Annotated in this window: 364 protein-coding genes, 2 tRNA genes, 1 other RNA gene and 1 pseudogene; 290 read left to right on the top strand and 78 right to left on the bottom strand. The window is 56.2% G+C overall.

The genetic code is table 11. The features are described 5' to 3' along the window. Positions 1-277 precede the first annotated feature (277 nt). Positions 278-781 (bottom strand): hypothetical protein, encoded by a 504-nt coding sequence (locus DFP98_RS04075; protein ID WP_220377049.1) that lies wholly within the window; start codon positions 779-781, stop codon positions 278-280. Positions 782-912: 131 nt separating this feature from the next. Next, positions 913-1,629, bottom strand: a complete 717-nt coding sequence (locus DFP98_RS04070; RefSeq protein ID WP_116059270.1) for a FadR/GntR family transcriptional regulator — start codon at positions 1,627-1,629, stop codon at positions 913-915. 182 nt (positions 1,630-1,811) lie between these two features. Between DFP98_RS04070 and DFP98_RS04065 the strand changes: the two genes are divergently transcribed. Then, the gene (locus DFP98_RS04065) at positions 1,812-3,227 is read left to right on the top strand and encodes an FAD-linked oxidase C-terminal domain-containing protein (protein WP_116059269.1); all 1,416 of its coding nucleotides are present in this window, start codon (positions 1,812-1,814) and stop codon (positions 3,225-3,227) included. After that, on the top strand, positions 3,220-4,605 hold the full coding sequence (locus DFP98_RS04060; RefSeq protein WP_116059268.1) for a (Fe-S)-binding protein: 1,386 nt from the start codon (positions 3,220-3,222) through the stop codon (positions 4,603-4,605). Before DFP98_RS04065 ends, DFP98_RS04060 begins: the two co-directional genes overlap by 8 nt. 45 nt (positions 4,606-4,650) lie before the next feature. On the opposite strand, the gene DFP98_RS04055 is transcribed toward DFP98_RS04060, so the two are convergent. Continuing rightward, positions 4,651-5,478 (bottom strand): helix-turn-helix transcriptional regulator, encoded by an 828-nt coding sequence (locus tag DFP98_RS04055; RefSeq protein ID WP_220377048.1) that lies wholly within the window; start codon positions 5,476-5,478, stop codon positions 4,651-4,653. A gap of 134 nt (positions 5,479-5,612) precedes the next feature. On the opposite strand from DFP98_RS04055, the gene DFP98_RS04050 reads away from it, so the two are divergent. The 11 genes from DFP98_RS04050 to DFP98_RS04000 all read left to right on the top strand — a co-directional run bounded on the left by DFP98_RS04050 (position 5,613) and on the right by DFP98_RS04000 (position 23,079). Then, entirely contained in the window at positions 5,613-7,865 is a 2,253-nt protein-coding gene (locus DFP98_RS04050) for a glycoside hydrolase family 127 protein (protein WP_116059266.1), read from the top strand. A 156-nt stretch (positions 7,866-8,021) separates the two neighbouring features. Beyond that, positions 8,022-10,196, top strand: coding sequence for a glycoside hydrolase family protein (locus tag DFP98_RS04045; protein WP_116059265.1), 2,175 nt, complete (start codon positions 8,022-8,024; stop codon positions 10,194-10,196). Positions 10,197-10,533: 337 nt separating this feature from the next. Further along, entirely contained in the window at positions 10,534-12,303 is a 1,770-nt protein-coding gene (locus DFP98_RS04040; protein WP_116059264.1) for a glycoside hydrolase family 2 protein, read from the top strand. A gap of 36 nt (positions 12,304-12,339) precedes the next feature. Then, positions 12,340-13,302, top strand: coding sequence for an ABC transporter permease (locus DFP98_RS04035; RefSeq protein ID WP_116059263.1), 963 nt, complete (start codon positions 12,340-12,342; stop codon positions 13,300-13,302). A gap of 21 nt (positions 13,303-13,323) precedes the next feature. Next, a complete protein-coding gene (locus tag DFP98_RS04030) occupies positions 13,324-14,205 on the top strand; it encodes a carbohydrate ABC transporter permease (protein ID WP_116059262.1) in 882 nt (293 codons plus the stop codon). Positions 14,206-14,280: 75 nt separating this feature from the next. Further along, entirely contained in the window at positions 14,281-16,008 is a 1,728-nt protein-coding gene (locus DFP98_RS04025) for an extracellular solute-binding protein (protein WP_181917475.1), read from the top strand. Positions 16,009-16,218: 210 nt separating this feature from the next. Further along, entirely contained in the window at positions 16,219-17,208 is a 990-nt protein-coding gene (locus DFP98_RS04020) for a glycoside hydrolase family protein (protein ID WP_246016405.1), read from the top strand. A gap of 52 nt (positions 17,209-17,260) precedes the next feature. Then, on the top strand, positions 17,261-19,072 hold the full coding sequence (locus tag DFP98_RS04015) for a cache domain-containing sensor histidine kinase (RefSeq protein WP_116059260.1): 1,812 nt from the start codon (positions 17,261-17,263) through the stop codon (positions 19,070-19,072). Continuing rightward, positions 19,065-20,675 (top strand): response regulator transcription factor, encoded by a 1,611-nt coding sequence (locus tag DFP98_RS04010; protein ID WP_181917474.1) that lies wholly within the window; start codon positions 19,065-19,067, stop codon positions 20,673-20,675. The genes DFP98_RS04015 and DFP98_RS04010 overlap by 8 nt, the downstream gene beginning before the upstream one ends. Further along, on the top strand, positions 20,656-22,170 hold the full coding sequence (gene arfA, locus DFP98_RS04005; protein WP_116059258.1) for an arabinosylfuranosidase ArfA: 1,515 nt from the start codon (positions 20,656-20,658) through the stop codon (positions 22,168-22,170). Before DFP98_RS04010 ends, arfA begins: the two co-directional genes overlap by 20 nt. A 33-nt stretch (positions 22,171-22,203) precedes the next feature. Further along, positions 22,204-23,079: an MBL fold metallo-hydrolase gene (locus DFP98_RS04000; protein WP_116059257.1), complete on the top strand. Its 876-nt coding sequence runs from the start codon at positions 22,204-22,206 to the stop codon at positions 23,077-23,079. A 105-nt stretch (positions 23,080-23,184) separates the two neighbouring features. Here the strand turns inward: DFP98_RS04000 and DFP98_RS03995 are convergent, their stop codons facing one another. Continuing rightward, entirely contained in the window at positions 23,185-24,081 is an 897-nt protein-coding gene (locus DFP98_RS03995) for a helix-turn-helix transcriptional regulator (RefSeq protein WP_116059256.1), read from the bottom strand. 199 nt (positions 24,082-24,280) lie between these two features. Here DFP98_RS03995 and DFP98_RS03990 point away from each other — a divergent pair, with 199 nt between their 5' ends. The 8 genes from DFP98_RS03990 to DFP98_RS03955 all read left to right on the top strand — a co-directional run bounded on the left by DFP98_RS03990 (position 24,281) and on the right by DFP98_RS03955 (position 32,626). After that, complete coding sequence (locus DFP98_RS03990; RefSeq protein ID WP_116059255.1) at positions 24,281-25,105, top strand: fumarylacetoacetate hydrolase family protein; 825 nt, start codon at positions 24,281-24,283, stop codon at positions 25,103-25,105. Between the two features lie 2 nt (positions 25,106-25,107). Beyond that, on the top strand, positions 25,108-26,169 hold the full coding sequence (locus tag DFP98_RS03985) for a zinc-dependent alcohol dehydrogenase (protein ID WP_116059254.1): 1,062 nt from the start codon (positions 25,108-25,110) through the stop codon (positions 26,167-26,169). Beyond that, positions 26,153-27,157 carry a phosphotransferase family protein gene (locus DFP98_RS03980; RefSeq protein WP_116059253.1) on the top strand — a complete coding sequence of 335 codons (1,005 nt, stop codon included), beginning with the start codon at positions 26,153-26,155 and terminating at the stop codon, positions 27,155-27,157. Before DFP98_RS03985 ends, DFP98_RS03980 begins: the two co-directional genes overlap by 17 nt. Then, on the top strand, positions 27,154-28,461 hold the full coding sequence (eno, locus tag DFP98_RS03975) for a phosphopyruvate hydratase (RefSeq protein ID WP_116059252.1): 1,308 nt from the start codon (positions 27,154-27,156) through the stop codon (positions 28,459-28,461). The genes DFP98_RS03980 and eno overlap by 4 nt, the downstream gene beginning before the upstream one ends. Then, positions 28,458-29,609, top strand: a complete 1,152-nt coding sequence (dgoD, locus tag DFP98_RS03970) for a galactonate dehydratase (RefSeq protein ID WP_116059251.1) — start codon at positions 28,458-28,460, stop codon at positions 29,607-29,609. Before eno ends, dgoD begins: the two co-directional genes overlap by 4 nt. A gap of 110 nt (positions 29,610-29,719) precedes the next feature. After that, positions 29,720-30,733, top strand: a complete 1,014-nt coding sequence (locus tag DFP98_RS03965) for a zinc-dependent alcohol dehydrogenase (protein WP_246016404.1) — start codon at positions 29,720-29,722, stop codon at positions 30,731-30,733. 154 nt (positions 30,734-30,887) lie between these two features. Further along, on the top strand, positions 30,888-31,580 hold the full coding sequence (locus DFP98_RS03960; RefSeq protein ID WP_116059250.1) for a copper homeostasis protein CutC: 693 nt from the start codon (positions 30,888-30,890) through the stop codon (positions 31,578-31,580). Between the two features lie 38 nt (positions 31,581-31,618). Continuing rightward, complete coding sequence (locus tag DFP98_RS03955; RefSeq protein ID WP_116059249.1) at positions 31,619-32,626, top strand: asparaginase; 1,008 nt, start codon at positions 31,619-31,621, stop codon at positions 32,624-32,626. A gap of 181 nt (positions 32,627-32,807) precedes the next feature. On the opposite strand, the gene DFP98_RS03950 is transcribed toward DFP98_RS03955, so the two are convergent. Both DFP98_RS03950 and DFP98_RS03945 read right to left on the bottom strand, forming a co-directional pair. Beyond that, a complete protein-coding gene (locus tag DFP98_RS03950) occupies positions 32,808-34,595 on the bottom strand; it encodes a sensor histidine kinase (RefSeq protein ID WP_116059248.1) in 1,788 nt (595 codons plus the stop codon). After that, positions 34,588-36,120: a helix-turn-helix domain-containing protein gene (locus DFP98_RS03945; RefSeq protein ID WP_181917473.1), complete on the bottom strand. Its 1,533-nt coding sequence runs from the start codon at positions 36,118-36,120 to the stop codon at positions 34,588-34,590. The genes DFP98_RS03950 and DFP98_RS03945 overlap by 8 nt, the downstream gene beginning before the upstream one ends. 189 nt (positions 36,121-36,309) lie before the next feature. On the opposite strand from DFP98_RS03945, the gene DFP98_RS03940 reads away from it, so the two are divergent. The 24 genes and pseudogenes from DFP98_RS03940 (at position 36,310) to DFP98_RS03825 (ending at position 76,339) form a co-directional block, all read left to right on the top strand. Continuing rightward, positions 36,310-37,206, top strand: coding sequence for a carbohydrate ABC transporter permease (locus tag DFP98_RS03940; RefSeq protein ID WP_116059246.1), 897 nt, complete (start codon positions 36,310-36,312; stop codon positions 37,204-37,206). 15 nt (positions 37,207-37,221) lie between these two features. Beyond that, a complete protein-coding gene (locus tag DFP98_RS03935; RefSeq protein ID WP_116059245.1) occupies positions 37,222-38,040 on the top strand; it encodes a carbohydrate ABC transporter permease in 819 nt (272 codons plus the stop codon). Positions 38,041-38,072: 32 nt separating this feature from the next. Next, positions 38,073-39,536 carry an ABC transporter substrate-binding protein gene (locus DFP98_RS03930; RefSeq protein WP_116059244.1) on the top strand — a complete coding sequence of 488 codons (1,464 nt, stop codon included), beginning with the start codon at positions 38,073-38,075 and terminating at the stop codon, positions 39,534-39,536. Positions 39,537-39,647: 111 nt separating this feature from the next. Beyond that, positions 39,648-41,684, top strand: a complete 2,037-nt coding sequence (locus DFP98_RS03925; RefSeq protein WP_181917472.1) for an alpha-L-fucosidase — start codon at positions 39,648-39,650, stop codon at positions 41,682-41,684. A gap of 23 nt (positions 41,685-41,707) precedes the next feature. Then, entirely contained in the window at positions 41,708-43,207 is a 1,500-nt protein-coding gene (locus DFP98_RS03920) for a sulfatase family protein (RefSeq protein WP_116059242.1), read from the top strand. 681 nt (positions 43,208-43,888) lie between these two features. Beyond that, positions 43,889-45,307, top strand: coding sequence for an ABC transporter substrate-binding protein (locus DFP98_RS03915; RefSeq protein WP_116059241.1), 1,419 nt, complete (start codon positions 43,889-43,891; stop codon positions 45,305-45,307). A 105-nt stretch (positions 45,308-45,412) separates the two neighbouring features. Further along, a complete protein-coding gene (locus DFP98_RS03910; protein WP_116059240.1) occupies positions 45,413-48,352 on the top strand; it encodes an extracellular solute-binding protein in 2,940 nt (979 codons plus the stop codon). Positions 48,353-48,383: 31 nt separating this feature from the next. Next, positions 48,384-49,289 (top strand): carbohydrate ABC transporter permease, encoded by a 906-nt coding sequence (locus tag DFP98_RS03905; protein WP_371822889.1) that lies wholly within the window; start codon positions 48,384-48,386, stop codon positions 49,287-49,289. A 7-nt stretch (positions 49,290-49,296) separates the two neighbouring features. Further along, positions 49,297-50,169: a carbohydrate ABC transporter permease gene (locus DFP98_RS03900; RefSeq protein WP_116059299.1), complete on the top strand. Its 873-nt coding sequence runs from the start codon at positions 49,297-49,299 to the stop codon at positions 50,167-50,169. A gap of 13 nt (positions 50,170-50,182) precedes the next feature. Beyond that, complete coding sequence (locus tag DFP98_RS03895; protein ID WP_116059239.1) at positions 50,183-52,240, top strand: YIP1 family protein; 2,058 nt, start codon at positions 50,183-50,185, stop codon at positions 52,238-52,240. 16 nt (positions 52,241-52,256) lie between these two features. Then, positions 52,257-54,902 carry a DUF5696 domain-containing protein gene (locus DFP98_RS03890; RefSeq protein ID WP_116059238.1) on the top strand — a complete coding sequence of 882 codons (2,646 nt, stop codon included), beginning with the start codon at positions 52,257-52,259 and terminating at the stop codon, positions 54,900-54,902. Next, the gene (locus DFP98_RS03885) at positions 54,899-55,810 is read left to right on the top strand and encodes a carbohydrate ABC transporter permease (protein ID WP_116059237.1); all 912 of its coding nucleotides are present in this window, start codon (positions 54,899-54,901) and stop codon (positions 55,808-55,810) included. Before DFP98_RS03890 ends, DFP98_RS03885 begins: the two co-directional genes overlap by 4 nt. A 16-nt stretch (positions 55,811-55,826) precedes the next feature. Next, a complete protein-coding gene (locus tag DFP98_RS03880) occupies positions 55,827-56,777 on the top strand; it encodes a carbohydrate ABC transporter permease (protein WP_116059236.1) in 951 nt (316 codons plus the stop codon). Positions 56,778-56,863: 86 nt separating this feature from the next. Then, the gene (locus DFP98_RS03875) at positions 56,864-58,039 is read left to right on the top strand and encodes a GntR family transcriptional regulator (RefSeq protein WP_116059235.1); all 1,176 of its coding nucleotides are present in this window, start codon (positions 56,864-56,866) and stop codon (positions 58,037-58,039) included. Between the two features lie 179 nt (positions 58,040-58,218). Next, positions 58,219-60,990 (top strand): alpha-mannosidase, encoded by a 2,772-nt coding sequence (locus DFP98_RS03870; protein WP_116059234.1) that lies wholly within the window; start codon positions 58,219-58,221, stop codon positions 60,988-60,990. 19 nt (positions 60,991-61,009) lie between these two features. Then, complete coding sequence (locus tag DFP98_RS03865) at positions 61,010-62,041, top strand: glycoside hydrolase family 18 protein (RefSeq protein ID WP_116059233.1); 1,032 nt, start codon at positions 61,010-61,012, stop codon at positions 62,039-62,041. A gap of 301 nt (positions 62,042-62,342) precedes the next feature. Beyond that, on the top strand, positions 62,343-64,193 hold the full coding sequence (locus tag DFP98_RS03860) for a cache domain-containing sensor histidine kinase (RefSeq protein ID WP_246016403.1): 1,851 nt from the start codon (positions 62,343-62,345) through the stop codon (positions 64,191-64,193). Further along, the gene (locus DFP98_RS03855; protein ID WP_116059232.1) at positions 64,172-64,963 is read left to right on the top strand and encodes a response regulator transcription factor; all 792 of its coding nucleotides are present in this window, start codon (positions 64,172-64,174) and stop codon (positions 64,961-64,963) included. Before DFP98_RS03860 ends, DFP98_RS03855 begins: the two co-directional genes overlap by 22 nt. Before the next feature lie 105 nt (positions 64,964-65,068). Continuing rightward, positions 65,069-66,376 (top strand): ABC transporter substrate-binding protein, encoded by a 1,308-nt coding sequence (locus DFP98_RS03850; protein WP_116059231.1) that lies wholly within the window; start codon positions 65,069-65,071, stop codon positions 66,374-66,376. Between the two features lie 2 nt (positions 66,377-66,378). Further along, positions 66,379-67,071 carry a hypothetical protein gene (locus DFP98_RS03845; protein WP_116059230.1) on the top strand — a complete coding sequence of 231 codons (693 nt, stop codon included), beginning with the start codon at positions 66,379-66,381 and terminating at the stop codon, positions 67,069-67,071. Between the two features lie 14 nt (positions 67,072-67,085). Then, positions 67,086-68,000 (top strand): carbohydrate ABC transporter permease, encoded by a 915-nt coding sequence (locus DFP98_RS03840; RefSeq protein WP_116059229.1) that lies wholly within the window; start codon positions 67,086-67,088, stop codon positions 67,998-68,000. After that, positions 67,984-68,847, top strand: a complete 864-nt coding sequence (locus DFP98_RS03835; RefSeq protein WP_116059228.1) for a carbohydrate ABC transporter permease — start codon at positions 67,984-67,986, stop codon at positions 68,845-68,847. Before DFP98_RS03840 ends, DFP98_RS03835 begins: the two co-directional genes overlap by 17 nt. Positions 68,848-68,865: 18 nt before the next feature. Continuing rightward, positions 68,866-70,209: pseudogene (locus tag DFP98_RS03830) on the top strand (FAD-dependent oxidoreductase); the annotation flags it as partial. Positions 70,210-70,420: 211 nt separating this feature from the next. Next, on the top strand, positions 70,421-76,339 hold the full coding sequence (locus DFP98_RS03825; RefSeq protein WP_181917471.1) for a discoidin domain-containing protein: 5,919 nt from the start codon (positions 70,421-70,423) through the stop codon (positions 76,337-76,339). Between the two features lie 109 nt (positions 76,340-76,448). Here DFP98_RS03825 and DFP98_RS38885 read toward each other — a convergent pair whose 3' ends face one another. Together DFP98_RS38885 and yhbH are read right to left on the bottom strand one after the other, a co-directional pair. Continuing rightward, positions 76,449-76,625, bottom strand: coding sequence for a hypothetical protein (locus DFP98_RS38885; protein WP_181917470.1), 177 nt, complete (start codon positions 76,623-76,625; stop codon positions 76,449-76,451). Between the two features lie 64 nt (positions 76,626-76,689). Continuing rightward, positions 76,690-77,835, bottom strand: coding sequence for a sporulation protein YhbH (yhbH, locus tag DFP98_RS03820; protein WP_116059225.1), 1,146 nt, complete (start codon positions 77,833-77,835; stop codon positions 76,690-76,692). A gap of 208 nt (positions 77,836-78,043) precedes the next feature. On the opposite strand from yhbH, the gene DFP98_RS03815 reads away from it, so the two are divergent. Further along, a complete protein-coding gene (locus tag DFP98_RS03815) occupies positions 78,044-79,210 on the top strand; it encodes an exonuclease SbcCD subunit D (RefSeq protein ID WP_116059224.1) in 1,167 nt (388 codons plus the stop codon). After that, a complete protein-coding gene (locus tag DFP98_RS03810; RefSeq protein ID WP_116059223.1) occupies positions 79,207-82,299 on the top strand; it encodes an AAA family ATPase in 3,093 nt (1,030 codons plus the stop codon). The genes DFP98_RS03815 and DFP98_RS03810 overlap by 4 nt, the downstream gene beginning before the upstream one ends. 100 nt (positions 82,300-82,399) lie before the next feature. Here DFP98_RS03810 and DFP98_RS40180 read toward each other — a convergent pair whose 3' ends face one another. Both DFP98_RS40180 and DFP98_RS03795 read right to left on the bottom strand, forming a co-directional pair. Continuing rightward, a complete protein-coding gene (locus DFP98_RS40180) occupies positions 82,400-83,068 on the bottom strand; it encodes a transposase (protein ID WP_181917469.1) in 669 nt (222 codons plus the stop codon). A 742-nt stretch (positions 83,069-83,810) separates the two neighbouring features. Continuing rightward, positions 83,811-84,263, bottom strand: coding sequence for a hypothetical protein (locus DFP98_RS03795; protein WP_116059220.1), 453 nt, complete (start codon positions 84,261-84,263; stop codon positions 83,811-83,813). Positions 84,264-84,333: 70 nt separating this feature from the next. On the opposite strand from DFP98_RS03795, the gene DFP98_RS03790 reads away from it, so the two are divergent. From DFP98_RS03790 to nrdF, 5 genes are all read left to right on the top strand, one after another. Further along, entirely contained in the window at positions 84,334-84,708 is a 375-nt protein-coding gene (locus DFP98_RS03790) for a DUF423 domain-containing protein (protein WP_116059219.1), read from the top strand. Positions 84,709-84,799: 91 nt separating this feature from the next. Further along, positions 84,800-86,617, top strand: a complete 1,818-nt coding sequence (locus DFP98_RS03785) for a putative bifunctional diguanylate cyclase/phosphodiesterase (RefSeq protein ID WP_246016402.1) — start codon at positions 84,800-84,802, stop codon at positions 86,615-86,617. A gap of 192 nt (positions 86,618-86,809) precedes the next feature. Then, complete coding sequence (gene nrdI / locus DFP98_RS03780) at positions 86,810-87,169, top strand: class Ib ribonucleoside-diphosphate reductase assembly flavoprotein NrdI (protein WP_116059217.1); 360 nt, start codon at positions 86,810-86,812, stop codon at positions 87,167-87,169. Next, on the top strand, positions 87,156-89,240 hold the full coding sequence (gene nrdE, locus DFP98_RS03775) for a class 1b ribonucleoside-diphosphate reductase subunit alpha (RefSeq protein WP_116059216.1): 2,085 nt from the start codon (positions 87,156-87,158) through the stop codon (positions 89,238-89,240). The genes nrdI and nrdE overlap by 14 nt, the downstream gene beginning before the upstream one ends. 47 nt (positions 89,241-89,287) lie before the next feature. Then, positions 89,288-90,259 carry a class 1b ribonucleoside-diphosphate reductase subunit beta gene (gene nrdF, locus DFP98_RS03770; protein WP_116059215.1) on the top strand — a complete coding sequence of 324 codons (972 nt, stop codon included), beginning with the start codon at positions 89,288-89,290 and terminating at the stop codon, positions 90,257-90,259. Positions 90,260-90,325: 66 nt separating this feature from the next. On the opposite strand, the gene DFP98_RS03765 is transcribed toward nrdF, so the two are convergent. Further along, complete coding sequence (locus DFP98_RS03765; RefSeq protein ID WP_116059214.1) at positions 90,326-90,763, bottom strand: hypothetical protein; 438 nt, start codon at positions 90,761-90,763, stop codon at positions 90,326-90,328. A gap of 183 nt (positions 90,764-90,946) precedes the next feature. Here DFP98_RS03765 and DFP98_RS03760 point away from each other — a divergent pair, with 183 nt between their 5' ends. After that, the gene (locus tag DFP98_RS03760) at positions 90,947-91,261 is read left to right on the top strand and encodes a YunC family protein (protein WP_116059213.1); all 315 of its coding nucleotides are present in this window, start codon (positions 90,947-90,949) and stop codon (positions 91,259-91,261) included. A gap of 16 nt (positions 91,262-91,277) precedes the next feature. Here the strand turns inward: DFP98_RS03760 and mtnA are convergent, their stop codons facing one another. From mtnA to DFP98_RS03745, 3 genes are all read right to left on the bottom strand, one after another. Next, positions 91,278-92,348: an S-methyl-5-thioribose-1-phosphate isomerase gene (gene mtnA / locus DFP98_RS03755; protein ID WP_116059212.1), complete on the bottom strand. Its 1,071-nt coding sequence runs from the start codon at positions 92,346-92,348 to the stop codon at positions 91,278-91,280. A gap of 49 nt (positions 92,349-92,397) precedes the next feature. After that, positions 92,398-93,606 carry an S-methyl-5-thioribose kinase gene (gene mtnK, locus DFP98_RS03750; protein WP_116059211.1) on the bottom strand — a complete coding sequence of 403 codons (1,209 nt, stop codon included), beginning with the start codon at positions 93,604-93,606 and terminating at the stop codon, positions 92,398-92,400. A gap of 64 nt (positions 93,607-93,670) precedes the next feature. Next, positions 93,671-95,074, bottom strand: coding sequence for a LacI family DNA-binding transcriptional regulator (locus DFP98_RS03745; protein ID WP_281275123.1), 1,404 nt, complete (start codon positions 95,072-95,074; stop codon positions 93,671-93,673). Positions 95,075-95,200: 126 nt separating this feature from the next. Here DFP98_RS03745 and DFP98_RS03740 point away from each other — a divergent pair, with 126 nt between their 5' ends. From DFP98_RS03740 to DFP98_RS03670, 15 genes are all read left to right on the top strand, one after another. Next, positions 95,201-96,538 (top strand): sugar ABC transporter substrate-binding protein, encoded by a 1,338-nt coding sequence (locus tag DFP98_RS03740; RefSeq protein WP_116059209.1) that lies wholly within the window; start codon positions 95,201-95,203, stop codon positions 96,536-96,538. Positions 96,539-96,621: 83 nt separating this feature from the next. Beyond that, the gene (locus DFP98_RS03735) at positions 96,622-97,914 is read left to right on the top strand and encodes a sugar ABC transporter permease (protein ID WP_116059208.1); all 1,293 of its coding nucleotides are present in this window, start codon (positions 96,622-96,624) and stop codon (positions 97,912-97,914) included. Then, on the top strand, positions 97,911-98,741 hold the full coding sequence (locus DFP98_RS03730; RefSeq protein WP_116059207.1) for a sugar ABC transporter permease: 831 nt from the start codon (positions 97,911-97,913) through the stop codon (positions 98,739-98,741). The genes DFP98_RS03735 and DFP98_RS03730 overlap by 4 nt, the downstream gene beginning before the upstream one ends. Beyond that, positions 98,738-100,369, top strand: a complete 1,632-nt coding sequence (locus DFP98_RS03725; RefSeq protein ID WP_116059206.1) for an alpha-amylase family glycosyl hydrolase — start codon at positions 98,738-98,740, stop codon at positions 100,367-100,369. The genes DFP98_RS03730 and DFP98_RS03725 overlap by 4 nt, the downstream gene beginning before the upstream one ends. A gap of 315 nt (positions 100,370-100,684) precedes the next feature. After that, the gene (locus DFP98_RS03720) at positions 100,685-102,079 is read left to right on the top strand and encodes a hypothetical protein (RefSeq protein WP_116059205.1); all 1,395 of its coding nucleotides are present in this window, start codon (positions 100,685-100,687) and stop codon (positions 102,077-102,079) included. Positions 102,080-102,236: 157 nt separating this feature from the next. Continuing rightward, positions 102,237-102,773 carry a sigma-70 family RNA polymerase sigma factor gene (locus tag DFP98_RS03715; protein WP_246016401.1) on the top strand — a complete coding sequence of 179 codons (537 nt, stop codon included), beginning with the start codon at positions 102,237-102,239 and terminating at the stop codon, positions 102,771-102,773. Next, positions 102,763-104,148 carry a DUF5643 domain-containing protein gene (locus DFP98_RS03710; protein ID WP_116059204.1) on the top strand — a complete coding sequence of 462 codons (1,386 nt, stop codon included), beginning with the start codon at positions 102,763-102,765 and terminating at the stop codon, positions 104,146-104,148. The genes DFP98_RS03715 and DFP98_RS03710 overlap by 11 nt, the downstream gene beginning before the upstream one ends. A gap of 54 nt (positions 104,149-104,202) precedes the next feature. Further along, positions 104,203-104,769, top strand: a complete 567-nt coding sequence (locus DFP98_RS03705; protein ID WP_116059203.1) for a DUF1802 family protein — start codon at positions 104,203-104,205, stop codon at positions 104,767-104,769. A gap of 172 nt (positions 104,770-104,941) precedes the next feature. After that, on the top strand, positions 104,942-105,724 hold the full coding sequence (sufC, locus tag DFP98_RS03700) for a Fe-S cluster assembly ATPase SufC (protein ID WP_116059202.1): 783 nt from the start codon (positions 104,942-104,944) through the stop codon (positions 105,722-105,724). A 14-nt stretch (positions 105,725-105,738) separates the two neighbouring features. Then, complete coding sequence (sufD, locus tag DFP98_RS03695) at positions 105,739-107,043, top strand: Fe-S cluster assembly protein SufD (RefSeq protein ID WP_116059201.1); 1,305 nt, start codon at positions 105,739-105,741, stop codon at positions 107,041-107,043. Positions 107,044-107,045: 2 nt separating this feature from the next. Beyond that, positions 107,046-108,278 carry a cysteine desulfurase gene (locus DFP98_RS03690; RefSeq protein WP_116059200.1) on the top strand — a complete coding sequence of 411 codons (1,233 nt, stop codon included), beginning with the start codon at positions 107,046-107,048 and terminating at the stop codon, positions 108,276-108,278. Beyond that, positions 108,262-108,711, top strand: a complete 450-nt coding sequence (gene sufU / locus DFP98_RS03685; protein WP_116059199.1) for a Fe-S cluster assembly sulfur transfer protein SufU — start codon at positions 108,262-108,264, stop codon at positions 108,709-108,711. The genes DFP98_RS03690 and sufU overlap by 17 nt, the downstream gene beginning before the upstream one ends. A 22-nt stretch (positions 108,712-108,733) precedes the next feature. Next, a complete protein-coding gene (gene sufB / locus DFP98_RS03680) occupies positions 108,734-110,131 on the top strand; it encodes a Fe-S cluster assembly protein SufB (protein ID WP_116059198.1) in 1,398 nt (465 codons plus the stop codon). Between the two features lie 467 nt (positions 110,132-110,598). After that, positions 110,599-111,141, top strand: coding sequence for a sigma-70 family RNA polymerase sigma factor (locus DFP98_RS03675; protein WP_116059197.1), 543 nt, complete (start codon positions 110,599-110,601; stop codon positions 111,139-111,141). After that, on the top strand, positions 111,128-112,237 hold the full coding sequence (locus DFP98_RS03670) for a DUF4179 domain-containing protein (protein WP_116059196.1): 1,110 nt from the start codon (positions 111,128-111,130) through the stop codon (positions 112,235-112,237). Before DFP98_RS03675 ends, DFP98_RS03670 begins: the two co-directional genes overlap by 14 nt. A gap of 92 nt (positions 112,238-112,329) precedes the next feature. Here the strand turns inward: DFP98_RS03670 and DFP98_RS03665 are convergent, their stop codons facing one another. Further along, a complete protein-coding gene (locus DFP98_RS03665) occupies positions 112,330-113,451 on the bottom strand; it encodes an FtsW/RodA/SpoVE family cell cycle protein (protein ID WP_116059195.1) in 1,122 nt (373 codons plus the stop codon). A 255-nt stretch (positions 113,452-113,706) separates the two neighbouring features. On the opposite strand from DFP98_RS03665, the gene DFP98_RS03660 reads away from it, so the two are divergent. After that, a complete protein-coding gene (locus DFP98_RS03660) occupies positions 113,707-113,940 on the top strand; it encodes an alpha/beta-type small acid-soluble spore protein (protein ID WP_116059194.1) in 234 nt (77 codons plus the stop codon). A gap of 123 nt (positions 113,941-114,063) precedes the next feature. After that, complete coding sequence (locus DFP98_RS38880; RefSeq protein ID WP_246016399.1) at positions 114,064-115,005, top strand: C40 family peptidase; 942 nt, start codon at positions 114,064-114,066, stop codon at positions 115,003-115,005. A 110-nt stretch (positions 115,006-115,115) separates the two neighbouring features. On the opposite strand, the gene DFP98_RS03650 is transcribed toward DFP98_RS38880, so the two are convergent. Beyond that, on the bottom strand, positions 115,116-116,195 hold the full coding sequence (locus DFP98_RS03650; RefSeq protein WP_116059192.1) for an HD-GYP domain-containing protein: 1,080 nt from the start codon (positions 116,193-116,195) through the stop codon (positions 115,116-115,118). Between the two features lie 209 nt (positions 116,196-116,404). Here DFP98_RS03650 and DFP98_RS03645 point away from each other — a divergent pair, with 209 nt between their 5' ends. Genes DFP98_RS03645 through DFP98_RS03625 form a run of 5 tightly spaced genes read left to right on the top strand, consistent with a single transcriptional unit; the run spans position 116,405 to position 121,106 of the window. Further along, on the top strand, positions 116,405-117,454 hold the full coding sequence (locus tag DFP98_RS03645; protein WP_116059191.1) for an SIS domain-containing protein: 1,050 nt from the start codon (positions 116,405-116,407) through the stop codon (positions 117,452-117,454). A 20-nt stretch (positions 117,455-117,474) separates the two neighbouring features. After that, positions 117,475-118,275: a DeoR/GlpR family DNA-binding transcription regulator gene (locus DFP98_RS03640; RefSeq protein ID WP_116059190.1), complete on the top strand. Its 801-nt coding sequence runs from the start codon at positions 117,475-117,477 to the stop codon at positions 118,273-118,275. Positions 118,276-118,281: 6 nt separating this feature from the next. Continuing rightward, positions 118,282-119,247 (top strand): ROK family protein, encoded by a 966-nt coding sequence (locus tag DFP98_RS03635; protein ID WP_116059189.1) that lies wholly within the window; start codon positions 118,282-118,284, stop codon positions 119,245-119,247. Between the two features lie 31 nt (positions 119,248-119,278). Beyond that, the gene (fba, locus tag DFP98_RS03630; RefSeq protein WP_181917468.1) at positions 119,279-120,133 is read left to right on the top strand and encodes a class II fructose-1,6-bisphosphate aldolase; all 855 of its coding nucleotides are present in this window, start codon (positions 119,279-119,281) and stop codon (positions 120,131-120,133) included. Between the two features lie 19 nt (positions 120,134-120,152). Beyond that, positions 120,153-121,106, top strand: a complete 954-nt coding sequence (locus DFP98_RS03625) for a 1-phosphofructokinase family hexose kinase (protein ID WP_246016398.1) — start codon at positions 120,153-120,155, stop codon at positions 121,104-121,106. Positions 121,107-121,208: 102 nt separating this feature from the next. Here the strand turns inward: DFP98_RS03625 and DFP98_RS03620 are convergent, their stop codons facing one another. Both DFP98_RS03620 and DFP98_RS03615 read right to left on the bottom strand, forming a co-directional pair. Then, positions 121,209-122,258, bottom strand: a complete 1,050-nt coding sequence (locus tag DFP98_RS03620) for a ThiF family adenylyltransferase (RefSeq protein WP_116059187.1) — start codon at positions 122,256-122,258, stop codon at positions 121,209-121,211. Next, complete coding sequence (locus DFP98_RS03615; protein WP_116059186.1) at positions 122,255-123,028, bottom strand: molybdenum cofactor biosynthesis protein; 774 nt, start codon at positions 123,026-123,028, stop codon at positions 122,255-122,257. Before DFP98_RS03615 ends, DFP98_RS03620 begins: the two co-directional genes overlap by 4 nt. Positions 123,029-123,138: 110 nt before the next feature. Here DFP98_RS03615 and moaA point away from each other — a divergent pair, with 110 nt between their 5' ends. The 15 genes from moaA to DFP98_RS03540 all read left to right on the top strand — a co-directional run bounded on the left by moaA (position 123,139) and on the right by DFP98_RS03540 (position 139,455). Next, entirely contained in the window at positions 123,139-124,140 is a 1,002-nt protein-coding gene (gene moaA / locus DFP98_RS03610) for a GTP 3',8-cyclase MoaA (RefSeq protein WP_116059185.1), read from the top strand. A gap of 11 nt (positions 124,141-124,151) precedes the next feature. Next, a complete protein-coding gene (locus DFP98_RS03605; protein WP_246016397.1) occupies positions 124,152-125,588 on the top strand; it encodes a bifunctional metallophosphatase/5'-nucleotidase in 1,437 nt (478 codons plus the stop codon). Between the two features lie 66 nt (positions 125,589-125,654). Beyond that, positions 125,655-126,503, top strand: coding sequence for an undecaprenyl-diphosphate phosphatase (locus tag DFP98_RS03600; RefSeq protein WP_116059294.1), 849 nt, complete (start codon positions 125,655-125,657; stop codon positions 126,501-126,503). Positions 126,504-126,655: 152 nt separating this feature from the next. After that, entirely contained in the window at positions 126,656-127,774 is a 1,119-nt protein-coding gene (locus DFP98_RS03595; RefSeq protein ID WP_116059184.1) for an HD-GYP domain-containing protein, read from the top strand. A gap of 139 nt (positions 127,775-127,913) precedes the next feature. Next, positions 127,914-129,071: a radical SAM/CxCxxxxC motif protein YfkAB gene (gene yfkAB, locus DFP98_RS03590; RefSeq protein ID WP_116059183.1), complete on the top strand. Its 1,158-nt coding sequence runs from the start codon at positions 127,914-127,916 to the stop codon at positions 129,069-129,071. Between the two features lie 47 nt (positions 129,072-129,118). After that, complete coding sequence (locus DFP98_RS03585) at positions 129,119-130,477, top strand: hemolysin family protein (RefSeq protein ID WP_116059182.1); 1,359 nt, start codon at positions 129,119-129,121, stop codon at positions 130,475-130,477. A 31-nt stretch (positions 130,478-130,508) separates the two neighbouring features. Beyond that, positions 130,509-131,543: a sporulation integral membrane protein YtvI gene (gene ytvI / locus DFP98_RS03580; RefSeq protein WP_116059181.1), complete on the top strand. Its 1,035-nt coding sequence runs from the start codon at positions 130,509-130,511 to the stop codon at positions 131,541-131,543. A gap of 195 nt (positions 131,544-131,738) precedes the next feature. Next, positions 131,739-131,972, top strand: coding sequence for a spore coat associated protein CotJA (locus DFP98_RS03575; RefSeq protein WP_116059180.1), 234 nt, complete (start codon positions 131,739-131,741; stop codon positions 131,970-131,972). A gap of 226 nt (positions 131,973-132,198) precedes the next feature. Then, on the top strand, positions 132,199-132,426 hold the full coding sequence (locus DFP98_RS39665; RefSeq protein ID WP_246016408.1) for a spore coat protein CotJB: 228 nt from the start codon (positions 132,199-132,201) through the stop codon (positions 132,424-132,426). Positions 132,427-132,441: 15 nt separating this feature from the next. After that, positions 132,442-133,011, top strand: coding sequence for a manganese catalase family protein (locus DFP98_RS03565; RefSeq protein WP_116059178.1), 570 nt, complete (start codon positions 132,442-132,444; stop codon positions 133,009-133,011). A 156-nt stretch (positions 133,012-133,167) separates the two neighbouring features. Beyond that, positions 133,168-133,668 carry an NfeD family membrane protein gene (locus tag DFP98_RS03560; protein WP_116059177.1) on the top strand — a complete coding sequence of 167 codons (501 nt, stop codon included), beginning with the start codon at positions 133,168-133,170 and terminating at the stop codon, positions 133,666-133,668. Positions 133,669-133,709: 41 nt separating this feature from the next. Further along, complete coding sequence (locus DFP98_RS03555; RefSeq protein WP_246016396.1) at positions 133,710-135,149, top strand: flotillin family protein; 1,440 nt, start codon at positions 133,710-133,712, stop codon at positions 135,147-135,149. A 229-nt stretch (positions 135,150-135,378) separates the two neighbouring features. After that, on the top strand, positions 135,379-136,977 hold the full coding sequence (locus DFP98_RS03550; RefSeq protein WP_181917467.1) for a sensor domain-containing diguanylate cyclase: 1,599 nt from the start codon (positions 135,379-135,381) through the stop codon (positions 136,975-136,977). A gap of 40 nt (positions 136,978-137,017) precedes the next feature. Then, positions 137,018-138,607 carry a sensor domain-containing diguanylate cyclase gene (locus DFP98_RS03545; RefSeq protein ID WP_116059175.1) on the top strand — a complete coding sequence of 530 codons (1,590 nt, stop codon included), beginning with the start codon at positions 137,018-137,020 and terminating at the stop codon, positions 138,605-138,607. Positions 138,608-138,711: 104 nt separating this feature from the next. Further along, positions 138,712-139,455 (top strand): YheC/YheD family protein, encoded by a 744-nt coding sequence (locus DFP98_RS03540; protein ID WP_246016395.1) that lies wholly within the window; start codon positions 138,712-138,714, stop codon positions 139,453-139,455. A gap of 77 nt (positions 139,456-139,532) precedes the next feature. On the opposite strand, the gene DFP98_RS03535 is transcribed toward DFP98_RS03540, so the two are convergent. The 6 genes from DFP98_RS03535 to DFP98_RS03505 all read right to left on the bottom strand — a co-directional run bounded on the left by DFP98_RS03535 (position 139,533) and on the right by DFP98_RS03505 (position 148,334). Further along, a complete protein-coding gene (locus DFP98_RS03535) occupies positions 139,533-140,627 on the bottom strand; it encodes a glycosyltransferase family 4 protein (protein ID WP_116059291.1) in 1,095 nt (364 codons plus the stop codon). A gap of 1,352 nt (positions 140,628-141,979) precedes the next feature. Beyond that, positions 141,980-143,164: a YheC/YheD family endospore coat-associated protein gene (locus tag DFP98_RS03525; RefSeq protein WP_116059173.1), complete on the bottom strand. Its 1,185-nt coding sequence runs from the start codon at positions 143,162-143,164 to the stop codon at positions 141,980-141,982. A gap of 81 nt (positions 143,165-143,245) precedes the next feature. Then, on the bottom strand, positions 143,246-144,418 hold the full coding sequence (locus DFP98_RS03520; protein ID WP_342772456.1) for a YheC/YheD family endospore coat-associated protein: 1,173 nt from the start codon (positions 144,416-144,418) through the stop codon (positions 143,246-143,248). Continuing rightward, complete coding sequence (locus DFP98_RS03515) at positions 144,415-145,791, bottom strand: YheC/YheD family protein (protein ID WP_116059172.1); 1,377 nt, start codon at positions 145,789-145,791, stop codon at positions 144,415-144,417. The genes DFP98_RS03520 and DFP98_RS03515 overlap by 4 nt, the downstream gene beginning before the upstream one ends. Continuing rightward, positions 145,772-146,992 carry a YheC/YheD family endospore coat-associated protein gene (locus DFP98_RS03510; protein WP_116059171.1) on the bottom strand — a complete coding sequence of 407 codons (1,221 nt, stop codon included), beginning with the start codon at positions 146,990-146,992 and terminating at the stop codon, positions 145,772-145,774. The genes DFP98_RS03515 and DFP98_RS03510 overlap by 20 nt, the downstream gene beginning before the upstream one ends. After that, entirely contained in the window at positions 146,967-148,334 is a 1,368-nt protein-coding gene (locus tag DFP98_RS03505) for a YheC/YheD family endospore coat-associated protein (RefSeq protein ID WP_116059170.1), read from the bottom strand. Before DFP98_RS03505 ends, DFP98_RS03510 begins: the two co-directional genes overlap by 26 nt. 247 nt (positions 148,335-148,581) lie before the next feature. Between DFP98_RS03505 and DFP98_RS03500 the strand changes: the two genes are divergently transcribed. Beyond that, positions 148,582-149,586, top strand: coding sequence for an MBL fold metallo-hydrolase (locus DFP98_RS03500; protein WP_246016394.1), 1,005 nt, complete (start codon positions 148,582-148,584; stop codon positions 149,584-149,586). Positions 149,587-149,706: 120 nt separating this feature from the next. Here DFP98_RS03500 and DFP98_RS03495 read toward each other — a convergent pair whose 3' ends face one another. After that, entirely contained in the window at positions 149,707-150,246 is a 540-nt protein-coding gene (locus DFP98_RS03495; RefSeq protein ID WP_116059168.1) for a phosphatidylglycerophosphatase A family protein, read from the bottom strand. Between the two features lie 157 nt (positions 150,247-150,403). Between DFP98_RS03495 and DFP98_RS03490 the strand changes: the two genes are divergently transcribed. The 3 genes from DFP98_RS03490 (at position 150,404) to DFP98_RS03480 (ending at position 153,013) form a co-directional block, all read left to right on the top strand. Beyond that, entirely contained in the window at positions 150,404-151,480 is a 1,077-nt protein-coding gene (locus tag DFP98_RS03490) for a GerMN domain-containing protein (protein WP_116059167.1), read from the top strand. A gap of 142 nt (positions 151,481-151,622) precedes the next feature. Beyond that, positions 151,623-152,369, top strand: a complete 747-nt coding sequence (gene rph / locus DFP98_RS03485) for a ribonuclease PH (RefSeq protein ID WP_116059166.1) — start codon at positions 151,623-151,625, stop codon at positions 152,367-152,369. Next, positions 152,366-153,013, top strand: coding sequence for an XTP/dITP diphosphatase (locus DFP98_RS03480; protein ID WP_116059165.1), 648 nt, complete (start codon positions 152,366-152,368; stop codon positions 153,011-153,013). The genes rph and DFP98_RS03480 overlap by 4 nt, the downstream gene beginning before the upstream one ends. A 269-nt stretch (positions 153,014-153,282) precedes the next feature. On the opposite strand, the gene asnB is transcribed toward DFP98_RS03480, so the two are convergent. Further along, entirely contained in the window at positions 153,283-155,139 is a 1,857-nt protein-coding gene (gene asnB, locus DFP98_RS03475; protein WP_116059164.1) for an asparagine synthase (glutamine-hydrolyzing), read from the bottom strand. A gap of 465 nt (positions 155,140-155,604) precedes the next feature. Here asnB and DFP98_RS03470 point away from each other — a divergent pair, with 465 nt between their 5' ends. The 3 genes from DFP98_RS03470 (at position 155,605) to DFP98_RS03465 (ending at position 157,002) form a co-directional block, all read left to right on the top strand. Next, positions 155,605-155,934 (top strand): hypothetical protein, encoded by a 330-nt coding sequence (locus DFP98_RS03470; RefSeq protein WP_116059163.1) that lies wholly within the window; start codon positions 155,605-155,607, stop codon positions 155,932-155,934. Positions 155,935-155,953: 19 nt separating this feature from the next. Further along, positions 155,954-156,094, top strand: a complete 141-nt coding sequence (locus DFP98_RS38875; protein WP_181917466.1) for a hypothetical protein — start codon at positions 155,954-155,956, stop codon at positions 156,092-156,094. Between the two features lie 122 nt (positions 156,095-156,216). After that, the gene (locus DFP98_RS03465) at positions 156,217-157,002 is read left to right on the top strand and encodes a DeoR/GlpR family DNA-binding transcription regulator (RefSeq protein WP_116059162.1); all 786 of its coding nucleotides are present in this window, start codon (positions 156,217-156,219) and stop codon (positions 157,000-157,002) included. 3 nt (positions 157,003-157,005) lie between these two features. Here the strand turns inward: DFP98_RS03465 and DFP98_RS03460 are convergent, their stop codons facing one another. Then, positions 157,006-157,434 (bottom strand): EamA family transporter, encoded by a 429-nt coding sequence (locus tag DFP98_RS03460; RefSeq protein ID WP_116059289.1) that lies wholly within the window; start codon positions 157,432-157,434, stop codon positions 157,006-157,008. A gap of 13 nt (positions 157,435-157,447) precedes the next feature. Next, positions 157,448-158,014: a GNAT family N-acetyltransferase gene (locus tag DFP98_RS03455; protein ID WP_220377047.1), complete on the bottom strand. Its 567-nt coding sequence runs from the start codon at positions 158,012-158,014 to the stop codon at positions 157,448-157,450. Positions 158,015-158,180: 166 nt separating this feature from the next. On the opposite strand from DFP98_RS03455, the gene DFP98_RS03450 reads away from it, so the two are divergent. Next, positions 158,181-158,257, top strand: a tRNA-Arg gene (locus DFP98_RS03450). Positions 158,258-158,378: 121 nt separating this feature from the next. On the opposite strand, the gene DFP98_RS03445 is transcribed toward DFP98_RS03450, so the two are convergent. Both DFP98_RS03445 and DFP98_RS03440 read right to left on the bottom strand, forming a co-directional pair. Next, positions 158,379-158,582 carry a hypothetical protein gene (locus tag DFP98_RS03445; protein WP_116059160.1) on the bottom strand — a complete coding sequence of 68 codons (204 nt, stop codon included), beginning with the start codon at positions 158,580-158,582 and terminating at the stop codon, positions 158,379-158,381. Positions 158,583-158,766: 184 nt separating this feature from the next. Then, positions 158,767-158,901, bottom strand: a complete 135-nt coding sequence (locus DFP98_RS03440; protein ID WP_116059159.1) for a sporulation protein YjcZ — start codon at positions 158,899-158,901, stop codon at positions 158,767-158,769. A gap of 343 nt (positions 158,902-159,244) precedes the next feature. On the opposite strand from DFP98_RS03440, the gene DFP98_RS03435 reads away from it, so the two are divergent. The 18 genes from DFP98_RS03435 (at position 159,245) to hemB (ending at position 182,245) form a co-directional block, all read left to right on the top strand. Continuing rightward, positions 159,245-160,168, top strand: coding sequence for a hypothetical protein (locus DFP98_RS03435; protein WP_116059158.1), 924 nt, complete (start codon positions 159,245-159,247; stop codon positions 160,166-160,168). Positions 160,169-160,294: 126 nt separating this feature from the next. Beyond that, a complete protein-coding gene (gene tig / locus DFP98_RS03430) occupies positions 160,295-161,584 on the top strand; it encodes a trigger factor (RefSeq protein WP_116059157.1) in 1,290 nt (429 codons plus the stop codon). Between the two features lie 183 nt (positions 161,585-161,767). Further along, a complete protein-coding gene (gene clpP, locus DFP98_RS03425) occupies positions 161,768-162,370 on the top strand; it encodes an ATP-dependent Clp endopeptidase proteolytic subunit ClpP (protein WP_116059156.1) in 603 nt (200 codons plus the stop codon). A gap of 105 nt (positions 162,371-162,475) precedes the next feature. Next, positions 162,476-163,732, top strand: a complete 1,257-nt coding sequence (clpX, locus tag DFP98_RS03420) for an ATP-dependent protease ATP-binding subunit ClpX (RefSeq protein WP_116059155.1) — start codon at positions 162,476-162,478, stop codon at positions 163,730-163,732. Between the two features lie 113 nt (positions 163,733-163,845). Beyond that, positions 163,846-164,946 carry a flavodoxin-dependent (E)-4-hydroxy-3-methylbut-2-enyl-diphosphate synthase gene (ispG, locus tag DFP98_RS03415; protein WP_116059154.1) on the top strand — a complete coding sequence of 367 codons (1,101 nt, stop codon included), beginning with the start codon at positions 163,846-163,848 and terminating at the stop codon, positions 164,944-164,946. Continuing rightward, a complete protein-coding gene (locus tag DFP98_RS03410) occupies positions 164,939-165,430 on the top strand; it encodes a PCYCGC motif-containing (lipo)protein (RefSeq protein WP_116059153.1) in 492 nt (163 codons plus the stop codon). The genes ispG and DFP98_RS03410 overlap by 8 nt, the downstream gene beginning before the upstream one ends. Before the next feature lie 5 nt (positions 165,431-165,435). Continuing rightward, positions 165,436-168,729, top strand: a complete 3,294-nt coding sequence (locus tag DFP98_RS03405) for a DEAD/DEAH box helicase (RefSeq protein WP_246016393.1) — start codon at positions 165,436-165,438, stop codon at positions 168,727-168,729. Between the two features lie 117 nt (positions 168,730-168,846). Continuing rightward, a complete protein-coding gene (gene lonB / locus DFP98_RS03400; RefSeq protein ID WP_116059152.1) occupies positions 168,847-170,616 on the top strand; it encodes an ATP-dependent protease LonB in 1,770 nt (589 codons plus the stop codon). A gap of 379 nt (positions 170,617-170,995) precedes the next feature. Then, entirely contained in the window at positions 170,996-173,413 is a 2,418-nt protein-coding gene (lon, locus tag DFP98_RS03395; RefSeq protein WP_116059151.1) for an endopeptidase La, read from the top strand. Between the two features lie 32 nt (positions 173,414-173,445). Then, positions 173,446-174,099, top strand: a complete 654-nt coding sequence (gene yihA / locus DFP98_RS03390) for a ribosome biogenesis GTP-binding protein YihA/YsxC (RefSeq protein ID WP_116059150.1) — start codon at positions 173,446-173,448, stop codon at positions 174,097-174,099. A 154-nt stretch (positions 174,100-174,253) separates the two neighbouring features. Beyond that, positions 174,254-174,844, top strand: a complete 591-nt coding sequence (locus tag DFP98_RS03385; protein WP_116059149.1) for a non-ribosomal peptide synthetase module — start codon at positions 174,254-174,256, stop codon at positions 174,842-174,844. A 312-nt stretch (positions 174,845-175,156) separates the two neighbouring features. Continuing rightward, a complete protein-coding gene (gene speD / locus DFP98_RS03380; protein ID WP_116059148.1) occupies positions 175,157-175,558 on the top strand; it encodes an adenosylmethionine decarboxylase in 402 nt (133 codons plus the stop codon). Positions 175,559-175,796: 238 nt separating this feature from the next. Continuing rightward, complete coding sequence (gene hemA, locus DFP98_RS03375) at positions 175,797-177,176, top strand: glutamyl-tRNA reductase (RefSeq protein WP_116059147.1); 1,380 nt, start codon at positions 175,797-175,799, stop codon at positions 177,174-177,176. Positions 177,177-177,205: 29 nt separating this feature from the next. Continuing rightward, a complete protein-coding gene (ccsA, locus tag DFP98_RS03370) occupies positions 177,206-178,027 on the top strand; it encodes a cytochrome c biogenesis protein CcsA (RefSeq protein ID WP_116059146.1) in 822 nt (273 codons plus the stop codon). Positions 178,028-178,065: 38 nt separating this feature from the next. Continuing rightward, positions 178,066-178,728, top strand: a complete 663-nt coding sequence (locus tag DFP98_RS03365; RefSeq protein ID WP_181917465.1) for a precorrin-2 dehydrogenase/sirohydrochlorin ferrochelatase family protein — start codon at positions 178,066-178,068, stop codon at positions 178,726-178,728. Next, complete coding sequence (gene hemC, locus DFP98_RS03360) at positions 178,729-179,670, top strand: hydroxymethylbilane synthase (RefSeq protein WP_116059144.1); 942 nt, start codon at positions 178,729-178,731, stop codon at positions 179,668-179,670. A gap of 5 nt (positions 179,671-179,675) precedes the next feature. After that, positions 179,676-181,211, top strand: coding sequence for a uroporphyrinogen-III C-methyltransferase (gene cobA, locus DFP98_RS03355; RefSeq protein WP_116059143.1), 1,536 nt, complete (start codon positions 179,676-179,678; stop codon positions 181,209-181,211). 44 nt (positions 181,212-181,255) lie between these two features. Beyond that, a complete protein-coding gene (hemB, locus tag DFP98_RS03350) occupies positions 181,256-182,245 on the top strand; it encodes a porphobilinogen synthase (protein ID WP_116059142.1) in 990 nt (329 codons plus the stop codon). 15 nt (positions 182,246-182,260) lie between these two features. On the opposite strand, the gene DFP98_RS03345 is transcribed toward hemB, so the two are convergent. After that, positions 182,261-182,923: a Crp/Fnr family transcriptional regulator gene (locus DFP98_RS03345; protein ID WP_181917464.1), complete on the bottom strand. Its 663-nt coding sequence runs from the start codon at positions 182,921-182,923 to the stop codon at positions 182,261-182,263. A 107-nt stretch (positions 182,924-183,030) separates the two neighbouring features. Between DFP98_RS03345 and hemL the strand changes: the two genes are divergently transcribed. From hemL to DFP98_RS03255, 18 genes are all read left to right on the top strand, one after another. Then, positions 183,031-184,332 carry a glutamate-1-semialdehyde 2,1-aminomutase gene (hemL, locus tag DFP98_RS03340; RefSeq protein ID WP_116059140.1) on the top strand — a complete coding sequence of 434 codons (1,302 nt, stop codon included), beginning with the start codon at positions 183,031-183,033 and terminating at the stop codon, positions 184,330-184,332. Between the two features lie 159 nt (positions 184,333-184,491). Continuing rightward, positions 184,492-185,790 (top strand): LysM peptidoglycan-binding domain-containing protein, encoded by a 1,299-nt coding sequence (locus tag DFP98_RS03335; protein WP_116059139.1) that lies wholly within the window; start codon positions 184,492-184,494, stop codon positions 185,788-185,790. A gap of 657 nt (positions 185,791-186,447) precedes the next feature. After that, positions 186,448-189,114, top strand: coding sequence for a valine--tRNA ligase (locus tag DFP98_RS03330; RefSeq protein WP_116059138.1), 2,667 nt, complete (start codon positions 186,448-186,450; stop codon positions 189,112-189,114). A gap of 18 nt (positions 189,115-189,132) precedes the next feature. Further along, positions 189,133-190,518, top strand: a complete 1,386-nt coding sequence (locus DFP98_RS03325) for a bifunctional folylpolyglutamate synthase/dihydrofolate synthase (protein WP_116059137.1) — start codon at positions 189,133-189,135, stop codon at positions 190,516-190,518. 7 nt (positions 190,519-190,525) lie between these two features. Next, positions 190,526-191,914, top strand: a complete 1,389-nt coding sequence (murC, locus tag DFP98_RS03320) for a UDP-N-acetylmuramate--L-alanine ligase (protein WP_116059136.1) — start codon at positions 190,526-190,528, stop codon at positions 191,912-191,914. 104 nt (positions 191,915-192,018) lie between these two features. Next, the gene (locus tag DFP98_RS03315; RefSeq protein WP_116059135.1) at positions 192,019-193,350 is read left to right on the top strand and encodes an SPOR domain-containing protein; all 1,332 of its coding nucleotides are present in this window, start codon (positions 192,019-192,021) and stop codon (positions 193,348-193,350) included. A gap of 154 nt (positions 193,351-193,504) precedes the next feature. Then, positions 193,505-193,747: a DUF4321 domain-containing protein gene (locus tag DFP98_RS03310; RefSeq protein ID WP_116059134.1), complete on the top strand. Its 243-nt coding sequence runs from the start codon at positions 193,505-193,507 to the stop codon at positions 193,745-193,747. 193 nt (positions 193,748-193,940) lie between these two features. Then, positions 193,941-194,747: a Maf family protein gene (locus DFP98_RS03305; protein WP_116059287.1), complete on the top strand. Its 807-nt coding sequence runs from the start codon at positions 193,941-193,943 to the stop codon at positions 194,745-194,747. 372 nt (positions 194,748-195,119) lie between these two features. Continuing rightward, positions 195,120-195,809: a RadC family protein gene (radC, locus tag DFP98_RS03300; RefSeq protein WP_281275121.1), complete on the top strand. Its 690-nt coding sequence runs from the start codon at positions 195,120-195,122 to the stop codon at positions 195,807-195,809. Between the two features lie 84 nt (positions 195,810-195,893). Then, positions 195,894-196,925, top strand: a complete 1,032-nt coding sequence (locus DFP98_RS03295) for a rod shape-determining protein (RefSeq protein ID WP_116059133.1) — start codon at positions 195,894-195,896, stop codon at positions 196,923-196,925. A gap of 21 nt (positions 196,926-196,946) precedes the next feature. Beyond that, positions 196,947-197,843, top strand: coding sequence for a rod shape-determining protein MreC (gene mreC, locus DFP98_RS03290; protein ID WP_246016392.1), 897 nt, complete (start codon positions 196,947-196,949; stop codon positions 197,841-197,843). 2 nt (positions 197,844-197,845) lie between these two features. Further along, positions 197,846-198,370, top strand: coding sequence for a rod shape-determining protein MreD (gene mreD / locus DFP98_RS03285; protein WP_116059131.1), 525 nt, complete (start codon positions 197,846-197,848; stop codon positions 198,368-198,370). A 72-nt stretch (positions 198,371-198,442) separates the two neighbouring features. Beyond that, positions 198,443-199,108 (top strand): septum site-determining protein MinC, encoded by a 666-nt coding sequence (minC, locus tag DFP98_RS03280; RefSeq protein WP_425455509.1) that lies wholly within the window; start codon positions 198,443-198,445, stop codon positions 199,106-199,108. Between the two features lie 3 nt (positions 199,109-199,111). Next, positions 199,112-199,906: a septum site-determining protein MinD gene (gene minD / locus DFP98_RS03275; protein ID WP_116059129.1), complete on the top strand. Its 795-nt coding sequence runs from the start codon at positions 199,112-199,114 to the stop codon at positions 199,904-199,906. Positions 199,907-199,912: 6 nt separating this feature from the next. Further along, complete coding sequence (locus DFP98_RS03270) at positions 199,913-201,058, top strand: FtsW/RodA/SpoVE family cell cycle protein (protein WP_116059128.1); 1,146 nt, start codon at positions 199,913-199,915, stop codon at positions 201,056-201,058. A gap of 152 nt (positions 201,059-201,210) precedes the next feature. Further along, a complete protein-coding gene (locus tag DFP98_RS03265) occupies positions 201,211-202,182 on the top strand; it encodes a M23 family metallopeptidase (RefSeq protein WP_116059127.1) in 972 nt (323 codons plus the stop codon). Then, positions 202,175-203,050 (top strand): M50 family metallopeptidase, encoded by an 876-nt coding sequence (locus DFP98_RS03260; RefSeq protein WP_116059126.1) that lies wholly within the window; start codon positions 202,175-202,177, stop codon positions 203,048-203,050. The genes DFP98_RS03265 and DFP98_RS03260 overlap by 8 nt, the downstream gene beginning before the upstream one ends. Positions 203,051-203,108: 58 nt before the next feature. Then, positions 203,109-204,344 carry an Rne/Rng family ribonuclease gene (locus DFP98_RS03255; protein WP_116059125.1) on the top strand — a complete coding sequence of 412 codons (1,236 nt, stop codon included), beginning with the start codon at positions 203,109-203,111 and terminating at the stop codon, positions 204,342-204,344. Between the two features lie 63 nt (positions 204,345-204,407). On the opposite strand, the gene DFP98_RS03250 is transcribed toward DFP98_RS03255, so the two are convergent. Next, positions 204,408-205,511: a Gfo/Idh/MocA family protein gene (locus DFP98_RS03250; protein WP_116059124.1), complete on the bottom strand. Its 1,104-nt coding sequence runs from the start codon at positions 205,509-205,511 to the stop codon at positions 204,408-204,410. 38 nt (positions 205,512-205,549) lie between these two features. Then, a complete protein-coding gene (locus DFP98_RS03245; protein WP_116059123.1) occupies positions 205,550-206,311 on the bottom strand; it encodes a sugar phosphate isomerase/epimerase family protein in 762 nt (253 codons plus the stop codon). Between the two features lie 150 nt (positions 206,312-206,461). Here DFP98_RS03245 and DFP98_RS03240 point away from each other — a divergent pair, with 150 nt between their 5' ends. The 19 genes from DFP98_RS03240 to yajC all read left to right on the top strand — a co-directional run bounded on the left by DFP98_RS03240 (position 206,462) and on the right by yajC (position 225,447). Then, on the top strand, positions 206,462-207,292 hold the full coding sequence (locus DFP98_RS03240; RefSeq protein WP_116059122.1) for a helix-turn-helix transcriptional regulator: 831 nt from the start codon (positions 206,462-206,464) through the stop codon (positions 207,290-207,292). Between the two features lie 217 nt (positions 207,293-207,509). Further along, positions 207,510-207,821: a 50S ribosomal protein L21 gene (gene rplU / locus DFP98_RS03235; protein ID WP_116059121.1), complete on the top strand. Its 312-nt coding sequence runs from the start codon at positions 207,510-207,512 to the stop codon at positions 207,819-207,821. Positions 207,822-207,834: 13 nt separating this feature from the next. Next, positions 207,835-208,179 carry a ribosomal-processing cysteine protease Prp gene (locus DFP98_RS03230; protein ID WP_116059120.1) on the top strand — a complete coding sequence of 115 codons (345 nt, stop codon included), beginning with the start codon at positions 207,835-207,837 and terminating at the stop codon, positions 208,177-208,179. A 4-nt stretch (positions 208,180-208,183) separates the two neighbouring features. Beyond that, positions 208,184-208,495, top strand: coding sequence for a 50S ribosomal protein L27 (rpmA, locus tag DFP98_RS03225; protein ID WP_116059119.1), 312 nt, complete (start codon positions 208,184-208,186; stop codon positions 208,493-208,495). 168 nt (positions 208,496-208,663) lie between these two features. After that, positions 208,664-209,422 carry a Spo0B domain-containing protein gene (locus DFP98_RS03220; RefSeq protein ID WP_209074624.1) on the top strand — a complete coding sequence of 253 codons (759 nt, stop codon included), beginning with the start codon at positions 208,664-208,666 and terminating at the stop codon, positions 209,420-209,422. A 15-nt stretch (positions 209,423-209,437) separates the two neighbouring features. Further along, positions 209,438-210,775, top strand: a complete 1,338-nt coding sequence (obgE, locus tag DFP98_RS03215; protein ID WP_116059117.1) for a GTPase ObgE — start codon at positions 209,438-209,440, stop codon at positions 210,773-210,775. A 492-nt stretch (positions 210,776-211,267) separates the two neighbouring features. Further along, positions 211,268-211,705 carry an ACT domain-containing protein gene (locus DFP98_RS03210; protein ID WP_181917481.1) on the top strand — a complete coding sequence of 146 codons (438 nt, stop codon included), beginning with the start codon at positions 211,268-211,270 and terminating at the stop codon, positions 211,703-211,705. 42 nt (positions 211,706-211,747) lie between these two features. Next, the gene (locus tag DFP98_RS03205) at positions 211,748-213,034 is read left to right on the top strand and encodes a homoserine dehydrogenase (protein ID WP_116059115.1); all 1,287 of its coding nucleotides are present in this window, start codon (positions 211,748-211,750) and stop codon (positions 213,032-213,034) included. Between the two features lie 455 nt (positions 213,035-213,489). Then, on the top strand, positions 213,490-214,497 hold the full coding sequence (thrB, locus tag DFP98_RS03200; RefSeq protein WP_116059114.1) for a homoserine kinase: 1,008 nt from the start codon (positions 213,490-213,492) through the stop codon (positions 214,495-214,497). Further along, positions 214,494-215,396, top strand: coding sequence for a prephenate dehydratase (gene pheA, locus DFP98_RS03195; RefSeq protein WP_116059113.1), 903 nt, complete (start codon positions 214,494-214,496; stop codon positions 215,394-215,396). Before thrB ends, pheA begins: the two co-directional genes overlap by 4 nt. Positions 215,397-215,538: 142 nt before the next feature. Then, positions 215,539-217,425: a LysM peptidoglycan-binding domain-containing protein gene (locus DFP98_RS39975; protein ID WP_281275120.1), complete on the top strand. Its 1,887-nt coding sequence runs from the start codon at positions 215,539-215,541 to the stop codon at positions 217,423-217,425. A 68-nt stretch (positions 217,426-217,493) separates the two neighbouring features. Then, positions 217,494-218,207 carry a BofC C-terminal domain-containing protein gene (locus tag DFP98_RS03185; RefSeq protein ID WP_116059112.1) on the top strand — a complete coding sequence of 238 codons (714 nt, stop codon included), beginning with the start codon at positions 217,494-217,496 and terminating at the stop codon, positions 218,205-218,207. A 268-nt stretch (positions 218,208-218,475) separates the two neighbouring features. Continuing rightward, positions 218,476-218,979 (top strand): crossover junction endodeoxyribonuclease RuvC, encoded by a 504-nt coding sequence (ruvC, locus tag DFP98_RS03180; protein ID WP_116059111.1) that lies wholly within the window; start codon positions 218,476-218,478, stop codon positions 218,977-218,979. After that, on the top strand, positions 218,976-219,599 hold the full coding sequence (gene ruvA / locus DFP98_RS03175; RefSeq protein WP_116059110.1) for a Holliday junction branch migration protein RuvA: 624 nt from the start codon (positions 218,976-218,978) through the stop codon (positions 219,597-219,599). Before ruvC ends, ruvA begins: the two co-directional genes overlap by 4 nt. A 28-nt stretch (positions 219,600-219,627) precedes the next feature. Next, positions 219,628-220,641, top strand: a complete 1,014-nt coding sequence (ruvB, locus tag DFP98_RS03170) for a Holliday junction branch migration DNA helicase RuvB (RefSeq protein ID WP_116059109.1) — start codon at positions 219,628-219,630, stop codon at positions 220,639-220,641. A gap of 41 nt (positions 220,642-220,682) precedes the next feature. After that, positions 220,683-222,809, top strand: coding sequence for a SpoIID/LytB domain-containing protein (locus DFP98_RS03165; protein WP_116059108.1), 2,127 nt, complete (start codon positions 220,683-220,685; stop codon positions 222,807-222,809). Next, positions 222,806-223,849, top strand: coding sequence for a tRNA preQ1(34) S-adenosylmethionine ribosyltransferase-isomerase QueA (gene queA / locus DFP98_RS03160; RefSeq protein ID WP_116059107.1), 1,044 nt, complete (start codon positions 222,806-222,808; stop codon positions 223,847-223,849). Before DFP98_RS03165 ends, queA begins: the two co-directional genes overlap by 4 nt. Before the next feature lie 128 nt (positions 223,850-223,977). After that, a complete protein-coding gene (tgt, locus tag DFP98_RS03155; RefSeq protein WP_116059106.1) occupies positions 223,978-225,111 on the top strand; it encodes a tRNA guanosine(34) transglycosylase Tgt in 1,134 nt (377 codons plus the stop codon). A gap of 18 nt (positions 225,112-225,129) precedes the next feature. Further along, complete coding sequence (gene yajC / locus DFP98_RS03150; protein WP_116059105.1) at positions 225,130-225,447, top strand: preprotein translocase subunit YajC; 318 nt, start codon at positions 225,130-225,132, stop codon at positions 225,445-225,447. Between the two features lie 79 nt (positions 225,448-225,526). Here yajC and DFP98_RS03145 read toward each other — a convergent pair whose 3' ends face one another. Both DFP98_RS03145 and DFP98_RS03140 read right to left on the bottom strand, forming a co-directional pair. After that, entirely contained in the window at positions 225,527-226,384 is an 858-nt protein-coding gene (locus DFP98_RS03145; protein WP_116059104.1) for a phosphatase PAP2 family protein, read from the bottom strand. 68 nt (positions 226,385-226,452) lie between these two features. Beyond that, complete coding sequence (locus tag DFP98_RS03140; RefSeq protein WP_116059103.1) at positions 226,453-226,857, bottom strand: TIGR04086 family membrane protein; 405 nt, start codon at positions 226,855-226,857, stop codon at positions 226,453-226,455. Positions 226,858-227,088: 231 nt separating this feature from the next. Between DFP98_RS03140 and DFP98_RS03135 the strand changes: the two genes are divergently transcribed. Continuing rightward, the gene (locus DFP98_RS03135; RefSeq protein WP_116059102.1) at positions 227,089-227,814 is read left to right on the top strand and encodes a DUF421 domain-containing protein; all 726 of its coding nucleotides are present in this window, start codon (positions 227,089-227,091) and stop codon (positions 227,812-227,814) included. A gap of 47 nt (positions 227,815-227,861) precedes the next feature. Here DFP98_RS03135 and spoVB read toward each other — a convergent pair whose 3' ends face one another. Next, entirely contained in the window at positions 227,862-229,430 is a 1,569-nt protein-coding gene (spoVB, locus tag DFP98_RS03130; protein WP_181917480.1) for a stage V sporulation protein B, read from the bottom strand. Between the two features lie 153 nt (positions 229,431-229,583). On the opposite strand from spoVB, the gene DFP98_RS40095 reads away from it, so the two are divergent. From DFP98_RS40095 to DFP98_RS03085, 9 genes are all read left to right on the top strand, one after another. Then, positions 229,584-230,213: a post-transcriptional regulator gene (locus tag DFP98_RS40095; RefSeq protein ID WP_342772453.1), complete on the top strand. Its 630-nt coding sequence runs from the start codon at positions 229,584-229,586 to the stop codon at positions 230,211-230,213. A gap of 128 nt (positions 230,214-230,341) precedes the next feature. Then, on the top strand, positions 230,342-231,616 hold the full coding sequence (secD, locus tag DFP98_RS39650; RefSeq protein WP_116059101.1) for a protein translocase subunit SecD: 1,275 nt from the start codon (positions 230,342-230,344) through the stop codon (positions 231,614-231,616). After that, positions 231,606-232,514 (top strand): protein translocase subunit SecF, encoded by a 909-nt coding sequence (gene secF / locus DFP98_RS39645; protein WP_116059100.1) that lies wholly within the window; start codon positions 231,606-231,608, stop codon positions 232,512-232,514. Before secD ends, secF begins: the two co-directional genes overlap by 11 nt. A 23-nt stretch (positions 232,515-232,537) precedes the next feature. After that, entirely contained in the window at positions 232,538-233,476 is a 939-nt protein-coding gene (locus DFP98_RS03110; RefSeq protein ID WP_181917461.1) for a cation diffusion facilitator family transporter, read from the top strand. Positions 233,477-233,671: 195 nt separating this feature from the next. Beyond that, positions 233,672-236,113 (top strand): single-stranded-DNA-specific exonuclease RecJ, encoded by a 2,442-nt coding sequence (recJ, locus tag DFP98_RS03105; protein ID WP_116059098.1) that lies wholly within the window; start codon positions 233,672-233,674, stop codon positions 236,111-236,113. Between the two features lie 117 nt (positions 236,114-236,230). Then, positions 236,231-236,743 (top strand): adenine phosphoribosyltransferase, encoded by a 513-nt coding sequence (locus tag DFP98_RS03100; RefSeq protein WP_116059097.1) that lies wholly within the window; start codon positions 236,231-236,233, stop codon positions 236,741-236,743. Positions 236,744-236,934: 191 nt separating this feature from the next. After that, entirely contained in the window at positions 236,935-239,130 is a 2,196-nt protein-coding gene (locus DFP98_RS03095) for a RelA/SpoT family protein (RefSeq protein ID WP_116059096.1), read from the top strand. Positions 239,131-239,157: 27 nt separating this feature from the next. Further along, positions 239,158-239,598 carry a D-aminoacyl-tRNA deacylase gene (gene dtd / locus DFP98_RS03090; protein WP_116059095.1) on the top strand — a complete coding sequence of 147 codons (441 nt, stop codon included), beginning with the start codon at positions 239,158-239,160 and terminating at the stop codon, positions 239,596-239,598. A gap of 66 nt (positions 239,599-239,664) precedes the next feature. Beyond that, complete coding sequence (locus DFP98_RS03085; protein WP_116059094.1) at positions 239,665-239,844, top strand: hypothetical protein; 180 nt, start codon at positions 239,665-239,667, stop codon at positions 239,842-239,844. Positions 239,845-240,449: 605 nt separating this feature from the next. Here DFP98_RS03085 and DFP98_RS03080 read toward each other — a convergent pair. The 5 genes from DFP98_RS03080 to DFP98_RS03060 all read right to left on the bottom strand — a co-directional run bounded on the left by DFP98_RS03080 (position 240,450) and on the right by DFP98_RS03060 (position 247,571). Next, positions 240,450-241,331 carry a carbohydrate ABC transporter permease gene (locus DFP98_RS03080; RefSeq protein ID WP_116059093.1) on the bottom strand — a complete coding sequence of 294 codons (882 nt, stop codon included), beginning with the start codon at positions 241,329-241,331 and terminating at the stop codon, positions 240,450-240,452. A 12-nt stretch (positions 241,332-241,343) separates the two neighbouring features. After that, complete coding sequence (locus DFP98_RS03075; protein ID WP_116059092.1) at positions 241,344-242,246, bottom strand: ABC transporter permease; 903 nt, start codon at positions 242,244-242,246, stop codon at positions 241,344-241,346. 79 nt (positions 242,247-242,325) lie between these two features. Further along, positions 242,326-244,035, bottom strand: a complete 1,710-nt coding sequence (locus DFP98_RS03070; protein ID WP_116059091.1) for an extracellular solute-binding protein — start codon at positions 244,033-244,035, stop codon at positions 242,326-242,328. A 112-nt stretch (positions 244,036-244,147) separates the two neighbouring features. Next, the gene (locus tag DFP98_RS03065) at positions 244,148-245,824 is read right to left on the bottom strand and encodes a response regulator transcription factor (protein WP_116059090.1); all 1,677 of its coding nucleotides are present in this window, start codon (positions 245,822-245,824) and stop codon (positions 244,148-244,150) included. A gap of 1 nt (position 245,825) precedes the next feature. Next, a complete protein-coding gene (locus DFP98_RS03060; RefSeq protein WP_116059089.1) occupies positions 245,826-247,571 on the bottom strand; it encodes a sensor histidine kinase in 1,746 nt (581 codons plus the stop codon). A gap of 569 nt (positions 247,572-248,140) precedes the next feature. Here DFP98_RS03060 and hisS point away from each other — a divergent pair. Genes hisS through DFP98_RS03045 form a run of 3 tightly spaced genes read left to right on the top strand, consistent with a single transcriptional unit; the run spans position 248,141 to position 252,035 of the window. Further along, positions 248,141-249,400 carry a histidine--tRNA ligase gene (gene hisS, locus DFP98_RS03055; protein WP_116059088.1) on the top strand — a complete coding sequence of 420 codons (1,260 nt, stop codon included), beginning with the start codon at positions 248,141-248,143 and terminating at the stop codon, positions 249,398-249,400. Positions 249,401-249,417: 17 nt separating this feature from the next. Next, entirely contained in the window at positions 249,418-251,250 is a 1,833-nt protein-coding gene (gene aspS, locus DFP98_RS03050) for an aspartate--tRNA ligase (RefSeq protein ID WP_116059087.1), read from the top strand. A 20-nt stretch (positions 251,251-251,270) separates the two neighbouring features. Continuing rightward, positions 251,271-252,035 carry a tRNA threonylcarbamoyladenosine dehydratase gene (locus DFP98_RS03045; protein WP_116059086.1) on the top strand — a complete coding sequence of 255 codons (765 nt, stop codon included), beginning with the start codon at positions 251,271-251,273 and terminating at the stop codon, positions 252,033-252,035. A 201-nt stretch (positions 252,036-252,236) separates the two neighbouring features. Here DFP98_RS03045 and DFP98_RS03040 read toward each other — a convergent pair whose 3' ends face one another. Beyond that, the gene (locus DFP98_RS03040; RefSeq protein ID WP_116059085.1) at positions 252,237-252,893 is read right to left on the bottom strand and encodes a DUF2642 domain-containing protein; all 657 of its coding nucleotides are present in this window, start codon (positions 252,891-252,893) and stop codon (positions 252,237-252,239) included. A gap of 254 nt (positions 252,894-253,147) precedes the next feature. Between DFP98_RS03040 and DFP98_RS38860 the strand changes: the two genes are divergently transcribed. The 4 genes from DFP98_RS38860 to DFP98_RS03020 all read left to right on the top strand — a co-directional run bounded on the left by DFP98_RS38860 (position 253,148) and on the right by DFP98_RS03020 (position 258,010). Beyond that, a complete protein-coding gene (locus DFP98_RS38860; RefSeq protein WP_181917460.1) occupies positions 253,148-253,756 on the top strand; it encodes a hypothetical protein in 609 nt (202 codons plus the stop codon). Between the two features lie 175 nt (positions 253,757-253,931). Next, entirely contained in the window at positions 253,932-254,999 is a 1,068-nt protein-coding gene (locus DFP98_RS03030) for a CotH kinase family protein (protein ID WP_116059084.1), read from the top strand. A gap of 64 nt (positions 255,000-255,063) precedes the next feature. Next, positions 255,064-256,377 (top strand): replication-associated recombination protein A, encoded by a 1,314-nt coding sequence (locus DFP98_RS03025; protein WP_116059083.1) that lies wholly within the window; start codon positions 255,064-255,066, stop codon positions 256,375-256,377. Positions 256,378-256,711: 334 nt separating this feature from the next. Further along, positions 256,712-258,010, top strand: a complete 1,299-nt coding sequence (locus DFP98_RS03020; protein WP_425455506.1) for a hemolysin family protein — start codon at positions 256,712-256,714, stop codon at positions 258,008-258,010. Positions 258,011-258,080: 70 nt separating this feature from the next. On the opposite strand, the gene DFP98_RS03015 is transcribed toward DFP98_RS03020, so the two are convergent. Both DFP98_RS03015 and DFP98_RS03010 read right to left on the bottom strand, forming a co-directional pair. Beyond that, entirely contained in the window at positions 258,081-259,235 is a 1,155-nt protein-coding gene (locus tag DFP98_RS03015; RefSeq protein ID WP_116059081.1) for an MFS transporter, read from the bottom strand. Positions 259,236-259,247: 12 nt separating this feature from the next. Further along, a complete protein-coding gene (locus DFP98_RS03010; protein ID WP_116059080.1) occupies positions 259,248-260,567 on the bottom strand; it encodes a multi antimicrobial extrusion protein MatE in 1,320 nt (439 codons plus the stop codon). Between the two features lie 190 nt (positions 260,568-260,757). On the opposite strand from DFP98_RS03010, the gene DFP98_RS03005 reads away from it, so the two are divergent. The 12 genes from DFP98_RS03005 (at position 260,758) to DFP98_RS02950 (ending at position 273,881) form a co-directional block, all read left to right on the top strand. Then, on the top strand, positions 260,758-261,102 hold the full coding sequence (locus DFP98_RS03005; protein WP_116059079.1) for a hypothetical protein: 345 nt from the start codon (positions 260,758-260,760) through the stop codon (positions 261,100-261,102). A 22-nt stretch (positions 261,103-261,124) separates the two neighbouring features. Further along, positions 261,125-262,204 carry a tetraprenyl-beta-curcumene synthase family protein gene (locus DFP98_RS03000; protein WP_116059078.1) on the top strand — a complete coding sequence of 360 codons (1,080 nt, stop codon included), beginning with the start codon at positions 261,125-261,127 and terminating at the stop codon, positions 262,202-262,204. A gap of 30 nt (positions 262,205-262,234) precedes the next feature. Then, positions 262,235-263,203, top strand: a complete 969-nt coding sequence (gene pfkA, locus DFP98_RS02995; RefSeq protein ID WP_116059077.1) for a 6-phosphofructokinase — start codon at positions 262,235-262,237, stop codon at positions 263,201-263,203. A gap of 180 nt (positions 263,204-263,383) precedes the next feature. Continuing rightward, positions 263,384-264,331, top strand: coding sequence for a DNA-binding transcriptional repressor DeoR (locus DFP98_RS02990; protein WP_116059076.1), 948 nt, complete (start codon positions 263,384-263,386; stop codon positions 264,329-264,331). Between the two features lie 11 nt (positions 264,332-264,342). Next, positions 264,343-265,014, top strand: a complete 672-nt coding sequence (gene deoC, locus DFP98_RS02985; RefSeq protein WP_116059075.1) for a deoxyribose-phosphate aldolase — start codon at positions 264,343-264,345, stop codon at positions 265,012-265,014. 18 nt (positions 265,015-265,032) lie between these two features. Continuing rightward, a complete protein-coding gene (locus DFP98_RS02980; RefSeq protein WP_116059074.1) occupies positions 265,033-266,343 on the top strand; it encodes a pyrimidine-nucleoside phosphorylase in 1,311 nt (436 codons plus the stop codon). A gap of 57 nt (positions 266,344-266,400) precedes the next feature. Further along, positions 266,401-267,222, top strand: coding sequence for a purine-nucleoside phosphorylase (locus DFP98_RS02975; RefSeq protein ID WP_116059073.1), 822 nt, complete (start codon positions 266,401-266,403; stop codon positions 267,220-267,222). Between the two features lie 39 nt (positions 267,223-267,261). Next, positions 267,262-268,368 carry a BMP family lipoprotein gene (locus tag DFP98_RS02970; protein ID WP_116059072.1) on the top strand — a complete coding sequence of 369 codons (1,107 nt, stop codon included), beginning with the start codon at positions 267,262-267,264 and terminating at the stop codon, positions 268,366-268,368. Positions 268,369-268,393: 25 nt separating this feature from the next. After that, the gene (locus tag DFP98_RS02965; RefSeq protein WP_116059071.1) at positions 268,394-269,950 is read left to right on the top strand and encodes an ABC transporter ATP-binding protein; all 1,557 of its coding nucleotides are present in this window, start codon (positions 268,394-268,396) and stop codon (positions 269,948-269,950) included. After that, complete coding sequence (locus DFP98_RS02960) at positions 269,934-271,010, top strand: ABC transporter permease (RefSeq protein ID WP_116059070.1); 1,077 nt, start codon at positions 269,934-269,936, stop codon at positions 271,008-271,010. The genes DFP98_RS02965 and DFP98_RS02960 overlap by 17 nt, the downstream gene beginning before the upstream one ends. Continuing rightward, entirely contained in the window at positions 271,011-271,970 is a 960-nt protein-coding gene (locus tag DFP98_RS02955; RefSeq protein WP_116059069.1) for an ABC transporter permease, read from the top strand. It abuts the gene before it with no gap. A 249-nt stretch (positions 271,971-272,219) separates the two neighbouring features. Beyond that, on the top strand, positions 272,220-273,881 hold the full coding sequence (locus DFP98_RS02950) for a DUF6138 family protein (protein ID WP_116059068.1): 1,662 nt from the start codon (positions 272,220-272,222) through the stop codon (positions 273,879-273,881). An 8-nt stretch (positions 273,882-273,889) separates the two neighbouring features. Here the strand turns inward: DFP98_RS02950 and DFP98_RS02945 are convergent, their stop codons facing one another. Beyond that, positions 273,890-275,056 carry a putative glycoside hydrolase gene (locus DFP98_RS02945; RefSeq protein WP_116059067.1) on the bottom strand — a complete coding sequence of 389 codons (1,167 nt, stop codon included), beginning with the start codon at positions 275,054-275,056 and terminating at the stop codon, positions 273,890-273,892. Between the two features lie 112 nt (positions 275,057-275,168). After that, a complete protein-coding gene (locus DFP98_RS02940) occupies positions 275,169-275,996 on the bottom strand; it encodes a YitT family protein (RefSeq protein ID WP_116059066.1) in 828 nt (275 codons plus the stop codon). A gap of 205 nt (positions 275,997-276,201) precedes the next feature. Here DFP98_RS02940 and cshA point away from each other — a divergent pair, with 205 nt between their 5' ends. The 4 genes from cshA (at position 276,202) to DFP98_RS02920 (ending at position 279,369) form a co-directional block, all read left to right on the top strand. Beyond that, a complete protein-coding gene (cshA, locus tag DFP98_RS02935; RefSeq protein ID WP_116059065.1) occupies positions 276,202-277,848 on the top strand; it encodes a degradosome RNA helicase CshA in 1,647 nt (548 codons plus the stop codon). Positions 277,849-277,891: 43 nt separating this feature from the next. Continuing rightward, a complete protein-coding gene (locus tag DFP98_RS02930) occupies positions 277,892-278,686 on the top strand; it encodes a YesL family protein (protein WP_116059064.1) in 795 nt (264 codons plus the stop codon). Positions 278,687-278,723: 37 nt separating this feature from the next. Next, a non-coding RNA gene (ssrS, locus tag DFP98_RS02925) (6S RNA) lies at positions 278,724-278,906 on the top strand. Positions 278,907-278,943: 37 nt separating this feature from the next. Further along, positions 278,944-279,369, top strand: coding sequence for a DUF1499 domain-containing protein (locus tag DFP98_RS02920; RefSeq protein WP_116059063.1), 426 nt, complete (start codon positions 278,944-278,946; stop codon positions 279,367-279,369). A gap of 86 nt (positions 279,370-279,455) precedes the next feature. On the opposite strand, the gene tpx is transcribed toward DFP98_RS02920, so the two are convergent. Next, a complete protein-coding gene (gene tpx, locus DFP98_RS02915; RefSeq protein ID WP_116059062.1) occupies positions 279,456-279,968 on the bottom strand; it encodes a thiol peroxidase in 513 nt (170 codons plus the stop codon). A gap of 108 nt (positions 279,969-280,076) precedes the next feature. Here tpx and gltC point away from each other — a divergent pair, with 108 nt between their 5' ends. Beyond that, entirely contained in the window at positions 280,077-280,979 is a 903-nt protein-coding gene (gltC, locus tag DFP98_RS02910) for a glutamate biosynthesis transcriptional regulator GltC (protein ID WP_116059061.1), read from the top strand. A gap of 70 nt (positions 280,980-281,049) precedes the next feature. Here the strand turns inward: gltC and DFP98_RS02905 are convergent, their stop codons facing one another. Both DFP98_RS02905 and DFP98_RS02900 read right to left on the bottom strand, forming a co-directional pair. Continuing rightward, positions 281,050-281,733, bottom strand: a complete 684-nt coding sequence (locus DFP98_RS02905) for a zinc metallopeptidase (RefSeq protein ID WP_116059060.1) — start codon at positions 281,731-281,733, stop codon at positions 281,050-281,052. A gap of 30 nt (positions 281,734-281,763) precedes the next feature. Continuing rightward, entirely contained in the window at positions 281,764-282,219 is a 456-nt protein-coding gene (locus tag DFP98_RS02900; RefSeq protein ID WP_116059059.1) for a MerR family transcriptional regulator, read from the bottom strand. 287 nt (positions 282,220-282,506) lie between these two features. On the opposite strand from DFP98_RS02900, the gene DFP98_RS02895 reads away from it, so the two are divergent. Genes DFP98_RS02895 through DFP98_RS02885 form a run of 3 tightly spaced genes read left to right on the top strand, consistent with a single transcriptional unit; the run spans position 282,507 to position 285,727 of the window. Continuing rightward, positions 282,507-283,868: an ammonium transporter gene (locus tag DFP98_RS02895; protein WP_116059058.1), complete on the top strand. Its 1,362-nt coding sequence runs from the start codon at positions 282,507-282,509 to the stop codon at positions 283,866-283,868. Positions 283,869-283,898: 30 nt separating this feature from the next. Further along, entirely contained in the window at positions 283,899-284,987 is a 1,089-nt protein-coding gene (locus DFP98_RS02890; RefSeq protein WP_116059057.1) for a DUF294 nucleotidyltransferase-like domain-containing protein, read from the top strand. Continuing rightward, positions 284,984-285,727 carry an exonuclease domain-containing protein gene (locus DFP98_RS02885; protein WP_371822825.1) on the top strand — a complete coding sequence of 248 codons (744 nt, stop codon included), beginning with the start codon at positions 284,984-284,986 and terminating at the stop codon, positions 285,725-285,727. Before DFP98_RS02890 ends, DFP98_RS02885 begins: the two co-directional genes overlap by 4 nt. On the opposite strand, the gene DFP98_RS02880 is transcribed toward DFP98_RS02885, so the two are convergent. Both DFP98_RS02880 and DFP98_RS02875 read right to left on the bottom strand, forming a co-directional pair. Further along, positions 285,666-286,136, bottom strand: coding sequence for a M67 family metallopeptidase (locus DFP98_RS02880; RefSeq protein WP_181917459.1), 471 nt, complete (start codon positions 286,134-286,136; stop codon positions 285,666-285,668). The two genes, DFP98_RS02885 and DFP98_RS02880, sit on opposite strands and share 62 nt — an antisense overlap. A 62-nt stretch (positions 286,137-286,198) precedes the next feature. Continuing rightward, positions 286,199-287,503 carry an MFS transporter gene (locus DFP98_RS02875; protein ID WP_116059055.1) on the bottom strand — a complete coding sequence of 435 codons (1,305 nt, stop codon included), beginning with the start codon at positions 287,501-287,503 and terminating at the stop codon, positions 286,199-286,201. Positions 287,504-287,707: 204 nt separating this feature from the next. Here DFP98_RS02875 and DFP98_RS02870 point away from each other — a divergent pair, with 204 nt between their 5' ends. Together DFP98_RS02870 and DFP98_RS02865 are read left to right on the top strand one after the other, a co-directional pair. Continuing rightward, on the top strand, positions 287,708-288,277 hold the full coding sequence (locus tag DFP98_RS02870) for a TlpA family protein disulfide reductase (protein WP_116059054.1): 570 nt from the start codon (positions 287,708-287,710) through the stop codon (positions 288,275-288,277). A 97-nt stretch (positions 288,278-288,374) separates the two neighbouring features. Further along, positions 288,375-289,931 carry a glycosyltransferase family 2 protein gene (locus DFP98_RS02865; RefSeq protein WP_246016391.1) on the top strand — a complete coding sequence of 519 codons (1,557 nt, stop codon included), beginning with the start codon at positions 288,375-288,377 and terminating at the stop codon, positions 289,929-289,931. A gap of 3 nt (positions 289,932-289,934) precedes the next feature. Here the strand turns inward: DFP98_RS02865 and DFP98_RS02860 are convergent, their stop codons facing one another. The 5 genes from DFP98_RS02860 to DFP98_RS02840 all read right to left on the bottom strand — a co-directional run bounded on the left by DFP98_RS02860 (position 289,935) and on the right by DFP98_RS02840 (position 297,787). Continuing rightward, positions 289,935-291,041 (bottom strand): glycosyltransferase, encoded by a 1,107-nt coding sequence (locus DFP98_RS02860; RefSeq protein ID WP_116059052.1) that lies wholly within the window; start codon positions 291,039-291,041, stop codon positions 289,935-289,937. A gap of 65 nt (positions 291,042-291,106) precedes the next feature. Next, positions 291,107-293,344: an exosporium glycoprotein BclB-related protein gene (locus DFP98_RS39640; protein ID WP_425455508.1), complete on the bottom strand. Its 2,238-nt coding sequence runs from the start codon at positions 293,342-293,344 to the stop codon at positions 291,107-291,109. A 759-nt stretch (positions 293,345-294,103) separates the two neighbouring features. Further along, a complete protein-coding gene (locus tag DFP98_RS38855; RefSeq protein WP_181917457.1) occupies positions 294,104-294,265 on the bottom strand; it encodes a hypothetical protein in 162 nt (53 codons plus the stop codon). Between the two features lie 166 nt (positions 294,266-294,431). Further along, complete coding sequence (locus tag DFP98_RS02845) at positions 294,432-296,060, bottom strand: response regulator (protein WP_116059051.1); 1,629 nt, start codon at positions 296,058-296,060, stop codon at positions 294,432-294,434. After that, entirely contained in the window at positions 296,057-297,787 is a 1,731-nt protein-coding gene (locus DFP98_RS02840) for a sensor histidine kinase (protein ID WP_116059050.1), read from the bottom strand. Before DFP98_RS02840 ends, DFP98_RS02845 begins: the two co-directional genes overlap by 4 nt. A 230-nt stretch (positions 297,788-298,017) precedes the next feature. Between DFP98_RS02840 and DFP98_RS02835 the strand changes: the two genes are divergently transcribed. From DFP98_RS02835 to DFP98_RS02765, 15 genes are all read left to right on the top strand, one after another. Beyond that, on the top strand, positions 298,018-299,526 hold the full coding sequence (locus DFP98_RS02835) for an extracellular solute-binding protein (protein WP_181917456.1): 1,509 nt from the start codon (positions 298,018-298,020) through the stop codon (positions 299,524-299,526). Between the two features lie 131 nt (positions 299,527-299,657). Then, on the top strand, positions 299,658-300,773 hold the full coding sequence (locus tag DFP98_RS02830; protein WP_116059048.1) for an ABC transporter ATP-binding protein: 1,116 nt from the start codon (positions 299,658-299,660) through the stop codon (positions 300,771-300,773). Between the two features lie 23 nt (positions 300,774-300,796). Beyond that, the gene (locus DFP98_RS02825) at positions 300,797-303,790 is read left to right on the top strand and encodes an extracellular solute-binding protein (RefSeq protein ID WP_181917455.1); all 2,994 of its coding nucleotides are present in this window, start codon (positions 300,797-300,799) and stop codon (positions 303,788-303,790) included. Further along, positions 303,787-304,698: a carbohydrate ABC transporter permease gene (locus DFP98_RS02820; RefSeq protein WP_116059046.1), complete on the top strand. Its 912-nt coding sequence runs from the start codon at positions 303,787-303,789 to the stop codon at positions 304,696-304,698. The genes DFP98_RS02825 and DFP98_RS02820 overlap by 4 nt, the downstream gene beginning before the upstream one ends. A 3-nt stretch (positions 304,699-304,701) precedes the next feature. Beyond that, positions 304,702-305,568 carry a carbohydrate ABC transporter permease gene (locus tag DFP98_RS02815; RefSeq protein ID WP_116059045.1) on the top strand — a complete coding sequence of 289 codons (867 nt, stop codon included), beginning with the start codon at positions 304,702-304,704 and terminating at the stop codon, positions 305,566-305,568. A 34-nt stretch (positions 305,569-305,602) separates the two neighbouring features. Further along, positions 305,603-307,651, top strand: coding sequence for a YIP1 family protein (locus DFP98_RS02810; protein WP_181917454.1), 2,049 nt, complete (start codon positions 305,603-305,605; stop codon positions 307,649-307,651). Then, positions 307,644-309,827: a DUF5696 domain-containing protein gene (locus DFP98_RS02805; RefSeq protein WP_116059043.1), complete on the top strand. Its 2,184-nt coding sequence runs from the start codon at positions 307,644-307,646 to the stop codon at positions 309,825-309,827. The genes DFP98_RS02810 and DFP98_RS02805 overlap by 8 nt, the downstream gene beginning before the upstream one ends. Beyond that, positions 309,824-310,723: a carbohydrate ABC transporter permease gene (locus tag DFP98_RS02800; protein WP_116059042.1), complete on the top strand. Its 900-nt coding sequence runs from the start codon at positions 309,824-309,826 to the stop codon at positions 310,721-310,723. Before DFP98_RS02805 ends, DFP98_RS02800 begins: the two co-directional genes overlap by 4 nt. Beyond that, entirely contained in the window at positions 310,720-311,697 is a 978-nt protein-coding gene (locus tag DFP98_RS02795; protein ID WP_181917453.1) for a carbohydrate ABC transporter permease, read from the top strand. Before DFP98_RS02800 ends, DFP98_RS02795 begins: the two co-directional genes overlap by 4 nt. Positions 311,698-311,828: 131 nt before the next feature. Beyond that, complete coding sequence (locus DFP98_RS02790) at positions 311,829-313,208, top strand: ABC transporter substrate-binding protein (protein WP_116059040.1); 1,380 nt, start codon at positions 311,829-311,831, stop codon at positions 313,206-313,208. Between the two features lie 107 nt (positions 313,209-313,315). Beyond that, positions 313,316-314,560, top strand: a complete 1,245-nt coding sequence (locus tag DFP98_RS02785) for an alpha-L-fucosidase (protein ID WP_116059282.1) — start codon at positions 313,316-313,318, stop codon at positions 314,558-314,560. A 66-nt stretch (positions 314,561-314,626) separates the two neighbouring features. Further along, positions 314,627-320,869 carry a LamG-like jellyroll fold domain-containing protein gene (locus DFP98_RS02780; protein ID WP_181917452.1) on the top strand — a complete coding sequence of 2,081 codons (6,243 nt, stop codon included), beginning with the start codon at positions 314,627-314,629 and terminating at the stop codon, positions 320,867-320,869. 102 nt (positions 320,870-320,971) lie between these two features. Then, positions 320,972-324,862 carry a LamG-like jellyroll fold domain-containing protein gene (locus DFP98_RS02775; RefSeq protein ID WP_116059038.1) on the top strand — a complete coding sequence of 1,297 codons (3,891 nt, stop codon included), beginning with the start codon at positions 320,972-320,974 and terminating at the stop codon, positions 324,860-324,862. Continuing rightward, positions 324,859-326,229: an alpha-L-fucosidase gene (locus tag DFP98_RS02770; protein WP_116059037.1), complete on the top strand. Its 1,371-nt coding sequence runs from the start codon at positions 324,859-324,861 to the stop codon at positions 326,227-326,229. The genes DFP98_RS02775 and DFP98_RS02770 overlap by 4 nt, the downstream gene beginning before the upstream one ends. Before the next feature lie 243 nt (positions 326,230-326,472). Next, positions 326,473-326,787 carry a metal-sulfur cluster assembly factor gene (locus DFP98_RS02765; protein ID WP_181917478.1) on the top strand — a complete coding sequence of 105 codons (315 nt, stop codon included), beginning with the start codon at positions 326,473-326,475 and terminating at the stop codon, positions 326,785-326,787. Here DFP98_RS02765 and DFP98_RS02760 read toward each other — a convergent pair. Together DFP98_RS02760 and DFP98_RS02755 are read right to left on the bottom strand one after the other, a co-directional pair. Further along, on the bottom strand, positions 326,780-328,108 hold the full coding sequence (locus DFP98_RS02760) for a sensor histidine kinase (RefSeq protein ID WP_116059036.1): 1,329 nt from the start codon (positions 328,106-328,108) through the stop codon (positions 326,780-326,782). The two genes, DFP98_RS02765 and DFP98_RS02760, sit on opposite strands and share 8 nt — an antisense overlap. Next, entirely contained in the window at positions 328,105-328,797 is a 693-nt protein-coding gene (locus DFP98_RS02755) for a response regulator transcription factor (protein ID WP_116059035.1), read from the bottom strand. The genes DFP98_RS02760 and DFP98_RS02755 overlap by 4 nt, the downstream gene beginning before the upstream one ends. Positions 328,798-328,971: 174 nt before the next feature. On the opposite strand from DFP98_RS02755, the gene DFP98_RS02750 reads away from it, so the two are divergent. The 4 genes from DFP98_RS02750 (at position 328,972) to DFP98_RS02735 (ending at position 331,192) form a co-directional block, all read left to right on the top strand. Next, the gene (locus DFP98_RS02750; RefSeq protein WP_116059034.1) at positions 328,972-329,343 is read left to right on the top strand and encodes a DUF6220 domain-containing protein; all 372 of its coding nucleotides are present in this window, start codon (positions 328,972-328,974) and stop codon (positions 329,341-329,343) included. Between the two features lie 40 nt (positions 329,344-329,383). Further along, the gene (locus tag DFP98_RS02745) at positions 329,384-330,232 is read left to right on the top strand and encodes an SGNH/GDSL hydrolase family protein (protein ID WP_116059033.1); all 849 of its coding nucleotides are present in this window, start codon (positions 329,384-329,386) and stop codon (positions 330,230-330,232) included. A gap of 126 nt (positions 330,233-330,358) precedes the next feature. Continuing rightward, the gene (locus DFP98_RS02740) at positions 330,359-330,925 is read left to right on the top strand and encodes a DUF2306 domain-containing protein (protein WP_220377046.1); all 567 of its coding nucleotides are present in this window, start codon (positions 330,359-330,361) and stop codon (positions 330,923-330,925) included. A 72-nt stretch (positions 330,926-330,997) separates the two neighbouring features. Further along, positions 330,998-331,192, top strand: a complete 195-nt coding sequence (locus DFP98_RS02735) for a DUF2188 domain-containing protein (protein WP_116059031.1) — start codon at positions 330,998-331,000, stop codon at positions 331,190-331,192. Between the two features lie 236 nt (positions 331,193-331,428). On the opposite strand, the gene cimA is transcribed toward DFP98_RS02735, so the two are convergent. Continuing rightward, entirely contained in the window at positions 331,429-333,042 is a 1,614-nt protein-coding gene (cimA, locus tag DFP98_RS02730) for a citramalate synthase (RefSeq protein ID WP_116059030.1), read from the bottom strand. Between the two features lie 133 nt (positions 333,043-333,175). Between cimA and DFP98_RS02725 the strand changes: the two genes are divergently transcribed. The 8 genes from DFP98_RS02725 (at position 333,176) to DFP98_RS02690 (ending at position 347,314) form a co-directional block, all read left to right on the top strand. After that, positions 333,176-334,456, top strand: a complete 1,281-nt coding sequence (locus DFP98_RS02725; protein ID WP_116059029.1) for a DNA polymerase IV — start codon at positions 333,176-333,178, stop codon at positions 334,454-334,456. Between the two features lie 135 nt (positions 334,457-334,591). Then, positions 334,592-334,828, top strand: a complete 237-nt coding sequence (locus DFP98_RS02720; protein WP_116059028.1) for a ferredoxin — start codon at positions 334,592-334,594, stop codon at positions 334,826-334,828. Positions 334,829-335,011: 183 nt separating this feature from the next. Then, positions 335,012-336,844: a CHASE2 domain-containing protein gene (locus tag DFP98_RS02715; protein ID WP_181917450.1), complete on the top strand. Its 1,833-nt coding sequence runs from the start codon at positions 335,012-335,014 to the stop codon at positions 336,842-336,844. A gap of 653 nt (positions 336,845-337,497) precedes the next feature. Beyond that, positions 337,498-340,209, top strand: coding sequence for a FecR domain-containing protein (locus tag DFP98_RS02710; RefSeq protein ID WP_116059026.1), 2,712 nt, complete (start codon positions 337,498-337,500; stop codon positions 340,207-340,209). A 30-nt stretch (positions 340,210-340,239) separates the two neighbouring features. Further along, positions 340,240-341,817: a stalk domain-containing protein gene (locus tag DFP98_RS02705; RefSeq protein WP_116059025.1), complete on the top strand. Its 1,578-nt coding sequence runs from the start codon at positions 340,240-340,242 to the stop codon at positions 341,815-341,817. A 223-nt stretch (positions 341,818-342,040) separates the two neighbouring features. Next, positions 342,041-343,876 carry an assimilatory sulfite reductase (NADPH) flavoprotein subunit gene (locus DFP98_RS02700; RefSeq protein WP_116059024.1) on the top strand — a complete coding sequence of 612 codons (1,836 nt, stop codon included), beginning with the start codon at positions 342,041-342,043 and terminating at the stop codon, positions 343,874-343,876. Positions 343,877-343,910: 34 nt separating this feature from the next. Beyond that, entirely contained in the window at positions 343,911-345,626 is a 1,716-nt protein-coding gene (cysI, locus tag DFP98_RS02695) for an assimilatory sulfite reductase (NADPH) hemoprotein subunit (protein WP_116059023.1), read from the top strand. A gap of 215 nt (positions 345,627-345,841) precedes the next feature. After that, entirely contained in the window at positions 345,842-347,314 is a 1,473-nt protein-coding gene (locus DFP98_RS02690) for a L,D-transpeptidase (protein ID WP_116059022.1), read from the top strand. 19 nt (positions 347,315-347,333) lie between these two features. Here the strand turns inward: DFP98_RS02690 and DFP98_RS38850 are convergent, their stop codons facing one another. Further along, on the bottom strand, positions 347,334-347,477 hold the full coding sequence (locus tag DFP98_RS38850) for a hypothetical protein (protein ID WP_181917449.1): 144 nt from the start codon (positions 347,475-347,477) through the stop codon (positions 347,334-347,336). Between the two features lie 296 nt (positions 347,478-347,773). On the opposite strand from DFP98_RS38850, the gene DFP98_RS02685 reads away from it, so the two are divergent. Both DFP98_RS02685 and yjbM read left to right on the top strand, forming a co-directional pair. Next, the gene (locus DFP98_RS02685; RefSeq protein WP_116059021.1) at positions 347,774-348,868 is read left to right on the top strand and encodes a quinone-dependent dihydroorotate dehydrogenase; all 1,095 of its coding nucleotides are present in this window, start codon (positions 347,774-347,776) and stop codon (positions 348,866-348,868) included. 11 nt (positions 348,869-348,879) lie between these two features. After that, a complete protein-coding gene (gene yjbM, locus DFP98_RS02680) occupies positions 348,880-349,680 on the top strand; it encodes a GTP diphosphokinase (RefSeq protein ID WP_116059020.1) in 801 nt (266 codons plus the stop codon). Between the two features lie 128 nt (positions 349,681-349,808). On the opposite strand, the gene DFP98_RS02675 is transcribed toward yjbM, so the two are convergent. Then, a complete protein-coding gene (locus DFP98_RS02675; RefSeq protein WP_116059019.1) occupies positions 349,809-350,261 on the bottom strand; it encodes a PCYCGC motif-containing (lipo)protein in 453 nt (150 codons plus the stop codon). Then, on the bottom strand, positions 350,261-350,764 hold the full coding sequence (locus tag DFP98_RS02670) for a thioredoxin family protein (protein WP_116059018.1): 504 nt from the start codon (positions 350,762-350,764) through the stop codon (positions 350,261-350,263). The genes DFP98_RS02675 and DFP98_RS02670 overlap by 1 nt, the downstream gene beginning before the upstream one ends. A gap of 148 nt (positions 350,765-350,912) precedes the next feature. On the opposite strand from DFP98_RS02670, the gene DFP98_RS02665 reads away from it, so the two are divergent. Continuing rightward, the gene (locus DFP98_RS02665; protein ID WP_116059017.1) at positions 350,913-351,755 is read left to right on the top strand and encodes a pseudouridine synthase; all 843 of its coding nucleotides are present in this window, start codon (positions 350,913-350,915) and stop codon (positions 351,753-351,755) included. A 2-nt stretch (positions 351,756-351,757) separates the two neighbouring features. Next, positions 351,758-352,555 (top strand): Cof-type HAD-IIB family hydrolase, encoded by a 798-nt coding sequence (locus tag DFP98_RS02660; protein WP_116059016.1) that lies wholly within the window; start codon positions 351,758-351,760, stop codon positions 352,553-352,555. Between the two features lie 88 nt (positions 352,556-352,643). Here the strand turns inward: DFP98_RS02660 and DFP98_RS02655 are convergent, their stop codons facing one another. The 3 genes from DFP98_RS02655 to DFP98_RS02645 form a co-directional block, all read right to left on the bottom strand. Next, a complete protein-coding gene (locus DFP98_RS02655) occupies positions 352,644-352,736 on the bottom strand; it encodes a sporulation protein YjcZ (RefSeq protein ID WP_116059015.1) in 93 nt (30 codons plus the stop codon). 174 nt (positions 352,737-352,910) lie between these two features. Continuing rightward, the gene (locus DFP98_RS02650) at positions 352,911-353,861 is read right to left on the bottom strand and encodes a D-2-hydroxyacid dehydrogenase (RefSeq protein WP_116059014.1); all 951 of its coding nucleotides are present in this window, start codon (positions 353,859-353,861) and stop codon (positions 352,911-352,913) included. A 51-nt stretch (positions 353,862-353,912) separates the two neighbouring features. Further along, positions 353,913-355,100: a GGDEF domain-containing protein gene (locus tag DFP98_RS02645; protein ID WP_246016390.1), complete on the bottom strand. Its 1,188-nt coding sequence runs from the start codon at positions 355,098-355,100 to the stop codon at positions 353,913-353,915. Positions 355,101-355,264: 164 nt separating this feature from the next. Here DFP98_RS02645 and DFP98_RS02640 point away from each other — a divergent pair, with 164 nt between their 5' ends. From DFP98_RS02640 to DFP98_RS02630, 3 genes are read left to right on the top strand one after another with little or no spacing between them, the layout of a single operon-like run. Continuing rightward, positions 355,265-356,458, top strand: coding sequence for a glycosyltransferase family 4 protein (locus DFP98_RS02640; RefSeq protein ID WP_116059013.1), 1,194 nt, complete (start codon positions 355,265-355,267; stop codon positions 356,456-356,458). A gap of 5 nt (positions 356,459-356,463) precedes the next feature. After that, on the top strand, positions 356,464-357,747 hold the full coding sequence (locus DFP98_RS02635; protein ID WP_116059012.1) for a metallophosphoesterase family protein: 1,284 nt from the start codon (positions 356,464-356,466) through the stop codon (positions 357,745-357,747). 18 nt (positions 357,748-357,765) lie between these two features. Beyond that, the gene (locus DFP98_RS02630; protein WP_116059011.1) at positions 357,766-361,005 is read left to right on the top strand and encodes an AAA family ATPase; all 3,240 of its coding nucleotides are present in this window, start codon (positions 357,766-357,768) and stop codon (positions 361,003-361,005) included. Here the strand turns inward: DFP98_RS02630 and DFP98_RS02625 are convergent. After that, the gene (locus DFP98_RS02625; protein WP_116059010.1) at positions 360,989-362,059 is read right to left on the bottom strand and encodes a YkvI family membrane protein; all 1,071 of its coding nucleotides are present in this window, start codon (positions 362,057-362,059) and stop codon (positions 360,989-360,991) included. The genes DFP98_RS02630 and DFP98_RS02625 overlap by 17 nt on opposite strands. Before the next feature lie 380 nt (positions 362,060-362,439). Here DFP98_RS02625 and DFP98_RS02620 point away from each other — a divergent pair, with 380 nt between their 5' ends. From DFP98_RS02620 to DFP98_RS02595, 6 genes are all read left to right on the top strand, one after another. Further along, positions 362,440-363,753 (top strand): glycoside hydrolase family 30 protein, encoded by a 1,314-nt coding sequence (locus tag DFP98_RS02620; protein ID WP_116059009.1) that lies wholly within the window; start codon positions 362,440-362,442, stop codon positions 363,751-363,753. Positions 363,754-363,776: 23 nt separating this feature from the next. After that, positions 363,777-365,165: an ABC transporter substrate-binding protein gene (locus DFP98_RS02615; RefSeq protein WP_181917447.1), complete on the top strand. Its 1,389-nt coding sequence runs from the start codon at positions 363,777-363,779 to the stop codon at positions 365,163-365,165. Positions 365,166-365,245: 80 nt separating this feature from the next. Beyond that, positions 365,246-366,118 carry a carbohydrate ABC transporter permease gene (locus DFP98_RS02610; protein ID WP_116059007.1) on the top strand — a complete coding sequence of 291 codons (873 nt, stop codon included), beginning with the start codon at positions 365,246-365,248 and terminating at the stop codon, positions 366,116-366,118. 14 nt (positions 366,119-366,132) lie between these two features. Beyond that, the gene (locus DFP98_RS02605) at positions 366,133-366,960 is read left to right on the top strand and encodes a carbohydrate ABC transporter permease (RefSeq protein WP_220377045.1); all 828 of its coding nucleotides are present in this window, start codon (positions 366,133-366,135) and stop codon (positions 366,958-366,960) included. Between the two features lie 29 nt (positions 366,961-366,989). Next, positions 366,990-368,759, top strand: a complete 1,770-nt coding sequence (locus tag DFP98_RS02600) for a cache domain-containing sensor histidine kinase (RefSeq protein WP_181917446.1) — start codon at positions 366,990-366,992, stop codon at positions 368,757-368,759. Beyond that, the gene (locus DFP98_RS02595) at positions 368,760-370,337 is read left to right on the top strand and encodes a response regulator (RefSeq protein ID WP_116059005.1); all 1,578 of its coding nucleotides are present in this window, start codon (positions 368,760-368,762) and stop codon (positions 370,335-370,337) included. Between the two features lie 29 nt (positions 370,338-370,366). On the opposite strand, the gene DFP98_RS02590 is transcribed toward DFP98_RS02595, so the two are convergent. Then, positions 370,367-371,107, bottom strand: a complete 741-nt coding sequence (locus tag DFP98_RS02590; protein ID WP_116059004.1) for a hypothetical protein — start codon at positions 371,105-371,107, stop codon at positions 370,367-370,369. 254 nt (positions 371,108-371,361) lie between these two features. Between DFP98_RS02590 and DFP98_RS02585 the strand changes: the two genes are divergently transcribed. From DFP98_RS02585 to DFP98_RS02555, 7 genes are all read left to right on the top strand, one after another. Continuing rightward, positions 371,362-371,934 (top strand): xanthine phosphoribosyltransferase, encoded by a 573-nt coding sequence (locus DFP98_RS02585; RefSeq protein ID WP_116059003.1) that lies wholly within the window; start codon positions 371,362-371,364, stop codon positions 371,932-371,934. A gap of 83 nt (positions 371,935-372,017) precedes the next feature. Then, a complete protein-coding gene (locus DFP98_RS02580; protein WP_116059002.1) occupies positions 372,018-372,353 on the top strand; it encodes a hypothetical protein in 336 nt (111 codons plus the stop codon). 87 nt (positions 372,354-372,440) lie between these two features. Beyond that, a complete protein-coding gene (locus tag DFP98_RS02575) occupies positions 372,441-372,656 on the top strand; it encodes a hypothetical protein (RefSeq protein ID WP_116059001.1) in 216 nt (71 codons plus the stop codon). Positions 372,657-372,816: 160 nt separating this feature from the next. Then, positions 372,817-372,903, top strand: a tRNA-Leu gene (locus DFP98_RS02570). A gap of 495 nt (positions 372,904-373,398) precedes the next feature. Then, positions 373,399-374,514 (top strand): NADH-dependent flavin oxidoreductase, encoded by a 1,116-nt coding sequence (locus DFP98_RS02565; RefSeq protein ID WP_116059000.1) that lies wholly within the window; start codon positions 373,399-373,401, stop codon positions 374,512-374,514. Between the two features lie 40 nt (positions 374,515-374,554). Then, the gene (locus tag DFP98_RS02560) at positions 374,555-375,574 is read left to right on the top strand and encodes a glycoside hydrolase family 113 protein (RefSeq protein ID WP_116058999.1); all 1,020 of its coding nucleotides are present in this window, start codon (positions 374,555-374,557) and stop codon (positions 375,572-375,574) included. 84 nt (positions 375,575-375,658) lie between these two features. After that, positions 375,659-376,327 (top strand): TetR/AcrR family transcriptional regulator, encoded by a 669-nt coding sequence (locus DFP98_RS02555; protein ID WP_181917445.1) that lies wholly within the window; start codon positions 375,659-375,661, stop codon positions 376,325-376,327. A 149-nt stretch (positions 376,328-376,476) separates the two neighbouring features. Here the strand turns inward: DFP98_RS02555 and DFP98_RS02550 are convergent, their stop codons facing one another. Both DFP98_RS02550 and DFP98_RS02545 read right to left on the bottom strand, forming a co-directional pair. Further along, on the bottom strand, positions 376,477-378,078 hold the full coding sequence (locus DFP98_RS02550; RefSeq protein WP_181917444.1) for a response regulator: 1,602 nt from the start codon (positions 378,076-378,078) through the stop codon (positions 376,477-376,479). Next, a complete protein-coding gene (locus DFP98_RS02545) occupies positions 378,053-379,792 on the bottom strand; it encodes a sensor histidine kinase (protein ID WP_116058996.1) in 1,740 nt (579 codons plus the stop codon). Before DFP98_RS02545 ends, DFP98_RS02550 begins: the two co-directional genes overlap by 26 nt. 221 nt (positions 379,793-380,013) lie before the next feature. On the opposite strand from DFP98_RS02545, the gene DFP98_RS02540 reads away from it, so the two are divergent. The 8 genes from DFP98_RS02540 (at position 380,014) to tatC (ending at position 390,574) form a co-directional block, all read left to right on the top strand. Continuing rightward, positions 380,014-381,168, top strand: coding sequence for an extracellular solute-binding protein (locus DFP98_RS02540; protein ID WP_181917443.1), 1,155 nt, complete (start codon positions 380,014-380,016; stop codon positions 381,166-381,168). Beyond that, positions 381,062-381,709, top strand: coding sequence for a type 2 periplasmic-binding domain-containing protein (locus tag DFP98_RS38840; protein ID WP_181917442.1), 648 nt, complete (start codon positions 381,062-381,064; stop codon positions 381,707-381,709). Before DFP98_RS02540 ends, DFP98_RS38840 begins: the two co-directional genes overlap by 107 nt. Before the next feature lie 10 nt (positions 381,710-381,719). Beyond that, on the top strand, positions 381,720-382,640 hold the full coding sequence (locus DFP98_RS02530) for an ABC transporter permease (protein ID WP_116058993.1): 921 nt from the start codon (positions 381,720-381,722) through the stop codon (positions 382,638-382,640). A 17-nt stretch (positions 382,641-382,657) separates the two neighbouring features. Then, a complete protein-coding gene (locus tag DFP98_RS02525) occupies positions 382,658-383,536 on the top strand; it encodes a carbohydrate ABC transporter permease (RefSeq protein ID WP_116058992.1) in 879 nt (292 codons plus the stop codon). A 67-nt stretch (positions 383,537-383,603) separates the two neighbouring features. Beyond that, positions 383,604-385,871 (top strand): right-handed parallel beta-helix repeat-containing protein, encoded by a 2,268-nt coding sequence (locus DFP98_RS02520; protein WP_116058991.1) that lies wholly within the window; start codon positions 383,604-383,606, stop codon positions 385,869-385,871. Between the two features lie 42 nt (positions 385,872-385,913). Then, positions 385,914-388,967, top strand: coding sequence for an S-layer homology domain-containing protein (locus tag DFP98_RS02515; RefSeq protein WP_116058990.1), 3,054 nt, complete (start codon positions 385,914-385,916; stop codon positions 388,965-388,967). A 16-nt stretch (positions 388,968-388,983) separates the two neighbouring features. Continuing rightward, positions 388,984-389,187, top strand: a complete 204-nt coding sequence (locus DFP98_RS02510; RefSeq protein WP_116058989.1) for a twin-arginine translocase TatA/TatE family subunit — start codon at positions 388,984-388,986, stop codon at positions 389,185-389,187. Positions 389,188-389,839: 652 nt separating this feature from the next. Beyond that, positions 389,840-390,574: a twin-arginine translocase subunit TatC gene (tatC, locus tag DFP98_RS02500; RefSeq protein WP_116059278.1), complete on the top strand. Its 735-nt coding sequence runs from the start codon at positions 389,840-389,842 to the stop codon at positions 390,572-390,574. Positions 390,575-390,638: 64 nt separating this feature from the next. Here the strand turns inward: tatC and DFP98_RS02495 are convergent, their stop codons facing one another. After that, on the bottom strand, positions 390,639-392,534 hold the full coding sequence (locus tag DFP98_RS02495; protein ID WP_116058987.1) for a terpene cyclase/mutase family protein: 1,896 nt from the start codon (positions 392,532-392,534) through the stop codon (positions 390,639-390,641). Positions 392,535-392,707: 173 nt separating this feature from the next. Between DFP98_RS02495 and DFP98_RS02490 the strand changes: the two genes are divergently transcribed. Then, a complete protein-coding gene (locus DFP98_RS02490; protein WP_181917441.1) occupies positions 392,708-393,325 on the top strand; it encodes a uridine kinase family protein in 618 nt (205 codons plus the stop codon). 102 nt (positions 393,326-393,427) lie between these two features. On the opposite strand, the gene DFP98_RS02485 is transcribed toward DFP98_RS02490, so the two are convergent. Continuing rightward, positions 393,428-394,354, bottom strand: a complete 927-nt coding sequence (locus DFP98_RS02485) for an ABC transporter substrate-binding protein (RefSeq protein WP_116058985.1) — start codon at positions 394,352-394,354, stop codon at positions 393,428-393,430. A 134-nt stretch (positions 394,355-394,488) separates the two neighbouring features. Beyond that, positions 394,489-396,105, bottom strand: coding sequence for a helix-turn-helix domain-containing protein (locus DFP98_RS02480; protein ID WP_116058984.1), 1,617 nt, complete (start codon positions 396,103-396,105; stop codon positions 394,489-394,491). A gap of 68 nt (positions 396,106-396,173) precedes the next feature. Between DFP98_RS02480 and DFP98_RS02475 the strand changes: the two genes are divergently transcribed. The 3 genes from DFP98_RS02475 (at position 396,174) to DFP98_RS39415 (ending at position 398,135) form a co-directional block, all read left to right on the top strand. Further along, complete coding sequence (locus tag DFP98_RS02475; RefSeq protein ID WP_116058983.1) at positions 396,174-396,659, top strand: MarR family winged helix-turn-helix transcriptional regulator; 486 nt, start codon at positions 396,174-396,176, stop codon at positions 396,657-396,659. A 180-nt stretch (positions 396,660-396,839) separates the two neighbouring features. Beyond that, positions 396,840-397,184, top strand: coding sequence for a DoxX family protein (locus tag DFP98_RS02470; RefSeq protein WP_246016389.1), 345 nt, complete (start codon positions 396,840-396,842; stop codon positions 397,182-397,184). Positions 397,185-397,754: 570 nt separating this feature from the next. Then, positions 397,755-398,135, top strand: coding sequence for a hypothetical protein (locus tag DFP98_RS39415; RefSeq protein WP_220377044.1), 381 nt, complete (start codon positions 397,755-397,757; stop codon positions 398,133-398,135). A 112-nt stretch (positions 398,136-398,247) separates the two neighbouring features. On the opposite strand, the gene DFP98_RS02455 is transcribed toward DFP98_RS39415, so the two are convergent. Then, positions 398,248-401,286 (bottom strand): ATP-binding response regulator, encoded by a 3,039-nt coding sequence (locus tag DFP98_RS02455; protein WP_246016388.1) that lies wholly within the window; start codon positions 401,284-401,286, stop codon positions 398,248-398,250. A 265-nt stretch (positions 401,287-401,551) separates the two neighbouring features. Between DFP98_RS02455 and DFP98_RS02450 the strand changes: the two genes are divergently transcribed. From DFP98_RS02450 to DFP98_RS02335, 25 genes are all read left to right on the top strand, one after another. Continuing rightward, entirely contained in the window at positions 401,552-402,037 is a 486-nt protein-coding gene (locus DFP98_RS02450) for an RrF2 family transcriptional regulator (RefSeq protein WP_116058980.1), read from the top strand. A gap of 57 nt (positions 402,038-402,094) precedes the next feature. Further along, the gene (locus tag DFP98_RS02445; RefSeq protein ID WP_116058979.1) at positions 402,095-403,027 is read left to right on the top strand and encodes an NAD(P)/FAD-dependent oxidoreductase; all 933 of its coding nucleotides are present in this window, start codon (positions 402,095-402,097) and stop codon (positions 403,025-403,027) included. Positions 403,028-403,278: 251 nt separating this feature from the next. Beyond that, positions 403,279-403,560, top strand: a complete 282-nt coding sequence (locus DFP98_RS02440; protein ID WP_246016387.1) for a glycoside hydrolase family protein — start codon at positions 403,279-403,281, stop codon at positions 403,558-403,560. Between the two features lie 112 nt (positions 403,561-403,672). Continuing rightward, positions 403,673-405,097, top strand: a complete 1,425-nt coding sequence (locus DFP98_RS02435; protein ID WP_116058978.1) for an ABC transporter substrate-binding protein — start codon at positions 403,673-403,675, stop codon at positions 405,095-405,097. Further along, a complete protein-coding gene (locus DFP98_RS02430; protein WP_116058977.1) occupies positions 405,094-405,990 on the top strand; it encodes a carbohydrate ABC transporter permease in 897 nt (298 codons plus the stop codon). The genes DFP98_RS02435 and DFP98_RS02430 overlap by 4 nt, the downstream gene beginning before the upstream one ends. Before the next feature lie 26 nt (positions 405,991-406,016). Continuing rightward, positions 406,017-406,910: a carbohydrate ABC transporter permease gene (locus DFP98_RS02425; RefSeq protein WP_116058976.1), complete on the top strand. Its 894-nt coding sequence runs from the start codon at positions 406,017-406,019 to the stop codon at positions 406,908-406,910. Between the two features lie 51 nt (positions 406,911-406,961). Continuing rightward, positions 406,962-408,719 carry a cache domain-containing sensor histidine kinase gene (locus DFP98_RS02420; RefSeq protein ID WP_116058975.1) on the top strand — a complete coding sequence of 586 codons (1,758 nt, stop codon included), beginning with the start codon at positions 406,962-406,964 and terminating at the stop codon, positions 408,717-408,719. Next, positions 408,703-410,337 (top strand): response regulator, encoded by a 1,635-nt coding sequence (locus DFP98_RS02415; RefSeq protein ID WP_116058974.1) that lies wholly within the window; start codon positions 408,703-408,705, stop codon positions 410,335-410,337. The genes DFP98_RS02420 and DFP98_RS02415 overlap by 17 nt, the downstream gene beginning before the upstream one ends. Next, positions 410,334-412,676, top strand: a complete 2,343-nt coding sequence (locus tag DFP98_RS02410) for a glycosyl hydrolase family 95 catalytic domain-containing protein (protein WP_116058973.1) — start codon at positions 410,334-410,336, stop codon at positions 412,674-412,676. Before DFP98_RS02415 ends, DFP98_RS02410 begins: the two co-directional genes overlap by 4 nt. A gap of 32 nt (positions 412,677-412,708) precedes the next feature. Further along, positions 412,709-413,347: an SGNH/GDSL hydrolase family protein gene (locus DFP98_RS02405; RefSeq protein WP_116058972.1), complete on the top strand. Its 639-nt coding sequence runs from the start codon at positions 412,709-412,711 to the stop codon at positions 413,345-413,347. A gap of 46 nt (positions 413,348-413,393) precedes the next feature. Further along, complete coding sequence (locus DFP98_RS02400) at positions 413,394-414,524, top strand: glycoside hydrolase family 88 protein (protein ID WP_116058971.1); 1,131 nt, start codon at positions 413,394-413,396, stop codon at positions 414,522-414,524. A gap of 138 nt (positions 414,525-414,662) precedes the next feature. Next, the gene (locus DFP98_RS02395; protein WP_116058970.1) at positions 414,663-415,478 is read left to right on the top strand and encodes an AraC family transcriptional regulator; all 816 of its coding nucleotides are present in this window, start codon (positions 414,663-414,665) and stop codon (positions 415,476-415,478) included. Positions 415,479-415,622: 144 nt separating this feature from the next. Continuing rightward, on the top strand, positions 415,623-416,609 hold the full coding sequence (locus DFP98_RS02390) for an ABC transporter substrate-binding protein (RefSeq protein ID WP_116058969.1): 987 nt from the start codon (positions 415,623-415,625) through the stop codon (positions 416,607-416,609). Between the two features lie 311 nt (positions 416,610-416,920). After that, positions 416,921-417,937, top strand: a complete 1,017-nt coding sequence (locus DFP98_RS02385; protein WP_116058968.1) for an ABC transporter substrate-binding protein — start codon at positions 416,921-416,923, stop codon at positions 417,935-417,937. A gap of 52 nt (positions 417,938-417,989) precedes the next feature. Then, positions 417,990-418,979: a FecCD family ABC transporter permease gene (locus tag DFP98_RS02380; protein WP_391574460.1), complete on the top strand. Its 990-nt coding sequence runs from the start codon at positions 417,990-417,992 to the stop codon at positions 418,977-418,979. Beyond that, positions 418,976-419,995, top strand: coding sequence for a FecCD family ABC transporter permease (locus DFP98_RS02375; protein ID WP_246016386.1), 1,020 nt, complete (start codon positions 418,976-418,978; stop codon positions 419,993-419,995). Before DFP98_RS02380 ends, DFP98_RS02375 begins: the two co-directional genes overlap by 4 nt. Before the next feature lie 108 nt (positions 419,996-420,103). Next, entirely contained in the window at positions 420,104-422,635 is a 2,532-nt protein-coding gene (locus DFP98_RS02370) for a winged helix-turn-helix domain-containing protein (RefSeq protein ID WP_342772447.1), read from the top strand. A 97-nt stretch (positions 422,636-422,732) separates the two neighbouring features. After that, the gene (locus DFP98_RS02365; protein WP_116058966.1) at positions 422,733-423,695 is read left to right on the top strand and encodes an NAD(P)-dependent alcohol dehydrogenase; all 963 of its coding nucleotides are present in this window, start codon (positions 422,733-422,735) and stop codon (positions 423,693-423,695) included. A 272-nt stretch (positions 423,696-423,967) separates the two neighbouring features. Then, positions 423,968-424,129: a hypothetical protein gene (locus DFP98_RS38835; protein WP_181917439.1), complete on the top strand. Its 162-nt coding sequence runs from the start codon at positions 423,968-423,970 to the stop codon at positions 424,127-424,129. Positions 424,130-424,352: 223 nt separating this feature from the next. Further along, positions 424,353-425,456: a hypothetical protein gene (locus DFP98_RS02360; RefSeq protein ID WP_246016385.1), complete on the top strand. Its 1,104-nt coding sequence runs from the start codon at positions 424,353-424,355 to the stop codon at positions 425,454-425,456. A gap of 21 nt (positions 425,457-425,477) precedes the next feature. Next, positions 425,478-427,718 carry a hypothetical protein gene (locus tag DFP98_RS02355; protein WP_116058965.1) on the top strand — a complete coding sequence of 747 codons (2,241 nt, stop codon included), beginning with the start codon at positions 425,478-425,480 and terminating at the stop codon, positions 427,716-427,718. A 15-nt stretch (positions 427,719-427,733) separates the two neighbouring features. Then, the gene (locus tag DFP98_RS02350) at positions 427,734-430,079 is read left to right on the top strand and encodes an FAD-dependent oxidoreductase (RefSeq protein WP_116058964.1); all 2,346 of its coding nucleotides are present in this window, start codon (positions 427,734-427,736) and stop codon (positions 430,077-430,079) included. Beyond that, positions 430,051-430,809: an SDR family NAD(P)-dependent oxidoreductase gene (locus DFP98_RS02345; RefSeq protein WP_181917438.1), complete on the top strand. Its 759-nt coding sequence runs from the start codon at positions 430,051-430,053 to the stop codon at positions 430,807-430,809. The genes DFP98_RS02350 and DFP98_RS02345 overlap by 29 nt, the downstream gene beginning before the upstream one ends. 16 nt (positions 430,810-430,825) lie before the next feature. Further along, on the top strand, positions 430,826-431,620 hold the full coding sequence (locus tag DFP98_RS02340; RefSeq protein WP_116058962.1) for a creatininase family protein: 795 nt from the start codon (positions 430,826-430,828) through the stop codon (positions 431,618-431,620). A 45-nt stretch (positions 431,621-431,665) separates the two neighbouring features. Next, positions 431,666-431,851 carry a LamG domain-containing protein gene (locus DFP98_RS02335; protein ID WP_220377043.1) on the top strand — a complete coding sequence of 62 codons (186 nt, stop codon included), beginning with the start codon at positions 431,666-431,668 and terminating at the stop codon, positions 431,849-431,851. 189 nt (positions 431,852-432,040) lie between these two features. On the opposite strand, the gene DFP98_RS02330 is transcribed toward DFP98_RS02335, so the two are convergent. Together DFP98_RS02330 and DFP98_RS02325 are read right to left on the bottom strand one after the other, a co-directional pair. Next, a complete protein-coding gene (locus tag DFP98_RS02330; protein WP_246016406.1) occupies positions 432,041-432,415 on the bottom strand; it encodes a RidA family protein in 375 nt (124 codons plus the stop codon). Positions 432,416-432,445: 30 nt separating this feature from the next. Next, entirely contained in the window at positions 432,446-433,819 is a 1,374-nt protein-coding gene (locus DFP98_RS02325; RefSeq protein WP_116058960.1) for an ABC transporter substrate-binding protein, read from the bottom strand. Positions 433,820-434,067: 248 nt separating this feature from the next. Between DFP98_RS02325 and DFP98_RS02315 the strand changes: the two genes are divergently transcribed. The 9 genes from DFP98_RS02315 to DFP98_RS38830 all read left to right on the top strand — a co-directional run bounded on the left by DFP98_RS02315 (position 434,068) and on the right by DFP98_RS38830 (position 446,477). After that, on the top strand, positions 434,068-435,201 hold the full coding sequence (locus tag DFP98_RS02315) for an ABC transporter ATP-binding protein (protein ID WP_116058959.1): 1,134 nt from the start codon (positions 434,068-434,070) through the stop codon (positions 435,199-435,201). Beyond that, positions 435,198-438,191, top strand: a complete 2,994-nt coding sequence (locus tag DFP98_RS02310) for an extracellular solute-binding protein (RefSeq protein WP_116058958.1) — start codon at positions 435,198-435,200, stop codon at positions 438,189-438,191. The genes DFP98_RS02315 and DFP98_RS02310 overlap by 4 nt, the downstream gene beginning before the upstream one ends. Before the next feature lie 5 nt (positions 438,192-438,196). After that, a complete protein-coding gene (locus DFP98_RS02305; protein WP_391572377.1) occupies positions 438,197-439,168 on the top strand; it encodes a carbohydrate ABC transporter permease in 972 nt (323 codons plus the stop codon). Further along, positions 439,169-440,026 (top strand): carbohydrate ABC transporter permease, encoded by an 858-nt coding sequence (locus DFP98_RS02300; RefSeq protein ID WP_116058957.1) that lies wholly within the window; start codon positions 439,169-439,171, stop codon positions 440,024-440,026. 27 nt (positions 440,027-440,053) lie between these two features. Beyond that, positions 440,054-442,111: a tetratricopeptide repeat protein gene (locus tag DFP98_RS02295; protein WP_116058956.1), complete on the top strand. Its 2,058-nt coding sequence runs from the start codon at positions 440,054-440,056 to the stop codon at positions 442,109-442,111. Next, positions 442,104-444,341, top strand: a complete 2,238-nt coding sequence (locus DFP98_RS02290) for a DUF5696 domain-containing protein (protein ID WP_116058955.1) — start codon at positions 442,104-442,106, stop codon at positions 444,339-444,341. The genes DFP98_RS02295 and DFP98_RS02290 overlap by 8 nt, the downstream gene beginning before the upstream one ends. After that, on the top strand, positions 444,338-445,234 hold the full coding sequence (locus DFP98_RS02285; RefSeq protein ID WP_116058954.1) for a carbohydrate ABC transporter permease: 897 nt from the start codon (positions 444,338-444,340) through the stop codon (positions 445,232-445,234). Before DFP98_RS02290 ends, DFP98_RS02285 begins: the two co-directional genes overlap by 4 nt. Beyond that, on the top strand, positions 445,231-446,214 hold the full coding sequence (locus tag DFP98_RS02280) for a carbohydrate ABC transporter permease (protein ID WP_116058953.1): 984 nt from the start codon (positions 445,231-445,233) through the stop codon (positions 446,212-446,214). Before DFP98_RS02285 ends, DFP98_RS02280 begins: the two co-directional genes overlap by 4 nt. Positions 446,215-446,339: 125 nt before the next feature. After that, positions 446,340-446,477, top strand: a complete 138-nt coding sequence (locus tag DFP98_RS38830) for a hypothetical protein (RefSeq protein WP_181917437.1) — start codon at positions 446,340-446,342, stop codon at positions 446,475-446,477. A gap of 1,016 nt (positions 446,478-447,493) precedes the next feature. Here the strand turns inward: DFP98_RS38830 and DFP98_RS02275 are convergent. Beyond that, positions 447,494-448,867, bottom strand: a complete 1,374-nt coding sequence (locus tag DFP98_RS02275; RefSeq protein WP_116058952.1) for an ABC transporter substrate-binding protein — start codon at positions 448,865-448,867, stop codon at positions 447,494-447,496. Between the two features lie 162 nt (positions 448,868-449,029). On the opposite strand from DFP98_RS02275, the gene DFP98_RS02270 reads away from it, so the two are divergent. Continuing rightward, positions 449,030-449,857: a helix-turn-helix transcriptional regulator gene (locus DFP98_RS02270; protein ID WP_147310117.1), complete on the top strand. Its 828-nt coding sequence runs from the start codon at positions 449,030-449,032 to the stop codon at positions 449,855-449,857. A 64-nt stretch (positions 449,858-449,921) separates the two neighbouring features. Here DFP98_RS02270 and DFP98_RS02265 read toward each other — a convergent pair whose 3' ends face one another. Then, complete coding sequence (locus DFP98_RS02265) at positions 449,922-450,695, bottom strand: IclR family transcriptional regulator (RefSeq protein WP_246016383.1); 774 nt, start codon at positions 450,693-450,695, stop codon at positions 449,922-449,924. A gap of 373 nt (positions 450,696-451,068) precedes the next feature. On the opposite strand from DFP98_RS02265, the gene DFP98_RS02260 reads away from it, so the two are divergent. Both DFP98_RS02260 and DFP98_RS02255 read left to right on the top strand, forming a co-directional pair. Continuing rightward, a complete protein-coding gene (locus DFP98_RS02260) occupies positions 451,069-453,180 on the top strand; it encodes a hypothetical protein (protein ID WP_147310116.1) in 2,112 nt (703 codons plus the stop codon). 12 nt (positions 453,181-453,192) lie between these two features. Continuing rightward, positions 453,193-455,259 carry an OmpL47-type beta-barrel domain-containing protein gene (locus DFP98_RS02255; protein ID WP_116058948.1) on the top strand — a complete coding sequence of 689 codons (2,067 nt, stop codon included), beginning with the start codon at positions 453,193-453,195 and terminating at the stop codon, positions 455,257-455,259. Positions 455,260-455,388: 129 nt separating this feature from the next. Here the strand turns inward: DFP98_RS02255 and DFP98_RS02250 are convergent, their stop codons facing one another. Beyond that, positions 455,389-456,039: a GntR family transcriptional regulator gene (locus DFP98_RS02250; protein ID WP_181917436.1), complete on the bottom strand. Its 651-nt coding sequence runs from the start codon at positions 456,037-456,039 to the stop codon at positions 455,389-455,391. 181 nt (positions 456,040-456,220) lie between these two features. Between DFP98_RS02250 and ilvD the strand changes: the two genes are divergently transcribed. Both ilvD and DFP98_RS02240 read left to right on the top strand, forming a co-directional pair. Further along, positions 456,221-457,945 (top strand): dihydroxy-acid dehydratase, encoded by a 1,725-nt coding sequence (ilvD, locus tag DFP98_RS02245; RefSeq protein ID WP_220377042.1) that lies wholly within the window; start codon positions 456,221-456,223, stop codon positions 457,943-457,945. After that, positions 457,942-459,432 carry a M81 family metallopeptidase gene (locus tag DFP98_RS02240; RefSeq protein ID WP_116058946.1) on the top strand — a complete coding sequence of 497 codons (1,491 nt, stop codon included), beginning with the start codon at positions 457,942-457,944 and terminating at the stop codon, positions 459,430-459,432. The genes ilvD and DFP98_RS02240 overlap by 4 nt, the downstream gene beginning before the upstream one ends. The last annotated feature ends 274 nt before the right edge of the window (positions 459,433-459,706 follow it).

Below are 459,706 nucleotides of genomic sequence, written 5' to 3'. Positions count from 1 at the left end.
GTATAAGCGGCTTTCAAAAGCTACGATTGGATGCATACGGAAAATTTTCATTCCAGGGGGTGGCAACGCTCTTTGTTGTCATGGATGTTTTTCGACTAACTTTCCTCGCGGAGGTCTCTTCGTAGGGCATAAACTCAAATGGGCAATAGGGCGGCAGTAACTAGTTCGATCATTCAAAAACTAAAAACGGCGGAGCAGGGAGAATCTCCTTGTTCCGCCATTCTTTTGTATGATCATAGCAAACTATTCTGTTTGTCGTTCTTCAAAGCCTCGCTCTTCAAACGGCGCTTGTCAGGGAAAAGGTGCTGCAAGGCAGACGCCGCTCCAGCGATTGGCCGAGCACGTGCGCGAATGCCGGCTCTCCGACGGTCGGGATAACCCATACCGGCATATCCGACAGCTTCGAGCCGGGAAGGCGATATTCGCTGGACGGCGGAAGCGGCAGTGGGATTGCGGCGCTCCGCTCAGGAACGATTGCGAGCCGGATTTGGCCGTGTACCTGGAACTGGTGGCTGAAGCCGGTCGAGACGACGGCCGTCCAACGGATCGCTTCGATTCTTTCCACCGCGAACCAGATATTTTTGCCTTGCTCGTCGGTTAACCGGATGCGGTCCAGGCTCAGATTTCTTTCGCTCAATTGGCACATGGCAGACTCGAAAGCTTTTGCTTTACTGGCGGCTTTGATCCGCAGCGCGAACACGACATTCAAAACGGCAGGCTCCAAATACGTGTGTCTCATCATTTTTACGGCTTCTTGCTCCTTCTGCAAATGAATTTTCATAACGATTTTCATCATACAGAGTTATCGAAGAAAAGGATGTTGGATCGTCGGGGGAAAAGAGTACTATTTTGCTCGAATGAAGACGGAAAGGATCGATTGGAGGAAAAAGCGGCTCGATCCTTAGCTTTCGCCTACTTCGATAAAGCTTCTCTAAGCACATGCTCGACTTTGCTCAGATGCGCGGAGACAAGCTCGGTCGCCCGCTGCTTGTCGCCTTTTTCGATCGCTTCGAAGATGGAGCGATGCTCGTCCAGCAGGCGCGAGGCGGTCGCCTTCTCCCGATAAAACCACAGCTCGCGCGTCTGACGGATCGATCCGGCGAAGCGGTCGGACAGCGATTCCATCAGTTGTACGAACAAGGAGTTGCCGGATGCAGCCGCGATCGCCATATGGAATTCCGCGTCGGCGCGCTCGCCTTCGGCCGTGTCGTTGCGCTCGAGGCACGATTCCATCGTCTCGATCAGCTTGCGCAGCTTGGCCACGTCTGCGGACGTCCGTCTTTCCGCGGCCAGCGAAGCCGCTCCGATCTCCAGCGTGCGGCGAACCTCAAGCAGCTCGATCAGCGAATCGGCTCCTTGAAACAGCCGTTCCGCTCCGCTTTTCGTTTCGTTCGGAAGCTCCTCCTTAACGAATGTGCCGCCCCCGTGTCTTACGTCCAGCCAGCCCATCGCCTTAAGCGCGCTGGCCGCCTCCCTTATCGTGGATCGGCCGACGCCGTAAGCCTCCGCCAGCTCGACCACCGAAGGAAGGCGCAGCCCCGGCTGCCACTCTCCTTCTCGAATGCGGCGCAAAATATCCTCTGCAACCAGTTCATGCCCCTTGGGCGTTTCTATTTTCATCTGCCGCATGCTCAAGTCTCCTCTATCGCCGCAAATTGATCTCTCTTGGATATGGGATGATCGGGCCACGGTCTCGCCCAACGAAACTTCAATGCTCTACAGTCTATACAATACTACAAAATTGAAATATAATGAACACAAAGTCATCAGATGACCTGACTAATTTTCGATCATTTAAGGAGGATTCCCGCATGCTGGATGCTGCCGTTACCCGACGTTTGAGGCAGATCGTAGGGGACCAACATTTCAAAGACGACCGGCAATCGCTCGTAGCCCACTCCTACGACGGAACGCCGATGCTGCAAAGCTTGCCCGACGGCGTCATTTATCCCGAAAGCACGAAGCAAGTGTCCGAAATTATGAAGGTGCTGGCCGAATATCGCATTCCCATCGTCTCTCGGGGATCCGGCTCCAATTTGTGCGGAGGCACAGTGCCCGTTGAAGGCGGAATCGTCATGGTTATGCACCGGATGAACCGCATTCTGGAAGTCGACATGGAAAATTTGACGGCGACTGCGCAGACGGGCATCATTACGGCGGAATTTACCGCGCATATCGAATCGCTCGGACTGTTCTACCCGCCCGATCCGAGCAGCATGAAAATTTCGACGCTCGGCGGCAATATCGCCGAATGCTCGGGAGGGCTGCGCGGACTAAAATACGGGACGACCAAGGATTACGTCATCGGACTGGAAGCGGTGCTCGCTAACGGCGAGATCATCCGCACCGGAGGCAAGTTGATGAAGGACGTCGCCGGCTACGATCTGACCAAGCTGCTCGTCGGCTCGGAAGGCACGCTGGCGATCATTACCGAAGCGACGCTGAAGCTTGTCCCGCCGCCGAAAAGCAAAAAAACGATGCTGGCGATGTACAAGGACCTGTACGGAGCGGCAAGAACGGTGTCCCGAATCATCGAGGCGAAGATCATCCCCGCGACGCTGGAGTTTATGGACAATCCGACGATTCGCGTCGTCGACGATTTCGCCAAGCTGGGACTGCCGAGAGATATGGAAGCGATATTGCTGATCGAACAGGACGGAGATCCGGAGGCAGTGGAACGCGACATCGATCTGATCAGGGAAATTTGCGTATCGGAGCAGGCGGACCGGCTTGAAGTGGCGGAGACGAGGGAGCAGGCGGAGAAGCTGCTGACGGCGCGCCGCAGCGCCTTCACCGCGCTCGCGCGACTTCGGCCAACGACGATATTGGAGGACGCGACCGTACCGCGCTCGCGCATCGCCGACATGGTGCTGCGAATCAACGATATCGCCCGCAAATACAATGTTTCGATCGCCACGTTCGGCCATGCCGGAGACGGCAATCTGCACCCTACGGCGACGACGGACGCCAGGGATCAGGAAGAGGTTCATCGCGTGGAGCAGGCGTTCGAGGAAATTTTCGAGGCGGCGATCGATCTGGGCGGCACGATTACCGGCGAGCACGGCGTCGGGCTGGTCAAGGCGCCGTTCCTGGAATGGAAGATCGGCAGTGCGGGCATCGAGGTTATGAAAGGCATCAAGCGGGCGTTCGATCCGGACAATCTGCTCAATCCGGGCAAAATTTTCGCCAAGGAAACGAGAAAAAGGGTGGTCATTCAGCATGGCTAATCCAGGCGCATCTACGACAATTAAGCGGAAGCCGGACATTCAGCATGCCAACCCGATGGCGCAGACGCTGCTCGCCAAGCTGGATTACGACCAACTGACGAACTGCATGCGCTGCGGGTTCTGTCTGCCCGCCTGTCCGACGTTCCGGGAGACCGGACTGGAGCCGGAATCGCCGCGCGGCCGCATCGCGCTCATGAAAGCGGTGGCCGACGGACTGATGGACCCCGATCAGGCGTTCCAGGACCAGATGAACCACTGCCTCGGCTGCCGGGCCTGCGAGCCGGCGTGTCCGGCGGACGTGAAATACGGCCAACTGATCGAACAGGCCCGCGACGCGATCGAGGACCATGCCGAACACAGCGCGCCGATCAAAGGCATTCGCAAGCTGATGTTCAAAGGCGTGTTCCCTCATCAGAACAGGCTCAAGTGGTTGGGGCGATCGCTTGCACTCTATCAGAAGTCCGGCCTGCGCAAGATCGCCCGGGGAACCGGCATCATGAAGCTGTTTCCGAAGCATCTGCGCGAGATGGAGCAAATTTTGCCCGACGCCACCGGCAAAGGCGTCGTCGAGCGGCTCGGCACAGTCTATCCGGCGAAGGGGGAGAAGGTCGCTCGCGTTGCGCTGTTCCGCGGCTGCATTATGGACGTCATGTTCGCGGACACGAACGTCAATACGGTTAAGCTGCTGTCCGAGGCCGGCTTCGAGGTCGTGATCCCCGAGACTCAGGTGTGCTGCGGCGCTCTTCATGCCCATAGCGGCGAGATGGATCAAGCGAGAGATTTGGCCCGCGTCAACGTCAAGGCGTTTCGCGAGGCGGGCGTCGAGTACATCGTCTCCAATGCCGGCGGGTGCGGAGCTCTGCTCGTCGAATACGATCATCTGCTAAGCGGAGACCCGGAATATCGCGAGCTTGGCGAATGGTTCGCTCCGCGCGTCGTCGACGTCAGCAAGCTGCTTGTGGAGAAAGGCCGCATTCCCGAGTTTGCCGAAGCGGATGCCGCCGCGGCCGCGGCTCCGGTGACGATCACCTACCAGGACTCTTGTCATCTGCGCAACGTCATGAAGAGCTCGACTGCGCCGAGAGAACTGATGAACCAAGTGACGGGCGCCCATTTCTGCGAGATGAAGGATTCGGACCGCTGCTGCGGCTCGGCGGGCATCTACAACGTTACCCAGCCGGAGATGGCGGGGCAAATTCTCGAGCATAAAATGGAGCACGCCAATGCGACGAACGCCCGTTACCTGTTGACGAGCAATCCGGGCTGCCTGCTGCAGATGAAACACGGAATCGAGAAGCACGGCGCGAAAGACCGGATGGAAGCGATGCATATCGTAGACTATCTGTATGAAAGGATCGGGGAAAAGGACGGCCGTTAACGGGGTGTTCCGAGGAATTTCCCGTCGTGATCGCCGTTCCCTCGTTTAACGATAGGACCGCCTGAATTCGGAAGGCGTCATTCCGTACTGGCGGACGAATAGCCGCGCGAAATACGTATTGCTCCCGTATCCGACCCGTTCGGAGATGCCGTCGATCGATTCGTCCGTCGCCATCAATAGCCTTTGGGCATTGCGAAGCCTGACCTGCTTGACATAGTCGAGAGGGGTCAGGCCGTATGTCGTTTTCATGCATCTGGCAACGTATGCAGGGTGAAAATTAAGCGCCTTGCCGATTGCGGCGGCCGTCAGCGGCAGCGAATAATGCTCCTCGATCCAATTCGCGGCGTTGGCGGCTACTCGCTGCGCTTGCAATGGCGATTGATCCTCAAGGCCGGCCGGCTCGAAAAGCATCAGCATCTCTTGAAACGCGTGCTGTCGGCGCAGCGTTCTGCGCAGTTTTTCCCCCCGATGCTGCAGCTCGTCGATTTCCGTTAAGGTCTCGATCGTATGCTGCAGGGTGCGAACCGTTCCTTTCTGCGGGAGGGCGAGCAGCGCGCGTTCTTCCGCCGGCAGGCGCTTCGGCATCTCGTCGTGCCATTCCCCCGCCGCGCGAAAATGCACCCAGCCGAACTCGGTTCGCTCCTCGCAGACATCGGCTCCGTAATGGTACAGATCGGGCCGCAAAATCAAATATTCGCCTGCCTCCACGGTCCAGACGGACGATTCCTCTCCCATATATAGACGCCCCCGAAATACGACGATCAGATCGAAGCAATCGAGATTTCTTCTGGACAGATGACGTTCTCCGACTTCGAGCGCGGCAAATCCCGAATGCAGAACATAGGGGAAAGGCGGCGCGGGGAAAATCAGCATGGCCATGCCTCCTTGCGGCAATTGGTTCAAATCGTACGAATGAACGTCCGTTCTCGATCTTACTTCACGATTATATATGCTGTAGCGTTAAGAGTGAAGAAGCGCATGCGCAACCCGCCGAGGAGGACGAGAGGATGAGCTTAACCGCAGTTACAATGAAACACGTCAAATTGACCGGAGGCCCGCTGAAAGAAGCAATGGATTTGAATGCGGAGGTATTGCTGCTGCTGGAGCCCGACAAGCTGCTGTCCCGCTTTCGCGAATACGCGGGCTTGACTCCGAAAGCGCCGATCTACGAGAAGGGCTGGGAGAACGCAGGCGTTGCCGGTCACTCGTTAGGTCATTATCTGTCCGCTTGTTCGATGATGGCGGCGTCGGGAGACGAGAGATTTAAGCCAATCGTCGACTACATCGTGGAAGAACTGGCGGAATGTCAGAACGCGCACGGGGACGGATTCCTATCGGCAATCCCTCGCGGTAAAAAGATTTTCCAGGAAGTGAAGTCCGGCGACATCCGCACGCTGGGCTTCGATTTGAACGGCGGTTGGGCGCCGCTCTATACGATGCACAAGCTGTATGCAGGCTTGCGCGACGCCTATCGGCTAACAGGCAACGGGCAAGCGCTGGTTGTCGAGGAGAAGCTGGGAAGGTGGCTGGTCGACGTCTTCGCGGCTTTGAACGACGAACAGATGCAGCTTGTGCTGCGATGCGAATACGGCGGCATTAACGAGGTGCTGGCGGATTTGGCCGCGGACACGGGAGACGCCGTCTTCGGCGAGCTTGCCGACAGGATGTATCACAGGCTGCTGCTCGATCCGCTCACGGAAGGACGCGACGAGCTGAGCGGCTTTCACGCCAATACGCAAATTCCGAAAATTATCGGCGCCGCGCGGCAGTTCGAGATCGCCGGAGAACCGAAATACAAACGGATAGCCGAGCATTTCTGGGATTTTGTCGTACACGATCATTCTTATGTCATCGGCGGCAACAGCCTGAACGAGCACTTCGGCGACCCGGGGCAGCTTAATCTGTGCTTGTCCGAAGGCACCTGCGAAACGTGCAACACCTACAACATGCTAAAGCTGACCAAGCATTTGTTCGGCTGGCACGCATTGGCGGAACAGGCCGATTACTATGAGAAAGCGATGTACAACCATATTCTTGCTTCCCAGCATAAGCAGGACGGCCGCGTCGTGTACTGTCTCTCTCTGGAAATGGGCGGGCATAAGCGGTTCCAGACGCTGCTTGAGGATTTTACCTGCTGCTACGGCACGGGAATGGAGAACCACGCCTCTTACGGCGGAGGCATATATTACGAAGGAGAAAATGATCTGTTCGTTGCGCAATATGCGCCTTCCGAGCTGCATTGGGAGCGTCATGGAGCTACAATCGTTCAGGAAACGGCGTATCCGCTGGACGGCCGCATCCGTCTTACCGTACGCGCAGCTGCCGATGCGGAGTTTACGCTGCACGTCCGCTACCCGTATTGGGCGTCGCAAGGCATCTCCATTCGCATAAACGGAAATGAGGAAGCGGTGTCGGGGCGCCAACCTTCAAGCTTTGTGCCGCTGCGCAGAAAATGGAAGGACGGCGACTGCGTGGAAATCGAGCTGCCGATGTCTATCCGTACGGAAGCGATGCCCGATAATGCGAGCAGAATCGCTCTATTGCGCGGACCGCTCGTATTAGCGGGAGATTTGGGCGAGCTTGCGGCGGATGCGGGCGCGCCGACGACCGTTCTCATCAAGCAAGGGGAGAACGAGCTGCTGCAAAGCTTTCAAGAGCTGGCGGACGAACCGGGAGTTTATCGGCTGACGGGCGCGAATGAGGAGGGGGATGTCCGGCTCGTTCCGTTCTATCGGCTGTACGATCGGCGTTATACGGTTTATTGGGACCTGTTCACTCCCGAACAGTGGGATCAGGAGAAGCGGCGGTACATCGAAGCGCTTGCCACGAATCGGAAATGGGATCATCGTACGGTCGTATTCATTCAACCGGGAGAAATGCAGCCGGAGCGCGATTACGAATTCCAGGGCGAAAATAGCCATGTTGGAGAAATGTTCGGACGAAAGTTCAGGGAAGCGTGGCTGAACGGCTGGTTTTCGTGCCGAATTGACGTTCTGCCCGACGAGCCGGCCGAGCTGGTTCTCACCTTGGCGACGATCGTCGAGCCTGTCAACCGCTACGATGTGCTGCTGGACGGTCGCGCGCTCGGAGAGCCGATCGAGACGCTTGAGGACGAGGTCAACCGCTTCGTACAGGTGCGTTATCCGATTCCTGCGGAATGGACGGCAGGCAAGAGCCGCATGACTTTACGCTTCCAATCCAGGACGGACCGCAAAATCGCCAGAGTGTTCGGCATTCGCGTACTGCGCCCGGAAAACTAAATATTGCTGTTATCGCCGGCCGATTGCTCATCGCCGGCGATTTTTGCGTGCGATTCGGCTTATCCTTAATTTTTGACCGGAATCTCATCAGTTTTTGAATAGCTGCCGCGAACTCCTCCGACTATGATTCGAATAACAGCGAAAGGAGGAGTACAAATGAATCAGCTTCATACGAAAGCGGCAATTCAAGCGCGGCAAACGATCTGGCGAGTCGAGGAGGGATCGCGCGGCCTTCTATTGGCGTGTTATAGAGCGCTTGACGACGAGGCGGAGGAACGGCTCGGATTTCAGCCTGAGCCGCTGAGCTTATGGATCAAACGGCAGGACGGCACGGCTGCGGAATTGACGGGAGGCTACGACAGAGCCGAAGCGGCGGACGGCTGTTTGCGGCTGAGCGGCACGCTGTGTTCGGATTCAGGTGCAACGTTCCGCATCGAGGATACGATCTTGCCTTTCTCCCGCGACCCGGACGGGTTGTCCTTTGAATGGAGCCGGGAGGTGCATGTGGAAACGGCGGGAGAGGATGCGGAAGGCTTTACGTCCCGGCTTTCTTTCTATCCTCAATCGGAGCAGTCGCTGCACGAATACGACGCGTTCGCGCCGGGCGTATGGTACGGGGGCGGAGGCAACGTCGTGGGCGGCGCCATTGCGAGCAATTACGGACATTGCGACATTCATATCCGCGAAATGCGGCTGCCGCTGCCGCTCCTGATGCTCAGGGATAAGCATACCGGGGCTACGGTCTCCATCAGTCGCGCCGGTGGCCAACCGTCTTCGGGAGCCGACGAGACCGACCCGGAGTGGCTCGTGGACGAATCGGTCCGCTTCGGCAGCTTTGGCGTGCATAGACCGACCCCCGAGGGACGGGTGAGGCTCGACTACTTGTACCCCGGGTGGGAGGGGGAGATCAATTACGTCTCCCGCAGCGTGCCGTGGGTACGGAGAAGCCATCCGGTTCGCGCCGGTTTCTCCCACCGTTTTTCCATCGTCATTCGCTTCGACGACGGAGCGTCCACATTCTCCGAAGCGATCACGCGGGAATGGCGATCCGTATTCGCCCGATTCCGCCCGCAGGTCGAACGGCTCGACGTTCAAGCCCTATACGACAACGGACTCAAGCTGCTCGGCGATTATTGCCAAGATTATAATGGAGTCGTCGGCCTGCCGTTCAAAACCTCGCTGCCGGACGGAGAAATTACCGGCAACGCGATGGTAATGGGCTTCGTCGGCCAGCAGTTGCCGGCGGCTTACCAGATGATCCGCCATGGGCTCCGTTCAAGCGATCAAACCTTGGTCGATCAAGGAAGCGCAATCGTCGATTTCTGGGTTAACCGGTCAATGACGGATTGCGGCCTGCCGAAAACTTGGTATGAGCCGTATTGGGAAGAAACCGGCATTTTCACGAACCGCGACGTCGATCTCAGGACGATGTCGGACGGCATGGAAGGCGCGCTCGATGCCTACAACGTCCTGGCGGACGCGGGCGAGCGGCGCGACGCTTGGCTAGGCTTCGCCGTTCGCTTTGGCGACTTCTTGGCGGACAACCAGAACGAGGACGGCAGCTACTTCCGGTTGTACGATCTGGAAGGCAAGCCGGCGCACGAAGGAAAGTTCAATACGTCCAACCCGATCCGCTTCCTGCTTCGTCTGCATCGCGTAACGGGAGACGAGCGTTATTTGGCGGCGGCGGTCGCTGCTGGAGAGTTTTGCTACGAGCATGTTTACGCCAAGTTCCAGTACGTGGGCGGGACGTCGGATAACGACAACACGGTGGATAAGGAAGCGGGCACGATGGCGATGAACGCGTTCCTCGCCTTATACGAGGCGACCGGGGAATCGAGATGGCTGGAAGCGTTCCGAGCCGCGGCGGACTACACGGAGACATGGGTATTCGCCTGGTCGTATCCGGTCGCCGCCGACCGCCAATCCGGAACGCCGCTGACCGACGGCCTGATCGGCAGAAGTCTGGTCGCGACCGGCCATTCCTACGTCGATATGTACATGGCGTACAAGCCGGCGCAGTATTATCGGCTGTACCTGTTCACGGGAGACGAGCATTATTTGCAGGTGGCGCTGCTGCTGCAGCATAACGCCAACCGGCCTGCGGACTGGGACGGCGGCAAGGGCTACTCGCATCGGGGCTTTATCGAAGAAGGGGCCGGCGTCGCCGAAATGGTCTACCGTCCGATCGGCGTCTGGCTGACCTGGTGCACGATAGCGCAGCTTGAGCCGCTGTCCGAGCTGGAGGAGCGCTTCGGCCGGCTTGCGATCGACGAGATCGAGCGATTGCCGCTCGCGGAGCGAATTCGCTTAAATTCTATAAATTTTTGACTAAGTGACCATGAATTTATGAAATGTCCGTTCTTGGCCGCTCCGTTATGATGAATTCAAGCGAAAGTTCAAAAAGTCCGATTTTCAGCACCGAGGCTGGTCGTTCGCCTTCGGCGAACTGCTCGCCCATGCATCCTGGAAGGTTGGATGAAGACAGGGAATGAGGAGCGGAGCGTAGTAGAAGCTACGTGAGCACCGGAAGGACCGGCTGAATTCAAGATTCGATGTCGAGTATGCTTCAAGGGATACTTCGTGATCAAAATTGGACTTTTGAACAACCTCTGTAAGCGATCGGCCGACACGGCCGGAAGACAACAAGAAGCAAGGAGCAATCGGCATGGAGCGACAGCATTATCCAAGGCCCCAATTCGTGCGGGCGGACTGGATGAATTTGAACGGGAAGTGGGATTTCGAATTCGACGACGCCCGCATAGGCTTGCGGGAGCGCTGGCAGGAAGGGGAGCGGCCGTTCGCCTTAGAGATCAACGTTCCTTTCTGTTATGAGAGCAAGCTTAGCGGCATCGCGTCTCAGGAGCGTCACGACGTTGTCTGGTATCGAAGGACATTTCGGCTGGCCGACGCTTTTGCCGGACGCCATACGCTGCTGCATTTCGGAGCTGTCGATTATCGCGCGACGGTATGGGTGAACGGACGCAAAGTCGCCGAGCACGAAGGCGGGCATACCCCGTTCAGCGCGGACATCACGAACGAACTGATCGACGGGGATAACCTGCTTGTCGTGCGGGCCGAGGACGATTCACGCGACATCTCGCTGCCGCGAGGCAAGCAGTATTGGAAGTACAAATCGGAATCGATTTTCTATACGCGGACGACGGGCATCTGGCAGACCGTCTGGTTGGAGCCGGTATCCGGCACGAGGCTGGACCGTGTGCTGCTTACGCCCGACATTGTGACGAACACGGTCGAGCTGAGAGCGTTCGCGAGCGGCTTGGAGACGGCAGAGGGACAAGTCGAGCTGAAGGCGACGGCCCGGTTCGACGGACAGACGGTGGCGGAACAAACGTTTCGTATCGGCAAGTCGATCGAAACGTACACGCTCAGCCTGAACGACTTCAATTACCACGACAGCCCTTGGCGACGCTGGTGGACGCCGGAGCATCCGAACTTGTACGATCTGACGCTGTCGCTAACGGTGGACGGCGTAGAGACGGATCGCGCGGAAAGCTACTTCGGCATGCGCAAGATTTCCGTCGACAATGGCAAGCTCTGCCTCAACCACCGGCCTTATTTTATGAAGCTCGTGTTGGACCAGGGTTATTTTCCGGACGGACTGCTCACCGCCCCAACGGACGAAGCGCTTAAGCGGGACGTGGAATATACGAAGGCGATGGGCTTTAACGGAGCGCGCAAGCACCAGAAGCTGGAGGACCCGCTGTATCTCTACTGGTGCGATAAGCTCGGCTTGCTCGTCTGGGGAGAAGCGGCGAACGCCTACGAGATGAACGAAACTTACATCCGCAGGTTTACCGCCGAATGGCAGGAGTCGATCGCGCGGGATTACAACCATCCTTGTATCGTCGCCTGGGTGCCGCTGAACGAGAGCTGGGGCGTGCCAAACATTTTGGACGATGCGAAGGAGCGGCATCACGCGCTTGCCATGTATCATTTGGTCAAATCGCTGGATCGCACGCGGCTGGTCGTGTCGAACGACGGCTGGGAGCAGATGCGCACCGACCTGCTGACGATTCACGACTACGAATGGCAGGAAAGCGTGCTGGAGCAGCGGTACTCCGACACTGCCACAGCCGTCGCCTCCCGTCCTGCGGGGCGCTGTCTGCTCGTCGGGGATACCGTATACGAAGATCAGCCGATTCTCGTCTCCGAGTTCGGAGGCATCGCGTTCAAGATGAGCGACTGGGAAGGCTGGGGATATTCGGGCGCGGAAAACGCGGACGATTTCCTCGCGAAGCTTGAAGCCGTCGTCAGACCGCTGCTGCACTCTCCGGTCGTTCAGGGCTTCTGCTACACGCAATTGACGGACGTCGAGCAGGAGATCAACGGCTTGCTCACCTACGATCGCCGTCCTAAAGCGGATTTGGATAAGATCAAGGCCGTGATGTCCGGTCAATTCGGGAAAGGCTCGTAAGCTCGCTTGGAGCCTGCCAAGGAGGGATACACCGCTATGAATCAACCAGCAGCTCAAGCGGGCGACAAGCGTCAAGTCCGAAGCCGACCCGCCGACTGGAGCCGTTTCAGAAGCGTGAAGCTGCCGCTGATGCTGATGACCGTTCCATTTTTCCTGCTCGTATTAGTATTTGCTTATGTTCCGATATTTGGATGGGTTATGGCCTTTCAGGACTACTTTCCCGGCAAAGGCATGCTATCGCAGTCGTTCGTCGGCTTTAAGCACTTCGAGAGAATGTTCGCGGACGACGAGTTTTATCGCGCGCTGCGCAATACGCTCGTACTTAGTTTCCTCGGTCTGCTCGTTTCACCCGCGCCTATGGCGCTGGCGCTGTTGCTGAACGAGGTTCGCAGAAAGTGGTTCCGCAAGACGATTCAGATTATAACGTCGTTCCCGAACTTCATTTCGTGGATTATCGTTTTCTCCGTTTTCTTCGCATTCTTCTCCGTGGAAGATGGCGTCATCAACAAGCTGTTTCTGGAGCTGGGCATTTGGAAAACGCCGAGCAACATTCTCGCCGATCCGAGCGCGGCCTGGGTTTTCCAGACGCTGGTCGGCATGTGGAAGGGGCTCGGCTGGGGAGCGATCATCTATTTGGCTGCATTGGCCGGCATCGACCAGGAGCTGTACGAGGCCGCCCGCGTCGACGGAGCGAACCGCTTCCGGGAAGCTTGGCACATCTCGCTTCCGGGCATGCTTCCGACGTTTGTCGTACTGTTCATATTGGGAATCGGCGGCATGCTAAGCGGCGGCGGATTCGAACAGATGTTTACGTTCAGCAACCCGATGGTCGTCGAGAAGCTGGACAACCTGGACACCTACGTCTATCGGACGGGATTGCAAGGCATCGCCTTCTCGTACGCAACGGCGGTCGGGCTGGCCAAATCGCTCGTCAGCATTTTGCTGCTGCTGGGCGCGAACGCGATCAGCAAACGTATCAACGGCAGCTCGGTGCTGTAGGCGCGGAAAGGATGGGATGACATGAGCTCGCTCTCGGAAAAAACATTTTCGGTACTCAATTACGTTTTTCTAGCGATACTAGGGATATTATGCTTTTACCCGTTCTACTTTATCATCGTATATTCGTTCTCCGATCCGAAGGCAGTGCTGAGCAGTCCCGGCTATTTGTTTCCGAAAGGATTCACGCTGGTCAATTACGAGACGATTTTTACTCAGAACGACGTGCTTCGTCCCTTCTTCGTCTCGGTAGCCCGAACGGTGTCGGGAACGGCGCTGACGCTGATCGGCTGCGCAATGTTCGCTTACGGCTTGACCAAGAAGGATACGCCGATGCGCAAGTTCATGTACGTCGTGCTTGTGTTCACGATGTACATCAGCGCGGGACTGATCCCCGGCTACTTGCTCATTAAAGAGCTGCACATGCTCAATACGTTCTGGGTGTACATCATTCCGGGCATGATCAACGCGTTTTTTCTGATTTTGATCAAAACGTTTTTCGAGCAGCTTCCCGCCGAACTGGAAGAAGCGGCATTGATAGAAGGGGCCGGATACTTCCGCATTTTCTGGAGTCTGGTCGTGCCGCTGTCCAAACCGATTTTGGCTACGATCGCCATATTCGCCGCGGTCGGGCAATGGAACAACTGGATGGATAATTTGCTGTACAACAGCAGCCAGTCTCTGCTCACGCTGCAATTTATGCTGCTGAAGTTTCTGCAGACCCAGTCCTACAGCATGAAGGACGCTGCAATGATGGCTGCGCTGGGCAACGAGGCGTTCAACATTACGCCGCAGTCGATTCGGATGGCCATTACCGTCATCGTCATTTTCCCTGTGCTGGCCGTGTATCCGTTCCTGCAGCGGTATTTTGTAAAAGGCATTATGATCGGCGCGGTCAAAGGCTAAGCCATTTCGGGCTATTCCGGTCCTTGAGGCCGAATAGATAGAAGCACATCATTATTCATCATGGGAGGGTTCAGATTGAAGAAGAAACTTAGAAAATCGGTTACCGTGCTGGCGGCTTCCGCTCTCGTCTTTACCGCGGCTTGCTCGTCCGACAATTCGTCGAACGGGGGCCAAGCCTCCGCTCCGGCTTCGGGCGCAGCTTCCGGAAGCGGCGAATCGCAGGAAGTCGTCACGCTTAAAGTGTTCATCAGCACGGCCAACGTGCCGACGAACATTATCGACAATCCGCAGATGAAAGAAATCGAGAAGCGGATCGGCGTAAAGCTGGATTTCTCTCCTTATACGGGGGGCGGCGACGCCAAGCAAAAGCTCGGAACGCTGATCGCGGCCAACGAGCTTCCGGATTTGATCTACAACGACGATGCGGAGACGAACAATCTGCTGCTTAAGAACGACTTGATCCTGCCGCTTGACGAGCTGATCAAGACGCGCGGCCAGGAGCTGGATAAGAACATCAAGCAAGGCTTGGACTACAGTCGCGCCATGTTCTCCAACGACACGAAGCAAATTTATTTTGTCCCGAATATCGTCGGAGACGAGAACGTGTATCCTTCCGGCTACGATCTTGTGTTCCAGCTCCGGGGGGACCTGCTTAAGAAATCGGGACTGAGCGATCCGAAGAGCTTTGACGAGCTGCTGCAATACGGCATCGAAGCGAACAAACTGGAGCCTCAGACCGAAGACGGCCAGAAGACGTATTTGACGGGCATTCCGTTCGCCGATCTGAACGGATTCGACTATGTCGATTGGAACCAGGCGCATTATCAGGGCAAAGCGCTTGTCAAAGGCTTCAGCTATTTCGATATGGAGACGAATACGCTCAAGCCGCGGTTTTCCGATCCGGACAACGAGTTCTGGCAGTCGATGGCGTTCTACAATAAAGTGTTCCAAGCCGGCTTGCTCGATCCGGAATCCGCTACGATGAAAGGCCAGCAGGTTCAGGATAAAGGCAAAGCGCTCCGCTACCATCTCGGAATCGCCAACTGGCAGATCGGCTGGCCGAACAACGAGATCGTCGACAAGAAGGACATGGTCAGAGGCTTCATTCCGGCGATGCTGAACGTGCGCAAAGATTACGCGCAGCTGCGCTTCTCCCAGCCGGTAGGCGGCTCGATGAAAATTTCGATTCCGAAAACGTCCAAGCATGCCGACAAGGCGATGGACTTCCTGAATATGGCCGCTTCGTTCGAAGGCGCAGAGCTGATGTGGAACGGGCCGGAAGGCTACACCTGGAATATGGTCGACGGCAAGCCGGTTGTGAAGGCCGAGGAGCTGACCGAGGAAGAGAAGAAAATCATCGGCAAAAACTACCTGGCGCCGCTTATGATCGTTAACGGACATCGGAAAAATCCGAACGGCTGGTTTACCCGTTACGGAGACAATTCTCCTGAACTGTGGACTAAGGGCTACAGCGAGCCGGAGAAAGAGTATATCAAAGAGAACAATCTGGAATACCCGACGCAAATCTTCGATCAAACCGAAGTCGTGATCGCCGATACGTCGCTGATCGATCCGGTCGTCATGGATTCGAGCAACAGCTTGGCAACGAACGAAACGAAAATTTCCAACTACTTGAATACGAATGTCGCCAAGGTGATTTACTCCAAGAACGACGCCGACTTCGCGGCGGCGAAGGAGAAGTTCATCGACGATCTGAAGAAGCTGGGCATCGATGAAGTCATGGAGTTCTACAAGGCGGGCATGGAAGCCAATAAAGCGAAGCTTGCCGAATTGCAGCAATAACGAAAACCGGCGCTTGCAGCCTAAGACAGGTACTGTCTCATAAGTAGAGTCATGGAAGATGATCGATGAAAAAAAGTGCGTGTATCTCCTTAAAATGCGGGATACATGCACGACAATTCTCTATCGATCATCTTTCATACGACTCTTTTTATTTATGAGACCCCCTGTTCCATTATTGGTGCGACGGGCGTCGTGAAGGAGACGGACAGAATGACAACGACGAAGACGATGAGGCCGCCCAAAGCGCCGATGTTCCGCGATCCGATACATGACGGAGCGGCGGACCCGACGGTGATCTGGAACCGTCAGGAGCAATGCTGGTGGCTGATCTACACGAACAGGCGCGCCAATGTGGACGCGCAAGCCGTATCCTGGTGCCACGGCCTCGATATCGGGCTCGCTTCGACGCCGGACGAAGGCCGGACCTGGATCTATCGGGGAATTATGCAAGGAGTGGAGTTCGAAAAAGGAAGAAATACGTTCTGGGCGCCGGAGGTCATCTGGCACGAGGGCAAATACCATATGTATTTGACGTATATTCGCGGCGTTCCCAGCGCGTTCATCGGACCCAGCTATATCGCTCACTATACGAGCGACAATCTGTTCGATTGGACGTATCAGTCGATTCTCGATCTGGGCGTCAATTCCATCGATGCCTGCGTTCATCGGTTGCCCGGCGGAAAATGGAGAATGTGGTACAGATTCGATTCCGGAGGCGCGCACACGTATGCGGCGGACAGCGACGATCTGTACAGCTGGACGCGCGTCGGTCCCGTCATTACCGATTGCCACCATGAAGGACCGAACGTGTTTCATTTTCAAGGCTCCTACTGGATGGTCACCGATCCGTGGGACGGTCTCGCCGTCTATCGCTCCGACGATCTGGAGACGTGGACGAGACAGGCGAACAACATTTTGCGCGATCGCGGCACACGCAACGAAGACGGAGCGAAGGGCGGGCATCCGAAGGTGCTCGTGCAAGGCGACGAGGCGTTTATTTTCTACTTTACGCATCCGGAGCGGGACGAGGAATATGCCGGAATCGGCTATACGTTGGAGGATATGGAGCCGTACAAATATCGAAGGACGTCGATTCAAGTGGCCAAGCTGACGGTCGAGAACGGCGAATTGGTTTGCCGGCGCAACGAACCGTTTGACTTCCGTCTGCTCCCGCCGGAGGAAGCGTCTGGGGCGAGCTAGGACGATATGTTAACATAGGAGGCATCATAGCTTGCGATGGGGGAAGGTCCGGATGAATCTGCGATCGCTGTTTCATTTCAAATCTTACAACTTGAGGGCGAAGCTCATCCTCTTATACCTGTTCGCCATTATGCTGCCTCTGCTGCTGATCGCCCAAGTGCTGCTCAAAGTATCCGAGAATCAGATTATCCGGCAAACGACGGAGCTGACGAAGGAATCGTCGCGGCAGAGCGCCAACAACGTGCAGGACTTATTGAAGCAGTACGCCGACCTGGCCACGCATTACAGCTTCGATCGGCAGCTGCAGGAATATTTGAACCCGGCGATGGACTACAGCGATTATATCGACAGTATTGAAGCTTACCAATATTATTTGAAGCCGATTACGTACAATTTTACGCTGGATGCGGCTACGGCCAAGCTGTCGATTTATTTCCTCAACGACACGCTGCTTCCCGGCTTGGGCATTTACCGCAAGGTGGACGACGTTGTCGAATTGTTTCACCCGTATCGCCGCGCCGTAGAAGCCGGCAGGGAGGTCGTGTGGGGCAAGGAAGCGGACGAGATTTACGTCAGCCGCACGATTCGCAACGCAAGCGGAGACCTCTACGGCGTCATCGAGCTGAAGTTTCCCGAGGATAGGCTGTACGCGCTCATTCGCGAGAGCGATCCGAAGGAGAAGACGATCGCTCTGGCGGACGTTAACGGAAGCATTATTTCCTCGAACGACCGCCAACTGATCGGCAAGAAAGTGCCGGATGAGTTCGCAAGCGCCGGCGGCGCTTCGGGCAAGCCGATCGTCGGCGAATCTCCCGGACAATTCAAGACGATCGCCGTTCCGATCGACGGCAAGAATATGCCTGCATGGACGCTAATTACGCAAGTGCCGATCGACAGCTTGCTGACGGAGGCGCGATATGTCCGCAATGTCGGACTGATCGTGCTCGGATCGACGCTGCTCGTCTCGTTCCTGCTGTTTACTCTGCTGCTCGGAAGGATCACGAGCCGGGTTCGCCAACTCGTCAGCACGATGGGCAAAGTGAAACAGGGCTTGTTCATCCGGGCGCCCGAACGCGATTCCGGCGACGAGATCAGTCAATTGACGCGCAGCTTTAACCTGATGGTCGCCGGCCTTGAGCGTTCTATCGAAGACAATTACGTAACCGGGCTCTCCTTGAAGGACGCGGAATTGAAAAAACGGGAGGCCGAGCTGTACGCGCTGCAGAGCCAGATCAACCCGCATTTTCTGTTCAACACCCTGGAGTCGATTCGCATGAAGCTGATCGCTTCGGACGATCCGCGCGAAGCGTCCGATATGGTGCTGAATTTGTCCAAAATTTTGCGGAAGTCGCTCAATTGGCACGGCAACATCGTGTCGGTTCGAGAAGAGATCGAACTCGTACGCTGTTATCTGGATATTCAAAAATACCGCTTCCGCAACAAAATATCCGACGAGCTGGACATTCCCGAGGAGCTGGCGGAGATGAGCATCCCGAAGCTGATCATTCAACCGATCGTGGAGAACGCGATCAAGCACGGGATCGAGAACAAGAAAGGCTCCGGCAGCATCGCGCTGCGAATTCGCAGGCAAGGAGACAGGGTGCGGATCGCAGTTGAAGACGACGGCGTCGGAATCGACGAACAGCGGCTATCGTCCATCCGGGCGTCCTTGACGATGAAAGACGCCATCCGCGTCGAAGGCCGCTCGATCGGGCTTCGCAACGTTCACGAGCGCATCGTTCTGCAGTACGGCAAAGATTACGGACTGAGCATCGAGAGCGCGGTCAACCTGGGGACGACCGTCGTTCTGGAAATTCCGGCGGATGCGGAACGGGCGTCCGGAAAGGAGGAGCCGCATGTTTAGAGTGATCATCGCCGACGACGAATACGACATTCGCGCCGGATTGAAGCGGATTATCGATTGGAAGGAGCACGGCTTCGTGATCGTCGGGGAAGCCGGCGACGGGGAGGAAGCGCTGGAGCTGTATTTGGCCGAGAAGCCGAATCTGCTCATTACCGACATCAAGATGCCGGCCATGAACGGACTGGAGCTGACGCGAAAAGTCAAGGAGCGCAATCCGGACGCGAAAATCATTATTTTAAGCGGGTACGACGATTTCGGATATGCGCGAGACGCGATTCGTTACGGCGTGAACAGCTATTTGCTTAAGCCGATCGATCCGGCCGAGTTGATCGCGGAGCTGGCCGACGTCAAAACGGATCTGCAAGAGGAGCTGAACGCCAGCTACGAAGAGCGCAAGAAGTCGGAATGGATTCACGACTATTTCTTTCGCAAGCTCGTGAAGGGCGAGTCCGTGCAGGAGGATATGTCCAAGTCGACGAGGTGGCACACGTTGCTCCAGCGCCATTATTTCGCCGTGCTGCTAGTAGAGCTGAGCGAATACGGAGAACAGCTGCTTGAGCTGCCCGAAAGCGAAATTCGGCTGAAGAAGTTTGCGGTGCGCAATATTTTGGAGGAAATGCTGCGCGATTCCGGGGTCGGGGCATTGTTCGAGGTGAGCGACGACCAGTTCGGCGTGCTGCTTGCCGGGGACGATATTCAGCTGTCGGAAAAATCGGTGGAGGCGCTCTGCCGCCGTATGGTGGAATGTACGGAGCTGTACACGAAGGAATCGATCCATATCGGCATCGGCCGGACGGTCGGACAGATTGAGCGTATTCCGCAGTCTTACGACAATGCGCGCGAAGCGCTGGGGCTGCGCTTTTTCGGCGGCGCCGAGCGCATCTACTCCGGCTACGAGGTGAACGGCTCCTTGGACGCCTGGTCGCTCGAATGGAATCCGGACCGGCTGTGCGCGGCCGTCAAGGAGCTCGATAAAGCGCAGGCCGCCGCCGAGCTTGAACGCTTGCTGGCAGAACTGAGCCGTCGTTCCGCAACGCCTGCGACAGTGCGCTTGGCACTGCTTCAGGCCACGATCCGGCTGTCGGACGTCGTGGTTGAAGCGGGCGGGGATTGGAAAGGGCTGTACGGCAATCTGTTTCCCGATGCCGACTGGATCGCGCAGACTCGCAGCGAGGCCGAGCTTAGACGGAGACTGGGCGAGCTGGTCGACACGATTGCGCTGTTTCTGGAGCGAACGAGGAACGAGCCGCCCGAATCGGGCATCGAGCGCATCGTCGCTTATATTCGCGACCATTATTGGGAGGAAATCAATCTCAAGAAGCTGGCGAATTTGTTCTATATCAACTCGGGGTATTTGGGCCAACTGTTCAAGAAAGAGACCGGCCAATATTTTAACGATTATATGAACCGGATTCGCGTGGACGAAGCGACCAGGCTGCTGAAGGACCCGCGGCTGTCGATCGCCGAAATTTCCGAGAAGGTCGGCTATAAAAATACGAACCATCTGTACTTGAATTTCAAAAACTTGACCGGGATGAATCCGGGCGACTATCGCAAAATCATGCAGGAAAAGAGGAATTCCAATGACGAATCAAGCAAATAAAGCAACGATGGCGATCGATCGCCGTTATGTGGCAGGAGAGATAGACAACAGGCTGTACGGCTCCTTCGTGGAGCATCTGGGACGCGCGGTGTACGAGGGCATCTATGAGCCGGGGCATCCGCTGGCGGACGAGCGCGGCTTCCGCAAGGATGTCATGGAGATGGTGCGGGAGCTGCAGGTGCCGCTCATCCGTTATCCGGGCGGCAACTTCGTATCCGGCTACAATTGGGAGGACGGCGTCGGCCCCGTGTCGGAGCGTCCGCGCAAGCTGGATTTGGCCTGGTTGTCGACGGAGACGAACGAGATCGGCACGAACGAATTTATGGAATGGTGCAAAGCGGTCGGCGCGGAAGTGAACATGGCCGTTAATCTGGGCACGAGAGGCGTGGACGCGGCGCGCAATCTGGTGGAATACTGCAATCATCCCGGCGGCTCCTATTATAGCGACATGCGGATCGCCCACGGATGGAAGGACCCGCATAATATCAAAACGTGGTGTCTGGGCAACGAAATGGACGGGCCGTGGCAGATCGGCAGGAAGACGGCGACCGAGTACGGACGCCTTGCGGCGGAAGCGGCGAAGGCGATGCGATGGGTCGATCCGTCGATCGAGCTGGTCGCTTGCGGCAGCTCCAGCCAGACCATGGACACATTCGCCGATTGGGAAGCGACCGTGCTCGACCATACGTACGATTACGTGGATTACTTGTCGCTGCACAGCTATTACGGCAACCGCTCCGGGGATTCGGCGAACTTCCTGGCCAAGTCGCTCGATATGGATTCCTTCATCTCTTCCGTTATCTCGATCTGCGATTATATGAAAGCGAAGAAGAGAAGCAAGAAGAAGATTATGCTCAGCTTCGACGAGTGGAACGTCTGGTACCATACCGGCGCGGACAACCCGAACCGCTGGGCCGTCGCTCCGCATATTCTTGAGGATGTGTACAATCTCGAAGATGCGCTTGTCGTCGGCACGCTGCTCATTACGCTGCTTAAGCATGCCGACCGCGTGAAGATCGCCTGCCAGGCGCAGCTTGTTAACGTCATCGCTCCGATTATGACGGAGAAGGGCGGAGCGGCTTGGAAACAAACGATTTTCTATCCTTACATGCACGTTTCCGTCTTCGGACGCGGTACGGTGCTGCAATCGCAGGTGACGTCCGCCAAGTACGATAGCAAGGATTTTACCGACGTGCCTTACTTGGAATCGGTTGCCGTGCTGAACGAGGAAGCGGGAGAAGTGATCGTCTTTGCCGTGAACCGTCACCTGGAGGAAGCGCTTGAGCTCGATTGCGATCTGCGAAGCTTCGAAGGCATTGCGCTGCTGGAATATATCGTTATGGATCACGACAATTCCAAGGCGGGCAATTCGGCCGGCAGCCCGAACGAGGTCGCGCCGCGCCAAGGCAGCGGAGCCGCGCTGTCGGACGGCAAGCTGACGGTGCGTCTGCCGAAACATTCCTGGAACGTGCTGCGCTTCAAGCTTCCATCGTAAGCGGCTGCGGCCAAACGACGAGGTGATTTAGCGATGAGCAACGCGAATTTGAACGGCCGTCCCGATGCGGATCGGCAGTTGATTCGGGAGATTGCGGACACGAAGGTTCCGTACGGCATGCTGGCGATGTGGAGTCTCGGACAGGCAAGCTTTATCGTCAAGGGAGGCGATACGGTCGTCTACGTCGATCCGTTCGCGCTGTCCGACGAGGAGGTGGAGAGGCGGTACGGCTTAAAGCGTCTGTTCCCGTCGCCTGCGGGGCCGGAGCAGATGACGAATGCGGATTGCTGTCTGATTACGCATGAGCATGCCGACCATCTCGACCCGGATACGATTACGGCGATGGCCGCCGCCAATGCGCGGACGCTGTTCGTCGCCCCCAACTGCTGCCTGGACGCGATGAGGGAGTGCGGCGTATCCGAAGCGCGGCTGTACCGCGCAGAGACGGAAGAGGCCGTCATCGAAGGGGAGCGGCTGTCCGTCAAGCCGATTCCAGCGGCGCATGAGCAGTTGGAACGGGACGAGGAAGGCTTCTGCAAATATGTGGGCTACGTTGTCAGGCTCAACGGAGTGACCTGGTATCATGCGGGAGATACGATCGTTTACGACGGATTGGTCGAAAGGCTGGCCGCAGAGCGCATCGATCTGGCGTTGCTGCCCATTAACGGGCGCGACGCTTTCCGCACCGGGAGAGGCATCATCGGCAATATGGATTACCGCGAAGCGGCGGAGCTGGCCCATCTGGCGGGCTTCGGGCTGACCGTGCCGATGCATTACGATCTGTTCGCGGGCAACACTGAACGGCCCGGTTATTTCGTGGATTATGTGTATGAGCGCTTTCCGCGGCTGCGCACGCATGTGATGGCCCGGGGAGAACGGTACGTATTCGTGTCCGACGCCGCGCTGTGAGCGGCGTCGAGTCCGATTATGCGGCGGGTTGCGCTGTGAACGGCTTGAGAACGGTCCGGTCTTAACGAGACGCGTCGGGGATCGCTTCGGGAAGGGGCGGGCCCGCTATACGAGCCGGGCGAATCTGCGGTATTGCTGCGCGGACATGCCTTCCCATTTCTTGAATTGCCGGCTGAAATAGTGGATGTCCTCGTAGCCGACCTGCAGCGCGACCGCTTCGATTTTGTCCTCCGTCTCCCGCAGCAGACGTTTCGCGTGATGGTGGCGGATCGATTGAAGATAGCTGCCCGGACTTCGCCCGAGCAAGTCCTTGAACAGTCGGCTCATATAATCTTCGTGAACGTTCAGGTAAGCGGCCATCTCCGCGTTGGTCCATCTGCGCGCATATTGTTCCTCCAGCTGTTGGACAAGCGTCCTGAGCCGGGCTTCGTATTTCGGATGCGGAGCCCGGCTTTCCGCGTCTTTATGGCGCATCAGCAGGCCGATGGCCTGCAGCAGCAGCGATTTGCAGAGCAGCTCGTAGCCGGGCAGGCGGCCGTTCCATTCCTGAATGATGAATTCCATCAGAGACGCGACGTGTCCGGGAGCGGCGATCGCGCGATCCGACGGAAGCGCAGGGGCGCCGTCGATCAGCGGAAGGGCGCAGAATGAAGCCGATCTGACGTCCTGCTCGTCGACGATAATGTCTCTGTCCTGCCGAACCTCCAACTCGTCGAAGAAATCGAAGTGAATGCCGAGCAGCTCCGCATCGGGCTCCGAGCGCACCTGGATTTCATGATGAGAGCCGGCTTGAAGAAACAGGAAGGCGTTGGCCTGAACCGGAAACGAAATCCCTTCATCGCGCAGCGTCACGAGCAGCTCTCCCCTCACGACGAAGAGCAGCTCATAATCGTAGATGCGTCTGCGCCATTGAAACGAAGGGGAACGATAATGCCGCTGAGCCCAATGCACGCTTGGCGACAGCTCCAAAGCGGAAGCGGGCTTGCCCAGAGCAAGCGTCATATCGGATCACCGCCAATCGGAATTGTGCAAAATAAACTTATAGATATCGTATCATTCGGAGAACGCCTTATCAAATAAACTGGATAAGGCGTTTTGATTTATTTCGGAATCGTGCAACAAGTTTCTGCTTCAGGCTAAATCAATCCGCTGCGGGCGGTGCTAGAATAAGCGCATCAAACGATGGTAGGAGGCTGTACACATGAAATTCGTTCGTTACTTACATGAAGGACAAACGTTAACCGGCTTGGCGATCGATGGCAGCATTTACCCGGTCCAGGCCGACCTGGCCGAGATCATTCGCGGAGACAAGCGGATCGAGCCCGCTCAAGCTTCCGCAGAAGGCGTCAAGGAGACGGAAGTCCGCTGGCTGCCTTGCATTCCCGGGGGCGGAAAAATCATTTGCGTCGGGCTGAACTATAAAAAGCATGCGGAGGAGGCAGGGCTGCCGGTGCCGGCGACGCCGATCCTGTTCAATAAGTTCGAGAACGCGCTGGCGGCTCACGGCGAGGAAGTGACCCTTGGCACTGCGGCAGCGGAATACGATTATGAAGCGGAATTGGGCGTCGTAATCGGCAAGCGGGCGAAAAACGTGTCCAAAGACGAGGCGCTTGGGTACGTCTTCGGCTACTGCAGCATTAACGATCTGTCGGCGAGAGACTTGCAGAATCGCACATCGCAGTGGATGCTCGGCAAAATCATGGACGGCTTCTGTCCCGCGGGGCCGTACCTCGTCACAGCGGACGAGGTGGGTGATCCGAACGAGCTGCAAATCAGTCTGACGCGCAACGGCGAGTTAAAGCAAAACTCCAATACGAGAGACATGATTTTTCGCGTGGACGAGATTATCGCTTATGTGTCCCGGTATATGACGCTTGAGCCGGGAGACCTTTTGCTGACGGGTACGCCCGAAGGCGTTGTTGCCGGATACCCGCCGGAAGAGAGAGACTGGCTTAAGCCGGGCGACCGGACGGCGGTGACGATTGAGAAGCTGGGCACTCTGGAGACTGTGTTCAAGGGGGAATAAGCATGAGGGGATTGGTCATCAGAGGGCCGGGAGAGCTTGGCATCGAGGAGCTTGAGCCGCTGGAGCCGGGCGCCGACGAGGTGAGGGTGCGGTCGATGGCCGTAGGCATCTGCGGCACGGATCTGGAAATTCTGAACGGGCAAGTATCCGAGCAATATGTCACCTATCCGGTCGTTCCGGGCCACGAATGGAGCGGCGTGGTGGAAGCGGTCGGCTCGGCGGTCGCCCATGTCAAGCCGGGCGACCGGGTTATCTCCGAAGGCATTGTCGCCTGCGGCCGCTGCGAATCGTGCCGGAGCGGCTTAACGAATCTATGTCTGAATTACGATCAGCTCGGCTTTACTCGCCGCGGAGGGGCGGCAGAGCAGGTCGTCGCTCCCGCGTCGGGGATTCACCGGATTCCGGACTCGCTGTCCTTCGAGGCGGCGGTGCTGGTCGAGCCGGCCGCGACCGTGCTGCGCGGCGTGATGCGGACGCCGTTTAAGCCGGGTATGACGGCGGCGGTGATCGGTCCGGGCACGCTGGGCCTGCTGACCGTTCAAGTGCTCCAAGCGTTCGGAGCGGCGGAGATTATCCTGATCGGGACACGCGACAACCAGCTGGAATTCGGCCGGACGCTCGGAGCGACCCGCTGGATCAACAACAGGACGGACGATCCGCAGGAGCGGATCAAAGCCTGGACGAACGGCCAGGGGGTAGACTTGGTCGTCGAAACGTCGGGAAGCGTCGAGGCGGTGGCAAGCTGCTTTGGGCTATGCAAGCCGGGCGGCCACGTCGTCCTGGAAGGGGTGGCCGGCTCCGACAAGCAGTTGACGCTGCCGAGCGATCTGATCATGCTGCAGGATTTGACGGTGCATGGCATTTTCTCGTACACGACGCAAAGCTGGAGCAAGGTATTGCAGCTGCTGGCGGCCGGGCTGCTCGATTTTGAATCGCTCGTTACGCACCGGTTCAAGCTGGAGGAATACGAGCAAGCCTTCGAATCGATCCGCCGCAAGAGCGGCGTTACGGCCAAAGTCGTCATGGTCCACGGGGAGGGAAAGCCCGATGAACGATTGGCATAGCGCGGAGGAGGTGCTGGAATACGCCGTTTCCCGCGGCCTTGTTCCCGGTGACGCCCCATTGGAAGCGGAAGCGCTGAGCGGAGGCGTGTCCGGCGAAGTGTGGAAGGTGAGCGGACCGCAAGGCGCCTGTGTCTTGAAGCGCGCGCTAGCCAAGCTGAAGGTGGAGGCGGATTGGTTTTCGGACGTGCGGCGCGTGGAGCGCGAGCAGGAGGCGATGGCGCTGCTGTCGCCGCTGCTGCCGGTAGGCCGGATCCCGCGTGTGCTGGATTACGATGCCGACGGCTATGCGTTCGCGATGAGCTGTGCGCCGGAAGGCAGCGAGTCTTGGAAGGATCGGCTTATGCAGGGGCAATTCGACGCGGACATCGCCGGACGGGTAGGCTTGCTGCTGCGGACGATGCATGAGGCGAGCCGAGGGATCGGCGAAGCGGAAAAGGCGCGGATGGCGGATTTGACTTTTTTCCGCGAGCTGCGCATTGAACCGTTTTATGCCGCCGTTGCCATCCGTTATCCGAAGCTGTCCGGACGTATTTGCGCCTTGGCGGACGAGTTGACCGAAGAAACGCCGGACGTGCGGAAATGTGTTGTGCATGGGGACTTTTCCCCGAAAAACATTTTGATCGATCCGGACGGCGCGCCCGTTCTGCTGGATTTCGAGGTGTGCCACTGGGGCAATCCGGTTTACGACTTGGCGTTCTGCATCGGCCATCTCGTTCTGAAGGGGCTGCAACTGGGCCGCGAGGCGGACGCTTATGCACTTGTCGAAGCCTTCTGCGCCGCTTACGGGGAAGCGCCTGCGCGCCTGCTCCCGCATCTTGGATTAATGCTGCTGGCCAGAGTGGACGGCAAGTCGCCGGTATCCTATATCCGCAACGAACAAACGAAAGAACGCATTCGCTCGCTGGCGTATCCGCTGATCCGGGAGGAGCTTTCCGGGGAGCCGCTGGCGGCGATCGCGACGATGCTACAAGGAGGCCATAAGAAATGAACAAAATCGCTAAAGTCGTCGGACGGGAAATTCTCGATTCGCGAGGGTATCCGACCGTCGAGGTCGACGTCCATTTGGAATCCGGTCATATGGGCCGAATGATGGCGCCGTCGGGCGCGTCTACGGGCAAATTCGAAGCGTGGGAGCTGCGTGACGGCGATCCAGCTCGGTTCCAGGGGAAAGGTGTCAGCCGCGCGGCAGCCCATGTCGGCGGGGAAATCGCTGCGGCGGTTACCGGGCTCGACCCGTTCGATCAGGAGAAGCTGGACGCGACGCTGCGGGAGCTGGACGGCACGGAGAACAAGTCGCGGCTCGGAGCCAACGCCATTCTCGGCGTTTCCTTCGCCGCTGCGCATGCGGCCGCGGCCGCGGCGGGCAAGCCGCTGTTCCGCTACCTTGCGGAGCGGTATGCGGGTGGAGACGCCGATCTGGAAATTCCGCTGCCGATGGTGAACATCATCAGCGGCGGGCTGCACGCAGGGCGCAATCTCGATTTGCAGGATTTCCTCATCCAGCCCGTCGGAGCGAAGTCGTATCCGCAGGCGCTGGAGATGATCTCCTCCGTCTACTTCCGCACGCAGAAGGAGCTGGCCGCAAGAGGCTATCAATCGAGGCTGCTGGCCGACGAAGGCGGCTTCGGGCCGGCTCTCGGCTCCAACGAAGAGGCGTTGGACATTCTGTGCGAGGCGATCGCCGGAGCCGGCTGGCGTCCGGGGGAAGAGGTCACGATTGCGCTGGACGTCGCTTCCTCGCACTTCTACGACGAAGCGAGCGGACTTTATCGGCTTGGAGCGGACGAGCGGGAACTCAGCTCGGGCGATATGATCGACTTGCTCGAGAAGTGGGTAAGCAAATATCCGATTCTATCGATCGAAGACGGTCTGGCGGAGGAAGATTGGGCCGGCTGGGCCGAACTGACCCGCCGTCTCGGCAGCAAAGTACAGTTGGTCGGAGACGACCTGTTCACGACGAACGAAGGAAGAATTCGGCGCGGTATCCGGGACGGGGCGGCCAACGCCGTGCTCGTGAAGATGAATCAGATCGGCACGCTGACCGAAACCGCCGATGCGGTTAAGCTGTCCAAAGAGGCCGACCTGTTGACCGTTATCTCGGCGCGCTCCGGCGAGACCGAAGATACGACGCTGGCCGATCTTGCCGTCGGGCTGCGCGGCGGACAGATCAAGATCGGCTCGGTGGCGGGCTCGTCCCGCAACGCGAAGTACAATCAGCTATGGCGGATTCACGAAGCGCTTGAAGGCGCGTTCGGCGGCGACCGGGCGTTCGCGGGGAGGTTCGGACGATGAAGATTACCGATTTGGAGCTATTTCAGGTTGCGCCGAGATGGCTGTTTCTGAAAGTGAGCACGGACGCCGGAATCGCCGGCTGGGGCGAGCCGATTCTCGAAGGCCGGGCGTCGACCGTGCGCGCGGCGGTGAACGAGCTGAAGGATTATTTGATCGGCAAGGACCCTCTGCGCATCGAGGATCATTTTCAAGTGCTGTACCGGGGCGGGTTTTACCGAGGCGGGCCGATCTTGATGAGCGCGATTTCCGGAATCGAGCAGGCGCTGTGGGACATCAAGGGCAAATATTACAATGCCCCCGTTCATGAGCTATTGGGCGGCGCGGTGCGCGACAAGCTGCGGGTGTACGTCTGGATCGGCGGCGACCGGCCGGACGACGTCGGCGAGCAGGCGAAGAAGCAGGTCGAAGCCGGCTTCACCGCCCTCAAAATGAACGGAACGGGCGAAATGAACTATATCGACTCGTATTCCAAGATCGACGAAGCGGTCGCCCGGATGGCGGCTGCTCGCGAGGCGGTCGGCCCGGACGTTGGCATCGCCGTCGATTTCCACGGGCGCGTGCACAAGGCGATGGCGAAAATACTCGTTAAGGAGTTGGAGCCGTTCCGGCCGATGTTTATCGAGGAGCCGGTGCTGGCCGAGCATAACGACGCGCTTCGCGAGGTCGCCAGACATACGACGGTGCCGATCGCGACGGGCGAGCGGATGTATACGCGGTGGGGCTTTAAGGAGCTGCTGCAGCAGGGATACGCGGACATTATCCAGCCGGACCTGTCCCATGCGGGCGGCATCTACGAATGTTTGAAGATCGCGGCGATGGCGGAAGCCTACGACGTCAGCATCGCGCCGCACTGTCCGCTCGGTCCGATCGCGCTCGCCTCCTGCTTCCAGCTAGACAGCTGCACGCCAAACTTCATCATTCAGGAGCAGAGCCTGGGCATTCATTACAATCAGGGCAGCGATCTGCTCGACTACTTGGCCGATCCGGGCGTGTTCGGCTATGACGGCAACGGCTATGTGGCCATTCCCAAGGGACCCGGTCTCGGCATCGAGATCAACGAGGATAAAGTCAGGGAAGCGGCGGCGATCGGACACGAATGGCACGCGCCGGTCTGGCGCAATGAGGACGGTTCGTACGCGGAATGGTAGAAGGAGGAAGTGAGGGAATGGGTCTGCGATCGGCGAAAAAAACGGAGTGGTAAAGTGCGGGGATGAAGGGGAGGAACGCGATGGTCGGTGGAAAAGGAGGAAATGAGAGCATGATCGAAGGAAAAATGAAAGCCCTGGTGTACGAGGGACCGAAGACGATGAAGATGAGGGAAGTGGACGTTCCGCGGCCGGCGGAGGACGAAGTGCTTATACGCGTGGCCGCGGCGGGCATTTGCGGGTCCGAGCTGAGCGGGTACCTCGGCCACAATTCGCTGCGCAAGCCGCCTCTTGTGATGGGACACGAGTTTGCGGGAACGATTGCGGCGGTCGGCGCGCGGGTTAGCAAGTTCGCGGTCGGGGATCGCGTTACCGCCAACCCGCTCGTCTCGTGCGGAAGCTGTTCCGACTGCAGGGCGGGGCACGCGAACCTGTGCGCGGCGCGGTCGCTGATCGGCGCCGGCCGCCCCGGAGCGTTCGCGGAATACGTCGCCGTGCCGGAAGGGAATTTGTACGCGCTGCCCGACAGCCTGTCGTTCGAGGAGGGAGCGTTGGCCGAGCCGCTCGCTTGCGCCGTACGAATCGCCCGCCTGGCCCGGGTTTCGCCGGAGGATTCGCTGCTCGTCGTCGGGGCGGGACCGATCGGCCTGCTGACGCTGATCGCGGCTCGCATTCACGGCGTTCGCAGCGTCGCGGTCATGGATCTTAACGCGGACAGATTGTCTATCGTCGAGCAGTTGGGCGGCATCGCGCTCCCCGACGCTCAGACGCTGGAGCGGTTGAAGCCTCCGCGCGGCTTCGACAAGGCGGTCGACGCCGTCGGCTTGGACGCGACGCGGCAGACCTGCATGCTGTCGACTCGCCCGGGCGGCAGAGTCGTCCTCTCCGGTCTTCATTCGGCGGACAGCTCGCTGCCCGTCAACGCGGCGATCCGCAACGAGCTTACGCTGCTTGGGTCGTTCGGCTACAACCCGATCGACTTCGACGCAGCTCTGCAATGGCTGTCCGACGGCCTGGTCGACTTGGCTCCCTGGACGGAAATCCGTCCGCTCGATCAAGGCGGAGAATGCTTCGAGCAACTGCTCGGCAATCCCGGCGCAATTGCGAAAATGATGCTGCAAATCTAGCGAACGAACAATCGTCTCTTGGATGGTCTTTTTGGACCTGACGGGGGGCGATTTTTTTACATTGTTTTTTCATGATGGCGGACATGGACGGGGCGGACGATCTCTGATATGGTAATTTCATTGTTTGAATTGTAATGACGGGGAGGGGCACGCCGTGATATTGGAAGTAATTGCAACAAGCGTATTGGACGCCAAGCTGGCTCAGGAACACGGCGCGGACCGAATCGAGCTGATCTCGGGCATCGTCGAAGGCGGGGTTACGCCCAGTATCGGCTTGATCGAGCAAGTCGTGAAGGCGGTCGACATTCCCGTGAACGTCATGCTGCGGCCGCATGCGAACGGCTTCCGCTACGACGGGGACGATTTGGGGGTTATGGCGCGGGACGCCGGGATCATTCGCGAGAGCGGAGCGGCGGGCATCGTCATGGGCATGCTGGACGAGCGGGGCGAGATCGATACGTCCGCATTGGAAATGCTGTTAAACGAAACGGGGAAGCTGGCCGTCACCTTTCATCGCGCTTTCGACGAGTTGCAAGATCGTCGCTCCGCGTTGGAACTGTTAAGCCGTTATCCGGCAATCCGCAAAATCTTGACCTCCGGCGGCAAGCCCAGCGTGCTGGACGCCAAGGAGGAAATCGCGGAGCTGGCGAAGCTCAGCGAGGGCAGATCCTTGGCTATTCTCGCCGGCAGCGGGCTCGGGGTCGAGACGCTGGACGAGTTTATTCGGAAGACGCAAGTCAGAGAAGTGCATATGGGCACCGGCGTAAGAAGGAACGGCCGGGCGCTTGAGCCGATCGATCCCGACAAACTGAGGACGGCGGCGGACATCGTAGCCCGATATAAATAACGACAGCATAGAATGACATACGGCGGAGGGATTGCGCAATGGACAAATTGCTCGTGCAGGAGCTTAGAGGCGAACTGGTGGAATGCGAATACGAGGGACATATTTGCGGAGTTTCTTATTCGGGAGAGATCAAATACAGGTTCGGCGATCCGCGGCACGTGACATACATGCGCTCGGCCGCCAAGCCGATTCAGGCGATACCGGCGTTCCGCCACGGGATCGAGGAACGGTATCCGTTTAACGATAAAGAGCTGACGATCATGACCGCTTCGCACCGCGCCGAGCCGTTCCACGTACAAGCGCTGGAAGCGATGCTGGACAAAGTCGGCATCGGCGAGGACGAGCTCGTCTGCGGTTCGACGTACCCGCTTAACGCCGCCGCCAGACACGGGCTGGTCGCGCAGGGCAAGCCGGAGCGCCGTCTCTATCACAATTGCTCCGGCAAGCATCTGGGTTTGCTGTCCTACTGCCGGAGCAAAGGCTACCCTACGGAAGGCTACGCCGATCCGGGCCATCCCGCGCAGCGGGAAGTGCTGGAGACGCTTGCCCTGCTGGCGGAGTACCCGGCCGATCGGATCGAGATCGGCATCGACGGCTGCGGCTTCCCCGTGTTCGGGCTGCCGCTGCTGCATATGGCGAAAGCTTATTTGAAATTCGCCTGTCCGGAGCTCATCGAAGACGAGCCGACGCGTCGGGCCGTCGAGCGGATCGGCAATCTGATGAACGCCAACGCCGAGATGGTGTCGGGCACGGGACTGATCTGCTCCACGCTGCTCAAGGACGACAATATCGTCGCCAAGGGCGGGGCCAAGGGCATCTACTGCTTCGGCCTGCGCAAGGAGAGACTCGCTTTCGCGCTTAAGGTAATGGACGGCTCGGAGGACAAATGGCCGATTATCGTCGCGTCCATTCTGGAGCAGATCGGCTACGACAACCAGCGGACGATCGACAGTCTATACGAGCTGTGCCCCCGCCAATTCGCTAACGGCAGCGGCACAATTGTTGGCACGAACAAGGCGGTTTTCCGGCTGGAGACGGTCGGGTAATGGTAGGAATAACCGCAGCAAAGCTCGATGTAAAAAGAGGGGATGTATCTCCTGGAGGAGCGGAGCGTTTGCCTTTGGAATCGTGAAATCTCCTTGTTACGAGTTTACCTATTCAGATTTCACGAGTCCAACAGCAACCGGAAGGAGATACATCCCCGCTAAAAACCTAATCGAGCAAATATTATGGGACAGCAACGGAAGAGGCTCCGGCCCTGGGAAGCCGATAGGCGACCGTAGTGCCTTGGCCCGGCTCGCTGACGACGGAGATGCCGCAATCGGCTCCGTAGTGGAGCTCCAGCCTCTCCTGAACGTTGGCCAGACCGATATGCTCGACGGACGAAGGAGCGCCGCGCTGCCGCAATCGGCCCTGGATGTCCGCCAGCTCCTCCGGAGGAATGCCTTTGCCGTTGTCGGACACCTCCAAGATCGTACAGTCGTCCGTCTCGCGTCCGACGATCGAGATGCGCCCTTCTCCGGGAATCATCTCCAAGCCGTGATAGATGGCGTTCTCGACGATCGGCTGCAGCGTCAGCTTCGGAATCCGGTAATCGAGCAGCCCCTCGGGAATGTTCACGACGAGACTGAATTTATCGTCGTAGCGGATCTGCTGGATTTCCACGTAACGCACGACCTGCTTTAATTCCTCGCGCAGAGGCACGATCTGTTCTCCCGACGAGATGCTGTAGCGGAACATTTCCGAGAGCATCTTCGCCATTCGGGAGAGTAAGGGAACTTCTTCGATGACGGCAATCGCGTTCATCGAATCGAGCGTGTTGTACAGAAAATGCGGATTGATCTGCGAGTGCAGCGCTTTAAGCTGCGCCTCCTTGCGGGCGAGCTCCGATTTGTACACATGGTGGACAAGCGTATGGATTTCCTCGGTCATCCGGTTAAAGCTGCGCGTCAATTGCCCGACCTCGTCCGAGCTGGCCACGTCGAGCTGGATGTTGAAGTCGCCGGCTTGCACCTTTTTCATTTTCTGCTGCAGGCTTCGCAGCGGTCTCGTAATTCTCCGGGAGACGAAGGTCGAAATGACGAGCGCGACGACAAGCGCGAATGCGCCGATGCCGAACGTAATGTCCCGGTACCGAATGGAGTTGCTCTGAATGCTGCTGAGCGGATCCAGCGTCACGAAGCGCCAGCCTGTGACGTCCGAGTAGGCGGAGCCGACGAACATCCGCTCGCCCCCGATGTCCATCCACCCGGAGAAGTTAGCGCCGATCTTGCTGCCATCCTCCCAGCGCTGTCCGATCTGCTCCACGGCGCTGCTGTAGACGATCTCGTTGTCCGCGTTCAGGATGAGCACATCCTTCAGCTCCAAGCCCCCCAGCATTCTATAAATATCCATCACGCTCACGTCGACGACAAGGCCGCCGAGAGCGGCGCTTCCCGTCGTATTGTTGATTTTTCGGACCAGCGAGAACGTATAGGGAGAGGCAGCAGAAGGCGGAAGGTAATAGGACCGCTTGAACGGTCCGGCTACGCGCACTTCCCCCTGAAGGGCGAGCGTCTGCGTATACCAGGACTGGTCCGCGAAAGATTCGTCGATGTACAGCGGGTCGCGCTGAATCATCGTGCCGTCGGGCATCACGATCGTCACGTTGTGGATTTCTCCCTTGACGCCCATGTATCCGTACCATTCCGCGAACTGCTGGAACAGGCTTGTTTTCCAGCGGGTTTGCTCGATCATGTCCTCGGGCAATCCCCGGTTCAGCAATTGCTGAATTTCCCCCGTGTAGATGGCTCTGCTGTACAGTTCCAGCGAATTGAAGTACTCCTGCAAATTTTGCGACAGAACCTTCATCTCCAGCAGCCGGTTCTCCTGAGTTTGCCGCTGCGTCAGGCCGATTGTCGTCATATACAGTATGCCGCCCAGAATGAGCAGGGGAATGACGATGACGACCGCGTACGAGAAAAACAGCTTGTTGTGCAAGCTGTTGTTGAACGCCGACAGCCTCGCTCTAATCAACGCCGGTTCCCTCCTTGTACTGAAGCGGAGTTACTCCGGTATAGCGTTTGAACAGCTTGCGGAAATGCTTGAGATCCTGATAGCCGCATTGAACGGCGACATCGCCGATCTTAGCGTCCGGATCGTCCGCGATCAGCTTCTTCGCATGCTCGATCCGTAGCTGAGTCACATATTCAAGAAAGTTTCGCCCGGTATGCTGTCGGAACAGCGTGCTGAAATAGCCCGGGCTCATATAGGAGGTCAGCGCCAAATCCGTCAAGTTGATCGGCAGACGGTAATTGGCGTCGATGAACGCTTTGGCGTTCTCCACCGCTTCCTTCAGCTGCTTGGTCTGCAGCCGGTTTTCCGAATCCAGGCAGCGGGAGAAATAGTCCGCCACAACGTCGCGCTTGCGCTCCAGGCCGGCGATATACGGCAGCTTTCTGGCGATGACGAAAGCCTCCTCGTAGGTTTGCTCGTCAATGAGCCCGGCCTCGTACATTTCCCGTGCGCCGCGCAGCTGGAGGTAAGGATACACGCCCTCCAGCCAGTCTTGTCCGCCGGCGGACGGTTCGCCCGCGCCGCTCAGTTCGTCCAGCTTGCCGACGATTGCCTTCGCGTTGCCCTTCTTCAGCAGCAGCAGCCAATCCCGCTCCCAAGAGGAGTTAAGGGGGAATGCTCCCATCTCGGAGGACGCTCCTTCGGAAGCAGGAGACGTCAGCCGCTCTTGTCCGCCGTCCGGCAGGCTGGCCTGAAGCAGATAGGCGTCGCTGGCTTCTTTCGCCGTCCCGGCTAACGCTTCGATGCCGCGAACCGCGGCCCCGATGCCCGCGAAGCGATAGCTCCCTCTATCTTCCAGCTCGGCGCGGAGAACGGGGAGGAGCGCTTCGATCGCTTCGGCTCGCCCCATCGCGACGAGCGTATAGCAATCGCCCCTCATTCGGATAAGGAACGTCTCGCAGCCGTCCGCCAGCGTTCGGAATCTCGCTTCCAGCAACGCCTTATCCTCCGAGCAGTCGAACATGGCTGCAGCGAAAGCGTCCTCGCCCTCTTCCGGACGAATGTCCGTCCAATCCTCCAGCAGCAGCTCGTTTCGATCGTAAGCGCCTTCAAGCAGCAGATGAATAAACTGCTCCCGCGTCTTGCGCAGCTGCGTCTCCGCCTTTTCCCGAGCGCTCCGCGTTTTTCCGATTAGCAGCCCCAACTGGGCGTTCAGCTCGTCCGCGTCCGCCGGCTTCAACAAATAGTCGGCCACGGCAAGCTGAATCGATTTGCGCACATAGGCGTAATCGTCGTAGCCGCTGATGACGAGAAAGGCAATATTCGGATACAGCTCCTTTGCCTGTTCGATCAGGCCGAGCCCGTCCAGAAGCGGCATCCGAACGTCGGTAATGACCAGATCGATCTCAAGCTCGTCCAGCATCCTCAGAGCCTCGTATCCGTTCGCGCATTCTCCCGCAAGGCGCAGGCCCAGCGCCTCCCACGCGATCATTTTCACAATACCCGCACGCGACAGTCTTTGATCGTCCACGATCAGCACGTTCATGTTGTCCCCACCTTTTGACCGATATTCCCCGGCGCTATTAAAGATACGGAATAGTATAGCATACATTTTCGCGGGAAAAAGCGGAGACGAAACACATCGAAAAATGACCCCCCTCATGAAAAAAGAAAGCGTCCTATACGGGTAAAGCGGTTTCAATTACAGTTTAGATTATCGATTGGAGGTCACGTTATGACAAATACGGCTAGATTTTTCCGCAGGCAGTGGAAGGGCTACATCTTTCTTATCCCGATCTTCCTCGTGCTCGGAACGTTCAAGTACATCCCGTTCTTCAATGCCGTGAAGATGTCGTTCTACAATTGGAACGGCGCGAACGTGAAAGAGTTTGTCGGCTTCGACAACTTTGTGCGCCTGTTTCAGGACGATACGTTCTATACTTCGCTGAAGAACATCGGAATTTTCACGGCGAGCGGAGTGCTGATTCAGCTTACGGTTCCGCTGCTTGCGGCCGTGCTCGTTTTTCACGTCAAGCAGCTGAAATTGCAGAACTTATTAAAAGTATGGTTCGTCGTCCCGCTCGTCATTCCAAGCATCGTCATCTACTTGACCTGGCAATGGATTTTCGCAGGGGAGTACGGAGTGCTGAACCAACTGCTTGAGCAGCTCGGACTGGAATCTTGGACTCACGCTTGGCTCGGGGAGAGCAAGACGGCGATCTGGTCGATCGTGTTCGTCAACTTTCCGTGGATCGGCGGCATTACGTTCCTGCTCTATCTGGCGGGGCTCATGTCGATCCCGAGCGAATTGTTCGAGGTGGCCAAGCTGGACGGCATGAACGCCTGGCAGCGGTTTATTCAGCTGGAGCTGCCGCTCGTGAGAAGTCAGGTTAAGCTCGTCATGGTGCTGACAATTATCAACCAGATTCAAAGCTTCGAGAACGTGCTCGTGCTGACGAACGGAGGACCGGGAGACAAGACGATTACGCCGGCGCTGTATCTGTACACCAAAGGCTTCTCTTACAGCGAGATGGGCTATGCCTCCGCCATCGGCCTTGTGCTGTTCGTCATCCTGCTGCTGCTCACTCTCATCAACAATAAGTTCGTCAAGAATACAGATAAAATCGACTAAGAAGGTGAAAATGAGATGAACAAGAAGCTGATAGCCGTTCCGCATTTCGGAACTTTGGCCCTTCTGCTTGCGCTGACGCTGTTCCCGTTCTACATGCTGCTCGTCAGCTCGTTGAAATATACGGAGCAGGCGATCCACAACTTCTGGGGGCTGGCGTTCCCGCTGCACCTGGACAATTACTCGGTCGCCTTTAAGCAGATCGCGCCATTTATCGGCAATACGGTGCTGATCTCCTCGGCCATCGTCGTCGGAGTCGTTATCATCTCCTCGCTGGCCGCCTATTCGTTCGTCCGGTTCGACTATCCGGGGAAGCAGCTCTTTTTTGTGCTGATCCTGTCGCTTATGATGATTCCCGGTTACTTGATTCTTATCCCTCAGTTTCTGCTCGTTCAGAAACTGGACATGTTAAATACGTATCAGGGGCAGATTTTCCCTCCGATGGCTTTCGGCGCGGCGATGGCGACGTTTCTGATGAAAACCTTTTTCGAGGGGCTGCCCAAAAGTCTGCTCGAAGCGGCAGACATGGAGGGCGCCGGAGAACGGCAAATTTTTCTCCGGATCGTTATTCCGCTGTCGCTGCCGATTATCGCCACCGTCGCGATCATCAACTTTCTCGCCGGCTGGAACAACTACATCTGGCCGCTCGTCGCTACCAACGGCGACGCCGTCAAGCCGGTCATCCTTGCGCTCAGCACGATTACGGGGAACATGGACCAGGGCGTCGGCGTCAAGCTCGCGGGCTACATCATTTCCTCGATCCCGCTGCTGCTGCTGTTCATCGTCGCTACCAAACCTTTCATCTCCGGAGTGACCTCCGGGGCCGTAAAGGGTTAGGATAGAAAAACAAAGACAAAGAGGTGGTTCGCGTGTTGAAGAACAAAAAGGCTTTATTATCCGCAGGTCTTATTTTAAGCATGGGGGTTGCGCTGCTTAGCGGCTGCACGTCGGGAAATTCGAATTCCAAGGAAAGCCAGGGCGCGTCCGGCGAGCCGGGGGCCAAATCCGTTAGCCTGACGTTTGCGGTAGAGACGCCGAAGGACGAAGAGACAAAGCAGGTGTGGCAGGAAATCGTCGACGGCTATACGAGCAAGCACGACAACGTCAGCATCAAGCTCGATTATGCGCCTAACGACGGAGACGCGTTCCGGACCTGGCTGACGACGGGACTGATCGGCGGCACGTCGCCCGACATCATTCCCAGCCGTTATACATGGACGCACGAGGACTTGAACAAGGATCTGCTCGTCGATCTGACGGCAGAGTATGACAAGCCGAACCCGTACGCGGGCAACAAGGTGTGGAAGGATACGTTTAATCCTTCGATTCTGAACGAAATGAAAAACCCGACCTCCGGCAGCCTCGCCGGCATTACGCTGCAAACGCTGTCCATTCGGGTGTTCTACAATCAGGACCTGTTCAAGCAGCACAATCTGTCGATTCCGAAGACGTGGACGGAATTCCTCGACGTGCAGGCGAAGCTCAAGGAAGCCGGCGTAACGCCGTTCGCTTTCGCGAACTCCAAGCCGGGCGACAACCATTACCTGTGGGCCGTCAATATGATGACCAACCAGCTTGCGGCCGAGAAGGTCAGAAGCTTCGACTTCAACGGCAACCGTCAGCTTGAGCTCAACGAGATCGCCGCTTCCGTCGACGAAGGCGCGGTCGATCTGGAGTCGCCGGATTGGACGGGCTATATGCCGATCATCAAGGATTGGTCGCAATATTGGGCGAAGGGCTACAACGCGATGAACGGCGACGCGGCCAAGGAAATGTTCCTGCGCGGCGACGCGGCGATGGTCATGGCCGGCAACTTCGAACTGAAGACGATCCAGGATTCCAAGGCTCGCAAATTCGAATACGGAACTTTTGCACTGCCTTACCTGACCAAGGAGCAAAACCCGAACGCGGCTGAGAAAAACTACGAGCTCGGCGGCTACCCTGATCTGGTCTTCGCAATTCCGAAGAAGGTGACGGGGGACAAGCTGGCGGCGGCAGTAGACTTCTTCATGTACCTGTCTTCGCCGGAGGTCGCCACGATTATGGGCAACAAGATGTACGTCGCGACAACGCTGGCCGGAGTCGACTTGCCGTCCAACCTGAGCGGCTTCCAGTTTGTCGGCGAACGGATTCTCGTCAATTTCTACGCTGCGCATATCGACAAGAAGTTGAACGAGGATCTGGTGAAGATCGGCCAGCTGTATTTGGAAGGCACGATAACGGAAGAGAAGTACAGAACCGAGCTGCAGAAAACGTTGAAAGCGGATATGGGCCTGGTGCTGAAAACGAACGACTGGACCAAGGAAAACGGCTACGGAACGAAGCAGCAATAGGCTTCGCGCCGAGGGAAGGCCGGGTGATCGACAGGAGGAGCGCCCGCAAGGGCGGTTCCTCCTTCCCATATGCGGGGATTTTTCCATACGGCAACAGGAGGAGCGCAATTCATGAAAAAGAACGATCAATGGTTTCGCGAAAATATCAGACAGGTTCATATCGATTTTCACATGCCGGAATTTCCGCGCGACGCGATCCATAATTTCAACGCGCAAGAGTTTGTCTCCGAGTTTGTCCGGGCCAAGGCAAACGTCATCGGCGTATTTACGAAATGCCATTTCGGCAACGCGTTTTATGACAATGCGGTCGGACACAGACACAGCGGGCTGAAGGAGGATTTCTTCGGCGAGGTGCTCGCGGAGGCGAAGAAGCACGATATCAAAGTAATCGCCTACTATTCGCTCGGGACCGACGCGCATGCGGTGCTGAACAACCCCGACTGGTATCAAGTCGACGAATTCGGCAAGGTCCGGGGCAGCGAAGGCACCGTATGGGAGCTGCCGTGCCTCAACAGCCCCTACCGGGAAGAGCTTGTCATTCCCCAGGTGAAGGAAATTACCGAGAAATACGAGATGGACGGCTATCTGTTCGATATCCCTTATCTTCATAACCACTATTGCTTCTGCAATTATTGCAAAAAGAAATTTTACGAGGAACACGGGCAGGAGCTGACGCCGGAGCTGCTGAAGACGAACCGCGAGCTGGTCGTCGGCTTCGGCATCGATACCGCCGCCCGCTGCATGAAGGAAATTTACGACGTGATTCGGAAAATTCGTCCGGAGGTACTCGTCAATTGCAACGGAGCTTGGCGAATGGGCGAGCCTGCATCGGTTAACGCGACGAGCGACTACGGCTTGTGGGAGTCGCAGCCATCCGCGACCGGCTCGTTCCTCGGCCACTCGATCCGCGCCCGCCACATTCGCACGCTGGACGTACCGGTTCAGATCATGACGGTCCGCTTCACGGAAGGCTGGGGGCTTATGTCCTGCAAGACGGCCGAGCAGCTCAAGTTCGAGTTCGCCTGCATTATGGCCAACGGCGGCATCATCAACATCGGCGACCAGGTGCTGCCCAACGGCACGCTGCAGAGCGGCGTGTACGACATCATCGGCGAAGCGTTCTCCTTCGTGGAGGAGCGGGAGGCGTTCTGCATCGGCGCGAAGAGCGTTCGCGGCATCGCCGTAATCGCCGACAACACGAACAACTGGTATCACGACAAGGACGATGCGGCGACGTTCGGCTCGGCGAAAATGCTGATCGAGGGCCATCATCAATTCGATCTCTACTATAATAACGATTTTCCGGATTTGACGGGCTATCGAGCGGTCGTGCTGCCGGAGAACGTCAAGCTGTCGCCGGAGTCGGCCGAACGGCTGAGAGCATTCGTGCAAGGCGGCGGCTTGCTGCTGGCCGAAGGATCGGCGACATACTCCAGGGAAGCGAAAAACTTCGCGCTGGCCGACGTACTCGGCCTGGATTATTTGGAGCGCACGCCTTATTCGTTCGCTTATTTGACGGAACGCGAGGAGCTATGGAAGGGCGTTGCTCGCATTCCTCAATTGGTAGAAGGAGAATTTATCAAAACCGTCCCGACGACGGCCGAGACGCTCAGCCTGATCCAATGGCCGCTCACGGTGCCGGCGGTCAATCGCGCCTTCCGCCATCCGATGCCGCCGGCCGGGCTGGTCAGCGATTTTCCCGCGATCAGCGCTAACCGGTACGGCCAAGGCACGGCGCTCTATATCGCGGCCCCGGTGTTCCGCACGTACTGGAACAGCAATCACTTCTGGGTAAGGCGGATCGTGACGAATTTGCTGGACCAGTACGATACGGGCAAAACGTTCGAAACCGACGCCCCGGTGCACGTCGAAGCAAACCTGATGGAGAAGGACGGCAAGAAGTTTTTGCACCTGATCAATTTCCAGAACATCCATGCGGGCGAGAAGAGCAGCTCGTTCTACGACCCGATCGAGAGCATTACGCCGGTGCATGACATTGAAGTGCGCATCAACGATCCGCTCATCCGTTCGGCAACGACGCGTCCGGACGGACTAAAGCTGGAGACAGTGGCGACGGAGCGAGGCATCCGGTTTACCGTTCCTAAGGTTCATATCCACACGATCGTCGAACTGAGCGACAACGAATGATTGCAAATCCGAGGTGAACGTTCATGAACAGCATTGTTATCGTATGCGATACGTTAAGACGGGATCATTGCGGTCCTTATCATCACGGGCGTCCGCTTGACCGGGTTACGGGAGACGCGCAGCAGCCGTGGGTCGTCCCGACGCCGAATATGGACCGCCTTGCCGAGAAGGGAATCGTGTTCGACCACGCTTACTGCGGTTCGACGCCATGCATGCCGGCGCGCCGGGATATCTATACGGGAAGGTACGAATTTCTGGAGCGCGGCTGGGGCCCGCTAGAGGAGGACGACCTCGACCTGCCCCGGCAAATCTCCGGTCCGCCGAACCGTTCGTTGACCGAACAGCTGAGAGAGGGCAATCCCGTCAGCTACTTTATTACCGATCATTTTCATATGTGGGAGCAGGGAGCCGGCAACTATCATATGGGCTATACAGGCTTCGAATTCGTGCGCGGGCACGAGGCGGACGCCTGGAGAACGGACCCGGTGGAGTTTCCTTGTCCGGACTCGGAACGGGGCACGAAGCTGGAGCGGCATTTCCGCAACGTTCATCTGACGCGCAAATCGGAGGCCGATTATTTCGCCGCCCAAATTTTCACCAAGGCGGCGGAGTGGCTGGAAGCGAACCATACGCACGACAATTTCTACCTGCATCTGGACTGCTTCGATCCGCACGAGCCTTGGGATCCTCCGGAGGAATACGTCAAAATGTTCGATCCGCGGGGCTACGACGTCGAACGCTTTATCCCGCAGGCGCCTTACGACGAGTGGCGCAAGCATATGACCGAGGACCAGCTCAAGCATGTGCAGGCTTGCTACGCGGCCAACGTCGTACTCGTCGACAAATGGCTAGGCAAGCTGCTCGACAAAATGGACGAGCTCGATCTGTGGCGCAACACGATGCTCATTTTTACGACAGACCACGGTACGTACAACGGCGACCTTGGCCGTACGGGCAAGCTGCAGACGCATCAATACGACGCCGTCTCGCATATCCCGTTTATCGTCGCCTATCCGCATGGCGGACAGGGGACCCGAAGACAGCAGTTGGCCCAGCTCGTCGACATTTATCCGACCGTTCTGCGCGCAGCGGGCAAACGCTGTCCGGACGACCGTCACGGGCTCGATCTCACACCGGTGCTGGAGAACGAGCATGCCCGATTCCGCGAATACGCGATCAGCGGGATGTTCGGCAAGAGCGTCACGATTACCGACGGCCGCTGGGCGTTGCATCAATCTCCGGTCGCGGACAATCAGCCGCTGAATTGGTACGGAACCTGCTTGGCCAAGTTCATTCCCTACGACCTCGGTCCTTATCGGGACGGACGGAGAGAGGTGTTCGACTGCGCTTCTTGGCCGACGCCTACCTGGCTGAGCGACAAGGCCGACGACCCTGGCGAGCTCGTCAACCTGGCCGATCGTGAACGGGGGCAGCTCGCGAAAATACGGCAGGCTCTCAAAGAGACATTAACCCGGCTCCATGCGCCGTCCGAACAGCTTGAACGCTTAGGGCTGGCAGATTAGCATAACCTCTATTTTTAATGGGCCGTTTCCCGAGTAGTGATCGGGAGACGGCTTTTTTTGCAATGATCAGAACTTGAGTCAAACTCTGCGGTTTTGTTGGTTGATGCGTTCTTTTTCCATTTTATCAGATTTATCGTACAAAATTGGACGTTAGAAAGGCTGGTTGGTAGATTTTGTACGATAAGTAGTACAATCTGATCTCAATTAGAGGTAGAGGGTGAAGTTTTGTACGAAATTCCATCTAAAGCTGGCATGTGGCAAATGCTCCTATCGCAGGAACGATCAGATCGCCTTTCGAATGCAATCCTCTGTCCTGGGGACGCCAAGGGCGTATTTACTTACATATAAAAAAGGTATAGTCATGCGAGAAAAATGGCCATTTCCCTGCAAATAAGATATACCATATTGATGAATTGTAGATAAAATACATGTAAATTGGCGGTTTTGGCGGTTTTTAAATAAAAAGATATAATCACTATTTACAAAAACTTCTTCAGAATATAAAATGAAAACGTAATCATCTAGGTGTGGGCATGAAAGTGAAGAATTTGGGTATACCAAATCGTTTTGAGGGTGTAATCGGACGAGGGGAGGTTGCGCGAAGCAATCGGCAGTTAAGCCAGAAGCAGTTGCGAATTTGCTGTTCATTAACTTTGAGATTCAAGGGGAGGACTCATCTACATGCAGTTCTACAATCCACGCAAATTTATGGTCGCCGCGGTGGCGGCGCTGCTAGCCGTTTCGTTGGCCGGATGCGGAGGCTCCAAATCCAATTCGGAATCGTCGCCAAGCGCATCGCCGTCTCCATCCGCAAGCCCGAGCCCGTCGGCATCGGAAACGCCGTCCGCGTCTCCGTCCGAATCCGCCGAGCCGGCTCTGGACCTGCAAGGCGCAACCGTCAAAATCGGACTATGGTGGGACGGCGCCGATCCGCGGAGCATCGCGGAAGCCGATCGCACGCCCGCGGACGACGAGGTGATCGCGTTAATCGAAGCGGCCGAGAAGAAATACAACGGCAAGATCGAATACGTCAAGTTCGGCGACTACGGCAAATACGTAGAGAACTTCACGACAACGTCGCTCGCCGGAGAGCCGTTCGCCGACATCGTCGTGCTGGAGCTGTTCTGGTCGTTCCCGCAGCTGGTGAACAAAGGGTTTATCGCTCCGTTGGACGATTATCTCGATTTGAGCGATACGAAATATATTTCCTGGATGACCAACGGAGGCAAGTTCGACGGCAAGCAGTACGGCTTTATCGATTCCCCGCCGTCTCCTTACGGCATTTTCTACAATAAGAAGCTCGTTCAGGAGATGGGGCTGGAGGATCCGTTCCAACTGCAGCAAAGCGGCTCTTGGACATGGGACAAATTCCGCGAGCTGGCGAAGAAGTCGACGCAGGATACGAGCGGCGACGGCAAAACCGACGTGTTCGGTTTCATCGGCGACATGAAAACGAGCCTTGAGCAGTTCGTGTACGGCAATAAGGGCGCGTTTGACAAAGATGAAAGCGGAAACATGAAGTTCTCGATGGACAGCGCCAACTCCATTCAAGGCTTGCAGCTCATGTACGACATGTACAACGTCGACAAGTCGATCGTGCAGCCGGCGCCGGAGGAAGGCAACGACAAAGCGTTTATCGCCGGCAGAAGCGTCATGTACGGCGGCTTTAACTGGGAGTATTCCGGGCTGAAGGACAATATGCCGGGCGTCGAGCTCGGGTACGTCTTCTTCCCGAAAGCGCCGAACGCGACCGACTACACCGCCTTTACGCCGTACGGCAACATGTATATGCTGTCGAAGTATTCCAAGCATCCGGAGATCGCGGTCAAGATCATGGACGAAATCAGCCTGCACGGCAAAAACAAAGAGCTGGCGATGGAGAGCTGGAAAAACTCCTGGCCGCCGGAAGCGTACGAGACGCGCGTGCAGATGTACGACAAAATCGATTACAGCGGCAGCTTTATCGCCGTTCCGGAAGGCGACCAACTGGTCGACCAGGTTGTTAAGGACATTACCGAGGGTAAGGTAGCTCCGGCTACAGCCGCGGAAAAAGTGAAAAATCAATTCGACGCCAACATTCAGAAGATGCTGGGCGAGTAACCAGTAAAATCGGCAATTCCGGCTTTTATTCTGAACGGGTACCCCTATTTCGGGATTGGTGATTACCGGCCATGACGAGTAGGGGTACGTCTTGTGAGGGGAACTATGCGGAGAGCACAACGAAAATGGATAACGTATTCGGCCCTTGCCGCGGCTGCGGCCGTCTTGCTCGTCGTTCTAATCTCGGACGGATCCCGCGGCCGTGCGGCCGCGGAGGATCGCCCGTTCGACGTCTCGGGCCTCGGAAGCTACGTCTCCTTTAAGCAAGGCGGATATGACGAGTATTTGACCAAGCACGCCGACGCCGACCGACCGAGCGCGGACATCCGTATCTCCGGAGGCAGCTTCAGCCGGACGGAAGGAATGACCGCCAAAGTGTTGGACGAGTTCGAGGGCGTGAGCGGCCAATTGGCGCAAACCGGAGACGAGGGCTCGATGACGTGGGAGGTCGACGTCGGGCAGCCCGGCTTATATCAGATCGGTCTCAAGTATTACACGGTTAAAGGCAAAGATTCCGATATCGAGCGGGAGCTGACGATCGACGGGGAAGCTCCGTTCAGAGAAGCGAAAAGCCTCATTTTCAACCGCGTATGGAAGGATGAGAGCAGCAAGCTCGAACGCGACGGCAGGGGCAACGACCTGACGCCGAAGCAGGCGGAAGCGCCGATGTGGCGCGAAGCTTGGTTAAAGGATGCGACGGGCTATTACGAGGAGCCTTACTTATTTTATTTTTCCGCAGGCAAGCACGAGCTAACGCTCTCTTCCATTAAAGAGCCGCTTGTCATCGCCGAGCTGAAGCTGACGAATCCGGATATTGCGCCGTCTTACGATGAGCTGGCGAATCGATATAAGGAACAGGGCTACCGCAACGCCGAAGGGGTGCTGATCACCGTGCAGGGCGAAGCGGCGGTCTATAAATCGGACTCGATGCTGGCGCCGTACAACGACCGCTCCAGTCCGGCCGTCGAGCCGTACCATGCGTCCAAGCTGCGTATCAACGCGGCCGGCGGCTGGGCATGGCGCATGCCCGGACAGTGGATCGAATGGGAATTCGAGACGCCAGAGGACGGGCTCTATCAGATCGCGTTCAAAAACCGGCAAAACTATTTGACCGGCATGTCGTCGCTGCGGACGCTGTACATCGACGACGAAATCCCGTTCCGCGAGGCGAAACGAATCGGTTTCGCCTTCGACAGCGCTTGGCAGACGAAAGTGCTGGGACGCGGCGAAGACGACCCTTATCTGTTCTACCTGAAGAAAGGCCGTCATTCGGTGCGCCTTGAAGTGACGCTTGGCGAGATCGCGCCCGTCGTGCGCACGGCGGAAAACAGCATTCTGGAGCTAAACTCGATTTATCGCAAAATCATTAGCTACACCGGCGTCGTGCCGGATGCATTCCGCGATTACGCGCTGGAGAAGCGCATTCCCGAGATGGCGGGCGTATTTCGCGAGCACAGCGATCGCCTGCAGACGATCGCGGCGATTATCGAAGGTCCGGACGGCGGCAGCAACGACCGCTCGGCCTTGCTAAATACGCTGGCCTACCAACTGAAGGACATGGCGGAACGGCCCGACACCGTTCCGAGCCGGCTCGATTCGTTCAAAAACAACGTAGGCGCGCTCGGCGCATGGCTGTTAATGATGACCGAGCAGCCGCTGGCGGTCGACTATTTGCTCGTCTCGACGCCCGGCGCGAAGCTGCCGGACCCGGACGCGACGAGATGGGAGAAGGTGCGCGCGGAGACCGCTTCGTTCGCGGCGTCGTTCTACGAAAACTATGACGATTTCGGAGGCGAGGAAGGAACCGGGCGTTCAGTGTCGGTATGGATCACGTCGGCGCGAGACCAGGCGCAGATCGTGAAGCGGCTGATCGACGACTCGTTCACGAGACAGACGGGCATTTCGGTCAATTTGAAGCTCGTATCGGCGGACATTTTGCTGCCGTCGACCGTATCCGGGGAAGGGCCCGACGTTGCGCTGCAGGTCGGCAACGAGGTGCCGGTCAACTTCGCGACGCGCAACGCGTTGCAGGATTTGTCCGTATTCCCCGATTTCGACGAGGTGCGGACGCGGTTCGAGGATAGCGCGATGGTGCCGTTCGCTTATACTGACGGCTACTACGGGCTGCCGGAGCAGCTCAACTTTCCGGTCATGTTCTATCGCAAAGATATTATCGAAGACGAACTGAAGCTGAAGGTGCCGCAGACGTGGGAGGACGTGTACGCCCTCGTGCCGGAGCTGCAGAAGCGCAACCTGCAATTCGGACTGCCGCAGAAAGGGCTGAACGCGCAGGGCAACGACCTGGTGACGACGGACATCATTACGCTGCCTCCGAGCCCGACGTTCGCGATGCTGTTGTACCAGCACGACGGGCAGTTTTATAAGAACGGCGACACGGCCAGCGGCCTGGATGAGGAGGTCGCCATCGGGCAGTTCAAGAAGTGGACCGATCTGTACGTCAACTACAAGCTGCCGATCCAGGTCGACTTCGCGAACCGCTTCCGCACCGGGGAGATGCCGATCGGGATTATCGATTACACGATGTACAACAAGCTGGTCGTATTCGCGCCGGAGATCAAAGGGCTGTGGGATTTCGTTCCCGTGCCCGGCACGGCGACGGCGGACGGCACGATTCGCCGGGATGTCGGAGGGGGCGGCTCCGCGGCCGTCATGTTCCAGCACACCGACGACAAGGACGCGGCGTGGCAGTTTCTGAAGTGGTGGACAAGCGAAGAAACCCAGCTCGCCTTCGGGCGCGAGATGGAAGTGCGTCTCGGAGCTTCGGCCCGCTACCCGACGGCGAACGTCGCGGCGTTGACGAAGCTGCCGTGGCCAACCGCCGATCTGGCGAAGCTGATGGAGCAGATGCGCTGGGTGCGCGGCGTTCCCGAGGTTCCGGGCGGTTACTTGACCGGCAGGCACATTGACAACGCTTTCCGCCGAGTTGTCGTCCAAGGCGAAGACCCGCGCGAGACGATGGCCTATTACGTCCGTTATATGAATGAAGAAATTGCCGCCAGGCGGAAAGAATTTAATCTTCCCTAGGAGAAATGAGGGTTGACCCATCTATCCGATCATTCGCAAAAAGCTAATCAATACGGCGGCGGAAGTTCGCAAGAATCGGCAGGCCTTTGTCCTGATGGCGCCCTATTTCCTGATTTTCTTTACGTTCACCGTCGTTCCCGTCCTGATGTCGCTGGCGCTTAGCTTCACCTATTTCAACATGCTGGAGCCGCCGCGCTGGGTCGGCTGGGACAATTACGCCAGACTGTTCGTTCAGGACGACGTCTTTCTGATCGCGCTCAAAAACACTTTTCTGTTCGCCTTTATCACCGGGCCGATCAGCTACGTCGCCTGCTTCCTGTTCGCCTGGCTGATCAACGAGCTGCCGCCCAAATTACGCGCGCTGCTCACGCTGATTCTGTATGCGCCGTCGATAGCCGGCAACACGTATCTGATCTGGCAGACGCTGTTCTCCAGCGATTCGTACGGCTATATGAACTCTTTTTTGATGCGCTGGGGCCTCATTATGGAGCCGATCCAATGGCTGCAGGACCCGCGCTATATGCTCGGCATTTTAATTCTGGTGCAGCTGTGGCTTAGTCTCGGCACGTCGTTCCTGGCGTTTATCGCCGGGCTGCAGAACGTCGACCGCACGCTGTACGAAGCCGGCGCGCTCGACGGCGTCCGCAACCGCTGGCAGGAGCTGTGGTTTATTACGCTGCCGACGATGCGGCCGCAGCTGATGTTCGGAGCCGTCATTCAGATTACGACCGCGTTCTCGGTCGCGGAGATTTCCATCTATATGATCGGGTTCCCGAGCGTCGATTACGCGGCGCATACGATCGTCACGCATCTGGTCGACTATGGCACGATCCGTTTTCAGATGGGCTACGCCTCGGCGATTGCGACCATTCTGTTCGCGATTATGCTGGGCACGAATTTGCTGACGCAGAAATTGCTCAAAAAAGTGGGTGAGTAGAACGGTGATCAGAGTGAAGCAGCTTTTGCGCAGACGCCTTAACCGTTCCTGGTCCGTCGATATTTTGCTGTTCCTGCTGCTGGCGGGAGTGGCCGTCTTCATGTCGGCCCCGCTCGTCTACACGGTGAACAGGGCGTTCATGCCGCTGGACGAAATATTCGCGTTCCCGCCCCGGTTTATCGTTCGGAATCCGACAGTGCAGAACTTCAAGGATTTGCTCGGCATTTTCTCGGATTCATGGGTGCCGTTCTCCCGATATGTGTTCAACACGTTTTTTATCGCAATCGTCGGAACGGTCGGACATGTTATCATCGCCTCGGCGGCGGCTTATCCGCTGGCCAAGGTCAAGTTCCCGCTGCGCGGTCTGCTGTTCAATATCGTCGTGCTGTCGCTTATGTTCACCCCGTACATTACGCAGGTGCCGAACTATATGACAATTTCGTGGCTCGGCATGATCAACTCGTATTGGGCGATTCTGATTCCCGTCTTCGGCATGACGCTCGGACTGTATTTAATGAAGCAATTTATGGAGCAGATTCCGGACGCGCTGATCGAGGCGGCGAAAATAGACGGAGCGAGCGAATACCGGATTTTCTGGACCATCGTCATGCCCATCGTTAAACCCGCATGGCTGACGCTCATTATTTTCTCGCTCCAGAACCTGTGGACGAACGGCTCGGTCACGAGCCACAAATACATTTACAGCGAGCAGCTTCGTACGGTCGACGCGGTATTCGGACAGATCGCGAGCGGCGGCATCGCCAGGACGGGGCCGGTCGCGGCCGTCACGCTGCTGATGATGCTTGTGCCGATCACCGTATTTATCGTAACGCAAAGCAACATCATTCAGACGATGTCCTCGTCGGGGCTGAAGGATTAAGGGGGGCAGGACGGTGAACGTCATACGTATCGCAGTTCAACTTCTCGTTCTCGGTCTGCTCGCGCTGGCGGCTCCCGCCGCCGCTTCGGCCGACGGGTACAGCTACTCTTATTGGGGAGACGCCGTGCCTGCGCCGGACGCTTACGCTCCGGAGCGAATTGTGTATGGGAACGACCTGGGGATCAGTCCTCTGTCATCGCCTCAGGATCTATTCGTAGGTCCGGAAAATAAAGTGTACATCGCCGATACGGGCAACAACCGGATCGTCGTTCTAAGCGGCGAGCTAAAGGTGGAAAAGGTGATTACGGAGTTCGAGCGCGGCGGCGAGAAGGACGCGTTCAACCAGCCGGAAGGCGTGTTCGCCACCGCCGAGGGCGGCATTTACGTCGCCGATACGCGCAATCGCAGATTGGTCGAGCTCACCGCGGAAGGCGCGTTCGTGCGCGAGGTCGGCGAGCCGAAGTCGTCGCTGATTCGCGAAGGCTTCCAATACGCGCCGAGCAAGGTTGTCGTCGACCGGACGCAGCGAATTTACGTTGTCGGGCGCGGCTCGTACGAAGGCATTATGGAGTTCTCGGCCGACGGCGAGTTCACCGGGTTTCTGGGGACGAACCGGGTCAAGTTCAAGCCGATCGATCTGCTCTGGAAGCAGATTTCCACGAAAAAGCAGCGCGATCAGATGCAGCAGTTCATACCGCTGGAATTCAACAATATCGATCTGAACGAGGACGGCTTCCTGTTCACGACGACGTCCGAGGAAGGCTCGGACAGCCCGATCAAGAAGCTGAACCCGTCGGGCACGGACATTTTGCGCAGCAAGGGCTATTTCCCGCCCAAGGGAGATATCGGCACGGCGGAGACGGGCAGCGTGCGCGGGAGCTCGATCTTCGTCGACATTGCCTCCGACCGCGGGGGCATGTACAGCGCGCTCGATTCCAAGCGCGGCCGCGTCTTCTCCTACGACAAGGACGGCAACCTGCTGTATGTCTTCGGCGGGCTCGGCAGCCGGCAGGATCGGTTCCGCAACCCGTCGGCGATCGCCCTGCTTGGCGAGCGGACGCTGGTGCTCGATCAGGACTACAATCGGCTGACCGTATTCGCGCCGACGCGGTACGGGAGCCTGATCCGCGAAGCGGTAAACGCGCTGTACGACGGCCGGATGGAGGAATCGACCGCCGCCTGGCGCCAGGTGCTGCAGCTGAACGGCAACTTCGACGTCGCGTATATCGGCATCGGCAAGTCGCTGCTGCAGCAGGGAGACCACCGTGAGGCGATGAGCTACTTCAAGCTCGGCAGCAGCCGGGAGTATTATTCCGAGGCGTTTAAGCTGTACCGCAAAGACATTGTAATGGAGCATTTCGGCAAAATCGTGCTTGTGATCGCGCTGGCTCTCGGCATCGTCGTGTTTGCGGCGAAGCGGGCCGGCCGCCGCAACGCCGGCGTCCGCTACAAGGACACCGGAGCGCTGAAGCATCCGCTGCACACGATGCTCCATCCGTTCGCCGGGTTTTGGGAGATGAAGTTCGAGGGCAAGGGCAGAGTATCGATTGCCGCCGCGATCGCGCTATTGTTCGTGTTGCTAACCATTGTGAAGCGACAGTTCAGCGGCTTCGTCGTCAACTACAACAACCCGACTGAGCTGAACAGCCTCGACGAGCTGAAGTTCATCGTGCTGCCGCTGCTGCTGTGGTGCGTGGCCAACTGGTCGCTGACGACGTTGATGGACGGCATCGGCAAGTTCAAGGACATCATGATGGCTGCCGGCTATTCGCTAATGCCGTTCGTCATTTTGTACGTGCCGCAAATTTTGTACAGCAACGTCATTACGGCGGACGAAAGTTCTTTTTATTATTTGATCGACACGGTGGCGTATCTCTGGTTCGTCTGGCTGCTGTTTGTCGGGACGATGACGATTCACCAATACACGGCCGGCAAAACGATCGCGACGATGCTGCTGACGCTTGTCGTCATCGGAATCATTTTGTTCATCGGAGTGCTGCTGTTCAGCATGGTTCAACAGATGGTCAGCTTCGCCGAGTCGCTGATCCGGGAAATGTCTTTCAGATGGTAGGGAAGGAGGGGCGGCCATGAACGGAAAAAATAAAGCGCTGGCGATCGCGGTTTGCGCCGCCTTGGCGGTCGGAGGCATCATCGTCGGCTGGGGAGGCGAACGCAGCGGCGAGCAGGCGCAGGCAGGCGCCCCGGCAAGGGCCGCGGCGGCAAGCGGCGGACCTGCTGCGGCTCAAGGCGGGTCTGCGGTGCAGGCGGCTGCCGGAGGTCGGAGCGCGCTTCCGGCGGTGCTGGCGATGGGAGCGGCTCTGACGCCGAGCGCGGCCAACACGGCGGCGGAGCGTTCCGCTCTGGCCGGGACGGAGCGGGTCGCGGAGAACGAAAAGCTCATTCTGTACGTGCAGCGGGCCGGCGCGGGCATCGCCGTTCAGCAGAAACAGGGCGGCTACGTCTGGTTCTCCAATCCTGTCGAAGCCGCGAGCGATCCGATCGCCTCGCCGTTGTACAAGGCCGAGCTGCAATCGCAGCTGATTTTGTCTTATTACAATGCCAAAGGCCAGCTATCGCGGTACAACAGCTTTACCGATAGCGTACAAAAGGGGCAGTTCGACATTGCCGCAATCGATAACGGCGTTCGCATCGTCTATCGCTTCGGGAACCAGCCGGACGTCGCCTGGGCCAACATTCCGTCGGTGATCGGCAAGGAGCGCTTCGAGCAGGCGATTCTGAGCAAGCTGGCCGACGACGAGGCGCGCAAGCAGGTCACCTACAAGTACCGGCTCAATAATGAGAAGCAAATCTACGAGGTGCGCAAGCTGCAGGACAACGTCGCCGCCGAGCTGTCGGCGCTGCTCGATTCCGCAGGCTACACGGCGGAGGATGCGGAGCGGGACAACAGCGAAAACGGGGCTGGACGGCAAGAGTCGGAGGATCAGGCGCAATTCGCGGTCCCCGTCGAATATACGCTCGATGGCCAGTATTTGTCCGTCGCCGTCAAGGGCGGCGAGGTAGAGAGCCGTCCGACGTTTCCGATGGCCAGCTTGCAGGTGCTGCCGTATTTCGGCGCGGCGGGCGACGACCGGGAAGGCTACATGCTCGTTCCCGACGGCTCGGGAGCGCTGATCCGGCTGAACAACGGCAAGCTGAGCGCCGAGCCGTATCAGATGCCGATTTACGGGGAGGACGGCACGTTCGACGTACAGGAACGGTTTCTGTCGAATGAGAAAGCGCGTCTGCCCGTATTCGGACTGAAGAAGAACGATCATGCGTTTATCGGCATGATGGAGGACGGAGCGGCGATGGGGAGCGTCCTGGCCGATATCGGCGGACGCTTTACGTCCTACAACAGCGTGAACGGCAGCTTCCGCTTTACGGCGATGGACTTGTATACGTTAAGCTCGGGAAGCAAGAGCAGCTCCGTGCCGATGTTCCAGACGCCGTCGTATCAAGGCGACATTCGGCTGCGATACGCTTTCCTCTCCGACGAAGCGGCCGATTACGCCGGCATGGCGGCGGCCTATCGCGATTACTTCGTCGCTAAGCACAATATGCAACGGCTGACGCCAAGAGAGAACGCGCCGTTCGTGCTTGAGGTGGAAGGCGCGTTCCAGCGCCGCAGCTCCTTCCTCGGCATTCCGTACGACTCGACGGAGGCGCTGACGACGTACGAGCAGGCGGCCGAGCTGCTTGCGCTGCTCAAGGAACGCGGCGTCGACGACATCGCGCTGCGGTATGTCGGCTGGTTTAACGGAGGCATTCGCCATAGCTCTCCGGACGACATCGGGTTCGTCAGTGCGCTCGGCGGGAAGAAGGGCTTCCGCAAGCTGGCCGAATTCGCGGCGGCTGAAGGAATCCGGCTGTATCCCGACGTCGCCTTCCTGCGGAAGTTCAAGGGCTCGAGCGGCAGCGCCGACTTCCTCGACCGCCGCAATGCGGCGATCTACGAGTACGATCCGGTCACGTACCACAAGCTCGGCTCGCGCTTCTCGCATTACGTGCTGTCCGCCTCCAAGCTGCCGGACGTCGTTCGCGGCTTTCTGTCCGATTACGCCAAGCTGGGCGTGTCCGGCGTGTCGCTGCGGGATATGGGCGAGGAGGTCAACTCCGATTTCGCTCCGTCCGCTCCGCTGACCCGCGAGCAGGCGCGGGAGATGATCGCGGCGGAGATGGGCAGGCTCAAAGACGAGCTTGGCTCCGTTATGGTCAGCGGCGGCAACGCTTATACGCTGCCATACGCTGATATTGTCGTCAACGCGCCGACATCCGCCAGCGGGATGAGCTTAACCGACGAGGACGTTCCGTTCTTCCAAATCGCCCTGCACGGCTATGTGGAATTGGCAGGCGCGCCGTTTAACGCGGATCGCGGCCAGAACCCGCGCAGGTCGATGCTCAAGGCGCTGGAAACCGGCTCCAACGTGTTCTATCAATGGTTTTACAGTCCGTCGTCGGCGGTGAAGGATACGCGGTACAACGGTCTGTACGCGCTCCATTATCAAGATTGGCTGGACGAGGCGATCGCGCTGTACAAGGAAGCGGACGAGGTGCTGAAGCAGGTTCGCGACCAGCCGATTACCGGACATCGCAAGTTGTCCGCGAACGTGACGGAAACGACGTTCGGCAACGGAACGACGGTTATCGTCAACTACGGCGACGCCGACGAGCGGGTCGACGGGCTGACGATCCCGGCAGAAAGCTACCGGATAGGCGGTGAAGCCACCAGATGAAACTTACGCTCAAACGCAAAAAGAAGCTGACCCTGAAGCAAAAAAACGCCTGGTTCGGCGTCCTGTTCGCTTCGCCGCTTATTTTCGGCATGATTATGCTGTTTATTTTGCCCTTGATCCAATCGCTGCGCTACAGTCTAAGCTCGATTCAACTCGTCGAAGGCGGGTTCTCCGTCGAATACGAAGGAATTTCCAACTTTACGAGCCTGTTTACGTCGAATCCGGATTACCCGCGAAGTCTGGCCGAGTCTATCGCGGGCATGGCCGTCAACGTGCCGCTCATTCTCGTCTTCGGTCTGTTCGCGGCGGTGCTGCTCAACCAGAGGTTCAAAGGGCGGCCGTTCGCCAGGGCGGTATTTTTTCTCCCGGTCATTCTCGCCTCCAGCGTGATCGCCAATCTCGATATTGGCAGCTTCGTCGGAAGCGGATCGCTCTCGGCCGGCGGAGGGGATGCGGAATCGAACCTGCTGCAAAGCTTCGAGCTGAAGAAAATGATGCTCGAATCCGGCATCTCGCCGATATTCGTCGACTATCTGACCGGGGCGGTAGACCGGATTTACGAGATTATCAGCTCGTCGGGCGTGCAGATTTTGATTTTCCTGGCCGGACTGCAGTCGATTCCGCCTTCGCTCTACGAAGCGGCGAAAATCGAAGGGGCGACCGGGTACGAGAGCTTCTGGAAGGTGACGTTCCCAATGATGTCGCCGCTGATTCTAACGAATACGGTATATTCGATCATCGATTCGTTCAGCGACAGCCCGATCAACAAGCTCGTATCGGAGACGGCGTTTAAGGTGTTCGACTTCGGTCTCAGCGCCGCGATGTCCTGGGTATACTTCCTGTCCGTCGCGCTTATTCTCGCCATATCCGTCGGCCTGATCTCGCGCAAGGTGTTTTACTACGATTAATGGGGGTGGCGGAGCGATGAGCTCGAAGACCGCATATACGGAATTGTTCGTCAGCCGGTACCAGCCCGTGGAGAAGGGCAAGCGCTGGGCATGGGTGCTAATTCGCACTGTGCTTGTCGTCGGCTTCTGCTTCATTATTTTGTTCCCGCTGTTCCAGCGACTGTCGATCGCCTTCCGGAGCAAGGCCGACATCTACGATCCGACGGTGCTCTGGATTCCGCGCAATTTTACGTTCGACAATCTGCGAATCGCCATCGAGACGACGAACTACTTCGAGGCGCTCGGCAATACGGCGCTTATCTCGGCCAGCACAACGCTGATTCAGCTCGTCTCGTGCGCGCTGGCGGCCTACGCCTTCGCCAGACTGCAATTCAGAGGCAGCGGGCTGCTGTTCGGCCTCGTCATTTTTACGATTATCGTGCCGCCGCAGACGATTATGATTCCGCTGTACTTGACGTACCGCTACTTCGACTTGTTCGGTCTCGTCGGCTTGTTCTCAAGTAAGGACAGTCTGAACCTGATCGATACGTTCTGGCCGTTTATTCTATCGTCGAGCACGGCGATGGGACTGAAGAACGGGCTGTACATTTATATTTTCCGGCAGTTTTTCCGCGGCATTCCAAAGGAGATCGGAGAAGCCGCCCTCGTGGACGGGGCCGGCGTATTCCGAACGTTCCTGCGCATTATGGTGCCGAATGCGGTGCCCGCGATCGTCACCGTGCTGCTGTTCTCGTTCGTCTGGCAATGGAACGACAGCTACTATGTCAGCCTGTTCCTGAAGCAGGTCAAGGTGCTGTCCACCAGTCTGATGGATATGGGAGTAGGGCTGCGAGAGCCCGATCCGGTCTATACGTCGATGCTGCTCAATACCGGCGTGCTGCTGGCGATTGCGCCTCTTATTCTGATGTATCTGTTTGTTCAGCGGTATTTTGTCGAAAGCGTGGAGCGTACGGGGATCGTCGGGTAAAGACGCGGTGCGGAACAAACTATTGGATATACCAATAAACAAGGCTATAATTGTAACAGATTCGAGAATCTGGGGTGTGAGTCCATTTGTTAAGCGGAGATAAGCCGTTATATAGTCAAATCATTGAAATTTTGCGAGGTCGCATCGAACGCGGCGAATACGTGCCCGACCAGCAGCTTCCGACCGAGGTGGAGCTGGCCGAGCAATTCGGCGTCAGCCGGATTACGTCCAAGCGCGCCTTGATCGAACTGGAGCGGGAGGGCCTGATCTACCGCAGGCGCGGCAGCGGCAGCTTCGTGAAGAAGAAGGAAGGCGTCCGCAGACCGCAGGAGGAGCAGGGCGGAGCCGCTGCGAATCGCATCGTGTCGATGATTATTCCCTATGTCGCTTCCAACAACATGTTTGGCTACATTCCCGGTATCTCCGCTTATTTGGAGTCGCGCGGCTATTATTTGAGCATTCATAACAGCGACTGGAGCAGCGCGCAGGAACGGGAGCTGCTGCGCTCCCTGCCGAAGCGGGGGACGTCCGGCATTATTCTGTATCCGGTCAGCACCCAGCGCAATTTGGACATCGTTCATGCGCTGCACGCTACCGGTTATCCGATCGTAACCATTGACCAGTATTACAGCCTGCTGTCGATGGGCAGCGTCGTCTCCGACAACTTCGGCGGCGGCTATACGAGCGCGGCGCAGCTGATCGAGCTTGGACACACGCGCATCGCCTTCCTGTCGACGATCGACATTCAGTACCGCAGCACGGTTCGCGACCGCTTCTTCGGCTACTGCAAGGCGCTCAGCGACAATGGGCTTCCCGTCGATATCGATCTCGTGTACAGCGGGATGACCGACCAGGCCGAGAGCGATCCGCCGAGCCGCAGGCAATTTTACAAGTCGCTGCTTGCGCAAATGCTGGAGCAGCAGGTCACCGCCATTCAGGCGGAGCACGATCTGGTCGCCTTCGAGATCGTCAAGGCGGCGGCGGACATGGGCGTGCGCGTGCCCGAGGAACTGTCGGTCGTCGGCTTCGACAACAATCTCGACTTCGCGCTGCATTCCGATGTGCCGCCAATCACGACGGTGGAGCAGGAGTACCGGGAAATCGGCAGGAGGGCGGCGGAGATGATTGTCGATCAGCTTGAGAGCGGCGAACGGCAGACGAACCGCGTCGAGGTGCCGATTGTTTGGATCGCGCGGCAATCGACAGGCCCGGGGCCGGAGGCCGACGCCGACTCCGACGAAGAGGAGCAGGAGGCGCGTTGAGCGGGGAGCCGGGGCATGCTGTTGAAAACCATTTTACGATTGCGCATATCGTAGAATGGTTTTCTTTCTTTTGGTATACCAAATATTTTGATTATCCCCCTGAAAAGATATAACTAATATTTACCGAACTTCGATTAAGGTATATAATAGTAGAGAGAAAATAGTGGGGAGGACACGAGATGACCGGAACGAGAGGCGGCAAAACGGCCCATGTCATATCCCACTCGCATTGGGATCGGGAATGGTACTTGCCGTTCGAGAAGCATCGCTACCATCTGATCAAGCTGATGGATCGCTTGGTGGAGACGATGGAACGCGACCCTGCATACAGAAGCTTTCATCTGGACGGACAGACGATTCTTCTTGAAGATTATTTGACCGTAAGACCGGAACGGAGAGAGAGTCTGCAGCGGCTGATTAGGGAAGGCCGTCTTCATATCGGACCCTGGTATGTGCTGCAGGACGAATTTCTGACGAGCGGCGAAGCCAACATCCGCAATTTGCTGGCCGGTTTGCGCGACGCCAGAGAGTTCGGGGCCGTCTCCAAGCTCGGCTACTTTCCCGATTCGTTCGGCCATATCGGCCAAGCTCCGCAAATCTTGCAGCAGGCGGATATCGATGTCGCGGCGTTCGGACGCGGCGTCAAGCCAACCGGATTCAACAACGAGGTCACGGAACAGGCCGCCTACGAATCCCCTTACTCCGAACTGCTCTGGGAAGCGCCGGACGGCTCGCAGGTGCTCGGCATTCTGTTTGCGAACTGGTACAGCAACGGCAACGAGGTTCCGACGGATTCGGAGCAGGCCCTGAGCTTCTGGGACGAGCGACTGGCCGCCGCGGAGAAGTACGCTTCGACGCCGCACCTGCTGTTTATGAACGGCTGCGACCATCAGCCGGTTCAGACCGATTTGCCGCAGGCTTTGCGGACAGCCGCCGAGCTATATCCGGACATTGAGTTCATCCATTCCGATTTTAACGCTTATGTGAAAGCGCTTAAGCAATCGATGCCGGACGACCTCAGCGTTATTCGCGGCGAGCTGCGCAGCCAGCGCACGGACGGCTGGGGAACGCTCGTCAATACGGCTTCCGCCCGCATCTACTTAAAGCAGAGGAATGAGAGAGGGCAGACGATGCTGGAGAAGGGCGCTGAACCGTTAGCCGCTTACGCGCACCTGCTTGGCCTGGACTATCCGCATCATCAGTTGCTGCATGCTTGGAAAACGCTGATGCAGAACCATCCGCACGACAGCATCTGCGGCTGCAGCGTCGACGAGGTACACCGCGAGATGGTTACTCGCTTCGAGAAGAGCAGCCAAACTGCCGAGTGCATTATCGCCGACAGCGTTGCGCACATCGTCAAGCGCGTGGATACGTCCGCATTCGGAGGTTATGGCGAGCAGGCGTTGCCTTTTATCGTATTCAATACGACAGGCTGGAAGCGCGGCGGCATCGTGTCAACGGAGTTGGACGTCAGCCGCATCTATTTCCGCGAGGGTGTGGAGTTCGGCGAAATGAAGGCACGATTGAAAACGCTGCCAGTGAACGGGGGGACGATCGTGGACGCGGAAGGCCGTCAGTTGGCGTGCATTGTGACCGACTTGGGCCTGCGCTTCGGTTACGATCTTCCGGACGACCGCTTCCGCCAACCGTACTTCGCCCGTACGCTGCGCGTCGAGTTCGAAGCGGACGACGTTCCGACTTGCGGTCATCGGGCTTTTGCCTATATCCCTTTCGGTCAGGAGTTGGGGGAACTGCCAGAGCCACGGTTTGCAAGCGAAGGCTCCTTGCTCGCGGACGATGGACGAACGCTGGAGAACGACCGGATCAAAGCTACCGTCGAAGACAACGGGTCGGTGACGCTGACCGACAAAGCCGGCGGTCGAACGTTCCGGGGATTGTGCATCTACGAGAATGCCGGGGATGTCGGCAACGAATACATGTACCGACAGCCGAACGGCGAGACGGCGCAGACGACTGAGCTTTTGCAGGCCCAGGTGAAGGTGCTGACCGATACGCCTTATGAGGCGGCGCTGGAAATCGTGCAGGAGTGGCAGATCCCGGAGGAGGCAGAGGCTTCGCTTGCGCGGGAACGCGATGAGTTGATCTGGTTCACCGGTCGCCGCTCTGTGCGCACAGAGCAAACTGTCGCGCTGCGCATCCGCACCGTCGTTCGCTTGCAGCGCGGCGGCCGCGGACTTCAAGTAAACGTCGAACTTAACAATACGGCGAGGGACCATCGCATCCGCATGCTGTTCCCGACCGATCTGCGCACTGACGTTCATTACGCCGATTCGATTTTCGAGGCGGCGCGGCGGGACAACGAGCCGGCTGCGGAATGGCGCAATCCGAGCTATTGTCATCATCAACAGGCTTTTGTCAGCCTGCACGACGAGACGGCCGGTCTGACGATCGCCAACAAAGGGTTGAACGAATACGAGGTGCTGCGCGACGGCCGCAACACGATTGCCGTTACGCTGCTGCGATCGGTCGGCGAGCTGGGCGACTGGGGCTTGTTCCCGACGCCAGAAGCCCAGTGTCCCGGTATGCATGGCGCAGAGCTGATGATTATTCCGCATGGAGGCGGAGGTCAGCGAACGGACGCTTACGCCGAAGCCTATCAGTTTCAGACACCGCTATATGTCGGCACAACGGGCGTCCATGGCGGAGAGGTTCCGCCGTGCCATAGCTGGCTGAATTGGAGCGGCCGCGATCTGGCTCTGTCGGCGTTTAAGGTCGCCGAGGATACCGGGGACGTGATCGTCAGATGGTTTAATTGGAGCGGCGAAGCCACCGAGCTTGCCGCGATCCCGGCCTTCGCGCATGAGCGAATGGCGATGAGCGACGTGCTGGAGCGGTGCGGAGAGAAGCTGGAATCGGATTCGGGCGGCGGTATTCCCGTTGGTCCGCACCGGATCGTGACGCTGGCGATTACGCCGCAACTACCCGATTAAGGAAAGGAACGTGAACGCGATGAAGCGACAGTGGATTTTGGCCGGTTATGCCGGAGACGAGGCGCTGCCGACGATCACCGACGAAGACGCGAGAAAGCTAACCCACCTGAATATTGCGTTCGGTCATGTGCGAGGCGATGAAATTCGCGTCGATCATCTGCGGCATTTAGATAGGCTGCCGGAGCTGAAGGCAATGAATCCCGAGCTACTGATTCTGCTGTCCGTCGGCGGCTGGGGCGCGGGCGGGTTCTCCGAAGCGGCCGCCACGGCAGAAGGACGTGCCAGCATGGCGCAATCGGCCGTGCGCATGCTGCGCAACTTGCCGCTGGACGGCATCGACCTCGATTGGGAGTACCCGTGCTACGCCGAAGCGGATATTGCCGCATCTCCTGCGGACAAGACGAACTTTACGCTGCTGCTGCGCGAAATGAGAGAGGCGCTTGACCTTGAGGGGGCCGAGCAAGGACGGCATTATTTATTGACGATCGCAGCGGGCGCGGATCGATATTATATCGACGGAACCGAGATGGACCGGGTACATCCGTATTTGGATTTCGTACAGTTGATGACGTACGACATGCGCGGAGGTTTTCAGACGTTGACCGGCCACCATACGAACCTGTATACGCCGACTGGCGATTTGTTCCGAATCAGTGTGGACGCCTCCGTTCGGATGTTCCGCGATGCCGGCGTGCCGCCGGAAAAAATCGTCATCGGAGCGGCCTTCTATTCCCGCATGTGGCGGAACGTACCCAATCGCCATGCAGGGCTGCATCAGATGACCGCCTCATCGGGAGGCTACGGCCCGGATTATACCCGGCTGCATGCCGACTACATCGGTCGAAACGGTTTTGTCCGCTATTGGGACGAAGAAGCGAAGGCTCCGTACCTGTTCGACGGGGATAGCTTCATCACCTACGACGACGAGCAATCGCTCCGTCATAAGTGTGAATATATCCGCAGCGAAGGGCTGGCCGGCGTCATGTTCTGGGAATACAGCTGCGACAAGACGCACCGGCTTCTGGATGCGCTGCACGACGGTCTGGAATGAGTTTCCCTAAATTATAAAACTGCAGACAAGATTATCACTGGTTAGTAAGATAATCTCGAACAGGAAGGCGTGAAGCCGACGATAAGCCGTCGGTCCTTCACGTTTTCTTTTTTTCGTGCTTTTCCCAATATTACGTACCTTTTCCTGCGCGCAAGGGATAGCTTTTCTACCGTACCTCGTTATAATAAAGTTCTCTGGCGAAACCTTAATGAAAGCGCATACAAAAAGATGGAGAAGTCATCCCTTTCGCAATGCAATGACTTCTCGTTGGTTCAACCTATATAGAAAAAGGAGAGAGAATATGGTTCGGCGGCTATTGGGATTGTCTAAAGATTTGAACTTGCGCACGAAGCTGTTGCTCCTGTTCACGCTGCTTATTTTGTTTCCGCTCAGTTTGCAGGGAATTGTCACCTACAGGCACTTCTCGGCGACCGTCGACGAGAAGACGGAGCAGTTCACCGTCGACATCGTGCGGCAGATCAACGCCAATCTCGATCGGCTATTGAAGGATTTCGAGAGGTTGTCGATGATGCCGCTGTACGATCAGGTGGTGCTGACGATATTGAGCAAGTATGACGGAGAAATGGGCACAGGCGCGTGGGCTTCGTCGGACGACTATATGAAAATGAAGCTGTACACCTCGGCCAACGCCTATGATAGAGCGGAAATACGCGGCATTCATCTGATCAGCAACAGCGGCATTTTTTTCTCCAACGTCGATTCGATGGCAGTCGATTCGGTATGGGACAGCCGGCAGGACGAATGGTTCGCGGAGGTTGAACAGTCCGGCGGAGCTTGGGTGCTGATTCCGCCGCATTCGCCTTCCTATTATACCGTCAACACGGGCGACGCCTACATTTCGGTGGGCAGAACGATTCGCGACCCCGACACGCTGCGTACGCTTGGCTATATTTTGATCGATATTAAGCTGGATGCTTTTCGCAACATTTTGTCCAATTTGAATTTCGAACAGGACGCTAACGTTATCGTGACGGACAGCAGGCGCAGATTGCTCTTCGAACGCAATTCCGCCGGCGAGCAGTCGGTATACGGCGATCTGCTGCAGCATGCCGAACCGCAGCCATACGGAAGCAATCAGAAAATCGTTCTGGGAGGCCAGTCCTATTTGTACGTTCAGCACCACTCCAATTATTCGGGGCTGTCCGTCATTAGCCTGACGCCGATCAAAGTCATTCGGAAAGAATCGCGGGAGCTAGGCACGTTTACGTTGTGGTTCGCCGCGCTCTGCGTCGCCGTCGTTACGCTGCTTGCGGTTATCGTGTCCTATCGGCTTACCCGTCCATTGATTGAGCTGAAGAAAAGCATGATCCGCGTCGAGCAAGGAAATTTCGACAGGAGAATCGCGGTCTACGGCCGTGACGAGTTCGGTCAACTGGGACGGGGCTTCAACAAAATGACGGAGGAAATCGACCGGCTGTTTAATGAGGTGTTTATTCTCGGCATCCGCGAGAAGGAAGCGGAGCTGTCCGCGCTGCAGAGCCAGATCAATCCGCACTTTATCTACAATACGCTGGAATCGATCAGCATGATGGCGATTCGCGGCAACAACGCCGAGGTGTCCGACATGGTATCCGCGCTCGGCAAGCTGCTTCGATATACGATCGACAAGGTCGACCGTCTTGTGCCGCTATTTGAAGAAATTCGCTTTGTCCAATCCTACGTCCGGATTCAGCAGCTTCGTTACGGAGAACGGCTAAGGGTGGAGTATGACATTGCCGAGGAGGCCAACCTGATCGTGATTCCGAAGCTGATTCTTCAGCCGCTTGTGGAAAACGCCGTGTACCACGGCATCGACGAGGCCGAGCAGGGAGGAACGATCTGGATCTCGGCGCTGCGGTTCGAAGACGAGCTGCTGATTACGGTACGGGACGACGGCAAAGGGCTGGCGGAGCCGGAGATCGAGGCGCTGAACGAGCGGCTGCGCGCGACGCCGTCCTATCAAGGGCTGCAGAGCGGGGGCGAGCGGGGCGGATTGGGGCTGTCCAACATCGCTCAGAGGATTATGCTGATCTACGGGGATAGAGGCGAAGTGACGGTGGACGGCAGCCTCGGCCAAGGATTGGCCGTCACGATTGCGATCAAGCTTGAAGGGACAGGGGGGGGACAAGCATGTATAAAGTGCTGCTCGTAGAGGATGAAACGGTCATCCGTCAAGGGCTGAGGGAACTGATCGGCAAGTCGACCGGACATTTCGAGGTGACGGGAGAAGCGGCGAACGGCGTAGAAGCGCTGGAGTATTTGAAGTGCGAGCTGCCGGATCTGCTCATTACCGACATTCGTATGAGGGAGATGGACGGGCTGACGATGGTGGCCCGGGTTCGGGAGATTTATCCGAGCCTGCCCGTCGTCATCATTAGCGGCTACGGCGAATTCGAATATGCGAAAAAGGCGATCGCTTACGGCGTGTGCAACTATATGCTGAAGCCGATCGAGCGGCTGGAGCTGGTCGCGACGCTGGACAAAATCAAGCTGGCGCTAGACCGCGAGCGCGGTATATCCTCCGCACCAGCTGCGGGAGGCGCAGCCGAGGAGGCCCATACCGGCGGCGATGCCCGAAAGCTCATCCGCGACGTCAAGGAATTCGTCAAGCTGCACATCGACGGCGATCTCCGGCTGCAAACCGTGGCCGGCAAAGTTCATCTTAACGCGACCTACTTAAGCCAGCTGTTCAAAGCGGAAACCGGAATGAACTATTCGGAGTACGTGTCGGACGCCCGTATGGAGCGCGCCAAATGGCTGCTGGCTCATACGCGTCTGAAAATATACGATGTAGCGCGTCTGTCCGGCCATCAAAGTCCGAAGCATTTTATGCTCGTGTTTAAACAGCAGACCGGATGGACGGCGGGGGAGTACCGGGACCGGTACGGTCAGCGGAGTTCGGACGAGAACGACAATGTATAAAGAAAACGTACTTTTTCTTAAACGGGCGTGATTTTTGCCGAGGGGGGTCCCCCGTTATACTCATGGTGAACGATCGGTTCATTACTCATTCCAAGGGGGATTTATATGAAAAGAGCAAAGCTGCCGATTTCGTTGGCACTATTGGCTGCGTTTGCAGTCGGCTGCAGCAATTCGGGTTCGGGCACCGTCTCGGAGGGCGGAGCAAGCGGCAGTCCGGAGCAAAAAGGAGAAGTCGAGCTGAAGTTCATGATGTGGGGCAACCAGGCCCATATGGACGTATATAACAAGCTGATCGACGGCTTTCAGAAGGACAATCCGGGTATCCGCGTCACGATGGAATCGGTTCCTTTTGCCGACTATCAACAGAAAATATCGGTGCTTGCCGCAGGGAAATCGCTGCCGGACGTCGCTTGGGTGTCCGAGCGGATGGTTCCGCAATTCAAGGAAAACGGCATTCTCGGCGACGTATCGGAATTCAAGGACGACGCGGAGTTTAAGCTGGACGACTACATTCCGAGCACGCTCGATTTGTTCCGCGAAGGCGACAAGCTGCTAGGGCTGCCGTTCTCCACGCCGCCGGTCGTTATGTTCTACAACAAGACGCTGTTCGACAAGGCCGGGCTGACCGATCCGAACACGCTGGCCAAGGAAGGGAAATGGACATGGGCGGAGTTCGAGAAATCCGCGCAGGCTGTCGCCAGCAAGGATGCGCAAAACCGCGTATACGGCGCGAACTTCTTCCGCGATTGGAAAACGTGGGTGACGCTGTCCTCCTACTCCTGGTCCAACGGCAGCGGTCCGTTTAACAAAGAGATTACGGAATTCACGTGGAACGACCAATATGGGGTGGAGACGTTCCAGATGCTGGAGCGGATGATGTTTACGGACGAATCGCATCCGAAGGCGGGCGAGCAGGTCAGCTTCGACGCCGGCAACGTAGCCATGTTCTTCGACGTGTATAGCTACGTGTCCAAGGCGAGAGAGATCAAAGATTTCGAATGGAGCATCGCGCCGACGCCGTCCGGTTCGCAGGGAAGTGTGCCGATGCTGGGCCAGGCCGGCTACGCGATGTTCACGGACAGCAAGCATCCGGAGGAAGCGAAGAAGCTGCTGAAATATTTCGCCAGCCAGGAAGGCATCCAGGCGACCTCGACTTATTTCGTGCCTCCGCGCACAACGGTGCTGAACTCCGACGAGTTCATCAACCAGCCGAACAACCCGAGCAAGGAGCACATTCTTCAAGCCGTTATCGACGAGATGCCGAAGGCGCGCATTCTTCCGGGACACGTCCGCTGGACGAACATCGACAACGCGATTCTGCAGGGCTTCGATCGTCTGTTCGGCAAAGTGATGCCGGCGGAGGAGAATTTGAAGAAAATCGCCGAAGAAGTCAATGCGCTGATGGTGAATTAAAGATGGCAGGACTGCAGAACAGTTTGCAGGCGCGGAAGCTTACGCTCGTCGTAAGCCTCCCCGCCAATGACGCTAAGTTGGCCCGCGCGGCGCTGGAGGAAGGCGCCGACGGCTTGAAGGTGCATATGAACGTCGGACATCGGGCCAGCGGCAACCGCTTCGGCTCGCTGGACGAATACGAGAATACGTTTCGCGAAATTCGGTCGCTGTTCGAAGGGCCGCTCGGCATCGTCCCGGCCGGAGGCGCTGAAGAGGCGAAGCCGGAGGAGATTGGGCGACTGTCTCCGCTAGGCTTCGACTTCTATTCGATCTATGCGCACCATCTTCCGTCCTTCATGCTGCACGAAACCGGATTGGATCGGACGTTTGCGGTGAACGAGTTTTCCGATCTCGCCCTGTTGTCTTCGGCAAGCCGTTACGGCTTTACTGCGGTCGAAGCTTCGATTGTTCCGGGCGACGAGTACGGGACTCCGCTAACCTTCGCGGACGTGCTGAAATATCGGAGCGTCGTTGAGCGGGCGGGAATTCCGGTGTTGCTGCCCTCGCAGCGCAAGCTTGTTCCGGACGACGTTCGCGTGCTGGGAGACACAGGTATCAAGGCGATTATGCTCGGGGCGATCGTTGTCGGCAAGACGGAGGAAACGATGCGCAGAGCGGTGGCGGATTTCCGCGCCGCGATCGACAGATGGAACTGACAGGCGGTGAACCGATGAGCGGGAAAAAAACAAAGAAAATAAAAGGGCCGTTGGCCCGCGAAGCGCAAATTACCGGATGGCTGTTTATTTCTCCGATGGTAATCGGTTTTACGCTTCTGCTGCTGTTCCCGATGGGGCTGGCGCTGTATATGAGCTTTACGGATTGGCCGCTGCTAGGCAGCCATAACTACATCGGTATCGACAACTACCGGCACATTATGAACGACGCCCTGTTCTGGCAGGTGCTCGGCAATACCGTCTATTTTACGGTCGGACTTGTGCCGCTGAATATTGTGCTCGCGCTATTGCTCGCGCTGCTGCTGGCCAGAAGCATGCGGGGCATCGGGCTGTTTCGCACCGCGATTTTCGTTCCGGTCATGACCTCGCTGATCGTCTGGTCGATTGTGTGGAAATACATGTTCGCGACCGACTCGGGCTTGATCAACCAGCTTCTGACCGCGCTGCACATTCAAGGCCCCGCCTGGCTGTACGACACGAAGCTGGCGATGCCGGCCGTGATCGTGACAAGCGTGCTGAAAAACGTCGGCCTGAACATGGTGCTCTTCATCGCGGCGCTTCAGCAGGTGCCCGCATCGCTCTACGAAGCAGCCAAGCTGGACGGCGCAAGCCGGACGCGGTCCTTTTTCAACGTAACGCTGCCGATGATTACGCCTACGATTTTTCTTACGGTCGTGATGACCGTCATCGGCTCGCTGAAGGTGTTCGGGCAAATTTTCGTCATGACACAGGGCGGACCGAGCAATAGCACGAAGGTGCTTGTCTACTACATTTGGGAGAAGGCGTTTAAGCTGTTCCAGCTCGGCTACGCGTCGGCGCTTGCCTTCGTCCTGTTCTTCGTCGTGCTCGTGCTGACGTTGGTGCAGTGGCAGCTTAGAAAGAGGTGGGTATTTAATGAAAGCGACGCATAACGGTTCCGCGGGGATTTGGCGCAAATCGCTTGGCACGGCGGGCATCTATGCGGCTCTCGGCGCAATCTCACTCGTGATGATGGTTCCGTTCATATGGATGATCTCGACCTCCTTCAAGGAGCCGAATGAGGTGTTCAAATACCCGCCGCAGCTGATCCCTTCGACGTTCCGATTCGAGAACTACGCGGATGTGTTCAAGCTGATCCCGTTCGAATGGTTTTACTTCAACAGCGTCTATATCGCCGCGCTTGTCGTGGGCGGCACGGTGCTGTTTGCGTCCTTGGCAGGCTACGCTTTCGCAAGAATCCCGTTTACGGGCAGGAACGCCGTATTCCTCGTGCTGCTCAGCGCGATGATGATTCCGCACGAGGTAACGGCGATTCCGATGTTCCTGTTTATGCGCGAGATCGGATGGATCGATACGCATTTGCCGTTGATCCTGCTGCCGATCTTCGGGGCGGGCGGAGTGTTCGGCATCTTCGTGATGCGGCAGTTTTTCATCACGGTTCCGAAGGAGCTGGAGGAAGCCGCGATGATCGACGGCTGCAGCCGGCTGCGCATTTACGCGCGGATTATGCTGCCAATCGCCAAGCCGGGACTGGCGACGCTGACGATTTTTACGTTCGTGACCAACTGGAACGAATTTTTCGATCCGCTTATCTTCATTAATACGCGCAGCCTGATGACGCTTCCGCTTGGCTTGTCGCTGTTCACGGACGAGGTCGGGACGGCGTGGCATCATCTGATGAGCGCGACGGTGATGGCGACGGTGCCGCTGCTGATTATTTTCTTCCTGGCGCAGCGTCAATTCATCGAAGGCGTAGCCATGACAGGATTAAAAGAATAGAAGGAACGGAGTTGGCATCAGGTGATGAAGAAGATTGAGGCGGACGTGATCGTCGTCGGCGGAGGACCTGCGGGAATCGTCGCGGCGATCGCCGCCGGGCGGCAAGGCATAAAGACGGTGCTCGTGGAGAGGTACGGCTTTGTCGGCGGCATGTCCACGGCGGCGATGGTATATCCGTGGATGACGTTCCACGCGGACAGCGGGGAGCAGGTCATTCGCGGCATCGCGCAGGAGATCGTCGATCGGCTGATCGAGCGCGGCGGTTCGCCCGGCCACCTTCGGGATACGGTCGGCTTCGTGCATACGGTCACGCCGTATCATCCCGAAATCTATCAGGTCGTGGCGGTAGAGATGCTGCGGGAAGCCGGCGTCGAGCTGTATCTGCACAGCTTCGTGGACGAGGTGGAGGCAGCGGACGGCACGATCCGCTCGGTGCGGATTACGACGAAGTCGGGGAAAATAGAGCTGGCGGGACGGATATTCGTGGATGCGAGCGGAGACGCGGACGTCGCGTATTTGTCCGGCGCCGAGACGTTGAAGGGGCGCGACGGCGACTCCCAAGCGCAGCCGATGACGATGAAATTCCGCATGCGGGGCGTCGATCTGGAGCAGATCAAGGCGTATATGCTGGCGAATCCCGATAACTTCTATAAGAAGACGCCGATCGACGAGCTGCCCGGCTTGCCCTTGACGGGCATCAGCGGTTTTTACTCCGAGTGGCAGGCGTCGGGCGTCCCGATCAACCGCGATCAGGTGCTGCTGTTTACCGGTCCGGCGGACGACGAGGTGCTTGTCAACTGCACGAGAGTGCAGGGACTCGACGGCACGCAGGTGGAAGATTTGACCCGCGCGGAGGAGGAAGGGCGCAAGCAGGTGCTGCTGATGGCCGAGTTTCTGAAGCGGGACGTGCCGGGCTTCGCTCGCGCGTCCGTATCGGCCGTCGGCACGCAGATCGGCATCCGCGAGACGCGGCGCATCGTCGGTCTGTACGCGCTAACGAAGGAGGACGTCGTCGCCGGCAGGAAATTCGAGGATGCGATCGCTCGCAGCGGCTATCCGATCGACATCCACGATCCATCCGGGAAAGGCGTGACCGCCTCCTGGATCGCGGGCGACGGTACCTACGACATTCCGTATCGCTGTCTAGTGTCGCGGAACGCCAGCAATTTGCTGGCGGCGGGCAGATGCATTTCCACGACGCACGAAGCGCTTGCCACAACGCGGCTTACGCCGAGCTGCATGGCGACCGGTCAGGCTGCCGGTACGGCCGCCGCTCTGGCCGTTCTCGACGGCGTAACGCCGGCCGAAGTGAACGTCGCGCGTCTGCGAGAGGCATTGATTCAGGAGAAGGCGTATCTTTAATAGGTGAAAAATCCCCCCGAAACGCAGCGCTGCGCTTCGCGGGGATTTTTGTATGCGCGGGGACGTTTGTTGGGCGGAGCAGCTCCGGCGCTTTTCTATTTGATGAATTTTTAGACGGGATTTTCGTAGATTTTGAATGGTTCCGAGAGCCGATTCGGCCTATATTCGGATACGTAAGCGAAAAATATTCCAATCGGAGGTGGCATTTACGTTGAGGAAAGGTCGTTACGTATTCAAGTCGTTAGCTTATCTGTTGATTTTCGCGCTGCTGCTAAGCCCGGTTTCTCTCTATGAAAATCGTGCCGCAGCCGCCGATCCCGAGTCTGTGGAATACGATCTGCAGTCGGGCAAGCAGGCGACCGCATCGTCGAGTCAGGCAGAGGGAGACAGCTACGCGCCGGGCAAGGCGATCGACGGAGACGCCGCGACGAGATGGGCTGCGGGCGGTCCGGACAAGCCGCAATGGCTCAAGGTCGATCTGGGGGCGCAATATGAGATTCGTTCCGTGCTGACCGCCTTCGAGTTCAACAACTCGTATTATCAATACGTTATCGAGGTGTCGGATAATGACGAGGACTGGACGAAGATCGCAGACCGTTCGGCCAGCACGGAGCAGCCCGGAACGCAGGGCTACGTGGACGAAGCGGAGACGAATGCGCGATATGTGCGAATTACTGTAACCGACACGCAGTATCCGGTGTGGGTAAGCATTCGCGAGTTTAGGATCAATCCGCAGATGAACGATGTTGTAAGCGCTTCATCGGAATTCGGCCCGGCTTATGCCGCTTCCATGGCTTTCGATGGGGACCCGGCGACCCGCTGGGCGGCGGACGGAAACGAAAAACCGCAGTGGCTGATGGTGCGACTGGCCGATGCGCAGCAAATACGGACCATTGCCACGGCTTTCGAAGCGAATACGGCAGCGATGCAGTACTTGCTCGAAACGTCGTGGGATGGCAGCGATTGGCAGACGTTCGCGGATCGGACGGCCAATGCCGCGCCGCCAGACAGAAACGGCGCTTACTGGGATGAGGGCAACGTTATGGCGAAATATGTGCGGATTACGGTTACGGGAGCGGAAAGCCCGGAGCTGTGGGCGTCGATCTGGGAGCTGACGATTAATCCGGCCGACGGTCCGACCGCAACGGCATCTTCGGAGATGGACGCGACCCATAGCGCGGCCAAGGCGATCGACGGCAGCTCGTCGACAAGATGGTCGCCCGCGGACAGCTCCAAGCCCCAGTGGCTGCTGGTCGATCTGGGCAGCGTACAGCCGATCCGGGCGATAAATACGGAATTCGAATTCAACGACTCCTATTATCAATACCGGATAGAAGGGTCCGACGACCAAGTCGCTTGGACGACTTTTACCGATCGTTCGACTCAGACGCAAGCGCCCGGCGTGTACGGTTATACGGATCGGGGATTCATGGACGCCAGGTATGTCAGAATTACCGTAACCGGCGTGCAGCATGAAGGAATGTGGGTGAGCATCCGGGAATTCAAGATCAATCCGGCATCGGCCGCCAAGGCGGAAAATGACGATCTTTATAACGTGGCTCTCGGTAAAACAGCCACCGCTTCGTCGACGATGAGCGAGGAGTTTGCGCCGGCTTACGCCATGGACGGGAATACGGGCACGACCAGATGGTCTCCCGCCGACCGTGAAGGGCAGCACTGGCTGCAAGTGGATCTCGGTCGCGAATATTATATTCAGCGAACGCTTGCGATCTTCGAATGGCCGGACGTCGTCTATCAATATCGCATAGAAACGTCTCTGGACGGGGAGCAATGGTCGACGTTTGCGGACAAAACGGCGAACGCTTTATCCGGGCCGGCCGGATACATCGACGAGGGCGGAGTTTGGGCGCGGCATGTTCGCATTACCGGAACGGACGACAATTGGAAGAGCTTGTTCGAATTCCAGGTGTTCGGAACGGACAATCTGGCGGCGGGCCGACCGGCGACCGCGTCTTCGGAACAAGACGGGGGTCATGCAGCAGCGCTTGCGTTCGACGGCAGCCGGGAAACGGGATGGAGCGCCGCGGAAGGGGAAGCCGGGCCGCAATGGCTGCAGGTCGATCTGGGCGAGAGCGCGGAGATCGGACGGATCGAAACCTATTTGGACAGCAAGGAAGAGCCTTATCGTTACCGGCTGGACATATCCGACGACGAGACGAATTGGAGCGCATACGCCGATCGCAGCGGCAATACGGTTGCAGGCAATCCCGGATATACCGATAAAGGCATCGCAACCGCTCGCTATGTTCGACTTACGTTCGAGGAATCGGGGCAGCCTCTTGACCAGATTGGCGTGAGAGAGCTTCGCGTCTATGCGCCAGCTGCGGATTCGTATGAGGCAGCGCTGGTTTCAGGCGCTTATGAGTTAAAGGCCGAAGCTCTCCCTGGCGGAAAATTCGGAATCGGCGTTTACAAGGGCGGAGAGCGTATGTACGGGCAACGCCATCCCCAACAGCTGCTCGTTAAAGAAGAGCAGGAGCAGCCGGTTCGCTACGAGGCCGCTTATGACAGCGTCGAAGCGGTCGGAGGGGCGCTGATTCTGCGCGGCATCGTCGGCACGAACTATCGAAGCCTCGTTGCGTTCGAGGATACTTACCGACCCGGAGCTGAACCGGGGGCGTTCGACGTATTGCGCAGCGTGACCGTCGTTAAGGGCGAAGAAGGAGATCAAGGCTATAACACGGTATTCGGCTTGATGCCGGACGCCGAGCAAAACATGGAACAATTCGATATGCTGGCTCCGGGCAACTGGTACGGCAAAAACGATAACGTCGTAAACTCCGCGATCGCTTCCGACTACAGCCACGACTACTTCTACATTCGCGAAATGCGGCTGGCGCTGCCGTTTTTTACGATGCGCAACGATCTGACCGGCGAGACGCTGTCGATTGGGCGTCCGGAAGCAAGCCCAACTTCCGGCGTGGACGAGACGGTCGGGAGCTGGCTGGTGGACGACAGCTTGAATTACGGAAGCTTGGGCATTCATAAGCAAGCTCAACCATCGCTAGATTTTGTTTTCCCTGGGCTGGAAGGAGAAATTAACTACGTCAACCACGGCAAGCCATGGGTATATCGCAGCCATCCCGTGACGACGGGAGCGGAGCAGCAGTATGAGCTGACGCTGAGATTCAGTCAGACCGACAGCTATCCGGAAGCGTTGAACAAGGAATGGCATGCTTTTCTCGAGCTTTTGAATCCGCAGCTTCAGCAGGTGAACGTGCAGGCCGTGTACGACAACGCGATCGATCTGCTTGACGAGTACGCCAGAGAGTATAACGGCATTATGGGGCTGCCGTTTAAAGCAGACGTCCCGGACGGAGAGATCGGTGGCTATGCGATGGTGATGGGTTTCGTCGGACAGCAGCTCCCGGCGGCCTACCAGATGATTCGCTATGCATTAAACGCCGACGATGACAATCTGCTGGACAAAGGCGTTCGGATGGTCGATTTCTGGGCATCGCGCTCAATGACTCCGTCTGGATTGCCGAAAACATGGTTCGAGCCGTTCTGGGGAAGCGAAGGGACGTTTACGAGCGGCGACGCGGATATGAGAACGATGTCGGACGGCATGGAAGGCGCCGTCGACGCTTACCGGGTCATGCAGGAGCATGGGGTAACCAAGTCGGAGTGGCTCGATTTTGCAGCGAGTTTCGGGGACTGGCTCGTCGCCAATCAGAATGACGACGGTTCGTATTACCGAATCTACGGCTTTGACAGCAAGCCGGTGCACACGGGCAAATTTAATACGACGAATCCGATTCGCTTTCTGATCAAGCTATACGGAGCAACCGGGGAGCGGAAGTACCTCGATGCCGCCGAGAAGGCCGGAGACTATGCTTACGCCAACATCTACGAGCCGTCGCTATACGTCGGGGGCACGTCGGACAACAACAATACCATCGACAAGGAAGCCGGCGTCATGGCGATGAACGCTTTTCTGTCCCTATACGATGCGACGAAAGATGCCAAATGGGTGGAAGCTCTGCGAGGGGCGGCCGATTATACCGCGACCTGGACGTTCGCTTGGACGTACGAGACGCCGGCGGGCGGTACGAGATGGGCGGCCAACGGCGATTCCAAGCCGCAGTGGCTGCAGGTCGACCTGGGCGAAGTCAAGGCGATTAGCAGCGTCGAAACTTACATGGAGTACCGGGCGATGGGCTACCAGTATACGATCGATATTTCGGAGGACGGCCATACGTGGACTCGCTATGCGGATCGGTCCAACAATGTGAGCTACGGCAATCCGAGCTACGTCGATTCCGGCAACGCGGACGCTCGTTATGTGCGGCTTAACGTAACGGGAACCGAAGCCGCCGGCGCCTGGGTCAGCGTATGGGAGTTCGTAGTCAAAGACGCGGACGGCAATAATTTGGCGCTCCATAAGCCGACGACGGCATCCTCGAGCGCCAAATCGCCGAAATTCGCCACCGACGGCAATATCGACAGCTCGCCGCTATCGCCGTTCCCGGAGGCCGGCTTGATCGGCCAGAGCTTCGTGGCGACGGGCCATTCTTATGTCGATCAATTTATGGCGTATATGGGCTCCGCCTATTACAGGCTGTATTTGCTTACGAACGACGAAGCCTACTTGCGTTTCGCCAAGCTGCTGCAGAATAACGCGAACTATACGACGGACTGGAAAGGATCGTGGGGCTACGCCTATCCGGGACTCGTCGAAGAAGGGGGCAACGTCACCGAGCTGGTCTACTCCGGTATCGGCGCATGGCTCGTATGGAACTCCGTCGCGCAGTTGGAGCCGTTGTCGCTGCTCGAGGATCGGTTCGGCTCCATGTCGATCGAAGAGATCGAACAGCTCCCGCTTGCGGAACGGCAATTGCGCAACGGGCAATCCCCGACATGCACCGCCGATTGCGGCGGCAATGGCAGCGAAAATGGGGGTAACAACGGCAACAACGGAAACACTGGCAGCAACAGCGGAAATAACCAGGGAAATTCGGCCGGCGAGGCCGGTTCCGGAGGCGACGATTTACTTGCGGCCGAACAACTACTGGACAATCTGCTTGCTTCGCCGGACGCGACAGTCTCGACGCCGATCGGTACCGATGGCGTCTTGAAGCTCCCGGTAAATGCGGGAGGTCAGTTGCAAAAAGCGAGGAAAGCGCTGCAGGTAACATCGGAAGAGGGGGGATCAGTCGTAATTCCCGCATCCGTACTGGCTCAGCTTCATGCAAGCTTGAGCGCGGAGGAGCGGGAAGGAGCGGCAATCGAAATCGTCCTGCGAGCTGCCGGAACGAAGGAGACGGGCGAAAGCAGACGTATTGCCGATGAAGCGGAAGGCTCGGTACTGCAGGGAGACGGCGCGTTGTTCGTTTTGGAATTGCGGGCCATTACCGGAGCGGGACGAATATTCAAGCTGGATCGCTTCGGCGAACCCGTCGTTTTATCGCTGCCTCTGCCGAAAGGGATCGATGCGCGAATCGCCGGCGTATATCGCTTAAACGAAGAGTTGAAAAAATGGGAGTACTCGGGCGGAGACGTCCAAAACGGGCAAATTGCAGCTCAGTTGCTACGCGGCTCTGCCTATGCGGCGCTTGGATGGAACAAAAAATATTCCGATGTGCCCGCAAGTTTCTGGGGAAATGAAGCGATTCGAATTTTGGGAGCCAAGCACATTGCGGAAGGAACGGGCGACAGCTTCGATCCGCAGCGGCCTGTCACGCGAGCAGAGTTCGCGGCGTTACTCGGCAGAGCGCTGCGTTTGCCGGAGCCTCTCGATTCCGGCAAAGTTTTCGACGATGTAGACGGAGGCGTCTGGTACGACAAAGCCGTCGCTACGGCTATTCAAGCCGGTCTTATCCAAGGCGTTGACGATAGTCGCTTCGCGCCGGACAGGGCGATTACACGGGAAGAAATGGCCGTTATCCTCGTCCGCGCCTATGAAAGAAACGGGGGCATTGAACAGCCAGCCTCCGGCACGACAATCCCGGTTGATGCGGCATTCGTCTCCGGGTGGGCCAAGAGCGCGGTGAACAAAGCGATCGCCTCCGGACTGATGGCCGGACGCGGCAGCGGGATATTCGCACCCGCAAAGCCAGGCACGAGAGCGGAAGCCGCCCAAGCGATCTTCAATTTGCTTGGAAAATGACGAAAGCTCGAAGCAAGCTGATTTCCCAACATAAGAAGTGAAATCTCGAAAGAACCTCAATCTCCATTATGCAGTGGAAATTGAGGTTCTTTCGTTTTGGCATGCATTCCTACTTCGACCCTCCGATAAACTTGTTTACGAGCGTGTAGATCGGAGTCGGGTCCAAATCGCTTAAGCCGCTCACGTCAGTCAGGAAGAAGACGAGCAGAAACGGCAGCAAGCCGATCGCGAACACCGCCAAGAATAGGCCGGCCGTCACGCAGCGCATGATTTTCGCCAAAGTCATCCTTACCGCCCCTTTCAGTTGGAAAGCGACCGTCCCTCCGGGAGACGATCGCTTTTTGTTGCAATTAACCCACAGTTTCCCGTTTCCGAAAAAACGTCTTGAGCGCGTTGTAAATCTCGCCCTTCTCTTTAATGATGTAATAGAAAAATTGCTGGTGCTCCAAATGCTTGTAAGCCGACATAAGCGTGCTGCTTCGATTGTACTGATTGACTTCTCCGTAGCCGAACATGTTAGACCGCTCCAGCAGCTCCTTGATCAGCCGCACGCACCGCTCATTGTCGCTCGTCAGGTTATCCCCGTCCGAGAAGTGGAACGGATAAATGTTGTACAACGACGGAGGATAACGGCTGTCGATAATTTCCAGCGCCTTGACGTAAGCGGAAGAGCAGATCGTGCCGCCGCTTTCGCCACGGGTGAAAAACTCCTCCTCCGTTACCTCTTTCGCCTCCGTATGGTGCGCGATAAACACGATATCCACCTTCTCGTACTGGCGGCGCAGAAAGCGGGACATCCAGAAGAAGAACGACCTCGCGCAATATTTTTCGAACGAGCCCATTGAACCGGAAGTGTCCATCATCGCCAGAATGACCGCGTTGTTTTGCGGCTTAACGATTTCCTCCCATGTCTTGAACCGCAGATCGTCTGGGGAGATGCCTCCGATTTCGGCACGGCCGTCCCGCGAGTTGCGGCGCAGATTTTCGAGAATCGTCCGCTTCTTGTCGATGTTGGACATGATGCCTTTACGCCTGACGTCTGTAAACCGCACATCTTTGACTTCGATCTGCTGTTTGTCTTTTTTCTTCAGATAAGGCAGCTCCAGCTCTTCGAACAGCATCGACTCCAGCTCGGCGATGGAAATCTCCGCTTCGACGACGTCGTCTCCCGGATCGGAACCTGCGCCTTCTCCCTTGCCGCCGGCCGGCGTCGGATCGACGCCGAGCACGTCGCCGACCTGGCTGTCCCCGTCTCCCTGTCCGACATGCTTCTTCTTGTTCGTGTTGAAGACGAAGCGGTATTCGTCCAGACTGCGAATCGGAATTTTAATAATTTGGCGCCCATCGGACATGACGATATTCTCTTCGGAGACGAGATCCGGCAAATTCTGCTTGATCGCGTCCCGAACCTTCTGCTGATGACGTGCCTGATCCTGATAACCTTTGCGATGCAGCGACCAGTCTTCCCGGGATAAAATAAACGAGGGATGATTCATGGGCAACCCCCTATCGCTTCGTTGTTTAAGGATGTATTACTCAATATATTCAAGTTCGGCTAAACGATGTGTATGCATATCTCGGACAAGCCGATTTTGGGGCAGAAAGCTCATTTTACCAACTGCAATTGGGTCGGCGATAGATTACAATAATAGTAGCTGGCGCGACTTGTCGCGACAAAGAGGGAAATGGGAGGGATTGTGCCCCATGAAGTTCATACATACTGCCGACTGGCATTTGGGCAAGCTGGTTCAGGGCGTCTATATGACGGACGATCAACGTTACGTGCTGGAGCAATTAGTAGAAACGATAGAAAAGGAGCGCCCGGATGCGGTCGTCGTTGCCGGAGATTTGTACGATCGGGCCATTCCGCCGACCGAAGCCGTCGAACTGCTGGACGAGTTGTTCGAACGCATTGTCATCGGACTTAACATGCCGTTGCTGGCCATCGCGGGCAACCATGACAGTCCGGACAGGTTGTCGTTCGGGACGGCCATTATGGAGGCGAGAGGGCTGCATCTGATCGGCCAACTCAAAGCCGAGCATAAGCCGGTCTTGCTGAGAGACGGCGACGGAGAGGTTTATTTTCACCTTGTACCCTACGCCGATCCCGCTCAAGTTCGTTACATACTCGAAGATGAAAATATTCGCACTCACGACGACGCGATGAAAGCGATCGTCGACCGAATTGAAGCGGGAATGGACCGCCAAGCTCGCCACGTGTTTGTCGGACATGCGTTCGTGACGCCGGGGGCTAGGCCGGAGGAAAATACGAGCCAGTCCGAGCGCCCGCTGGCGATCGGGGGGGCAGAGCATGTGCACGCCGAATATTTTGGAGGCTTCCACTACACGGCGCTCGGCCATCTGCACCAGGCGCATCATGTGGCGGACGAACGGATTCGCTACGCCGGCTCTCCTTTGAAATATTCAATCTCCGAGGAGAATCATCGCAAAGGCTTCTTCATCGTTGAACTGGACGGAGCAGGGAACGTATCGGTGGAGAAAAGGGAGCTGAAGCCCCGCCGCGACATGCGTCGTATCGCCGCGCCGATCGAGGAGCTGGAGCGGCATCCGGTATGCGACGATTATGTGTTCGTGACGCTACTGAACGACAATCCGGTGCTATTCCCGATGGAGAAGGTTCGCGCCGTATATCCGAATGCGCTGCACGTGGAACGCAAGGTGACGGTTTCTCCGCTTGCGGAGGGCGCGGATGCGGCGGCTGGCAGATCGGCAAGACGCGAGGCCGATCCGGTGGCGCTGTTCGCGGCGTTTTATCAGGAGGTGAAAGGCGTGCCGCTGTCGCCCGACAAGCAGGAATTGTTCGCGGACACGTACGCGGCCGTCTTGCGCGAGGAAGGAGGAGCGGGATGAAGCCGATTCGAATCAGCATGACCGCTTTCGGCCCTTATCGGGATATAGAGACGATCGATTTCGAGGCGCTTGAGGACCGGCGGTTGTTCGTCATCTCCGGCAATACCGGCGCGGGTAAGACAACCATCTTCGATGCGATCTGTTTTGCGCTGTACGGCAGCGCCAGCGGCGAGGATCGCGCGGAGCCGAGGATGCTGCGAAGCCATTTCGCAGATGACGATATACATACGTCGGTGGATTATCATTTTGCGGTCGGTGCGCGAACCTATCGCGTATTCCGGCAAATGCCTCATCGTCGAGGCGCAAACAAGAGCGAGACGGGCGGCAAAGCGGAGCTATACGAGACGACCGGCGGCGAGGAGGTTCCATGCATCGATCGCTTCACCGTCTCGGATGTGAACGTTAAACTCGAATCGCTGCTCGGATTAACCCGGGAGCAATTTGGACAGATCGTGATGCTGCCGCAAGGGGAATTTCGTAAGCTGCTCACCTCCGATACGGAAAATAAGGAGGAAATTTTGCGGCGCATTTTCCGGACTGGGCTGTATCATAAGGTCGAAGATCGTTTTCAGCGGCAAAATCGCGAGCTCCAGGAGGCGCTTAAGCAGGCCAAGACGCAGCAGGACGTGTACGCCAAGCAGGCGCAGCAGTCGCTTCCGCAAAGGGAAGGGAGCGCGCTTGCGGCAACGCTTCTGCAGGAGTATAGCAGCATGGCGCAAGTGTCGGACGGATTAACACAGGAAATCGCCTATTACGGAGCGCTTGCCAAGGAGATCGGCCGCGGCAAGGCCGATCTGGAAGGGCAGCTTCAGCAGAGCGAGCAGATTTTGCGAGAGGCGCTTACGCTGGAGGCGAGGTTTGCTCAGTTAGCGGAGAAACGCCAACAGCTTCAGCATTTGGAGGCTCGCAAAGCCGAAGCGGACGAAAGCGAGCGACGGCTGACGCTGGCCGAGAAGGCCGCGCGCCTGCTGCCTTACGAGGAGCAGTCGCTCGCAGCAGCTCGGCAGGCCGAGCAGAAGCGCGAGACGCTCGAGCGCAAGCAGCGCGATCTGGCGGAAGTAGAGCGGGCGCATGCCGATGCCGAGCTGAGCTACCGGCGGGAGGAAGCCCGGAGCGAGGAACGCAAAGAGGCTGAGCGAGAGCTGACGCGTTTGGTGGAACTGAAGCCTCTCGTACAGACGCTCGACGAGCGTCGGCTTGAGGTCGAGCGTCTGACGGCGCAGGAGAAGGCAGTAAACGAGCGGCGAACGACGGCTGAGCGACAGCTTGAATCGCAGCGCGAAGAGCGCCGAGTTTCCGCCGACCACTTAAAGCTTGCGGAGACGGAAGCGGCCCAGCTGCCGGAAATGGCGGAACGTTACGAGCGGTTAAGAAGCAAGTACAAGCTGCTTAAAGAGCTGGACGAGTTGGATAGGCGATTGGAGAGTTGGACCAAGCACGAGGGGGAATTGCAGAGCGCGGCGGCAGAGCTTAAAAAGGAGCATGATCGGGCCGAGACGCTGTGGCTAGAGGGACAGGCGGGTCTGTTGGCCGAGCATTTGCACGACGGCAAGCCTTGTCCCGTCTGTGGAAGCGAGTCGCACCCGGCCAAAGCCGTTCCTGCTTCCAGCATCCCCACGCGCGAGCAGTTGCAGCAAGTGAAGGAGAAGCTTCGCGCTGTTGAACGAGAGCTTGGCGATGCTCAAGCACAGGCGGCGGCTGCGAGCGCAGGCCGATCCGGCCGAGCGGAGCTGATTGCCGAATACGAAATTACCGACGAGCCGCTGAGCGAGCAGTTGATCCGTGCCGAAGCCGAAGGCAAGAAGGTGCGTCAGGAGACCGATCGCCTCAAGCAGCAGGCTGAAGCGGTTCGTAGCCGTCGGCTTGAAGTTGAGAAGTTGGATGTACAGCTTGAGCGGCTGCAAACCGAGCGCGAGCAATTGCTGACCGAACAGCACCGCCTGTCGATGGAGCGGAGCGCCAAGCAGTCTGTACTGGAGAATGAGTTGGGACGAGTGCCGGAGTCATTGCGTTCGCCGGACAAGCTCGAGATTCGTAATCGAGAACAATCCGCTCTTGTCGAGCGGCTAAATGCTTTATGGGCGGAAGCGCAGCGCAGGCTGCAGAGCACTCAAAACCAACTGGTGGAAGAGAAAGCAAACTTCGTTCAGCTGTCCAATCAGCGACAGGAGTCAGAGCTTCATCGGAAACAGGCTGAGGAGCGCTTGGCCGAAGAGCTGGAGAAAGCGGGCTTCGGAACGGTTGAAAGCTACCGCGCGGCCAAGATGGCCGAAGCGGACCGCGAGCGTCTCTCTGCTCTGATCGAGCAATTCAAGCTGCAAATGACGACCGTAACGCGGCATATTGCCGAACTGGAACATGAGTTAAGCGATAAGATTCGTCCGGACACGGCGGCTCTGCAAGCGGCGATGGAAGAATTAAAGGCGCGATTGGAGCAGATCGTAGCCGAATTGCACGCCGTTGGCGGACATGAACGAGAAGCCCGACGGCTGCTCGCCGCGATTGCCGAAGCTGAGGCGCAATTCCGCGACCTCGAACAGCGGCAGCAGCAGGTGGCGGATATCTATCAGATGCTCAAAGGCGACAACTCGCAGAAAATTTCATTCGAGCGCTACATATTGATTGAGTTCCTTGAACAAATTTTGCACGCGGCCAACGTTAGATTAACCGACTTGTCCAACGGCCAATTCAGATTGGAACGAAGTGATCGGCTAGAATCGCGCGGCAAACAAAGCGGACTCGGACTCGATGTTTTCGACGCCTATACCGGGCAGAACCGCGACGTCAAATCGCTGTCAGGAGGCGAAAAGTTCAACGCCTCGCTCTGTCTCGCCCTCGGAATGACCGACGTCATCCAAGCTTATCAAGGCGGAGTCTCGATTGAGATGATGTTCATTGACGAAGGCTTCGGTTCGCTGGACGAGGACTCTCTAAACAAGGCCATTGCCGCGCTTGTCGATCTTCAGCGAGCTGGACGCATGATCGGCGTCATCTCGCACGTTCAGGAATTGAAGACCGCGTTCCCGGCCGTTCTGGAAGTCAGCAAAACCAAAGAAGGACACAGCCGAACGAAGTTTATTGTCAAGTAGCTTGCGACAGAATCAGATCATCGGACAGAATTTGCCATCAAGGAAACTTGGGGCAGAATCGGATCTGACGGAGTTTGCCATCAATCAATTTGCGGCAAATTCAAGCTGACAAAGGCTCCGGTGAGAGGGGCTTTCGTCTGGGCTCGCGAAATCCTCCATACTCGTTCAGAGTGTAGATAGTCGTACAGGTGTTTATGATCAGCTTCATAAGCGCCTGGGAAGGATTATGGACGTTGTTGCTGCGGAAGCGATATTCGCAATAGTAGTACGGCCGTCTCCATTTAGGCACTCGGCCGTAATGCTTGCGTACGAAAGTGCGAGCCCTTCTGAACATCAATAGCATGGCTCGTCTGACGATCGGCTGTTGGGCCGATCGTTTTTGGCGATCCCAGAAATCGAATAGCGGTCCGGACTCAATATTGTACATAGCGTATCTAATTTTGTTAAGCAGCCGTCTTGCAGTGCGGTATTGGAGCTTTAACGTATTGCCGAGCCTACGCGCCGAACACCGGCGTCCGGATGCGACCCAATACAACGCAACCATCCAATAACGAAGGGGTAGCTTGGTGCGGTGCATTAAAGTGTTGGAGGTGAGGGAGGTTTGCGTCTTGCAATTGATGCATTCGTACACGTTTCTCGTCTTGATCACGCTATATCGCATTTCGCCGCACTTCGTACAGATGAAACCGCGTGGCCAGCGGATGGAGAACAAGTAGTTGCGGCAAGTCTGCTCATCAGGAAAACAAGCCAAAAACTTACGAATAGACATCAAGTCAAACCCCTCCTTCATCCATCTGGACGAACGTTTGTTCCTATTTTCATTTTACCAAACATACGTTCTGTTGTCGATGATTAATTTTAAAATTTTGCCTCTATTTTTGGATTTTTGTGGAACTCCGTTGCGATGTTGTATGTCCATTTTAACCTCCCTGAGTTAATGGCAAAGGGGGCTCGACTGTGTGTGCAGAGTCACTGGCAAGAAACCATGGACGGCTGGCTTAGAACAATATATTACTCAGGTTGGCCTAAAACGAGAAACTTCATCGAAACTCGGGAGATTGTCGGTAATTGTGAGGTCGAGGATGTAGAGTATGTCGAGTATGTAACTGCACATTACTCAGGTTGGGTCAAAATGAGACACATCATCGAAACTTGGGAGAGCGCCGGTAGTAGAAAGGTCGAGGAAAGTAGAAAATGTAGCTGCACATGACTCAGGTAGGAGCAAAATGAGATACATCATCGAAACACGGGAGAGCGTCGGTAAGTCGAGAGGTAGAGGGAAATAGAAAATGTAGCTGCACATGACTCAGGTTGGGCCAAAATGAGATACATCATCGAAACTCGGAAGAGCGTCGGTAGTTGAGAGGTCGAGGAAAATAGAAAATGTAGCTGCACATTGCTCAGGAAGAGGGCCAAAATGAGATACAGATGCGTTGCAGGAAGTGTCGCAGAGGAAGGGAGAGAGAAACAGGCATTCTCAAGATGAGAATGCCTGTGCGGAGCGGGAGAGCTTATGCGCCGGCGCCAGCGAGGCCGGCAAGGAGAAGCAGCGCGAGAAAAAGGAGCGGCAAACCGTTGAAGATAGTGCCGAGAATTGCGAACACTTTCTTGTAGCCGGGGCGCGTTAGGGCGACGATGCCCAGGATGAGCCCCACGATGGAGAGAAGGATCAGCAGCGGATAGAGGATCATGTAACCGATATACGGTTGGATTTTGTCCACGATCTCTTCGTCGCTCATCAGTCGATTGCCGTATTCGTCCACAATCTGCGTAATGTCGATAGCTTGAAACAACAAGCTAATGATGACGATTGTCAGGACGATGAAGGACAAGAAGCCGACAATCGACAACACGAAGGATGCGATCCCTAGTCCGCTATGCTTGAGCGGAGCGACGTGACCCGGAGCTGGAGAAAAGGGGCCGCGGTTCGCAAATTGTTCATCTTTTTCGAACGGTTCGTTCATGACTTTCCACCTCATTCACGATATGATAGTTGTTGGAGTGCTGTCCAAAATCTAAGGAGGATAACCTCACATGAATAAGTATACAAAAATTGGGGCCCTTGCGGCTATGTTTTCTGTTGTTCTCGGTGCATTTGGTGCGCATATGTTGGAGGATAGGCTGACGGCAGACGCGCTTGACGTATACGACACCGCGGTCCAGTACCATATGTTCCACTCCGTCGGCATTTTGCTAATCGCTTTGCTGATCGATCGCCTTCCTGCGCCCAAGATGGCAATTTGGGCGGCCAGATTGCTTCTCGTCGGTATCGTGTTGTTTTCAGGCAGCTTGTACGTTCTTGCTCTCAGCGGGCTCAAAGTGCTTGGCGCGATTACGCCACTCGGAGGCGTCGCGTTTATCGCGGGCTGGATTTGTCTGGCTTTGGCTTCCCGAAAGAGCAAGCAGTAGGAAAACAAAGGATACACATCTCTATTAATTGGTCTATAATAGATATGTTATTCATGAGTATTTGCCCATGGCGGAGGAAGGATGTAGCCTCGTGAACGGATGGTCCGACGAAGGACTTTGGCTGGCGGGTATCGCCGGCGTCGCAGCACTGACCGCAAGCGCCGCTTCATTAGGCTGGATATTTTCGCGCAAACGTTATCGGGCCAGGCAATCTGGCCCTGCTTACCAATGGGAATTGTTGAACTCGCTTTATAATCACAGCCCGATCGCTTTTGCAGTCATAGATCGGCAGGGGCGATTTCTGGACATTAACCGAGATCCGTCCGATATGGTCGGATACGGCAAAGAAGAGCTCAACGGCATTTCGTTCGAGACGCTGCTGGCGGAAGAGTCCCGAGAGCAGACCAAGCTTATTTTTCAACGGACGCTTCAAGGGGAAACTTGCACGAGGGAAATCAAGGTCATACATAAGCAGGGACACGCAATCGATCTCAACATCCATACTTCGCCGTTGATCAGGAGAAAAAGGCCGATCGGCCTTCTCGTATTCATTGAAGATATCAGCGACCGAAAGCGCTCTCTTGAGCGTATACGCTACATGGCCTATTACGACGATATGACGGGACTGCCGAACAGACAGTTTTTTATGAACAGGCTCGAAGAGAGGCTGCAAACCGCCAAGGAGGGCGGAAGACCTCTGGCCGTCTGTTATATTGACGTTGACCATTTCAAGCTGATCAATGCGTCGTTCGGCCGGGATTTCGGCGACATGCTGCTGTTGCAAATCGCCGAACGGCTCAGTCGTAGCTTATCCGTGCCCGGAGACTTGGCTCGCATGGAGGGAGACGAGTTCGCGGCTTGCCTGGATACGCTGGAAAGCGCGGACGAAATATCCGGACGTCTCGACGGTCTAATATCCGTTATGAAGGAGCCGTTCGAATTGAGCGGCGTTCCGGTTCACGTAACGGTAAGCATCGGCGTTGCGGTCAGCGCGGACGGGACCGGTGACGCCGCCACGATGCTTAAACGGGCGGATACCGCTCTGCACCGCGTGAAGGTTAACGGTAAGAACGACTATATGCTGCATTCCTGCGACATGGATCATATTGCGCTGGAGAAGCTGACGATTCAGCACGAAATGCGCAGGGCGCTGAGAAACAAGGAATTTATTTTGCACTACCAGCCCCAATACGCCCTGGCTTCCGGTCAAATCGTCGGCATGGAGGCGCTGGTGAGATGGCGGCATCCCGAACGCGGGCTTGTTCCTCCTGGCGAATTTATTCCTGCGGCGGAGGAAAGCGGACTGATCGTGCAGCTCGGCGAGTGGGTGATCGAGGAGGCCTGCAGACAGAATAAGGAGTGGCAGAATGAAGGTTTGCTCAACATACCGGTATCTGTCAATCTATCTCTTCGACAATTTACGCAGCGAAAGCTGACAAGCAAAATTTCCGAAATTTTGCGCAAAACCGGGCTGCATCCTCGTTATCTGGAGCTTGAAATTACGGAAAGTATGACGATGGATGTCGAGCGCGCGTCGCAATATTTGAAAGAGCTGACCGAATTGGGAGTCAGTATTAGCATTGACGATTTCGGAACGGGATACAGTTCGTTTCATTATTTAAAAAATTTGCCGATCGCGCGTCTGAAAATCGACCGATCCTTCGTTAGGGACATTGAGCAGAGATCGAGCGATGCCGCGATCGTTGCCGCCATTATATCGATGGCGCACAGCTTGCAGATGCAGGTCGTTGCCGAAGGGGTCGAGACGAAGGATCAAGCTCATTTTCTTCGTTCGTATCGCTGCGACGAAATGCAGGGTTACTATGGCAGTCCCCCCCTGCCGAGCACGGCGCTTAAAGAATTGTTGTCGGAGAAATTTAACCGTCCCGCACTGCCCAATTATCACTAGACCTCCATCCCATAAACAGAGCGGAAAAGAAGCGCTTCGGCGCTTTTTTTCTTTATTTTCGGGTGTGAAAAATAGGATCCCTGGATTTGTCAATAGGTCAACTTTCACCTTGACACACACAATATATTGATATAAATTGAATCTTGTCGCTATACATATTGTGTCGAGTTCACGGGAAGGAGAATGGATGGCATGCTGATCGCCTATGATTCGAGGACGGGTAACGTACGGAGGTTCGTAGAGAAATTAAAGCTTCCTTCGGTTCAAATCGAGGAATCTATGGCTCTCGATCAGCCCTTCGTTCTCATTACATACACGACCGGTTTCGGGCAAGTTCCGGAGAAGGTCGTCGCATTTTTGAAGAAAAACCATCAGAAGCTGCGCGGGGTATCCGCAAGCGGCAATCGTAACTGGGGAACCGGATTCGCGCTGAGCGCCGATCGCATCTCCGAGATGTACGGAGTGCCTGTTGTCAGCAAGTTCGAGCTGTCCGGGACTTCCAAAGACGTGGAAAGATTTGAAGAGGGGGTGCAAGCAGTTGCGTCATATTGAACTGAACAACTTGCTGATGCAAAGGGATACGGAAGGCTTCTTCCAACTGGATAAGGACCGAGAAGCCGTCTCGGAATTTATGGAGGATGTCTATCGCAAAAGCTTGAAGTTCGCCTCCCACCTCGAGAAAGTCCGCTACATGCTGGATAATAACTACTACGCAGATGTGTATAAGCTTTATACGGAAGAGGAAGTTAAACAAATCTACGAACTAACCCACGAGTATCGCTTTCAATTCAGATCCTATATGGCCGCCTCCAAGTTTTATACCGACTATGCCGTCAAGACGGACGACAAAACGCTATATCTTGAGCATTTCCCCGACCGGGTCTCAATTGTGGCGCTGCATTTGGCCAGAGGGGATTTCAACGTTGCTCGTTCTCTGGCGGCTTCGATGATGGAGCGGCGGCTGCAGCCGGCGACGCCGACGTTCCTGAACGCGGGCAAGAGCCGGCGCGGAGAGATGGTATCCTGCTTCTTGCTGGAAATGGACGATTCACTCAATTCGATCAATTATGTGATCGGCACATGCATGCAGCTCTCCAAAATCGGCGGAGGCGTAGCGGTGAACCTGTCGAAGATTCGCGGGCGCGGCGAGGCAATCAAAGGCGTCGAAGGCGCCGCCAAGGGCATTATGCCCGTGCTGAAGCTGATGGAGGACGCGTTCTCGTACGCCGACCAGATGGGACAGCGCAAAGGGTCGGGCGCAGGCTATTACAATATTTTCGGCTGGGACGTCATCGAGTTCCTCGACAGCAAGAAGATTAACGCGGACGAGAAAACTCGTCTGAAGACGTTGTCGATCGGTCTGATCGTGCCGGACAAGTTCTATCAGCTTGCCGAGCGTAACGAACCGCTGCACGTATTCGCGCCGTATACGGTGTTTAAGCACTACGGCAAACATCTGGACGACATGGATATGGACGAAATGTACGATGCGCTGCTTGCCGACGACCGGGTGAAGAAAAAAGCGGTCATGAGCGCGCGCGACATGCTCGTCAAAATCGCCACGACGCAGCTCGAGTCCGGTTATCCTTACATGATGAACAAGTCCAACGCCAATCGCGCTCATGCTCTTAAAGATATCGGCGACATTAAGATGTCGAATCTGTGCACGGAGATTTTCCAGCTACAGGAGACTTCGGAGATCGGCGATTATTTCGAGCCGGACACGATTCGTAGAGACATTAGCTGCAACCTGGCTTCGCTGAATATCGCCAATGTAATGGACACGCGCAAAATCAAAGAATCCGTGCATGAAGGCATTATCGGTCTAACGGCGGTAAGCGACATGACGACGGTCGCCAACGCCCCGGGCGTCGCCAAAGCCAACGCCGAGCTGCACTCCGTCGGATTGGGCGCCATGAACCTGCACGGCTACCTGGCTAAGAATAAAATCGCTTACGAAAGCAAGGAAGCCCGCGACTTCGTCCGCACGTTCTTCATGATGATGAACTTCCATTCCATCGAGAAGAGCATGGAGATTGCAAAAAGCACGGGCGTTACTTTCCATGGCTTCGAGCGTTCCGAATATGCGAAAGGCACTTATTTCGATCGTTATTTGACGACCGACTACCGTCCGACGACGGAGCGGGTGAAGCAGCTGTTTGCGGGCATCGACATTCCGTCGCCTGCGGATTGGGCGGGCCTGAAGATCGACGTGGCCGAGCACGGGCTGTACCATGCATACAGGCTGGCGATCGCGCCGACGCAGAGCATCTCGTACATCCAGAACGCGACTTCGAGCGTGATGCCGATCGTCGAACCGATCGAAACGCGCACCTACGCCAACTCGACGACGTATTACCCGATGCCGTTCCTGAGCAAAGACAATATTTTCTTCTATAAATCGGCTTATCAAATGGACCAATTCAAAGTGATCGACATGATCGCGGAAATTCAGCCCCATGTGGATCAAGGCATCTCTGCCGTTCTGCACGTCAACAGCGACGTGACGACTCGTCAGCTGTCCAGATATTACGTCTATGCGGCCAAGAAGGGCCTTAAATCGCTCTATTATACGCGTACGAACCGTCTGTCCGTAGAAGAGTGCGTAACCTGCTCGGTGTAAGTGAGCGGCAAGGCAACGAGCGATAGAAACGAGGAGGACGAACGCCGATGTGCGCCTTAAAAGCCGTGAACTGGAACCGGCCTGACGACGATTTTACGATTACGTTCTGGAATCAGAACATTATGCAGTTCTGGACGGATGAGGAAATTCCGCTCTCGGACGATAAAATGGATTGGATGAACTTAAGCCCGCAAGAGCGAGATCTGTACATGAAGGTGCTGGGCGGTTTGACGCTGCTCGACACAGTGCAGGGCGGCGTCGGGATGCCTCGCATTCTGGAGCATGTCGACGGGTTGCAGCGCAAAGCCGTACTCGGCTTCATGGCGATGATGGAACAGATTCACGCCAAATCCTACAGCAGCATCTTCACGACGCTGGCGTCCACTGAAGAGATTGACGGCGTTTTTCGCTGGGTAGAAGCAAATCCGTATTTGCAGACGAAGGCCGATACGATTGTGCAATACTACAATAACATCGATTCTCAGCGCAGCCTGTTTCTGGCGATGGCCGCTTCCGTGCTGCTGGAAAGCTATTTGTTTTACAGTGGATTTTTCTATCCGTTGTACTTGGCCGGGCAAGGGAAAATGACGAGCAGCGGCGAGGTCATCGACCTTATTTTACGCGACGAGAGCATCCACGGGCTGTACGTCGGCGTGTTGGCGCAGGAAGTGTACGCCAAGCTCGACGAGAGCGAGCAGAAGGAAGTTTACGAGGTGTTGTACGGACTTCTCATGCACCTGCATCAGAATGAAGAGAACTACACCGATCAGCTCTACTCGGCAATCGGGCTCGCCGGAGAGGTTAAGAAGTTTGTGCGCTATAACGCCAACAAAGCGTTCATGAACATGGGCTTCGCCCCGGTCTTCCCGGAGGAGGACGTTAATCCGATCGTATTCAACGGCATCAGCACGAAGACGAAGCAGCATGACTTTTTCTCGAAAAAGGGCAATGGCTACGTTCGGACAATTCATGTGGAAGCGATGACGGACGACGATTTCGTGTTCGATTTCGATAAATAAGCAACGGTGCATACAAAAACTCGCACAAGGGGAAAACCTCTGTGCGAGTTTTATTTTGTGAGCCTTTTATTCTACGAAGTCGTCGATTTCGTTTAATCCCACCGTGTACACTTGCTTCTCGTCCACATGATACGCGGTGATGAGCCGCTTGTCGGAGTCATAGTTGAGGATACGGCAAGGGATGCTCAGCTTCACTCCAAGACCCTTGTTAATGTTCAGCCGAATCAGCTTGCCGCTTTCGATGAAGAAGCGGATGCGCAGCTCCAGCGGGTTCGGGTCGGGAGAGTGGACGGGGGCCTTTTTCGCCGGTGGAGGCGGAGAAGGCCGCGCTTTCGCGCTGGAGGCAGACGCCGAATGGTCCGTCACAAGCCGATAGTGGTCCAGGTCAGAGCTTTTTAATTGTAAAAGCAGTTGTTTCAAAGCCTCCGCCCTGTTCGGAGAAGAGACCTTGAACTCCACGAGAAATTTATGGGAGTCATCGATATTCGTAGAATTGTCAGTCATGAAGATGCCTCCGTCGCCATGCGTAGTTCATTAAAACCATGTCCTAACTCCCAATATACCACGAGAAGGGCGCCTAATATAGGGGTGAGGGTTCAAATGCCCTGAAAAAAATTTATATATGCGCATATGTTATCGTAAACGATCTCTTATAGCCGAACACCTATGAAAGGGGATGCAATAGGCATGGTCAACGTGATGCCGCTGCAAATCGGGGATTGGACCGCGATTGGCGTCGAGGTGCTGCTGCCGAAAACGACTCTTCTGGCGGTTACCGCAGGTCAAGGGTACATTATGTGCGGTGCGCTGGACGTCCAACTGCTCAATGAGAGGTTGAAGGATCGCGCAATTATCGCGGGCCGAGCCGTCGGGGTGAAGACGATCGAGCAGCTGCTTGACGCACCGCTCGAATCGGTGACCGACGCCGCGCAGGCGCTCGGAATTACTGTCGGCATGCGCGGGCGGGACGCGGTTAAGCTGATGGCCCAAGCTGCCGTATAACCTCGAAACCAGAGAGTTAGTCGAACAGCTTGCGCAGGTTTTCCTCGTAAGGAGCGGTCACGATGCCCTTCTCGGTCACGATCGCCGTGACCAGCTCGGCGGGCGTGACATCGAAGGCCGGGTTGTACACGGCAATGCCTTCCGGAGCGGTGCGTTTGCCGAAGCCGACCGTGACTTCGTCGGAATGGCGCTCTTCGATCGGAATATCGGCGCCTGTGGGCGTCGATAAGTCGATAGTGGATAGCGGACAAGCGACGTAAAACGGAATGCCGTGCGCCTTGGCGAGCACGGCTACGCTGTAAGTACCAATCTTGTTAGCCACGTCCCCATTGGCGGCGACGCGATCCGTGCCGACGATTACCGCTTGTATCCAGCCTTTAGACATGACGTGTCCGGCCATATTGTCGCAGATCAGCGTGACGTCCACGCCTGCGCGTTGAAGCTCGAACGCGGTTAAACGCGCGCCCTGGAGTACGGGACGGGTTTCGTCCGCGAATACTTTCAGTTGAATTCCCTGTTCTAGGGCGAGGTAGAACGGAGCGAGCGCCGTTCCGTATTTCGCCGTCGCCAAGCCTCCTGCGTTGCAGTGCGTCAGCACGCCCATGCCGTCCTTGAACAGCGTCAGCGCGTGCTCGCCGATCAGCCGATTGGTCGCTTCGTCCTCGGCGTGAATCTGCTTCGCTTCATCCAGCAGCGCTTGCGTGGCCTCCGCGGAGGCCACGCCTTGCTCTGCTAGTGCCCGGGCGCGCGCCTTCATCCGATCCAGCGCCCAGAACAAGTTCACTGCAGTCGGCCGGGATGTCGCCAAATGCTCGGCCTGGCGCTCCGCTTCGGCCGCCCAGTCGGCGGTGCTGCCGATGAAGTCTTGCACGCCCAGCACAACGCCGTAGGCTGCGGCAATGCCGATGGCCGGCGCACCGCGCACCTTCAGCTCGCGGATAGCCTCCCAGACGTCCTGCGTCGTCGTCAGCCGCAGATAAACCGTCTCTTCCGGAAGCAGGCGCTGATCCAGCAGCGACAGCGCATCATTATCCCAGATGAGGGACTGAAGCACCTCAGGTGTGGGTTGTTGCGATTCCTTGGTCATTCTTTCGTTGCTCCTCTCGATTGGTATGCTCTGTGCTGTACGTCGTGCGTTATGCCCGGGAGGCGGAATCGGCGATATGGATGATTTCCTCGATAGAGGTCAATTGACGATTGCGTTTGATCAAGGTTGTGCCGATGGTCAGCGCAAGCCTTTGCGCTTTGGCGCGAACGTCGGCATCCGGAATTTTGTCAATGTCGGCGACATGAGCGAGACCGACGATTCGGCGGACGGCTTTCGCCCCGGCGAATCCGGCGGCGTCCTGAAGCAGCCGAAGCATATAATCGTCCTGATATTCGGCCGTTCGAGCGATGCGATCCGTGCCGTGTTCGTTCCACAGCTCGCGGAATTTCCGTTCGAAACCGTGCCAGATGTCTCCGATCGTATCGGTCAAATACTGCCTGCGCGCCTTGCGGGAAGCTTCGTCCGCAGACCAATGCTCCTGCGACGCATAGTGCAGCAGCAGGTTAGCGAACACAGCGCCGATATCGAAGCCGATCGGCCCGAAGTAGGCGAACTCGGGATCGATGACTTTGGTCGACTGTTCGGTAATAAAGATGCTGCCGGTATGCAAATCGCCGTGCAGCAGCGCTTGCGCTTGGGTCAGAAACTTCTCGCGCAGCCTCGCGACCTCGAAATGCAGCTCTTGATCGGACCAGAGCCGTTCGGCGTCCGCTTGCAGGTGCGAATCGAAGCTGTTCGTGTCCGCATTCGTGTACGGATGGTCGAAAATGAGGTCCTCTGTAATTTTGCACAAGTCGGGATTGACGAAGGAACGGGTCAGCAGCTTCTTCTCCTGCTGGTTCATGCCCAGGTCGGACGTGAAAAACAGCGTTCTGGCGAGGAAGTCCGAGATATGCTCGGCAAACAGCGGGTAGACGCCGCCTTCGATCAGTCCTTGGCGCATAATAACGTGGCTGCTCAGGTCCTCCATGACCGTAAGCGCCATGTCGTTATCGGAATGGTATACTTTCGGCACAAGTCCCGGAGCAAACCGCTCTTCAAGGATAAGCGCTTCACTCTCGATGCGGGCACGGTCCAGCGACAGCGGCCAAGATTCTCCGACAACCTTGGCGTACGGCAGCGCCTGCTTCACGATTAGGCTGGCTCCTGTGGAAGCTTGGCTGATATGGAAGACCAGGTTGAGGTTGCCGTCGCCGATCTCGCGGCAGCTCAGCTCGCCTTCCGGGCCGAATATGCCGGGGACGCTTCGGGCGATCCCGATCGCTTCTTGTTCGGTTAACGGATGATAATTGCTCATGCGATATTCCCTCCATATAGTTATCCGACAGGTTCAGTTGTATTTATAGAGAACAGTCTGCTTTTTAGTATAAATCACTTTCCGCCCGGAGGGAAGATTCGCGCACGACTAGGCGATGCGGGATGATCTGGCGGGTCGTAATTTCAATATCCTTCATGAGATTAAGCACCATTTGGGAGGCGGTGTAGCCGAGCTGATAGGTTCCGACGTCCACGGAGCTGATCGGAGGGATCGTAAGCTCCGACAAGGCGATATTGTTAAAGCTGACGATCGCGACATCTTGCGGCACGCGGATGCCGAGCTCGGACAAGCCCTTAAGCACGCCGAAAGCGACGACGTCGTCGATCACGACCAGCGCGGTCGGAGGCTCCGGCTGCGACATGATCGAAGCCATCGCCCGATAGCCGCTCTCGATGAGAAATTCTCCTTCGACAACCCAGCTTTGCTTAAACGGAAGGCCCGCTTCCGCCAGCGCTTTCGTATAGCCATTCATCCGATCCTGGGTCATGGCCAGCTTTGTCGGCCCGCTGACGAAGCCGATCCGCTTCTGTCCCTGCGCAATCAAGTGCTTCGTCGCATCATAGGCGGCCTGTACGTTATCGTTGTCCACCGACGGCACATCCACGTAATCGAGACTTCTGCCGATGAGTGTAAACGGTATATTTTCCTTGCGCAAAAAATGAATAATCGGATCCGAGGAACGGGAGTACAGCAAAATAAGGCCGTCGATACGGCCTCCTTTGACGAGCCGGGCGACGGTGTCCAGCTCCTCCTGTTCGTTGCTGCCTCCCGCCATCAGCAGATCGTAGCCCGCGCGGGTCAACTGAGCCAGAACTCCGCGGATCAATTCATAGAAGAAAAAGTTGAGAAGCAGCTCTTCGGCCGGCTTCGGAAAGATGACGGCAATCGTCCGGGTCGTTCGGGAGACGAGACTTTTCGCCATCAGGTTCGGATGGTACCCGAGCTCTTCCATAATTTTTTTGACTTTTCGGCTCGTCTCGGCGCTGATTCGGGGATGCTCGGAGATGACTCTGGATACGGTGGACGGCGATACTCCGGCCGCCTTGGCTACGTCTTTGATCGTGACGGTCATGTCATTGGCCTTCCTTTGCGAACAATTTAGTAGAGGTTGTTCAAAAAGCCTCAGGCCTTGTGAACGCGAACTAATAGTTTTATTGTAGCCGATCTGTGCGAAGAGTACATGAGATAAGCGGTTTTTTTTGTGCACCCTATTATGCGCTGTGGCGCAAAGATTGTGCCACAAATTGCACACAATCGCAATTTGGAGAAAATTCAAATAGGGGAGATATCCTGAGTAAACAGCAGTATTATAGGTTTTTTCTTCTGTTTTTGATATGTGCAAACGATTTACAAAATGAGATTTAAGATTATGATATAAAGTAGTTCCATAAGCGCTTTCATTTATTGAACCTGCACAAATATGCTCGGTTACTGGGCTGTTTGTCATTTTTTTGCCCTTTAGTTCAAACGTTTGCACATGGAGAACGGTGGATTTTGCAAGGGAGGGAAAAGCAGGAGCGATAAAGAGGTAAAGCGCGACAATTGAAATCATTGAAAGGGGTACGAAAAACCTATGAAAAAAGTGTATGCAAGCACGCTGCTGACGATGGCGCTTCTGTTGTCCGCTTGCGGGGCGAACAATGGCAATAACGGCGGAAGCGATGCGTCGTCTTCCCCAAGTTCGAGCGCTCCTGCCGCTACGGAAAGCGCAAGCTCCGCTCCGTCCGAGCAGGCCGGAGAAGAGGAGTATGCTCCAGAAGAGGGAGCGAAGCTGGTTGTCTGGTACTCTGCGAGCGAGAAAGCGTTGATCGACGAAGCCGCTAAAGCATTTAAAGAGAAGTACGGCATCGACATCGAATATCAGGACGTAGGCCCGGACAAATCGATCGAAAAAATGATTACAGACGCTCCTGCCGGCGTTGGCGCGGATGTATTTCTCGCCGTGCACGACCGTCTCGGCTCGGCCGTTCAAGCGGGCGTCGTGCTCCCGAACGACCTGCACGAGGAAGAGTCGAAAGCGAACAACTCCGACAAATCCGTCGAAGCTTGGTCGATCGACGGCCAGCTATACGGCTATCCGATGTCGGTAGAGACGACGGCGGTGTTCTATAACAAAGACCTTTTCGCAGATACAAACGGCGAAGCGCCGAAGGATTGGAACGGCGTCATCGAATTCGCGAAAAAGTTCAACGACGCAAAGGCGCAAAAATACGCCTATATGTGGGAAGTCGGCAACGGGTACTGGAGCTGGGGCTTCTTCGGCGGCTACGACGGTTACGTGTTCGGCAAGGACGGCACCGACGCTTCCGACATCGGTCTGAACAGTGCAGGTTCCGTGGAAGCGGCGAAATTTTTCGGCAGCCTGAAGGAACAGATTCTGCCGATTACGGCAGCTGACATTAAAGCGGATATCAAGACAAGTCTGTTCAACGAAGGCAAACTGGCGATGAACGTCAGCGGTCCATGGCAGACGGGCGAGTTCAAGAAATCGGTGGCCAACCTGGGCGTCATGGAATATCCGACGCTGCCGAACGGCAAGCCGATGATGCCGTTCTCCGGAGTTAAAGGCTTCCTGGTCAATGCGTATTCTCAGTATCCGATCGCAGCTAAGCTGTTCGCGGAGCTGGTATCCTCCGAGGAGTTCCAGGCGAAGAACTTTGAGCTGTTCGGCAGTCTGCCGTCCAACAAAAACGTGGCGGCAAGCGACAAAGTCAGCGGCGATCCGTTCGCGAGCGTGTTCCTGAAGCAGTTCGACAATTCCACGCCGATGCCTAAAATCGCCGAGATGAACGCATTCTGGTCGACGCATGAAGCGGCTCTCGCTTCCCTCTGGAACGACAAAGCCGACCCGCAAGCGACAATGGACGATTGGGCCAAGAAAGTGAAGGACGCGATCGCTTCCTCGCAATAACGCCAAAAGCAACGCAACCATGCGCCATCCACCCGCCGCCTCGCGGCGGGTGAGACGGCTTAACAGGAAGGAGAGGGCTCAGCTTGAAGCATCGCGCTGCAACGGCGGGTTGGCTTTCCGTAATTTGCGCGGGATTGGGCCAATTGTACAATCGGCAGTATTTCAAAGGTTTGACTTTCATTCTGATTTACGCGGCAGGCATTTATGCCATCGTCGCTAAGCTTACTCCCCACTTAAAGGGCATCGTTACCCTCGGGGAGCAGGGGCAGCATCTGATAAAAGTCGGCAAAGTATTCAAAAACGTTCCCGGCGACCATTCCATTTTCATGTTGATTTACGGGGTATTGGCGATTCTCGTCGTTCTGATCCTACTGCTGTTCTACGTTTTGAATATTCGCGATGCGGTCGTCGTCGGCCGGAGAATGCAAGGCGGCTCCGAGCTTCGGGCGCTGAACAGCAGCGTCTTCCCTTGGCTGCTTCTGTCCGTGCCGATGCTCGGCGTGCTGTTCTTCACGGTTATGCCGATTGTATTCACGTCGCTGATCGCTTTTACGAACTACGCGTCGCCTAATCATATTCCGCCGAAAAACCTGGTCGATTGGGTCGGCTTCGCCACCTTCGACAAGCTGTTTAATATGAACGTCTGGAGCAATACGTTCGTCGGCGTTCTGAGCTGGACGATCGTATGGGCGATTCTGGCCACGGTGACCTGTTATTTCGGGGGCATTCTCGTTGCGCTTTTGATCAGTCAACACGGTATTCGGTTCAAAGGCATCTGGAGAATGCTGTTCATTATTCCATATGCGATTCCGCAGTTTGTTTCGCTGCTCATTATGAAAAACCTGTTGAACGAGAAGTTCGGTCCGATTAACCAGTATTTCCGCTACTTCGGGATGGAAGGTCTGCCGTGGCTGAACGATCCGTTCTGGGCGAAGGTGTCCGTCATCGTCGTTAATATGTGGATCGGCATCCCTGTGTCGATGATTCTCGTCATGGGCATTCTCACGACGATTCCGAAGGATTTGTACGAGGCGGCGGAGGTGGACGGAGCGACCGCTTGGGCGAAGTTCCGCAACATTACGATGCCTTATATTTTATTCGCGACGGCGCCGATTCTCATTACGCAGTTCGTTGGCAATATCAACAACTTTAACGTCATTTTCCTCCTGACCGGGGGCAATCCGGCTACGATGAAATACAACAACGCCGGAGAAACGGACCTGCTCGTGACCTGGCTGTACAAGCTGACGCTCGATTTCAACCAGTACAACATCGCGGCAGCCGTGTCGATTCTGATCTTCCTGTTCATCGCGGCCGCGGCCATCGTCATGTTCAGGAGAACGAGATCGTTCAACGAGGAGGACATGATCCAATGAAACCGCGTCTGTTGTTCAGTTACGTGCTGCTGGCGCTTATCGCCGTGGCTTGCATCTATCCGGCTCTGTGGACGGTTTTGTCCTCCTTTCGCGTCGGGAATTCGCTGTTCAGCGATCATTTTATCCCGACCGCTTGGACGCTTGATCATTACCGCGACCTGTTCCGGGTGCGCGCCGACCGCTCGATTCCTTACGCCAACTGGTACTGGAATACGCTGAAGGTGGCGACGGCGAGCATGGTGCTCGGGACGCTTATCCAACTGTTGACCGCGTATGCGTTCTCGCGTTTTCGCTTCAAAGGACGCAAGGCGATGATGATGCTTATTCTTATTCTGGGCATGTTCCCTGGCTTCTTGAGCATTATGGCGGTATTCATCATCCTGAATACGATCAACCTGCTCGATTCGATCTGGGCGCTTATTCTGGTGTATTCCGCCGGAGCCGCGCTCGGGATGTTCGTCGCCAAAGGCTTCTTCGACACGATTCCGCGAAGCCTGGAAGAGGCGGCTCGCATTGACGGCGCAAGCCATATGTCGATTTTCATGCGCATCATTTTGCCGTTGTCCCGACCGATCATTACGTACATTTCGCTCACGACGTTTGCCGGCGCATGGGTCGATTTTATTTTCGCGCGCGCGATTTTGCGGACTCCGGAAAACTGGACGCTCGCCGTCGGCCTGTGGAGCATTATCGATTCCTACAACAGTACCGAATTTACGCTGTTCGCCGCAGGCTGCGTGCTCGTCGCCGTGCCGATTACGCTGCTGTTTATGTACACTCAGCGCTTCCTTGTGGACGGACTGACGGCCGGAGCGTCCAAAGGATGAGGCGCGGGGCGAAGGGCTCGCTCGCGCTCCTCGCAGCCACGGCTTTGCTGCTAGGCGGCTGCACGACTTCCGCTCCGAAGGAATCCGCAGTCTCGAAGGAATCCGCTATCCCGAGTGAAACCTTCATCACTGAGGAATCCGTCGCTCCTGCAGAGGGACCTTCGGGCGTGTTCTACGAGGTGTTCGTTCGCTCGTTTGCCGATTCCAACGGCGACGGCATCGGCGATTTGAACGGCTTGACGGCCAAGCTCGATTACCTGGACCGGCTCGGAGTGGACGGCCTGTGGCTGATGCCGATTCAGCCTTCGCCCAGCTATCATGGCTACGATGTCACCGATTATTACGGCATCCATCCGGATTACGGCACGATGGACGACTTTCGCAAGCTGCTGCAGGAAGCGCATCGCCGCGGCATCCGCGTCATTATGGACCTCGTCGTCAACCATACGAGCTCTGAGCATCCGTGGTTCGTCGATTCGGCTCAGGGTGCCGGCAGCAAGTATCGGGATTGGTATACCTGGGCGGAAAATGCCGAGCAGGCGACGCCCTCCGATGGGGCGACGGGGTCCGATCCGTGGCATAAAGGCGCACACGGGAGTTACCTCGGCGTATTCTGGGGCGGCATGCCGGATTTGAACTTCGACCATCCCGAAGTGCGTAAAGAAATGGTCGCTATCGGCCAATACTGGCTCAAGGAAGGCGTGGACGGCTTCCGCCTGGATGCGGCCAAGCACATCTTCGGAGATTTTAAGTCGACGATCTCCACGCCGACCGTGCAGCAAAAAAACAAAAGCTGGTGGCAAGAGTTCCGGCAAGGCCTGAACGCGGTTAATCCCGATGCCTATCTTGTCGGCGAGGTGTGGGACGGCGCTGCAATCGTCGCGCCTTATCTGGACAACGCGCTCGATTCGGCGTTTAACTTCGACCTGGCGGGCACGCTGCTTGGCGCCGCGGCTTCGGGAAAGTCGTCCGGCATCGGCTTTACGCTGTCCCGCATGCACGGCTATTTCGGCAAAGTGTCCGGCGGACGATTCGTCGATGCGCCGTTCCTGTCCAACCATGATCAGACCCGCGTCATGAACGCGGTCGGCGGCAGCGTCGATCGCGCCAAGCTGGCGGCTTCGTTGCTGCTGACGATGCCGGGCAACGCTTTTGTTTACTACGGCGAGGAACTAGGCGTCGCCGGCATAAAGCCGGATGAGAAGCTGCGTGAGCCGTTTCCATGGACGAGAAAGGGAGGTTCTCCCGAGGAGACGACGTGGCAGAACTCTTCCTACCGTACAGAGGAAGCGTCTGTCGAAGCCCAAGAGGCGGATCCGAAGTCGCTGCTGAACCACTATCGAAAGCTGATCTCCTGGCGGGCGCAATTGCCTGCGCTGCGTCTCGGTACAATTGCGTCCTACGATGCGGGCAATGAGTACGTCACCTCTTACTTGCGTGCGAGCGGTGACGAGAAGGCGCTGGTGCTGCACAATATGTCCGAGCAGTTGCAGGCCGTAACGCTGCCGGAAAGTAACGCGGGCCAGACGTCTTTCGCTAAGCTGACGTTGACGACTGACGACGCCGCTTCGCTGGATGGGCGGACGATCTCTTTGCCTCCTTACACGACCGTTGTTTTGATACCTTAATGAAACTTTTTGCAAAAAAGGGACTGCCCCTAAGTAAAGTCCTACACAATAATCGATTAAGAAAAAGTGCATATATCTCCTGGAGACTGCCTCATACGGTCCTGTAACCACCTCTTAACGGGTTTACTCATTCAAGTTTCAGGATCGTATAGCATCGGAAGGAGATATATGCACGATAACCTTCTCAATCGATTATGTTTTTGTACGACTTTTTTATTTACTTAGGGGCAGCCCTCTATTTGCGTTGGCACGAACGCCTATCCCCCCGGCCACATACAATGAACCACTCACACGAATGACTGGAGAGTGGTGCGGGTGGACATTCAATTATCGGCGATCCACTGGGTGTATGTGGCGTTTATCGCTTTTATTCTCGCTTTGCTCGTGAAGCGAAGAGATACGACGCTGGTTTGCGTTGCGGGAATTTTCACGCTTGGCCTGATCGCAACTGAAAGTCTGGGCGGCTCGGTGGCGGGTATTTTCAACAGCTTTATCTATGCGACGAAGGAACTGCTAAGCACGATCTTCATCATCTCGATTATCGTGGCGATGAGTCGCGTCCTCATCATTACGGGCATCAACGAAACGATGATTAAACCGCTTACAGGCTTCCTTCGGACGCCGACCCTCGCGTTCTGGGGCATCGGCATTATTATGTTGCTGACTTCGCTCTTCTTCTGGCCTTCTCCCGGCGTCGCCCTGATCGGAGCGGTGCTGCTGCCGGTGGCGCTGCGTGTCGGCCTTCCCGCGCTCGGAGCGGCGGTCGCGATGAATCTGTTCGGCCATGGCATTGCGCTGTCCGGCGACTATATTATCCAAGGTGCGCCGAAGCTGACAGCGGATGCGGCGGGCCTGCCGGTGTCCGAGGTGATGGCGGCCAGCATTCCGCTTGTTATCGTAATGGGGCTTGTAACGACTGTGGCCGCATTTTGGATGATGCGCCGCGACATGAAAAACGGGAAGTGGAATGACGGATTGGTCGCCGCCAGTCGTGAGGAGGCGGGGGCAAAAACGGCTGTGAGTCTGCCGGATTCGGTTAAAAGATCGCTGGCCATCGCCATTCCGATTCTGTTCGCCGTCGATGTCGCGGCCATGTTCGCCTTCGACCTGCAAGGGGGCGATGCGACGGCACTGATCGGCGGCACGGCAGTGCTCATCCTGATCGTGACGACGATGGTGGCGCACCGAAACAAGGGATTGGAAGAGACGACCTCATATTTAATAGAAGGCTTTCAGTTCGGATTTCGGGTGTTCGGCCCGGTCATTCCGATTGCCGCGTTTTTCTATCTCGGCGACTCGGCGTTCCGGGAGCTGTTCGGGGACGGCGCTCTGCTCGGCTCGCACGGTATCGTCAACGATCTTGGCGTTGCGCTGGCCAACTCCGTGCCGATGAACGGAGCGGTGGCTTCGGTGACGCTGACCGCAACCGGCGCCATTACCGGGCTAGACGGCTCTGGCTTCTCGGGCATCTCCCTCGTCGGCTCGGTCGCGCACATGTTTTCCCTCGCGCTTAGTAGCGGCGCCGCGACGCTGACCGCTCTGGGCCAGGTGGCGGCGATCTGGGTCGGCGGCGGAACGCTCATTCCTTGGGCGCTGATTCCCGCCGCGGCCATATGCGGCGTCAGCCCGTTCGAGCTGGCTCGCCGCAACCTAAAGCCGGTGCTGATCGGACTGACCGTTACGACGATTGTCGCGATGTTCCTTGTATAGAGAGCTGCAGCCGATCCGCCCATCGTCGTCTCGACGCGCGCGGATCGGCTGTTTTAGAATAAAAAATAAAAATGAACCGTTTGCCGAGTTGAACGATCTAACGGATAGATACATAAAAAACAAGGCGGAGGAACGTCTTGGAAACGGAGGAGAAGCTTTGTCGGAACTGGCATGGAAAACGGATGTTCAGCTTGCCTGCTCGGGCGACCGCGAGGCGTTCTCAAGGCTTGTCCGGAACATGCAGGGAGAGCTGTACAGAATGGCGCGAACGCTGCTTCACGGGGATGAGGACTGCGCAGACGCGATCCAGGAGGCGATTATGAAAGCTTATCGGAGCATCCCTAAGCTGCGGGAGCCGGCTTATTTTCGCACCTGGATGTTTCGGATTCTCATTCATGAGTGCCGGCGAATCTATCACAAAAACAAGAGGATGCTCCCGATGGACGTTCTTCCCGACCGCGAAGCTCCGACAGGGGAGACGGATCTTGATTTGCGGGATGCGGTCAATCGATTGGACGAGCCTCTTCGCACGCTCGTGAAGCTGCACTACTATGCGGATTTGTCCTTGGCCCAAATTGCGGAAATTATGGACGTGTCCGAGGGGACGCTGAAATCGAGATTGCACCGGGCCAGGCGGCAGCTGGTCAAATGGCTGAATGTATCCGAAAGGAGCGAGATCGGGTATGAATGTTGAGGAACTGGAAACGAGATTTCAAGGCGTCGGAAAATGGGAAGAATCGAGCATTCCGACAGCCGTTGCGCAGAGAATTGAACAGACGCTGGCGGCTTTGCCGGAGCGCGGCAAGCAAAGATCGATGGCGGGTAGAACAAGGGCGCTGGCCGTTGCAGTCGTTGCCTTGGTCGTTGTCGGCGGGGGGATTGCGGGCTATTCGGCGTATGCTCCAAAAATTTTGGGAGAGACCCCAATCAAACAGGCAGCGCCTTCTTCGGAGCTTTCATCGGATGTTCGAACTGAGGTCGAGGGCAAAATGTCGCTGCTGGCAATCAATGAACTACGAGACTCTATTCGCAAAATGAGTGTGAAGGAGACCGAAGTGTCAGGTGCGGCCGTATCGGATCAGGGGATTCATGTGCGGCTCGGTTATGTCATCAACGATGGCTACGCATTGTCCGTCCGCTATTCGATTACAGCAGATCGGCCGATCCAGGATTTTAACCTGAACGCAGCTATCCGTGTAGACGGACAGACGGTTGGATACGTGGGCAATGCGGAAGAAGACGACGGGAAACGCGCCATTTTTCGGAACGAATTTTCGATTGTAAGCGCAACTCAATACGAAGGGATTCTGTCCACGACATACTATCCTTTCGAAGGCGCTCGGATGCAGTATACGGATTTCGAACTGGATATTTCGCGAATCGGGAACGTCAACGGAGAGTGGATCTTCGATGCCGAGGTGCGCAGGCAAGAACCCTCGCTGATCATCCGGAACTCCAACGAGACCAAGACGAGCAAACAGGGAGTTTTCGAGTTGAGCAAAATATCGTTGTCGAAGGTATCCACGGGACTCGAGTACGCTTTCAAGCGGTTTGACTCCGAGAAAAACCGGATTTTCGCAGTCGAGTTAACGGACGATACAGGATATCGGTATGGAGGAGTGGCTCTCCGTACATCCGAAAACTCAGAAATGAACTACGCGAGCTTCCCCTCGCTTAATCCCGAGGCAAAAAGCTTATTGATCAGACCGTTATATTGGGATATGAAGTCCACGAGCATTAAGGGACGGGCGAACGTAGAGAGTCTGCCTACCCCGGACGATCCGCTCATCGTTCCGATCGGGCAAGACAAGGAACTGGTCGTCACGGCGATCGAAAGACGGCCCGACAGAACCGTCGTGCGTTCGCTGCCTACGCCTGGCGATAGTATCGGCATTTCTCTTTACGACATAGAGCGCGGCAAGGTGCCTTTAATCGATATACTGTTCGGCAAAGAGAGTGGGATGGTTTTCGAGCCGGTCCCATCCGACGCCAAGCTGCAGATCGTAGCGGAATTCCATGGCAAGTTGGTCTACCTTCCCGAACTGGAGGTTCAACTCAATCTTCCCTAGTCCGACTATGCTATAATGAAAGCATCGTAGGGCATAGAGGAGAGAAGCAACGCAATGGAATCGACGATCGCATTAAGAGAATGGGCCGTCGCCGTCAGGGCGCTGGAAACGGGGCGTCAGGTCATCGTGCTGCGCAAAGGCGGCATCGCGGAGGAGACCAGGGAGTTCCGGCTGGAAAGCCCGAAGTTTTACCTGTTTCCGTCGTTTGAGCATCAGCGTCCGAATCTGGTTATTCCGGAAGCCTCCGGAGCGGTGGAAGAGACGCAAGCGGAAGCGGCGTTGACGCCTGGGTTCGTGACGGTCACCTCGTTCGCGGAGGTCGCGGAAGAGTTGGAAGTGACGGATGCGGAGACGCTCAAACGGCTGGAAGGACTGCACATCTGGACGGAAGATTACGCCGAAGAGCGGCTAAAGTGGAAAAAAACGAAGCCTCTACACGTGCTCGTTCTGCGCGTTTATCGATTGGATGAACCGCAAACGATTCCGCTGCGCGAAGAGTACGGCGGGTGCAAATCCTGGATTCAATTGCAGGATTTGAACGTTTCGTCGATGACTCCGGTGCTTGACGACGAGCAATTCCGACGGCAATCGGAAATAGTAGGAAAACGCATACATCGTTGATATTACAGGCAAACTGTCGCTTCGTTTCCGACGAAAACGAAGAGCGGTTTGCTTTTTCGACGGTTCTTTCATAAAATTGTTATTGAGAATCACTGAGAATCAAATTAAAATAATTATAAATAAGGATTTATTCCAAATGAATAAGTCCTCATAAGAACTTGGAGGTTAGGGAATGTCTACTCAATTCGAAATTCAAGGTCTGAAGTCGTCCATAGAGGGCAAAGAGATTCTGAAAGGGATCGATCTGAAAATCGGCGGCGGCGAAGTGCACGCAATCATGGGACCGAACGGTACCGGTAAAAGTACGCTCGCATCTGCGTTGATGGGTCATCCGAAGTATGAAGTGACGGACGGTTCCGTCACGTTGAATGGAGAAGACGTGCTTGAGATGGGCGTGGATGAGCGCGCTCGCGCCGGCATGTTCCTGGCGATGCAGTATCCGAGCGAGATTACGGGCGTGACGAACGCCGACTTCCTGCGCAGCGCGATCAATGCCCGCCGCGAGGAAGGCAACGAGATTTCCTTGATCAAATTCGTTCGCCAAATGGAAGCGAAGATGAAAGAGTTGGAGATGAACCCGGAGTTCATGCATCGTTACCTGAACGAAGGCTTCTCCGGCGGCGAGAAGAAGCGCAACGAGATTCTGCAGATGATGCTGCTAGAGCCGAAACTGGTCATTCTTGACGAAATCGACTCCGGTCTCGACATCGACGCGCTCCGCATTGTTGCGGAAGGCGTGAACGCGATGCGCGCCGAAGATCGCGGTTTCCTGATCATTACTCACTACCAGCGTTTGCTGAACTATATCAAACCCGATTACGTCCACGTGATGATGCAAGGCCGCATCGTTAAATCCGGCGGTCCTGAGCTGGCTCAGCGTCTGGAAGCGGAAGGCTACGATTGGGTAAAAGAAGAATTGGGCATTGTCGACGAAACCGTCGGCCAAGAAGCTTAAGGAGGCAAGCATCGATGAGTACACCGATTACTTCCTTCGGCAGGGAAGCGGCTGCTGCGATCGCTCGCAGCAAGAACGAGCCGGCTTGGCTCGTCTCCCTGCGCGAAGAAGCGGGGCAGCTCGCGACCGAGCTGGCATTGCCAAAGCCGGAGAAGCTTCCCCTGACGCGTTGGACACTGGATCATTACGGAACGAACCGCCCGGGTCAGCCGGCAGCTTCCGCTGCGGACCTGCCCGCGCCGATCGCGGCGCTGCTGCCGGAAAACAGAAGCAGCGCGTTGATCGTTCAGCATAACTCTTCCGTGATTTACACGGAGCTTTCGGATGAATTGAAAGCGAAAGGCGTCGTCTTAACAAGCTTGGAGGACGCGGCTCGCAATCACGAAGAGCTGTTCCGCAAGTATTTTATGACGATTTATACGAAAGAAGAGCATAAGCTTGCCGCTGTGCACGCGGCGCTCTGGAACGGCGGAGTGTTCCTGTACGTGCCGCGCGATGTGGAGATCGAAGAGCCCATTCAAGCGCTGTTGTTTGCGGACGATGCGACGGCAACGTTCATGCCGCACGTATTGGTCGTTGCAGATACGAACAGTCGAGTGACGTTCGTAGAGCAAGTCGCTTCCGCGCTCGGCGAGACGACTTCCACGCTGCTGCACAACAGCGCCGTAGAAGTGTTCGCCAAAGCCGGCGCATTCGTGCAATATGCTGCCGTCCATCATATGGACGAGAGCGCGATCGACATCGCCTACCGCCGCGTCGAGCTGGACAACGACGCTCGCATCGAGTGGATCGTCGGCGATTTGCATAACGGCAATGCCATTACGGATACGAAGTCGGTGCTCAGAGGCAACGGTTCGACATCCGATTCAAAAATTATTTCCGTCGGAACGAAAAGCCAGCGCATGAGCCTGACGACGCAAGCCGTTCACTTCGGACGTTCGAGCGAGAGCGATATGATTACTCGCGCCGTTATGAAGGAAGAGTCGACGGCGATCATCAACGGCATCACGAAGATCGAGCACGGCGCGACGAAGGCGAACGGTCAGCAAACAGAACGGGTGCTGATGCTCAGCCCGAAAGCTCGCGGCGACGCGAACCCGATTCTGCTGATCGACGAGGACGACGTTAAAGCCGGACACGCAGCGAGCGTAGGTCAAGTGAACGCCGAGCAAATTTACTACTTGATGTCCCGCGGAATTAGTCGCACCGAGGCAGAGCGCCTGATTATTCACGGCTTCCTCGATCCGGTCGTCTCCGAGATTCCGCTTGAAGGGCTGCGCGAGCAATTGCACCGCATCCTTGAAAGAAAGCTGGGCTAATTATGGACCCGATCGCATTGAAGTCGGAATTTCCGATTCTTCAACAGGATATTAACGGACATCCGCTCGTATACCTGGATAACGGGGCGACGACGCAGAAGCCCCGCTCGGTTATCGAGGCGGTCAAACGTTACTACGAATGGGATAACGCCAACGTGCATCGCGGCGTGCATACTTTGGGCTCGCGGGCGACCGACGCTTACGAGGGCGCTCGCGAGAAGGTGGCGCGGTTTCTGAACGCGGCGAGCTCGCGGCAGATTATTTTTACCCGCGGTACGACGACGGCGCTGAACCTGGTCGCCTCCGGCTATGCCCGTCAGACGCTGCGCGAGGGCGACGAGATCGTCATTACGCCGATGGAGCATCACAGCAACCTGATTCCTTGGCAGCAGGCCGCCAAGGCGACGGGAGCGACGCTGAAGTACATCCCGCTGCAGCCGAACGGAACGGTTGCGCTGGAGGACGTGGAAGCGACGGTGACGGAACGGACGAAAATCGTCTCCATCACCTACGTCTCTAACGTGCTCGGAACGATCAACCCAATTGCCGAAATCGCGAAGATCGCGCACCGCAAAGGCGCGATTCTCGTCGTTGACGGAGCGCAAAGCACACCTCATATGAAGGTAGATGTACAGGCGCTGGATGTGGACTTCTACGCTTTCTCCGGACACAAGATGTGTGCGCCGACAGGCATTGGGGCATTGTATGGAAAAGCGCAACTGTTAGAGCAGATGGAGCCGATCGAATTCGGCGGCGAGATGATTGATTTCGTCGAGCTGCACGATTCAACCTGGAAGGAGCTGCCGTGGAAGTTCGAGGGCGGCACGCCGATTATCGCTGGCGCTGTCGGACTGGGTGCGGCAATCGACTTTCTGGAGCAGATTGGCATGGACAACATCGAGCGGCACGAGCATAAGCTGGTCAAGTATGCGATGGAGCGGTTGTCGGAGATCGACGGCATTACGATCTACGGTCCGTCGGCGGAGCAGCGCGCAGGGCTCGTCACCTTTAATCTTGGCGACGTGCACCCGCACGATGTGGCTACGGTGCTTGACACCGAAGGCATTGCCGTGCGAGCAGGACATCACTGCTGCCAGCCGCTGATGAGATGGCTGAAAGCAAGCGCGACGGCCCGGGCCAGCTTCTATCTGTACAACACCGAACAAGATATCGACCGGCTGGCCGAGTCTCTGGTTAAGACAAAGGAGTTTTTCGGTTATGAGTCAATTGGATGATTTGTACCGCCGCGTCATTATGGATCACTATAAAACGCCGCGAAATCGCGGGGAACTGGAAGACGGCTCCGTAACCGTCAACCTGAACAACCCGACATGCGGCGACCGTATTTCTCTTCAGCTCCAGCTTGAGGACGGCATCGTTCGCAATGTGAAATTTACGGGCGAAGGCTGCTCGATCAGCATGTCCTCGGCTTCGATGATGACGGAAGCGGTGATGGGCAAGACGGGCGAGGAGGCGCTGGCGCTCGCAGACAAATTTTCCGCCCTGATGAAGGGCGAAGATGTGCAATTCGACGACTACGAAGATGTCGAGGCGCTGTCCGGCGTTAATAAGTTTCCGGCCAGAATCAAATGCGCGACGCTAGCCTGGAACGCCCTGCGCAAGGGCGTAGAGCAAGGCTCTGGCAAGCACGAAGGCATTGAAGAATAAATAAACAAGGAGGTTGATCGCCATGGCAAAGCAAATGCCCGAAATGGAAGAGTACAAATACGGTTTTCGCGACGAGCATAAAGCGATTTTCCAATCCGGTAAAGGCTTGACCGAAGAGATCGTCCGCACGATCTCGGAAATGAAGGGCGAACCGGAATGGATGCTGAAGTTCCGTCTGAAGTCGCTGGAGCAATTCCGCAAGATGGAAATGCCGACATGGGGCGGCAACATGGACGACCTGGATTTCGAAGACATCCAGTATTACGTCAAACCGTCCGAGAAGCAAGGGAAAACGTGGGAAGAGGTTCCGGAAGAGATCAAAGCGACGTTCGACAAGCTCGGTATTCCGGAAGCGGAGCAGAAGTTTCTGGCCGGCGTGTCGGCGCAGTACGAGTCCGAGGTCGTCTACCACAGCATGCAAGAGGAGCTTGAGAAGCAAGGCGTTATTTTCATGGATACCGATTCCGCCGTGCGCGAGCATCCGGAAATTTTCAAAGAATATTTCGGCACGGTCATTCCGCCTGCGGACAACAAGTTCGCAGCGCTGAACAGCGCGGTCTGGTCGGGCGGCAGCTTCATCTACGTCCCTAAAGGCGTGCAATGTACGGTTCCGCTGCAAGCGTATTTCCGGATCAACTCGGAAAATATGGGCCAATTCGAGCGCACGCTCATTATCGCGGACGAAGGCAGCTCCGTTCACTACGTCGAAGGCTGTACGGCTCCTGTCTACAGCACGAACTCGCTGCACAGCGCGGTCGTCGAGATCATCGCGAAGAAGGACGCTCGCGTTCGCTACACGACGATCCAGAACTGGGCGCCGAACATCTACAACCTCGTTACGAAGCGCGCTGTCGCCGAAGAGAACGCGACGATGGAGTGGGTCGACGGCAACATCGGCTCCAAGCTGACGATGAAGTACCCAGCAGTTATTCTGAAAGGCCGCGGCGCGAAGGGCATGGTGCTCTCGATCGCGGTCGCCGGCAAAGGCCAGCATCAGGACGCAGGCGCGAAAATGATTCATCTTGCTCCCGACACAAGCTCGACGATCGTCTCCAAGTCGATCTCCAAGCATGGCGGCAAAGTGACGTATCGCGGTCTCGCTTCGTTCGGACGCAACGCCGAAGGCGCGAAAGCGAACATCAAATGCGACACGCTCATCCTCGACAACGAATCGACGAGCGATACGATTCCATACAACGAAATTATGAACGACAACATCACGCTGGAGCACGAAGCGACAGTCTCGAAGGTATCCGAAGACCAACTCTTCTACCTGATGAGCCGCGGTCTGTCTGATGCCGACGCGACGCAGATGATTGTCATGGGCTTCATCGAGCCGTTCACCAAAGAACTTCCGATGGAGTATGCGGTTGAGATGAATCGCTTGATTAAAATGGAAATGGAAGGCAGTATTGGTTAATACTGCTGTCTAGAAGAAAGCCAAAGAGGGTGCAAGACGGGATTTCCCGTTTTGTGCCCTTTTCTTATTCTCTTCGCTTTGAGCCTACTCCCTATTTCCGGCGAGCGGGTTGAACGGTTGGGATTACGCTGGCCAAAAAACTTTTTTTATCGGGAACCTTCCGGCTGTTTCAACAATCTAATTAGTAATTACATAACCGAATCGGCAATGCCGACAGATTCTATATAAGTTGAACCAAAGACATCGAAGAGATAACCCAATGAAATGGAGAAAGGGAATGGTTTTGCCGCGAGTTTTGGCTTTGAGTTGCTTACCTATAAAGGTCCTATCGTTCCAAGCAACTCAAAACAACCTGTTTGAAGCCGGCAAAATCATCCCTTTCGGAATACAATGGGCTCAATCTTCATTGGTTCAACCTAATATAGTGCGGTGAAGTTGTCCGAGGCGAGGAGACGAGACGAGAGAGGATGGATAGTCTGGATATTCAGGAAGTGATGCGAGCGCGACAGGGAGACCGGGAGGCGTTCACCCGACTGATGCGTCAATTGGAGACACCGATGTACGCCGTCGCCAAACAGATCGTACAACGCGACGAAGATTGCGCGGATGCAATGCAGGAAACGGTGTTCATCGCCTATAAGTCGATGTATACGCTGCGGGAGCCCGCCTATTTTCGAACATGGATCATTCGAATTCTAATTAACGAGTGTCGTAGATTATTGAAACAAAGAAATAAACAAGTTCCATTAACGGATTTGTCGGACAAGCCTTCCCCGTCCCCAGAAGAGGATGACGGCCTGGAACTGCGCGAAGCGATCGACAGCCTGGAACTGCCGATGCGGCTTGTCGTCGTTTTGCATTACATTCAAGACTTGCCGATCAAAGAAGTGGCGAGGACGCTGGAGATTTCGGAGGGGACGGTCAAAAGCAGACTTTATCGGGCAAGGGAAAAGCTGCTGCGGTGGATGGAAAAGTCGAGAGGAGTCGAGAGCCAATATGAATCAAGATAAGTTAACGAGAGCGTTGCGGGATACCCGGGTCTTCATGCCCGATCGTCTTCCCGATCGCGTCAGAGAAGCGCTGGATCATGCCTACGAGCAGCTCCCGGATATCGATCTGACTCCGATTCGCAAGCGTCGGCGAAATCGCAAGCTTCTTAAGCGGGCTAGTGTGTCGCTCGCTGCGGTGCTGGTAGCGGGTATCCTTCTAATTGGATCGGGTTTTATTTCTCCGTCTATGGCTAATTCGCTAAAACAGATCCCTTGGATCAATAGTCTCTATGAACATTTCGGGGATGCGGGTCTTGTAACCGCTGTTCGCAGCGGGATGGTGACAGATAAACCTTACAGCCAGACGAAAGCCGGGCGAACCGTTACGATATCCGACCTAATGTACGACGGGGCCAGACTGTCCGTTGCTGTTAAAGTTCATGAAGAAGGGAAGCTGTCGGAAGAGGAGCTTGAAGCGTTCGAAGTCGATGGCAGAGTTAACGGAGAGCAAGGCCCCCTCTCGTATAGCATCGGAAATACGCAATGGATAGACGAGAGCACGGCAGTACGAATTATTAATATCGGGCACTCCGGCTACGATGCAAGAATGGATCAAGCTTATGAGTTCCCGGACGCTTTCGAATTTACGTTTTCCATTGCGATGAGTTCCGGAAAAGAGTACAAATTCGTCGTTCCAATCGAGAAAAACGCACCGGGTGCGATCGAATTGACGAAAAGTGAGATCAAAAATTATGAAGGGGTCACCTTGCAAATCGAGAAGCTGGTGATTACCCCGGCCACCATTAATCTGGTCGCTCTTCTTGGCGTCTCAGCAAACTTGGAGATAGAGCCGCCAGTCCGGTTTTACGGGAATAGGTTCTTGCAATTTGCGCTTTTCGACGAGAACGGGAACGAGATCAAGCACGTCGACCTAGCCGGCTATAACGGATTCGGAGAGCAGGACATGTTCTTAGGGAAGCAAAACTTTGTAGGAGCCTCAACCTTGCCGAAGTCGATCACGATCAAGCCTTTTGCAAGAAGAATAAAGGGACCAGACGGCAAAAGCGAGAACGACTACATTCACGAGTTGGAGATCACAATGGAATTGCCTAAGTGATGGACGAGCAATGGCCTATAGATGCGAAACAGCCCTGGAGCTTTAGACTCTTGGGCTGTTTCTTTATAATCTATTTCTGAATTTGATATCGGTTAATCCCGCTTCGAATGATGAACCTGAACGCTCAGAACAAGGCCGACCGCAATCATATTCGTTAATAGCGAACTGCCTCCATAGCTGACGAAAGGAAGCGCGAGACCGGTCAGCGGCATCAATCCGAGATGCATCGCGATATTTTCGAACACTTGCAACACCAACATAGAGATGACGCCGATCACGATGTAAGCCCCCGACAGATCGGGGCTATCGTACGCGATGCGAACCATACGATAGATCATGAAGAAATACAGAAACAACAATACCGCGCTGCCGATAAAGCCGAATTCTTCTCCTATGACGACAAATATCGAATCGGCGTAGTCGTAAGGGATAAAGCCGTTTTGAACCAGGAAGCCTTGCCCGAAGCCTTTTCCATACATATCGCCCGTGCCGATCGCTCTGATCGAGTTCAGAACATGCCAGCTTTTGTCCGGATCGGAAGCGGGATCAAGAAACGTTTGAATTCTCGCGAGCTGATGCGGCTTGACGAAGGTTTGAAAAAGACTGCTGTCGGTCAGGTAAAGCGTGACGATAAAGGCAACCAAAATTCCGATACTGCCAACCCCGATCGCGATATGAGTCCTTTTCATGTTCCCCATCCAGAGCATTCCGAGCATAATGCTGACGAACACGATCGATGTGCCCAAATCCGGCTGCTTTAAGATTAGGACGACGGGAAGGAAGGTGGCAATCAACACAGGGAGAATGTCTTTGAGCAGTCTTAGCGGTTCCCCGTTCCGATTGCTTAGCCGTTTGGCAACAAGCAGAATTAGGAAAATTTTCGCCAACTCCGAGGGCTGAAACTGAAACGACTTGATGCTGATCCAGCGGGTAGAGCCGTTCAGGTTCGTTCCGTTTAACAATACGATTATCAACAAAACGATACCGAGCGCATACAAACCATAGGACAGATAACGCACGGCGATACGATAATCCAAGAAAGCAATAAGAAGCATGGGAACAAAGATGCAGCCATAAGCAATCAGATTGTTGACATGCAGCCCTTCATACTTCGTACCATTCGTCGCGCTATAGATAACCAGAGTACTGATGGCCATAAAACAAAGAACCACCAGCAGCAGAGATACATCTAACCGTTTAAGCTTAGCAATCATAATTCCGTTTGGACCTCGTTTCTGATTTTTCGAAAATACAAATTCCCGGATAAGGTGTCCGAGCTATCTCGTTTGAACACGGCAACTTTTTCCTCAAACTCCATCATACCAGTAAATTTCCTTTATCGACACCCGAGAAAAAAAGGAATCCAAACAAATCAAAGGCATAAAAAAATTGGGAAAAGCTCAATAACTCATGCATAGAGCCGAGACCGCAGAGACATAATACGTGGTAAATGATGGAGGTGAGAAAACATGGCGAACAATCGCAGCAGCAATCAGCTCGTAACTCCGCAAGCTCGCGCAGCTCTGGATCAACTGAAATACGAAGTAGCCCAAGAGCTTGGCATCCAATTTTCCCGCGACGGCTATCACGGGGACATGCTGACGAAGGATACCGGCCGCATCGGCGGCAACATCACTCGTCGCTTGGTGCAAATTGCCGAACAGCAACTTGCAGGCCAAGCAAGCCAAGCCGGACGCTTCTAAAGTCGATTTCACGATCCCGCTAGCTTAACGCTTGCGGGGTCGTTTTTTTTGCGAGCATAATCGGGAGAACGCTACGTCATCCTATATGGAGAATGAACCTTAATGGGAAGGCGGCTCGAAAAGATGAAGACGGGCTACAAATCAATGGTATTGCTCTCGCTGCTGCTGACGGTCGGTTGTGCAACAAGTCCGATGAAGCTTAAAAGCGACCAGGCTCCGGTGAAAATACAGAGCAACCAGTCTCCTGCAACGTTGGAGGAAGGACGGCATATCGTGCCGGTGCGACAGCTGCAGAATGCGGCATACGTCTCGCTCGGAGCGATCGGTCAGGCGACGGGGTACAGAGCGCAGTGGCTGCCGGATGGAAGCTATGGCATGGGGGACAATGATGCGGTATGGGTGTTCCGCACGGGAGAGAGCGCGGTGTCTATTGCGGGACGTTCGTCCAGTATGCCCGCGCCGGCTCTGAAAGAAGGCAATGAGATGTTCGTACCGGTCAACGCTCTGCAGCGTCTGATCGGAGACGTGACGGTGTTCCATACGCAAGAGAACGAGGTTGCTTTTTTTCCGAAGCCGACTCCTGGCGAGACGGGCGTAAACGGGCAAAACGCGGAATTTGCCGAGAAGCCTTCGTCCCAATCGGGAATGAAAGCGGCGGCGAATGAAGAGAGCTCAGCATCGACTTTGCTGACCTTTGCGAAGAAATTTATGGGCGTTCCTTATGAATTCGGCACAACAACTTATGCGCAGAGCAAAAGCTTCGATTGCTCCTCGTTCACGCAATATGTATTCGATCGCTTCGGGATCGATTTGCCCAGGGTGGCAAGGGCGCAAGCGGAGCAGGGCAAGTTCGTGTCCCGCGACGAGCTGCGGGCGGGTGATTTATTGTTTTTCTACGTGCCGGGTCGTTTCAAGAGCAACGAAACGGTCGGCCATGTGGGGATCTATATGGGGAATGGCAATATGATTCATGCAAGTCCGAAGCCTGAAGACGGCGTTCAGATCACTCCGATCGACAAGGAGTATTGGAAAGACACCTATCTATACGCGAAACGTTATTCGTGAGCGGCCAATTGAATCGATAGCCGCCCAAGGCAGACGAGGCGACTTCACCGCTCGTTACCGAACAAAAAAAGGTGCATGCAATCCTACAAAGAGGAGTGCATGCACCTTTTTTACATATTGACTTCCAGGATGGAAATATCCCTAACGACAGACAAATCGATAAATTCGTCGCCAACTTGAACGAGAGGGCGGAAGAAATCCGTTGGATTCGTCATTACGATAACGCCTAGCACCCCGTTCGACAGCTCCACGCGTTTGCCGATAAAGTTGGGAACCATATGCCGGATAAACGTATGCGTGATGTCCGGGTCCAATTCCTTAAAGCTCAGCTCGTAGAGCTCCTTCAGCACGAAATGCAAATCTTTCTTCTCGCTGTACACTCGCGAAGAAATCATCGCGCTGTAGACATCGGCGACCGCTACGATTCGGGCCAGCGGGTGAATCTGTTCTCCGGACAACCCTTGCGGGTAGCCCGTCCCGTCGATTCTCTCGTGGTGCTGGAGTGCGGCCAACGCGACTTCTTCGTCCTTGAAGGAACGGGTTAAAATTTCATATCCGTATTGCGGGTGATTTTGGATTTCTTTGTATTCTTCATCGTTAAGCTTGGCTGGCTTGTTGAGAATCACCTCGGCGATTCTGCATTTGCCCACGTCGTGCAAGAAACCGGCCTTGCCCGCGCGTACCGTATCTTCTTCGCTCCAGCCCAGCCAGCGTGCGATGTAGTAGCTTAGCATGCCGACCTGAACGGAGTGCTGGTAGGTGTAATCGTCCTGGGTGTTCAGCATCAGCAGCAGGGATACGACATCGCGTTCCGTGCGGAAATTTTCGACAAGCGGCTGAAAGCTCTCCCTGACATCGTCTTCGTAGATTCTGCCTTCAATGGAAGCTCTCTCGAACAATTGCTCCGCGCCGGCGACCGCATCGTGGTAAAGCGGTCTTAACAGCGGATTGTACTCGGGGGCTTTTACGGTCGTTGTCGGAGCTTTCACTTCAGGCTCCATTACGGCAATTGCTGCCGAAGGGCTCTCACGATGTTCTATGCTGACATAATCAATCTGATGTTGGAAAATTCGTGAGATTTCCTTCTCGTTTAACGGCGTGCCTTTGGAGAGAACATGCAAGCCGTAAGCATTAAAGACATCTTCCGATAGTCGATCGCCTGATCGCACATCCGTAATATGTACTCGCATATCGCACCTCGACAGAACCTCGATTAAATTCGAGAAATTTCGCCAATCTCTTGCTATCTATGCTATCAATTAAAGCGTTTTCTGGCAATATCAAGGCGAGATAAAATTTTCCAACTTATAAATGAAATGTTTTGTCACAATTATGATTGAAATTTTCATATGAAATGCAATATAATATCATTGAATGAAAATGAATAGGAGTGGTCTTAATGACAAGAGGCAAATTGACGTTGCCGGAAATCGGCGGTCAAGCGGAAGCATTGAAGGCGGCTTGGGAACAATTAAAGAAGCAAGAGCAATGGGCGCAGACGTTTGTCGGCAACGCGGCATACGACGAAGTCGTATTTATCGGTTCCGGTTCTTCCTATTATCAAGCGCAGGTGATGGCTTCGACATTTAAGCTGTGGCTTGGACGGAGCGCAAGCGCGCTGCCTTCCTCGGACATCTTCTTGTTCCGCGATCAATCCGTTGCCCGCAACCGCAAAGTGCTTCTCGTCGGCGTATCCCGTTCGGGAGAGTCTTCCGAGGTCATTTTGGCGCTGGATTCGGTGAAGGATTTGCCGAACTGGACCACTTGCGGAATTACATGCTACGAGGACAGCCGTCTCGGCCGAATGACAGAGTGTCTGGTATCGCCTCTGGGCAAAGAACAAAGCACCGTAATGACCAAATCTTTCAGCAGCATGACCTATATGATGCAGGCTGCAATCGCGCTTGCTGCGGGCGGCGCGCTGCCTGCCGAGATGGAGTCCGCGCTGGAGCTGCAGGGAGATATTGTCGAGCGGGGACGCGTTTTTGCGGAGAGCCTGGTCGAAGCGAACGACTTCAATAAATATATTTATTTGGGAATGGGCGCGTATTTCGGACTGGCGCAGGAAGTGTGTCTGAAGCTGAAAGAAATGTCCTATGTATGGACGGAGAGCTACGGAACGCTGGAATTCCGTCACGGACCGAAATCGGTCGTCGAGCCGGGAACGCTTGTCTGCTTGCTCGTCTCCGAGCAAGCCCGTTCCTATGAACTGAAAGTCGCGGAAGAAATGAAAGCCTATGGCGCGTTCGTGCTGCTGGTGACGACGGCTAAAGGCGAAGATACGAGCTTTGCGGACGCGGTATTCGAACTCGGCGGCGGTTCGCTGTCCGATGAGGCGCGCGCGGTAGCCTACTTGCCGCTGCTGCAGTATCTCGGCTTCTATACGGCGATGAAGCGCGGCGTCGATCCCGACCACCCGAGAAATTTGACGCAAGTTGTAAAGATTTAATATAGCAGAGGAGCCGGCGTATGGCGCGGAACAAGTCCGAGAGGCAGGAGCAGGTGCTTGCCTATCTGGAAAGATACGGAAGCATTTCTTTGCAGGAAATGACCGACAATTTCGATTGCTCGGAGGCGACGGCCAGACGGGATCTCGACGATCTCGAGAAGGCCGGCAAGGTGATCCGCACGATGGGCGGCGGAGCGACGTACGCGGCGAGCGGCCTGATTCGCGAAGTGCCTTTCCGCGAGAAGCAGCAAGCTCTGTACCCGGAGAAGGAAGCGGTTGCCCTCTTGGCCGCGTCACTCGTCGAAGAAGGAGACGTCATCGGCTTGACCGGGGGGACGACGACATTCCTGATCGCCAAGGCGCTGAAGAAGCGCCGCAACATTACGGTCGTGACCAATGCGGTTAACATCGCGATGGAGCTTGCCGATTGCGAGGAGCTGCAGATCGTGCTGACGGGAGGCGTGCTGCGCAACCGCAGCTTCGAGCTGTGCGGACCGTTGGCCGAGCAGACCGTAAAGGCGCTGAACATCCAGAAGATGTTCATGGGCGTCGACGGCGTATCGGAGCAAGGAGTCAGCACTTACTCCGAGCTTGAGGCGAACATCGCCAGATTGCTTATGCAGCGCTCCAAGCAGACGATTGCCGTGTTCGATCATACGAAGGTCGGCAAAACCTCGTTATTCCATGTGTCCGAGCTGCAGGAGCTCCACGCCTGCATTACGGACAAGAGGCCGACCGAGAACTCGGAAGGCGGAGCGGCGCTGGCGGGCATTAAAGTCTATGCGGCAGAGGACAATTCGGTCTCGGGAGAAGAGAGGTAGAACGCCATGAACATAACAATCGGCGTAGACGTAGGCGGAACGAATATCGTATGCGGGGCGACGGACGAAGCGGGACGGGTGCTGCGCAAGCTCAAGCGCTCGACTGAAGCGCATACCGGTCACGAAGCCGTGCTCGGGAAGATCGCGGATATGGTTCGGCAAATTCGCGAGGATTTGGGCGAGGATTACGAAGCGACAAGCGTAGGAGTGGGAGTTCCCGGGCTAGTCGATCCCCGCGCGGGCGTGTCGAAGTTCGCCGGCAACCTGAAGTGGCGCGATATTCCGGTAGTCAGCCTGCTGGAACAACAGATCGGCTTGCCGGTGTTTATCGATAACGACGTTCGCATGTACATTTACGGAGAAGCGGTAGCGGGAGCCGGACGGGGCTATGAGCATGTGCTGGGCATTACGATCGGCACCGGCATCGCGGCCGCAATTGTGAACGGCGGCGAGCTGTACTACGGACACAAGGCAATGGCCGGAGAGATCGGTCATGTCCGCATGGATGGCGTCGACGAGGATTGCGCCTGCGGGCTCAGCGGCTGCTTGGAGACGGTGGCATCGGCGTCCGGCATGGTACGGCAGGCGAAGAAGCTGCTGCGCGAGGGCCGGGCAAGCGTGCTGAACGACTGGTTCCCGGGCGATGAGCTGGAGCGGCTTAGCGCAGCGGACTTGTCCAAGGCGATGGATGCTGGCGATGCATTGGCCTCGGAAATTATCGTCCGTGCCGGCGAGTTGAACGGCCGCGCGTTGGCCGCGGCGGCGATGGTGCTCAGCCCTGACGTTATCGTGGTCGGCGGAGGCGGAGCGTTGGCGGGCGAACGTCTGCTAGCCCCTCTTCGCGATGAACTGTATCGCCTGCTGCTGCCGGATTTTCGCGAAGAGCTGAAGGTCGTGACGGCGGAGCAAAACGACGATGCCGGAATTATCGGCAGCTCGCTGTATGCCGCGCATCGCAGCAAATCGATATAAGCATTTATAAATTGAATCGGAGGAACTCATCATGGCACTTGTATCGTCAACGCCGCTGCTGCAAGCGGCAAAAGAAGGCGGATATTGTATCGGGGCGTTTAACGTCCACACGTTGGAAATGCTGCAGGCGGTCGTCGAAGCGGCGGAGGAAACCAGATCCCCGCTTATCATCCAATCGACTGTCGGCACGGTAAAGCATCTGGGACCCGACTACATTGCGGCTGCGGCTACGGTCGCGGCGAACCGCAGCTCCGTGCCGATTGCGCTGCATCTGGATCACTGCTCCGATTTCGGCACGATCATGCAATGTATTCGCGCGGGCTACACGTCGGTTATGATCGACGCTTCCCACGATCCGTTCGAGAAGAACGTCGAGCAAACCCGTAAAGTCGTCGAGGCGGCTTCCGCGGTTGGCGTTAACGTCGAAGCCGAGCTGGGCCGCGTCGGCGGAGTCGAAGACGACATCGTCGTCGACGAGCGCGACGCGCTGCTGGCCGATCCGGACGAGTGCGCCAAATTCGTCGAGCTGACGGGCGTGCATACGCTGGCTCCGGCGATCGGTACGGCTCATGGCATCTATAAAGGCGATCCGAACATTGATTTCGATCGCATCGGACGCATTGCCGCCAAAGTATCTGTGCCTCTCGTTCTCCACGGAGGCTCCGGTATCCCCGAGGATCAGGTGAGACGGGCCGTGTCGCTCGGCATGTCCAAGATGAACGTTGCGACCGAGCTGCGTATCGTCTTCTCCGACGCGATCAAGGAAGTGTTCGCCAAAAATCCCGAAGAGAACGATCCGCGTAAATACATGGTTCCGGCGAAGCAAGCGTTGAAAGCGGCGGCCATCGAGAAAATGCGTCTGTGCGGCTCGATCGGCAAAGCATAAGCGAAGCGGAGGCACAGCGGTGACGAACGCGAATGCTAGAACGACGATTACGACTGTAACGCTGAACGCGGCGATCGACAAGACGTACTATATGCCCGCTTTCGTTAAAGGCAAAGTGTCGCGCGCGGCCAAAGTCGTGTCCACGGCGGGAGGCAAAGGGCTGAACGTAGCCCGGGTGCTGAAGCAGCTCGGGCACGCCGAGGTGGCCGCGACCGGCTTCGCGGGCGGCTATAACGGCCAGTTCATTGTGAACGGGGTGAAGGAGGCCGGCATTCGCTCGGAGTTTGTCGCGATTCCGGGCGAGTCGCGCCTATGCATGAACTTTATCGATGAAGGCGACGGCTCGTCCACTGAAGTGCTGGAGCCGGGACCGGTCATCGGCGAAGATCAGCTTGAACGGTTCAAACGCGAACTGCAGCGGCTGAGCGCGGAGTCGGCGCTTGTCGTCTTCTCCGGCAGTCTGCCGGGCGGAACAGCTCCGGCGCTGTACGCGGAGCTGATCGCTCTCTCCCGTGCCGCGGGAGCAGACGTGTTCTTGGATACGAGCGGGGAATCGCTCGTGAGGGGCGTGACGGCTCTGCCGTCCTTTATCAAGCCGAACGAGGACGAGATTGTCTCCCTGCTGCCTGATTCGCACGACGGCGATCTGCGCGAAGGTATTCGCAAGCTGATGGCGCAGGGGATTCCGATCGTAGCGGCGACGCTGGGAGCGGAGGGAGCCGTAGCCGGAGCCGGCGGACGGATCTACCGCGTCCGCATTCCGAAGATCGAGCCGGTCAATACTGTGGGCAGCGGCGATTCGTTTGTCGCGGGATACGCTTACGGCCACGTCAGAGGCTGGCCGATCGAGGAGTGCCTGCGGTATGCGGCGGCGGCGGGCAGCGCCAACGCGCTGTCCGAGACGACCGGAGACGTCGATCCGAGGGAGCACGCCAGGCTGCTTCGCGAAATTGCCGTCGAGGAATGGCTATAGCCTCGTAGGGAGATACATGCACGACAACCTTCTCTATCGATCACCTTTTTGTACGACTCTTTTTACTTATGAGACAGCTTCGCTTGCATCAGATTCGCTTTTCTATTCGCCCAGAAGCTCGGCATAAATGCGCCGGGCGGTCTGGGCTTCTTCCGTTCCCATAACGAGCGCGCGTCCGTCGTCGAACAGTACGAACGTTACGCCGCCGGGCAGCTGCAGCCTTAGCGAGTAAGCGGTCAGCTCGGCGCTGCCTGCTCGGGCCAGCCGAGGCTCGAGCGCTTGCAGGTCGAGCGTCAGCGGTCTTCCAGGCATGACCTGAACGGTGCTGCGTCCGCATAAGGAGACGGTCATCGTTCCATCGGCCTCCTCGTTTCCCTCAAGCGCTTCGAAATGGCGGCGGCCGCATACGGGGCATTCCGGATTACGAGCCCCGCCGACGGCAAGCGATTGCCACTGACTCTGCCATAGATCGATCTGCAGCAGCGAGCCGTGCAAGGCTTCGGTGCGACCTGTCAGCAGCTTGATCGCTTCCATCGCTTGTACGGAGGCGATCGTGTCCACGATGGGGGCGAGCACGCCGGCCGTCTCGCACGTATCCAGGGAACCGCCCGGCGGCATGGAGGGAAACAGACAGCGGAGGCAGGGCGTCGTTCCCGGAATGACCGTCAACGACATGCCGGACGCGCCAACCGCTCCGCCGTACACCCATGGAATGCCGTTCTTCACGCAGTATTCGTTAATTAAATACCGTACGCTGAAGTTGTCCGTTCCGTCCAGCACGATATCGGCGTCATTGAGCAATCGCTCGACGTTATACGCGTTCAAATCCGCCACGCGGGCCGCAATCGAGATGCCGCTGTTAACGGCGGATAGCCGGGCCGCTGCAGCAACCGCTTTCGGCGTTCCGGCAGCGGCGTCCGCTTCGTCAAACAGCATTTGGCGCTGCAGATTGCTGCGATCGACAATGTCGCGGTCGATCAGGATCAGGCTGCCTACTCCGGCGCGCGCCAAATGGTTGGCGATCGCGCAGCCGAGCGCGCCGACGCCAACAATGGCGGCATGGGCTTGCAGCAGCCGCTGCTGACCGTCCGATCCGATCCCGGAGAAGCGCGCTTGCCGTGCGTAGCGGGTATCGAGCTCGACGTTTGTCATCGCCCGGCCCCTTCTTCCGGTCGTTCCGAGCCGCCTGGCGCAGCCAGCGGATTCCAAGGCCCTAGCTGATGCCCCTTCCACTCTGTGCCATCCTCGTAGATTTCTTTTTTCCAGATCGGCACGACCTGCTTCAGTCGTTCGATCGCGTAACGGCTTGCTTCATAGGCATCGGCCCGATGAGCGGAAGAGACGGCGATGACGACGCTGATCTCCCCGATGCCGACCGTTCCGATCCGATGGGCGATCGCGGTGAGCGTACCCGGCCAGCGGGCGGCTATTTCATCTCCGATCGATGCGAGGGAGGCTTCGGCCATCGGTTTGTAAGCTTCGTATTCGAGCGTGACCGTTCGCTTGCCCGCAGTCCATTCGCGCGTCGTTCCGACGAAGGCGATGGCTGCGCCGTGATCGGGGTGGTATACGGCGGCTATCGTCCGTTCGACATCAAGCGGAAGCTCGGTAATTCCGTATCTCTGCTGGTTGCTTGCACCGTTCTCAGCTGCGGCTTCGGCATCGGATAGGCCTCCGGATACCGGAGGCAGAAGGGCAAGCTCGTCGCTTCGTTTTACGGTCGCAGAATCGTGGGCGTAGGCGCGGTTGCATGCCAGAAAGCAGACGGACAGCAGATCGGCATGCTCCGGATGCCGATCTGCTAGCCGCCGTTTGAGCTGCCCTGCGCTTAACTCGTCTTCTTCCCAATCGATCTGCAGCGAGCGCTGACCCAATCTTTCCGCCAGTCCCGCGAATAATTGGATGTTCCATGCAGAATTCATCGTTGGTTTTCCCCCTCGGATCGCTAACATTCGCTTCCGCAAGCATACCATATCCCTTGTGAAAATGTTATGCTAGAAGGATACGAGAGTGGCGAAAAGGGGGATCGGCAGTGGCGGAATTGTTGGACAGATTCGGAAGGAAGCACACCTATTTGCGCATATCCGTGACCGACAGGTGCAATCTGCGCTGCCTGTATTGCATGCCTGAAGAAGGCGTGCAGTTCATGGACCAGGACCGTCTGCTGACCTACCCGCAGATCGTCGAAGTCGCGGAATCGGCAGTGAAGCTCGGAATCCGCAAATTCCGCATTACCGGAGGGGAGCCGCTTGTGCGGCAGGGCCTCGACGAGCTGATTGCGGGCCTCTCCGCTCTGCCAGGCGTCGAGGACATCTCCTTGACGACTAACGGTCTGCTGCTTAAGCAGCAGGCGCGCAAGCTGAAGGAAGCGGGCCTTAAGCGGGTCAATATCAGCTTGGACACGATGGACGACGTCCGTTTCAAATTTATTGCCCGCCGCGGAGAGCTAAACCGGGTGTGGGAAGGCATTGAAGCGGCTGCGGAAGCGGGGCTTGGACCGATTAAGCTGAACTGCGTGCTGCTGAAGGGCGTTAACGAAGATGAAATCGGACGTTTTCTGAAGCTGTCGATGGAGAGGCCGATCCATGTGCGTTTCATCGAATATATGCCGATCGGGCACGACGATGCCGGATGGCGCAGCCGCTATCTTCCATTGTCGGCCGTTATAGAGGAAGCAGCTCGTCTCGGTTTCTCATTGCAGCGCGAAGAGGGACCGCAGGGCAGCGGGCCATCGGAAAACTGGCGTATCGCGGGCGGAGTCGGAACGTTCGGATTAATTCACCCGGTCAGCGATCACTTCTGCCAAAGCTGCAATCGGCTTCGCTTGACCGCCGACGGCCATTTAAAGCCCTGCCTGTACTGGATGGACGAATTAAGCGTCAAGCCTGCGCTGGGTTCTCCCGAAGCGATGGAGAGTCTGTTCCTGAAAGCGATGGACGTAAAGCCGGAAAACCACGAGATGGCCGCCGTGCTGGCAGGCACTTCGCTGAGCCACGCGCCGACCGAGCGGAGAATGTCGCAGATTGGCGGTTAGGAGATTGTCCGATGATCAAGAATGTAACGGTCACATTGCTGCATACAAATGATTTGCACAGCCATTTGGAAGAGACATCGAAGATCGCGGGCTATATTGACGGGGTGCGTGAGCGGACGGAGCGGAACGAGCTGATCGTCGTCGACTGCGGCGACTTTCTGGATCGGGCGCGTATGGAGACGGAGGGAACGATGGCCGCAGTCAACCGGGAGCTCATGGAGCGGATCGGCTACGACGCGGCGCTGCCCGGCAATAACGAAGGACTGAGCTACACGCCGGATGAACTGGATCGGATATTCACGGGAACGACCGTTCCGTTCGTATGTGCGAACATGGCGTTGTCCGCCACCGGGCGCCCGCCATCCTGGATGATTCCGTCCCTTGTGCTGGAGCGGGCCGGCATGCGCATCGGACTGATTGGCTTGACGGTTCCTTACGCCGAGTACTACGACCTGCTCGGCTGGGAAGCCGGCGAGCCGATCGCCGTGCTGGAGGCTGAGGTCGCAAGGTTGAAGCCGCAGACCGATGCAATCGTCGTGCTCTCCCATCTCGGGCTGCGCAGCGACGAGAGGATCGCCGCGACCGTGCCGGGCGTAGATCTTATTCTTGGCGGCCATACCCACCATCTGCTGGAGGTTCCGTTGCTCGTAGGCGATACCGCGATATGCGCCGCCGGCAAGTTCGGCGCGTATGTCGGCCATCTGCAACTGGAATTCGGAGCAGACCGCAGACTGGTGAAAGTGTCCGGCGGCAGCAGGCCGACCGAAGATATGGCGGCTAGCGAGGACATCGACGCTCTGATTGCGGCGCATCGCGAGCAGGCCAAGCTCAAGATGGGCCGGAAGATCGCTCGTCTCAGCGAGCCGCTCTCGCTGAGGTACGATCGGGAATCTCCGCTGCCAACGCTGCTGTCCGCAGCGATTCGGACGATGACCGGGGCGGAGCTCGCCTTGGTGAACGCCGGACAACTGCTCGAAGGGTTGGCGGCCGGAGGCGTCACGGAAGAGAGGATTCACGGGATTTGTCCGTCTCCGATCAACCCGTGCTCGGTGCGCTTGAACGGGGAATTAATTCTAAGGTCGCTCGAAGAGAGTCTGCTGCCGGAATTTCAGAACCTGGAAATACGCGGTTTCGGCTTTCGCGGCCGGGTGCTCGGAACGCTGTGCCTGGACGGCATAGAGGTGAGCGCGGATCTTGCCCGGCCTCCTTATCATCGCATTGTGGAGGCCAGAGTGGGCGGGACGGCCCTGGACAAACACAGGGAATACACGGTGGCGACGCTGGATATGTTCACCTTCGGCGTCGGGTACATCGGATTAAAGGAAGGCCGGGACATTCGCTACTACTTGCCGGAGTTTATCCGGGACGTGCTTGTCCGTTCGCTTAACGACAGCTTGCTGATCGCGCGGTCCAAGGAGCCGAGATGGCGATATTTCGACGAACCCTGATCGGCTTCCGCGGACCGGCTGTACCGCCGCAATGAACTTTAGTTCCGGGGGAGTGAAAGGCCAGTGCTGCATTGGTTCGATTCTATCATTCTGGGAATTGTGGAAGGTCTGACGGAGTTTCTGCCGGTATCCTCGACGGGGCATATGATTTTGACGAACAAGCTTCTTGGCTACGAGGAAGCTCCGGAGCAGCTCAAGACGTTCGAAATCGTCATTCAGTTCGCGGCGATTTTGGCGATTGCGCTCGTCTACCGGGACAAGATTTTGCAAGTGCTCGGCCTGGGCAAGGCACAGTCGATTCGCGGGCTCTCGGTAGACGCCTTTCCGAAGCGCGGGTTGAACCTGATCCACGTCGCGCTCGGCATCGTCCCGCCGTTAGGCATTGCTTATCTGTTTCGGGACACGATTAAGGAAATCGGGTTTCACCCCGCTCCGGTGTTATGGGCGCTGGTCGCGGGCGGCATCTACATGTGGGCGGCCGAGGCGCTATACGATGCGGGAAAAATTAAGAGAACGGCGGAAACTATGGACGACATTTCCTACAAGCAGGCTCTGCTTATCGGCGTTCTCCAATGCATTTCGGCCGTATGGCCCGGCTTCTCCCGCTCCGGATCGACGATCGCGGCCGGCATGCTCGGCGGCGTCAGCTACCGGGCTTCCGCCGACTTCAGTTTCTTCATCGCTATCCCGATCATGACGGCGGCGACCGGCTACGAGCTGCTCAGCAACATTGACAATTTCCGTTCCGGCGACATCGACCTGGGTTTCCTGCTTACCGGATTTATCGTCTCTTTTCTTGTTGCCTGGATCGTCGTCGTCGCGTTTCTGAGGGCGCTGCAGAAATTCAAATTGAAATATTTCGCGTGGTATCGTTTCGTTCTGGCCGCTTTGTTTTATTTCTTCATTATGCGATAGCGCTGCTTTAATCAGGGTGGAATAATGTCGAATCATGGAGAATAATCAAAATTCTCCTCGAAGGGCTATTCAATAAACGAAGTTGAATTCCGATGTAATCATAAGGGAACTTTTGTCTGCCAGATTCCGTCGCGAAGGAGGAAAATCACGAAATGCGCATGATGCCGATTTCTCTATGTCGGCCGGGGATGAGACTGGCGAAAAGAATTTATTCCGATGACGGCATCGTGCTGCTGGCCGAAGGCGTCGAGCTCACTTCCACACTCATCCGGCGACTGGGAGAATGCGGGGTCAGTTTTGTATATATTCAGGATTCACGAACGGACGACCTGTCCATCCCCGAACTGCTCAGCGACGAGACGCAGCGACGAACGCTGCAGACGATCCGCACGGTGTTTCGGGAATTCGGCAATTCGACCTCGAAAAGCAAAAACAGCACGTATCCTTACGTCGGACGCAAAATGAAAGAAGTCATGAAGCTGATCATGGAAGACTTGGACAGAAACCAGGACGCGATGATCATGCTAATGAATTTGCATACAGTGGATCATTACTTGTACATGCATTCGATGAACGTGTGCGTGTATACGACTTTGCTCGGCATGGCCCACGGCTATAGTCACGACGAGCTTGTAACGCTGGGGATTGGCGCATTGCTTCACGACGTGGGCAAAACGCAAATTTCCATGCAGGTGCTGCTCAAGCCGGGATCGCTGTCGGCCTATGAGTTCGACGAAATGAAACGGCACACGGAGCGGGGCTTTTACCTGCTCAAGGATGAGCCGAACATTCCGATACTGGCCGCTCACTGCGCCTACCAGCATCACGAACGGCTAAATGGCTCGGGCTATCCAAGAGGGATTAAGGGCGACGAAATCCACGATTATGCCAAATGGGTCGGAATCGTCGATTCCTACGATGCGATGACGAGCCACCGCGTGTATCGCGACGCTATCCTTCCGCATCAGGCTGTGGAGATGCTGTACTCGGGAAGCGGGACTCTGTACGATATGTCGAAGCTGCAGCTGTTTCGCGACAAGGTAGCCATCTATCCGATCGGACTAACCGTGAAGCTGAACACGGGACAGAGCGCGGTCGTCTGCGACATCAATTCTACATGCGCTCACCGGCCGATTTTGCGCGTGCTGACAGACGAGGACGGCGTCGAGCTGAAAGTGCCGTTCGAGTTGGATCTGTCCAAGCATTTGAACGTTCTGATCACCAAAATTGAGTTGAATCCGGCAGAAGGAGCAGGCACGATGCCTGCCTAAAGCCGATGTAAGGCCGCCCGTGCGCAGACGAACCTGCGCGGAGGGCGGCTTGTTTGGTCTTTCCCGCACGATGGGTTTGTTTTTATCGGCTCCGACCATTACAATAAAAATAACGTAAAGAACGACAGGAGCATGAACGATGCAGCAAGCTTTATCCCGGCCAGCGAAGGCGGCTCCTTTTGCCGCTCCTTCCGACTGGCCCGTATTATCTCCCGCTTACGATCCATGGGATCCGATTCGTTCCCTGCAGCAGCACGGAAGACACGAGTTGACGAGCGTGGAGCTGACGGTGACTCATCTGTGCAATATGAGATGCGAGCACTGCGCCGTAGGCGACGGCTTAACGATGACAGAGGCGCCGCATCTTCCGCTAGACTTACTTTTCCGCAGATTGGACGAAGTGCGCCATCTGGAGACGATCAGCATAACCGGAGGGGAGCCCACGTTTCGCCTCGAGACGGTTAAGAACGTCATATTGCCTGTATTGAAGTATGCGCGCGAGAGAGGCATACGTTCGCAGCTTAACTCTAACGTCACTTTGGATTTCGAACGGTATGAGCTGATTGCGCCTTATTTGGACGTCATGCACATCTCTTTTAACTATACGCAAGCCGAGGATTTCCATCAGGTCGGCTTCGCTCGCACCGGGCGCAGCGTTCGGCTTGAGACGACTTCCAAGCTGTACGAGAGAATGATCGATAATGCTAGAAGGCTCTCCGAGGGCGGTCTGTTCGTATCCGCGGAATCGATGATCAACTACCGTACGCATGAGCGCATTGCGGACATTCATCGACTTATTATCGAGATGGGCTGCCTGCGCCATGAGGTACACCCGATGTATCCCAGCTCGTTTGCGTCCTCTCTTCCGGTCATTACCAGACGGCAAATGATGGATGCGGTAAAGACGCTGCTTGATGTGCGCGACCCTGGGATATGGATGCTGTTCGGGACATTGCCGTTTTTCGCCTGCAGCGAAGAGGAAGAGGAACGCCGGCTCGTGTCCAGATTGAGATCTGAGCCGAATGTGACCGTCCGCAACGATCCTGACGGCCGCAATCGCGTTAACGTCAATATGTTTAGCGGCGACGTCTACGTGACCGATTTTGCCTCGGTTCCCCCGTTCGGCAATATCCGGGAGGAAAAGCTGGACGACGTGTTCGCCAAGTGGCGGGAGCATCCGATGCAGCAGGCGATCAACTGCCATTGTCCCGCCGCAGGGTGCTGCGGCCCCAATTTGCTTGTTCAGGACATGTACTACAGGGATGTCGACTTTATGACAAGGCGAGCCCTTCCATAAAAATACGATAGTGCTCCGCCCGCGAAGATAAGGAGGAATACGTTCACTTGGAACTCGAATGGAATTTGATTTTCTGGAACGTCGTTCTCGTATTATTCCTGGTACTCCTTAACGGTTTTTTCGTTGCGTCCGAGTTTGCGCTCGTCAAGGTGCGGCAAAGCCGGCTGACTCAGCTGAGCAATGAAGGCAACGTTCGCGCGAAATACGCGCTGAAGGTAAATCAGAGGCTGGACGCCTATTTGTCTGCGACGCAATTAGGCATTACTTTGGCTTCGCTGGGCTTGGGCTGGGTCGGGGAACCGGCGATCGCCGATCTGATTATTGCGCCTCTGCTTCACGGGTTCGGCGTAACGGACGAAACGGTGATCCATTCGATCGCGTTCGTAGCCGCTTTTTGCATCATCACATTTCTGCATATCGTGCTCGGGGAATTGGCTCCGAAATCGTTGGCGATTCAGCGCTCCGTAGGCGTCTCGCTCTGGCTGAGCTTGCCGCTGCTCATGTTCTATCGGCTGTTCCTGCCGTTTATCTGGTTATTGAACGGCGCGGCTAACCGTCTGCTCAAGCTGATCGGAGTCGAAGCGGCCGGCGAGCATGAAGCGGCCCATACGGAAGAAGAAATTCGCATTCTGATGGATGAGAGCGCCAAGAGCGGCATTATCGACAAGGACGAGATGACGTTGTTCGACAACGTCTTCGAGTTCGCCGACCGGGTCGCTCGCGAGGTCATGCTTCCGAGAACCGACATGGACTGCCTGTTTACGAACGTTTCGTACGCGGACAACATGAAGCTCGTGTATGCCACTAAACATACGCGTTACCCGGTCGGTGTCGAGGACAAGGATCAGATTATCGGATTCGTGCACATTACCGATTTGCTAACCGCCGATCCGGATGAGGAGCATAATCTCAAGGAATTTCTGCGTCCGATTCTAAGCGTGCCGGAATCGATGGAGATCAGCAAGGTGCTGAAGCTGATGCAGCGCCGAAAATCTCAGGTCGCCATCGTCATCGACGAATACGGCGGAACCGCAGGCATGCTGACGGCCGAGACGATTTTGGAGGAGCTGGTCGGAGAACTGCAGGATGAATTCGACGATGAGCTGCCGAACGTCGTGATCAAAGGGGAATTAACTTCCGTGGACGGGCGTATGCTGATAGAGGACGTGAACGATCTGTTCGGCCTGGATATCGAAGACGACGAAGTGGATTCGATCGGCGGTTGGCTGTTCAACCACTTGGAGGGCACCATCTCCAAAGGACAGAAGGTCGTCCATGAAGGCTACGTCTTCGAAATTGCCCAGACGGAACGGCTTCGCGTACAGCGGGTGCATATTTACAAAAATAAACTAGCGTTGGCGGATTCCCCCGATAAAGCATCGCGATCGAACCCAGACAATCAGTAGCGGCGGGAGAGCCCGGGAAGAGGGAAAAGGCGTGCCGATTCGAGCCATTGTGCTGATGGTTTCCTCACTCTTATTTTTGTATTTGCTGTTTACGGTAGGCGCGCCGTTCTTGCTTGCGCTTGTCGTGGCCATCTTCCTAGAGCCGCTCACGCTGCAGTTTATGAACAAGGCGAGGATGAACCGGTTGGCCGCATCGACCGTTTCCAGCACGCTGTTCACCGTAGTTCTGCTTGGGTTGCTCGGCTTGCTCGGCATGAAGCTGGTTAGCGAGCTGAGAGCGTTTCTGGATAAAATGCCAAGCATGCTGGAGGATGCCAGCGAGTACATACAAAGCTTGATCGAGCAGGCGCAGACCTATTCAAACCACGGAGCAGCGCCGCTGCCGGATCAGCTCGAGACCTGGGTGTCCAACATCACGGCCGCGCTCAGCCAGCTGTCCACGAAGCTGTCCGGGGTGCTGTTCAGCTTCGCATCGGGCATACCGGACTTTTTTATCTTTTTTATCGTGTTCCTGGTCGCGGTTTATTTGTTCACGTTGAGCCTGCCGATGATGAAAAGCTCGTTCCTGTCTTTGTTCGAAGAGAAGTCAAAGCTTCAGGTGGAGGAAGTGCTGGCCAGCCTGCGCAGATCGGTGTTTGGATTTCTGCGCGCGCAGCTGCTGCTCAGCGTCATTACTTATATTTTATCATTCGCCGGTCTACTGATCATCGGAACGGGATATCCGCTCGCCATAGCGCTCGTCATCGTGATCGTCGACATTCTCCCCGTGCTTGGCGTAGGCTCGGCGCTCGTCCCGTGGGCGGCGTTCCAGATCGCCGTCGGAGACATGTACACCGGTATCGGATTGATTTTGTTATTCCTCGTCATCACGGTCGTGCGCCGGATCGTCGAGCCGAAAATTCTCGGAGACGCGGTCGGAATCAGCGCCTTGTCGGCCCTGATCAGCCTCTATGTCGGCTATGAGCTGGTCGGCATCGTCGGCGTATTCCTCGGACCGATCGTTGTCATTGTGTTCATGGCGATGCGCAAGGCGGGACTGTTCGATTTTAAAATCAAATTTCAATAGCAAGGAAGAGGAAGACGTCCTTGGACGATCCGCGCGGAAGCCGCAGGCGTACAGCCTGCGTCCGCATGGAAAGTCTCGGGGGCGTCTTTATTTTAAAGAGGGTGTCAGAAACGTAGGACTTTGGGCATAGGATATTAGCGGATAATTACGTCTATCGCGCCGAGATCGGCGAACAACAGAGGAGGTAACAGCATCATGTACGATTCTCAGTGGCGGAGTTGGAAGCCCTATGTCGGGCCGCACGACCCTTGCCCTCCCATCCGCGTGAAATGGTACGTCGTTCCGCCTAATCAATATATCTCGTTTCAGCCAATGAATCTGCCGCAATTCTCGTTGGAGGAAGCGCTGCGGAAGGGCACTCTGTGGCCCGCGCTGTACAGCAATTATCCGGCCCGGCGCTCGGCGAAAGGAGGGAAAGGCAATGGCTGATCGATTCGATCGCAATGAACGCAGCGATCGTAACGAACGTAACGAACGCAACGAGCGCAATGAACGTAACGATCGTAATGACCGAAATGATCGAAATGATCGCAACGATTGGAACGGACGCCACGATACGTACGATCGCCACAACCGGGACTATCCGGGCTATCGAGACGGTCAGGATCAAGCTCCCGAGCCGGGCGCAAGGGGGGACGACGCCTATTGCAAGGAACTGTTCGAGCTGCAGAAGACGGATTTCGCGCTGGTCGAATTGACGCTTTATTTGGATACCCATCCCAACGATATGCAGGCCGTTCAGCAATTTAATCAGCTTTCGCAGAGGAGGCGTCAGATCGCGCATGAATTCGAGATCAAATACGGTCCGCTGCTGCAATTCGGGCTGAGCTACAGCCGGTTTCCGTGGCAGTGGATCGACACGCCATGGCCGTGGCAAGTATAGGGAGGAGGCGGAAATATGTGGATTTATGAAAAAAAGCTGCAATATCCGGTCAGAGTCAGCAAGTGCGATCCCCGAATGGCTCGTTACCTTGTCGAGCAGTACGGAGGCGCGGACGGAGAGCTGTCTGCGGCGCTTCGTTATTTGAACCAACGGTATACGATTCCGGACAAAGTCATCGGATTACTTACTGATATAGGAACGGAGGAATTTGCGCACCTCGAGATGATCGCCACGATGATCTATAAGCTGACGAAGGACGCGACTCCGGAGCAATTGGAGGCGGCGGGACTCGGCGCGAACTTCGTGAATCACGACGGTGCGATGTTCTACAACAATGCTGCGGGCGTACCGTGGACTGCCGCCTATATTGCCGCCAAGGGCGATCCAATCGCCGATCTGTACGAGGACATCGCCGCAGAAGAGAAAGCCCGAGCGACTTACCAGTGGCTAATCGATTACACGGACGATGTCGACATTCAGGATTCTCTCAAATTTTTGCGCGAAAGGGAGATCGTACACTCGCTTAGGTTTAAGGAAGCGGTGGAGATTTTGAAATCGGATCGGGAGCAGAAGAAGGTGTATTGATCGTAAGGACGGCGGCATTCCCGTGGCGGGAGTGCCGTTTTTTGCGGCAGCTGGTTCAGCGTCCTTGATCAATACAAAAAAGGAGTAACTTTCCAACGATTTTTACGTATTACTTATTAGACCGCCACGAAGGTACGGAAGGAGGTGCGGGGCAACTTGGAAACGTTGATGATTGTGCTGTTCGGCATAGGAGTCGGATATGCGGTGCTATCGGCTTTCGTAGGAGATTTGTTCAGTCTGGACATCCATACGGGAGAGCTGCCTTTTTTGTCGCCGACGATTGTCGCGACATTCCTGACGGTGTTTGGCGGAGTAGGATACATGCTGCTGCATAATACCGAATGGTCCGCGATACCGATCGCCGGCTTATCGCTTCTGATCGCGCTGGGTGTGTCCTCGGTGGTGCTGTTCCTGGTCGTCATTCCTTTGCAGGCGGCGCAAAAAGGAAGCGCCAAATCCGCGAAGCTGATGATCGGAGCGCTGGCGGAAGTCACAACATCCATCCTGAGCTCGCGTTTGGGAGAAATCGTGTATGAGCAAGGGGGATCGAGGCATAGCGCGCCGGCAAAGACCTATGGCGACGTTTCGATCCGGCAAGGCGCTCAAGTCAGAATTGTGGATGAGATCGCCGGCACCTTCGTGGTGGAGGAAGCGTAAAGCGCATTTGCGCAATCTATTACAGAAAGCGAGGACTTCATATGAATGTGGACGCAACCTTGTACATTCCGGTAGGCATTGTGCTTGTCGTGATTTTACTGATCGTCGTTTTCGCATCAAGATACCGCACGGTTAAGGCCGATCAGGCGATGATTGTGACCGGGGCGCTGACGCGCGACGGGATGAAGATCGTCAAAGCGGGAGGAGCGTTCGTCTGGCCGGTCGTCCAGGAAGCGTCGTTCCTGTCGCTGCAGGTGCAGACGGTCGACGTACATACCCCGGAGGTTTATACGATGCACGGGGTTCCGGTTATGGTGGAAGGCATTGCCCAGATTAAGATCAAGGGCGATTTGGAGTCGATGGCGACTGCCGCCGAACAATTCCTCGGCAAACCCGAAGCGGAACTCAAAAGCATTGCCACTCAAACGATGGAGGGCCATCTGCGCGCCATTCTCGGAACGATGACGGTGGAAGACGTATACAAAAACCGCGAAGAGTTTGCGAGGAACGTGCAGGAGGTTGCAGCAAGCGATCTTAACAAAATGGGATTGCAAATCGTATCGTTCACGATTCGCGACGTTCGCGACAAGAACGGTTATCTGGACGCACTGGGCCAGCCGCAGATCGCTCAAGTCAAACGCGACGCCGAGATCGCCAAGGCCAACGCTTATCGGGACGAACAGATCGCCAAGTCGCGGGCGTTGGAGGAAGGCAAGAAGGCGGAGTTCTCCGCCGAGACGAACATTGCTGAATCGCATAAGCAGATGGAAGTGAAGAAGGCGGAATTCAAGCGCGAGCAGGACATGAAGAAGGCTGAAGCGGACCAATCCTACAAGCTTCAGGAGGCGAAGACGCTGCAGGCGGTTAAAGCCGAAGAAATGCAAATCCAGGTCATCGAGCGCGAAAAGCAAATCGAGCTGGAAGCCAAGGAGATCGAACGGCGCGAGCGCGAGCTGGTCGCTACGGTGAAGAAGCAGGCCGAAGCGGAGCGCTTCGCGCAGGAGCAGCGGGCCGAGGCCGATCGCTACCAGATTGAAGCCAAAGCTAAAGCGGAAGCGGAAGCTGTCAGATTGGCCGGTAATGCTAACGCGGACAAGGAACGTGCGGAAGGTACGGCCGAAGCGGACGTTATTCGTCTGAAGGGTCTCGCCGAAGCGGAAGCGAAGGACAAAATCGCGGACGCGCTGCGCAAGTATGGAGAAGCTGCCGTTATCGAGCTGATCGTACAGAAATTCCCGGAAATTGCCCGGGCAATTGCCGAGCCGCTTGCGAAGACGGAGAAAATTGTCATCGTCGACGGAGGAGGCAGCGGACCGAACGGCGGAGCGGGTAAGGTGACCGGGTATGTAACCGACCTGCTCGCGAAAATGCCGGAGACGGTCGGAGCCCTTACCGGCGTGGACATTCATCAGTGGCTGCGCAATCTGACCGAGGGAGAGCGGTCGATTGACAGCAGCTCTGAGCAGAAGAAGCTTGAATAGCAGATAGCCTCGGCCAGGAGGATACAGACCAAAGTCGAAGAGACGGATGCTCTGTTCCGAGAGGATGTGGGCAAACAATTAGCGGAGCGCCTTCGGGCGCTCTTTTCACAGACTGAAAAGGTCTTCTCGAAGATAATCGTTGCGGATATGCACTTCGGCGCAGGGAAAATGCAGGCTTGTGTCGAATACGTCGAATTAATGAGTATAGAGAACTATAGGGGTCATGTATATGCGCAAAAACAGAGGTTTTAAGTTACGCTCAACGGTAAATGCGCTCGTATTGATTACGGTAGTGGCCACGGTTGTCATTATTTCATTAGTTGCGTTCCAAAACGAGAAGAAGTCGCTCATTCGGCTAACCTACCAATTAAACGAAGTCTACGTCAATAAAATCGCCGAGACGACAAATTCGATTTTTCACAATATGACGCAGGGGCTGGCGATTACGGGGAGATACTTGGCGTCGGATCTGTCGCGTACGGATTTGCATTTCCAACTGATGCTTTTTCAGCAGAGCAATGCGTTTTTCAATATTACGTTTATTGTTGATAAGGAGGGCAATCTCGTGGACGCTTCTGATCTTTCCTCGCTTCGTCGAGGGCAGAAGATGAAGTCCGCGGGCGTGGAACAGGCGCTGAAAGAGAAGCGTGCGCTCGTCTCCGAGCCCTATGTCAATCCATTGTCTAAAAATTTGGTTGTAATGGTAAGCGCTCCCTTGCAGGACAATTCCGGGAGGTACATCGGCTTTATCGGCGGCACCATTCGGCTGCATGAGACGAATATTTTCCAGACGGTGCTGGGCAGCGTTCCGAATGAGGCGGACGGTTCGTATGCCTATGTCGTTAGCTCGGAAGGCATTCTTCTATATCATCCAGACCCGAAACGTATCGGAGAGAGAGTGGCGCGCAATCCGATCGTAGCAAAAATCGCGGCGGGAGAACGAGGCTCGGGCTCGCTCAGCCTAGTGAACAGCAACGATATTGAAATGCTGGCCAGCTACGCCATGATCGAGAAGGCGGGATGGGGCATCGTCGCTCAGACCCCGGCCGAATCCGTGCTGCAGTCGGCGCGAAGGCTGATTATGGCGATTATTACGTATATGCTTCCGGTGCTGCTGCTCTTTGTTGTCGTGATCACCCTGCTTGTGCGCAGATTGTCCGAACCGCTGGTTAAGCTGACCGATTTTGCTTCGATGCTCTCTCCGACGAATAGCGGAACGGACGAGCTGCCGAAAATTCACGGTTTTAACTATGAAGCCAACGAGCTTCATAAGGCGTTCGGAAGAGCGGTTCGGCATTTTCGCTACCAGTTCGACAGCTTGTCTCAGGAAGCTCAGACCGATCCGTTGACGGGCTTGTTTAACCGAAGGACGATGGACAAGTTTATCGGAAGCTGGATAACGGGCGGAAACCCGTTCTCGCTGCTCGTGCTGGATATGGATCATTTTAAAAGCGTTAACGATACGTACGGGCACGACGTCGGGGACGAGGTATTAAAGTTTCTGGCGACCAGTCTGCGTCAGCTGCTTAAGGAAGATAACGTGATTTGCAGGTTCGGCGGGGAGGAGTTTATCGTTCTTGTGCCTGACGAACGATTCGATTCCGCACTGGAGGCGGCAGAGCGCATTCGGAAATATATGGCGGAGACGGACGGCCCGACGGGCGGCAAAGTGACGTTGTCGATCGGAGCGGCGCATTATCCGGGGTTCGCGAGCAATGCCGAGCAGCTCTTCCGCGTGGCGGACGAAGCGCTGTATCGAGCGAAGCATCAGGGCCGCAACCGGGTGGAGATCGCGCTCGCGGCGAACGAAGTCGCAGCAACGAATTAATCGAATACATCAGCAAAGAGAGCTATAGGGGTTTAGTGAAATGCGCAAAAACATAGGATTTAAGCTAAGATCGACAGTAAACGCAATCGTTTTGGCTACAGTATTGGCTACAGTCGTCATCATATCGTTCGTGGCTTATCAGAATGAGAAGAAATCGCTATTCCGGTTGACGTTTCAGCTAAACGAAGTATACGCGGACAAAATTGCCGAAACGACGAATTTCATTTTTAAGCATATGATGAATGGCCTGGCGATAACGGGAGAGTCTGTATCGGAGGACCTGACCCGTTCAGATTTGAAGGACCAGCTCGTGCGGTTTCAAGAGGGAAGCTCTTTTTATAACTCCGTATTTATCGTCGACAAGGAAGGCACGTTAATCGTCGCCTCGAATTTGCCTTCGGCTGTGGGCAGCAAGCTGGCGTCCGCAGGTGCGACGCAGGCGCTTCGGGAACAGCGGGAGCTTGTCTCCGAGCCGTACGTAAGCACAGTAACGAACAAGTTGATCGTAATGGTCAGCGCCCCCCTTCACGATGCTTCCGGCAATTATATCGGGTTTATCGGAGGATCGATTCGGCTGCACGAGACGAATATTTTCCAGACGGTGCTGGGCAGCGTTCCGAACGAATCGGACGGCTCGTACGCCTACGTGGTAAGCTCCAAAGGCGTGCTGCTCTATCATCCCGATTCGGGGCGCATCGGGGAGAAGGTGACCGAGAATCCGGTCGTCTCCAGCGTGGTTTCCGGATTGAGCGGTTCGAAGAGAATCGTTAATACAAGAGGAGTCGACATGCTGGCCAGCTACGCACCGATAGGCAGCGCCGGTTGGGGGATTGTCGCTCAGACGCCTGCCGAATCCGTGCTAGAGTCGGCGAAACGGCTGATCATGTCGATCATGCTGTATATGCTGCCTGCGCTGATGCTTTTTGTCGTCGTGATCACTATTCTCGTACGCAAGTTGTCCGAGCCGTTGGTCAAGCTGACCGAGTTTGCTTCGCTGCTTTCCCCGACGAATAGCGGAGCGGATGAGCTGCCGAAGATTCACGGTCTAAACTATGAAGCCAATGAGCTTCACAAGGCGTTCGGAAGAGCGGTTCGGCATTTTCGCTATCAGTTCGACAGCTTGTCTCAGGAGGCACAGACCGATCCGTTGACGGGTTTGTTCAACCGAAGGACGATGGACAAGTTTATCGGAAGCTGGATTGCCAGCGGGAATCCGTTCTCGCTGCTCGTGATGGATTTGGATCATTTCAAAAGCGTTAACGATACGTACGGGCACGACGTCGGAGACGAGGTGTTGAAGTTTCTGGCGACCAGTCTGCGTCAGCTGCTTAAGGAAAACAACGTGATTTGCAGGTTCGGCGGGGAGGAGTTTATCGTTCTTGTGCCTGACGAACTGTTCGATCCCGCAATGGAGGCGGCGGAGCGCATTCGGAAATATATGTCGGAGACGAATGGTCCGACGGGCGGCATAGTGACGCTGTCGATCGGAGCGGCGCACTATCCGGACTCTGCCCGCAGTGCCGAGCAGCTCTTCCGCGTGGCGGACGAAGCGCTGTATCGGGCGAAGCATCAGGGCCGCAACCGGGTGGAGATCGCGCACGCGGCGAACGATCTTGCGGCAACGAATTAGCGGATGCGCAGAGCGCATGCGATAGCCTGTTTTTGTCTCCGGCGACCTTCCCGCTTCATACACTGGAATCGTATGCTCGCATTATGATTCCAAGGAGGTGCCCTGTGCCCCGGCATGTGAGCAGCAAGTGGAAGAAAACCGCGGCGTTAATGGGGAGCGTATCGTTGCGGCGGCTCGTTCCCGAGACGACCCGATTTGAGGGCGCCAAGCTTAGAAGCGCGCTTGAGCGCTACGGAATGGTCTATATCAAGCCGGAATCGGGTACGCATGGGAAAGGCGTTATGCGCGCCGAGATCCTCGGCGACGGCCGCTACCGGCTGCGGTACGGCAAGCGCACGCAAACCTACTCCTCCTGCGGAGCAATGGCCGATGAGATTCGTCGTTCTATCCGTGGTAGAAGATATTTGATTCAACGAGGCATCCGATTGCTTAAGCACAAGGGACGTGTATTCGATCTGCGCGTTATGGCACAGTTAACTCCGCGCAAAATGTGGCGAACGACCGGAATGATCGGCAGGGTGGCGGCTCCGGGCAAAATCGTGACCAACTACCACAGCGGGGGCAGACTCGCACCTGTAAACCGGCTGCTCAGCGGTCATATGGGCGAGAATTCGGCGCGAAGTACGCTCCGGACGCTTGAACGCATTGGCGTCAACGCAGGGCAGGCATTGCGGCGTAAGTATCCCGGCGTTTGCGAGGTTGGCGTCGACATCGGTATGGACCGGTCCTTGAAGCCTTGGATTATCGAAGTCAATACAAGCCCCGATCCGTACATTTTCCGCAAGCTGCCCGATCCGTCCATTTTCAAGAGAATCAGACGATATGCGAGAGCCTATGGACGAAAATAAACAGCTTTCCCCAAAATAACCCGACCCCCGTCGCAATTGCGAAGAGGGTCGGGTTATTTTTAGAGGACGGAGAAACTCTATGTTCTTGCTTTGTAGATTCGACCGAGCCGGGCTGCCGTGGCCTGCCAGCTGAATTGCCGCAAGCTGTCCCGTCTGGCCGCCCGCGCCATGCGCAGCCGCAGCGCTTTGTTGCCGGCGAGCTTGGCGATCGCCGTCGCGAAAGACTGCGGCTGACGATAGCGCCGCACAAGAATCCCGTTGCGGTTATGCCGCACGATCTCCTTGATGCCGCCGTTGCTAGAGGCGATGACCGGAACGCCGGAAGCCATCGCTTCCACATTCACAAGCCCGAACGCTTCGTGCTTTTGAGAAGGACAGACGAAAACGTCGGCCTTGCGGAATACGCGATGGATGCGGCGGTGCGGAACAGTTCCGAGGAATCGGGCGTTTACCCGAAGCTTCAGGGCAAGCGCACGCATACGTTGCGAATAACCGGGACGAGGAGAACCGCCCGCGATGATCGCTTGTATCGGTCGACGCGCGGACTTCTGGGCCAATTTTATCGCCTTTAGGAGCACGGGAACGCCTTTGCGGGGAATGACGCGGCCGGCGAACAACACTGTGAACGCTCGATCCGAGTTTCGTTTGCCCGGAGGCGTAAATCTGAGCGTGTCCACTCCGAGCCACACTTTGCGGATTTTGCCTGCGGATCCCGGGAACCGGGCGGATAGCTGCTTCTTCAGCGACGTGCTGTTGGCGATGACGATGTCGGCTTGAGAGAGACCGGCTGCCGCAGAGGAACGCGTCGCATACGGCGGCGAGACGAAGGTTAAGGAATGAAGGAAAAGCGAGACCGGAGTGCCGGGAGACATTTGTTTGATCGGGCCGACGAAACGGGGGCGGTTGTCGACCTGCACGAGATCGAAGCTTTTCCCTCGAATGAATTTTTTGACATTGGACAAGTAAGTCTCCCGAGTGCCGGAAGGCACCCTGTGGATGTGCACTCCGTCTATGACGGAATGGCGCGGATAGCGGCGGTGAGCCCGGCTGACGATTGTGACTCGGTGTTTGCGGGCCAACTGCTTGGCTAAGGCCAGAATCGTAATTTCTACCGACCCCCCGAGCGGCGGAGGAACGGGAATTTGCTCGGGGGCGACGATCAGAATGCGCATATTTTCGAACACCTGCTCCGTATAAATTTTTTACTTGATCCTCCACAACTTATGATGGACGACCGAGGTTCGCTTAGGACAAATACCGCCTGTCAACGTAAATATTCGCTTCAACTCGCGGCAAGAGAGTGAGAGCGCTTGACGTTACAGGTGTCCAAGCCGACCACGAAGAAATATGTACGCAAAAAAACTCGTCAGAATCCGCCGTTGCCGTTTCCTTTCGACTCGCAGTAACGGCTGAAAAGACAGGACAATGCAACTCTGCAGCGCAGATTGGGATTGGTGGGCGAGGAGGTGGTGGGGAGAGGGAAGGAGGGAAGGAGAGAAGGAGAGGGAAGAGGGCAATGTTATCAGGTTAAGTAGACTATTCGTCTCCAGTGGTTGGATCTTAAGTAATATTTGGGTTTTTATCCCCGCCTGGGTAGCGCCGAGGCTTAGCTACCCTCTACTGCTGAAGTTAGCGCCAAGATATAGATTGCACTATCAGCGTGAGGCAGCTGATTTCCGGCAAATAAGACCGCGAGGCGGCCCTATTGGCGAGAAAAATGCCTGGGACCAGCGAATAAGACCGTCAGGCGGCCCTATTGGCGAGAAAAATGCCGGGGACCAGCGAGATAAGACCGTCAGGCGGCCCTATTGGCGAGAAAAATGCCGGGGACTTGCGAATAAGACCGTCAGGCGGCCCTATTGGCGAGAAAAATGCCGGGGACCAGCGAATAAGACCGTCAGGCGGCCCTATTGGCGAGAAATATGCCGGGGACCAGCGAATAAGACCGCGAGGCGGCCCTATTGGCGAGAAATATGCCGGGGACCAGCGAATAAGACCGCGAGGCGGCCCTATTGGCCAGAAAAATGCCGGGGACCAGCGAATAAGACTGTCAGGCGGCCCTATTGGCGAGAAAACGCCGGGGACTAGCCAATAAGACCGCCAGGCGGTACTCCAGCGAGGAAGAAGCCGATGTTCGGCAAAGTTCACAGCACAACGCAAAAGGCCTGTCCCATAGCGGAGCTTGATGAGAAAATCGATAAGAGAGAAGGTGTATATACCTCCCGTAGATTGCCTCATACGCTCCTGAAACCTTGCAAATGGTTTGCCCATTCAGGTTTCGGGAGCGTATAGCATCGGAGGGAGGTACTAACCTTTCATCTGTTTATCGATTATCTTTCACATCAAGTAGGCTGACTTATGGGACGACCCCGAGCGCCGACAGCGCCCCCCTCTACCAACTTCGCCTCATTACCAGCTTCGCCTCATTACCAGCTTCGCCTCTCTACCAGCTCCGCCTCATTTTCAGCCTCCGCCGCTTTAGGAAACATCCAAGTCGCTCGCTTCCGAAACCGTCTCTACAGCTTTATGAGACGTCCTGGTCGCTCGCTTCCGAGGACGAACGATGCTCCGTATCGACAGCGACGCCGGAGCCTGTTTTCTGGGTGCGCAAGCCGCGCCTTTCCCGATAAGCCCATAGCGCGTACTCAATCGGGCGCACGATCGCTTTGCGGTATACGTCACGCTCCCCGGCTTGATGAAATACTTCGCGCGCGGGCTTCGGGTTGACCTCGATCAGCCAGATTTTTCCACTCCGGTCGATGGCCAGATCGAGGGCGAGCTCGCACAGCGCGCCATAGGTTGTTTCCAGATAGCGCGCTACGTCGATCCCGAACGCTTCCGCCGTCTGGCGAATTTGCCGGATATCGCTCTCGTTGCCGATCCATTGCCTCAGCAGATCGTTCATCGGAGCCGCTTCGCCCCCACCGTGCAGGTTGGAGGTAATGCTGCGAAGAGGGCCGACCCGGCCCGCGCAGCCGGTAACCTCCCAGATACCCAAGCCGTTTTTCTGCACCAGCATTCGGTAGTCGTGCACTCTGCCGCTGGGAAGCTTAATGTTCAGCCCCTGCTGAACGATGTAGCGATTGCCCTTCTTATCCCAGCTGTCCAGCGCGGAAGCCAGCCGGCCGCGGGAAATATGCTTCGGCTGTACGATCGATCGCGAATGGTTGCGTCCTTGCAGCAGCAAGCCGCCTTCCCGCCCGCGCTCGATGCGCAGAATACCTCTGCCTCCGGTGCCGTTGATCGGCTTCAGGTAAACGGTCGGGTACTTCTTTAACATCAGAGAAACGTCCTCAGCGGACTGGTACAGTCTTGTGGCCGGCAAGTGCACGCGGAAGGCCGGCACTTTGCTTAACGCGCGATAGATCGTCCATTTGTTGCGAAGAGGCCGGTTGAGAAAATGAAGATAGGAATAGCGTTTGCGAAAAGCGAGCAATTGTTCGAAGCGATGGCTTTTCTGAATCCGGCAGCGATCGTAGATGACGTTAGGAAAGCGAACCCAGCGGCGGCTCCATTTCTTCGTCTCCGGGTTGTACAGCTGGGCGCGGATGAGCTCTTTGCCGTCGTCCACGTCTTGAGGCGTGAATACGAAGACGTCCAAGCCGACCCGCTTGCCAGCCGCAATCATTTTCTCGTAAACCGGCCTTTCTTCCAACGACTTCGATTCGTTCAAATAAAGAGTCAGTATGCCGAGGGTAGGCTGTCGCACCGTAGATTCACCTCCGCTCGGGCGAAGCCGTCGCGAACGATGGAAATCTGTCTGAAGCGACAAGGGATGCTCTGTTCGACGTCACGTGACCGCGCCTCCCCCAGATTCGTGCTTCAAACGGTGCAGATATAGACTATATTGAAAAATTCGTTCCAGCGACTTGTTGCGAATGTGCGGCTCGTCGAATTTCATCGGCTTGGAGTTGGCTTCGAAAAACCAGACATGGCCGGTCGTATCTACGCCGAGATCCATCGACATTTCACACAGCCTGCTATGCGAAGATCGTTCGATTTGCTTAGCTAGCGTAATCGTCGTCCCTTTCACCTTGCCGAGCACCTTGCCTGCTTTATCCTGTCCGAACACGGACACAAGCAATTTCTCCGGCTCGTCGATGTAACCTCCTCTGGGCACGTGAGTCGTAATGCTGGAATCGCCAGCAACTCTTGCACCGATGCCGGAAAGCTCCCACTGGCCGGCCCCGTTCTTCTGCACAAGCGCGCGCAGATCGAACGGCCGATTGTTCACGCAGGCAAGTGCGATTCCCTGCTGGACGATGTAAGGCTCTCCAAGCCGCTCGGATTGTCGCGAGACGCGATCCCACAGCCTCCTCATCGTACCTGCGCGGAAGGTTCGGCTGCCCTTCTCCTCCTGAATCTGCAGACGATAGGGCAGTTTTCGTTCCGGCTGTACGGTTACGGTCATAATGCCGACGCCTGCTTTGCCGCGAACAGGCTTGAGGTAGAGCAGGCGATGCCTTTTGAGCAGGCTGCTCAGCACGAGCGAGTCGGTCAGTTTTTTCGTTTCAGGGATGTAAGGCTTCGTTGCTCTGCTCTCGTTCAGCCACTGGAAGAGCGACCATTTGTTGAAGAAACGTCGATTAAATAGACGAATGTCGGGCTGCTTCGCCAAGGCGGACAGTTTCTTCTTCACTCTTGGCAGCCGTTCGTCCTCCCGCTGCGGAATCCGGTTGTATACGACATGAGGACGGGGGAACCAGGCTTGCACCCAAGTTTCGTCCGATTCCCGAAATATATAGCCGAGTATTCTGGGCGCCTGCAGCTTCAAATGCTTAACGGTAACGACGTAAGTGAGAATGCCCATCTGCTGGCCGGTTTGGATCAAATCCGCGAAGTTCGCCCGATTGCCCCTAAACAATTGCGTATCGTCCTCGATTGTAAGGATTGCGACGACCGGCTTGTCGGTCGTCGCTTCCATTACGCTCGCCTTGGTTTGGAGAGGTTTAGGAATCGTCAAGATTCATCCCTCCTGCGGAATCTGCTTAGATAGAGACAATGCTCGAGAATGTATTCCAGAGAGGCTTTGCCTTGCTCCTTCAAGGCGGGATGCTTGAAGATCGATCTGCCGGGCTTGGCGTTCGCCTCGAACATCCATACCTCGCCGTCGCGGTCGATGCCGATGTCGAGGCCGAGCTCGCCGAGTTGGTGCGAATAATTCCGCTCGATCGCTTCGGACAGCCGGACGGCAACCGTTCTAGCCTCCTTCAGTACTTCCTCCGAACGCGCTCCGAACGCGCGGCCGAGCGCCTGCTCGGGCGTCATGAGCGAGCCCCCGTTTTTGATGTGCGTCGTTACGCTTCCGCGTCCGGCTTTCTTGGCCCCGATACCGGCGACGACCCATTCGTTGCGTCCGTCCTTATGCATGTGAAAGCGGAAATCGATCGGACAATTGTCGATTTCGACAAGGCGTATGCCTTGCTGTGCGACATAGTTGTTCAAGTCGCCTCCGTGTCGGGCTCTCAGCATTTTCATCAGGCCGGCAAAGGTACTGAAGCGCAGCAGCACGTTGCCGCCGCTTTTGCGATAGCGGATGAAATAGCCTTTGCGCGGATGATAGGTCAGGCGATAGATGCCTGCGCCGAGGCTGCCTGCGCTTGGCTTGTAGTACAGAAACTGATGCTTCTCCAGAAGCTCTTTAATTTTCTCCGGCGCCGGGTTGTTGACCGACTCTGGCAAGTGCCGCAGCGCTTCGGGATCGTTGTCGAGCAGCTTATAGACGTCGGCTTTATTGAAGAAGCTCCAGTTGAAAAACGGGATTTTCTTGCGAATAAACCGCTCGCGAAGCGAGGTGATCGTTGCGCCCGTCTCGGCGCGCCGACTCGGAAGCCGGTTATAGATGACGTCGGGAAGCGGGACGATTCGTCTCGTCCAGCCGCCTCCGCCGTCGAGAAACCAGCCGTTGATCTTCTCCTGCTGCCAGTTGATATCCCGGGGCGTAAAGGCGAACATGTAGGCGCGCTTCTGGCCAAGGCCCAGCAATTGCTTGACGAACCCGGTCCGTTCACCGAACGGGGCGGAGGAAGAGCGCGTTCCGCTGTCCGTGAGTACCCCGATCAAGGGACCGAGCTGAATGTCTTCTCCTTCTTCGCCTACGAGATAGACGCTGCCTGATTTCGGAACTTTCACGGAACGGCGCAGCCCCGCGGACATATATACATGGTTGCCTTTACGTTTGATGGTTCGAACCGTGGCGGGCACGACGTCTTTGCCGAGCTTGACGTTGACCGATTTACGTCCGCCAAGCTTAAGCAGCTTCGCAAGCGGGCTGGAGAACCATACGATACGTTCCGGCTGCTGTGTGAAATGGACGTTACAGATGGTCAAACTCATGAATTACCCTCCCAGGTGAAGCGCAACCGCTACCCGGCGGCGATCGCCGCGCGTCGGTTGTCGCAAGTCGAAGCAAGATGGATTTGGCATAGGACAGAGGCTGCTCCGCTGCGGCCGAGGCGGCTCCTTCGCCAGCGGAGCTCATGGCGGAGCGGCCCGGCTTGGAGTTGGCTTCCAGAAACCAAAGCTTGCCGCTCCGTTCTATTCCGAAGTCCAAACCGATTTCGGCGAATCTCCCAAAAGTTTGTTCCAAACGCGTGACAATGGACGAAGATAGCTTGGCGATCTCCTCCAGCAGTTCCCCGCCCCGGCGTTCGCCGAACTGCGCAATCAAAGTACCGGCAGCCGGAGCGGCCTTGCCTCCGCCATGAAGATTGGCCGTAACGGACGAAGGGGCGCCGATCCGGGCGGCGATTCCGGTCAACGACCATCTACCGCGACGGTTTTTCTGCATCAAGGCTCGGAGGTCGTAAGGCTCCCCGGAGCCGCTTCTCATATCCAGCAGCGGCTGCATCAGATACTTCCTGTCGCCGATCCAGCGATCAATTCTGCGCAGCGCTTCAGCCGAGTTGTCATAGCTGCGTATAAGTGGCCGATTGCGGTCGTCCCTTCCGGACAGCGCCGCACCGCCTCCCGAATCGAGCGTAATAGCCAGCACCCGCTTGCCTTGACTTCCGGCGACCGGCTTAAGGAAGGCGGCGCCGTTGTGTTTGCGCAGCCAAAGAGCCAGCGAGGAAGCGCCCTCGTATAAGGCTGTAGGCGGCAAGTAAGCGGCGAACTCGCTCTCCTTGACGAGCATTTCGTATACTTTGCCTTTGTGCGGCAGGCTACCGTTGAGAAGCACGAGCCGCTTGGCCGTTTGAACGGCTTTCAGGGCACGTCGATACCGCAGCTTCTCCTCCTCCGATTCCGGCCAGGCGCGGTCGTAGACGACGGAAGGCAGCCTGCGATTGGAAGGCTCCCAGTCCCGCGATTGCTCGTTCCAGCTCCATCCTTTGACGGAATCGTCCCGCGGGTTCCACGTCCAGGGCGCGAAGGCGAACAGCTGCATGCCTAAACCGGCGGCGATAACGGACAAACGTTTGACATAGCGACTTTCGGCGAACGGCGGCCAGCCTGGGCGCTCGCAGACGAGCACGCCGAGCTCTGCGGGCGACGGCGCTCCGATGACCGTCTTAGAAGCCTGAAATATAGCGGGCATATTGAATGAGCATCCGTACCGAAGGACGGATTTTTCCTTCCTTAAGCGGTGTGTTATCGTTCTTAGAAGGCTTGGAATTCACTTCGAGCAGCCATACCCGGCCGGACGTGTCGAGCGCGAGATCGATGCCGAGCTCGGCGAAATGCGCGGGAATGTACATGTCGATGCCTTTGGCAATGTCCAAAGCGGCTCTCGACAGGCGCAAGGAAGCGTCTCCCCGATGTTGGGCGGGAAGATTGGACTTGGCGACGGATTCTCTGACGGTCGACAACGTGCCTCCGCGGGCGAGGTTAGAGACGAAGTGCTGGCTCCCCGCCGTTCGGGCGACAATCGAAGTAATCGCCCATTTGCCGCTGGCGTTTTTTTGCGCGAGCGCCCTGTAGTCGACCGGCCTTCCGCCGATTTCGATCAATTGCAGGCCTTGCTGAATCAGGTAACGAACGGTTTTCATCTTGCCTGCGAGCGTAGAGAACAGCTTCACCAGACTTCCGAACGTTTGCCGCTTCGTGCCGAGGGCTGTGGCGTACGAAGCTTGCCAGTTGTCCGGACCGAGACGGGAAACGCGAATGATGCCTTTGCCCAGACTGCCTCTTACAGGCTTAAGGAAGACGGTGCTGTACCTGGAGCACATGCTTTTGAGCATCGTATAGTTGTGCAGGGAGTGGGATTCCGGCAAATACTTCTGCAAGCCTGCGTCCTTCTTGAGCGCGTCGAACACTTCCGACTTGTCGAGAAACTTCTCATTGAACACGTGCGCGCCGAAGCGGCGCTTGATTTCCCCCATGAACTGTTGAACAACCGGCCTGTTCTCCAGTTTGCGGGAGGTGAGACGATTGTTGACGACATCGGGCGCCGGGAGCGTTAACCTGTGCCAGCCTTTGGTGTATACCCAGCCCTCCACGGAAGAGAGACTTGACCCGATGGCGTTCGGAGTGAAAAAATACACGTATGCGCCTTGGCTCCGGCAGGCATCCGTCAGCTCGCGGCAAAACATCGTAATATCCCCGAACGGCTTATCCGGCTGATTCGAATGATCCCGGCTGACCAGCACGCCGATCAACGGGCCGAGGGCGAGCGTCCGGGTCGACTGCTGATACAGCAGACGCAGCGGAGTGCCCGAATAGATGCCCATTCGGCGAGCGAGCGTTTGGCTGATGCGCAGCCCCTCGTACCGGGGAACCGGGACGACGGTAACGGAGTGGCGGAAAGAACCGAACTGCAGAGCAAGGTGCTGCTGGGAGGGTATTCTCAATTGCTTGATCAGGGACTCCCCCAGCATCAGGACGTCGTCGGACAGTATGCCGGAACTGACGACATGAACGTCGATTTTCGGGGTGGACATGTTTCGTACTCCTTCCACCTGTGCGAATGTCGCGGAGAAGGCTTAGAGGCTTCCTTCCCGGGGGCTAGCGAGAATACTCCATCATATGAGGACATCTATCTATCGGTGATTGCCCCGGTTGGATTGGGACTGGCGAACAATGAAGGTCGGGATGGAAATTCGGCAACCGTTTTGCGGCGATGAAGAGGGCGGTCCATAACGGGGAAAGAGCTGCGAAACGATTGATTATTGTGGGGAGATGCGAACGATGAACGATCGGATTACGGAATGGGACGGAGGCTGGCTGCAGGTTAAAGTGCCGCTTCCGTATTCGTTAAAATGGGTAAACGCATATTTGCTGCCCGAGGGAGAAGCAGGCTGGACGGTGATCGACCCGGGGCTGCGGCTGGAGGAGACGGAAGCGTTCTGGGAAGAGTTGATGAGGAGTCGCAATCTGGCGTGGACGAGCATTACCAGCATCGTCGTCACCCATCATCATCCCGACCATTATGGGATGGCCGGGTGGTTTCAGGAGCGCACCGGCGCGCCGGTCTGGATGTCCCCGGTTGCGCTGCGCAATGTGCGCCGGCTATGGGGAGAAGGGGAGACGTTCTCGGACGAGTTGACCGCAGCATTGCTGCGCCATGGATTGCCCGCAGAGCTGGGCGAAGCTATGCACGGGCATCTGGCAGGTTTTCGGGAGAAGGTGTCGCCGCATCCGCGCGAAGTGCGGCTCGTTTCGCCGGGAGAGACGTTCGTGATGGGCGGCATCGAATGGGAGGTGCATGGGGGAGAAGGCCATGCTCCGGGCCATCTGCTCTTCTACGATCGGATGAGCCGTCGATTGCTTGGAGGAGATCAGGTGTTGCCGGACATCTCGCCTAACATCGGTTGGATGCCTGGGGGAGATCCAGACCCGCTGCTGTCTTTTCTGGACAGTCTGCGGAGGCTCCGATCGCTGGAGGTGGGCATTTTGTTTCCAGGCCATCGGAATCCTTACTCCCGTTACCGCGAGCGGATCGACGAACTGCTCGATCATCACGTTCGGCGGATGAACAAGATGGCGGAGCTGATCGGAGACGGAGAGCTTACCGCTTTCGAAGTGTGCGAGCTGTTGTTCGGAGCCAAGCTGAGAAGCAATACGCACAATCTGCGCTTTGCGCTGGCGGAGACGATCGCCCATCTTGTCCGGATGGAAGCCGAGGGGATGATCGTCCGAATTGTCCATGAGGGAGCACCCGGCGAGGCGGCTGAGCGCTGGCGTCGGCAGTGAAGCTGAACGGACGCAAAATAAACAAGGCCCATTCGCTAAGTGCAGCAATCGACTTGGCGGATGGGCCTTGCTTGTTAGGCTAGTGCAAAAAGTCCGGGTTCATCACCGAGACGGCGGGTCTTATTCTCCGCTTTGGCGGGCCGCTTCCTCGCGCTCTGCCTGCTTGCGGTGGGCAATACGGCTCGAAGCGGACGCGGCGATGGCGCCGACGATGTCGTCCAGGAAAGTGTGGGTCGCTCCGCTGCTCTTGTCGTTCAGCTTTTTCAAAATGCCGGGCTTCAGCTTGTCGACATATCCGAAATTGGTCAGGCCGATGCTGCCATAGACGTTAACAATGCTTAAAGCCAATATTTCATCGCAGCCGTAGAGTCCTTCGTCGTAGGCGATCATGTCCTGCAGGGGCGGCAGAAGCTTGCCTTCCTCCGCGAGCATGTCTAGCTGAATGCCGGTTAGCACCGCATTCTGCACCTCGCGCTTGGACAATACCGCTTCGACGTTGAGGACGCACTCGTCAAGCGTCAAATCCGGGAAGTAATCTTTTTGCAGCAGCATGACGAGCTGTCCGATTTGCTCCTTGGTTACGCCGCGTTTCGTCAGCCATTCTTCCGTCGCTTGCGCGACCTGTTTGCTGTTAAGGCGGTACACGTTCGGTTGGGACATTCTCAACACCTCTTTCTGAAGCCTGTCGGCCTCCGTTTGAACTCAAATGGGACAAACTAACATATTTGCGCCAAGGGCTCGTATACATAGTACTACAAATAGAGTTCCGGTGAAACGGCAGTCTATTCGACGGTCCCAATTCAAGGGAGGTTAGTTCATGAGAAAGACGCTGTATCGTAAGACCACGCTGAGAAAATGGGCGCTGCTCCTGCTGCTTGTTCCGCTGCTATCCGCCTGCAGTCTGGTTGGAGGAAAAGATGGAAACAATGCCGCCCAGACCAGCATCGATCCTCCACCAAGCGATCTGGAAGAGGTATGGATGCAGGACGCCGAGCAAACCGCAATCACGGATGTCGGCGAGATGATTACCGTCTATTTGCTTGACCGCAACGAATATTTGGCTCCCATGTCGCTTAGGGTGGACCAGCAGCCGGCCAACCCGGTTTCCGGAGCGGAGAAGGCTATCGCTTGGATGACCGCCAACCGGCAACTGGCGGACCAGTTGCCGCCGGGATTTGTAGCCGTGCTGCCGGAAGGGACGAAGGTCAACGCAGTAACGGAAAATGCCGCCGAGCAGACGATATCAGTCGATTTCGCCGCTCCGCTACCCGGGATTCCCGCCTCGCGGGAGCGTAAGGTAATCGAAGCGCTTGTCTGGACGCTGACGGAGCTGCCCGGCATCGATAAGGTAAAGCTGTCTGTCGGCGGCCTGCCGATCCGTTCGCTGCCTTCCTCAGGCTTGCCGGTAGACGCCGTCTTGACCCGCGGACTCGGTATCAACGTGGAGAAGGGCAAGGACGTTCAGCCGACCTATGCGATGGGCGTAACGCTGTACTTTTCCTCGCAGACGGCGGACGGGGAAGGCTACTTTGTCCCTGTTACGAGGCTCGTCAACCGTCAGGAAGACGCTGCGAAGGCGGCGCTTGAGCAGCTGATCGCGGGTCCGCAGAACACGAAGGCGCTTCAGCCGGTGCTGACCCCGGACGTCTCGATCGAGAAGCTTGTCCGCATGGCCGATACCGTCAACGTTTCTTTGAAGGACGCCGCAGGAATGCCGAAGTCCGAAGTGCCGTCCAGCATGATGGAGGCCCTCGTGCTTACGCTAACGGAAGCGACGGATTTGCCCCAGGTGAGCGTCGTCATGAACGGGGACGATTCTTTCCTGGATTCGGACAAACGCACGTATGACCGTCCGGTTACCCGTCCGCTCTACATTAACTCGCTCGCACGCTGACCATTGATTCGATTAACCGGCTGCGCCTACTCGGATTCCGAGCGAGGCGCAGCTTTTTTCAGCGATGGCGGCAGTGGTTCGGATGCTTTTGCGTTCAACCTCTGGTAGAATGGGAAGGATTGAGTAGTTGGGAGGTTAATCAATGAGATCCGATGGCAGACAACAAGGCGAGCTGCGGTCTTTCGCAATTGCGCTGAACCCGAATAAATATGCGGAGGGCTCCGTGCTCATCGAAGTCGGGAACACCAAGGTGCTATGCACGGCGTCCGTGGAGGAGAGAGTGCCTCCGTTTCTTAAAGGGCAAGGCAAGGGATGGGTAACTGCGGAATACGCCATGCTCCCCCGCGCGACGCATACCCGCAATCATAGGGAATCCGCCAAGGGTAAGCTAACGGGGCGGACGATGGAAATTCAGCGCTTGATCGGACGGGCTTTGCGCTCGGTCGTCGACCTGCATGCGCTCGGGGAGCGGACGATTACGCTCGATTGCGACGTGCTTCAAGCGGATGGAGGAACAAGAACGACGTCCATTACGGGCGCTTTTATTGCGCTTGCACTGGCGATACATAAGTTATCGGGCACGATTACGTTTGAGAAGTATCCGTTGACGGATTACTTGGCTTCGGTCAGCGTGGGAGTTATACAGAATCAGCCGGTCGTTGACTTGAACTATGAAGAGGACTCCAAGGCGAAGGTCGATATGAATGTCGTCATGACGGGAGCGGGCGCTTTTGTCGAGGTACAGGGCACGGGCGAGGAGGCGCCGTTTACGCGACAGGAGCTGGATCGGATGCTGAGCTTGGCGGAAGCCGGAATTCAGGAGCTGATCGCGCGGCAGAAGGAAGCGTTAGGACAGGCCGGTGCGCGGATCGGCGGTGGCGGTCAATGATTCGCAAGGGAGACACGCTGCTGATCGCGACGAGAAACCGGGGGAAAACGAAGGAGTTCCGCGAAGCCTTCGGTCAGCTTGGAGTGATCGTCCAGGATCTGAACGAGGTTGAAGGCATTCCGGACATCGAAGAGACGGGGACGACCTTTGAGGAAAACGCGACAATTAAGGCGAAGGCGGTTGCCGCCCTGGTCGGAATGCCGGTGCTTGCCGACGATTCCGGGCTGATCGTCGACGCTTTGGACGGAGCGCCGGGCGTATACTCTGCCCGTTATGCGGGCGAGCCGGCCAACGACGCCGCCAACAACGAGAAGCTTCTGCGAGAGCTCGGGCGTGTGGTCTCTTCGGGCGACCCGCTGCCTGAAGCGGGCGAAGATGTCGCGGCGCTGAGCTCGGCCAGGTTCGCATGCTCGCTGGTGCTGTACGATCCGTCGGACGACAGCAAGCTGGCGGCGGAAGGCTACGTCGAAGGACGGATTATGAATCGTCCTCGCGGCAGCGGCGGCTTCGGCTACGATCCGCTGTTCTGGCTGCCTTCCCTGCAGCGCGGTATGGCCGAGCTGACCCCGGAGGAGAAGAACCGGATCAGCCATCGCGGCGTAGCGCTGAGGAAGCTGCTGGCGCTGCTTGCGGATAAAGAGTAAACCTAGAGGGGCTGTCCCATAAGCTAAGTTGCTTAAGATGATCATTACACCAAGTAAGGGGTATGTACCTCCTGTAGATTGCCTCATACGCTCCCGAAATTACTCTGTGATGGGTTTACCCATTCAGATTTCGGGAGCGTATCGCATCGGAAGGAGGTACATCCCCCTTAACCTTTAGTATGGATCATCTTTGAAAGCAACTAAGAGAGCTTATGGGGCAGCCCTCTTTTTGCAAAGCGGGCGAGGCCGCGCTATTATCGACTCCTTCGCTACAAAACCAACTTGACCTTATAATGCCGCAGCCAGAAATCCACCTGCAGCAAGTAGGCGAACAACTGAGGGCCGGACATGAGCTGGCCGAACCACGGAATATGGGAGCCGGCATCGCTCGCTGCGGCCAGCTCGCGGATGCGGGCGGCGTCGACCAACGGGAGCAGCGGGGACGACGGATCGTCCAGCTTTTCCAGCAGTCGGTCTCTTACAGCGGCGAAATAGTGCGGATTGTGCGTTTTCGGATACGGACTTTTTTTGCGATAGAGCACGTCGTCGGGCAGCACGCCCTCAAGCGATTTGCGCAGAATGCCTTTCTCGCGCATGCCCGCCGTCTTGATCTCCCAAGGGATGTTGAACACATATTGGACGAGCCGGTGATCGCAAAACGGCACTCGAACCTCGAGGCCGACGGCCATGCTCATTCTATCCTTGCGGTCGAGCAGCGTAGGCATGAAGCGGGTAATGTTCAAATACGACATGCGCCGCATCCGCCGGTCCGCTTCGCTCTCTCCGGGAAGCTGCGGAACCTCGGCGACGGCTTGTGCGTAGCGGTCGGCCAAGTATTCTTGCGGTCTGAGCTTGGCTCTGAGCTCCGGAGATAGCAGGCTGGCCCTCAAATCCGTCGCAAGCGACCAAGGAAAAGTCTCCGCCTTAAGCGCATCCTCTCGATGAAACCACGGATAACCGCCGAAAATTTCGTCGGCGGCCTCGCCGGAAATCGCCACCGTCGCCTCCTTTTTAATCTCCCGGCAAAATAAATACAAGGAAGCGTCGATATCCGCCATGCCGGGCAAATCCTTCGCCAGCACCGCAGCGTCGAGCGCTCCCGCAAGCTCCGGCGTATCGAACTGCTTCGGATGATGAATCGTCCCCAAATAGTCGTTCATCCGCTTGATCCACGGGGCGTCCGCGTTCGGCTGAAAATCGTGGGCCTGAAAATGCTTGTCGTTATCGACATAATCGACCGAAAACGTATGAACCCGGCCCTGACCCGTTCTATCGTAGTAGTCGACCGCAAATGCGGTCAGCGCGCTGGAATCGAGCCCTCCGGACAGCAGCGTACAGATCGGCACGTCGGAGACGAGCTGCCGTTCGACCGTGTCCGCGAGCAGCTCGCGCACCGCTTCGGCCGTACTCGCGACATCCTGCTCATGCTCCGCGCTTTCCAACTGCCAGTAGGCGTGCAGCTTCATTCCGTTGCGGTCGTAAAGCAGACAGTGTCCGGGCTTCAATTCGCACATGTCCTTCCATACCCCGTGTCCCGGCGTGCGTGCCGGACCGATGACGAACAGCTCCGCCAGTCCCTCTGCGTCGATGGTCGCCTCCACATCCGGGTGAGCCAGAATCGCCTTTGGCTCGGAGCCGAACAACAACCGTCCTTCCTCTCGACGGTAGAACAGCGGCTTGACGCCGAGACGGTCTCTGGCCATAAACAATTTTTGTTCCGCCGTATGCCACACCGCAAACGCGAAAATGCCGTTAAGCCGATCCACGCAGCCCGGTCCCCATTCCACATACGCCAGCAGCAGCACTTCGGTATCGCACGTCGTGCGAAAGCGATAACCAAGAGTCTCCAATTCCCTGCGCAGCTCCGGTGCATTGTACAGCTCACCGTTATACACAAGCACGCAGTCGTGACTGTCCGAGTCCTTGGCCGGACGAATCATCGGCTGTGCTCCTCCCGCGGGGTCCATCACGCTCAGGCGGCGGTGCCCGAAAGCGCAATAACGGGAAAGCCACGTGCCTCTAGCATCCGGACCTCGCGGTTCGAGCGTTTCCGTCATTTTCTCGATCGTATTCGCCTGTCTCGTTAAATCCGCATTCCAGTCTATCCAACCGGTAATCCCGCACATCGGTCTCCCCCTCCTTTCTAAAAGGTAGTTCAAAAAGTCCGATTTTGATCACGATGCTTCTCCATGAAGCAGACTCGACATCGAATCTTGAACTCAGCCGGACCTTCCGGTACTCATGTAGGTTTTCCTACACTCCGTTCCTCAGTTCCTAGCTTCATCCAACCTTCTCGGTGCTGAAAACCGAACTTTTTGAACTCTCATTTGTTGAGGTAGTTCAAAAAGTCCGATTTTGATCACGATGCTATTCCATGAAGCAGACTCGACGTCGAATCTTGAACTCAGCCGGACCTTCCGGTACTCATGTAGGTTTTCCTACACTCCGTTCCTCAGTTCCTTGCCTTCGATCAAAGGGCATTCGAAGCATATTCAGATGGATATGACGAAAAAGGGCATAAGATGTATGTCCGCGGGGAGAAAATAGACGGAGACTACGCCCCGTCAGCGGGGGAAAGGAGTCCGACGCGCATGAATGACGCCGATACGCCGGAGGACGGCAAAAGAACTTACTACGTTGCGGTGGGGCCTGGACAAATTTTGACGGATCCCGAGGCGGCCGCCTTCGAATTCGCGATTCGGGCTACCGAAGCGGAGATCGACAAGCTGGAAGAGCTGTTCCAGGATGCCCAGGATGCGGATGAGGACGAAATTTTCGATTACAGCGGCTCTCCGCTGGTCGCCGATTCGCCGCAAAACGAGACCTACGATGCGCTGCTTAAAGACATTTACCGGATGCTGCACGAGCTTGGCACGTACGAGACGAGAAACCACATCGAATCGATGAACATTTTGCAGTAGCGGGGGAGGTGAGACAGCGGTGACGGACCAATTCAAGAAAAATAAAGGCAATCAAATCGCCCATAAGGGCGAGGAATTTGTCGAGGAGACGCTCAAAAACAATATCGCCCATTCTGCGATGAACAATCCGAAAAGACTTGACCGGATCAGACGAGGCTGACTTCGCGAGCCGCTCCGCCCTTTACGGGCTGGGCGGCTTCTTTGCACTATGGCGATTTACAGCTCTTCCCGGCTGGTGTACCCTTTTACATATGTAGATGTTTAAAAGTAGGAGGAGATAGCGTGTCATTAGTCGGAGAAGAGCGTAAAGCTTACATTTTGCAGCAGTTGAATTTGGAAGGAAAGGTCAGAACGTTCGATCTCGTCAACGAGCTGAAGGTATCGTCGGAGACGATTCGCAAATATTTGGAGGAGCTCGAGGCGGACAACAAGCTGAAACGCGTCTACGGCGGGGCGCTGAAGCTGGATGAATCCCGAGAGGAGCCGGCCTATCAGAAGCGGGAGGCGATCAATTCCGAGGAGAAGCGCAGAATCGGCTTGGCTGCGGCGACTCTTGTGGAAGACGGAGACGTCATCTTTATCGACGACGGTACGACAACGCTGCCAATGATTGACGGCATACTGGGTAAAAAAAATATTACGGTGTTGACGATCTGCGTCGCCGGCATGTGCAAGCTGATCGACTATGCGAACCGAGGTTTGTTCAGCGGCAAAATTTATTTCATCGGTGGGGAGATCGATGCGTCGCAGTCCCGTTCGACCGGAACGGTCGCAGTCCGGATGGCCGAGTTGTTTTATTCCGACAAGGCTTTTATCTCCGTGGACGGGTTAACGGTCGAACGTGGGCTGACAGGCTTTGACACTCCGAGAGGCGTGCTTGCCCGTAAAATCATCGAACATGCGAAGCAGACGATCGTCGTAGCCGACAAGACGAAGTTTGGCCAGGCCCAACTGTTCAAGATTTCCGATCTGCAGGATATCGATCTTGTCGTCAGCGACGTCTCCGCTCCTCCGGAGTGGAAATCTGCCCTGAAGGCGAAACAGGTCACATGGATTAAAGCCGAATAAGGACTATTTCCAAGCTACGAGAATGGCGCCGATGGCGATTAATGCGACGCCGGCCGAATTGATCCATGAAATTCGTTCTCCAAGAAAGAAAAAGGCGAGCAGCACGGCCAGCACAACGCTGAGCTTGTCGATCGGTCCGACCTGGGACACCTTCCCCCCCTTAAGGGCCAGAAAATAAAACAGCCACGACAGTGCCCCGGCTACCCCGCTGAGCACGATAAACGACAGCGCCTTTTTTTGCGTGAAAATTTCGCCGAGCTGAGTGAACTTTCCTTGAACAACGACGACACCGAGCAGGAAAAGCGCCATAATGACCGCGCGGATAGCCGTTGCCGAGTTGGCATCGACATCCTTTAATCCGATTTTGCCGAAGACGGCGACGAGGGCCGCCGTCGCGGCGGATAGCAGTGCATAGATTAGCCACATTCCGATCTCTCCTCCAAGGTTAAGACAGGCTTTTGACCATGTGCCAAAAGGGTTTGTCATGAATCTTGATTTCCTTGTCCGCACGGTAGCCAAGTTTAACATATAGAGCGTGCGCGCCTTCGTTCGTCTGATCGACGTTTAAGGCGATTTTGTCGTGGCCCAGCTCCCTGGCTCTGTTTTCGGCCGCCGCGATGAGCTGTTTGGCATATCCTTTGCCTTGCTGCGAAGGGTCGACGGCGATCGCGTCGATGTAATACTCGTCCTCATCCGCTTCGTCATCGATCGTAATCGCCGGATTTCCGCTCTTGCGGCTGAGATGCTCCAGAACGGGTTTGTAAAGCCGCTCGGCGTCGCTGCCGTGATAACACAAAATCATCCCGACGGGAATGCCGTTTTCTACTTTCGCCAGAATGCAGGAACGGCTAAAACGGTTGCCTTCAGCGTCGATGAACGCTTCCAGCTGACGCAAGACGTCTCGTTCGGAGGATTCCCCTGTCAGTTGGTAAGCGATATCCTGTATAGCCAGCAGGATAAGGCGGGCGAGGGACGATGCGTCGCGCTCGCCGGCTGCTCGAATGGTCATCATGATCACCTTCATTTTCTTTAACATTCTTAAATGATCTTAGCTTGTTAGGGGAGCAATTTCAAATCTTTAGCGGGAATAAAGGGCCTCCGTCTGTACCCTGGAACAAAAATAGGCGACAAAAAAGGGTTGCGCGACATCCCTTTATATGCTAATATACTTTTTGCGTGTCTCAGTAGCTCAGCTGGATAGAGCAACGCCCTTCTAAGGCGTCGGTCGGGGGTTCGAATCCCTCCTGGGACGCCATTTACGAAGACACATTCGTTTGGACGATACATAAGAAGCCCATACCCTTCTGAGCGAAGGTATGGGCTTCTTTCCTTGTTGCGCTCTGGGACGGACGGCAACGGGATCGTGACGGCGGCAGCTAATCGTCCCAACGCTCGGGCTCGGACATGAACCAGGCAATATGCGTGCAGCGCTGGCAGACAAGAATCGTGGCGTTCCGGTTCGCCCAATCCAAGCCGAAGAAGGTAGCCCCTCTTGAGTTGAGCTGTCTGTAATCTTTATCGAAAGTGTCGTTCCTGCAGCAGGGACAGACAATCATTGCGCCGTCGGCTCTAAATCTCATATTCAACAGCTCCTTTGCTGGGGGAATCGTATATAGTTATGTACGATTTGGCGCGCGAATAGTTGCATGTTGCAGAAAACCCCCGCTGCGGCAGTCGCCGCGGCGGGGGTTCTCAGCAGAAGCAACATTCGCCATCTAGAGTGGAATTAGAGTCGTCATCTGCGGCGATTGGGAGGTGTAGCTCTTACCAGATGCCAGCACCGGCACGCAAGATAATGACGAGAAGGATAAACAACACCAGCGCGAATGCTGCCGCGCCCATGCCGCCGCCGCCGCCGTAGCAAGGACCAACGCCTGCGCCTCCAACCGGGTAACTCATGCAATCACCACCCAACTGCGAAGATTGAAGTCATGTGATAGCTTATGTGGAGGCCAATATACGGCCAGTGCATTCGCACAGATTGCAAATAATCCACGTCAGCCCACGCCAATTCGACGGCTTCGTCATATATGCCGGCAGGCTGCGCGAAAAATGAATGCCGAACCGGAGGTTCGTCAAGCAAAAGTGACGCAGCAAGGGGCGAAAAGGCGGTGAAAGGTGCCCCTGAGCGGGTTTTCAGACACGTCCTAAAGCGATTTTTTCTTTTAGAATGCGTTCATGCTATAATTTTGCAGACGATGTGCGTTTCAAATGCCGGTACAGGTGGAGGAGAACTGCCCACATGACGGATCAACCGAAAGATAATCTGGTGCTGTTTCCGAAAACGCTGGATTATTATCAAATACAGCTGACGAAAATGCTGGAAACGGAGCGTTACGGCGAAGCCAAAGCGCTGCTCGGCTTCCTGCTTCAATGCAGGGGGGAAGCGGAGCGGCATCATACGGAATGGCAGGCGCTGCTCGGGTGGCTCGACGCCGCGTTCCCTACAGCCGAGGGAGATTTGGATTACGAGGCATGGATGCAGGGCGACGAGCAGGAAGACGAAGGCGAAGAGGAAATTTTCAAGCGCAGATTGGCGGAGCGTACCCAATCGGATGTCAATTACATACCTGAGCTGCTGGCTTCCTTGCACAACGGCGACGACCCGGGTCAGCAGATGCTCATTTTGGCGCAATTGCAGCATCTTTTTCATCCGGACATCGACAGCTCTCTCAGACAGTGGCTAGCCCGCGAGGAATATATCGCCCCCGTGCAGTTTCGCGCATTACAGGCGATCCGGAAACAGGGTGGAAGCGGGCCCGTAGCGTTCTGGAGAGACGGAGAGAGCTTGACCGTGGAGGCGGCGGATACGCCGTTAAGCTTCGCGGAGTTTCCCCAAGGGATGCATCAGGCGCTGGAACGGGTGAAGCAGTCGGCGGAGGTGTCGGACCCGACTCTTTCCTACTTCGCGGAAGAGACGTGGAAGGATTGCGCCGAATTGGCCTACGGGACGCCGATGTTCAAAAGCATGGCCGAGGACGACGACGGCTCCTCGGACGTCTGGGCGGCCGCGCTTCACCAACTGTTGATGGAGAGGCTGCACGCGAAGATGAACGATGAAGGCATCAGAGAGCAGTACGGCATTACCGATGAGCTGCGCTTTCGTTACGAGCAGGCGCTGCGCTGGCTTAGAAGCTATGCGATGGAGCCGCAAATTACGGATTAATTACCGATCGATGAAGGATTATAACGGTTTGTGCCTTGAACCGAGCGCAATGTTGTTCTATAATGGAATGGTTTATGTGATTTGTCGCATCGCAGCGGCAAGATGTTACGGAGGGGAAAGCATAATATGACAGCAAATTGGGAAAAAATAGAGAAGAACCTCGGCGTTCTTGAAGTTGAAGTGGACGCGGAGCAAGTCACTCTGGCATTGGACAAAGCATTCCGCAAGGTCGTTCAGAAAGTAAACGTACCGGGCTTCCGCAAAGGCAAAGTGCCGCGCGCGATTTTCGAAGCTCGTTTCGGCGTTGAAAGCTTGTATCAGGACGCGATCGACATTTTGCTTCCTGAAGTGTACACGAAGGCAATCGACGAAGTCGGCATCGAGCCGATCGATCGTCCGGATATCGACGTAGAGCAATTCGCTAAAGGCCAATCCTTCAAGTTCAAAGCGAAAGTTCCGGTAAAGCCGGAAGTGAAGCTGGGCGAATACAAGGGCGTAGTCGTCCCTGTAGAGAGCGCGGAAGTAACGGAAGAAGAAGTGAACGCGGAGCTTGAGCGTCTGCAACAGCGTCACGCGGAGCTGGTCGTCGTTGACGAAGGTCCGGCTCAACTGGGCGACTTCACTTCCATCGATTTCGAAGGCTTCCTCGACGGCGTACCGTTCGAAGGCGGCAAAGGCGAGAAGCATTCTCTGGAACTCGGCTCCGGCTCGTTCATTCCGGGCTTCGAGGACCAAGTTGTCGGCCTGAACATCGCGGAAGAGAAGGACATCGACGTTACCTTCCCTGAAAACTATCAAGCGGAGAACCTGGCCGGCAAAGCGGTCGTGTTCAAAGTGAAGCTGCATGAGATCAAGCGTAAAAACCTGCCGACGCTCGACGACGAATTCGCCAAAGACGTAAGCGAGTTCGACACGCTGGACGAGTTCAAAGCCGATCTGTCTAACAAGCTAGGCGAGCGTAAAACGAAGGACGCCGAAGCGGCTCGCGAGACGGCGATCGTCGACAAAGCGGCGGAAGCGGCCGAGCTGGAAGTTCCGGAAGTGATGCTCGAGACCGAGATCGGCGCTATGCTGAAGGATTTCGAAAATCGTCTGCGCCAGCAAGGCATGACGCTCGACCTGTACTACCAGTTCAGCGGCCAGGACGAAGCGGCCCTGAAAGGGCAAATGCGCGGCGACGCCGAGAAGCGCGTTCGCAGCAACCTTGTGCTTGAAGAAATCGCCAAAGCGGAAAACCTGGAAGTGTCCGAAGAGGACGTAAACGAAGAGCTTGACAACCTGTCGAAGCTTTACAATCGTCCTGCGGATGAGCTTCGCGGCATTTTCTCCGCGAACGGCTACCTGGACAACCTGAATGCGGATCTCAAAGTTCGCAAAGCCGTGAAGTTCCTCGTAGAAAACAGCAAATCCGAGTAATCTGCGCAACAAAGACAAGGCACGTGCAAATCGCGTGCCTTATTTTTCACCCTGAATACATACGAAATGCCAAGAGTTGGAACGACGAAAGCCCGAAAACGGCCCGTCAACATGACATTCCGATTTGAACGTGTTAAACTATTACCGAGATTCGAACGTCTATTGAGAAAAGGGGTTGGTAACATGCTAGTACCTATGGTCGTCGAGCAAACGAATCGCGGAGAGCGGTCGTACGACATCTACTCAAGACTCTTGAAGGACCGCATTATTTTTCTCGGAAGCGCGATTGACGACGATGTCGCCAATCTCATTATCGCTCAGCTGTTATTCCTGGCGGCGGAAGACCCGGAGAAGGATATTCATCTGTACATCAACTCCCCGGGCGGCTCGGTAACGGCCGGCATGGGAATTTTCGATACGATGCAGTTCATCAAGCCTGACGTATCCACGATCTGCGTAGGAATGGCCGCCAGCATGGGCTCTTTGCTCCTGACGGCGGGCGCGCCCGGCAAGCGCTTTGCGCTTCCGAACAGCGAGATCATGATTCATCAGCCGCTTGGCGGGGTAAGAGGTCAGGCATCGGATATTAAGATTCATGCGGATTGGATCGTCAAGACGAAGCAGAAGCTGAATCAGATCTACGTTGAGCGAACCGGCCAGCCGTACGAGAAAATCGAACGGGACACCGACCGCGATAACTTTATGAGTGCGGAAGAAGCGGTCGCTTACGGTCTGGTCGACCGGGTCATCACCCAGCCGACGGCTGTCGACAATCCGCAAGCTTAAGAAGACAACAACTTCCCGCGACTTTAATAAGTCCGCTTTTCAGCTTCTTGTGATGCGGCGTGATCAAAAGCGGACACTAGGAGCGGTTGAATAAGGAGGGTATACATGTTCAAGTTCAGCGACGAGAAAGGCCAGTTGAAGTGTTCGTTCTGCGGCAAATCGCAGGATCAGGTAAGAAAGCTGGTTGCCGGCCCCGGCGTCTATATATGCGACGAGTGCATCGAGCTGTGCACGGAGATCGTGGAGGAGGAGCTCGGCCACGAGGAAGAGCTCGATCTGAAGGACATTCCGAAGCCGAAGGATATTCGCAACATTTTGGATCAATACGTCATCGGCCAGGAGCAGGCGAAGAAATCGCTGTCCGTTGCCGTATACAACCACTACAAGCGCATTAACTCCCAAGCCAAGATCGAGGACGTCGAACTGCAGAAGAGCAACATCATGCTCGTAGGTCCTACAGGCTCGGGCAAGACGCTGCTTGCGCAGACGATGGCCAAAATTTTGAACGTACCGTTCGCGATCGCGGATGCGACTTCGTTGACGGAAGCCGGCTATGTGGGCGAGGATGTCGAAAATATTTTGCTTAAGCTGATCCAGGCTGCGGATTACGACGTGGAGAAAGCGGAGCGCGGCATCATCTACATCGACGAGATCGACAAGGTGGCCCGCAAATCCGAAAATCCTTCGATCACGCGCGACGTATCCGGAGAAGGCGTGCAGCAGGCGCTGCTGAAAATTCTCGAAGGTACGGTCGCTTCCGTGCCTCCGCAGGGCGGACGCAAGCACCCGCATCAAGAGTTTATCCAGATCGATACGACCAACATTCTGTTCATCTGCGGCGGCGCTTTCGACGGCCTGGAGCAAATTATCAAACGCCGGATCGGCAAAAAGGTAATCGGCTTCAGCTCCGTCCTCGAAGGACAGAAGGATATGAAGCCGGGCGAATATTTGTCGCTTGCGCAGCCTGAAGATTTGCTGAAATTCGGGTTGATTCCCGAGTTTGTCGGCCGTCTTCCGGTCATCTCCACGCTGGAGCCGCTCGACGAGCCGGCATTGGTTCGCATTCTGTCCGAGCCGAAGAACGCCCTCGTCAAGCAGTATCAGAAGTTGCTGGAGATGGACAACGTCAAGCTCGAATTCGAGAGCGGCGCGCTGGAAGAGATCGCTCGCGAAGCGATCAAGCGGAACACGGGAGCGCGCGGACTTCGGGCCATTATCGAGAGCGTTATGCTCGACGTAATGTACGATGTGCCTTCACGCGACGATGTGGTCAATTGCTTGGTCACCGAAAAGGCGATCAAAGACAAGGTAGCGCCGGAGCTGACGACCAAAAAAGGCAAGAAAAAAGAAGAAAGCGCGTAACGGGAGCAGGACGGAAGCCGCAAGGCCTTTCGGCCGCCGCGGAATTCGCCTAGATTGCCGGTTCCACCCCGCCTATGCGGGGTGGACTTTGGCGTATACAGGGGAGAAATTTTATGTACAAACGTACGGACACCGTCGCTGTGCAAGTCGGCAACCTGACGATCGGCGGCAACAACAAGGTCCTATTGCAAAGCATGTGCACGACCAAAACGGCGGACGTGGAGGCGACCGTCGCCGAGATCAAACGGCTGGAGGAAGCAGGCTGCCAGCTCGTGCGAGTTACCGTCAACAACAAGGAAGCGGCGGAAGCGATCAAGGAAATTAAACGGCGGATCAGCATTCCGCTCGTTGCCGATATTCATTTCGATTACAGATTGGCTCTGCTGGCGATTGAGAACGGCATCGACAAGGTGCGGATCAATCCCGGCAACATCGGTCGCCGCGAGAAAGTCGAAGCGGTCGTTAAGGCGTGCAAGGAACGCAAAATTCCGATCCGCATCGGCGTGAACGCCGGCTCGCTGGAAAACCATCTGCTGGAGAAGTACGGATACCCGACGGCAGACGCTATGGTTGAGAGCGCGCTATTCCATATCGGCATTCTTGAGGAGCTTGATTTTCACGATATTATCGTCTCGCTTAAAGCTTCGGACGTGCCTATGGCGATCGAAGCGTATACGAAAGCGGCCGAAGTGATTCGATATCCGCTCCATCTGGGCATTACCGAAGCCGGGACGCTGTTCTCCGGCACGATTAAGAGCTCGGCGGGGCTTGGCGTGCTGCTTAACCACGGCATCGGCAATACGATGAGAATTTCGCTCAGCGCAGACCCGGTTGAGGAGATCAAGGCGGCGAGAGAACTGCTCAAGGTGTTCGGTCTGATTACCGACGCTCCGACGCTTATTTCCTGTCCGACCTGCGGACGGCTCGATATCGACTTGTTCGCCGTGGCAAACGAGGTTGAGGAATATTTGTCCAAGCTTAAGGTTCCGATCAAGGTATCCGTTCTCGGCTGCGCCGTCAACGGTCCGGGAGAAGCGCGCGAAGCCGACATCGGCATCGCCGGCGCTCGTGGCGAAGGCATGCTGTTCCGCTACGGGGAGATGATCCGCAAGGTGCCGGAGGCGGAGCTCGTCAGCGAGCTGAAGAAGGAAATCGACCAGATCGCGGCGGCTTACGCCGAGACAGGGGTTATACCGGGGAGGAGACATGGCTAAGCTGAAGAGGCTGGCGGTTGCTGCAATCGGTCTGGGGCTGCTTGCGGCTGCCGCTTGCGGTAAAGCCGAAAACTCCCATGAGGAGCATCTCTCCCACGCGCCTAACGGAGATCTCAGAGAAATTACCGCTTCCGTAGATAAGATGCCTTCTTTTCTCGAAGAGCAGCCGGAAGCGGTGAGGCTGGCCTACCAGATTGCCGGTACAATAGAGGATACGCTGCAATGGATTCCTTGCTACTGCGGCTGCGGCGACAGTGCAGGACATAAGAGCAATTTGAATTGCTTCATCAACGAAGTTCGCGCAGACGGCACGGTCGAATGGGACGATCACGGCACGAGATGCGGCGTCTGTGTTCAGATCGCCGTCGAATCGGCCCAGATGAAGCAGCAGGGCAAATCGAATTTGGAAATTCGCAAGCTAATCGACAGCAACTATCAAACCGGATACGCCAAGCCTACGGACACGCCAATGCCTGCGGCGTGACGGGCTTGTCGTTTATCGGTTCAAAGGGCGTGAACGAATTCGTCTTCGATAAGCAAAAGATCCGGGAAATGAGCGACGATGCGACGTATTTGCGCGGCGAAGCTTATTTTCGTTCGGGTCAAGTACTGGCCGTCAGGATGGAGTCGGACAGCGAAGCAAGCTACAAGGCCGTCGTAAAGGGAGCAAACAACGAGAAATACGAAGTCGAAGTAGAAATCGGCAGGGACGGGGAGCTGAGGGCGTCATGCGGGTGCGAGGCTTATGCTCCCCTCTCCTACTGCAAGCATATCGTCGCCGTATTGTTGAAGCTGGGTGAGGGGGAGAGATTGCCTGCGGAGGAGGAAGAGATGTCCGGGAAGGACGTCCATCTGACGAAGCAGGTTATCTTTTTGTTCGATCGGGCTTTAAGCCGTCGTACGGAAGCTTCCATGCAGGCGCTGGAAGACGAGACTTGGGATAAGCGAACGCTGGCGACGGAATTCGGATTTAAGCTGGTGAGAAGCTTCGGCGGCCGCACAATGATGGCCGTTTCGATGAAAATCGGGCTGTCCCGCATGTACGTCGTTCAGAAAATCAAAGAGTTTCTGAAGCATGTCGAGAGCGGCACGCAGATGGCGTTCGCCAAGCACTTCTCGTACGATCCTTCGGAGCATTCGTTTAACGAGCATGACGAGGCGTTGATCGGGCTGCTGAAGGAAGCGATGCATGCCGAAGAAACTTACAAGGATCTGCTACATTCCTTGTCCTCCTACTCTTATCGGGAGGAAAGAATATTGGCCGTTCCACCTGCCGTATGGGAGAGAATGCTGCCTCATTTGGTGCATACGAACGTTAGCTTCGAGGATAAGCTCGGCGTTCACCGCATGGAGCTGGTCGACGGGGAGCTTCCCGTTGCGGCGCGTCTGGATAAAGCCGGAAGCGGTTATCAGCTTGTGTTCGAAGGCTTGAACGACATCGTGCTGCTGGATGAGTACGGCGTTGCCGTCTCGGGAGGGCTTCTGTTTCGAGCCGATTCCGAGCGGCTTGGACGACTGGCGGAATTGCAAGAGCTTTTTCGCTACGAGTCGGGCACCAGACTGTTCATCTCTCCGGAGCAGATCGAACCGTTTATCGATCGAGTCGTGCGCGAGCTAAAGACGATGATTCGGGTAGACATCTCTCCTCATATCGCCGATCGGATCGTCAGTCCACCTCTTAACGCCCGCCTTTATTTGGAGTTGGAGGAGGACCGGCTGCTGGCGCGGTTGGAATACGTGTACGACGATATCGTCATTAGTCCGCTTCCGCAGAAGGCGATCAAGAACGCTCGGGAGGACGTTCTGCTCATGCGCGATCTCGACCGGGAGCATCGTATTATGGCGTTGATCGAACGAGCCGCCTTCAAGTTTAACGGCAAGGACGTCTACTTGGATCAAGAGGACGACATGTACGATTTTCTGTACGACATTCTTCCGCAGCTTGGAGACGACGTGGACGTCTATGCGACAGATGCGGTTCGTGCGGTTATGCGCGAAGTCGAGTACGAGCCCCGCGCCCGGCTGGACGTCGACGTGGGAACGAACTGGCTCGAAGTCTCCTTCGATATGGAGGGGCTGGAGGAAGAGGACGTTCGCAGCTTGATGCGGAACCTTCAGGAGAAAAGGAAATATTACCGACTGCCCGACGGACGGTTTCTATCTCTCGAGCAGCCCAGCTTTCGCGATATTAGCAGGCTGTTCGAGGATCTCGACTTCCACCGGTCGGAGATGAACGGGACGCGGATGCGCATGCCGGCCGTTCGCGGCTTCCAGCTGATGGACCGCTTCAGCGGCGCCTCCCGCGGAGTACAAGTCGGCAAGTCGCTGCGGCAGCTGTGGGACAATCTTCGTCATCCCGACAATCTGGATTTCAAGATTCCGTCCGAGCTTGAGCCGACTTTGCGCGACTACCAGAAATTCGGCTTCCACTGGCTGAAGACGCTGTCCCATTACCGTCTGGGAGGCATTCTTGCCGATGATATGGGGCTGGGCAAGACGATACAGAGCATCGCTTATATCGTCTCCGAAGCGGCTGTTCCTACGGAAGAAAGCGGGGCGCCGTCGCCGGTGCTGATCGTCTGTCCGGCATCGCTGATCTACAACTGGGAGCGGGAAATCAAACGGTTCGCGCCCGAGCTCAGGACGATCGTCGCGGCCGGCGATCCCCAGGAGCGGGGCGGACTGATGGACGATGAAGGCTCTCGGGAAACGGATGTTTGGATCACCTCGTATCCGCTGCTGCGTCGCGATATCGACTGGTACGAGAAGCGGACGTTTCGGGCGTTGTTCCTGGACGAAGCGCAAGCCATCAAAAACTACGCTTCCCTGACCGCGCATGCGGTCAGGCGTCTTCAAGCCGGACAGCGGTTTGCGCTTACGGGTACGCCGATCGAAAATTCGCTCGACGAGCTGTGGTCGATCTTCGAAGCGATATTCCCGGGCCTGTTCGGCAGCCGCAAATCGTTTAACGAGCTATCGCGAGACGAGGTCGCCAGAATGGCGCGGCCGTTCATTCTTCGCAGGCTCAAGAGCGATGTGCTGAAGGAACTGCCCGACAAAATCGAAAGCGTGCAGCCGTCGGAGCTGTCCGGCGACCAGAAACGGCTCTACCTGGCTTATCTGGAGAAGCTGCAGACCGAAGTGGTGCGGGATTTGTCCGAGAACGGCGGCTTCCAGCGCAATAGGATGAAAATATTGGCCGGGCTGACCCGGCTGCGACAGCTTTGCTGTCACCCTTCACTGTTTCTGGAAGGCTACGAAGGCAGCTCCGGCAAGCTGGAGCAACTGCTTGAGCTCGTCGAGGAATGTCGTTCGGCCGGCAAGCGGATGCTCGTATTCTCGCAATTTACATCGATGCTCGACATCATCAGGCAAGAGCTGGACGGAAGGGACGTACCTTACTTTTATTTGGACGGCTCTACGCCGGCCGCTCGGCGCTTGGAAATGTGCGATGCGTTTAACGGCGGGGAACGGGATATGTTTCTCATCTCGCTGAAGGCCGGAGGCACGGGACTGAACTTGACCGGGGCGGATACGGTCGTTCTGTTCGATCTGTGGTGGAATCCGGCCGTGGAGCAGCAGGCGGCGGATCGGGCGCATCGCATCGGACAGAAAAAGGTTGTCCAAGTGTTCAAGCTGGTCGCTCAAGGGACGATAGAGGAAAAAATACTGCAGCTTCAGCAGCGCAAGAAAGATCTGATCGAAGAGATCGTTCAGCCGGGCGAGACGTCTTTGTCCGCACTGACGGAGGACGATATCCGCGAACTGCTGGAGATTATATGACTATAGGTGCCGACATTCGGGCAATACTACCAAGTATAGCCTGGGCGTCGGTTTTTTTCTTTATGGCCGGTTAACGGAGTGAACGCCCGGATGCAGGATCGGGGAGGATGAAAGCAGATGAACTTAAGCATGATTTTGATGCTGATTCAAGTTTTTTTTGCCGTTGTGATCGGCATTTATTTTTGGAACCTGCTGCGCAATCAGAAGAGCAACCGCAGCGCGGTGGACCGAGAATCGCGCAAGGAGATGGACAAGCTGCGCAAGCTGCGCTCGATCTCCTTGACCAAGCCGCTGGCTGAGAGAACGCGGCCGGTATCGATAGCCGACATCGTCGGCCAGAAGGAGGGGCTGCGGGCGCTTAAAGCGGCGCTATGCAGCGGCAACCCGCAGCATGTGCTCGTCTACGGCCCGCCGGGGGTCGGCAAGACGGCAGCCGCTCGCGTTATTTTGGAGGAAGCGAAGAAGAATAAGCTGTCGCCGTTTCGGCTGGACGCGAAGTTCACCGAGATCGATGCGACGACGGCTCGCTTCGACGAGCGAGGCATCGCCGATCCGCTGATCGGCTCGGTTCACGATCCGATCTATCAAGGAGCAGGGGCAATGGGCGTGGCGGGCATTCCGCAGCCGAAGCCGGGCGCGGTGACGAAAGCGCACGGCGGCATTTTGTTCATCGACGAGATTGGGGAGCTGCATCCGATTCAGTTGAACAAACTGCTCAAGGTGCTGGAGGATCGCAAAGTCTACTTGGAGAGCGCCTATTACCATGCGGAGGATACGAATATTCCGCTGTATATTCATGATATTTTTCAGAACGGCTTGCCTGCGGACTTCCGGCTTGTAGGCGCGACGACAAGGTCGCCGAGCGAGCTGCCGCCGGCGCTGCGCAGCCGCTGCATGGAAGTCTATTTCCGCCCGCTGCTGCCGGACGAGATCGGCGAAATTGCCGAGAATGCCATTCAGAAGATCGGCTTCGCTCCGCTACCTGAAGCGCTTGAGGTGGTGAAGAGATATGCGACGAACGGAAGGGAAGCGGTCAACGTCGTCCAGCTTGCCGCCGGGCTCGCCCTGTCCGAGAACCGCGAACAGCTGACCGGAGCGGACATTGAATGGGTCGTCAACAGCAGTCAGCTTCCCCCGCGTCCGGATCGCAAAGTGCCGGCCAAGCCGCAAGTCGGCCTTGTCAATGGCTTGGCCGTCTACGGCCCGAGCATGGGGGCGCTGCTGGAGATCGAAGTATCCGCCATTCCCGCGCTGCGCGGCAAAGGACAATTCAATATTACCGGCGTCGTGGAGGAGGAGGAGCTTGGCGGCGGACAGCGGACGCTTCGCCGCAAGAGTATGGCCAAGGGCTCGCTCGACAACGTGTTGACGGTGCTGCGCAGCCACGGCTTCCAGCCGGAAAACTATGACCTGCACGTCAATTTTCCCGGCGGCACGCCTGTAGACGGTCCTTCGGCCGGCGTAGCGATGGCGGTAGCAATCGCCTCCGCTATGACCGGGCAGCCGGTCGACAATAAGCTGGCGATGACCGGAGAGGTCAGCATTCACGGCTCGGTGAAGCCTGTCGGCGGCGTCGTCGCCAAAGTCGAGGCCGCATTCCAGTCGGGGGCCGATACGGTTCTCATACCGAAGGAAAACTGGCAGGCGATCTTCGAGGGGCTCGAGGGGGTCAAAGTCATTCCGGTAGATCGGATGGAGGACGTATTCCGGCATGTGTTCGGCGACGCGTCGGCGTGGACGGAGGAGAAGCAGCATCCGGTCGAGCTGCCTATGGCGGCCGATACGTTCGCGGCAGCTCCGTCAGGGTCGGTGCTGCACGCCGGAAAGCTGCCTTCGGACGCCCGCGCCCAGCCTGCCGAAGGTACGACGCGCTCGATTGAACGTTAACGCGATAGTGGGACGAGCGGTCGTATAGCCGGGAAGTCAGACAGTCGCTCAGTGGGACGACCCCCCATAAAAAAAATCCGAGAGCAAAGCGCTTCGACGAAGCCCTTGCTCTCGGAGTCACCGGAATCCTTCGTGACCTTAACTCCGGATACGGTTTTTCAGTAGTCATAGCGGAAGGCAGTCTTCGCAATCTTCGCAAGCTTGGCAATGAAATCCGGGAGTGGATCGCTTCGATCGAGGCGTTCGCTCCCGGATTTTTTTAGTGCGCCTAAATAGCGGCTGATTTACTTAGAGCATCTGGTTTTTTGCGGCGAGCGACGACATTTGATACAATGACGAAAGGTTTTGAAATCGTTCCTGACAGCGAGGTGCGTCAATTATGGGTTCGAGCAAACAGAAGAGCCGTTCCATCCCACTGCTGCCCTTAAGAGGGCTACTCGTATATCCGAGCATGGTGCTCCACTTGGACGTCGGGCGGGAGAAGTCCGTCAAGGCGCTGGAGCAATGCATGGTCGACGACCATATGATTTTGCTGTGTTCCCAGTCGGAGGTCAACATTGAGGAGCCGACGCAGGAAGACATCTACCGGGTCGGAACTATTGCCAAAGTGCGTCAGATGCTGAAGCTGCCGAACGGAACGATCCGCGTGCTTGTGGAAGGCGTAAGCCGGGCGGAGATCGAGCAATACTTGCCGAACGAGGAGTTTTACGAGGTGCTGGCTCATGAGCTGCATGAGTCCGAGACCAACGATTCGGAGCTGGACGCGCTTATGCGCGCCGTGCTCAGCCAGTTCGAACACTATATCAACCTGTCCAAGAAAGTGACGCCGGAGACGCTAGCCGCCGTGTCCGACATTAACCAGCCGGGCCGCCTGGCCGACGTCATCACAAGCCACTTGTCGCTTAAGATCAAAGATAAGCAGGAGATTCTCGAAACCGTCGAGGTGCGCCCCCGTCTGGAGAAGCTGCTCGATTTTCTCGGCAACGAACGCGAGGTGCTCGAGCTCGAACGCAAGATCAGCCAGCGCGTTAAGAAACAGATGGAGAAGACGCAGAAGGAGTACTACCTTCGCGAGCAGATGAAGGCGATTCAGAAGGAGCTGGGCGACAAGGAAGGCCGAACCGGCGAAATCGAGGAGCTGAGAGCGCAGCTGGCGGAGGCGGAGCTTCCCGAGAAGGTCGCAGCCAAGGTCGCTAAGGAAATCGATCGTCTGGAGAAAATGCCGGCGGCCTCCGCGGAAGGGGGCGTCATCCGCACCTACGTGGAATGGCTGCTTGCGCTGCCGTGGGCGAAGATGACGGAGGACGATCTGGACATCGCAAACGCCGAGCGGATTTTGGACGCCGAGCATTACGGTCTCGATAAGCCGAAGGAGCGCGTGCTGGAATATTTGGCGGTGCAGAAGCTCGTCAAGAAGCTGAAGGGGCCGATTCTGTGCCTCGTCGGGCCTCCGGGCGTCGGCAAAACGTCGCTGGCGAAGTCGATCGCCAAATCGCTCGGTCGCGAATTCGTTCGCATTTCTCTGGGCGGCGTGCGCGATGAAGCGGAAATCCGCGGTCATCGCCGCACTTACGTCGGCGCGATGCCGGGACGGATTCTCCAGGGAATTCGCAATGCCGGCACGTCCAATCCTGTATTTCTGCTGGACGAGATCGACAAGATGGCGATGGATTTTCGCGGCGATCCGGCATCTGCGCTGCTGGAGGTGCTTGATCCGGAGCAGAATTCGACGTTCAGCGACCATTACGTCGAGCATCCGTTCGATCTGTCGAACGTCATGTTCGTGACGACGGCCAACGTCGTGCATAACATTCCGCGTCCGCTGCTTGACCGCATGGAGCTGCTGCAGGTTCCCGGCTATACGGAGCTGGAGAAGGAGCAGATCGCCGAGCGGCACCTGCTGCCGAAGCAGAAGCAGGATCACGGCCTTGAAGAGGGTCAACTGGTCGTGGAGAAAGAGGCTCTGCTGTCGCTGATTCGCCATTATACCCGCGAGTCGGGCGTGCGGAATATGGAGCAGCAGCTCGCTTCCCTCTGCCGCAAAGCGGCCAAGGCGATCGTCTACGATCCTGCGGCTGCGCCGATCGTGATCGACGAGGCAAAGCTGAAGGAGCTGCTCGGCCCGCCGAAGTTCAGACACGGCATGGCGGAGCAGGAGGATCAGATCGGCGCGGTGACAGGGCTCGCATGGACCGAGGTCGGCGGCGATACGCTCGTTATCGAGGTGACGATTCTACCCGGCACGGGCAAGCTGACGCTTACCGGACAGCTGGGGGACGTGATGAAGGAATCGGCTCAGGCGGCTTTCAGCTACACGCGCAGCCGTGCGAAGGAATTCGGCATCGACCCGCAATTCCACGAGAAGAACGATATCCACATTCATATTCCGGAAGGAGCCATTCCGAAGGACGGTCCTTCCGCCGGCATTACGCTTGCAACCGCGCTTGTCTCGGCATTAACCGGACGCAAGGTGTCTCGCGAGGTGGCGATGACCGGAGAGATTACGCTGCGCGGGCGCGTGCTGCCGATCGGGGGCCTGAAGGAGAAGTCGCTGGCCGCCCATCGCGCCGGCATTACGAAGGTGCTGCTGCCCAAGGACAACGAGCGGGACTTGCGCGACATTCCCGACAGCGTAAGGGAGAACATGACGTTCGTGCCGGTCTCCCACATGGACGAAGTGCTGCGCGAGGCGTTTGTCGAACCGCTGGAGGCCGTCGGCGCTGCGGGAGCCGAAGGGGGACTGCAGCCGCCGCTGGACGACAAGCCGGAGGAGCTGCCCCCGTTAAGCGCGCACTGAGAGGACCGACAAGATAGGAGAGCTTTGTTGCAATGAAAATCAAATCGACCGAATTTGTGATCAGCGCCGTAGGCCCAAGCCAATATCCGGAAGGCGATCTTCCGGAGGTGGCGTTGGCCGGACGTTCCAACGTAGGTAAATCTTCGCTGATCAATAAAATGCTGCTGCGCCGCAATCTGGCTCGCACGAGTCAGCAGCCGGGAAAGACGCAGACGCTGAACTATTACATGATCCATGCAGAGCTGGGCGAGCTTTTCTTCGTCGATTTTCCCGGTTACGGCTATGCGCGCGTATCCAAGTCGGAGCGCGAAGCGTGGGGCAAAATGATCGAACGTTATTTGCGGGAGCGCGAGCCGTTGAAGCTCGTGCTCCAGCTTGTCGACGTGCGCCATCCGCCGTCCGCGGACGACGTGAGAATGTACGAATGGTTGTCCCACTACGGTATTCCGATGATCGTCGTGGCGACGAAGGCGGATAAAGTCTCGCGCTCGCAATGGCCGAAGCATCTGAAGGTGATCCGCCAAACGCTGGGGATGCCCGGACATGTTCCGCTCGTTCTTTTCTCATCGGAAACGGGACAAGGAAGAGACGAATTATGGAGTCTGATCGCGCAAGCGGCAGGATTGCCGCTTAAATCCCCCTCAGAACCCCCTAACATCGCGCAGGAAACAGAGGATAACGGGTAATAAATCGTCTGGATCGCGGGAGAAATCGATTTTTAACCGATTTTTCCGTAATTATCGGTTTCCGATGGCAGGAAAAGGCTTGCGATTTCGCGTATAATAAAAACAGTTAAGTTAGCGCAACACAATCGCAAGACAGGGGAATTGAGGAGATTTTATGGCTCAACGCGTAGCCACGGAGTATGTCAATGCCAACCTGCAGCTGACGGAAGCCGAAATGCTGCAATTGCTTTCGATCTGCGAGCTTCAACAGCTTCGTTTGCAAGTATTCGTATTGGATAACGGCAATCAGGAAGTCGTATTGGAGGACGAGAGCGTCGGAGAATCGATCCGCCTCACCTTCGAACGCGTGGATGGACAGTTCCGCTGCTCATTAACGTGCCGGGTCGTTCATCCGAAGCTGACCAACGCACTGCGCAAGCTCGTGGCGACCTTTAAGGGAGACGCGGTCGTCAATCGGATTTATCAAGGTTTTACGATGATTTATCATTATATTGAAGGCAAAGTCGCTCGCATTGCAGAGCATAAGGGAATGACCTTGCGCACCGTGTTCGAGCACCGAGACACGGCCGGCCAACTGGAATCGCTGTTTAACCTGCTCTCCGTCGAAGAGGAGATTACGCGTCTGCGCGGCTCGGTCAACGATCTGCTGGACATGCGGAATCAGACCAAAGATTCCGAGCTGATTCGCGAGATTGACGACAGCCTGACATCGCATAGCCGTATGCTGTTCGCGCTAGAAGCCTGACGATTCGGGTTGCGCGCGCAAGCATCCGAAAAAGAGAGCCGAGAGGCTCTCTTTTTTACGCTAGCCGGTCCTGTCGCAGCTGTGCGAACGCCGCCGGGCGTTATCCGAAACGTGCGTGTCCGCTGCCAAAAAAAACTATTGCATTTACCTAAGATAGATGTTATTTTTAGATTCGTTGACAACTCAATACATTAGGAACCAGGATTCACTCAAGGAATGCGATGAGAGCAATTTCCCTCCAAGTGAATGACGTAGGTCCTAGCGGATGAAATCAGTTTTACAATTTTATTCCTAGGAAGGGGGAACCGGAAGATGGAATACTCGACTTTCGGACGGCACGTTGCGGTTGACACATGGGGAGGCAACATCGATCTACTGAACAGTGCGGAACTTCTCCAATCGCACATGGTGGAAGCGGCAGAAGCATGCGGCGCGACCGTACTCTCGGTTCAAGCCAAGCAATTCGAGCCACAAGGCGCAACGGTTCTGGTGATGCTCTCGGAGAGCCACATTTCCATTCACACGTATCCTGAAAGAGGCTTTGCCGCGATCGACTGTTATACATGCGGCGAGACCGTGGATCCACAGCTGGCAATCGACTATCTCATCGACGTTCTGAAGCCGGAGAAAACCTATGCGAAGAAATTGATTCGCGGACTTGGCGAACTGCAAGTCGAGGAACCGGAAGTCAAACAGGTCGAACTTGTAAAATAATCATGCAAGCCATGGGCTGACGCTCGTGGCTTTTTCTTTTTTTTCGCATACGATAAGGCCGTTTCGACGACAATAGAGGAAAAGCCGCCTATCCGACACGGTTTCATAAAGTTTTCATATTTGACGGAAAAGCGTTCGTGCAACTGTGCTATAATAGTCGTTGATACACAGGCCAGTCCACACTTCATCATAAAGTGAAAGTGAACAACTTCTAGAAGAAAGCCGGGTGAATATAGCCATGCATCTGATCGTCGTCGGATTGAATTATCGAACCGCTCCCGTGGAAATCCGCGAGAGGTTTGCTTTGTCCGAACGGGAGATGCCGCTTGCTCTGCAGGCGCTACGGCAGACGACCAGCATTCTCGAAGGAGTAATTGTGGCGACCTGCAACCGGACGGAAATCTATGCGATTGTAGATCGGCTGCAGCTATGCGGACATTATATTCGTTCGTTTATGGAGCAGTGGTTCGGCATTCCGCGTCAGCAATTTAACAGCCATCTGTATATGTACGAGGACGACCGCGCGGTGGAGCATCTATTCCGCGTCTCCTGCGGTCTCGATTCAATGATTATCGGCGAAACGCAAATTTTGGGTCAGGTACGCGACGCATTTCTGCTTGCACAGGAGCGGAATGCGACCGGGACGCTGTTTAATCGTTTGTTTAAGCAGGCAATTACGCTCGCGAAGCGGGCCCATTCCAACACCTCGATCGGAGAGAACGCGGTGTCCGTCAGCTATGCGGCGGTGGAGCTGGGCAAGCGAATATTCGGGCGCTTTGACGATAAGAGGGTTATGATCGTCGGAGCGGGAAAAATGAGCGAATTGACCGCTCAGCATCTGCATGCCAACGGTGCGAAGGAAGTGTTCGTCGTCAACCGCACCGTGGAGAAGGCCCGCGAGCTGGCGGGCAAATTCCAAGGCGCGGCGCTAGCGCTGGACGAGGCGCTGAACCGGCTTGCCGACATGGATATCGTTATCAGCAGCACGGGCGCCGATCAGTTCGTCCTCGCTCGCAAGCACGTGGAAGCGGCGATGGCTTCCCGCAAGAAGAAGCCGCTGTTCCTGATCGATATTGCGGTCCCAAGAGACATCGAGCCGGCGTGCGGAGATTTGCCTAACGTGTTCCTGTACGATATCGACGATCTCGAAGGGATCGTGGAGACGAACCTGGCGAAGAGACGTCAGGAGGCCGCGATCATTGAAGAGATGATCGAGCTGGAGTGCGAGGCTTATCGCCAGTGGTACGTGACGCTCGGCGTCAGCCCGGTGATTAGAGCGCTGCAGGAGAAGGCCGCCGCTATCCACGACAGCACGATGGACAGCTTGGTGCGCAAGCTTCCGGATCTGGACGAGCGGCAGATGAAGGTAATTCGCAAGCTCACGAAGAGCATTGTCAATCAAATTATTCACGATCCGATATTACGCATTAAGGAGCTGGCCGCCGAGAAGCGCAGCGACGAAGCGCTGGAGCTGTTTATGCAGCTGTTCGCGCTTGATGAGGAAGTGTCCCGGCTGAAAGCGGAAGAGAAGGCGGAAGAGAAATCCCGCAAGACGAATTCAGCCCCCGTTCTGGATGTCGATAGACTGTTGACAAAGCTGGCGGGAGCGCTGCAATAACGCAAGCGGAGGCTGGAGGCGCTGCCCTCATGATTACGCAGGATTGGTTAACCGACGCGGTGCTCTATATTTACGCCCTGAGTCTGCTTTTTTTCGTCTCCGATGCCGCATCCGGCAACCCGAGGGCGAAGAAGACGGGAACAGGGCTGCTTGTTTTTGTATGGATTCTTCAAGGCGGTTTTTTGCTAAGCTTCCTGATCGAAAGATTTTCCGTTCCGCTGCTTACGACGAAAGACTACCTATTTTTCGTATCTTGGATGCTTGTGTCAGTTTCCTTTATTCTAAACCGGCTCATTCGCGCGGAGCTGCTCGTGCTGCTTGTGAACGTTGTCGGTTTTGCCGTATTTGCGCTTAATCTGATCCAGCGGCCGAAGCACACCGCCGCTCTGGAGCCTTGGGAAGTGGCGAGGAAGCTGCTGATCATGCACGTCAGCCTGATCACGCTCTCCTTTGCGCTGCTGACGATCGCGGCGCTGCTGGGAGCGATGTATCTGTTTCTGCATCGCAAGCTGAAAACGAAGAAATGGACGCACGTCATGCGCAAGATGCCGAGTCTGGAATCGATAGACAGCTATGCGTTCCGGATCGGAGCAATCGGGGTGCTGCTGTTGCTGCTCTCGTTGTCAACGGGTACGGCGGCGCTTATTCTGGACCATGATCCGGGCAAGCTGTTGGACGGCAGAGTGATCCTCTCGTTTTTGGCCGGGTTGGTCTATATTTTCTATCTGCTGCGCAAAATGAGCTCCAAGGACGACGGAATGAAGCTGGCGATCTGGAATTTGCTGGGTTATGCGCTGCTTGTCATCGGATTTTTCATCGGTTCGGCATCTTCCTTCCATCAAGTTGTATAAATCCAACGAGAACGATATCGGGAAAGGGGAAGATGCCGATGACGGGGTGGTATCCGCTGCTGCTTAAGCTGGACGGGCGCAAGTGCGTCGTGTTCGGAGGCGGGGCGGTCGCTCAGCGCAAAGCTTGCGGACTGCTGGACGCAGCCGCCGACGTTCACATTGTCAGTCCGCGAGTAACGCCGGAGCTGCAGGAGTGGGCGAACTGCGGGCGCCTTAGCTGGCATGAGAAGGAAGCGGAGCCTCACGATATGGACGGGGCCGAACTCCTATTTGCCGCCACCGATCGTCCCGAGCTGAATCGCCGACTGGCCGAGGCGGCGGCCGAGCGGGGAATACCCGCGAATATAGCGGATGATGGAGAAAGCGGAGATTTTATCGTACCCGCCGTACTGCGCAGAGGCGATCTTATTCTGACGGCGAGCGCCTCGGGAGCCGGACCCGCGCTGCCGCTGCGCATTATCGGCGAACTTGCCGAAAGGTACGGGCACATCTACAATGAGAACGTCGAAGCTTTAAGAACGATTCGCGGCATCGTCAAGGCGAACGTCGCCGATCCTGCCGAACGGCGGGTTTTGCTCGGCGCGGCTGTTACGGACGATGCGCTTGCGCAGTGGCGAACGGCGGGCCGGCTGCGCGATAAGGACGAGCTGATCGCGCAGCTGCGGCAGCTCGCGAAACGAACGGAAGGGACGGATACTTAAATGCGCAACATTATTGTCGGATCAAGACAGAGCGCTTTGGCGCTGACTCAGACGAATCAAACGATTCAATTGCTGAAAGAAATATGCGAGAGAAATAATCTGCCTTATACATTCGAAGTAAAACCGATCGTCACGCGAGGCGACCGGATTCTTGACGTCACCTTGTCGAAGGTAGGCGGCAAAGGGCTGTTCGTCAAAGAAATCGAAGAAGCGCTGCTGAACGGGCAGATCGACATGGCGATTCACAGCATGAAAGATATGCCGTTCGAGCTGCCGGAGGGTCTTGTTATCGGCGCGGTTCCCGAGCGCGAGGATCCGCGAGACTGCATCGTAAGCAGAGGCGGCAAGCTGCTTGCGGAGCTCCCGCAGGGGGCGAGAATCGGCACGAGCAGCTTGCGCCGTTCTGCGCAACTGCAAGCATCCCGCCCGGACTTCCGCATCGAGTCGATTCGGGGCAATATCGATACTCGCCTTCGCAAACTGGAGGAAGAGGGCTTCGACGCGATTTTGCTGGCGGCCGCAGGGCTGCATCGGATGGGCTGGAAGGATCGGATTACCGAGTATTTGTCCCCAGACGTCTGCCTTCCCGCAGTCGGTCAAGGGGCGCTGGCCATCGAATGCCGCAGCGACGATAGCGAGCTGCTGGATGTGCTGAGCCGTCTGAACGATACGGCGACCGCCCGCGCCGTCGAGGCCGAGCGCCGTTTGCTCGGGCTGCTTAACGGGGGGTGCCAGGTACCGATCGGCGCATACGCTCGTCTGGAGACGGCGGGCAATGCGGATGGCGCCCTCGTGCTTGAGGGTCTTGTCGCCTCCCCGGACGGCAGCAAGCTGCTTCGGGAATCCGCTGCGGGCGGCGATCCGCTACAGGTCGGCACGGATGCGGCGGAAGCGCTGCTGAGCCGTGGTGCGGGCAGCTTGCTCGCGGAAGCGAGGGAATAGCGGCGGTGGAAAAAGGCAAAGTGTATCTGGTCGGGGCCGGTCCCGGAGATCCGAAATTGATCACGGTTCGCGGTCAGGAGGCGTTGAAACGCGCCGATGTCGTCGTATACGACCGTCTGGCGGGCCCTCATCTGCTTAATTATGCGCGCGCCGAAGCGGAGAGAATTTATGTCGGGAAGCTTCCGGATCGCCATACGATGAAGCAGGAGGCGATCAATCAGCTGCTGGTCGATTTGGCTCTGCAGGGCAAAACGGTCATTCGGCTAAAGGGCGGGGATCCTACCGTATTCGGGCGCGTCGGAGAAGAGGCTGAGTTGCTTAAGCGCAACGGCATTACTTACGAGATTATTCCGGGCATCACTTCGGCGATCGCGGTTCCGGCATATGCGGGCATTCCCGTTACCCATCGCGATCTGGCTTCCTCCTTTTCCGTCATTACGGGTCATGAAAGTCCGGAAAAGCTCGACCATTCGATCTATTGGGACAAGGTGACGAACGCGACGGGAACGCTTGTGTTTCTGATGGGAGTTGCCAAGATCGGATATATTAGCGAACAGTTGATCAAACACGGCCGGACGCCCGAGACTCCGGTGGCCCTTGTCCGATGGGGGACGAGAGCGGAGCAGCGCACGGTTGCCGGTACGCTGGGCGATATCGAAGAGAAGGTGAAGGAGGCCAACCTGCAGCCGCCCGCCGTCATCGTCGTCGGAGACGTGGTCAAGCAGCGCGAGACGTTGGCTTGGGTGGAGAGCAAGCCTTTGTTCGGACGGCGCGTTCTCGTTACGCGCGCTCGTTCTCAGGCGAGCGAACTGGCGGCGAGAATCGACGAGTTGGGCGGGGAGCCGTACGAATTTCCTGTTATTGAGACGCGGCTGCCGGAAGGGGAAGAAGCCGAAAGCGCGATCGAACGCGCGCTTGTCCGCGCGGAGGAATACGACTGGGTGATGCTGACAAGCGTTAACGGCGTCGACTATTTCTTTCGCTGGCTGGAGCGGTTCGGCGTCGACATTCGTCGCTTTCACCGGGCCAAGTTCGCCGCTGTCGGCCCTAAGACGGCCGAGGCGCTGGCGCAGCGAGGCATCCGCGCCGATCTGCTGCCCGAGAGCTATCGCGCCGAGAGCTTGTTGGACAGTCTGGCGGATCAAGTTGCGGAAGGGCAGACGGCGCTGTTGGCGCGAGGGAATCTGGCAAGAGAGATTTTGCCTCAGGAGCTTAAGAAGAAGGGTGTTCGTACGGTCGAGATCGATGTTTACGAGACGGCGCTGTCCGTTCCGGCGGATATTTGGCTGCCGGAGATGCTGCAAAACGGAGAAATCCATATTGTAACGTTTACGAGCTCGTCTACGGTGCTTAATCTGCTTGAGTCGCTTCGCCGCCTGGGCGTCGAGGACCCGCAAGCGGCGCTTTCCCGGTGCGAGATCGCCTGCATCGGGCCGGTAACGGCCAGAACGGCGGAGCAGCACGGGCTGACGCCGACGATCGTGCCGGACGAGTATACGATAGAAGGTTTGGTTCAGGCGCTTGTTGGGAAGCGGGAATAAGACCAGGCGATGAATTCGCATTATGAAAGCGAGGATGAGGGAATATGGCCTTTCCGGTTGTTCGTAACCGCAGATTGAGAAGCTCGGCCGGGCTGAGAAGTCTTGTTAGAGAGACGAGGCTGGACGCGACCGATTTTATTATGCCGATCTTCATCACGGAAGGAGAAGGCGTGCAGGAGGAAATCTCCTCTATGCCGGGCGTTTATCATTGGTCGCTCGATACGATGGAACGGGAGCTGGCGGAGATTGCGGAAGCCGGCGTACAGTCCGTTATGGTATTCGGAGTGCCGGATCACAAGGACGCGTTGGGCACGTCCGCTTACGACGATAACGGCATTACGCAGCGGGCGATTCGCAAAATGAAGGCACTCTATCCGGAGCTCGTCGTTATTGCGGATAACTGTCTTTGTCAGTATACCGATCACGGGCATTGCGGCGTCGTGCATACGACGGAATGCGGCGCGGAGATCGACAACGACGAATCGCTGGAGCTGCTCGCTCGGACGGCGGTATCTCAGGCGCGCGCGGGAGCGGATATCATCGCTCCGTCGAACATGATGGACGGTTTTGTCTGGGCGATACGCAACGCGCTCGACGAAGCCGGATACAAGAACGTTCCGATAATGTCCTATTCGGTAAAATATTCGTCGGCTTATTACGGGCCATTCCGCGAAGCCGCTCATTCCGCGCCGCAATTCGGAGACCGTAGAACGTATCAGATGGATCCGGCGAACTCCCGCGAGGCGCTGCGCGAAGCGCAAAGCGACGTCGACGAGGGCGCGGATTTCCTGATGGTCAAGCCCGCGCTGGCTTATTTGGACATCATTCGTATGCTGAGGGACAGATATGCTCTGCCGATTGTGGCCTACAACGTTAGCGCGGAGTATTCGATGGTCAAGGCTGCGGCGTTGCAGGGATGGATCGACGAGAAGGCGATCGTGCTGGAGACGTTGACCGGCATGAAGCGCGCGGGGGCGGATCTGATTATTACGTATCATGCCAAGGACGCCGCGCGCTGGTTGCGGGAGGAGTAGAACGGAGGGGGCGGCTCAGCTGCGGAGCTTGTCGAGGTTAAGCCTGTATTCGCCCAGTTCGAAGTGCAGCACCCCTCGCGACTCCAATTCGCGGGTCACTTCCGAGAGAACGGTTTTGTTTACGCCGGCCATTTGCGCCAGTTCGTCGTAGTTAAGCGCCATAGGAATCGAAATGAGGTTGCCCTCGCGTCGGCCGTTGCGGTTGGCAAGCGCGATTAAATTTTTCAACACTCTCGTCCGTCCGTCGAGGAACGTCAAATCGTTGACATGCTCGTTGGTCGCGCGCAATCTGCGGCATAGCTCGGTCAGAATGCCTCGTGTGATATCAAAATGAGCCTGCAGCAGGTTCATGAACTGCTCGGAGGCCAATTCCAGTACGGTCGACTTTTCCAGCGTCTGGGCGGAAGCGGAGCGCGGTCTGCCGTCGAGCAGGGACAGCTCGCCGAAGCTTTCGCCGGTATTCGCGAGCGACAGCACCTTCTCGTCGCCGTTGGCGCTTCTCGTAAACAGCTTGATAGAGCCGCTGAGAATGACGTAGAAGGTAAGCCCCATTTCCTTCTCATGGAATAGAACCGTACCGGCGGGAAACGTTTTTTTCTGGGAAATGCGCAGAACGTGCTCCAACTGCTCGTCGTTCAAATTGTCGAAGAGCGATACTTTCTTTAACCATTCAATCATGGAATCATCTCTCCTGCTCCACATATATAGCGTTCGGTAGAAGGGTTAACAGCGCGTATTCAGTGTAACACAGCCTTTTCCAAATCTGATAGTAGGACGTGAAGAAGATGAGCGAAAAAGAGCGAATTCGTGTCGATTCCCGCTCCAGGGCGGAGTTCGAGCGCGCCAAGCGCTTCATTCCTGGCGGGGTGAACAGTCCGGTGCGGGCATTCAAATCGGTGGGGCTGACTCCACTTGTGATTGACAAGGGCGAAGGGAGCCGGATTACGGATATCGACGGCCAAACGTATATCGATTACGTGCTGAGCTGGGGGCCGTTGATTGCGGGCCACGCGCATCCGGAAGTCGTAGAGGCGATCAAGCGCACTGCGGAGAAAGGGACAAGCTTCGGCGCGCCGACCGAATTGGAGACGTTGATGGCGGAGCTCGTCTGCGAGCGGGTACCTTCCGTGGAAATCGTGCGTATGGTCAACTCCGGTACGGAAGCGACGATGAGCGCTTTGCGGCTTGCGCGCGGCTATACGAAGAGAAGCAAAATTCTGAAATTCGAAGGCTCCTATCACGGACATGCGGACAGTCTTCTGATCAAGGCGGGGTCCGGAGTGGCGACGTTAGGGCTTCCGGATAGCCCTGGCGTGCCCGAGAGCGTAGCCTCCCATACGTTGACCGTTCCATATAACGATCTCGATTCGGCGAAGCTGGCCTTCGAGCGGTACGGAGAAGAGATCGCGGCGGTTATCGTCGAGCCGGTAGCGGGCAATATGGGCGTCGTTCCGCCGCTGCCGGGTTTTCTGTCGGGTCTGAGGGAACTGACGACCCAGTATGGCGGCCTGCTTATTTTCGACGAGGTGATGACCGGCTTCCGGGTGGATCTCAACTGCGCGCAAGGATTGTACGGCGTAACGCCCGACCTGACATGCCTTGGCAAGGTGATCGGCGGCGGCCTTCCGGTCGGGGCATACGGCGGCAAGCGGGAGATTATGGAGCATATGGCTCCGGTCGGTCCGATCTATCAGGCGGGAACGCTGTCGGGCAACCCGCTGGCGATGGCTGCAGGCTATACGACGCTGAAGCTGATGACGCCGGAGGCTTACCAGCTTCTGGAGCGGCTGTCCGGTCGTCTGCAAGTCGGACTGCAGCGCAACGCCGATCAGCTCGGCGTTCCAATGACGATCAACCGCGTCGGGTCTATGGTCTGTCCGTTTTTTACGGACAAGCACGTCATCAATTACGACATCGCGAAGACGGCGGATACGCAGCGGTTCCGCAACGTATTCCGCAGCCTTCTGGACAACGGAGTCAACATCGCTCCTTCGCCGTTTGAGGGCTTGTTCGTTTCCACAGCGCATACGGAGCACGACATCGATCAGACAATCGAAGCGCATCGAATCGCGCTATCCGAGCTATAAAGCCGAATTGAAAGATATGCAAACAGCCTCTGCCCGTCTTGGCAGAGGTTGTTTGCATTTTCAGTCATGCTCGCCCATCCCCGGCATATAGATAATTAATGAATTGCACAGGTGTCGGTCTTATCGACCGAACGCTAATGCCGAAAGGAGGACTTCGTCGTGACGGATCAATTAAGCGGGCTGCGATTCGACATTTACGAGCGCGTGCATCTGCCTGATGATGTAGCCGCAATCGAAGAGCTGGAAGAAATCGAATTGGTACCTCATATGCAAGCTTTGCCTCAAGACGATCAAGTGCTGTTAAGGGGGCACTTGCTGCTGACGGGCGTTTACCAGTCGCAGGGCGGTTCAGGCTTGTCCCAGCTTGAGCACTGGATTCCGGTGGAGATCGCCCTTCCGCTTAACCGCATTCAGAGTGTGGAAGAGCTGGCGGTGGAGATCGATAATTTCGACGTCGACCTGCTGACGACTCGCTCCCTTAATGTAACGGGGGTGCTGGCGCTGCGGGGGCTGCAGATGCAATCCGTCCAAAGCCCGGTTTGGCGGGACGACAGCTTTACGGTCGTGCATCAAGCGCAGCCGGAAGACGCTCAGGACGCAAGCGCTCAGTTAAGGTCGGTTGAGCAGGAGGCTTCGTTCGGGTACGGCGATGTCAAGGCGGACGCAGAGACCGAAGCGGCGGAAGAGGCAGCGTTTCTTGGCGGGGAATTGGTCGAGCAGGAGCGCGTCGATGAATGGGGCTTGCAGCAGGAGACGGACGCGGCGTTTGCCCACGATGCCTCCAAAGAGGGCAAGGAGGCCAAGGAAAGCAGTTGGCTTTCGATGTTCCAGCAATTGGAGGAAGCAAGGAGCGATCAGGTTGAGACAGCGCAGGGATCTGCCGAGGGGGCGGATCTGACCGACAGCGGCGAAGGAGGCGTGCAGTGGGGCGACCTGTCAACGGGAAGACCCGCAGCAGAGCAGCTGGCCGAGGCCGGTCCGGGAATCGGAGCGGATGCCGAAAGCGATGGCGAAGAACCTCCGGTAGCGGAGTCCCAGCTTCCTGTGGCGGAAGAGAAGCAGGATTTGCGGGTAGCCTTGGGGGGCAAGCCCCTGGATTCCGCGGCGTCTTCCCAAGCCTCCGGAGTTGGATTGCTCAGTCAACTTGGCGATAAAGGCGCAAAGCGGGAGGCGCAGCTTCGCAGTCAGGAGGCGGCGCTGGCGGAGCAGCAGTCCGAGCAGGAAAGCAATGCGGCGCAGAATGCGAGATCGGGCGACGAAATCGAGTGGACGCGGCTGTTTCTAAGCGGCGGCTCGGAGGGACAATCGTTCCGTAAAGTCAGAATGTGCATCGTCCAGCGCGAGGAGACGCTTGAGGAGATCGCCAGCCGCTACAATCTCCAGATGCGCGAGCTTCAGCTGTACAATCGCTTGCAGGAGCCTTACTTGTCGGAAGGACAGGTGCTGTACATTCCCTAAGCCCGGAGCACGAAGGGGCTGTCTCATAAGCAGAGTTGCATGAGATGATCGATTAAACAAAGAAGGTGTATGTACCTCCCGGAGACTGCCTCATACGCTCCTGAAACCAGCTATTAACGGGTCTACCCATTCAAGTTTTCAGGAGCGTATAGCATCGGAGGGGGATACATACACCTATCTCCTTGTTCATCGATTTATCTTTCAGAGCAACTTGTTCGGCTTATGGGACAGCCTCTTCGTCGTTGCTCCAAAGCGCCGTATTGACTCTCTTACGGGTGGAGGGTAAAATAAGTTACAATAACGAGGATAGGGAAGAGCAGTCAGATCATCCTTCAGAGAGCGGGACCGCTGCCAAGGCAGCGCTGAGAGGTTCCGCGGCAAATGAGCTGCTGCGAGTCGCCCTGGAGTTTCCCGCTTTCGAAAGTCGGCCTGGGGCCGGCGATAGAACGGGACGGTGGCAACCGTTACTTTGCGTCGAGTGCCGTTACGAATCCGTTTGAGGGGATCGTGCGGAACGAAGGTGGTACCACGGAAGTTTACCTTTCGTCCTTTGTGACGGGAGGTTTTTGTTTTTTTTACGGCTCTAAGCGACTGTACAGCAGGCGCCAAGCCCTACGCAAACCGCGAATTGATGTCTCTATGGAGGTAGTGCCACACATGTCCGAATCCACGAAAACCCCGAACGTCGAATTGCCGACGACCTACGACCCGACAAGCGCCGAGCGCAAATGGTACGACCATTGGCTGAAGAGCGGCTATTTTCAAGCCGGACGCCGACCTGACGCACCTAAATACACGATCGTCATTCCGCCGCCGAACGTAACGGGCATGCTGCACATCGGGCATGCGCTCGATTTTACGTTGCAGGATATTCTGATCCGCTTCAAGCGGATGCAGGGCTTTGACGCGCTCTGGCTGCCGGGAACCGATCATGCGGGCATCGCCACCCAGACGAAGGTGGAGCAGAAGCTGCGAGAAGAGGGCAAGAGCCGCTACGATCTCGGCCGCGAGGCGTTCCTGGAGAAGGTGTGGGAGTGGAAGGAGCTGTATGCGGGAACGATCCGCGACCAATGGTCGAAAATGGGGCTCAGCCTCGACTATTCCCGCGAGCGGTTTACGCTGGACGACGGCCTGTCGAAGGCGGTGCGCCAGGTGTTCGTGCGCCTGTACGACAAAGGGTTGATCTATCGCGGCAAACGGATCATTAACTGGGATCCGGCAGCTCGCACCGCTTTGTCGGACATTGAGGTCGAACATAAGGAAGTAAACGGACATCTGTATCATCTCCGTTATCCGCTTGCCGACGGCAGCGGATCGATTACGGTCGCGACAACGCGTCCGGAAACGATGCTCGGAGATACGGCTGTCGCCGTTCATCCGGAGGACGAGCGCTACAAGCATCTGATCGGCAAAATGATCCTGCTGCCGATCGTTAACCGCGAGATTCCGATTGTCGGCGACGAATATGTCGACAAGGAGTTCGGCAGCGGCGCAGTCAAGATTACGCCTGCGCACGATCCGAACGACTTCGAGGTCGGCGCAAGGCACGACCTGCCGCAAATTACGGTGATGGACGAAGGCGGCAAGATGAACGAGTTCGCCGGTCCGTACAATGGACTGGACCGCGCGGATTGCCGCAAGGCGATCGTCAAGGACTTGCAGGAGCAAGGCGTCTGCATCAACATTGAGGATCATGTGCACCAGGTCGGACACAGCGAGCGCTCCGGCGCGGTCGTCGAGCCGTATTTATCCACGCAGTGGTTCGTCAACATGAAGCCGCTCGCCGAGCAAGCGATCGTTTCGCAGAAGTCGGGAGCGGGCGTTAACTTCGTGCCGGACAGGTTCGAGAAAATTTATCTGCACTGGATCGAGAACGTGCGCGACTGGTGCATATCCCGTCAGCTCTGGTGGGGACACCGCATTCCGGCCTGGTACCACGAGACGACCGGCGAGATTTACGTCGGCATGGAAGCGCCGGAGGGCGCGGAGCAGCCGGGCTCGCCGTGGAAGCAGGACAACGACGTACTGGATACGTGGTTCAGCTCGGCGCTGTGGCCGTTCTCCACGCTGGGCTGGCCGGAGGACAGCGAAGACTTCAAACGCTACTATCCGACCGCTGTGCTCGTGACCGGCTACGACATCATCTACTTCTGGGTTGCCCGGATGATTTTCACGGCGCTGGAGTTTACCGATCGCATTCCGTTTAAGGATGTGCTTATTCACGGCCTTGTCCGCGACGCGGACGGCCGCAAAATGTCCAAATCGCTTGGCAACGGCGTCGATCCGCTCGAGGTGATCGAGAAGTACGGCGCGGATGCGATGCGCTTTATGATCTCGACCGGCAGCACGCCAGGTCAGGATTTGCGCTTCCGTTTCGAGAAGGTCGAGCAGGCGCGCAACTTCGCCAACAAGATCTGGAACGCTTCGCGCTTCGCGTTGATGAACCTGGAAGGCTTCACGCATGAACAGATCGATCTGAGCGGCGAGCTGTCGACCGCGGATCGCTGGATTTTGCACCGCTTTAACGAAACCGCCCGCGACATTACTCGTCTGATGGAGAACTACGAGTTCGGAGAAACCGGACGCTTGCTGTACAACTTCATCTGGGACGATCTATGCGATTGGTATATCGAATTTTCCAAGCTTACGCTGTACGGGGACGACCCCGCGGCCAAGCGCAGCACGCAGTCGGTGCTGGCCTATGTGCTGGATCGCACTCTGCGTCTGCTGCACCCGTTCATGCCGTATTTGTCCGAGGAGATTTGGCAGCATCTGCCTCACGAGCCGGGCGAGACGATTATGCTGGCGGCTTGGCCGGAATACCGCGCCGACTTCGAAGCTTCGGGCTCCGTCAAGGAGATGGAGCTGCTGATGGAGGCAATCCGCGCGGTTCGCAACATTCGCGCGGAAGTGAATGTATCCCCGGGAAAGAAAATCGAGCTGCTGCTGAAACCGACGGGAGAGGCGGAAGAAGCGATTTTCTCGCGAAACGAAATTTACATTCAACGTTTCTGCAATACGTCCGCCTATACGCTCGATCGCGCGTTGACGCCTCCGGACAAGGCGATGACGGCGATCGTGACGGGAGCCGAGCTGTACTTGCCGCTCGCCGGATTGATCGACATTGCCCAGGAAATTGCTCGTTTGAACAAAGAGCTGGACGGTTTAAATGCTGAAGTGGAGCGGGTCGAGAAGAAGCTCTCCAACGAAGGCTATATTTCCAAAGCTCCGGCGCATGTCGTTGAGCAGGAGCGGGCCAAAGGACAGGATTACCGCGACAAGCGCGACAAGGTGCTGGCGAGAATCGCCGAGCTGCAAGGATGACGGGAGGCGCAAGGCAACATGACTAATGACAAACAAGCCGAACAGATTGCCTTCCGCACGGCCGAGGAAGCGATGGCTTGGATTACCGGGCTGACCGCTTTCGGCATCCGTCCGGGCCTTGACCGGATCCAGGCGTTGATGGAACGATTCAACCATCCGGAGCGGAGGCTGAAGTTCATCCATGTGGCGGGAACGAACGGCAAAGGCTCGGTATGCGCCTATCTGACGAGCGTGCTGCTGAAAAGCGGATACGACGTGGGGACGTTTACGTCCCCTTATCTCACCTCTTATTCCAACCGTCTGCAATACAACGCAGAAGACATCGCCGATGAGCATCTCGTAATGCTCGCCAATCGGCTGAAGCCAGCGGCGGAGGAACTGGCTGGGGGCGAGTTAGGCGCGCCTACGATGTTCGAGGTAACGACGGCGCTGGCACTGCTCTATTACGGAACGGTTTCGTTCCCTGATTACGTCGTGTGGGAGACCGGACTTGGCGGCCGTTTGGATGTGACCAACGTCGTCACCCCGGTGGTCAGCATTATTACCAACGTCGGCCACGACCATATGGACGTGCTTGGACCGACGCTGACCGATATCGCCCGCGAGAAGGCCGGCATTATCAAGTCGGGCGTGCCCGTCGTTACATCGGTCACCCAGCCGGAGGTCGTGCAGGTCGTCGAAGAGACGGCGCGCGCGCGCAAAGCGACCGTATACCGGGCGGGAGAGCAGTTCGTCAGCGAAACGTTGACCGTGGCGGAAGATGAACAGAGCTTTTCTTTCCGCAGCCCATTCCGGGCTATTCCTGCTTTGACGATTACGCTAAGCGGCGAGCATCAGATCGCGAACGCGGCGGCGGCGGTCATGGCGCTTGAAGTGCTGCGTCAGTATTGCGCGCTGATCGTCGACGACGAGCATTTGGAAGCCGGTTTGAAGGAGACCAAATGGCCCGGAAGGCTGGAGATGGTATCCCGCCAGCCGAGAATTCTAATCGACGGAGCGCACAATCCGGAGGGGATGGAGGCGCTTAGCCGCGCTCTGAAGAACGTATATACGTTCGATCGCCTGAATGTAATGATGGCGATGATGCCGAATAAGAATCATGAGCATTCATTGCGGCATATACTACCATTGGTGGATACGCTTGTGATTACGGAACCGGATTTTCATAAAAAAATGAATGCCGACGAGCTCGCCGCCGTCGCGGCGCGGGTGGCCGCAGAGCTGGATCTGTCGCCTACCGTGATCGTGGAGCCGGATTGGCGGCGCGCGCTGGAGTTGCTGCTCGGGGCTTCATCTTCAGCCGGGGATGCGAACGTGCTGAACGCGGTGACCGGTACGCTGTACCTGATCGCGGACGTCCGTTCTTGGCTGCTTCAAGGCACGAAATCTGAAAAAGGCTGGTGAAGCTTCGTTGCAGACTGCAGAACATGTGCATTTTATCGGCATCGGCGGCTACGGCATGAGCGCCATCGCCCGGGTTATGCTGGAGATGGGCTATCGCGTGTCGGGCTCCGATGTAGCGAGCCAGGAGCTGACCGAGAAGTTGGCAGCCAAAGGCGCGCAAATTTTTATCGGTCATGAAGCGGGTAACGTACAGGGGGCCGATCTCGTCGTTTATTCGACGGCTTTGTCCAAGGACAACGTCGAGCGTCGGGAGGCGGAGAGGCTTAACATTCCCGTCTTGCACCGTGCCGAAATGCTGGCTCGTCTGTTGAACGCCCGTACAGGCATCGCGGTTGCCGGCGCGCACGGGAAGACGACGACCTCCTCCATGATCGCTCTCGTCATGGAGAATTGTCGGCTCGATCCGACTTACATTATCGGCGGGGAAATTATGAACGTCGGTACGAACGCGAAGGCGGGCAAAGGCCCGTTCGTCGTTGCGGAGGCGGACGAGAGCGACGGCTCCTTCCTCCAATACGAGTCGGCGATCGGCGTCGTGACGAACATCGAGGCCGACCATCTGGAGAACTACGACGGCGATTTCAATAAATTGAAAGCGGCATACGTATCGTTCCTGCGCAACATCAAGTCCGACGGTTGCGCCGTCGTCTGCGCGGACGACGAGAACATTCGGGAGCTGCTGCCTCAGGTTCAGGACAAACGGGTAATCACTTACGGCGCAGAGGCCGGAGACGCGGATTACAAAGCGACGAATATTGAGCTTGGAGACCGCTGCGTCTCGTTCACGGTCAGCCATCGCGGCGAGGAGCTCGGCCAAGTGTCCTTGTCCGTTCCAGGTCGCCATAACGTGTATAACGCTTTGGCAACCATTATCGTATGTCTGGAGGCGGGTGCGCCGTTCCAAACAATCGCGGAAGCGATTCAGGAGTTCCGCGGCGCTAAGAGACGGTTTCAAGTGGTTGGCGAAGTGAAGGACATGCTGGTCATCGACGACTACGCGCATCATCCGACGGAGATTCAGGCGACGATCCAGGCCGCCAAAGCGACTGGAAAACGAATAATCGCCGTATTCCAGCCCCAACGATATACAAGGACGTATTTCTTGTTCGACGCATTCAGCAAAGCGTTCGCGGGTGCGGACGAAGTGTTTATTACCGACATCTACTCGCCGGCCGGCGAGCAGAAAATCGAAGGCGTCAGCTCCCGCAAGCTCGTGGAGATGATCGCCGAGAACAGTAATCCGAACGTTTCCTACGTGCCCACAAGGGAAGAAGTTCGAGACATTCTCGCCGAACGGCTGGCCCCAGGCGATCTTGTGCTGACGATGGGAGCCGGAGATATTTGGAAAACGGCTGTCGAGCTGTCCCGTTTGTTGAAGGAACGGGAAACCGAATAAACGCAACCGCTCCGGCCTTGAGAGGCCCGGGGCGGTTTTTTGTTCATATTTCTCTCTCTTCTCTCATATTCTATTTCATAGATTAGGACAAGGAGAGAAGCCGCATGCCATCCAACGCCAGAATGACCATTCGTTTCGAACCGCAGGCCAAACCGAAGCCGAAGACGAGCGAATTGCCCGCGGTCGTTCAGACCGAACCGAAGACCAAATCGAGCGGGCTGCCTGCGGCCCTTCAACCCGAGCCGATCGAAATAAAACCGACGTCGCAAGAGACAGTTCCCGCCGCCCCGCCGGCGTTCGAGGCCTGGAAAGGCGCTTATCCGGACGACATTCACGCGTTGGAGGAAATCATTCGGAAATCGGACTCGCCCCGCCAACCGCTGCTAGCGGAGAAAGCTTTCTCTTCCGATCCGAAGCGCAAAAAAGCTCGCGATGACCTTGAGGATATCACCGTGCTGGAATGGCTGGAGCGAGAGCGCGAAAATAATACGGACAAGCCTGCCGACGGATACGGGGACGGGAAAACGTCCGGAGCCGACAACGGTTGGTACGATTCGATTACGACAACCGAAATCGTCCGCGAGCGCGGCCCTTCCTGGGGCAGAGTGGTGCTATCCGTAACAGGAGCAATCGCGACCGGCGTGCTGTTCGGCTACGTGGCGCTTGGTTTGTTCACCGGCGACTCATTGTTTCCGAAACAGCCGGAAGTCGCGCCTGCCGCGCTGCCGGCTCAGTCCTCCGCAGCGGTCTCCGCACCCGTCGCATCGGCGGAGAAGGGGGGAGCGACAGCGACAGAGGGGACAAGCGGAGCCGTTTCCGCGAAGGCCGTTTCCGAGGCGGGAGCCAGCCGTTATTACTTGCTGCAGTTCGGCGTGTTCCGCAGCCAAGAAAGCATGGAGACTGCCGCAGGACAGCTCAAAGATAAAGGGTACTCCTGGGGGACGGATGCGAGCGACGGCTACCGCGTGTATGCGGCGGCGGCGCTGACGAAGGAGGAGGCCGAGCTGCTGGCTGCGCAGATGACCGGTCTGGACGTTTACATCAAGCCAATCGAAGGCGCCGCGCTGGAGGTCGGCTCGGGCGCTTTGACCGGAGACGGAGCGGAGTTTATCGATGCGGGCGCGGCCATGATTCGCGAGCTTGTCCGGGTATCGGGTGCGGGATTGCAGGAGCGGCAGCCTTCGGCGCTCAGCGATAAGCGGCTTGCCGAATGGCAGGCGGCTCAGGAGCGCTGGAAGAAGGCTGCCTCACATGCGAAAGCTTTGGGAAGCGGGGCCTCGGAAGAAACGGCGGCAATGACGCAAGCTCTGAAGGCCGGCGAGGCGGCCATGGCCGAGTATTTGCGCGAGCCGTCCCGGAAGCAGCTGTGGAATATGCAGACGGCGGCGATGAGCGCGCTGCTCGCGGACCATCGTTTGCGTGCGATTTTGCGCTAAATTCCGCACAATCGGCTTCCGTATGCTTCTTCGGGACTTTAGAACGGGACAGTCTGCATCGTTCAGGCTGTCTTTTGTTATATCCGTTGTGCGACTTGTACGAGGGCCGTATAATGAAAGAGAAGTGTTGAAGAATGGTGGGAGACAGGGATAAATGAAGAAAAACGGATGGATTCTGCTGCTGTTTATCTTTCTCGGACTGCTGGCCGGCGCGTTGCTCGCGAATTGGCTGAAGGAGGTTCCGGGACTCTCTTTCTTGACCCGCGCGATGGAGGTCAGTTGGTCGCCGGCTGCAGATTTGGCGGTAATCAAATACAGCTTGAATCTTGAAATTCGGCTAAGCCTGCTCAGCGTGATCGGCGCAGCCGTCGCAATCTGGCTTTATCGTAAAATGTAACTGCGGCCGGAGGGCCGAAAATAAAAAAAGCTTCGGGGCTGTCTCCTGGCATTCCCGCAGCTTTTTTTAATCCGTATGATTATTATCGCGTCATTGAAGGCGATTCAATCCGCTTTTCTGGTTATGCTGATGGAGAAGACTTCGATGAACTCAATGTATGCCTATCGTTTGGGAGGAATTTATCGTGAATGCAATGTCGCCTTCAACAACCGATCATTCGCAGGGTGCCGACATTTCCGCGCCGCTGCTCATACTGGCCTCCTCGTCGCCGAGACGACAGGAGCTGGTACGTACGTTCCGGCTTCCTTACAAAGTTGTCGTTAGCGATGCGGACGAGGCTGTCGAGCCGAACATGTTGCCGGAGCAGGTTGTGGAGGAGCTGTCTTTAAGGAAAGCGCAGGCTGTACTGGAGCATAAGCTGTCCGCGGAAGACAAGCCGGGCATCGTAATTGGTTCGGATACGATCGTTGTGCTGGAGGATCGGATTCTTGGCAAACCCGTTGACGAGGCCGACGCCTTCTCGATGCTCAAAGGGCTTCAGGGCCGTACTCATCGGGTGTATAGCGGAGTGGCCTGCATCCATACGGATACAGGAGAAGAGCCAGACAGCCACGAGACTGCGGATGGCGCCGGGGGTATGAGCCGTCTGCCGGAGAAGGAGGGCGAGTCTTCCGGCGAAGTCGGAGCTGTGGCGCTTGGAGATACCGGTCAATATCGCTTATGGTCGCGATTGCCGGGCGGGAGTCCCGGAGCTATTGTGGGCCACACGGTTAGCCATGTGACTTTCCGGCCTATGAGCGACGAGGAGATTTATGCCTACATAAAAACCGGCGAGCCGCGCGATAAGGCGGGAAGTTACGGGGTACAGGGACTTGGCGCGGTTTTTATCGAGAAAATCGAAGGCGATTTTTACAGTGTCATGGGGCTGCCCTTGAATATGCTTTATCAGATGCTATTAACGTTTAAAGCCGATCCCTTTAAAACGTTCTATGAGCGTTGATCCGTGCGATCCGTATTAGAAAATTTTAAGGATTACCTTCGACATCCGATTTGAACTTATCTGAAGCTAAATCCGTCGAATAGGGAAGCGTCTCTACGCGGAAAATATACGATGGAGGGGTGTTTTATTTTACGATTTGGAGGGAAGTCGGAGATTCGATTCCGGGTATGAAATCATGATATAATAAAAGATACAAGCATAAACGGCTTAAGCCGTCCTGAGGATCGGTAGGGATAACGTTTATGTCGGAGACGATTTCCAAGAAGGCTCGCGAATGTCATCCTTTCTGAATCATGCATCAAGGGATGCCCCCTCTTCGAACGACGAAGCCAATTCCGCAGCCGATGCGGCGTACGAAAGCTGGTTATCTCATTGGAGCAAAGATCTTTTCGCTTGAGAGAGCTTCCTTCCGGGGAACGCCCGCGGGAGCGCATGCAGCAGCATGGGGCGCAGGCGCTCAGCCATGCCGAACTGCTTGCTATTTTGCTGCGGACGGGAACACGGAACGAATCGGCGGTTTACTTGGCTCAGCGCATTCTGAACGAATGCGGAGGACTGAGGAAGTTGGCGGAGAGCGGCTGGGAGGAATTGACCCATATTCGCGGGATCGGTCCGGCCAAGGCGCTTCAGCTTCAGGCTTCCATCGAGCTGGGCCGAAGAATTGCCCGTTCCAAGCTGCCTGAGACGGTCAAGATTACTTGTCCTCAGGACGTTGCCGACCTTCTTATGGAGGAAATGCGGCATTACCGGGAGGAGCAATTCGTCTGCTTGTTCCTGAACACCAAAAATCATGTCATCGGCCGTCAGACGTTATCGATCGGCAGTCTTAACGCTTCCATCGTTCATCCGCGGGAAGTGTTCAAGGCGGCTATCAGGCGCAGCAGCGCATCGATTCTTTGCGCGCATAATCACCCCAGCGGCGACCCGACGCCGAGCGCAGAGGATCTTCAACTGACAAAGAGGCTGGCGGAAGCCGGTCAATTGCTGGGCATCGAGCTTCTCGACCATTTGGTAATCGGTGACAGCAGCTTTATTAGTTTGAAGGAGATGGGCTGCATATAATATAATGAGTTAGATTGTCCCGACGACTGAAGCGCAGCCTGAGCGTCAACCCAGCAGTCGCGGTCATAGCAGGAGGTAGCTAGAATGGTTGGAGGATTCACGCGTGATCTGGGCATCGATCTCGGAACCGCAAATACGCTTGTGTACATGAAAGGCAAGGGAATAGTCGTCAGAGAGCCGTCCGTGGTCGCTCTGCGTACTGATACAAAGAAAATCGAAGCGGTAGGCTCGGACGCGAAGAAAATGATCGGTCGTACGCCTGGCAACATTGTAGCCATACGTCCGATGAAAGACGGCGTAATCGCGGATTTCGAGACGACGGCGACGATGATTAAGTATTTTATTCGCAATGCGCAGAAGCCTCGGGCCATGTTCCCGCGCCACCCCGACGTGATGGTGTGCGTGCCTTCCGGCATTACGGCCGTCGAGAAACGCGCTGTAGAGGATGCCACGAAGCAGGCGGGAGCCAGGGAAGCCTATATTATCGAAGAGCCGTTCGCTGCGGCCATCGGAGCGGATTTGCCTGTGTGGGAACCGACCGGCAGCATGGTCGTCGATATTGGCGGCGGTACGACGGAAGTCGCCGTCATCTCGCTCGGCGGCATCGTTACAAGCAAGTCGATCCGCATTGCGGGAGACGAGATGGACGATGCGATTATCGCTTATATTAAGCGTCTGTACAACTTGATGATCGGAGAGCGGACCTCTGAGCAGCTCAAGATGGAGATCGGTTCCGCCATGCCTTTGGATAAGATCGAATCGATTGAAATTCGCGGGCGCGACCTTGTGAGCGGCTTGCCGAAGACGCTTGCAATCACTTCGGACGAGGTGACGGAAGCGTTGGCCGATACGGTCAATTCGATTATCGAGGCGGTTAAGGCGACGCTGGAGAAGTGTCCTCCGGAGCTGTCTGCGGACATTATGGATCGTGGTATCGTGCTGACCGGCGGCGGAGCTCTGCTGCGCAATTTGGACAAGCTGCTCGCTCGCGAGACGGGGATGCCGGTGCTGGTCGCCGAGAATCCGCTCGATTGCGTGGCGATCGGAACCGGCCGTGCGCTTGAGAACATCCATCTGTTCAAGTCCAAAGGCGGTTCGTCCCGATCCAGCCGATAAATCTTTAGATCGGGAAAGCAGGTGAGCGCGATCTTTCGCTTAATGCGCAATAAGCGTTTGTTTATTCTCATGATAGGGCTGATCCTGTTTATCGCCCTAATGGGGTTTACGTTCGGCAGAAACCGGTTAACTTGGCCGGAGAAGTTCGTCAGCGATGCCATCGGGACTGTGCAAGGCGTGTTTTACCGGCCGGTCGGAGCGGTTGCGGATTTCTTCCGCGACCTCGGCCGGCTTTCCGATGTCTATAAGGAGAATGAACAATTTCGTCAGACGGTTGCCCAGTACACGCAGGACCAAATCAAGTTCAACATGCTCGAAGCGAGAAATAAGGAGCTGGAAGAGCTGCTTGGTTTTACGGAGCACCAGAAGAACATGGACAACTATCGCTATCTTCCCGCGCAGGTCGTCGGCACCACGTCCAATCCGTACGAGAAGACGATCACGATCAACCTCGGAAGCAAGAACGGAATCAAGTCCGATATGGCTGTTCGTACGTCGGACGGGCTGGTCGGGATGGTAAGCAAAGTTAAAAATTTCACTTCCACCGTCACATTGATCACGAATTTGGATCCGAGCTCGTCCAAAGGCACACCCGTATCTGCGACTTTTTTAAGTAAACCGGACTCTTTCGGCATTATTGAATACGATGAGGAAACGAAAACACTGCTTATGTCTAAAATCGAGGAAAAAGACAAGCCGACGGACGGTGATACGGTCATCACTTCCGGACTCGGCAGCTTATTCCCGAAGGGCATTATTGTCGGGACGGTGAAGAGCAGCCAGGTCGGCGACTTCGGGTTGACCTATACGGCGGTAATCGAGCCTGCGGCCAAATTCGATCATCTTAGAGATGTGTTCGTCATCGTCGTGCCCGAATTGGATGATGTGAATGACGTGAATGAGGTGGATGAGCCGTGAGCATGCGCATCAACTGGGCGATTTTGCTGGGGCTTGTACTCGTAATTTTGGAAAATACGGTCGTGCCCTGGCTGATTCCGTCGGGCTGGAGCGACAGGCTGCTGCCTCATTTGACGTTCATTTTAACGATTTTCGTAGCAGGCTACGCAGGACGCCACCCCGCGTTTCTCTTTGGCCTCGGCTTCGGGTTGCTTCAGGATATGTTGGCATACGGGTACCTCATCGGGCCTTACGGCTTCGGTATGGGCTTGATCGGGTATTTCGCAGGCTTGCTCTCGGAATACAAGAGTTATACGATCGGTCTGTTCTCATGGGTGATTCTGGTGTTCGGAATGATTCTCGATTCTATCGTCTATTGGATTTATAATTTGTTTCGCCTTACGAATCTGCAGTTTGCGCATGTTTTTTATTGGCAGGTGGCGCCGACCGCGCTCCTGCAGCTGCTGATCGCTCTTCTGATGTACGTTCCGGTGCGCCGCTACTTGGTCAAGGCATTGCCATCCACGGGAGAAGACAGTTCGGAATAAGGCATGTTTGACCCGGTAGGCAGGAATTCCGCTTTGCGAAGCCGAATTTCAAATAGCGTAAGGAGGGCGGGCATCGTGACGGGCAAATCTATTATTACGATCAAAGGCGTCAAAGAGGGACTCGTCTTTCAACTGGACGACCAATGCGACTTCGTTGAACTGCTGGACGAGTTGAGCGCGAAATTGGACAAACACGGTCAGCAGTTCAACGGGCCGATCGTTCATATTTTTATAAAGCTTGGCGCAAGGCAACTGAGCGAAGAGGATAAGGAACGGCTGAAGGCGATTTTGCGCAAGCAGGGCAATCTGCTTGTTCAATCGATTGAAAGCGATCCGCCGGAGGCCGATCCGGATGCGAAGCCGGCTGCTCATCTGCATACGATGACAGGCATTATCCGATCCGGGCAGACGGTCGAGTACGAAGGGCATCTGCTTCTGATCGGAGACGTTAACCCCGGCGGCACGATCCGCTGCAGCGGGGACGTCTATGTGCTCGGAGCACTTCGGGGGAGCGTGCATGCGGGGACGCAGGGCAATGCGGAGGCTATCATTGCGGCCTCGCTCATGAGACCGACTCAGCTTCGTATCGCCGACATTATCAGCCGGCCTCCGGACGAATGGGCATCGGCCGAGCCTTGGATGGAATATGCGTTTCTGAACGAAGGCAAGATGTCCATCGATAAGTTGAGCGGCCTGGGACGTCACCGCAAAGAAGTCATGCTGTTCAAAGGAGTGTAGATCATGGGAGAAGCGATCGTTGTCACATCGGGCAAAGGCGGAGTCGGCAAGACGACGACATCGGCGAATTTGGGCACCGCCTTGGCGATTTTGGGACAGAAGGTATGCATGATCGATACCGACATCGGCTTGCGCAACCTGGACGTGGTCATGGGGCTTGAAAATCGGATCGTGTACGATCTGATCGACGTGGCCGAGGGACGCTGCCGGGTGAATCAGGCTTTAATCAAGGATAAGCGTTTCGATGAGCTGTATTTGCTGCCCGCAGCGCAGACAAAGGATAAAAACGATATTTCTCCGGATCAGGTGCGCCAGATCGTCGAGAGCTTGAAGCCGGATTTCGATTATATCATTATCGACTGTCCGGCGGGAATCGAACAGGGCTTTCGCAACGCCATCGCCGGCGCTTCCCAGGCGATCATTGTTACGACGCCGGAGAACGCCGCCGTTCGCGATGCGGATCGGGTAATCGGGCTGCTGGAGAAGAGCAATTTCCCGTCGCCCAAGCTGGTGATCAACCGCATACGTCCGGGCCTTGTCCGCAGCGGGGATATGCTTGAAGTGGACGATATTTGCCAAGTGCTTGCTATCGATCTGATCGGCATCGTGCCGGACGACGAGTCCGTCATCAAAGCTTCGAATTCCGGGGAGCCTACGGTGATGAACGTGAACTCCCGAGCCGCGCTCGCTTATCGCAACATCGCGCGGCGCATTTTGGGTGAAACGGTTCCTCTCTCCCATCTTGACGAGAAGTCGGGCATGTTTAGCAAAGTAAAGAAGTTTCTTGGAATGGGATGATCGGGCTTGCTTAACCGATTGAAGAATATCGACTGGATGATGCTGACGATCCTCCTGATGTTTATGGGAATCAGCACGCTCGCGGTCCGCAGCGCAACGTATAACAATCCCGCGTATGTGAATCATGATCTCAAGACCATGATCTTTTACGGGATTGGTTTCGGCGTCGTCCTCTTGGCGACGTTGGTCGATTACCGTTTGATTTTAAAAACGTGGTATGTCTGGTACGCCATCGGCATCATTATGCTATTGCTTATTTTTGTGCTGGTGGAGCCGAAGAACGGAGCGCGCAGCTGGTTCGAATTCGGCGAAGTGTCGTTTCAGCCGGCAGAGATCATGAAGCTGTTCCTCATCATCGGGATCGCGGCCATTATGGGACGAAGACAGGGAGACCCGCTGCGCATGCGCAGCGATGTGATGGTTGTGGCGGCGTTTTCCTTCGTGCCGTTCCTGCTCGTCATGCTCCAGCCGGATTTGGGCAACGCGATGATCTACATTTTTATCGTGCTCGGCATGTTGTGGATCGGCAATGTCCGCTATTCGTACGTCATGATCGGACTTGCTGCCGTGCTGGGCGGTTTGCTGCTGTTCGTTACGCTGTTTAATTCCTACAATGCGGAGATCGAATCCTATCTGAACGACCGCAAGCTAGGGCACTGGTACGAGAGGATCAATACGTACATTCACCCGGAGGAGGCGTCGGCCGATGCCAGACGTCAGTCCGAATACGCAATGATCGCCATCGGTTCCGGCGGGCTTGCAGGGGACGGCTACCTGCAGGGCGAATCCAAAAACCGCAAGTTTATTCCGTACACCTATTCGGACTCCATCTTCGTCGTCATCGGCGAGGAGTTCGGCTTTCAAGGCGCGGCGCTGCTGCTGCTGCTGTACTTCCTATTCATCTACCGGATGATTCTGATCGCATATCAATGCTACGACCGACGAGGGTCATTCATCATTATCGGCATTGCGACGATGATGGTGTTTCAGATTTTCCAGAACATCGGGATGATGATCGGGATTATGCCGATTACCGGCATAACGCTGCCCTTCATCAGCTACGGCGGCACATCGCTGCTGCTGAATATGCTGTCGATCGGACTAGTGTTCAGCATTAAAGCGCACCAGGAGAAAAACCAACTGGATCAATGACGAGCTTCATAGCGTCGGCCTGAACGGGTCGTCCTTCCGCCATTTTCGACGATGGCGCGAGGACGGCCCGTTCGTCGTTTGCGCCGTCTCTCGGCAAGGTCTATTCCCCGCTTGTCCGCCATAAAATAGTACAAACGGAGGAGGGGCTGGCGATGCAAGTACGGGACAATGTACGCGAGCGGAGACGGGAGAGAATTGCTCGGCTGGTGGAACGACAAGAGGTACAATCCGCGCCTTCGCCGGGTCGGGAGCAGCAATCAAAGGATAGCTTGGCTGTGGATGCACGAGAGGAGATACCTGCGTTTTCCGAGTTGGAAGCGCCGCCTGCCGAGTCTAGAGGAGAGCTTGTCCGTCCGGACAATTCGTCGTCCGACCCGGATCCCGAGCTGTGGTGGAGGGAGCGGGAGAAACGGTTGAAAACGGGACAAGCGCTCGGATGGGAAGGACTGAAAAGCCTTCCTCCGACATCGGACGGCGGCGGGGGAGGCAGTGGCGGAGTTCATTCGGATCGGTTTCTTCGCGGAGTCGGCGTGAGACTGGTCATCGCCGCGCTCGCGTTCGCAGGCTTCTGGGCTTGGATGAAGCTGGAACTGCCAGGCAGTGGGCCGGCGAAGGAATGGATGGTCGAATCGGTGTCGCGTGATATGGATTTCCGTGCCATCGAAGCCTGGTACGGAGATACGTTCGGAGGGTCGCCGTCCTTCCTCACGTTCGGCCGCCAGGAGCCGGATACGCTTGAGGTCGCAGCATTGCTTGACCCGACGGCCACCTCGGTGCCGGTTCGAGGGACGATTGTTCAGACGTTTGCCGATAACGGGAAAGGGGTGCAGGTGGCCGCGCAAGGAGACAGCGAAGTGTTCGCCGTCTTTACCGGCAAGGTACAGCAGGTTACCCGGGACGACAAGAGCGGCGTGACGATCCTCGTGCAGCATCAGAATCGCGTTCTGACGGTGTACGGCGGTCTGGCGGAAGCCATCGTCAAGCCGAACGAGTGGGTCCAAACAGGACAAGCGATAGGCCGTCTCGGCCCGGCCGCCAGCGATCAATCCGAAGCGGTGCTCAGTTTCTCTGTGCAGCACGACGGCAAAGCAATAGATCCGGCGGAAGTGGTCGGCCTTGATTAAATGGAAGGGGATCGGGTTCCGGCTGCATCCGCTTTTTGTGCTGATTATGATCGGCTCGGTCGCGACCGGCCGATTTGCCGAGCTTATCGTTTTATTTTTTATCGTTTTATGGCATGAATTGGGGCATCTGATAGCAGCCTTGCGTTTCGGCTGGAAGGTGAGGGAGATCAAGCTGCTGCCGTTCGGCGGAGTAGTGGAGGTCGAGGATGCGGGCTCGGTTCCCGTACGCGAGGAGCTATGGGTTGCGATAGCCGGACCGGCTCAGAACGCCGTTCTGGCGGCGATTGGATTGCTGCTCGGATACGTGGGCTGGATCGACAAAGCTTGGTCGGAAGATTTCGTTCGCGCCAATGCGGTAATCGCTTTTTTTAATTTGCTGCCCATATTGCCGCTTGACGGAGGGCGGATGCTGCAATCGTGGCTCAGCCTGCGAATTCCGTACCATCGGACGCTGCTATGGAGCGTGAAGATCAGTCTGCTCTTCAGCGGGATGATGGTTGCCGTATCGCTCTATCCTCTTGTCAGAGGCGGATTGCTTCATCTCAATTTGCTGGCCGTTGGCCTATTTCTCTGTGCGTCCAACTGGACTTATTTTCGCAATATTCCGTTTGTTTTCCTGCGTTTTCTCGTCCATCGCAGCGAGCGGGCGGAGCTGCACTTTGACCGGGGAAAGCTGTCGATGCCGATTGTCATTTCGGAGAATCGACCGCTTGCGCGTATTTTGAAGCTGTATATGAAAGAGCAATACCATCTCGTTTACGTGATGAAGCAGGGGAAAATCGCTCGCGTTGTTCCCGAGAAAGCGATTATTGACGGATTTCTTGGTCGAATGTCATCCGGGCATGCGGATTTGAGATTTTTCATGTAAAATAAGAGGAGAGATAATTTTCGGATGCTGAAAAAAAGTCCCCGTTAGGGAGGTTGGCATGAAGCAGCTGTTTATCCATTGTTCGAATCAGGTGACGCAATCGGCGCTTATGGAAGACGGAGTTCTGACCGAATTTGCCGTGGAGCGGACGGAAGGCGCTTCGTTGATCGGCAACCTGTACAAGGGGCGAGTTGTCAACGTTCTACCCGGCATGCAGGCGGCTTTCGTCGATATCGGCTTAACGAAGAATGCCTTTCTTTATGTAGACGACGTGCTGCATCCGCATCTGGACAAGCAGCCGAAGGAGAAGCCCCCAATTGGCGAACTGCTGAAGCCGGGAGACGAATTGCTTGTCCAGGTGATGAAGGAACCGCTCGGAGGCAAAGGGGCGAGGGTAACGACCCACTATTCGATTCCCGGCCGATGGCTCGTCTATATGCCGGATGCGGATTACATAGGCGTATCGAAGAAAATCGAACAGGAGCCCGAACGAAGCAGACTAAGAAGCTTGGCCGAAACGATTCGTGAGCAGGCCGAGGGCGTCATTCTGCGGACGAATGCGGCGGGGGAAAGCCGAGAGGCGCTGGAAGAGGACTTAAACGGTCTGCGCCGGGTATGGCGGAGCATCGCCGAACGCAGCGGTCATGCGAAGGCGCCGTTCGAGCTGCATCGGGATACTGGACTTGTAGGCCGAATGGTCAGGGACGTGATCAGCCCGGATACCGAGCAACTGATTGTCGACGACGAGGCTAGAGCCGAGGAGGCGAAGTCGTATTTGCGGCAGACGGCTCCCGCGCTCGAAGGGCGTGTTCAGCTGTATCGAGAAGCTAAACCTCTGTTCGAGAGGTTCGGGATTAAGGAGCAGCTCGACAAAGCTTTCCAGTCGAGAATATGGTTGCCAAGCGGCGGCTATCTGGTATGGGAACAGACGGAAGCGCTCACGGTCATCGACGTCAACACCGGCAAGTATACCGGCTCCGTCGATCTGGAGGAAACGGTTTTTCAGACGAACGGGGAAGCGGCGGACGAAGTGGCTAGGCTGCTAAGGCTGCGCGATGTCGGAGGCATTATCATTATCGACTTTATCGATATGGAAATCGAAGAGCATCGCCATCAGGTCGCACAGCGGCTGGAGACGCGCATTAAGCGCGATCGCACGAAATGCCAAGTCGTCGGCTGGACACGACTCGGCTTGATGGAGCTAACGCGGAAGAAAGCGCGGGAGAACGCGATGAAATATTTCTACGAGCCTTGCGCGGCATGCAAAGGCAGCGGTAAGATCTATATCCGATAATTAGCGGAACAGAGACTCGGGATGCCCGGAAGATCATCGGCATCCCGAGTTTTTGTTTCAATGTTATTCCCCCAAGCTATGATCCATAAGGCCGAGCGGGAATGGAGCAGGCCGCTGGCAGGTGCTGTGCATGGCATAATGCGTTCCTTGCTCGGAGGCGTCCAGAATGCCGAACATCGCTTCGAGCACGTGATAGGCCATCTCGCCGCTCGCCCGGTGGCTGCGGCCGGTCAGAATCGCCTTCGCCATGTCCGCGGCTCCGACTCCTCTGGCATTCTCGGATTTGCCGTGCGTAAGCGGAATGTCGGACCACTCCTCGGAATCGAAACGCCGGACGCGCACTTTGCCTCCGAACGTGTTGGGATCGGGCACTTGCATCGTTCCTTCGCTTCCGTACAATTCGATCCGCGGCAGCACGGAACCGCCCTTGACATCGAAGCTCGTCAGCAGCGTTGCGATCGGACCGGACGCGAAATCCAGCACGCTGGCGATGTGGGTCGGCGTCTCCACCTTGATGATCTGTCCGAAGCGCTCTGCGCTTGTAGCGACTCGTTCCGGGAACGATATTCCGGCCGACCCGGTCACTCTGGAGATTGGACCGAGCAGCGACACGAGAGCCGTTAAATAGTACGGTCCCATATCGAACAGCGGACCTCCCCCCGGTTTATAGAAGAATTCCGGATTCGGATGCCATCCTTCAGGGCCCCCTCCCATCATAAACGCAGTTGCGCCGACCGGCCTGCCGATCCACCCGTCCTCCACCAGCTTGATACACGTTTGAATTCCCCCGCCGAGGAACGTATCCGGCGCACAGCCGACGCGCAGACCTTTGCTGCGGGCGAGCTCAAGCACTTGCTTGCCCTCTTCGCGCGTTGCGGCCAGAGGCTTCTCCGAATAAACGTGCTTGCCCGCCTCAAGCGCCTGCAGGGCAACCGCAGCATGCGCTTGGGGCACTGTCAGATTGATCACCATCTGAATTTCCTTGTCGGCCAACAGTTCCTCTACCGTGCATCCCCGTACGCCGTATTCCGCCGCTTTGGCTAAAGCGCGTTCCTTGTCCAAATCCGCGCAGGCGACCACCTCCATCGATTCGAAACGTTTGCCGTTTTTAAAATAGATGCCGCTAATGTTGCCTGTACCGATAACGCCGACCTTTAGTTTGCTCATTCCGACCTCTTCCTTTCTTCTTGAGGAATTGATTAGGATTAACCGATCTTGTCCATCAGCTTGGACAAATTCGCATAGCTCGTCTTAACGCATTCCAGCGGGTCAGACTTGCAGCTGTCCTGCTCGACGACGTACCACTCGACGCCGGAGGCTTCTCCCCAGCGGATAATCGCTTCGAAATCGATTGTGCCTGTGCCGACTTCCGCGTAGGTTTGCTCCTCGTCGTCCGTCATATCCTTCATATGCAGGATCGGAGCTCTGTCGGCATAAGGAGCGAGGAACGCAACCGGGTCGCGTCCGCCCTTCTTCAGCCAATAGACGTCCGGTTCCGCCAGAATGAGATTGTCCGGCGCTGCTTCAATTAAGAAGGAAAGCCCGTCTTTGCCGTCAACGGTCGTGTCGAACTCGAAGGCATGGTTGTGGTAGCTGACCCGCAAGCCCTCGTCCTGCAAGCGGCTCGCAACCTCGTTAAATCGGCGTTTAACCGACCGGTATCCGGCCTCGTTGCGATTGTCAGCGCCGATTCCGGCGCAGACGATGTCCGGAGTGCCGAACAGTCTGGCCTCCGCGATCAGCCGTTCCCAATCGTTCAGAAGCTCGCTTTCGCCGACATGCAAACCGGACACCCGGAGCCCCGTTTCTTCGATGACGGCTTTCAGCGAAGCGGGCTCGTGCCCGTGATATCCGGCAAACTGAATTCCGCTGTAGCCGATCTCTGCCAATTTGCGAAGCGTGCCCGGGAAATCTGCAGCGCATTGCTCGCGCAGCGTGTACAGCTGTACCGAAATCTTGTGTTTCATTTCGTATTCCTCCCCCGTATGATGGTTCCGCAATGAGCATAACCCCGAAAGCGGAATGGGTGAATAGCCTATCCGATAACGGTTGACTTATCTTGCAAAATGTTATTAAGCTAAATCATCCGGACCAAGCTGCATCGAAGAGATGATCCAATGAAATGGAGGAAGGGAACCTTCATGGCGCATAATGCGATTGAGCTTCACTCGCTCGGCTACTCCGTTCATCGCAAGCCTTTTTTCAACCTGCAGAAGAGCGTCTCTTCCTTATTGCTTCTGCGGCTCCAAGTGAAGGGAAACTGCCGAGTGAGCCTTAACGGCCGTCCTTACGAGGTCGGGCCAGGCGACTTGATTTTTTCGAAGCCTTCGGAAACCTATCAGCTTACGGTAGACGCCTCGCCCGGCAAGGAAAGCGCGGACTACTACTTATTTTGCGAAGGGGAATGGATCGCGCGCTGGCTTGCGCAGGGCGGTTTTCCCGATTGCGTGCGCATCGAAGTGAACGACGATATTTTGTCTCTATGGAGAAGGCTGATCGACGAGAAAAGGAATCTTCGTGAGGATAATTCCGAGCTGATGGATTATCTGCTCAAGGCGCTCTGCCTCACCTTGGAGCGATCGATTCGCCGCCGCGCCGGTCATGACGCCAGCTCCGATCTGTATATGCCTTATCGCATCAAGAGATACGTCGAGCAGCACGCGACCGAGCCGCTGACGCTTGAGGAGATCGCCAAGCAGCATGGCATCAGCGTTTCCAGCGCGTCTCATCTTTTCAAGAAAACGTTTAAGCTGTCGATTATCCGCTATGCCGTGGAAGTGCGGCTGGCCGTCGCCGTCGAGCGTATTCTGCATACCGAGCTTCCGCTAGAGCATATTTCGGAGTCGTGCGGCTTCCGCAGCTATCCGTATTTCTGCCGAGCTTTCCGGTCCCGCTACCGTATACCGCCCAGTCAGTATCGGACGGACCATCGGGCGAGTCATGCGTAAATCGTCGATAACGACAGGCGCGCAGCGAAATTCTCGCAACAAATTTCTTGTGTTCCTAGATTCGATGTGCTAAAATCCTATAGTGCGTGCAATCTGAGGATTTGCAGGCTACAACCGCACTCCACCGGGTCGACAAGATCGGCGCTGCTCTGGCTTATCGAAGCTGCGGCATCCGACACCCTATGAGGCGAGTCTTAGACACAAGGAGGTGCACCAGATGTACGCGATTATTCAAACGGGCGGCAAACAGTACAAAGTCCAAGCGGGCGACGTTATCTTCGTTGAGAAGCTTTCCGCTAACGCAGGCGACAGCGTAACGTTCGACCAAGTTTTGGCGGTTTCCAAAGACGGAGGACTGACGACGGGTTCGCCGACGATTGCCGGAGCTTCCGTAACGGGCAAAGTCGAGCAGCAAGTCAAAGGCGAGAAAATTATCGTCTTCAAGTACAAGCCTAAGAAGAACTACAAGCGCAAGCAAGGCCATCGTCAACCGTACACGAAAGTGACGATCGAAAGCATCAAGGCGTAAGAGGGTTGCCGAGATGATCGCGATTACGATCGTGCGCAATGACGAGAGGGCTATCGTGCGGTTCGCCGTATCGGGGCATGCTTATTATAACGATCCTGGCAAAGACATCGTCTGCGCCGGAGTATCGGCTGTAACCATCGGAGCGGTCAATGCGATCGAGAAGCTGACGGGACTTGTCCCGGACGCCGAATCGAAATCTGGCCTGCTCAAGGCGGAAGCTCCGCTTAGCGCGGACCCCAGGCGGAATGATCAAGTCCAGCTACTGCTGGAAGGAATGGTCGCCGCTCTAGAATCCATCGTGGAATCCTACAGTAAGTACGTGACCATAAAAGAAACCTTTGAGAAAAAAGGAGGTTGACACCATGTTGAAGTTAGATCTTCAGTTATTCGCCTCGAAAAAAGGGGTCGGATCGACGAAGAACGGACGCGACAGCCACTCCAAGCGCCTCGGCGCCAAAAGAGCGGACGGTCAAGTCGTAACGGCCGGCAGCATCCTGTACCGCCAACGCGGCACTAAGATCCATCCGGGCACGAACGTCGGCATCGGCAAAGACGATACGCTGTTCGCTTTGACGGAAGGCGTAGTGAAGTTCGAGCGTCTCGGACGCGATCGCAAGAAAGTCAGCGTCTATCCTGTAGCGCTAGCTCCGGTAGCTGCTGCGGTTGAAGCTTAATAGAGCATCTAGAACCCCGGCCAATGCAAGTTGGTCGGGGTTTTTGCGTGACGCGCGCCGTATCGCGTTCACAACGACGTGGTGATGCATGTCCCGCCATGGTATACTGAACGGGTAGACTGCCGTACCGACGTTGACGGGAGAGGAATTACGAAACGGGGATGCAGGATGAGATTTGGGAAAATGTCACTAAGGGAGCCTATGGCTCTCGCATCGCTGTGTTTGCCTGTCGCGGCTGTCCTGATCTGGCCTCGTTCATGGTGGGCGCTAATCGTGTTCGTTGTGTGGACTGCAGCGGTGTTCGCCGGCCTTGCCGTATGGCAGCGGAAGGCGCATCGCGAGCATTGCGATAAGCTGCTGGCTCATGCGCAATTATCGACGATTCGCACGCTTAGTCATCATCGTCACGACTGGATGAACGAGCTGCAAATCATATATGGTTATCTTAAGCTAAATAAGCTCGATAAAGCGGTCGACGTCGTGGACAGAATAAGAGCGAAGATGGAGCAAGATAGCCGGATTTCTCAGCTTGGCTGCCCGGAGCTGTCGTCTTATTTGCTGTCGTTTCGCACGATTTGCGATACGATGCGTCTTGAAGTCGAGATTGAGGACGGTTTGACCCTCGATAAACTACCGCTTGAAGCGGAAAAGCTGAGCCAGGCGATGATCGGCGCAATCAACGTCATCCGCTTCCGTGCATCTGTAACGTATGCCGGGGAGAACGTGTTGAGAATTGAGCTGGCTCGTCGGGATGAAACGCTGGAAGCCATTATGCAATACAGCGGCGAATTGGCGGGAGCGGACAGCATTGCCGAGGAATTGGAGCTATGCTTGCAAGGCGCAGGACAATTGGCGCAGGGACTAGAGCCGGCGGAAAATTCACCGCAGGCGCGGACGATGATCATTCATTTTCCTCTGCCGGCATAATGGAGTGAAGACATCATGTTTGTGGATAAAGCGAAAATATTTGTTAAAGGCGGGAATGGCGGGGACGGCCTTGTCGCCTTCCGTAGGGAGCTGTACGTACCCGAAGGCGGACCTGCGGGCGGAGACGGGGGGAACGGCGGAAACGTCGTGTTTCGCGTGGACGAAGGCCTGCGTACGTTAATGGACTTCCGCTACCAGAAGCATTTCAAGGCGACCAGAGGCGAGAAGGGACGCAACAAGTCGCAGCACGGAGCCAATGCCGAGCATATGGTCGTTCGCGTCCCTCCGGGAACGATCGTGATGGACGACGATACCGGGGAGCTGATTGCCGACTTGACTCGGCACGGCCAGGAAGTCGTCGTCGCCAAGGGCGGCCGCGGAGGTCGCGGCAATATCCGTTTTAAAAGCTCGGTGAATACGGCCCCGGCTATTGCCGAGAACGGCGAGGAAGGGCAAGAGCGCTGGGTTACGCTTGAGCTGAAAGTGATGGCGGACGTCGGTTTGGTCGGTTTCCCCAGCGTCGGCAAATCGACGTTGCTGTCGGTCGTATCGGCGGCCCAGCCGAAGATCGGCGCTTACCATTTTACGACGATTACGCCTAATCTGGGCGTGGTGGATCTGGATGAGGAGCGCAGCTTCGTCATGGCCGATTTGCCGGGGCTGATTGAAGGCGCTCATACCGGGATCGGACTTGGACACGAGTTTCTGCGCCATGTCGAGCGTACCCGCATCATTTTGCACGTCGTCGACATGTCGGGCATGGAAGGCCGCGATCCGTTCGACGATTGGGTGAAAATTAACGACGAGCTGCGGCTGTACAACGCGAAGCTGGCGGACCGTCCGCAGATCGTCGCGGCCAACAAGATGGACATGCCGGAATCGGAGGAGAACCTCGCCGCATTTCGCGATAAAGTAGCTGAACTCAGACCGGATATCGAGATTATGCCGATCTCCTCTCTGACGAAGCAAGGGATTCGGGAGATGCTGTATCGCGTAGCCGATCTGCTCGATTCCTTGCCTGAAGTTACGGAGCTGGAAGCTGAAGAGCAGGCTGCGAAGGCGGAGGAGGGTGTCGTTTTCCGCTTCGAGGCCAACGACGATATGGCGTTTACGATCGCGCGCGACAACGAAGTGTACGTGATCGAGAGCGAAGGCATCGAGCGACTGATGCGGCGGACGCAGTTCAACTCCTATGAGGCGGTTATGCGGTTCGGGCGTATTTTGCGCGGTCTTGGCATCGACGAGGCGCTTCGCAAGCGGGGAGCCAAAAACGGCGATACGATCCGGATCGGCAAATTCGAGTTCGACTTCTTCGAAGGCGGACAGGACGACTATTTGTTTGATGAGGAATAAGTGAAGCCCTGCTGTACGAATAAGACCGATGCTGCGGCGCCGAAGCGTTTGCGTATCGGTCTTTTTGGCGTGAACAGACGTTGTAAGCTTCTGTAAGTGCGAAGAGTATATAGTACGAATTAACGGCTGAACCGGACGATTGCGCTGAACGCTGCGAGGAGATTTGATCTGGCATTCACAGCTTTGCTAGCAGCGTACAGGACCATTACAAAAAATTGTTCCAGATGATCGGAATGACGGAATCTCTTATGATATACTCGGACTGGCAAGCTGTTATGCAGCGGATTAAAGAACTCGAAGCGGCGAGCTGGTTGAGCGGTTGGCGGCCGATACGATCGTTTGCAGCTTCGACATGCCGGTGGTTATCTGCTGCAGCCGACGCAATCGGGTAGTGTGAGTTGCCTAAACGGGTATTGCCTATTGCCGCAAGCGGCTTGTTTCGCTATAATGTCCTCTATGTATACACAATCGTCTTTCCTGGGAGGACGCACAGTGGCGGAGCGTTATTTTGTCGTCCGCGAGGACTTGCTGCCGGAGGGCATCCTGAAGACGGAGCAGGCGAAGGAGCTGCTGCGCCGGGGGGAAGCGGCCACGATTCACGAAGCCGCCGAACGCGTCGGCTTAAGCCGCAGCGCCTATTATAAATACAAAGACGGAGTATATCTGCTTGAGCAAGCTTCGCGCGAATCAATCGCGACGCTGTCGATGGATTTGGAGCACCGTTCGGGCGTTTTGTCCAAGGTGCTGGGAATGCTGGCTTCCAGCGAGGGTAATGTATTAACGATTTCACAGTCGATTCCGCTTCAAGGAATGGCGAACGTCGTCGTCTCGATCGATGCGGCGAGGATGGGCGAATCGTTGAAGGAGCTGCTGGAACGAATTCGTTCATTAGACGGGGTCAAACGAGCGATCGTCGTCGGACGAAGTTAAGATTAACGATTACGGGAGACAGTCGGAAGCGGAGGAGCAGGGATGAAGCCGATAAAAATAGGTTTGCTTGGATTGGGTACGGTCGGGACGGGCGTCGTCAAAATCGTTGAAGGTCATCAGGACGATCTGTCCAATCAGGTCGGTTCGCCGATCTCGATCGCGCAAATTCTCGTTAAGGATCGTCGCAAGACGCGCAGCATTCCAATCGAGGCCGCGAAGCTGACGGAGGATCCGTGGGATATCGTGCGCAACCCGGACATCGACATTATCGTCGAAGTAATGGGCGGAATCGCCCAGACGAAGGAATACATTCTTGAAGCGCTGGAGCGCGGCAAGCATATCGTAACGGCCAATAAGGATCTGATGGCGCTGCACGGACAGGAAATTTTGGCGAAGGCGCGGGATAAAGGCTGCGACGTGCTTTACGAAGCGAGCGTAGCGGGCGGAATTCCGATTATTCGCACCTTGGTCGAGGGTTTTTCGTCCGACCGGATTACGAAAATAATGGGCATCGTCAACGGAACGACCAACTACATTTTGACGAAGATGAGCCAGGAGGGCGCCGCCTATGCCGACGTGCTGAAGGAAGCGCAGGAGCTGGGCTACGCGGAAACCGATCCGACATCGGACGTCGAAGGGCTGGACGCTGCGCGTAAAATGACGATCTTGTCGTCGCTTGGCTTCCGTTCGAATGTCGATCTCGACAATGTCAGCGTTAGAGGCATCAGCGGCGTGACGCAAGAGGATATTCGCTACGGGAAACGGCTCGGCTACGAGGTTAAGCTGCTCGGCATCGCGGAGCGCCAGGACGATCTGTTCAGCGTCAGCGTGGAGCCGACGATGATTAAGACGACCCATCCGATCGCGGCGGTCAACGGCGTGTTTAATGCGGTCTACGTGCACGGCGAAGCGGTCGGCGAGACGATGTTCTACGGAGCGGGCGCTGGCGAATTGCCGACCGCGACGTCTGTTGTCGCGGATTTGGTCGCCGTGATCAAAAACATGAAGCTCGGCGTTAACGGCCGTCAGGCGCAGCTTTCCTACAACGTGATGAAGCTGAAAAGCGACGATCAGATCGCCTCGAAGTTTTTCCTGCTGCTGCACGTCGAAGACCGTGCAGGGGTGTTGGCGCAGATCGCCCAAGTGTTCTCGGATTGCGACGTCAGCATCGAATCGGTTATGCAGCCGTCGACGCCTCACCAATCGAGCACGGAAATTATTATCATCACTCATCAGGCCAGCAAAAAAGCGATGAACGAGGTGCTGAACGCGTTCGAAAGTCTGTCCGCCGTTCGGCGCGTCAAAAGCGTCTATCGCGTGGAAGGCTGAATGCAAGATTCGACGTCGAATAGACTTCTCGAATGGCTTCGTGATCAAAATCGGACTTTTTGAACAACCTCGGTGATAAAAGTTTAAAAAGTTCGGTTTTCAGCACCAAGAAGGTTGTATGAAGCTAGGACCTGAGGAACGGAGTGTAGGAGAGCCTACATGAGTACCGGAAGGTCCGGCTGAATGCAAGATTCGAAGTCGAATAGACTTCTCGAATGGCTTCGTGATCAAGATCGGACTTTTTGAACAACCTCGTTAACTAAGAGTTTAAAAAGTTCGGTTTTCAGCACCAAGAAGGTTGTATGAAGTTAGGACCTGAGGAACGGAGTGTAGGAGAGCCTACATGAGTACCGGAAGGTCCGGCTGAATGCAAGATTCGAAGTCGAATAGACTTCTCGAATAGCTACGTGATCAAAATCGGACTTTTTGAACAACCTCTTAAAAGGAGCTTTAATATGCAAGCAGCATCTGCAACCGAGCCGGGACGAGTCGTCGTCCAAGTACCTGCGAGCACGGCCAATCTGGGACCGGGCTTTGATTCTCTCGGAATGGCTTTGTCCTTATTTGAATGGGTCAGCATGGCGCCGGCGGAGGAAACCCGGATTACGCTTGTCGGCGAAAATCTTGACGGAGTGGCCACCGACAAGACGAATTTGATTTACGAAGTGGCGCAAGCCGTATTCCGCAAGGCGGGGGTTGCGATGCCTGAGCTGGATATCGGCATTCGCAGCGATATTCCGCTTGCTCGGGGACTTGGCAGCAGTGCGACGGCGATTGTCGGAGCGCTTGTGGCCGCCAATGCGCTGATCGGCAACGCGCTGTCGGACGACGACTTGTTTCAGATGGCGTCTGAGCTGGAAAAGCACCCCGACAATGTCGGCGCATCGCTGTTCGGCGGAATTATTGCGGCGTCGTGGGACGGCGAACGGGCCGACTATGTGCGCATCGAGCCTCCTGCAGGCATGGAGGTGCTTGCGGCGATTCCCGAATTCGAGCTGGCGACGAAAAAAGCGCGAAACGTGCTGCCGGAGCAGGTGTCGATGAAGGACGCGGTGTTTAACGTGACGCACAGCTCTCTGCTGACGGCAGCGCTCGCTTCGGGAAGATTGGATCTGCTGGGGCGCGCAATGCGGGATCGTCTGCATCAGCCGTATCGAGCGGCGCTTATTCCCGGGATGGAGACGATTTTGCGCGAGGCGACGGAGCACGGCGCGCTTGGTGCGGTGCTGTCGGGCGCAGGGCCGACGCTGCTCCTGATCGCGGAAACCGAGCAAATCGCGGACGGAAGCTTGGTCTCGTTCGTGAAGCGGGTCATGTCGGCGGAAGGCATTCAGATGGACGCGCGCTGGTTGAAGCCGTGTCTTCACGGTCCGCAAGTGCGCTATATTGCGAAGGATGACCCTCGCTACGCGGAAGAGCCGCTCCTGATACTGCAGAACGTTCAAGCGGAGGTGGGCGTATGAGTCGGAAAAAGGTCGCTTTGCTTCCGCAAGGAACCGTATCGGATGAAGCGGTCCGTTATTTGTTTCGAGGCGAAGACGTGGAGTTCGTTTATTGCAAAATGATCGCCGACGTGTTCCAGTCGACCGCGAACGGTCATACCGACTGGAGCGTTATTCCGATCGAGAATACGATCGACGGCTCGGTGAACTTGCATACCGATTGGCTTGTACATGAAGTGGACTTGCCGATTCGGGCGGAATGGGTGTATCCATCGATCCAGAATCTGATCGGGTTCGGCTCCGAGCTCAGCGGCGAGGACGGCCGGTGGAGTCCGGATAAAATCGTCAAAGTGATGAGCCATCCGGTCGCAATGGCGCAATGCCTGCAATTCGTTCGTTCCAAACTGCCGCATGCCGAGCTGGAGACGCTCAGCAGCACGGCGGAAGCGGTCCGTACAGTGAAAAACAATCCCGGAAAAGGCTGGGCGGCATTCGGTACGGAGCTTGCCGCGGCGGATATGGGACTGGACGTGCTGGAACGCGGCGTAACCGATCACGACAACAATTTTACCCGTTTTCTGCTAGTCGGCCATACGCTCTACGAGACGCAGATTTCCTCTACGCAGAAGACAAGCGTGCTGATTACGCTGCCTGAGGATTATCCGGGCTTGCTGCATCAGGTGCTGTCGGCGTTCGCGTGGCGCCGGATCAACTTGTCCAAGATCGAATCGCGTCCGACTAAGAAGAAGCTGGGCACGTATTATTTTTACATCGATATTGTGTATTCTCTCGACTCGGTGCTGCTCCCCGGAGCGTTGGCCGAAATCGAAGCGCTTGGCTGCCAGGTGCGTCTGCTAGGCTCCTATCCGAGTCTGCCTTACGAGCCCGCGAAAGCCGGGAACGGCGCTTCATCTCGATAAAAAAACGATCCGGCACGCCGACAGGCTGCCGGATTTTTGTCGCAATAGATGTCAAATGCCTAGAACCTGCATAGGATGTAAGGATTGCGCGAGGGCATTCGCCCGGTCGTGAACGATTTCATCACTATCAGGAGGGAACGGCGTGAAAATCCATATCGTTAAACAAGGGGATTCGCTGTATTCGATCGCCCAGAAATACGGCGTGTCGCTGGAAGACGTGTTGAAAGCCAATCCGGACATCAGCAACCCCGACGCGATCGACGTGGGAATGAAGGTTAAAATTCCAACCCGTCCGAAATCGACGTTCGGCGTCATTCACCAGCATATCGTACAGCAGGGAGATACGCTGTGGAAGCTGTCCAAGGCCTGGGGTATTCAACTGACCGACTTGATCAAAGCGAATCCGCAGCTTAAAAACCCGAACGCGTTGCTGACCGGGGAAGTGGTCAATATTCCGCAAGCTTCGTCGGGCGACGGGGAGAAGACCGCAACGATGCACGGAAAAGCGCCAACTGGCGCGGTGTCGGGAGCGGGCAAAGCCAATACCGGCGTGAAGGCGCAGGAGACGGCCCCGCCACCGGTGGTCATTACGCCCATTGAAACTGTGCCCGCTCAGCCTGCTCCGGTCCAGCCGGCGCCTGCGCCTGCGCCCGTAGAAGTCGCGCCGCTGCCGGAGACGAAGCCGATATACGGGATTGAAGTTCATGAGAAAATCGAATACATCCACTATCCGGTGAACATCGGAGGCGAACAGGGCGGGCATTCGATGCCGCATCAAGGGTACGGCATGGAGGGCCAAGGCTACGGTATGCCGCAGCAGGGATACGGCATTGAGGGCCAAGGCTACGGTATGCCGCATCAAGGGTACGGCATGGAAGGCCAAGGCTACGGTATGCCGCAGCAGGGATATGGCATGGAAGGCCAAGGCTACGGTATGCCGCAGCAGGGATACGGTATGGAGGGTCAGGGCTACGGTATGCCTCATTATGGGCATAGCATGCCGTATCCGGGCGTCGGAGCGCATCAAGGCTACGCCGATCAGGGCTATGGTCATGGCCACGCTCAGCCTATCGTCGGCGGAGTGGAAGGACACGGCGGCTACGGTATGCCGACAGCAGGGGAAGCCGATTGCGGGTGCGGAGCTCCGTCCGGCATTTCTCCGCTTACCGGCGGGATTCCCGCCGATTTGGGCGGATTGTACGGGCAGCAGGACATTTCCTACAGCGCGCCGGATGTCCCTCAAAGCTCTATGCCGAGCGGAAGCATGACAGGTTGCGCGCCGTGCGGAGCCAAGTCTGCGCTTCCCGGCAACCTGTATGCCGCCGAGGCTCAAGCGAAAGCTGCGGGCTACAGCGACGGCAGGTATCCGTACGGTCCGACTCCTTTCGTCGCAGGAGCTCAGTCGCCTAGCTCGGTGAGCCCGGCGTCGGGCGGCTACGGAGCGATGCCCGGCATGGTGAGCCCGGCGGGGTCGGGCGGCTACGGGGCGATGCCAGGCATGGTGAGCCCGGCGGCGTCGGGCGGCTACGGAGCGATGCCCGGCATGGTGAGCCCGGCGGCGTCGGGCGGCTACGGGGCGATGCCTGGCATGGTGAGTCCGGCGGCGACGGGTGGCTACGGAACGATGCCCGGCATGGTGAGCCCGGCGTCGGGCGGTTTTCCCGGAATGCAGCCCGGCTACGGCTACGGGGCTCAAATGGGAGACATCCCGGTAGGCCTTTCGCCGATGGCCGAAGGATTGCCGGGAATGGTGGCCGGAGCGAACGTTGCTCCCGGGTATTACGACCCGAACTGTGTCGGAGGGTTTCCCCCAATTCCGCCGATGCCGGGATTTCCTCCAATCCCGCCTATGCCCCCGCTGAGAGATCATATTGACGACGATCATAGATCTATCGCCGACGAGGAGGAAGTATCGGTCAAAGCCGCTCCCTCGGCCAAGAAGCGTCAAGCTAAGCCAAAACCCAAATCGGCGGCGGCTCGGGTCAGCAAACCGAAGCGCAAAGAAAGCATGCCCTGGATAAAATGGTAATATGAGCGCATAGCGCCGGAATCCCCAGGCAACACTAGAGAAAAACGAAGAAAAAGAAGGGGATTCCGGTGTCGCGCTTCCGTATTTTCAAGGAACTGAAGAAGTCGCTGAAGAGAAAACGCCGCCACGTCTGGTCGCTCGGGATGATTGCGTTCACTTTCGTGATGGCGTCCCTGGCGGGAACGTGGCTAGCAGGTCGAGTTGTTACCGATATGAGCATGGAAGTCGTTCAACAGGAAGTTGTTCAACCCGTGGACGCAACCCTTGTCGGGGCGGATATCCAGTGGATCGCACCCGAGCTTTCAAACCGCGATCAAGCGCTGTTGGCGCTCCAGAAGCGCAGAGGCGAAGTTCAGCTTATTCTGCACCGTTCTTATTTGTGCGGGGAGGAAGTTAGGCAGCTCGGCACGCATTCGGCATCGCAGGCGGCAGAGCTGCTCAGGTCTCATCGGGAGTGGGACGTCCTTTTTAATGCGGAAGGGAAGCTGACCGTCAAGGAAGAGGTGGACGATTTTTCGCCGCAATGCCGCAAAACGGCGTATATCGGTATGGACAGCGACGGAAACCTCAGTTTGTTCGACGGACCTCCGTGGAAGGACAAGGTGATCCGTACGTTTTTTCAACTGGACGTGGACATGCTTGAATCCCGTTTAGGCGATGATCGCGTTCGGGAATTGGCCGAAGGCATTCGGGTATCGGACAAGGAAGAGTATAACAGCGTCTTGTCTACCTTTAACGAATATGCGGGAAGCTTGCATTCCCAGGCCAAGCCCCAGCCGTAACCTTCGAATTTTAGCCAACTAACGACAGCAGCATATTGTAGTATCGACGTCCCGCCGCACTTCGGGGCGTCTTTTTGCTGTTTACAGCCAACCGAGCCGTCGTTTTCGGAATGTAATGGAAGAAGGTGTTCTCCTTCTGTTCTCATAGAGAGGAACTTTTGCTATAATGAAGAGTATTATTTTTATCGGAGTCTCGCGATTCTCTGACCGATAGGGATAGAAGGCGTTACTTGCGAGAATAGAGCTGCTAGAATCGGGGGATCGTTTCATGAGGGTATTGGGAATCGACCCTGGGATAGCCATTATGGGATTCGGGTTTATCGATAAGTCGGGACATAAGCTGACCCCCGTGCAATACGGCTGCATCGAGACGGCGGCCGGTACGCCGCAGGAGATGAGGCTTAAGCAAATCTACGAGGCCGTGTGCGATCTGCTGGATCAGTATAAGCCGGATACGGTAGCGGTCGAGAAGCTGTTCTTCAACAAAAACGTAACGAATGCGTTCAGCGTCGGACAGGCGCGCGGTGTGTTTATGCTAGCTGCAGCCCAGCGAGGGCTGCCGATCTCGGAGTATACGCCGATGCAAGTGAAGCAGGCGGTTGTCGGGTACGGCGGCGCGGAAAAGAGGCAAGTTCAGGAAATGGTCAAAATGCTGCTCAAATTATCAGCGATACCCAAGCCGGACGATGTCGCCGACGCGCTCGCGGTTGCGATCTGCCACGCCCACTCTATCGTCCTGAATGAGAGAATGAATGGAGCGATGCGCCGGTGATCGACTATTTGCGAGGCAAAGTGGCTTATGCGGAATCAGAATATGTCGTACTCGATGTACATGACGTAGGCTACCAAGTGTTTACGCCGAATCCGTACGGCTTATTGAGAACCGACGAGCCGGTTCAACTGTTTACATACCATCACGTTCGCGAGGACGCGATGCAGCTGTTCGGCTTTACGACAAGAGATGAGCAAGCGCTGTTCCGGCGGCTGCTGGAGGTGTCCGGCATAGGCCCGAAGGTGGCGCTGGGGGTGCTGGCGGGAGGCCGGCCGGAGAACGTCGTGGCGGCGATCCAACAGGAGAATCTCGCTTTTCTGACGAAGCTCCCCGGAATCGGCAAGAAGACGGCGCAGCGAATGATCCTTGATCTGAAGGACAAGCTTGGCACGATCGACAGCCGTTGGGCCGTCGCGTCGATGATCGATTTGCAGCAGCCGCAGAACCAGCCCGAGGAAGGCGGTTCGTCATGGGCGGCCGCGCGCGAGGCGCTTGCGGGTCTTGGTTACAGGGAAGCGGAGATGGATAAAGCCTGGCTGTCCATGAAGGATCGGATTACTGGCGAAGAGTCGCCGGATACGCTGATCAAGCTTGCGCTGCAGCAATTGTTCCAGGGATGATCGGCAAGCGGGAGAGGAGACCGGAGCAATGGAAGAAGAGGAGCGTATCGTCACCGCGCATTTGATGATGGAAGACCAAGCGGTGGAATACAGTCTGCGTCCTCGCTATTTGGCGGAATATATCGGCCAATCGCAGGTGAAGGACAATCTGAAGATTTACATAGAGGCGGCCAAAATGCGGCGGGAGCCGCTTGATCATGTGCTGCTGTACGGCCCCCCTGGGCTTGGCAAGACGACGCTGTCCAACATTATCGCCAACGAGCTGGGCGTGCACATTCGCACGACGAGCGGACCGGCAATCGAACGGCCGGGCGATCTGGCGGCAATCCTGACGAATTTGCAGGAGAACGACGTACTGTTTATCGACGAGATTCATCGTCTGCACCGGACAGTCGAGGAAGTGCTGTATCCGGCGATGGAGGATTTCGCGCTGGATTTCATTATCGGCAAAGGACCGAGCGCGCGTTCTGTGCGGCTTGACCTGCCGAAGTTTACGCTGATTGGAGCGACGACAAGGGCGGGGCTGCTGTCCGCGCCGCTTCGGGATCGCTTCGGCGTCGTCAGCAGACTGGAGTTCTATGGCGAGGATGAGCTGTCATTCATCGTGACGAGGACGGCGGAAATTTTCGGCGTAGGCATTATCGGCGAAGCCTCCAGAGAGATCGCCAGACGCTCAAGAGGTACGCCGAGGATCGCCAACCGGCTGCTGAAGCGCGTTCGCGATCATGCTCAAGTCAGGGGAGACGGCATAATTACGGAGGAAGTCGCACATGACGCGCTGGAGCGTATCCAGGTTGATCCGATGGGCCTGGACAGCATCGATCATAAAATGCTCCGCGCAATGATCGTCAGCTTCGGAGGACGTCCGGTCGGCTTGGATACGTTGGCGGCGTCCATCGGCGAGGAAAGCCAGACGATCGAGGATGTGTACGAGCCGTACTTGATGCAGATCGGATTTCTGCAGCGGACGCCGCGCGGAAGAATCGCCACCCCGGCAGCTTACGGACATTTAGGACTTCCGCTGCCTGACGCAGGCCGTTGAAGACGCCCCGTCGACCACAATAGGACTGGAGGTACTTTTATATGATCCCAAGCGCTACCGGGAAAACAAGATCTGCTCGCCTGCTCCTGTTCGCTTTTCTCTCCGCGGTTCTGGCTCTGAGCTCTTCGCCGATCGTTGTGCGGGCGGCCAGCGCCATTCCGGATACGATTCGCGTCGCCCTGTTTCTAAATCTCGGCGCGGGCAAGTATCAGGCTATTACGCAGACGGCGATGCTATCGTCCGAAGGCGGTATGAATCTAGTCTGGCGCGACGCGCAGACAAGCACGCCATTCGGCAGCGTCCCGGCGGGCCAGACGGCGGTTTTCACGATGGACGTCTACCGCGCGCTGGTGCTTGAGACGGCAGATTACAAAGCCGCCTCCGCATCATTGAAGAAAATTCAAGCCTCGTCCAACGCCGGGGCGATCATCCAACTGGCCAAATCCGGCAATACCGTCTATCAGGTGACGGAGGGCGCCTATTCCAGCGTGGCCGGAGCAAGCGCGGCATTGGCCAAATGGACAAGCGCCGGCGCCGGTGCGGGTCCGGCGCTGTCAAAGGCGAGAGTGCTTGGCCCTTGGGCTGTAGAGACAGGTTCCTATGCGAGCCTGGCGGAGGCGCAAGCCGCCGCTGATCGGCTCGGCAGTTCGGGCTTGGAGGCGTTCGCGGCGTTGAAGCCCCTAGGCGGCGCCGTGCAGTACGTTGTGCGGATCGGCCAGGAGCAAGACGCCTCCAAGCTGGGCGCGCTGCGGCAGACCGCGGCGGCCGCCGGAGCGGCCAATGTGCGCGTGCCCGAAGCCGGGGAGTCCTATGCGACGCTGCGCCAGACGGCCATGCAGGCCGATTCGGCGGGAACGATGTACGCGCTGCCTGCCGGCGCTTCGTCCGCCATTCGAGCGGAGCCAGCCGGAGCGGAAGGCATTTTGCTAAGCGAGCGAAGCAAGAGAACCTATCGAGGCAGCATGGAAATCGGCACCTTGAATCAGTCGCTGTCGGTCGTTAACGAAGTCGGCTTCGAGCAATATTTGTATTCCGTCGTCGGAGTCGAAGTAGGAGCGAGCTGGCCGCTTGAGGCGCAGAAGGCGCAGGCGGTCGCGGCTCGCACCTACGCATTGTTTGCCGGAATGGGTTTCCAGATCGCCAACGTCGTGGACACGACGGTTAGCCAAGCTTATTACGGAATCGGCTCGGAAAATCCGAATTCGACGGCCGGAGTGGACGCGACGGCCGGAGAAGTGCTGACGTACGGTGGGAAGCTGATCAATGCGGTATTTTCCGCCAATGCCGGAGGCATTACCGCAGACAATAATCTTGAAATCTGGGGCGGAGAAAATGCTTATTACGCTCCGGCCGTAAAGAGTCCGGACGAAGGCCCGCAGCAGGGCAAGCTCGATTGGCATCATGTCGCGCTATCGAGCGGCGCAAACGGATATGTCCGTTCCGATCTGGTCGAGGACAGCGGACGCAAGCATGACAGCGGAGCGAAGCTATTGAAGGTAATCGGAGACGGTGCCGCGGTTCGTCCCAAGCCGAGGATCGTCGACAAGGAGGAGCCGCTTGCGCGGCTTAACGCCGGCGAGCTCGTCGTGGAGCTGAAGCGGGTTCCCGAATACAACGATTTCAGCTGGATCGAAGCTCCGATGACGGCAGACCAACTGCTTGAGGCGTTGAATAAGAGGGCAAAAACTCCGATCGCAGGTCCGCTGCGCACGCTGGAGGTGTCCAAGCGCGGTCCGTCGGGACGAGTGACGGAAGTGAAGGCGAACGGCACCGCCGTGAACGTCGGCGTCGGCGACAACCTGCGCAGCGCCCTCGGAGGCGTCAAAAGCACGCTTTTCTCCATTGAGGAGACCGGGCGCTTCACGATTATCGGCGGGGACGGCAAAACCCGCGAGGTCGCCGGACAGGGAGGAACGCTGCAGGTCGTCGGAGCTGACGGCAAGGCGCGGGCCTTAACCGGTCCGAATGTGTACGTGATGGACGGAGACGGGGGCCTTCGCGCCGGCACGACCGCTCTAGGTTTTGTCATTTCGGGCAACGGCTACGGCCACGGCGTAGGCATGTCTCAATGGGGGGCGCGCGGACTGGCCGAACAAGGGTATGACTACCAATATATCCTGCAATACTACTATCAAAACGCGACAATCGAAAAGGATGCCTGGGGATGAACGTTAGCGATTACGATTTTGAACTGCCGGAGTCTCTGATCGCGCAGACTCCGTTATTGGAAAGAACCTCGTCGCGCCTGCTCGTGCTGCATCGGCAGACCGGGCGCGTCGAGCATCGCGTTTTTACCGAGCTGGAGGATCATTTGCAGCCGGGAGACACCTTGGTTCTTAACGATACAAGAGTGCTCCCGGCCCGCTTGTTTGGAAGCAAAGCCGATACCGGCGCCAAGGCGGAGCTGCTGCTGCTTAAGCGGCTCGATGGCGACCGCTGGGAGACGCTTGTCCGGCCGGGCAAGAAGCTGCACCGCGGCGCGCGAATCGTCTTCGGCCCCGCCGAGCAACCGCTTCTATCCGCGACAGTGGAAGAGGAAGGGGAGCTAGGGGCGCGAGTCGTCCGCTTCGAGTACGAGGGAATTTTTAACGAACTGCTGGACAGGTTAGGCCACATGCCGCTTCCTCCCTATATTAAGGAGACGCTTAGCGATCGCGAGCGTTATCAGACGGTATATTCCCGCAATGAAGGCTCGGCCGCGGCTCCTACGGCAGGGCTGCATTTTACGAAGGAGTTCCTGGAACGACTGCAGGCAAAAGGAGTAAAGCTGTGCCCCATCACGCTGCATGTGGGACTGGGCACGTTCCGTCCCGTATCGGCGGAAACGATCGAGGAGCACGAGATGCACGCCGAATGGTATTCGGTGAGCGAAGAGAGCGCCAAGCTGTTGAACGAAGCCAAGGCGAGCGGGGGCAGAATCGTCGCCGTCGGCACGACTTCCGCCAGAACCTTGGAAACGATCGGACAGCGGTTCAAGGAGGGCGGCCAAGTCGAAGCATGCAGCGGATGGACGAGCATTTTTATTTTTCCCGGATACGAATTTACGATGGTCGACGCGCTGCTGACGAATTTCCACCTGCCTCGTTCAACGCTCGTCATGCTGGTCAGCGCCTTGGCCGGACGGGAAAATATTCTCGCGGCATATCGCGAAGCGGTCGAGCGGGAGTACCGGTTCTTCAGCTTCGGAGACGCCATGTTCATTAGCTAAAGCGGTAGTTCGTCCAGCCTTCCAGGATGCATGGGCGAACGACCAGCCTCGGTGCTGAAAACCGAACTTTGTGAACACGGTTTAAATAGCACCAATCTCATCTTTCCTCTGAAAGGATTACCCACACGATGGCAGTTAAATATGAATTGATCAAAACATGCGCCCAGACCGGAGCGCGGCTCGGCAGGCTGCATACGCCGCATGGCGTCATCGACACGCCGACGTTTATGCCGGTAGGCACGCAAGCGTCGGTCAAGGGCATGAGCCCCGAAGAGCTGAAGTCGCTCGGCGCGCAAATCATTCTCAGCAACACCTACCACCTGTTCCTTCGTCCCGGCCACGAGCTGGTGAAGGAGGCGGGCGGCCTGCACCGCTTCATGAACTGGGATCGCCCGATTTTGACCGATAGCGGCGGTTTTCAGGTGTTCTCTCTCAGCGAGATGCGCAAAATTACCGAGGAAGGCGTAGAGTTCCGCTCCCACATCAATGGCGACAAGCTGAGCTTGACGCCGGAGAGCGCGACGCAAGTTCAGAATGCGCTTGGATCCGATATTTTGATGGCTTTCGACGAGTGCCCGCCCTATCCGGCGGAGTACGAGTACGTCAAGCAATCGACAGAACGGACGAGCCGATGGGCTGAAAGATGCTTGAAGGCGCACCAGCGGCCTCACGATCAGGCGCTGTTCGGTATCGTGCAGGGCGGCATGCACAAAGATTTGCGCAAAATGAGCGCCATGGATTTGACTTCCCTTGATTTTCCGGGGTATGCTATTGGTGGACTAAGCGTGGGCGAATCCAAGCCGCTTATGTACGAAATGTTGGAAGAGACCGTTCCTCATCTGCCGAGCCATAAGCCGAGGTATTTGATGGGAGTCGGCTCTCCGGATGCGCTTCTCGAAGGAAGCATTCGCGGGGTGGATATGTTCGATTGCGTTCTGCCGACGCGCATCGCGCGCAACGGAACGCTAATGACGAGCCAAGGCCGCATGGTCGTCCGCAACGCCAAGTACACGAACGATTTTAGTCCGCTCGATCCGGAATGCTCCTGCTACGCATGTCGCAACTATTCCCGCGCCTATATTCGCCACTTGATTAAAGCGGACGAGATGTTCGGACTCCGCCTGACGACCATACATAATCTTCACTTTTTGGTGCAGTTGATGGCTCAGGTGCGCGAGGCGATTCGGGAAGATCGACTGGGAACGTTCCGCGACGAATTTTTTGAGAAATACGGCATGGCGCACAACGAAAGCGGTTTTTAAGAGAGGAGGGAAAACAAAATGTGGTTGGCAGACCAAGCAGCTGGCGGAGGAAACATTTGGATGACGCTGGCGCCGTTTATTCTGATGTTCGCCATCTTTTATTTCCTGTTGATCCGTCCGCAGCAGAAGAAGCAGAAGCAACGCGGATCGATGCTGAACGCTCTGAAGAAAGGCGATAAGGTGGTAACGGTCGGAGGCATGCACGGGACGATCGCCGAAATTACGGACGATACGGTTGTGCTGAAGGTGAACGACGTTACGAAGCTGACGTTCGACCGTTCTTCTATCAACAACGTGTCGGCAAAGTCCGAGACTCCGTCTTTGGAGAAGTCCTAATCGCCGTCGTAACAATGAAAAAGCCTTCCCTTTCCGGACGCTATTCCGGAAAGGGAAGGCTTTTTTTGACGCTGGGCATTCAGGATTCAACGGGAGAAGGCGGCTCGAGTTTGTTGCGGGATCGAGAGAGAATGCCTGAATGGGGATGGCTTTCCATCCGAGCCGCTATTTTTAAGCCGACGTACACGCTAACGCTGGCAAGAACCAGCCCTGCGACCATATCCGTAAACCAGTGAATGCCAAGATAGAAAATCGCGAATATGACGACGATCGCGTTAATCCAAGCGAATATCGACCATCTTCGGATGCCGGACCTGCTGGCAATGAGAGCCATTGTGACCGATAGGGAGGTATGCAGGCTCGGAAAGCAGTTGTTGATGCCGGACAACGCGCGATAATGCTGTTCGAAGGTCGGGAACACGTTAAGCATGAGAAAACGGATCTGAGAATCGGCGTACCAGGCTTCGTTGACGGGGACGTACAGGTAAAAAGGCACGGCCAGCAAGTAATTCCCCAAAATCGCGAAGCTTAGGGCGTAGTAGAGCTTCATGTTCCCCGCATAGGTGTAAATCCCGAACGAAGCCATCATCGTCGCTTGGAACAGCACAAGATAAAATATCGCAGTGAAGCCGATTAGCGTATCGGACGGCAGGCTCGCCTGCAGCTTGGCTTGCCAGGCTCCTTCCCATCCGGTAAGCGCCGCAGTCAGGTCGTAGGAGACGTTGAGCCAGTTTTCCAAATGCAGCTCGTATTTGTTCAGGAACAGGATCGCGATGACGGCGATGAAAACCAGTAAATATTGGCGCGACTGGAATAGCGCTCGGAAGAATGCCATTCCGACGGCGAGCGGCTGCCGGCCCGCGCCGAACCAGATTAGAACCGCGACTGCTAGGGCGGTGGAGTATGTCACGGTAGACATACTGTGAAATAAAGTCATATTGGTCCTCCGAACCCGATGTTGACAAGCACCCGCATATTATATCATATGAGTGGCGCTTTCACCTATTAACGGGTTTTTGCCGCGGAGCCGGCGTTTACGCCTAGCATCCCTCCGACGGCTCCGGAGAGACAAGTAACGAGCAGCAAAATCGGAACGGCAGTCGACCATCCGGCGTCTGTCGCCAGAAAGCTGATAGCCAACAGCAGCGCGGAATAGAGCAGGCCGTTGGCCATTCCGAAGTACCAGCCTCTGCGCCCCGATTTTTTGGCCGAGACGAAGCCGCCCGCCAGAGTCGCAAAGCCGTGTACGCCGAATACCCAAGGCAGCATGCCCGATTCCTTCAGAGAAGAGCCGGCGAGCAGAATGGACAGGATGATAGCGCCGACGGCAAGCCAAATTCCGGACCAATAAAGACCGGAAGCGACGGGAGAAGCATTGCGCAGTCCGAATATGCGGGATAACGAACTCAATGCTGATCACTCCTAACGAAATAAGTTTTGTATCAGCTTATGGCGGCGAAAGGGTTCGTAGTACAGGCCTGCCGTGTTTTCGAACGATTCGGGCGGGGATTTACCATATTTTCCGCAGGGCGGAACGGAATGAGGCTCTTGACAGGCGGTGACACTATAGGTCCGAGCTACCTTACCCGGAATGGCTGAGCGGTAACAAGCGCCGCTCCGGGGCGAATGACGGAGGGAAACATGGAACTGACGGCGATATTGCTTCGGACGATCTTCATGTATTTCTTCATCTTCCTGATTTTGAGGATGATGGGCAAGCGCGAAATCGGCAAGCTGTCGGTGTTTGACCTGGTCATTTCGATCATGATTGCGGAAATTGCCGTTATCGTGATCGAATCGACCGAGAAGACGCTGATAACGGCTGTGGCGCCGATTATTCTTCTGGTGCTGATCCAGATCGGGTTTGCCTTCCTTACGTTGAAAAACCGGACGATGCGGCTGCTGTTCGACGGCAAGCCAAGCGTGCTTGTTCAAGACGGCCATTTGAACCGCAAGGAGATGTTCCGTCAACGATACAATTTGGACGATCTGATGCTCCAGCTGCGGGAGAACCAAGTATCCAGCCTGCACGAAGTCAAACTGGCCGTATTGGAATCGACGGGCAAGCTGTCGGTGATTTTGAAGGAACGAGACGAAGGCGGCAATGAGGGGACAACGGCCAACCGTTCTCCCGGAAATTCCGACGCTTCGCACAGCAAGGCCGACTCCTGGCCGAGGGTGCGATACGAGGTGCTGCCGCTGCCGCTAATTATGGACGGACAGGTTCAGGACGACAATTTGGAGAAGCTGGGGAAAACCAGGTTTTGGTTAAAAAGCGAGCTACAGCGGCACGACGTGGACAACTTTAAGCAGGTATTTTTTTGCAGCATCGACCATAAAGGCAAGTTGTATATAGACAAGAAGTAGTTAAACCAAATCTTCAATGAGCAGGCCCAAATGCAATAGGGACGAGCTCATCGAGGATTTCGAGGAGTCAGAAAACGTCCGATCAGCGGTACTCTTGCGACATCTTCGCGATTGATCAGCCTTAGCGGTACGAGCAGCAGAATATAGACGACAATCCCGGTCGCGCCTGCGAGAACAAGATTCGCCGAGCTTGGGCCGAACCAGTCGAACTCCCATATTCGCAAAGCCGCCGCACTCATGACGATCATCGCAGCGGTGACTTTGAGGAAGTCGAGCGGGTGCATTCGAAATCCGGTAAGCCGCGCGACGCTGATCCAATGAAGCAGCGTGACGAGCATCATATTGACGCCGATGGCGATGACGACGCCGACGATACCGAGCTGCGGATCGGTCGCCAGTCGCATGATAAGCACGAGCTTTATGGCCGCTCCGGCAAAGGTGTTGAACAGAGCGGTTCCCGGGCGATTAAGCGCCTGCAGCGCCGCTTGAAGCGGGGCTTGCATATATAAGAAAACCGCTAATGGCGCCATCCATCTGAGCATGTGGGCCATCGAGTCGTCCCCGTACAGCAGCTTGCACACCGGAGCGGCCAGCAGCGCGAGTAGAACGGCGAACGGCGCCCCCGTTATGACCGCCAGCTTCATCGATTGCTGGAGACGCGCGTGGATGACGGCCCAATCGCCCCGGGAAGCCGCTTCGGACAAGGAAGGCACCAGCGATACGGCCAAGGAATAGGTCAGCGCCCCCGGCAGCAGCAGCAGCGGAATGACCATTCCCTGCAGCGCGCCGTATTGAGCGGTTGCGCCGGCAGCGGCGACGCCGGCGATTGTCAGGCTTCTTACGGTCATGATCGATTCCAGCAAGTAGGAGAGGGAACCGATCATTTTGCTGCCGGTTACCGGCACGGCCGTATTCAGCAGCTCTCGCAAGTATCTTCTCGGCGCCGGGGCTGCGGAGCTGGTCACCGAAGGCGGCCGTTCTTTCCGGCGATCGCGGACGAACTGCCGCCATAACACGAGCACTCCGGCGCATTCGCCGACAACCATACCGAGCACGCCTCCCGCAGCGGCGGCCTCCAGACCGAAGGGCAGCAGCAGCCAAGCGAGCAGCAGCGTAAAGACAATGCGAAACACCGTCTCCGCCGTCTGAGACATCGCGGTGGGTACCATGTTCTGTTTTCCTTGAAAATATCCGCGCCAGACGGACGAAACCGCCACGAGCGGAAGCACCGGAATCATGGCGAGGAAAGCGCTGTGCACCCTGGAATCCGTCATGATCCGGGTGGCGATGAAATCCGACAACAGAAAGCAGACGACGACCGCAACGAGGCTGATTCCAAGCGAAATCGCGACCGCCAGCTTAAGAATGCGGCCAGCGCCTGCCGAATCGTCCTTCGAGTCGGCTTCCGCGACAAGCTTGGCCACTGCGAGCGGGATGCCGCCGGATATTAATGTTAGAAGTACGATCGTGAAGGGAAATACGAGCTGGATCAGCCCGACGCCCTCCGCGCCGATCATTCTCGGCAGCGCGATGCGGGGAACGAAGCCGAGCACCCGGTTGAGCAGTCCGGCCGCTAGCAGAATCATAGCGCCCTGGATGAACGATTGTTTGCGCAAGCTCAAAGAAATCCCTCTTCCCTAGCATGGGTTAGTTTCATATGTATGCGATGGTTGTCCATCTTCATGCATTGGGAAGGAAAACTAGGGTCCCGCGGAGAAGGATTTATAAGCGAGTGTACAACATTTGCACCGGACAGGAGGGAATCGCGGGTGGAGGAGCAGGATAATGGCGAGCCGGCCATCAAACTGGACAAGCTTGAGGCCAAGTCCGATTTGAATGAGGACCAGTTGAATGGAGACGGGCTTAACGAAGAAGAGCTGGACGAATCGAGCGGGACAGAAGAGCCGAGCGAAGATGAGCTGGACGAATCGAGCGGGGTAGAAGAGCCGAGCGAAGGTGAGCTGGATGAATCGAGTGTGGCAGAAGAGCCGGGCGAAGAAGAGCTGGACGAATCGAGCGGGGCCGATGAACCGAGCGAAGATGGGCTGGACGAATCGAGCGGGGCCGAAGAACTGGGCGAAGATGAGCTGGACGAATTGAGCGGGGCTGATGAACCGAGCGAAGAAGAGCTGGACGAATTCAGTGGAATAAGTGTGCTGAGCGAGGACGAGTTGAACGATACGATCGCGCAGCTATGCCTAAGCAAAGCGGAGGAATTCCACTTGATCGGATACGAGCAGGTAACCGGGGCGGATGTGTGGGAATGCGTCAGCGACAAGTATCATAAGAAAGGCGTCCCCCCGCTGTACGAGATTGTGAACGATATTTTATCGTTGAAGATCACTCAATTTATGAACTTCGTTACGCTTAATATGTATAGAGGAGAGTACCGCAAATAACGGCGGACAGCGCGGACGATCCCCGACATCTTTCAATGTCGGCGAGGGTCGTCCCTTTCTTTTTGACTTCTTTTTGATCGCGTAGGTATAATAGGAACATTGAGAATCGAAAGGGGACCGCACCAGAGATGAAACGTATTGTAGCTTTCGTGCTCGTCGTTCTCGTCAGCTTCGGAGTTATGGGTGTATTTACGCCGGGGCTGCTGAACGGGACGAAGCTTGGGCTCGACCTGAAAGGCGGGGTCGAAATTTTGTACGAGGCCCATCCGCTGACGGAGGGCGGCACCGTTACGAAGGAATCATTAACACGGACCGCGCTCAGCTTGGAGCAGCGGGCTAACCGGAGCGGCGTAGCCGAGCCGGAGGTTACGACAGAGGGCAAAAACCGCATTCGCTTGAAAATCGCCGTCTCGACAGGCGAAACCGCCAAGGAACGCGACGATGCGATCCAGAAAATCCGCGACCTGATGAAGCGTCCTGCGGAGCTTCAATTCCGCAGCTCCGTAGGATGCGAAGGCGGCGAGTACTGTAATGTGGAGCTGTACGGATCGGACTTCAAGGAAGGCGCTGCGAAGGTTGAAATAGGCGACCTCAACAGCTATATGGTTCGGATCGAAGTGAAGGACAAGCAGAAGCTGGCCGACGCTTCCAGCAAGCTCGTTGGCAAGCAACTGGCGATTTTCCTTGATGACGCGCTTCAATCGGCTCCTGTCGTGCAGCAGGCGCTGACCGACGGAACCGCCGTCATTACCGGTCAGGATTCGCGCCAGGAAGCACAGGATTTGGCCGACATCATCAACCTGGGAGCTCTGCCGCTTAAGCTGACGGAGAAATATACCCAGAGCGTCGGAGCGACGCTCGGACAGAAAGCTCTGGAGGACACGCTGTTCGCTGGCATGCTGGCTTCAGTGATCATTCTGGTGTTTATGATCGCCGTCTACCGGCTTCCGGGCTTCGTTGGAAGTATCTGTCTCATCGTGTTCGTATGGGTGCTGCTCGGCGTTCTCTACTTGATGAACGCTACGTTGACGCTGCCGGGCATCGCAGCGTTCGTGCTCGGGGTCGGCATCGCCGTCGATGCCAACATCATTACGGCTGAGCGGATTATGGAAGAACTGCGAAGCGGCAAGTCGATCGCGTCCTCTCTGCGCGCCGGCGCCAAAAACAGCTTCCGTACCATTATCGATGCGCACTTGACGTCCGCGATCGCCGGCTTCGTGCTTCTGTTCATGGGCCACGGCATCGTTAAGAGCTTCGCGGTCGTTTTCCTGTGGAGTATCGCCGTCAACATTTTGACGAACGTATTCCTGCCTCGCTATTTGCTCAACCTGCTCGTGAAGAGCTCTTACTTCACTAAGCCGAAGTATTACAATGTGAAGGAGAGTGAGATAAGTGCGCTCTAATCGCAAATTCGATTTTGTCAAATCCAGCCGCATTTTCCTTACGATCTCCGCCGCTGTGCTGTTGATCGGCTTGATCGCGCTCGGCGTATTCGGAGTGAATTACGGCATCGATTTCAGCTCCGGAACGTCCGTGGACATCACGACGACCAAGAAGCTGGAGGACACTCAGGTCAAAGCGTATCTAGACGAGCAGAACCTGGGGGACTATACGCTCGTATCCGGGGAGAACCGGGAGTCCATTCGCTTCAAGACGGCGCTGAACGAGCAGCAGGAGAAAGATTTTAAAGCCAATTTCTTGGCTAAACTGGATCCGGACGCCTCGTTCGAAATCAATATCGTCGACGTCGACATCGCCAAGGAGCAGGAGCGCAACGCCCTGATCGGAATGGCCGTGGCGAGCTTGGGCATCATGCTCTACATCGTTATTCGCTTTGAATGGCGCTTCTCGATCGGAGCGATCGTATCGACCGTCTATGACGCCTTGTTCGTCATCTGCGTGTTTTCGATATTCCGGCTCGAGGTCAATTTGCCGTTCATCTTAGCAGTACTGACGATTATCGGCTATTCGATCAACGATACAGTCGTTATTTTCGACCGTATCCGCGAAAATCTGCGGTTCGCCAAAATCAAGAGCCATGCCGATTTGGACAAGCTGGTAAACGACAGTATTTGGCAAACGCTGGCGCGTTCGATCAACACGGTTATTACCGTATTGGTCGCGGCGGTCTGTCTGTTCATTTTCGGCGGCGCATCAATTAAATTGTTCTCGCTGGCGATTATCATCGGTCTGGCAAGCGGAGCTTACTCTTCTATCTTTATTGCCAGCCAAGTATGGTTGTACTTCAAGAAGAAGGAACCTTTGAAAAAGGTAGCCGTTAAACCGCAAAGCTCGCTATAGAAAGCTTGAAAGGGGGGGCTCAGGTGACTACGGTTCGACGTTCCCTTGCTGCTGAACGCGGCTCTCTCGTGTCCGTATGCGGGCTGCTCGGCCTCTCAATTGTGAAAGGCTCTGTCGGCTGGCTGACGGGAAGCAAAGCGCTGCTGGCCGACGCCTGCCACTCGGCGGCCGATTGCGCCGGCACGTTCGCCGCGTATCTCGGCCTGCGCAGAGCCAGGCTTGCTCCGAACGCGACAAGCTCTTCCCGCCATCCGGAATCGGTAGCGGCGATAGTTTTGTCGGCCATCCTGCTTGTCGCCGGTCTGGAAATGGGCATTTCTTCGATTCGGACGGTTGCCAACGGCGCGGAAGAAGCTCCGGGAGTCGGCGCAGTCGTCGTCATTGCCGCAGGCATCGGTACGCGCGAGGCGCTGATTCGTTATAAACGAAGGTGCGACAGCCGCTGCGGCATACGCGGCGATCGCGCCGGAGATAACCGCTCCGATATTTTCGCATCGTTGACTGCGTTAGTCGGTACTTCCGGAGCGGTCGTCGGTTCCTGGTACGACATGCCTTTCCTGTACGTGCTGGACCCTGCGGCAGGTCTGGTCATCTCGGTGTTTGTCGTCCGCATGGGCTATCGGCTGACTGCAGACGTCGTCCGGGCGTCGAACAGGACTTCAATCGACGACGCCGACGCGCAGACGCTATTGGAAGCTGTACAGAGAATTGACGGCGTCGTGGCTGTAGACGAAGTAAAGCCGCAGGAGCGCGGACATTATATCGTGCTTGATATTTCCATAAGGGTAAACCCTCGCATCAGCGTCTTCGAAGGCCAGGACGTAGCGAATCGGGTGCGCCGAATGTTGACTAAGCGGTTCCTGCACGTGATGGACGTCAACGTCAAAGTGCAGCCATACGACCCGGGATACCCATATAAGTCGAATCATCAAGAGGAACAGCTATCTTCGATGCTGCAATAACACGCGATGGGACTGTCCTATACAGAGTCGTCTAAGATTATCGATGAACAATAAGGGGCTGCCTCATAAGTAGGGTCGTACAAGATGATCACGACAACATTCTCTATCGATCATCCTTTCGTACGACTTTTTTACTTATGAGACAGCCCCTTTCATTTGGCATTCGGTGTAGGAATCGGGAAGGAAGACGCAATTATGATCAAATCGAAGTACAGATGGGATATGCCGCAGCGCGCGGCGGAGCGGGAGCAGGAGCTGACGGCCAATCTCGGCCTCGGGCCAATGGTCGCCGGCGTGCTTGCACGACGGGAATGGGACACGATCGAAGAGGCGCGGTCTTTCCTGGAGCCGTCTGTTGAGGAACTGCTTGATCCTTTGCGAATGAAGGGAATGGCGGAGGCGGTGGACAGAATCGGCCGAGCGGTGCGCGACGGGGAACGCATTCGCGTCTACGGCGATTACGACGCCGACGGCGTAACGTCCACCGCGCTTATGATTCGGCTGTTGACGGAGCTGGGGGCAAGCTTCGATACATATATTCCGCATAGAAGCCGCGAAGGCTACGGACTGAATAACGCCGCGCTTGATTTGGCCGCTGCAGCGGGCGTCAGGCTGATTATTACGGTGGATAACGGCATCAGTGCGGTTGAACAAATTGCGTATGCAGTAAGCTTGGGCATCGATGTCGTCGTTACCGACCATCACGAGCCGCCGGAGAAATTGCCTGCGGAAGCGGTCGCGCTTGTGAACCCGAAGCAGAAGGATTGCCCTTATCCGTTCAAAGGGTTATGCGGTGCAGGGGTTGTGTTCAAGCTGGCGCATGCCATGCTCGGTCGCCCGGCGCTGGAATACGCGGATTTGGCCGCAATCGGCACAATTGCCGATCTGATGCCGCTTATGGGCGAGAATCGGATCATCGCTCGGCTGGGACTGAAGCAGCTAAGGCAGGCCCCCATTCCGGGCATTCAGGCGCTGGCTCGGGTCGCAGGCATCGACATCGCGGAAATTTCCAGCGGCCGAATCGGCTTCTCGCTGGCTCCCAGGCTGAACGCCGGAGGCCGACTGGAGCATGCCGACAGCGCGGTTAAGCTGCTCGCTGCCGCCAGCGAAGCGGAAGCGGAACCGTATGCGATGGAGCTGGATCGGTTGAACGCGGAGCGTCAGCAACTGGTTGAACACACAACCGCAGAGGCGGACGAGCTGTGGCTCAAGCTGCGCGAAGCGGACGGGGAGAAGCCAAGACGCGCCATTGTGCTTGCCAAGGAAGGCTGGAACGCCGGCATTGCCGGTCTTGTCGCTTCGAAGCTGGTGGAACGCTATTACTTGCCGGCCGTTATTCTTGCTATCGACGGAGAGACAGGGCTGTGCAAGGGCTCGGCGCGTTCCATCGACGGCTTCGATCTGTATGCGGCGCTGACGGATTGCGCGGATTTGCTGGAGCATTACGGCGGGCATCAGGCTGCGGCGGGAATGACCTTGCGCGCAGATCAGGTGACAGAGCTGGGAGACCGGCTCGATCTGCTTGCCGCAGAGCGACTGACGGAGGAGGATTGGCAGCCGAAGCGACGCGTCGATCTTCGGGTGTCGCTAGAGGACGTCACGCTGAGCGCCGTTGATCAGTTGGCGGCTCTAGAGCCCTTCGGCAACGGCAATCCGACGCCGCGCGTCGTACTGGAGGATGTCGTAATCAAGGAAGCCCGGACGATGGGCAAAGAAGACAAGCACTTGAGATTAACGATCGAGCAAGCCGGCCGATCCCTGGAGGTTGTCGCCTTCGGCATGGGGCCGCAGCGGGAAAGAATGGCGCCGGGAATGCGTGTGGATCTGCTGGGCGAGCTAAGCGTAAATGAATGGAACGGAAATCGAAAGACGCAGATGATGTTTCAGGATTACCGCTCCGGACAGCTCATCGTAAACGACCGGCGCGCGGAAAGAGGCGTATGGACGGCGTTGGAACGTCTGATTGCGACGGAATCCGAAGGGCTTGCCGTCGCATGCGCCTCCAAGGCGGCGTATCATGAAGCCGCCAGCCGTTACGGGATGACGGGTGTAACGATAGGTTTGTATGAGATGGCCGCCGATGTCGGAATAGATGTCTCTTCCGAGAGCGCTGCGGCTGCGTCAGGTGACAAGGCCGGCTTGCCGTCCGGCGTGCGCCATCTGGTGCTTGTCGGGCTACCGACTGAAGAGCGCGAGGTCGGCAGCCTCCGAAGCTGGCTGCGGCCGGAGCGCGAGTTGGAACGAGTCACGGTTCTGTCGGACGGCGAAGGCGGGAGTCGATCTTCGGTCGGTGCTGCCGGCAAGTTTCCTGAGCGTCGACACTTCGCGGAAGTATATACGATGTGCCGACAGCGGGGGAGCTGGCTGGACAGTCCGGACGGCTTTGTGCGGGAGACGGCGGAGGCCGTTCGTCTGCCTCTGGCTACTGTCCGCATGATGCACGAGGTGTTCGTCGAGCTTGGCTTTATCGCCGCAAACGGCGTATCGCGCAAGGCGGTGGCGAATCCGCCGCGCAAGGAGCTGAGCGAATCGGCGCGCTACCGTAGAGCGCAGGAGCAGGCTGCGGTGCGCCAGGTGGCGGAGATGACGACGGAGGAGCTGCGAAGCTGGATGGCGGCTTGCCATTCCGGGGCCTAGCAAACTCGGCGAGACTGTGCTCGTATCCATGTAGCCAAATCCCGTTCAAAAAGTGTATAATGCTACTCGTAAACTTGAACGATTCTGTTTTATGCCGATAAAAGGAGCCTGATATCCGTGAACTTCAAAGATTACATTCGGGTTATTCCCGATTTTCCGCAGCCGGGCATCCGGTTTAAGGATATTACGACGCTGCTGAAGGACGGGCAAGCTTATCGCGCCGCCATCGACGGGCTTAAGGAGCTTGTCAAGGAGAAGCAAATCGACCTGATCGCGGGTCCGGAAGCGCGCGGTTTCGTGATCGGCGCTCCGCTCGCGCTTGCGCTTGGCGTCGGCTTCATACCGATTCGCAAGAGCGGCAAGCTTCCCGGCGAGACGGTGGAGGCGGCTTACGATCTGGAGTACGGCAAAGACCGTCTGGCCATTCACAGCGACTCCATCCAGCCGGGTCAGAAAATTCTGATCGCCGACGATCTGCTCGCAACCGGAGGTACGATTTCTACAACGATCGGGCTGATTAACCAGCTTGGCGGAGAGATTGTGGGGGCGGCGTTCCTCATTGAATTGAGCTATTTGAACGGACGCGACAAGCTGAACGGAATCGATGTCGCGTCCCTTGTCACCTACTAATTGCCGCGTTTTGGCGCGGCGGAGAGACACTCCACGGCGGCTTTGCCGAGCGGGGTGTCTTTTTGCTTTAGCGAATCTAGGACTAAAGCCTCGCAGCCAAGGTTGACGATTCCCGTCGCGAAGAGGCATAATGGTAGCAACACTTCTGGGGAAATTACCGGCGTAAGGCGTCGGCGGAAAGGAAAGTCGGCATGGGCATGGAGCTGCTTCTCGAGAAAGCATCTACTTATATGAAAGAGCAAGACTTGCAGAAAATCCGGGATGCTTACGTGTATGCCGAAGAAGCTCATCGCGGTCAAGTTCGCAAATCGGGCGAGCCTTATATTTTGCATCCGGTAGCCGTTGCCGAAATTTGCATGGGTATGCAGATGGACGTCATAACGGTGATGGCGGCGTTGCTTCATGACGTCGTCGAAGATACTAAGGTCACCTTGGAAGACTTGCGCGAACGGTTCGGGGAGACGCTGGCCGGCCTTGTCGACGGCTTGACCAAGCTGGAGCGGATTCAGTTCCGGTCCAAAGAGGAGCAGCAGAACGAGAATTATCGCAAAATGTTCGTGGCGATGGCCAACGATATTCGGGTTATTCTAATTAAGCTGGCAGACCGGCTTCACAATATGCGCACGCTGAAGTTTCAATCCGAAGAGAGTCAGCGCCGCATCGCGCAGGAGACGCTCGACATTTTCTGCCCGATCGCGCATCGGCTCGGGATCAGCGCCATCAAGTGGGAGATGGAGGATATCGCGCTTCGGTTCCTCAACCCCCAGCAATATTACCGTATCGCGCATCTGATGAAGATGAAACGGACGGAGCGCGAGAAACATATTACCGAGCTCATCGACAAAATTCGCGAGAAGCTGGAAGAGATGGGCATTCAGGGCGACATTTCGGGGCGTCCCAAACATATCTACAGCATCTACAAAAAAATGACGTCCCGCAACAAGCAGTTCAACGAAATTTACGATCTGCTGGCGATTCGCATTTTGGTCGAGAACGTGAAGGATTGCTACGCCACGCTGGGAATCATTCATACGCTATGGAAGCCAATGCCCGGCCGGTTTAAGGATTATATCGCCATGCCGAAGGCGAATATGTACCAGTCGCTGCATACGACGATTGTCGGTTCGACGGGCGAACCGACCGAGGTGCAGATTCGCACATGGGAGATGCATCGGACGAGCGAAATCGGGATTGCGGCGCACTGGGCGTATAAGGACGGCAATCCGGCGGGAGCCGTTCAGGACAGCTTCGGGGAGAAAATGAACTTCTTCCGCGAGATTATCGAGCTGCAGCAGGATACGCGGGATGCTGCCGAGTTCATGGAATCGCTGAAAATGGACTTTTTTACCGACCTCGTATTCGTGTTTACGCCGAAGGGCGAGGTGTTCGAGCTTCCTGCCGGATCGGTGCCGCTGGATTTCGCTTACCGCGTGCATACGGAGGTCGGCAACCGGACGATCGGCGCCAAGGTCAACGGTCGAATCGTACCGCTTGATCATAAGCTGAAGACTGGCGATATCGTGGAAATTTTAACCTCCAAGCATTCCTACGGGCCGAGCCAAGACTGGCTCAAAATCGCGCAATCTTCCCATACGAGAACGAAAATCCGCCAGTGGTTCAAGAAGGAGAAGCGCGAGGAAAGCGTCGAAAAAGGGCGTGAGCTGCTTGAACGCGAGCTGAAAAGACTTGGCCTGGAGCCGCACGAATGGACGTCGGACGAGAAGCTGCTGGACGCAGCCAAGAAGTTTACGTTTAACGACGTGGAGGATATGCTGTCCGCGATCGGCTTTGGCGGCATTACGGCGGCGCAAATTTGCACGAAACTGACCGAGAAGCTCCGCAAGGAAGCGGAGGAAGCGCAGCAGATCCAGCTCACCTCGGAAGTGAAGGAGATGAGGACGCCTGGCTCTTCGGCGGCGGAGAAGAAACGCGCGTCCAACGGCGTCAGCGTTAAGGGCGTAGATAACTTGCTGGTTCGCTTCGCGCGCTGCTGCAACCCGGTGCCGGGAGACGACATCATCGGTTATATTACGAGGGGACGCGGTGTGTCCGTACACCGTTCCGACTGCGCCAACATTCCGACGGGCGAAGAAGGCGATGAAGCGGCGCGAGTCATTGAAGTAGAGTGGGAAGGCTCGGTCGAAGCCAATTACAGCGTCGATATCGAAATTCTCGGCCACGACCGCCGCGGGCTGCTGAACGAGGTGCTGCAGGCCGTCTCGGAAAGCAAGACGAATATCGCCGCCGTCTCCGGACGGTCGGACAAAAACAAAAACGCGATTATGCACATGACGATTCTTATCCGCAACAAGGAGCATTTGCAGTCGGTTGTGGATAAGATCAAGCGGGTGAAAGATATTTTTTCCGTGCAGCGGACGATGCAATAGAGGCGTGGAGACGGAGGATTCTGAAGGATGAAAGTCGTATTGCAGCGGGTATCCGAAGCCAAGGTAACCGTTGAGAATGAAGTCGTAGGCGCAATCGGCAAAGGGTTGATGTTGCTCGTCGGTGTCGGACAGGAGGATACGGAGCAGGATCTGATCTGGATGGCGGACAAGCTGGCCGGGCTGAGAATTTTCGAGGACGACGGCGGGAAAATGAACCTGTCGATCGAAGACGTCGGGGGCGACGTGCTTTCGGTATCGCAATTTACGTTGTACGGCGACTGTCGCAAGGGCAGACGGCCGAACTTTATGGGGGCGGCGAGGCCTGAGCTGGCCGAGACGCTGTACGACAAGTTTAACGGGCTTCTGCGGGCGCGGGGCTTGCGTGTCGAAACGGGTCGATTCGGGGCGATGATGGATGTCTCGCTGGTTAACGATGGCCCGGTAACGCTCATTCTGGAAAGCCGCTGACGGTTTGGGAGGGCTGCGATTGGGCCATAATACATGTCAAAACCATCTGTTAAGGCGGGGAACGACATGAGGCAATCGCGCAAGGAACAGACGACGCAGTGGCTGATGAAGGAAGGGCTAATGCCGGAGCGCAGGGAAGCGATGGCTTTGGCAGCGCAGAGCGAGGAATTCGGAGGCGAGCTGGGCGCCGGACCGGCAGCGGGTGCGTCAAACGGGCGGCGGCAACCTCCCGGCGGCAGGGGATAACCCAATGTTGCCAGGTTAAAGCTTGTCGTTCCATGCTCGGCGCTCGTCAAGCGGGGCAGTGGAGGCCAAAAAAGTGCCTTGACGAGACCCGGGCCGGGGAGCGGAGGCCAAAAAAGTGCCTTGACGAGGACCGAACCGGGGAGTGTAGGCCAAAAAAGTGCCTTGATGAGACCCGGGCCGGGGAGTGTAGGCCAAAAAAGTGCCTTGAAGAGACCCGGACCGGGAAGTGTAGGCCAAAAAAGTGCCTTGGCGACATCCGAACCGGGAAGTAGAGGCCTCAAAAAGTGCCTTAGTGTCCAACCAACTCCCGCAGTCGCTCATAGTTCGCCTAACCACAACAATGGGGACCTGGACTAACAGGTTAGAGAGATTAAACGCTTGAAGCCAGCTGCAAGGCAACGCTTACTTTTTTGTAATCAAACTGTAATCTGTTGTACACGCGAGCTTAAAGTTAATCGACTAATCTATAGACGACCCCCTTTTTTCAATATAAAACAACTTGAACCTGCCGGTCTTTGGCAGGTTATTTTCTTTCTCCGGCACTTTGTCGGGAGCCCGGTGCGCACGCCCATCTTCTACGGAACGGACGAGCGCGCGCGAACGGATCAGCCTTTGACGCTCCCCATAACGATCCCTTTCATAAAATATTTCTGAAGCATCGGATACGTCAGCATGATCGGCAGCGCCGCCAAGAAGATTTGCGAAGCCTTGAGCGTGCGGTTGTTAATCTGCGACAGCAATTCGGCTTCCTTCACGTTCATGATCTTCAGATCGAAGCTAATGACCAGCGTCTGCAAATAGCTTTGGAGCGGGTAATGCTCCGTTTTGTTCATCAGAATCAGGCCGTCGAACCAAGAGTTCCAGTGTCCTACCAGCGAGAACAACGTGATGGTGGCGATGGCCGGAGCGGACAGCGGAAGGAATATTTGCCACATGATCCGCCAGTGGCCGCAGCCGTCGATCAGCGCGGCTTCCTCGATCTCCTTCGGAATGCCGCGGAAGAAGTTAAGCAGCAGAATGACGCTGAATACCGGAACCGCGCCCGGCAGAACAAGCGCCCAGAACGTATCGATCAGTCCAAGCTCTTTGATCGTAATATACCAAGGGATCAGCCCCCCGTTAAACAGCATCGTGAAGATAAACGCCCAGGAGTAAATTTTGCGCCAGCGGAACTGCCGGTCGTCCTTCGACAGCGCATAGGCGACAAGCATTGTCAGAACGACGTTCACCGGCGTCCCGATCAAAATTCGCTTGAACGACACCCAGTAGGCGTCGGCGAATTCCGGCTTGCTCAGCGCGTAATCGTAGGATTTCAGATTAAAGTCTACCGGCCAGAATTTCACCAGATTGGCGGTCGCCGCCGTGCTGGAGCTGAACGAAATGGCCAGCACGTTAATAAGCGGCAGTAAGCACAGAACAGCCAAACCAACGAGAAAAGCATAATCGAGAGCTAAAAACAGTTTTCTTCCGAAAGACAGCCGAGTCATTACATTCCCCCCTTAGAAAACCCGGTAATTGGCGAATTTGGACGCCAGTATGAACGAGGAGACGATCAGCACGGTGGAGATGACCGACTTGAACAGGCCGACTGCGGTCGCGAGCCCGTATTGCGCGTTGACCAGTCCCATCCGGTATACCCATGTATCGATAATGTCGCCGGTGTCCATGACGCTCGGATTAAGCAAAATAAACACTTGGTCGAATCCGGCGTTCAGAACGTTGCCAAGGCTGAGCGTAACCATCAGCACAACGATCGGCGCTATGCCGGGGAGCGTAACGTGCCAGGTCTGCCGCCAGCGGTTCGCTCCGTCGATGACCGCAGCCTCGTAGTGGGTCGGGTCGATGGAGGTGAGAGCCGCCAGATAGACGATCGCTCCAAAGCCGAACTCCTTCCAGACATCGGATAGGACCAGTGTAAAGGGAAACCAGGACGAGCTGCCGAGGAAGAAGGGAACATCGATGCCGATCAGCCCGAGCGCCCAGCTCACGACTCCCGTCGAAGGCGATAAAATATCGATCAGTATGCCGCCCAGAATAATCCACGATAGAAAATGAGGCAGGTAGACAAGCGTCTGAATCGCTCTCTTGACGAACGCCCTGCCCAATTCGTTCAGCAGCAGCGCAAAGCCGATTGAGGCGATGAGTCCGGCGATAATTTTGGCTACCGCGATGACGACGGTATTGCGAATGATTTGGGCGAAGTCCGGCTGCTCGAACAGAAACCGGAAGTTATCCCAGCCGATCCACTTGGAAGCGAAAATCCCTTTGGACGGAATAAATTTCTCGAACGCAATGACGATGCCCGCCATCGGTGCATAGCTGAAGATCAGCACGGCGAGCAAGCCCGGCCACACCATAAGGTGAAAAGGAAGCTCCCTGCGCATTCCTCGCTTGATGTCCATCTCTTCTCTTCCTTCCCCGCGAACGAGAAAGGGGAGAGCCGCGACGCTGCCGGCCGTCCCCCTTGTCGTAAACTTTAAGTTAATGAGCGGCCTTCCACTCGTTGATCTCGCTCGTAATTTGCTCTCCGCCGAGTTTGTGCCATTTCTCTACGAAGCTGTCGAATTCATCGATGGAGCTTTCGCCCACGACGATCTTGGTGAATGTCTCCAATTCAAGCTTGTCGAGCGTTGCCTGCTTCATCTGCTGCGTCGGCACGGGAGCGCCGTAAAATTCGCCGATTTTCATCCTGTTGCCTTCGACGTATTTTTTGAGCACTTCCGTCTCTGAGCCGCCGGGTCCGAAGATGAGCGCATTGCCGAAGCTCTTAATGTCGCCATTGTCCAAATAGGCGACGACGTTGTCGTAATAGCCTTTCTGCTCCTCGTTCAGCTTGGAAGGGTCTTTGGCCATATAGGCTTCGGTGACCGCTAAGCCGGCTTCCAGGTTTTTGCTTGGCGGCTCCATGCTGATGGTCGGGTACAAATAAAACGGCGTCTGATCTTTGTCTGTGTTGTAGATTTCGGCCTGAGCTTCGTCGCTCCAGGCGTTCTTAAGCTGCAGATTCGCCAATTTGATCGCAGCCTCCGGATGCTCGTAGCCTTTGCGGACGACGTAGTATCCGGTCACCGGAATGTTGGTGGACGGGGAGGCGGCTTGATCGTCGGCGGACAGCACGGGATAAGGCTTCCAGCTCATGCCGCCTGCCGCGTTCATGTTCATCGCTTCCTGAAGCGGCCAGAGCGGGTGCCAGAAGTTGGCGTAGAGCAGGCCGATTTTGTTGTTCATAATGTCCTCGGCAATCTTGTTGCCGTCCTTGACGCCGAACTCCTTGTCGATCAAGCCGCGCTTGTACATGTCCTGCAGAGCGGCGAGCGCCTGCTTCATTTCCGGCTGAACGCTGCCGTAGACCAGTTGGCCGGAAGCGTCCTTCACCCATGTTTTCGGATAGGCGTGGAAGGCGTTGGCGATGCCTTCGATGGTCGCCAGTCCGCCGAACAAATCCTTGTTCAGGCCGATGCCGTAAGCGCCAGGATGCGCCTTGGCGAAAGTCTCCGCAATGTTCAGCACGTCCGTAAACGTCGTCGGCTCGGGCAGGTTCGCCTCCTTCAGCCAATCCGAACGCAGCCAGATGACCGACGTTCCCTGCTCGATGCTGCCGAAACCGGTAATGCCCATCATCTTGCCGTCGATGGTCGCCGCCTTTTTCATCAGTCCGTTTGCGTCCTGCTCCATGATTTTTCTCAGGAAAGGCGAAGCGTACCGGTCGTAGGCGGCGGTCAGATCCTCGATCTGTTCGCTCTCAAGCAGCTGCTGGAACTGGGCGGGCGAAACAAACATCAGATCAGGCAGATCACCGGAGGCGATCGTGACGTTCATTTTGTTCTGGTACTGGGCTTCGTCGATCGTCCATACGTTTTTCACTTTAATGCCAAGCTCGTTCTCGTAAGCTCTCGACCAAGCGTTGTTGTCCAGCGATTCGCCCTCGAGAAACTTAAAGCGGGCGCTTGTGCTTCTGACCGTCGTAATCTCGATCGGCGGCTCGTATTTCTCGAACGGATCGGCTGCCTGCACCGTTTCGGCAGACGAAGACGGCGAAGCGGAATTGGAAGCGGAAGGGCTAGCGCTCGTTGCGGAGCCGCCGCCATTGCCGCCATTATTGCCGCTGCAAGCGGATACAAAAACAAGCGATAAGGAGAAGACGAGACTTGCGAGCGTCTTCTTTCTTTTTCCGGCAGTCATGTTGGTCATTCTCTATCCCCCGTAGTCGTTAACAAGTAGGTGTGCACAACCTCTGTATTAAGCATAAGACACCGATTCGGCAGCCCACAATATTCAAAAACGTACCTTAGATCGGTGCAGACTAATCCATTTTTGACTTTTTGGCGCGCGCCGCATCCCGGTATTCGTAAGGGGTCGATTTGGCGTATTTGCGGAAAAATCTCGTAAAGTTCGTGGCGGACGTAAAGCCGACGGTTTCCGAGATGTCCTGGATTTTCATGTCGGTGTCCTCCAGCAGGAAGATCGCTTTTTTCATGCGCAGTTCGTGAACGTAATCGACGATCGTAATTCCCGTCGTTTTTTTGAACAGCCGCGACAAGTAAGCGGGGTTAAAATAAACGATGTCGGCCAGGCGGGTCAGCGAGACGTCGCCTGCGAGATTGTCTGCGATATAGTCTTTGATCCGGTTGATGACCTGCGATGCGGAGCGGTCCCGCTCGTGCTGCCTAAGCTCCAGCAGCTCGGGAATGAGACGTGCCGCATATTCGATAGCGAACGGGAGCGAGTCCGGCCCTTCCGCGCGCAGCAGCCTGGACAAGTCGACCTCCTCCTCGCGGCGTCCAGCGATGCCTGTACGATTCATGTAAGAGAGCAAGGAGAGGGTAATGCGATAATAGATTTCCATGCTCATGCCGACATCGTCGGACGGCAGGCGGGCTACGACGTCCTTGGCCTGCGAGAGCAGAGTGAGCGCCTCCTCGACGCGTCCTTCGTCCAGACAGGCGTCCATTCGGCCAAGCTTGTTCAGAATCAAGCGAACTTCTTCGTTGTCTGCGCCGCTTCGGCTATCATCCTCGGACGTCTGATCCACGGTCACAATCATTTCCGCGTCAATCGACGTCCGGTAATCGAGCGCGTACTGCAGACGCGCGAATGCTCTTCCGGCTTCGTCCCAGCTTACGGATCTGTCGGCGATGGCGAAGGAGACCGGTACTTGCACCGACAGCTCTATCGCCTGCTGAATCACGTCCAGCATGCCTGCGCTGAACAAGGAAATTTTCTCAAACGCCTTTTCCGCGTCTTCCGCATCAAGCGACGAAATCTGAGGCTGAAGGAAGCAGACGAGCCGGTTAAGATCGTCGATCGCGCTTTTGACGGTCATAGCGGGAGACAGATGCCGCTCGACGATCAACTGGATCGAGTAGCCCAGTCTCGATCTTCCGGTATAATCGAGCTCGCCGTCCCGGTTCGTGCGGATTTTGCCCGCAAGCAGCAGGACGGGGAGCTGGGGGTTGAGCGGCAGCTTCAACTGTACGAACTGCGTCTCCCGATTCGCGGCGGAATCGCCTCCGGCCAGCCGCAGCAGGTACTCCTTCTGCAGCACCTGGCTTGCCGCTTCCATTTGCTCGTTCACTTCGACGACAAGCTCGCTCCACTGCCTGGAAGCGCGGACGTCTTCGACGACGCTTTCGATGACGGAGATCAGTTTCGGATAGCCTTCCGTTTTCAACAAATAATGTACGCCTTGATTTTGAATCGCTTCGTACACGTAGTCGAAATCGTTGAACCCCGTCAGGAAGACGACCCGGCAATCCGCCCAGGTCGAGCGAATATGCCGCAGAAGCTCCAATCCGTTCATGCCGGGCATGCGAATATCGGAGAGCACGACGTCGAAACGGGCATCGTGCAGGAGTTTTAAGGCGTCCATACCGGAATAGGCTTTGTGAAGATCCAGTTCAAGATGGCCGAGCTGCTGCAGCGTCTCGAACAAGCCGTCGGCAATAATCTGCTCGTCGTCCACAATCAATAGTCGAATCATGTTACTCCCTCTCCTTTGTCGGTTCCAACGGAATCAAAATTACGGCTTTTAAGCCGCCCTCGGTGCTGCGAGACAGCCGCAGAGCCCCGTGCCGCCCGAACTTGAGCTGCAATCTGCGGTGAATGTTATGCAAGCCGACTTCTTCCCCTGCTTCCGCTTCCCCTGCGAGAATAGCCTGTACGTACTGCAACTGCTGATCGGATAGCGATCCGCCGTTGTCCCCCACGACAATGGCAAGATGATCCTCCTCCGCGGCGAAGGAGATGGAGATCCAGCCCTTCTCGGGCATCTGTTCAAGACCGTGGATAAAAGCGTTTTCGATAACGGGCTGGACAATAAGCCGAGGAACGGAAAGACCCGCATAAGCCGGCGGGAGCTCGTCGAAGACGACTTTAATCCGGCTGCCGAAGCGCAGGCTCTGTATGTCCGCATAGGTTCGCGCATGGCGAATTTCCTCTCCCAGCGAAATGTCGTCCTGATTGTTTTTCGTCATGAACCGGAAATACTCGCCGAGCTGAATCGTGAAATATTCCAGGTTATCGTAATCGCCCGTCCGGGTCATCGTGTTCAAAATAAACAGGCTGTTATACAGAAAATGCGGGTTGATCTGCGATTGGAGCTGCTTCAGCTCGGCATTCTGGACGAGAAGCCTCTGACGATAAGACTGGTCGATGAGCGTATTCAGGTTGCGGACCATATCATTGAACTGAGAAAACAGGTATTGGAACTCGTCGTTGCGGTCGTGCTTGATAAAGACATTGAAATCTCCGTTCTCCACGCGCGAGAAGGAACGGACCATTTTGACCAGCGGCTGATGAATGTACCGATAAGCGTATAGCGAGAACAGCGCAAGGATCAAAAGCCCGACAAGGGAGTAGCACCAGATCCAGACCCGATAAATGCGGATAGTCTGGAACAGCTCCGAGTTTCTAACGTACTGAACAGCCTCCAGTCCAAGAGAGGACGAATGCGCGCGGAAAACCTGATAGCTGCTCCCTGCAGCTTTGAGCTCCGCAAGTTCGGCTTGGCCGAGCCGGGGCAGGGCGGCTTCCACGGACTGGGCTTTGTCGTCGTTCGTCGTGCCGACGAAGAAGCGGGACGAATCATCCCGAAGATAGATTCCGCTGTTGCCGTACTGAAGCAGCGGGAACAGAGAATCCTTCAGCTCTTTCGCGGAAAATTCGACCACGATCATAAAGTAGGGCTGCGCGTTGTCGGTTTTACTGTTAAACGTTTTCATAACAATGTAAGGCCGGTCGTTGCGGTACACCATCCGAAGGCGCTCGTCCTGACGAGAGAAATCGTCGTATTCGTCCTGGCGGAAGCTCTCGGGCCACGCAGCCGCGGATAACGTCCGGTTCAGCAGGGGAACGTGAATGCGGACGTCCGCGATATAGCGATTGCTGTTTTTGACAGCAAGCAGCAGCTTTTTCAGCCGGCCGATCATCTGGAATTTCTCATACTCCGAATACTGCGCCGTCGACTGGGGGAAAAGGGCGAGCATGGCCAGATCCTCGTCGTTCATCAACGTCTCGAACAGCAGCGATTGCGTTCGCTGAACGTCTTGGTCGAAGTTGTCCAAGATCGATTCGAGCGATGTTTGGATCGATCCGGTAAGCTGCGTCCTGACCGCTCCGATTCCCCAGTTGTACAACAGGATGCCGAGCGAGAACAACGGTATGAGAATCAATAGAAAAATGAGCAGGAGCTTGCTGAAAATCGAGTTTTTCCATAAAGTGCGAAGCATGCGATCGCCGTCCTTCTTCCCTGTAATCCTGAATACGCTGTCATTATATCAGAGTTTAAGGGAAGGGCTACTTGTATTAACGGGCAATTAAGGGCGAATGATACGAATGAGCGAGCGAATGTGCGAATTCCTTGACAGCCGCTGCGCAACAGACTACAATAAATTACATCTGTATTTCCAAACTGTATTTCCAAAGCCTCAGATTCGACGACGGGAATAAGTAATCCGGCCCCATGCCCACAGAGAGGAAAGCCTTCGGCTGCAAGCTTTCCGGCAATGATCGGACGAACGACCTCCCCGAGAACCCGATGGGAACCGCCTGCCTGACGCATTGTCGGGTTCGGCTCAGTAGCATTGCGGCGCAGCCGGGCGTTAACCGGGCGAAAGCAGCAAGCCTCTGTCGATTAGACAGACTTGAACGACGGGTGGCACCGCGGGAGCGTAACGACAAGCTCTCGTCCCTGACGATCTTTATTGAGATCGCCATGGGACGGGGGCTTTTTTGATCCTCATCGGCTTTCGGCAAGCTTGTTTGGAATTGAAGCACAAGCAGGGGAGTGATAAGAACGATGGGTTTTCAGAAGCCTCCGGGCACGCAGGACATTATGCCCGGCAATTCCGAGCTTTGGCAATACGTAGAGAGCACGGCTCGCGACATTTGCCGGCGTTACAGATTCAGGGAGATTAGAACGCCGATCTTCGAAGGAACCGAGCTGTTCAAGCGCGGTGTCGGCGAGACGACGGACATCGTCGAGAAAGAGATGTACACGTTCGAGGATCGCGGCGAGCGCAGCATGACGCTTCGTCCGGAAGGGACGGCCGGCGTCGTCCGTTCTTATGTGGAGAATAAGCTGTATGGCGATCCCGACATCGCGAAGCTGTACTATATCGGGCCGATGTTCCGATACGAGCGCGCGCAAGCCGGCAGATACCGCCAGTTCCATCAGTTCGGCGTAGAGGCGATCGGCTCCGACGATCCGGCGCTCGACGCGGAAGTGATCGCCTTGGGGTATCACTTCTATCGGGAGCTGGGGCTGACAGGCGTAACGGTCGATTTGAATTCCGTCGGCACGCCGGCGGTTCGGGCGGCCTTCCGGGAAAAGCTGCTTGCGTTCTTGCAGCCGATGCGGGAAAGCTTGTGCAAGGATTGCCAAGCAAGAATCGACCGCAATCCGCTCCGGGTGCTCGACTGCAAAGTCGACCAGGATAAGTTCGCGGACGCTCCGTCGATTCTGGACAGTCTGGACGAGGAGTGCGAGAAACACTTTGCGCGCGTGCGCGAATGTCTGGACGAGATGAGCATTCCTTACCGACTGAACCCGAAGCTGGTCAGAGGACTGGATTATTACACGCATACCGCGTTCGAGTACAAGGCTCAGGGCATCGGCGCGATCGACACGATCGGCGGCGGCGGCCGGTATAATGGGCTCGTGGCCGAGGTTGGCGGAGACGATAAGCCGGGCGTAGGTTTGGGACTCGGACTGGAGCGGACGCTGCTGCTGCTGGAGAGTCAAGGCATTAAGCCCGATCTGGGCAGCGGGGCGGATGTCTACATCGTCGCGCTGGGCGAGAGGGCGGAGCAAGCGGCTCCCGGATTGGCGCAGCGGCTGCGCGACGCGGGAATTGCCGCCGAGCGAGATTATCTCGGACGCAAGACGAAGGCGCAATTTAAGGCGGCTGAGCGCAGCGGAGCCCGCTATGCGGCTGTGCTGGGCGACGATGAGCTGGATCGGGGAGAAATTTCTCTCCGTCCGATGAACGGCGGCGAGCAAACGGCTGTGAAGCTGAGTGAACTGGCAGATACGATTAAGAAATGGATGACAACCTAAAAAGGGGAAGATTACAGATGATGCTTAAAACGAACGACTGCGGAATTTTAACGAAGGAGCATGTCGGGCAGACCGTCGTGCTGAACGGATGGGTGCAGGGCTGGCGCGATTTCGGCGGGCTGCTCTTCATCGACCTGCGCGATCGCACGGGAATCGTGCAAATCGTGTTTAACCCGGAAATTTCCAAGGAAGCGCTTGAGCTCGGCAGCCGTGCGCGTAACGAATACGTATTGGCCGTAACGGGCAAAATCGTCGAGCGCGACCCGGAGACGTACAACGCGAACCTGGCGACCGGAGAAATTGAAGTTCAAGTAACCGAGGTAGAAGTAATCAATGCGGCCAAGACGCCTCCGTTCCCGATCGAAGACGGCGTGGAGGTGGACGAGTCGCTGCGCTTGAAGTATCGTTACCTCGACCTGCGTCGTCCGGAGATGCAGAAGACGCTGCGACTCCGCTCGAAGGCGACAAAGGTGTTCCGCGATTTCCTCGACGAGAACGGCTTTATCGATGTAGAAACGCCGATCTTGACGCTCAGCACGCCGGAAGGCGCGCGCGACTATCTGGTGCCGAGCCGCGTTCACCCGGGCGAGTTTTTCGCGCTGCCGCAGTCGCCGCAGCTGTTTAAGCAGCTGCTCATGATCGGCGGCCTGGAGCGCTACTATCAAGTGGCGCGCTGCTTCCGCGACGAAGACCTCCGCGCAGATCGCCAGCCGGAGTTTACGCAAGTCGATATCGAGACGTCGTTCCTGTCCCAGGAGCAGCTTCTCGGCATGATGGAACAATTAATGGCGCGCCTGTTCCGCGAGACGATCGGCGTCGACATTCCGACTCCGTTCCAGCGCCTGACGTATCACGACGCCATCCACAAGTACGGCTCCGACAAGCCGGACCTGCGCTTCGGCCTTGAGATCGAGGACGTTACGGACATCGTCAAAGGCAGCGACGTCAAGGTGTTCGCGTCCGTAGCCGCTGCCGGAGGCGTCGTCAAGGCGCTTAACGCCAAAGGCTGCGCCAGCTGGAGCCGCAAGGAGCTCGACGATCTGCAGCCGTTCGCGGCGCGTTACGGCGGCAAGGGCATCGCCTGGATTACGGTGAAGGAAGGCAAGTGGAACGGACCGATCGTGAAGTTCTTTAAGCCGGAGGAAATTGCCGCGCTGACCGAGCGTCTGAACGTCGAGGAAGGCGACTTGCTGACGTTCTCCGCCGATAAGCTGAAGACCGCCGCGGACGTCATGGGCAATCTGCGTCTCAAGGTCGGCCGCGAGCTGGGTCTGATCGACAACAACGCGTACAAGTTCCTGTGGGTCGTCGACTTCCCGCTGCTTGGCTGGGACGAGGAAGCGAAGCGTTTCGTCGCGGAACACCATCCGTTCACGCGTCCGAACGACGAAGATCTGGCGCTGTTCGACAGCGATCCGGGCGCGATCCGCGCGCAAGCCTACGACATCGTGCTGAACGGTTACGAAGTCGGAGGCGGCTCGATGCGGATTTATCGCCGCGATGTGCAAGAGCAAATGTTCAAGGCGCTCGGCTTCTCTCTGGAGGAGGCGAAGGAGAAGTTCGGCTTCTTCCTCGATGCTTTCGAATACGGCACGCCTCCGCACGGCGGCATTGCCTTCGGTCTGGATCGCTTGGTCATGCTGCTGACGGGACGCACGAACCTGCGCGAGACGATCGCGTTTCCGAAGACGGCCAGCGCTACCGATTTGCTGTGCGACGCTCCGTCGCCGGTCGCGGAGCGCCAACTGGAGGATCTGCATATCAGGCTGTCGGCTAAGGCGGTTGCGGCGCAAGCGAAGAACGCCGCTCCGGAGGCCCAGCCTTCCGACGAAACGGAAAGTCAAGGTTAATTCAAAGGAGCGAGCCTGCGATGCTGCACCAATTTTCCAGAACAGAGCTGGCGATCGGACCCGAAGGGCTCGAGACACTGAAGGGGAGCACGGTGGCCGTGCTCGGCATCGGCGGAGTCGGCGGCATTGCCGCCGAGGCGCTGGCCCGTTCGGGCATCGGCCGCATTATTCTGATCGATAAAGACGTCGTCGATATTACGAATGTCAATCGTCAGGTTCACGCGTTGACGACAACCGTCGGCCAGCCAAAGGCGGAGCTGATGAAGGAACGGATCAAGCTGATCAATCCCGAATGCGACGCGATCGCGCTGAGGATGTTCTATACGGAAGAGACATACGAGGAGCTGTTCAAGTATCCGCTGGACTATGTGGTCGACGCGTCGGATACGATCGTCTACAAGGTCCATCTGATCAAGCAGTGCCTTGAGCGCGGCATTCCGGTCATCTCCAGCATGGGTGCGGCGAACAAGATGGACCCCAGCCGGTTTCAGGTCGCCGACATCTCGAAGACGACGGTCGACCCGATCGCCCGCGTCGTTCGCAGAAAACTGCGCGAAGCCGGGATCAAGAAGGGCGTCAAAGTCGTGTTCTCGACGGAGGAGCCGGTTAAGCCGCGGGAAGACGTGACGCAGCGGATCGTTCCGGACACCGCGCCGGAAATTCGTAAAGCGCAGCAGCCGCCCGCGAGCAATGCGTTCGTGCCTCCGGTCGCGGGGCTGATTATGGTCAGCGTCGTGTTCCGCGAGCTGGTGGAAGCCGGGGCTAAGCGTTCTTCCGATAACTAAGCAGACCGAGTCGCTATGAAAGATCACCGAAGATAAAAGTAAGAGGGGGATGTACCTCCTTCCGATGCCATACGCTACTGAAATCCGAACGGGGAAACCCGTGGCAAGGCGATTTCAGGAGCGTATGAGGCGTCAGCGGGAGTACATACCCCTTCTTTGTTTATCTTTCATCGCAAGCCAGTCGGCTTTCGGGACAGCCCCTTAAGGAAGATGGATCGTTCGGACGTGATCCAGATGAATATAGGTGCTCGTTCCGTCCGCGGCTGCGAGCTCGACCAGATTGTTGGCGACGGATTTCAGCAGTCCGCTTTTTCGCGGCTGCTCTCCCAAATCCAAAATAACGAATTCGTTTTCGAATTTTTGAAGCTGTCGGTCGAATGTGCGGGCAAGCGGGGCTGTCGGAGGGTAGAAGGGAAAACGATTCGGCCCGAGCGCATACGGAAGCTGCCCGTCGTCGTAAGGGGCAAAAATTTTCAGATGCCGCATCGAGACGCAGAGCGAGCGGTGCAACGGCGAGTGGAAGACGAAGAAGTCGGTCATGACGCTGGTGACGTAGCCGTGAATCGTTCGGTTTCCCGCGACGTACAGCTCCGCGAATACGCCTTTGGCGTTCAGCAGCACCTTGCGATGGGATAAGTGTTCGGCAGGACCGAGCGGAGACTCGGGGATTTTCCCCGTCATGCCGGAGGGAGACGGATACCGCGTTAACTGCTCGATATGGACGAGCGGCACATACATGAAGCGGATTCCGTCGTACAGCACGATAAGCTCTGCGCTTTGGTCGACGAGCTGGCCGTGAACGACCTGTCGCAAGTCTGCAACCGTCAAGGCGACGAATTCATTGGCGTAATCGATCACGATTCGGGCTCACCTCCTTGCGGGTCGGGATTGGTCGTTTGGCTATCGCTCTGTGTCCGAAGCAAAACAGGTTGTACTCTACATTTATGTGACGTCAAGCCGGGAGGATACGGTTGGTTGTCCGAACACCCGTCAAAAATCCGCATTTATCCGAGGGCGATCAGCCTCTTTTCATTCCAATTCTGCGCCTGTCTCTATCGAAGATCGGCCATAGCTCATAAACTGTATGATCTTACACAGGAGGTGCAGTTTCATTGAGCATGCTGCTGCATGGGGCCAAGAAACGCTGCCCGAAGCGCGTCCGCAAATGCAAATGCTGGTGGACGGGCGGAGGAAAAAGGAAGAGACGGAAGCCTCCGACTAAGTGTGCTCCGAAAGAGCATCATTCGGGGGGCGAGCCGATCGATACGGGACCGGACCACGGGCACCAGTCGTGGGGACAATGGGGAACAGGCACAGGAGGGACCGGAGGCTATAACGGCGGCCATACCGGTGGGCATACGGGCGGCCATAACCGCACTGGAGGCACCGGTCATACAGGCGGTCATCCGGGCCATACCGGCGGGTATCCCGGTTATATGGGCGGCAACACCGGCGGCCATCCCGGTCACACGGGCGGTCATCCAGGCAACACTGGCGGTCATCCCGGCCACACGGGCGGCCACACCGGTCACACGGGCGGGCACCCCGGCCATACGATCGGGCGCACTGTGGGACACACTGGCGGACATACCGGAGGGCACTCCGCGGGTCCTAAGAAAAAGCGCTGCGGTTGCCGCCCAACCCGAGGTCGGACCGGACATCGCTGTCAATGCCACAAGCGCGGCAAAGGCCGCAAACGCCCTTGCACTAAACGCGGCTGACGCCGCCGGAGCTGCGTAATTGTATCGCATGCGCGCCCTTCGTAACGGAGCCCTTTCGCTTGCGCGGCCGAAAGGGCTTCTTTGCCGTCCGGCGAATTAGACGGATGCCGTTTCCGCCAATGCCGGGGCGACATACGCTGATGGAGACGACGCATCAAGAGAGGGCGGAGAATGCATGCCTCTACCGGTCAGATCGATAAGGCTGGGCAACGAAGCGAGCCGCGAGCTTGAAAAAAATTTATGGAACGATCGGTACGTTCCCGGCAAAATGAGCACCAACGGCGCAACAACCTCGGTGTCGGTTCGATACCGGGGAGGACATACCCGAAGCTATTCGAAAAAGTCTTACGAAGTCGTCCGAGCCAATCAAGCTTTTCATTATAATGCCGAATACGACGATCCTTCGATGATTCGCAATGCGCTTTCCTTTGCCTTCTTCCCGATGCTCGGCGTACCGGCCCCTCGCACTAAGCATGTGATGCTTATGGTTAACGACGAGCCCAAAGGCGTGTATCTGGAAATCGAAGGCGTGGGAAGACGGTTTTTTACCAACAGGAAAATAGGGGCTTCGTCGTTGTTTTACGCGATCAACAATCGGGCCGATTTCGGGCTGATCTCATCGGAATCGGATCGTCCGAAAAGATCGCTGCTCGCCGGGTATGAACACCGCTTTGGCTCGAACGGGGAAAAAGCGAAGCTGAGCTCGTTCATCAGAGGGGTGAACACGCTCCGCGGCGCGCGAGTCGAGGCTTTTATCCGTTCCCGTCTGGATGTGGACAACTACCTGAGATGGCTGGCCGGGGCGGTGCTGACCGGCAATTACGACGGCTTCGAGCAAAACTATGCGATCTACCGCAGCGGAAAAACAGGCAAGCTAAGAATGATTCCTTGGGATTACGAGGGCACATGGGGGCGAAATTGCTACGGGCGCATCGTGGAGAGCGATCTGGTGAACGTAGAGGGTTACAATGCGTTGACGAGCAAGCTGATGAAATTCCCGTCTGTTCGCAGACAGTACCGGTCCATTTTGGAATATGCTCTGAACGGGCCGTTCACGGAAAAGCGGCTGCTGCCGGTCGCCGAGAGGATGATGGGGAAGATCGCGCCGTACATGAAGGACGACGGCAGCCGCAAATGGCTGTATCGGGATTTTATCGGAGAGCCGAACGTTATTCGCAATTACATCCGCGAGAGAAGAGAGATTGTGAAGGAGGAGATATACGGGGTATTAGGGAACGTATGATCGCTTTCTCTTTCTGGAAACGCGAGTTTCTGCTATGATAGAGAGGAGAAAGGCGGGAATACGAATGGATTTGTTCAGCTATCAAGCGGAAGCGGAGCCGCGCGGACGGCTGCTGGCCGATCGGATGCGCCCGGAGACGCTTGACGAATATATCGGGCAGGAGCATGTGGTCGGACCGGGGAAGCTGCTTCGGAGGGCGATTGAAGGAGACGTCGTATCGTCCATTTTGCTGTTCGGCCCTCCGGGATGCGGAAAGACGACGCTGGCGCACATTATTTCGCGGCAGACGCAGGGCGACTTCGTGCGGCTGAACGCCGTCGATGCGTCCGTCAAGGACGTACGCGAGGTGATCGACCAGGCGGAGAGAAATAAAAATATGTACGGACGCAAAACGATTCTCTTCCTCGACGAGGTGCATAGATTCAACAGCGCCAGGCAGGATGCGCTGCTTCCGGCCGTAGAGCGGGGCATTATCGTTTTCATCGGGGCCACTACGGAAAATCCGTTCCACTCCGTGAACGGAGCCCTGCTCTCCCGCTCGACGCTGTTCCGGCTGGAGCCGCTCACGAAGGAGCATTCGCTTGCGGCAATGCGCAGGGCTTTGGCCGATTCGGCCAAAGGACTTGGCTTTATGAAGCTGCAGGCGGATGAAGAGGCGCTGGAGCATATCGCATCGATGGCTAACGGCGACATACGCCGAGCGCTGACTGCCCTGGAATTGGCCGCGGTGACGACGCCCTCGGAGCTGGACGGAACCGTCCGCGTAACGCTGGATATCGCGGTGGAATCGATTCGCCAACCGTCGGTACAAGCCGACGAATCGACGCAGTACGATGTGCTGTCCGCGTTCCACAAGAGCGTGCGGGGCTCGAGCGATGCGGCCTTGTTCTGGTTTCTCTACGCGGTGGAGAAGCTGGGCATGGACCCGATGGTGTTCCTGCGGCGACTGACGGTCGCCTGCAGCGAAGACATCGGATTGGCCAACCCGCAGGCGATGGTACAGGCGGTCAGCGCCATGGAAGCTTATCACCGCATCGGCTGGCCGGAGTCCAAATATATTGTGGCTCAGGCGATTCTGTTCGCCGTGGAGAGTCCGAAATCGAACGCGATCGCCGTGACGATCGGGAAGATGATGACGGCCTTCGATACGATCAAATCGGCGGAGGTTCCGCTGCACTTGCGGGATGCGCACTACAGCGGGGCCAAGAAGCTCGGCCACGTCGGCTACAAGTACCCGCACGATTATCCCGGCCACTACGTCGAACAGAGTTATTTGCCGGACAAGCTGTCTTCCAGCGTTTTTTACGAGGCGACCGAGCAGGGGATGGAAGATAAAATCCGGCAAAACCAGTTGAAGCGCAGAGGAAGACGGGGATAGACGGAGCGATACGCGTACAAATTGGAGATTTTCAGGAAAAAGTGGATTTTGCCTGAAGCAACAAGCTTTTTTCGTTGGAATCGGGGATATCCGGCCTTTACGCCCGAAAAATCGGCATAGGTGGCAGGCTGCGACGAATACAGATGGGTACTACGGCGGTTTACGAGGTCTATCGTCGTTTGACGGAGGGCGAGAAACCGTCTAAGCTTAAGGAATAGAGTTTTCAGCTTTTATACTTTTTATTCGATAAGGAGGTGTACCTGTCCTCTCCGCTTCAGGCGAGGATAGGAAACATTTGGACCCTGACCCCTTTCCGTTAGGCGTGAATTTGCTTTTGATCTTCGTGTTGGTTTTTCTGAACGGCTTCTTCGTAGCTGCCGAGTTTGCCATGGTGAAAGCGCGCGGCTCGAAGATCGATACGTTGGTGCAGGAGGGGCATAAGAGAGCAACTGCGGCTTCTCATCTGATCGGTCATCTGGACGCTTATTTGTCAGCCTGCCAGCTCGGCATTACGCTGACGTCGCTCGGATTGGGCTGGATCGGCGAACCCGCAATCGCCCGCATGCTTGAGCCTATGTTCCAAGCCGTACATCTTAACGAGAATCTGGTTCATCCGCTGTCTTTTATCATCGGTTTTTCGTTTATCACGGTGCTTCATATCGTGCTTGGAGAATTGATGCCGAAATCGGTCGCAATTCGCAAAGCAGAGACGATTACGTTGCTGACGGCCGGTCCGATGATTTTTTTCCGCAAAGTGATGAGCCCGTTCATCTGGCTGCTTAACGGTACCGCAGGCATGCTGCTGAAGCCGTTCGGCATCGATGTCAAGGAGGATACTTCCACCGCGCATACGGAGGAAGAAATCCGGATTCTAGTGCAGGAAAGCCATAAGAGCGGATTAATCGACAATACCGAACTTACGCTAATGGATAATATTTTCGATTTCTCGGAGACGAACGCTCGGGAGATTATGATTCCGCGAACCGAGATGAGCTGCCTTTACGGCAATTTGAGCTTTCAAGAGAACCGAGCGATCGCACTGCGCGAGATGCATACGAGATACCCCGTGTGCGAGAGAGACAAAGACAACATTATCGGCTTTGTGCATATTAAAGATTTGCTGAAGGTGCCGGATAACGCCATCCTGGACATTCGCGATCTGTTGCGGCCGATGACGACTGTGCCCGAGAGTATGCCGATCAGCGCGCTGCTGAAGCTGATGCAGAAGAAGAAGACGCAGATTGCGATTCTGATCGACGAGTACGGCGGAACTTCGGGACTGGTTACATTGGAAGACATTATGGAAGAGATTGTCGGCGAAATTCAGGACGAATTCGACGAGGAGCGCCCCGACGTGGAGCCGCGTGAAGATAATACGTACTCCATCAACGGCATGATGCTTATCGAAGAGGTGAACAGCTTCTTCGGGCTTGATCTGCCCACCGACGATTACGACACGATCGGAGGCTGGATTTATTCCCAGATCGAGAACCCGCCGAAGAAAAACCAATTTGTCGTCGCCGAGGAAGGATTCCGGTTTACGATAGAAGAGACCGACCATCTGCGGATATCCCGAATTCTTGTGCGCAAGGAGACGGATACCGAGTGGGCGCCTCAAGCCGAGACGGGCTGATATAAACGATAGAAAGAGGCTGTCCCCAAGCAGAGTTGCTTGAGGACAGCCTCTTTGATTTGCAAGAAGGTTATCGCCGGCGAACATGAGCGACAAGGAAGCCGATCGTACCGATCAGGGCAAAGACGGCGCCGGTCTGAAAGACGCGCGACAGGCCGAACGAATCGTACAGCCAGCCCCCGAGCGTTCCGGCGATGACGCCGGCCAAACCCGACCAGACGACGGCGAATACCGCCTGGCCTGACGAGCGGTATTCGTCGGGAATAAGCGACTGCAGACCGCGCAGCGCGGTAATGTAGAAGATCGCGAAGGTAATGGCGTGCATCATCTGCAGGGCGACCATCATCCAGGGCTGGTCGGCCAGGCTGAGCAAAGACAGACGAATGACGTAGAACGCGCTGGCGATCGCGAGCAGCGGATATTCGCGGAACCGGTGACCGAACTTGGCGAGCAGGAAAAACATCGGAATTTCGCTGACCGCCGAGGCAAGCGAGGCGTAGCCAATGACGGAGTCGTCGGCCCCGATCTCTCGCATCGCTACGGACAGGAAGCCCTCGTTTGTGCGATGGGCTACCGAAATGACCATAATCAATCCGAAGAACACGAGCGTCTCTTTGCGCCGAAGAAGCTCCCATAGCCCGCTGAACTCGAATTTGCGCAGCGTAGCCTGGTAGTCTCCGACGAAGAAGGAGAAGACAAGTGAGACAAGGACAACGCCGAGAATCAGCCCTATCGTCAAGTCCGAACCGAACGTCTTCAGCACATACCCGAACAGGACGGCGCAGACGGCGTAGCCGAGCGAGCCGAACATTCGGATCGAAGGAAAGCTGATCTTCATCCGTTCGGCGGCGAGCAGGGAGACGCTGTCCAGCATCGAGTTGTTCGGCGTCTGAAACAAGTAGAACAGCGCCATAATGCCGGCCATCATGCCGAATTCCTTCTGCGGCAGCAGCAGCGCGAGCGCCAGAATTTGCACGAGATACAGAACGTTTAAGATGCGGGGCAGGTTTTTCGTGCGGTCGCTGATAATGCCGACGACGAGATTGGACACGATGGACAGGAACGGTCCGACCGAGTAGATCGCTCCGATCTGCAGCTTGGAGAAGCCCAGGCTTTCGAAATATAGCGGGAAGTAGGTGATCAGAAGCACCATTCCGGCATAGTTGGCGAATTGGAGAGCGCGCAGCACGAAGAGCTGCCCGCGCATGGCTGAGCTGTTGTTCATGGTTGAAATCTCCTATCCTTGATGTTCGGCGGTCAGCCTGACGCTGCGACGGCTGCGGCGGAAAAGCCACGCCAGAAACAGCACCTCCGCGAAGACTCCGGCGGATTGCGCCATGGAGCCCAGCACGCCGCTCCAAGCAGGCAGCAGCAGAGCGAGCAGTACGATCGTCAGCAAGGTTAACGCCGCGTTCGCGGTTTGCGAGCCGAACATCAGCTTCGTCTCTCCGTGGGCCATGACCACACCGTTTAGCGTGTCCAGCCAAGGGAAGACGAGCACGAACGGCAGGAAGCCGCGCAGGGCGTGAATACAAGCCGTCAGCAATTCGTCCTTTACTCCGAGCGCATGCGAGAACATCCACTCGCCGACTGGCGTAAACGCCATGATCGACAGCAATACGAACGGGATAAAACCGAGCATCAGCGTGAACTTCCGCACAATGTCCGGGTTGGTCTTGACGAACAACAGGGCGATTTGGTGAAAATAAGTAAAAAAGCCGAGCATCAGATTCATCAGACTGCCGGCTACGGCAAACGACGCGACGGCGAGCGTGCCGCGATCGGTCGTGCCGAGCAGGGCGTTCAAGATCGGCAGCACCCAAACGACGATAAAAGAAGAATAGAGAAGCGGGTTGTAAAACTTGGCCACCTGCTTCGGTTCCGTAATCTCGCATTCCTCGTCTTTTTCCGGTAGCTGCTTAACGAGCCTGTTCGCTTCCCACCAACTGACGCCGGCTTCGATCATCATGCCGAATACGAAGATGATCGTTCCTTGCAGCGCGCTGTCGACGCCGACCCGCAGGAAGTATTGGGACAGCAGGAACATGCCGCCGAGTCGGAATACCATCGCGATCGTCAGCCATCTCGTTCTCATTTTATAGATGATAACCCCTTGATAGAGGCAGCGGATACCCGAAAATACCGATAGGAACATCAGGGCGTAATAAGCGTGGATCGCTCCTTCTTCTACGATCGGAGGCGCCCCGAAGGCGCCCCCGAATACCCAATGGCCGACAGGCGTATAAGCGATAAGCGCGCCGAACGCAAGCGATGCTCCGTACACATAGAAGCTGACGCGTCGGACGGCGCGGAAAGAGGTGCGGTCGCGTACGAGCGCCGAGCAAGTCTGACGGAACAGCACGGCCGGCTTCTCCGTAACAATGAGCAGACTCATCGCCAGCGCATATCCGGCCAGCACCATCTCGGGGTTGTCCGATCTGGCCAGCGTTCCATTGATAATGACGTGAGACAGGTTGATCAACAGAGCGGAAATTCCCATCGGGATAAAAAACAGCAAAAGCCGTCTCATCGAGACGGGCTCGTTACTTGGCGGCATAGGGGGCTCCTTCGCGAAGCTCGCTTTCATTTGTCGTGTGTTTGTCGAGATAGGTAGTATTATAGCAGATTGAGAGGAACATTCGGGGATCATTTTCGAAGAATTAAGCTGGATTTCAACTCTGCAAAATGATAAATTAAAGAATAAAGCAAATTTTGAGGCTTTGTCAGACGGAGACCGGGTGATTAAGATGCGGATAGACGAGCGCTGGCTCGAACGCCAGTTTGTTTACAGCGAGCGGCACGACATTGCGCTTCCGTCTCTGGAGACCGACTGGGACGAACTGCCGTTGGCATGCCGAATCGCGATTTTGTCCAAGTGGGAGATGATTCGGGGGACGATTCCCGACCGGATCAAAAGCTTGGAGGATGTCATTCGAGTGAAGCAGCAGCTGTTGTTCGAGGAAGACGATTTCGCCGAGTCCTGCCTGATCAACGGGGATATCGCCGATCTGGCCAGCAGGATTAACGACCTGAACATCTGGTTCCGCACCCGGCAAGATCTGGAGCCGCATACGAAGCAGCATATCGGTTAAAGCGTTGCGGAGGACCTACGAAATGACCAAAGAAGCGTTGCTGGCGGGCCGTTCACCTCGCGGACCGTTTTCTCTAATGAAAAGAGTGTACAAGTATATTTTGCCGGAGGTCAGAGCCGAGCTCGGGCGTTGGCGAGACAGGGCCGGCGGCATTCCCGACCCGGAGCTGCGCAAGCAGGCTCTGGACAGCATAGCCGGCAAGCAGTTCCACTGCGAGGGCGGGGGCGTATACGCCGCTGCCAATTTAGAAAGTCGCCATGTGCTCATACCGCTGATCGTCGCTCTTCAGACAATCAGCGACTATTTGGACAATCTGTGCGACCGCAGCACCTCGCTTGATCCGAACGATTTTCGCCTGCTGCACCAGAGCATGCTTGACGCGGTCACCCCGGGAGCTGCCCTGCGCAACTATTACGCTTTGCGAGACGAGCAGGACGACGGGGGATACTTGGCGGCGCTCGTTGAGGAATGTCAGCGCCGGACTGCGCAATTACCCGCCTACGCTAAGGTACAACCGTTCGTGGCCGAACTGGTGCAGCTGTACGGAGATCTTCAAGTATACAAGCATATTGATCCGGCCAAGCGCGAGGGTCAATTGCTCGCTTGGTGGGACAAGCACGCGGCGCTCTATCCCGAGCTGCAGTGGAATGAGTTTGCGGCAGCGACGGGGTCGACGCTTGGCATGTTTATGCTGTTTCTTGCAGCCAGCGATCCACAGCTGGAAGAGCGTCAGGCGAAGGAAATCCGTATCCGGTATTTCCCGTCCATCTGCGGTCTGCACATTTTGCTCGATTATTTGATCGATCAGGCGGAGGACAGGGAAGGCGGAGATTTGAACTTCTGCAGCTATTACGCCGACCAGTCAATGCTTAACGGACGGATGGAGCGTATGGTTAAAGCCGCAAGATCGGCCGCCGAAGGGCTGCCTTTCGGGCATTTTCACCGGATGATCGTAGAAGGGCTTGTCGCGCTGTATTTGTCCGATCCGAAAGTGCGGGATCAGCAGGATGTTCGGAAGACCGCCAGACTGCTCATGAAGGGCAGCCCATGGACGAGGGTGTTTTTCTGGCTGAACAGCCATTGGATAAGAAAGGCGATGTAAGGTTAAGAATGACGAGGAGGAATTTGACAGATGAGTGCAGTTAAGAAGATCGCGGTATTGACGAGCGGCGGAGATTCGCAAGGGATGAACGCGGCGGTTAGAGCTGTCGTGAGAAGCGCATTGTACCGCGGCATTGAAGTTTACGGCATCCAGCGCGGCTACCAGGGGCTGCTTAATCAAGATTTGAGACCGATGGATCTGCGCAGCGTGGGCGACATTATTCAGCGCGGCGGCACCATTCTTCAGACGGCTCGCTGTAAGGAGTTCATGACGGCGGAGGGTCAGCAGCGCGGAGCGGAAGTGCTGCGCGAGCAGGGCATCGACGGCTTGATCGTCATCGGCGGCGACGGCTCGTATCACGGAGCGAACAAGCTGAGCAAGCTGGGCATTAAGACGATGGGATTGCCGGGCACGATCGACAACGACATTGCGTTCACCGATTTCACGATCGGCTTCGATACGGCGGTCAGCATCGTCGTGGAAGCGATCAACAAGCTGCGCGACACGATGACCTCGCACGAGAGATCGTCCGTCGTTGAGGTAATGGGACGCCACTGCGGCGACATCGCTCTGTATGCCGGCCTTGCCAGCGGCGCGGAAGCGATACTCGTTCCCGAGGTTCCGTTCGACCTCAAGGAAATTTCGCTTCGCATGAAGGACAACTTCCAGAAGGGCAAGCGTCACGGCATCGTTGTTGTCGCAGAGGGCGCCGGCACCGGCGAAGAGGTCGCCAAGAACATTATCGAATACAGCGGCATCGAGCCTCGCGTAACCGTGCTTGGACATATTCAGCGTGGCGGTACGCCAACGCACAACGACCGCATTTTGGCGAGCCGACTGGCCGATTATGCCGTGCAGCGCCTGATCGAAGGGGATTCCGCCAAAGGGATCGGCATCATCAAGGGCGAATTCGTGGCGACGGATATCGACAAAGTCGTCTCTACGAAGAAGACGTTTAATCTGGATTTGTACAATTTGGCATTGCGTCTGGCGCAATAAGGCGCAAACGCTCTAAGCTTGTAAGCCGCTCCCCCGCCGACGGGGGAAGCGGCTTTTTTTAGTATGTATTTTGACCTAGCGCGGAATGCTTATATCCATTATAATATCGAATGAGAGAACATAATTTCAGGTGAAATGAACAAAATTTCAAAATCAGCTCTGCGAATGGTGTGAATTGCGTTGGATAACGACAAGATCAGGAAAGTCGTGGAAGCCGCTAAACTATACTATCAGCTGGACTACAGCCAAAATCAAATCGCCGACGCTCTAGGGGTATCCCGCCCGACCGTGTCGCGGCTTCTTCAGCAGGCGAAGGCGGAAGGCGTCGTTACGATCGAGATCAAAGATCCGACGGAAGATGTCGAAGTGCTGCGTTGTATGTTGAGAGAACGCTTTCAGCTCAAAAATGTCGTCGTCGCCTTTACACCGACCTATGACGACAGCGTCGTGAAGCGGTATATCGGCCAAGCCGCCGCAGCCTACATTATGGAACTTGTCAAAGACGGGGATACGATCGGGGCGTCCTGGGGTTCCACCATGTACCAGGTGGCGCTTCATATGAAAACAAAGTCTCTGAACAACTCGTTTGTCGTTCAGTTAAACGGAGGCGTCAGCGACGCGGACATTCTGATCTCGCCCTCGGAGATCGTTCATTTGTTCGGCAAGGCGTTTAACGTTACTCCTTATTTCATGTATTTGCCCGCGATCGTAGATCACATTCTCGTTAAGCAGGCGATGCTGACCGATCGGCATATTCGCAGAGTCATGGACATGGGGCAAAGCGCCAATGTCGCCGTGTTCACGGCAGGATCCCCTACGCCGGATTCGGTGCTGATCAATTCAAACTACATGCGCAGCGAAGAATTGGAGACGATTAAGACAAGGGCGGTCGGCGATATTTGCTCGCGCTATTATGACGCGGACGGAGAAATCTGCCTGCCGAGTCTGAACGAGAGGACGGTCGGCATCGAGCTGGCGGATCTTCGTACGAAGGAGCACGCCATACTTGTGGCCGGAGGGGCCTCCAAGGTGAACGCCATTTACGGCGCGTTGCGCGGAAAATACGGCAATACGCTGGTGACGGATCAAATTACGGCGAAGGCTTTGCTTAAAAAATCAGACCTATAGGAGAGTTGAATATGACCCCTGAACAAATTGCAGCTGCAATCGACCATACGCTGTTGTCGGCGACAAGCACGGAAGAGGAGATTGTCCGTATTTGCGCAGAGGCGAAAAGGTACGGATTTGCGACCGTGTGCGTCAACCCGTATTGGGTTCCAACGGCGGCGCGGGAGCTGGCCGGCAGCAAGGTCGGCGTGACGACGGTCATCGGTTTTCCTCTTGGCGCCAGTCGAACGGAGATTAAAGCTGCGGAAGCCGCGGACGCGATCGGGGCCGGAGCGACCGAGATCGATATGGTATTGAACGTCGGAGCGTTGAAATCCGGACAAGAGGCTGCCGTTAAGCGCGACATCGAGCAAGTCGTAGAGGCTTGCAAAGGCAAAGCGGCCGTGAAGGTAATCATCGAAACCTGTTATTTGACCGATGAAGAGAAGAGAAGGGCATCGCTGCTTTGCAAAGAGGGGGGAGCCGACTTCGTCAAGACGTCGACGGGCTTCGGTACGGGCGGTGCGACCGTGGAGGATATTGCGCTTATTCGCAGCGTTGTAGGACCGGAGCTCGGAATTAAAGCTTCCGGAGGAGTAAGGAATCTCGAGACGGCACTCCAACTGATCGAGGCCGGAGCGACGAGGCTCGGAGCGAGCTCCTCGATTGCGATCGTCACGGGCGGAACGAACGAAGGGTACTGAGGAGAGGGGGGGCTCTCTATGAGAACCGTTGATTTAATTACGAAAAAGAGAGACGGCGGCGAGCTGTCGGAAGCCGAAATTCGCTTCTTGATCCAAGGGTATACGGACGGTTCGATTCCCGATTATCAGATGTCGGCGATGGCCATGGCGATTTTCTTTCGCGGCATGACGCCGGAGGAAAGAGCGAATCTGACGATGGCAATGGTCGAATCGGGAGAGACAATCGATCTGTCGGCTATCTCGGGCGTCAAGGTGGACAAGCACAGCACAGGAGGCGTAGGCGATACGACAACGCTGGTGCTGGCGCCGCTTGTCGCCTCCATTGGCGTTCCTGTAGCGAAGATGTCGGGACGGGGACTCGGCCATACGGGAGGAACGATCGACAAGCTGGAGTCGATCCCGGGCTTTCACGTGGAAATCGGCAACGACGAGTTTATCGAGCTGGTTAATCGCAACGGCGTCGCCGTTATCGGCCAAAGCGCCAACTTGACGCCTGCGGACAAGAAGTTGTATGGACTTAGAGACGTGACCGGCACGGTGAATTCGATCCCGCTCATTGCCAGTTCAATCATGAGCAAGAAAATCGCTTCGGGAGCGGACGCCATCGTACTCGACGTCAAGACGGGCGACGGCGCGTTCATGAAGGAAATGTCGGAGGCCCAAGAGCTGGCTGCTTGCATGGTCGATATCGGCGGCCGCGTCGGAAGGAAGACGGTCGCGGTGCTGTCCGACATGAGCCAGCCGCTAGGCAACGCGATCGGCAACGCCTTGGAAGTCAAGGAGGCGATCGACACGCTTAGGGGACAAGGCCCTAGCGATCTCACGGAGCTGTGCCTGACGCTTGGCAGCCATATGGCGGTCCTGTCCGGCGCCGCCTCCGGCAAGGAAGAGGCCCGAGCGTTATTGGAGCAGGCCATCGAAAGCGGCAAGGCGCTGGAGAAGTTCAAAACGTTCCTGGCGTCGCAAGGAGGCGATGCCTCGGTTGTGGACGAGCCCGAACGGCTGCCGACCGCCAAGCGTCTGATCGAGGTTCCGGCCAAGGAATCCGGCTTCGTGGCTTCGATCGCTGCCGAGCAAATGGGCTTGGCGGCAATGCTGCTCGGGGCCGGGCGCGCGACGAAGGAGTCGCCGATCGATCTGTCGGTCGGCATCGTGCTGCGCAAGAAAATCGGGGATGCGGTACAGGCGGGCGAGCCTCTCGCAGTCGTCCATGCCAACGAAGTCGGCGTAGAGGAAGCGATAGCGCGAATCTATGAGTCGATCGCGATTCAACCCGAAGCGGTAAGGCCACCCTCGCTCATCGTCGGTGAAGTGCACGCGAATGCGTAACGACGTTAAAGCGATTGGCGATAGGGGTTATACTTTATTAAAGGGGGTGAAATAAAAATGGGCCAGTTGCTGCAAAGAATGAATGAAGCGACAATGCATATTCAATCTTTGATCTCTAGCCAGCCGCGCATCGGACTGATTCTCGGTTCCGGATTAGGCGAGCTTGCCGACGACATTGAGGACGCCGTCCGGATTCCTTACGAGTCGATTCCCCATTTTCCGGTATCGACGGTCGAAGGTCATGCGGGGCAGCTCGTAATTGGCCGACTCCATGATCAGACGGTTATTGCTATGCAGGGGCGGTTTCACTATTACGAAGGCTATACGATGCAGGAGGTAACCTTTCCGGTTCGCGTCATGAAGGCGCTCGGAGTCGATCATCTCATCGTAACCAACGCTTGCGGGGGAATGAACCCGGAATTCGAACCGGGAGATCTGATGCTGATCCGGGATCATCTTAACATGACCGGAGCGAACCCGCTCATCGGCGAGAATGATTCCACGTTAGGCCCGAGATTCCCGGACATGAGCCGAGCGTATACACCAGATTTGCTCGAGCTTGTCCGCGAAACGGCGCAATCGCTAGGAATTAACGTCAAACAGGGCGTATACGCGGGAATTACCGGTCCGTCCTACATGACTCCGGCCGAATTGACGATGCTTCGTTTGATGGGCGGAGACGCGGTAGGCATGTCCACCGTGCCGGAAGCGATCGTCGCCAGCCATATGTCGATGAAGGTCATCGGAATTTCCTGCGTGACGGACATGGCAATCGGCGAACATCTGGAGCCGCTCAGCCACGAGCAGGTGATCGAAGTCGCTAACCGAACGAAGCCGAGGTTTATCTCACTGGTGAAGGCGGTTGTTCAGCGGCTGTAGAACGGGATCCGACAATCTTACTTTAAGGAGAACAATAACATGAACAAAACGACTAAGCTTCTGACCGGAATTATGCTGGTCGCTTCCTTGACCTTGACGGCATGCGGAGCAAAAAACAACAACGGCGGCGGAGCGGCAAGCCCGAGCGCTTCCCCTAGCGAGTCGCCAAGCGCGTCGCCGACTGCAAGCGAGAGCGCGTCTCCGAGCGAGACGGTAGACGGCAAAGGCTTCAAGTTCGCGATGGTTACCGACGTTGGCGGCGTAAACGACAAATCGTTTAACCAAAGCGCATGGGAAGGCTTGAAAACGCTGGAGACCGAGACAGGCGCGTCGGTCAAATACCAGGAAAGCAAAGAAGCGACAAACTACTTGACGAACTTGAACAAGTTCGTGCGCGAAGACTACAACCTCACGTGGGGCATCGGATTTTTGCTCGGCGATGCGGTAAAGGACGCAGCAAGCAAAAACCCGGATGCACACTTGGCGATCATCGACAGCGTTGTCGAAGCTCCTAACGTGGCGTCGATTACTTTCGCCGAAAATGAAGGCTCGTTCCTGGTCGGCGTAGTTGCGGGCTTGATGACGAAATCGAATAAGATCGGCTTTGTTGGCGGCATCGACATTCCGGTCATCAAACGCTTCGAGCTCGGCTTCGTAGCCGGCGTAGCTGCGGTTAATCCGGATGCGAAAGTGGAGATTAACTATACGGGCGCATTCGACAAAGCGGACTTGGGTAAAGCGGCAGCAGCCTCGCTCTACAATGCCGGCGCGGACATCATTTTCCATGCGGCAGGCGGCACAGGCAACGGCGTCTTCAACGAAGCGAAGGAACGCAACAAGAGTGCGGCTGCGGACAAGAAAGTATGGGTTATCGGCGTAGACAAGGACCAATCGCTCGAATTCGGCGACGACGTTACGCTGACATCTATGTTGAAGCGTGTCGACAAAGCGGTGTATAGCGTTTCCAGAGATATGATCGAAGGCAAATTCCCTGCCGGTCAAGTCACGACGCTCGGTCTCAAAGACGATGCGGTAGGCCTGCCTGAAACTTCCAAGACAAACGTTCCTCAGGACGTACTGGACAAGGTCGAAGAGTATAAGCAAAAAATCGTTAGCGGCGAAATTACGGTACCGACTGCCCAGTAATTATTAACCGATAAAGGGTGCGACTATGGAACAGGCGAAAACAGTCGTAGAAATGCGTAACATTACGAAACGTTTCCCCGGCATCGTCGCCAATGACAGCGTCAACTTCAAGCTGAGGAAGGGCGAGATTCACGCCCTCCTCGGCGAGAACGGCGCGGGCAAATCGACGCTTATGAACGTTCTGTTCGGGCTGTATCAGCCGGAAGAAGGGGAAATCTTCGTCAATGGACAGCAAGTCGTCATAGACGGGCCCAACAAAGCGATTAAACTGGGCATCGGGATGGTGCATCAGCATTTTAAGCTTGTGCACCCTTTTACCGTCACCGAGAACATCATTCTCGGAAGCGAGCCCCGGAAGTGGATGGGACTTGCGGTAGACAAGAAACAGGCCTACGAGAAAGTAAATCAGTTATCGAAACAGTACGGTTTAAATGTGGATCCTTATGCGAAGATTGATGAAATATCGGTTGGGATGCAACAGCGGGTCGAAATTTTGAAGACGCTTTATCGTGGAGCGGACATTCTTATCTTCGATGAGCCGACGGCCGTGCTGACGCCGCAGGAGATCGGCGAATTGCTCGTCATTATGCGCAATCTTGTCGGGCAGGGCAAGTCGATCGTGCTCATCACTCACAAACTCAAGGAAATTATGGCGATTGCCGACAGCGTGACGATCGTGCGTCGAGGCAAAGTCATTGACAGCTTGCCGGTTGCAGGCACTAATCCGAATCAGTTGGCCGAGAAAATGGTCGGTCGGGAAGTGTCGCTTAAGCTCGACAAAAAGGTTGCCGTGCTCGGCGAGCCGATATTGGAAGTCGATAACCTCGTCGTTAAAGGACGCCAAGGCCTTAACGCGCTGAACGGAACGTCGTTCGTGCTGAGGCGCGGCGAGATTCTGGGGATCGCGGGAGTCGAAGGAAACGGCCAGAGCGAGCTGATCGAGGCGCTGACGGGACTCCGTCCAGTCTCAAGCGGATCGATCAAGGTCGCAGGCGCGGACGTTGTCGGCGAGAAGCCTCGGGCCATATCCGAGGCGGGCATTTCCCTGATTCCGGAGGATCGGCATAAACACGGGCTCGTGCTCGATTTTCCCGTCCGGGACAATATGGTGCTCGAAACGTATTACCAGCCTCAATTCAACAAGCGGGGTTTCCTCGATTACGAAGCGATCGGCAAACACGCGGAACGTCTGGTCAAAGACTTTGACGTGCGGACACCGTCTATTATGACGGATGCGCGCGCATTGTCCGGCGGCAACCAGCAGAAGGCGATCATCGCCAGAGAAGTCGACAAAAATCCCGAGGTTCTCATTGCGGCGCAGCCGACTCGCGGACTGGACGTAGGCGCTATCGAATTTATCCATAAGCGGCTCGTGGAGCAGCGCAATATGGGCAAAGCGGTGCTGCTCGTCTCGTACGAGCTGGACGAAATCATGCAACTGTCCGATCGGATCGCGGTCATTTACGAGGGTCGTATCGTCGGGGAAGTCAAGCCTTCCGAGACGAACGATCAGGAACTCGGCCTGATGATGACGGATTACAAGCAGAAGCAAGGGGGGGCGGGCAATGAACAAGCTGATTAAGGTGGTTACGAAAGATTCTGCGCTTGTCCCCTTTGTCGCTATCTTGCTCGGTTTGCTTGTCGGAGCGATTATAATGCTGATCGGCGGCTACGATCCGATTCTTGCTTACCGCTCCTTGCTGGAGACGGTGTTCGGCAACCGCTACGACTTCGGCGAGACGCTAACGGCAATTACCCCGGTTCTGTTCACCGGGCTTGCGGTCGCGTTCGCTTTCCGTACGGGACTGTTCAATATCGGTGCCGAAGGCCAATACATCATGGGGATGACCGGCGCGACCGTCATCGGCGTCACCGTGCACCTCCCCTGGTACCTTCATGCGCCGCTGGCCGTTATCGTCGGCGCGCTTGTAGGCGGACTATGGGGCATGATCGCCGGTTATCTGAAAGCGGCTCGAGGCGTGAACGAGGTCATTACGACGATCATGCTGAACTGGATCGCGCTGCATCTGGCGAACTATATTGTGAGACGTTTCCTGCTCGAGCCGGGCAAGGGCAGATCGTATATGGTGGACGATACGGCTTCCGCGACGATCGACTGGCTGTCCCGGTTTATGGACGACGCGCGCATGCATTGGGGAACGGCTTTTGCGCTGCTCGGCGTCATTTTCTTCTATTATTTCCTGTGGCGCACGAAGCAAGGCTTCGAGCTTAGAGTGGTCGGTTCGAATCCCGATGCGGCCAATTATGCGGGCATCAGCGTAAACAAGGGCGTCATTAAGGCGATGTTCATCTCCGGAGCGCTCGCGGGTCTCGCGGGCGTGTTCCAGGTGCTTGGCGTATTCCACAACCAGGTCATCTCCGCAGGTCATACCGGACACGGCTTCGACGGCATCGCCGTTGCCTTGCTCGGAGGCAACAATCCGCTGGGCGTATTGCTGGGCGCGATTTTGTTCGGAGTTCTGTCGTATGGCGCAGCCGGCATGAGCTTCGGAGCGGACGTACCTCCGGAAATTATCCGCATCGTCATCGGCTCGGTCATTTTCTTCGTTGCCGCTCCAGGCATTATCCGCTGGCTGCTGAAGCGGATATCCGGGAAGAAACGCAAAGAGGAGGCGATCTAGATGGATGCGGCAACGATTGGGCATATGCTGAATACCGCTTTCGTGTTCTCGACCGCGTTGATCTTGGCTGCGCTTGGCGGCATTCTCTCCGAGCGCTCGGGCGTCGTGAACATCGGGCTGGAAGGGTTGATGACCGCTGGAGCGTTCGCGGCGGCTGTCGCGGCCTACAAGGCGCAGGAAGCCGGCTACGGAGGCGCGTCTCCGTGGATCGGCGTTATCGCCGGCGCGATCTTCGGGGTGCTGTTCGCCCTCATTCACGCAGTGGCGACGATTACGTTCAGGGCCGATCAGGTCGTCAGCGGAATTGTCATTAACTTTATCGCGGGCGGCTCGACCTTGTATCTTGTCAAACTGCTGTTCGAAGGAGCCGGAGAAACCACGCTCGTCAACGAGGTGTTTCATAAGGTGAAAATTCCGGTGCTGTCGGATATTCCGATTATCGGAGACGGTTTGTTCAACGCTTATCCGACGACGTATTTGGCGATAATTCTTGTCGGAGCAATATACTACATGCTGTACAGAACGGCGTTTGGCCTACGGCTGCGTTCCGTCGGCGAGCATCCGAGCGCGGCCGATACGGTCGGGATCAAGGTACTGCGCATGCGGTACACGGCCGTGTTGTTGAGCGGCGTGCTGGCCGGCATTGGCGGAGCTACGATCGCGATGACGACAACAGGCTCGTTCTCGCACAACACGATTTCCGGACAAGGGTTCATCGCATTGGCCGCGGTTATTTTCGGCAAATGGAACCCGCTCGGAGCGATGGGGGCGGCGTTGTTCTTCGGCTTCGCGCAATCGATCAACAACGTGCTGCAGTTGTTCGACTTCACTTCGCACATTCCTTCGGAGTTTATCTACATGCTGCCCTATGTGTTGACCATTCTGGTGCTTGTAGGCGCAGTAGGACGCTCGCGGGCTCCCGGAGCCTTGGGCGAACCGTATTATCAGGGCAAGCGATAGCGATATCGATGTTGAGCAAGAACGCAGGAGGGTCGCCGATACGGCGGCCCTCTTGGCATATATGAAAATAATCCTATAAGCCGAAAAGCCTAAAAAGCAAAATGAGTCCTATTCCCGTTAAAGAGCTGGTGTAAAACTGGTAACATAACATACGGAGAGGATCGAGCAGAATTGGTCGTAAAAACAATCATATAGGAACGGGTCTCTCGCTAAAACGGCAGTTTAGGTTTTCTCAAAGGAGGAGCTACGATGGAGCAGCATACCGAGCATTTCATCGCGGACGTATGGGGCAAGCTGGATACGGTTTATCAACTGGAAAGCCAAAGATTAAACGACGTCAAAGATTGGAGCCGTCTGCAGGCAGGGGTGTTCAATTATTTAAGGGTGTCGTGGAAAAAAGGGAAAAGCCGACATAAAGCTCTTTACATCGATATCTATGAGCCGTTTAGCTGGAGCGACGACTCCTATGAAGCGAAAGCCGGGCCCTACATAGAGGAAATTACGGAAGCGGCCCAGGTGGAGCAGCTTTTCTCGGCTTTATGTATCCGAATGGATCAGCTGTTTCAATCCGAGCAGTATGGACCCCGATTTTTTGATTATCACTTTCAGGTGATATTGGAATTCGAGATCGACGGAGGCCTGATAAACTATCAAGAGGAGCTGCTGAACGAGCGCAAGCTGGAACAATCGAAGCAAGAGCTGTCCGCATTTATTGAAAAAAAAGTGATGGCGGATATGCCGGTGCGTCCAAGTGAAAAGGATGAGTTTTTCTTTGCCCAGCGTTTGATCGATCCCCATTTCTTTAACCAGTCGGAAGAGGAAATCGATCCGCTCATTAGCCGCCTGCTGGACAAGCATCGTGCCAACAAAAAACGTTATGACCAGTGGATCTACGATTATACGAGAGCGCTTAAGAACTGGGCCGAGGAGCTTTTTTTAACGCAGCATTTCGAAAAAACGGGGGAGTACTCAAGGGAATGGGCGCTAAAGGAAGGGAGCGCACATCGACCGCCTGCCCGGGAGCAGCTGGATTTCTTTGTCTATGCGGCGCTGCAAGTAGGGCAAAAGGAACCGAATACCCGTCGGCAATATCTTGAGCTTGCCAAACTGCTTGGCTCGCAGAAGGCTGCCGATTATTTGCTCCAAGGGAGCGGTCTTTACGAAAGCAAGCGCACAACCGAGGCGTTCCAAGGAACGGCCAACGATGTTTTGCAGACGATAGAAATTCGCATCGTGAAGGAAAGCGAGTCGGCTTACCGCGATGCGCTGCGTTACTTGATCGATCTTTTGACAAAGGGATTTCCAAAGGGCTATCACCTGACGTTAAAAAGCAAAGCGAAAAATCTTTTGCCCGTTAAAAATTTGGCGAAATCAAAGCTGCATCAGTTTTTTGCGAATGGTTTCGAGTATCCCGCCCTGTTCTCATTGATCGCGGACTATGCGCAAGCGGCCATGGAGGAATATGCGTGGTACGGAGACGTAGAGCCGAGCGAAAAATCGGCTATGCCCGGAACCTATGCGGTGTTCGGGTTAGGGCTTTACAGCACCGACTATTTTCCGCTCGTTGAAAGCTATATGGCGCTTGTCGATGCAGAGCATCAGTCCGTGCAGGACCATTATGCCGAGGCCCTCATAGAGGCGCATGGCCTATCGCCAGAGTTGATGCCTGCGCTTGTCGCCGTTCTGCTCGCCTCCAACGAATCGGCGAAGCCGCTGAAGGAGCTGGCGTTATACGAGCCGGACCTGCTGTCCGCGCTTATTAGGGAGTTGGAAAATATAGAGGACTATCAGCGCGAAGTTGTTTTGTATCGGATTTTCGGAGGCGCCAAAAAGCTGAAGCAGCGCATTAAAAAAGAACCAGCGCCAATAAAAGAGGCGCTGGAGCACTTATTGCTATGGATGAATGAATAGAGTGCAGCTTAATATTTAACGCCTTCGGAGTAGCGGTTGCCGGCGTTCCAGAGCAAGAATTCTTCGACCCCGCTGTCGTTGAGCGCTTTGATCTGAGCTTGAACTTCGGCCGCTCCGTAGGGGGTGTAGTGGCCTTTGCCGAGCCATTTGGCGGTGAAATCCTGAATCCACGGCCGGATAATCGGCTTATCCTCGCCTAACGGCTCCAGCTTCTTGTGCGTGTCGTCCATCGCGCCCTTGATCGTCTCGTATGGCGCTTTGTCGGGATCCTTCTGCTTGAACCAGCCGGTGCTGTAATGGCTCGGATAGATCATCGGACTGATGACGTGCACGCCGCTGGAAATTTTCACGAAGTCCTGTCCGATGCCTTCCGCGGCAGGGACGGAGGCGGCATAGCCGAAGATGTCGACGGATACTCGCACGCCTAGCGGCTCCAGCTCCTTCTTGGCGTACTCGACGAACCCGCTCACAATGTCCACTCGGCTTTGTTCGTTCTTCGTGAACTTCAGGCTGTCTGCTCTCTTCTCGAAGCCTTCCGGGAAACGGACGTAGTCGAACTGGATTTCCTTAAAGCCGAGCTTGGCGGCTTCCTTGGCGACCTCGACGTTGTACTCCCATACTTCTTCGCGGTAAGGGTTGACGAATTTGTCCTTGTTGCCGTTCTGCCAGATCGAGCCGTCCTTCTGAACGAAGGAATATTCGGGATGCGATTTGGCGAGCACGCTGTCCTTAAAGACGACGACGCGCGCGATTGGATAAATCTCATGCTCCTTCAATGTGGTCATCAGCTTGTCGACATCCTTGATATAAGGCTGCGGATTGCCCAGCTCCTGCAGCTTCGGATTGCTCGTCTTGTAGGTAATGTTGCCGAGATCGTCCTTAATGTCGATGACCATGGAATTGAGCTCGGTGCGGTCGAGCAGATCGAGCAAGGTTGCCATCCGTTCTCCGCCTGCGCTATAAGCCGTTACGTAGATGCCCTTAACGACCGGTGCGTCGGGCTGCGGGTCGCCGCTTATGCCGGACGGAGGCTCTCCCTCTTCGCTGCCGGGCGTCGCGGGCTGATGCGAGGCGCCCACTAACGAACTCCACAATCCGGCGGACGAATGGCCGGTCGAAGCTCCGCCTCCGAACATATTGTTCAACAACAGGAAAAACGTCAAAAAAATACTCATACTATTCTCTCCCCATAAGCTCTGTAACAAGATTATAAACGAGTTAGGGGGGAGTAGACACAGGTATTTTGTAGTATTTTGCTGAATAACCCAGAATTTTCGCTGGTCGAAGTTACCTTCTGCGGAAATCTCCGATCACATCGACCGTTTGGACGACGTTGACGAACGCTTTGGCATCGACCTCCTTGATCATTTTGCGCAGCTCGGCCAACTCGAAGCGGGTTGCGACCGTCATTAGCATATCCCGTTCCTCGCTGGTGAACGCGCCTCGCGTTCTGATGATCGTGACTCCCCGCGGCATCCGGAGCAGTCTGGAGGCGAGCTCTTGCGTATGATTGGTGACGATAAAAGCGGTCACCTTGTGATGCGGCGTATGTACGGCGTCAATTACTTTTCCCGTTAAGTAGATCGATAGCATAGAATAAAGGGCGGCGTTCCAATCGTCCTTCAGAAAGCCGAGGGCAGCCACGACGATCGTATTGAGCGCGACGATCAGCAGGCCGACGGGGAGATTGCGGTAACGCGAAATGATGGATGCGACAATGTCGAACCCTCCGGAGGAGCCTCCGAACCGAAGGGCTCCTGTCGTACCCAAGCCGACGAGTACGCCGCCGAATACGGAGGCGAGCAGGCGGTCGTCCGTTAATTTGATTTCGGGAATAATTTGCAGGAAAAACGACGTGGCGGCAACAGTGACGATGCTGAGCGCGATGAATCGTTTGCCCAGGACGCGGTAGCCCCAGAACAAAATCGGGACATTCAGGGCAAAATACAGCAAGCCGATGTTCCAACCGGTCATGTAACCGACGATCATCGCGACGCCGGACACTCCGCTGCTGAGCAGCTTTTCCGGTATAAGCAGCATTTGAAAGCCGAAGCCGACAATGGCAGCGCTCAGAATCATTAAAAATACGGGGCCGATTACGGCAAGTCTCCTCATGAAAGCACTCCTCGTTAACAACTCGCGCGCGAGAACGGTCGCGGTGACGTAGGCCTTAGGTTCCCCTTGGGAAAAAGCGCTCATTCAACATAATGGCACTCTTTTCCTATGACTGGAGTTAAGAGCAGGGGTGTGCTATAATGAACTGATCATTTTTTTGGAAGCCGTAAGTTGAAGGCCCAACACAGAAGGAGATTGAAAAAGTTTGAGCACATTTGCAGAGTTTGGTTTGGAGCCTGATGTACTTCAAGCCATATCGGAGATGGGATTTGAAGAGGCGACCCCAATCCAAGCGAAAGCTATTCCCGTTGCCATCGCAGGCAAAGACATGATCGGGCAGGCCCAGACGGGCACAGGCAAAACAGCCGCATTCGGGATCCCGATGATCAGCAAGATTGCCGCATCGGAAGACCGCATTGTCGCTTTGATTATGGCGCCGACTCGCGAACTCGCGATTCAGGTATCGGAAGAAATTGAGAAGCTTGGACGTTTCAAGGGACTGCGTTCCTTGGCTATATATGGCGGTCAAGACATCTCACGTCAGATCCGGTCTCTAAGACGGAAGCCGCAGATTATTATCGGAACTCCCGGTCGTTTGCTCGACCACATCAACCGCAAGACGATCAAGCTCGACGACGTGCAGACGGTCGTTCTGGACGAAGCGGACGAAATGCTGGATATGGGCTTTATGGAAGACATTCAGTCGATCCTGAAGCTCGTTCCCGAAGCGCGTCAGACGCTGCTGTTCTCGGCGACGATGCCGGCGAACATCCAGAAGCTGGCTCAGCAATTCCTGCGCGAGCCTGAGCACGTCAAAGTCGAATCGAAGCTGCTCAGCGCACCTTCGATCCAACAGTTTTATGTAGAAATCCAGGAGCGCATGAAGTTCGACGGACTGTGCCGCCTGCTCGACATGGAGCCGCCTGAACTGGCGATTATCTTCGGTCGTACGAAGCGCCGCGTAGCCGAGCTGTCCGAAGCGCTGATGAAGCGCGGATACGCTTGCGACGGCCTGCACGGAGATTTGTCTCAGAATCAGCGTGACGCCGTTATGCGCAAGTTCCGCGACGGCAGCATCGATATTCTGGTGGCTACGGACGTAGCTGCGCGCGGACTGGACGTATCTGGCGTTACCCACGTCATCAACTTCGACCTGCCGCAAGATCCTGAGAGCTACGTTCACCGGATCGGCCGTACGGGTCGCGCAGGCAAAGAGGGAACATCCTGGTCCTTCGTCACGCACCGCGAGACCGATCATCTTCACTTCATTGAGAAGGTGACCCGTCACCGTATCTCCAAGAAGATGTTGCCGACCCTGTCCGAAGCGATGGAAGGCAAACAGAAAGTTCTTGCCGAGCGGATTATGGAAACCGTTCGTTCCGATGAGGAAGTCAATCCTTACAAATGGGTTGCGATGCAATTGCTGGAGCAATACGATTCCGTCGAATTGCTGGCTGCTGCTATGAAGCTGCTCAACGGCGACAAGAAAGACGTTAATATCGAATTGACCCCCGAAGATCCGGTTCGCTCGAAGAAGCGCAAGTTCGAGGGCGGACGCAGCGGCGGCTACGGCAGCAGCGGTGGCAGCGGTCGTCGCTACGGCGGCAGCGGCGGTCAAGGCGGCGGCTCGGGCTCGTGGCGCCAGAGCGGTCAAGGACGCGGAGATCGCGGTCCTGGCGGCTACAACGGCGGACGCAAACCGTACGGCAGCGGCAATCGTTACGGTGGCAGTGGCGGTGGCAATGGCAACCGGGACGAAGGCGGCTATCGCGACAATCGCGGCGGACGTCCGGAGCGGAAAGACGACTACCGCGGCAATCGCTCGCAGAACGAAGATTTCGTAAAGGTCTAATCGCAGCAGCATAGCGAACAACAGTCATCAGGGAGGATTCCCCATGGAAATGCGGGGCATGATGGGCGGCTTCTACAAAATATCCGAATGGATTATGAGGCTGTCGGTTATTAACGTTTTATGGCTTCTCACTTCTCTTCCTTTTTGGTTTCTGTTTATTACGCCTTTCATCAGCACGCAGGCTGAGGGAGACGCCGCAAGCGGCTCCCTCATCTCGGCTGTTATTTTGATGGCGATCGCGGCTCCTTTCACCCTGTTTCCGTCAACCTCGGCGATGTTCTCGGTTGCCCGGAAATGGGTGCTGGGGGACGTTGACGTACCGCTGTTCAAAACCTTTTTCCGCAACTATAAGCAAAACTACGTTCAGGCGATGATAGGCGGTATTGTCTATGCTCTGCTGTTCGCGATTCTGATCATCGACTTCCAAGTCTATTTGAAACAGATCAGCGGATTTCAGATTTTGGCCTACCTCTTTATCGCTTTGATGCTGTTGTTGCTTATATCTATGTTGCACTTTTTCTCTTTGTTGTCGCATTTTCATATGAAAACGATTCAACTGTTCAAGAATGCGCTTATACTGACGATCGGACGCCCGTTTCGTTCGCTTGCCATGGCGATTGGAGCGGTGGTCGTTATCGCCATCAGCATGAGATTCACCTTTTTGCTGCCCTTCTTCTTCGGAAGCATCATCGCGGTATACACCTTCTTCAATTTCAACATTGTCATTCAGAAGATGATGTTGGCGAAGGAACAAGCCGAGAGCGAATCTGACGAAGAGTCCGATGATGAAAGCGAAGAAGACAAGAGTGTAAACCTAGAGAAGAAATCCCAAGACTAAACATTTTACTTTTGCGCTTTGCCTGCTTATAATGGGGATATTCCTGCCCTGTGCGTTACGGCGCTTCATTGTTTTGAACCAATGTTTGTTTCCAGGGAGCTCTACATTGCCAGGCGGCTGACAGGCCCTCGAAAAGGGAAGTCAAAAACCGGGCTGCGGGCACCCACCTGCTAAAGCAGGTTCAGAAACATGCACGTCGGACGGCAAGGGCGGGTTTTTTCCGTCTATGGGTCTTTAATCCCCGGGTAAGGCGTGATATGATAGAATGTAGCGCCAAAGGTACTCGGAGGGAGAGAGAGCGTTTGAAGCGGATTCTGATCGGATTGATTCGCAGTCATGAACATACGAGCGACAAGGCGAAAGACCCCAAGCTTAAATCTCATTATTATCGCCTTTCGAAAGATCGCGCTTGGGATGAGATCAGCTCTATTCTGAAGAAAATGAAGGGCTACAAAGTGCTTCACGAAGTTCAGACGGTTGGGGAAATCGTGATGGAGAAGAAGTCGATGGCCGGGCGGACAATGGATATTACGATCCAGTTGGTTGGTACAAGCCCAGGCAATACGGCGGTCGATATTTACTCGGCTTCCCGCGGCTCTCTCGGCGATCTTGGATCCAACTACCGCAACATACAAGAGATTTACAGCGTGCTGGATCGCAAGCTGTCGAGCTATAAAGCTTAGAGAGGCGCGCGCGTTTCGGACGACATTAATAAAGCGAGGAAAGGCGTCTGGCCTGTCCTCGCTTTTGTCATGTTCGGGTTTGCGATTTAGAGAAGGTTCTTGACAGCTTCGATCGCCGCTTCATAATTCGGGTGCTCGGTCATTTCATTCAGTACTTCGATATAAGCGATGCGGTCGTTCGTGTCGATGACGAAGATCGCTCTCATGTCCAGGTGGAATTCTTTGATGAACACGCCGTAGTCTTTACCGAAGCTGTTCTCCTTATAGTCGGACAGTAGGAATACGCGATCTACGCCGGCTGCAGCGCACCAGCGAGCTTGCGCGAACGGTAGATCGGCGCTGACAGTCAGAATGGCAACGTTCTCGCCCAGCTTGGAGGCTTCTTCGTTAAAACGACGAGTTTGCGCGTCGCATACGCCTGTGTCAATCGAAGGAACTACGCTGACGAGCTTAACCTTGCCTGCAAAATCCTTCAGGGAGGAAGTTTCGAGCAGGTTTTTGTTTAACGTGAAATCTGGCGCGGAATCGCCGACCTTCAACTCGGGGCCGACAAGCGTAATCGGGCTGCTCTTGAAAGAAACGGTACGTTCTTGGGACATGGGAAGAAATCCTCCTTCATTGATAAGGTCTGCCGTAATTATTATAATCGTTATGGAACGTCATTGTCCAATCCTTGGGAGTTGACGGTTGCGGAAAGGGGTGGTCGCGTGGAACTGAGACAATTGGAATATTTCGTACAGGTCGCACGGCTGCAGCATGTGACGAAAGCGGCCGAGGAGCTTCATGTGGCGCAGTCGGCCGTAAGCAGACAGATTCATCGTCTGGAGGAGGAGTTGGGCGTACGTCTATTCATGCAGCGCGGACGCAACGTACAGCTTACGCCTGTCGGTCAGCTATTTCTTCGCAGAGCGGAAGCGTTGCTGGGGGATCTCGACCGTGCCGTTATGGAGATTCACGAGTTTCTCGACCCTGAGGTCGGAGAGATTCGGCTTGGTTTTCCTCATAGTCTGGGTATCCACCTCGTGCCTCAAGTTGTGGCCGCTTTCCGTAAGCTGCACCCTAACGTTAAATTTCGTTTCCGGCAAGGAATGTATCCTTCCCTCATCCGGGATGTCATTGACGCCGAAGTGGACATCGCGTTTATTTCTCCGTATCCGGAAAACAACGAACAGGTGACGGGGGAAGTCGTGCTGACGGAAAGTTTGTACGCGATTCTGCCGATCAACCATCCGTTAGCGAAAAAACCGGCGATTAATCTGAGCGAGTTGAAGGATGAAACGTTTGTATTGTTCGGCAACGGCTACTCGTTGCGCCCGATCGTGTGGGATGCCTGCAAGGAGGCTGGGTTTACGCCGAAAATCGGGTTCGAAGGCGAGGAGTCGGGGACGATTCGCGGGCTTGTCGCGGCCGGCATGGGCGTCAGTCTGCTGCCGGAGATGGCGATGTACGAGACGAGTTCGATGATGCCGGCCGTCGTGAAAATCAGCGAGCCGAAAGTCACTCGAACGGTTGGCCTGATTCATAGATCCTCGGAGAAGCTTCCGCTTGTCGTACAGATCTTTCATTCGTTCCTGATCGATTTTTTTAAGAACGATTATGAGTCGCTATAGTTGGATAATATCAAAAGGGCAGCCTCGGGATTGCGAACGATCCGAGGCTGCCCTTTATTTAGAATTTGGGTTAATCCCGATTGCTGCTCGTGAAAATCAGAATATATTTGACGAGCTCAAGCAGAGAAATCAATGCGGCGGCGACATAGGTCAGCGCGGCGGCGTTCAGCACCTTGGCGACTCCGCGTTCTTCGTCGCGATGGATAAAACCTTCCGCGACCATCAGATCCCGCGCCCTTGAGCTTGCGTTGAACTCCACGGGCAAGGTGACGAGTTGAAAGGCGACCGCGGCCGAGAAGAAGATGATCCCGAAGCCGATCATGTTAAGCGAGTGGAACAGGAAGCCGGCGATCAGCAGGAAAGGTGCGATGCCGGATGCGAAGCGAACGACCGGGAACATCCGGTGCCGCAGCACAAGCATCGGATAAGAATGCTGATGCTGAATGGCGTGTCCGACTTCGTGACAGGCGACGGAAATCGCGGCGATCGAACGTTCCGAGTAGACGGGCTCGGATAGTCTTACGACTCGCGCGATCGGATCGTAATGATCGGATAACGCGCCTCGCACCGGTTCAACGGGAACGTCGTGCAGGCCATTGAGGTCCAGCATTCTTCTCGCCGCCTCGCGGCCGGTCAGGCCGCTTGCGGCACGGACCTGGGACCAGCGATTAAAAGTCCCTTTGACCCTGAACTGGGCCCACACGGATAACAGGAAGGCGATGATGATCACGAAATCCATCGGGTGAAAGAACATGATGTTCGAACCTCCATTAGGGTAACTTGTTTACATGAAGTTACTTTTCCCCAAAAGAAGCAGAAGAGCCTCGACGCAAGCTGCGGTTTGCGGTGTAATGGCTTGGTACAGTTTTTTGGCTTGCCGTGGCTTTAACTGCTCGATTACCGGCTCAAGCTCTTTAACCTCCCGCTCCAGTTGAGCGAGATGAATCTGGAGGTCGGCAAGCTTGCGGTTGACGGCTTCGTCTGTCGCAACGCGGTTGTGCGAGACAAACTGCTCTCTAATTTCCTCAAGCGAGAACTTCTGAGCCTTTAGTTGTTCGATTTGGCGCAGCCGGGTCAACGTTTCTTCGTCATACAAGCGATAGTTGCCTGAAGAACGTTTGGCGGGCAGCAGCAACCCCATACTGGTGTAGTAATCGATCGTCCGCGGGCTGATTCCGGCCAAAGAGGAAAGCTCTCCGATCCGGAATAGCCGTTCGGCGGCGTGCTGATTTTTACGCATCGTTATCCCCCTTTTGCTCGCGAAGTCTACTCCCATCATACAGAATCCCCAACCATACAGTCAAACGTGATGCTTTCAAGTGGTGTCCGTCTTACGACGCAGGCTACAAATATATAACATATACATTACACAAAAGAATGAAATCGGCCAAGATTAAAGAGGGTTATGCGTAAAAACACAAACTTTTATACAAAATTACATCTATCCAAACCCGATATCACCCTCTATAATGACATTATTACTTTCTTGTTATGTCATATTATATAACACTAAGAGGAGTGGGCGTTATGTTGAAGAAAAGCTTGTTATCGATCGGCGCATTGCTGGTACTATTTCCGACGGTCGCATTTGCGGAGGACCCGTCGCCGACGCAGCTGAATATGGGGCTCGATGCTCTATGGGTTATGTTGGGGGCGATTCTGGTCCTGTTCATGCAAGGCGGATTTATTCTTCTCGAAGCCGGATCGACTCGGATGAAGAACGCCGGACACGTCGCAGGCAAAACGATCTTTACGGTGGGCCTTGCCTCGATTGTCTACTGGGCAGTTGGCTACGGAATTACGTTCGGCGGGGAAGCTTCGGAGGCGTTGAACAAATTCATCGGACTTGGCAAATTTTTCTTCAGTCCGGCTAACGGGGTGACCGACGGCAGCCTGCCCGACTCGATCTTCTTCGTTTTCCAGCTCGCTTTCGCAGCCGTATCGCTGTCGATCGCCTGGGGCGGATTCGCGGAAAGAGCGAAATTGTCCTCTTATCTCATCTTCACCTTGTTCTTCGTGTCGGTTATCTACCCGGTTGTCGCTCACTGGATCTGGGGCGGCGGCTGGCTCGCGGAAGACGGAGCGCAGGATTTCGCCGGCTCCACCGTCGTTCACCTTACTGGCGCAATAGGAGCGCTGGCGGCTACGATTCTGCTTAAACCCCGCATTGGCCGATTCAACAAGGACGGCTCGGCGAATGAGATTCTTGGGCACAATCAAGTGTTTACGGCTCTGTCCGTGCTTATTTTATGGGTCGGCTGGTTTGGCTTTAACGCGGGCAGCACGGTTTCGATCGGCGACGGTTTCTTCGGCTTCGTGGCTTTTAATACGCAGTTGGGCGCAGCCGCAGGCGCTGTGGCGGGGCTGCTGATCTCCTGGCTTGTGAACGGTAAGGCAGACATTACCGCTACGCTGAACGGCGCTCTAGCCGGTCTGGTGGCGATCACGGCCTCTTGCGCCTTCGTAGATCCGTGGGCTGCAGTTGTTATCGGTCTCGTTGCCGGAGTGCTCGTCTTCTTCAGTGCCAAGTTTTTCGAAAAAATGAAAATCGACGATCCCATCTATGCGTTGTCCGTACATGGCGCAGCAGGGATTTGGGGCACTGTGGCGAATGGTTTGTTTGCTACGGAAGAGCTGGCGGCTAAAGTCGGCGTCGGCCAAGCGGGCCTGTTCGAGGGCGGAGGTTGGAAGCAGCTGTGGGTTCAAGTAGAATCGGTCGTTGTAGCCGGCGGATTCGCTTTCGTTGCGTGCTTCATCGTGCTGTGGGTCGTGAAAAAGGCGATCGGCTTCCGCGTGACGGAGGAGCAAGAGATTATCGGACTTGACTTGAGCGAACACGGTACCTACGGTTATCCGGAACAATTAAAAAAAGCGAACACGTCCCTGTAAACGCTGCTTAAGTCAGGAGGAGATAGACGCATGGACAGTCCCAAAGCGGAAAAGCGCTGGCCGGACATCGACTGCGCCGGCAATCTCGAACAGTTGAAGACGGCAAGGGAGAAGGGGCAGCGGCGATTGGAGGCCGATTTCTTCTCCTTGCCCGTCGAAGAGGCGATCGCTGCGCTAAATGAACTGCACGATGCGTTGATTGTCCGGGTGCTGGCGCTGGCGGAAAACGATTTGGCACGGTCGGGGTTTGGAGCCCCTCCCGTGCCTTATGCGTATATGCTCTACGGCAGCGGAGGTAGGCTGGAACAGACCATGCATAGCGACCAGGACAGCGGCCTGGTCTATGAAGATGCGCGAGATGAAGCGGAGGAGGAGGTTAATCGGAGTTACTTTCTGAAGCTGGCCGAAACGGCGGTCGAATATTTGATCGCAATCGGCTATCCGCCATGCGAAGGCAAAGTAATCGCATCCAATCCGGTATGGTGCTTGCCGCTAACGGGCTGGACGAAGCGAATTGCAGGCTGGTTCGCGGAACCGAGCTGGGAAAACGTTCGTTATCTGCTCATAGCTGCCGACGGACGAGCGATATGGGGAGATGCCGGTCTGGCGAATCAACTGCGCAGCCGATATTTCGGCGACCTGCTCGGCCACCCGGTCATCGAGCGCAGAATGCTGGACAATACGCTGCACCACAAAGTTCTTGTCGGCGTATTCGGACAGCTGCTGACAGAGAGATACGGGGAGAATGCGGGTGGCCTGGACATCAAGTACGGGGCCTATATTCCGATGGTTAACGCCTTTCGCTTGCTGGCAATGCGCGCCGGCATTCAGGAGACCAATACTTTACGGCGGATTGACGCTCTGCTTGGAGAAGGATGGCTGAATCCGTCCGAGGCAGAGGAGACAAGGGAAGCTTTCCTACTCTTTCTTAAACTGCGGCATTTCACGTCTACGACGATGGAAGGCGGGCGGCTCGTAGGCACGGGAAAGCTTCCGGCGAGCAAACTGACGAAGGAGATGGTCGCTCCTCTGAAGAAGGCGCTGAAGGTCGGCAAAAACATTCAACGTAAAGTACAGAAGGAGTTGCCGATCCGGCTTGGCGGGGGGAGAGCGAAGTGAAGGAGCCCAAGGATACGAATGCGCGAGGACGAATGTGGAACTTGTACAAAATGGGCGGGCTTCCCCCGGCGATTGCGTCGATGTTCGGCTCGGCCAACGCCCAGCAAATGGCTTTTATTCGCTCGATGTCCAGGGAGCAACGCAAGGAAAGCGCGCTAGCTCTACCGCTTGCCGAGATGGAAGCGGTCGTGTTCGATCTGGAGACGACGGGGTTTTATCCGTACAATGGCGACGAGATTATTTCGGTGGGAGCCGTTTTAATCCGCGGGGGAGAGTTCGAGGAGGTCGAGCCGTTCTATCGGCTCGTCAATCCGAAGCGCAAAATTCCGCGTCATATTACAGAACTGACCGGGATCACGAACGAGATGGCCGAAAATGCGCCGGATTTGATGCAGGTGCTGCACGACTTTATGGGTTATATCGGCAGGAAAGTGCTGATTGCGCACGGCAGCGGCCATGACAAGCAGTTTTTGAGCAGCGCGCTGTGGCGCACCTCGAAGGTAAACTTGACGCATCGGATTATCGATACGATGATGATCGCCAAGTGGCTGGAGCCGAAGGCGATTCATTATGGCTTGGACGAGGTGCTCGAACGTTACGGCGTCCCTGTGACGGAGCGGCATCATGCGCTTCATGATTCGGTTATGACCGCAAAGCTTTATTTCAAATTTCTCCGTTCTATTTTGGATCGGCAGGTGACGACGCTGGGAGAGCTGTATGCGTATTTAAGCCGTCATTAACGACCCACAGGGGGATCGGGGTCCAGTAATTGTCCGATTCGCGCGCGAAGACGCCGATCTCGTGATCGGCTTCGGTCAGCCCGATAATCCAATAAGTTCTCCACGGAACGAAACCTGCAAGATCGCTATCGCTGGGAACGATCGTTCCCGATGGATGACTGTGGAAGAAACCGACGATTTCGCGTTGGTTTTTTTGCGCTTCGAAGAAGGCTGCGATCCAGTCCTCGGGGTGAAAAGAAAAATGAGCTGCCGGGTGACCGGCAGCATTGCGAATGAGACGGAACTCGCTTGCTTCGATAATGCCGCTCGTTACCGTCCCCATGATCACTCCGCACGCTTCGTAGGGCAGGCGGTTCCGCAGCGTATGCACGAGCCCTTTTTCCAAATCGGCGTTTAATCTGACTTCCACATCCGTCTCCCCTCTCAATCATCACACTGAGTATGAATGAAGGGGGCGGCGCTGGCAACCTGCTACTGCACCTGCTTGCCGGGTTTAACCAGGAAGAAGACCAGCGCAAGCGCGATCAGCGACAACGCGGATACCGTCACGAACACGATCGTATGCGACTTGGCCATCATCCAACCGAACAGGGGCGGGCCGAAGGCGACTCCGAAAAACCGCAGACTGCTGTATAACGACGTAATCATCCCGCGCTCCGCCTTCTCGACAGCTCCGGTAATCATCGTGTTCAGGCAGGGCAGGAGCAGACCGGTGCCGATGCTGCTGATCGTCAGCAGTCCGATAAAGACGTAGAGATTGCTGTTAAACCAGATCGTGAGCGCCAAGGAGACGACCATCAGGGCGAGTCCGATATTCATGAGCCAGCGAATGAGCACGCCGTTTTTGCGGATGACCGTGCCGGTGATGTAAGCGGTCGTGACCATTCCGAACAGCGGAATGGCGAGGACAAAGCCCTTTCGGACGCCCTCGATGGAATAGGGAGGTTTCTCCAAAATGTCCGACAGGAAAAAGAGCACCCCGAACAAAATAAACAGAGCGAGCGATCCCGCGAAGAACGAGGAGATCAGCCAGCGGCCGCGTTCGGCGAAAATTTGTTTGACGGAGCGCAGGTACTGCGAGATCGGTTGCGGTTCGTCCTGACGTTTCGGTTCCTTGATGAGAAAAATAACGCCGAGCAGGGAGAGGAGACAGAAGACGGGAAACGCGAAAAAGGCGGCATACCAGACGATCAGCGCAAGCAGCGAGCCCAGAATCGGACTGACGACCTTTCCGGCTCCGTTGGAGGCCTCGATCAAGCCGAGCGCCTGGCTCTCTTGGCCGTCCTTGTACAAGTCTCCGACGAGCGCCATCGCAATCGGCGCGGTTCCGGCCGCTCCGATGCCCTGCAGCGCTCGCGCGGCAATCAGCACGGAGTACGAATCCCAGATCGCTCCGAAACCGGCAAGCACGCCAGCGCTGCCGTACACGATGAGAGAGGGGATAATCACGGCTTTGCGGCTGAAGCGATCCGACAAATAGCCGGCGATCGGAATGATCAGGGCGGCGCATACGGAAAATAAGCTGATGACCAGACTCGTTTGAAATTGCGAGATCCCCAGCTCGCTTCTGAGCGTCGGGAGGATTGGGACAAGCATGGAATTGCCGAGCACGAGTACGAGCGGGACGGTAGAGAGAGCGATGTACTGGCGTATTTTGCTTTTGGGTTTGCCTTGTCCGCCGGAGGAAGATTGAGCTTCCGGTCTCTCGGCGTCTGCGCCGATGTCGCTCGTGAAGGTGACGGACAGTCTGCTTCTGGATTTCGTGGTTGCGGACACTTCCTGTTTCCTCCTTAAAACGGCAGCTTTTACTCGTTCAACCTGCTGTCGCTGGTTCAGTTAACGTTCCCTTGCATTTGAGGCGATATGCGTTGGGCGGATGGAAGGAGATGTTCATCATTCCGACACGTCTGAGTCATGGAAGGTTCCTTGGAAATGGGGTAAGATAAGGGTAATATCTTGAACTTGAGAGTTGAGGAATCCATGAAAAGAAACCTGATTATTTTGGCAATAGCGGTCATTGCGATTGCTGGAGTGTGGATATGGGACGAAAGCGGGCGCGGAGCTTCCTCCGGTAAGGCGGCGGGAGCGAACGGGCAGTCGGCCGGCGAAATTCCGGCAGATCCGGCGCCGAAGGCGAATCATTTCGCACCGGCGTTTACGCTCGATTCGCTGGATGGAACGACGTCCTTCAGCGTCGGGGGGAAGCGGGACAAAGCTCTGATCGTTAATTTCTGGGCGGCCTGGTGCGGGCCGTGCGAGGTGGAGGCGCCGGATCTTAAGGCGATCTATGAAGATCATCAGGATAAGCTCGATCTGTATGCCGTTAACGCCACCAATTACGACAGGTTGAGATCGGCCAAAGAATTCGTGAAGGAGCAGGGCTTCGTGTTTCCTGTTCTAACCGATGCGGAGGGCGTAGCCGGAGACCTGTACAAAATTACCGGATATCCGGTCAGCTTTATTATCGATCGGGACGGCGTTGTCCGCCATCGGATCGAGGGCATTGTGGAGCGCAAGGAATGGGAGAAGATGTTGCAGGACGTGCTGTAGCGACGCCGACAACTTAGGAATCGATTGCCTCCTCCATGCATAAAGGTTAAGGAAGAACGAGTTTCTTCCGAAGCCGGCGAGCATGGGAGGGAGATTCATGGAAAAGCTCAAAATCATGATCGCAAGCCCGGTTCGGCGCAGACCGGACATATTGACCGAATTCCTGCACGGATTGGCTTCGATCGACGGCGGAGATCACGAGCTGATTTTCCGACTGGTCGATGACAACGACGACCCGGCATCGACCGAGCTGTTGAAGAGCTTTCAAGCTATGCAAGCGCAAAAAGGGATTTCCGCGAAGATCGAACAAGCCGATCGGAGTGCGGAAATCCCTTTTCAATGTAACGAGAATACGCATATATGGAACGAAATGCTCGTATGGAGAGTAGCCAAATCCAAGGACGGATTTATCCGGCAGGCAAGGGACGAACGCGTAGATGCCTTGCTGCTGGTCGATTCGGACATCGTTCTTCATCCTGGGACTTTGCTCCGCCTGCTGGAGACGGGAAAGCCGATCGTCAGCGAAATTTTCTGGACGCAGTGGCAGCCGGGAACCGCTCCGCTGCCTCAGGTGTGGTTAAGCGACGAATACGATATGGTGTCCAGGGAGCCGGGGACGCTGCTGTCGGATGCTGAAATCAAGCGAAGAACAAATGAATTTCTTGCGATGCTCCGAACTCCCGGACTGTACCAAGTAGGCGGGCTCGGGGCCTGCACGCTGATCGGCTCGGAGGCGCTGCGCTTTGATCTGTCTTTTCGCAAAATACGCAATCTATCCCTATGGGGAGAGGATCGCCATTTTTGCATCCGTGCGGAATGTCTCGGCTTCGATTTATTTGTCGATACGACGCTGCCGGCTCTGCATCTATATCGGACCTCGGATATCGGGAAGCTGCCCGCGCAGCGCGTTCATTGGCGCAATATGAGACGCGGGGCTGCCGAAGACGATTCCAGGCCGAGACTGCTGCTGTCGATGACGATGCGAAATGAAGCGAAAGGCCTTTTGAGAGAGATGCTTGCGCGCTGCAAGGATTATATCGATGCGGCATCTATTATCGACGATGGGAGCACGGACGGCTCGGCGGACATCTGTAGACAGGCGCTAGCGGGCATTCCCTTGAGGATCGTTCGCAACGACGAGCCGAAATTTGGCAACGAGTATGAGCTTAGACAGCAGCAATGGGCGGAGGCGGCGAAGCTAAACCCGCAATGGGTGCTTGTGCTCGATGCGGACGAATGGTTTGAGGATCGTTTCAAGGATGGGCTTTCCGCCATGCTTGAGCAGGAAGAAATCGACGTTTACAGCTTCCGCATTTACGATTTTTGGGACGATTGCCGATACCGGGAGGATGAGCATTGGAACAGTCACGGATTATATAGGCCGCTGTTGGTAAGGTATCGCCCGCATTTCCCCGCCGTGTGGTCGGAAACGCCTGTGCATTGCGGCAGAATGCCGTGGAACATTTTTTCCTTGCCGAATGCGATCAGTCCGTTCAGACTCAAGCACATGGGGTGGGCGAAGGAGTCCGAGAGGCAACGCAAGTATGAGCGTTATAAAGAATCGGACCCCGATGGATCGTATGGAAGCAAAGCTCAATACGAATCGATTATGGATGCGAACCCTCGTTTGGTGGAATGGAGCGAGAACGGCTGACGATTATCCGGCTTCCTGGTTATCTGAAGCGCTGTCTTGTCGGGAAACCAACGGTTCCAGGTAAGCTTTGTTTTGCAAAATAGCCGCATCGTCCGGACGATAGGTTCGGGCGATTTCGTTATGGGCGTAGGCCAGGTCGTGCAGCTTCAACCGGTCGTAGCAGACGCATAGCTGCAAGTGAGGGAGCCATGTTCTACAGGCGTGGTTTTCCAACGCCCACTTTTCCTGTGCGGGAAGTTCGATCGCCAATCTGTACCAATGGGCGGCGGCTTCGTATTTGCCCCGATGCAGCAAGCTGAAGCCGATGCGGCAGCAAAACTCGGGGCGGGGCGTATCGTAGCGGAAAGCGCGGCAGATCGCGTTCCACTCTTGCTCCGCCTCTCCAAGCGCGTGGTAGCAATCCGCAAGCTTGCTGCACGCGGTCACCTCATCCTCGATCCAGCCTTCCCCCTCGTCAAGGAATCGCTCATAATGAGCGGCAGCTTGGCGGTATTGCTGTGCCTCCAGCAGTTCATGGGCGTAGTAGAGTCGGTCGCGTGGCGTCAGCGGCAATCCTTGCGCTTCCCGCTGGCTGTAGATGCGTAGATTTCTGCCGGGGTCCGCATCGGTTAATGGACAATGAGCGACGGCGATATCGCTTGTTACAATATGCCCGCCTACAATAAGCACCTCGTGCACCGCTCCTTGCCAACTGTAACGATTGGATCTTTTGATCAGTCGATTGCGTCTTAGACTGTGGGCGACGTTGCCGTATTCGTCTCGACTCAGCTCATAGATCATCGAGACGGAATCGGTATCGGGGCTGAGCGTCCGTTTTAGTTCTAGCAGCTTCTGCTGGTTGTCGGGAGCAATTACGTCGTCGGCATCCAGCCATAGGATGTAGTCCTGTGTGGCGGCATCGAAGGAGTAGTTGCGGGCTGCGGAAAAGTTGTCGATCCAGGCGAAATGAAGCAGTCGATCCGTGAAGCGCAGGGCGATCTCTCTCGTGCGGTCGGTGGAACCTGTATCCACAATGATTATCTCGTCGACAAGCGGAGCTGCGGAGGCCAGGCAGCGTTCGAGAACTTGCTCTTCGTTTTTGACGATCATGCAGAGGCTAATCGTAATCATGCGATTCCTCCTATGGGTTCAGGGAAGATCGTTTGCTCCTGCGATAAATTGAATGGAGTTTCGCGTCAAGTTAATCTGTGCATCGACCAGACGGTGGCCGAAGCGTTGGGTCCGCCCAGGTTTAAGTTGATTGTAAGCCCGGTGCTGACGTACAGGATGGCGATGGTGTCTCCGGCATTCAGCGTGACGTCTCCCGCCATTGTAACCGTTGCATTGCCTAGAATGACTCGAAGGGTAAGAAGGGTAATGGAGGTGTTCAGTAACGGGAATAAACCTGTAATCAAATCGGTTCCATCGCTTGTGCGCCTGACGACGAAGGAAGGGTTGATGGTTGATCCTAGCTGAATGCCGATAGCGGCGACCGTGGTGTAACTGACGGTTGCTTTAATCGCGTATCTGCCTGTAACCGGCACCGTATAGGTTCCTGTCGTCGGGTCGAATCCCGCGCCCGGATAATAAGGAGCGGTTGTCGTCCAGTTGTTAAGTTGGGTGCCTGTAGCAATCGTGCTCGGAGCGCGCGAAGCCGAGAAGCCGTCCGCCAACACGCTTGGTCCGGTGCTGCCTGTCGCTCCCGTAACTCCCGTTGCCCCAGTCGAACCTGTAGCTCCAGTAGCGGATGTGATTCCGGTTGCCCCTGTTGGACCGGTCACTCCCGTTGCGCCAGTGACACCGGTCGCTCCGGTTGGTCCAGTGGGGCCGGTATTGCCAGTAGCACCAGTGGCACCAGTAGCACCAGTAGCACCAGTGGCTCCAGTTGTACCTGTGGAACCGGTGGCTCCAGTCGCGCCAGTAGGTCCGGTAGCTCCCGTTGTGCCGGTGGCTCCGGTGAAACCGGTAGCACCTGTTGAACCAGTGGCTCCGGTAGCGCCCGTAGACCCGGTAGCTCCTGTTACGCCGGTGGCTCCGGTAAAGCCGGTAGCACCTGTGGAACCGGTGGTTCCAGTCGCGCCAGTAGGCCCGGTAGCTCCCGTTGTGCCGGTGACTCCGGTGAAGCCGGTAGCACCTGTGGCACCAGTGGTTCCAGTCGCGCCAGTAGGTCCGGTAGCTCCAGTCGCGCCAGTAGGTCCGGTAGCTCCAGTCGCGCCCGTAGACCCGGTAGCTCCCGTTGTGCCGGTGACTCCGGTGAAGCCGGTAGCACCTGTGGAACCGGTGGTTCCAGTCGCGCCAGTAGGTCCGGTAGCACCTGTTGTGCCGGTGGCCCCCGTATCTCCAGTTCCCCCGGTTACCCCTGTGTTACCTGTGGGACCAGTGAAACCCGTGTTGCCAGTTGCACCTGTGGCTCCTGTCGGGCCTGTAGGTCCGGTAGTTCCCGTTCCGCCGGTGATCCCGGTGAAGCCGATAGCGCCTGTGGAACCGGTCGCTCCGGTCATGCCAGTAGGCCCGGTGGTCCCTGTTGTGCCTGTGGCTCCGGTGAAGCCGGTAGCACCTGTGGAACCAGTGGCTCCAGTCGCGCCAGTAACACCGGTTGTACCAGTAGTCCCGGTGATACCAGTGAAACCTGTGACTCCTGTAGAGCCGGTAGCTCCAGTAGCTCCGGTCGTCCCAGTGTTGCCTGTAGGACCAGTGGAACCCGATACCCCAGTGGTACCCGTGAAACCGGTCGTTCCGGTGATGCCAGTGTTGCCCGTAGCTCCAGTCGCTCCAGTGTTCCCTGTGGTACCAGTGGAACCCGTGACTCCAGTGGCACCAGTAACACCGGTGAAACCCGTGTCCCCTTTAGGGCCAGTAACACCGATCGCTCCGACATCGCCGGTGGCCCCAGTCGCGCCAGTAGAACCAGTAGAACCAGTAGAACCAGTAGAACCAGTAACGCCGGTGCTTCCGGTTGCGCCAATCGCTCCAATATCACCCGTAGCCCCAGTTGCCCCCGTGCTGCCGGTCGCTCCAGTTTGTCCAGTAGTTCCGGACGGACCAGTTGCCCCTGTCACTCCTGTAGCTCCGGTCGTCCCTGTTGTTGCGCTGCCGGTAGCTCCTGTGTTGCCGGTGAAACCAGTAGCTCCTGATTCTCCTGTAGCTCCGGTGCTACCGGTTACCCCAGTTGCCCCTGTTACTCCCGTACCGGGGGGGCCTGTGACGCCAGTAGCTCCGGTCACGCCAGTGGCACCTGTATTTCCGGTTCCCCCAGTGGCTCCCTGGCCAGGTCCTGGAGGCCCCGTCGCCCCTGTCGATCCAGTGGCACCTGTATTGCCGGTTCCGCCAGTAGCTCCCAGGCTGGGTCCAGGAGGCCCTGTCGCACCGGTCGCCCCAGTAGCCCCCGCAACCCCGGTTTCACCGGGATCGCCTTTCATGCCTCGGAAGCCCATCAAACCTCTCGATCCGGGCGATCCCATTGGACCCGTCGCTCCCGTAAGGCCGGTAGGGCCCGTCGGACCGGTTACAGCAGTCGGTCGAGGAACAGGTTTGGGAGGAAAAGGCTTGGGATATTTTCTCCTGTGCTTCTTTTGTTTTTTGCGGTGCGGGCAGCAGCACAATCGAAGGGCTTTCTTGCAGAAGGTACAATGCTTGGGGAGCTTCCTTCTTCTCATCGTTCTCCTCCCCTCGATGGAACCTCGATTCTGCTTCCGGATCCATAAAAAAATACCTCACTATGGAGGTACATACGAAAACTCTCATGTATAACTTATGATTGCCCGCACGTTTCCATAACCATGAAGAGTCAAATTGCGGGAAGAAACGACTTGTCCCGTCAATAAACAACGACGGATCAATTGACGTACATCAACTTGCTCGATTTTCCGAAGTCACGGCTGAGCTTAAACTCGATATGTAAACATGATAGGATTAGATAAATGCCGCTTGGTAAATCGACCCTAATTTCTTTTGAAAATTCTCTTTAATGCATTGTGATATTCAATGAATTTCAATATAATGGGATTTTTTTATGATAAAGTTAATCTTATAGGATGCTTTTTAAATAAAAGTGTGAAATATCCAGATGGACGCCTCGTACGACTGCTCGTGTTGGCTCTGAAATTTAATATCCGAATAACGCGTGAAATATTTATTTCATCCAAGTCGTAAAGATAATATTTGCAAATAAGATCGTGTACGATTACGGTGCCTCAAATCGGCGCTGTTGCTTCTAAGTTGCCGTTCCAATTCACGTACATGATTCTCAAGTTGCTCAATCCGTGCAGCCTGTTGATCGAGGAGAAATAGAACAACTGAAGCGATTTCTTTGTCCCCTTACAAATGGTAAGCACTTGGTCCGCTGTTAGCTTCATTTCCCCTCCCCTCTCGATCGATTCATTGTTATGGTCTGATTATCTTGTGGGCAGGTCTTATGAACGAGATTCGTTCTTGATGGACAGCCTCTTCTCTTCATAGCAAGGCGGCCGGCGAACCCATGGGATGCCAAAAGGATTCAACAATAAGATTCGACGGCCCTCCTCAAAGCAGGCGTTCCCGATACTCCTGTGGCGTCAGGCCGTAATGCTTTTTGAACATTTTGATAAAATGCTGCGTCTGGTTGTATCCGAGTTCGCCGGAGATGTCGTACACTTTGATTCCTTTATTTTTGAGCAGCGCAACGGCTTTCTCCATTCGGACGCGCAGCACGAAGTCGCTGAAGCTCTCGCCCGATTCCGACTTGTAGATTCGGGACAGGTAGGAGGGATGCAGAAAAACGCTGTTGGCGACCGTCTGGATCGATATGTCTTTGCCAAGGTTGGCCATGACGTATTCGTTGACCTGTTGAACGATGGCGGCGCGGGAATGCTGGCGTTCCCGATCGACGAGCTCGAACAGCCGATCGAGAATGCGGAACGTCCATTCCCGCAGCGACTTGACCGTCTTGAACGGCAGCCCGCCGGCGACCTTCTCGTATTCGTCCCCGATCAGTTCCGCCAGCCTGCGGCGATTTTTGTGCGCGATATAAGCAAGCATCCCGCCTATTTCGAGATAGACCTCCAGAATATGCTCCTCGAACTGAAATTCGTCCTGCAGCAGCTCCTCAAAGATCCGCTCCAGCTTCCCGCGCAGCTCGTTCCATTGTCCGGCTTCGATGGTCATCTTCAGCGTCGGCGGCTCGTACAGGCTGGACAGGAACGCCGTCTTGTGGACTTCTTCCGTGCTGCCGATCGTCATAAAGAAGGCCCGTTCGCTCCCGATCCGCTGACGGAACGCGAACAAGCATTGCTGGTAGCGGTCCGAGACGGCCTCGGGGAACTCGAACCAATCGCTGACGAGCGCGGATATGCTTCCCTTGAGATAGACGCCGACATAATGCTGGAGATGCGCCGCGCCCTGTTCCAGCATCCGCTGCCGCTCCGGCTCGGACAAGCTTTTCGTTCCTTCCCCGAGCGCTACGAGGAAGGTTAAATAGCCGTAGTCGTCGAGACAGCTCCATATTCGGAAATCGTCGCGGAACAGCTCTTCCGCGATGTTGGCGATCGCGTATTCCAGCAGCGATACGCTTCGCTGGTCGTAGTCGGCAAGCGGCTCCTCCAGCCGCACGAGCACAAGCGCCGCTTTCTCCCGGACGGTGAAGGGGAGCTCATACAGGTCGAGCTTCTCCTGCAACAGACTGTCGGACAAGCGTCGGCCGCGCAGCAGCTCCAGCAGGAGGCCGGTCTTCAGCGCCGGAAGATGCTCGCGGAACGTATGGAGCACCCGCTGGCTGGAAATAACGGCCTGCCATTCGGCCGCTTTTTTGTCGAGGACGCCGCGGATCGACCGGATCAGTTCGTCGTTGGGAACCGGCTTCAGCAGGTAGTCTTCGACATCCTGACGCAAGGCCTCTTTGGCGTATTCAAAATCGGCGTACCCGGACATCAGGATGACTTTAATGTCCTTCCAGCGTCTGCGGATTTCGCGAATCAGCTCCAGTCCGGACATGACGGGCATGCGAATGTCCGTCACGACCAGATCGACGGGCACGATGTCCAGCGTCTGCAGCGCTTCGTGGGCGGAATACGCTTTATGAACGCCGACAACCCCCATTTCCGTCCACGGGAGCGTGCGGGCCATGCTGTCTACCTGATGCGGATGGTCGTCGACGATCAGCACGTGATGCATCATGAGGGGCCTCCTTTGTTTTCATGATCCGTCCAGTGCAGGACGGTGCGCAATCCGCCGCCGGGGGAGGGGGACATCTCCACGCCCGCCTCCGGCCCGAACCGGTATTTCAGCCGCTGATGCACGTTCCACAATCCGCAGCCCGATTCGTTGTCGAGCGGCGTATCCAGCTTGATTCGCAGCTTCTCCAACGCGTCTTCGGAAAGCCCGACGCCGTTGTCCTCCACGATCAGACGGTTGCCCGCGCCGTCCCGTTCGCCGGAGATCCGCAGCCATCCCCATTCCATCCGCGGCTCAAGTCCGTGGAGGATCGCGTTCTCGGCGATCGGCTGCAGAATCAGCCGCGGTATCCGGAGCTCCAGCATGTCGTCCGGGACGTCCAGCTCGAAGTCGAAGCGCTGCATCTGCAGGTTCTGGATCGTCAAATAGTTGCGCACCAGCTCAAGCTCCTCGCCCAGCGTCGCTTCCTGATTTTCCACGCGGGTCGTATAGCGGTAGTACTGACTTAAGTTCAGCGTCATCGCGATCACGGCTTCTTTCTCTTCCAGCTCGGTCATGCTCTTGATGAACGCCAGCGAGTTGTACAGGAAGTGCGGATTGATCTGGGACTGCAGCTGCTTCAGCGTCGCTTCCTTCGAGCGAAGCCGCTCGGCGAACACGTTCTCGATCAGCTGCTCGATCTGGGACGCCATCTGGTTAAAGCGGTGGAACAAATAGCTGAATTCGTTCTTCTGCCTGTTCGTCAGACGGACGGAGAACTGGCCGCGTTCCATATTGCGCACGCCGTGAAGCAGCTGCGATACCGGCATCTGTACGTTGCGGTAAAGCAGCAGGGCGAAGGCGATGCTCATGGCCAGCAGCATGCCGATGCAAGCATAGAAGAGCAGGGAGCTGTTCTTGATCGGACTTAACCGGTATTCCATCGGGACGTAGTCGACGAGCACCCAGTTGAGCGTTTCCGACTTGACGTAGTTGATCATATATTGACGTCCTTGCAGCCGAACGTATTCGGTGCCGCTTTCCGCGCGGTCCGCGTCCACCTTGCGCCCGTTCAAATAGTCGACGACGCCCTCCGCCAGCGTTTCGTTAGCCGTCCGATTCATAATCGGCAGCTCGCCCGGATGGTAAAAAAACGGATCGTTTTTTCCCTTCAGCTTAATCTGGTCGAGCATGTTCCGGATGTTGTCCGCCGTGAAGCTGACTTCGACGATAATCCGCGAGCCGGGGTACACGGTATGCCTGACGAATTGCTTGACCGGTACGCCGTTCTCCGACGTCTCCCGATACTTCCATTCCTTCGTAATCGCGTCCTCCGCGAACATGGCGCCGTAATCCGCCGAATTCAAAGTGGTGACCCCGGTGCCGGCCGCCGGGGCATAGACGGTAAATTGGTTGGTCCAGTTGCTGGAGGCGCCGGACAATCTCAGCTTCTCGATAATGTCCTGCTTGATCACGACTTTCTCGTAGTTGCTCGGTTTCTCGTCGATATGGATCAAGTCGTCGATGACCTGGAACCGTCCGATCGTATTGGCGGCGAGCATTAATTGCTCTACCGTCACTTCCGCTTGCCGCAATAGAAAGGACAGATGCTGCAGGTTCGACTCCTTGATCTCGTTGCGCACGACGCGTACGCTCACTTGATTGGAATACATATACAGCCCCAGAATCGGCAGAATGAGGAGAACCAGCATCAGAATCAGTCTGCGGAAAATCGTCATTTTAACCGGCATTCCGGGGTCCCTCCAAGTAGGTAAGCGATTTCATGGCTCGTATCCATTATACTATGGAGGAAGGCCGCCGAGGCGGGAATCGACGCAAGAGGTGTTCAAAACGGCATGAAAGTAAGCAAACCGTCATAGCGCCGCGCGCCTTCGCGATTTACGATACTATCAAGACGAGATCGCCGGAAGCCGCCGCAACGGGTGGCCGCGCGGCGATCGAATCCTCCGGGAGGTTACCCATGAGCCGTATCTGCGTTTTCCGGAAATCCGCCGTCCTGCCGCTGGTCTCCGCCGTCGCCGCTTTGAGCGCTTGTTCGCTTTCGCCCGATTCGTCGAACGGAGGCAAGGCCACGAGCCCTCCGCTCGAAGTCTCGTGGATGAACATCGCTTACGGGGCGCCCCCGCCTGGGGGAGACGCCGTCGGTCAGCGCATCGAGGCGGAGACGAACACGAAAATCAGTTGGCAGTGGGTGCCGCTTAACGGGTACAAAGAGCGATTAAACGTGGCGCTCAATACCGGGGACCTGGCGGACATCACCCAAGTGCCGACCAGCAATCCCATCTACGAGACGGCAACGAACGAAGCGATCCAGGCCGGCGTATTCCACGATCTGACCCCTTATCTGACCGGGGACAATCTGCAGAAATACCCGAATCTTGCGGCTTACCCGTCCTCGATCTGGGACAACATGGTGTACAACGGGAAGATATGGGGCATCCCGCGACACCCGAATCCGCCGATTTTCACGACGGTGCATATCCGTAAGGATTTGCTGGACAGGGAGGGGCTGCCGGTGCCGACGACCTGGGAGGAATTGACGGACGCGCTCTTGCGGCTCAGCGATCCTCCCGATCTGTACGGGCTGGCGATGAAGTCGACGTCCAGCGCCGACGTGATCGCGAACGCGATTACCGGCATCCAGAATTGGGATGTGGACGGCGAGGGAAATTTCCGGTATCGCGACTTTATGCCCGCCTTCAAAATTTATTTGCGGTGGCTCAAGCAGCTGTACGACGCGGGAGCGATCCACCCGGAGTTCCCGATCGTCGAAGGCAGCGAGACGGACCTGTTCAAAACGGGCAAATACGTGGCGGTGGCCGCCAATACGCACATGTTCACAATTCCGGATTGGCTGGAGAAGCTGAAGGAGAACGCGCCGGAGGCGGACGTATTGACGCTCAAAGTGCTGCAAGGGCCCCAAGGCTACGCAACGAGCATGGCGACGGGCTCGTGGACGAACCTGATGATCGATTCGCGCGTGCCGGAGGCCGACATTCCGCGTCTGCTGGAGCTGATCGACTTCACCTCGTCGCCCGTCTATCAGCGATTGGCGCTGTACGGCATCGAAGGCGTTCACTACGAGCTCAAGAACGGCGCTATCGAGCGCAACGACAAGTACAGGAACGAAGGCATCGAGGCGTACACGTGGAACGACGGCACCTACACGGGGGCGGACAATTATCTGCTCTGGGACGCCGACCCCGCCAGGCTGCAATGGTACAAGGAAGTATTCGACGATTCGCAGTTGAAATCGACCTATTCGAATCCGGCCTATAATCTGTACTCGCCGTCGCTCGTCGATAAGTGGGGCGATCTGACCCGGGACCTCGAGCGCAACAAGGTAAAGTTCGTCATGGGCGTGCTGTCCGAAGAGGACTGGGATCAATACGTGAATCGCCTGGTTTCGTCGGCGGACTACGTTCAAATCGCCGATGAGCTGAAGAACGCTTATCTCAAGTACAAGTAACGGGCGGGAACTCCCGCCGGCACCGGCAGCTATCGCCCATATAAGGAGCAGGTTTGCGATCCCGCAAGCCTCTTCGGCGAGCCCTGCGACAGGCGCCCGCTATCAAATTCGACCGAGAAGAGGAGATTGGCATGGCGAACGTCTCGTTCCATCACGTCAGCAAGCAGTATCGCGCGGAGAAAAAGCCTTCCGTCGTCGACTTTCACCTCGATATCGCCGACGGAGAGTTCGTCGTGCTGGTCGGCCCTTCCGGCTGCGGCAAAACGACGACGCTGCGCATGCTGTCCGGACTGGAGGACATTACGGAAGGCGAGATTTATATCGGGGACCGGTTCATTAACTACGTGTCGCCCAAGGATCGGGACATCGCCATGGTGTTCCAGAATTATGCGCTGTACCCGAATCTGTCGGTGTACGAGAACATGGCGCTCGGCTTGAAGCTGCGGAAGACGGCCAAGCACGAGGTCGAGCTGCGGGTGAAAAAAGCGGCCAAGACGCTCGAGATCGGCGCGCTGCTGCACAAGAAGCCGAATCAACTGTCGGGCGGACAGAAGCAGCGCGTCGCCCTCGGGCGGGCGATCGTTCGCGAGCCCGAGGTGTTCCTGATGGACGAACCGCTGTCCAATCTCGACGCCAAGCTGAGAACGCAGACGCGGGCGGAGCTGATCCGGCTTCATCAGGAGCTGCGCACGACGACCGTCTACGTAACGCACGATCAGACCGAGGCGATGACGATGGGATCGCGGATCGTCGTGATGAAGGACGGCGTCATCCAGCAGGCGGATACGCCGGACCGCATATACGGCTATCCGGCCAATCTGTTCGTAGCCGGGTTCATCGGCTCGCCGGCGATGAATCTGATTGAAGGGGCGATCGCGGAGGAGGACGGCAAATATTATTTTCGCAACAAACGGCTGCGGCTGCGGCTGCCCGACTCCTATCGGGCGTTCGTCACCTCGGCGAGGTTCGGCAAAATCGTCATGGGCATCCGGCCGGAGCATGTGGAGATGGAGCCTCGTCAAGCGCCGGACAGGGAGGACGAGACCGTCGAGGCCCGGATCGACATCATCGAGCGGATGGGCGCCGATTCCTACTTATATATGAGCCTTGGCGACATTCGGCTGATCGCCCGGGTCGTGGAGTCCGACTCCCGGTATCATGCGTCGGACAAAGTCGACATCGGCTTCCGGATGGAGAAGGCGCATTTCTTCGACGGAGAAACCGGCCGGAATCTCGGAATCTTTTAATGAACGGAAGGCGGGAAGACGGAATGAGGCTGCGCAGATGGATGCTGGTTACGATTTTGCTCGCCGTCGTCGCGGCGGGATACGTCATCCGGTCCTGGGGGCAGGAGGAGCCGTTCTACCCGGCGGTAGCCGCTTCGGCGATCGCCGGGGTCGCGGGAGACGAGAACGGCGTGCCGTATTACGCCGCCGAGGTTAACCGCTTGCAGGCGGAAGACGTGCCCGCCTACGCGGGAGAAGCGATCGAGATCGATCCGTCCGGCTATGCCGCCGCTTCGCCCGACGCGGCGCTGTCCGCGGGACCGGATGCGGAATTGGGCCGCCGCGCGCTCGTCTGGGAGAACGGCTCCGGCTGGACGGAATGGAAGGTCGAGGTGCCGGCGGACGGAATCTACGAGCTGGAATTCACCTATAAATCGATCAAACAGGACAGCAGCAGCTCGATCTTCTACGGGCTGGAGATCGACGGACGGACGCCGTTCTCCGAGGCGGGCAGCCTGGAATTCGTCAAGCGGTGGCGCGACAAGGACGTTCCCTTCCGCAAGGACGCGATCGGCAACGAAATCCGCTCGCTGCAGACGGAGTCCTCCGTATGGCTGACGGCCCGAATGACGAACTATGCCGTCTCGTCGGAGCCCTTGAAGTTCCGGCTGTCCGCAGGCGTTCATACGCTGCGTTTTACGGCCCGGAACGAGCCGATGGCGTGGGGGGCGATCCGTCTGCGCGCGCCGGAGCCGATACCGGATTATGCGGCCTATTCGGCGGGCGCGGAGACGGGAGATGCCGCGATCCGCGGCGTATCGGAAGCTTCGGCGACCGGTATCTCCGCTTCCGCCGGAGACGAGGCCTGGTTCTCGCTGATCGAAGGGGAGCGGTATTCGCAGAAGTCCCACCCGGCCGTGCAGTCGGGCACGCAGAACGAACCCTACGTGTCGCCGGACGGCCAAGGACGTTTCGTTTACAACATCCTGGACGGCCTGCGCTGGAAGCGGGCGGGAGAATGGGCGGAATGGACGTTCGAGGTTCCGTCCGAGGGCTGGTACGAGATCGACGTAAAGTATTTTCAGCGTTTCGTCGGCAAAGCGAACGCCTATCGCACCGTGCTGATCGACGGCGAGACGCCGTTTCGCGAGCTGCTGCATTATCCGTTCGCGTACAACGATCGGCTGGAGGTTCACACGCTGGGCGGGGCGGACGGCGAGCCCTTCAAGTTCCGCCTCGCGGCGGGAGAGCATACGATCCGGTTCGTGACCGACACTTCGCCGCAGTATCCGGCGCTGCTGTCGCTGCAGGACACCGTCCGGGAGCTGTACGACCTCGAGCAGAGGCTGCGCAAGCTGACGGGCGATTACGGCGCCAACTCGGGCGACGCTTTCCGCACGTGGGACATCGCGGGCTTCATGCCCGATATCGGCGACCGGCTGGAGGACATTCGCGATCGGCTGCAGACCGCGATGGCCTATCTGGACGGTCTGAGCGGAAGCAAGACCGACGCGACCCAGTCGCTGCGCATCGGCCTCTCGATTATGGACGATCTGCTTCGGGACGTCGACGCCGTGCCGAACAAGCTGGGACGGTTTCCCGATCTGCAGATGCGGATCGGAACCTGGATGGACACGCTCGCCAACGGCGGCATGTCGATCGACTTCCTCGTCGTTCGCGAGCCCGGGGCGCATCCTTCCCTGAAGGAAGCGACCACGTTGAACAAGATCCCGTATACGGCAGTTAATTTCGCACGGACGTTCATCCTGAATTACAATGCCAGATCCCTTAACGACGAGCATGCGCTCGAGGTGTGGGTCGGCCGGGGCCGGGACTATGCTTCCCTGCTGCAGGAGATGATCGACCAGAGCTTTACGCCGGAGACGGGCGTCGCGGTGAACGTCAATTTCATGCCGGACGCCGCCGCGCTGACGCTTAGCAATGCCGGAGGAGATCAGCCGGACGTGGCGCTGGGGCTGGCTCAGGATACGCCGGTCGATTACGCGATGAGGGAAGCCTCCGTAGATTTGTCGCAATTTTCCGACTTTAAGGAAGTCGCTTCGCGGTTCCACCCGGGCGCCATGCGTTCGTTCGGGTATGGGGAAGGGGTGTACGCGCTGCCGGAAACCCAGAGCTACCCTTTGCTGTTTTATCGCAAGAGCATCCTGAACGAGCTGGGGCTCACCGTGCCCGACACCTGGGAGGATTTGCAAAAGCTGCTGCCGACGCTGCAGGAGAGCGGGATGAAGTTCTATTTCAACGCCAAAGATTTCGTGCCGTTCTTCTACCAGCGGAACGCGGAATTGTATACGCCGGACGGCGCCGGTCCCGCGTTCGATACGGACAAAGCGTACGAAGCGTTCGCGCAATGGACGGAGCTGTTCGGCAAGTATGACTTGCCCCAGGAGGTGCCGGCTTTTTTCCAGCATTTCAAGCTGGGCACGATGCCGATCGGCGTAGCGGATTTCAATACGTACGTTCAGCTGCTCACGTCCGCGCCGGAAATACGCGGCGACTGGAGCGTCGCGCCGATGCCGGGCACCCCGCAGGACGACGGAGAGGTGGCGCGCTGGGCGATGAATACGATGACGGCGGCGATGATTTTGAACAAAAGCGACAAGAAGGAGCAGGCCTGGCGATTCCTCGAGTGGTGGACGCGAGACGACGTCCAGCTGCAATACGGCAATGCGATGGAATCGTTCTACGGTCCGGAGTACCGCTGGAACACCGCGAATATGAAGGCGATGTCGCTCGCGCCTTGGCCGGCCGACGATATGGCGGCGATCCGGGAGCAGAACCGCTGGGTGCGCAACGTGCCGTTCCTGCCGGGCGGATACTTGCTGGCGCGGGAAATGGAGTTCGCCTGGAACCGGACGGTCGTGCAGAAGTTCCCGGCGAAGGATTCGCTGGACCGTTCGTTCACGGCGCTGGAACGGGAAATGGCGAGGAAGAGGAAGGATCTCGGGCTGCGCGACGACGATCGGTTGAGCTTTCCCGTCGTCGACCGGCCGTACGATTGGGGGGAGGAGAAGCCATGATGCTGTCTCTGCTGCGCAGAATGTGGGGCGAACGGGTCGCCTACGCGTTCATGGCGCCGTTCCTGCTCTGCTTCGCGGCGTTTATCCTGCTGCCGGTCTTCATGGCGATTCTGATGAGCTTTACGTCTTACGACGCGTTCCGGTCCCCGCACCTGATCGGTTTCAAAAACTATGCGGCGCTGCTGACCCAGGATACGATCTTCATGAAATACGCGCTGCCCAACACGATAAAGTTCGCTTTTTTCGTCGGTCCGATCGGGTATTTGCTCACCTTTTTCCTGGCCTGGCTCATCTATCAGCTGCCCAAAAGCGTGCGGGATATCGTCACACTGGCGATGTACGCCCCGTCGATGGCCGGCGGCGTCGCGCTCGTCGTCGTGTGGCAGGCCGCGTTCAGCGGCGATTACGTCGGCTACCTCAACAGCTTCCTGATGCGCATGGATTGGATCCAGACGCCGGTGCTGTGGCTGCAGGATCCGAAGTACCTGCTCAACGTCATGATTCTGGTCACGATCTGGATGAGCTTCGGCGTCGGATTTCTGGCGATGCTTGCCGGCTTCGACACGGTCAATCGGGAGCTGTACGAGGCGGGGCGCATCGACGGCATCGCGAACCGGCTCCAGGAGGTGTTCTACATTACCGTCCCGTCGATGAAGCCGCAAATGCTGTTCAGCGCCGTGATGGCGATCGTCGGCACGCTCAAGGCGGGGGCGATCTCCGTGCAGTTGACGGGGCTGCCGATTACGAAGCAATATGCCGGACATTTAATGCTGAACCATATCGACGACTATGCCTTCATCCGGTTCGAGCTCGGTTACGCGTCGATGCTCTCGGTCGTGCTGCTGCTGTTTTCCTATGCCGCGATGAGGCTTAGCTATCGGCTGTTCGGCCCGAAGGAGGGGGACTGAGGCATGGCAACGATCGCCAATCAACTGCGCAAGATGACGCCGTTCGAAACGCTGCTGCTCATCGGCCTGCTGCTGCTGGCCGCCTTCATGTCGCTGCCGATCGTCTTCATCGTCAACCACGCGTTCAAGCCTTTTCACGAGCTGTTCCTGTTCCCGCCGACGTTCCTGGCGAAGGAGCCGACGCTGACGAATTTTTACGACCTGTTCCTGCGTCCGGGGGCGACAATCGTGCCGTTCTCGCGCTACCTGTACAACAGCGTGCTCGTGGCCGCGCTGGCGATGGCCGCCGTCATTCTGTCCAGCTGCATGGCCGCGTACGTGCTGTCCAAGCTGAAATTCGGACCGAAGCGGATCGTGATGGCTGCGATTATGCTGGCGCTCATGTACGCGGCCGAGACGGTGGCGATTCCGCGCTATTTGATCATCGGCTGGCTGCACTTGAACAATACGTACTTCGGCCACGTGCTGCCGGTCGTCGCCTCCCCGGTCGCGGTGTTTCTGATCAAGCAGTTCATCGATCAAATTCCGAACGAGCTGCTGGAGGCCGCCAAGATCGACGGAGCGTCGGAATTCCGGGTGTTCGCCCGCATCATCGTGCCGCTGGCGATGCCCGCCATCGCCACGATCTCGATCATCACGTTCCAGGGCGTGTGGGGCGATACGTCCGCATCGACGCTGTTCATGCAGGACGAGACGATGAAGACGCTGCCTTATTATATGACAACGCTCACGAGCGGGGCGGCGAATACGGTTGCCGGCCAGGGAATGGCGGCGGCCGCCGGGCTGCTGCTGTTTCTGCCGAATCTGATTATCTTCCTGCTGGCGCAAAGAAGGATCATGGAGACAATGGTCCATTCGGGCGTGAAGTAGAACGAAACGAGGCGAATGTATGAGGATGCGAACGATGGCGAGATTCGTCCCGACGCTGCTGGCCGTCCTTCTGTTGTTCCCGGAGTACGCCTCCGCCTGGCAGCCCTACGATACGTTCTATGTCTCTCACGGAACCGGAGGCGCAGGCACGAGAACGTACTGGATGCAGGATGTCTACACGGTCGGAACGACGATCGTCGGAAAAGACGGGCAGGCGATGAAGCAGCCGAGCGACCTGTTCGTCGCGCCGGACGACCGGCTGTTCGTCGCGGACAAAGGCAACGATCGGGTGATCGAATACGACCGCGAGGGGAGGTGGACGAGAAGCATCGGCGACGGCGAGGGAGACGGCGCGCTGAAGGCGCCGGAAGGGGTGTTCGTTCGGCCGGACGGCACGATCTACGTAGCCGATACGGGGCATCAGCGCATTGCCGTGTTCGCTGCGGACGGGACCTTCCTGCAAGCGTTCGGGAAGCCGGAGGAAGGGCTGATGCCGCCGTCCTACTTTTTCATGCCGACGAAGGTGAGCGTGGATGCGAGAGGCGTTATGTATATCGTCTCCAAAGGCTCCTATCAGGGGCTTGTGCGAATGGACGGGAAAGGCGAATTCACCGGCTTCTTCGGCGGCAACCGCACGGCGGGCACGTGGCTGGATCGGCTGAAGCGGACCGTGTTTACGAAGGAGCAGCTGGCGAAGGAGGAGCTCAAGCGGCCTCCCGAGCCGAGCAACGCGACGATCGACGACGGCGGGTACGTGTACGTGACGACGACGGGAGTGATCGCGGACGCGGTGAAAAAGCTGACCGCCGGCGGCGTGAACCGGTTCACGCGCCTTAAGACGGCCCAATTCGCCGAATCCGACCAGATCGCGGATGTCGCGACGGACGGGCGGGACTTCTTCTACGTCCTCGACCGGAAGGAAAACACATGGGACGGGATGATCTCGATCTACAGCCCCGGAGGGACCCAACTGTTCGCGTTCGGCCGCGTTCGCAAGGAGCCGCAGCAGCGAGGCGTGCTTTCCTATCCGGTCGGAATCGGCATCGATTCCCGGCATCGCCTGTGGGTGCTCGATTCCGATCAGGGGCTGCTGCAGGCCTACGACCGAACCGAATTCGGCGACGCGGTGCTGACGGCCGCGGCCGATTATTACGTCGGCGATTACGAGAAGAGCGAACAGAACTGGAACAAGGTGATGTCGTATAACGAGCTTATCGGCCTGGCCTATTCGGGAATGGGGGAAATCGCGGCCAAGCAGGGACGAACGAAGGACGCGATGGAGGCTTTCCGCATCGCCTACGACAACGAAAGGTATTCAGACGCCTATTGGACCTACCGGCTGGAATGGATTCAGAGCGATCTCGGCTACATCGCGGGCGCCGTCGCGCTCGCTTGGGCGCTCTACAGGTTTGTCCTGCGGCGATTCGCGGGGCGGGCAAGCAAAGTCGTTCCGGCTTCCGTCGGCCGCGTCGGCCGGGAGCTGCGGGATGCCTGGCGGACGATGTTTCATCCGTTCGACGGCTTCTACCGGATCAAAGGCCGGAAGCTGTCACCTTTCACCTTGCTGGCGATCGTTCTGCTGCTCGTCGGGGTGAAGACCGCTTCCTTGTATTGGACCGGCTTTATCTTCCATCCGTACAACCTGGACAGAATCAAGCCGGTATCGGAAATCGCCCGTTTCCTGGCTCCGCTCGCCGCGTGGGTGGTCGCCAACTATTTGGTCAGCACGGTCAAGGACGGGGAAGGGCGGTTCCGCGACGTGCTGCAGTCGAGCCTGTTCGCGCTGATGCCTTATATCGCGCTCATGCCGCTGTCGATCGCGCTATCGCGCCTTCTGGTGCTCGAGGAAGGCATTCTCGTCTCGTCGCTGGCGACGCTGACGTGGCTGTGGAGCGGCGCTCTGCTTCTCGTCAGCTCCCAGGTCGTCCATAATTTCGAATTCGTGGAAAACGTGAAGAACAGCGCCATCACCGTCGTGGCGATCGGCATTCTGTTTCTGTTCGCCGCGGTTACAACCGGCCTGACCTACAATGTGTCGGACTTTATCTATCAACTGTACAAGGAGGCGACCGTCTTTGGCTAACTTGACCGGACGCAAGAGACTGTGGCTTGCCGCGGCGCTCGTCGCGGCCGCGGTCCTCGCGGGACTTGCGATTCGCGGCCTGGCGGCGCCTCCCGCGGCGGAATCGTTCGATGCCGCGGCATATGCGGCCGCGCCGATCGCCCTCCCGCAGGGCGCCGCCTGGCAGCCGTCGGACCTCGACGCGCAGGGCTTCGCGGTGGCGGCGCGTACGCAGCGCTACGAGCTGCTCGTGCAGCCTGCCACGGGCCAGGTCATCGTCCAGGATGCAAGCAGCGGCGAACGGTGGCGGAGCAATCCCGATCCGGCCGCGCTGGAGAACGAATCGGTCGGCGGCGCCTTACGAAAGAACCTGGAATCGCCGTTCATTCTGGAATATTACGAGCAATCCAAGGTGCAGCGCCTGGTGACGAACGTCCTGGAGCCAAGCGCAACGCCGACCTTCACCGCCATGGACGACGGCGTGGCCGTGCGGTTCGACATCGGAAAGCTGGACATGGCGTTCAGCATGCTGTATCAGTTGACGGCGGACGGCTTCCGCGTGTCGATCCCCGCCGCGGGGATCGAGGAGAACGGCAAGTTCCGCATCCTGTCGATCGATCCGCTGCCGTTCTTCGGCGCGGCCGACGATGCCGTGCCGGGCTACCTGTTCGTGCCGGACGGCCCCGGCGGACTGATCCGTTTTCCCCGGGAACGGGAAATCGTCGGGGGCGGCTACTACCAATACGTGTACGGCCCGGAAATGACGAACAAGACGTTCGGCCCGGTTACGGTCTCGATGCCGGTATTCGGATTGAAACGCGGAGACCGCGCCTTTGTCGCCGTCATCGTCGCTGGGGAGAAGGCTTCCGCCATCCGGGGCCTGCCCTCGGGCCTGGTCAGTACGCTGAATTCCGTCAACGCGCGTTTTCTGTACCGCGAGGAATACAACCGGCGGCTTAACCTGAGCGGCCGATCGCTCCGGGTGTTCCAGGAGGAGCCGCTGCGGGAGGACCGGGCCATCCAGTACGCGTTTCTGGAAGGGGAGGAAGCCGACTACGCCGGCATGGCCAAGCGCTACCGGCAGCAGCTGCTAGACGCCGGGCAGCTCGGTCCCCCGCTGGAGCCGCAGCCGGACGTCCCGCTGCATCTGACGCTCGTCGGAGGAGATACGATCTACTACGGCAGCCGCCGTTACGAGACGGCGACGACTTTCGGGCAGGCGGAAGAGATGCTGGCGCAGCTCAAGGAGGCGGGCCTGAACAATGTCCGGGTTACGCTGCTGAATTGGCAGCGCGGAGGCAGTATGAGCCCGACGTTAAAGCTCGACCCGGAGAAGAAGCTGGGCGGGGAAGAGGGGTTAAAGGCGCTCGTCGATACGGCGCACGAGCTCGGATACCGGCTCTATCTGGCGGCCGATCTCGTGCAGGGCGATTCGGAGGCGCTCAAGCTGGCCCCCAAGACGCACGGCATTCGTTCGGCGGAGGGCGACGTTCTGTTCCTGGACGAATACTTCTTCCTCAATCCGAACGTCACCTACGAGCTGGCTCTGGATTTGATTCGCGACGCGGGCAAGCTTGGCGCGGACGGCATTCTGTACGATTGGCTCGGCGACGCGTTATTCCGGGACTACAATCCGCAGCGCGGCTATACGAGGAACGATACCGCCGCCGCGTTCAACCGGATTCTGGAGCTGACGCGGCGCGAACTGGGCGGAGTCGGCGCTTATCTGGGCAACGCCTACGCGCTCCGATCGCTGACGGACATTCAGCAGCTGCCGTCCGAAACCCATAAATACTACGCGATCGACGAGACCGTCCCTTTTTATCCGATGGTCCTTCACGGCAGCGTCGCGTATTCGATGACCGACGGGAACCTGCGCGACAATAACGAGGACGAATTTCTGAAGGCGATCGAATACGGGGCCGTTCCCGCCTTCACTTTAACGGCGGAGAGCAGCCGAACGCTGATGGACACGAAGACGCGGGGATTGTTCGCAAGCCGATTCTCGCAGTGGAAGGAAAAGCTGGTGCGGGAATACGAGGCGTTTAACCGCTTGGCGGATATCGCCGATCAGCCGATGATCGGGCACGCCAAGCGCGCGGACGGCGTCTTCGCCACGAAGTATGCGAACGGAACGACGGTCGTCGTCGATTATAACGCCAAATCTTTCCGCGTGGAGAAAGGAGGAGCGGAATGAACCCGAACCGTTCCCGCCGACGGGCCAAATTCCGGTACCAATGGAGAAGCCGGGGGCAGGCCTATCTGTTCATGCTGCCCTGGATGATCGGGTTCTGCGTCTTCATGGCGTTCCCGATCGGCTGGTCGCTGTACCTGACCTTCCAGAAGGTGAATCTGACCGGCTCCGGTTCGTTCGCTTACCGCTTCGTCGGCCTGCAAAATTTCAAGGACGCGCTGCTGAAGGACAACGAGTATCCGATTCAGCTGCTGACCTTCTTCCAGCAAATGATTCTGATGCTGCCGATCATCATCGTTTTCTCACTGCTCGTCTCGCTGATGCTGAACCAGAAATTCAAAGGGAGGTTCGTCTATCGGGCGATCTTTTTCCTCCCGGTCGTCTTCTCTACGGGCCAGGTGCTTACGGAGCTGTTCCAGCAGGGAGCCGGGAACGTGCCCTTCCTGACGCAGTACGGCATTGACGGATATATCAAGGACAACTTCAGCCCGTCGACGGCCGCGATGATGACGCAGCTGCTGGGGATGATGATTCTCATTCTGTGGTCCTCCGGCGTGCAGATTCTGATCTTCATCGCCGGCTTCCAGACGATCCCCAAGGCGATCTACGAAGCGGTCCGGATCGACGGGGCTTCGCCGTGGGCGAGCTTCTGGAAAATCACGCTTCCCGGCATCAAGCCGTTCATCGGGCTGAATTTGCTGTACACGATGGTAGATTTATTTACTTTCCCGTTTAACCCGGTCATGGAGCAGATCAGGAGCAACATGTTTAACGTCTCGACGGGCTACGGCTACGCCAGCGCGCTCGCCTGGTTCTATTTTCTGCTTATCGTCGTGATGATCGCGCTGATCCTGTGGTTTCTGAACCGCACGGGCCGGAACAAGGAGGAATGGACATGAAGACCGCGCTGCTCGTGAAGCAGTATTCGCAGAGGGCGCGTCTCGCGCTCGTAAACCGGAAGGCGCAGAAGGTCAAATTGCTGCTTCTCGGACAGCACATGAACGACGGCCTCGTCGCCAAGCTGGTTCTGATCTTCCTGCTGTCGATCGTGGCGTACCTGTACCTTCAGCCTCTCTTTTACATGATTTCGACGATGCTGAAATCGCTGGCGGACTTGCTCGATCCGACGGTGCAGTGGATTCCGCGGGCGATCGACTGGGGCAATCTGGACAATGCGTACGCGGGTCTCCATTACGCCAGTTCTCTCGTCCATACGCTGACGCTGGCGATCGTTCCGTCGCTCATCTCGATTCTCGTCTGCTCATTGACGGGATATGCGCTGGCGAGGCTCCAGTTTCCGGGGAAAAGCGTGTTTTTCGCGCTCATTTTCATGACGTTCCTGATTCCTCCCCAGATTATCATCATTCCGCTATACGTCATCTACAGCAAGCTGGGATGGCTGGATACGCCGCTTGTGTTCATCGTGCCGGCTCTGTTCGGGCAGGGGCTCAAGAGCGCGCTGTTCATCCTTATTTTTCGGCAGTTTTTCCTCTCGCTGCCCAAGGCGCTGGAGGAAGCGGCGATGCTCGACGGCGCCAGTCTGTTCCGGTTGTTCTTCCGGATCATCCTGCCTTTGTCGGTTCCCGCCTGCCTGGTCGTCTTCCTGTTCTCGTTCGTCTGGCACTGGAACGAAGGTTACCTGTCGTCGATGTTTCTGTCGCACGATTTTGTGCCGCTGTCCCTGCGGCTGTCCAATCTGGAGACGGAAATCTTCGGCCAGGCGCCGACGATGGAAATGCTGGCCGTCAATCCGGTGACCGAGGGGACGAAGATGGCCGGCGCTTTCCTGATCGTGTTTCCGCCGCTGCTGGTCTATATGATCGCGCAGAGATGGTTCGTCGAAGGCGTGGAACGTACCGGAATCGTAGATTAAGAGGCCAGAGATTACGTTCGGGAGGGATGCCATTGCCGTTAACGCAAACGTAATCGCAGTTGCAATCGCAAGAGACAGGTCAGGGGTTATGTGCACAGGTGCAACGCCAATTCCAATCGGGAGATGAGAAAATGTTAAAAAAACGCAAGCATGTGATGGCTCTCGTATCGATTCTGCTGGCCGCAATGGTCGCAAGCGGCTGCTCGGGCGGCAACGGCGGCGCGAGTCCGTCGCCGTCGGCCAGCCAGCCGTCGGAGTCGGCCGCGGAAAGTCCGTCGCCGTCTCCGGAACAGCCGGAGGAGCCGGTTACGATCCGTCTGCTCGTCTGGGGGCCGGAGCTGTGGACCCAGACGATTCCGGAAAAATTCCAGGAGAAGTATCCGAACATCACGCTGCAGGTCGAGAAAATCGACGGCGGCGACAACGCCTCCGTGCTCGAGAAGCTGACCGCTCTGAGCGCCGCCGGCACGCCGGCCGACCTGACCTGGGTGCCGGGCATTCCGGGCTTTATGAAGGACGACTTGCTGCTTGATCTTACGCCGTATATGGACAGCGATTCGGTGCTGTCCGCGGCGCAGCTGTCCAACCCGGTCAAGGACGCGCTGTCCTGGAAAGGAAAGCTGGTCGCCCTGCCTCGCGCGGTCGACGCGCACGTTCTGTTCGTCAACAAAGATCTGCTCGCCAAGCACGGCATGGATATGCCGACGAAGGATTGGACGTGGGACGACTTCCGCGACATGGCCAAAAAAGCGACGGACGCGAACGCCGGAGAGTTCGGGCTCGCTTCCGGTCCGTTCAACTTTATGACCACGCCGCAGGTGTACGCGGTGTCCAACGGACTTGCGCCGAATCTGAACTTCATGAATGAAGACTGGACCCAGAGCCTGATCACCGATCCGCAGGTGCTGCAGGCCGTTCAATGGTACGGCGATCTGGGCTGGGTGGATGGCTCTCGTCCGAGCGAAGCGCAATCGGGCGAGGCCGGGCTCGACGCCAACGGCTGGGGGAGCTGGCTGTCCGGCAAAATCGCCTTTGACGTCATGGGAACGTGGGAAGGCAACGCCCGCAAGCAGGGAGCGCAGTTCGACTGGGACGTCGTGCCGTTCCCGAACGGCTCGAACGGATCGGTCGGCTACAACGCGATCTCGCCGATCGGCATTCTGAAGGGCTCCAAGCATGCCAACGAAGCAGCGAAATTTCTCTCCTGGCTCCTCTCCGAGGACGGACAGCGGGTGCTCATGTCCGACGGCAATATCCCGCTTACGTCGGATGCGCAGCTGTGGGACGAAGTCGCGCAGACCGGAAGCTGGGAAGGCAAGAACATCCGGGAAGCGGTCCAGGCCGACAGTTGGATGCGGACGGTCGTCGGCGAAGAGAAATATATTCCGTGGTGGGGGGAGGAAACGGGGACGCTGTTCAAGAATGGAGGAGACGTAAGCGTCTTTCAGAAGTGGGGAGAAGAGTTCAATAAGGCGGCGCCCGCGCTCCGTCAGGAGATGGGCTTGGAATAAGCAAGGCCGGGCGGTCGCCGGGTAGACACAGGCGGAGGACGTGGGAAGGACGGGGCGGATCGAAGGCCGTCCCGTCTCCCGAATGGATGAGGAAGGGAGAATGAATGATGACGGCAACAAGCGCAAGACCGACGGTTCAGCAGCTGCGCTGGCAGGACTACGAGCTCGGCATGTTCTGCCATTTCGGGCTGAACACGTTCGGCGATAAGGAATGGGGGGACGGGACGGACGATCCCGCGCGGTTCGATCCGCAGGCGTTCGACCCGAGGCAGTGGGTGAGCGCGGCGCAGGCGGCGGGGTTCCGCTACTTGATTCTGACCGCCAAGCATCACGACGGCTTCTGTCTGTGGCCGACGGAGACGACCGATTATTCGGTGCGGTCCAGCCCGTGGCGGGACGGCAAAGGGGACGTCGTGCGGGAGGTGGCCGACGCCTGCGCCGAGGCCGGGCTGCCGTTCGGGCTGTACTTGTCGCCGTGGGATCGGCATGAGCCTTGTTATGCCGACAAGGAGGCGTACGACGATTTCTACTGCCGCCAGTTGACCGAGCTGCTGACCGGTTACGGCCCGCTCGTCGAGCTGTGGTTCGACGGCGCCGGCTCCGAAGGACGGGAATACGACTGGCGGCGGATTATGGATTTGGTAGAGAAGCATCAGCCGGACGCCATGATCTTTAACATGGGCCGTCCTACGATCCGCTGGGTCGGCAACGAGGACGGCGTCGCGCCTTATCCGTGCTGGAATACGGCGGAATCGGCCAAAGCAAGCCTGTTTACGAAAGACATGCTCACCTGGCTGCCGGATACGTCCGCCTGGGTGCCGGCGGAATGCGACGTGCCGATCCGCGAGCTGCAATGGTTCTGGCATCCCGGCGCGGAGGAGCGCCTGCTGCCGCTTGAACGGCTGCTCGACATTTATTATCGCTCCGTCGGCCACGGCGCAAATTTGCTGCTGAATATTGCCCCCGACGATCGCGGATTGCTGCCCGAGGCGGACGTGAAGCGCGCGATCGAGCTCGGAAACGAGATTCGGCGCCGGTTCGATCATCCGCTCGGAGAGACGGAGGGAGCCGGGAATGAGCTGACGATGGAATGGCCGTCTCCGCAGACATTCGATCATGCGGTCGTTCAGGAGCGAATCGAGGAAGGCGAACGCGTGCGGGACTACCGGCTTGAGGCCAGGGTCGACGGACGGTGGATGACGATAGCCAAGGGCAGCGCGATCGGGCACAAAAAAATCGACCGCTTCGCTCCGGTAACTGCCGACGGCTTACGGCTGACCGTCCGCCAAGCCGATGCGGAGCCGCTCATTCGCCGAATGGCGTGTTACCTCGCGGACGATGCCCGCACGTAAGAGTTGCCGTTGGCCGGATGAGAAAACCTTGAAAATGTGATTGCCAATAAGGAGAGGGGTATGAACATGTCTCGTTCAGCAACGCCCATGTCCGCTTTATTGTCCATTGTCATATGTGTTTCTTTGCTCTTCGGGGCGACGGCGGGACCGTCGCCGGCCGCCGCGTCGGATCCGAATCCGGCCCGGGCTTTCGCGTTCGACGAAGGTCAGGGCGGCGGAGCGGCCGACAGCGTAAGCGGCGTCCCGCACGCGATCTCGGGCACGCCGGTCTGGGTTCCGGGCAAGATCGGCCAGGCGCTCGACTTCGACGGACAGACGACGTCCGTCGTGATGGACGCCTTCGACAAGACCGCTTTCACGATGACGGCCTGGATCAAGCCCCGGTCGTACGCGTACAACCATTTTATCGTAGGACAAGGCGTATCCGGCACGCAGCCCGATATGTTCAACTGGTGGGTCAACGACGGAAAGCTGTTTTTTCTGGCGAGCGACTCGGCGGGCAACGGCTTCGGGCTGTGGCCGTTCTCCACGGCCGACGATTCCGTTCCGCTGGACGAATGGACGCATGTGGCGGTGTCGCGCAGCGGCAGCGTCTTTAAGCTGTACGTGAACGGGGCGCCGGCGGCGAGCAAGAGCGCCTCCGGCGCGATCGATCTGTCCGGCAATCCGAATCCGCTGCGAATCGGCGCCCAGAATACGTCCGCCGGGGAGCCGATGGGCGTATTCGACGGAGCGATCGACGAATTCACGATCTATTCGGAAGCGCTTACGGACATGCAGATCGCGGCCATCGCCGCGGAAGGAGGCGGAACCTTGACGGAGACGACCTATTACGTAGATTCGGCGGCGGGAAACGACGCCAATTCCGGTACGGTCGAGGAGGCTCCCTGGCGCACGCTGGACAAGGTGAACGCCGCGACGTTCCAGCCCGGCGACCGGATTTTGCTGAAGGCGGGGTCGTCGTGGACCGGCCAGCTCTGGCCCAAGGGCTCCGGAACGGCAGCCAAGCCGATCGTCGTCGACCGATACGGCGAAGGGGCCAAGCCGGCCATTCACGGCGCGGGTCTGTACCAAGAAACGGTGAAGCTGTTCAATCAGCAGTATTGGGAAATCAACAATCTCGAGCTTACGAACGTCGGCGAGGTGCGTCAGACGCGCCGGGCGGTATGGATCGAGGCGCAGGACATCGGCACGGCCAGCCATATCCATCTGAAGAACCTGGACATTCACGACGTGAACGGGCAAACGGAGGTTCAGGATCTCGAGTCGGGCGGCATCATCGTCCGGGTGACCGGCAGCGCGACGCCGACCAAGTTCGACGACGTGCTTATCGAGGGCAACACGTTTACGGACGTCGACAGCACTGGCATCTTCATGCGCAGCAACTGGCGCAACCGCGATACGCGAACCGACGGGGTCGGGCCTTGGCTCGGGATGACGAACCTTGTCATTCGCGGCAACAGCCTGAACCGCACGGGTGGGGACGCGATCATTGTATGTGAGGGCGACGCGCCGTTGGTCGAGCATAACGTGGCGGCTCACAGCTATTACGATTCGGTCGGCTACCACGCGGCGATCTGGGCGATCAATTCCGACGACGCGCTGTTCCAGTACAATGAAGCGTACAAGACGCACAACACGCTGGACGGGATGGCCTTCGATATCGACGAGCTGTGCAACAACTGCGTGATGCAGTACAACTACAGCCACGACAACGAAGGCGGGTTTATGCTATTGGTCGGACAGCGGGGCGAGGGGACCGGATACGACCGCGGCGGCATCGTGCGCTACAATGTCAGCGAGAACGACGGGACGGCGCTCATTCAAGCGGTCGGACGGCTGGACGATTACCAGGTGTATAACAACACGTTCTATACCGGGCCGGAATCGAACGCAAGGTTCCTGATGGCGCCGGACGGGAACAACCTGCCGGAGGGCACGCTGAGCTTTCGGAACAACATCATCTACAATCTGGGTTCGAATCTGACCTATTATTGCGGGAACGCGACGTGTACGTTCGACTCCAATACGTACTACGGCAACCACGACCCGAGCGAGCCGGCGGACGCGAACAAGCTGACGACCGATCCGGGTCTGGTTGCTCCTGGTTTTGGGAGTATTGGGCGCACGACGACGGACGGCTACAAGCTGGCGGCGGGATCGCCGTCGCTGGGCAGCGGCACGCTCATAGCGGGCAGCGGAGGCCAAGACTATTGGGGCAACGCCGTGTCGGTATCCGCGGCTCCGAATCGCGGCGCATACAACGGCGCAGGTCAGCAAGTTACGTTTATCCCGAAAGCAACGATCGCCGTCGACGGAACGCTTGGCGACTGGGCCGGCTTGCCGGATATCGATCTGAACGCGCAGGGGCAGGTGGAAATGCCGGACTACGGCGGAACCGAGGATTTGAGCGGCAAAATCGCTTTCGCATGGGATGACGATTATGTGTACCTGTCCGCCAGCGTTCGCGACGACGTTCATCATCAACCGGAGACGGGCGACGGCATCTGGCTCGGCGACAGCGTGCAGTTCGCGATATCGCCGGGCGCTCCCGGCTCCAGCTCCTCATGGTATGAATTCGGCATGGCGCTTACGTCCGCGGGGCCGCAATTGTACCGGTGGTCGGGCATCGGCCACTCCGGCGGCTTCGTCACCAGCGGGCAGCTGGCGATCGTCCGGAACGAGCCGGCGGGCGAGACCCGTTACGAGCTGGCGCTTCCCTGGGCCGAGCTCTCTCCGATCTCTGCCGCGGACGGCGCGTTCAGCCTGTCGCTGCTCGTGAACGACAACGACGGCTCAGGCCGGAAAGGCTGGATCGAGTGGGGCGGCGGCATCGGCGGCAGCAAGGATTCCGCTCTGTTCCATCCGGCGGCGCTGTCCGGAGCTTCCGCCTCCCGGAGCCCGGCGGAGAACGCTATCGCGCTTGCCGGAATTTTGGGATCCGGGACGCTTCTGAGCGAAGGGAAGTCCGCGATCGTCTCCTCGGTCGGCAACGGGAACGACGGCTCTCGGGCGTTCGACGGCTCGCTCTCCACCAAGTGGGAGAGTCAGAACGCCGATCCGCAATGGCTGATCGCGGATCTCGGCAAGCCGCACCTCATCAATCGCGTAAAGCTCGTGTGGGACGACAACGCATATGCGACGAGCTATAAAATCCGGATCTCGGACGATCTCATTCATTGGACGGAGGCGTACTCGACGACGAACGGCTCCGGCGGCACGCTGGACGTAAGCTTCGCCGACACGGAGGGCCGCTTCGTCCAGATGTATGGTACGAAGCGAAGCGGAGCAACGGCTTACGCCGTCTACGAGTTCGAAGTGTACGGCGAGGAAATTCCGTACACGCCGCCCGCCGTCGCGCCGCTGCTGCCGCATTTGCCGGTCCCGACCGACTCGCAGCTCGCTTATCAGAAGATGGAGACGATCGCGTTCGCCCATTTCGGGATGAATACGTTCACCGAGCGGGAATGGGGCACCGGGGACGAGGATCCGATGACGTTCAACCCGACGGATTTCGATGCCAGACAGTGGGTCAGCGCCTTGAAAGACGCCGGCTTTAAGCTGCTGATCCTGACCGCCAAGCATCATGACGGATTCGCTTTATGGCCGAGCGCTTACACGACGCACGACGTGGCGTCCAGCCCCTGGAAGAACGGGCAGGGCGACGTGGTCAAGGAAGTGTCCGACGCCTGCCAGGAGTTCGGAATCAAATTCGGCCTTTATTTGTCGCCGTGGGATATGCACGAACCGACTTACGGCACGGGGGAACCGTACAACGATTTCTTCGTGAACCAGCTGACCGAGCTGTTGACCAACTACGGGGAAATCAGCGAAATGTGGTTCGATGGCGCGAAGGGCGAGAACACTCCCCAGGAGTACGATACGGAACGCTGGTATTCCGTCATCCGTCAGCTGCAGCCCAATGCGATCATCTGGGGAATGCCGGGGGATGCGCGGTATATCGGCAACGAAGACGGCATCGCCAGCGCGACGAACTGGTCCAAGGTTATCCCTCAGCAGCCGGGCAATCCGTACTGGTCGCCCAACCAATACGGGGAGGGATTCCCGAACGGAACGGTCTGGCAGTCCGGCGAGGCCGACGTGCCGCTGCGGCCGGGCTGGTTCTACCACGATTGGGAGGACAGCCATATCAAGAGCCTGTCGTCCTTGATCGATATTTACCAGCAGTCGGTCGGACGGGGAGCCAATCTGCTGCTTAACGTGTCGCCCGACAAGCGCGGCAAGCTGCCCGAAGCGGATATCGCCCGCCTTATGGAGCTGAGGGAATGGATCGATGACGCTTACGGCGCGAATGCGGCGGCCGGCGCGTCCGCTGCGGCCAGCAATACGCGCGGAGGCGCTGCCGTTTACTCGCCCGCGAACGTCGTCGATACGGATTACGACAGTTACTGGGCGACGGACGATAACGTTACGACGGGTTACGTCGAACTCGATTTCGGAGCGGAGAAATCGTTTGACGCCGTCGTGCTGCAGGAGTATATCCCGCTCGGTCAACGCATTGCCGGCTTTCAGGTGCAAGTATGGAAGAACAATGCCTGGGAGACGGCGGCGACCGGCACGACCGTCGGCTACAAGCGGATCGTGACGTTCCCGGCCGTTGCCGCTTCCAAGCTGCGGATTCAAATCACATCCTCCCAAGCGGCGCCGGCGCTTAATTTCGTCGGGGCTTACGATATCGACGCCGCCGGGGGAGGAGGCTCAAGCGTCGATCAGGACCGGGAGCAGTATTTTTCCTTTGACGAGGGGCAGGGCGGCAGCGTGACGGAGAGCGTCAGCGGACAAACCCTCACCATTCAGGGCGGCTATTCCTGGGTTCCCGGGAAAGTCGGTCAAGCGCTTGCGTTTAACGGCTGGGATACGTCGATCGTTACCGATTCCATCGTCAAGCAGAATTTCACCTTCGCGGCGTGGATCAAGCCGTCGTCCGACGGCACGAACCGGCTCATTGTCGGCCAAGGGGAATCGGGCAGCGGAATCAATATGTTCAACTGGTGGATCGTCGACGGCCGGATGGAATTTCTTATGTCCGACGAGCTCGGCCAAGGGCATAATCTGTGGCCGTTCGCGACGGCGAACCAGTCGATTCCGCTAAACGAGTGGACGCACGTGGCGGTGTCCAAATCGGGCAGCGAGTTCAAGCTGTATATCAACGGCCAGCTCGCGGTCAGCAAGACGGCCTCGTCCGCGATCCCGCAGCCGAACAACCCGAATCCGTTCCGGATCGGGGGACAAAATGCGAACGGCGGCGCGGGAGAGGTGTTCGACGGGGCGATCGACGAGCTGCGGATGTACCCGAGAACGCTCACCGATCAGGAGATTTACGCGCTGAGCCAGACGGGCGGCCAGCAGCCCGGACAACCGATCAACATTGCGCTGATCGGCGACAGCATCACGACGGGCAGCTATCCGTCGCAGCTGCAGCAGCTGCTCGGACCGGATTATTACGTGAATCCTTACGGGGCGGGCGGTACGACGATGCTGAAGAACGGGGATCACCCGTACTGGGATTCCTGGGAGTTCGTCAACAGCTCGAACTGGGACCCCGACATCGTCGTCATCATGCTCGGCACGAACGATTCGGCGGCGCAGAACTGGCAGTACAGCGCCGATTACGTCTCCGATTACCTGGATATGATCGATCATTACCGCGGCCTGCCTTCGAGTCCTGTCGTGTACGTGGCGACTTCGCCGCACGATTATTGGCCGGGCAACGTCGTCACAAGCGAAGTCGTGCCGCTGCAGATCCAGGCGGCGGCTTCCGCCGGCGCGACGGTCATTCACGTCAACCCGCAGACACAGAGCATGGCGCACAATTTTCCCGATAACGTGCACCCGAACGACGCGGGCTCGACTGCGATCGCAACGACGATCTACAACGCGCTGAAGCCGTCGAGCCTGCCAACGCTGACCCAGGCCTTCTCGCGGATCGAAGCGGAGAGCTTCAGCGCCAAGAACGGTTCGGTGCAGGCCGAGCCGAGCAGCGAAGGCACGGACAATCTCGGGTTTATCGGGACGGAAGATTACGTCGTATACGAGAACGTGAACTTCGGACTCGGCGCCTCCGTCATCGACGCGCGAATCGCCGGAGATTCCGCGGTCGGCAAAATCGAGGTGCGGCTGGACAGTCCGACCGGGACGCTGCTCGGAACGGTCGACGGAGTGAACACCGGCTCCTATCAGACGTACACGACGGTTCAGACCTCGCTCGGAGCCGTTACCGGCGTTCATAACGTCTATCTCGTATTTACGGCCGGACTGAACTTGAACTGGTTCCAGTTCCGGCAGTAAGCCGGAGTTCGGCGGTCGGGACCCGGCGGGCCTGTGGAGGCCTGCCGGGTTTGCCTCCGGCCGGCGCTGCGCGGTCACCATTCGGAAGGAGGAGAAGACAGGATGAAAATCAAGCTTAAGCCCGCATCGGCTTTTGTCGTATGCGGCTGGCTGCTGCTGCTGGCGATCTGCATGACGGCGGAATCTCCCGAAACGCAGGCCGGCGGAGGAACGTCGAGAACCTATTACGTAGATTCGGCTGCCGGAAACGACGCCAACGCGGGGACGCGCGCGAACGCCCCCTGGCGCACGCTGGACAAGGTGAACGCCGCGACGTTCCAGCCCGGCGACCGGATTTTGCTGAAGGCGGGGTCGACGTGGACCGGCCAGCTCTGGCCCAAGGGCTCCGGCACGGCGGCCAAGCCGATCGTCGTCGACCGGTACGGCCAAGGAGCCAAGCCGGCCATTCACGGCGCCGGTCTATACCAAGAGACAGTGAAGCTGTTCAATCAGCAGTATTGGGAAATCAACAATCTGGAGCTTACGAACGTCGCCGAGGTGCGTCAGACGCGCCGGGCGGTATGGATCGAGGCGCAGGACATCGGCATCGTTCGGCACATCCATCTGAAGAACCTGGACATTCATGACGTAAGCGGGCAAACGGAGGTTCAGGACCTCGAGTCGGGCGGCATCATCGTCCGGGTGACCGGCAGCGCGACGCCGACCAAGTTCGACGACGTGCTTATCGAGGACAACACGTTTACGGACGTCGACAGCACCGGCATCTTCGTGCGCAGCAACTGGCGCAACCGGGATACGCGCACCGACGGGGTCGGGCCTTGGCTCGGAATGACGAACCTTGTCATTCGCGGCAACAGCCTGAACCGCACGGGCGGGGACGCGATCGTCGTGTGCGAGGGCGCGGCGCCGCTGGTCGAGCATAATGTGGCGGCTCACAGCTATTACGATTCGGTCGGCTACCACGCGGCGATCTGGGCAATCAATTCGGACGACGCGCTGTTCCAGTACAATGAAGCGTACAAGACGCACAACACGCTGGACGGGATGGCCTTCGATATCGACGAGCTGTGCAACAACTGCGTGATGCAGTACAACTACAGCCACGACAACGAGGGCGGGTTTATGCTGCTGGTCGGACAGCGGGGCGAGGGGACCGGATACGACCGCGGCGGCATCGTGCGGTATAACGTCAGCGAGAACGACGGGACGGCGCTCATTCAGGCGGTCGGACGGCTGGACGATTACCAAGTGTACAACAACACGTTCTATACCGGGCCGGAATCGAACGCAAGGTTTCTGATGGCGCCGGACGGGAACAACCTGCCGGAAGGCACGCTGAGCTTCCGAAACAACATCATTTACAATCTGGGGTCGAACCTGACCTATTATTGCGGAAACGCGACGTGTACGTTCGACTCCAATACGTACTACGGCAATCATGATGCGAGCGAACCGGCGGACGCGAACAAGCTGACGACCGATCCGGGTCTGGTCGCTCCGGGTTTCGGGAGCATTGGGCGCACGACGACAGACGGCTACAAGCTGGCGGCGGGATCGCCGTCGCTGGGCAGCGGCACGCTCATAGCGGGCAGCGGAGGCCAAGACTATTGGGGCAACGCCGTGTCGGCGTCCGCGGCTCCGAATCGCGGCGCTTATAACGGTTCGGGATTACCGGACGAGAACGCAGGCGGAGGCATTCTTAGCTACTTGATACAGGCGGGCAGGACGGAAACCCGGCTCGTCCGGGCGGCCGAGCCGACGACGGCCGCGGTGAAAGCGAATAAGCCGATCACGGTCACCGATGCGGAAGGTCTGTCGAAAACCTATTATCCGGGTCAGGGCAATCTGATCTACCTCACGATTTCCCAAGATGCGTTAAAGCTGACCGGTAAGGTCAAAAGCCTGAAGCCGAGCGGAAAATATACGCTGCTAGGAGAAGACGCCTATCGCGGTGACGAGATCCCGCTCACTCTCCAAGTGGACAATACGATCGCTCCGCGCGCTCGCATTGACGCGCAGTTCGCGATCGGCGACCGGACGGTGCCGGTCCGGGTCGCTCCGGGTCAAACGGCTGAAATCGCCTTATCGGCTCCCGACTTCGAGACGGCCGGCAGCTACCGTGTGGTCGGGGAGATTCTCGACCGAGGCAAGCCGGTTGCCCGGCTGACGAAGGACATTGTCGTGAAGGAGCCTTTGCGGATGCTGGCCAGACATCTGGCAGGCGCGGCAGGCATGGAGCCGGAGACGCTGCGGGTGACGATCAACAACGAATCCGACCGCGCGAGAACGGTCGAGGAGCTCGCATGGACTATCGGCGACGCGCAGGGAACGGAGCTGCCGAACGCCGAGATCGCGGCGGGGGCCGAGCTGACGATCGACCTGCCGCTCTCCGGTCTGGAGCCGTCCCGGCGTTACCCGGTTACGCTTGCGCTTCGCGCGGCAGGCGGACTGTCGCTGGACTATGAAGGGAGCCTGATCGCCGTCACGTCTTTAGCGCGACAAAGCATTGTCGTGGATGGAGAACCGGACGACTTGACGCCGATACCGTTCATAGAGCTGCCCGACCAGGGGCGGATCGAGATCCCGGACTACGGCGGCGCGCGGGATCTTGGCGGGGACGTCCGGGTCACATGGGACGAGGAGCATCTGTATATCGCGGCGGCGATCCGCGACAATCGCTTCTCGCAAAACCAGTCGCAAGGCCAAATCTGGCTGGGCGACTCCATCCAGTTCGCCTTCTCGCCCGGCATGCCGGGCGACAGCGCAGATTGGCATGAATTCGGGATGGCGCTGACGCCCGATGGGCCGCAGCTGTATCGCTGGACGGGAATCGGCCAACCGGCGGGGCTCGTCGCCGGCGCCCCGTTATCGATTGTCCGGAACGAAGCCTTGAGCGAGACCCGCTACGAGCTTGCGCTTCCCTGGGAGGAGCTGGCTCCGATCGTGCCGGCCGACGGCGCGTTTGCGTTCTCGCTGCTGATCAACGACGATGACGGCGACGGCCGGAGAGGCTGGATCGAATGGGGCGGCGGCATCGGCGGCGGCAAAAACCCCGCCCAGTACTTGCCGGTGCGGCTGAGCGGCCCGATCGAGCGCGAATTGGTCGGCATCGCGATACCGGAGCCGCTGGCTTACAGCGCGATTCCGGCCCCGTTGACGGCGGTAGCGGCGTACGCCGACGGGTTCACGGCGCGAATCTCCCATGCGCAGTGGTCGACCTCCGATCCCGATATCGCAACCGTCGCCGAAGGGGTGGTCACGTTCACGGGGAATACCGGGCCGGTATCGATTACCGCTTCCTACTCCGGTTTCGAGGCATCCGTCAGCGCGATCGTGGAGGAGCTGGGACAATATTATCCGTTCGATGAAGGGCAGGGAGCCCGGACGAAAGAAGCGAACGGCGGCTTGGACTACGATATCGAAGGCACGCCGACATGGGTGGACGGGAAGGTCGGCCAAGCGCTGCTGTTCTACGGCAATTCGATCCGAATTCCTCCGATCGCCAAGGCGGATTTCACGTTTGCGGCCTGGATCAAGCCGGAATCCGATGCCTACAATCATCATATTTTGGGGCAGGGAACGAGCGGCAGCCAGGAAAATATGTTTAACTGGTGGATTTCGAACGGTCAGATGTATTTCCTGGTCAGCGACGCGCAGGGCCAGGGACACGGAATGTGGCCGTTCAATACGGATGCCGGGTCCATCCCGACCGGCGAGTGGACGCATGTCGCCGCAAGCCGGGAAGGCAGCGAATTCCGGTTGTACATTAACGGAACCCGCGTGCTCAGCAAGTCGGTCGATCCGATCCAGAACCAGCTGGAAAATCCGAATGTCTTCCGGATCGGGGCGCAGAACGGTTCGGACGGCAACGCTTCGGAGGGCTTCCACGGCGCGATCGACGAACTGAGACTGTACCCGGAAGCGCTCGGGGACGAACAGATCCGGCAAATCTGGCTGGATGCGTTAGACGAGGGAGAAGGAGCGAATCCATGACGGAGCGAGAGCAGCACGTGCACGAAGGGGTCCACGGCTACAGCGGCAGCAAGGTGTGGGTACGGCCGGATGATCCGCTGCTGCGGGAACGGCTCGAATGGTTTCAGGACCAGAAGCTGGGGCTGATGATGCACTGGGGGCCGTATTCCCAGATCGGGGCGGTGGAATCCTGGGCGCTCAGCGACGAAGACGCGGCGTGGTCCAGAAGCGAGCTCGAATGGGACGTGGACGGCGAGGAGTTAAAGCGGCACTACTTCGGCCTGAACCGTTCGTTTAATCCGGTGCGCTTCGAGCCTCGGGTGTGGGCGGACCTGGCGGCCGAAGGCGGCTTCAAGTATTTTATTTTTACGACGAAGCACCATGACGGCTTCTGCATGTGGGACACCGACACGACGGATTATCGGATAACGGGGCCGGATTGTCCGTTCCGCTCCCATCGTTACGCGGATGCGTGCAGGCATCTGTTCGACGCTTTTCGGGAGAAAGGAATGGCCATCGCGGCTTATTACTCCAAAGCGGACTGGCATACGCCGGATTATTGGAAGCCGGGGATCGCCGGAGGCAGCCGCAGAGGGCCCAACTACGATCCGCAGGAAGATCCCGAAGCATGGGAACGATTCGTGGCCTTCAACCATGCGCAGATCGACGAGCTGACGACCCGTTACGGGCGCATCGACGCGTTATGGCTGGACGCCGGCTGGGTTCGCCGCGAGGAAGGGCAGGACATCCGGCTCGGGGAAGCGGTGGAACGCGCGCGGCGGTCGCAGCCGTGGCTGCTGGCGGTCGACCGGACCGTGGGCGGGCCTTACGAGAATTACGTGACCCCGGAGCAGACGGTGCCCGAAGCCCCGTTGTTCGTCCCGTGGGAGAGCTGCATCACGATCGGAGACGCTTTCTCTTATCGCTTCGACGAGCGTTACAAGCCGACGCGCGACATCGTCGCGCTGCTGCTTGAAGTCGTGGCGAAGGGCGGCAATCTGGCGCTGAACGTCGCGCCGCAGCCGGACGGAAGACTGCCGCGCCAGGCGGCGGAGCGGATCAGGGAGTTGGGCGCATGGCTTGCCGTTCATGGCGAGGGCATCTATCGGACTCGCATTTGCGAGCCGTATTTTGCGGACGAGTGCGCCTTTACGCGGAGAGAGGATCGGGTGTACGTCTATCGTCTCTACCGGGACGAAGAGGAACAGGTGCCGGAACAGATCGCGGTGCCGTATCGCGGCCCGGTAAGCCGGGTTGAGCTAATGGGGGCGGACGAACCGCTGTCTTTCAAGATCGTGGATCAAGGCCTCGTGATCTGTCTGCCGCCGTCCGAGGCGGAGCCGGGAAGAACGGCGCCTTATGCGCACGGATTCCGCCTGTTCGTTTAATAGGAAAAGATAGTCGATAGAGAGGTTGTCGTGCATGTATCTTCTTGCGCTGCGGTCCTGAATGGGAAGAGCTAACCCGTTAAGGGGGCGATTTCAGGAGCGGATGAGGCGGTCGCCGGAGATACATGCATTTTTTCATCCCTATCCCGCTGCGGAGCTCTATTCCGATTGTTTTTGTCTTTTTAGACGCATACTATGCCCGAGCAAAAGCTGGATAAATCAACCGCAAAGGATGTGCTGGCCATGAATGAAGACCGGATTACAGAAGCCCTTGAAGAAGTAATCGATCCCGAAATCGGTGTGAACATCGTGGACCTCGGGCTCGTGTACGGCATCGAGGCAAGAGATCACGGAGAAGTTATCGTCGAAATGACGCTTACCATTCCCGAATGTCCTTTGGCGGACCAGATCGTTGCGAGTGTCAAAACGGCCGTCGAAGCGGTAGAAGGGGTAGAGCGGGCCGAAGTGAAGCTGGTGTTCGAGCCGAAATGGACGCCCGCGCGAATGAACGACGAAGCCAGGGAACAAATTCGGTCCAGATCCATGTCCGCTACTTAAGGACGGAAGCGAGAGGAAGCCATCCCGCAAAAACGGCCCCTTCGTCAGACGTATCCCGCTGTACCGCAAGCTCCCCATGATGGGCTCTTATAATTCGCCGCGCAATCGTAAGGCCTAGCCCGGTTCCTCCGTATTCCGGGTTTCTGGATTCGTCGCTCCGATAGAACGGTTCGAAAATGCGTGCCTCCTCTTTTGCCGATATCCCAGGTCCCGTGTCTTCGATCGAGAACAGCGCCCTATTTTCCCGGGTCGAGCAGTGGATCGTAACTTTGCCGTTGGCTGGCGTAAACCGGAGCGCGTTGTCCATCAGGTTCCCGATTGCGCGGTGGATCAGATGGGGGTCAGCATGAAGCGCGATGGCCTCGGGAGAGGCGTTGAACCGCAGATCGATCTTCTTTTCCTTGGCGATTGGAGCGTATTCGGCCACCAGATCTGCAAGCAGCCGATTCAATTCGACGCGTTCCCGGCGCATGGACAGGTCGAGCGAATCCGTTACGGTATAGGAGGAAAGATCGGAGACGAGGCGATTCAACTGCTCCGCCTTTTGGCTGCAGATCTCCAAGTAATGCGGAAGCTTCTGCGGACTGCCGTGCATGCTTTTCTCTATGCGCTGTAGGAACCCCCGGAGCGTAAAGATCGGCGTTCTTAAGTCGTGAGCAATCGCGCTAATAAAAAAACGGCGTTCTTCCTCCAGACGGGACTGCCGGATCAACGATTCCTGGAGCTCGTTGCGCATTGCGTGAAAAGCGTTGCGAACGTCGATCACCTCGGCAACGGTCGATGTCGGAAGCTCAAAATCCAGATCGCCGCCGGCGATTCGTCTGGCGGCTGCGCTGGCCGCTTCCAGCGGCTTGACGACGACCCGTCCGATTTTCAATCCGATAAAGACGATTACGCCGACTGCGGCGATAATGGACAACGCGACTCCCCATCCATTGCCCGGCTTCGGGCCATAGAGAAACATACTGCCCTGCAGCTGGCCTTTTTCCGCAAAAACAATCTGTCTGATCTCCGCGTAATTCGAGCCCTCCGGCATAAATCGAAACCGTTCTCGCCCCGAAGCGTCCTTCACGATGATGCCGAGATGGAGCGAGGAGGCTTGCTTTTCCACGGCGGACCGCCACTCCGGATTTTCCCACTGAGCCATTCCGGATTTGCTCGCTTCCTTTGCCAGTCCGTCCATTCCCGCCTGCCGCTGCTCCGCTTGCGAGGGATAAAGGAGATAACGGTCGACGAGTCCCGGCACTTCATAGACCAACCGGGGAACAACGGTGACGATGAGCATGCCGAAGAGCATCCAATAGCGAAGCTTCATCTTCATTCCGCCCGCTCCCCCTCGAAACGGTAGCCGACACCCCAAACGTTCGTAATATACTTGGGTTTACGCGGATTTTCCTCGATTTTCTCGCGAATTCTGCCCATGTGCACCGTGACGGAATGCTTATCTCCGATTCCCTCCCAGAACCGCTGCAGCAATTGTTCATAGGTGAAAACCTGCCGCGGGTATTCCGCGAACAGACATAGAATTTCGAATTCTTTGGGCGTCATGGGCACAGGCTGTCCGTCGATCGTCACCTCGTATGCGTTGACGTTAAGCGCGAGGCGGCCGAAATCGAGTATGACGGGGGATTTCTTCTCGCTGTTGTCGTACCGGCGGAGCACGGCTTTAACCCGAGCGACGACTTCCTCCGGAGTGGCGGTCTTGACAATGTAGTCGTCTCCTCCCAGGCTCAAGCCGCGGATCTTGTCGAGCGCTTCGCCTCTCGCGCTGAGGAACAGAATCGGGGTGTTGCTCGTCTTGCGGACCTGCCGGCAGAAATCGAGACCGCTCTGTCCCGGCATCATCACATCCAATAAAATACAGTCGACCGAATGCCGATCCAGCGCACTGCCGGCTTCCTCAGCGTTATACGCCTCGATCACGTGAAACCGCTCATCCTCCAGAAACTCTCTCATCAGCTCCACGATTTCTTTATCGTCGTCGACAAGTAATACCGTTCGCTTGCTCATAGGCTCTCCTCCCGAAAATGCCGCGCTCGTGCCTGTATTTTAGCACATTAAGCTTCCGTCCAATGGCAGACGTACTGAAATGTAACTGTCTGTTGCTTGTTTTGTGACATTTTCGCACCGTGTTCCGTGAGAAGCGTTCGTTATGATTTTTGTAACACAGAAGGGAGGGTTTAGATGAAAATCGCTCGGTACGTCTACAACATTTTGGCAATCGCATTTCTATTATGCCTTGTCGTTCAAGCGTTTATTGCAGGCCTGGCGGTCTTCACGGACGCGGTCTATTGGGGCTCGCATACTGAATTTGTTCGTTATTTTGCCTTTATGCCCCTGGTGATGTTCCTGCTGACCTTCATCGCCAAAATCGGAGGGGTCCAACGTTGGTTAAGCCTGGGGATGTTTGGAGCGGTTATTTTTCAATTTCTTAATATTCAGGCGCTGCCGTCCGCTGCCGTACTCCATCCCGTCATTGCCTTGATCCTGTTCGCCATGTCGTTCATCGTCGTCCGGAATACCGCCTGGAGGGGAACGCGCGGCGAGATCGGATAGGGGGGCGAGCACCACAAAACGAAATCGGAGATGATCGCAGATGAAGGTTGAAAACAATCAGCAAATGCTTGGACAATGGACCAAGCTTATTCGCATGCAGCACCCGGAGAAAATGTTGAAATTCGTCCGCAGCTTTCAAGACGAGACGTTAGCGACTCTGTACGGCATTCCCGATACGGAGACATTCCTCCGTCTTAAAAATTCGCTGCAGCGGCAGACGAAAGAAGCGGCGGCGCAGCTGCTCGAGGATCCGGCTTTTGCCGACAGGGTCGATCAGCTCCCGTTCAGGCAGGGGGAGACTATTGTCGGGCTAGGGGAAAGCACGACGGACGATCTGCTCTCGTGGTTTGAAATTTTGCGGCAGCTTCTGGAGCTCAGAAGGCCTTGGGACGGCATCCGATTGGTCAACGAAGGCCTATCCGGCCATACTTCGTCGCAGCTGCTCGGGCGGATCAACGGCACGATGGCTCACGATCCGGATTGGGTGCTCTGCATGATCGGGGGCAACGATGCTCTGCGCTTCGGTCCAGAGCCTTCGCCAACGCAAGTCAGTATCGGGGAAACCTCCCGAAACCTCGCGGAAATTCGCCGACTGGCGCAAGCAAGAGGGAATCCGCGCTGGATATGGATCACCCCTACGACGATCAACGGCGAGAGGGTTGAAGCTTTCCCGCCCTTCTGGCAGGGGGGAATCGGCTGCCACAATGAGGATATCGCCGCTGTCGGCGACGTTATGCGGAATCTATCCGATCCCGTCGTCGATACGCAAGCCGATTTCGGGCTGCCCGCCAACGCCCTATGGATGGAGGCGGACGGACTTCATCCGTCGCTTGCCGGACATCAGATCATCGTAACTTTGCTGGTGCAGGAGCTCACGGGAGGAAAGTAGGGGGAGGATAACGCGCGATAAAACAGCTTAAGCGAGGGAGGTTGGGGAATAACGAGAAAAATCCGAAGAAATAAAATAGGCTGGGGCTTGCTTGCGGGACTCATCTTTGCCGCGGCAGCCTTCGCCGTGGCTCCGTATCTCACGATGAATTCCGGGTTAAGCCGCGTGCCGATCCGCGATTCGTTCGAGCTGCATTATCCTTTATTGCTCGTGCACATTTATTCGTCCTTTATCGCGCTTGCGATCGGCTGGCTGCAATTCGTTCCCCGTCTCCGCGAGCGTAAACCGCATATCCACCGATGGATCGGCCGCGGTTATTTGACCATGGTGACAATTGGAAGCGTGAGCGGCTTGGTCGTCGGGAGGTATACGGACAGCTATACGAGACAGGTTGCGTTTCTGATTTTGGTCGTATTATGGATCGTTACCGGATGGAAGGGCTACCGATATGCGAGGCGGCGGCAATTCGAGGAACACCGCGTCTGGATGATCCGGAGCTATGCGGTAACGTTGGTCGCCGCGACGGCTCGAATCGTAACGCCGCTCTGCATCTTGTTTTATATAGCGAATAAAGGTTTGCCTGACGGAGGCGTAGAGGTTGTATTGGCCCATGTGATGGAGGTGAACATCTTTCTGGGTTTGGTCATTAATATCCTGATCACGGAGTGGTTGATCGTTAAAAAAAGAACCTGACAAGTGTCGCCGTGATTCAAATTCGCTAAAGTCGTCTAAAAGAAGGTAGAAAAGCTGCGGGAGGAATAAATGATGCCCTGGAACAAAGACGACTATCCGGATTCGCTCAAAAACTTCATGGCCCCGATCCGCAACAAGGCGATCGACATTGCTAACGAACTGCTGGAGGAAGGCTATTCCGAAAGCCGCGCGATCTCTATCGCGACCGCCAAGGCCAAAGAATGGGGAGAAAACCGCCACAAGCAGATCCGCAAGAAAGGACACTGACGGGCTGCTGAGTAAACTATGCTCTGATGAGGAAGCAAACAAAGAATTCTTTAAATCTGCACCTGGAAATATTGTATATCGTACGTCCAAAGAGGAAGAACTTAAAATAGAGAATGTTATTCTCGATACTAGTTCGTCCCATGCGATTTTCAGTCCAAATGACTTCGCACTCGCCCTCAAACTTGCTGAATCCTAAAAAAAATCGCCAAGGCTGCTGCAGCCCTGGCGATTTTACTTTAATGATTAACCAAGCCGTTAGTTTGCACCAGCTCAGGAGCGATGGCGCCTCCTTTGTCCATGCCGATCAACGAATACCGGATACTGTCGACCAACGCTTCCCAGCTTGCCTCGATTACGTTGGAAGACACGCCGACCGTGCTCCATGTATCCTTGAAATTCGTAGATTCGACCAGTACCCGAACCTTCGCTGCCGTTGCATCCTTTTCGTCCAGAACGCGCACCTTGTAGTCAGACAGATGAATATCGCGGATTCCCGGAAAAAACTGCACAAGCGCTTTGCGCAGCGCGTTGTCGAGTGCGTTGACCGGCCCGTTGCCCTCCGCTACGGTGTATACTTGTTCTCCGGCTACGTTAATCTTTACGATCGCTTCGCTTGTCATTCCGCCGGCGCTTTTCTCGACGGTAATCTTGAACGAATCGACGGTGAAAATCTGCACGGCGTCTCCGTACGCATCTCTCAACAGCAATTCAAGGGAAGCATCCGCGCCCTCGAACTGATACCCCTGATGCTCCAGCTCCTTGATCCGGTCGATTACCTCGCGGGACTTCATGCTTTCCGGATTGACGTCGAGTCCCATTTCTTGAGCCTTGGACAAAATGTTGCTCTGTCCCGCGAGCTCGGATACGAGTACCCGTTGCTTGTTGCCGACAAGCAGAGGCTCGATATGCTCGTACGTTTTGGAGTCCTTCATAATCGCCGAGACATGGATTCCGCCCTTATGCGCGAAAGCTGCGTTGCCAACGTACGGCTGATTGACCGGCATGTGGACATTGGCAATTTCGCTAACGTAGCGAGCAACGCTGGTAAGCGATTTGAGCTGCTCGTCGCTAACGCAGGAGTATCCCATCTTGAGCTGCAAGGTCGGCATGATCGAACACAGGTTAGCGTTGCCGCAACGTTCGCCGTAACCATTGATCGTGCCTTGAACTTGACGAGCGCCGGCTGAAATCGCTGCTAGCGTGTTGGCTACGGCCAGCTCGCAGTCATTGTGCGTATGAATGCCGATCGGAGCGTCGATAACCGATACGACGCGAGAGACGATCTCGCTGATTTCGCTCGGAAGCGTACCGCCGTTCGTATCGCACAGGATGATCCAAGCCGCGCCCGCATCTTTGGCTTTGGCCAACGCCGACAAAGCATAGTCCGGATTAGCCTTGTAGCCGTCGAAAAAATGCTCGGCGTCGAAGAGCGCTTCCATTCCGCTGTGCTTCACGTAAGCAAGCGATTCGTAGATCATTGCCAGATTTTCATCCAGCGTTGTCTGCAAAGCGGTATGAACGTGAAAATCCCACGTCTTGCCAACCAGAGTTGCCGCGCGAGCGCCCGATTCCGTCAAATGCTTCAGGTTAATATCCTGCTCGCAGACGCTGTTCTTCCTGCGGGTGCTGCCGAAAGCCGTTAACTTTGCTTGCAGCTTCATTTCGCGGACCCGGCGGAAAAACTCGATATCTTTGCTGTTGCTGCCCGGGTTGCCGCCTTCGATATAATGAACGCCCAGCGCGTCGAGCTTCAGGGCGATTTTAACTTTGTCCTCGGCAGTCAGGCTGATTCCTTCGCCTTGCGTACCGTCGCGCAAGGTCGTATCGAAAATACAAAGTGGAGTAGACATGCGTTACCGAAAAGCCTCCTTAAAAATAAAAACAGGTGAAACTATTATATCACGGTTGGCATTAAATGTAGAGAGCGCGGTTCATTGCGGGCCCATCCATATTCTCTGTATAATTAGGAAACGATCGGAGGAGATGGATGTGAGCTTAGACGCGGGCAAGCGGCGGATTATTCTGCATATTGATATGAACGCGTTTTATTGCTCCGTTCACGCCGCTGAGGAACCGAGCCTATACAGAGGTAAACCGACGGCGGTCGCCGGGAGCGTCGAACTGCGCAAAGGAATCGTCGTCACTAGCTCCTACGAAGCTCGCGCGCGCGGCGTGCGAACGGGGATGACCGTTCGCCAGGCGCGAAGCTGCTGTCCTGAGCTGCTGATCATTTCTCCGGATTTTGATATATACCGGAAATACAGCCGCGGCTTCATGCGTATCGCAGGCAGCTTCACACCGCTGGTGGAGGCCGTATCGATCGACGAATGTTTTCTGGACATTACGGGCAGCTCGCAATTTGGAACGCCAGTCGAAATAGCCGAGACGATTGCCCGGAGAGTGAAGGAGGAGCTGTCGCTTCCTTGCTCCATAGGAATCGCTCCTAACAAGCTTCTGGCCAAGATGGCCTCCGACATGCGTAAGCCCAACGCCATCACCATTTTGCGGAGACGGGATATGCCTGCGCTGTTGTGGGGGAAGCCGTGTCAGGCGTTGTACGGAGTAGGGGCTCGAACGGCGGATAAGCTGCTCAAGCTGAACATCCGCACGATCGGAGAGCTGGCCGCGGCCGACGAGAAGATGCTCATCGATCGATTCGGCGTGTACGGCAGCTGGATGAAAAATGCGGCTAACGGCATTGACTACGCGCCGGTCGAGCCGCTTCATGAAGCGCCCAAATCGATAGGCCATACGACGACGCTTCCGGCCGACTTGACCGAACGAGATCAATATCGCCGCGTGCTGCTTAATCTGGCCGATCAGACGACCCGGAGGCTTCGTCGTCAACGGATGGTATGCCAGACCGTGCAGATTACGATCCGGGATCCGGATATGCGCACCATCACACGCTCGTTTACGCTGCCTGTGCCGACGGAAGCGGCGAATGACGTCTACGAGCTGGCCTGCAAGCTGATGGATTCGCATTGGAAGGAGGGCAAGCCGGTCAGGCTGCTTGGCATTACGCTACAAAGCCTGTCTCCAAAGCAGGATACGCCGCTGCAGCTCGATCTGTTCACCTATGAGGAGGAACCGAAAAAGCAGCGGCTGATGACCGCCATGGACGCGCTCAGAGACAAATTTGGCGAGGGCGCAGTGCTGACCGCCGGAATGCTCGGAGACGATCCGTCAACGCTTATTCGCAATAAGAAGCTTAGAGGGACATCTCTTCAGAAGGATTTCCTGCGGGAAAGCCCGGACGATTGAGCAAAGGCCGGAATACGCGAAAATTCAGGCGAAGCAGCTTATTTTCGTTTGATATTAACTAGGTTTTGTATTATATTGGACAGTAGCGGGACTACTAGCGTACGCGATACGGATTTTAAAATAGGAGGGTATCACATGGCTAAGTTTACCTACGTAGACAAAGACACATGTATCGCTTGCGGCGCATGCGGAGCGACGGCGCCGGATATTTACGATTATGACGATGAAGGCCTCGCCGAGGTGATCTATGCCAACGATGGCAATCACGGCACCACCGAAATTCCTGAGGATCTTTATGACGATCTGCAAGATGCATCCGACGGCTGCCCGACGGATTCGATCAAAATTGCGGATTCGCCATTTAATATGTAATTGACGAAAATGCGCAAAGAGCTCTTTCTTGGGTCTGGAGACCTAGGGGGGAGCTCTTTTTATAATGCCTTTCATGACCCTGGTCACAAAAGTCATTTTTTAGACAAAAACCAACATAAAGCCTTATACCTAATGTATAATAGATGCAAATTGGTATCTTTTACAAAGGCGGGCGGGTGGAGCTTGAAGGGGAAAATCAAAAGAATAGCGATCGCACTCAACGCCGTTCTTCTGCTCGGTTTATTTTTGATTCATCAATCGGGAGTGTTGCAGAAGTTCGATACATTGCTGTTCGATTACGACATGAAGACCGCTGCCGACCATCGGCCGGACGAGCGCATTATCATGGTCGCAATCGACGACGCGTCGCTTGCAGAACTGGGAAGATTCCCTTGGGATCGTGCGGTATACGCGCCGTTTCTGGCGAACTTAAACCCAGAAGGGGACGAGCCTAAGGCGATCGCATTCGATATTATTTTCGGGGAGGAAAGCGACAATCCGGACGGCGATATGGCCTTTGCCGAGGCGCTCTCCACTTATCCGAACGTCATTTTGCCCGTAACGGGAATTATGGGAGACAACTTCAGTACTTCCGAGGTTAGACGCGATGAATATATCCAAGCGCAAGGAATCATAAAGCCCTACGAGTTGTTTTCCGAGCTTGTCCGACTGGCACACATCAATCGTGTCGTAACCCGCGACGGCGTCATTCGTCAAACCTGGCTCAAGATCCAAGGGCCGGATGGAGAGGTCGTCCCCTCCTTGGGATGGCAAATCGCAGAGATGGCGGGAGCGGATTTAAGCCGCTACGAAGACCTTACAGATCCGAGGAAATTCGGCGAGCCGGTGGCGAAAAATACGATAACGATCGACTACGATTTAATGACCGACGATTTTCTCACCGTGTCGTTCGTGGATGTGTTAAATGGAGCGCTGCCTCCGGATCTGCTCAAGGATTCGATCGTGATTGTGGGATTTACGGCGGTCGGTTTGACCGGGGACGGCGGACAGGACACAGGCGCTTCCCCGATCGAGAAGAATTTTAAGCTGATGTATGCTCACGGCAATATCGTTAATCAGCTGTTGAAGGGCTCGGAGATTGCTTACGCGCCGAGCTGGGCGGAGCTGACATTTGCGCTGCTTCTATTTCTTCTATTTATATGGCTGCCGTGGAGACTGAAAAATATTTACTCCATTTTGTTGTTTTTGATCGTTTTTGCGGCTGCGTTGTACGGACAATATGCGCTCTACCAGGCCTCCGCTTTGCACGCGAGCATCGTTCTGGGCCTGCTTGCCATGCTGCTTGCCTATTTGACGAACGTCTCGCTCAAGTCCTATATGGACAGCACGCAGAAGAGCTTCGTTACGCGGCAGTTCGGACGCTATATTTCTCCTGATCTCGTCAAACAGATCGTAGCCCAGGACATCGAGATTAAGCTGGGAGGGGATCTCAAGCACATTACAGTGCTGTTCCTCGACATTCGCGGCTTTACGCCTCTTTCCGAGAAGCTGTCGCCATCCGAACTCGTCGATACGCTGAACACGATGTTTAATATGATTACGGAGACGACGCTTCGCAATTCGGGCACGATCGACAAGTTTATCGGCGATGCCGCAATGATTCTGTTTAACGCGCCGCTCGACGTGGCCGAGCATGAACGGATGGCACTGCAGACGGCATACGAAATTCAGCAGGGCATGGAGCAAATTCGTCAGCAGATTATGGACAAATACCAATGCGAGGTTAATGTAGGCATCGGTATTCACAGCGGGAACGTCGTCGTCGGCAACATCGGCTCCTACTTGCGGGTCGATTATACGGCAATCGGCGACAACGTCAACATTGCCGCGAGAATCGAGTCTCAAACCAAGAAGGGACAAGTCCATGTCTCAGAGCAGGTTTACGAACAGACGAAGCTTTGGTTCCGCTACGATGAAGGCGAAGATCGCATGTTCAAGGGCAAGTCCCATCCGATTCGCGTCTACGAGCTGCTTGGACGCAAAGACGGGGACTAGTAGCGAGCTCCAGAAATAACGTAACGAAGCTACCGTAGATTTTGTAAGTGATTGAGAACCACATCCAGACCTCGTAAACCTACAAGCTTGGCTAGTACGCCTGCAGCCGCGTAACATCGCGGTTTGGACGCTCTAAGCTTGGCCAGCACGCTTGCAGCTGCGCAACATGGCGATTTGGACGCTCTAAGCTTGGCTAGCAAGCTTGCAGTCGCGCAACTTAGCGGTTGGACGCTCTAAGCTTGGCTAGCACGCTTGCAGCTGCGCAACATCGCGATTGGACGCTCTAAGCTTGGCCAGCACGCTTGCAGCCGCGCAACATGGCGATTTGGACGCTCTAAGCTTGGCTAGAACGCCTGCAGCCGCGCAACATCGCGATAGGACGCTCTAAGCTTGGCCAGCACGCTTGCAGCCGCGCAACATCGCGGTTTGGACGCTCTAAGCTTGGCTAGCACGCTTGCAGCTGCGCAACATCGCGATAGGACGCTCTAAGCTTGGCCAGCACGCTTGCAGTCGCGCAACATCGCGATACGACGCTCTAAGCTTGGCCAGCACGTCTGCAGTCGCGCAACATCGATAGAGACGCTGCCTACGTTATATCTGATTATAAATGATACAACTATAACAAAACTGAACAAACGGGAGAGGTGTAATTAATGAAGAAGATTGTGGCTTATGTGCTGGGTCTGCTGCTGCTGGCAGCGCCGCTGCTCGGCGCGCTGGCTCAGGAGGCCTCTGCGGCGTCTTCCCGGGTCGCCGTAATTAAGGAACTTAAAGGTACGGTAAAGGTCAAGAAATCCGGGGGTTCGAAGGAGTTTACGGCATTCGCCAAAATGAGTCTGAACGAAGGGGATATTGTAACGGTCGGTTCAGACGGCTCCGCAGTGCTCCAATTTGCGAACGGATCATCGGAGGACGATCGGATGACCGTGTCCGCCAATACGACCCTGACCTTCTCCAAGCTTAAGGAAGGTAAAAACACGGTGACGAAGGTCAGCGTGCAGAGCGGTTCTGTCTGGTCCACGGTAAAGTCGATCAAAAGCGCGAGCGACGAGTATACGTTGGAGACGCCGACCGCCATCATGGGCGTGCGGGGCACAAATTTGCTTGTATACGTCGACCCGGTGACGGGAGATTCCAAGTTCGTCATTTTCTCGGGGGTCGGTCAGATCGCTCCTACGAATACGCGGACGATATCGCAGCCTCCGGATGTTGTTGTGCTTCCTAACCATCAGGTAACGATCGACGATCGTAACCAGACGACCCAATTTCCGGGCGAAGTGATTCCGATCGATTTGTCTTCATTTTTGAACGGCGTTTCGCCTCAGGTCATTGAATCGATTATTGGGGCGAAAAATGCGATCGATCAGGAAAATCAGCAATTTATCGAAAAGAAAAAGCAAGAGCTTGAGGCGGGTCAGCCGGGCACGCCGACTGGATCAAGCGCAGATTTGGACAGAATCATCCAAAACCTGAACAATCTAATCACCAATATGTTGCAGGAAGCGCTGAAGGGAAACAAAATCACTCCGAGCGAGCTGCAAAAGTTAGTTGATGAAGCAAATCCGACGCTAAACAAGAAGATCGATCTTGCCAATACGCCCCCGCAAGTTGTAACGGATGCGGAGAAGCTGAAGATGGAACAATTGAAGAAGCAGCAGGAGGCTCGTCAGGAGGCTGCCAAAAAGCAGAAGGAAGAGGAGCTTAAGAGCCAGAGGGAAAGCTTGATTAAAAAGATTGAAGAGGAGCGGGCCAAGCAAGAGGAGGCCAACAAAAAAGCTCTGGAAGATGCGAAGAAGAAAGCGAAGGAAGAATACGAGAAGAAGCTTTCCGAGGCGGAAAAGAAACGTTTTGAGGAAGAGAGCAAGAAGCGTGAAGAAGAGCTGAAAAAGCAGACCGCGCCAAGAGTTACTCCGACACCAACCACTGGCGGCGGGGGCGGTGGATCGAATCCAGGTTCGAGTCCGAGCTCAAGTCCAAGCCAAAGTCCTAGCCCGAGCCCTAGCGAGAGTCCAGATTCAACGTTGCCAAACGGGATTACAGGCTGGACTTTGATGACAGCTAGCGATCAGCCTTTGCAGATCCAGCGGACAAAGCAACTCGAGCAGGAACAACAGCACGAAACGATCTACGCGGTTAAAACAGAGTCTATGGTCACGTCGTTAAAGCTGAAGCTCGAATTCGGCTCGGATGTTAGTAAAGTGACGCTGGTGCGATCCGGCAACTCTAACGGAGGACAAACTATTGAATGGAACGCAAGCGGCGAAGTTAAGACACTTGAAGGACTTGAAACGGGATACGAGAATTTTGTCATCAACGTGACAAAGGAGCAATCCGATTCGTACTCTATTGAGCCTCTAAATAATTTGTTTGTACTTAATGGAGTAACTGAGCCTCTGTGGTTGACCCATCCGCAACCTTTCGGAATGGAGGGTACGACGTACAGCAGAGATCTGGAAAATCCAAACCTGTTCCGGGCAGAGGTGTCGTCGTCCACAGCGAATATTACACTATTTTCGAATCAAAGCGACTTCAAAATAGAGAAGGTAAAAGTCAACGGGGTCGAATTGTTGAGCAATTATCCCTTCTTTGATATCGAATTGGACGCAGGTGCGAACGAGATTGAAATCTCTCTTGCAGACCAAGCCTACTACTACAAGCACATCTACACGTTGATTGTGACCCGCGACGCTCCGCATGAGGAGAATCTGCCGGAAGGATTAGTCTCTTGGAACATCACTGTTGGCCAGCAGACGAACAATATCGTCGTTTCCGATGAAAAATTCGCGTATGCGATACTGCCTTCAGCGTCACAAGGTGTCTATCTTAATGTGGAATTGGCCGAAGGATACAGTGGAGAGATTGTACTGCCGAACAATTCGATAGATTTGGGCGGGCCGATTCAATTAGATATTTCTTCGGATGGTTATTACAGATACGAGTTGAACATCTCTAATTCCGAACTGGAATTTGAAGGAAGTATTGTCTTGACGGTTAAAGTCGGCAATGCGGCTGTCTACAACGAGCAAATGGGTGCTGGCGGCATCGGTTTGGGGGATGACAGCTACGAAATGACTTATGATCAACTAAACGGCGGTTTTTACTACAACTACAATGAAGTAGTACCTACTGTCAGGTTGAACCCATATATTTTTATAGGTAACTTCGTCCCGGATTTCATGAGTCCGGAAGATGTGCAAATTTTAGGGGATGAAAGAGAGGTTACTTCAGAGGGGTGGGAGTATTTCCTGTTCGGACTGCAGCCAGGCTTAAACAGTTACACACTGATCGTCGACCCGTTGCGTCAATTCGGACCGAATACGGTGGAATACAAATTGAACATTTTTGTTGGTTATCCCCAAGTCTAATCTTATCCTTTTAAGCAAAGGAGCTTTACCGTGAAAAATAATAAAATGAAACTGGCTGCGGTAGTGACGGCAATCGGAATTCTTGGCGGAACGTTCGCAACGGCCGCCGCAGCGGCTCCAAGCTGGACCCAATCCACCAAGCTGTACGAGGTGCGCTCATGGGCCGGACAAGCGGGGGTAGGGCATCGCGACGGCGCGTTGTCCGATACGACGTTCTATCATCCGAAGTCGGCGGTCGAGCTTGCAAATGGCCGCCTTCTGATTGCCGATTCTTTGAACCATCGGCTTAGAACGTTGGATGCGGACAAGTCGGCTCTCTATGCAGGGAGTTGGCTAGGCGAAGACGCTGCGGGGAATCCGCTTAGCGGATTAAACAACGATTCGGCTGAGCAGGCGGCATTCCATTCACCGGCAGGGCTTGCCGTTGACGCGAAGGGCAACGTCTACGTGGCGGACAGCGGCAACCATGCGATCCGGAAAATTACGCCCGACGGCACGGTATCGACGCTTGCCGGCAACGGTCTGCTCGGTTCATCCGACGGCAAGGGCGCGGAAGCAAAGTTCCACTCGCCTGCCGATGTCGCCATCGATAGCAAGGGCAACGTCTACGTGGCGGACACGCTGAACCACTTGATTCGCAAAATCGCGCCTAATGGAACCGTATCGACGTTGAATGCGACTTCCGCTCGCTTGATCGAATACGTTCCGGGAGCGGTCGAGAATGCGGGAGATTTCCTAGACGGACCGCTCGCATCGGCCAAGTTTAACGAGCCGAGCGGACTTGCGGTCGATGCGAAAGACAATCTTTATGTGAGCGACCGGGGCAATCAGCGAATCCGGTATATCGACTTGACCTCCGGTCAGGTGTCCACCGTTGCCGGGGGAGGAAGCTACGACGGCGCGAACGCTTATTTCGTTCAAGGGGATTACGCCGACGGCGAGGCGGCCAAGTCCCGCTTTAACGCGCCGGAAGGCCTTGCCGTAACGGCTGACGGAGCGCTAGTTATTGCCGACAGCTTAAACCATGTCGTTCGGATGCTGAAGGACGGCCAAGTCACTACGATAGCGGGCGTTCCGACCGAGCCCGGCTCTGTCAACGGCGTGACCGCTTCCTCTCAGTTTAACCATCCGACGGACGTCGTCGCTCTTGCCGACGGCCGTCTGGCGATTGTGGACGAGTTCGGCAACAAGATTCGCATTGTTCAGAAGTACGCCGCCCCGGCCAAGCTTCCGGTCGGCGGGGACATAGCGGTGCTGCTGAACGGAACGCTAGTCTCTACCGAGGTGGCCGCGCAATTAAAAGCCGGCGCTGTGCTGCTTCCGGTTCGCGATGTGGGCAAGGCCCTCGGCTACCAGGTCGGATACGATAAGAAAACGGGAGAGGCGCTGCTGTCCAAGGACGGAACGGTTTATGCGATCTCGGAAGGCAAGGATGCCGTGAAGAAAACCGTTGCGGGCGCTAGCAATACGGTAAAGCTTAACGCCAAGACGATCTCGATCGACGGCAGAATGTTTATTCCCGTTCGTTTCTTCGCCGACGAGAGCGGACTTGATATTCAGTGGGACGGCGCCGCCAAAATCGTCGTCATTCGGAACAAGGAATTCTAAACGCGAGTCCGAAGCAGGCCGGGCAGCTCTGGTGAGCGCCTGGCCTGTTTTTGTCAAGACGGCGCCGAAGATTGCTCCTATTAGCTTATCTGATTAATGCTATAAGATCATTCTAATTGACCCTTTTCGCTAGCTGTGGTAGGTTCAATTAAGTAAAATAAATTAAGGTCAGTTGAATACTAGGAATAAAAGATTAGCATATGCGCGCGCGAGGTGGATAACGTTGGTTCTACAAGTAACAAACAGTCCTTTCGATCAGGAACAAGTCGATCTGCTTAATCGACTGCTGCCCCAATTAACGGAATTGCAGCGAGTTTGGCTGAACGGCTACTTAGCGGGATACTCGGGAGCTGCCCCGGCAGTTGCGGCAACAATAGCGCCGGCAGCAGAGGCTCTGTTCGCTCCGGCAGCGCCGGTCGCTCCGAAGGAAGCGACCGTGCTCTTCGGATCGCAGACGGGCAACAGCAGCAAGCTGGCGAAAAAGCTGACGAAAAAGCTGGAAGATCAGGGCCTGCAGGTCACGATCGCTTCGATGAACGATTTTAAACCGAATACGCTGAAGAATGTCAGCAACCTGTTGATCGTAGTCAGCACGCATGGCGAAGGAGAACCGCCCGACAGCGCGATTGCTTTCCACGAGTTTCTGCACAGCAAGCGGGCGCCGAAGCTGGAGTCGCTGAGCTTCTCCGTTCTGGCGTTAGGCGATACTTCCTACGAGTTTTACTGCCAGACGGGCAAAGACTTCGACAAACGGCTGGAAGAGCTGGGCGGCACACGGCTTGCGGACCGCGTCGATTGCGACGTGGATTTCGACGAAGCAGCCGAGCAATGGATGTCGCAGGTTGTCTCGGCGCTTAGCGTGTCTGCTGCCGGAGCTGCGGCGGCCGCATCGGCTTCCCCGGCGACTGCAACGGGTGCAGCGGTCGAATCCGAATATTCGAGATCGAATCCTTTTCAGGCGGAAGTGCTTGAAAACTTGAATTTGAACGGACGAGGCTCCGACCGGGAAACAAGACATCTGGAAATCTCCCTGGAAGGCTCCGGTCTTCAGTATGAGCCCGGCGATAGCTTGGGCATTTACCCGCAGAACGATCCCGAGCTGGTCGCTGAACTGATCGAAGCGATGGGGTGGTCGGCGGGAGAGCAAGTGACGATCAACAAAAACGGAGACAAGCTCCCGCTTGGCGAAGCGCTGCGCAAGCATTTCGAAATTACGGTGCTGACGAAGCCGCTGCTGGAGCAGATCGTCAAACTCACGCCGAATAGCGGCTTGGGCGAACTGCTGGAGGCAGGCAGGGAGCAGGATCTTCGCGCTTATATTTCCGATCGCGATCTGCTCGATCTGGCGACGGATTATGCGCTGAAAGGCGTGCCGGCAAGCGAGTTCGTGACGATTCTTCGCAAGCTCCCGGCTCGTCTGTATTCGATCGCGAGCAGTCCGAGCGCTTATCCGGGCGAAGTGCACGTGACAGTGCGCGCGGTGCGCTACGAAGCGCGCGAACGTGCCCGCAAAGGCGTCTGCTCGGTTCATCTGGCCGAGAGAGTGGCTTCCGGCGAAGCGCTCCCGGTGTTCATTCAGCAGAACGACAATTTCAAGCTTCCTCAGAATTCGGAATCGCCGATTATTATGATCGGACCGGGCACTGGCGTTGCTCCGTTCCGTTCGTTCCTGGGCGAACGGGAAGAAGCGGGCGCTTCCGGAAAATCGTGGCTTTTCTATGGAGACCAACATTTTTCAACGGATTTCCTGTATCAGGTCGAATGGCAGCGTTGGCTTAAGGATGGCGTGCTGACGCGCATGGACGTTGCTTTTTCCCGCGATACGGATCAGAAGGTATACGTGCAGCACAGAATGCAGGAACACGCCAAAGAGCTGTACCAGTGGCTGCAGGATGGCGCATACGTTTACGTGTGCGGTGACGAGAAAAAAATGGCGCATGACGTTCATCAGGCGCTGTTGAACATACTCGTGCAAGAAGGCGGCATGACGTCGGAGGCGGCGGTCGAGTATATGGCTCAGCTTCAGCAGCAAAAACGTTATCAGAGGGACGTCTACTAATCCGGCCGCGACGATCGTGAGAGGAGAATACACAATGTCGGAAAATAACTTGTTGAACCCCAACAGCGCTCCCCACAGCGATGTCGAGGATATAAAAGTTCGCAGCAACTACTTGCGCGGCGTCCTGGTAGAGGCGATGGAGGACCGGATCACCGCCTCCATTCCCGAGGATGAGAACCGGTTGATGAAATTCCATGGCAGCTACATGCAGGACGACCGCGATTTGCGCAATGAACGAGCGAAGCAAAAGCTGGAGCCGGCCTATCAATTCATGCTGCGCATTCGCGCTCCCGGAGGCGTAATCACTCCGGAGCAATGGTTGATGATGGATCGAATCTCGAAGAGCTACGCGAACGAATCGATTCGGCTGACGACTCGTCAGTCTGTGCAGCTCCACGGCGTTATTAAATGGAACATGAAGAAGACGATTCAGGAGATTAACGCTTCGCTGCTGACGACATTGGCTGCATGCGGCGACGTGAACCGCAACGTGATGGCGAGTCCGAACCCGTATCAATCCGAGGTTCATGCCGAAGTGTACGAGTGGGCCTCGAAGCTCAGCCGTCATCTGGAGCCGCAGACAAACGCGTATCACGAAATTTGGCTGGATGGAGAAAAGGTAATCGATTCGAACGCAGAGCAGGAGCCGATCTATGGGCCGGTGTACTTGCCTCGGAAGTTCAAAATCGGACTCGCCGTGCCGCCGACGAATGATGTTGATGTATTTTCCCAAGATTTGGGTTTCATCGCTATTATTGAGGACGGCAAGCTGTCAGGCTTTAACGTAACGGTCGGAGGCGGCATGGGAATGACGCACGGCGATCCGAAAACTTATCCTCAGATCGCCAGAGTCGTCGGATTCTGCAAGCCGGAGCAAGTCGTTGACGTAGCCGAGAAAACCGTGACCATTCAGCGCGATTACGGAGATCGCGCGGTTCGGAAGCACGCGAGATTCAAGTATACGATCGACGATCGCGGCCTCGACTGGTTTAAGGACGAACTGACTAAACGGTTGGGCTGGTCGCTGGAAGCGGAGCGCGAATATCATTTCGACCATAACGGAGATCGCTACGGTTGGGTGAAGGGTTTTGACGGCAAATGGCATTTCACGCTGTTTATCCAAAACGGTCGCATTAAGGATGATGAAGGCTATCTGCTGATGACGGGCTTGCGGGAAATCGCTAAGGTTCACGAAGGAGATTTCCGGATTACTCCGAATCAGGGGCTGATTATCGGCAATGTCAGTTTCCGGCGGAAGAAGAAAATCGAAGCTCTGCTGCAAACCTATCGTCTAACAGACGGCAAACGGTATTCTGCGTTGCAGAGAAACTCGATGGCTTGCGTCGCCTTGCCGACTTGCGGTCTGGCGATGGCCGAGTCCGAGCGGTATTTGCCGGACTTGCTGGACAAGATCGAGCCGCTGCTGGAGCAGAACGGATTGCGCGACGACGATATCGTCATCCGCATGACCGGCTGCCCGAACGGCTGCGCCCGTCCTGCGTTGGCGGAGATTGCTTTTATCGGGAAGGCTCCGGGAAAGTACAACATGTACTTGGGCGGAGGCTTTGCCGGTCAACGTCTGAACAAGCTCTACAAGGAAAATATCGGGGAGAAGGATATTCTCGACTCCTTGTCCTTGCTTTTAGGGCAATATGCCAAAGAGCGCCGCGAGAGCGAACATTTCGGAGATTTTGTGATTCGGGCCGGACACGTCAAGGAAGTGCTGTCCGGGCTAGACTTTCATTCTTAATTGCAACGGGTATGTATCCCCTGACGATGAGGCGGCGCTTGGCGTGCCGGGGGGATGCATCCCTTTTTTATATGCCAGCAAGGACCGCGGATTTAGAGTATTTTGATTTCAGCGGTCTTTCCTGCGGGATAACGGAGTTTTGTCAGCGCTTTAGAACCGGAGAGGAAAAACCGATAATAATGGAGGGATGAAAAGATTCAGACGGTGGTGAGGGCATGAGCAAGGAATCTCGCATTGACGAACAGATTCAGCACTTCTACGACAACGTTCCCAATGTCGGAGACGATCTGCCGCTCAAGGAATACCTCCTTAAACACGAGGACAGCCGAATGGCTTGGTATTTGCTTGGCAAGGAGTATGAAAGCAAGGGGGACAAGGCGAAAGCAACTTATTGCTTCGCTCAGGCCGGAGAAATTTATGAGGCGTTCGAATCGAAGCCGGCTCCGCAGCTCCCCGAACATAAAACGAGCAAAAAATCCGGATGGAAAAAATGGACGGCAGCGCTGCTTATTCCGCTTGTGCTTATAGGCGGAGCGACTGCAGTCGTATGGGGGCTGTTGCCGGATTCGGAAGATGCCGCGGCGATCGAGACGACCGTTCCGGAGTCTCCGGTCGTATCTCCGCAGACAAGCGCGTCCCCCAAGTCGGCGGTCGGCAGCAAGCCCGCACCGCTGCCTGCGGGCGTTATTCCTCCCGATCTGATTGCGGGTGCGCCGGGGCCCCAGGACCAGGGAAGCGGGGTGCTAGGCGAGCTGCTGACGAACAAGCCCTCGCGTCAGCCCCGCTTGCTGGTCGCCGTCCCTAGATTAGGGAAGTGGAACGATTGGGTTAAAGGCGGCAAACCGATCGCGACGGTGACCTCCGACCGCGAATCGGGATTGGCCGGCGTCCAATGGTTTGATCCGAAGTGGTGCGACTGCAAGCCGGAGGACGGCAAAGCCGCCTCCAAGCTTGTCGACGGCTGGAAACCGCTGCAGGAAGAGAAACTGGCTCTGCGCTCCGCGATGATTCGCTATAAAGAGCGAACAGGCAAATGGCCGGCTGCGCCGGAAGCGATGGCCGGAGATTATCCGGCGAATACGATGGGCGGCTGGACGGAGAGCATGTCGGCTTGGTTCGACGAATTAAAAGCCTTGCTAACGGATAAGAAGGATGGCAAAATTCCGCAAACTGCCGGTTGGCCGGATCGGACGGGACCGGATTCCGGGCACGGGGCGCCGGCCGGAACATTGGCCTCAATGGCGGAGCAAGCGATGGAAATTATCGTCGACAAGAGCAATCATCGGCTTGCAGTCGTTAGCGGCGATGTGATTCTGCGTAATTACGAGGTTGGCTTGGGAGGCAACAAAACGCCTGAAGGCAAGTTCGTCATCTCGGAGAAGGTGAAGGATCCGAACGGCAGCAGCACCGGCGCTTTTGGAAGCAGGGGCATGACGCTGTCGGATACGCGCTACGGCATCCACGGTACGGATGAGCCGAAGAGCATGGGCAAGGACGAATCGCTTGGCTGCGTAAGGATGAAGAAAGAGGATATCGAAGAATTGTACGATCTGGTTCCGATGGGAACTCCGGTTACAATCGCACAAGGGGGCTTGCCCGACGAGCTGCGAGCGCCTCCGGAACGATTCCGGCTGCCGAGCACGCAGAACGAGACAAACCCCCACAAAGTTTATGATTGGTTAGGTTAATGAATGCGGCGGTTGCGGCTTAGACGTCTAACGAGAGCAGCACCGCCATAATCACAATAACGACACCGACGGCCGCCCCGATCCAAATGAGCGCCTTTTTGTTGATTTGCTCCTTTTCCTTTGGACGTGACGTGACGGGCGGTTTCTTTTTCAGTGTGCTCATGAATATCAACCTCTCTATCCTATAATTCGCGAACTCCTTCTATTGTAATCGTTTTCCCTGGAAAATACCAGACAAGCTCTTACTGGCCTTAACGTATGTCCCGGGCGGAAGAGAGTATGGCGTTAATGGCCCAAAGACGGTTCTTAAGGCGTAAATTTGTCCGCTCTTCAATCGCTCTTGGGAGATGCGTGTACCCCGCTGGAACAAAAAGGCGCGATGCCCTTTTCTTTTCCTTGCGAAAAGGCTAAACTGTTACCCGAAAGGTTTTCTTTGGAGCGAAAGGATGTCGAACTCAATTGTTATATCGTATTGCAAAACCGCTGTTGTTTAAAATGGATCCGGAAGCCGCTCACCACTTGATTATTGACGGAATGGGAGCCGCGGGAAAGGTGCCCGGCATGCCGGGGATGTTGTCCGCAATCTGGGGAACTAAAGCGTCGCCGGAGCTTGCCGTGGATTTGTTCGGCCTCCACTTCTCTCATCCCGTAGGCTTGGCCGCCGGACTGGACAAAAACGCGAAAGCGGTGGCCGGACTGTCCAGGGTCGGTCTGTCGTTCATGGAAGTGGGCACGGTAACGCCGAAAGGCCAGGCCGGCAACGAACTGCCGCGTCTGTTCCGTCTTCCGCCGGACGAAGCGCTGATCAATCGGATGGGCTTCAACAACGATGGAGCGGATGTGATGGCCCAGCGGCTCGCCAAGCTGAAACGGCATCCGATTCCGCTTGCGGTTAATATCGGCAAAAACAAGGTTACGCCCAACGAGAAAGCCGCTGAAGATTATCGTGCATGCGTCAGCAAGCTGTTTCCGTACGGAGATTTCTTCGTCGTCAATATCAGTTCGCCGAATACGCCGGATTTGCGCGCCCTGCAGCATGGAGACGAGCTGAGAAGCTTGCTCGACGCGGTAAAGGACGAGATGGGCAAGCAAGCGGCGCGACATGGGCAATTGCCTAAGCCGATTCTCGTGAAGATTGCGCCGGACAACACGGAGGAGCAGCTCGAGTATATGGCCGAGGCGATTCAGTTGAGCGGGATGTCGGGCATTATCGCGACGAATACGACGATCGGCCGGGACGGATTGACGCATCGGAACTCCGGGGAAACCGGCGGGCTCAGCGGGCGCCCGTTGACGCAGCGTTCGACCGAGGTCGTGCGCAGCATCTACAAGCTGACGAAAGGGAAGCTGCCGATTATCGGCTCGGGCGGTATTTTTACGGCGGATGACGCTTATGAGAAAATTCTTGCGGGTGCAAGTTTGGTCGAGGTTTATACGGCAATGATCTATAAGGGGCCGGGACTGCTCAAGGAGATTCACGGCGGTTTGCTGAGAAGACTGAAGCAGGACGGGTTCGATCGGATTACTCAAGCGGTGGGTGCGGGCGTTCGTTAGGAGGAATGTCGATGGACGGAATGGATTGGGGGAAGTTCCTGCTTCCCTATGAGCAAGCGGTGGAAGAACTAAAGGTCAAGCTGAAGTCGCTGCGCTCCGAGCTTAAAGCCAGGGATGAATACGCTCCGATTGAATTCATTACCGGCAGGGTGAAGCGGGTATCGAGTATTTTGGAGAAGGCGCGGCGTTTGAGCGTTCCCTTGGATCGGATCGAAGTTGGCATCGAAGATATTGCGGGCATCCGTATTATGTGCCAATTCGTGGACGATATTTACCGCGTTGCGGATATGATTCGTCAGCGCAAAGATTTGACGCTGGTGTATGAGAAAGACTACATTACGAATTACAAGGATAGCGGCTATCGCAGCTACCACTTAATCGTCGAATATCCGGTTCAGACGTCGCTCGGTTCCAAGCCGGTTCTGGCGGAAATCCAGGTTCGGACGCTCGCGATGAACTTCTGGGCGACGATTGAGCATTCGCTTAATTATAAATACCGCAACCAGTTGCCCGAGCACGTTCGGGAGAGACTGCGCAAAGCGGCGGAGGCGGCGTTCTCCCTGGACAACGAGATGTCGAATATTCGGCAGGAGATCGTTGACGCGCAGCGCGACTTCGAGGAGAGCTCGCTTGTCGTTCGGCGGGTGCTTAACGAGATTCAGGAGCTTTACTACTTCCGCAGAGTCAGGGAGGCTGCGCAATTCCAGCGCCGCTTCAACGAATTGTGGGAGCAGGATGATTTATGGGGGCTTAAGGAGCTGTTGAGCGAAGTGCAGGCGGCGCTTGCGCGTGCGCGCAAAGGCGGGCAGTAGGTAGGGTGTCCCGGCGTCGGAAGCGGCGATGAAATGGAAAAGAAGCTATCTCATAAGCAGGGTCGTACAAGATCATTCTTTCGTACGACTCTTTTTTGCTTACGAGGCAGCTTCTTGCTGTAAGAAGGTTAAGCGTTCGGATTAAAGTTGTCTTCGATCAACTGATGGATCTGCTCCGGCGTTTTGCCATCCTTGCTCCATTCTTCGATTTTGGCGAGCTCCTCCGTGCAGATGCCGCAAGTGCTGCTGTGATCGGTCCAGGTGACGCCATCTTCGCCCTGATCGGCCACATAGCATCGGAATAAAGAGGAGTGAGCGTCCTCGTAATTCATGCAGCCGCAGTAGCAGTTGACCGATTTCATAATGTCTTGATACTTGTCGACGACCGTGTAGAGACGCTTTGTTCTTCCCGAATAGTTTTCGAGGAAGGACGGCATCTCCGTGAGCGAAGCTTTGACTTCCCAAGTTTCGTTTCCATGGCGATGGGGTTCGCTGTCTTTGCCGCCTCCGCCACAAGCGACAAGAAGAATTCCTCCGGCGAGCAGCGCAGTCGGCAGAGCAAGCAGCCACTTGCCGTTCATCAGTCGTTACCTTCCGGTTTGTGTTTCTCGAAGAAGGCCTTGAAATCGTCCAATGAATAGCCCGCCGTCGTGTCCGACTCCTTCAAGCCGCCTTTCATGCGATCGATTTCCACGCCGTCTTTGAAGTATACTAACGTAGGGGTTGCCTCGATATTCATTTTACCGAAATAGTTCTCGAACTCCCGCAAGTTGAATTGGTGCATGTTGATGCCCAGTTCGTCGGCAAGCGGCTTGAGCTTCGGCGTTGTGGCTTTGCAATGCGGACAGTTCGATGCGTAGAAGTAGACGAAGAAGCTTTCTTTGTTCTCCAGCTTTTTGTCCAATTCGTCCGGTAAAATAAGATTGCTGTAGTTCGGATCGTTCAATTGCGCGCGGGTCTCGGGCCAGAGCTTGTTTTCGGGTTTGCCGTATACGGTGTCCGGCTTCATGTTGTTTAGTACGACGAGCGCGATGATCAGCACGGCGAGAATGCCGAAGAAGATCGACAGCTTTTTGGCGTTCATTAATGATTCCCCCAATTTGAACAATTAAAATATATGAAGTCATGGACAAGCGTCCCGAACTCTCTTACATTATACCTAATAAGATCGCCGAACAAAACTGGGAATACGCCATTGACATGAAACTGTCAAATAGAAAGCAGGTATAAAAATGAAAGTGACAATCCGTCTAGATAAAATGCTCGGAAACTTGGGATACGGAACGCGAAGCTCGATTAAGCAATGGGTCAAGCAAGGGGCGGTTAGGGTGAACGGAGAGGTCGTCAAGGATCATGGGCGGCAAATTCGTCCGAACGACGATACGGTCGTCCTGAACGGAGAAACGATCCGTTACCGCGACACGGTGTACGTGCTGTTGCATAAGCCTGCCGGGGTCGTCTCGGCGACAGAGGACATGAGAGACCGGACGGTGATCGATCTGCTCGATGAGGAGGTTACGGTGCTGTCGCCTTTTCCGGTCGGAAGGCTGGACAAAGATACGGAGGGGCTATTGCTCATTACGAATGACGGAAAACTGTCGCACGAGCTTCTCTCCCCGCGAAAACACGTCCCGAAAACGTATCGCGCCCTAGTGGCGGGCACCGTCGGTAAGGAAGATGCGGAGGCGTTCGAGCGAGGCGTTGAGCTGGACGACGGCTATGTGACGATGCCGGCGCAGTTGGAGGTGCTGGCGTCTCTGTCCGCCGTCGCTGGAGACTCAGAGGGGCAAATGAAGGCGGACAAGCCGGAGGCAGCCGCGGAAATGTCCGCCGTACTGGACTTTGCACCCTCAGGCCCGAACGCTACGCCGTTAAGCTGGATCGAGCTGACCATTCACGAGGGCAAGTTCCACCAAGTGAAGCGGATGTTCGAAGCGGTGGGGAAAAAGGTGCTCTACCTTCGACGAGTGGCGATGGGGCCGCTGAAGCTCGACCCCGGCCTGGCTCCGGGAGATTGGCGCGAACTAACCGAGGACGAAATCGACAGCTTGAGAAATTACCGGAAGGAAGGTTAGAAATGAACTATCGTTTAATTGCTTTGGATGTAGACGGCACGCTCCTTAACGACAATCACGAGCTTACGCCGAGAGTCGCCGCGGCGGTCCGGGAGGCTGCGCGGCAAGGGGCGGAGATTGTCATCTGCACAGGCCGCGGCTCTACGAGCGCGCTGGGAGTGCTGAGGGAGCTCGGCCTGCAGGGCACAATGATTACTCATAATGGAGCCTCTATCGTCGACAGCGAGACGAGGGAAGTGATTCATGATACGGCGATCTCTCATGAGCTTGCTCGCCGCTACATGAGCTTTTTGCAGGAACGGGGCATTCATTTCGATCTGAATACGGCGTTTGACTTGTTCGTCGAGGAGATGAACGAGGAAGCGGCGGCGATGTACGAGCATCTGCTTGCCCAACCGATTCGGAGAAGCTTTGCGCAAGCACTGCCCGAGCCGCTGGTGAAAATGTCGATTTACGCGCCGAAATCCGTGTTGGACACGGTGGAAATAGAGTGGCACAGCTGGACGCACGAGCTGCAGACGATCCGGAGCGGGGATTATTTTATCGACGTGCAGCATCCGAAGGCTAGCAAAGGACAGGCGCTGCGCTGGTTGGCCGAACAGAGAGGGATTGCTAGAGAGAGCATATTGGCGATGGGCAATTATTATAACGATATGGAAATGCTTGAATATGCCGGACGGGGTGTGGCAATGGACAACTCCCCCGCCGAAGTGAAAGCCGCCGCAGACGAAGTGACCGTCTCCAACAATGAAGACGGCGTCGCCGTTATACTGGAGCGGCTGGTCCAAACGGCGCAATAATGTTAGGCGACAATAAAAGAGCGCATGTACCCCGAGGAAGGAGGTACATGCGCTTTTATCATTAGGATCGATGCTGCTTCCGGCCGACTCAGTAACCGGCGCGCAAAATAATGACCAGCAGAATAAACAAGACCAGCACGAAGGCTGCCGATGCATAGTATCCGCCGACTACACCAGACATGCAAACTCCTCCTTCATGAAGTTGTTTAGGGGAGCCGAAGCGGGTGTATCTCGTGCGTTGACCCTTTCCTCGGCCTACACCTATATTATGAAGAAGGAAGAGCGCGGATTGGACATTTACCCGGAAAGAACGATTTTGGGCAAATGCGGAGCCGGACGTTCGGCGAAAGCTGCTTTAGTAATTGCGGTCTAAGTCGACTACATTGCGAGTTGGTTGACCCGTCGATAGATAAGCGTCCAGGTTTTCGAGGAAAATGTCCGTCACGAGCGCTTTGTAGTTGTCCGTCCAACCTCCGATATGCGGAGTAATGATAACGTTGTCCATCGGCCAAAGCGGGTGGTCGGCCGGCAACGGCTCTTCCTCGAATACGTCAAGGCCTGCTCCCCCGATCTCGCCTTGCTCCAAAGCTGCGACGAGCGCTGCGGTATCCACGGACGCACCGCGTCCGAAATTGAAGAAGAGAGCGTCGGTCTTCATGGCTGCAAACTTCTCGGCATTGAAAATGTGGTGGGTCTCTTCGGTGTAGGGGAGCACGTTGACGACCATGTCGCTGCGAGACAGAACATCGCCTAGTTGATCCATTCCGTACATTTCGTCGACAACGTCGACAGGGCGGGCGCTCTTGCGCACGCCGAGCGTCGTCATGCCGAACGCCTTCGCCAAGCGGGCCATTTCCGTTCCGATCGCACCGACGCCGACGATGCCGATCGTTTTGCCGGCAAGCTGGGAATAGCGCTCCGATGCGCGCCATTCGCTATCGCTCTGTCGGCGGATCGCGTGATGCAGATTGCGGCTGAAGGCCAGCAACATCGCGAACAGCGTCTCGGTCATCGATATCGGATGAATGCCGCTGGCGCTTGTCAGCGCCGCTCCACTCTCGCGAAGCCGATCCAGAGGCAGCTTATCCACGCCTGCGGAAGTCGTCTGCACCCATTTCAGATTGACGGCGGAATCGAAAGAGGTCGTCATCGCGGAGTCCCAGCCCAGTACGATTTCGGCATCGCGGTATTGCTCCTCCGTAATCTCGGAATCGCGTGCGGATACGATGGTCCACTCCGGAATTCTCCGACGGACTTGCTCCAGTTGGTCGGGTTTAAGCTGGAAAAGCATCAATAAAGTAGGCATACTCGCTTGTCACTCCTCGTGTGGAATAAATAATCGGCGCTGAGGCCGAGATTAGACTTTGCGACGCGACGGAGCGGCCGTCGGGCTCGACGAACGCTTCAACGCGGCGAAATCGGTAACCCGGTTTTTGCCGTTTGTCTTGCTGTGGTACATCGCTTCGTCCGCCTGCTTCATGAGAGATTCCGACGTATCGCCGCTCGCACCCATGCTGAAGCCGACGCTGATCGTGACGATGCTCTCCTTCTCGGTGCGGGAGCGGATGCTCTCGGCGGTTTTCGCCACGGCGGATACCGGCCCGACGACAAAAGCGACGAGTTCTTCGCCGCCGTATCTTCCGGCCAGGCCGATTCCGTCCGTTTCCTCCATCAACAGCGCCGCGACCTGCTTCAGAACGCCATCGGCCTTATGATGCCCCTGCGTATCGTTCAACTTCTTGAAATTGTCGATATCGCAGAAAATCGCCCCCACCGGCCGGCCGCTTTTCAAAATCGGGTCGAGTCTGCCCATAAAGTATCTGCGGTTATACAGGTTGGTCAAGCCGTCCGTAATGGAAGAGCGGTAGACGGATTGCAAAATTTCCACGACCCGTTCGAAAATGATGGCGAAGAGCAGAATATAATAGAACACCGGCAGCAAGCCCGCGATCGTTTTGAAAATCGCGGCTTCGGGCGCCCAATAAATGGACGAAATGCTGGAAAGCTGCATGGTGAAGGCGATCCATAGGTTGGTCATATACTTGCGGGGCTGGCCGATATGCGGAGCGAACATCAGCACGAACAGCGGAGCAAGCAGCAGCAAATAGCCGTCGAGCGCAGGCGTGGAGCGGATGCCTTCAGCCCATTCCTGATGCGACGAAAGCGCTTCGGGAAGGATGTCTAATGCGGCGACGACTAGGCCCGTCGCAAGCAGTCCGTAAAACCAGACCTTTGTTCTCGGGCGCCTGCGGTGATACAGCTCGAAGATGGCGAAATTGATGACGATAAACGCAAAAACCTGCAGCAGCTTCCCAGTGAAAATCAGAAGGGGAGACGACGGCGTCATTCCGAGCGAGACGGTCATTTGCAGCAGCTGTTGGATCAGAATGAAAGCGAGGGAAGTCAGCAACGACCTGTAGGCCTGCCGCCGATTGCTCGCGAACAGTCGGTAAGACATGAACAGCATCAGTGAGACAATGACGACGGCCATTGCCGATGAGAATAGCAAGGCCAAATTATCGGGAGTCAGCGTGATCAGGAACATGTGGATCTCCTTCTAAAGCAGTCTGGGAAGCTTGCAGAACATATGTTTCTAATATATCATATTTTGAGAGAGACGATATAGGATGAATTTCGGAATGCAATGGGCCTTCCTTTACGATTCAACCTGTATCGCATCCTGAACGTCGGAATGAGGAGGTAACGCCGTTGAATATTTTGCAGGCGCTGTTTTTCCCCCCGGAGCAGCCGGGAGGCGTCTCGTCCATGGTTCCCTATATCGGAGAGAGATTTCGCAAAATCGGCTGGAAGATGGAGATGTTCTCGCTTCCGAAACGCATTCGCAACAAAGGTCAGGAAGATATCGAGTTTGCGACGTTCGATTGGCGTCCTTATGCTGGCAACGTAATTATAGATAAGTACATGCAGACATACAAGGACTACCTCTGGTGGGTGAAGCTCCGGCTATCCGGACAGAAATTCGATCTCATTCACGCGCATCATCCGATCGCCGCGCTTGCGATGAAACGGGTATTTCCCGATACGCCGCTGCTGACGACGATCCACTCCAGCTACGAGCGCGAGCTTGTGCTGAACGGCCGGATCGCCGAGGGGGGGCCAGAGCACCGCTTTCTGACTGCAATATACGGGGAATTGGATCTTCAATCCGACCACCTGCTCACGGTTTCCAAGTCCTTTGCTCAGTATATCGGCACTTACCTCCAAGAACCTGACAACACAATTGTTATTCCTAACGGATATGACGAGAGAAGATTCAAACCGGTGTCTCACGATAATGAAGTTACGCAGCTCGTAACAGTATGCCGGCTCGTTCCGGCGAAAGGGTTGGACGTTCTGCTCAAGGCTTGCGCCGAGCTGCGCAAGCGCAATTCCCGGTTCGTGCTTCACATTATCGGAGACGGCCCGATTCGCGAAGAGTTGGAGGAGCTGTCGCAGAAGCTGGGCATCTACGACGATACGATCTTCTACGGCTACATGCTTCACCCGGAAGAGCTGATGCCGTTCTTCGACGTGTTCGTGCTGCCTTCGCGCGCGGAGGCGTTCGGCTCGGTATTCGCCGAAGCGGCGCTCTGCCTGCTGGCGCTTGTCGGCACGAACGTCGGCGGCATCTCGGAGCAGATCGAGGATGGCATGAACGGTCTGCTTGTCCCGCCCGAGGACCCGGTCGCGCTGGCCAATGCTCTCGAGACGGTGATCGTCGATCCGCATTTCCGCTACGAAATGGCTCGCGCAGGCTGGAACAAGGCGAAGGAAGCCTATTCGCTGAACCGCGTCATCAGCGAGCTTAAGCGCATTTACACTTCCTTCGGACCGGACGGCGCGGATGCGGACAGCGAGGCCGCGGTCGCAGCGGACGCCGGAGACGGCCGCGAGGAGCCGTGAGCGGGATGGGAGCGCCCTTTACTTTCATTCATGCCGCCGACCTTCATCTCGACAGCCCGTTTAAGGGGCTGTCGAAGGCTCTGCCCGTCGTGAGAGAGAGGCTGCGCGAATCGACGTTCGCCGCTCTTCGTCGGCTTGGAGAGCTGGCGCTGCGGGAACGCGCGGATTTCGTAGTCATCGCGGGCGATCTGTTCGATGCGGCGGATCGGTCGCTGCGAGCCCAGCTGCGGCTTCAACGGACGCTCGGCGATATGGCGAGGCAAGGCGTCCGAACGTATATCGTGCATGGCAACCACGACCATGAGAGCGGTCGAATGGCGCAGCTGGATTGGCCGGACGGTGTGTTCGCCTTCGGTTCCTCAGAGGTGGAATGCCGCATGGCGCATACCCGAGGGGGCGAACCTGCGGCCTATATTTACGGAATATCGTACCCGACACGTTCGGTAGGGGACAATTTGGCGCTTCGCTTCAAGAGACGGGAGGGGGCGCCTTTTCATATTGCCGTTCTGCACGCTAACGTGGATGGCGATCCCGATTACGACAATTATTCTCCCTGCCGGCTCGAAGAGCTTGCTTCCTCAGGCTTCGACTACTGGGCGCTCGGACACGTGCACGAGCGGCGCGTGCTGCGGGAGTATCCGCATGTCGTCTATCCCGGCAACTTGCAGGGAAGAAGCGTCCGAGAGACGGGCGACAAAGGCGCTTATGTGGTGTCCGTCAACGGTTCGGGAGCGGTGGACATGCGCTTTTACGATCTCGCGGACGTGGTCTGGCGGGAGATCGTCGTTCCGATCGACGGGCTGAATCGGGAGCAGCAGCTTCAAGAGGCGATGCTGGACGCACTGGAAGAAGCGCGCCGATCTTCGCCGGGGAGAGCGACCGTCGCGCGGCTGCGGCTCGAAGGCCGCGGAGCGATGCATGAGCTGCTGCTGCGGGCCGGAGCGGCGGAAGAGTGGCTGGAGGGGCTGCGGGAATGTCTCGCCTCCCCGGAGGAGACGGACGATTGGGTCTGGCCGGAGTCGCTGCATATTCGCACGTCGGGGGAACTGCGCCTGGAAAGCGTCGCCGAGGAGGACGGATTTCTGGGCGAGCTGATTCGTCGCGGAATGCTGGCCGCATCCGATCCGGAGAAGGCGAAGGAACTGCTCGACGAAGCGACGGAGTCGCTGCGCAAGCTGCCGCGCGTGCGGGAATGGTTGGACGGAAGATCGCGCGAAGAACGAGAGCAATGGCTCCGCCGGGCAATGGAATTGAGCGCGTCGCTGCTGCGCGACGAAGACATGCACTAGGGGCGGGGAGGTGCGGAAATGTACATACGGGAAATCGAAGTGGACGGGTACGGCGCGCTGAACAATTTGAAGCTTTCGTTCGGAGAGGGACGTATCGCGGTACTGTACGGACCTAACGAAGCCGGCAAGAGCACGCTCCTCAGGTTCCTACGAAGCATGTTGTACGGATTCCCGACGCGCAAGGAGCCGGTGGAGCGGGGAGAGCCCGCATTCGGCGGGCGTCACGGGGGACGGCTTGTTTTGGAGGACAAGGGGGGGCTTCAGTGGCGGATCGAGCGTCATGCGGAACGAAGCGGAGAGATTCGGCTGAGAGACGAGTCCGGCACGGAAAGGGTCGTCGCGCAAGCTGAATGGGAGAGACTGCTGCTCGGCGGCTTGTCGGAACGGCTGTTTCGGCAGCTGTTCGCCGTGTCTCTTAACGAACTGCATGAGCTGAGGACGCTGCAGGGGGAAGAACTGGGCAACTATTTGTATCATGCCGGTCTAGCGGGAGGCGCCTCGATTACGGAGGCGCGCCGCAAGCTCGGAGGAGAGCTCGACCGTCTCTATCGTCCGAGAGGGTCGACTCAGGAGATGAACCGCCTGCTTGCAGCCATTAAGGATCTGGAGGCGGAGATTCGCCGAAGTCGTGACGGCATTCGCGAGTACGCGGAAGCGACGGAAGAGCTTGCGCGGCTCGAGCAGCGGCTTGCGCAGTCGGGCGAAGATCTGCCCGCGCTTCGAATGGAAGCGGCGAAGCTGCAGGGCGCGCTCGATGCGCGGGAGTGGTGGTTGAAGCGCGGGGCTCTGTTCGCGGAAATCGCCGATCTGCGAGCGGCGCTGCCGGATCCTTCCGCGGCGCTGCTGCCCGAAGACGCCGCTGGAAAATGGGCCGAGCGGAGAAGCTTGCGGAGCGCCGTATCGGTTAGAGTGGCGTCGGAGCGGGATGCGCTTGAAGAGCTGCTATGGCGGCGGGCACGTCTGCATTGGGACGAGGAGCGGCTTGCGGCTTTTCCGGAGTTGGCGAGACTGGAAGCGATTCGCGAAGGCGTAGCCGCCAAACGAGAGGAGCGGACCGGGCTCGAGACTGAGCTGGTCGCGCTGAACGATGCAGTTCGCGGATCGCTCGCGTTGATATCGCCGCAATGGGGCGAGGAGGAGCTGGCCGAGTTCGGCGGAATGGCTGCCGATCGCGAGCAGGCGCGCGAGCTGCGGCAAGCGTGGGAGGAGGCGGAAAAAGCCGCGACGACGCTGCGGGCCGAGCTGCGTAGACTGGATCGTCAGCGAGAGGTGCTGCTGGATGAGGAGACGGAACTGGGGGCTGGTGAAGCTGCGGAGGAATACGCGGCGCAGGAAACCGGGGTATCCGTCGAATTCGCGCCCGCAACGAAGTCCGAGCTGCTGCAAATCTGGCATCAGGCGGAGGACGCTCGCAGAGACTATGAGCGCCTTGCGGCTGCCGGAAGGCCGAGATTGCCCGAGAGCGTCGTCCTGTCGCGATCGAGTGCGGGCAAAGGACGCGGAGGCTCTAGCGGATGGCTTGTCTGGGTTGCTGTGGCGATGGCGGTCGCAGGGCTCCTGTGGCCGTTCTTGCCGCTCGGAGGGGAAGGGCTCTCCCCGTTAGCCGTTTTGTTCTCCGCGGGCTTGCTTGCCATGTCCGCCGCGCTCGCCGTATACGTCTGGAGCCGCCGAGGCAACGAGGCTCAGCGCTATCGGGAAAATGCGAAAGCTTCCTCGGAGTCGGAGGAGGCATACCGAGTAAGCCAAAACATAATGAATGAAAAGCTTCGAAAGCTGCTGGGAAATGCTCAGGCCGAAGCCGCTGCGGCACATTTGTCCGAATCGTCGTTCGGGATCGATGAGGCGCCGACGGCGCAGGAAGCGGATGCCTACTGGATAAAGCTGCGCGAAGCGGTTCACGAGCAGATCGGCCTTTGGGAACAAAACGATCGCATTCGCTCGCAAAGACAGGAGCTGCAGGGGCGGATGCAACAGCTGCTCAAGGAGAGGAAACTCATCGACGAAGACGCCGAGCGGCAGCAGCGGCTGCTGGACGAGCTCGGAGAGCGCTGGCGGCGTTGGTTGATCGCGCGCAAGCTGCCGCTTCATTTGACGCCGGGCGGCGCGCCCGAACTGTTCGCCGCGGCCGAGCGAGGGCAAGCCGCGCTTAGACAGCGGGAGCGGCTTGAGGAGCGCGTGCATGCGTTGGACCGCACGATCGGCGAATTCGATCGCTCGGCGCGAAGTCTCGCCGAGAAATGGCCTCCTCCGGGCGGGCTTGGCGCGGCGGACAGCCAACTTGCCGTGCAATGGCTGTATCGCATTGCTGCGGAGGAAAGGGCTGCGCAAGAGGCGGCTCAACAGCTGGAAGCGCAGATGGAGGCTGCCGCCGACAAAGTCAGGCAAACCGAAGCCGAGCAGGAGCGCGTCGAGGAACAAGTCCATACGCTGCTGCGCGAGTTCGGCGTTGCCTCCGAGAACGAGTTGGAGGGCCGGATACGTATCGACGAACGCTGCCGAGCGCTGCGAAGAGAAGCTCGCGAGATGCAGCTGCGACTGGAAGCGGGCCGGGACGAGGCTGCGCTGGCAGAGCTGTACGAGCTGCTCGGCAAGCGCGATGAAGCTTCTCTCGCCGTTCTTGTCCAAGAGCGGCAGATCGGGCTTGCCGAGGCCGAGACAAGCCGTTCGGAACTGCTGGACCGGCGCGGCCGGCTGGCGCAGGAGCTTGAGCGGCTTCGACGGGACGCCGAGCTGGAGGATAAGAGCCAGCGGCTGAGAGAGCTGGGCGACCAGCTCGAAGAGCTCACCGAGCGATATGCGGTTCTGGCGCTCGCAGACAAGCTGATCGTTCGCACGAAAGCGGTCTACGAAGAGGAGAAGCAGCCCGAGGTGCTGATGCGGGCTTCTCGTTATTTTCAGCGGATGACCGACGGAGCTTATATCCGGATTGTGGCTCCCGGCGATTCGAAGGCGCTGTATGCCGAGACGAAGGAACGCTCATTGCTGGACAGCGTTTATTTAAGCCGCGGTACGCAGGAGCAGCTATACTTGGCGATGAGGTTCGCGCTGTGCGACGCGGCGTCGCCAGAGCATCCGCTGCCGCTGCTGCTGGACGACCTCTTCGTCCACTTCGACGAGACGAGGCTGGCGCGCACGCTGCCGGTGCTCGAAGAGCTTGGCGAGACAAGGCAGGCGCTGCTCTTTACCTGCCATCGCCATGTCGCGCAGACGATCGTCTCCGGCATTGCCGGAGCGCGGCTGATTACGCTGGGAGCTTAGGGGGCGGCTGGGAAGGGCGGGCAGGAAGCGCGTTGTCCCGTCCGATCAGGAACAGCCAGCCCAGGCTGAGCAGACCGAACATCGGGTAGAGCGTCGAGAGCAGCGTGCCGAAGCCGAATTGCCCGGCGAGAAAACAAAGCAGCAGCAGGATCGCCGTCAACATCCAAGGGGACGCTTTCGTTCGTTCGTGGAGTTGGAGCGTAAGCCCGTAAATATCGGCGACAAGCGTTGTGAAGATTTCCATAAAAATCAGGAAAACATACACCCAATGCAGCCATGTTCCGAGCTCCATCGCGAGGCCGCCCATCGGAATATCGAATTCGGCGATGCCCGGCATGCGGGACGATAAGGCGAAATGAGCGGCGAGCAGCAGCGCGCCGATGCCGATTCCGCCCATCCATGCTCCCTTGCGTAAAATTTTGATGTCGCCGATCGTCGATCCGAGCGGAACGAGAACGGCCTGCGACATCGACAGATTAAAGGCGGCGTACAGAAACGGGGACAGCCAGGCCGCCCAAGCGGATTGCTCGTTCGGCGCTCTGAACCATTGATCCGGCAGCGGCTGGCGCAGCATCTCAAATACGAGGAAAGCCGAAAAGCCGATCATGAGGGGAACGACGAACGTATTGATCGTTAAGATGGCATTCATCCCTTTGCGCAGCAGCAGGAAGCAGGCGAACATCGTCACGATCAGCCCCGTCTGATAGCTTAGATTGAGATGCTCCGAGAAGACGGAGCCCGCTCCGGCCAACATGACCGCGTTGACTCCAAGCAGCACGATCAGCATCATATGGCTGACCCAGCGCCCAGCGCTGTCCCCGAACAGATGCTTGTTCAAGTCTTCGTAGGATCTGGCGTTTAATTTCGCAGACAGGAGCATCACCTTGGCGCCAATCCACACGAAAAACATCGTGGAGACGATGATCAGATACGGTCCCCAATACCCGAAGCGGGTGAAAAATTGCAGTACTTCCCTGCCTGAAGCGAAGCCCGCACCTACGACGGTTCCGATAAATACGAGCGCGACTTGGATGCTTCTGGCCCAATGTTTCATTTGCGGAACCCCCCGACCCTGACTCGTCCATGTTACTTTACTCTATGTTGCCGATTGGACGGGCATGACTCGGGAGGGCAAACGGAGCAGGGGGCATCTGTTAATCTGCAGAAAAAAACGTTCGCTTGCCGTCGCCGATGGCTCGCGAACGTTTTTTTCGTTATGGAGCTTCGACGACGAGCACGATTTCACCCTCTTCCCATACGAATTAATCCCCTGACGAACCGTAATTTCCATTCAAACGACCACAATGAGCTCAGGCATACGAAATCGGATACGAAATGGCGATACAATCGCAATATCGTGGCGTTACGGCGGGCGGCTCCCTTTTCCTATAATCGAAGTGGTTAGAACGTCAAAAATAAAGGGGGCAACGAAGGATGACAGAGCGGGCGCCAAGAAAGCCGCTGCTCGTGTCGTCGGACGAACGGGCGGTATGGCGGGAGAGCGAGCCGCAGCTTGCTGCCGGGCATCCGACGATCGACTTGGCATGGAAGGGCGATAGGCATCAAACAATGGAAGGGTTCGGCGGATGCGTCAACGAATTAGGGTGGTTGGCGCTCAAGTCGACAAGCGAAGAAGCGCGGGAGGAAGTGCTGAAGGCGCTGTTCGACAAGACCGGAGACGGGCTGCGCCTGGAGCTAAATCGGATTCCGATCGGAGCGACCGATTACTCCGTGAACTGGTACAGCTGCAACGACAACGAGGGCGATTACGCGATGGAGCGGTTTTCAATCGACCGCGATTGGCAGAATTTACTGCCTTACGTCAAGGCGGCGCAAGCGATTCAGCCGGACATGAAATGGTTCGCTTCGCCGTGGAGCCCTCCGACGTGGATGAAGCATCCGCAAACGTACAACTACGGCAAACTGGTCGCGACGGAACGGAATTTGCAAGCCTATGCGCTCTATTTGCTGAAATTCGTGGAAGCCTACGCGCAAGAAGGCGTGCGAATCTCCCAGGTTCATTTTCAGAACGAGCCTGTCACGCATCATCGCTTCCCATCGTGCGTATGGACCGGAGAAGAAATGCGGGATTTTCTAAAACGCTATCTAGGCCCGTTGTTTCAGGAAAAGCGGCCGGAAATCGAGCTGTGGCTCGGCACGCTCAACACCGATTCGTACGACAGCTACGCTGGCGTTGTCCTGAACGACCCGGAAGCGAAGGCGTACGTGAGCGGCGTTGGCTATCAATGGGCGGGTAAGCAAGCGATTCAGCGAACGCATGTCGCGTTCCCGGAAATGCGGCTTATGCAGACGGAAAACGAATGCGGAGACGGCAAAAACACGTGGGAATACGCACACTACATTTTCAGCCTGCTGTGGCATTATCTAAATAACGGAGTCGAAAGCTACGTGTATTGGAATATGGTACTCCCCAAAGGCGGGGAGTGCACGTGGGGCGGGTATCAGAACAGCCTCGTCAACGTGGACCCGGATAGCGGTGAAGTGATGTGGAACCCGGAATTTTATTTGTTTAAGCACGTGTGTCGGTTCGTCGGCAATGGCTCTGTCAGACTCGACCTCCAGGGAGGCTGGAGCGGCAACGCCATCGCCTTCGAGAATGCCGAAGGACGCAAAGCGTTTATCGTGCATAACCCTCATGATGCGCCGAGAACGATCGCGATCTCATGCGAAGGGGCTATCTACGAGGTGCCGATGACGGCGAAATCATTCCATACGCTTGTTATTTGATACTAAAGGAGCGCATGATTCTCATGACATGGTTATCCGCGAAATTGAAAAAGTCCGCATCCATCGTCCTTGCAACGACGCTAATCGCCGGTTTGGCCGCAGGATGCTCGGACAGCGATAATGGCAAAGGCGGCAGCGCCACTCCGTCGCCCGAGACTTCTCCATCCGCTTCCCCTTCGCCAAGCAGTCCTGGCAGCAGCGGGGACAAAATCACGATCCGCTTCGCCTACAACTGGACGGGAGCGGACCCGAAAGCGTCGTATTTCGAGGGCAAGCTGAAGGAATACGAAGCGAAGCACCCGGAAATCTCCTTCAAATTCGAAGCGACGCCGGGCGAGGAGCATCGCACGAAAATCAAAGTGGACACGACGGCCGGCAATTTGCCCGATATTTTCACCTACTGGCTCGGACCTGTTAACCTCAAGCCGCTCGTCGACGCGAACGAAATTCTCGACATGGACGAATATTTGAGCAAGAGCGACACGGTGAAAAAGGAGCAATACACCGATATCGCCTGGTCGTTCTTCGATATTGGCGGCAAGAAGTACGGTCTTCCGCTCGAAGCGTTCAAAGGCTTCTTCATGGCCAACCGCGAGCTGTTCCAAAAGTACAATCTGGAATATCCGAAAACGTACGACGAATTGACCCAAGTTGCCAAGGTGTTCAACGACAACGGCATCGTGCCGTTCAGCATGGGCAGCAAAAACGGCCAGCCTTCGCACTTGTTTTTCAGCTATTTGGCCTACCAATTCCAAAACGGCTTCGACGACGCGCAGAAAATTCCGCAAACGTACCAATACGATACGGACGCGGTCCGCAAAGCGGCGCAAGCGGTCGCGCAGATGAAGGCGGACGGCATTTTCCCGAGCGATACGGTCGCCAATGGAGATTGGGGGCCGCAATTGTCGCTCTATAACGAGGAAAAAGCGGCGATGGTTTATGAATTTCCGTGGATGATCGGCAATGTGAAGCAAGAGATTGTCGATAAGACCGATCTAATCGACTTCCCTGCGCTCGAAGGTTCCGTCGTCGACCCGTCGTCTTACACGATTGGCGCCGTTGCGATGGGGCTGCTCATCAACCGCAAATCGTTCGAGGACCCGGCGAAGCAGCAAGCGCTCGTGGATTTCGCCGACTTCATCAACTCCGACGAGGTGTTGGGAGAAGTGGCGAAGGGCGGTTTGTTCCCGGCGAAGCAGATGGAGCTTGATCCGTCTACGCTTTCTCCTCTATACGCCAAAGCGATGGAATTCACGAAAAACCAAAACGTATGGCCGCATCACGAGAGCTACGTTCCCGACAGCAACGCCTACTCCGTCATCCTGAGCTCTCTGGACGAACTGTTCGCAGGCTTCGTGTCGCCTGAAGATTATGTGTCCAAGACGCAGAAAGCGCTAGATAAGGCGAAGTGACGGATATCGCGGAACAAGGAGGAGGGGGCGCGTTCCCCTCCTTTTGTTTACGCAGCTGTGCAAGGGAGGAAGAGAAGACTATGCGGCGAAAACACGATGCGGTTTTTTACGGCGGATTCGTCTTGCCCGCGGTGATCGTCTACACGCTGTTCATGATCTATCCTGTCGCGATGTCGGCGGGGTACAGCTTGACGGAGTGGAACGGGGTAACCGCCAAGACGTTCGTAGGGTTGGGCAACTTTCAAGAATTGATCGCGGACGGCGATTATTGGCAGGTCGTTCGCAATACGGGGCAATTAATCGCGTATTCTCTCATTTTTCAAGTAGGAGCGGGACTCGCAATCGCCTATTTGCTGGCGAAGGTTATGCGCGGGTTCCGATTTTTCCGGTCGGTGATCTTCATTCCGGTTATTATTTCGCCGGTTGCCATCGGATTGATGTTTTCGCTGTTTTACAATTCGGATACCGGGCCTTTGAACCATTTGCTCGATTCGCTCAGCTTGTCCTCTTGGAAAAGACAGTGGCTGTCCGATCCGCATACGGTGCTGAAGGCAGTCATGGCTCCGCAAATCTGGCAGTATATCGGCCTGTACGTCGTCATTTTTCTGGCGGCGATCCAGCAAGTGCCCGAGGAACTCGTCGAGAGCGCGCGGATGGACGGAGCGGGCCCGTTCCGCACGTTCTTCAACGTCGTTATGCCGCAAATCTGGGACGTATTCCAGGTGTGCGTCATCCTGGCGGTGACGGGCTCGCTCAAATCGTTTGACCATGCCTGGGTCATTACGTCGGGAGGACCGGGCAACGCGTCGTCGTTCATCGCCCTGCAAATGTTCAAAACCGCGTTCATCAGCAATCAAATCGGGTACGGCAGCGCGATGACGATTACGATTTTGGCCTATGCGGCCCTGTTTACGATGCTGTTTAAAAGAATTTGCGCCAGACTGTATAATTGAAAGGGGAATGGAGGATGACTTACGCTATGCGGCGGGCCGCCGGGTTGTCGCGGGGTCTCGTGCTCGCGGTTTTCGCTTTGTCGACGCTGTTCCCGTTTTATTGGGTGCTCGTCAGTTCGCTCAAAGACAAGCATCAAATTTACGCCAATCCGTTCGGTCTTCCGGCGAATTGGCATTGGGGCAACTATGCCGATATTTGGCAAACGGCGCATTTGTCGCGCTATTTTTGGAACAGTCTGTTCATCTCCGCCTGCGCGGTGGCGATCATGCTCCTGATCGGAGCGATGGCCGCTTACGTGCTCGCTCGGAGAGAGAAGAGCGGCTGGCTGTACGCGTACTTCACGCTCGGAATCATGATTCCGGTACACGCTATTCTGATTCCGTCCTTCGTGCTGCTCAAGCAGCTTCATCTTCTGAATTCGCATTTCGGTTTGATTCTGATATACGTGGTAAGCAATCTGTCGCTGTGCGTGTTCATCCTGCACGGCTTTCTGAAGGGCATTCCACGCGAGCTGGAGGAGGCGGCGGCCATCGACGGCTACGGTCGGGTGCGCACGTTCGTCTCCATCGTGCTTCCGCTCGCGAAGCCGGGGCTGGCGACGGTCGGGACGCTCGGCTTTTTGAATTGCTGGAACGAATATTTATTTGCTTACGTGCTGATCGGCAGCGAACCTTCGAAGACGCTGACGCAAGGCGTTATGGCGCTAACCGGGCAGTATTCGACCGACTACGCGCTCGTATGCGCCGGACTTGTCGTTTCGATGCTGCCGCTCTGGCTCGTGTATATGCTGTTTCAAGAACAGATCGTCAAAGGCATGACGGCGGGCGCGGTCAAAGGCTGATCGGTTCGACTTCGGGGAGGGCAAGCGCGATGGGCAAATTCAAACAACCGAGATGGCGGTCTCCGTCCATCCAGACGAAGCTGTTCGGCGCGTTGTTCGTCATTGCGCTGCTGCCCGCCCTCGTCATCAACTGGTATTATTACGAACGCACAAACGTATCGCTGGAGCAGAAAATCAGATCCTATAACGAAGAGCTGCTCAAACAGCTTAGCGATAAAGTCGGTTTCGTATCCGAGCAGGTGAAGACGACAGAAACCCAGCTGATCGCCTATTCCGTCACTTCGCGGGCGTTTGTGGACTACTCGGAAAAGACGGGCGCGGAAAAGCTCGACACGCTCAAGAAGACGGAAGAGCTGCTCGCCAACTTCAAACGATCGTATCCCTATATTACGGAGATTTACATGGTCGGCTCCGACGGTACGATCTATTCGACCGATCCTTACTTGAATCGCGATAAGCTAACGGCGATGTCTTGGGTCGAGGAAGCGCTCCGTACGCCGACAGGCAGGGCGTTGGGCGAGCTGCTGCTCTCCCATACGCCAAGTTATACGCTGCTGCAGGAACGAGAGGTGCTGTCGTTCGTTCGTCCGGTCGGCGCTTACGGCACTCGCAGAGATCTCGCCCTGATCCAGATCGACGTCGATGCGGCAAAGTTTGGCTCGCTATTGCAGCTGATGCCGACGGATCAAACCGAGAGCGTCTTTCTCATGGACAAACAAGGCCGCATCATTCAAGAGCGCACGTCGGCGGAACTGTCGGATACGGCAGCGGCGGACATCCGCAAACGAGTAGCGGGTAATGCCGGAATCGCCACGACGACGGCGAAGTCGGACGGCCAGACGCTCATGCTTAGTGTAAGGCCGCTGGAAGGTCGCGAGTGGATCATGGCGGTTGCTTCCCCATTGTCCCGGTACAGTCTGGATTTCCGGCATTTGCGCAATATACTGCTTATTGTCGCCGCTCTTGCCCTCGTCGTCTCCGTGTTGTTCGCCATTCTGCTGTCCCACGGCATCCTTCGTCAATTCCACACCCTCATTCGCTCGATGAGAAAAGCCGGCGAGGGGCAACTGAACGTCAAGGTGCCGGTGTCGAACAGTCCGGACATCGGCATGGTCGCCGTCACGTTTAATACGATGGTCGAAAAAATCGATCAGTTGCTCAAAGATTCGGTGAAGAAGGAGGAGGAGAAGACAGCGGCCGAGCTGAAGGCGCTGCAGGCGCAAATCCAGCCTCATTTTCTCTACAACACGCTTAATTCAATCAAGTGGATGGCGATATCCGAAGGGGCGGACAAGATCGCCGACGCGGTCGTCGCGCTCGTAAAGGTGCTTCGTTTCACGTACCGAACGAACGAAATTTTTCTTCCGATCAAAGACGAGTTGGAGTTTATTCGGGATTATGTAAAGGTGCAGCGCATGCGGTTCGGAGAAAAGATCGAAGTGGAATACGAATGGGATAAACGGATCGAACGTTACTACACGCTCAAGTTCATCATACAGCCGATCGTCGAAAATGCGATGATCCATGGTTTGGCGAACAAATCATACAATGGCCTCATTATCGTGCGTGGCGTGTTGGACGAAGCGAACCGACAAATCCGGTTCGAGATCGAAGACAACGGCGTCGGCTTCGCGCCTAAGCGGAAGGATCAAATGTCGGGCGTCGGAATGTCGAACGTCAATGACCGGATTCGGATGCATTTCGGCGAACAGTACGGGTTGACTGTGGAGAAACCGCTGCGTCTCCATACGCGTATCGTCATTACGATTCCGATTTTGACCGAAGGCAAGGTGGTCTAGATGTACGATATTTTGATCGTCGAAGACGAAATGCTCGTCACCGTAGGCATTGTCAATAGCATCGATTGGCGGGAAGCCGGGTTTAACGCCCCGCATACGGCAGCCAATGGCAAGCAGGCCTGGGAGCTGATGGGCAAAATCAAGTTCGACGTGATCATGACCGATATCAAAATGCCGGAAATGGACGGTCTCGATCTTGTCAGAACGATGCGCGACGATAACTATTCCGCGGAAGTGATCATTCTGAGCAGCTACACTGATTTCGAGTACGTGAGCGAAGCGCTGGAGCTGCAGACGTGCAGCTATTTGCACAAGCCGGCAATGATGCCGGCCGACATCGTGCAAGCGGTCAAGAAAGCGGCGGCTCGGCGGGAGGAGTTCAAGCGGCAAGCGCAGACGGCGCATCGGATCGAACGGCTGTACCTCAACAGCGCGAGAAAGCTGAAGGAACGAATGCTGCTCGATTTGCTTGCCGGCAACGAAGCCAGAGACGAGCAATGGAAGGAAGTGCAGCTTCAATGCGATCCGGCGGCGAGCATCGTTGCGGTTGTCCGCTTTCGCAACGGCGATCAAGTGCTGCAGAGCGCCTTTAAGGGAGATGCGACGCTGTTCGCGTACGCCGCGACGAATGTGATCGACGAAGTACTTCGCGCCGAATCCGGGTACGAGTCCGTCTGCAAAGCGCCGGACCTTGCCGTCGTTTTGTTATCCGGCCCTTCGGAAGGCGGTGAAGAGAAGAGGAACGAACGGTTCACGACGCTGTCGCGCGTGCTGCGAACCTACTTTCAGCTTGACGTCGAGATGGCGCTGCAGACCGAGCCGATCGCTCTGCGCAGGCTGTCGCACGCGGCCGGCGCGCTGCTCAAGGTGCTGGACGAGCGCGAACAGAGGGTGCCTGCGGATCGTCTGATCGTTGTCGACGGAGAGGCGGAGCCGCGATGGACATACCGCTCAGAGGAATGGCTCGACAGCGGCTGGTTCAGCGATTCGTTCCCCGGCGTGGCCAAAGTAGAACAAATTTATCGCGAGCTTGAACGCAAAAACGCCACGTATCGCCAGACGCTGGAGCTGAGCGGCATGCTGCTCGGTATGCTGCTGCAGCGGGCGGCGTCTTACCCGGGCGTTTTGCGCGAGCTGTACCGCGTCGAGCCGGAAATGTACTCCAGGCTGCAAGAGCTGGGCACGGCGACGGAGCTGAAACGATACGCGATCAGGCTATGGGAGACGGCGGAAACGCTCATACGCGGCTCGCACCCGCAGGAAATCGAGAAGGCGCTGCAATATGTCGAACGTAACCTGCACGATCAGAAGCTTGGTCTCGAATCGGCGGCCGCGTTCGTCAACGTGAGCCGCGCTCATTTCAGCAGGCTGTTTAAGGAGCATACCGGCGAGACATTCCATCAGTATGTCACCAAGTCGCGCATTCGAAGAGCGGAGCATCTCGCCCGCACGACCGATCTGAAAATGTACGAAATCGCCGAGAAAGTCGGCTATCCAAGCTCCAAATATTTCAGCAAGCTGTACAAGAAACTGATCGGAAAGCAGCTGTCCCAAATTCGTTCGCCAAAAAAACTCTAACCCCGCAATCCAGGTTAGAGTTTTATATTTTAGCGATGAAGCAGCTTAAGCGAAATGACTTTCTGCGTATCGGGGTCCAGATCAAGCTTCAGCCAGCCTCCGGTAACTTCCAGAGACAGAACGTTCGTCTTTACGTCTCCGGGGATCCCGAGCGCTTCCGCGGCTTGCGAGCCCTTCATGCCGTAATCGAGACTGTCGATTCCCGTATCGGCCATGCCGGAGTTGATCTCGATATAAACCACCTTATCCCGTTCGTTCAGCCCGACAGACATGCCGTCGTATTCCCATATTTCGATCGTCTCGTCGTCTCCTGGAAGCGGGTAGGTCTCCACGGGCAGCCCGTAGCGATGGACGACCTCTTTGTCCGTATTGCCAAGCTTGAGATGGGCGAGCGAAGGAGATTTCGTCAGAAAAGTAGGCTTAATAACGTCCTCTTCCGGTTCCTCCTGCGATGAAGGCGGATGAGCGGTTGCGGCTTCGACGGCTGACGACGATTGCTCCGGCGAGTGGCTTGGGGCTGTCGCAGGCGGCGTTACGTCGGGATCTGGTTGGTCCACGACCGTTGGCGCTTGGCTGACAGCGGGAGAATGGGAAGCCGTAGGCGGAGCTTTCACATCCGTAGGCTTCGTCGGCGAAGGCGAAGCGGATGCCGTAGACAAAGCTGTATGCGAATGGGAATCATTAGAAGGAGACGAAGTGCATGAGACCAAGCTGGCGGACAGAAGCAGAGCGCTCCATAGTCGCATGTAAACGGGCAGATTGATCGTCATGTTGTATCCCTCCTTGAAGTTCCCTACATCTATATAAGACATGACATAAGCTGGAAAAGTTTCGAGCGTTTGAAATTATTTTTTAAATTCATTCTAATGTCGCATAAAGTCAAAGATTGTTAGGTCTTTAGTCTTGCATTTCATATGACATCTTGGTCAGTCCATCTTCCAGAAAAAATGTGAAATCCGTTATTGCACAGGGCAAAAGGATATGGTACGTTAAACGGAAACGACAACGGGTGGTGGAGAAGACGATGGAGATTCTCAAGGAAAGAATTTTGAAAGAGGCTAGCGTCATAAATGCAGGGGTGTTGAAGTTGGATTCTCTGCTCAACCATAGCGTCGATCCGCAATTGACGATGGAGATGGGCAAGGAATTCGCTTTGAGATTCGCCGGGGAGCCGATTACGAAGGTGATTACGGTGGAATCCTCGGGCATTCCCGTCGCGTTCGCTACCGCGCTGCAGCTTGGCGTTCCGCTAGTGTTTGCACGCAGGAAGAAGACGCTGATCGGCGAATCCGATGCTTATTGCGAGCGGGTTCCTTCTTTTACTAAAGGTATCGTTACGGATCTGATCGTATCCCGTCACCTGCTGAGCGAGAACGACACCGTACTGTTCATCGACGACATTATCGCCAATGGCGATGCGGCGCGCGGATTGATCAAAATCATTGAGCAATCCGGAGCTAAGCTGAACGGGATCGGCATCGTCATCGAGAAATCGTTTCAGGCGGGCGGCAAGGCGCTACGGGAGCTTGGATATCGCGTGGAGACGCTTGTGAAGATCCAATCCCTGGAAAACAACACGATTACATTCGAAGATTAGCAAATCGGGCGGCTTCCGACCTTCCGATCTTGGCGGCAATAACGTATAATAGGATTATTCTGCAGATGGGGAGGCGAACAGCAATGGAAAACTCGAATCCAGTCAATTTGCCGGTCGACTTCTTCCTGAACAAGCTGGAAGAGGCTAAAATTCATTTCGAGCGCGCGCTCGATTGCAAGCATACGGAGTTTGACGATCTGTATCCTTATATGATTGAACATCCGCAATTTTTCTGGTACAAACGGTATGTCGCCTGGTCGGAGTTGCTCACGATCGTGAAGCTTTGCGAGGAACTGGAGCTTCCATGGACGGATAACTTTGCATCCCACCAGGCAGAATACGTGCAGGGAAGAGTTATGTCCAGCAAAGTGCTCGACTGCTGGTACGAAACGAACGATTCGAAGGAACACGTCGGGTAACAAGAGCCGGCGACGACACCGGAAAACCCGCTCGACTTTTGTCTTGCGGGTTTTCCTGCGTCAGCGGACGAAGGAGGATGAAGCATTATGTTGAATGACGAACAGTTGGACAAGCTGCGGGTGGACGGAACGAAGATTCGGGTCGTGCGCGACGCGCTTGCAGAAAACGACATAAGAGGGATCGTCGTCGCTTGGGACGATGAATATGTATTGATTCGCCGGCCTAATCGCAGGGTCATCAAGGTGAAACGGTCATATCCGATCCAACTTGCCAGCGAAGAACGCAATTGGTCTCTCGAATGAGCGAGGATGTCAATATTAACTGAAAATTAGAACATTGGCGTGTCTGCTTGACTTCGCTCGGAAATTTGTGCTATTTTAATATACGTGATTTCGATAAGGAACTCCCACCGCCTCAAGCACTAACGGTGCAGATGACCAAGCGCGAAGCTCACAACAATATGCGGTCATGGCGGAATTGGCAGACGCGCTGGCTTCAGGTGCCAGTGGTAGCAATACCGTGGAGGTTCGAGTCCTCTTGACCGCACCACCTTAATTATAACAAGCTCTTGAATTTGTCCTCGGGACAGTTCAAGAGCTTTTTGCATACTCGGGATTTTGCAAAGGGTTGCTCATGACCTGTGCAGATGAAACTTTTGAAAGATGTCATAAGGTGGACGGAACTCATTTTCTATGAAGTGGAGGGTGAGCCCAAACGGTATGCTGATTTGAAGCAAAATATTGAGGGTATCACCTGAAAAATGCCAACCCAGACGGTCCGCCAACTGGAAAGGGACGGACTCACATAGGATCAGCTGGTTCAGCGAAACGTGAGCATCGAGCGGTAATGATTGGAGAGGAGGATATTCATGCCATGGATCCGGAAGCGTTGTTGCAATGCAACTATCCAGAAAAGGATGAGGGATTTGACAAGGTGAAGAGGCGGTGACATAATGTTTATATTGAATAAATTATTCAATCAAAAAACGGGGGTATTGCAGGAAGATTTAGCGCTCCTAAATTTTAAGGAAATGAAGGGATTCATTTGAAGGATGAGTTTCTACCGCTGTTCGAACCTTTTGATCTGCCGAGTGGAGTTCAGCTAAAAAACAGAATTGTGATGGCGCCAATGACCCATACGGCGTCCCATTTGGACGGCTCTGTTTCAGAAGTCGAAATCAAATATTATGTACGACGTGCAAGAGGGATCGCTATGCTTATAACGGGTTCGGCATCGGTTATGGCAAACGGAGGCTTTCCGGGATCAGCAGCGGCCGACCGAGACGAGTTGATTCCGAGTTTGCGAAATCTCGCTTCTGCGATTCAGAGCGTAGGCACAAAAGCTGTATTGCAAATCGCTCATGGCGGCCGCAAATGTCCGCAGTTTATAGATGATATTGTGGGTCCGAGCTCCGTCCCAGAACCTAAAGAAGGTGCTATTGTCCCGCGTGAGTTGACCGCCGAAGAAATCCCTGACATTATCCGTGCTTTCGGCGAGGCGACAAGACGAGCGATTGAAGCGGGGTTTGACGGAGTGGAAATCCACGGTGCCAACGGATTTCTCATTGAACAGTTCTATTCGCCCCATGCTAATAGGCGTAATGACCAATGGGGAGGATCAAGGAACGAACGAATGAGATTCCCTTTAGCAGTGGTAGATGAGGTTAGACGTATCGTCCAACTGCATGCCAAAAAAACATTTATCGTTGGTTATCGGATAACACCTGAAGAAGCCGGGACGCCGGGCATTACGATGGATGACACGTTGGCGCTCGTCCAAGCTCTTGCGTTGAAGAAAATGGATTACCTCCATGTTGCGCAAAATGACATTTGGTCGGGTCCTCAGTGCGCTAATGGCGACACTCGACCGTGCCTTGAAATCATTAAAGAAACCGCCGGCAATCTTCCAATTATCGGGGTCGGGTCGATTCGTACAGCTGAAAATGCCGCTCAGGCATTACAAACGGGGGTCCCTCTGATTGCTCTAGGGAGAGAACTTATTATGGACCCTGAATGGTTGAAGAAAATAGCGCAAGGGCGCGAAGACGACATCAAAACAAAGCTAGCTATGACTGATCAACTCCATTTGGAGATACCCGATTCGTTGTGGGGAATTATTATGCGTGTCCCCGGATGGTTCCCGGTCGAAACGGAAGCATGAGTTAACGATGAGCAATTTTCATACCAAGGAGGAAATTTCAATGCGAGGAAAAGGTATTACGTATGAGACAGGATTTATTAATGAGTCGGGCACCATTACCCGTGAGAGCTTTAATGCCACAATCGTCGAGCGCGAGATGCGCATTATTCGGGAAGACCTGCACTGCAATGCGGTCCGTGTCACTGGCGGCGATGCGGATCGTTTGGAGATGGCAGCCAGATTAGCAGCCATTGCCGGATTGGAAGTGTGGTTTTGCCCTTTCACATGCGGTCTGACCATTGACGAGCAATTCGATTTTATCGTCGATTGTGCAGAGCGTGCCGAGCGGATACGTCAACTGGGAGCGGAGGTCGTATTTCTCACCGGATCTGAGATTAGCATTTTTACTGTCGGGTTTCTGCCCGGTGAAACACTTCAAGAAAGACTATCCTTGTTTGCTGCTCCAGAGAGGCTTCGCGAGGTATTGACTACAATACCCTTGCAGATTAATGAGTTTTTAAGCAAAGTCGTTGCGCTTGTCCGGGAAAAATTCGGTGGGAAGCTCAGCTATGCCTCGCTTCCTTTTGAAGGGGTGGATTGGTCGCCCTTTGACATCATCTCGACCGATGGAGGATACAGGTCGGCTGAGGTTGCCGACCAAATTATCGCTGGCACGCGAGCTTTGCTGGCCGGAGGAAAACCTGTAGCGATAACTGAATTCGGGTGCACCACCTACCGCGGTGCGGCTGACCTGGGGGGACGCGGCGACAAGATCATTGTATGGGACGATGCAGGCAGACCGCTCAGACTCAACGGCAACTATATCCGTGACGAGGCTGAACAAGCCGCATACATTCATGAACTGCTGGACATTTACAACAGGGAAGGGGTCGACTATACGTTTGTATGTTCTTTCGCTTATTATCATCTACCACACCGCAGTGACCCGCAAGAAGACTTGGATATGGCCAGCTTCGGGATTGTGAAGGTATTTGAAGACCGTATGGGTTATACGTATTCCGATCTGCCTTGGGAACCCAAGATGGCATTTGCCACCCTCGCTGACTACTATCGCGGTTGATCGCATCTTGCTTGAGATTGACAAAGTAAGGTGGCGGTATAATAATGGTTTTATAGTTGAATAAACTATTTAATCATTAATGGAGTGATAACAATTCCACGAACGGAAGAAGAAAATAAACGTGTAAGAGAGGCACAGCGTATAAGCATCCTGGAAGCGGCGAAAAACATCTTTGCCCGCAAAGGCTGGTCAACTACAATCACAGATATTGCCTCTGCTGCTAGCGTAAGTCCAGGCTTGATTTATCATTACTTCGTGAACAAAGAAGCTATTTTTTGTGAACTGTTAGGTCAAACTATCCAATCTGATTTGGATATATTCCAGCAGCTCATGCAATCCGGGGATACGGCTGCGCAGCGTCTGGAAATGCTGATCTCCAGCATGCTTAAATTCAGGCAGGATCAAATTAAACAATTCGGAATTACTGTACAGGCTGCGAAGGAAACCTCGTCGTCCGGCAACGAACTTGAAATCATGCGGAGGATTTTCAAAAATCTAAAAAACAATGATTCAAAAGCCAAGGATTTGCAGGAACTGATGATGAAACGAGTTCAGACCGTGCATGAGATTGTATTGCAATTGATTGTTGAGGGCCAAAAAAACGGAGAGTTTGCTTCAGATCCGCCTCCCAAATTGGCCTTGATGATCTTCCAATCTATCCAAGGCTTAACTACGCTTGCACTCGACAAGCCAGAAGAATATGAGCAACATTATCCTTATACAGACATAATCATGCGGATGCTGTATTCGTAGAAACTTTTAGGATTTTTATAGAAAGAGGGGAGGATTTTAGTACTAATTATACTCGCCGTGTTAGTCTCTTCTGTTTGCTCTTCGTATCATCGTCTTTTTAGTAACGGAGGTGCCACACAGGAATTCTCCTCGTGGCACCTTTTCACGTCTCATTTATTCCGAAACTCATGAGGAGTCAAGCGAAAATGCTCTTTGAACACCTTGATGAAATAGGCAGTGTTCTGGTAACCTAGTTCGGCTGCGATATCCTGAACTTTCTCGTTTGAATGATTCAACAGGTACACGGCTCGTTCCATACGGATTCGAAATAAATAGTCTGTGACGCTTTCTCCGGTTTCCTGACGATAGATTTTAGCGGCGTAGGAAGGATGAAGGTAGATGTGTTCGGCCAAATCTTGCAGGGAAATGCCTTCGGACAAATGGTCGTCGATATATTCCCTTATTTTCTTGACCAGTTGAGTGCGACCGTTCTGCAGCTTGAGATCGCTGTCTTCTTGAATAAGGGCTAAAGTGCCGAACGCCCAGCGATTTAATTCAAGCGCGGAAGCGAACGGTTTGAGATGGAGCGCTCCGGTCAGAGTATGGCCGGGAGCGACGTCGGACAGTGTTTTGTCGCTTTTGTGCAGAAGATGAAGAAAGGATTGCGCAATCATAAAATACGCCTCAAGCAAGTGCTCCTGCGAATGGCTCCAATCCGCCTGCAGTTCGTCGAAGATGCCTGCCAGCTTGGCTCTAGCGTCATCCCATCTTCCGGCTTCGAGCATATGGAGGAGCGACGGCGGCTCGTACAAGCTGCGCAGGGCGCCTGTATCGGCAGCTTTGATCGGCCCCGGTGGAATAAAGCAATCGCGATCATGGCCGACCGTCTGGAGCAGCGTAGAGACGAGCGATTGATACGTTTCCGAGATGCGCTGCGGGAATGCGTCCTCCGCACTCAGAATAAGGGACACTCTGCCCTTTAAATACGTTCGGACGCAATGCTGAATTTCCGGCCCGAGTTGGTTGATGAGCTGCGTTTGGTGCAAGGGGCTGTCGGCGCACAGCAGGAACACGAGGTAGTCGTGCTCGTCCTTGCAATGCCACAGCTTGAACTGAGCCCCCAATATTTCGCTGACGATGTTGATGACGGCATATTCGTACAAGGAGCGATCCTGTATATTTTCCGTGCTGAACTCTTCCTCCAACCGGACGAGCAGCAGGCTGTAATTGCCGCCAAGGTCATAGGGGAGCTCAAGCTCTTCGAGCTTGTTCTTCAATTCGTCGTCTGTGTATTTGATGCCCCGGATCAGATCGAACGCCAGCTTTTCCCGCAGTAAGACAAGGTTTTCCTTTAACGTCCGGGAAGCCTTCGTATAGGAGCTGATCTCCATCCATCTTGAATCCACGGCGGACACCGCCTTGCGAACGGCTTCCTCCAGCTCCCGGAAATCGACCGGCTTCACAATATAGTCGACAGCCTGGCTGGCTACGGCTTGCTTGGCGTAATCGAATTCTGCGTAACCCGACAGCACGATGCATGCCGTGTTGCTGCGGGTCGCCTTGATGCGCCGAATGAGCTCCAAGCCGCTAAGTCCCGGCATCCGGATATCCGTAATGACGATGTCAATGGCATGCTTGTCGAGCAGTTCGAGCGCCTCATACCCATCGGCCGCCGTGAAGACGGCGTCGATGCCCAACGCACCCCAATCGACAACTTCAACGAGCCCTTCGACAACCGGCATTTCATCATCCACGATAAGCACTTGATGCATGTGCATATCCCTCCATTTCTTTGTTCCATCGAATCACGACACGCAGCCCGCCAAGAGGCGAGGTTTCCACCGTCAATCCCGAGTCTCCCTTGAACTGATGGGACAACCTCTGGTGAACATTCCAGACGCCGAGTCCCATGGATGCATGCGGTTTTTTTAGTTTCAGACGCTCGTTCATGCCGGAGATCCCTTCCTTGTCCATGCCGATACCGCTGTCCTCGACAATAATGACGTAATGTCGCTCCTCTTGCACACCTTTAATGCGAATGACGCAAGGGCCCGGTTTATGATCCACGCCGTGAATGACGGCATTTTCCACCACGGGCTGCAGGGTAAGTCGGGGTAAACGCGCCGTCTGCATAGATGCAGGAACGTCCAACTCGTAGTGCAAGCGCCGCATGCGCAAGCTCTGAATCGTCAAGTAGTTCGCGATCATGCTTAACTCCTCTTCCAATGTCGCCGCCTGTTCCTCCAGTCGGGTCGTATAACGGTAATAAGAGCCGAGGTTTAAGATCATGGCCGACACGGCTTCTTTGTCTCCGCGTTGGTTCATGACATGCACGAAATTTAAGCAGTTGTACAGAAAATGAGGATTGATCTGCGCTTGCAATTGCTTAAGATGCGATTCGCGCGAGCGCAGCTGTTCCTGGTATACATTTTCGATTAGCGCCTGAATCTGCTCGGCCATTTGGTTGAACTGGATGTGAACGATCCCGAATTCGGTATGACGATCCGTAGAAATCCGCGTCGTATAATCTCCTGTTTTCATCTTCTGAAAGCTGCGAAGGAGCTGCTTGAGCGGAATGCGAATGTTGCGATACAATGCAGCGACCAGAATAATGTTGCCGATGAGCAGTATGGCGACCGAATAATAGAAGATTTTCTGGTTGGCTTGGATCGGTGCGATAATCGTCTCAAGAGGCATATAGTCGACCGCCTGCCAGCCCAGATTATTGGAGCGGACGTAGAATAAAGAATATCTTTTGCCGTTCAGCGACACGATCCGATTGCCGCTGCTCCCCAGCTCCTGTCCCCGCAACTGCTCAACAAGCTCCGCGACAAGCGCTGCCTCTGACGTGGAGTTGGGGATAATGCCGGAGTCGGCTGCATAGAGAAAAGGGTCTCCCCGACTTTGGCTCTTGAATTCATCCAGCATTCGGACCAGATTCGTGCTGGAAAAAGTCGTAGTCATGATGAACCCTTTGTCGGAGTTGTAAATTTTTTTGAGCGGATCGGCGATTGAAATGGAGAAATCATATTGGTTTTTCGCGCCGCTCTGTCGATAATGCCAGGTTGCGTCGACAGCGTTAGCGGACGTAGGATCGTGGAGGGAGCCATAAGGAATCGACAGTCCGTTCTGCGGGAATACCAGCATGATTTTGGGGTCCCAGTTGCTTGCGACGCTTTGCAGCCGCAGCTTTTCATCTGTTTTTTTGATCATGGCTGCGCGTTCGGAGGCTTTCATCATATCGAGATTTTTCAGCAGGGAAAAATCGGGGTCGGACATAAGCGTAACGGAGTTCAAGGCCAACTGATCGATCGTCGTTTCGAGCTGGCTTGCGAAGAAGTTCAGCCGGTTTAGCGTCGCGCTCCGGATTTCATTCTCTACGACCCGAATGCTGACTCGATTCGAGTAGCTGTGCAGGATCAGAATCGGGATAAGCATGGCGACAATCCAGAAGACAAGCTTCTGGAACGAGTTAAACTTCATCATCGGGTTGGCGTCTCCTCTGCTGTCGAATAAGAGAGTCGGAACAAAATAAATCTATGGTTGTAACAATAGCACATCTGAAGTTCACATGGTTCTATCCGTACCGGTAAATCCGCAAATCAGATTGAATAGTTATACTTTTATCCTCGATCTTATATTTCGGGCTGCCGATTTCCGGGGCTAGAATGAGGGAGTACCAACCACAACACGGAAGGGGTAACAAAATGAAACTCAAGAAACAATCGATCTCTATTGCCATCGCGACGACCCTGCTGCTCTCGCTGGTAACGGCATGTTCGTCCTCCGGCAACGACGGGACAAGCTCGCCAACGAACGAACCGACGGCGAGTGCAACTGCGCAGGCCAGCGCCAGCGAAGAAACCGGCAGCGGCACGAACGGCAAGTTCGATCCGCCGGTTACGATTAATACCGTGGGGTGTGTGGTCGGAACGGAGCTGTTCAAAGGGGACGAAACGCAGGAAAACAACGTTGCGACCAAGTGGGCCAAGGAAAGCCTCGGCATCGACGTGAAGTACATGTGGATGACGAAGGAGGATCAGTGTTCATCAAAAATCCGTCTGGCTCTGTCATCCAATGAGGCGCTGCCGGACGTGCTGTTTACATACGATCAGCAACTGGTCGCAGATCTCACACAGTCCGGAAAGCTGATGGACCTCGGCGAAGCGTTCGACAAGTATGCCTCGGACGAATTCAAGTCGTCGCTAAGCGATGCCACGCTCTGGTACAAAGGGATGAAGGACGGCAAACGGTACGCACTGCCGGTTCTTGAGTCCAGGCACCAGAATGAGCCCTTGTTCTGGTTTCGTGAAGATTGGCTGAAGAAGCTTGAGTTGCAGGCGCCGAAGACGATCGAGGATTTGGAGGCGGTAATGGACGCCTTCGTCAATCGAGATCCCGACGGGAACAACGAGAAGGATACGGTCGGCATTTCCCTCGGCTTTGCCAATGGCTTTAATCAGAACATGGCGGATACGAGTTGGCTGTTCGGAGCGTATGGCGCGATGCCCGGCTTCTATATCAAGGGGGCGGACGGCAAGCTTCTACGGCTCGACGCAGCCCGGAGCGAAGCAGGCGCTCGCCAAACTGCGCGATTGGATGCAGAAAGGCTATGTCGGCAAGGACGCTTTCTCGCAAGGCGGAGGCGAAGCGGCGGCGCTCGTAACCAATGGCAAATCCGGCATTCTGCCCGGCCCATATTGGCAAATCGTGTGGCCGATCCAGGACGTGGCGAAGATCAATCCGGGAGCGGAGATGAGGGCGCATTCGGTTCCATCCGCTGCGGATGGAACAATCGGATTCAGAGGAATCGGCGTCGACAACAGCTTTGTTGTCGTAAACAAGGATTTCAAGCATGTTGACGCGCTATTCGTCTATTTGAACAAGCTGTACGAAGGCATGAACTTCATTCCCGGCAGCGAGTTCGCGAACGGATTTTTTGAAGGATACGACTACGTGATGCAAGACGGGAAGCCGGTGTATGACGGGTCCAAGGTGGAAGGCGGTCTTCTGGACATCCGCCGCAACTTCATCGTGCCGCCTCCGGCGAATGCCGACGCATTGTTCAACAACATGGTCAAGCTTCACTCGGGCGTCGAGCCGACAACGCCTGCCGAGATTTATGCGTCGGGTGCTTATCCGAAGGAAACGTGGGAAGCGGCAGCGCTGCTCGATCAGGTGAAGGATCGCGCCATCTATAACCAGTTCAAAGGCGTGCCGACTCCAACGATGCTGACCAAAGGCGACTACTTGTCCAAGCTGGAAAGCGAAACGTTCAGTAAAATTGTGTTTGGCGAACTGCCGATCGATGCGTTCGACAAGTTTGTTGAAGACTGGCAAGCTGGCGGCGGCGAGCAAATTCTCCAGGAAGTCAACGCCTGGTATGCGTCCGTAAATCCGTGAGGCGGTAACGATGAATTCACAAGCAAAGAAAGCCGCCCGCTGGAATTTCAGCAGAACGTGGCCGCTGCACCTATTGTTGCTCCCAGCCTTGCTGCTGGTTATCCTGTTCAACTACTTGCCAATGGGCGGCTTGGTCATCGCTTTTCAGGATTACAAGCCGTGGACAGGCTTCGCCAATTCGCCATGGGTCGGCTGGGACAACTTCCGCCTGCTGCTCGACCGGCCCGATAGTATACAGGTCATCCGAAATACGGCTGTCATCGCGATTGCCAAATTGTTGTTCAGTTTAGTCGCATCCGTCCTGTTCGCGCTGCTGCTGAACGAAGTTCGTCAGCGCTTCTTCAAGAAGGCGGTGCAGACGATCGTATACTTGCCGCACTTTATTTCATGGGTCGTCCTGTCGGGCGTGCTGATCGACGTACTGGCAGTCAAAGGCATTGTGAACGGATTGCTCCAGGATCTGTTCGGGATCGAGCCTGTGCTGTTTCTGGCCAACGGCGACTGGTTCAGGATTACGATTGTCGTGTCCGATATTTGGAAGGAGTTCGGGTTCGGCACGATCGTGTTTCTGGCCGCGCTCGCCGGCATTAACCCGTCGCTCTATGAAGCGGCGGAGATGGACGGGGCGAGCAGGCTGAAGATGACTTTGCACATTACGCTGCCGGGGATTCTGCCTATGATCATCGTCGTGTTCACCTTGTCGCTGGGCAACGTGCTGAACGCAGGCTTCGATCAGATCTACAATCTGATCACTCCGCTCGTATACGGCAAAGGCGATATTATCGATACGTTCGTGTACCGTACGGGAATTCTTAGCGGCCAGATGAGCTTCGCCACGGCGGTCGGTTTATTCAAATCGGTAATCGGGTTTGTTCTTATCGTCGTCTCTTACCGCTTGGCCTACAAATTCGCAAGATACACCATCTTTTAGATTCGGAGGCCGCTGGGGTGTTTTACAAAAATAAATCTTACCGCACGTTCTATTGGTTTAATGCCGTACTGCTGGCGCTGATCGCCTTGGTGTGCGTGCTGCCGCTCGTTCACGTCTGGGCTGTATCGTTCAGCTCCAGCGCGGCGGCGAACGCCAATATCGTCACCTTATGGCCGATCGACTTCACAACGGACGCTTATCTGAAAACGTTGGCCAATTCGAACTTCGGCAAATCGATTATCGTCACCGTACAGCGCACGCTGCTAGGTACGGCGATCGGTATGGCGATTACGGTGGCAAGCGCCTATTCGCTCTCGAAACCGGCGAATGAATTCAAAGGCCGGACGTTGTATGTGTGGTTGTTCGTGTTCACGATGCTGTTCAGCGGCGGTCTGATTCCGGGATATATTTTGATCCAGAAGCTGCACCTGATGAACACGTTGTGGGCGCTGCTGCTCCCTGGGTTCGTGAGTGTATGGAATATGATTTTGATGTTGAATTTCTACCGCGCATTGCCCAAAGAGCTTGAGGAAGCGGCATTCATGGACGGGGCCGGCTATATGAGAGTATTGTGGAGCGTTTACTTGCCGATTTCGCTGCCTGCCATCGCTACGCTTAGTCTGTTTACGATGGTTGGGCACTGGAACGCCTGGTTCGACGGGTTGATCTACATGACGCAATCGGAGAGATGGCCTCTGGCCACGCTGCTGCAATCGATTATCGTGGGCGCCGATTTTACGCGAATATCGCTGAATCCGTCGGATTTGGTGAACATTTCCGAACGAACGGTCAAAGCCGCGCAAATCTTTATTTCATTGCTTCCGATTGTGGCGGTGTATCCGTTTATTCAAAGATATTTTGTGAATGGCATCGTCATTGGCGCAATTAAGGAGTAACCGCGCGACGTCATCAAGCTAGGAGTTTGCAAGAGACGGAAGCGAATAGGGATAAGGAGGGAATACGATGGGAAAACACAAAGTAGAATCGGCCGAGTCGCATAATCAGGAGCAGGAAAAAGGGCTAATCAGCAGGCGAAAGCTGCTCGCTTCATTAGGGATGGCGGGCGTAGCGCTCGCTTCGTCGGGGCTGATCGCCGGGTTGCCGACGAAAGCCTATGCAGCTTCGCCGGACAACCGCGCGAAAGTAAAAGACCTGATGAATCAGAATTTGGTCGTGACGACAACGGTAGCCGCATTAAGAGCGAATACGCAGCCAGCCGCCGAGCTCGTTTATTTTGTGAAAGACTCGGGCATGGAAGGCATGTTCTACTACAATGCCGCCGATACGAGTACCCAGGATAATACCGGAACGGTGCTGGTCTCGACCTCCGGAGCAAGGTTTAAACGAATTTTTGACGGACCTGTGCACGTAAAATGGTTCGGAACGAAAGGGGACGGAGCGACAGACGATACGGCCTCGATCCAGAATGCGCTCGCGTATTGTGAAGACAATCGTTGCCCTTTGCATTTTGCGAGCGGCACCTATCTCATTACGGCCTCCCTGCTGATTGAATCTATTGACATTGTCGGGTCGCCCGGAACGGTGATTAAGAAGGGCGGGGATCATACCGCTGCCTTCCACTTATTCCTATGCGGCGGAGAATCCGTAACGATTCAGAATGTGATCTTCGACGGCAACCGGGACAGCTTGCAGAGTCACTGGAGATTTAAAGGCGACCAGTTCGATTTCAAAACCGTCAACATCATCAACAACTATGCAGCGATCAAGTCGTATGCCGGGAACACCTTGATCGACAATTGTTTGTTCCGCAATATTCATGGAGACGGTTATTTTGGAGAAGGCAATCATACCGTTTTTATCAGAGAGAGCCGGTTTGAGAATATTGCCCAGAATGCCGTCTGGACATGGAATTGCAAGAACGTACACGTGCATGACTGCCACTTCCACGATATTGGCATCTTGCCGGAGCAGTTCTATGTAGAGGGCGCAGCCGCCAGCTTCTCCGGTACGGATAAATGGAATCACGAGTATGGCGACGGCGTTTATTGTTTTGCGGAAAAAGGGACGGTCGCTAACAATTCCTTCATTAACATTAACAGAATTGCGATTGTCGGCGAGCGGTTTACGGCGATTGAGCCTGAAATGACAGTGTCGGGCAATGTGATCGAGCATAACCATCCCCGCTTGCGATGCAATAATCCGGCTTCGAGCATGTGGATGGAGCATGTCAAAAAAGCGACGATAACCGGGAATACGTCCCGTTTTATTCAGCGCGATGTGCACGAATTGATCGTATCGGATATTACGCTTGCGGTGAATCCGTTCGAGCGGTCGGAGTATACGGTAACGGGGAATATAAGCGATAGCTCCGGGTTTAACAGGGCGCACGCAAGCTCCTATGTCGTATGGACGACTCCGGGGATGAGCTGTACGATTTCCGGCAATATCATTCGTTCGAAATCCGATCAGGGCATCCTCATTGGCAACGCGAACGCCAACAATTTGATCATCAGCAATAACGATATTATCAATTTTAATACGGAACCGTCGGCCTGCATCAAATTGGTGCAGGGGGGCACTGGCCCGTTTTGCAAAAATCTCATCATCAAAGACAATACGCTCAAGCAAGCCAGCCATTCGGATCAAGGCAAATTTTATAGCGTCGCATTCGCTCATAACGATCCCATAGATTTGACGGACGCTTCCGCGATGGTTTCGGGCAACAACTTCAACGGAGGGAAGCTCTATATCGCTGCATCGGCGATAGAAGCCTTATCGATAGAAGCGAATCGGAATATGGAACTGATTGAGATGCGAGGACAGGACGGCGCCAACAAGCTGATCATTCATGATAACGACGTGAATGACATCGTGTTAAACCCGTTGACCGGCTCGAATAAAAACGCTTTTATTACCAACAACTATTTCAAAAGTATGTATGTGAATGGAATAGACGATATTTTCATTCAAAATAACCTTATCCGAACATCCAGCAACGGGATTTACATTCAAAATTGGCCGTATTTGAATCATCTGATTCGCATCGTCGGCAATACGATTGACTTGTTGGAGCCATTCGCCAAAGGAATCTATCTGGACAACGTGAATGGAGAAGACGCAAGGATGACGGTAGTCTGCCAAAATGTGCTGCTAGGGAACGATAAGGCGTCAACCGTCGGCATTAAGTGGTCGTCCCCCGACACTGTCAATACTCCGCTGTTCTCTAGCAATATATTTGACAGAGTAGCAGCGGAAGTTGAGAGATACTAAAATCCGGCTTCACAGAAAACGACTGAAAAGGATTGGTGATTCATGAAGGCTCAAGCAAGCCTCCTGCTGCGTCGCGGCTTAACAGGAATGCTCATCTTGCTGCTGCTTGCCGCAGGATGGCCGACCTCGCAAGCGTCCGCAGCTTCTGCCTCCAGCATTGCGGCTGGCAGAGGGCCGCATGCCGTTGCCGTCAATTCGGCGACGAACCGGGTCTATATCGCCAATGCCGACAGCGACAGCGTGACCGTGCTGGAGGATACAGGTGGCGGTGGCGTTGTCGCGGTGGCGAATGTTGCGACGGGAACAACGCCCTATGCGGTGGCCGTGAACTCGCTGACGAATCGAATTTATGTGGCGAATGCGGACAGCGATACGGTAACCGTGATCGACGGCGCAACGAACAGCACCATAGAGGTCGAGACGGGAAGCCTGCCGATGGCGATAGCGGTCAATCCGGCGACGAACAAGATTTATGTCGCGAACCTGGGCAGCGATACCGTTACAGTCATTGACGGGGCCGCTCCCGGTACGAATACGTTAACGGTGCAGGTCGGGGAAAGTCCGTTCGTTCTGGCGATTAACGAAGCGGCGAACAAGATTTATGTGGCGAATGTGGACGACGATACGTTGACAATCATCGACGGCGCAACCAACAGCGTCTCCGCCATCTCGACTGGAGCCGGCCCGAACGCCTTGGCGGTCAATCCGTTAACAGGCAGCGTCTATGTGGCCGACTTCTACAGCAACACCGTCACGGTAACGGATGGGACAACGCGCTCTACGCTGAATGTAGGCGTTACGCCGACAGCGGTGGAAGTCAACCCGGCAACCGGCATCATTTATGTGGCCAATACAAGCAGCAACAGCGTAACGGTGATTGACGGCGCTACGCATAGCCTCTCCACAGTAGCGGTCGGGGCCGGACCTGCTGCGCTTGCGGTGAACGCGCAGACGAATCAGATTTATGTCGCGAATTATCACAGCAACGATGTGACGGTGATCGATGGCGCGAGCCTGACAACTTCCACGATCGCGGCGGGAAGGAATCCGATTGCGGTCGCCGTGAATGCGGAACGAAGCAGCGTGTATGTGGCGAACTTCAACAGCGATGAAGTGACCGTGATTTCGGAGGAGCAGCGAGCCGCGGCCGCGGAGTTGGGCGCGTTATCCGTAAGCGCAGGAAATCTGAGTCCCGCCTTTGATCCGGGCGTTCATAGCTATACGGTGCATGTGGGACTTGAGGTCGAGCAGATCATCGTAACTGCGGACACCTACGATACAACTGCGAGCTTGTCGGTCAACGCGCAAGTGTACGGGAATCACGCGGAAATTCCGGTGAGCCTGCAGCCGGGAGCCAACGTGCTGCCGATTGTCGTTCATGCGGCGGACGGGCTGACCAGCCGGAGTTATACGGTAACGATCTACCGTTCCGACGATGCCGCTGCGGAATCGAATGCCGACCTGAGCGGGCTGAGTGTCAGTCGAGGCGTGCTGCAGCCTTCGTTTGATCCGGACATTCTGACTTATTTCGTTGAAGTCGGACATGCCGTTTCCAACATCCAGGTGACAGCGGCTGTTTATGGTCCGGCGACATCGTTGCTGCTTAACGGGCAACCGTACAGCGGCGGGGTTTCGAGTTCAATCGGTCTGCATACCGGCGTCAACCCGGTGATTCTGGTTACGACGGCGCAGGACGGTTTAACGAGCAAGATCTACACGGTAAACGTGAGACGAGCCCAAGCGCCGATTACGGACAACCCTTCGCCGACGCCGGGTACAAGTACGCCGGGGCAGACGGGCGAAGTAAAGCCGGAGCTTAAAGACGTGATTGAGACGGCGAGCGGTGCGACGCTTACCGATCAGGCCGCAACCCTGCAGACGACTGAAGGGCCGGGAGGCCAAGCGGAAGCGACCGCCATGCTGCACACGGATGCGCTGACGAAAGCGCTCGGTATGTTGCAAGGAAAAACGGCGGGGTCACAAACGATCACGTTTGAATTATCGGGTGCGGAAGCGATTCGCAAGGTCGGGATTCCGGCTGCATGGCTTGTTGCCGCAGCCGACGAGAATCGGAACGCCGTTATGGAGATCAAGACGGCGAACGGCCGCTACACCTTGCCGCTCAACTTCCCGACGTTAACTGCGCAATTGAAGCAGCTTGGCGGGAAGCTGGACAACGCCGCTGTTTTCCTTACGATGGAGACGATCGCAGGCGCAGCCAAAGACCGGATCTCCAAGCAGGCCGAAGCGGCCGGCATGACGCTGATCGGAGACATCATGGACTTCACCCTGCGCATCGAGACGAACGGCAGCAGTCAAGTATTCACCGACTTCGGGCGTACGTATGTGAGCAGAAGTATCCTTACGGCGGGCAATGCCCTTCATTCTGCGCAGACGACGGCAGTCAGGTTTAATCCGCAGACCGGAGCGTTCTCCTTTGTGCCTTCCACCTTTACGCTCGGGGGCGCAGAGATGAATATTTTCCACCCAGGGAACGGTCTGTACGCGATTGTGCAGTCGAAGCAGTCCTTTGCCGATCTGCAAGGCCACTGGGCGCAAGCCGATGTGGAGCTGCTTGCTTCTAAACATATCGTTAACGGACGTACGCTAACGGACTTTGCTCCGGAAGGCAAGGTGACGCGTGCAGAGTTTGCCAGCCTGATCGTTCGTGCACTGGGGCTTGAGGCAGAATCGGCTTCTGTTGGTCATACCTTTGCAGATATTGCGGATACCGACTGGTTTGCGGGCGCCGTCCGCACAGCGGTAAAGGCGCAAATCGTCACCGGCTTCGGGGACGAGACATTCCGGCCGAACGATACGATCACAAGAGAGCAGATGGCTGTGATGCTCTCCCGCGCGTTAGCATTTGTGGACAAACCGATTGCCGTAACAGGAGAACTACTGCCTCTCACGGCTGGATTCCAGGATCAAGCTGCAATCAGCTCTTGGGCGCAGGTCGCGGTAGCGCAAATGGTGAAGTCTGGCGTCATTACAGGTATAAACAGTAAGCGGTTTGCGCCTCATGATTTGGCTACTCGCGCACAAGCGGCGGTTGTGATCAAGCGAGTGCTGCAAACGGCTGGGTTCATCAACTAAGAGGAGGCGAATCGCCATGATGGGAATTGGGCCTACGGGTATCGTGATGATCGTGCTGATTGCTCTGCTGCTTTTTGGTTCCAAGAAGCTGCCGGAGCTGGGGCGGGCAGTTGGTCGAACGCTGCACGAATTTAGAGCGGGAACGAAGCCGCTGATCGAGGAGTTGGACGTAGCTGACAAGCAGGAGCCTCGGGCAATTGATGGCGAGAAACGGCTGTAATTCAGGCGCAGTGTAACGAGTTATAGTAAGCTAGGCGCGGAATAACGAGAAGGGAAAAAGCGGTTGCCGGATGGATCGGGCCGCTTTTTTCTTGAACGTGGGACCCAGCGGGGCCGTGTATGGCAACGGTGTGTTGTTAGGTTCAGATAAACTTGTCGCTCTATGATCTAGACCAATAGGTTGTGCTTTAGCGGCGCAGCCGGGGGCGCTGAGGAACGGAGGCCAAAAAAGTGCCTCGCTGGCGGACTGGCGGGAGCGTGGAGGCCAAAAAAGTCCAAAAAAGTGCCTCGCTGGCGGACTGGCGGGAGCGTGGAGGCCAAAAAAGTGCCTCGCTGGCGGACTGGCGGGAGCGTGGAGGCCAAAAAAGTGCCTCGCTGGCGGATTGGCGGAAGTGTGGAGGCCAAAAAAGTGCCTCGCTGGCGGACTGGCGGGAGCGTGGAGGCAAAAAAGTGCCTTGCCGGTGGCCGGACGGGAGTGTGGAGGCAAAAAAAGTGCCTCGCTGGCGGACTGGCGGGGGTGCGGAGGCAAAAAAAGTGCCTTGCCGGTGGCTAGGTGAAACAGACAGACTCGGGAGGTGGACAGCTTGGCCATAGCTGCAACAGAAACGCAACAAGACTATAGCCATGGCGATGGAAAGGCCGAAGGCAGTTTGATGTCTTTGTTTGATCATTTGAACGAGCTGCGCAGGCGGTTGATTTATGTACTCCTTATGTTAACGATCGGCCTTGTTATTGGCGTGGTGTTGGCCAAGCCGGCGTACAACTTTCTGATAGATCGGCATACTGCCAATGCGATAGCTTTACATGCGTTTTCGTTGTGGGACGGCATCGGCATGTACATGAAATTCGCTTTTGTTATTGCGATGATTGTTACATTCCCGTTTACGATTTATCAATTATGGGCGTTCGTGAAACCCGGACTGAGCAAGAATGAACAGCGTTCTTCGCTTAAATATGTGCCTTTGGCGCTAATGATGCTGTTGCTCGGCCTTGCTTTTTCCTATTTTGTCGTATTTCCGCTAGCATTTGATTTCACAAGAATGGTGGCAGGGCAGCTGGAGCTGCAAGAAACCTATGGCATAGCCCAATACTTCGCGTTTCTGTTCCATATTGTGATTCCGATTTCACTTTTGTTTGAGCTGCCGCTTGTGATTATGTTTTTGACGGCGATACGTATCGTTAATCCGATAAGGCTGCGCAAGATGCGAAGAGTCGCCTACTTTGTCATGGTGGTAACGGGGGTAACGATTACGCCGCCGGATTTTATCTCGGATATATTGGTCTCTATCCCGCTCATCGCCTTGTATGAGCTAAGTGTATGGCTGTCCGGCACGATCTATCGCAAGCAAGTGGAGACGGATAAGCGATGGGAAGATGAACTCGGATGAACTTGGCAATCCATCGTCTGCGTCTATAACAGGTGTCGTAAAAATCCGTGCTCGCACGGATTTTTTATTTTCCGTATTTATTACGATAATGGCTTAGCGCCAAGAGAGGCCATATCGAATTATAGCTGTGATAGCGGACATAGAAATGCCCCGGGAGGCCGGCGCCTGTCGGATAGGAAGTCGGCCAATCGTTATCGTGAAGCAGCGCAATCAGCCTGCGAATTCCCTGGTTTAGTGCGGGCGTTGGCTCCGGATAGACGGATACGAGCGCGTCGATCGCCCAAGCGGTTTGCGAGGGCGTGCTCTTCCCCAACGGGACGTAATGGCGTTGACGGTCGCTGCTGCACGATTCTCCCCAGCCTCCGTCGTCGTTCTGAATTTGCAGCAGCCATTGAGCTCCTTTACGGATCGATTCGTGCCGCTCGGGGGAATCGATTACAGAGGTTAATCCGGTCAACGCGGCCCATGTGCCGTAAATATAACAGATGCCCCATCTTCCATACCACGATCCGTCTTCCTCCTGATGCTCAACCAGCCAATCGACAGCTTTTTTTACAAAACCATGCTTTCTACCCAGCCCTGTAAAGTTGCCTAAATACTCTAAGGTTCGTCCCGTCAGGTCGGCCTCCGACGGATCGATGGCGGCAGACTTGGCGCCTTCGATCGCGACCAAGGTGAGCAGCTGCTGATCCACGTTCCTTTCGAATGCGGGCCAGCCTCCGTCCCGGTTTTGCATGGACAGAACCCAGTTGAGCCCGCGATTCCACGATTCTCGATAAGTTGAATCGGATCGCGCGAGTTTCTGGATCGCTCGCAGGGCTGCGGTCGTATCGTCGACGTCGGGATTGATCGTATTGGTTTCCGAGAATCCCCACCCTCCGGGAACCGGATTGGGATTATGCCGAGTCCAGTCGCCCGGTTTGCGGTGCTGTAGCCCAAGCAGGTACGAGGAGGCGTTGCGAACCGCGGGATGATGCTCCGTCGCTCCCGCTTCCTGTAGTGCATATGCCAGAAGAGCGGTATCCCATACGGTCGACGGAGAGTTCTGGATCGTCGTCCCCTCTTCCGTCCGGAAGCGCATCCCGATCAGTCCGCGCACGGCTTTGGCGATGAGGGGATGGCGCTTGTCATAGCCGAGAGCAAGCAACGCGAGAACCATGAGAAAGGTGCAGCTGGCATAGCTGTATAAAGTTCCATCCGCTTCGATCCGATCGCGCATAAACTTTTCGGCTTTGGCGAGCGCGGATTCGTGAAGAGCTTTGGGGGCTCCAATCAGCTTGCTCACGCCGACCTGCAGCCGGTCAAGCCATTCCCGAACCCCTCGGGACGGCCGAGCTTCCGACGGAGATCGATCGGTACGAAGCGCGTCCAATTCAGGAGTGTCACCCGTACGTGCAGAATAATGGCGATGCGCCATGATCAGCATCGGAGCAAGGTGTACTCTCGAATACCCCGAAAATTCGAAGAAGTTGATCGGAAAAGAGTCGGGGAGGAGAAGCATCTCTAACGGGATGGAGGTTAGAGACAAGGGCCATTTGGTTTGTCCGGTGGCTGCGAGCATGCATCTGGTCAGAATATTGGCGGTTTTGCCGAGCCCGCCTTGGGATCTGATGTAACGTTCGGCTTTCTGCAACGGAGCATCCGAAGAGTGGCTGAAACGAGAGAAGAGAAGGGCGCAATAGGCTTCAACCGTTAACGACAGATTCCCATTCTGCTCATCCCGGTACCACTGCCAATGACCTTCTGGCTGTTGAGCACCGAGTATTCGATCGTGCAGCCGGCGGATCAAAGCTTCTTCGCTTTCAATCTCCAGCACGCGGATAAGGATTATCGTATAAGCATCGATCGATATGCCGTTCTCGAAGCAATAACGCCATGAACCGTCAGGGTACTGCTGACGAACCACATTGGATGCTAGTCGTTGGATTTCTTCGTCTATCTCGCTGATTACATTTCCCATTCCCACACAGTACCTCCGGAGGCGTTTTAATCAATATATGGCAACGTGGGATTAAAGGAACTGGCTTGCCGCATGTTATTGTTTTCAGCATTCGAAGGATGATAACATGAAGGAACGGATGCCGACGGGGTTGCTTAGCTCAAAATCTCTTTTAAAGTTTGGAAGTGTTAAACGTGGAAAAGAACCATCTGTCAGCTCATTCACTGAAAGCCGTTCAGTCCATTGTGTCTGCAATTGATCGCCGTCTGATTGACGGGTATCCTTTAGTCGTTTCGTTGGACGGAGGAAGCGGAGCAGGCAAATCTACGCTTGCTGCTGAGGTTGCTTTGCAGTTGGATGCAGCGGTAATTCATTGCGATGACTTTTTCGATGCGGCTGTCCCTGATAAGGATTGGGATACATACTCATTGGAGCAAAAATGCCGTCGTTGCATTGACTGGGATCGTTTGTACAATGAAGCATTATTGCCGCTGTTAGAAGGTAGGGAAGCCCAATATCGTCCTTACTATTCCGTTTCATCCGTCAATGGATCGGCATCGCACTTGGTCACCATTGAGCCTTCAAAGGTAATTATCCTTGATGGCATTTATAGCTCTCTCCTTGAACTATCCGATGTTAATCATCTTACAGTTCTCGTGGACGTACCGTCCGAACTTCGCCGCCATAGGCATAATACGAGAGAGGGTAACGACGATTTGGACTGGCATCTTCGATGGGACCCCGCTGAGGACTACTATTTTACAGTTCTGCGTCCATCAGGAACATTCGATTTAATTGTGATTAACCATTAATCTAATGTTGTTTAGATTTTGAGGGACTACATGCAAAAAGCAGGACCTTTCGGGAGACGATCCGCCGTCCACTGAAAGGTCCTGCTTAATAGCGTCAGCCGGTCACTCTGCCGAGATGGCTTGCACGATGTCGGCCAGTCCCAGCTCGTTGCAGATTAAGCCGGAATATTGCCAGATGCCGGATTCGACCTCGAACGTTCGGCCTTCCCGGACGGCAGTCAGGCTCGTCCACAGCGAGCTTCGTTCCAGCTCCGAGGTCTGGTAGCGCTCCGTCTTAATGATGAAAATATAGTCCGCATCCAACTCGTTCAGCTTCTCCAACGACAACGTATTCCACTCTTCTTGCGACGGCGTCAGACGATGGGGCTGAACGCCAACCTCGTCGAACAAAAGCCTGCCGCCCTGCACATGTCCCATCGTGTAAAATTCTTTCTCTGTGAGCACGACAATCGCCGCCGTCTTGTTCTCGACCTTCTGCCGGATTTTCTCCTTGGCCTGTTCCACTTTTTGATCGTAAGCCTGGAGCTTCTCCTCCGCGGTTTGCTTTTTATCGAGCAGATCGGCCAGACCGAGCAGCGTCTCCCTCCAGTTTTTGTCGATATTGTCGATCACGTAGGTCGGAGCAATTTTGGCGTATTGTTCGTACGCGTCTTCCGATGCCATCCCTTTGCCCACAATAATCAAGTCGGGGGACAATTCGACCAGCTTCTCCAGCGGAAGCCCCACATCGGTCGTATCGATTATGTCCACATCCGAAAGCTGGTCTTTCAAGTAATTTTGTTCGACATTGCCGTATAAAATCTGGGCAATCGGCTTGATGCCCAACACCACCAACGGGTCTTCCAAATAGGGCGCAACGATACGCTGCGGATGGGCAGGCATTACGACCTGATGACCGGCGTCGTCGACGACCGTTTTTTGCTCCGCTTCCTGCTTGTTATCCTTGTTGCCGCCTGCGCAAGCGCTCATAAGCGCAGCAAACGCGAGCGCACATAAAGCAACTAGGAAGAATGAACGAATACGTTTCATAAAGCCTGACTCCACTCCGTTTCAAGGTTGTTTAACGAATTCTCTCTATTGGCCTCTGCCAGATAATGAGAATCATTATCAGTAAATACGATACCAACCTTTTATAGAACTGTACATGAACGATTCTGATCAACTTATTTGGAGGAATCTGATAGGCGGTTTTCAATCTGCTGCAGCTGCGCCTCGGTTGAAGCGGGGTCATAACCGTAGAACATGCCCCCGTCGAACTCGTAAGCTCGGCCGTCTCTGACCGCCTTGAGCGTTCGCCATTGCTCGCTCTTCTGCAGCAGGTCGGCTGTGCGCCGACTCGCCGGGTCTTCATGAACGATCAGGAACAGATAATCGGCGTCGTACTCGGCTAACTGCTCCTTTCCGATATATTGGTAGCCGGCTCCTGCCATAACGCTCTCTTTGACACTTTTCGGGGGCGACATGCCGAACGACTGGTACACAATATGCCCGGCCCTCCCGTACGAATCGCCGAACACCATAAGTTCGTCGGCCCATACCTCCACAATCAGAACGGTCGCGCGAGGATCAATATGACGGGTCAAGCGCTGTTGGGTCGCATCGATCCAAGCGTCGTAGCGTTCGAGCCAATGACGGGCCTTGGCGGCTTCGCACACCAGCTCGGACACCGTCATGAACTGCTCCCGCCAGTCCATGCCCTTGATCGGAATGGACAGCGTAGGGGCGATCTCGCGAAGCATCTCCAACTGCTCCGCGTCATACTGCTTATCGTGGCACACGATGACGTCCGGGCGCGCTTCCTCTTTCAAGCGGCGAATGTCGCATGTATCCCAGTAAATCGGCTTGAACGGCCGGGAACGAAGCACATTGCCGTAGCGCTGCCCGATCCAGGGAGTCACGCTTCCAAGCGGAGGAACATGTCCGACGACAAGCAGTCCGGCCGTGTAGTTGCACGCGAGTGAGAAAATGCTTTTCGGTTTCCTCAAATAAACGGTAGGCGCGGTTCCGACGATCTGTTTAAATTTGCGGCTGAAATAAAATTCATCCTTGTAGCCGACTTTCCGGGCGATCTCCAACAGGCCTTCTTTCGTAGATAGCAGCCGTTCTTTTGCTCTGGAAATGCGAATCTCCGTCACAAAGTCAACATAACCTTTTCCCGTTGTTTTCCGGAACAATCTGGAGAAATGATCGGGATGCACGCCGGCCATGGAGGCAAGCCTGTTCCGCGGCAGAACGTCGGCATAATGCGCGCGCACATAGGCAACAACGTCTTCCATCTGCGTGCTCGAGATGCTTTCGTCTGAACAACTGATTGCGATCATGTCCAACAATTCGTAAAACAAGGACTGCGCCTTGAAAAAACTTCGCTCTGCCTCTGAAGCTTCTTTACAGAGGATTTTATGCATATCGTGTGCGACACGGATTGATTTGCCGGGATCGGAGATGGTCAATTCGCGGTTACCCCAGGCGAGAACAGGGGGCTCGTCTTTTTCGGCTTTTCCCGCCTTGTCGATGGGCAATCGGATAATATCAAATAAAATTCGATACAGACATACGGACTGTCGCAATGCCGGCCGGATTGCGATCTCTTCGCCGGGTCCGCACCAGTAAAGCTTCCGCGGACAGAAGGACGAGGAATCGCGACCGATCTCAATTTGCCCTTTGCCGCTTAATATCAGAATCAGCGAGTACCGATCGGGGCAGAACGGGAGCTGTAGTTCATGCTCATACGCCATTCGCTCCATTCCCGCCAAATGATAACAATATGAGTTTATCTCCATCACTGGGCTCCTGACGATTTACGGGTTCACTTCATTAATGATGATAATCATTATCAAGGCGATTGACAATGGCGTTTAGAAGCTATACACTTTCTTTTATGATGAATAAGGATGAGCTTTCAAAAGAGAACATTAGTAACATCCTGTGGGATGTGTTCAAAACGTTTGCCAGACAGGACAGAAAAAACAGGGATTATGGCGTAGAGGATCCTTTGTTTCATTCCGAGATCTATACGCTGAATGAAATCAGAGAGCATGAAGGGATTCATATTACTGCGCTGGCCGAACGCTGCGGAGTTACGAAAGGGGCAATCTCCCAAGTACTGAAAAAGCTTGAGCAGAAAGGGCTGGTTACCAAAGAAAAGGATATTCGCAATCAATCGAGGTTAATTCTCAAGGTGACCCCTAAGGGGGAAATTGCCTACAGTCGCCATTTGGATTACCAGAAACAATTCAAAAAAAAGGTCGTGCGAGTATTAAGAGATGCACCCGATGAGAAGGTGCAATTTATTAAAGATTTTTTTATCAAACTAGAAAAACAACTAGAAGAATGAAAAATTTTTTTGAGAAAAGTGTTTAGTATCTATACACATCAAAATCGATTTTGCGGAGGTTATTTTATGGAGCCACTTATAACTCTTGTTGTCGTCTCGCTCGTCATCCTCGTTGCAGGAGCTTCAGGAATAAAGCGCTTGCGTCCATGGCCTGTTGCGCTTAGGGGAGGGCTAGCCTCAATGTTCATGCTGACCGGATCGGTTCACTTCGTATACCTTCGAACTGAGCTTATCGGTATGGTTCCTCCAATTTTGCCTTATCCCGATTTGATCGTGACGATCACCGGCGTACTGGAATTAGCCGGGGCAGTAGGTTTACTATGGCGTCCTACTGTTCTATGGGCATCCGGCGGGCTATCGCTTTTACTGGTTGCTATGTTTCCTGCCAACCTGTACATAGCTGTGAACGGCCATGCGACGAGCCCGGAGGACGCCTTGATTCCCCGAACCTTGATGCAAATCCTGTTCCTGTCCGTCAGTCTTTCTATTTGGGTCTTCTATTTCCGTCGTCGTTCGCGTCTTTAGGTCTCTACCTATTTTGTCCAGTTTCTGCGCATAAGTAGGTAATCGTACAGGTCCTACTAAGGAGGCGGGATATATTATATATGGACAGAAGGGGATGGTGAAATGACATCAGGCCAAAAACGTTATTGCCGAAAGCGCAAGGTGAAACTAAGGCGCCGTTGCGGGAAAAAGAGATGTTGCTGTCCCTTTCATAAAAGAGGGGCAGGAGGGCGGATTGGACGCGTCAGACGTATGAAGTGTAAGCGGCGAATGGGTCCTGTCGGTCCTATTGGACCTGCCGGTATCCCCGGTCCAACCGGTCCTGCCGGTCTCGTCGGTCCAGCCGGTGCCAGAGGCTTAGCCGGTCCAACCGGCTCTAATGGCCCAGTCGGTCCCGTTGGCCCTGCGGGTCCTATAGGCCCGGCCGGCTCAGCCGGTTCCGTTGGTTCTGTCGGCCCCATAGGTCCTGCCGGTCCCGTTGGCCCCGCCGGTCCCGTTGGCCCCGCCGGTCCAGTTGGTCCTGCTGGCCCTACAGGCCCCGCCGGGGAAGTTGTTTTAGCTTACGGATCTCTAAGAGGAGCCGTTATAGAGTTGCCGGGTGCAACCTTCACGCCAGTACTGTTTAGTGTGGCCGGACCTTTATCCAACGCGATCTCAGTTAGCCCGACGGGCAATGAATTGGTAGTGGGAGAAAGCGGAATTTACCAGATTACGATATCTATTAACGCGGAAGCCACAGTAAATCCGGACCCGGATCAACCCTATTTAACGGGGATTATTACCGTCAATGGCCTGCCGATTTTCGGCGATACGACTACTTTCTTTAATATATCGAACAGAAGCAGCTCAACGTTTGTCGCACAAGCCTCCCTGATGGCGGGAGACGCGGTGGGAGCAAGCATCCGTACGGACTTTTTTGCGATTTTAGGGTATGCGAATCGCACTTTAACCATTGTTCAATTAAGCCCATAGCAGCGAAGGAATTCGGATTGCCAAACTTTGCGTGCAGCGGCAACGATAAGCCGAACCAGCCGATGATTCGGCCAGACACGGTTGATTTTGCGCTTGTCGGCGCTTGCAAAGCTCACGGCTGCTGCGGGAGGGTAAAGGAAACGACGGTTCCCTCCCCCGGCACGCTCCTGATCGACAGACCCTTGCCGTAAGTCTGGATCAGGCGGCGGTTCGTATTGGCAATGCCGATTCCGGAGAATGACGGATCGGGTCGGTTCAGCAGCCGTTCGATCAGCTCGGAAGGCATACCGATCCCGTCGTCCTGCACTTCAACGGACACGCCGCTAGCTGTGCGCCCCACCCTCAGTCGCAGCACGCCGCCGCTTGTCCGCTTCAAAATTCCGTGTCGGACGGCATTCTCCACCAGCGGCTGAATCAATAGCGGCGGGAGAGACAGACGAATGCCCGGTTCGATCTCCTGAATGACCGCCAGTCTATCCCCAAAACGCTCCTGTTCAATATATAAGTAAGCTCGCACGAGCTCCAGCTCATGCTCCAGAGCAACCTTTGCGTTCGTATTCGAATAATCGTAGCTAAGTCGCAAAAAGGAGGTGAGTGCGTCGCCGAATTCGCGCATTTTCTCCGTATCCATATTGCCAAGGGAAATCAGAGAATTGATCGTATTATACAGAAAATGAGGCTTGATCTGCGCCTGCAGATAGGCCGCTTCCATTCGAAGCCGCTCCGACAGCGACCGTTTCAACCCAATGAGCGAGCGGATTCGGTATTTCAGCTCCGTGGCATCCGCAGGCTTGGTCACGTAGTCGTTGGCCCCGACCAGAAAGCCGGTATACATATCGGCCAGCTGACTGCGCGCCGTCAACAGCAGCACCGGCAATTCCGAGGCGGAACGGCGCTCCCTGATCTTCTCCGTAAGCTCGTACCCCGACATGCCCGGCATCATGACATCCGCAATCAGCAAGTCCCAATCCTCTTCCGCCAGCAGTTCCAAAGCTTTATGGCCCGACATAGATTTGGTGACGCTATACTGCTCTGTTGACAGAATGCCCGCAAGCACATTCAAATTAACCGGATCATCGTCGACAATCAGAATGCGAATCGGGCTATCCGGCGACTGGAGCCAGTCCGGCAACGCGACCCGGGCGGTCTGTTCATCGGCCGTACCGTCCTGAAGGCGGTATTCGGCCGATACAATCGGCATGACCGCAGTCGCTGCTTCCGACGCAACCGCTTCGTGCCTTGCCGCCGTATCTGCCGCAATCTCCGCCGCTGCGTCCGCCACAGGCAAGCGGAAGCGGAACGTTGAGCCGCGACCCGGCTCCGATTGTACGATCAGTTCGCTTCCGTGCAGCTCTACGAACTGCTTGCAAATGGTCATGCCAAGGCCGAGGCCCCTGCCGTCGCTTCTGCTGTTCGTCCCTTGCACATAAGGGACGAACAGGCTGGATAGCGTTTCTTCGTCCATACCGACACCGGTATCGGTTATCCGGATCTCGACCTGCCCGTTCAGCAATTCCGCCGATATCGCGATCTCGCCTTCCTCGGTAAATTTAAACGCATTGTGCAGCAGATTATAGAGAATTTGCACGAACCGCTTCTCGTCCGCCCACACGGGAGGCAAGGAGCTATCCAACGCAAGGCGAAACCGAACCGGCTTATTTTCGGTCATATATTTGAGCATACCGGCAACGCCAGGAACGATGGCATGAAGATTAAGCGGTTCGGGATGGAGGATAATGCGGTGCTCCCGAAGCTGCGCCAGATCCAATAGGTCGTCGAGGAGCCTGGACATGCGCCGGCTAACCGTTCCGACCAGTTCCAAAGCTTGCCGGCTGTCCTCCTCGAGCTTGTCCAATTCCCGCGTATAGACGCTGTTCGACAAATTCATAATGCCATGCAGAGGCGTTCTCAGTTCATGCGAAGTATTCGCCAGGAATTGATCCTTCATTCTGTCGGCGACTTTTAACTGCTCGTATAGCCGCTCCACTTCATTGGAGTTGCGGATATATTTTTTGAACCAATACACGGAGAACGAGGTAACGGCAATAATCAGATCGGTCGGATAGTAAACGCTCGACGATTTCACAAAACCGATCTCGTTAACCCATATCAAATTGGATATAATGCACACGGCGGAAATCAGAATAAAATGGATATCCTTATCCTCCGTTTTGCCGAACACGAGTTTCCCCACAGCCGCTGCGAACCAAACAAGCGGGATTAGGAAAGAGAGGAAATAAACGCCGGAATCCAGCATCCGGTTCACCGTCGATATCGGCAGGAACAGTGTGCCGAGGCTGAGGCCCAGCAGCATGAACGTATAGGTCTTAAATCCGGCGCTGATCCTCCGAATGCCGGCGAACTGTCGATACATGAGCAGAACCGAATGATTTTGCAGCATTACCGCAAGTATCCGTATTTTAATACTCCACGTATAACTGAGCGGCATCCATGTCGCCAACAGCTTGTCGTGACCGCTGGCTACAACAAGGCCAACGGCGATATAGACAAGACCGCTGATCAGAAGAGGACGGCTTTGCGGCTTAAGCGCATAGACGATACCTGCGTACAAACCATGCAGCAGCATGATCAGCACCGTTATCAGTTGGAAGTCGATCGAATGGCTTCTGGTTGACGCTATTTCGGACTGAAACCCGAATAGCACGGGGCGCGCAATCCCGCCCGACATCGGCGAATCATAATTGGCCACGCGCAGCACCAGTTCAATCTCTGTGACGTCCGCTTCATAGTAGTCCGCCGTATAGGATTGGTTAAGCGGCTCGTATCGCTCCGGGTCAGCCGTAACTGTCCCGGAACCGCCCGCCAGCTTGCCGTTAATTTCAGCTTCGGAGGCGCTCTTGACGCTGCCGATCGAGAAGGCTACCGGACGCTTCAGGGGATCGGTAAGAATCCGCAACCGGTAGGTGCCGTATCCGTAGGCGTTGTTTCCACCCTGACTGGGCGATGTTTCCCAGTTTCCGGGAACGGACAGCGTTTGCCGCGGCACAACTTCCGATTTCAGCTCTTCATGAGACAGTAGCCGTCCCGGATACCAATCCCATTCCCCGTTTAGCGTCAGCGGTCCGTCTTTGTCCCAGTCCAGTCCGCGCAGATCGAGCACGCCGTCCGCAACCTGGACGGTTTGGTTCATGGGGAACAGCAACCCGGACCACAGCCAGCGCAAACCGAACAGTAGCCCAAACAACAGTACGCATAACCATAAGCTTTTATATTTTCTGAAGATAGATATGAGAGTGTCCATACGTCATAATTCGACAAACGTTCCGTAGAATCCTCGTACCTCCGGGCGGCCGGATTTCATCCTATCGAAGAAAACAGCTTGCAAGCCAAACATCAATCCTTTATTATGGATATCACAGGTCTACATTATGGAGGTCGGGAGGAGAACGGGGGGGATGCAATTTTCCAAAAGCACGGATTATGCGCTGCATGCTTTGATTCATCTGGGACGTCCGGAGCTGAGGAACAACGTCGGAATCAAGGAGCTGTCCGCGATGCTCGGCGTATCGGAAAGCTATTTGTCCAAAATTATGTCCAAGCTGAGGCAGGACGGGCTTGTGCGGGCGGTACCGGGCGTGAACGGAGGTTATGAGCTTGCGCGTCCTGCGGAGCAGATCACCTTCCTTGACGTGATTCAAGTCATTGAGGGAAGACAGCAGATGTTCGAATGTTCAAATTCGAGTTCGCGGCAGCATCAGCTGTTAGGAGAAGAGGAAGAAGCCGGTGCGGACTCGGAGCGTTCGAGGCCAAGCGGATGCTTGGTCGAGAAAGTGATGAACGGCGCGGAACGGCATATGCATCAATATTTGCGAGAGCACACGATCCAATTTGTGCTGGATGAGGCTTACAAGAGCGGAGCTTGGCAGACAGACAAGAAGTGATGAGCTTCTTGTACTTTAATTGTGGATATTGAAGATCCATAAAGGGAGAGGATAAGGGTGGAAAAACAATTTTTCGATGTGGCGATTATCGGCGGCGGACCGGCGGGATTAAATGCGGCGCTTGTGCTGGGGAGGGCGCGGAAAAAAGTGGCGGTTATCGACGAAGGACGACCGCGTAACGCAGTGACGCAGGAGACTCATGGATTCCTTACTCGCGACGGAGTCCGTCCCAGCGAGTTTCGGCGAATTGCGCGGGAGGAGATCGGCGCCTATCCATCGGTTTCCTTCTTGGCGGATACGGTTATGTCGATCTCGGGCGCGGACGGTCATTTCCAGGTAGCAACTGCGCAAGGAAACATATTGACGAGCAGAAAGCTGTTGTTCGCAGTAGGAATGAAGGATCGACCGCTCGATATTCCCGGTCTGACGGCGGTTTACGGACGGAGCGCCTTCGTATGCCCCTATTGCGACGGCTGGGAATTAAGAGATCAGCCGCTTGTGATCATTAACAAGGGAGCCGAGCTTATGCACTTTGCGCCGCTCATTTCCGGCTGGACGGATCGATTTGTCATCTGTACCAATGGCCCGGACGAACTGACGGACGATCAACGCGACGAGCTGCGGCGACATCGAGTGCCTAAGTTCGAATCGCCGATTCGCCATATTGACTCCGAAGAAGGGATCGTTCGGCAAGTTGTTCTCGAAGACGGAACGACCGTTCCATGCCGAGGCATCTTCTTTAAACCGGAGCTGGTTATGGGATCGGATTTGCCGCGAACGCTAGGATGCACGATGACGGAGATGGGAACGATTGAGGTCGATCTGCTCGGGAAAACAAGCGTTCCAGGCATCTACAGCGCCGGGGATGCGGTCTCAAGGATGCATCAAGCCGTGGCCGCAGCCGCCATGGGAGCAACAACCGCTGCGGCTGTAAACAACGAGCTGAATGCGGAAGCTTGGCACAACGAATCTGCGACGACACCGGATTGATTTCTCTTCCAACTGAACGGTCATATTCCATAAAGCATGACCCCTGTGAGCAGCATTCACAGGGGTTGTTTCTTTTGCAATCCCCAAAAAGTGTTCTTTTATCCCAACACAGTCGTTTTGCCTCTCCCGCCGATATGAGTATAGGAGCTAGGTTAAGGTGACAGGACGGGGACGGACGGAACCAAGCGAATGCGCATTGACGCCCGGCAACGTCTTGATAACATGGAATGAGAACGACCGGAGGATGCCAAATGAACTTTAACCTATTGCCCGCGCCGATGGGCGGCGGATTTCGGATGGAAGGCTATTGGGTATGGTGCGGCTCTGTGGTGAAAGATGAGGAAGGACGATTCCATATGTTTGCTTCACGCTGGCCGACTTGGCTGCCGATGCATCCCGGGTGGATCGTCGCGTCGGAAATCGTGAGGGCGGTTGCGGATACGCCGGAAGGTCCGTATCATTTTCAAGAGGTCGTGCTGCCCGCAAACGTGGAATCAGGTGTTTCCGCTCGCTCCATAGGGAATGCGACGTAGGTCGAAAAGTCGTTAATCTTCCCTCGAGCATCGTCTTTCCGCACTCCCAATCCCACCAATAGAGAGTAGGATAGTCCTTGAGAGATCTTATCCACCAAGGAGGAGTCAATCGATGAAAACAAAAAAATTATCTGCCGTGCTGGCTGTGAGCACAGCGCTGACGCTAATTCTGGGAGCCTGCTCGGGCAAAGGGGAACAGAGCCAAAGTCCGTCCTCGTCGGCGCCGGCGGCTTCGCCCGGCGAGACGGCTAAGGCATCGGACAAGTCTGCAGAGAAAACCAAAATCATTTACTGGACGGCAGGCCGTCATGACGCCGATTACGTCAAGAGCGCGATCGACAAGTTTAATGCTTCCAATCCGGACAACATTGAAGTGGAAATGACCATCATGGCGGAAAACTTCGCTCAATCGCTCGATCTGGCGTTTGCGAGCAATCAGGCGCCGGACGTGTTCTCGGCAACCGATGTTATCGATCACTCGAAGAAGGGCTATTTGGAGCCGCTGAACAATTATTTGACGCCGGAAATCAAGACGCAGTTCGGCGACCGGGCGTTCATCGAAGGCTATAATATGGTAGACGGCAATATTTACAGCTTGCCGAATAGCGGATCCACGTTAAGGCTCGTATACAATGCGGAGGCGTTCGAGAAGGCCGGTATCGCCTCGCCGCCAAAATCGCTGGCCGAAATGGTCGACGCCGCCAAGAAAATTACGGAAGTCGGTAAAAAAGACGGGCTTTACGGCTTCGCGCTGCCGTACAAAAATCCGGCTAGCGCGCTGGGGCGATCGGCCGTGCCGATTGCCGAACTAAGCGGCGTGCCCGGACAAGGCTACGATTTCAAAACCGGCAAATTCGACTTCGCGGGCTATAAGCCGGTCATCGACGCGTTCAAGGAAATGAAAGACAACGGAAGTACGCTGCCTGGCTCCGAATCGCTGGACATCGATCCTCTGCGAGCGCAATTTGCCGAAGGCAAGATCGGAATGTACCTGTCCTACTCTTCCGAACCCGGCGTCTATAAAAACCAGTTCCCGATCAAAATCAAGTGGGATGCGGCGCTGCCGCCGACGATCGACGGCACGTACAAGGGCATCGTAAATCAAGGCGTCGGAGCGTCTCGCTGGCTGGCGCTGAGCAGCAAGTCGGCGAATAAGGAAGCCGCCTGGAAGTTCATGAGCTACATGTATAGCGAAGAAGTGTTGATCGGCTACCAAGAGAACGGGCTCGGCATTCTGTCCGTACCGTCTGTAGCCCAGAAAGCGAACAAGCCGGATATCGCGGGAATCGAGAACTTCCTGCCGGGAGCGTATGACGGCATGTGGCCGGCAGCTCCGCAAGGGTTCAGTCCGGAAGGAAAGACATGGCAGGAAGAATTCATGAAATATATTTTGGTCGGCGGGGATTTCGACAGCATCGCGCAAGATTTGAACACCCGCTACAATGCCGCGTTGGATAAAGAGAAGGCGGCCGGTACGATCAAAGCCGAGCCGATGCCGGACTTCGATCCGATCAAGCTGCAGGGCGCCGCTCAATGAGAACCTGGAGAAGAAGCGCCGAGCCTTATCTATTCATCATGCCCAGTCTCGTGCTGAAGCTCGTATTCGGCGTCTATCCGATCCTGTGGGCGCTGCGGTTTATGTTTTACGATTACAAAGGCTACGGAGAGCCGGTTTTTAGCGGTCTGGCCAACTTCGAACGTCTGATGCGAGACAAGCTGTTCTGGGAATCGGTGCTGAACACGTTCGTCTACGCGGGAGGAAAGCTGCTCTTCACGATTCCGCTTGCCCTGGTGCTTGCCGTTATTCTCAACGGCAAGCTCCGCGGCCGGCAGCTGCTGCGGGGCGTGTACTTCATGCCCACCGTTGTCAGCACCGCCGTTATGTCCGTCGTATTTTATATTATTTTCAACTCGTATAACGGATTGTTGAACCAGGTACTGAAAATGACGACGGTCATCTCCGAGCCGCTGGACTGGCTGGGGACGGATCTGGCGATGTTCACGGCGATTCTGGTGGCAGCCTGGGGAGCCATCGGCAACAACATGCTGCTGTTCCTCGCAGGGCTGCAAGGCATTCCCAAGGACGTGCTGGAGAGCGCGGAGATCGACGGAGCCAACAGCTGGCAGCGGTTCCGCTACATTACGGTGCCGATGCTCGGCCCCGTGCTGCAGATCATTATGATGCTGGCGATTATTACGGCGCTTAAAGGCTACGAGAGCATAATGGTGCTTACGGGCGGAGGGCCGGCAGGGAAGACGGAAGTCATGTACTTGTATATGTACAAATTGCTGTTCCCGGTGTCGACGGGCGAATCGATTCCGCAGGATATCGGTTACGGCAGCGCGGTCGGTTTCGTCTCCGCGATCATTGTCGGGCTCATTACAGCCGCGTATTTCTACTATTCTAAAAAAACGAGCCGCATCTACTGATGTACGGACAATCGGGAGGTGGACGCATGGGAGCGGGAGTTGCCGCGTCGAAACCGAATTCGAAATCGGCGTTCAGCTTCGGGCGAGCCGCGAGCAAGCTGGGCGGCCGGTTGACGCTTTGGGCTTTTCTGATCGTGATGGCGGTGCTGGTCTTATTTCCGATCGTCATGGCGATTCTGGGTTCGCTCAAGACAAACTCGGAGCTGAATGCAGGCACGTCTTTGCTGCCTCAGGATTGGCAGTGGAGCAACTATACGTATACTTGGAAGGAAGCGAATTTCTCGCTGTACGCATGGAACAGCATCTTTCTGAGCGTTCTCTCGACGATCGGCATTTTGCTGGTCGCTTCGATGGCCGCGTATGCGGTCGACCGCAGAGAGTTTCACGGCAAGCGAATGTTCATTTTCCTGCAGTCGATGATGATGTTCATTGCGCTTGGCGTGATCGTCCTGAAGCCGCAATTTAATTTGATGGTGAAGCTTGGCCTGCATCAATCGCTCTGGGGCGTCATCATTTTGCTGGTCGCCGGCCATCAGTTCATTTTCTTCATTCTGTTCGGCTTTATGAAGGGCATTCACCGCGAGCTGGACGAAGCCGCGATGATTGACGGAGCGGGATTCGGGTACATTTATGTTCGGATTGTGCTGCCGCTGCTGACTCCCGCGCTTGGCGTATCCGCGTTGTTTGCCTTCCGGGGCGCTTGGAACGAATACATTTTGCCGCTTGTCTTCACGATGACCCAACCGAAATTAATGCCGTTGACGGTCGGCTTGGCGAACCTGCGTTATGGTTACGGAGGAGCCGTGCAAAGCCATCTGATGCTGGCGGGGGCCGTCCTGTCGATGCTGCCCATCCTGGTCATGTACGTACTGGCGAACAAAATGTTTATGCAAATGTCCGCCGGCGCTTTGAAGGGATAAGTAACCGCATCCTAACTCGAATACACCGCTTCCCCAGATGGAGGGCTCGTCATGATTTACCGTCTTTCCTTTCGCCGCCGAATTTGGATGGCGTTCATGCTGATCGTCGTGCTCGCGGTTACGGCGGCCGGATGGCTGTCGTACCGGATCGCGGCGGATGTCGTGGAGAAGAACGCCTATCGGTTCAGCCAGACGACGTTAAGCAAAACCTCGCAGGTGCTCGACGAAAAATTGAATCGGATCATGTCCTCCGTCTATTCGATGATGGTGAACACCGCCTATCGCCGGGCGCTCGGGTTCGACAGCAATTTTACCGAGGTGGAAAATTACTACACGCACCTGTCCGCGCTGCAGGCGACGTTTGTGCAAACGCGTCTATATGAACCGATTATCCATACGATTCTGGTGGCGACGCCGGAAGGAGACTATTATCAGACGAGTCAGAGCCGTCTGTTCGAATCTTCGTTCTACGATTCTCCGCTGTACGAACGAATTAAACGGGAGCAAAGGAAGTTGTGGTTCGAAGGACATGACGATGCGTTCTTTTCCGGCAGGGAGCGGGTCGTCTCGTTTGTTATGGAAGGCATCCCGGCCAATTTCACCGACGATATTTACGTGGTGGCCAACGTGAAGGAGCAAGCGCTGAAGGAATTGGTTCTCGGCCAAGGAAACGGGGAACAAGGGCAGTTTCTGCTGGCGACGCGAGACGGTACGGACGTGCTTCGTTCCGACTCGCCGCTGTTACAGGAATTGACCGGGGACGCCGGTTTTCTCCGTTCGCTGGGTCAGGAGCAAGGGTATTTCGACTATGTATCCGAGGGCAAAGATTATTTGGTCCGCTATGCAAGGTTAAAAAGCTTCGACGACTGGACATTGTTCAGCATCCTGCCGAAGTCCGATTTATTTAAACAGATGGATTCGATTAAATGGACGATCATCGCCATCATTTCGGGGTGCGTGCTCGTTTCTTTCGCCTTTTCCGACATGCTGACCCGGCTGCTGCTGAAGCCGCTGAACCGCCTGCAGTTTTTGATGAAGAAGGTGGAGATGAACGATCTGAGCGTTCGTTACGAGAGCGAGTTCGAGGATGAAATCTCGCAGCTCGGCTATCGATTCAATCGGATGCTGGAGGAGCTGGGAAGGCTGTTCCGGGAAGTGCAGGAGGCCGAGCAAGAGAAGAGCAAGTCCGAAATGAAGGCTTTGCAAGCGCAAATCGATCCGCATTTTCTATACAATACGCTGAACACGATCTACTGGAAAAGTCAGACGAAGCATCTGGCCGATGTGCAGGATATGGTGCTGTCGCTGTCCAAGCTGTTCCAGCTCGGACTGAACAAGGGCAAGGAGCTGACGCCGCTCGGGTTTGAATTGATGCATGTGGAGCAGTATTTGAAAATCCAGCGCCAATGCTACGAGCAGCTCTTCGATTACGAGATCGAGATCGATCCGGGCGTGGATCAACAGCAGCCCGTGCCGAAGATCCTCCTGCAGCCGCTGGCCGAGAACGCCATTCTGCACGGCTTCAAAAACCGTACCGAAGGAGGACGCATCCGAATTCGGGCGGAGCAGGACGATCGGCAGCTGCGATTGATCGTTGAAGATAACGGAGAAGGCATGCAGCTGCCGATGCAGCTGTCCGCCCCTGCGGAAGGGCAGCCGCTCAAAGGCTATGCGCTGTACAACGTACAGCGGAGGCTGCAACTGCAATACAGCGGAAAAGCAAGCTTGACGATCGACAGCCAAAAGAGCATGTTTACGAAAATAACGATTGCCATACCGAGGGGAGAATGCGATGACACCCGGGAATAATCGGACGGTTACCGTGATCTTGATCGACGATATCCGCAGCGTGGTCGAAGGGATCGCCGCCGAGCTGGATTGGGAGCAGATGGGCATGACCGTGTGCGGAAAAGCGTTCGACGGAGAGGACGCCATGAGGATGATCGAACGGGAGCGACCGGACGTAATACTCACGGATATCCGGATGCCGAAGCTGGACGGTCTTGAGGTGTCCCGCAAAGCCAAGGAAATGCTGCCGGGCAGCAAGGTGCTGCTGATGACCGGCTTTACCGATTTCGAATACGCGCAGCATGCCGTTCAGCTCGGGGCTTTCGACTTCATTGCCAAGCCGTTCTCGCTGGAGCAGGTGAGGGAGGCGCTGCTGAAGGCAAAGCGCGCGGTGGAGATGGATCGGGGACGGGAGAGCGAGCTTCGGGACATGAAGCTCAAGGTCAAGGAAAGCATGCCCGTGTTGCGCCAGGAATTTTTTCACCTGCTCATCCGCCATCGGGCGGACGCGGACGAGGCTCGCAGCAGATGGGAGTTTCTGGACATCGATATGGAGCCGGAGCGCCTGACGGTTTTGCTGCTGGAGATCGACCGCTTCGCAGAGGAAAGCAAGGAGCTGTCCATTCGAGAGGTCGAGCTTACGCGGTTCGCCTTGCAAAATATCGTAGAAGAGACGATATCGGCCTATACGAAGGGCATCGTGTTTCGCGAATCGCTCGACCGCTTCGTCGTCGTAATGAATACGGCGACGGAAGCCCACGGTCCGTTGATCGCGGAAGCGTGTCGGGAGAACATCGAGCAGTATACCCGGTTTACGATTTCGATCGGCGTCGGCGGCTGCGTGCCGGATATGACCGGATTGTCGCTGTCTTACGATCAAGCTGTCCTGTCGCTGTCCTATCATTTCTATACGGGCGGCAATGGCGTATTCGCCTATCAGGACGTCTCCGGACAGAGGATGATGCCGCAATCGTTTGCGAGCGAAAGGCAGCAGGAGCTCGTATTTTCCTTGCAGTCCGGCAACCGGGAGCGCGCATTGGCGCTGCTGGACGCGGTTTATGAGGAGCTGTCGGCGGCGGTTCCGCTGCCCGACCCCGAATACGGAGTCAGCCTCTCGTACGAAATCGCGTTTACGATGCTGCGCGCCTTTCAGGAGAAGGTGCCGTACGCGCAGCTTGCCGAGCTGGACGCGGGCGTTCGGGAATGGCGAATGGCTCGTTCTCCTTCCTTGCAGGAATTGCATTCGCACCTGTGCAGCTTATGTCTGCAAGGCTGCAGCCTGATCGAACGGGGAAATCGTTCGGAAGCCGAGAAGATCGTGGAAGAGGCGATCCGCTACATCAGAGGCAATCTGCATCAGGAATTGACGGTCGGCACGGTGGCTAGACAAGTGCATTTGAGCGGCAGTTATTTTGCCAACCTGTTCAAGAAGACGACGGGCAGCACCTTTAATCAATTCGTCACGCACGAGAAAATGGAGCGGGCCAAGAAGCTGCTGCTTGAGGATTTGCAGGTACAGGAAATCGCGGAATCGCTCGGCTACATGGAGAGGCGTTACTTTAGCGACGTGTTCAAGAAGCATACGGAGATGACGCCTTCCGAATTTAAACAAACCTATATGGGAGGCGGCGGAAAATGACGGAACGGCCGTCCGGCATGAGGTCGAAGGTGGATTGGCAATCTTTTCTGGGCAAGCATGATCCGCTCTGGACCGTGAAGCCGGTTGCTTGGGAGGAAGGCGCGTTTATCGGCAATGGCCGTCTGGGAGCGATGATTTACGGAGAGGAAAACCGCGCCGGCCGCGGCTCGCTGCGGTTTGTGCTGGGCAGTACGGAAGTGACGGCAAGCGCTCCCGATGACGTCGGATCGGCAATCCGGGTGCCGATTGGCGAGCTCGTGTTGAAGCTGTCCGGTTGGATCTATCAGCCGCTCGAAATCCGGCTCGTTCTATGGGACGCGGAGATAAGAGCAGAGCTGACGACTACGCGGGGCAAGGTTCGATTGCGCGCCTTCGTGCATGCTGTCGAGCCAGTCGTGGTAGTGGAGTGCGACACGGATGAGGGAGAAAAGGACGCCCGCCTGCACTGGTACCCTTATCCTGAGATTCATCCGGTGCACTTGCAAACCGATCGCGATTACGTAAATCCTTATACGCCACCGATTGTGGTGGAACGTTCCGAGGAGCGGGGCGTGTCGGTCGGCGTTCAGAGCTACGATCGCGAGGCGGATGAAGGCTGCGTCACGGCTTGGCAAGAATTAACGCGCCGGCATACGGGCGGCCGAGATGAGGTAAAGGAACTGGAGGATCAGGATCAGGAACAGAAGGATCAGGATCAGGAGGATATGGAGCAGGAGCAGGGATGCAGGTCCTCAAGCGAGATCGGCTGCACAGAGTCGCGGGTCTGTTTTCTGACGGTGTATCGCGGAGTATCGTCAAGCGCCCGAACGGAAGCCATCGAGACCGTACAGAAGGCTGTTCGCTCGCATTGGGACTCCTGGCTGAACGTCCATCGCCGCTGGTGGCATGACTATTATCCGCGAAGCTTCCTCTCTATTCCCGACACTCGATTGGAAGGATTCTATTGGATTCAGATGTACAAGCTCGGCTCCGCGATGCGTTCGGACTCGCTGGTACTGGACAACCAAGGCCCGTGGCTAACTTCGACTCCGTGGCCCGGCCTATGGTTCAACATGAATGTACAAATGAGCTATTCTCCCGTCTATGCGGCCAACCGGCTGGATCTCGGCCAATCGCTCATCCGCGGGCTTCGCAAACATAAGGAGCAGTTGGTTCGCAACGTGCCGGAGCATTGCCGGCACGATTCGGCCGGTTTGGGCCGGAGCGGCAGCTACGATCTGAACATTCCGGTAGAGGAGGAGGTGGGCAACCTCACCTGGCTGCTGCATTCGGTATGGCGTCACTATCGCTGCAATCTAATCGACGAGCTGCTGCGGGACACGCTCTATCCGCTCTTGCGTCGCAGCGTCGGATACTACCTTCACCTGCTGGAGGAAGAGGGGGACGGGCAGCTTCATCTGCCGCCGACGGTTTCGCCCGAATACGGTTCATTCGCCAAGCTGAAGGTTGCCGATTGCCACTACGACCTGGCTTTGCTGCGATGGGGCTGCGAAACGCTGTTAGATGCATGCGAAAGGCTGAAAATCGAAGACCCGCTGCAGGAGAAGTGGGAGGATGTGCTAACGCGGCTGGCCCCATATCCGACGGATGAGACAGGGTTCATGATTGGCCGCGACGTGCCGCTGGCGTTCGGGCATCGGCATTTCAGCCATCTGCTGGCCGTCTTCCCGCTGCATCTGCTGAGAGGGGAAGAGCCGGGGGAGCGGGAACTGATTCTTCGGTCGCTCAGACATTGGGTTGCGCGCGAGGGAGACTTGCGAGGCTTCACGTTCACGGCTGCGGCATCTATTGCCGCCTCGCTCGGCCTGGGGAACGAAGCCAATGCGTACTTGCAAACGCTGCTGCATATGATTACTCCGAACACAATGTACAAAGAAGCCGGACCGGTAATCGAGACGCCGTTAGCCGCTGCGGAGGCGCTTCACGACATGCTGCTGCAAAGCTGGGACGGTACGATTCGGGTGTTTCCGGCCGTGCCGGATGCATGGCGGGATTGTTCCTTCCACGATCTCCGCGCGGAAGGCGCGTTTCTGGTCGGCGCGGTTCGTCGGGGCGGCAATACGGTATTGGTGCGTATCAAAAGTATGGCGGGCGAGCCTTGTTTGGTCCGGACCGGATGGACGGGTGCCGTACAGGCGAAGACGGATAGCGGTATCGTTGCGTTGGAGCCGACGGAAGGCGTCGTCCGGATCGCGCTGCAGGCGGGCGAGGAAGCGCTGCTGTTCCCGGATGGGGAAATGCCGGACTTCTCTATCGTTCCTGTTGCCGACGATCCGCGAATGCATCACTTTTACGGCGGACGGAAACCGTGGCGGCTATACGGACTGCCAATCGAATAAAATTAAAGCAAGCTTCGAAGGAGACGGAGCTCATGGAAAAACGGCTGATCAAACAAGGGGATATTGTGCTTTTTCAAGGAGACAGCATTACGGATGCCGGACGCGATCGGAGCAACGGCGCGGATCTGGGCAGAGGCTACGCGCTGATGGCTGCGGGCTGGTTCAATGCGTTATTTCCGGAGCTGGGAGCCAAGTTCCTGAACCGCGGCATTAGCGGCAATCGCGTTAAAGATTTGCAGGCGCGCTGGCAGCAGGACTGCGTGGATTTGCAGCCCGATTGGGTATCGATCTATATCGGCATCAACGACTGCTGGCGCCGTTATGATAGAGAGGACCCGACTTCGGTCGAGACGTTCGCGGCCGGCTACCGCGATCTGTTGGAACGAACGAGCCAAATGACGAAAGCGAAGATCGTTATGCTTGAGCCGTTTGTTCTCCCCGTGCCGGAAGATCGCAAGCAGTGGCGCGAGGACCTGGATCCGAAGATCAATATCGTACGAGAGCTTGCGCGCGAATTCGGAGCGCACCTGGTGCCGCTGGACGGCCTGTTTGCCCAGGCTTCGACAAAGGCATCCTCGGCGGACTGGGCGCCGGACGGTGTACACCCTTCTCCGGCAGGTCATGCCTTAATCGCCCGAGCCTGGCTGCAGGCCATGGGAGTCGCAATATGAGACAGGCGCAAGCCGACTCGCATTGCAGGTAAAGGAGAAGATGGGAATGAACACTCTGTCGATGAACGAACTGAACGAACTGAACGAACTGATCCAACGATTGGATCGCAAAGCAACCCGGATGGTCGAACGGATCGGCGACCGCTCGCCGCACGTCGCGGGCAAAGACGGCAAATACGACGATATGCGGCTCTGCTGGTGGACCTCCGGCTTCTGGCCCGGCTTGCTGTGGACGATGTACGACTTGACGGGCAGGGCGCACTACAAGGAGGCGGCGTCGGGCTGGGACGAGCGCATCGAGCTGCGCATGCTGCACCCCGAGCACAACTTCCATCATGACGTAGGCTTTCAGTTTCTGCCAACGGCGGTGGCCAAGTTTAAGCGGACGGCAGATCCGGACAGCCTAAGACGAGGACTTGCGGCAGCGAATTTCCTGGCGGGCCGCTATAATCCGGTCGGCAAATTCATTCGCGCATGGAATCAAGACAAGCTCGGATGGGCGATCATCGACAGCACGATGAACCTGTCGCTTCTGTACTGGGCATCGAGGCAAACCGCCGATCCTCGTTTCAGCCATATCGCTTCGCTGCACGCCGATAGCGTTTTGGAGCATTTTATTCGTCCGGACGGCTCCGTCAACCATATCGTCAGCTTTGATCCGCATACGGGGGCGTTCATCGAATCGCTTGGCGGTCAAGGACACGGCCCTCATTCCTCCTGGAGCCGCGGGCAGGCATGGGCGCTGTACGGGATGGCCAACACGTTCCGGTATACGGGGGAAAGGCGCTATTTGGATGCGGCGAAAAGGGTTGCGCACTATTTCCTGGCCTCGCTGCCGAACGATGGCGTGGCGCATTGGGATTTTCGGGCGACACCGCTGCAGGACGAACCGCGCGACAGCTCTGCGGCCGCGATTGCGGCATCCGGTCTCATCGAAATCGCCGGACAGGTTACGCCCGAGGAACGCGATTTCTACTTAAACTCCGCCAAGAGAATACTATCTTCCTTAACGAACGACTATTCAAGCTTCGACGACCCGGATCACGAAGCCATTCTGCTGCACGCCACGGGCAACAAGCCGACCAACGAAAACGTCGACGTCTCTTTGATCTACGGAGATTACTTCTATGTAGAGGCGCTCGCTAAGCTGGCGGGACGCGATCCGGGAATTTTCTGAGGAATAGAACAAACCCTATACCACGCCCCTCGATTCGCTTCGAGGGGTTGTTTTTAATTTGCTGCGTATCGTTTATTTCTCGACATCCTGCTGATATAATCCAATTGCACAAGGTTTCATGGGAGGAGAGCTTCGGACGTGGATCTTCATGTCAATCAATTGGCGGAATACTACGGGCAAGCGCCGGTCATTTTCGGCGATGTGTTTAAGCAGACGTTGCAGCCCGGCATCCTGGGCGTCGAACGAAGAACAGCCGAAGGATACGGCGGGCTTGTATTTCCTATAGAGGGCAGAGCCCGTTTTACCTTTAATGGATGTCCCTACGAGATTGAACCCGGGACGATTGCGCACGGAGGGCCAGACATGGAGTTATGCAAGGAAGCACTGAGCGAGCGGTCTTGCAGCTTTGTGGTTGTCCATTATTGGCTGCCCGCGGAAGAAGTCGCCCGATATCCGCTGCACCACGAGCATTTTTGCGTCAGAATGGACAACTACGGGAGAACGCTCGAACTCGCCCAGCAGCTCTTGCAGGAGTATAACACGCCAGGCAGAATGGCCGCACTCAGAACAAAACTCACCTTTTTCAATTTAATCTACGAGATGGTCATCTCCATCAATCGGCAGTTTCGGGATGAAAACAGCAAAATGATGGCTCAGGCGGCCGATTATATAAGGGAGCATTACGCCGAGCCGCTCACCGTAGAGAAGCTGGCTTTGCAGTTCGGATACGATCGTCGCCGTTTTACGTATTTGTTCGAACGGGAGACGGGCATGAGTCCGATGAATTATTTGACCCGTGTGCGAATCGGGCGTTCGCGTGAAATGTTAAAAAATTACAGTTGTTCGGTCGCGCAGGTGGCGGAATGGGTCGGTTATTCGGACAGCTTTTACTTCAGCCGCATTTTCAAGAAGCATACCGGAATATCGCCGACTGAATTTCGGAAACAGGGTTAAGGTGTCGCCGCTTCTCAAGTCCGATTCCGAATATGTACATGGAAGCTGTCAATTCGTTCATTCTCAATTTTCACTTTCTTTGCTACAATCACGAATGAAATTGAGAATCAATATCATCGTGAGACGAAATTGGGGGAATGAGCAATGAACAGAGTATGGGGATTGGCAGGCACTTTTATTTTATTAACGATGTTCATGTTGGGATGCGGGGCATCCGAGAAAAATAAGCAAGAGGCGAATCAACCGGCGACGAAGGAAGAGCAGATTTGGCCGCGTACGTATGTCGATGCGCTGGGACACGAGGTCGTGCTCGATAAGCAGCCGCAAAAAATCGTGACCTTGATGCACGTGCTGTTCCCGGATATTTTGCTTGCGCTTGGCTCCGAGCCAATCGGAGTTGCGGGCGCGGACGCGATGTTTAATCAATGGGAAGCCTATCAATCCTATACGCAAGGCAAAGAGATTGTCGATATTGGCGAGTACGACAGCCCCAACCTAGAGAAAATTTTGGAGCTTGAGCCCGACCTGATCATTGCGGCTTCGGAATATCATGCGGACGCCTATAATCAACTGAAGGCGATTGCCCCCGTTGTCTACCTCGGATATATGGAAACCGGCGGCGATCGCAATCTGGGCATAAGAGAAGTAGCCAAAATCCTGGGCAAAGAGACGGAAGGCGAAGCGGTCATCGCCAATCTGGATCACAAAATCGCCGAAGCGCGCAAGAAGCTACAGGATTTGGTGGGGGCCGACGAGACGGTTATTTTCTGCACGGCCAACAGCGACGGAAATTTCTGGTTGTACAATAAAAACATTACGCCAACCAACCAGGAAACCGGCTTGGGTCTGAAGGTGCCGGAGCCTTATCCGGACGGGGAAGATTTGGTCGGACTGGAAGGCATGACGGTGCTGAACCCGGATTATCTGTTTATCTTCGTGGATAAAAGCTCGGATACAACGTCGGAGACGATGGTGAAGGAGCAATTGAAAGGTCCGGTCTGGGACAGCATTAATGCGGTGAAAAACGATCGCGTATTCATTGTGGACCGTTCCTGGTTCGCCAGGGAAGCTCCGGTTGCAACGGATTACGGAATCGACGCCATCGTCGATATATTCAGCAAGGCGAACTAAGTTGCAGCGCTGGCGCTGGCCGCCATGACGTCTGATCGATAAAGAAGGGGCTGTCTCATAGGCACCTCAAGTTGCACTAAAAGATAATCGATGAACAAGGTGAAAGGTATATACACCTTACTTTACTTATCGATTATCTAAGCAACTTTTGCCTATGAGACAGCCCCTTTTTCTGTATGCGCTTAGCCAAGTAGGGCCTAAGCGGAAGATATCGCTCACAATTTTACAGTTTGACAGATGGGAGGAAAATCACTAGAATAATTCATGTAATTGATAATGAGAATCATTTTCATTAAAAGGGAGAGTCTAAGATGAAGAAAAAGATTGGCAGTATGTTGTGCATGCTCCTGGCAAGCTTCGTTTTGCTGGCAGGCTGCGGCAATTCGGGAAACTCCGCAAATAGCGCCTCGTCGGCAAATTCCAATACGCCGCAAGCATCCCCACCCAGCTCCGATGCAGTGGCTTCTCCGAGCGGCAGCGCAGAAGCGGTACCCTACGGTACGCGCAAACTATCGACGGCGCTCGGAGAAGTCGAGGTTCCGGCAAATCCTCAGCGTATTATCGTCAACTGGTACGTAGGCGACGTATTTACACTTGGACTTAAACCGGTCGCATATAGCGGATGGGCGCAGGAGACGATGCCTTTCTTCGACAAGTTCGAAGGAATCCCGGCGATCGAGAAGTGGGAGCCCGAGGAACTGATGAAGTACGATCCCGACTTGATCATTACCTACGATCCGCAGGATTTCGAGAAGCTGTCCAAGATCGCTCCGGTGGTCGTCGTGCCTGAGGGCGACATTAAGACGACGGAGCGTCTGGCTTTCCTCGGAGAGGCGACGGGGAGGCAGACGGAGGCGAAAAACGCGATTCAGACGTTCGAGAGCAAGCTGGCCAAAGCGAAGGAGAAGCTGACCTCGGATATTTTTCGAGACAAGACGTTCAGCATTCTTCAGGATTGGGGCGGCGATTCCTACGGCGTTATGTACGAGACGGGCTCGCGCGGCGGTACGCTGTTGTACGAGTACTTGGGCCTCAAGAAGCCCGAGAAGCTGCAGCAGCTCGTTGACAGCTCGGGCAAAGGGCGAGATTCGCTTTCCTACGAGGTCGCCTCCCAATACTTCGGAGATTACGTGCTCTGGTTTCTGACCGAGGGCAAGGACTCCGAATATGCGCAGACGGACATCTGGAAAAGCATTCCGGCCGTACGCGATGGCCATATCGTTGAAATTCCGGGGGAGTATGTCGGTCTGTTCTACTATTCCGACGTAATGAGCATGACCGCCCAACTGGATCATATTATGGATAAGCTGTTGGCGCTGTCCAAGTGAACCGAAGGGGCTGACCATGGCAAAAGCAAGCGTTAATGATCGGAACGGCGTTATGAGCTTCGGCCTTTTCATGCTGATAGGCCTCGTTCTGCTCGCGCTCGTCTCCGCCGCTTCGATAACGTTCGGGGCAGCCGAGATGAGCCTGCAGCTGGCATGGGGAGCCGTATTCCGCTTCGATCCCGGCATTACCGAGCATCAGGTCATTCATACGTTCCGTTTTCCCCGGACAGTGGCGGACATGATCGTCGGCAGCAGCCTCGCGGTGTGCGGCGCCATTATGCAGGGGACGACCCGCAACCCGCTTGCCGATTCCGGACTGATGGGGATCAGCTCGGGGGCGACGTTCGCCATCGCGCTGTGCATGGTTTTTCTGCCCGACCGCACCTATGGGGAGACCATGCTGATCTCCTGTCTCGGTGCCGCATTCGCGACCGGGATCACTTATTATTTGGCGTACGTGGGGAAGCGGGGAATGACGCCGCAGCGTCTGGTGCTCGCGGGCATCTCGATCTCGATGCTGTTCGGATCGTTCAGCACGTATTTGGCGATCAAATACAACATCGGTCAAGCTCTCGACTACTGGACGGCCGGAGGCACGGCGGGGGCCAAGTGGATCGAGCTGGCCTACATTGCGCCTCTATTCGCGGCCGGTATGATCGGAGCGGTCGCCCTGTCTCCGGCGATTACGATTTTGAGCTTCGGAGAGGAGATGGCGGCCGGGCTCGGATTGCGCGTCAAGTGGGTGATGGGAGCTTCCACGGTCATCGTGCTGGTGCTGACGGGGCTGGCGGTAATCGTAGTCGGGCCCGTCGGCTTCGTCGGCTTGATCGTCCCCCATATTGTCCGGTACATGATCGGGGTCAACTACCGGCACATCATCCCCGCAGCGGCTCTATACGGAGCGATCTTCTTGATGGGGGCGGATCTGTTCGGCAGAATGATGAATCGGCCGCATGAAACGCCGCTCGGAATCGTATTTGCGCTGATCGGCGTTCCGTACTTCCTGTACCTCGTGCGCAAGCAAAGGAGGGAGTTTTCTTGAACGGAACCTCATCTGCGAAGTTCGGTTCTGCGCGGTCATTCGGCATACTTCTGCTGCTAATCGGACTGCTGCTGGCGATCGCGCTCGTGAGCATGAACATCGGCAAAATGAACCTGACTCCGGCGGAAGTGCTCAAGGTGCTGATCGGACAAGGGACGGACAAGCAAAATCTGATCGTGTTCGATTTTCGTCTGCCGCGGATGACGCTGGCCGTACTGGTCGGCGTCGGCATGTCGATGGCAGGCGCTATTATGCAGACGCTGCTGAAGAACGATCTGGCCAGCCCGGGGACGCTTGGCATCAGCTCCGGCTCCGGTTTGTTCGTGCTGCTGTATATTACTCTGTTCGCGGCTAAAGGTTTATTCGCGCCGTTCCTCTTGCCTGTACTTGCTTTTGCAGGAGGCATAACGGCGGCGGGAGTGATTTTCCTGCTGGCTTATCGCAGGGGCAGGGAAATTTCGCCTACCGGTCTCATCTTGACGGGCGTTGCCGTGGGCAGCGGGTATGGTGCGCTGACGCTTGCCATTACGTTGAAGCTGGACGAGAAGCAGTATGAATTCGCGCTGCGCTGGCAGGCGGGAAGTCTATGGGGCGACGATTGGAAGTATATTTCCGTGCTGCTGCCGTGGATCGTGCTGATCGGACTCTACGTCATCTATAAATCCCGCACCTTGGATACGCTCCACCTAGGCAACAATGCCGCATCCGGGCTTGGCGTGGCGATTCGGCGCGAGTTTATAGGTCTGGCGCTTGCGGCGGTAGCGCTCTCCTCAGGAAGCGTCGCGCTCGGCGGCAACTTTTTCTTCGTCGGCATGATCAGTCCGCATATCGCCCGTCGGCTGGTCGGCTCCGGACATAAGGCGATGCTGCCTATCTCGGGGCTGGTCGGCGCGATTATTATTTTGCTTGCGGACACAATTGGCAGAACGGTCAGCTTCGGCGCGGACGTACCGACGGGCGTCATCATTACAGTGCTGGTTGCACCTTATTTCCTGTACCTATTGGCGAAGCATTGATTGACGGGGGAAAGCGGCCGATTTTATAATGAAGCCATGTCGATACCCATTCTATCTACGAAATTATATATGCCCCCACCCAGATCGCAGGCGGTGCTCAGGCCTCGATTGACCGAGCGGCTGAATGAAGGGCTGCATCGCAAGCTGACGTTGATCTCGGCTTCGGCCGGCTTCGGCAAGACGACGCTTGCCGGCCAGTGGCTTGCCGCATGCGAACGGCCGGTTGCCTGGTTGTCGCTGGACGAGGGGGACAACGATCCGGCGCGTTTTCTCGCTTATTTCGTCGCGGCCTTAAGAACGGTTGCGCCGAATATCGGAGAAAGCGCGCTTGGTGCGCTGCGATCTTCCCAGCTGCCCCCGCTGGAAGCGGTTATGACGACGCTGATTAATGAAATGATCGGTTGTGAAACGGCTATGGTGCTCATGCTCGACGACTATCATGTCATTGAGAACGAACTGATCGATAGAGCCGTTTTATTTTGGTTGGAAAGTATGCCTCCGCAAATGCATATCGTAATTTCCTCTCGCAAAGACCCGGGTTTCTCAGTGTCCAAGCTGCGCGTGCGGGATCAGGCAACGGAATTGCGGGTTCAGGATTTAAGATTTAATCCGGCCGAAGCTTCGCTGTTTCTCAATCAGGCGATGGCGCTCGGTCTGTCTCCCGGCAGCGTCGCTCTGCTCGAGGCCCGCACCGAGGGCTGGATTGCCGGAATGCAGCTGGCCGCGCTTTCTGCGCGAGGCCGTCGCGACGCGGACAGCTTTGTTCGGGATTTTGCCGGAGACGGGACCCTTCCGCATATCGTCGACTATTTAATAGAAGAAGTTTTACAGCGGCAGCCGGAAAATGTACAGCATTTTCTGTTGCGTTCTTCCGTATTGGAGCGCATGTGCGGATCGTTGTGTGACGCCATGCTTGATACAGGTACGGGTGAGCCGGACGGACAGACGATGCTGCGGATGCTGGAGCAGGCCAATCTGTTCATCGTTCCTCTGGACGACGAACGCCGTTGGTATCGCTATCATCATTTGTTCGCGGATTTGCTGCGACGGCGGCTTCGTCGGAGCGGAGGCGAGGCGGAATTGCATGCTCGCGCCAGCATCTGGCATGAGGAAGACGGCTCCGAGCTGGAAGCGTTCCGTCATGCCGCGGCTGCCGGAGACATCGATCGCGCCGCGCGCCTGATCGAAGGTAGGGGCATGCCCTTACTGTTTCGCGGCGCGGCGGCTCAAGTGCTGGATTGGCTTCAGTCGCTGCCTCAGCCCGAACTTCGCGCCAGACCGGCGCTCGGAGTCATGTACGCTTCGGCGCTGCTATTTGTCGGCCGACTCGCCGACGTGGAGCCGATGCTGCAAACCGTCGAAGCCGTCATGCGGATGATGGAGCCGGACGATCGCTGCCGCGACCTGGTCGGGCATATCGCTTCCATTCGGGCGACCATAGCGGTCGCGATGCATCAGGCGGACGCCATTTTGGAGCAATCCCGTCTCGCATTGGAGAATCTGCATCCCGACAACCTGCCTGTCCGCACCGCAACGACCTGGTCGCTGGGCTATGCTTATCAATTGCGCGGAGATCGCGCGGCGGCCGGCCGGGCTTATACCGAGGCGCTCGCGGTCAGCGAGAGGATCGGACATTACATTATTGGCGTTATGTCGGCGCTTGGCCTTGGCAGCGTGCAGGAAGAAGCCAATCGGCTAGAGCTAGCCGAGAAGACATATCGCGACGTTCTACTGAAGGTCGGGGATGCGGCGCTGCCCGCAGTCTGCGAGGCCCATCTCGGCTTGGCGCGCATCGGCTACCAGCGCAACGAGCTTGACGTCGCTTGGCGGCATTGGCAGACGAGCGCACGGCTTGCGCCGCTGCTTGAGAGCACGGACAGGACGCTGGCCTGCGAGCTGCTCCTGTTCCGCCTGAAGCTGGCGCAAGAAGATTCGGCAGGCGCATCGGCGGCCGTGGCAAAAGCGGAGCTGCTCGTGAGGCAGCATGGATTCTCGCACCGGATGCACGCAATCGCCGCCGCTCGGGCGGAACTGCTGCTGCGCGAAGGCGATTGGGAGGCGGCTGCCGAGCAGATCGGCTCGCACGAGCTTCCGCTATGCCAAGCGCGCATCGATTGGGCTCGGAAAGATTGGACCGCCGCATTGGCCGTGCTGATGCCACTGCGACAGCGGATAGAGGAGGCGGGCTGGGAGGACGAGCGGCTAAGCGCTTTGATCGTCGAGGCGCTCGTGCGGCATGCGGCAGGCGACGAGAAGCAGGCGACTGAACTGCTTCGAGTCGCATTGGCGATGGCCGAACCGGGCGGGTTCATACGGATTTTCATCGACGAGGGTGAACCGATGAAGCGTCTGCTGTCCATAGCGCATGAGCGAGGAATCAAACGAGCTTATGTTGCCAAGCTGCTGGCGGCGTTCGGGCCCGCTATCCCGCATACTCAGCCGCTGATTGAGCCGCTCAGCGAGCGGGAGCTGGAGGTGCTCCGGCTTGTGGCGCAGGGGCTCTCGAACCAGGAGATTGGCGAGCGGCTGTTTCTCGCGCTCAGCAGTGTGAAAGGGCACAATCGCAACATTTTCGACAAGCTGCAGGTGAGCAGACGTACCGAGGCGGTTGCCCGCGGACGCGAGCTGGGGCTGCTATAGAGAAAAAACCGGTAACGATACTTAAGTAGCTACACGGCCCCCTTGTCCAGCAGGTATACTACGGTCGACTGCGGTTAGTCGATACGGAGGTGTTGGGATGAAAGCGATCGTGTGCACGAAATACGGAACGCCGGAGGTGCTTCGTCTGCAAGAGGTGGAGAAGCCTGTTCCCAAAAGCAATGAAGTCAGAATCAGGGTACGCGCGAGCGTCGTAGGCCCCTCGGATTGCGCCTTTCGCAAAAGCGATCCGTTGTTGATTCGCTTCATCTACGGCTTGAGGAAGCCAAAATATTCAATTCTGGGAGCCGAGCTGGCGGGCGAGGTGGAAGCGGTCGGAGCCGATGTCGCTTCGTTCAAGGTCGGAGATGAGGTGTTCGGCTTAAGCGCGAAGACGTTTGGCGCCTACGCGGAGTATGTGTGTTTGCCGGAGAAGGCCCCGCTGAGCGTTAAGCCTGCCGGTCTGACGTACGAAGAGGCGGTCGCCATATGCGACGGCGCGCTCACCGCGCTTATTTTCTTGAGAGACAAAGCCAAAATAAGAAGCGGACATAAGGTGCTCATCAACGGGGCTTCCGGGGCGGTGGGCATTTATGCGGTGCAGTTGGCCAAGTATTACGGGGCAGAGGTTACCGGAGTATGCAGCGCAGGCAACGCGGAGCTGGTCAGAGCGATGGGAGCCGATCGGGTCATCGACTACAACAAGGAAGATTTCACCGTAAACGCCGGAATCTACGATGTCATTTTCGATGCGATCGGCAAACGCACCTATGGCCAGTGCAAGCGCGCGTTGACTCCACAGGGCATCTATCTATCCACGGTACTGTCCGGGTCCATCTTGTTCAACATGCTGAGAACGGCCGTATTCGGCGGACGCAAAGCCATGTTCGTCACGGCGGGCCTAATGCAGAACCAAGAAAATCTCGCTTTCCTGCGCGAGCTGTGCGAAGCCGGGACGCTCAAGCCCGTTATTGATCGGCGCTATCCGCTGGAGCAAACCGCCGAGGCTCATCGTTACGTAGATACCGGGCGCAAGAAAGGCAACGTTGTTATCGTAATCTGATTAGGGCGTGTCTGAAAACCCGCTCAGGGGCACCTTTCACCTCCCCTGCTGCGTCACTTTTGCTTGACGTACCTCCGGTACGCCTTCATAAAAGTTCCTTGCATGGAACGAAAATTCGGCAAAATTTGCTGCCCTCGGAGTATCCAGACACGCCCTAGAGAAGTCTCGCATTTTTATCCGAAAATTGCGGGGCTTTTTTTGTTGGGCCGCGGGATTGAAATGATATAATGGATTCAAAACTAACATGCGCAACATGAAAAGGAGCAATCGCATTGAACAATCGTTCCAACGCCCCCGTCCTATTTCTCGTTACCGGGCTGCTATGCCTGGGATTTTCTATCGCACTTCCGCTGCTGTGGCTGAAAATCATCTTGTCTGTAGCCGGGTTCGCCGGCCTCATTCTCGGTATCGTCGGGATCAAACGGATGAAATAAGAAGGCGGGGATACGGCTTGTCCGATCCCCGTTTTCTTTATTCAATTTCATGCATATGAATGAAATGCGTATTCCTCGCACATTTTCCCCTCGAAAACAATCGTTATATAAAAACAATTACACATATATGAAAAATTCGTTGACTGGACGGTGGATCGACGATAAAATTCACTTAACGGCTAGCCGATGGTTTTCCGAGTGTCGGCGATCAGGAGGGCTGAAGGTGAGCGGCAGCTTCAGGAAACGGGTGGCGGCGATCGTCACCGAGTACAGGCACAACTCCCATGCGGAGGTTATTGTCGGCAGATTGCTCGGAGGTTTGGGCTATCGGCCGCGCGTCGAGGTCGTCAGTCTCTATACCGACCAGGTTCCGGCCAACGACATGAGCCGCGATGAAGCGGCGCGTCGGGGTATCCCGATCTGCGCGACGATCCGCGATGCCATTAGGGCCGACCATTGTTCGGAACCGATCGACGGAGTCGTCATCATCGGCGAGCACGGCGATTATCCGGTGAACGAGAAGGAGCAGATGATGTATCCGCGCAGAAGGTTTTTGGAGGAGACGCTGGCAGCTCTGGACGAATTGGATCTGGCTGTTCCGATTTTCTCCGACAAGCATCTGGCCTGCGATTATGACGATGCCGTATGGATGTATGAACAGATGAAAGCCAGAGGCATCCCTTTCATGGGAGGCTCGTCCATTCCGCATTGCGATTACGTTCCGAATTTTGAGCCGCAGCGGCTGCATTCGTTAAGAGAGGCAATTGTCATCAGCTCGGGCGGATTGGAAGGCTACGGCATTCATGCGATGGAGGTTTTGCAATCGCTTACCGAACGAAGAAAGGGCGGCGAAACCGGCGTCAGCGCGATCCGTCTGCTGCGGGGAACGGAAGCTGAGGTTTGGGCGGCGATGGATCGAGGCGAATGGCCGGAGGATTTGATGCTGCAGGCGCTGCGCGCGATCCCGGGACTTCCCGAGGCGCATCCGAGAGAGCTTGAGCCGACTCCGGCATTGTTTGCGATCGAATATGCGGACGGAACGAAGGGCTGGATCGTGCAGTTCCAGCGGCTGGTCGAGCAGTGGAGCTTTGCCTTCCGTCACGACGGGGAGCGGGTGACGGCAGCGCTGTGCGACAGCGATCTGGATCGGCCGTTCGCCCATTTCGAACGGCTTACCCGTATGATCGAGGCGTTTATTATTAATGGAAGAGAGCCGTTTCCGTCCGAACGGACGCTGCTGACGACCGGGATGATCTGCGCCGCAATGGATTCCTTGTTCGTCCGGAAGAGGGTGGAAACGCCGTGGCTTCATATGGTCTACGAATAGCGCTTAAGGGAGGAACAGACGGTGAAGACGAATTTGCTTGCCGGCATACCGGAGCGGTTTGCGCGTTTTACGCAGCTGCCTAACGAGGGAGGGCATAACGCGGTTTGGGACTTCGTACGCGCTCCGGACGGCCGCTTCTATGTCAGCGTATGCGGGGAGAACGAGAAGCCGCTGACCGCTCTGCTATACGAATATTACCCGGCTACGGGCGAGCTTCGTCTCATTTTCGATGTGGCGAAAATCTGGATCGTCGACGCTCGGCAGATGCCACCCAGCAAAATACATACAAGCATCGATTTTATGCCGGACGGACGGCTTATTATGGCAACGCATAACACGGCCCCGGCGCCCGGCCATCGGCAGTGGATGTTCGAACAGCACTATGAGCATCCATGGGAGGGCTATCCCGGCTCGATTCTCATGCTCGTCAATCCGGACACGAACGCGGTGGAGATCAAGGGCATTCCCGTGTCGCGCGAGAGTATCTACGGGGGCATGCTCGGCAGCGATCCGCGATACTATTATTTTCTCGGTTACATGCGAGGCCATTTCTATCGAATCGACCTGGAGACGAACGAGGTCAGGGATTACGGCAAGGTGTCGGAGTTCTCCTCCTGCCGTCTGGTGAAGGATGCGAAAGGCCGACTGTACGGCAGCTCCTATTCAGGCGGCTTCTGGAGGTACGACCCCGAGAAGGACGAGATTGAGGATTTGAAGCTGCGCTTCCTTCCTCCGAGCGGCACGAAGCATCGACGGCAGTTTATTTTTGCGCTGCATACGCCTAGGAATACGCTATTACTCGTCGGTAACATGGACGGGGAGATCATCGAGTTGGATCCGGAGACGATGGAGGCGACCCGCCACGGCTCGATTCTGCCCGCCGACGTGCCGTCCGTGAACGGCTACGGCATCGGGGGCTTCGCCGCGGACGAGCGCTTTGTGCTCTATTACGGGCTGAAGACGCACGACGAATATTGCCCGATCCGGCTCGTTCGCTGGGATCTACTCGGAGGCGGGCGGCCTGAAAATCTCGGATTGATCACTTGGAGCGGCAAAGATTCGCAGTACGTTTGCGAGATGATTTTCGACGATAACGGGTTGCTGCATATGGTCGACGTGTGCGGAGAGTTTTCTCCTTATATTCTCGCCGTCGACGTCGGCAAGCTGGAACCGCCTGGTGAAGATGCTCCGAATGCGGCGCTTAGGCCGTATTACGAACCGGACTACAACGGCGTAGGCAGTGCCGCCTTCATGCACATCGAGGCGAGGGACACCAGCACGCTGCCTCTGCATCAGACGATGGACTGGAAGGATACGGCGGTCCGGCATTTGTGCGTCTCCGGCGGCAAGCTGTATACATTAGGGGGTCGGGGCAGCGTCATTGCGACCGAGTCCGGGTTTGACGAAGATCGCCCCTCGCGCATCGTCAGCCTTTATGAAGAGGGCGGTCCGGCGAGCTGTATCCCATTCGGAGCAAGCAGAGTCGCCGTTCTGACGACGGACGGCTGCATTTTGCTGGCTGATCCGATTGAAGGCAAAGCGGAAATATGGGCGTCTCCGGCTTCGACGGAGGTTAAGCTTATGCGGCTTCATGCCGCGACGGCGGACGGAAGGCTGCTGGGCAGCGATGAGGAGGGGGCTGTCTACGTTGGCTCCGGGGAGGGGCGCTTCCGCAGGCTGAAGGGGCTCCAGGTCGAACCATGCGATGGGATAGTTCTCCCGCTGGATGAGGATCGGCTGCTGCTGAGCGGCGAGAACGACGAGCTGCTGGTCTATTCGCTTGCGGCTGAGCGAGCGGAAACGTTGGCCGTGAAGGCGGCGTCGATTCGCGGACGGATGTTCAAAGCGCTGCTGACGGGCGGAACGGTGCTGGCCGACGGAACCGTCGTCGCCGGCACGATGGACGGTCTGCTGTTTACGCTGACGCCCGACCTGCGACAGCGTACCGTGTACGGCAGACTGTACGCCAACGGCCAGCTTCGCGACTTCGTCTGCATCGGGGACGACGAAGCGATTGGGGTCTATGGCGGGGAGCAAGAGGCGGGCCACGTGTTCCATTACTCTCGCGAACGCGGCTTCGTCGATCTGGGCAGGCCGCGTATGATCAAGGACAATCGGGAGCTGAGCGGTCTTCCATCCGAGTTTGGTTGCATCCATCATATCTCTCGCCTTGCTCACGAGCCGAGCGACGATACGCTGTATGTCGGGTCTGCGGAGCTATACGGCTGCGTTATTCGATATCGGGGCGTCTCATTTCCTTAAAAAGGGGTGTTGCAGGTGAACGCAGGACAGAGGCCGGCCGCAGGTCCGCGCATCGTCGAGGAGCGTTACGACATCGTCGTGTGCGGAGGCGGTCTGGCGGGCTTTTGCGCGGCGGTGGCCGCGGCAAGGCATGGAGCGCAAGTATGTCTCGTTCAGGATCGACCCGTGTTCGGAGGCAATAGTTCTTCGGAGGTACGGGTGCCCCCGCAAGGTGCGGCAAGCTTTCATGCCTATGCGCGCGAGACGGGCATCATCTCCGAGCTGCTGATCGAGGAGCGGGCGGTGAATCATGAAAGCCCGGTGTTCGATAATGGCTATATCAACAGCGTCTGGGATATGGTCATGTACAATATGGCCGTATCTACCCCGGGCCTGACATTCAAATTGAACTCCACCGTCACCGAAGTCGTCATGCGCGACGGGCGGACGGTGGATTCGGTCGTCGCGCGCGTTGCCAATGCCGAAACCGAGCTTCGTCTAAGCGCGGAGACGTTTATTGATTGTACCGGAGACGGAGTCGTTGCTGCGCTGGCCGGCTGCACGTGGCGCTACGGGACGGAGGGAAGAGACGAGTTCGGCGAGCCGCACGCCCCCGAGCAAGCGAGCGATGCGGTGATGGGCAGCTCGATCCATATTAAGGCGAAGGACGTCGGCCGTCCGGTGCCGTTCGTCGCTCCGGAATGGGCCGTCCGTTACGACGACCCCGACTTCTTCTGGAAGGGGGGCCGCGGCGTTAATCCGTACAGCGGCTTCTGGTGGCTGGAGCTGTCCGTGCCTTGGCATACGATCCACGACAATGAAACGCTGCGTCACGAGTTGACCCGCCATGCGCTCGGCATCTGGGACTATATTAAAAATCGCGATCCCGTCGTCCGCGAGGAAGCGCGGAACTATGCGCTGGACTGGATCGGCCAGGTGCCGGGCAAGCGGGAGAGCCGCCGGATCGTCGGCGAATATTGGATGACCGAGCACGACCCGTTGCGGCGAACGGCGTTTCCCGACGAGGTGGCTTTCGGCGGCTGGTTTATCGACCTGCACGAGCCGGGCGGGCTGCTGGCGGAAGTAAGCGAGAGGTCCGCGGTGGAGGAACCGGGCAGTCAGCCTTATATGACGAAAAGCTATGTCGGCCCCTTCGGCATTCCGCTGCGCATTCTGATCGCCAAGGATATGAACAATCTGATGATGGCCGGACGCAACGTCAGCGTAACCCATGCCGCGCTGGGCACGGTGCGGGTGATGGGGACGACCGCCCTGATGGGCCAAGCGGCCGGTACGGCCGCGGCGATCGCCCTGCGAGAGGGGGTCCGCGTCCGAGAGGTTCCGGAGAGTGAAGTCGTCGTTAAGGTGCAGCAGACGCTGCTTCGCGACGGCTGCTTTCTCCTAAACGCGAAGAACGAGGATGCGCGCGATCTGGCCCGGTTGGCGACCGCAAGCGCGAGCAGCGAGGCGGCGCTTGCTCCCGTCGAGTCTGCTCCGGGTCCGGCGGATAAGCTGACGGCAAGGCGCGGACAATGGATCGCGATCGGAGCGGACCGTCTCGATACGCTGGCCGTAAGCCTAAGCAACGACTCCGGCGCGCCGCAGCAGGTCGAAGTCCGGCTTTATGCCGTAGACGATCTGTGGGACTATCGGGCCGTTCCGGGCGAGCCTCTCGCTTCGGCCGCCTTGATCGTTCCGTCCGGCGCGGAGCGATGGATCGAATGGCCGGTGCAAGTGGACGTGCGGAAGTATCGCGGCCGCTACGCGAGGCTGGATTTGCTCGCAAATCCGCATGTCGGCTGGCATGCGGCTTCTTCGCTTGAGCCGGGACATGTGAGCGCCTACGAGATCGGCGAAGGCAAGATGCGCAAGCTCGGCAACGGCGTCATGATGAGCCTGAAGGTCGAGCCGCCGCAGAGCTGCTATGAAGCGGGCAACGTGCTCAGCGGCGTGACCAGGCCGCACCGCTATACGAATCTGTGGCGCTCCGATCCGGCCGGGCCGCTGCCTCAATGGCTGGAGCTCCGGTGGCCGCAGCCGGTCGCAATCGGTTCGGTCGAGCTGACTTTGCCCGGTCACCTGCTGCGCGGCTATATGCAGTATCCCGCGCTGTATCGGGATCCGCAATGCCCGAAGGAGCTGGCCGTCGAAGCTTATGTCGACGGCGTCTGGGAACGTATTGCGGTAGTGAACGACAACTACCGGCGCAGGCTCGTTGTACCGTTCGCCGAGCCTCTCTCGTCCGATCGCCTGCGCGTCGTCGTGTTAGCGACGAATGGCGATCCGTCCGCCGCGATCTATGAAGTCCGCTGTTATCCGCCCGATTCCGACAATCCGAACGAGAGGCAGGAAGATGAACCGAATGAACATGCTGCAAAATAAGGTGATTCTGATTACGGGCTGTCTGGGGACGCTCGGCCGCTCGGCCGCAGCAATGTTCCTTGAGCGCGGCGCGGCGGTGTACGGCTGCGACCTCGCCTCGCCGGATCTTTATCCCGAAATCGCGAAGTTGCAAGAGCGGTACGGAGAGAGCCGGCTGAAGCTCCGGCAGGCGAATATGTGCGACGAGGGAGAGGTTAAGGCGGCTATTGCCGATGTGGATCGCGTCTTCGGCCGTCTGGACGGAACTTATCATAACGTATTTACAAGCGGTTGGAAGCCGGCGGCCGAGATGTCGCTGGAAGAGTGGGAGCATGCGATCAGAGGCACGCTGACGAGCACGTTCCTATTGAATAAGTATGCGATTCCGCTGTTGATCCGCTCGGGCGGAGGCTCCATCGTTAACACCTCGTCAATCTTGGGACAAATTGTCTCCAAAGGCTGTCTTGCCTATGGGGCGGCGAAGGCGGGCGTCGATCAGATGACTCGCGTTATTGCCGCCGATTATGCGGAGTACGGCATTCGGGCCAACGTGCTCGTGCCGGGAGATTTCGATACGAAGGAGTCGGTAGCGCGGCAATCCGAGCAGCAGCGGGCGGCGATCAAGCAGAGTGCCTGGCTGGGACGCAGCGCAAGCGCGGACGAAATCAACGAGGTCGCCGCCTTTCTGCTGTCTGACGCATCCTCCTACGTTACGGGAGCGAGTTACAAGGTAGACGGAGGATTTCATTAAATGGAGGATGCTGACAATGAACTCATACTTATTTCATGAGCATACGCGCGAGCAGCTTAAACGAAAAGCCGAAGCGGGCAGTCTGGTCGTCGTGGCGCTGGCCGCGACGGAGCAGCACGGCCCGCATCTTCCCGTTTATACGGACAGTCTGATTACGGAAGCGGTGGCGGTTCGCGCCGCGGAGCGGGCGTCGCGGACGGTTCCGGTGCTGCTCTGTCCGCTGTTGACGATCGGCTGTTCGGATCATCACTTAAGGTTCGGGGGAACGCTATCGTTCTCCTCCGCTACTTATTTGCACATGCTTCGAGATATCGGGGAAAGTCTTGTGGCGGACGGGTTTCGTAAAATCGCGTTTCTGAACGGACACGGCGGCAACGAGCCGATCATGCATCAGACGGCCAGCGATCTTGCAGTGAAGCATCCGGTGTGGACGGCTTCCGCATCCTATTGGAGCTTGTCCAGAGAGGAGCTGCGCAAGGAAAACGCCGAGGAGGTCGGCATGGTTCCGGGACATGCGGGCGGCTTCGAGACTTCGGCGGTGCTGGCGCTGCGCGAAGGGCTGGTCGACTCCGGTCGGCTGGCGACAGAGCATGAGCAGCGGGCCTGGATCAATTCCGGCCCTCCGGGCGCTTTTATCGGCCGCCATGGCGAATTGACCGGAGCGGACGGCTACACCGATGCTCCGGCGCGGGCGACTAAAGAGCGGGGGGAGCGGTACGTGGAGGCGATCGTGCGCAGCGCGACCGCATGGCTCATCAACATCTACGAAACGATGGAAAGAGGAGAAAGAGAGGCGCGCAATCGGCTATGACGGAGACGGGAACAAAAGCGGCGCTCATCGGAAGTCATTCGGCCGTTGTTCGACGGAGGGGAGACAGGCGCAGATTTCACCGTGGGCGCCGTAGATCGTTCGGGCGAGATGGGCAACTTCTACGCCGGACAGCTCGGCGGTCTGGCCGTATTCAACCGGGCCCTGAATGAGCGGGAGATCGCAGAGCTGCACATCTCTCCGAACCGAGGGAGAGAGAGGGCTGATCGATAAGCAGAGTTGCTTGAGATAATCGGGATATAAAGAAAAGGGTATATGCCTCCCGGAGACTGCCTCATACGCTTCTGAAATCACCTTATCACGGGTTAAACCATTCAGGTTTATGAAGCGTATTGCAGCGGAGGGAGGTATATACCCATTGCACCTTTAGCATCGATGATCTTTTACAGCAACTTGAAGCGCTTATTTCGAGCTGCTGCGCAATCTGGCGACGACGTCGATCTCGACGAGCAGGTCGAAGTTGAGATCGCAATAGACGAGCGTGCGGGCCGGATAAGGCTGCGGGAAGAGACGGGCGTATACGCGATTAAAGGTTTCGTAGTCCGCCCTATTTTTCAAATAAATATTTACTTTCACGACGTCGTGAAGCGTCAGTCCGGATTGCGACAATATGTCTTCGACGTTCCGAATGGTCATCGACGTCTGGCTTTCCAGGCCGTCCGCGGCGATTTTCCCGGTTAGCGGATCGATCGCTCCCTGCCCGGACACGAACAAAAGCGAATCCGTCGGCGTAGAGGGAGAGAAGGGAGCTTCGTCCATCCCATACTTCAAATTCATATTCAACAGAGCCGTTCCTCCCCCGATATTTTACCAGCCAAGCGCTTTTCTGGTTTCCGCCGCTTTCAGATTGTAGGCTTCAACGGCGGGAATTCTGCTGCTGAAATCTCCGCCCTTCGTAATCATGCCGGCGATCGGTCCATTGACGGTGTCGACCAACGTCACGAGGTCCGCGACGCTCGGGTCGGGCGAATAACAGCAAATTTCGGAGCTGCGGCGAACGGCGTCGATATTTTTGCCCTGCCATACAGGAACCTGAGCATAGTAGTCGTGGAGCTCCTGATCCTGCACCCAAGCGCCGCTTCCGTTCTCGATCATGACCTTTTGCGCTTCTTTGCTGAAGAGGAAGCTGAGATACAGGAAAGCTTCTTCCTTATATTTGGACGCTTTCGGAATGGCGATCAGCCCGGTCTGGTGAATGGTTGCTTGCTTGGCTTTGCCAACGGGCATCGGCAGCACATCCCATTCGAAGTCGGCCTTCTTGAGCGTCTCCAGGTTCCAATCGGCTCCAAGCGTAAACAGCGAGTTGCCCTGCAGGAACACTTCGACGGGATCTCCCTGCATGCCGAGCTTTTCTCGTTCGAGATCGCTTGGCCGCACGTGCCACTTCGTCGTTAACTCCTGGGACCACTTCAAGTCCTCCAGTACGGCCGGCGTATTCGCAAGGCTTAAGCTTCTGTCCTCATTCATATAACGGTAGTTCGGCGCGCTGCCGTTGGCCATGGCCAGCATATTCGTAAATTCGTCGACCATTCCGCTAACGCCCCAATCGTTGGCGGCGGAGTCCGTCGCTTGCTTGGCCAGCTCGAGAAAATCGTCGTAGGTCCAGTCGTTGCCGGGCATCTCTAAGCCGTATTTATGAAGCATCTCCTTGTTGACGACAACCCACATCGGAATGTCGGAATAAGGAAGCACCCATTGCTTGCCGCCGGTTCGGAACGCCTCCAGGAAGCCATCCGGCATAACGGTCCCTTGAATCCGAGGATCCTTCTCGATATAGGGAGACAGCTCCTCCAGCAGATCGCCCGACAGCCACTGCGACAAACCTGCGTCGAGGAAGACGAGATCCGCCTTCTCTCCGGCGATAACGTTGTTGACGACCGCTTTATCGATATTCGTATTCGCTTCGATCGTGATCCACGGATACATTTCATGGAATTTGTCGAATAGAGCTTGGTTCGGTCCGATAAACCAAGCCAGCACGGTTAAAGTAACGGGGTCTCGTTCCGCTGCAGGCGTCTCGCTTGACGGCTCCGACGCGCTTGGCGGCGGACTGGAGGCGGACGATGAGGGCGTTCCCTCCGAGCCTCCGCCCGAACATGCGGCAAGCAGCGGCAGCAATGCGATTACCGCGATCAAGCTGGCCATGCGATAACTTCGGACTAACCTTTTCCTCAATTTCATCGGCGGACACTCCCTGAATAGGATAATAATGAAGCTCTCGTTTGCGCACAGAGCCGTGCGGCGGCCTGATCCTTGAAAGGGTTATCATGCTTAGATTGTAACATGGAACATTTTCATGTCAAGGAATATAATTCACATACGAAATAAAATGATGGGCATATCTGTTTACGATCCGATTTTTATTTGTTATCATTATTTCACGTACTTGAAACGTTTTCAACATATTTTGCTCGCGGGGGTAAGATGAAATGGGGAACGTAACGTTCGATCATGTGTACAAATATTACAAAGGGGAGCCGGATCCGGCGGTCAACGATTTTCATCTGGACGTCGCGGACGGGGAGTTCCTGGTCATGGTCGGCCCGTCCGGCTGCGGCAAATCGACGACCTTGCGCATGCTCGCGGGTCTGGAGGAGGTGTCCGAAGGCGATATCTACATAGACGGAAGGCTGATGAATTTCGTCTCGCCGAAAAATCGCGACATCGCCATGGTGTTCCAAAACTATGCGCTGTATCCGAATCTGACCGTCTTCGAAAATATGGCGCTGGGCCTTCAGCTTCATAAGGTAGCTAAGAGCGAGATCGAGCTGCGCGTGAACCGGACGGCGAAGATGCTGGAAATCGCCCACTTTCTGACGAAGAAGCCCAGCCAGCTATCCGGCGGTCAGAAGCAGCGCGTCGCTCTCGGGCGCGCGCTTGTCCGCGAGCCTCAGGTATTCCTGATGGATGAGCCGTTATCCAATCTGGACGCGAAGCTGCGGACGCAGACGCGGATGGAGATCAGCCGTCTGCACAAGGAGCTGCAGACGACGATGGTATACGTCACACACGATCAGACGGAAGCGATGACGATGGGGACGCGGATCGTCGTCATGAAGGACGGCCGGATTCAGCAGGTCGCCCCGCCGCAGCAATTGTACGACGAGCCGCGCAATCTGTTCGTGGCCGGATTTATCGGCACGCCGCAGATGAACTTCATCCCCGGATCGATCGTAGCAATCGACGACGCCTATTACTTCCGCAGCAAACGTCTGGAGCTGAGCATCCCGGAATTTTACTTTCCTCGTATTCGCTCTGCGGAAGGCAATCTGCGTTCGGTCGTGCTCGGCATTCGTCCGGAGTACGTACTCAGCGAACCGGAGGCCGTCGAGCGCTATCTGGAGTGGAGCGTCAACGCTTCCGTTTATATGAGGGAGCCGCTCGGCTCGAACACGTATCTGTATGCGCGCATGGGCGAGGAGAGCTTGACCGCGCGCGCGGAAGCGCATACACCGATCGTGCCGGGAGACTCGGCGACGTTTGTCGTTCGCATGGATAAGGCCCATTTCTTCGATCGCGACAGCGGTTTGTCGCTGGCTTCGCGGGAAGGAGATCGGCCGTGAGCGGGAAAAAAATGCGGACGCTCGCCTTCGCAGGAGGTATTGTTCTGCTTGGCGCCGCGCTTGCGCTGCTGTGGAGATCCGGCTCCGACGAGCAGCAGGCATATCCCGTCTTTGATGCGGAGCGAGTGCTATCCGGCATCGGCGGTACGGATGGCGCAGACGGCGCGGATGCGGCTCTCTCCTACACGCAATGGATGCGGAGCGAACGGTATGCGGCGTCGAAAACCGCCGAGGGCGTTGAAGCGTCCATCATGGCGGTCGACTATGCGGCGGCGGCCCCGGAGACGCAGCTCGAACGCCGCCGCGATCCGGCGCAAGGGGCGGAGGTGCTCGATTGGAACAGTTCGCGCGGATGGGTCGAATGGCGTATCGAAGCGCCTCGCGACGGAATCTACGAGCTTGAACTGGTCTACGCCCCGTTGAAAGGGGGCTTCGCGCCTCCGGTGCGCGGCATTCGAATCGACGGTACGTATCCGTTCGCCGAAGCCGAGCGCGTGAGCTTTGATCGGTTATGGAAAGACAGCTTGTATCCATACGAGCGCAATGCGATCGGCAACGAGATTCGTCCCGTACAGGTCGAATTGACGGAATGGCGTACCGAACGGGCGACGAATTACGCGGTCAGCTCCGAACCGCTACGCTGGGCGCTGACTGCCGGAGAGCATAGGCTGCGTCTGGATGCGGGGCAAGGAGCGCTGTCGCTTCATTCGATTCGGCTCGCCGCGCCGCTCCGGACGCCGTCGTATGCGGAATACGCGCAGGAGCATGCTGTCGCTGCGAGCGGCGGAGAGCCTTGGCACAGCATCGTCGAAGCGGAACGCTACGCGTTCAAATCTTCCGTGGCCATTCAACTGCAGAGCAGGTCCGAGCCTTATATCTCTCCCGATCCGCGAGGGAAAATCGTCTACAACGCCATCGGCGGAACGAGCTGGACCAAGCCCGGAGACCGGATCGGATGGGAGGTGTCGGTGCCTCGAGCAGGCTACTATGCGATCGACGTGAAATATTATCAAGGCTATAACGGCAAGTCGAGCGCCTATCGGACGGTGCTGATCGACGGCGAGACTCCGTTCAGGGAAATGCAAAGCTATCGGTTCGTGCCTAACAAAGGGTTCGAAATCGCCGCCATCGCGGACGAAGAGGGGCGACCTTATCAGTTTTATTTGACCGAGGGCAAGCATCTGATCGAGATGGCGGTCGACGCTTCGGCCGTTCGTCCGGCCGCCGAATCGCTGCTCGACATCGGAGAACGGCTGCTGGAGATGGAACGGAGTGTTCGCGCGATTACCGGCAACTATGGCTACGGCAGCGACCAGAACGTGGATATGGCTCGCACATGGGATTTGCGCAAGTACGACCCGCAGCTGGAGTCGGAGCTTCGCGAGCTGATCGAAAGGCTGCTGGCCGTCTGCGATTACTTGAACGGGCTGAACCAAGCGAATACCGATGCGGTAACGGCGCTGCGCGTGAACGCCGACAGGCTGCAGCGGATGCTCGATCATTTTAACGATATTCCGAACCGCCTAGCGGAATTCGGAACGGTGCGCACGAGTCTCAATACGTGGATTCAGACGATCGAATCGCAGGCGCTGGAGCTGGACTACCTGGTCGTCCGCACGCCCGACGCCGATCCCGGTTTGAAGTCTCCCGACTCTTGGAGCAAGGCGCGCTATGCCGCGACCGACTTTTTCCGTTCGTTTTTCCAACAATACGATACGAATGATACGGACGATGAGGATGCGTTGACCGTATGGGTACAGCGGGGCAAGGATTACGTCGATCTGCTGGAGCTGATGGTGCAGCAGGATTTCACGCCGCAAACCGGCATTCAAGTGAACATCAACCTGATGCCGAATACGAACGTGCTGCTGCTCGGCAACGTGGCCGGCGATCAGCCGGACGTGGCGTTGGGCGTTCCGCTGGAAACTCCGGTAGACTTCGCGATGCGCGGTGCGGCCGAGAGCTTGAGCGGTTACCCCGGCTTCGAGGAGGTGTTCGGGCGTTTTAATCCTGGCTTGATGCGATCCTATCAATATACGGGGAACGTTTACGGTCTGCCCGAAACGCAAAACTACTATATGATGTTTTACCGCTCGGACATTTTTGAGGATTTAGGCTTGCAGCCGCCGGATACGTGGGACGACGTTGAACGCCTGCTCCCGACGCTTCAGGAGAACGGACTGACGTTTAATTTGCCGAAGAGGAATTTTCATATTCCGTTCTACCAGCAGGGAGCCGAATTTTACGAGACGAACGGCATGCAGCCCGCTCTGACCTCCGAGGAAGGAATAGCCGCCTTTAAGCGCTGGACCGACTGGTATCGCAAATACAATCTTCCGAAGGATATTCCCGTCTTTATTCATCACTTCCGCAACGGCGACATTCCGATCGGCGTGGCCGATTTTGATATGTATGTGCAACTGGTCATCGGAGCGCCCGAAATCGAAGGCAAGTGGAAAATGGTGCCGCTCCCCGGGATCAAGCAGCCGGACGGGACGGTAGCCAGATGGTCGCATAACGAATCGCTGGCGCGTATACAGGAGCCTTCGTCGCTGATGATGCTGAAGAAGAGCGAGCGGAAGGAAGAGGCCTGGAAATTTATCGAATGGTGGACGTCGGCCGACGTGCAGAGCCGATTCAGCAACGATATCGAATCGTTCGCAGGCATAGCCTATCGCTGGAACACGGCAAACCTGGAGGCGATGCAGACGATTCCGTGGCCGGAGGAGGATCTGGCCGCACTGAACGAGCAGGACAGATGGGTCAAGAACATGCCTTACGTGCCGGGCTACTATTATTTGGCGAGAGAGATCGAGTTCGCCTGGAACAATACGGTCGTCGGTCAAATGCCGGCGCGGGAGGCGCTTGAACAGTCGGAGAGATCGCTGGCTCGGGAAATGATGCGCAAGCAGGAAGAACTGGGCATTGCGTCCGGAGGCGGCTTAATCGTTCCGCCCTATGACAAACCCTATGAGAGGAGTGCGCCGTGAAATCCGTGACCCGAATTGAAGCTGCCGTCCGCCGCCCGTCCGCGCCTAACGGCTATAAGGCTCGTATCGTTCTTTTCCTGCGCGAAATTTGGGCGGAACGAATGTCGTACTTGTTTCTGGCGCCGTTCCTGCTCAGCTTTACGCTGTTCATCATCGTTCCGGTGGCGTTGGCGATGCTGCTCAGCTTGACCTCGTTTAACGGCTTTGAGTTTCCGCGTTTTATCGGGATCAGCAACTTCATCTATATGTTTACGCAGGACGTCGTATTTATGAAGCATACGATTCCCAATACGCTGAAGTTCTCCATCGTCGTAGGGCCGGGCGGGTACATTCTGTCCTTTGTCTTCGCCTGGCTCATTCATCAACTCCCGCAAAGCATCCGCAACTATTTCTCGCTAGCGGTGTACGCGCCGTCCATTATGGCGACGTCGGTTGCGCTGACGATGGTGTGGACGGCGGCGTTCAGCGGGGACAGCGTCGGCTATTTGAATAGCATTTTGCTGAGTCTGGGACTGATCGAATCTCCGCAGCTGTGGCTGCAGGACCCGAAATATTTGATGACTTTTATGATCATCGTGACGCTGTGGACGAATATGGGCGTCGGCTTCCTGGCCATGCTCGGCGGACTTCAGACGGTTAATACCGAGCTGTACGAGGCGGGACGAATCGATGGAGTTAAAAGTAAGTTGCAGGAAGTGTATTACATTACGATTCCGAGCATGAAGCCGCAGATGTTGTTCAGCGCAGTGATGGCGATTGTCGGCGCGATCAAGGCGGGAAGCATCTCCAGCGGGCTCTCTGGGATGGCGATTACGCCGCAATACGCCGGCCATGTGATCAACAATCATATTTACGATTACGCCTTTCTCAGATACGAGTGGGGCTACGCTTCGGCGCTGTCGGTCGTGCTGCTCCTGATGAGCTACGGCATTATGAGGCTGAGCTACAAGCTGTTCGGCACGAAGGAGGATGAATAGATGCTGCTGTCCCTCCGCAGACGGTTCGCTCCGTCGCGCCTGCTGCTGATTGCATTCCTGGCGGCGATCGGAATTTTTATGCTGCTGCCGATCATTTTTCTCGTCAACAACGCCTTTAAGCCTCTGAACGAGATGTTCGTGTTTCCGCCGAGAATTTTCGTGCAGCAACCGACAATGTACAATTTCGAGCAGCTGTTTCTGCACAGCGCCGCAGGCGTCGTGCCGTTCAGCCGCTACTTGTTTAACAGCGTCGTCATTGCAACGGCGACAACTTTGGCGGTCATTGTCGTCAGCACGATGGCCGGCTACGTGTTATCCAAGCATCGTTTCCACTTCAAGGCGTTTATTATGGGAGCGGTGATGATCGCGCTCATGTTTACGCCGGAGACAGTGTCGATTCCGCGCTATTTGATCGTCAGCGGACTCGGGCTCAAGGATACGTACTTGGCTCATGTGCTTCCGTTTCTGGCATCGCCGGTGGCGGTGTTTCTGATGAAGCAGTTTATCGACCAAATTCCCAATTCGCTGATCGAAGCGGCCAAGCTGGACGGCGCGCCGGATATGTACATTTTTATCAAGATTATCATTCCGTTGACGTCGCCTGCCGTCGCCACCGCGGGGATTATCACGTTCCAACTGGTGTACATGGATGTAGAAGCTTCCTCCTTGTATATGACAAAGGAAACGATGAAGACGCTTTCCTATTATGCGGAAGCGATGACGCAGAACATTCCCGGAACGGCGCAGGTCAGCGTCGCCGCCGCAATCGGGCTGCTCATGTTCGTGCCGAACCTGATCATCTTCTTGCTCTTCCAACGAAAAATGATTCAAACGATGCTGCATTCGGGCGTGAAATGAACAAGAGGACAGAGAGGGGGGACACGGATGCTCGGACGCAAGCGGATGATCTGGGGCGTTAAGGTTGCGGCAGCGCTGTTGCTGCTTGGGTTGGCGGGGGTGGCGGTTCCCCAGCCGGCCTCGGCTCAGCTTCCGTATTCTACGTGGTACAGCGATCTTAACGCCGGCATGATTCGAACGCAGCCGGTTTATGTGCCGGATCGGATCGTCGACGGGAACGGTGTGGAGAGGGGGTTCTCTTCGCCAAGCGATATTTTTATCGCGGAGAACGATCATGTGTTCATTGCCGATACGGGCAACGACCGCATCGTGGAATTGAACGAGAAGGGCGAATACGTGCGCAGCATCGGGCAGGAAGAAGGGCCCGGCAAGCTGACCCAGCCGGAGGGCGTGTTCGTCGCGCCGGGCGGGACGATCTACGCCGCCAATACGGGCGGTCAGTCGATCGTGCTCTACGCGCCGGACGGGAGCTTCGCGCGCGAGTTCAAGAAGCCGGAGGCGACGGCGCTTGCGGCGGATTATCATTTCTATCCGACCAAGCTCGTTGCCGATCGGCGCGGCGTCATGTATATCGTCGTTAAGGATACGTTCCTCGGTCTGCTCCGAATGAGTCCGGACGGGGAGTTTACCGGCTTTTTCGGGGCGAACAAGGCGAAGCTGAGCTGGTTGGATCGCGTGAAAAGGGCGCTGCTGAACGAGAAGCAGCTCGCCCAGGAGATCGCAAAGCAGCCGAATCCGATTCTGAATGCGACGCTGGCGGACGACGGATTTCTGGTTACGACCAGCTCCGGGACGGCCAGCGACGGCCAGATCAAGAAGCTGAACGCCGGGGGCTTCGACGCGTTTCGCAACAAGCCGTTCGACGAGCCCGATCTGATCGATACGGCGATCGACAGTAACGGCTTCCTGTACGGGCTTAGCCGCAGCGGCGATATCAGCGTCTCGGTCTACGATCCTACGGGCGAGGCGGTGTTCTATTTCGGCTCGACGCAGAAGAGCGCTCGCCAGCTCGGCATCGCCGATTACGGCAGCAGCATTGCAATCAACGGCAACAACGAGCTGTGGGTCGCGGACAATGCGGCCAACCTGATTCAGGTGTTCAAGAGAACCAGCTTCGGCGATACGTATATGACGGCATCGCATTTGTATTTCGAGGGCGATTACGAGCAGAGTCGTTCGTATTGGGAGGAAGTGCTCCGACAGAACGGCATGCTGAACATCGCTTACAACGGCTTGGGCAAAATCGCCCTGCACGACGGGGATTACGACGCGGCGCTCGATTACTTCAAGCAGTCGAACGACCCGAAAGGGTATTCCGATGCTTACTGGTACATCCGATACGAGTGGCTGAAAGACAACTTCCTGCTCGCGGTTGTCGTACTGATCGCCGGAAGCTGGGGACTGTCGTTCGGAGCGCGCCGCTTGGCGTTGTTCGCACGCAGGCGCACATGGCCGCCGCTTGTGCGAAAGTATGCAGGCGAACTAAGGGACGCGCTTTATTTGATGGTTCATCCCTACAACGGCTTTTACCGGTTGAAGGATCGCCATATTTCTTACGCGGTCATCGTTTTTTTGCTTGCGCTGGCGGTCGCCGTTCATGTCTGGTCCGTGTTCGCTTCGGGTTTTATCGCTTATCCCTTCGACCTGGGCGAATACAACCTTCCGCTGTCTCTGGCATTTATGATCGTGCCATGGTTAACCTGGGTGATTGCCAACTATCTGGTCAGTACGGTTAAGGGCGGCGAAGGCCGGTTCCGGGAGGTGCTTCAGGGAAGCGCCTTCGCTATCGTTCCGTACATTGTCATTACGATACCCACGACAATATTGACCAACTTCGTCGTGCTGGAGGAGTGGATCGTTATCGATTTGATCCGCCAGGCAATGTGGGTGTGGATCATCGTGCTGTTCTTCGTCATGACGCAGGTCATCCATAACTTCGATTTCACCGAAGCGTTCAAGAACGCGTCCGTGACGCTGTTCACGATCGGGATTATTTGGGTGTTCGCGATGATTGTGTCCGGGCTAGTTTATAATTTCTACGATTTTATCGAGCAGATTTATCGGGAGGTGACCTTCCGTGCTTAAAAAATTATGGCCGGCCAGCGGCAAGTATCGGCTGCTGCTCATCGGCGCGGTTGTGCTTGTTGTTGCGACGGCGGCGGGGATTGTCTTCGGCGGGCGCGATAAGCTGCCGTCTTTGCGGGCGATGGGTATCGGCGAGCCGGTTCGGCAGCTTGCGTCTGTTGTAGAAGGGGCGGCATGGCAGGCGGGGCGGCGCGATGACGAGGGCTTTGCTCTTGTCGCGGACAATGCGCGATACTCGTTGCGGCTGGAGTCGAAAACGAGTCAGCTCGTTGTCGTCGACAAGGCGGGCGGATACAAGTGGCGGAGCAATCCGTCGCCGGAGCAGCTTGCGCAGGAGAAGGTCAAAGGGGCGCTGCTGGAAAATCTGCAATCGCCGTTTGTCGCCGAGATCGTTGCCGCCGGACAGACGAGAAGAACGATGCTCAGCACGCTGACGAAAGGCGTGACGATTGACTATACGCCAATCGGCGGCGAAGGCGTCCAGGCGACGTATACGTTCGAGAAGGAACGGATGAGTTTTGTCGTTCAATTCACGTTGACCGAGCACGGTCTGGAGGCGGCCGTTCCGTCGGACGGGATAAAGGAATCTGGCGATTACGGGTTGTATTCGCTTCAACTGCTGCCTTACTTCGGTGCGGTTCCGACAGGAGAAGAGGAAGAAGGCTATCTGTTCGTGCCGGACGGCCCCGGCGGACTGATCTATTACGATCGGGCAAGGCCGTCTGTCGCCAGCGGTTACGAGTTTCCGATTTACGGAGACGATCCGGCGCATCTGGACTACAGCGAGAGCAGAACGGTGCGGAGGGAACAGATCGCATACCCGCTCTATGGCTTGAAACGGGGAGAGCATGCATTCGCCGCGATTGTGAAGGAGGGGGCCTACACCGCTAAAATCAAAGGGGCGACGCCGAGCAATAGCACGCGGTACCATTCGGTCGGTGTCAGCTTCAGTTATCGCGAGGAGTACGGACGCAAGGTAAGCGGAATTACGAAGGAAACGGTCAAGTCGGTCCGCAAGGAGCGCACGGTGGATGATCTGCGGGTGGAATATCGGCTGCTATCCGGAGAGGAGGCCGATTACGTCGGAATGGCGCATGCGTACCGCGATTATTTGGAGGGCAGCGGGCAGCTTGGCGAACGTCTGCCGGCGACCGGGCACGTTCCGCTGATGCTGTCGCTTGTCGGCGGTGGCAATAAGCCGCAATTCGGCACAAGCGGCTTCGAGACGGCGACGACGTTCAAGCAGGCTGAGGAAATCGTCGAAGGATTGCGGGAAGCCGGGATCGGGAGCATGAACGTTATTTATCGCGGCTGGCAGAACAGCGGGCACACGTACACGGACGAGCGATTCCCGATCGTCTCCGCGCTTGGGGGCGACAAGGGGGCGCAGCGGTTCGTGAGCCGGATGCACGAGCTTGGAATTAAGGTGCTGTTCGACGATTACTTGGCATGGAAGGAGGAGGCTTATAGTTCCTTCTATAAAAAGACGGACGGAATTCGCGGCATCGATTCCACGGTTCTGTCGGGCAGGGGAGACGGATTTATTGTAAACCCGGTGAAGGCGGTGCGTCAGCAGAAGCGGGTCGTCGATGCGCTGAAGGAGATCGGGGTCGACGGCATTCATTACGTCGACGGCCCGGGCAGCCTATCGTTCAGCGACTACCGCGCGAACGCCCCCCTGACCCGAGGGGATACTGTTCACTACTACTTGGCTTTGCTGGATTATGTTCGCGAACAGCTGGGGGCGGCGGGAGTTAATCGCGGCGAGCAGTACGCGCTGAAGCACGCCGATTATATCGAGGAGCTGCCGCATTCGTCCAGCAGCGACTTTCTGATCGACGAGACGGTGCCGGTCTATCCGATCGCCGTTCACGGCTCGGTCCTCTATTCGGCGGCGGCGGGCAATCTGCGCGACGTCTACGAGGACGAGATGCTGAAAGCGATCGAATACGGCGCGGTTCCGGCCTTTACGCTGACCTATGCGGAAAGCCGGGTGCTGAAGGGAACGGACTATCAAAATCTATACAGCACACAGTACGAGATTTGGAAGGATCGCGTGGCGGAGGATTACAAAAACTTCGATCGTCTGGCCGGAGTGCTCCACCGGCGAATCGCGGATCACCAGAAGATTGCGGACGGCGTTTACGCTACCGTCTATGAGGACGGCACACGAGTGACCGTCGACTATCGCACGAAGCAATTCAGCGTTGAGGGAGGGAGACGGGAATGAACGGAAAATCCTCGCGGCGCAGGCAGCTTCTGCAGTTTCGCTGGAAGGAGTACGGGCTCGGCTATTTGTTCATGCTGCCGTGGATGATCGGGTTCGTCGCCTTCGTGGCGTTCCCGATCGGCTGGTCGCTGTGGAACAGCTTTAATCAAGTGTTTATCACAAGCGAGGGCTTCAAATATACGTGGGTCGGACTGGACAATTTTCGCCGAATGTTGATCGAGAACAACGCCTACCCGATTATTTTGCTGACCTATTTGCAGGAAGTGCTGCTTATTATCCCGCTCATTCTCATCTTCTCGTTTGTCGTGTCGCTGCTGCTGAACGAGAAGTTTCCGGGAAGAGGGTGGATGCGGGCGCTTTTCTTCCTGCCGGTTATTTTCGCCACGGGTCAGGTCATTATGGAGCTGTTTGTACAAGGAGCGGGCGAGCTGCCGTTCATGGAGCAGTACAATTTGGACGTCATTCTGCGGCAATATTTCAGCGAGACCACAGCGTCGATGCTGCTCGGCGTTCTCGGCAAGGCGGTCATCATTCTCTGGTATTCCGGGGTGCAAATATTGATATTCATCGCCGGCTTCCAGACGATTCCAAAGACGGTGTACGAGGCGGTCAGGGTGGACGGGGCTTCGCCCTGGGAAAGCTTCTGGAAAATTACTTTCCCCGGCATGCTGCCTTTTATCGGATTAAATGCGGTGTATACGATCGTGGATTTGTTTACGTTCCCGTTTAATCCGGTGCTGGAAATCGTCCGCAGCAATATGTTCTCGCCGACGACGGGCTACGGCTACGCCAGCGCGATGGCTTGGCTATACTTTGCCATCATTTTGCTGCTGCTGGGCCTCACGCTGTGGCTGACCTATCGCGCGACCAAGGGAAGGGGAGAGCTCAGATGAAGCTGGAGAAGGCGTACAAGCAAGTGAAGCTCGACATCGCCGAGACGCTGGCGCACCGCAAAACGCAGAAGCTGAAAACGGTTGTTCTGGGACAGAACGTGAAGGATGGGCTGATTGCCAAGCTGGCTATTTTCGCGCTGCTGACGGTGATTGCCTTCCTGTATGTGAAACCGATTTTGTATATGGTCTCGACCAGCCTTAAGACGGTAGCCGACATGATCGACCCCGTCGTCGGGCTGATTCCTCGGGAATTGAACTGGCACAATTACGCGGAGGCGTGGCGGGGGCTCAAGTATCCGGAAGGCTTCTTCGATACGATGACGATTGCGTTGTTCGGCTCCGTATTCCAGGTGTTCACGTGCGCGCTTACCGGGTATGCGCTGGCGAGGCTGAAGTTTCCGGGGAAAAATCTGATGTTTTTCCTGATTCTTGTTGCCTTTCTCATTCCGCCGCAGTTGACGATCGTGCCGCTTTATATGATTTACAGCGAGCTCGGATGGATCAACACTCCGTTCGTGTTTCTCGTGCCCGCTCTGTTCGGGCAGGGTTTGCGAGGGGCGCTGTTCATTATTATTTTCCGACAGTTTTTTCTGTCGCAGCCGAAGGCGCTGGAGGAGGCGGCCAAAATCGACGGCGCTTCGGCGTTCCGACTGTTCTTCCGCATTATGATGCCGCTGGCTGGGGGCGCTTGTCTGGTCGTATTTCTGTTCTCGTTTGTCTGGTATTGGAATATGAGCTACGAGGCGGCGCTGTTTCTGAGCAAGGACTTTACGCCGCTATCCCTTCGGCTCAGCTCGATGCAGATGGAGCTGATTGGCAACCGGGCAATCGACTTCAGCGCCGGCGTCGGCCAGGACCCGATCTCGGAAGGACCGCGAATGGCGGGCGCATTCCTGATTATCTTCCCACCGCTTATCGTCTATCTAATCGCACAGCGTTGGTTCACCGAGGGGATCGAGCGTACCGGGCTGGTGGAGTAGGCGAATGGCGGTAGGCGGATGGCGGTTAGTGGATTGGTAGGCAGGCAGGTAGGTGGTTGGTGGTAGGTAGTTGATAGTAGGTATTTGATAGAAGGTAGTTGGTTGGACTAGTGAGGATTTAAAGGATGGCAGAACGTGGGATGCAGGTAGAGGTGGAGATGGAGATGGAGATGGAGGTAGAGAGGAAGAGGAAGAGGAAGAGGAAGAGGATGAGGAAGGGGAAAATGGAGGAGGTGATGGTAAAGTTGATGGTAAGGGAATGATAATGGTAATGGTAATGGTAATGGTAATGGTAATGGTGATGGTGATGGTGATGGTGATGGTGAAGGTTGGGAGAATAGAAGGGATGAGGCGTGTCTGATTTGGTCTTCCCAGAGGTTATCCGTATAATCGTCGAAGACGCTTTAGTGACATTCAATCCTCGATCTTGATCTATTTATACGGTTTTTCCTACAAACGTTCGTCGTTCGAGCCTGAGCAAGCCGCTTTGTACGATTTTTCGAACAAATATTCGCATTTAAGGTCTCATTCGAGCTGCGTTGTACGATTTTCCAACTAACTTTCCTGCGTAAACTCATGTGTGCAAATAGATCCGCCATAAAATTTCAATCTCCAATCACTTGGTAACGTTATGGGCCAATTATAGCCCGGAGTCTGCCTCATACGCTCCTAAAACTACCTTATAACGATTTTTTCAATTCAGAATTTGGGGGCGTATCGTATCGGAGGGAGGTATATGCACCTGTTACCTTTATCATCGATTAGCTCTCACAGCAGCCTATTTCGCTTATGAGACAGTCCCAACTGCGAAAGTTGTTTTATATGTGCGGTTGATGGACTAAGTGGCCTGATGAAACGGAACCAACTGAGTCGATGCCAAGCCAATAGGTCCGCGAGACGGTCTTATTCGAACCACCCGACTCGATGCCAAGCCAATAGGTCCGCGAGACGGTCTTATTCGAACCACCCGACTCGATGCCAAGCCAATAGGTCCGCGAGACGGTCTTATTCGAACCACCCGACTCGATGCCAAGCCAATAGGTCCGCGAGACGGTCTTATTCGAACCACCCGACTCGATGCCAAGCCAATAGGTCCGCGAGACGGTCTTATTCGAACCACCCGACTCGATGCCAAGCCAATAAGTCCGCGAGACGGTCTAATTCGAACGGCCTGAGCCGACTCAATGGAGAAGTCAGTTTCAAAATGACAACATGACTTCTCCATTGTGCAGAAAACGTAATAAGACGATTTCGGAATGCGCTCAAGCCAGTGACACTGTTATTGTTTGTTAGCCAGTTCCATTTCTACTGCCTTGTTCAGTTCGGATTCCGCTGAGACGAGCGCTTCTTGGACGCTTAGCTCCCCGAGGATCACCTTCTCGAATTCGAAGGCGAGGATCGACGGCGCGTTTAAGGTCAGCGTAGGATGCACGGCAGGCGAAGGTGCAAATTTGTTGTAGTAGATCGCTTTGGCGTTTTTCCCTTGCAGCAGCGGAACGTCGGCGCCGAATGCCTGGCGAACCTGCTCGTTCAGCAGATGAGTAGGTCTTCCTTCCTTGGCGGCGGCGAGCTGAGCTTCGTCGGAGAGCAGCTCGTTCACCGCTTGCAGCGCCGCTTCTTTGTTCGCGGCCGTATCCGTGATGTAGATCATGGTCGGCAGAGATTGGAAGCCTACGCCGTTGTTGTCCGCGAACGTCGGAGCGGCGACCATGTCCCAGTTAAGCGCCTCGAAGCCAGGCCGTTTGTAGCTGGACGAAAGGGACAGCACCATGGCGATGTTTTTTTGCTCATAAAACTTGTTCAGCTCCAGCCCGGAGTCGCGCTCATAGCCTTCCAGGTTGCCCGGGATTTTGTAAAAGCGGGACAGATTCTCGAAAATACGTTTCCAGCCGTCGTTGTTCACGGCCGCTTTGCCGGTCTCCGCATCGATGATTGGCAGGGAGAGTTCGTTGCCGAGCAGCGCAAAACGGTAGAACATGCTGATGCCGCGATAGTTGACGCCGTCCTTCTTGCCGGTCACCTGTTTGGCCAAGTCGTAGAGCTGATCCCAGGTCATGCCGTCCGTCGGATACGGAGCGTTAAACTTGTCGAATACATCCTTGTTGTAGAACAGCGCGATCGGATTCGAGCTTTCCGGCAGGCCGTATAGCTTGCCTCCGGAGAAGTTCTTGGCGGTGGCGATCGAGGCCGGATCGAAGCGGTTCAGGTCGACGATGCCGGAATCGACGAGCCCGGTCAAATCGGTCTGAAGATTGCCGCCGAGCAGCACGCGCAGATCTCCTTCGGCCGCGCCGTACAGGATGTCAGGCGTAATATCCTTTTGGGCTTTCAGATCGGGCATGTTCAAAATGCAGGAGCAGAGGTAGTTCAGCTTGTAGTCCGGATATTTTGCCGTTACCCACTGATTGATCTGTGTCGCAAAAGCATCCTCCGGGATGGAACCGAACACGCTAAGCTCCACCGGCTCGGGCTCCGGAGAAGGAGAGGGGGATTCCGACGGGCTGGGCGACGGCGAAGCCGAAGGAGAAGCGCTTTCAGACGGCGGCGGACTTGAAGGCTGGGCCGCCTCATTTTTGCTGCAGGCGGATAGGACCACTGTCAGAAGCATCATGCTGGCAAACAAAGCGGAGAAAAATCGCGACTTGAGAATCATTCCTGTAACCTCCCTAAATTTCTGAATCAGAATGTCTAAAAAAGATCTTTCTCCTCAATTTTGCAGAAAAATGCAGGGCGGGTATATGGAATATTGGTGGATTGTAATGGATAAAAAGTTAAAAAAATATTTTATATTCGTGAAACGGAGGAGTTGGATTCCGTGTACGATTTTTTTGACCGTTTTTATCCGCATATTCTGAACGTCGTGCAGGGCAAATTGGAGCATTGGGAGACACAAGGAACGCAGTTTTATAGAAAGTCGACCGGGAGGCTCAGTTTATTTTACGTGTACGAGGGTCAGGGCAGCATGGAATTGGATGGGGAGAAACATCCGTTATCGGAGGGCAGCGTCGCCCAGATTCCCGCAAGACGCAGGCTCGTCATCCGCAATGCTCCTGAAATCCCGCTTCGCTACTTTATGATCGAATACGACTTCAAGCTGGTTAAATGGCAGGGGGAGCTTACGCGCTGCGAGGAGCCGCCGGAGAAATGGCTGCCGTTCGGCCCGGTCGAGCCGCTGGCGGATCATCGAGGGCTTCGCTCCGAAATGCTGCTGCTCTACCGCGTATGGTCCGAGAAGAAAAACGGGTACTCCGGACAGGCCAAATTGCTCTTTTTCAACCTGCTGCTGCGAATCAGCGACCAACTGCATGAACGACAGAAGGACGATTCGGCCGAACGGTCGATTATGGATTGCGTGAACTATATCAATAACCACTATCAGGAATCGCTGGAGCGCGGGTCGCTGGCTCGCAAGGTGTCGCTGTCCAGCAGTTACTTCTCGGTGCTGTTCAAAAGGTATGTCGGCTGTTCTCCCGTGCAGTATATAACCAAAGTCAGATTGGATAAAGCGATGCAGATGTTAAGAGGGAGCAACAAGCCGGTAGCGGTCGTCGCGTTGGAGGTGGGTTTTCACGATCCGCTGTATTTCAGCCGGGTGTTCACCCGAGAGATCGGAGTGACGCCGCGGGCGTATCGCGAAGCTTAAGAGGCGACCGAGAACGAAACAGGCCAACCGGAACAAGGCGTCCGTGTTGGCCTGCTGGCGAAAATCAGTTTTGATGTCCGTACACTTTCACGCTGAGCTCCTCGCAAGACCGCTTAATCCAGTCGTGCACTTTGCCCCATACTTCGCCGGTTATGCGGACGACCGGAATCGAAATGCTGACCGACGCGACCGTGCGCCCGTCGGCGTCATAGATCGGCCCGCCCACGCAGTGAACCCCGTCCACGGTCTCGCCCATATTATAGCCGAAGCCTTGGGTGCGGACCTTGTCCAATTCCTTGATCAGGTCGGGGAACGTGGAGATCGTCTTGTCGGTCACCTTCTCAAGCTCATCTTGCGGGTAGAGGGCGCGCAACTCGTCCATCGACAGGTCGGCCAGCATGATTTTGCCGGAGGCCGTGGCATGCAGCGGCAAAGTCGTTCCGACGTTCGGATTGAATCGGAGCGCCTGCGTGCTTACCTTTTCCCCGATATAGAGCAGGTTGTGTCCCACTTTAATCGCCAGGCTCACCGTTTCGTTCAAGTCGTCAATAATTTTCTCCGCGATCAAATTAAATTCGCCGGTTAAGCTGGAGCTGCGCATATAGCTCGAACGGATCGTAAACAGCTTATAACCGATGCGGAACTGTTTTCCAGAGCGGTCCGTCTCCAGGTAACCTCTGTGCAGCATGTTCTGAAGGATCAAGTAGGTGCTGCTCGGCGGCATGTTCAGTCCTTTGGAAATCTCCGTCAGATTGTACGAATCCTTCTCCCCGGTAAACAGCTCCAATATATCCAGCACCCGATCCGCTGATTTGACTTTTGGCGTTTGTTGTCCCATGCAGATAACACCTTTCTTGAAATTGGTTCACCAATATGAAACATAAGATTATATTACCGCACTCCCGGCAACTTGTCGATAGAGCGATTGGTTTTTAAGATTGCGATGACCGAGGGTGCTGTTTAACTCATTTAATTTTTTATATAAAAAGTATTTCATAAATATGAAAAATATTGTTTTATATATATGAAACACATGCTATAATGTGAAAGAATTAAACAAAATTTACTAGAAAAGCAGGCATGGTGTCGACATCCGGGAAGGAGGGAGCTCGCGAACGATTTTAAATCGTGTATGCGTTTACATCATGGTGCAGCCCGCATGAAGGGATGGGTCTTGGAAGATCATCAATTTGACGGGAGTGAATACGATTATGCGTAAACGTTATAGGTCTGCTATGCTCGCCGTTTGCTTGTTGCTGGCGATGGCGTCGACCGCGTTCGCCAATTCGGGGACGGGGGCTTCGACCTCAGGCGCTTGGACGCTGTCGCAATTAAACGGGCTGAAGGCCAGGCTGGATACGGCGATCGGCGCCACGAGCCGCCCTCAGCTGCTTGCTTATCTGCAGCAAGTGAAGAGCGACGCAGAGACCGCGATCGCTTCCCCTTCGCTGTCGCAAGATGCAGGGCTGGCAATCAAAGAAACTATGGAATACGCGCTGCAATTGGCTAAAGATGCGAACCAAGCCGCCGGATTATGGACGGATACGCCGTTTATTCTGTACACCGTTCCGGCGCTCAGTCCCGAGAAGCGGCTGCCGAATACGATTCCGACCGACGGTGCGGTCAGCGATCAGATCCGGGTCGTATCGGCGCAGGGGGATTACGAAGCTTCTTCGTTCGTCCTCGCTGCGCTTGCCGACGCTGCTTCGGTCACCTTTACGGCCAGCGCTTTGCAGGGAGACGGAGAATCGATTCCGGCTAGCGCGATAGACTTGCGCGTCGTGAAGACGTGGTATCAAGGCGGGACGGCTTGGCAAAGTTACTTTTTCGACGATACGAAGGACGTGCTAACCCCAGAGCTGCTGCTGCATGACGAGAAGCTGGTTTCTGTCAACCACATGACGAAACGCAATTCCGTGCGCGTCGATTATCCTTCGGGAACGCAATACGTAGACGTGTCGGGAAGCCCTCCGGCCGCGTTCTCCTCCTTCACCGCCCCATTCGAAGACAGCCCGACGCTGCTGCCGATCGAGCTGAAGCAGGGCGAATCTAAACAGATGTGGCTGACGACCAACGTGCCGAAGGAAACGCCCGAAGGCATCTATACGGGCACGATCGACATAGTGGCTGACGGCGTTCCCGCGGGACAGCTCACGCTGAAAATCCGCGTCCTCCCATTCGAACTGCCGTCTCCGAAAACGTATTACGACCTCGACAAAGATTTTTACACGATGATCTATCACAGCGCCCGCATGAAGGATACGCTGGCTGGCTTCAGCGGAAACGTACAGATGGCGGAGACGAAGCTTCGCAACCAGTATCGCAATCTGGTCGAGCATAATGTGATTAACCTGCCGACGAACGCGGCGGTCGACATCAACAATCCGCAGCCGTATTTGCGCCAGCTGGAGCTGATGGAGGAAGCCGGCATGGATCTGAATCCTCTGTTCGGCGTTGGTCCCCTGTTCCCGTCGAATGAAGACTTTCCAATCTGGACGCAGTACTTGCAGGCCAAAGCTGCCTTCGAAGCGAATCCGACGCCGCAAAATCAAGCGCTTATGCAGCAGCGCTACGCCGCCTACGAGCAAACGCTGGTCGCGCCTAAAGCCTACGTTCAGCAAGCCTTCGACATCGTCACTCAGGCGCTTGGGCATACGAACGTTTATTTCGACGCATGGGACGAGGCGGGCTGGGACCGACTGCTCTGGCAGCAGGAGATGTGGAGATTCGTCAAGGAGGATGTCGGCGCCAAAATATTCGCTACCGGACATGACGATCACTTCAATCTGGAAATCAAAGAAGATTTCCTGAACTGGGTCGGCGACCCGACGCGCGAGAAGTCCGCAGGATGGCATGGGATGGGAGAGAACAAGATCATTACGAACTACGCCCACCCGCACTCCGGACCGGAAAATCCCGACTTGATGCGTCAACGCCACGGCATGTGGCTGTACAAGGCCAATTACGACGCGGTCTACAACTACATTTGGTATTTCGAAAGCCCATACGTCAGCGCTTGGTCGGATTATGTGGATGCGACGTATCGTTCGTTCGGGTTCGTGTATCCGACGCAGACGGACGTAATCGATACGCTGGCATGGGAAGGCTTCCGCGAGGGCATCGACGATATTCGCTACGCGACGAAGCTGAAGCAATTGGCTGAAGATGCGCTGAGCTCGGGCAATTCGACGCGCGTCGCTGCGGCCAACAAAGCGCTGAGCTGGCTGGAGACGACAAATGAACGGACAACGAGTTCGGATCTGCTTCGTCTCGGCATGATCGACCGCATCATGAAGCTGCTTGCGTTGGAAAATGGGAACTAGGAGGAGATGCCCATGTTGAGAAAAGCGAAACGATATGCGCTGCTGCTGGCGGCGATGCTCCTTGCAGCTTCGTCTCTCCCGCATGCGTACGCGGAAGCGAGTCCCGGCAAAGTCAGTTATGAGGTCGTTTATACGACGGAAGACTTATCCACGCCGACGGCTTGGTATAACAGCGATTTCTTCGACAATCCGGATTTCAAGGAAAACCGCTTCGTACAGTACTGGGTGGAGACGCCGATCGCCCCGGGAGGGCCGCGCGACACCGGGCTGTATGCGGCATATCGGGAAGACGGCCTCTATATTTTCTTCCAATCGAACGAGCAGGAGCTGGATACGAACGGCATCCTGAAAAACAGCTCCATCGAGCTGTTCATCAAGTACGGGTTAGGCGATCTGCCCTATCATCAGATGATTTTCGAGACGAACGGCAGCGCCGTAAATTATTACGAATGGCAGACGGAATACCGCGACAATTTGCCTCTGAAGGGCAATGCCGTGTTGACCAACGAGCAGCTTCCTACGGGATGGGGCAGCGTGCTGTTCATTCCTTGGAAAGCCGCATACAAATACGTGCCGCTTAACGGCGAGGACTGGGAGTTCGCGATGATTCGCTGGTCGCCTTCGCATTCTCCGACTTGGGGCGGCAAGGTGCATCAGGCCGGCCGGTTTAATACGCTCGATATTGAAGAACCGACGCCGGCTGTTCGTACAGCGATTCAGAAAAATGTAATCCGGCAAGCGTGGCAGGCATTCAACGACACGGTAGCCGACCTGCAGACAGAGTGGCAGGGCGGAGACGCCGACGACGTGAATTTCTATAATACGCGTTTGCAACCGCTTATTGCGCAAGGGCAGGCTAACGGCAGTGAGATTCCGAATTTGGACAGCCTAGGCGCAGCCGAAATCGACGAGTTGTACGATTATGTCGACAGCTGGTTCGAGCTGAACCGCGACGCGGAGGATGAGCGAGCCGATTATATTCTGGACAATCTGTTCAATGAGGGCGGCGGCGGTCAGCCTCCGGAAACGGCGCTGGCGCTTCAACCCGAGCAGCCGGACGGAGCCAACGGCTGGTATGTCTCCGAGGTGACGGTTAATCTGAGCGCTGCCGGGGGAAGCGGCGTCTTCACGGAGTATCGGCTGAACGGTGGAGAGTGGACAACTTACAGCGGACCGTTCGCGATTTCGTCCGACGGCGTCCATACGCTGGAATACCGGAGCGCCGATGGAGCCGGTAATACGGAAGAAATACAGACCGCTTCCGTGTCGGTCGACCGTACTGCGCCGACGGCTGCGGTCGCCTACAGCACGACCGACCCGACCGATGGAGCCGTGACGGCGACGGTTACGCCAAGCGAAGCGGTTACCGTTACGAACAATAACGGAGCGGATAGCTACGAGTTTTTGTATAATGGAAACTTTACCTTTGAATTTGTCGATGCGGCGGGGAATACGGGCACGGCAACAGCGACCGTCGGCAACATTGCATCGGCCAGCACCGGCGTTCCCGGTAAGCCGTCGCTGTCCGATAACAATGGGCAAAATAACGGCCTGATGGACGGGGACTACGATATTGCGATGAATGTGTGGTGGGGCAACAACGGGCGGATTTACAAGCTATACGAGAACGGTACGTTGATCGATACGCAGATGCTGGCGGACCGGGCTCCGCAAGCCCAAGCTGCGCAGACTGCGATTGCGGGCAGAGCGAACGGAACTTACGTGTATTACGCGGAGCTGATCAACGAGTTCGGCACGACAGTCAGCGACGAGTGGACGGTGACCGTGTCGCATAGCCTTCCAGCCAAGCCGGAGTTGTCCAGCAACAACTGGGACGGGGATGGCAGCTACGATATTCAGATGAATATGTGGTGGGGCACGAACGGTACGACTTATCGGTTGTACGAAAATGAAACGTTGATTGCAGAGATGGCGCTGACGGCACAAACGCCGCAGGCGCAGTCGGCTGTCGTACCGATCAGCGGCAGAGCGGTCGGCACGTACGAGTATCGCGGAGAGTTAGTGAATGCCGCAGGCGCAGCTTCGAGTGAGAAAATCATTGTGAAGGTAATCAAATAGCGAGCTTTAGGCCCGCTAGGAACAATCGGCTTTGCAGGTGCATAATGCGCCCGCAAAGCCGATTGTCGTTAGCCGATAGTGGCTCGTATGAGAGAACCGTACTTGCTGCCGGCCTATTGTAGCTCAGCCTTATTCGTTCCATTTTACACTGTGAATGTGTTCGGTCAAAGCTTCGGAGATTTCCCCGATATCGCCTTGCCTTAATACTCTCAGCAGTTTCTCATGCTCGTCGCACACGTCGGTCAAATTGTCATAGGTCAGAGCCTGCGTCAGAAAGTGGAGCCGGATGCGATTATAAATCGATTTCCACGTGCTGATGATGTTCATCATGTCGGATAAGCCAACCAAGTACTCATGAAACGCCAAATCGCAATCCGCTAGTTTGTAGATGTCGCGCTTCGTCGCCGCTTCGTACATTTCGGCCGTAATTTCTTCCAGCCTGGCATAGTGCGCGCCCGACATGTTCGGCAGAGCTTTGCGAATCGCAAATTGCTCCAACGTATTTCTGATCGGAAGCAGCACTTCGACAACTTCCTCCCGCGTAATTTCGGCGACGATCGTTTCCTTGTACGGCTGAGAAACCAATAAGCCTTCCTGCTCCAGCATTCTTAGCGCCTCGCGAATAGGTCCTCTGCTGACGCCCATCTGCTTGGACATCTCAATTTCTCGCAGACGAATTCCGGGCTTTAATTGACCGTTGAAAATCGCTTTGCGAATGTCGTCGGTAATTTTATGGCGGAGCGAAGTGACCTTCTGCTCCTCGAAACGAAAGTTATCCATTGCTGCGGCAAGCTCCCTTTCTTTCCACATCGCGGTATCTTGTTACTTCGAACTATAGCTTATTGCGCACACTTTGTAAAATATATTACAGTAGGATTGTAGACAATACTACAATGATATTTTATACTGAAACTGCTCTAATAGGATTTGAATCGGAGATACAGCAAAGGAGCAAAGGGAAATGAACGATCAATTGGAGAGTCAGAAGGTTCGAAAAATCAGCTTCGAAGGCGACGCTCTGAGGATGTCGATGGACTGGACGGTTGAGGATCTGAATAAGGTGCAGGTGCTGGTGGAGAGCACGCATGGCGCAAGCCATCCCAGCTCCTATCATTTGAATGCGCTCGTATCCGAGATTGAGAAAGGCGTGTTCCAGACTGGGGGAAAGCCGGCGATCTATACGACGACGGACATTTGCGATGGTGTGGCGCAGGCGCATAACGGCATGAATTATTCGCTGCCTTCCAGAGACATGATTGCATCGATGGTGGAAATACACACGATGGCGACGCCCTTCGATGCGATGGTGCTATCGTCGGCGGGGGACAAGGCGGTGCCGGCTCACTTGATGGCGATTGCGCGGCTGGACATCCCGGCCATTCACGTTCCGGGCGGGGCGATGGGCGCGGGGCCTTGCATGAGATCGAACGAAGAGCTGTGGCATATGAGCGTGGAAGTGGATCAGGGCAAAATGTCGAAGGAGGAGTTTCTCGCCTTCCAACGCGCCTGCTGTCCAACCTGCGGCGCTTGTCAGTATATGGGGACGGCGGCGACGATGCAGGTGGTGGCGGAAGCGCTCGGATTGGCGCTGCCCTGGTCGGCGTTGATTCCGGCTACCAACGCGGAGATCGGACGGGCGGCGCGCGCGGCGGGGCAGCAAGTGATGCGGCTCGTGCAGGCGGGCATCCGGCCTTCGCATATTTTGACGATGGAAGCTTTCGAAAATGCAATTATGGTACACTCGGCTGTAGGCGGCTCGCTGAACGCCGTTATGCATTTGATTGCCATCGCGAGAGAAGCCGGCATTGAGCTGAGCGCGCAGAGGATCGACGAGATTCATCGCGGTATTCCGGTGCTGGTCGATACGAAGACGGCGGGTCATTATCCGACCGAGCTGTTCTGGTATGCCGGCGGCGTGCCTCAGGTCATGCTGGAGCTTGAGGACAAGCTGCATCTTGACGTACTTACGGTTACAGGCAAAACTTTGAGAGAGAATTTGCAGGAATACCGCGCCAATGAAATGCCGCGCTTCGCGGAGATGTTTCTGGCCAATTATAAGCTTAATCGCCGCAACGTCATTTATCCGATAGCCAAGCCATTGAAGCCTCACGGTTCGCTTGCCGTATTGGTCGGTAACCTGGCTCCGCAAGGAGCGACGATCAAAATTTCGGCCGTGTCGCCCGAGATGCAGGTTCATCAGGGTCCTGCGAAGGTGTTCGATACCGAACGCGCCGCCGTGGACGCTCTTGTCGGCAAGCAAATCGTTCCGGGAGACGTCGTCATTATCCGTTATCAAGGGCCGCGAGCGACGGGAATGCCGGAAATGTTCTTCATGTCGGAGCTGATCGCGTCGGATCCCGTATTGTCGAGCACAACCTCACTAGTGACTGATGGTCGTTTCTCTGGCGCTACACGCGGGCCATGCGTAGGCTATTTGGGGCCGGAAGCGATATCCGGCGGGCCGATTGCCGTGGCGCAAAACGATGACATTGTACTTATCGATATTCCGAATCGTACAATTAACATTGTGGGGACGGAAGGCGTCTTGCGTAATTTGCAGGAAATCGAAGCCATCCTCGCAGAAAGAATGGAAAGCTGGGTTCCGCCTGTTATCCGACATAAAGGCGTAGTGGGACAATACACCCGCTCGGCGCGGCCCGCTCTTGAAGGAGGCTCCTGCTCGTGAAAAAAAGAATGAACATTATCGCCGGAGCGTTATTGCAGGAAAGCAATACATTCAGCTCCGCTTCGAGCGATTTGGCGAGCTTTTATGATTATTTCTATCGTGAAGGGGATGAGATGCTTGCCGACGACGCTCCAGCCAGCGAGTTGAGCGGCATGGTCCGCGCAGCTCGCGAGGAAGGCGCGAACTTACTGCCAACTCTGGCCGCCCAGGCTTGCTCGTCAGGACCGATTCAACGGACGGCTCTGGATCGGCTGAAGTTGAACTTGCTGGAGCGCATCGAAGCGTATCCGGAAGTTGACGGGGTTCTGATTGTTATGCACGGCGCTTGGGTCGCTGAAGATCAGGATGACGCGGACGGGGAAATTTTGTCGGCCGTTCGGGAGAAGGTGGGGCGTGACATTCCGATTGTCGTTACGCTTGACTCGCATGCCAATGTGACCCGTTCGATCGTCGAGCAAGCGGATGCAGTCATCGGGTACCGCACATTTCCGCATATTGACTATGCCGAGACGGGCTATCGGGCGGCACAGTTGCTTATCTCTATTTTGCGTGACGGGCTGAAGCCGCATATGAAATATGTAAAACTGCCGATGATCGTACCGGCGGAAGCGCATGTCACCTATGAGAATCCGATGAGCGATCTATGGGGGGAGGCGTTGAAGGGCGAAAGCGGCGGCGATTCGTTAGCGACCTCGCTTTTCATTGTGCAGCCGTGGCTGGATGTCGCCGAGTTGGGCTGCTCCGTCGTTGTTGTTGGCCGGGACGCCGAACGGGCTGAGCGGGAAGCGCGGCGTTTGGCCGAGCTCTTATGGAATAGACGCAAGCAATTCGATATTGAACTGAAAAGCGTAGAGGAGATTGGCGATCTGCTTGAGGCAGGTCGGAGGGACGGGCCGATCGTTGCATCGGATTCGGCGGACAGTCCCGGAGCGGGCTCGCCGGGGGATAGCAATGCGGTGCTCAAGCAGCTGTTGAGTATGGGGGTAGGCGAGCGATTTACATGCTTGTTGACGATGGTCGATGCTGCGGCGGCGCGGCAAGCGGCGGCTTGTGCGGTTGGAAGTGTTGTCAAGCTGACTGTCGGGCATTCCGTTAGCGTGGAATTCGGCGAGCCGTTGGAAATCGAAGGTGTCGTCGAATATGCGTCATTGAGCGGGACGTTTGCTTTTGGCGGGGGAACGGTAGCCAATATGATGGCGAACATGGGGCAATGCGCGGTTGTCCGAATCGGCCGTATCCATTTGCTATTAATGGAGCTTCCGACGTTCACCGGCGATCCTGCGATGTATCGATCGGTTGGACTGGAGCCACTGGATGCGGACCTGGTGCTGGTCAAATCGGCTGCGCAGTTCCGCGCCGAGTACGAGCAGATTCGTCATGGCGGCATTTATATTCTGGATACGCCGGGAGCGAGTACGGCTAATCTTCTAAGCTTGCAGTTTAAGAAAGCTCCTCGCCCCCTGTATCCGTTTGAGGACGGTTTTTAAGCGAATACGGTTTGAAGAGCCTCAAGCTCCTTTTTTCAGCGGAGTTTGGGGCTTTTTATGTTTCGGATGGATAGACGTTACTGGAGCGCCTGGTTCTTGCTGCTCTCATTGTTTCAACAGCTGAAAATGGATATAATTTACTAAAGTAGAAGCGAAGGAGTTGCTAAGTGTGGACTCAGATTCGAATTCTGAAAGCCTGCATCAGCGACACGACACCTCGTATCGTTTTTTATTATCGAGTAAAAAGCTGTTTGTTGAACTTCTTCGTTCCTTC

The sequence above is a fragment of the Cohnella phaseoli genome (genome assembly GCF_003386235.1).
Lineage (GTDB): Bacteria > Bacillota > Bacilli > Paenibacillales > Paenibacillaceae > Cohnella > Cohnella phaseoli.
This window is presented reverse-complemented; position numbering and strand designations above follow the sequence as displayed.

What these genes read in the sequence shown, in the direction of transcription:
- DFP98_RS02435 (WP_116058978.1), top strand. Translation starts at nt 403,673, where the DNA reads ATGAAAACAAAAAAATTATCTGCCGTGCTGGCTGTGAGCACAGCGCTG.
- DFP98_RS03440 (WP_116059159.1), bottom strand. Translation starts at nt 158,901, where the DNA reads ATGAGTTACCCGGTTGGAGGCGCAGGCGTTGGTCCTTGCTACGGCGGC.
- DFP98_RS02450 (WP_116058980.1), top strand. Translation starts at nt 401,552, where the DNA reads ATGCAATTTTCCAAAAGCACGGATTATGCGCTGCATGCTTTGATTCAT.
- DFP98_RS38880 (WP_246016399.1), top strand. Translation starts at nt 114,064, where the DNA reads ATGAAGACGGGCTACAAATCAATGGTATTGCTCTCGCTGCTGCTGACG.
- DFP98_RS02595 (WP_116059005.1), top strand. Translation starts at nt 368,760, where the DNA reads ATGTACGATATTTTGATCGTCGAAGACGAAATGCTCGTCACCGTAGGC.
- DFP98_RS03690 (WP_116059200.1), top strand. Translation starts at nt 107,046, where the DNA reads ATGGACCCGATCGCATTGAAGTCGGAATTTCCGATTCTTCAACAGGAT.
- DFP98_RS02675 (WP_116059019.1), bottom strand. Translation starts at nt 350,261, where the DNA reads ATGAACGGCAAGTGGCTGCTTGCTCTGCCGACTGCGCTGCTCGCCGGA.
- dgoD (WP_116059251.1), top strand. Translation starts at nt 28,458, where the DNA reads ATGAAGATTACCGATTTGGAGCTATTTCAGGTTGCGCCGAGATGGCTG.
- sufU (WP_116059199.1), top strand. Translation starts at nt 108,262, where the DNA reads ATGAGTCAATTGGATGATTTGTACCGCCGCGTCATTATGGATCACTAT.
- DFP98_RS03850 (WP_116059231.1), top strand. Translation starts at nt 65,069, where the DNA reads ATGAAAAGAGCAAAGCTGCCGATTTCGTTGGCACTATTGGCTGCGTTT.
- DFP98_RS02725 (WP_116059029.1), top strand. Translation starts at nt 333,176, where the DNA reads ATGGATGTGAGCTTAGACGCGGGCAAGCGGCGGATTATTCTGCATATT.
- DFP98_RS03890 (WP_116059238.1), top strand. Translation starts at nt 52,257, where the DNA reads ATGAACGGAAAAAATAAAGCGCTGGCGATCGCGGTTTGCGCCGCCTTG.
- DFP98_RS04030 (WP_116059262.1), top strand. Translation starts at nt 13,324, where the DNA reads ATGAGCTCGCTCTCGGAAAAAACATTTTCGGTACTCAATTACGTTTTT.
- DFP98_RS03435 (WP_116059158.1), top strand. Translation starts at nt 159,245, where the DNA reads ATGACGGATCAACCGAAAGATAATCTGGTGCTGTTTCCGAAAACGCTG.
- DFP98_RS03615 (WP_116059186.1), bottom strand. Translation starts at nt 123,028, where the DNA reads ATGAATTCTGCATGGAACATCCAATTATTCGCGGGACTGGCGGAAAGA.
- DFP98_RS03310 (WP_116059134.1), top strand. Translation starts at nt 193,505, where the DNA reads ATGAAGAAAAACGGATGGATTCTGCTGCTGTTTATCTTTCTCGGACTG.
- DFP98_RS02295 (WP_116058956.1), top strand. Translation starts at nt 440,054, where the DNA reads ATGCTCGGACGCAAGCGGATGATCTGGGGCGTTAAGGTTGCGGCAGCG.
- DFP98_RS02405 (WP_116058972.1), top strand. Translation starts at nt 412,709, where the DNA reads ATGGAAAAACGGCTGATCAAACAAGGGGATATTGTGCTTTTTCAAGGA.
- DFP98_RS03220 (WP_209074624.1), top strand. Translation starts at nt 208,664, where the DNA reads ATGAGATTTGGGAAAATGTCACTAAGGGAGCCTATGGCTCTCGCATCG.
- DFP98_RS02930 (WP_116059064.1), top strand. Translation starts at nt 277,892, where the DNA reads ATGGAAATGCGGGGCATGATGGGCGGCTTCTACAAAATATCCGAATGG.
- DFP98_RS02665 (WP_116059017.1), top strand. Translation starts at nt 350,913, where the DNA reads ATGAAAGTGACAATCCGTCTAGATAAAATGCTCGGAAACTTGGGATAC.
- cysI (WP_116059023.1), top strand. Translation starts at nt 343,911, where the DNA reads ATGTCGGAAAATAACTTGTTGAACCCCAACAGCGCTCCCCACAGCGAT.
- DFP98_RS02965 (WP_116059071.1), top strand. Translation starts at nt 268,394, where the DNA reads ATGGAACAGGCGAAAACAGTCGTAGAAATGCGTAACATTACGAAACGT.
- hemA (WP_116059147.1), top strand. Translation starts at nt 175,797, where the DNA reads ATGCATCTGATCGTCGTCGGATTGAATTATCGAACCGCTCCCGTGGAA.
- DFP98_RS02775 (WP_116059038.1), top strand. Translation starts at nt 320,972, where the DNA reads ATGAAAATCAAGCTTAAGCCCGCATCGGCTTTTGTCGTATGCGGCTGG.
- DFP98_RS02330 (WP_246016406.1), bottom strand. Translation starts at nt 432,415, where the DNA reads ATGAATTTGAAGTATGGGATGGACGAAGCTCCCTTCTCTCCCTCTACG.
- queA (WP_116059107.1), top strand. Translation starts at nt 222,806, where the DNA reads ATGAACGTTAGCGATTACGATTTTGAACTGCCGGAGTCTCTGATCGCG.
- DFP98_RS03945 (WP_181917473.1), bottom strand. Translation starts at nt 36,120, where the DNA reads ATGAACGTGCTGATCGTGGACGATCAAAGACTGTCGCGTGCGGGTATT.
- DFP98_RS02670 (WP_116059018.1), bottom strand. Translation starts at nt 350,764, where the DNA reads ATGAACGCCAAAAAGCTGTCGATCTTCTTCGGCATTCTCGCCGTGCTG.
- rplU (WP_116059121.1), top strand. Translation starts at nt 207,510, where the DNA reads ATGTACGCGATTATTCAAACGGGCGGCAAACAGTACAAAGTCCAAGCG.
- yihA (WP_116059150.1), top strand. Translation starts at nt 173,446, where the DNA reads ATGAAAATCAAATCGACCGAATTTGTGATCAGCGCCGTAGGCCCAAGC.
- DFP98_RS02315 (WP_116058959.1), top strand. Translation starts at nt 434,068, where the DNA reads ATGGGGAACGTAACGTTCGATCATGTGTACAAATATTACAAAGGGGAG.
- DFP98_RS02440 (WP_246016387.1), top strand. Translation starts at nt 403,279, where the DNA reads ATGAACTTTAACCTATTGCCCGCGCCGATGGGCGGCGGATTTCGGATG.
- DFP98_RS04040 (WP_116059264.1), top strand. Translation starts at nt 10,534, where the DNA reads ATGGAGCGACAGCATTATCCAAGGCCCCAATTCGTGCGGGCGGACTGG.
- DFP98_RS03915 (WP_116059241.1), top strand. Translation starts at nt 43,889, where the DNA reads ATGCAGTTCTACAATCCACGCAAATTTATGGTCGCCGCGGTGGCGGCG.
- DFP98_RS02770 (WP_116059037.1), top strand. Translation starts at nt 324,859, where the DNA reads ATGACGGAGCGAGAGCAGCACGTGCACGAAGGGGTCCACGGCTACAGC.
- DFP98_RS03075 (WP_116059092.1), bottom strand. Translation starts at nt 242,246, where the DNA reads ATGGACATCAAGCGAGGAATGCGCAGGGAGCTTCCTTTTCACCTTATG.
- DFP98_RS03005 (WP_116059079.1), top strand. Translation starts at nt 260,758, where the DNA reads ATGCGGATAGACGAGCGCTGGCTCGAACGCCAGTTTGTTTACAGCGAG.
- DFP98_RS03835 (WP_116059228.1), top strand. Translation starts at nt 67,984, where the DNA reads ATGAAAGCGACGCATAACGGTTCCGCGGGGATTTGGCGCAAATCGCTT.
- DFP98_RS02340 (WP_116058962.1), top strand. Translation starts at nt 430,826, where the DNA reads ATGAACTCATACTTATTTCATGAGCATACGCGCGAGCAGCTTAAACGA.
- DFP98_RS03510 (WP_116059171.1), bottom strand. Translation starts at nt 146,992, where the DNA reads ATGCCCGCTATATTTCAGGCTTCTAAGACGGTCATCGGAGCGCCGTCG.
- DFP98_RS04055 (WP_220377048.1), bottom strand. Translation starts at nt 5,478, where the DNA reads ATGCTGATTTTCCCCGCGCCGCCTTTCCCCTATGTTCTGCATTCGGGA.
- DFP98_RS02430 (WP_116058977.1), top strand. Translation starts at nt 405,094, where the DNA reads ATGAGAACCTGGAGAAGAAGCGCCGAGCCTTATCTATTCATCATGCCC.
- DFP98_RS02835 (WP_181917456.1), top strand. Translation starts at nt 298,018, where the DNA reads ATGAGCCGTATCTGCGTTTTCCGGAAATCCGCCGTCCTGCCGCTGGTC.
- DFP98_RS02385 (WP_116058968.1), top strand. Translation starts at nt 416,921, where the DNA reads ATGAAGAAAAAGATTGGCAGTATGTTGTGCATGCTCCTGGCAAGCTTC.
- ruvB (WP_116059109.1), top strand. Translation starts at nt 219,628, where the DNA reads ATGGAAGAAGAGGAGCGTATCGTCACCGCGCATTTGATGATGGAAGAC.
- cimA (WP_116059030.1), bottom strand. Translation starts at nt 333,042, where the DNA reads ATGTCTACTCCACTTTGTATTTTCGATACGACCTTGCGCGACGGTACG.
- mtnA (WP_116059212.1), bottom strand. Translation starts at nt 92,348, where the DNA reads ATGACCAAGGAATCGCAACAACCCACACCTGAGGTGCTTCAGTCCCTC.
- DFP98_RS03985 (WP_116059254.1), top strand. Translation starts at nt 25,108, where the DNA reads ATGAGGGGATTGGTCATCAGAGGGCCGGGAGAGCTTGGCATCGAGGAG.
- DFP98_RS02940 (WP_116059066.1), bottom strand. Translation starts at nt 275,996, where the DNA reads ATGAGGAGACTTGCCGTAATCGGCCCCGTATTTTTAATGATTCTGAGC.
- sufB (WP_116059198.1), top strand. Translation starts at nt 108,734, where the DNA reads ATGGCAAAGCAAATGCCCGAAATGGAAGAGTACAAATACGGTTTTCGC.
- DFP98_RS03545 (WP_116059175.1), top strand. Translation starts at nt 137,018, where the DNA reads ATGCGCAAAAACATAGGATTTAAGCTAAGATCGACAGTAAACGCAATC.
- DFP98_RS02955 (WP_116059069.1), top strand. Translation starts at nt 271,011, where the DNA reads ATGGATGCGGCAACGATTGGGCATATGCTGAATACCGCTTTCGTGTTC.
- DFP98_RS02765 (WP_181917478.1), top strand. Translation starts at nt 326,473, where the DNA reads ATGAATGAAGACCGGATTACAGAAGCCCTTGAAGAAGTAATCGATCCC.
- DFP98_RS03205 (WP_116059115.1), top strand. Translation starts at nt 211,748, where the DNA reads ATGAAGCCGATAAAAATAGGTTTGCTTGGATTGGGTACGGTCGGGACG.
- eno (WP_116059252.1), top strand. Translation starts at nt 27,154, where the DNA reads ATGAACAAAATCGCTAAAGTCGTCGGACGGGAAATTCTCGATTCGCGA.
- yajC (WP_116059105.1), top strand. Translation starts at nt 225,130, where the DNA reads ATGTGGTTGGCAGACCAAGCAGCTGGCGGAGGAAACATTTGGATGACG.
- DFP98_RS02300 (WP_116058957.1), top strand. Translation starts at nt 439,169, where the DNA reads ATGCTGCTGTCCCTCCGCAGACGGTTCGCTCCGTCGCGCCTGCTGCTG.
- pheA (WP_116059113.1), top strand. Translation starts at nt 214,494, where the DNA reads ATGAGTCGGAAAAAGGTCGCTTTGCTTCCGCAAGGAACCGTATCGGAT.
- DFP98_RS03645 (WP_116059191.1), top strand. Translation starts at nt 116,405, where the DNA reads ATGACAAGAGGCAAATTGACGTTGCCGGAAATCGGCGGTCAAGCGGAA.
- DFP98_RS03085 (WP_116059094.1), top strand. Translation starts at nt 239,665, where the DNA reads ATGAGGCAATCGCGCAAGGAACAGACGACGCAGTGGCTGATGAAGGAA.
- DFP98_RS03810 (WP_116059223.1), top strand. Translation starts at nt 79,207, where the DNA reads ATGAAGCCGATTCGAATCAGCATGACCGCTTTCGGCCCTTATCGGGAT.
- DFP98_RS02975 (WP_116059073.1), top strand. Translation starts at nt 266,401, where the DNA reads ATGGGCCAGTTGCTGCAAAGAATGAATGAAGCGACAATGCATATTCAA.
- DFP98_RS03765 (WP_116059214.1), bottom strand. Translation starts at nt 90,763, where the DNA reads ATGACTGACAATTCTACGAATATCGATGACTCCCATAAATTTCTCGTG.
- DFP98_RS02645 (WP_246016390.1), bottom strand. Translation starts at nt 355,100, where the DNA reads ATGTTCCTGATCACGCTGACTCCCGATAATTTGGCCTTGCTATTCTCA.
- sufD (WP_116059201.1), top strand. Translation starts at nt 105,739, where the DNA reads ATGAGTACACCGATTACTTCCTTCGGCAGGGAAGCGGCTGCTGCGATC.
- DFP98_RS03240 (WP_116059122.1), top strand. Translation starts at nt 206,462, where the DNA reads ATGAAATGGAGGAAGGGAACCTTCATGGCGCATAATGCGATTGAGCTT.
- nrdI (WP_116059217.1), top strand. Translation starts at nt 86,810, where the DNA reads ATGCTGATCGCCTATGATTCGAGGACGGGTAACGTACGGAGGTTCGTA.
- tgt (WP_116059106.1), top strand. Translation starts at nt 223,978, where the DNA reads ATGGCAGTTAAATATGAATTGATCAAAACATGCGCCCAGACCGGAGCG.
- DFP98_RS02900 (WP_116059059.1), bottom strand. Translation starts at nt 282,219, where the DNA reads ATGCGTAAAAATCAGCACGCCGCCGAACGGCTATTCCGGATCGGAGAG.
- DFP98_RS02610 (WP_116059007.1), top strand. Translation starts at nt 365,246, where the DNA reads ATGCGGCGAAAACACGATGCGGTTTTTTACGGCGGATTCGTCTTGCCC.
- DFP98_RS02970 (WP_116059072.1), top strand. Translation starts at nt 267,262, where the DNA reads ATGAACAAAACGACTAAGCTTCTGACCGGAATTATGCTGGTCGCTTCC.
- DFP98_RS02810 (WP_181917454.1), top strand. Translation starts at nt 305,603, where the DNA reads ATGGCGAGATTCGTCCCGACGCTGCTGGCCGTCCTTCTGTTGTTCCCG.
- DFP98_RS02720 (WP_116059028.1), top strand. Translation starts at nt 334,592, where the DNA reads ATGGCTAAGTTTACCTACGTAGACAAAGACACATGTATCGCTTGCGGC.
- DFP98_RS03315 (WP_116059135.1), top strand. Translation starts at nt 192,019, where the DNA reads ATGCCATCCAACGCCAGAATGACCATTCGTTTCGAACCGCAGGCCAAA.
- DFP98_RS02255 (WP_116058948.1), top strand. Translation starts at nt 453,193, where the DNA reads ATGTTGAGAAAAGCGAAACGATATGCGCTGCTGCTGGCGGCGATGCTC.
- DFP98_RS02550 (WP_181917444.1), bottom strand. Translation starts at nt 378,078, where the DNA reads ATGCATCAAGTGCTTATCGTGGATGATGAAATGCCGGTTGTCGAAGGG.
- DFP98_RS03295 (WP_116059133.1), top strand. Translation starts at nt 195,894, where the DNA reads ATGGTTGGAGGATTCACGCGTGATCTGGGCATCGATCTCGGAACCGCA.
- DFP98_RS04000 (WP_116059257.1), top strand. Translation starts at nt 22,204, where the DNA reads ATGAGCAACGCGAATTTGAACGGCCGTCCCGATGCGGATCGGCAGTTG.
- DFP98_RS04015 (WP_116059260.1), top strand. Translation starts at nt 17,261, where the DNA reads ATGAATCTGCGATCGCTGTTTCATTTCAAATCTTACAACTTGAGGGCG.
- asnB (WP_116059164.1), bottom strand. Translation starts at nt 155,139, where the DNA reads ATGTGCGGGATTACCGGTTGGATAGACTGGAATGCGGATTTAACGAGA.
- DFP98_RS02815 (WP_116059045.1), top strand. Translation starts at nt 304,702, where the DNA reads ATGGCAACGATCGCCAATCAACTGCGCAAGATGACGCCGTTCGAAACG.
- DFP98_RS04060 (WP_116059268.1), top strand. Translation starts at nt 3,220, where the DNA reads ATGGCTAATCCAGGCGCATCTACGACAATTAAGCGGAAGCCGGACATT.
- DFP98_RS03670 (WP_116059196.1), top strand. Translation starts at nt 111,128, where the DNA reads ATGAATCAAGATAAGTTAACGAGAGCGTTGCGGGATACCCGGGTCTTC.
- DFP98_RS02485 (WP_116058985.1), bottom strand. Translation starts at nt 394,354, where the DNA reads ATGAAACGTATTCGTTCATTCTTCCTAGTTGCTTTATGTGCGCTCGCG.
- DFP98_RS03480 (WP_116059165.1), top strand. Translation starts at nt 152,366, where the DNA reads ATGATTCGCAAGGGAGACACGCTGCTGATCGCGACGAGAAACCGGGGG.
- DFP98_RS02275 (WP_116058952.1), bottom strand. Translation starts at nt 448,867, where the DNA reads ATGATTCTCAAGTCGCGATTTTTCTCCGCTTTGTTTGCCAGCATGATG.
- DFP98_RS04020 (WP_246016405.1), top strand. Translation starts at nt 16,219, where the DNA reads ATGACAACGACGAAGACGATGAGGCCGCCCAAAGCGCCGATGTTCCGC.
- DFP98_RS03865 (WP_116059233.1), top strand. Translation starts at nt 61,010, where the DNA reads ATGAAGCGACAGTGGATTTTGGCCGGTTATGCCGGAGACGAGGCGCTG.
- DFP98_RS02860 (WP_116059052.1), bottom strand. Translation starts at nt 291,041, where the DNA reads ATGATTACGATTAGCCTCTGCATGATCGTCAAAAACGAAGAGCAAGTT.
- DFP98_RS02660 (WP_116059016.1), top strand. Translation starts at nt 351,758, where the DNA reads ATGAACTATCGTTTAATTGCTTTGGATGTAGACGGCACGCTCCTTAAC.
- DFP98_RS03650 (WP_116059192.1), bottom strand. Translation starts at nt 116,195, where the DNA reads ATGCGAGTACATATTACGGATGTGCGATCAGGCGATCGACTATCGGAA.
- DFP98_RS03365 (WP_181917465.1), top strand. Translation starts at nt 178,066, where the DNA reads ATGACGGGGTGGTATCCGCTGCTGCTTAAGCTGGACGGGCGCAAGTGC.
- DFP98_RS02590 (WP_116059004.1), bottom strand. Translation starts at nt 371,107, where the DNA reads ATGACGATCAATCTGCCCGTTTACATGCGACTATGGAGCGCTCTGCTT.
- rpmA (WP_116059119.1), top strand. Translation starts at nt 208,184, where the DNA reads ATGTTGAAGTTAGATCTTCAGTTATTCGCCTCGAAAAAAGGGGTCGGA.
- DFP98_RS02635 (WP_116059012.1), top strand. Translation starts at nt 356,464, where the DNA reads ATGGGAGCGCCCTTTACTTTCATTCATGCCGCCGACCTTCATCTCGAC.
- DFP98_RS04035 (WP_116059263.1), top strand. Translation starts at nt 12,340, where the DNA reads ATGAATCAACCAGCAGCTCAAGCGGGCGACAAGCGTCAAGTCCGAAGC.
- DFP98_RS02845 (WP_116059051.1), bottom strand. Translation starts at nt 296,060, where the DNA reads ATGATGCATCACGTGCTGATCGTCGACGACCATCCGCATCAGGTAGAC.
- DFP98_RS02540 (WP_181917443.1), top strand. Translation starts at nt 380,014, where the DNA reads ATGAAACTCAAGAAACAATCGATCTCTATTGCCATCGCGACGACCCTG.
- DFP98_RS02710 (WP_116059026.1), top strand. Translation starts at nt 337,498, where the DNA reads ATGAAGAAGATTGTGGCTTATGTGCTGGGTCTGCTGCTGCTGGCAGCG.
- DFP98_RS02415 (WP_116058974.1), top strand. Translation starts at nt 408,703, where the DNA reads ATGACACCCGGGAATAATCGGACGGTTACCGTGATCTTGATCGACGAT.
- DFP98_RS02895 (WP_116059058.1), top strand. Translation starts at nt 282,507, where the DNA reads ATGTTGAAGAAAAGCTTGTTATCGATCGGCGCATTGCTGGTACTATTT.
- DFP98_RS03840 (WP_116059229.1), top strand. Translation starts at nt 67,086, where the DNA reads ATGAGCGGGAAAAAAACAAAGAAAATAAAAGGGCCGTTGGCCCGCGAA.
- sufC (WP_116059202.1), top strand. Translation starts at nt 104,942, where the DNA reads ATGTCTACTCAATTCGAAATTCAAGGTCTGAAGTCGTCCATAGAGGGC.
- DFP98_RS03000 (WP_116059078.1), top strand. Translation starts at nt 261,125, where the DNA reads ATGACCAAAGAAGCGTTGCTGGCGGGCCGTTCACCTCGCGGACCGTTT.
- DFP98_RS02480 (WP_116058984.1), bottom strand. Translation starts at nt 396,105, where the DNA reads ATGGAGATAAACTCATATTGTTATCATTTGGCGGGAATGGAGCGAATG.
- DFP98_RS03070 (WP_116059091.1), bottom strand. Translation starts at nt 244,035, where the DNA reads ATGACCAACATGACTGCCGGAAAAAGAAAGAAGACGCTCGCAAGTCTC.
- DFP98_RS02325 (WP_116058960.1), bottom strand. Translation starts at nt 433,819, where the DNA reads ATGAAATTGAGGAAAAGGTTAGTCCGAAGTTATCGCATGGCCAGCTTG.
- DFP98_RS02735 (WP_116059031.1), top strand. Translation starts at nt 330,998, where the DNA reads ATGCCCTGGAACAAAGACGACTATCCGGATTCGCTCAAAAACTTCATG.
- DFP98_RS02960 (WP_116059070.1), top strand. Translation starts at nt 269,934, where the DNA reads ATGAACAAGCTGATTAAGGTGGTTACGAAAGATTCTGCGCTTGTCCCC.
- DFP98_RS03255 (WP_116059125.1), top strand. Translation starts at nt 203,109, where the DNA reads ATGAAGCAGCTGTTTATCCATTGTTCGAATCAGGTGACGCAATCGGCG.
- DFP98_RS02575 (WP_116059001.1), top strand. Translation starts at nt 372,441, where the DNA reads ATGTTGAATGACGAACAGTTGGACAAGCTGCGGGTGGACGGAACGAAG.
- tpx (WP_116059062.1), bottom strand. Translation starts at nt 279,968, where the DNA reads ATGTCCCAAGAACGTACCGTTTCTTTCAAGAGCAGCCCGATTACGCTT.
- recJ (WP_116059098.1), top strand. Translation starts at nt 233,672, where the DNA reads ATGATCAAATCGAAGTACAGATGGGATATGCCGCAGCGCGCGGCGGAG.
- DFP98_RS03230 (WP_116059120.1), top strand. Translation starts at nt 207,835, where the DNA reads ATGATCGCGATTACGATCGTGCGCAATGACGAGAGGGCTATCGTGCGG.
- DFP98_RS03880 (WP_116059236.1), top strand. Translation starts at nt 55,827, where the DNA reads ATGAGCTCGAAGACCGCATATACGGAATTGTTCGTCAGCCGGTACCAG.
- DFP98_RS02520 (WP_116058991.1), top strand. Translation starts at nt 383,604, where the DNA reads ATGGGAAAACACAAAGTAGAATCGGCCGAGTCGCATAATCAGGAGCAG.
- DFP98_RS38855 (WP_181917457.1), bottom strand. Translation starts at nt 294,265, where the DNA reads ATGAAGCTAACAGCGGACCAAGTGCTTACCATTTGTAAGGGGACAAAG.
- DFP98_RS03565 (WP_116059178.1), top strand. Translation starts at nt 132,442, where the DNA reads ATGTGGATTTATGAAAAAAAGCTGCAATATCCGGTCAGAGTCAGCAAG.
- dtd (WP_116059095.1), top strand. Translation starts at nt 239,158, where the DNA reads ATGAAAGTCGTATTGCAGCGGGTATCCGAAGCCAAGGTAACCGTTGAG.
- DFP98_RS03855 (WP_116059232.1), top strand. Translation starts at nt 64,172, where the DNA reads ATGTATAAAGTGCTGCTCGTAGAGGATGAAACGGTCATCCGTCAAGGG.
- rph (WP_116059166.1), top strand. Translation starts at nt 151,623, where the DNA reads ATGAGATCCGATGGCAGACAACAAGGCGAGCTGCGGTCTTTCGCAATT.
- DFP98_RS02390 (WP_116058969.1), top strand. Translation starts at nt 415,623, where the DNA reads ATGAACAGAGTATGGGGATTGGCAGGCACTTTTATTTTATTAACGATG.
- DFP98_RS02980 (WP_116059074.1), top strand. Translation starts at nt 265,033, where the DNA reads ATGAGAACCGTTGATTTAATTACGAAAAAGAGAGACGGCGGCGAGCTG.
- DFP98_RS03620 (WP_116059187.1), bottom strand. Translation starts at nt 122,258, where the DNA reads ATGACAAACGTCGAGCTCGATACCCGCTACGCACGGCAAGCGCGCTTC.
- DFP98_RS03410 (WP_116059153.1), top strand. Translation starts at nt 164,939, where the DNA reads ATGGCTAAGCTGAAGAGGCTGGCGGTTGCTGCAATCGGTCTGGGGCTG.
- DFP98_RS03065 (WP_116059090.1), bottom strand. Translation starts at nt 245,824, where the DNA reads ATGATTCGACTATTGATTGTGGACGACGAGCAGATTATTGCCGACGGC.
- pfkA (WP_116059077.1), top strand. Translation starts at nt 262,235, where the DNA reads ATGAGTGCAGTTAAGAAGATCGCGGTATTGACGAGCGGCGGAGATTCG.
- DFP98_RS02400 (WP_116058971.1), top strand. Translation starts at nt 413,394, where the DNA reads ATGAACACTCTGTCGATGAACGAACTGAACGAACTGAACGAACTGATC.
- DFP98_RS02945 (WP_116059067.1), bottom strand. Translation starts at nt 275,056, where the DNA reads ATGAGTATTTTTTTGACGTTTTTCCTGTTGTTGAACAATATGTTCGGA.
- DFP98_RS38850 (WP_181917449.1), bottom strand. Translation starts at nt 347,477, where the DNA reads ATGAGCACACTGAAAAAGAAACCGCCCGTCACGTCACGTCCAAAGGAA.
- DFP98_RS03740 (WP_116059209.1), top strand. Translation starts at nt 95,201, where the DNA reads ATGAAAAAAGTGTATGCAAGCACGCTGCTGACGATGGCGCTTCTGTTG.
- speD (WP_116059148.1), top strand. Translation starts at nt 175,157, where the DNA reads ATGGAATACTCGACTTTCGGACGGCACGTTGCGGTTGACACATGGGGA.
- DFP98_RS03635 (WP_116059189.1), top strand. Translation starts at nt 118,282, where the DNA reads ATGAACATAACAATCGGCGTAGACGTAGGCGGAACGAATATCGTATGC.
- DFP98_RS02630 (WP_116059011.1), top strand. Translation starts at nt 357,766, where the DNA reads ATGTACATACGGGAAATCGAAGTGGACGGGTACGGCGCGCTGAACAAT.
- DFP98_RS04070 (WP_116059270.1), bottom strand. Translation starts at nt 1,629, where the DNA reads ATGCGGCAGATGAAAATAGAAACGCCCAAGGGGCATGAACTGGTTGCA.
- DFP98_RS03675 (WP_116059197.1), top strand. Translation starts at nt 110,599, where the DNA reads ATGGATAGTCTGGATATTCAGGAAGTGATGCGAGCGCGACAGGGAGAC.
- DFP98_RS02345 (WP_181917438.1), top strand. Translation starts at nt 430,051, where the DNA reads ATGAACCGAATGAACATGCTGCAAAATAAGGTGATTCTGATTACGGGC.
- DFP98_RS03745 (WP_281275123.1), bottom strand. Translation starts at nt 95,074, where the DNA reads ATGACAAACAGCCCAGTAACCGAGCATATTTGTGCAGGTTCAATAAAT.
- thrB (WP_116059114.1), top strand. Translation starts at nt 213,490, where the DNA reads ATGCAAGCAGCATCTGCAACCGAGCCGGGACGAGTCGTCGTCCAAGTA.
- DFP98_RS02580 (WP_116059002.1), top strand. Translation starts at nt 372,018, where the DNA reads ATGGAAAACTCGAATCCAGTCAATTTGCCGGTCGACTTCTTCCTGAAC.
- DFP98_RS02865 (WP_246016391.1), top strand. Translation starts at nt 288,375, where the DNA reads ATGGAAAAGCTCAAAATCATGATCGCAAGCCCGGTTCGGCGCAGACCG.
- DFP98_RS04010 (WP_181917474.1), top strand. Translation starts at nt 19,065, where the DNA reads ATGTTTAGAGTGATCATCGCCGACGACGAATACGACATTCGCGCCGGA.
- DFP98_RS02800 (WP_116059042.1), top strand. Translation starts at nt 309,824, where the DNA reads ATGAACCCGAACCGTTCCCGCCGACGGGCCAAATTCCGGTACCAATGG.
- lon (WP_116059151.1), top strand. Translation starts at nt 170,996, where the DNA reads ATGGGTTCGAGCAAACAGAAGAGCCGTTCCATCCCACTGCTGCCCTTA.
- DFP98_RS02620 (WP_116059009.1), top strand. Translation starts at nt 362,440, where the DNA reads ATGACAGAGCGGGCGCCAAGAAAGCCGCTGCTCGTGTCGTCGGACGAA.
- DFP98_RS02795 (WP_181917453.1), top strand. Translation starts at nt 310,720, where the DNA reads ATGAAGACCGCGCTGCTCGTGAAGCAGTATTCGCAGAGGGCGCGTCTC.
- DFP98_RS03660 (WP_116059194.1), top strand. Translation starts at nt 113,707, where the DNA reads ATGGCGAACAATCGCAGCAGCAATCAGCTCGTAACTCCGCAAGCTCGC.
- DFP98_RS03940 (WP_116059246.1), top strand. Translation starts at nt 36,310, where the DNA reads ATGACAAATACGGCTAGATTTTTCCGCAGGCAGTGGAAGGGCTACATC.
- DFP98_RS03705 (WP_116059203.1), top strand. Translation starts at nt 104,203, where the DNA reads ATGGAATCGACGATCGCATTAAGAGAATGGGCCGTCGCCGTCAGGGCG.
- DFP98_RS04050 (WP_116059266.1), top strand. Translation starts at nt 5,613, where the DNA reads ATGAGCTTAACCGCAGTTACAATGAAACACGTCAAATTGACCGGAGGC.
- DFP98_RS02830 (WP_116059048.1), top strand. Translation starts at nt 299,658, where the DNA reads ATGGCGAACGTCTCGTTCCATCACGTCAGCAAGCAGTATCGCGCGGAG.
- DFP98_RS03265 (WP_116059127.1), top strand. Translation starts at nt 201,211, where the DNA reads ATGCAAGTACGGGACAATGTACGCGAGCGGAGACGGGAGAGAATTGCT.
- mreD (WP_116059131.1), top strand. Translation starts at nt 197,846, where the DNA reads ATGCGCATCAACTGGGCGATTTTGCTGGGGCTTGTACTCGTAATTTTG.
- minD (WP_116059129.1), top strand. Translation starts at nt 199,112, where the DNA reads ATGGGAGAAGCGATCGTTGTCACATCGGGCAAAGGCGGAGTCGGCAAG.
- DFP98_RS02250 (WP_181917436.1), bottom strand. Translation starts at nt 456,039, where the DNA reads ATGGATAACTTTCGTTTCGAGGAGCAGAAGGTCACTTCGCTCCGCCAT.
- DFP98_RS03245 (WP_116059123.1), bottom strand. Translation starts at nt 206,311, where the DNA reads ATGAAACACAAGATTTCGGTACAGCTGTACACGCTGCGCGAGCAATGC.
- DFP98_RS02785 (WP_116059282.1), top strand. Translation starts at nt 313,316, where the DNA reads ATGACGGCAACAAGCGCAAGACCGACGGTTCAGCAGCTGCGCTGGCAG.
- DFP98_RS02950 (WP_116059068.1), top strand. Translation starts at nt 272,220, where the DNA reads ATGGAGCAGCATACCGAGCATTTCATCGCGGACGTATGGGGCAAGCTG.
- DFP98_RS03135 (WP_116059102.1), top strand. Translation starts at nt 227,089, where the DNA reads ATGGAACTGACGGCGATATTGCTTCGGACGATCTTCATGTATTTCTTC.
- DFP98_RS03920 (WP_116059242.1), top strand. Translation starts at nt 41,708, where the DNA reads ATGAACAGCATTGTTATCGTATGCGATACGTTAAGACGGGATCATTGC.
- DFP98_RS02510 (WP_116058989.1), top strand. Translation starts at nt 388,984, where the DNA reads ATGATGGGAATTGGGCCTACGGGTATCGTGATGATCGTGCTGATTGCT.
- DFP98_RS02615 (WP_181917447.1), top strand. Translation starts at nt 363,777, where the DNA reads ATGACATGGTTATCCGCGAAATTGAAAAAGTCCGCATCCATCGTCCTT.
- DFP98_RS40180 (WP_181917469.1), bottom strand. Translation starts at nt 83,068, where the DNA reads ATGTCTATTCGTAAGTTTTTGGCTTGTTTTCCTGATGAGCAGACTTGC.
- DFP98_RS03305 (WP_116059287.1), top strand. Translation starts at nt 193,941, where the DNA reads ATGTCGCCTTCAACAACCGATCATTCGCAGGGTGCCGACATTTCCGCG.
- ispG (WP_116059154.1), top strand. Translation starts at nt 163,846, where the DNA reads ATGTACAAACGTACGGACACCGTCGCTGTGCAAGTCGGCAACCTGACG.
- DFP98_RS04065 (WP_116059269.1), top strand. Translation starts at nt 1,812, where the DNA reads ATGCTGGATGCTGCCGTTACCCGACGTTTGAGGCAGATCGTAGGGGAC.
- DFP98_RS02890 (WP_116059057.1), top strand. Translation starts at nt 283,899, where the DNA reads ATGGACAGTCCCAAAGCGGAAAAGCGCTGGCCGGACATCGACTGCGCC.
- hemC (WP_116059144.1), top strand. Translation starts at nt 178,729, where the DNA reads ATGCGCAACATTATTGTCGGATCAAGACAGAGCGCTTTGGCGCTGACT.
- ccsA (WP_116059146.1), top strand. Translation starts at nt 177,206, where the DNA reads ATGATTACGCAGGATTGGTTAACCGACGCGGTGCTCTATATTTACGCC.
- nrdF (WP_116059215.1), top strand. Translation starts at nt 89,288, where the DNA reads ATGTGCGCCTTAAAAGCCGTGAACTGGAACCGGCCTGACGACGATTTT.
- DFP98_RS02825 (WP_181917455.1), top strand. Translation starts at nt 300,797, where the DNA reads ATGAGGCTGCGCAGATGGATGCTGGTTACGATTTTGCTCGCCGTCGTC.
- DFP98_RS03980 (WP_116059253.1), top strand. Translation starts at nt 26,153, where the DNA reads ATGAACGATTGGCATAGCGCGGAGGAGGTGCTGGAATACGCCGTTTCC.
- DFP98_RS03710 (WP_116059204.1), top strand. Translation starts at nt 102,763, where the DNA reads ATGAATGTTGAGGAACTGGAAACGAGATTTCAAGGCGTCGGAAAATGG.
- DFP98_RS03165 (WP_116059108.1), top strand. Translation starts at nt 220,683, where the DNA reads ATGATCCCAAGCGCTACCGGGAAAACAAGATCTGCTCGCCTGCTCCTG.
- DFP98_RS03910 (WP_116059240.1), top strand. Translation starts at nt 45,413, where the DNA reads ATGCGGAGAGCACAACGAAAATGGATAACGTATTCGGCCCTTGCCGCG.
- DFP98_RS02495 (WP_116058987.1), bottom strand. Translation starts at nt 392,534, where the DNA reads ATGGGAAATGTAATCAGCGAGATAGACGAAGAAATCCAACGACTAGCA.
- DFP98_RS03455 (WP_220377047.1), bottom strand. Translation starts at nt 158,014, where the DNA reads ATGATGACCATTCGAGCAGCCGGCGAGCGCGACGCATCGTCCCTCGCC.
- DFP98_RS03730 (WP_116059207.1), top strand. Translation starts at nt 97,911, where the DNA reads ATGAAACCGCGTCTGTTGTTCAGTTACGTGCTGCTGGCGCTTATCGCC.
- DFP98_RS02410 (WP_116058973.1), top strand. Translation starts at nt 410,334, where the DNA reads ATGACGGAACGGCCGTCCGGCATGAGGTCGAAGGTGGATTGGCAATCT.
- DFP98_RS02470 (WP_246016389.1), top strand. Translation starts at nt 396,840, where the DNA reads ATGTTCATGCTGACCGGATCGGTTCACTTCGTATACCTTCGAACTGAG.
- DFP98_RS03515 (WP_116059172.1), bottom strand. Translation starts at nt 145,791, where the DNA reads ATGAGTTTGACCATCTGTAACGTCCATTTCACACAGCAGCCGGAACGT.
- DFP98_RS39640 (WP_425455508.1), bottom strand. Translation starts at nt 293,344, where the DNA reads ATGGGCTTCCGAGGCATGAAAGGCGATCCCGGTGAAACCGGGGTTGCG.
- DFP98_RS03860 (WP_246016403.1), top strand. Translation starts at nt 62,343, where the DNA reads ATGGTTCGGCGGCTATTGGGATTGTCTAAAGATTTGAACTTGCGCACG.
- DFP98_RS03445 (WP_116059160.1), bottom strand. Translation starts at nt 158,582, where the DNA reads ATGAGATTTAGAGCCGACGGCGCAATGATTGTCTGTCCCTGCTGCAGG.
- DFP98_RS03760 (WP_116059213.1), top strand. Translation starts at nt 90,947, where the DNA reads ATGGTCAACGTGATGCCGCTGCAAATCGGGGATTGGACCGCGATTGGC.
- DFP98_RS03325 (WP_116059137.1), top strand. Translation starts at nt 189,133, where the DNA reads ATGACTAATGACAAACAAGCCGAACAGATTGCCTTCCGCACGGCCGAG.
- DFP98_RS03815 (WP_116059224.1), top strand. Translation starts at nt 78,044, where the DNA reads ATGAAGTTCATACATACTGCCGACTGGCATTTGGGCAAGCTGGTTCAG.
- DFP98_RS04045 (WP_116059265.1), top strand. Translation starts at nt 8,022, where the DNA reads ATGAATCAGCTTCATACGAAAGCGGCAATTCAAGCGCGGCAAACGATC.
- tig (WP_116059157.1), top strand. Translation starts at nt 160,295, where the DNA reads ATGACAGCAAATTGGGAAAAAATAGAGAAGAACCTCGGCGTTCTTGAA.
- DFP98_RS02530 (WP_116058993.1), top strand. Translation starts at nt 381,720, where the DNA reads ATGAATTCACAAGCAAAGAAAGCCGCCCGCTGGAATTTCAGCAGAACG.
- DFP98_RS03345 (WP_181917464.1), bottom strand. Translation starts at nt 182,923, where the DNA reads ATGATTGAATGGTTAAAGAAAGTATCGCTCTTCGACAATTTGAACGAC.
- DFP98_RS02625 (WP_116059010.1), bottom strand. Translation starts at nt 362,059, where the DNA reads ATGAAACATTGGGCCAGAAGCATCCAAGTCGCGCTCGTATTTATCGGA.
- DFP98_RS03845 (WP_116059230.1), top strand. Translation starts at nt 66,379, where the DNA reads ATGGCAGGACTGCAGAACAGTTTGCAGGCGCGGAAGCTTACGCTCGTC.
- secD (WP_116059101.1), top strand. Translation starts at nt 230,342, where the DNA reads ATGAAACGTATTGTAGCTTTCGTGCTCGTCGTTCTCGTCAGCTTCGGA.
- DFP98_RS03725 (WP_116059206.1), top strand. Translation starts at nt 98,738, where the DNA reads ATGAGGCGCGGGGCGAAGGGCTCGCTCGCGCTCCTCGCAGCCACGGCT.
- DFP98_RS03965 (WP_246016404.1), top strand. Translation starts at nt 29,720, where the DNA reads ATGATCGAAGGAAAAATGAAAGCCCTGGTGTACGAGGGACCGAAGACG.
- fba (WP_181917468.1), top strand. Translation starts at nt 119,279, where the DNA reads ATGGCACTTGTATCGTCAACGCCGCTGCTGCAAGCGGCAAAAGAAGGC.
- hisS (WP_116059088.1), top strand. Translation starts at nt 248,141, where the DNA reads ATGGGTTTTCAGAAGCCTCCGGGCACGCAGGACATTATGCCCGGCAAT.
- hemB (WP_116059142.1), top strand. Translation starts at nt 181,256, where the DNA reads ATGGCCTTTCCGGTTGTTCGTAACCGCAGATTGAGAAGCTCGGCCGGG.
- DFP98_RS02790 (WP_116059040.1), top strand. Translation starts at nt 311,829, where the DNA reads ATGTTAAAAAAACGCAAGCATGTGATGGCTCTCGTATCGATTCTGCTG.
- DFP98_RS02760 (WP_116059036.1), bottom strand. Translation starts at nt 328,108, where the DNA reads ATGAAGATGAAGCTTCGCTATTGGATGCTCTTCGGCATGCTCATCGTC.
- DFP98_RS03795 (WP_116059220.1), bottom strand. Translation starts at nt 84,263, where the DNA reads ATGAACGAACCGTTCGAAAAAGATGAACAATTTGCGAACCGCGGCCCC.
- DFP98_RS02475 (WP_116058983.1), top strand. Translation starts at nt 396,174, where the DNA reads ATGGCGTTTAGAAGCTATACACTTTCTTTTATGATGAATAAGGATGAG.
- DFP98_RS02455 (WP_246016388.1), bottom strand. Translation starts at nt 401,286, where the DNA reads ATGAACCAAACCGTCCAGGTTGCGGACGGCGTGCTCGATCTGCGCGGA.
- ilvD (WP_220377042.1), top strand. Translation starts at nt 456,221, where the DNA reads ATGAACGATCAATTGGAGAGTCAGAAGGTTCGAAAAATCAGCTTCGAA.
- DFP98_RS02650 (WP_116059014.1), bottom strand. Translation starts at nt 353,861, where the DNA reads ATGCCTACTTTATTGATGCTTTTCCAGCTTAAACCCGACCAACTGGAG.
- DFP98_RS38830 (WP_181917437.1), top strand. Translation starts at nt 446,340, where the DNA reads ATGGCAGAACGTGGGATGCAGGTAGAGGTGGAGATGGAGATGGAGATG.
- DFP98_RS02870 (WP_116059054.1), top strand. Translation starts at nt 287,708, where the DNA reads ATGAAAAGAAACCTGATTATTTTGGCAATAGCGGTCATTGCGATTGCT.
- DFP98_RS03015 (WP_116059081.1), bottom strand. Translation starts at nt 259,235, where the DNA reads ATGAACAACAGCTCAGCCATGCGCGGGCAGCTCTTCGTGCTGCGCGCT.
- DFP98_RS04075 (WP_220377049.1), bottom strand. Translation starts at nt 781, where the DNA reads ATGAAAATTCATTTGCAGAAGGAGCAAGAAGCCGTAAAAATGATGAGA.
- DFP98_RS02820 (WP_116059046.1), top strand. Translation starts at nt 303,787, where the DNA reads ATGATGCTGTCTCTGCTGCGCAGAATGTGGGGCGAACGGGTCGCCTAC.
- DFP98_RS03990 (WP_116059255.1), top strand. Translation starts at nt 24,281, where the DNA reads ATGAAATTCGTTCGTTACTTACATGAAGGACAAACGTTAACCGGCTTG.
- DFP98_RS02655 (WP_116059015.1), bottom strand. Translation starts at nt 352,736, where the DNA reads ATGTCTGGTGTAGTCGGCGGATACTATGCATCGGCAGCCTTCGTGCTG.
- DFP98_RS03010 (WP_116059080.1), bottom strand. Translation starts at nt 260,567, where the DNA reads ATGCCGCCAAGTAACGAGCCCGTCTCGATGAGACGGCTTTTGCTGTTT.
- yhbH (WP_116059225.1), bottom strand. Translation starts at nt 77,835, where the DNA reads ATGAATCATCCCTCGTTTATTTTATCCCGGGAAGACTGGTCGCTGCAT.
- DFP98_RS02420 (WP_116058975.1), top strand. Translation starts at nt 406,962, where the DNA reads ATGATTTACCGTCTTTCCTTTCGCCGCCGAATTTGGATGGCGTTCATG.
- DFP98_RS03080 (WP_116059093.1), bottom strand. Translation starts at nt 241,331, where the DNA reads ATGACTCGGCTGTCTTTCGGAAGAAAACTGTTTTTAGCTCTCGATTAT.
- DFP98_RS02260 (WP_147310116.1), top strand. Translation starts at nt 451,069, where the DNA reads ATGCGTAAACGTTATAGGTCTGCTATGCTCGCCGTTTGCTTGTTGCTG.
- DFP98_RS02600 (WP_181917446.1), top strand. Translation starts at nt 366,990, where the DNA reads ATGGGCAAATTCAAACAACCGAGATGGCGGTCTCCGTCCATCCAGACG.
- DFP98_RS03665 (WP_116059195.1), bottom strand. Translation starts at nt 113,451, where the DNA reads ATGATTGCTAAGCTTAAACGGTTAGATGTATCTCTGCTGCTGGTGGTT.
- DFP98_RS38840 (WP_181917442.1), top strand. Translation starts at nt 381,062, where the DNA reads ATGAGGGCGCATTCGGTTCCATCCGCTGCGGATGGAACAATCGGATTC.
- aspS (WP_116059087.1), top strand. Translation starts at nt 249,418, where the DNA reads ATGATGCTTAAAACGAACGACTGCGGAATTTTAACGAAGGAGCATGTC.
- DFP98_RS03535 (WP_116059291.1), bottom strand. Translation starts at nt 140,627, where the DNA reads ATGCGCATTCTGATCGTCGCCCCCGAGCAAATTCCCGTTCCTCCGCCG.
- DFP98_RS03490 (WP_116059167.1), top strand. Translation starts at nt 150,404, where the DNA reads ATGAGAAAGACGCTGTATCGTAAGACCACGCTGAGAAAATGGGCGCTG.
- DFP98_RS03330 (WP_116059138.1), top strand. Translation starts at nt 186,448, where the DNA reads ATGTCCGAATCCACGAAAACCCCGAACGTCGAATTGCCGACGACCTAC.
- DFP98_RS02280 (WP_116058953.1), top strand. Translation starts at nt 445,231, where the DNA reads ATGAAGCTGGAGAAGGCGTACAAGCAAGTGAAGCTCGACATCGCCGAG.
- mtnK (WP_116059211.1), bottom strand. Translation starts at nt 93,606, where the DNA reads ATGAGCAATTATCATCCGTTAACCGAACAAGAAGCGATCGGGATCGCC.
- DFP98_RS02840 (WP_116059050.1), bottom strand. Translation starts at nt 297,787, where the DNA reads ATGCCGGTTAAAATGACGATTTTCCGCAGACTGATTCTGATGCTGGTT.
- ruvC (WP_116059111.1), top strand. Translation starts at nt 218,476, where the DNA reads ATGAGGGTATTGGGAATCGACCCTGGGATAGCCATTATGGGATTCGGG.
- DFP98_RS03575 (WP_116059180.1), top strand. Translation starts at nt 131,739, where the DNA reads ATGTACGATTCTCAGTGGCGGAGTTGGAAGCCCTATGTCGGGCCGCAC.
- DFP98_RS03145 (WP_116059104.1), bottom strand. Translation starts at nt 226,384, where the DNA reads ATGACTTTATTTCACAGTATGTCTACCGTGACATACTCCACCGCCCTA.
- yjbM (WP_116059020.1), top strand. Translation starts at nt 348,880, where the DNA reads ATGGACGGAATGGATTGGGGGAAGTTCCTGCTTCCCTATGAGCAAGCG.
- DFP98_RS03885 (WP_116059237.1), top strand. Translation starts at nt 54,899, where the DNA reads ATGAAACTTACGCTCAAACGCAAAAAGAAGCTGACCCTGAAGCAAAAA.
- DFP98_RS03555 (WP_246016396.1), top strand. Translation starts at nt 133,710, where the DNA reads ATGAATGTGGACGCAACCTTGTACATTCCGGTAGGCATTGTGCTTGTC.
- DFP98_RS03870 (WP_116059234.1), top strand. Translation starts at nt 58,219, where the DNA reads ATGACCGGAACGAGAGGCGGCAAAACGGCCCATGTCATATCCCACTCG.
- DFP98_RS02745 (WP_116059033.1), top strand. Translation starts at nt 329,384, where the DNA reads ATGAAGGTTGAAAACAATCAGCAAATGCTTGGACAATGGACCAAGCTT.
- DFP98_RS02285 (WP_116058954.1), top strand. Translation starts at nt 444,338, where the DNA reads ATGAACGGAAAATCCTCGCGGCGCAGGCAGCTTCTGCAGTTTCGCTGG.
- clpP (WP_116059156.1), top strand. Translation starts at nt 161,768, where the DNA reads ATGCTAGTACCTATGGTCGTCGAGCAAACGAATCGCGGAGAGCGGTCG.
- DFP98_RS02365 (WP_116058966.1), top strand. Translation starts at nt 422,733, where the DNA reads ATGAAAGCGATCGTGTGCACGAAATACGGAACGCCGGAGGTGCTTCGT.
- DFP98_RS03995 (WP_116059256.1), bottom strand. Translation starts at nt 24,081, where the DNA reads ATGACGCTTGCTCTGGGCAAGCCCGCTTCCGCTTTGGAGCTGTCGCCA.
- DFP98_RS03095 (WP_116059096.1), top strand. Translation starts at nt 236,935, where the DNA reads ATGGGCATGGAGCTGCTTCTCGAGAAAGCATCTACTTATATGAAAGAG.
- DFP98_RS02780 (WP_181917452.1), top strand. Translation starts at nt 314,627, where the DNA reads ATGTCTCGTTCAGCAACGCCCATGTCCGCTTTATTGTCCATTGTCATA.
- DFP98_RS02690 (WP_116059022.1), top strand. Translation starts at nt 345,842, where the DNA reads ATGAGCAAGGAATCTCGCATTGACGAACAGATTCAGCACTTCTACGAC.
- DFP98_RS03060 (WP_116059089.1), bottom strand. Translation starts at nt 247,571, where the DNA reads ATGCTTCGCACTTTATGGAAAAACTCGATTTTCAGCAAGCTCCTGCTC.
- hemL (WP_116059140.1), top strand. Translation starts at nt 183,031, where the DNA reads ATGAGCGAAAAAGAGCGAATTCGTGTCGATTCCCGCTCCAGGGCGGAG.
- yfkAB (WP_116059183.1), top strand. Translation starts at nt 127,914, where the DNA reads ATGCAGCAAGCTTTATCCCGGCCAGCGAAGGCGGCTCCTTTTGCCGCT.
- DFP98_RS02560 (WP_116058999.1), top strand. Translation starts at nt 374,555, where the DNA reads ATGCGAGGAAAAGGTATTACGTATGAGACAGGATTTATTAATGAGTCG.
- DFP98_RS03550 (WP_181917467.1), top strand. Translation starts at nt 135,379, where the DNA reads ATGCGCAAAAACAGAGGTTTTAAGTTACGCTCAACGGTAAATGCGCTC.
- DFP98_RS02515 (WP_116058990.1), top strand. Translation starts at nt 385,914, where the DNA reads ATGAAGGCTCAAGCAAGCCTCCTGCTGCGTCGCGGCTTAACAGGAATG.
- DFP98_RS02920 (WP_116059063.1), top strand. Translation starts at nt 278,944, where the DNA reads ATGATAGAATGTAGCGCCAAAGGTACTCGGAGGGAGAGAGAGCGTTTG.
- DFP98_RS03045 (WP_116059086.1), top strand. Translation starts at nt 251,271, where the DNA reads ATGCTGCACCAATTTTCCAGAACAGAGCTGGCGATCGGACCCGAAGGG.
- DFP98_RS03025 (WP_116059083.1), top strand. Translation starts at nt 255,064, where the DNA reads ATGGATTTGTTCAGCTATCAAGCGGAAGCGGAGCCGCGCGGACGGCTG.
- lonB (WP_116059152.1), top strand. Translation starts at nt 168,847, where the DNA reads ATGAACTTAAGCATGATTTTGATGCTGATTCAAGTTTTTTTTGCCGTT.
- obgE (WP_116059117.1), top strand. Translation starts at nt 209,438, where the DNA reads ATGTTTGTGGATAAAGCGAAAATATTTGTTAAAGGCGGGAATGGCGGG.
- clpX (WP_116059155.1), top strand. Translation starts at nt 162,476, where the DNA reads ATGTTCAAGTTCAGCGACGAGAAAGGCCAGTTGAAGTGTTCGTTCTGC.
- DFP98_RS03500 (WP_246016394.1), top strand. Translation starts at nt 148,582, where the DNA reads ATGAACGATCGGATTACGGAATGGGACGGAGGCTGGCTGCAGGTTAAA.
- DFP98_RS03790 (WP_116059219.1), top strand. Translation starts at nt 84,334, where the DNA reads ATGAATAAGTATACAAAAATTGGGGCCCTTGCGGCTATGTTTTCTGTT.
- DFP98_RS03470 (WP_116059163.1), top strand. Translation starts at nt 155,605, where the DNA reads ATGAATGACGCCGATACGCCGGAGGACGGCAAAAGAACTTACTACGTT.
- DFP98_RS02755 (WP_116059035.1), bottom strand. Translation starts at nt 328,797, where the DNA reads ATGAGCAAGCGAACGGTATTACTTGTCGACGACGATAAAGAAATCGTG.
- DFP98_RS03595 (WP_116059184.1), top strand. Translation starts at nt 126,656, where the DNA reads ATGCGCATGATGCCGATTTCTCTATGTCGGCCGGGGATGAGACTGGCG.
- DFP98_RS03605 (WP_246016397.1), top strand. Translation starts at nt 124,152, where the DNA reads ATGATCAAGAATGTAACGGTCACATTGCTGCATACAAATGATTTGCAC.
- DFP98_RS02585 (WP_116059003.1), top strand. Translation starts at nt 371,362, where the DNA reads ATGGAGATTCTCAAGGAAAGAATTTTGAAAGAGGCTAGCGTCATAAAT.
- arfA (WP_116059258.1), top strand. Translation starts at nt 20,656, where the DNA reads ATGACGAATCAAGCAAATAAAGCAACGATGGCGATCGATCGCCGTTAT.
- DFP98_RS02905 (WP_116059060.1), bottom strand. Translation starts at nt 281,733, where the DNA reads ATGTTCTTTCACCCGATGGATTTCGTGATCATCATCGCCTTCCTGTTA.
- DFP98_RS03935 (WP_116059245.1), top strand. Translation starts at nt 37,222, where the DNA reads ATGAACAAGAAGCTGATAGCCGTTCCGCATTTCGGAACTTTGGCCCTT.
- DFP98_RS02380 (WP_391574460.1), top strand. Translation starts at nt 417,990, where the DNA reads ATGAGCTTCGGCCTTTTCATGCTGATAGGCCTCGTTCTGCTCGCGCTC.
- DFP98_RS02605 (WP_220377045.1), top strand. Translation starts at nt 366,133, where the DNA reads ATGACTTACGCTATGCGGCGGGCCGCCGGGTTGTCGCGGGGTCTCGTG.
- DFP98_RS03925 (WP_181917472.1), top strand. Translation starts at nt 39,648, where the DNA reads ATGAAAAAGAACGATCAATGGTTTCGCGAAAATATCAGACAGGTTCAT.
- DFP98_RS02265 (WP_246016383.1), bottom strand. Translation starts at nt 450,695, where the DNA reads ATGGGACAACAAACGCCAAAAGTCAAATCAGCGGATCGGGTGCTGGAT.
- DFP98_RS03640 (WP_116059190.1), top strand. Translation starts at nt 117,475, where the DNA reads ATGGCGCGGAACAAGTCCGAGAGGCAGGAGCAGGTGCTTGCCTATCTG.
- DFP98_RS03385 (WP_116059149.1), top strand. Translation starts at nt 174,254, where the DNA reads ATGGCTCAACGCGTAGCCACGGAGTATGTCAATGCCAACCTGCAGCTG.
- deoC (WP_116059075.1), top strand. Translation starts at nt 264,343, where the DNA reads ATGACCCCTGAACAAATTGCAGCTGCAATCGACCATACGCTGTTGTCG.
- DFP98_RS03495 (WP_116059168.1), bottom strand. Translation starts at nt 150,246, where the DNA reads ATGTCCCAACCGAACGTGTACCGCCTTAACAGCAAACAGGTCGCGCAA.
- DFP98_RS03505 (WP_116059170.1), bottom strand. Translation starts at nt 148,334, where the DNA reads ATGTCCACCCCGAAAATCGACGTTCATGTCGTCAGTTCCGGCATACTG.
- DFP98_RS02425 (WP_116058976.1), top strand. Translation starts at nt 406,017, where the DNA reads ATGGGAGCGGGAGTTGCCGCGTCGAAACCGAATTCGAAATCGGCGTTC.
- DFP98_RS38885 (WP_181917470.1), bottom strand. Translation starts at nt 76,625, where the DNA reads ATGACTTTGGCGAAAATCATGCGCTGCGTGACGGCCGGCCTATTCTTG.
- tatC (WP_116059278.1), top strand. Translation starts at nt 389,840, where the DNA reads ATGTCTTTGTTTGATCATTTGAACGAGCTGCGCAGGCGGTTGATTTAT.
- DFP98_RS03030 (WP_116059084.1), top strand. Translation starts at nt 253,932, where the DNA reads ATGCCTCTACCGGTCAGATCGATAAGGCTGGGCAACGAAGCGAGCCGC.
- DFP98_RS02545 (WP_116058996.1), bottom strand. Translation starts at nt 379,792, where the DNA reads ATGATGAAGTTTAACTCGTTCCAGAAGCTTGTCTTCTGGATTGTCGCC.
- DFP98_RS03955 (WP_116059249.1), top strand. Translation starts at nt 31,619, where the DNA reads ATGGACAAATTGCTCGTGCAGGAGCTTAGAGGCGAACTGGTGGAATGC.
- DFP98_RS03250 (WP_116059124.1), bottom strand. Translation starts at nt 205,511, where the DNA reads ATGAGCAAACTAAAGGTCGGCGTTATCGGTACAGGCAACATTAGCGGC.
- DFP98_RS02750 (WP_116059034.1), top strand. Translation starts at nt 328,972, where the DNA reads ATGAAAATCGCTCGGTACGTCTACAACATTTTGGCAATCGCATTTCTA.